440 protein-coding genes, 1 tRNA gene and 1 riboswitch (2 of these 442 only partly in view) are annotated in these 461,373 nt (G+C 54.6%); of the genes, 206 read left to right on the top strand and 235 right to left on the bottom strand.

Features of this window, described 5'->3' with window-relative positions:
* From K1718_RS13385 to K1718_RS13310, 16 genes are all read right to left on the bottom strand, one after another.
* Window positions 1-2,215, bottom strand: partial view of a TipJ family phage tail tip protein gene (locus K1718_RS13385; RefSeq protein ID WP_265682255.1) — the 5' portion only. It extends 1,121 nt beyond the left edge of the window; 2,215 of the gene's 3,336 nt are visible here — the first part of the coding sequence; its start codon is at window positions 2,213-2,215; its stop codon lies beyond the left edge, outside the window.
* Window positions 2,208-2,633, bottom strand: a complete 426-nt coding sequence (locus K1718_RS13380) for a C40 family peptidase (RefSeq protein ID WP_265682257.1) — start codon at window positions 2,631-2,633, stop codon at window positions 2,208-2,210. The genes K1718_RS13385 and K1718_RS13380 overlap by 8 nt, the downstream gene beginning before the upstream one ends.
* Complete coding sequence (locus tag K1718_RS13375) at window positions 2,630-3,154, bottom strand: hypothetical protein (protein WP_265682258.1); 525 nt, start codon at window positions 3,152-3,154, stop codon at window positions 2,630-2,632. Before K1718_RS13375 ends, K1718_RS13380 begins: the two co-directional genes overlap by 4 nt.
* The gene (locus K1718_RS13370) at window positions 3,151-3,570 is read right to left on the bottom strand and encodes a hypothetical protein (protein ID WP_265682260.1); all 420 of its coding nucleotides are present in this window, start codon (window positions 3,568-3,570) and stop codon (window positions 3,151-3,153) included. The genes K1718_RS13375 and K1718_RS13370 overlap by 4 nt, the downstream gene beginning before the upstream one ends.
* Window positions 3,567-6,521 (bottom strand): phage tail tip lysozyme, encoded by a 2,955-nt coding sequence (locus tag K1718_RS13365; RefSeq protein WP_265682261.1) that lies wholly within the window; start codon window positions 6,519-6,521, stop codon window positions 3,567-3,569. Before K1718_RS13365 ends, K1718_RS13370 begins: the two co-directional genes overlap by 4 nt.
* Window positions 6,518-6,817, bottom strand: coding sequence for a DUF1799 domain-containing protein (locus K1718_RS13360; protein ID WP_265682262.1), 300 nt, complete (start codon window positions 6,815-6,817; stop codon window positions 6,518-6,520). Before K1718_RS13360 ends, K1718_RS13365 begins: the two co-directional genes overlap by 4 nt.
* A 77-nt stretch (window positions 6,818-6,894) precedes the next feature.
* Window positions 6,895-7,281, bottom strand: coding sequence for a hypothetical protein (locus K1718_RS13355; protein ID WP_265682264.1), 387 nt, complete (start codon window positions 7,279-7,281; stop codon window positions 6,895-6,897).
* A gap of 25 nt (window positions 7,282-7,306) precedes the next feature.
* Window positions 7,307-8,236 carry a phage tail tube protein gene (locus K1718_RS13350; RefSeq protein ID WP_265682266.1) on the bottom strand — a complete coding sequence of 310 codons (930 nt, stop codon included), beginning with the start codon at window positions 8,234-8,236 and terminating at the stop codon, window positions 7,307-7,309.
* Window positions 8,237-8,239: 3 nt separating this feature from the next.
* The gene (locus K1718_RS13345; protein WP_265682267.1) at window positions 8,240-8,401 is read right to left on the bottom strand and encodes a hypothetical protein; all 162 of its coding nucleotides are present in this window, start codon (window positions 8,399-8,401) and stop codon (window positions 8,240-8,242) included.
* On the bottom strand, window positions 8,401-8,826 hold the full coding sequence (locus K1718_RS13340; RefSeq protein WP_265682268.1) for a phage tail terminator protein: 426 nt from the start codon (window positions 8,824-8,826) through the stop codon (window positions 8,401-8,403). The genes K1718_RS13345 and K1718_RS13340 overlap by 1 nt, the downstream gene beginning before the upstream one ends.
* Complete coding sequence (locus K1718_RS13335; protein WP_265682270.1) at window positions 8,823-9,419, bottom strand: phage virion morphogenesis protein; 597 nt, start codon at window positions 9,417-9,419, stop codon at window positions 8,823-8,825. Before K1718_RS13335 ends, K1718_RS13340 begins: the two co-directional genes overlap by 4 nt.
* Complete coding sequence (locus K1718_RS13330) at window positions 9,419-9,850, bottom strand: gp436 family protein (protein WP_265682272.1); 432 nt, start codon at window positions 9,848-9,850, stop codon at window positions 9,419-9,421. Before K1718_RS13330 ends, K1718_RS13335 begins: the two co-directional genes overlap by 1 nt.
* A gap of 241 nt (window positions 9,851-10,091) precedes the next feature.
* Window positions 10,092-10,418 carry an HI1506-related protein gene (locus K1718_RS13325; RefSeq protein ID WP_265682273.1) on the bottom strand — a complete coding sequence of 109 codons (327 nt, stop codon included), beginning with the start codon at window positions 10,416-10,418 and terminating at the stop codon, window positions 10,092-10,094.
* A gap of 108 nt (window positions 10,419-10,526) precedes the next feature.
* A complete protein-coding gene (locus K1718_RS13320; protein WP_265682275.1) occupies window positions 10,527-11,423 on the bottom strand; it encodes a Mu-like prophage major head subunit gpT family protein in 897 nt (298 codons plus the stop codon).
* A 29-nt stretch (window positions 11,424-11,452) separates the two neighbouring features.
* On the bottom strand, window positions 11,453-11,863 hold the full coding sequence (locus K1718_RS13315; protein WP_265682276.1) for a hypothetical protein: 411 nt from the start codon (window positions 11,861-11,863) through the stop codon (window positions 11,453-11,455).
* Window positions 11,860-12,909: a phage protease gene (locus K1718_RS13310; protein ID WP_265682278.1), complete on the bottom strand. Its 1,050-nt coding sequence runs from the start codon at window positions 12,907-12,909 to the stop codon at window positions 11,860-11,862. Before K1718_RS13310 ends, K1718_RS13315 begins: the two co-directional genes overlap by 4 nt.
* Window positions 12,910-13,048: 139 nt before the next feature.
* On the opposite strand from K1718_RS13310, the gene K1718_RS13305 reads away from it, so the two are divergent.
* Complete coding sequence (locus tag K1718_RS13305) at window positions 13,049-14,830, top strand: hypothetical protein (protein WP_265682280.1); 1,782 nt, start codon at window positions 13,049-13,051, stop codon at window positions 14,828-14,830.
* A 102-nt stretch (window positions 14,831-14,932) separates the two neighbouring features.
* Here the strand turns inward: K1718_RS13305 and K1718_RS13300 are convergent, their stop codons facing one another.
* The 20 genes from K1718_RS13300 to K1718_RS13205 all read right to left on the bottom strand — a co-directional run bounded on the left by K1718_RS13300 (window position 14,933) and on the right by K1718_RS13205 (window position 29,432).
* The gene (locus K1718_RS13300; RefSeq protein ID WP_265682282.1) at window positions 14,933-15,715 is read right to left on the bottom strand and encodes a phage head morphogenesis protein; all 783 of its coding nucleotides are present in this window, start codon (window positions 15,713-15,715) and stop codon (window positions 14,933-14,935) included.
* A 2-nt stretch (window positions 15,716-15,717) separates the two neighbouring features.
* Window positions 15,718-17,253 carry a DUF935 domain-containing protein gene (locus K1718_RS13295; RefSeq protein ID WP_265682573.1) on the bottom strand — a complete coding sequence of 512 codons (1,536 nt, stop codon included), beginning with the start codon at window positions 17,251-17,253 and terminating at the stop codon, window positions 15,718-15,720.
* Window positions 17,163-18,965 (bottom strand): terminase large subunit domain-containing protein, encoded by a 1,803-nt coding sequence (locus K1718_RS13290; RefSeq protein WP_265682283.1) that lies wholly within the window; start codon window positions 18,963-18,965, stop codon window positions 17,163-17,165. The genes K1718_RS13295 and K1718_RS13290 overlap by 91 nt, the downstream gene beginning before the upstream one ends.
* On the bottom strand, window positions 18,962-19,558 hold the full coding sequence (locus K1718_RS13285) for a DUF3486 family protein (RefSeq protein WP_265682284.1): 597 nt from the start codon (window positions 19,556-19,558) through the stop codon (window positions 18,962-18,964). Before K1718_RS13285 ends, K1718_RS13290 begins: the two co-directional genes overlap by 4 nt.
* On the bottom strand, window positions 19,559-19,855 hold the full coding sequence (locus tag K1718_RS13280) for a VpaChn25_0724 family phage protein (RefSeq protein WP_265682285.1): 297 nt from the start codon (window positions 19,853-19,855) through the stop codon (window positions 19,559-19,561).
* Between the two features lies 1 nt (window position 19,856).
* Window positions 19,857-20,180 carry a DUF2730 family protein gene (locus K1718_RS13275; protein ID WP_265682287.1) on the bottom strand — a complete coding sequence of 108 codons (324 nt, stop codon included), beginning with the start codon at window positions 20,178-20,180 and terminating at the stop codon, window positions 19,857-19,859.
* A 6-nt stretch (window positions 20,181-20,186) separates the two neighbouring features.
* Entirely contained in the window at window positions 20,187-20,576 is a 390-nt protein-coding gene (locus tag K1718_RS13270) for a hypothetical protein (RefSeq protein ID WP_265682289.1), read from the bottom strand.
* A complete protein-coding gene (locus tag K1718_RS13265; protein ID WP_265682291.1) occupies window positions 20,576-21,781 on the bottom strand; it encodes an N-acetylmuramidase domain-containing protein in 1,206 nt (401 codons plus the stop codon). Before K1718_RS13265 ends, K1718_RS13270 begins: the two co-directional genes overlap by 1 nt.
* A gap of 120 nt (window positions 21,782-21,901) precedes the next feature.
* Window positions 21,902-22,246 carry a hypothetical protein gene (locus tag K1718_RS13260; RefSeq protein ID WP_265682292.1) on the bottom strand — a complete coding sequence of 115 codons (345 nt, stop codon included), beginning with the start codon at window positions 22,244-22,246 and terminating at the stop codon, window positions 21,902-21,904.
* A complete protein-coding gene (locus tag K1718_RS13255) occupies window positions 22,246-22,878 on the bottom strand; it encodes a regulatory protein GemA (RefSeq protein ID WP_265682293.1) in 633 nt (210 codons plus the stop codon). Before K1718_RS13255 ends, K1718_RS13260 begins: the two co-directional genes overlap by 1 nt.
* A 4-nt stretch (window positions 22,879-22,882) precedes the next feature.
* Entirely contained in the window at window positions 22,883-23,170 is a 288-nt protein-coding gene (locus K1718_RS13250; protein ID WP_265682294.1) for a gas vesicle protein V, read from the bottom strand.
* Window position 23,171: 1 nt separating this feature from the next.
* Complete coding sequence (locus tag K1718_RS13245; protein WP_265682295.1) at window positions 23,172-23,444, bottom strand: hypothetical protein; 273 nt, start codon at window positions 23,442-23,444, stop codon at window positions 23,172-23,174.
* Entirely contained in the window at window positions 23,434-23,817 is a 384-nt protein-coding gene (locus K1718_RS13240) for a transcriptional regulator (RefSeq protein ID WP_265682297.1), read from the bottom strand. The genes K1718_RS13245 and K1718_RS13240 overlap by 11 nt, the downstream gene beginning before the upstream one ends.
* Entirely contained in the window at window positions 23,814-24,452 is a 639-nt protein-coding gene (locus K1718_RS13235) for a hypothetical protein (RefSeq protein WP_265682299.1), read from the bottom strand. Before K1718_RS13235 ends, K1718_RS13240 begins: the two co-directional genes overlap by 4 nt.
* The gene (locus K1718_RS13230; protein WP_265682301.1) at window positions 24,452-25,210 is read right to left on the bottom strand and encodes an AAA family ATPase; all 759 of its coding nucleotides are present in this window, start codon (window positions 25,208-25,210) and stop codon (window positions 24,452-24,454) included. Before K1718_RS13230 ends, K1718_RS13235 begins: the two co-directional genes overlap by 1 nt.
* Before the next feature lie 68 nt (window positions 25,211-25,278).
* A complete protein-coding gene (locus K1718_RS13225) occupies window positions 25,279-27,444 on the bottom strand; it encodes a DDE-type integrase/transposase/recombinase (protein WP_265682302.1) in 2,166 nt (721 codons plus the stop codon).
* Entirely contained in the window at window positions 27,441-27,899 is a 459-nt protein-coding gene (locus tag K1718_RS13220; RefSeq protein ID WP_265682304.1) for a hypothetical protein, read from the bottom strand. Before K1718_RS13220 ends, K1718_RS13225 begins: the two co-directional genes overlap by 4 nt.
* Window positions 27,892-28,734 carry a ParB N-terminal domain-containing protein gene (locus tag K1718_RS13215; protein WP_265682307.1) on the bottom strand — a complete coding sequence of 281 codons (843 nt, stop codon included), beginning with the start codon at window positions 28,732-28,734 and terminating at the stop codon, window positions 27,892-27,894. The genes K1718_RS13220 and K1718_RS13215 overlap by 8 nt, the downstream gene beginning before the upstream one ends.
* A 190-nt stretch (window positions 28,735-28,924) precedes the next feature.
* Complete coding sequence (locus tag K1718_RS13210; RefSeq protein ID WP_265682309.1) at window positions 28,925-29,056, bottom strand: hypothetical protein; 132 nt, start codon at window positions 29,054-29,056, stop codon at window positions 28,925-28,927.
* A 64-nt stretch (window positions 29,057-29,120) separates the two neighbouring features.
* Window positions 29,121-29,432, bottom strand: coding sequence for a helix-turn-helix domain-containing protein (locus K1718_RS13205; protein ID WP_265682311.1), 312 nt, complete (start codon window positions 29,430-29,432; stop codon window positions 29,121-29,123).
* Between the two features lie 167 nt (window positions 29,433-29,599).
* On the opposite strand from K1718_RS13205, the gene K1718_RS13200 reads away from it, so the two are divergent.
* A complete protein-coding gene (locus K1718_RS13200; protein WP_265682313.1) occupies window positions 29,600-30,052 on the top strand; it encodes a helix-turn-helix domain-containing protein in 453 nt (150 codons plus the stop codon).
* On the opposite strand, the gene K1718_RS27545 is transcribed toward K1718_RS13200, so the two are convergent.
* The 6 genes from K1718_RS27545 to K1718_RS13175 form a co-directional block, all read right to left on the bottom strand.
* The gene (locus tag K1718_RS27545; RefSeq protein ID WP_418068134.1) at window positions 29,958-30,473 is read right to left on the bottom strand and encodes a GNAT family N-acetyltransferase; all 516 of its coding nucleotides are present in this window, start codon (window positions 30,471-30,473) and stop codon (window positions 29,958-29,960) included. The two genes, K1718_RS13200 and K1718_RS27545, sit on opposite strands and share 95 nt — an antisense overlap.
* Window positions 30,474-30,903: 430 nt before the next feature.
* A complete protein-coding gene (locus K1718_RS13195; protein ID WP_265682315.1) occupies window positions 30,904-31,668 on the bottom strand; it encodes a PDC sensor domain-containing protein in 765 nt (254 codons plus the stop codon).
* Between the two features lie 188 nt (window positions 31,669-31,856).
* Complete coding sequence (locus tag K1718_RS13190) at window positions 31,857-32,192, bottom strand: hypothetical protein (protein ID WP_265682316.1); 336 nt, start codon at window positions 32,190-32,192, stop codon at window positions 31,857-31,859.
* Between the two features lie 438 nt (window positions 32,193-32,630).
* On the bottom strand, window positions 32,631-33,086 hold the full coding sequence (locus K1718_RS13185) for a hypothetical protein (protein ID WP_265682317.1): 456 nt from the start codon (window positions 33,084-33,086) through the stop codon (window positions 32,631-32,633).
* Between the two features lie 86 nt (window positions 33,087-33,172).
* Entirely contained in the window at window positions 33,173-34,030 is an 858-nt protein-coding gene (locus tag K1718_RS13180; RefSeq protein ID WP_265682319.1) for an endonuclease/exonuclease/phosphatase family protein, read from the bottom strand.
* 192 nt (window positions 34,031-34,222) lie between these two features.
* The gene (locus K1718_RS13175; protein WP_265682320.1) at window positions 34,223-34,855 is read right to left on the bottom strand and encodes a hypothetical protein; all 633 of its coding nucleotides are present in this window, start codon (window positions 34,853-34,855) and stop codon (window positions 34,223-34,225) included.
* Window positions 34,856-35,535: 680 nt separating this feature from the next.
* Here K1718_RS13175 and K1718_RS13170 point away from each other — a divergent pair.
* Window positions 35,536-35,916: a hypothetical protein gene (locus tag K1718_RS13170; RefSeq protein ID WP_265682321.1), complete on the top strand. Its 381-nt coding sequence runs from the start codon at window positions 35,536-35,538 to the stop codon at window positions 35,914-35,916.
* 606 nt (window positions 35,917-36,522) lie between these two features.
* Here K1718_RS13170 and K1718_RS13165 read toward each other — a convergent pair.
* From K1718_RS13165 to K1718_RS13145, 5 genes are all read right to left on the bottom strand, one after another.
* Window positions 36,523-37,233: a hypothetical protein gene (locus K1718_RS13165; RefSeq protein WP_265682322.1), complete on the bottom strand. Its 711-nt coding sequence runs from the start codon at window positions 37,231-37,233 to the stop codon at window positions 36,523-36,525.
* 129 nt (window positions 37,234-37,362) lie between these two features.
* Window positions 37,363-37,566 carry a hypothetical protein gene (locus K1718_RS13160; protein WP_152501351.1) on the bottom strand — a complete coding sequence of 68 codons (204 nt, stop codon included), beginning with the start codon at window positions 37,564-37,566 and terminating at the stop codon, window positions 37,363-37,365.
* Between the two features lie 431 nt (window positions 37,567-37,997).
* Window positions 37,998-39,260, bottom strand: a complete 1,263-nt coding sequence (locus tag K1718_RS13155) for an ABC transporter permease subunit (RefSeq protein WP_152501350.1) — start codon at window positions 39,258-39,260, stop codon at window positions 37,998-38,000.
* The gene (locus K1718_RS13150) at window positions 39,257-40,063 is read right to left on the bottom strand and encodes a taurine ABC transporter ATP-binding protein (RefSeq protein WP_152501349.1); all 807 of its coding nucleotides are present in this window, start codon (window positions 40,061-40,063) and stop codon (window positions 39,257-39,259) included. The genes K1718_RS13155 and K1718_RS13150 overlap by 4 nt, the downstream gene beginning before the upstream one ends.
* Before the next feature lie 84 nt (window positions 40,064-40,147).
* On the bottom strand, window positions 40,148-41,149 hold the full coding sequence (locus K1718_RS13145; RefSeq protein WP_152501348.1) for a taurine ABC transporter substrate-binding protein: 1,002 nt from the start codon (window positions 41,147-41,149) through the stop codon (window positions 40,148-40,150).
* 318 nt (window positions 41,150-41,467) lie between these two features.
* Here K1718_RS13145 and K1718_RS13140 point away from each other — a divergent pair, with 318 nt between their 5' ends.
* The 7 genes from K1718_RS13140 to K1718_RS13110 all read left to right on the top strand — a co-directional run bounded on the left by K1718_RS13140 (window position 41,468) and on the right by K1718_RS13110 (window position 53,529).
* Window positions 41,468-42,847, top strand: coding sequence for an aminotransferase family protein (locus tag K1718_RS13140; protein WP_173005991.1), 1,380 nt, complete (start codon window positions 41,468-41,470; stop codon window positions 42,845-42,847).
* Between the two features lie 149 nt (window positions 42,848-42,996).
* Complete coding sequence (gene pdxR / locus K1718_RS13135) at window positions 42,997-44,466, top strand: MocR-like pyridoxine biosynthesis transcription factor PdxR (protein ID WP_152501346.1); 1,470 nt, start codon at window positions 42,997-42,999, stop codon at window positions 44,464-44,466.
* A gap of 239 nt (window positions 44,467-44,705) precedes the next feature.
* On the top strand, window positions 44,706-45,260 hold the full coding sequence (locus tag K1718_RS13130) for a helix-turn-helix domain-containing protein (protein WP_152501345.1): 555 nt from the start codon (window positions 44,706-44,708) through the stop codon (window positions 45,258-45,260).
* 23 nt (window positions 45,261-45,283) lie between these two features.
* Window positions 45,284-47,725, top strand: a complete 2,442-nt coding sequence (locus tag K1718_RS13125; protein WP_265682325.1) for a GcvT family protein — start codon at window positions 45,284-45,286, stop codon at window positions 47,723-47,725.
* Window positions 47,726-47,832: 107 nt separating this feature from the next.
* Window positions 47,833-50,274 (top strand): GcvT family protein, encoded by a 2,442-nt coding sequence (locus K1718_RS13120; protein ID WP_265682326.1) that lies wholly within the window; start codon window positions 47,833-47,835, stop codon window positions 50,272-50,274.
* A gap of 317 nt (window positions 50,275-50,591) precedes the next feature.
* Entirely contained in the window at window positions 50,592-52,370 is a 1,779-nt protein-coding gene (gene xsc, locus K1718_RS13115) for a sulfoacetaldehyde acetyltransferase (RefSeq protein ID WP_265682327.1), read from the top strand.
* Window positions 52,371-52,389: 19 nt separating this feature from the next.
* Window positions 52,390-53,529 (top strand): acetate/propionate family kinase, encoded by a 1,140-nt coding sequence (locus K1718_RS13110; RefSeq protein ID WP_265682328.1) that lies wholly within the window; start codon window positions 52,390-52,392, stop codon window positions 53,527-53,529.
* Window positions 53,530-53,593: 64 nt separating this feature from the next.
* Here the strand turns inward: K1718_RS13110 and K1718_RS13105 are convergent, their stop codons facing one another.
* The 5 genes from K1718_RS13105 to cyoA form a co-directional block, all read right to left on the bottom strand.
* Complete coding sequence (locus tag K1718_RS13105) at window positions 53,594-55,696, bottom strand: fused MFS/spermidine synthase (protein ID WP_265682330.1); 2,103 nt, start codon at window positions 55,694-55,696, stop codon at window positions 53,594-53,596.
* Window positions 55,697-56,340: 644 nt separating this feature from the next.
* Complete coding sequence (gene cyoD / locus K1718_RS13100) at window positions 56,341-56,646, bottom strand: cytochrome o ubiquinol oxidase subunit IV (protein WP_265682331.1); 306 nt, start codon at window positions 56,644-56,646, stop codon at window positions 56,341-56,343.
* 10 nt (window positions 56,647-56,656) lie between these two features.
* A complete protein-coding gene (gene cyoC / locus K1718_RS13095) occupies window positions 56,657-57,265 on the bottom strand; it encodes a cytochrome o ubiquinol oxidase subunit III (protein WP_265682332.1) in 609 nt (202 codons plus the stop codon).
* Window positions 57,262-59,304 carry a cytochrome o ubiquinol oxidase subunit I gene (gene cyoB / locus K1718_RS13090; RefSeq protein WP_265682333.1) on the bottom strand — a complete coding sequence of 681 codons (2,043 nt, stop codon included), beginning with the start codon at window positions 59,302-59,304 and terminating at the stop codon, window positions 57,262-57,264. Before cyoB ends, cyoC begins: the two co-directional genes overlap by 4 nt.
* On the bottom strand, window positions 59,304-60,236 hold the full coding sequence (gene cyoA, locus K1718_RS13085; RefSeq protein WP_265682334.1) for a ubiquinol oxidase subunit II: 933 nt from the start codon (window positions 60,234-60,236) through the stop codon (window positions 59,304-59,306). The genes cyoB and cyoA overlap by 1 nt, the downstream gene beginning before the upstream one ends.
* Window positions 60,237-60,565: 329 nt before the next feature.
* On the opposite strand from cyoA, the gene K1718_RS13080 reads away from it, so the two are divergent.
* The 7 genes from K1718_RS13080 to K1718_RS13050 all read left to right on the top strand — a co-directional run bounded on the left by K1718_RS13080 (window position 60,566) and on the right by K1718_RS13050 (window position 67,449).
* On the top strand, window positions 60,566-60,751 hold the full coding sequence (locus K1718_RS13080) for a DUF4089 domain-containing protein (RefSeq protein ID WP_265682335.1): 186 nt from the start codon (window positions 60,566-60,568) through the stop codon (window positions 60,749-60,751).
* Window positions 60,748-62,160 carry an AtzE family amidohydrolase gene (locus tag K1718_RS13075; protein WP_265682336.1) on the top strand — a complete coding sequence of 471 codons (1,413 nt, stop codon included), beginning with the start codon at window positions 60,748-60,750 and terminating at the stop codon, window positions 62,158-62,160. Before K1718_RS13080 ends, K1718_RS13075 begins: the two co-directional genes overlap by 4 nt.
* A 144-nt stretch (window positions 62,161-62,304) precedes the next feature.
* Complete coding sequence (phnX, locus tag K1718_RS13070) at window positions 62,305-63,087, top strand: phosphonoacetaldehyde hydrolase (RefSeq protein ID WP_265682337.1); 783 nt, start codon at window positions 62,305-62,307, stop codon at window positions 63,085-63,087.
* Window positions 63,088-63,265: 178 nt separating this feature from the next.
* Window positions 63,266-64,084, top strand: coding sequence for a trypsin-like serine peptidase (locus K1718_RS13065; protein WP_265682338.1), 819 nt, complete (start codon window positions 63,266-63,268; stop codon window positions 64,082-64,084).
* A 113-nt stretch (window positions 64,085-64,197) separates the two neighbouring features.
* Window positions 64,198-65,010 (top strand): NAD kinase, encoded by an 813-nt coding sequence (locus K1718_RS13060; RefSeq protein WP_265682339.1) that lies wholly within the window; start codon window positions 64,198-64,200, stop codon window positions 65,008-65,010.
* Between the two features lie 106 nt (window positions 65,011-65,116).
* Window positions 65,117-65,641 (top strand): Hpt domain-containing protein, encoded by a 525-nt coding sequence (locus K1718_RS13055; RefSeq protein ID WP_265682340.1) that lies wholly within the window; start codon window positions 65,117-65,119, stop codon window positions 65,639-65,641.
* A 71-nt stretch (window positions 65,642-65,712) separates the two neighbouring features.
* Window positions 65,713-67,449 carry a caspase family protein gene (locus K1718_RS13050; RefSeq protein ID WP_265682341.1) on the top strand — a complete coding sequence of 579 codons (1,737 nt, stop codon included), beginning with the start codon at window positions 65,713-65,715 and terminating at the stop codon, window positions 67,447-67,449.
* A 15-nt stretch (window positions 67,450-67,464) separates the two neighbouring features.
* Here K1718_RS13050 and K1718_RS13045 read toward each other — a convergent pair whose 3' ends face one another.
* The 4 genes from K1718_RS13045 to K1718_RS13030 all read right to left on the bottom strand — a co-directional run bounded on the left by K1718_RS13045 (window position 67,465) and on the right by K1718_RS13030 (window position 71,545).
* Entirely contained in the window at window positions 67,465-68,619 is a 1,155-nt protein-coding gene (locus tag K1718_RS13045) for a DUF2336 domain-containing protein (RefSeq protein ID WP_152501329.1), read from the bottom strand.
* 92 nt (window positions 68,620-68,711) lie between these two features.
* Entirely contained in the window at window positions 68,712-70,022 is a 1,311-nt protein-coding gene (locus tag K1718_RS13040) for a transglycosylase SLT domain-containing protein (protein ID WP_152501328.1), read from the bottom strand.
* Between the two features lie 319 nt (window positions 70,023-70,341).
* On the bottom strand, window positions 70,342-70,944 hold the full coding sequence (locus K1718_RS13035) for a flavin reductase family protein (RefSeq protein WP_152501327.1): 603 nt from the start codon (window positions 70,942-70,944) through the stop codon (window positions 70,342-70,344).
* 4 nt (window positions 70,945-70,948) lie between these two features.
* Window positions 70,949-71,545 (bottom strand): nitroreductase family protein, encoded by a 597-nt coding sequence (locus K1718_RS13030; RefSeq protein WP_265682343.1) that lies wholly within the window; start codon window positions 71,543-71,545, stop codon window positions 70,949-70,951.
* A gap of 450 nt (window positions 71,546-71,995) precedes the next feature.
* On the opposite strand from K1718_RS13030, the gene K1718_RS13025 reads away from it, so the two are divergent.
* Entirely contained in the window at window positions 71,996-72,952 is a 957-nt protein-coding gene (locus K1718_RS13025) for a hypothetical protein (RefSeq protein ID WP_265682345.1), read from the top strand.
* Window positions 72,953-73,001: 49 nt separating this feature from the next.
* Here the strand turns inward: K1718_RS13025 and K1718_RS13020 are convergent, their stop codons facing one another.
* The 3 genes from K1718_RS13020 to K1718_RS13010 form a co-directional block, all read right to left on the bottom strand.
* Complete coding sequence (locus tag K1718_RS13020; RefSeq protein ID WP_265682347.1) at window positions 73,002-73,850, bottom strand: lysophospholipid acyltransferase family protein; 849 nt, start codon at window positions 73,848-73,850, stop codon at window positions 73,002-73,004.
* A gap of 154 nt (window positions 73,851-74,004) precedes the next feature.
* The gene (thrS, locus tag K1718_RS13015; RefSeq protein WP_265682349.1) at window positions 74,005-75,975 is read right to left on the bottom strand and encodes a threonine--tRNA ligase; all 1,971 of its coding nucleotides are present in this window, start codon (window positions 75,973-75,975) and stop codon (window positions 74,005-74,007) included.
* A 185-nt stretch (window positions 75,976-76,160) separates the two neighbouring features.
* The gene (locus K1718_RS13010; protein ID WP_285806073.1) at window positions 76,161-76,634 is read right to left on the bottom strand and encodes an Lrp/AsnC family transcriptional regulator; all 474 of its coding nucleotides are present in this window, start codon (window positions 76,632-76,634) and stop codon (window positions 76,161-76,163) included.
* Between the two features lie 110 nt (window positions 76,635-76,744).
* Here K1718_RS13010 and K1718_RS13005 point away from each other — a divergent pair, with 110 nt between their 5' ends.
* Entirely contained in the window at window positions 76,745-77,644 is a 900-nt protein-coding gene (locus tag K1718_RS13005; RefSeq protein ID WP_152501322.1) for a DMT family transporter, read from the top strand.
* A gap of 43 nt (window positions 77,645-77,687) precedes the next feature.
* Here K1718_RS13005 and yidD read toward each other — a convergent pair whose 3' ends face one another.
* Window positions 77,688-78,038, bottom strand: a complete 351-nt coding sequence (gene yidD, locus K1718_RS27540) for a membrane protein insertion efficiency factor YidD (protein WP_418068122.1) — start codon at window positions 78,036-78,038, stop codon at window positions 77,688-77,690.
* Between the two features lie 20 nt (window positions 78,039-78,058).
* Window positions 78,059-78,511, bottom strand: coding sequence for an iron-sulfur cluster assembly scaffold protein (locus K1718_RS12995; RefSeq protein WP_152501320.1), 453 nt, complete (start codon window positions 78,509-78,511; stop codon window positions 78,059-78,061).
* 297 nt (window positions 78,512-78,808) lie between these two features.
* Between K1718_RS12995 and folE the strand changes: the two genes are divergently transcribed.
* Entirely contained in the window at window positions 78,809-79,444 is a 636-nt protein-coding gene (gene folE / locus K1718_RS12990) for a GTP cyclohydrolase I FolE (RefSeq protein WP_152501319.1), read from the top strand.
* Between the two features lie 43 nt (window positions 79,445-79,487).
* Window positions 79,488-79,943, top strand: coding sequence for a phosphoribosyl-AMP cyclohydrolase (gene hisI, locus K1718_RS12985; RefSeq protein WP_265682352.1), 456 nt, complete (start codon window positions 79,488-79,490; stop codon window positions 79,941-79,943).
* A 50-nt stretch (window positions 79,944-79,993) separates the two neighbouring features.
* Here the strand turns inward: hisI and K1718_RS12980 are convergent, their stop codons facing one another.
* Window positions 79,994-81,292, bottom strand: a complete 1,299-nt coding sequence (locus K1718_RS12980) for a methyltransferase (protein ID WP_265682354.1) — start codon at window positions 81,290-81,292, stop codon at window positions 79,994-79,996.
* Between the two features lie 341 nt (window positions 81,293-81,633).
* On the opposite strand from K1718_RS12980, the gene napF reads away from it, so the two are divergent.
* The gene (gene napF, locus K1718_RS27535; RefSeq protein ID WP_152501316.1) at window positions 81,634-82,152 is read left to right on the top strand and encodes a ferredoxin-type protein NapF; all 519 of its coding nucleotides are present in this window, start codon (window positions 81,634-81,636) and stop codon (window positions 82,150-82,152) included.
* 125 nt (window positions 82,153-82,277) lie between these two features.
* On the opposite strand, the gene K1718_RS12975 is transcribed toward napF, so the two are convergent.
* Together K1718_RS12975 and K1718_RS12970 are read right to left on the bottom strand one after the other, a co-directional pair.
* Window positions 82,278-82,709 (bottom strand): CBS domain-containing protein, encoded by a 432-nt coding sequence (locus K1718_RS12975; RefSeq protein WP_265682355.1) that lies wholly within the window; start codon window positions 82,707-82,709, stop codon window positions 82,278-82,280.
* Window positions 82,710-82,808: 99 nt separating this feature from the next.
* A complete protein-coding gene (locus K1718_RS12970) occupies window positions 82,809-83,597 on the bottom strand; it encodes a rhomboid family intramembrane serine protease (protein WP_152501314.1) in 789 nt (262 codons plus the stop codon).
* Between the two features lie 601 nt (window positions 83,598-84,198).
* Here K1718_RS12970 and K1718_RS12965 point away from each other — a divergent pair.
* The 3 genes from K1718_RS12965 (at window position 84,199) to K1718_RS12955 (ending at window position 86,849) form a co-directional block, all read left to right on the top strand.
* The gene (locus K1718_RS12965; RefSeq protein ID WP_152501313.1) at window positions 84,199-84,843 is read left to right on the top strand and encodes a PAS domain-containing protein; all 645 of its coding nucleotides are present in this window, start codon (window positions 84,199-84,201) and stop codon (window positions 84,841-84,843) included.
* Window positions 84,844-85,192: 349 nt separating this feature from the next.
* Complete coding sequence (locus K1718_RS12960; RefSeq protein ID WP_152501312.1) at window positions 85,193-85,828, top strand: PilZ domain-containing protein; 636 nt, start codon at window positions 85,193-85,195, stop codon at window positions 85,826-85,828.
* Between the two features lie 406 nt (window positions 85,829-86,234).
* The gene (locus tag K1718_RS12955) at window positions 86,235-86,849 is read left to right on the top strand and encodes a transglutaminase-like cysteine peptidase (protein WP_265682356.1); all 615 of its coding nucleotides are present in this window, start codon (window positions 86,235-86,237) and stop codon (window positions 86,847-86,849) included.
* 207 nt (window positions 86,850-87,056) lie between these two features.
* Here K1718_RS12955 and K1718_RS12950 read toward each other — a convergent pair whose 3' ends face one another.
* A complete protein-coding gene (locus K1718_RS12950) occupies window positions 87,057-87,584 on the bottom strand; it encodes a gamma carbonic anhydrase family protein (protein ID WP_265682357.1) in 528 nt (175 codons plus the stop codon).
* 5 nt (window positions 87,585-87,589) lie between these two features.
* Window positions 87,590-87,913, bottom strand: coding sequence for a DUF6949 family protein (locus K1718_RS12945; RefSeq protein ID WP_209006928.1), 324 nt, complete (start codon window positions 87,911-87,913; stop codon window positions 87,590-87,592).
* A gap of 213 nt (window positions 87,914-88,126) precedes the next feature.
* On the opposite strand from K1718_RS12945, the gene K1718_RS12940 reads away from it, so the two are divergent.
* Window positions 88,127-88,816, top strand: coding sequence for a hypothetical protein (locus tag K1718_RS12940; protein ID WP_265682360.1), 690 nt, complete (start codon window positions 88,127-88,129; stop codon window positions 88,814-88,816).
* 87 nt (window positions 88,817-88,903) lie between these two features.
* Here K1718_RS12940 and K1718_RS12935 read toward each other — a convergent pair whose 3' ends face one another.
* Window positions 88,904-89,119 carry a DUF3126 family protein gene (locus tag K1718_RS12935; RefSeq protein WP_152501308.1) on the bottom strand — a complete coding sequence of 72 codons (216 nt, stop codon included), beginning with the start codon at window positions 89,117-89,119 and terminating at the stop codon, window positions 88,904-88,906.
* Window positions 89,120-89,252: 133 nt separating this feature from the next.
* A complete protein-coding gene (cysE, locus tag K1718_RS12930) occupies window positions 89,253-90,077 on the bottom strand; it encodes a serine O-acetyltransferase (protein WP_152501307.1) in 825 nt (274 codons plus the stop codon).
* 179 nt (window positions 90,078-90,256) lie between these two features.
* Here cysE and K1718_RS12925 point away from each other — a divergent pair, with 179 nt between their 5' ends.
* Window positions 90,257-91,069, top strand: a complete 813-nt coding sequence (locus K1718_RS12925) for an enoyl-CoA hydratase-related protein (RefSeq protein ID WP_265682363.1) — start codon at window positions 90,257-90,259, stop codon at window positions 91,067-91,069.
* 83 nt (window positions 91,070-91,152) lie between these two features.
* On the opposite strand, the gene K1718_RS12920 is transcribed toward K1718_RS12925, so the two are convergent.
* Window positions 91,153-92,037 (bottom strand): alpha/beta fold hydrolase, encoded by an 885-nt coding sequence (locus K1718_RS12920; RefSeq protein ID WP_265682365.1) that lies wholly within the window; start codon window positions 92,035-92,037, stop codon window positions 91,153-91,155.
* Between the two features lie 31 nt (window positions 92,038-92,068).
* Window positions 92,069-92,824 (bottom strand): alpha/beta fold hydrolase, encoded by a 756-nt coding sequence (locus K1718_RS12915; RefSeq protein ID WP_265682366.1) that lies wholly within the window; start codon window positions 92,822-92,824, stop codon window positions 92,069-92,071.
* Window positions 92,825-93,040: 216 nt separating this feature from the next.
* Between K1718_RS12915 and K1718_RS12910 the strand changes: the two genes are divergently transcribed.
* The 5 genes from K1718_RS12910 to K1718_RS12890 all read left to right on the top strand — a co-directional run bounded on the left by K1718_RS12910 (window position 93,041) and on the right by K1718_RS12890 (window position 96,807).
* A complete protein-coding gene (locus K1718_RS12910) occupies window positions 93,041-93,286 on the top strand; it encodes a zinc-finger domain-containing protein (RefSeq protein ID WP_152501303.1) in 246 nt (81 codons plus the stop codon).
* Window positions 93,287-93,301: 15 nt separating this feature from the next.
* Complete coding sequence (locus tag K1718_RS12905; RefSeq protein ID WP_265682370.1) at window positions 93,302-94,504, top strand: FAD-dependent monooxygenase; 1,203 nt, start codon at window positions 93,302-93,304, stop codon at window positions 94,502-94,504.
* Window positions 94,505-94,579: 75 nt separating this feature from the next.
* Window positions 94,580-95,323, top strand: a complete 744-nt coding sequence (locus K1718_RS12900; RefSeq protein WP_152501301.1) for a competence/damage-inducible protein A — start codon at window positions 94,580-94,582, stop codon at window positions 95,321-95,323.
* Window positions 95,324-95,338: 15 nt separating this feature from the next.
* A complete protein-coding gene (gene gpt / locus K1718_RS12895) occupies window positions 95,339-95,848 on the top strand; it encodes a xanthine phosphoribosyltransferase (RefSeq protein WP_152501300.1) in 510 nt (169 codons plus the stop codon).
* Between the two features lie 275 nt (window positions 95,849-96,123).
* A complete protein-coding gene (locus K1718_RS12890; RefSeq protein WP_265682371.1) occupies window positions 96,124-96,807 on the top strand; it encodes a L,D-transpeptidase in 684 nt (227 codons plus the stop codon).
* Between the two features lie 21 nt (window positions 96,808-96,828).
* On the opposite strand, the gene sfsA is transcribed toward K1718_RS12890, so the two are convergent.
* Together sfsA and K1718_RS12880 are read right to left on the bottom strand one after the other, a co-directional pair.
* On the bottom strand, window positions 96,829-97,533 hold the full coding sequence (gene sfsA, locus K1718_RS12885; RefSeq protein WP_265682372.1) for a DNA/RNA nuclease SfsA: 705 nt from the start codon (window positions 97,531-97,533) through the stop codon (window positions 96,829-96,831).
* Window positions 97,534-97,578: 45 nt separating this feature from the next.
* Window positions 97,579-99,003 carry a TrkH family potassium uptake protein gene (locus K1718_RS12880; RefSeq protein WP_152504264.1) on the bottom strand — a complete coding sequence of 475 codons (1,425 nt, stop codon included), beginning with the start codon at window positions 99,001-99,003 and terminating at the stop codon, window positions 97,579-97,581.
* Between the two features lie 437 nt (window positions 99,004-99,440).
* On the opposite strand from K1718_RS12880, the gene K1718_RS12875 reads away from it, so the two are divergent.
* From K1718_RS12875 to phnE (K1718_RS12855), 5 genes are all read left to right on the top strand, one after another.
* Window positions 99,441-101,549, top strand: coding sequence for a putative bifunctional diguanylate cyclase/phosphodiesterase (locus K1718_RS12875; protein ID WP_265682373.1), 2,109 nt, complete (start codon window positions 99,441-99,443; stop codon window positions 101,547-101,549).
* Between the two features lie 368 nt (window positions 101,550-101,917).
* Entirely contained in the window at window positions 101,918-102,739 is an 822-nt protein-coding gene (gene phnC / locus K1718_RS12870) for a phosphonate ABC transporter ATP-binding protein (protein WP_265682375.1), read from the top strand.
* A gap of 92 nt (window positions 102,740-102,831) precedes the next feature.
* Window positions 102,832-103,743 carry a phosphonate ABC transporter substrate-binding protein gene (gene phnD / locus K1718_RS12865; protein ID WP_152501295.1) on the top strand — a complete coding sequence of 304 codons (912 nt, stop codon included), beginning with the start codon at window positions 102,832-102,834 and terminating at the stop codon, window positions 103,741-103,743.
* A 60-nt stretch (window positions 103,744-103,803) separates the two neighbouring features.
* Window positions 103,804-104,718 (top strand): phosphonate ABC transporter, permease protein PhnE, encoded by a 915-nt coding sequence (gene phnE, locus K1718_RS12860; RefSeq protein WP_265682378.1) that lies wholly within the window; start codon window positions 103,804-103,806, stop codon window positions 104,716-104,718.
* A gap of 2 nt (window positions 104,719-104,720) precedes the next feature.
* Entirely contained in the window at window positions 104,721-105,581 is an 861-nt protein-coding gene (gene phnE / locus K1718_RS12855) for a phosphonate ABC transporter, permease protein PhnE (protein ID WP_265682379.1), read from the top strand.
* Window positions 105,582-105,599: 18 nt separating this feature from the next.
* Here the strand turns inward: phnE (K1718_RS12855) and K1718_RS12850 are convergent, their stop codons facing one another.
* The 10 genes from K1718_RS12850 to K1718_RS12805 all read right to left on the bottom strand — a co-directional run bounded on the left by K1718_RS12850 (window position 105,600) and on the right by K1718_RS12805 (window position 115,752).
* On the bottom strand, window positions 105,600-106,430 hold the full coding sequence (locus K1718_RS12850; RefSeq protein WP_265682381.1) for an ABC transporter permease: 831 nt from the start codon (window positions 106,428-106,430) through the stop codon (window positions 105,600-105,602).
* A complete protein-coding gene (locus K1718_RS12845) occupies window positions 106,423-107,190 on the bottom strand; it encodes an ABC transporter ATP-binding protein (protein ID WP_152501291.1) in 768 nt (255 codons plus the stop codon). Before K1718_RS12845 ends, K1718_RS12850 begins: the two co-directional genes overlap by 8 nt.
* A 63-nt stretch (window positions 107,191-107,253) precedes the next feature.
* Window positions 107,254-108,264, bottom strand: a complete 1,011-nt coding sequence (locus tag K1718_RS12840) for an ABC transporter substrate-binding protein (protein WP_152501290.1) — start codon at window positions 108,262-108,264, stop codon at window positions 107,254-107,256.
* A gap of 25 nt (window positions 108,265-108,289) precedes the next feature.
* Complete coding sequence (locus K1718_RS12835; protein ID WP_265682384.1) at window positions 108,290-108,958, bottom strand: GntR family transcriptional regulator; 669 nt, start codon at window positions 108,956-108,958, stop codon at window positions 108,290-108,292.
* 127 nt (window positions 108,959-109,085) lie between these two features.
* Window positions 109,086-110,261 carry an alpha-D-ribose 1-methylphosphonate 5-triphosphate diphosphatase gene (locus K1718_RS12830; protein WP_152501288.1) on the bottom strand — a complete coding sequence of 392 codons (1,176 nt, stop codon included), beginning with the start codon at window positions 110,259-110,261 and terminating at the stop codon, window positions 109,086-109,088.
* Window positions 110,262-110,453: 192 nt separating this feature from the next.
* A complete protein-coding gene (locus tag K1718_RS12825) occupies window positions 110,454-111,278 on the bottom strand; it encodes a phosphodiesterase (RefSeq protein ID WP_265682387.1) in 825 nt (274 codons plus the stop codon).
* A gap of 69 nt (window positions 111,279-111,347) precedes the next feature.
* Complete coding sequence (locus K1718_RS12820; RefSeq protein WP_265682389.1) at window positions 111,348-112,613, bottom strand: extracellular solute-binding protein; 1,266 nt, start codon at window positions 112,611-112,613, stop codon at window positions 111,348-111,350.
* A 132-nt stretch (window positions 112,614-112,745) separates the two neighbouring features.
* Complete coding sequence (locus K1718_RS12815) at window positions 112,746-113,681, bottom strand: carbohydrate ABC transporter permease (RefSeq protein WP_265682391.1); 936 nt, start codon at window positions 113,679-113,681, stop codon at window positions 112,746-112,748.
* Window positions 113,678-114,598 carry a carbohydrate ABC transporter permease gene (locus tag K1718_RS12810; protein ID WP_265682392.1) on the bottom strand — a complete coding sequence of 307 codons (921 nt, stop codon included), beginning with the start codon at window positions 114,596-114,598 and terminating at the stop codon, window positions 113,678-113,680. Before K1718_RS12810 ends, K1718_RS12815 begins: the two co-directional genes overlap by 4 nt.
* The gene (locus K1718_RS12805) at window positions 114,598-115,752 is read right to left on the bottom strand and encodes an ABC transporter ATP-binding protein (protein ID WP_265682395.1); all 1,155 of its coding nucleotides are present in this window, start codon (window positions 115,750-115,752) and stop codon (window positions 114,598-114,600) included. The genes K1718_RS12810 and K1718_RS12805 overlap by 1 nt, the downstream gene beginning before the upstream one ends.
* Before the next feature lie 116 nt (window positions 115,753-115,868).
* Here K1718_RS12805 and K1718_RS12800 point away from each other — a divergent pair, with 116 nt between their 5' ends.
* From K1718_RS12800 to K1718_RS12775, 6 genes are all read left to right on the top strand, one after another.
* A complete protein-coding gene (locus K1718_RS12800) occupies window positions 115,869-116,759 on the top strand; it encodes a LysR family transcriptional regulator (RefSeq protein ID WP_265682396.1) in 891 nt (296 codons plus the stop codon).
* Between the two features lie 337 nt (window positions 116,760-117,096).
* Entirely contained in the window at window positions 117,097-118,464 is a 1,368-nt protein-coding gene (locus tag K1718_RS12795) for a TolC family outer membrane protein (RefSeq protein ID WP_265682399.1), read from the top strand.
* 104 nt (window positions 118,465-118,568) lie between these two features.
* Window positions 118,569-120,815 carry a type I secretion system permease/ATPase gene (locus tag K1718_RS12790; RefSeq protein ID WP_209006926.1) on the top strand — a complete coding sequence of 749 codons (2,247 nt, stop codon included), beginning with the start codon at window positions 118,569-118,571 and terminating at the stop codon, window positions 120,813-120,815.
* Entirely contained in the window at window positions 120,815-122,128 is a 1,314-nt protein-coding gene (locus K1718_RS12785) for an HlyD family type I secretion periplasmic adaptor subunit (RefSeq protein ID WP_152501280.1), read from the top strand. Before K1718_RS12790 ends, K1718_RS12785 begins: the two co-directional genes overlap by 1 nt.
* 30 nt (window positions 122,129-122,158) lie before the next feature.
* Window positions 122,159-123,124: a transglutaminase-like cysteine peptidase gene (locus K1718_RS12780; RefSeq protein ID WP_265682401.1), complete on the top strand. Its 966-nt coding sequence runs from the start codon at window positions 122,159-122,161 to the stop codon at window positions 123,122-123,124.
* 104 nt (window positions 123,125-123,228) lie between these two features.
* Entirely contained in the window at window positions 123,229-123,966 is a 738-nt protein-coding gene (locus K1718_RS12775) for a hypothetical protein (RefSeq protein ID WP_265682404.1), read from the top strand.
* 139 nt (window positions 123,967-124,105) lie between these two features.
* On the opposite strand, the gene K1718_RS12770 is transcribed toward K1718_RS12775, so the two are convergent.
* Both K1718_RS12770 and K1718_RS12765 read right to left on the bottom strand, forming a co-directional pair.
* Window positions 124,106-146,797, bottom strand: coding sequence for a T1SS-143 repeat domain-containing protein (locus K1718_RS12770; protein WP_285806072.1), 22,692 nt, complete (start codon window positions 146,795-146,797; stop codon window positions 124,106-124,108).
* Window positions 146,798-147,857: 1,060 nt separating this feature from the next.
* Window positions 147,858-147,943: transfer RNA gene (locus tag K1718_RS12765), tRNA-Leu, on the bottom strand.
* Window positions 147,944-148,168: 225 nt separating this feature from the next.
* Between K1718_RS12765 and map the strand changes: the two genes are divergently transcribed.
* From map to K1718_RS12750, 3 genes are all read left to right on the top strand, one after another.
* Window positions 148,169-148,999 carry a type I methionyl aminopeptidase gene (map, locus tag K1718_RS12760; RefSeq protein WP_265684663.1) on the top strand — a complete coding sequence of 277 codons (831 nt, stop codon included), beginning with the start codon at window positions 148,169-148,171 and terminating at the stop codon, window positions 148,997-148,999.
* A gap of 7 nt (window positions 149,000-149,006) precedes the next feature.
* On the top strand, window positions 149,007-149,705 hold the full coding sequence (radC, locus tag K1718_RS12755; RefSeq protein WP_265684662.1) for a RadC family protein: 699 nt from the start codon (window positions 149,007-149,009) through the stop codon (window positions 149,703-149,705).
* 179 nt (window positions 149,706-149,884) lie between these two features.
* The gene (locus K1718_RS12750; protein WP_265684661.1) at window positions 149,885-152,155 is read left to right on the top strand and encodes a bifunctional diguanylate cyclase/phosphodiesterase; all 2,271 of its coding nucleotides are present in this window, start codon (window positions 149,885-149,887) and stop codon (window positions 152,153-152,155) included.
* On the opposite strand, the gene meaB (K1718_RS12745) is transcribed toward K1718_RS12750, so the two are convergent.
* Window positions 152,152-153,126 carry a methylmalonyl Co-A mutase-associated GTPase MeaB gene (gene meaB / locus K1718_RS12745; RefSeq protein ID WP_265684660.1) on the bottom strand — a complete coding sequence of 325 codons (975 nt, stop codon included), beginning with the start codon at window positions 153,124-153,126 and terminating at the stop codon, window positions 152,152-152,154. The two genes, K1718_RS12750 and meaB (K1718_RS12745), sit on opposite strands and share 4 nt — an antisense overlap.
* A 40-nt stretch (window positions 153,127-153,166) precedes the next feature.
* Window positions 153,167-155,839, bottom strand: coding sequence for a pyruvate, phosphate dikinase (gene ppdK / locus K1718_RS12740; RefSeq protein WP_265684659.1), 2,673 nt, complete (start codon window positions 155,837-155,839; stop codon window positions 153,167-153,169).
* A 272-nt stretch (window positions 155,840-156,111) separates the two neighbouring features.
* Between ppdK and K1718_RS12735 the strand changes: the two genes are divergently transcribed.
* Window positions 156,112-157,896 carry a tetratricopeptide repeat protein gene (locus K1718_RS12735; protein ID WP_265684658.1) on the top strand — a complete coding sequence of 595 codons (1,785 nt, stop codon included), beginning with the start codon at window positions 156,112-156,114 and terminating at the stop codon, window positions 157,894-157,896.
* Between the two features lie 12 nt (window positions 157,897-157,908).
* Window positions 157,909-158,790 carry a 4-(cytidine 5'-diphospho)-2-C-methyl-D-erythritol kinase gene (locus K1718_RS12730; RefSeq protein ID WP_265684657.1) on the top strand — a complete coding sequence of 294 codons (882 nt, stop codon included), beginning with the start codon at window positions 157,909-157,911 and terminating at the stop codon, window positions 158,788-158,790.
* 65 nt (window positions 158,791-158,855) lie between these two features.
* Here the strand turns inward: K1718_RS12730 and K1718_RS12725 are convergent, their stop codons facing one another.
* Complete coding sequence (locus tag K1718_RS12725) at window positions 158,856-159,872, bottom strand: polyprenyl synthetase family protein (RefSeq protein ID WP_418068121.1); 1,017 nt, start codon at window positions 159,870-159,872, stop codon at window positions 158,856-158,858.
* Between the two features lie 176 nt (window positions 159,873-160,048).
* Between K1718_RS12725 and K1718_RS12720 the strand changes: the two genes are divergently transcribed.
* Both K1718_RS12720 and K1718_RS12715 read left to right on the top strand, forming a co-directional pair.
* Window positions 160,049-160,285, top strand: coding sequence for a putative signal transducing protein (locus K1718_RS12720; protein ID WP_152501269.1), 237 nt, complete (start codon window positions 160,049-160,051; stop codon window positions 160,283-160,285).
* A gap of 1 nt (window position 160,286) precedes the next feature.
* On the top strand, window positions 160,287-161,093 hold the full coding sequence (locus tag K1718_RS12715) for a tRNA1(Val) (adenine(37)-N6)-methyltransferase (protein ID WP_265684656.1): 807 nt from the start codon (window positions 160,287-160,289) through the stop codon (window positions 161,091-161,093).
* Between the two features lie 17 nt (window positions 161,094-161,110).
* Here K1718_RS12715 and K1718_RS12710 read toward each other — a convergent pair whose 3' ends face one another.
* Window positions 161,111-161,383: an usg protein gene (locus tag K1718_RS12710; RefSeq protein ID WP_152501267.1), complete on the bottom strand. Its 273-nt coding sequence runs from the start codon at window positions 161,381-161,383 to the stop codon at window positions 161,111-161,113.
* Window positions 161,384-161,533: 150 nt separating this feature from the next.
* Window positions 161,534-161,881: a c-type cytochrome gene (locus tag K1718_RS12705; protein WP_152501266.1), complete on the bottom strand. Its 348-nt coding sequence runs from the start codon at window positions 161,879-161,881 to the stop codon at window positions 161,534-161,536.
* 189 nt (window positions 161,882-162,070) lie between these two features.
* On the opposite strand from K1718_RS12705, the gene K1718_RS12700 reads away from it, so the two are divergent.
* Together K1718_RS12700 and K1718_RS12695 are read left to right on the top strand one after the other, a co-directional pair.
* Complete coding sequence (locus K1718_RS12700; RefSeq protein ID WP_152501265.1) at window positions 162,071-163,009, top strand: AAA family ATPase; 939 nt, start codon at window positions 162,071-162,073, stop codon at window positions 163,007-163,009.
* Window positions 163,010-163,023: 14 nt separating this feature from the next.
* On the top strand, window positions 163,024-164,235 hold the full coding sequence (locus K1718_RS12695; RefSeq protein ID WP_265684655.1) for a vWA domain-containing protein: 1,212 nt from the start codon (window positions 163,024-163,026) through the stop codon (window positions 164,233-164,235).
* A 362-nt stretch (window positions 164,236-164,597) separates the two neighbouring features.
* On the opposite strand, the gene K1718_RS12690 is transcribed toward K1718_RS12695, so the two are convergent.
* The 3 genes from K1718_RS12690 to K1718_RS12680 all read right to left on the bottom strand — a co-directional run bounded on the left by K1718_RS12690 (window position 164,598) and on the right by K1718_RS12680 (window position 166,336).
* Complete coding sequence (locus K1718_RS12690; protein ID WP_152501263.1) at window positions 164,598-164,903, bottom strand: PepSY domain-containing protein; 306 nt, start codon at window positions 164,901-164,903, stop codon at window positions 164,598-164,600.
* A gap of 32 nt (window positions 164,904-164,935) precedes the next feature.
* Entirely contained in the window at window positions 164,936-165,550 is a 615-nt protein-coding gene (locus tag K1718_RS12685) for a protein-methionine-sulfoxide reductase heme-binding subunit MsrQ (RefSeq protein ID WP_265684654.1), read from the bottom strand.
* Window positions 165,551-165,817: 267 nt separating this feature from the next.
* Window positions 165,818-166,336, bottom strand: a complete 519-nt coding sequence (locus tag K1718_RS12680; RefSeq protein WP_265684653.1) for a L,D-transpeptidase — start codon at window positions 166,334-166,336, stop codon at window positions 165,818-165,820.
* Between the two features lie 295 nt (window positions 166,337-166,631).
* On the opposite strand from K1718_RS12680, the gene K1718_RS12675 reads away from it, so the two are divergent.
* Window positions 166,632-167,243: a YceI family protein gene (locus K1718_RS12675; protein WP_152501260.1), complete on the top strand. Its 612-nt coding sequence runs from the start codon at window positions 166,632-166,634 to the stop codon at window positions 167,241-167,243.
* An 82-nt stretch (window positions 167,244-167,325) separates the two neighbouring features.
* Here K1718_RS12675 and K1718_RS12670 read toward each other — a convergent pair whose 3' ends face one another.
* The 4 genes from K1718_RS12670 to K1718_RS12655 all read right to left on the bottom strand — a co-directional run bounded on the left by K1718_RS12670 (window position 167,326) and on the right by K1718_RS12655 (window position 170,083).
* A complete protein-coding gene (locus tag K1718_RS12670; RefSeq protein ID WP_265684652.1) occupies window positions 167,326-167,730 on the bottom strand; it encodes a curlin in 405 nt (134 codons plus the stop codon).
* A gap of 27 nt (window positions 167,731-167,757) precedes the next feature.
* Window positions 167,758-168,150 carry a curli-like amyloid fiber formation chaperone CsgH gene (csgH, locus tag K1718_RS12665; RefSeq protein WP_152501258.1) on the bottom strand — a complete coding sequence of 131 codons (393 nt, stop codon included), beginning with the start codon at window positions 168,148-168,150 and terminating at the stop codon, window positions 167,758-167,760.
* A 72-nt stretch (window positions 168,151-168,222) separates the two neighbouring features.
* Complete coding sequence (locus tag K1718_RS12660; RefSeq protein WP_265684651.1) at window positions 168,223-168,657, bottom strand: curlin; 435 nt, start codon at window positions 168,655-168,657, stop codon at window positions 168,223-168,225.
* A 316-nt stretch (window positions 168,658-168,973) separates the two neighbouring features.
* A complete protein-coding gene (locus tag K1718_RS12655; RefSeq protein WP_265684650.1) occupies window positions 168,974-170,083 on the bottom strand; it encodes a branched-chain amino acid ABC transporter substrate-binding protein in 1,110 nt (369 codons plus the stop codon).
* Window positions 170,084-170,288: 205 nt separating this feature from the next.
* Here K1718_RS12655 and K1718_RS12650 point away from each other — a divergent pair, with 205 nt between their 5' ends.
* The 4 genes from K1718_RS12650 (at window position 170,289) to K1718_RS12635 (ending at window position 174,061) form a co-directional block, all read left to right on the top strand.
* The gene (locus tag K1718_RS12650; protein ID WP_173005985.1) at window positions 170,289-170,837 is read left to right on the top strand and encodes a flavin reductase; all 549 of its coding nucleotides are present in this window, start codon (window positions 170,289-170,291) and stop codon (window positions 170,835-170,837) included.
* A 53-nt stretch (window positions 170,838-170,890) separates the two neighbouring features.
* Window positions 170,891-171,895, top strand: coding sequence for a P1 family peptidase (locus K1718_RS12645; RefSeq protein ID WP_152501255.1), 1,005 nt, complete (start codon window positions 170,891-170,893; stop codon window positions 171,893-171,895).
* Window positions 171,896-171,966: 71 nt separating this feature from the next.
* On the top strand, window positions 171,967-172,485 hold the full coding sequence (locus K1718_RS12640; protein WP_152501254.1) for a DUF3833 family protein: 519 nt from the start codon (window positions 171,967-171,969) through the stop codon (window positions 172,483-172,485).
* A gap of 85 nt (window positions 172,486-172,570) precedes the next feature.
* Complete coding sequence (locus K1718_RS12635; protein ID WP_274706381.1) at window positions 172,571-174,061, top strand: MltF family protein; 1,491 nt, start codon at window positions 172,571-172,573, stop codon at window positions 174,059-174,061.
* A gap of 30 nt (window positions 174,062-174,091) precedes the next feature.
* Here the strand turns inward: K1718_RS12635 and K1718_RS12630 are convergent, their stop codons facing one another.
* Window positions 174,092-174,673, bottom strand: coding sequence for an NAD(P)H-dependent oxidoreductase (locus K1718_RS12630; protein WP_152501252.1), 582 nt, complete (start codon window positions 174,671-174,673; stop codon window positions 174,092-174,094).
* Between the two features lie 118 nt (window positions 174,674-174,791).
* Between K1718_RS12630 and K1718_RS12625 the strand changes: the two genes are divergently transcribed.
* Window positions 174,792-175,406, top strand: a complete 615-nt coding sequence (locus tag K1718_RS12625) for a TetR/AcrR family transcriptional regulator (protein WP_265684649.1) — start codon at window positions 174,792-174,794, stop codon at window positions 175,404-175,406.
* A gap of 54 nt (window positions 175,407-175,460) precedes the next feature.
* Here K1718_RS12625 and K1718_RS12620 read toward each other — a convergent pair whose 3' ends face one another.
* A complete protein-coding gene (locus tag K1718_RS12620) occupies window positions 175,461-175,934 on the bottom strand; it encodes a YcgN family cysteine cluster protein (protein ID WP_265684648.1) in 474 nt (157 codons plus the stop codon).
* 224 nt (window positions 175,935-176,158) lie between these two features.
* Here K1718_RS12620 and K1718_RS12615 point away from each other — a divergent pair, with 224 nt between their 5' ends.
* The 3 genes from K1718_RS12615 to K1718_RS12605 are packed head-to-tail and all read left to right on the top strand — an operon-like array spanning window position 176,159 to window position 179,630.
* The gene (locus K1718_RS12615) at window positions 176,159-178,357 is read left to right on the top strand and encodes a transglycosylase domain-containing protein (protein ID WP_418068120.1); all 2,199 of its coding nucleotides are present in this window, start codon (window positions 176,159-176,161) and stop codon (window positions 178,355-178,357) included.
* Complete coding sequence (locus tag K1718_RS12610; protein ID WP_265684647.1) at window positions 178,354-179,073, top strand: DUF1214 domain-containing protein; 720 nt, start codon at window positions 178,354-178,356, stop codon at window positions 179,071-179,073. The genes K1718_RS12615 and K1718_RS12610 overlap by 4 nt, the downstream gene beginning before the upstream one ends.
* Complete coding sequence (locus K1718_RS12605) at window positions 179,070-179,630, top strand: DUF1254 domain-containing protein (RefSeq protein WP_265684646.1); 561 nt, start codon at window positions 179,070-179,072, stop codon at window positions 179,628-179,630. The genes K1718_RS12610 and K1718_RS12605 overlap by 4 nt, the downstream gene beginning before the upstream one ends.
* Before the next feature lie 117 nt (window positions 179,631-179,747).
* On the opposite strand, the gene K1718_RS12600 is transcribed toward K1718_RS12605, so the two are convergent.
* Complete coding sequence (locus K1718_RS12600; RefSeq protein WP_265684645.1) at window positions 179,748-180,608, bottom strand: hypothetical protein; 861 nt, start codon at window positions 180,606-180,608, stop codon at window positions 179,748-179,750.
* Between the two features lie 40 nt (window positions 180,609-180,648).
* Here K1718_RS12600 and K1718_RS12595 point away from each other — a divergent pair, with 40 nt between their 5' ends.
* Window positions 180,649-180,840 (top strand): hypothetical protein, encoded by a 192-nt coding sequence (locus K1718_RS12595; protein ID WP_285806071.1) that lies wholly within the window; start codon window positions 180,649-180,651, stop codon window positions 180,838-180,840.
* A 236-nt stretch (window positions 180,841-181,076) separates the two neighbouring features.
* Window positions 181,077-182,228, top strand: a complete 1,152-nt coding sequence (locus K1718_RS12590) for a DUF2336 domain-containing protein (RefSeq protein ID WP_265684643.1) — start codon at window positions 181,077-181,079, stop codon at window positions 182,226-182,228.
* Here the strand turns inward: K1718_RS12590 and K1718_RS12585 are convergent.
* Genes K1718_RS12585 through K1718_RS12575 form a run of 3 tightly spaced genes read right to left on the bottom strand, consistent with a single transcriptional unit; the run spans window position 182,225 to window position 185,136 of the window.
* On the bottom strand, window positions 182,225-182,611 hold the full coding sequence (locus K1718_RS12585) for a DUF1491 family protein (protein ID WP_209006924.1): 387 nt from the start codon (window positions 182,609-182,611) through the stop codon (window positions 182,225-182,227). The genes K1718_RS12590 and K1718_RS12585 overlap by 4 nt on opposite strands.
* A 59-nt stretch (window positions 182,612-182,670) precedes the next feature.
* Window positions 182,671-183,435: a peptidoglycan-binding domain-containing protein gene (locus tag K1718_RS12580; RefSeq protein ID WP_265684642.1), complete on the bottom strand. Its 765-nt coding sequence runs from the start codon at window positions 183,433-183,435 to the stop codon at window positions 182,671-182,673.
* Window positions 183,436-183,444: 9 nt separating this feature from the next.
* The gene (locus K1718_RS12575; protein ID WP_265684641.1) at window positions 183,445-185,136 is read right to left on the bottom strand and encodes a hypothetical protein; all 1,692 of its coding nucleotides are present in this window, start codon (window positions 185,134-185,136) and stop codon (window positions 183,445-183,447) included.
* Between the two features lie 389 nt (window positions 185,137-185,525).
* On the opposite strand from K1718_RS12575, the gene K1718_RS12570 reads away from it, so the two are divergent.
* The gene (locus K1718_RS12570) at window positions 185,526-185,966 is read left to right on the top strand and encodes a DUF5330 domain-containing protein (RefSeq protein WP_152501241.1); all 441 of its coding nucleotides are present in this window, start codon (window positions 185,526-185,528) and stop codon (window positions 185,964-185,966) included.
* 324 nt (window positions 185,967-186,290) lie between these two features.
* Window positions 186,291-186,722 carry a SufE family protein gene (locus K1718_RS12565; protein WP_152501240.1) on the top strand — a complete coding sequence of 144 codons (432 nt, stop codon included), beginning with the start codon at window positions 186,291-186,293 and terminating at the stop codon, window positions 186,720-186,722.
* Window positions 186,723-186,821: 99 nt separating this feature from the next.
* On the opposite strand, the gene K1718_RS12560 is transcribed toward K1718_RS12565, so the two are convergent.
* The 8 genes from K1718_RS12560 to K1718_RS12525 all read right to left on the bottom strand — a co-directional run bounded on the left by K1718_RS12560 (window position 186,822) and on the right by K1718_RS12525 (window position 193,502).
* Window positions 186,822-187,238 (bottom strand): Ros/MucR family transcriptional regulator, encoded by a 417-nt coding sequence (locus K1718_RS12560; RefSeq protein ID WP_152501239.1) that lies wholly within the window; start codon window positions 187,236-187,238, stop codon window positions 186,822-186,824.
* Window positions 187,239-187,559: 321 nt separating this feature from the next.
* Complete coding sequence (gene mnhG / locus K1718_RS12555; protein ID WP_152501238.1) at window positions 187,560-187,904, bottom strand: monovalent cation/H(+) antiporter subunit G; 345 nt, start codon at window positions 187,902-187,904, stop codon at window positions 187,560-187,562.
* Window positions 187,901-188,257 carry a cation:proton antiporter gene (locus K1718_RS12550; protein ID WP_152501237.1) on the bottom strand — a complete coding sequence of 119 codons (357 nt, stop codon included), beginning with the start codon at window positions 188,255-188,257 and terminating at the stop codon, window positions 187,901-187,903. Before K1718_RS12550 ends, mnhG begins: the two co-directional genes overlap by 4 nt.
* Window positions 188,254-188,730 (bottom strand): Na+/H+ antiporter subunit E, encoded by a 477-nt coding sequence (locus K1718_RS12545; protein ID WP_152501236.1) that lies wholly within the window; start codon window positions 188,728-188,730, stop codon window positions 188,254-188,256. Before K1718_RS12545 ends, K1718_RS12550 begins: the two co-directional genes overlap by 4 nt.
* Window positions 188,727-190,316: a Na+/H+ antiporter subunit D gene (locus K1718_RS12540; protein WP_265684640.1), complete on the bottom strand. Its 1,590-nt coding sequence runs from the start codon at window positions 190,314-190,316 to the stop codon at window positions 188,727-188,729. The genes K1718_RS12545 and K1718_RS12540 overlap by 4 nt, the downstream gene beginning before the upstream one ends.
* A 5-nt stretch (window positions 190,317-190,321) precedes the next feature.
* A complete protein-coding gene (locus K1718_RS12535) occupies window positions 190,322-190,699 on the bottom strand; it encodes a Na+/H+ antiporter subunit C (RefSeq protein WP_152501234.1) in 378 nt (125 codons plus the stop codon).
* On the bottom strand, window positions 190,699-191,118 hold the full coding sequence (locus K1718_RS12530; protein ID WP_152501233.1) for a Na(+)/H(+) antiporter subunit B: 420 nt from the start codon (window positions 191,116-191,118) through the stop codon (window positions 190,699-190,701). The genes K1718_RS12535 and K1718_RS12530 overlap by 1 nt, the downstream gene beginning before the upstream one ends.
* Entirely contained in the window at window positions 191,118-193,502 is a 2,385-nt protein-coding gene (locus tag K1718_RS12525) for a putative monovalent cation/H+ antiporter subunit A (RefSeq protein ID WP_265684639.1), read from the bottom strand. The genes K1718_RS12530 and K1718_RS12525 overlap by 1 nt, the downstream gene beginning before the upstream one ends.
* 402 nt (window positions 193,503-193,904) lie before the next feature.
* Here K1718_RS12525 and K1718_RS12520 point away from each other — a divergent pair, with 402 nt between their 5' ends.
* Both K1718_RS12520 and msrB read left to right on the top strand, forming a co-directional pair.
* Complete coding sequence (locus K1718_RS12520; protein WP_265684638.1) at window positions 193,905-194,882, top strand: sensor domain-containing diguanylate cyclase; 978 nt, start codon at window positions 193,905-193,907, stop codon at window positions 194,880-194,882.
* 84 nt (window positions 194,883-194,966) lie between these two features.
* The gene (msrB, locus tag K1718_RS12515; RefSeq protein ID WP_152501230.1) at window positions 194,967-195,431 is read left to right on the top strand and encodes a peptide-methionine (R)-S-oxide reductase MsrB; all 465 of its coding nucleotides are present in this window, start codon (window positions 194,967-194,969) and stop codon (window positions 195,429-195,431) included.
* A 51-nt stretch (window positions 195,432-195,482) separates the two neighbouring features.
* Here the strand turns inward: msrB and K1718_RS12510 are convergent, their stop codons facing one another.
* Window positions 195,483-195,866, bottom strand: a complete 384-nt coding sequence (locus K1718_RS12510; RefSeq protein ID WP_265684637.1) for an MAPEG family protein — start codon at window positions 195,864-195,866, stop codon at window positions 195,483-195,485.
* Between the two features lie 133 nt (window positions 195,867-195,999).
* Here K1718_RS12510 and K1718_RS12505 point away from each other — a divergent pair, with 133 nt between their 5' ends.
* Both K1718_RS12505 and K1718_RS12500 read left to right on the top strand, forming a co-directional pair.
* Entirely contained in the window at window positions 196,000-196,812 is an 813-nt protein-coding gene (locus tag K1718_RS12505) for a helix-turn-helix domain-containing protein (protein ID WP_265684636.1), read from the top strand.
* A 22-nt stretch (window positions 196,813-196,834) separates the two neighbouring features.
* Window positions 196,835-197,737, top strand: a complete 903-nt coding sequence (locus K1718_RS12500; protein WP_265684635.1) for a hypothetical protein — start codon at window positions 196,835-196,837, stop codon at window positions 197,735-197,737.
* Window positions 197,738-197,773: 36 nt separating this feature from the next.
* Here K1718_RS12500 and K1718_RS12495 read toward each other — a convergent pair whose 3' ends face one another.
* Complete coding sequence (locus K1718_RS12495) at window positions 197,774-198,190, bottom strand: winged helix-turn-helix transcriptional regulator (protein WP_265684634.1); 417 nt, start codon at window positions 198,188-198,190, stop codon at window positions 197,774-197,776.
* 135 nt (window positions 198,191-198,325) lie between these two features.
* Here K1718_RS12495 and K1718_RS12490 point away from each other — a divergent pair, with 135 nt between their 5' ends.
* Window positions 198,326-199,192: an SDR family oxidoreductase gene (locus K1718_RS12490; RefSeq protein ID WP_265684633.1), complete on the top strand. Its 867-nt coding sequence runs from the start codon at window positions 198,326-198,328 to the stop codon at window positions 199,190-199,192.
* 236 nt (window positions 199,193-199,428) lie between these two features.
* Complete coding sequence (locus K1718_RS12485) at window positions 199,429-200,670, top strand: MFS transporter (RefSeq protein WP_265684632.1); 1,242 nt, start codon at window positions 199,429-199,431, stop codon at window positions 200,668-200,670.
* On the opposite strand, the gene K1718_RS12480 is transcribed toward K1718_RS12485, so the two are convergent.
* The 4 genes from K1718_RS12480 to K1718_RS12465 all read right to left on the bottom strand — a co-directional run bounded on the left by K1718_RS12480 (window position 200,630) and on the right by K1718_RS12465 (window position 203,854).
* On the bottom strand, window positions 200,630-201,598 hold the full coding sequence (locus K1718_RS12480) for a FecCD family ABC transporter permease (RefSeq protein ID WP_265684696.1): 969 nt from the start codon (window positions 201,596-201,598) through the stop codon (window positions 200,630-200,632). The genes K1718_RS12485 and K1718_RS12480 overlap by 41 nt on opposite strands.
* Before the next feature lie 123 nt (window positions 201,599-201,721).
* Window positions 201,722-202,657 (bottom strand): ABC transporter substrate-binding protein, encoded by a 936-nt coding sequence (locus K1718_RS12475; RefSeq protein WP_265684631.1) that lies wholly within the window; start codon window positions 202,655-202,657, stop codon window positions 201,722-201,724.
* 16 nt (window positions 202,658-202,673) lie between these two features.
* Window positions 202,674-203,447, bottom strand: a complete 774-nt coding sequence (locus K1718_RS12470) for an ABC transporter ATP-binding protein (RefSeq protein WP_265684630.1) — start codon at window positions 203,445-203,447, stop codon at window positions 202,674-202,676.
* Window positions 203,444-203,854: a DUF1636 domain-containing protein gene (locus K1718_RS12465; RefSeq protein WP_335343019.1), complete on the bottom strand. Its 411-nt coding sequence runs from the start codon at window positions 203,852-203,854 to the stop codon at window positions 203,444-203,446. Before K1718_RS12465 ends, K1718_RS12470 begins: the two co-directional genes overlap by 4 nt.
* 351 nt (window positions 203,855-204,205) lie before the next feature.
* Window positions 204,206-204,415, bottom strand: a riboswitch (cobalamin riboswitch).
* 384 nt (window positions 204,416-204,799) lie between these two features.
* Between K1718_RS12465 and K1718_RS12460 the strand changes: the two genes are divergently transcribed.
* The 6 genes from K1718_RS12460 (at window position 204,800) to K1718_RS12435 (ending at window position 213,304) form a co-directional block, all read left to right on the top strand.
* The gene (locus K1718_RS12460; RefSeq protein ID WP_265684629.1) at window positions 204,800-206,173 is read left to right on the top strand and encodes a cytochrome ubiquinol oxidase subunit I; all 1,374 of its coding nucleotides are present in this window, start codon (window positions 204,800-204,802) and stop codon (window positions 206,171-206,173) included.
* A gap of 5 nt (window positions 206,174-206,178) precedes the next feature.
* Window positions 206,179-207,189, top strand: a complete 1,011-nt coding sequence (locus tag K1718_RS12455) for a cytochrome d ubiquinol oxidase subunit II (protein WP_265684695.1) — start codon at window positions 206,179-206,181, stop codon at window positions 207,187-207,189.
* 150 nt (window positions 207,190-207,339) lie between these two features.
* Window positions 207,340-209,424 carry a S9 family peptidase gene (locus K1718_RS12450; RefSeq protein ID WP_265684694.1) on the top strand — a complete coding sequence of 695 codons (2,085 nt, stop codon included), beginning with the start codon at window positions 207,340-207,342 and terminating at the stop codon, window positions 209,422-209,424.
* Between the two features lie 374 nt (window positions 209,425-209,798).
* The gene (locus K1718_RS12445) at window positions 209,799-211,391 is read left to right on the top strand and encodes an ABC transporter substrate-binding protein (protein WP_152501219.1); all 1,593 of its coding nucleotides are present in this window, start codon (window positions 209,799-209,801) and stop codon (window positions 211,389-211,391) included.
* 280 nt (window positions 211,392-211,671) lie between these two features.
* Window positions 211,672-212,721 carry a hypothetical protein gene (locus K1718_RS12440; protein ID WP_265684628.1) on the top strand — a complete coding sequence of 350 codons (1,050 nt, stop codon included), beginning with the start codon at window positions 211,672-211,674 and terminating at the stop codon, window positions 212,719-212,721.
* A gap of 199 nt (window positions 212,722-212,920) precedes the next feature.
* The gene (locus tag K1718_RS12435; protein WP_265684627.1) at window positions 212,921-213,304 is read left to right on the top strand and encodes a hypothetical protein; all 384 of its coding nucleotides are present in this window, start codon (window positions 212,921-212,923) and stop codon (window positions 213,302-213,304) included.
* Here the strand turns inward: K1718_RS12435 and K1718_RS12430 are convergent.
* On the bottom strand, window positions 213,292-214,218 hold the full coding sequence (locus K1718_RS12430) for a LysR family transcriptional regulator (RefSeq protein WP_265684626.1): 927 nt from the start codon (window positions 214,216-214,218) through the stop codon (window positions 213,292-213,294). The genes K1718_RS12435 and K1718_RS12430 overlap by 13 nt on opposite strands.
* A gap of 103 nt (window positions 214,219-214,321) precedes the next feature.
* Here K1718_RS12430 and K1718_RS12425 point away from each other — a divergent pair, with 103 nt between their 5' ends.
* From K1718_RS12425 to K1718_RS12415, 3 genes are read left to right on the top strand one after another with little or no spacing between them, the layout of a single operon-like run.
* On the top strand, window positions 214,322-214,633 hold the full coding sequence (locus tag K1718_RS12425; protein ID WP_265684625.1) for a putative quinol monooxygenase: 312 nt from the start codon (window positions 214,322-214,324) through the stop codon (window positions 214,631-214,633).
* 6 nt (window positions 214,634-214,639) lie between these two features.
* The gene (locus K1718_RS12420) at window positions 214,640-214,900 is read left to right on the top strand and encodes a DUF2798 domain-containing protein (protein ID WP_265684624.1); all 261 of its coding nucleotides are present in this window, start codon (window positions 214,640-214,642) and stop codon (window positions 214,898-214,900) included.
* Entirely contained in the window at window positions 214,875-215,249 is a 375-nt protein-coding gene (locus tag K1718_RS12415) for a RidA family protein (protein WP_265684623.1), read from the top strand. Before K1718_RS12420 ends, K1718_RS12415 begins: the two co-directional genes overlap by 26 nt.
* 20 nt (window positions 215,250-215,269) lie before the next feature.
* Here the strand turns inward: K1718_RS12415 and K1718_RS12410 are convergent, their stop codons facing one another.
* The 4 genes from K1718_RS12410 to K1718_RS12395 all read right to left on the bottom strand — a co-directional run bounded on the left by K1718_RS12410 (window position 215,270) and on the right by K1718_RS12395 (window position 218,039).
* Complete coding sequence (locus K1718_RS12410) at window positions 215,270-215,764, bottom strand: GNAT family N-acetyltransferase (protein ID WP_265684622.1); 495 nt, start codon at window positions 215,762-215,764, stop codon at window positions 215,270-215,272.
* A 35-nt stretch (window positions 215,765-215,799) separates the two neighbouring features.
* Window positions 215,800-216,732: a c-type cytochrome gene (locus K1718_RS12405; RefSeq protein ID WP_265684621.1), complete on the bottom strand. Its 933-nt coding sequence runs from the start codon at window positions 216,730-216,732 to the stop codon at window positions 215,800-215,802.
* Window positions 216,733-216,779: 47 nt separating this feature from the next.
* The gene (locus tag K1718_RS12400) at window positions 216,780-217,241 is read right to left on the bottom strand and encodes a c-type cytochrome (RefSeq protein WP_152501209.1); all 462 of its coding nucleotides are present in this window, start codon (window positions 217,239-217,241) and stop codon (window positions 216,780-216,782) included.
* A gap of 195 nt (window positions 217,242-217,436) precedes the next feature.
* A complete protein-coding gene (locus tag K1718_RS12395) occupies window positions 217,437-218,039 on the bottom strand; it encodes a superoxide dismutase (protein ID WP_265684620.1) in 603 nt (200 codons plus the stop codon).
* Between the two features lie 268 nt (window positions 218,040-218,307).
* On the opposite strand from K1718_RS12395, the gene K1718_RS12390 reads away from it, so the two are divergent.
* The 3 genes from K1718_RS12390 to K1718_RS12380 all read left to right on the top strand — a co-directional run bounded on the left by K1718_RS12390 (window position 218,308) and on the right by K1718_RS12380 (window position 220,572).
* Window positions 218,308-218,493, top strand: a complete 186-nt coding sequence (locus K1718_RS12390) for a hypothetical protein (protein WP_173005982.1) — start codon at window positions 218,308-218,310, stop codon at window positions 218,491-218,493.
* Window positions 218,494-218,761: 268 nt separating this feature from the next.
* The gene (locus K1718_RS12385) at window positions 218,762-219,142 is read left to right on the top strand and encodes a DUF1761 domain-containing protein (RefSeq protein WP_265684619.1); all 381 of its coding nucleotides are present in this window, start codon (window positions 218,762-218,764) and stop codon (window positions 219,140-219,142) included.
* Between the two features lie 242 nt (window positions 219,143-219,384).
* Window positions 219,385-220,572: a YbfB/YjiJ family MFS transporter gene (locus K1718_RS12380; protein ID WP_265684618.1), complete on the top strand. Its 1,188-nt coding sequence runs from the start codon at window positions 219,385-219,387 to the stop codon at window positions 220,570-220,572.
* Between the two features lie 50 nt (window positions 220,573-220,622).
* On the opposite strand, the gene K1718_RS12375 is transcribed toward K1718_RS12380, so the two are convergent.
* Window positions 220,623-221,480, bottom strand: a complete 858-nt coding sequence (locus K1718_RS12375) for a branched-chain amino acid aminotransferase (RefSeq protein WP_152501206.1) — start codon at window positions 221,478-221,480, stop codon at window positions 220,623-220,625.
* Window positions 221,481-221,785: 305 nt separating this feature from the next.
* Between K1718_RS12375 and K1718_RS12370 the strand changes: the two genes are divergently transcribed.
* Together K1718_RS12370 and K1718_RS12365 are read left to right on the top strand one after the other, a co-directional pair.
* On the top strand, window positions 221,786-222,217 hold the full coding sequence (locus K1718_RS12370; protein WP_152501205.1) for a VOC family protein: 432 nt from the start codon (window positions 221,786-221,788) through the stop codon (window positions 222,215-222,217).
* Between the two features lie 107 nt (window positions 222,218-222,324).
* The gene (locus K1718_RS12365) at window positions 222,325-222,987 is read left to right on the top strand and encodes a haloacid dehalogenase type II (protein ID WP_152501204.1); all 663 of its coding nucleotides are present in this window, start codon (window positions 222,325-222,327) and stop codon (window positions 222,985-222,987) included.
* 71 nt (window positions 222,988-223,058) lie between these two features.
* On the opposite strand, the gene K1718_RS12360 is transcribed toward K1718_RS12365, so the two are convergent.
* Window positions 223,059-223,799, bottom strand: a complete 741-nt coding sequence (locus K1718_RS12360; RefSeq protein ID WP_265684617.1) for an outer membrane protein — start codon at window positions 223,797-223,799, stop codon at window positions 223,059-223,061.
* Window positions 223,800-223,980: 181 nt separating this feature from the next.
* Here K1718_RS12360 and K1718_RS12355 point away from each other — a divergent pair, with 181 nt between their 5' ends.
* From K1718_RS12355 to K1718_RS12345, 3 genes are read left to right on the top strand one after another with little or no spacing between them, the layout of a single operon-like run.
* The gene (locus K1718_RS12355) at window positions 223,981-224,562 is read left to right on the top strand and encodes a DUF2975 domain-containing protein (RefSeq protein WP_152501202.1); all 582 of its coding nucleotides are present in this window, start codon (window positions 223,981-223,983) and stop codon (window positions 224,560-224,562) included.
* The gene (locus K1718_RS12350) at window positions 224,534-225,166 is read left to right on the top strand and encodes a DUF2975 domain-containing protein (protein WP_265684616.1); all 633 of its coding nucleotides are present in this window, start codon (window positions 224,534-224,536) and stop codon (window positions 225,164-225,166) included. Before K1718_RS12355 ends, K1718_RS12350 begins: the two co-directional genes overlap by 29 nt.
* Window positions 225,167-225,189: 23 nt before the next feature.
* On the top strand, window positions 225,190-225,411 hold the full coding sequence (locus tag K1718_RS12345; RefSeq protein ID WP_265684615.1) for a helix-turn-helix domain-containing protein: 222 nt from the start codon (window positions 225,190-225,192) through the stop codon (window positions 225,409-225,411).
* Between the two features lie 83 nt (window positions 225,412-225,494).
* On the opposite strand, the gene scpA is transcribed toward K1718_RS12345, so the two are convergent.
* Both scpA and K1718_RS12335 read right to left on the bottom strand, forming a co-directional pair.
* A complete protein-coding gene (gene scpA / locus K1718_RS12340) occupies window positions 225,495-227,660 on the bottom strand; it encodes a methylmalonyl-CoA mutase (protein WP_265684614.1) in 2,166 nt (721 codons plus the stop codon).
* Window positions 227,657-229,669 (bottom strand): methylmalonyl-CoA mutase family protein, encoded by a 2,013-nt coding sequence (locus K1718_RS12335; RefSeq protein WP_265684613.1) that lies wholly within the window; start codon window positions 229,667-229,669, stop codon window positions 227,657-227,659. The genes scpA and K1718_RS12335 overlap by 4 nt, the downstream gene beginning before the upstream one ends.
* 546 nt (window positions 229,670-230,215) lie before the next feature.
* Between K1718_RS12335 and K1718_RS12330 the strand changes: the two genes are divergently transcribed.
* Window positions 230,216-230,917 (top strand): helix-turn-helix domain-containing protein, encoded by a 702-nt coding sequence (locus tag K1718_RS12330; protein ID WP_152501197.1) that lies wholly within the window; start codon window positions 230,216-230,218, stop codon window positions 230,915-230,917.
* A 103-nt stretch (window positions 230,918-231,020) separates the two neighbouring features.
* Here the strand turns inward: K1718_RS12330 and K1718_RS12325 are convergent, their stop codons facing one another.
* Both K1718_RS12325 and K1718_RS12320 read right to left on the bottom strand, forming a co-directional pair.
* Entirely contained in the window at window positions 231,021-231,428 is a 408-nt protein-coding gene (locus tag K1718_RS12325; RefSeq protein ID WP_152501196.1) for a DUF4332 domain-containing protein, read from the bottom strand.
* A 46-nt stretch (window positions 231,429-231,474) separates the two neighbouring features.
* Window positions 231,475-231,867, bottom strand: a complete 393-nt coding sequence (locus K1718_RS12320) for a DUF2780 domain-containing protein (protein ID WP_152501195.1) — start codon at window positions 231,865-231,867, stop codon at window positions 231,475-231,477.
* A 221-nt stretch (window positions 231,868-232,088) separates the two neighbouring features.
* On the opposite strand from K1718_RS12320, the gene K1718_RS12315 reads away from it, so the two are divergent.
* From K1718_RS12315 to K1718_RS12295, 5 genes are all read left to right on the top strand, one after another.
* Complete coding sequence (locus tag K1718_RS12315) at window positions 232,089-233,600, top strand: helicase HerA-like domain-containing protein (RefSeq protein WP_285806081.1); 1,512 nt, start codon at window positions 232,089-232,091, stop codon at window positions 233,598-233,600.
* Window positions 233,601-233,605: 5 nt separating this feature from the next.
* Window positions 233,606-234,568 carry a cation efflux transmembrane domain-containing protein gene (locus K1718_RS12310; protein ID WP_265684611.1) on the top strand — a complete coding sequence of 321 codons (963 nt, stop codon included), beginning with the start codon at window positions 233,606-233,608 and terminating at the stop codon, window positions 234,566-234,568.
* A 148-nt stretch (window positions 234,569-234,716) separates the two neighbouring features.
* Complete coding sequence (locus tag K1718_RS12305; protein WP_265684610.1) at window positions 234,717-236,105, top strand: dipeptidase; 1,389 nt, start codon at window positions 234,717-234,719, stop codon at window positions 236,103-236,105.
* A gap of 60 nt (window positions 236,106-236,165) precedes the next feature.
* A complete protein-coding gene (locus K1718_RS12300; RefSeq protein WP_265684609.1) occupies window positions 236,166-236,747 on the top strand; it encodes an LOG family protein in 582 nt (193 codons plus the stop codon).
* Between the two features lie 155 nt (window positions 236,748-236,902).
* Window positions 236,903-237,493: a DUF1131 family protein gene (locus tag K1718_RS12295; RefSeq protein ID WP_265684608.1), complete on the top strand. Its 591-nt coding sequence runs from the start codon at window positions 236,903-236,905 to the stop codon at window positions 237,491-237,493.
* Window positions 237,494-237,549: 56 nt separating this feature from the next.
* Here K1718_RS12295 and K1718_RS12290 read toward each other — a convergent pair whose 3' ends face one another.
* Window positions 237,550-238,587, bottom strand: coding sequence for a phytanoyl-CoA dioxygenase family protein (locus tag K1718_RS12290; protein WP_265684607.1), 1,038 nt, complete (start codon window positions 238,585-238,587; stop codon window positions 237,550-237,552).
* 174 nt (window positions 238,588-238,761) lie between these two features.
* On the opposite strand from K1718_RS12290, the gene meaB (K1718_RS12285) reads away from it, so the two are divergent.
* Window positions 238,762-239,751 (top strand): methylmalonyl Co-A mutase-associated GTPase MeaB, encoded by a 990-nt coding sequence (gene meaB, locus K1718_RS12285; RefSeq protein ID WP_265684606.1) that lies wholly within the window; start codon window positions 238,762-238,764, stop codon window positions 239,749-239,751.
* A gap of 6 nt (window positions 239,752-239,757) precedes the next feature.
* Window positions 239,758-240,372, top strand: coding sequence for a pyroglutamyl-peptidase I (locus tag K1718_RS12280; RefSeq protein ID WP_265684605.1), 615 nt, complete (start codon window positions 239,758-239,760; stop codon window positions 240,370-240,372).
* A gap of 33 nt (window positions 240,373-240,405) precedes the next feature.
* Here K1718_RS12280 and K1718_RS12275 read toward each other — a convergent pair whose 3' ends face one another.
* Complete coding sequence (locus K1718_RS12275; RefSeq protein ID WP_152501186.1) at window positions 240,406-240,993, bottom strand: TetR/AcrR family transcriptional regulator; 588 nt, start codon at window positions 240,991-240,993, stop codon at window positions 240,406-240,408.
* Between the two features lie 215 nt (window positions 240,994-241,208).
* Between K1718_RS12275 and K1718_RS12270 the strand changes: the two genes are divergently transcribed.
* Window positions 241,209-241,682, top strand: coding sequence for a YHS domain-containing (seleno)protein (locus K1718_RS12270; protein WP_152501185.1), 474 nt, complete (start codon window positions 241,209-241,211; stop codon window positions 241,680-241,682).
* 174 nt (window positions 241,683-241,856) lie between these two features.
* A complete protein-coding gene (locus K1718_RS12265; RefSeq protein ID WP_265684604.1) occupies window positions 241,857-243,227 on the top strand; it encodes a TIGR03808 family TAT-translocated repetitive protein in 1,371 nt (456 codons plus the stop codon).
* 12 nt (window positions 243,228-243,239) lie between these two features.
* Here K1718_RS12265 and K1718_RS12260 read toward each other — a convergent pair whose 3' ends face one another.
* Window positions 243,240-244,040, bottom strand: a complete 801-nt coding sequence (locus K1718_RS12260; RefSeq protein WP_265684603.1) for a dimethylarginine dimethylaminohydrolase family protein — start codon at window positions 244,038-244,040, stop codon at window positions 243,240-243,242.
* 12 nt (window positions 244,041-244,052) lie between these two features.
* On the opposite strand from K1718_RS12260, the gene K1718_RS12255 reads away from it, so the two are divergent.
* Window positions 244,053-244,502 (top strand): GNAT family N-acetyltransferase, encoded by a 450-nt coding sequence (locus K1718_RS12255; protein ID WP_265684602.1) that lies wholly within the window; start codon window positions 244,053-244,055, stop codon window positions 244,500-244,502.
* A gap of 15 nt (window positions 244,503-244,517) precedes the next feature.
* Here the strand turns inward: K1718_RS12255 and K1718_RS12250 are convergent, their stop codons facing one another.
* Both K1718_RS12250 and K1718_RS12245 read right to left on the bottom strand, forming a co-directional pair.
* Complete coding sequence (locus tag K1718_RS12250; RefSeq protein WP_152501183.1) at window positions 244,518-245,546, bottom strand: asparaginase; 1,029 nt, start codon at window positions 245,544-245,546, stop codon at window positions 244,518-244,520.
* A gap of 34 nt (window positions 245,547-245,580) precedes the next feature.
* Window positions 245,581-246,759, bottom strand: a complete 1,179-nt coding sequence (locus K1718_RS12245) for an aminotransferase (protein WP_265684601.1) — start codon at window positions 246,757-246,759, stop codon at window positions 245,581-245,583.
* Between the two features lie 178 nt (window positions 246,760-246,937).
* Between K1718_RS12245 and K1718_RS12240 the strand changes: the two genes are divergently transcribed.
* The 4 genes from K1718_RS12240 to K1718_RS12225 all read left to right on the top strand — a co-directional run bounded on the left by K1718_RS12240 (window position 246,938) and on the right by K1718_RS12225 (window position 253,222).
* A complete protein-coding gene (locus tag K1718_RS12240) occupies window positions 246,938-248,728 on the top strand; it encodes an SPFH domain-containing protein (protein WP_265684600.1) in 1,791 nt (596 codons plus the stop codon).
* Between the two features lie 146 nt (window positions 248,729-248,874).
* A complete protein-coding gene (locus K1718_RS12235) occupies window positions 248,875-249,192 on the top strand; it encodes a hypothetical protein (protein WP_265684599.1) in 318 nt (105 codons plus the stop codon).
* A gap of 432 nt (window positions 249,193-249,624) precedes the next feature.
* Complete coding sequence (locus K1718_RS12230; protein WP_173005980.1) at window positions 249,625-251,214, top strand: SulP family inorganic anion transporter; 1,590 nt, start codon at window positions 249,625-249,627, stop codon at window positions 251,212-251,214.
* Between the two features lie 193 nt (window positions 251,215-251,407).
* The gene (locus tag K1718_RS12225) at window positions 251,408-253,222 is read left to right on the top strand and encodes an adenylate/guanylate cyclase domain-containing protein (protein WP_265684598.1); all 1,815 of its coding nucleotides are present in this window, start codon (window positions 251,408-251,410) and stop codon (window positions 253,220-253,222) included.
* A 45-nt stretch (window positions 253,223-253,267) separates the two neighbouring features.
* Here the strand turns inward: K1718_RS12225 and K1718_RS12220 are convergent, their stop codons facing one another.
* From K1718_RS12220 to K1718_RS12210, 3 genes are all read right to left on the bottom strand, one after another.
* Complete coding sequence (locus K1718_RS12220) at window positions 253,268-253,843, bottom strand: MAPEG family protein (RefSeq protein WP_265684597.1); 576 nt, start codon at window positions 253,841-253,843, stop codon at window positions 253,268-253,270.
* 193 nt (window positions 253,844-254,036) lie between these two features.
* Window positions 254,037-256,247 (bottom strand): DNA/RNA non-specific endonuclease, encoded by a 2,211-nt coding sequence (locus tag K1718_RS12215; protein ID WP_265684596.1) that lies wholly within the window; start codon window positions 256,245-256,247, stop codon window positions 254,037-254,039.
* Window positions 256,248-256,266: 19 nt separating this feature from the next.
* Window positions 256,267-258,366 carry a C1 family peptidase gene (locus tag K1718_RS12210; protein WP_152501176.1) on the bottom strand — a complete coding sequence of 700 codons (2,100 nt, stop codon included), beginning with the start codon at window positions 258,364-258,366 and terminating at the stop codon, window positions 256,267-256,269.
* A 456-nt stretch (window positions 258,367-258,822) separates the two neighbouring features.
* Between K1718_RS12210 and K1718_RS12205 the strand changes: the two genes are divergently transcribed.
* Window positions 258,823-259,044 carry a DM13 domain-containing protein gene (locus K1718_RS12205; RefSeq protein WP_285806070.1) on the top strand — a complete coding sequence of 74 codons (222 nt, stop codon included), beginning with the start codon at window positions 258,823-258,825 and terminating at the stop codon, window positions 259,042-259,044.
* Between the two features lie 58 nt (window positions 259,045-259,102).
* On the opposite strand, the gene K1718_RS12200 is transcribed toward K1718_RS12205, so the two are convergent.
* A complete protein-coding gene (locus tag K1718_RS12200; RefSeq protein WP_265684595.1) occupies window positions 259,103-259,441 on the bottom strand; it encodes a hypothetical protein in 339 nt (112 codons plus the stop codon).
* A 271-nt stretch (window positions 259,442-259,712) separates the two neighbouring features.
* A complete protein-coding gene (locus K1718_RS12195; protein ID WP_265684594.1) occupies window positions 259,713-261,098 on the bottom strand; it encodes a homospermidine synthase in 1,386 nt (461 codons plus the stop codon).
* Here K1718_RS12195 and K1718_RS12190 point away from each other — a divergent pair.
* Entirely contained in the window at window positions 261,031-261,435 is a 405-nt protein-coding gene (locus K1718_RS12190) for a hypothetical protein (RefSeq protein ID WP_285806089.1), read from the top strand. The genes K1718_RS12195 and K1718_RS12190 overlap by 68 nt on opposite strands.
* A gap of 51 nt (window positions 261,436-261,486) precedes the next feature.
* Window positions 261,487-262,266 carry a hypothetical protein gene (locus K1718_RS12185; protein WP_265684592.1) on the top strand — a complete coding sequence of 260 codons (780 nt, stop codon included), beginning with the start codon at window positions 261,487-261,489 and terminating at the stop codon, window positions 262,264-262,266.
* A 200-nt stretch (window positions 262,267-262,466) separates the two neighbouring features.
* Here K1718_RS12185 and K1718_RS12180 read toward each other — a convergent pair whose 3' ends face one another.
* Window positions 262,467-263,597 (bottom strand): type III PLP-dependent enzyme, encoded by a 1,131-nt coding sequence (locus tag K1718_RS12180; RefSeq protein ID WP_265684591.1) that lies wholly within the window; start codon window positions 263,595-263,597, stop codon window positions 262,467-262,469.
* A gap of 512 nt (window positions 263,598-264,109) precedes the next feature.
* Window positions 264,110-265,000 carry a LysR family transcriptional regulator gene (locus K1718_RS12175; RefSeq protein WP_152501169.1) on the bottom strand — a complete coding sequence of 297 codons (891 nt, stop codon included), beginning with the start codon at window positions 264,998-265,000 and terminating at the stop codon, window positions 264,110-264,112.
* Window positions 265,001-265,103: 103 nt separating this feature from the next.
* On the opposite strand from K1718_RS12175, the gene K1718_RS12170 reads away from it, so the two are divergent.
* The 3 genes from K1718_RS12170 to K1718_RS12160 all read left to right on the top strand — a co-directional run bounded on the left by K1718_RS12170 (window position 265,104) and on the right by K1718_RS12160 (window position 266,456).
* Window positions 265,104-265,394 (top strand): putative quinol monooxygenase, encoded by a 291-nt coding sequence (locus K1718_RS12170; RefSeq protein ID WP_152501168.1) that lies wholly within the window; start codon window positions 265,104-265,106, stop codon window positions 265,392-265,394.
* A 122-nt stretch (window positions 265,395-265,516) separates the two neighbouring features.
* Window positions 265,517-266,071 (top strand): thioredoxin family protein, encoded by a 555-nt coding sequence (locus K1718_RS12165; protein ID WP_265684590.1) that lies wholly within the window; start codon window positions 265,517-265,519, stop codon window positions 266,069-266,071.
* Between the two features lie 4 nt (window positions 266,072-266,075).
* Window positions 266,076-266,456 carry a VOC family protein gene (locus tag K1718_RS12160; RefSeq protein ID WP_265684589.1) on the top strand — a complete coding sequence of 127 codons (381 nt, stop codon included), beginning with the start codon at window positions 266,076-266,078 and terminating at the stop codon, window positions 266,454-266,456.
* Window positions 266,457-266,486: 30 nt separating this feature from the next.
* Here K1718_RS12160 and K1718_RS12155 read toward each other — a convergent pair whose 3' ends face one another.
* Window positions 266,487-268,139, bottom strand: a complete 1,653-nt coding sequence (locus K1718_RS12155) for an FAD-binding oxidoreductase (RefSeq protein ID WP_265684588.1) — start codon at window positions 268,137-268,139, stop codon at window positions 266,487-266,489.
* A gap of 67 nt (window positions 268,140-268,206) precedes the next feature.
* Window positions 268,207-268,815 carry a glutathione S-transferase family protein gene (locus K1718_RS12150; RefSeq protein ID WP_265684692.1) on the bottom strand — a complete coding sequence of 203 codons (609 nt, stop codon included), beginning with the start codon at window positions 268,813-268,815 and terminating at the stop codon, window positions 268,207-268,209.
* 178 nt (window positions 268,816-268,993) lie between these two features.
* Between K1718_RS12150 and K1718_RS12145 the strand changes: the two genes are divergently transcribed.
* The gene (locus K1718_RS12145; RefSeq protein WP_152501163.1) at window positions 268,994-269,890 is read left to right on the top strand and encodes a LysR family transcriptional regulator; all 897 of its coding nucleotides are present in this window, start codon (window positions 268,994-268,996) and stop codon (window positions 269,888-269,890) included.
* Here the strand turns inward: K1718_RS12145 and K1718_RS12140 are convergent.
* Complete coding sequence (locus K1718_RS12140) at window positions 269,868-271,496, bottom strand: HAMP domain-containing sensor histidine kinase (RefSeq protein WP_265684587.1); 1,629 nt, start codon at window positions 271,494-271,496, stop codon at window positions 269,868-269,870. The genes K1718_RS12145 and K1718_RS12140 overlap by 23 nt on opposite strands.
* Before the next feature lie 9 nt (window positions 271,497-271,505).
* Window positions 271,506-272,216, bottom strand: a complete 711-nt coding sequence (locus K1718_RS12135; RefSeq protein ID WP_265684586.1) for a response regulator transcription factor — start codon at window positions 272,214-272,216, stop codon at window positions 271,506-271,508.
* Between the two features lie 542 nt (window positions 272,217-272,758).
* Here K1718_RS12135 and K1718_RS12130 point away from each other — a divergent pair.
* Window positions 272,759-273,343, top strand: a complete 585-nt coding sequence (locus K1718_RS12130; protein ID WP_265684585.1) for a YceI family protein — start codon at window positions 272,759-272,761, stop codon at window positions 273,341-273,343.
* A 20-nt stretch (window positions 273,344-273,363) separates the two neighbouring features.
* On the opposite strand, the gene K1718_RS12125 is transcribed toward K1718_RS12130, so the two are convergent.
* Both K1718_RS12125 and K1718_RS12120 read right to left on the bottom strand, forming a co-directional pair.
* The gene (locus K1718_RS12125; protein WP_265684584.1) at window positions 273,364-274,365 is read right to left on the bottom strand and encodes a hypothetical protein; all 1,002 of its coding nucleotides are present in this window, start codon (window positions 274,363-274,365) and stop codon (window positions 273,364-273,366) included.
* Between the two features lie 173 nt (window positions 274,366-274,538).
* Window positions 274,539-275,507: an EF-hand domain-containing protein gene (locus K1718_RS12120; RefSeq protein WP_265684583.1), complete on the bottom strand. Its 969-nt coding sequence runs from the start codon at window positions 275,505-275,507 to the stop codon at window positions 274,539-274,541.
* 228 nt (window positions 275,508-275,735) lie between these two features.
* Between K1718_RS12120 and K1718_RS12115 the strand changes: the two genes are divergently transcribed.
* Window positions 275,736-276,464 (top strand): response regulator, encoded by a 729-nt coding sequence (locus K1718_RS12115; RefSeq protein WP_152501158.1) that lies wholly within the window; start codon window positions 275,736-275,738, stop codon window positions 276,462-276,464.
* The gene (locus K1718_RS12110) at window positions 276,461-277,909 is read left to right on the top strand and encodes an ATP-binding protein (RefSeq protein ID WP_265684582.1); all 1,449 of its coding nucleotides are present in this window, start codon (window positions 276,461-276,463) and stop codon (window positions 277,907-277,909) included. Before K1718_RS12115 ends, K1718_RS12110 begins: the two co-directional genes overlap by 4 nt.
* Before the next feature lie 48 nt (window positions 277,910-277,957).
* Here K1718_RS12110 and K1718_RS12105 read toward each other — a convergent pair whose 3' ends face one another.
* The 4 genes from K1718_RS12105 to K1718_RS12090 are packed head-to-tail and all read right to left on the bottom strand — an operon-like array spanning window position 277,958 to window position 279,985.
* Complete coding sequence (locus K1718_RS12105) at window positions 277,958-278,380, bottom strand: (R)-mandelonitrile lyase (RefSeq protein ID WP_152501156.1); 423 nt, start codon at window positions 278,378-278,380, stop codon at window positions 277,958-277,960.
* Between the two features lie 29 nt (window positions 278,381-278,409).
* Window positions 278,410-279,297: a DMT family transporter gene (locus tag K1718_RS12100; protein WP_265684581.1), complete on the bottom strand. Its 888-nt coding sequence runs from the start codon at window positions 279,295-279,297 to the stop codon at window positions 278,410-278,412.
* Window positions 279,298-279,311: 14 nt separating this feature from the next.
* Window positions 279,312-279,656 (bottom strand): antibiotic biosynthesis monooxygenase family protein, encoded by a 345-nt coding sequence (locus K1718_RS12095; RefSeq protein ID WP_265684580.1) that lies wholly within the window; start codon window positions 279,654-279,656, stop codon window positions 279,312-279,314.
* Window positions 279,653-279,985: an NIPSNAP family protein gene (locus K1718_RS12090; RefSeq protein WP_152504251.1), complete on the bottom strand. Its 333-nt coding sequence runs from the start codon at window positions 279,983-279,985 to the stop codon at window positions 279,653-279,655. The genes K1718_RS12095 and K1718_RS12090 overlap by 4 nt, the downstream gene beginning before the upstream one ends.
* A gap of 93 nt (window positions 279,986-280,078) precedes the next feature.
* Here K1718_RS12090 and K1718_RS12085 point away from each other — a divergent pair, with 93 nt between their 5' ends.
* Together K1718_RS12085 and K1718_RS12080 are read left to right on the top strand one after the other, a co-directional pair.
* Entirely contained in the window at window positions 280,079-280,768 is a 690-nt protein-coding gene (locus tag K1718_RS12085) for an ArsR/SmtB family transcription factor (protein ID WP_265684579.1), read from the top strand.
* Window positions 280,769-280,932: 164 nt separating this feature from the next.
* Window positions 280,933-281,574 carry a LysE family translocator gene (locus K1718_RS12080; RefSeq protein ID WP_265684578.1) on the top strand — a complete coding sequence of 214 codons (642 nt, stop codon included), beginning with the start codon at window positions 280,933-280,935 and terminating at the stop codon, window positions 281,572-281,574.
* A gap of 114 nt (window positions 281,575-281,688) precedes the next feature.
* On the opposite strand, the gene K1718_RS12075 is transcribed toward K1718_RS12080, so the two are convergent.
* The 5 genes from K1718_RS12075 to K1718_RS12055 all read right to left on the bottom strand — a co-directional run bounded on the left by K1718_RS12075 (window position 281,689) and on the right by K1718_RS12055 (window position 288,795).
* On the bottom strand, window positions 281,689-281,844 hold the full coding sequence (locus K1718_RS12075; RefSeq protein WP_173005979.1) for a hypothetical protein: 156 nt from the start codon (window positions 281,842-281,844) through the stop codon (window positions 281,689-281,691).
* A 436-nt stretch (window positions 281,845-282,280) separates the two neighbouring features.
* Window positions 282,281-286,009 carry a methionine synthase gene (metH, locus tag K1718_RS12070; RefSeq protein ID WP_265684577.1) on the bottom strand — a complete coding sequence of 1,243 codons (3,729 nt, stop codon included), beginning with the start codon at window positions 286,007-286,009 and terminating at the stop codon, window positions 282,281-282,283.
* Between the two features lie 146 nt (window positions 286,010-286,155).
* A complete protein-coding gene (gene metF, locus K1718_RS12065) occupies window positions 286,156-287,067 on the bottom strand; it encodes a methylenetetrahydrofolate reductase [NAD(P)H] (protein ID WP_152501150.1) in 912 nt (303 codons plus the stop codon).
* Between the two features lie 2 nt (window positions 287,068-287,069).
* Window positions 287,070-288,080, bottom strand: coding sequence for an ArsR/SmtB family transcription factor (locus K1718_RS12060; protein ID WP_152501149.1), 1,011 nt, complete (start codon window positions 288,078-288,080; stop codon window positions 287,070-287,072).
* A gap of 205 nt (window positions 288,081-288,285) precedes the next feature.
* The gene (locus K1718_RS12055) at window positions 288,286-288,795 is read right to left on the bottom strand and encodes a fasciclin domain-containing protein (RefSeq protein ID WP_265684576.1); all 510 of its coding nucleotides are present in this window, start codon (window positions 288,793-288,795) and stop codon (window positions 288,286-288,288) included.
* 230 nt (window positions 288,796-289,025) lie between these two features.
* Here K1718_RS12055 and K1718_RS12050 point away from each other — a divergent pair, with 230 nt between their 5' ends.
* The gene (locus tag K1718_RS12050; protein WP_265684575.1) at window positions 289,026-289,454 is read left to right on the top strand and encodes a GNAT family N-acetyltransferase; all 429 of its coding nucleotides are present in this window, start codon (window positions 289,026-289,028) and stop codon (window positions 289,452-289,454) included.
* Window positions 289,455-289,610: 156 nt separating this feature from the next.
* Here the strand turns inward: K1718_RS12050 and K1718_RS12045 are convergent, their stop codons facing one another.
* Together K1718_RS12045 and K1718_RS12040 are read right to left on the bottom strand one after the other, a co-directional pair.
* Window positions 289,611-290,168 carry a hypothetical protein gene (locus K1718_RS12045; RefSeq protein ID WP_265684574.1) on the bottom strand — a complete coding sequence of 186 codons (558 nt, stop codon included), beginning with the start codon at window positions 290,166-290,168 and terminating at the stop codon, window positions 289,611-289,613.
* A 106-nt stretch (window positions 290,169-290,274) separates the two neighbouring features.
* Window positions 290,275-291,039: a sulfite exporter TauE/SafE family protein gene (locus K1718_RS12040; RefSeq protein WP_265684573.1), complete on the bottom strand. Its 765-nt coding sequence runs from the start codon at window positions 291,037-291,039 to the stop codon at window positions 290,275-290,277.
* Between the two features lie 78 nt (window positions 291,040-291,117).
* On the opposite strand from K1718_RS12040, the gene K1718_RS12035 reads away from it, so the two are divergent.
* Entirely contained in the window at window positions 291,118-291,978 is an 861-nt protein-coding gene (locus tag K1718_RS12035) for a LysR family transcriptional regulator (RefSeq protein ID WP_265684572.1), read from the top strand.
* Window positions 291,979-292,018: 40 nt separating this feature from the next.
* Here the strand turns inward: K1718_RS12035 and K1718_RS12030 are convergent, their stop codons facing one another.
* Window positions 292,019-292,810 (bottom strand): class I SAM-dependent methyltransferase, encoded by a 792-nt coding sequence (locus tag K1718_RS12030; RefSeq protein WP_265684571.1) that lies wholly within the window; start codon window positions 292,808-292,810, stop codon window positions 292,019-292,021.
* A 194-nt stretch (window positions 292,811-293,004) separates the two neighbouring features.
* On the opposite strand from K1718_RS12030, the gene K1718_RS12025 reads away from it, so the two are divergent.
* Window positions 293,005-293,901, top strand: a complete 897-nt coding sequence (locus tag K1718_RS12025; protein WP_265684570.1) for a DUF5996 family protein — start codon at window positions 293,005-293,007, stop codon at window positions 293,899-293,901.
* A gap of 84 nt (window positions 293,902-293,985) precedes the next feature.
* Window positions 293,986-294,648 (top strand): aspartate/glutamate racemase family protein, encoded by a 663-nt coding sequence (locus tag K1718_RS12020; protein ID WP_265684569.1) that lies wholly within the window; start codon window positions 293,986-293,988, stop codon window positions 294,646-294,648.
* A gap of 29 nt (window positions 294,649-294,677) precedes the next feature.
* Here the strand turns inward: K1718_RS12020 and K1718_RS12015 are convergent, their stop codons facing one another.
* From K1718_RS12015 to K1718_RS12000, 4 genes are all read right to left on the bottom strand, one after another.
* The gene (locus K1718_RS12015; RefSeq protein ID WP_265684568.1) at window positions 294,678-295,427 is read right to left on the bottom strand and encodes a leucine-rich repeat domain-containing protein; all 750 of its coding nucleotides are present in this window, start codon (window positions 295,425-295,427) and stop codon (window positions 294,678-294,680) included.
* Complete coding sequence (locus tag K1718_RS12010; RefSeq protein WP_265684567.1) at window positions 295,411-295,539, bottom strand: hypothetical protein; 129 nt, start codon at window positions 295,537-295,539, stop codon at window positions 295,411-295,413. The genes K1718_RS12015 and K1718_RS12010 overlap by 17 nt, the downstream gene beginning before the upstream one ends.
* 122 nt (window positions 295,540-295,661) lie before the next feature.
* Window positions 295,662-296,405: a metallophosphoesterase family protein gene (locus K1718_RS12005; RefSeq protein ID WP_265684566.1), complete on the bottom strand. Its 744-nt coding sequence runs from the start codon at window positions 296,403-296,405 to the stop codon at window positions 295,662-295,664.
* Window positions 296,406-296,746: 341 nt separating this feature from the next.
* Complete coding sequence (locus tag K1718_RS12000; RefSeq protein WP_265684565.1) at window positions 296,747-297,460, bottom strand: hypothetical protein; 714 nt, start codon at window positions 297,458-297,460, stop codon at window positions 296,747-296,749.
* 111 nt (window positions 297,461-297,571) lie between these two features.
* Between K1718_RS12000 and K1718_RS11995 the strand changes: the two genes are divergently transcribed.
* Both K1718_RS11995 and K1718_RS11990 read left to right on the top strand, forming a co-directional pair.
* Complete coding sequence (locus tag K1718_RS11995; protein ID WP_265684564.1) at window positions 297,572-298,372, top strand: helix-turn-helix domain-containing protein; 801 nt, start codon at window positions 297,572-297,574, stop codon at window positions 298,370-298,372.
* A gap of 340 nt (window positions 298,373-298,712) precedes the next feature.
* Window positions 298,713-298,967: a phosphopantetheine-binding protein gene (locus K1718_RS11990; protein ID WP_173005977.1), complete on the top strand. Its 255-nt coding sequence runs from the start codon at window positions 298,713-298,715 to the stop codon at window positions 298,965-298,967.
* A 91-nt stretch (window positions 298,968-299,058) separates the two neighbouring features.
* Here K1718_RS11990 and K1718_RS11985 read toward each other — a convergent pair whose 3' ends face one another.
* From K1718_RS11985 to K1718_RS11935, 11 genes are all read right to left on the bottom strand, one after another.
* Window positions 299,059-299,736 carry a class I SAM-dependent methyltransferase gene (locus K1718_RS11985; protein ID WP_152501137.1) on the bottom strand — a complete coding sequence of 226 codons (678 nt, stop codon included), beginning with the start codon at window positions 299,734-299,736 and terminating at the stop codon, window positions 299,059-299,061.
* Window positions 299,737-299,745: 9 nt separating this feature from the next.
* Window positions 299,746-300,219, bottom strand: a complete 474-nt coding sequence (locus K1718_RS11980; protein ID WP_152501136.1) for a pseudoazurin — start codon at window positions 300,217-300,219, stop codon at window positions 299,746-299,748.
* The gene (locus K1718_RS11975; protein ID WP_265684563.1) at window positions 300,203-300,976 is read right to left on the bottom strand and encodes an ABC transporter ATP-binding protein; all 774 of its coding nucleotides are present in this window, start codon (window positions 300,974-300,976) and stop codon (window positions 300,203-300,205) included. Before K1718_RS11975 ends, K1718_RS11980 begins: the two co-directional genes overlap by 17 nt.
* On the bottom strand, window positions 300,973-302,046 hold the full coding sequence (locus K1718_RS11970) for a FecCD family ABC transporter permease (protein ID WP_265684562.1): 1,074 nt from the start codon (window positions 302,044-302,046) through the stop codon (window positions 300,973-300,975). Before K1718_RS11970 ends, K1718_RS11975 begins: the two co-directional genes overlap by 4 nt.
* A 64-nt stretch (window positions 302,047-302,110) precedes the next feature.
* Complete coding sequence (locus K1718_RS11965) at window positions 302,111-303,262, bottom strand: ABC transporter substrate-binding protein (RefSeq protein WP_265684561.1); 1,152 nt, start codon at window positions 303,260-303,262, stop codon at window positions 302,111-302,113.
* 270 nt (window positions 303,263-303,532) lie between these two features.
* Complete coding sequence (locus K1718_RS11960) at window positions 303,533-304,408, bottom strand: glycosyltransferase family 17 protein (RefSeq protein WP_265684560.1); 876 nt, start codon at window positions 304,406-304,408, stop codon at window positions 303,533-303,535.
* A 2-nt stretch (window positions 304,409-304,410) separates the two neighbouring features.
* Window positions 304,411-305,460, bottom strand: a complete 1,050-nt coding sequence (locus K1718_RS11955; protein ID WP_265684559.1) for a glycosyltransferase family protein — start codon at window positions 305,458-305,460, stop codon at window positions 304,411-304,413.
* Between the two features lie 113 nt (window positions 305,461-305,573).
* Window positions 305,574-306,200: a hypothetical protein gene (locus K1718_RS11950; protein ID WP_265684558.1), complete on the bottom strand. Its 627-nt coding sequence runs from the start codon at window positions 306,198-306,200 to the stop codon at window positions 305,574-305,576.
* Window positions 306,201-306,225: 25 nt separating this feature from the next.
* On the bottom strand, window positions 306,226-308,628 hold the full coding sequence (locus K1718_RS11945; RefSeq protein ID WP_265684557.1) for a mechanosensitive ion channel family protein: 2,403 nt from the start codon (window positions 308,626-308,628) through the stop codon (window positions 306,226-306,228).
* 167 nt (window positions 308,629-308,795) lie between these two features.
* Window positions 308,796-309,881 carry a DUF2336 domain-containing protein gene (locus K1718_RS11940; protein ID WP_152501128.1) on the bottom strand — a complete coding sequence of 362 codons (1,086 nt, stop codon included), beginning with the start codon at window positions 309,879-309,881 and terminating at the stop codon, window positions 308,796-308,798.
* A gap of 544 nt (window positions 309,882-310,425) precedes the next feature.
* Window positions 310,426-313,947: an indolepyruvate ferredoxin oxidoreductase family protein gene (locus K1718_RS11935; protein ID WP_265684556.1), complete on the bottom strand. Its 3,522-nt coding sequence runs from the start codon at window positions 313,945-313,947 to the stop codon at window positions 310,426-310,428.
* 147 nt (window positions 313,948-314,094) lie between these two features.
* On the opposite strand from K1718_RS11935, the gene K1718_RS11930 reads away from it, so the two are divergent.
* Window positions 314,095-314,574 carry an Lrp/AsnC family transcriptional regulator gene (locus tag K1718_RS11930; RefSeq protein ID WP_152501126.1) on the top strand — a complete coding sequence of 160 codons (480 nt, stop codon included), beginning with the start codon at window positions 314,095-314,097 and terminating at the stop codon, window positions 314,572-314,574.
* 211 nt (window positions 314,575-314,785) lie between these two features.
* A complete protein-coding gene (locus K1718_RS11925) occupies window positions 314,786-315,274 on the top strand; it encodes a GNAT family N-acetyltransferase (protein WP_265684691.1) in 489 nt (162 codons plus the stop codon).
* Between the two features lie 257 nt (window positions 315,275-315,531).
* On the opposite strand, the gene K1718_RS11920 is transcribed toward K1718_RS11925, so the two are convergent.
* The 11 genes from K1718_RS11920 to K1718_RS11870 all read right to left on the bottom strand — a co-directional run bounded on the left by K1718_RS11920 (window position 315,532) and on the right by K1718_RS11870 (window position 328,248).
* Window positions 315,532-317,379, bottom strand: a complete 1,848-nt coding sequence (locus K1718_RS11920; protein WP_265684555.1) for an ABC transporter ATP-binding protein — start codon at window positions 317,377-317,379, stop codon at window positions 315,532-315,534.
* Window positions 317,380-317,970: 591 nt separating this feature from the next.
* Complete coding sequence (locus K1718_RS11915; protein ID WP_265684554.1) at window positions 317,971-318,993, bottom strand: LacI family DNA-binding transcriptional regulator; 1,023 nt, start codon at window positions 318,991-318,993, stop codon at window positions 317,971-317,973.
* On the bottom strand, window positions 318,986-320,488 hold the full coding sequence (locus tag K1718_RS11910) for a glycerophosphodiester phosphodiesterase (protein ID WP_265684553.1): 1,503 nt from the start codon (window positions 320,486-320,488) through the stop codon (window positions 318,986-318,988). The genes K1718_RS11915 and K1718_RS11910 overlap by 8 nt, the downstream gene beginning before the upstream one ends.
* Window positions 320,485-321,543 carry an ABC transporter ATP-binding protein gene (locus tag K1718_RS11905; protein WP_265684552.1) on the bottom strand — a complete coding sequence of 353 codons (1,059 nt, stop codon included), beginning with the start codon at window positions 321,541-321,543 and terminating at the stop codon, window positions 320,485-320,487. The genes K1718_RS11910 and K1718_RS11905 overlap by 4 nt, the downstream gene beginning before the upstream one ends.
* Window positions 321,543-322,373: a carbohydrate ABC transporter permease gene (locus tag K1718_RS11900; protein WP_265684551.1), complete on the bottom strand. Its 831-nt coding sequence runs from the start codon at window positions 322,371-322,373 to the stop codon at window positions 321,543-321,545. The genes K1718_RS11905 and K1718_RS11900 overlap by 1 nt, the downstream gene beginning before the upstream one ends.
* Window positions 322,374-322,378: 5 nt before the next feature.
* The gene (locus tag K1718_RS11895; protein ID WP_265684550.1) at window positions 322,379-323,680 is read right to left on the bottom strand and encodes a carbohydrate ABC transporter permease; all 1,302 of its coding nucleotides are present in this window, start codon (window positions 323,678-323,680) and stop codon (window positions 322,379-322,381) included.
* Between the two features lie 68 nt (window positions 323,681-323,748).
* Window positions 323,749-325,116, bottom strand: a complete 1,368-nt coding sequence (locus K1718_RS11890) for an ABC transporter substrate-binding protein (protein WP_265684549.1) — start codon at window positions 325,114-325,116, stop codon at window positions 323,749-323,751.
* A gap of 248 nt (window positions 325,117-325,364) precedes the next feature.
* Window positions 325,365-325,643 (bottom strand): PepSY domain-containing protein, encoded by a 279-nt coding sequence (locus tag K1718_RS11885; protein WP_152501117.1) that lies wholly within the window; start codon window positions 325,641-325,643, stop codon window positions 325,365-325,367.
* A 126-nt stretch (window positions 325,644-325,769) separates the two neighbouring features.
* Complete coding sequence (locus tag K1718_RS11880) at window positions 325,770-326,288, bottom strand: helix-turn-helix transcriptional regulator (RefSeq protein ID WP_265684548.1); 519 nt, start codon at window positions 326,286-326,288, stop codon at window positions 325,770-325,772.
* A 185-nt stretch (window positions 326,289-326,473) separates the two neighbouring features.
* Complete coding sequence (locus K1718_RS11875) at window positions 326,474-326,776, bottom strand: PepSY domain-containing protein (RefSeq protein WP_265684547.1); 303 nt, start codon at window positions 326,774-326,776, stop codon at window positions 326,474-326,476.
* 203 nt (window positions 326,777-326,979) lie between these two features.
* Complete coding sequence (locus K1718_RS11870; RefSeq protein WP_265684546.1) at window positions 326,980-328,248, bottom strand: NAD(P)/FAD-dependent oxidoreductase; 1,269 nt, start codon at window positions 328,246-328,248, stop codon at window positions 326,980-326,982.
* A 108-nt stretch (window positions 328,249-328,356) separates the two neighbouring features.
* On the opposite strand from K1718_RS11870, the gene K1718_RS11865 reads away from it, so the two are divergent.
* From K1718_RS11865 to K1718_RS11850, 4 genes are all read left to right on the top strand, one after another.
* On the top strand, window positions 328,357-329,331 hold the full coding sequence (locus K1718_RS11865) for a sodium:proton symporter (protein ID WP_265684545.1): 975 nt from the start codon (window positions 328,357-328,359) through the stop codon (window positions 329,329-329,331).
* A gap of 61 nt (window positions 329,332-329,392) precedes the next feature.
* On the top strand, window positions 329,393-330,163 hold the full coding sequence (locus K1718_RS11860; RefSeq protein ID WP_265684544.1) for a DUF2259 domain-containing protein: 771 nt from the start codon (window positions 329,393-329,395) through the stop codon (window positions 330,161-330,163).
* Window positions 330,164-330,281: 118 nt separating this feature from the next.
* Window positions 330,282-330,953, top strand: coding sequence for a ribulose-phosphate 3-epimerase (gene rpe / locus K1718_RS11855; RefSeq protein ID WP_152501113.1), 672 nt, complete (start codon window positions 330,282-330,284; stop codon window positions 330,951-330,953).
* A gap of 172 nt (window positions 330,954-331,125) precedes the next feature.
* Window positions 331,126-332,736 carry an APC family permease gene (locus tag K1718_RS11850; RefSeq protein ID WP_265684690.1) on the top strand — a complete coding sequence of 537 codons (1,611 nt, stop codon included), beginning with the start codon at window positions 331,126-331,128 and terminating at the stop codon, window positions 332,734-332,736.
* Between the two features lie 6 nt (window positions 332,737-332,742).
* Here the strand turns inward: K1718_RS11850 and K1718_RS11845 are convergent, their stop codons facing one another.
* Complete coding sequence (locus K1718_RS11845) at window positions 332,743-333,225, bottom strand: NUDIX hydrolase (RefSeq protein WP_152501112.1); 483 nt, start codon at window positions 333,223-333,225, stop codon at window positions 332,743-332,745.
* Window positions 333,226-333,378: 153 nt separating this feature from the next.
* On the opposite strand from K1718_RS11845, the gene purB reads away from it, so the two are divergent.
* The 3 genes from purB to K1718_RS11830 all read left to right on the top strand — a co-directional run bounded on the left by purB (window position 333,379) and on the right by K1718_RS11830 (window position 336,225).
* Complete coding sequence (gene purB, locus K1718_RS11840; RefSeq protein ID WP_265684543.1) at window positions 333,379-334,707, top strand: adenylosuccinate lyase; 1,329 nt, start codon at window positions 333,379-333,381, stop codon at window positions 334,705-334,707.
* A 187-nt stretch (window positions 334,708-334,894) separates the two neighbouring features.
* Window positions 334,895-335,644, top strand: a complete 750-nt coding sequence (locus tag K1718_RS11835) for a metallophosphoesterase family protein (protein ID WP_265684542.1) — start codon at window positions 334,895-334,897, stop codon at window positions 335,642-335,644.
* Window positions 335,645-335,670: 26 nt separating this feature from the next.
* On the top strand, window positions 335,671-336,225 hold the full coding sequence (locus K1718_RS11830) for an RBBP9/YdeN family alpha/beta hydrolase (protein ID WP_265684541.1): 555 nt from the start codon (window positions 335,671-335,673) through the stop codon (window positions 336,223-336,225).
* An 8-nt stretch (window positions 336,226-336,233) separates the two neighbouring features.
* Here K1718_RS11830 and K1718_RS11825 read toward each other — a convergent pair whose 3' ends face one another.
* Complete coding sequence (locus tag K1718_RS11825) at window positions 336,234-337,037, bottom strand: HpcH/HpaI aldolase family protein (protein ID WP_265684540.1); 804 nt, start codon at window positions 337,035-337,037, stop codon at window positions 336,234-336,236.
* A 167-nt stretch (window positions 337,038-337,204) separates the two neighbouring features.
* The gene (locus K1718_RS11820) at window positions 337,205-337,528 is read right to left on the bottom strand and encodes a DUF1476 domain-containing protein (RefSeq protein WP_265684539.1); all 324 of its coding nucleotides are present in this window, start codon (window positions 337,526-337,528) and stop codon (window positions 337,205-337,207) included.
* A 310-nt stretch (window positions 337,529-337,838) separates the two neighbouring features.
* On the opposite strand from K1718_RS11820, the gene purC reads away from it, so the two are divergent.
* The 6 genes from purC to K1718_RS11790 all read left to right on the top strand — a co-directional run bounded on the left by purC (window position 337,839) and on the right by K1718_RS11790 (window position 340,682).
* Window positions 337,839-338,603 (top strand): phosphoribosylaminoimidazolesuccinocarboxamide synthase, encoded by a 765-nt coding sequence (purC, locus tag K1718_RS11815; protein WP_152501107.1) that lies wholly within the window; start codon window positions 337,839-337,841, stop codon window positions 338,601-338,603.
* A 311-nt stretch (window positions 338,604-338,914) separates the two neighbouring features.
* Entirely contained in the window at window positions 338,915-339,256 is a 342-nt protein-coding gene (locus K1718_RS11810; RefSeq protein WP_265684538.1) for a hypothetical protein, read from the top strand.
* 103 nt (window positions 339,257-339,359) lie between these two features.
* The gene (purS, locus tag K1718_RS11805) at window positions 339,360-339,599 is read left to right on the top strand and encodes a phosphoribosylformylglycinamidine synthase subunit PurS (RefSeq protein ID WP_265684537.1); all 240 of its coding nucleotides are present in this window, start codon (window positions 339,360-339,362) and stop codon (window positions 339,597-339,599) included.
* Window positions 339,600-339,616: 17 nt separating this feature from the next.
* Complete coding sequence (locus K1718_RS11800) at window positions 339,617-339,724, top strand: phosphoribosylformylglycinamidine synthase-associated small membrane protein (protein ID WP_265684536.1); 108 nt, start codon at window positions 339,617-339,619, stop codon at window positions 339,722-339,724.
* Window positions 339,725-339,740: 16 nt separating this feature from the next.
* Window positions 339,741-340,406 carry a phosphoribosylformylglycinamidine synthase subunit PurQ gene (gene purQ / locus K1718_RS11795; protein WP_265684535.1) on the top strand — a complete coding sequence of 222 codons (666 nt, stop codon included), beginning with the start codon at window positions 339,741-339,743 and terminating at the stop codon, window positions 340,404-340,406.
* A gap of 21 nt (window positions 340,407-340,427) precedes the next feature.
* A complete protein-coding gene (locus K1718_RS11790) occupies window positions 340,428-340,682 on the top strand; it encodes a DUF2164 domain-containing protein (protein ID WP_152501105.1) in 255 nt (84 codons plus the stop codon).
* A gap of 6 nt (window positions 340,683-340,688) precedes the next feature.
* On the opposite strand, the gene K1718_RS11785 is transcribed toward K1718_RS11790, so the two are convergent.
* Complete coding sequence (locus tag K1718_RS11785; RefSeq protein ID WP_265684534.1) at window positions 340,689-341,492, bottom strand: AraC family transcriptional regulator; 804 nt, start codon at window positions 341,490-341,492, stop codon at window positions 340,689-340,691.
* Window positions 341,493-341,602: 110 nt separating this feature from the next.
* Here K1718_RS11785 and K1718_RS11780 point away from each other — a divergent pair, with 110 nt between their 5' ends.
* Complete coding sequence (locus K1718_RS11780) at window positions 341,603-342,139, top strand: peroxiredoxin-like family protein (protein ID WP_265684533.1); 537 nt, start codon at window positions 341,603-341,605, stop codon at window positions 342,137-342,139.
* Window positions 342,140-342,276: 137 nt separating this feature from the next.
* Here the strand turns inward: K1718_RS11780 and K1718_RS27530 are convergent, their stop codons facing one another.
* On the bottom strand, window positions 342,277-342,507 hold the full coding sequence (locus tag K1718_RS27530) for a DUF1127 domain-containing protein (RefSeq protein WP_152501102.1): 231 nt from the start codon (window positions 342,505-342,507) through the stop codon (window positions 342,277-342,279).
* A gap of 102 nt (window positions 342,508-342,609) precedes the next feature.
* On the opposite strand from K1718_RS27530, the gene K1718_RS11775 reads away from it, so the two are divergent.
* From K1718_RS11775 to grxD, 7 genes are all read left to right on the top strand, one after another.
* The gene (locus K1718_RS11775) at window positions 342,610-344,118 is read left to right on the top strand and encodes an aminotransferase-like domain-containing protein (RefSeq protein ID WP_265684532.1); all 1,509 of its coding nucleotides are present in this window, start codon (window positions 342,610-342,612) and stop codon (window positions 344,116-344,118) included.
* A 77-nt stretch (window positions 344,119-344,195) separates the two neighbouring features.
* The gene (locus K1718_RS11770) at window positions 344,196-344,714 is read left to right on the top strand and encodes a hypothetical protein (RefSeq protein WP_265684531.1); all 519 of its coding nucleotides are present in this window, start codon (window positions 344,196-344,198) and stop codon (window positions 344,712-344,714) included.
* Between the two features lie 7 nt (window positions 344,715-344,721).
* Window positions 344,722-345,168: a hypothetical protein gene (locus K1718_RS11765; RefSeq protein WP_265684530.1), complete on the top strand. Its 447-nt coding sequence runs from the start codon at window positions 344,722-344,724 to the stop codon at window positions 345,166-345,168.
* Between the two features lie 178 nt (window positions 345,169-345,346).
* Entirely contained in the window at window positions 345,347-347,545 is a 2,199-nt protein-coding gene (gene purL / locus K1718_RS11760) for a phosphoribosylformylglycinamidine synthase subunit PurL (protein WP_265684529.1), read from the top strand.
* A gap of 44 nt (window positions 347,546-347,589) precedes the next feature.
* Window positions 347,590-347,823, top strand: a complete 234-nt coding sequence (locus K1718_RS11755; RefSeq protein WP_265684528.1) for a BolA family protein — start codon at window positions 347,590-347,592, stop codon at window positions 347,821-347,823.
* 102 nt (window positions 347,824-347,925) lie between these two features.
* Window positions 347,926-348,057, top strand: coding sequence for a hypothetical protein (locus tag K1718_RS11750; RefSeq protein ID WP_256366686.1), 132 nt, complete (start codon window positions 347,926-347,928; stop codon window positions 348,055-348,057).
* A gap of 5 nt (window positions 348,058-348,062) precedes the next feature.
* Window positions 348,063-348,398: a Grx4 family monothiol glutaredoxin gene (gene grxD / locus K1718_RS11745; protein WP_152501096.1), complete on the top strand. Its 336-nt coding sequence runs from the start codon at window positions 348,063-348,065 to the stop codon at window positions 348,396-348,398.
* 74 nt (window positions 348,399-348,472) lie between these two features.
* Here the strand turns inward: grxD and K1718_RS11740 are convergent, their stop codons facing one another.
* The gene (locus tag K1718_RS11740; protein ID WP_152501095.1) at window positions 348,473-348,922 is read right to left on the bottom strand and encodes a hypothetical protein; all 450 of its coding nucleotides are present in this window, start codon (window positions 348,920-348,922) and stop codon (window positions 348,473-348,475) included.
* A gap of 119 nt (window positions 348,923-349,041) precedes the next feature.
* Here K1718_RS11740 and K1718_RS11735 point away from each other — a divergent pair, with 119 nt between their 5' ends.
* From K1718_RS11735 to K1718_RS11715, 5 genes are all read left to right on the top strand, one after another.
* The gene (locus K1718_RS11735; RefSeq protein ID WP_152501094.1) at window positions 349,042-349,464 is read left to right on the top strand and encodes a MarR family winged helix-turn-helix transcriptional regulator; all 423 of its coding nucleotides are present in this window, start codon (window positions 349,042-349,044) and stop codon (window positions 349,462-349,464) included.
* 265 nt (window positions 349,465-349,729) lie between these two features.
* The gene (locus tag K1718_RS11730; RefSeq protein WP_265684527.1) at window positions 349,730-350,011 is read left to right on the top strand and encodes an antitermination protein; all 282 of its coding nucleotides are present in this window, start codon (window positions 349,730-349,732) and stop codon (window positions 350,009-350,011) included.
* Window positions 350,012-350,289: 278 nt separating this feature from the next.
* Complete coding sequence (locus K1718_RS11725; protein ID WP_152501092.1) at window positions 350,290-350,535, top strand: hypothetical protein; 246 nt, start codon at window positions 350,290-350,292, stop codon at window positions 350,533-350,535.
* 32 nt (window positions 350,536-350,567) lie between these two features.
* Window positions 350,568-351,365, top strand: coding sequence for a hypothetical protein (locus K1718_RS11720; RefSeq protein ID WP_265684526.1), 798 nt, complete (start codon window positions 350,568-350,570; stop codon window positions 351,363-351,365).
* 232 nt (window positions 351,366-351,597) lie between these two features.
* The gene (locus K1718_RS11715) at window positions 351,598-352,596 is read left to right on the top strand and encodes a hypothetical protein (RefSeq protein ID WP_265684525.1); all 999 of its coding nucleotides are present in this window, start codon (window positions 351,598-351,600) and stop codon (window positions 352,594-352,596) included.
* A 7-nt stretch (window positions 352,597-352,603) separates the two neighbouring features.
* Here the strand turns inward: K1718_RS11715 and K1718_RS11710 are convergent, their stop codons facing one another.
* The 3 genes from K1718_RS11710 to K1718_RS11700 form a co-directional block, all read right to left on the bottom strand.
* Window positions 352,604-354,175: a DUF427 domain-containing protein gene (locus K1718_RS11710; RefSeq protein ID WP_265684524.1), complete on the bottom strand. Its 1,572-nt coding sequence runs from the start codon at window positions 354,173-354,175 to the stop codon at window positions 352,604-352,606.
* A gap of 196 nt (window positions 354,176-354,371) precedes the next feature.
* A complete protein-coding gene (locus K1718_RS11705; RefSeq protein WP_152501088.1) occupies window positions 354,372-355,520 on the bottom strand; it encodes a methyl-accepting chemotaxis protein in 1,149 nt (382 codons plus the stop codon).
* Between the two features lie 48 nt (window positions 355,521-355,568).
* A complete protein-coding gene (locus tag K1718_RS11700; protein ID WP_265684523.1) occupies window positions 355,569-356,093 on the bottom strand; it encodes a PAS domain-containing protein in 525 nt (174 codons plus the stop codon).
* A 778-nt stretch (window positions 356,094-356,871) separates the two neighbouring features.
* Here K1718_RS11700 and K1718_RS27525 point away from each other — a divergent pair.
* The 4 genes from K1718_RS27525 to K1718_RS11685 all read left to right on the top strand — a co-directional run bounded on the left by K1718_RS27525 (window position 356,872) and on the right by K1718_RS11685 (window position 358,783).
* Complete coding sequence (locus tag K1718_RS27525) at window positions 356,872-357,219, top strand: ArsR/SmtB family transcription factor (RefSeq protein WP_418068118.1); 348 nt, start codon at window positions 356,872-356,874, stop codon at window positions 357,217-357,219.
* On the top strand, window positions 357,216-357,632 hold the full coding sequence (locus tag K1718_RS11695) for an SRPBCC family protein (RefSeq protein ID WP_265684522.1): 417 nt from the start codon (window positions 357,216-357,218) through the stop codon (window positions 357,630-357,632). Before K1718_RS27525 ends, K1718_RS11695 begins: the two co-directional genes overlap by 4 nt.
* Before the next feature lie 15 nt (window positions 357,633-357,647).
* On the top strand, window positions 357,648-358,097 hold the full coding sequence (locus tag K1718_RS11690) for an SRPBCC family protein (protein ID WP_265684521.1): 450 nt from the start codon (window positions 357,648-357,650) through the stop codon (window positions 358,095-358,097).
* Between the two features lie 98 nt (window positions 358,098-358,195).
* The gene (locus tag K1718_RS11685) at window positions 358,196-358,783 is read left to right on the top strand and encodes a hypothetical protein (RefSeq protein ID WP_265684520.1); all 588 of its coding nucleotides are present in this window, start codon (window positions 358,196-358,198) and stop codon (window positions 358,781-358,783) included.
* Window positions 358,784-358,925: 142 nt separating this feature from the next.
* Here K1718_RS11685 and K1718_RS11680 read toward each other — a convergent pair whose 3' ends face one another.
* The 3 genes from K1718_RS11680 to K1718_RS11670 form a co-directional block, all read right to left on the bottom strand.
* Window positions 358,926-359,360 carry a RidA family protein gene (locus K1718_RS11680; RefSeq protein ID WP_265684519.1) on the bottom strand — a complete coding sequence of 145 codons (435 nt, stop codon included), beginning with the start codon at window positions 359,358-359,360 and terminating at the stop codon, window positions 358,926-358,928.
* A gap of 404 nt (window positions 359,361-359,764) precedes the next feature.
* Window positions 359,765-361,192, bottom strand: coding sequence for an aldehyde dehydrogenase family protein (locus tag K1718_RS11675; protein WP_265684518.1), 1,428 nt, complete (start codon window positions 361,190-361,192; stop codon window positions 359,765-359,767).
* On the bottom strand, window positions 361,189-362,181 hold the full coding sequence (locus K1718_RS11670) for an NAD(P)-dependent oxidoreductase (protein WP_265684517.1): 993 nt from the start codon (window positions 362,179-362,181) through the stop codon (window positions 361,189-361,191). The genes K1718_RS11675 and K1718_RS11670 overlap by 4 nt, the downstream gene beginning before the upstream one ends.
* Window positions 362,182-362,296: 115 nt before the next feature.
* Here K1718_RS11670 and K1718_RS11665 point away from each other — a divergent pair, with 115 nt between their 5' ends.
* A complete protein-coding gene (locus tag K1718_RS11665; protein ID WP_265684516.1) occupies window positions 362,297-363,169 on the top strand; it encodes a LysR substrate-binding domain-containing protein in 873 nt (290 codons plus the stop codon).
* A 10-nt stretch (window positions 363,170-363,179) separates the two neighbouring features.
* On the opposite strand, the gene ttcA is transcribed toward K1718_RS11665, so the two are convergent.
* Together ttcA and K1718_RS11655 are read right to left on the bottom strand one after the other, a co-directional pair.
* Entirely contained in the window at window positions 363,180-364,121 is a 942-nt protein-coding gene (gene ttcA, locus K1718_RS11660; RefSeq protein WP_152501078.1) for a tRNA 2-thiocytidine(32) synthetase TtcA, read from the bottom strand.
* Between the two features lie 134 nt (window positions 364,122-364,255).
* The gene (locus K1718_RS11655) at window positions 364,256-364,720 is read right to left on the bottom strand and encodes an ester cyclase (RefSeq protein WP_265684515.1); all 465 of its coding nucleotides are present in this window, start codon (window positions 364,718-364,720) and stop codon (window positions 364,256-364,258) included.
* A gap of 274 nt (window positions 364,721-364,994) precedes the next feature.
* Between K1718_RS11655 and K1718_RS11650 the strand changes: the two genes are divergently transcribed.
* The gene (locus tag K1718_RS11650; protein WP_152501076.1) at window positions 364,995-365,483 is read left to right on the top strand and encodes a LysM peptidoglycan-binding domain-containing protein; all 489 of its coding nucleotides are present in this window, start codon (window positions 364,995-364,997) and stop codon (window positions 365,481-365,483) included.
* A gap of 120 nt (window positions 365,484-365,603) precedes the next feature.
* Here K1718_RS11650 and rpsD read toward each other — a convergent pair whose 3' ends face one another.
* On the bottom strand, window positions 365,604-366,221 hold the full coding sequence (gene rpsD, locus K1718_RS11645; RefSeq protein WP_152501075.1) for a 30S ribosomal protein S4: 618 nt from the start codon (window positions 366,219-366,221) through the stop codon (window positions 365,604-365,606).
* A gap of 478 nt (window positions 366,222-366,699) precedes the next feature.
* Here rpsD and K1718_RS11640 point away from each other — a divergent pair, with 478 nt between their 5' ends.
* Window positions 366,700-368,496, top strand: a complete 1,797-nt coding sequence (locus tag K1718_RS11640) for an EAL domain-containing protein (protein ID WP_152501074.1) — start codon at window positions 366,700-366,702, stop codon at window positions 368,494-368,496.
* 71 nt (window positions 368,497-368,567) lie between these two features.
* Here the strand turns inward: K1718_RS11640 and murI are convergent, their stop codons facing one another.
* The 3 genes from murI to K1718_RS11625 all read right to left on the bottom strand — a co-directional run bounded on the left by murI (window position 368,568) and on the right by K1718_RS11625 (window position 371,187).
* Window positions 368,568-369,377: a glutamate racemase gene (murI, locus tag K1718_RS11635; RefSeq protein WP_265684514.1), complete on the bottom strand. Its 810-nt coding sequence runs from the start codon at window positions 369,375-369,377 to the stop codon at window positions 368,568-368,570.
* 14 nt (window positions 369,378-369,391) lie between these two features.
* Entirely contained in the window at window positions 369,392-370,204 is an 813-nt protein-coding gene (locus tag K1718_RS11630; protein ID WP_152501072.1) for an RNA methyltransferase, read from the bottom strand.
* A gap of 68 nt (window positions 370,205-370,272) precedes the next feature.
* The gene (locus tag K1718_RS11625; RefSeq protein ID WP_265684513.1) at window positions 370,273-371,187 is read right to left on the bottom strand and encodes a LysR family transcriptional regulator; all 915 of its coding nucleotides are present in this window, start codon (window positions 371,185-371,187) and stop codon (window positions 370,273-370,275) included.
* 92 nt (window positions 371,188-371,279) lie between these two features.
* On the opposite strand from K1718_RS11625, the gene K1718_RS11620 reads away from it, so the two are divergent.
* Together K1718_RS11620 and K1718_RS11615 are read left to right on the top strand one after the other, a co-directional pair.
* Window positions 371,280-372,359 (top strand): L-dopachrome tautomerase-related protein, encoded by a 1,080-nt coding sequence (locus K1718_RS11620; protein WP_265684512.1) that lies wholly within the window; start codon window positions 371,280-371,282, stop codon window positions 372,357-372,359.
* A gap of 79 nt (window positions 372,360-372,438) precedes the next feature.
* Window positions 372,439-372,834: a VOC family protein gene (locus K1718_RS11615; RefSeq protein ID WP_265684511.1), complete on the top strand. Its 396-nt coding sequence runs from the start codon at window positions 372,439-372,441 to the stop codon at window positions 372,832-372,834.
* 21 nt (window positions 372,835-372,855) lie between these two features.
* On the opposite strand, the gene K1718_RS11610 is transcribed toward K1718_RS11615, so the two are convergent.
* Window positions 372,856-374,028, bottom strand: coding sequence for an adenylate/guanylate cyclase domain-containing protein (locus K1718_RS11610; protein ID WP_265684510.1), 1,173 nt, complete (start codon window positions 374,026-374,028; stop codon window positions 372,856-372,858).
* A gap of 134 nt (window positions 374,029-374,162) precedes the next feature.
* On the opposite strand from K1718_RS11610, the gene K1718_RS11605 reads away from it, so the two are divergent.
* The 4 genes from K1718_RS11605 (at window position 374,163) to K1718_RS11590 (ending at window position 378,439) form a co-directional block, all read left to right on the top strand.
* Entirely contained in the window at window positions 374,163-374,585 is a 423-nt protein-coding gene (locus tag K1718_RS11605) for a DUF2267 domain-containing protein (RefSeq protein ID WP_265684509.1), read from the top strand.
* Between the two features lie 122 nt (window positions 374,586-374,707).
* Complete coding sequence (locus K1718_RS11600) at window positions 374,708-375,250, top strand: STM3941 family protein (protein WP_265684508.1); 543 nt, start codon at window positions 374,708-374,710, stop codon at window positions 375,248-375,250.
* A gap of 195 nt (window positions 375,251-375,445) precedes the next feature.
* Window positions 375,446-377,662, top strand: a complete 2,217-nt coding sequence (locus K1718_RS11595; protein WP_265684507.1) for an NADP-dependent isocitrate dehydrogenase — start codon at window positions 375,446-375,448, stop codon at window positions 377,660-377,662.
* A gap of 81 nt (window positions 377,663-377,743) precedes the next feature.
* Window positions 377,744-378,439 (top strand): hypothetical protein, encoded by a 696-nt coding sequence (locus K1718_RS11590; RefSeq protein ID WP_152501064.1) that lies wholly within the window; start codon window positions 377,744-377,746, stop codon window positions 378,437-378,439.
* A 97-nt stretch (window positions 378,440-378,536) separates the two neighbouring features.
* Here the strand turns inward: K1718_RS11590 and K1718_RS11585 are convergent, their stop codons facing one another.
* Window positions 378,537-379,493, bottom strand: a complete 957-nt coding sequence (locus tag K1718_RS11585) for an AraC family transcriptional regulator (protein WP_265684506.1) — start codon at window positions 379,491-379,493, stop codon at window positions 378,537-378,539.
* 180 nt (window positions 379,494-379,673) lie between these two features.
* On the opposite strand from K1718_RS11585, the gene K1718_RS11580 reads away from it, so the two are divergent.
* The 8 genes from K1718_RS11580 (at window position 379,674) to K1718_RS11545 (ending at window position 389,443) form a co-directional block, all read left to right on the top strand.
* Window positions 379,674-380,045 carry an SPW repeat domain-containing protein gene (locus tag K1718_RS11580; protein ID WP_152501062.1) on the top strand — a complete coding sequence of 124 codons (372 nt, stop codon included), beginning with the start codon at window positions 379,674-379,676 and terminating at the stop codon, window positions 380,043-380,045.
* Window positions 380,046-380,265: 220 nt separating this feature from the next.
* On the top strand, window positions 380,266-380,751 hold the full coding sequence (locus tag K1718_RS11575) for a YHS domain-containing (seleno)protein (RefSeq protein ID WP_265684505.1): 486 nt from the start codon (window positions 380,266-380,268) through the stop codon (window positions 380,749-380,751).
* Between the two features lie 361 nt (window positions 380,752-381,112).
* A complete protein-coding gene (locus tag K1718_RS11570) occupies window positions 381,113-382,309 on the top strand; it encodes an RNA ligase RtcB family protein (RefSeq protein ID WP_418068117.1) in 1,197 nt (398 codons plus the stop codon).
* Window positions 382,306-382,947, top strand: coding sequence for a peptide chain release factor H (gene prfH, locus K1718_RS11565; protein ID WP_265684503.1), 642 nt, complete (start codon window positions 382,306-382,308; stop codon window positions 382,945-382,947). The genes K1718_RS11570 and prfH overlap by 4 nt, the downstream gene beginning before the upstream one ends.
* Window positions 382,948-383,315: 368 nt before the next feature.
* Window positions 383,316-383,462, top strand: a complete 147-nt coding sequence (locus K1718_RS11560; RefSeq protein ID WP_173005971.1) for a hypothetical protein — start codon at window positions 383,316-383,318, stop codon at window positions 383,460-383,462.
* A 467-nt stretch (window positions 383,463-383,929) separates the two neighbouring features.
* Window positions 383,930-384,724, top strand: coding sequence for a substrate-binding periplasmic protein (locus K1718_RS11555; protein WP_265684502.1), 795 nt, complete (start codon window positions 383,930-383,932; stop codon window positions 384,722-384,724).
* Between the two features lie 481 nt (window positions 384,725-385,205).
* Entirely contained in the window at window positions 385,206-388,082 is a 2,877-nt protein-coding gene (locus tag K1718_RS11550; protein WP_265684501.1) for an AAA family ATPase, read from the top strand.
* 131 nt (window positions 388,083-388,213) lie between these two features.
* Window positions 388,214-389,443: a hypothetical protein gene (locus K1718_RS11545; RefSeq protein ID WP_265684500.1), complete on the top strand. Its 1,230-nt coding sequence runs from the start codon at window positions 388,214-388,216 to the stop codon at window positions 389,441-389,443.
* A gap of 89 nt (window positions 389,444-389,532) precedes the next feature.
* Here the strand turns inward: K1718_RS11545 and K1718_RS11540 are convergent, their stop codons facing one another.
* Window positions 389,533-390,960 (bottom strand): MFS transporter, encoded by a 1,428-nt coding sequence (locus K1718_RS11540; protein ID WP_265684499.1) that lies wholly within the window; start codon window positions 390,958-390,960, stop codon window positions 389,533-389,535.
* Between the two features lie 128 nt (window positions 390,961-391,088).
* Here K1718_RS11540 and K1718_RS11535 point away from each other — a divergent pair, with 128 nt between their 5' ends.
* On the top strand, window positions 391,089-391,541 hold the full coding sequence (locus K1718_RS11535; protein WP_265684498.1) for an RrF2 family transcriptional regulator: 453 nt from the start codon (window positions 391,089-391,091) through the stop codon (window positions 391,539-391,541).
* Window positions 391,542-391,740: 199 nt separating this feature from the next.
* Window positions 391,741-392,958, top strand: a complete 1,218-nt coding sequence (locus K1718_RS11530; protein WP_265684497.1) for an NADP-dependent isocitrate dehydrogenase — start codon at window positions 391,741-391,743, stop codon at window positions 392,956-392,958.
* Between the two features lie 91 nt (window positions 392,959-393,049).
* Here K1718_RS11530 and K1718_RS11525 read toward each other — a convergent pair whose 3' ends face one another.
* The 4 genes from K1718_RS11525 to K1718_RS11510 all read right to left on the bottom strand — a co-directional run bounded on the left by K1718_RS11525 (window position 393,050) and on the right by K1718_RS11510 (window position 396,999).
* On the bottom strand, window positions 393,050-393,406 hold the full coding sequence (locus K1718_RS11525; protein WP_152501052.1) for a hypothetical protein: 357 nt from the start codon (window positions 393,404-393,406) through the stop codon (window positions 393,050-393,052).
* A gap of 88 nt (window positions 393,407-393,494) precedes the next feature.
* The gene (locus K1718_RS11520; protein WP_265684496.1) at window positions 393,495-395,042 is read right to left on the bottom strand and encodes a S8 family serine peptidase; all 1,548 of its coding nucleotides are present in this window, start codon (window positions 395,040-395,042) and stop codon (window positions 393,495-393,497) included.
* Between the two features lie 551 nt (window positions 395,043-395,593).
* Complete coding sequence (locus tag K1718_RS11515; RefSeq protein WP_265684495.1) at window positions 395,594-396,310, bottom strand: aspartate/glutamate racemase family protein; 717 nt, start codon at window positions 396,308-396,310, stop codon at window positions 395,594-395,596.
* Complete coding sequence (locus K1718_RS11510) at window positions 396,307-396,999, bottom strand: GntR family transcriptional regulator (RefSeq protein WP_265684494.1); 693 nt, start codon at window positions 396,997-396,999, stop codon at window positions 396,307-396,309. The genes K1718_RS11515 and K1718_RS11510 overlap by 4 nt, the downstream gene beginning before the upstream one ends.
* 152 nt (window positions 397,000-397,151) lie before the next feature.
* Between K1718_RS11510 and K1718_RS11505 the strand changes: the two genes are divergently transcribed.
* Complete coding sequence (locus K1718_RS11505; RefSeq protein ID WP_265684493.1) at window positions 397,152-398,840, top strand: thiamine pyrophosphate-binding protein; 1,689 nt, start codon at window positions 397,152-397,154, stop codon at window positions 398,838-398,840.
* Here the strand turns inward: K1718_RS11505 and K1718_RS11500 are convergent.
* Window positions 398,837-399,751: a LysR family transcriptional regulator gene (locus K1718_RS11500; RefSeq protein WP_152501047.1), complete on the bottom strand. Its 915-nt coding sequence runs from the start codon at window positions 399,749-399,751 to the stop codon at window positions 398,837-398,839. The genes K1718_RS11505 and K1718_RS11500 overlap by 4 nt on opposite strands.
* 109 nt (window positions 399,752-399,860) lie before the next feature.
* Between K1718_RS11500 and K1718_RS11495 the strand changes: the two genes are divergently transcribed.
* From K1718_RS11495 to K1718_RS11470, 6 genes are all read left to right on the top strand, one after another.
* Window positions 399,861-400,988 carry an enolase C-terminal domain-like protein gene (locus K1718_RS11495; RefSeq protein WP_265684492.1) on the top strand — a complete coding sequence of 376 codons (1,128 nt, stop codon included), beginning with the start codon at window positions 399,861-399,863 and terminating at the stop codon, window positions 400,986-400,988.
* Window positions 400,985-402,229 (top strand): NAD(P)/FAD-dependent oxidoreductase, encoded by a 1,245-nt coding sequence (locus tag K1718_RS11490; RefSeq protein ID WP_265684491.1) that lies wholly within the window; start codon window positions 400,985-400,987, stop codon window positions 402,227-402,229. Before K1718_RS11495 ends, K1718_RS11490 begins: the two co-directional genes overlap by 4 nt.
* Window positions 402,230-402,279: 50 nt before the next feature.
* Window positions 402,280-403,260: a TRAP transporter substrate-binding protein gene (locus tag K1718_RS11485; protein WP_265684490.1), complete on the top strand. Its 981-nt coding sequence runs from the start codon at window positions 402,280-402,282 to the stop codon at window positions 403,258-403,260.
* Between the two features lie 139 nt (window positions 403,261-403,399).
* Window positions 403,400-403,933 (top strand): TRAP transporter small permease, encoded by a 534-nt coding sequence (locus tag K1718_RS11480; protein WP_265684489.1) that lies wholly within the window; start codon window positions 403,400-403,402, stop codon window positions 403,931-403,933.
* 4 nt (window positions 403,934-403,937) lie between these two features.
* Window positions 403,938-405,248 (top strand): TRAP transporter large permease, encoded by a 1,311-nt coding sequence (locus K1718_RS11475; protein ID WP_152501042.1) that lies wholly within the window; start codon window positions 403,938-403,940, stop codon window positions 405,246-405,248.
* 282 nt (window positions 405,249-405,530) lie between these two features.
* A complete protein-coding gene (locus K1718_RS11470) occupies window positions 405,531-406,529 on the top strand; it encodes an aldo/keto reductase (protein ID WP_152501041.1) in 999 nt (332 codons plus the stop codon).
* Window positions 406,530-406,731: 202 nt separating this feature from the next.
* On the opposite strand, the gene K1718_RS11465 is transcribed toward K1718_RS11470, so the two are convergent.
* The 6 genes from K1718_RS11465 to K1718_RS11440 form a co-directional block, all read right to left on the bottom strand.
* Window positions 406,732-408,204 (bottom strand): hypothetical protein, encoded by a 1,473-nt coding sequence (locus K1718_RS11465; protein ID WP_265684488.1) that lies wholly within the window; start codon window positions 408,202-408,204, stop codon window positions 406,732-406,734.
* A gap of 299 nt (window positions 408,205-408,503) precedes the next feature.
* Window positions 408,504-409,280, bottom strand: a complete 777-nt coding sequence (locus K1718_RS11460) for an ABC transporter ATP-binding protein (RefSeq protein ID WP_265684487.1) — start codon at window positions 409,278-409,280, stop codon at window positions 408,504-408,506.
* Complete coding sequence (locus tag K1718_RS11455) at window positions 409,277-410,176, bottom strand: ABC transporter ATP-binding protein (RefSeq protein WP_152501038.1); 900 nt, start codon at window positions 410,174-410,176, stop codon at window positions 409,277-409,279. The genes K1718_RS11460 and K1718_RS11455 overlap by 4 nt, the downstream gene beginning before the upstream one ends.
* Before the next feature lie 2 nt (window positions 410,177-410,178).
* Window positions 410,179-411,105 carry an ABC transporter permease gene (locus K1718_RS11450; RefSeq protein WP_152501037.1) on the bottom strand — a complete coding sequence of 309 codons (927 nt, stop codon included), beginning with the start codon at window positions 411,103-411,105 and terminating at the stop codon, window positions 410,179-410,181.
* Window positions 411,105-412,166, bottom strand: a complete 1,062-nt coding sequence (locus K1718_RS11445; RefSeq protein WP_152501036.1) for an ABC transporter permease — start codon at window positions 412,164-412,166, stop codon at window positions 411,105-411,107. The genes K1718_RS11450 and K1718_RS11445 overlap by 1 nt, the downstream gene beginning before the upstream one ends.
* 242 nt (window positions 412,167-412,408) lie before the next feature.
* Complete coding sequence (locus K1718_RS11440) at window positions 412,409-414,007, bottom strand: ABC transporter substrate-binding protein (protein ID WP_265684486.1); 1,599 nt, start codon at window positions 414,005-414,007, stop codon at window positions 412,409-412,411.
* A gap of 216 nt (window positions 414,008-414,223) precedes the next feature.
* On the opposite strand from K1718_RS11440, the gene K1718_RS11435 reads away from it, so the two are divergent.
* Window positions 414,224-415,162: a LysR family transcriptional regulator gene (locus K1718_RS11435; protein ID WP_173005969.1), complete on the top strand. Its 939-nt coding sequence runs from the start codon at window positions 414,224-414,226 to the stop codon at window positions 415,160-415,162.
* A 77-nt stretch (window positions 415,163-415,239) separates the two neighbouring features.
* Here the strand turns inward: K1718_RS11435 and K1718_RS11430 are convergent, their stop codons facing one another.
* Entirely contained in the window at window positions 415,240-415,959 is a 720-nt protein-coding gene (locus tag K1718_RS11430; RefSeq protein ID WP_247649380.1) for an SDR family NAD(P)-dependent oxidoreductase, read from the bottom strand.
* A gap of 165 nt (window positions 415,960-416,124) precedes the next feature.
* Here K1718_RS11430 and K1718_RS11425 point away from each other — a divergent pair, with 165 nt between their 5' ends.
* A complete protein-coding gene (locus K1718_RS11425) occupies window positions 416,125-416,820 on the top strand; it encodes a GntR family transcriptional regulator (protein ID WP_265684485.1) in 696 nt (231 codons plus the stop codon).
* 56 nt (window positions 416,821-416,876) lie between these two features.
* Here K1718_RS11425 and K1718_RS11420 read toward each other — a convergent pair whose 3' ends face one another.
* The 8 genes from K1718_RS11420 to K1718_RS11385 form a co-directional block, all read right to left on the bottom strand.
* Entirely contained in the window at window positions 416,877-418,649 is a 1,773-nt protein-coding gene (locus K1718_RS11420; RefSeq protein WP_265684484.1) for a TRAP transporter permease, read from the bottom strand.
* A gap of 55 nt (window positions 418,650-418,704) precedes the next feature.
* Window positions 418,705-419,661 carry a TAXI family TRAP transporter solute-binding subunit gene (locus K1718_RS11415; protein WP_265684483.1) on the bottom strand — a complete coding sequence of 319 codons (957 nt, stop codon included), beginning with the start codon at window positions 419,659-419,661 and terminating at the stop codon, window positions 418,705-418,707.
* Between the two features lie 479 nt (window positions 419,662-420,140).
* A complete protein-coding gene (locus K1718_RS11410; RefSeq protein WP_209006912.1) occupies window positions 420,141-421,034 on the bottom strand; it encodes a DMT family transporter in 894 nt (297 codons plus the stop codon).
* Window positions 421,035-421,036: 2 nt separating this feature from the next.
* Complete coding sequence (locus K1718_RS11405; RefSeq protein ID WP_265684482.1) at window positions 421,037-421,915, bottom strand: ABC transporter permease; 879 nt, start codon at window positions 421,913-421,915, stop codon at window positions 421,037-421,039.
* A complete protein-coding gene (locus K1718_RS11400; RefSeq protein WP_265684481.1) occupies window positions 421,912-422,919 on the bottom strand; it encodes an ABC transporter permease in 1,008 nt (335 codons plus the stop codon). The genes K1718_RS11405 and K1718_RS11400 overlap by 4 nt, the downstream gene beginning before the upstream one ends.
* On the bottom strand, window positions 422,913-423,719 hold the full coding sequence (locus tag K1718_RS11395) for an ABC transporter ATP-binding protein (protein ID WP_265684480.1): 807 nt from the start codon (window positions 423,717-423,719) through the stop codon (window positions 422,913-422,915). Before K1718_RS11395 ends, K1718_RS11400 begins: the two co-directional genes overlap by 7 nt.
* A gap of 9 nt (window positions 423,720-423,728) precedes the next feature.
* Window positions 423,729-424,532: an ABC transporter ATP-binding protein gene (locus K1718_RS11390; RefSeq protein ID WP_265684479.1), complete on the bottom strand. Its 804-nt coding sequence runs from the start codon at window positions 424,530-424,532 to the stop codon at window positions 423,729-423,731.
* Window positions 424,522-426,090, bottom strand: coding sequence for an ABC transporter substrate-binding protein (locus K1718_RS11385; RefSeq protein ID WP_265684478.1), 1,569 nt, complete (start codon window positions 426,088-426,090; stop codon window positions 424,522-424,524). The genes K1718_RS11390 and K1718_RS11385 overlap by 11 nt, the downstream gene beginning before the upstream one ends.
* A gap of 194 nt (window positions 426,091-426,284) precedes the next feature.
* Between K1718_RS11385 and K1718_RS11380 the strand changes: the two genes are divergently transcribed.
* Window positions 426,285-426,749: a GNAT family N-acetyltransferase gene (locus K1718_RS11380; RefSeq protein WP_265684477.1), complete on the top strand. Its 465-nt coding sequence runs from the start codon at window positions 426,285-426,287 to the stop codon at window positions 426,747-426,749.
* Window positions 426,750-426,913: 164 nt separating this feature from the next.
* On the opposite strand, the gene K1718_RS11375 is transcribed toward K1718_RS11380, so the two are convergent.
* A complete protein-coding gene (locus K1718_RS11375; RefSeq protein ID WP_265684476.1) occupies window positions 426,914-427,924 on the bottom strand; it encodes a class 1 fructose-bisphosphatase in 1,011 nt (336 codons plus the stop codon).
* Between the two features lie 249 nt (window positions 427,925-428,173).
* On the opposite strand from K1718_RS11375, the gene K1718_RS11370 reads away from it, so the two are divergent.
* From K1718_RS11370 to K1718_RS11360, 3 genes are read left to right on the top strand one after another with little or no spacing between them, the layout of a single operon-like run.
* Window positions 428,174-428,782: an ABC transporter ATP-binding protein gene (locus K1718_RS11370; protein ID WP_265684475.1), complete on the top strand. Its 609-nt coding sequence runs from the start codon at window positions 428,174-428,176 to the stop codon at window positions 428,780-428,782.
* Window positions 428,779-429,585: an ABC transporter permease gene (locus K1718_RS11365; RefSeq protein ID WP_265684474.1), complete on the top strand. Its 807-nt coding sequence runs from the start codon at window positions 428,779-428,781 to the stop codon at window positions 429,583-429,585. Before K1718_RS11370 ends, K1718_RS11365 begins: the two co-directional genes overlap by 4 nt.
* Window positions 429,582-430,220: a glutathione S-transferase family protein gene (locus tag K1718_RS11360; RefSeq protein WP_265684473.1), complete on the top strand. Its 639-nt coding sequence runs from the start codon at window positions 429,582-429,584 to the stop codon at window positions 430,218-430,220. The genes K1718_RS11365 and K1718_RS11360 overlap by 4 nt, the downstream gene beginning before the upstream one ends.
* A gap of 54 nt (window positions 430,221-430,274) precedes the next feature.
* On the opposite strand, the gene K1718_RS11355 is transcribed toward K1718_RS11360, so the two are convergent.
* The gene (locus K1718_RS11355) at window positions 430,275-430,976 is read right to left on the bottom strand and encodes an aspartate/glutamate racemase family protein (RefSeq protein WP_152501023.1); all 702 of its coding nucleotides are present in this window, start codon (window positions 430,974-430,976) and stop codon (window positions 430,275-430,277) included.
* A gap of 48 nt (window positions 430,977-431,024) precedes the next feature.
* On the opposite strand from K1718_RS11355, the gene K1718_RS11350 reads away from it, so the two are divergent.
* Window positions 431,025-431,498, top strand: a complete 474-nt coding sequence (locus tag K1718_RS11350) for a hypothetical protein (RefSeq protein WP_265684472.1) — start codon at window positions 431,025-431,027, stop codon at window positions 431,496-431,498.
* Here the strand turns inward: K1718_RS11350 and K1718_RS11345 are convergent.
* Window positions 431,492-432,784 (bottom strand): cyclic nucleotide-gated ion channel, encoded by a 1,293-nt coding sequence (locus K1718_RS11345; RefSeq protein ID WP_265684471.1) that lies wholly within the window; start codon window positions 432,782-432,784, stop codon window positions 431,492-431,494. The two genes, K1718_RS11350 and K1718_RS11345, sit on opposite strands and share 7 nt — an antisense overlap.
* 214 nt (window positions 432,785-432,998) lie before the next feature.
* Between K1718_RS11345 and K1718_RS11340 the strand changes: the two genes are divergently transcribed.
* A complete protein-coding gene (locus K1718_RS11340; protein WP_256366685.1) occupies window positions 432,999-433,124 on the top strand; it encodes a hypothetical protein in 126 nt (41 codons plus the stop codon).
* 86 nt (window positions 433,125-433,210) lie between these two features.
* On the opposite strand, the gene alaS is transcribed toward K1718_RS11340, so the two are convergent.
* The gene (gene alaS, locus K1718_RS11335; protein WP_265684470.1) at window positions 433,211-435,868 is read right to left on the bottom strand and encodes an alanine--tRNA ligase; all 2,658 of its coding nucleotides are present in this window, start codon (window positions 435,866-435,868) and stop codon (window positions 433,211-433,213) included.
* Window positions 435,869-436,186: 318 nt separating this feature from the next.
* Window positions 436,187-437,257 carry a recombinase RecA gene (gene recA / locus K1718_RS11330; protein WP_152501020.1) on the bottom strand — a complete coding sequence of 357 codons (1,071 nt, stop codon included), beginning with the start codon at window positions 437,255-437,257 and terminating at the stop codon, window positions 436,187-436,189.
* A gap of 316 nt (window positions 437,258-437,573) precedes the next feature.
* Here recA and K1718_RS11325 point away from each other — a divergent pair, with 316 nt between their 5' ends.
* Together K1718_RS11325 and K1718_RS11320 are read left to right on the top strand one after the other, a co-directional pair.
* Complete coding sequence (locus tag K1718_RS11325) at window positions 437,574-438,497, top strand: PfkB family carbohydrate kinase (RefSeq protein ID WP_265684469.1); 924 nt, start codon at window positions 437,574-437,576, stop codon at window positions 438,495-438,497.
* Between the two features lie 106 nt (window positions 438,498-438,603).
* A complete protein-coding gene (locus K1718_RS11320; protein ID WP_265684468.1) occupies window positions 438,604-439,536 on the top strand; it encodes a pseudouridine-5'-phosphate glycosidase in 933 nt (310 codons plus the stop codon).
* A gap of 4 nt (window positions 439,537-439,540) precedes the next feature.
* Here K1718_RS11320 and K1718_RS11315 read toward each other — a convergent pair whose 3' ends face one another.
* Window positions 439,541-442,051 (bottom strand): DUF3772 domain-containing protein, encoded by a 2,511-nt coding sequence (locus tag K1718_RS11315; RefSeq protein WP_265684467.1) that lies wholly within the window; start codon window positions 442,049-442,051, stop codon window positions 439,541-439,543.
* Between the two features lie 248 nt (window positions 442,052-442,299).
* Between K1718_RS11315 and K1718_RS11310 the strand changes: the two genes are divergently transcribed.
* The 4 genes from K1718_RS11310 to K1718_RS11295 all read left to right on the top strand — a co-directional run bounded on the left by K1718_RS11310 (window position 442,300) and on the right by K1718_RS11295 (window position 446,651).
* Window positions 442,300-443,505 carry a cell surface protein gene (locus K1718_RS11310; RefSeq protein WP_265684466.1) on the top strand — a complete coding sequence of 402 codons (1,206 nt, stop codon included), beginning with the start codon at window positions 442,300-442,302 and terminating at the stop codon, window positions 443,503-443,505.
* A gap of 59 nt (window positions 443,506-443,564) precedes the next feature.
* Window positions 443,565-444,491: a DUF6384 family protein gene (locus K1718_RS11305; protein WP_152501016.1), complete on the top strand. Its 927-nt coding sequence runs from the start codon at window positions 443,565-443,567 to the stop codon at window positions 444,489-444,491.
* Between the two features lie 31 nt (window positions 444,492-444,522).
* Entirely contained in the window at window positions 444,523-445,974 is a 1,452-nt protein-coding gene (locus tag K1718_RS11300) for a coiled-coil domain-containing protein (protein WP_265684465.1), read from the top strand.
* A gap of 182 nt (window positions 445,975-446,156) precedes the next feature.
* On the top strand, window positions 446,157-446,651 hold the full coding sequence (locus K1718_RS11295) for a hypothetical protein (protein WP_152501014.1): 495 nt from the start codon (window positions 446,157-446,159) through the stop codon (window positions 446,649-446,651).
* A 121-nt stretch (window positions 446,652-446,772) separates the two neighbouring features.
* On the opposite strand, the gene K1718_RS11290 is transcribed toward K1718_RS11295, so the two are convergent.
* The gene (locus tag K1718_RS11290) at window positions 446,773-447,201 is read right to left on the bottom strand and encodes a VOC family protein (protein ID WP_265684464.1); all 429 of its coding nucleotides are present in this window, start codon (window positions 447,199-447,201) and stop codon (window positions 446,773-446,775) included.
* A 149-nt stretch (window positions 447,202-447,350) separates the two neighbouring features.
* Between K1718_RS11290 and K1718_RS11285 the strand changes: the two genes are divergently transcribed.
* Together K1718_RS11285 and K1718_RS11280 are read left to right on the top strand one after the other, a co-directional pair.
* A complete protein-coding gene (locus K1718_RS11285) occupies window positions 447,351-447,944 on the top strand; it encodes a TetR/AcrR family transcriptional regulator (protein ID WP_152501012.1) in 594 nt (197 codons plus the stop codon).
* 186 nt (window positions 447,945-448,130) lie between these two features.
* A complete protein-coding gene (locus tag K1718_RS11280; protein WP_152501011.1) occupies window positions 448,131-448,790 on the top strand; it encodes a L,D-transpeptidase in 660 nt (219 codons plus the stop codon).
* A gap of 22 nt (window positions 448,791-448,812) precedes the next feature.
* On the opposite strand, the gene K1718_RS11275 is transcribed toward K1718_RS11280, so the two are convergent.
* Window positions 448,813-449,616, bottom strand: coding sequence for an SDR family NAD(P)-dependent oxidoreductase (locus tag K1718_RS11275; RefSeq protein WP_265684463.1), 804 nt, complete (start codon window positions 449,614-449,616; stop codon window positions 448,813-448,815).
* Complete coding sequence (locus tag K1718_RS11270; RefSeq protein WP_265684462.1) at window positions 449,613-451,142, bottom strand: AMP-binding protein; 1,530 nt, start codon at window positions 451,140-451,142, stop codon at window positions 449,613-449,615. Before K1718_RS11270 ends, K1718_RS11275 begins: the two co-directional genes overlap by 4 nt.
* 80 nt (window positions 451,143-451,222) lie before the next feature.
* Here K1718_RS11270 and K1718_RS11265 point away from each other — a divergent pair, with 80 nt between their 5' ends.
* The 4 genes from K1718_RS11265 to K1718_RS11250 all read left to right on the top strand — a co-directional run bounded on the left by K1718_RS11265 (window position 451,223) and on the right by K1718_RS11250 (window position 454,764).
* Window positions 451,223-451,768 (top strand): LuxR C-terminal-related transcriptional regulator, encoded by a 546-nt coding sequence (locus tag K1718_RS11265; protein WP_265684461.1) that lies wholly within the window; start codon window positions 451,223-451,225, stop codon window positions 451,766-451,768.
* 130 nt (window positions 451,769-451,898) lie between these two features.
* A complete protein-coding gene (locus K1718_RS11260; RefSeq protein ID WP_265684460.1) occupies window positions 451,899-452,210 on the top strand; it encodes a DMT family transporter in 312 nt (103 codons plus the stop codon).
* Between the two features lie 198 nt (window positions 452,211-452,408).
* Complete coding sequence (locus tag K1718_RS11255) at window positions 452,409-453,674, top strand: MFS transporter (RefSeq protein WP_152501006.1); 1,266 nt, start codon at window positions 452,409-452,411, stop codon at window positions 453,672-453,674.
* 49 nt (window positions 453,675-453,723) lie between these two features.
* Window positions 453,724-454,764: a PLP-dependent cysteine synthase family protein gene (locus K1718_RS11250; RefSeq protein ID WP_209006905.1), complete on the top strand. Its 1,041-nt coding sequence runs from the start codon at window positions 453,724-453,726 to the stop codon at window positions 454,762-454,764.
* 66 nt (window positions 454,765-454,830) lie between these two features.
* On the opposite strand, the gene K1718_RS11245 is transcribed toward K1718_RS11250, so the two are convergent.
* Entirely contained in the window at window positions 454,831-455,205 is a 375-nt protein-coding gene (locus K1718_RS11245; RefSeq protein WP_152501004.1) for a tautomerase family protein, read from the bottom strand.
* Between the two features lie 91 nt (window positions 455,206-455,296).
* Here K1718_RS11245 and K1718_RS11240 point away from each other — a divergent pair, with 91 nt between their 5' ends.
* On the top strand, window positions 455,297-456,148 hold the full coding sequence (locus K1718_RS11240) for a LysR family transcriptional regulator (protein ID WP_265684459.1): 852 nt from the start codon (window positions 455,297-455,299) through the stop codon (window positions 456,146-456,148).
* Window positions 456,149-456,197: 49 nt separating this feature from the next.
* Here the strand turns inward: K1718_RS11240 and K1718_RS11235 are convergent, their stop codons facing one another.
* Entirely contained in the window at window positions 456,198-457,100 is a 903-nt protein-coding gene (locus K1718_RS11235) for an NUDIX hydrolase (RefSeq protein ID WP_265684458.1), read from the bottom strand.
* A gap of 395 nt (window positions 457,101-457,495) precedes the next feature.
* Here K1718_RS11235 and K1718_RS11230 point away from each other — a divergent pair, with 395 nt between their 5' ends.
* From K1718_RS11230 to K1718_RS11205, 6 genes are all read left to right on the top strand, one after another.
* Complete coding sequence (locus tag K1718_RS11230; protein WP_265684457.1) at window positions 457,496-457,891, top strand: YbaN family protein; 396 nt, start codon at window positions 457,496-457,498, stop codon at window positions 457,889-457,891.
* Window positions 457,892-457,960: 69 nt separating this feature from the next.
* Window positions 457,961-458,392 carry a cupin domain-containing protein gene (locus K1718_RS11225; protein ID WP_265684456.1) on the top strand — a complete coding sequence of 144 codons (432 nt, stop codon included), beginning with the start codon at window positions 457,961-457,963 and terminating at the stop codon, window positions 458,390-458,392.
* Window positions 458,389-459,384, top strand: a complete 996-nt coding sequence (locus K1718_RS11220; protein WP_265684455.1) for an ABC transporter substrate-binding protein — start codon at window positions 458,389-458,391, stop codon at window positions 459,382-459,384. The genes K1718_RS11225 and K1718_RS11220 overlap by 4 nt, the downstream gene beginning before the upstream one ends.
* A 63-nt stretch (window positions 459,385-459,447) precedes the next feature.
* Window positions 459,448-460,278: an ABC transporter permease gene (locus tag K1718_RS11215; protein WP_265684454.1), complete on the top strand. Its 831-nt coding sequence runs from the start codon at window positions 459,448-459,450 to the stop codon at window positions 460,276-460,278.
* A complete protein-coding gene (locus tag K1718_RS11210) occupies window positions 460,275-461,024 on the top strand; it encodes an ABC transporter ATP-binding protein (RefSeq protein WP_265684453.1) in 750 nt (249 codons plus the stop codon). The genes K1718_RS11215 and K1718_RS11210 overlap by 4 nt, the downstream gene beginning before the upstream one ends.
* Window positions 461,021-461,373, top strand: partial view of an NnrS family protein gene (locus K1718_RS11205; RefSeq protein WP_265684452.1) — the beginning only. Its footprint extends 871 nt past the window's final position; 353 of the gene's 1,224 nt are visible here — the first part of the coding sequence; its start codon is at window positions 461,021-461,023; its stop codon lies off the right edge, out of view. Before K1718_RS11210 ends, K1718_RS11205 begins: the two co-directional genes overlap by 4 nt.

The raw sequence follows: 461,373 nt of genomic DNA, 5'->3' as shown, positions 1-461,373 counted from the left end.
CCACGCCCTTCACGATCAGCGGCAGGCTTTCCCGGTTGATCGGTCCGAAATGGACAAGGTCTCCGATTTCCGGGACTGTGTCCGCTTCTCTGAGGGTCAGCGTCCGCGATGCCCCCGGCTTGGTGAGCACGCCCAGGATCTCCGATCGGCCGATCGTGTCTTCTTCCGTCAATCCCGTCCGGAAGCGGATGCCATAACCCTCCCCGTCTTCCATGGTGACTTCTTCATCCAGCGTGAGGAGCCGTCCGGAAATGTTGGCAACGCGGCTTGCAACTTGCGTACGCTCCAGAACATCGAACGAGCCCATGACAAGATCACCGCGCGTTGCCGCTCTGGCTGCGCCGTCCTGCATGGCCTGATACCGGTCCGGGCGATACAGCAGCTCGTACATGCGCCGGCGTGCTTCGAGCCAGACTTCACGCGGACTGGTTTTGCCGGGAAGCTGGATTTCTTCCGTCAGCTTTATGTCACCGACATGGGTTGGCCACGGCACAATCCGCTCTGCCGGCTCATAGTCATTGGTCTCATCGAAAAACGGCACACGGAACGCATCGGGCGGATCGAAGTAAGTCCGCTCCCACCTGAAATTCCGGCTGTTGCGCGGGCTGATGTGGTCCACGACCAATTCTTGCGGCCGATCAATCACAACTCCCCATTTCAAACCATCATGGTGCGGGGTTGCACGCCCGGCCGCCGTCACCGCAAAGAGAACATCCTTCAGCGGCAGGTCTTCATCATGGACCCGATTGTATTCCAGGCCCTTTTCCTCACACCATTCGTGCCAGTCGGCCAATTGATCCAGATCGATCGCACTATCTGGCTCCGGATAGGCATTGGCTGGACCTTGCAGGAACCAGCGATAGATGCTCGCCGGGTTTCGGGTCTTGCCGAGTATCCAGGCTTGTGCGTCCTTGTCCCAATCCAGACAGACCAGCTCACATAGTGCATTGAAGTTCTCGAGCGAGCCACTCAGCTGGTAAGTCGCCTTGATGCGCATGGCGACCAAAGCCATCGGCTTGTCGAAGTTCAACGGATATTCCGGCCGGATCGATTGCAGCGCCAGCAGCGTGCACCGGTCTGTGGTGCTGGTTTCCAGACGCTCCACCGTCATGCGGGTGACCTCGATCTCCCAGCGGCCGCGATAAGGCAGTTTCCAGGTGTACTGACGGTAAAACGCTTCCCGTTTCGAAGCCTGGATGTTGAGCGTTGTAACGGTTTGATATGATCCACCGCTGAGCGGGCGCTGCCTGATCCTGATATTCAGGCCAAGAGAGACAGCACTGCCCTTTTGCGTATAGCCGATCAGACCGGATGGAAACGACAAGATGACCGAGGCGGTTTCCGTGTCGCGCGCCGTCACCCGCACAACCGGTGTTTCCGGCGGTGTGCCATTGATGACTTCACCAGCATCATTGCGCAGCCGTGGCCGGGTCAGCACAACGCCGGCAGCATCTTCAATCACCTGCTTGGAAAAGAGCGTCAACGGTTGATCGGTATCCTTGCCGGCGCGGATTTCCGTCTGCACCTCGTCATAGTCGTCCAGCGGCGTCTCACCCAACCGGAATTCGGTCAGTGTCTGTTGGCCATATCCAAAAATGAAGAGCGCGCGCACATACTGAACGTCGCCGACAATCTCGGTGTAGCTGACGGCTCCGAATGGCGGTGCATACCGGCGACGGCCTGCCATTGCCGGCACCGGTGCATCCGGCTCAAACCGGTTTTTCCAGCCCGTAATCGTATAGCTGTTGCGCGCTCTCTCATCACCTGTTTGCCCGACAGGTGCGGGCGGCGGTACCAGGGCATTGATCAGAAGATTGCCAAGCGCCGTGATACCCAAACTGATCAGGCCACCGGCAAGCTGTGTTGAAATGCCGAGCGCACCGGCAAGCGGCACGGCCCAGAGCTGACCAAGGGCAACGGCGGCGATTGTGACAACCACCTGCAAGATGCTGCGCAAGGAGTCTTCTCCCGGCAATATCCGGATCACAATCTGCGTGCCGGGCTTTGGCCGCACTTTGTCCCAAAGCTGCCGGTCGATCGGCCAAGCATCCTGCTCGGTGACAAGAACAAGCCGGATCGGAGCATCCTGAGGCAGACCCGGAAGGGACTGCGTCACGATTTCCGACAGGGTCAGACCTTCCGGCAATTGCAGATTAACCCGTTTGGCGCTCGGGTCGAGATGCGGCACGGCAAGGACATTCAATGCGTCAGGCATCGTTTCCCTCCCCGATCATTGCATGGCGGAAGGTGCCGACATGCCGGCTTTGCCAGCGCGGTGCCTTGTAGCTTTCGATCTTGGCGCAGTCCGACCCGTATTGATGCAGCATTCGGCCTGATGCACAGACGATGCCGACATGTGAGGTCAATCGGCCTTGACGGAACAAGACAATGTCGAATGGCTTCGGTTGGCTGACCTTGATCCAGTCGGGTGTACGTTGCCCGGCCTCGATCAAGGCTGAGATCTCCGCGCGCTCTGCAACACTGGCATAATCGCCGTCATAGCTGATCAACTGAATACCGAGTTCATCCCGATAGACCAGGACAGCCAGCCCCCAGCAGTCGCAGCCAGCGCGATCCCGCCCGAGTTCGCGATAAGGTGTGCCGACATAGCGTGTTGTCCAATGCGCGCTCATCGATGTAACCCCGGCGCGCGCTGCTTGGTCATACGGTCGGTCGGAAAGCTTTCCTCTTCGATCGGCAACCTGGACAGGTTGAGCGAGAACTCGTTTGCATCGCCATCCGCCTTGACCAGCTTGAGATTGCGGAACTCGGCCTCGACCACATTGGGAGACGAGGACAGCACCACGGCAATGGCAACGCTTGCAAAATTCGTGATGGCCCGAAGCTGCGCGGCAATGTCGTTGCTGACGTTTTCCAGAATGATGCGGGCTGTTGCCGGCGCATCCTCAAGATCGGACGGAAACTCCGCTTTGACCAGGGCAAACAGATAGGGATCTGTCTTGAGGTTGGCACCGAACCAGATGGACCGCGTTCCATAGATCAGAGGTTCGACCGAAAGCCGTTCCGTTGGATCGGTCGAAAGGCGCACGGGCTTGGACAAGCTCTCATGATCAATCCTGATCAGGAGGATCTCTGGATCGCCGGAGTTGGCGGTCTCCAGAGCCTGCCGAGCATTTAGGGAAAGCCGTCTCATGGCATCACCGCAATCTGGAAGGAGATCTGAAAGCGCACACCCCGGATGGCTTCGGACGGCAAACCATCGCCAAACAGGCAGAGCCATGTTGCGGCAAGCGCGATCGGTGTGCCGTCAACTGTCAGGAGCGGACTTTCGGCAGCTGTAAACAACTGCCAGCCGTGTGTGGTTGGATCGGGCATGGTGAAGGGCAATGATCCTTCGGCAAGCTCATGTTGAAAGAACCGATCGAAAACGGCCTTTTGGTTTCTGTCGATGTCGATCGACAGGGCAACCTGACGGGCGGCAGATGAAAACCGCCCGCGAGATCCGGGCGGTCCGCTGTCGGGCCGCCTCCTGATCCGGGCTTCGTCCGGTTGTTTGCCGTAAGTCTGACGGTCAGGAAGCGGCAGGGTTGAAGGCCAGCTTGCTATCACCGTTTCACCCTCCGCTTTTGCAATCCGAACTGCGATTTCATCATGCGTGAGGCAGCGCCGCCCGGCGTGTCGAGCGCATTGGCGAATTGCTCGGACAAGACAAAGCGCAGGCTTCGGCCACCGCCCGGGTCCTGTTCCTCCTGTGTTTCAATCTGCACACCGGCATTGTTCTGAATTGTGATGGAAACAGGAGCGGCAGCTTGATGATTGCTGTTTGCGGCACGGCCTGAAACGGAACCAGCCGTTGAGGACACGAAACCGCCGTACTGATAGCCTTTCAAAGATCCGCGATGGAGGGCGTCCAGGGTCGCGGTACCGATACGGCGAGTGGCCGGCGCGCTGAAGACATATTCATTCGCGTGCACCAGGCCCTTCACATCGCTGTCTGCGCCCGGACCGGTATCCCCGCCCCTTTGAAATCCGAACAAGCTGCCAATGCCGGAAAAGACGGACGACAACACACCGCCAAATCCACCACCTGCGCCGCCTTCACCAGACTGGTTAAAGACCGTTTGAAGGCCCTTTGAAAGACTGCCGGCAAGGTTCTCCGACTGGCCGGCAAAGGCCGTTGCCGTGTCCGCAAGGGAGCCAGACCCATTGGCCAATGCGGAGACTGCGGAACCAAGACCGCCATCCAGGCGCGACAGCCCGGATGTTGTGTTTGTCAGACCACCGCCAAATGTGGTCAGCGCTTCTTCAGCGGCTTGAAGTCGGCCGGTCCAGTTGTGCATGGCCTCCGGATTGCCCCAGGAGAACCCGGCCGGACGTTCAAAGCCTCCAAAGGCTGCCGTTGCCCCTTTGAGATCCGTGCTGCCAAGCAACGCTTTCATGACCCGGCTTTCCGTGGTCATCAGCTCTTGCCAGACAAAATCCAACTGCCCCTGGACGTTGCCAAGGTTCTTGCGGCCGCCGATCGCATCGAACAGATTGAAGCGCCGGTCATTGTGCTGGAAGAGACCGAAGGCGTTGCCGCCATCACCGACCGCAAGCGGATTGAAGGCGCTTTCAGCTTTGACGTGGCCCAGGATGGCTGCCACCTGATGATCCTTCAGGCCCTTGCCCTTGAAGAAACTCCAGATCTGGCTCGGCACGCCACCACGCTGGATGTTGCTGTTGCCGGCTGCCAGACTAAGGGCGGGATTGTCATTGGAAGGACTGTTGTTGAAAGCGGAGAAGGCAGAGAGCGGCTCGCCATTCACAAGCACGGTTGCCGCCTGGACCTGCATGGAACCGGTCGCAAGCGGACCGCCGCCAAAGAGACTTTTGAAGAAACCACCTATACCGCCGGCATCAGCGATTGTCGGCAAGCCAGAATTGAAGAGGGCGTTTTTGAGCGGATTGGCTGCCCCAAGGGTCAGCAGCTGCTTGCTCAAGTCTGCCGTTATGGCCTTGAGGGCGCCTTCTAAATCTCCCGATGACAGCTTGTCGACCAGTGTGTCGATCGACCGCTCGCCGGTTGATTTGACGCTTTCCCAGGCTGCCTGACTGCGGTCCAGCTCGCTGGTCATCTCTGCGATCGCGGCGGCATTCTCGCGGATGCGATCGGCTTCTCTTGAATGCGCATCAATGCCGGCGTTGCGGATTTCGATTTCCGCTTCCAGAGTTGCCAGCGCGCGCTGACGCACAAGATCCGATGCGCCGATCAGAGAGGCTTCAAGGCGCAACTTGGCAAGCTGCTCTTCTTGAGTTTTGAGGAGTTCGCGGGCTTCTGAACCAAGATCGATGCTGACCGGCTTTTTACCCGGTACCGGGATCAGCCGTGCGGCTTCCTGATCACCAATGCGCTGCAAACGGTCCCGGAGCGCGCGCTCTGCGAGGATCCGCTCACGTGTTCCCTGGGCGGCCTGGATTGCTTCCTCGTAGGTTTCGCGTGCAACATCACGGCGGCCCAGATTGCGATCACCGGCATTGAGCTGATCGAGGGCCTTGCGAAACTCTTTGGCCTTCTGGGTGAATTCCTCGAAATTCGAGCCGATGACTTCCAGCCCGGACGCGGTTTCCTGAAGTGCTTTTTCAGCGCTGACACCTGCCCTGGTCAATTCCGTGACAAAGGTGAGAGACTTCTGTTGCTGTTTGCTGAGTTTCGGAGTGAGTGCAATCTCAGCTAACCGTTCCTGCAAACGGGCAAAGGCTGGATCGCCATCCTTTGCAGAGGCAATCAAATCATCAATTGCCTCACGGGCTCTGCGGTAGGGATCGGTCGCGATGCCAAGGCCCTGCAATCTGACCTCATTCGGACCAAGAGCCTCCCGAAATGTTTCGAACTCACGCTTGAGAGCTTTACGCTCCGCACGTTCCTGGGTGACCCGGTCCAGCTCAAGCGCGCGGCTGCCGGCAGCCGCATAGGAAATCGCACCGTCTTCGGCTTCTTTGTAGGCGTCCTTGATCCGGCGCACCAGATCTGCGTGATCATCCAGGACCTTCTCAAGATCATGAACTTCACCGCGCATCGACTTGAAAGCGGCCTGTCCGGCAACCGCACCGGCAGCGAGCGCGGCAAACAGGATCGTCGTCGGGTTGATCATGGAAGCGATACCGCCAGCGATCGCTGGCAGGATTTGACCAAGACCACGTTTGCCCATGATCTGGGAAACCTGTGAGCCCTGTTGCGCCATCACGATGAATGGGGACTGTCCGGACGCCAGACTGACGGCAATATCGTTCATCTGATAGGAAAGGTTGGTCGCTTCATGCGCGGCAAGCCGGTTGGCATTTGCGGCCTGGAGACCTTGCTGCTTGATAAAGTGACCGGCTTGGTTCGCAGATCTCGCGGCGGCGGCCTGGGCACCTGCCGCCTTCCCGGCAGCGACCGACGCAGCCGAAAAGTCGCGGGCTGCTCCTCTTGCGCTGTCACCAAGCCGGCCAATTTCCTGCCGTGCATCCCGTGCACCCGATTTCACCTGGGAGGCATCGAGCGCCGCAACCATTTCCATTCTGAGCGGCGCGGTCATTCGGCTTGCTCCGCGTTCAGAACGTCAAGCGCGGCATGTTCCATGATCCGGAGTTCTGACAAGAGATGACGCCACAACCGATCGGAGCGGCCACGCAACGTAGCAGCTGCGGCGGTGTAATCGAGCCCGAGCCAGATCAAACCGGCAGGACTGGCCAAAACACGCCACTGCGTTTCCACTGTCAGAAAAGATGTGACTGCCTTCCAGTTCACCCGCCAAACCTCAAATACATCGACTGCCTGTGTCACCGCGTCCGGTGCAACCGACACCCCGAGCGCTGCAAAGTCGGCTGCCATCGCCTCATCAAGAGTGTTGGGCTCGGACGGATCGGAATGACCGCTGCGGGAAAAGGCCCAGGCCCGCGCGGCCTCTTTCAGTTTTTTACCGTTGGACCTTCGCCAGCCGCTTCTGCGCGCATAGCCTGGGCATAGGCTTCATAGACGCCAATGCGAAACCAGTTCTGTTTGAGGCACAGGTCCAGCACATCAGATGAAAACGGTTGCTTGCTATCGTCTTCGGTCAGCACACCGCGCCAGTCCTTCATGACCGTTCGGATGACATCGTGCTGATGGGCCTTGCGTTGCTTGTCGGTTTCCAGAGCCTCGAACGCTTCATCCAGTTCGGCAGCACGGTCATCATTAAGCGCTTCAAAGAGAGCCTCAAACTTCTGTTCAATGATGCTGCCGGCGTGATCCGGGTCGGGCATGCGCACAAGAACCGGCCACCAAAAGCGATAGATGTCTGTAACCTTGAAATCCATGGGAGAGCGGCTCCTGTTGCTGGTGCTATTTCACCGTGATGGTGAGTTCGTCGTTACCGGTATTCGGAACCAGCATCAGCGGCAGCGAATAATTAACGACGCCTTGCGTCTGTCCCTGACTTGGCCGGCCAACCTCGACATTCGGTGCGTCGATCTGGACGATATTGCCAGCAGCTGTCCCATGAACGAGCTGAAGGGCCGCCTGCGTCCGAGCACTGGCAATCGCAAACCAATCGACATTGGCGAGCGTGTCAGCCTCAACAACCGCCGTGCCGGTTGCTCTCCGATCGGTGAGTTGAATGCGCTCCGCGCCGATCAAGTGACGCGGTTCGATCTGCTGACCAAGATCGATCGACAGGCTTTCACCGACACGAGCAGCACCATGCAGCGTCAAAGTGGTCGCAGATTTCGAAACCGGACGCGGTGTCTGAAAACCGGAAAGATCGACAGTCGGCAATGCCTGATCGCTAATCGTGCCGAGAAGCCCCATGATGGTGAACCGGAAACGAGGAATGCGTTTCGGCGTGAAGTCCATGGTGACATTGCCGCGCGCGCCAAGCGCAACATGGCGAACACCGTCCTGGTTGAAATAAACCGAGACACTTTCTTCACCATCCGAGATCGGCTCATAGACAACATCGACACCGACATTGATGGTCTCAGAGAGCGCACAAGCCCGGAGCAGAGCGCCAAAAGGTGGAACGGTGCCGGCAGCCCCTGCCCCGGCGATCTCAACCGAGAATTCCATTTGCACATAGTCGCCGGTCAGGATCACGCCCTGGTGCCCGAGATAGGGCAGCATCAGATCGCGGGTTTCTTCATCACCCGCCATCGGCGTGATGGAAACATCGTTTGCCTGGATGGCATTCGCTGCGCCGGTTGGGACACTGTCTGTGCCTTCGACCAGCTCGATCTTTGTGAGAAGTGCGAGCTTGCGATATTTGCGCGTTGCCATGGATCAGGTCTCCTTGCGCGACTTTTGAGCCGGCTTGTCAGATTTGGCCGGCGCGGGTTTCTTTGGAGCCGATTGCCCGGTTTCCTCGACGCGTTTCCGCTTGCCGGTTTCCGGATCGCGCTCATAGCGACCGCCTAAGCGCGGGGAATAGGGTTTGTCGGTCATCAGACTTGCTCCAGGTAGGAAGGTGCGGAGAAGCGATCCTCAAACCAGACAGCACCGCCGCTGGCTTTGACGATTTCTCCGGAAACATGGGTGATGGGTTCGACGCCGCTTGCCGGTTCAAAACCGATGAGACGCCCACGGACAAAGCTCTTCAGGTCTTCAATATCCAGACCGGCAGAAGCCCCGAGCGGGTCGGCCAGATTGTCCGAGACGATGACAACCGCGATATCGCTTTCAAGGCGCTGCAGCACCTTGCCATTGATGCGCTCGTTGTCGCGGCTGCCCTCTTCAGCAGTAAGAACATACGCAGCCGGGGATGCCAGCCGGCGCTTTTCGATAAGCGACAACTCGACCGCACCGGCCACCGTTTGAAAGACCGTTTGACCGTCGTTTAAACGGGCGATGATGTCAGAGACGAGGCTCACGGCTGGCCTCCTGAAACCGCTGCATTGTAGTGATCGCCCGCAATGCGCTGAATGGTCTCGCGGTCAGCCTGGGAAAACCCGAGATAGGCGCGCGCCGGAATGACAATGGTGCGCTGGCCAAACGTGACCGGCTTCTCGACCGCCCGCTTGTGGGCTTTCTTGGCAAACCGGGTCTGGCCACCAACCTTGCGGAACCGGACCTTACGCGACTGCGGATACTGCATGATCGTACCGCCCTGTTGGTGAATGGCGGCATAGTCGAGGTTCGTGCCGACCGCCGCTTCACTGGCGCTGCTTTCGCCGGTAATCGACTTGAAGAGGCGATTTGTCTGGCGGAGCAACTTCGGCGTGACCGGGGCATTGCCGCGTGTCTTGCGATTGGCACGGGCTTTCGCGGTGCTTGGAGCATGCGCCGGCCACTTTGAACCGTCCGGAGCGATCTCTTGCTCAAACCGGCGTTGAACGGAAAAGAGCATAGCGGCAGCCACATCGCGCATCATGGCGGAACTGTCGCCACCGGCTTCTTCAACACGGGTCAAGGCCGCATTGATTTCCGCATCCTCAATGGTCAGGGCTTCGCGCACGCCGGTCATCAATAGCCCTCGAGCGTGTCACGGGAAAAGACGCGGTCCGGAGCAACCGTCTGGATTTGACCACCGGCGGTCTGGGCAGAGGCAACACCTTCCGCCTCAAGTTGCACGGTGCCGTTGGCAACGTCTTTGAGCCAGCCAAGCGCATTTTTGTAATTGCGGGTGACTGCACTCTCCGTCTCTGCCCGTTCTCCATAAAGGTAGTAACGCGCCATATTGGCAACGATCGGGATCAGGACGTCCGGAACCGGGTTCAGCGGCAGCTTGTAGCGCTTGGCCATATAGCTGTCGGCCATGGCCTCAGCATCACTAATCTTTGCCGCAACCACCGTGGCGTCAATCGTGGCTGCCGGCAGGTTGGTCCGATCGGTGAGCTGGATCAGCTCACGATCGCCAAACCGATCAATCAGATCTTGTTGGGTGACATAGGCCACGGCGGTTCCTCTAAAAGCTTACGGGCGGCGACCTAGGGTCCTTGTTTCAGGTCTCCCAAGGGCCGAGGCCGGGGAAACCGCTGGGGGCCTTGCGAGCCGTACCAGACCGCCCTCTCTGGGGTATTTTCTGCCGCTGTTATCTGCCGGTAACCGTAATGGGCCTCTTGGTCCGGTCAGCGGGGCTTCGCACGGGTTGCCATGCCGCTCATGGCGTCCCAAGCTCGCGGCGCTCCCCAGTGAATTATCGAAGGTCGACGACAACCAGGTCCGGATCGCTCTTCAGGATCTCAAGCTCCTTGGACGTGTACCGGTCGGCCGGATAGTCGGTGGCCTCAGCCGGATGACGCACACCGCAGCGGCGAATGCCAGCCTTGACCTTGCTGGAGATCCGGAACGCCACTTTTCGATCTTTGGAAGCTTCACTGCCCTTCTTAGCTTCCGTTGCCTTTGGCGCGGTATTGGCAGGTGCGGCAGTCTTCGCCTGGGCGGGCTGTGTTTTGGCAGCTGCCTTGGCTTTTGTGTCTTTGGTCTCTGCCGTCTTGGTCGCTGGGTTGGTTTCATTGGCCATGGAAGTTGGTCCTTGAGTTGAAGGGCTTGCCAACAGGCATCTTTGGGCAAATGCCGGTTGGAAAGCCCGCCGCCCGGAGTGCGGTGGCGGGTTTGGTTGATGAGGCGCTTAGGCGAGCCAGTTCACGACCAGGACTTCAGCGGTCCCGGCCCATTTGTTGCTCTCACCGCCATTGACGAGCTGGCTCTTGACGATCTCGTTGGCAGCGCCTTCCAGCGCGGGCGGCACAACCAGCAAATTGGGATTGATCGCAAGCGGCTCGCCGAAGTCGGCTTTCAGGCTGCCAAGGCCAATACGGGCAGTTTCATAGTTCGCCGCATTCAAGGTCTGCTTGGAGCCCCAGACCATTTGCCAGAAGCCAAAGCCAACATTTGCACGGCCGTCCAGACCGTAAACGAACTGCTTTTTCATGAAGACGTTGGTGTCGTCTTCCTTGTCCATCCGGATAAGCCGGTTGGGCCGCTTGCGGTCCTGGAAGATGATTGGCTTCAAGGGACGGCTGACGTCCATCAGGAACCAGGGTGTTCCAACGCCGCCATCTGTGTTGGCGACAGAAATCTCATTACCGTTCTCATCGAGCACCGGGTGATCGGTGTCAAAGAAGTTCTGACCGTCGTAACACTTCTCGGTAAATCCGTTTTTCAGGAGCGGCCAGACCAATTCGTCCGGGAACGTCATGGACGACATGCCAAGATCCCGGAAGAGCGGGTTGTAGATCCCCAGATTATCGTCGTCGAAATCGTCCCGATCGACTTCCACCGTCAATTCAAACGGCTTGTTCTTGATCGCATAGCCATGCTTGGCGAGCGAGTTGATGACGCGATCACCGATCCACTCCCGGAAGCGTGGGAATTTGCCAAGCCAGCCATATTCGTTTTCACGGGTTGTTGACGGGACGGTCGTTGCAATGCGGCTAGCAAGGCTCGTGCCTTCCTTCAAACCGCTCTGAAACGCTGCATTAAACCCGACATAAGCCGACTGGAGCGCCTGTGCATTGATATCCATGTGATGGATCTCCTGTTTCTTCTGGCGGTTTAGCGGAAGTCGACCCAGACGCCGTGCGCGTCCACGTCATAAATCTTGCCGGCGACAGACCGTGTGTTGGTGCCGTTGGTGAGCGCCACGGTCTGATCATCGACGCCGTAGCAATTCTCGCCGATATCGGCGGCAGTGATTTCGTCGGCAGCTGCCGAATTGGCATAGCGGTAGATGCCCGAGCCGACCGAAACGGTCAGGTCGCCATCCGCGCCGGTGGAATTGTCCACACGGCCTTCGGCCCGGCCGACACCTTGCAGAGTGGTTGCGGTGGACATCGGCACGGCAAGATCATCCGCGCCGATCGCCACCAGGGCACCGGCATAGATCAAGGTCGACGCCTTGACGGAAAACTCCCGGCGGTCGCCGGAACGCTCCGGCGTGCGCCGGTCAACGGCAAGAGCGGTCATGTGCCAAGATCCTTCTTCGCAGCAACCATCTCCTCTTCGCTGAGACCCATCTGCGACATGACTTGCAGATCGGTGTCATCGAGATCGGGGTTGCTTTCTGTTTTCGGGGAGGTGCCAAGCTGGACGCCAGTCAGAACCGGCGCAGATGCCGTGAAGGCTTCAAACTTGGCAAGATCGGATTTGGCGAGCTGCAAGCCCCAGTCCTTCAAGGCGGGAGCAAGCTTGCCGGCCTTGATGGCCTCATCGACGGCAGTTTCCGCCTTGTCGCCGGAAACTTCCGACTTGAGCGCGGAAAGATCCGCCTGCAGCGCGGTGACCTGTTCGACCGGTACGAATTTGGCCGGATCGGGTGCGTTGGTCTCCACCGCCTTTTTGACCGCCGCAGCAACGGTTTCAAAATCGGCATCTTTGGCAAGACCGGCGGCAAGAGCAACCTGGGCATAGCCAGACTGCAAGGCCTGGAGAGCCGACAAGACGTCAGCTTCCGAAGCCCCCTCGGCCAAGCCGAGCGCTTCCAGAATTTCGGGATCCATATCAGGTCCTTTGGTGAGAGTGAGATTTGCGCTGGCGGCAATCGCCGCAAGGTCCATTGCCGGAGAGTTCACAAGTGCCGCATTGAACAGCAGCCCTACCCGCCCGGTCTTTTTGTTTGAAGAGAAGGTCGGAGAAATGTAGCGGTACTCAACAGCCTCGATCGCCGCCTTAGCAGCATCAGTCCATTCGACCCGGCCGTAGATGCCATCGCTTCGAACGTCGAATTCCTTGACCCAGCCAGCCGCCTTCGCCGTGCCACCCACACCCTCAACTGCGCCAAAGAAAGACTGATGGTCGTAATCCATCATCATTTCAGTGTCGCCCAGGTAGTCCAACGTCCGCTCGACAATGGCCTTCATTTCAGCTTCGCCACCGGCGTGGAACGGGCCGCGCCCATCACGGGTCGAGAACGTTCCGGCAGGAAGCAGCTTGATCCACGCGCCGTCCTTAGACTGGCTAGCCTCAAAAGGATCAGCGGCGCAGATTTGAAGAAGATCGGCTTGGTTCAACATGAGCCGAATGTGCCCAAGGCCCAAAAACCAAAACACCCCGGCGGCTGCCGGGGCGCGACCTTAGATTGCAAAAAAGGTTCTACTGGAATAACAAATTTTATGGCTGATTTAAATCGTATTCCAAAATGGTTTTCTTGCTATGCAAAATTCGCTCTCGCCATATGAAGTTGCAAAGGTCCTGCAAGCTGCGCAAGAACGACATGGGATCACCTACGACCATATAGCCGACTATTCGAATTTAAGCCCTTCAACCGTTCGAAACTTCCTGCTGGGGAGAGCCTTTGCAGTTCTGTCTACTGTGGAGGCATTGGTCTCAGCCATTGAGTTAATTACAAACCATACCTATGAAGAGCTCCGCAGCACTTACTATGAAGAGTTGGAACCGTCGCCAGACAGCATCGAAGTCGCCATTCCTGAGCAGAGCGAATTCATCAGATTTCAGCTATCTGAAAACGGCAGACTCACGATTGTCCCTACGCTTGTCGACGAAAATGACCGGGAGACGATTGAACAGATCGTCAGCGAATTGAAATCTTCCGGCGGGCCGCTGGACACCCTTTCCCAGCGATACGACGCAAATCCCAATTCTCCTCAAGCCACAGTAATTGCTCCAATCATTCGGGACTTTTCAGTCTCTATTTCCAAGCCGGTAGACGAGATCAATTTCACTGAAGTTTTCTCACGTGGAAACAGACTGCTGGCAGCAAAGAAAACGGCAGATAAGCAAATAGCCTCTGACGATTGGCCAGATTATGAAGCTTCAGAGGGAGCGAGCATCGAGACGGTTACGATATTGATCGGCCCTTTGATCATGGCATCCGCAACAGGACGCAAGCTCGTCGCTGCGTCGCGAGAATTCATCGCAACCCTTGCGGAAGAAGAAGAGGAAATCAACGCAATACGAGAGCTGGGAGAAGTTCTCATAAATGAACCGGATTTGCTTGAACCTGATACTGCCAAAATAGTTGAGGAAATTACAACACCCGTTCCTGATGACCCTTATCCCGACAGAAGCAGGCTATTGCGGATAGCGTTCACTGGCTCGGCACTGGTGCCCTTAGTTGGGGCGTCAGTTTATCTTGCCAAGTATGCAAACGCTCTCATGGGTGCAGGAGCTGGCGCAGTGACGATGCTGGCGGCGGGTGCATTTATTTGGGAAGTCGGGAAGAAAACAAAATCATTCAAGAACGCTACCGACTACTTGGCGGAAAAATACGATCAGCTTTCAGATGCACCAGAGCATTTGCTCGAAAAACACAGGCACCTCCTCTCCCGGTCGTCGGACCTTGTTTCTCGCAACATTAAGCTTTTTGAAAAGATTTCAAACCTTCGACCAGAGTTCCAGTGGGTGGCGAAGGTGCTTTTGACTGCGACAAAAGGGCCTCAGCCTGAAACCAATTCACTAAAAGACACTGGTCTTTCGTTTGAACAATTATTTCCGGATTTTCCAACCCAGATGGATGAAATAAAACGAGCAGATCTTGAAACAAATCTACTTGCATCTCTTTCGAAGAACTGGGCTGGAAATCCAATTCCAAGTTGGGAAATAGCCGACAGGCAAAATTCCACCAGAGACAGTTTGGTCGGCTCAAGAACTTTTATCGACTTAGACTACGCAATATTTTTTTTCAAAAGGTTATACGGCGAAACGTTCCCGGAAAGGTTCAAACTAGCAGACCTGAGGAAGCGAACGAACCGAATGATCGATGCAAAGTCGGAAGCCATCATTTTGGAGTTAGAAATGCAATCAACTGATCACGGCCCAACTTTTCGCTCTGCAAGAGTGAACTTTGCAAGTGAGTTTCATACTTACGCGGAATTCGCGCACTACGTCTTCAAAGACGATGATATCCTCGTATCGATTCGACGAACTGCCGAAGAAGCTTTGCAACGAAAGCTGGAAGTCCATCTCTTCCCCTAGGTTCAAAATTAAACAGTGTTTAAACAGCACCAGCGCGCAGTAGCTCATTCTCTGCCGTCGCGATGCGCGAAAACGCTTCTCGCGCACTGTAGGCCCCTTAAATCAAGTTTCAGGAAATTCAGGCGGTTCCCGCTCTAGAAGCCGTTCCATGGTGGCCTGGTGTCCAGCCGCACCGGGATTGTAGTCCCACCCCGGATCAATGCCGTCCGGGATCTGCCGAACCTCCCCGGTCCGCTTGTTCGTCCAGGACCGATAAGAGATCGGCGGCGCTTCGAACTTCAGATCCTCCCCTTCCCGCTGTAACTGCTCGACGTCCCGTCGCGACAGGCTTTGAAGCGTGCACCGGCAATTCCATCCATTCGGTGGCGCATAGAGGTTCCAGAACGGATCATCGATTGGCAGGACGACATTGTGAAGCCGTTGGTGTTCCGGTCGGGTCAATCCGTCCTGGACGGCCACATACCTCAGAAACAGCCGGCTGTTCCTTGTACCCTCAAAACTCGACCAATGCCCGGCCGCATAGGAGACGTTCATGTTGGCATCGAAGATGGTGCGCAGCCGGCGCATCGAGCCAAGGCGCACTTTCGCCGGTTCGCCGGTTTGCGGATCTTCCTCGATCGCTTCACCCCACCATCCCTTGCGGACAAGCTCCGGTTTGATCCGGCGTGCGAAGGTTTCGAACGTCTCCCCCTTCTCCAGGGCTTTGAGCAATGCCGTCCAGATATCCATAAGAATGTCATGCCCCGCCGATTTGGCGACCGTGAACATGGCCGCATGATCTTGAGCATAAACATCCTGCCACGCGAAAGTCGGGTCAAGACGGAGCCCGCGTGTTTGCAGAGCTGCGATTGCGGCCCGTGGCGGCAAGGGCGTGAAGTCAGCCATGATCAGTCCAGGTCCTCGCCAGCTTCACCGGAGATCCGCGCAGCAAAACTCGCCTTGGCCAGCGTGTCCGCCAGTGCCGTCACACCCATGGTTTCCAAGCGGCGCTGAAAGATTGCACGCGCCTCCTCGATCGAGGTGGCTTGCGCAAGCTCTTCCTCCAGTCCAGCAATCACCGGCTCAACCAGTGGAGCCCAACCCTCGTCTTCCAGAATGCCTGAGATGGCTCGATCATAGACATCAGGTGGCGGGCTGGACGGGCCGGCCCGAAAAGCTTGTGCCTTCGCTGACTGATCTTCCGACTTCTGTTCAGATGTGTCTTCTTCTTGACGCTGAGATCCGGGCGCGGTCAAAAGCTCTACTTCGCCATCCGGCTCGGGTGCGCCGATCTTGTTGCGCATGGCGGCCATCGGAACTTTCAGCCCAAGTGGCACAAGCTTGGTCACATTCTCAACCAGCTCTTTGATGTCCTCCTCGTCCGGCCGGCCAACTTTGATTCTGGGATACTTCTTGCGCGGCCCATGATTGAGACTGATCATCGGGATCGTGACATCCCGGTTGAGCGTGGCCGACACCTTCTTGCTGTCCGCAAGCTCAATATCTTCACGCACACCGTCATGCACACTTGCCGTCGCATAGCCCCCGGCTGTCGCATCGGTGGTCTGGGTCTGGCCAAGGACAAGCTTGGACGTCTGCCGATCGAGCCAGTCAGCCCGCTTTTCATAAAGCTCATGCGTGCCACTCAAATTAGCTTTGACAAACTCGATCGCCATGCTCTGCGGAATAATACCGGCATAATCAGCACCAATGCCGGCAACGGCCTGCAACAGCTTGGCCTTGTCTTCTTCCGTCGCGCCCTGGTCGTATTTGCCAAGACGTAAGGGCTGGCCGTATGCCTCACAGAAGATGGCCCAATCCTTCAGGGTGAAAGACTTGAAGAGAAACGCCCAGGCAGCCCCACGGGCAAGACCGCCGCGAATGGGCAATCCAGACTTCGCCTTGCCGAAATGCGTGATCCAGCCGAATGGTTTGAGAGGCTCATCGCCTCCAGGTGTCCGGAGCAATAGGGTTTCCTGGTCATTGTCATCAAACCGGAAGGATCTCGGGTCCCGCCACTTGAACGCTTTCGGCCGCCATTGACCTTCTGACGTGTCCCAGAGGATCTCGGTTGCCGAAAACCCTTTGCCGATCGCATCCAGAATATCAAAGAGTTCGTCCTGGAAGGTTTCGCGCTCGATCACCTCCTCGACAAGTTCAGCATCCCGCAACTCTTCTGCGCTGTCACCGGCCGGAATGACCGTGACTTCCAGATTGGACACCTGCAATTTCCGCGTTCCAAGCACACCGGCATAATGCTCGTTGCGCTCTTCCATATCTTCGGCAAGCGCTAGATAGGGTTCCGGGTCACCTTCGATGCTGTTGCGCAAGATGCTCGCAAGACGTGGCGGTGTCAGGCCGCTCGCCGGATGCATCGCGGTGGCGCGGTTGATAGCCCTGATCTCAGCCGTAACCTGTTCGGTCTTGAGGCCCGCCGTCGACACCGGGCGGCCGTATTGGTCCAATAGCTGCGGCTTTGCCATCCGAATATTCCTCTCGATCGGCGCAAGCTGGATATGCGGTAAGGCGTGTCGCCGTCGCTTCCAGCGGTTTCTTCATGGCGGCTGTGTTTGGGAGGCACAGGCTGATAGTCGAACTCGCTCCAGCGCATTCGGCTGGCATAGTGTGCCAGAGCCAGCGCAATGGCATAGTCACCATGGCGCTTCTTGGCCTTGGCACTCTGTTCGCCTTTCTCGCTGGTGCGTGCCTCAGGCACACGGGGAATGCCGCGCACAAGCTTGACGTGCCTCAGATCCGAAACGTGATCACTGTCCCTTCCAAGACTGATCATGTCGTCTTCAAAAGCCACTTTAAGGGGCGGCATTTCCAGCCGGTACCAGGTTTCAGAAAACTTGATCGGCATGATCAAGCCAGCCCCTTCCGGGTCCTCACGCAATCCGAAGAGCCGGCCCATGTCTTCAGCAACCGTCCAGCCCATGCCGGTGGCATCGAAGGCAGCACCAACCAGACGTGATCGAACTGCGTCCAAAACCATCTTGGTGATTTGCTTCTGTTCATGTCCTGGGACATTGCGCAGCTCAAAGGACAGAACCTCACGGCGCTTCAGATCTGTTTCGATCGCGAGGAGGCAGCCGACCGTCAGATCCGCAACTCGGGCAAAGTCGAAGCCGAAGGCATAGCGGACATCTTTCGGCAGATCGGCCAGTGCCTCTTCCAGCTTCAACAGGAATGGCGCCATCAGAACGGCCTGTTCCAATTCTGAGCGATGCAGATAGTCTTTTGGTAGATCAAGCCGCAAGACGGGCACGTCTTCTTTCATGCGCGCTTCAATCAGTGGTCCGCTCAACCAGGTGCCGGAGCCCATGGTGGGAATGCAGAAAAGCTCTTCGTCTGCCCCCTCCCCATAGTTGTCGATCAGCTTCTGACGCCAGTCAGCTTCCGCGTCCGCCGTCCACTCCTTGCCCTGGACAAGGCAGATGCGCTGGTAAAGGCCGTCTTTCAGGGCATCGTCCAGGTCGACCCGCATATGCTCATAAGGAGATCGGTCCCCCAGGATGTCCTGGATTTGAAGATTGAACTCGTTCTCCGTGCCGTCATGGGTGGAACAGATCACGACTTGACCGCCCCACATCAAAAACGCCATGGCGGCTTTCAAAAGCTCTTTGAGGTTCTCAACAAAGGCCGCTTCATCAATGATGACAAGGCCCTGCTTGCCGCGCAGGGATCGCGGAGCCGAGGACAGACCGATGATTTCAAAGTCGGAGGCAAAGCGAATGCGGAAGGCCTGGATCTTCCGGGTTTCGTCCGGGTTGTTCGGATCGGTGTCCTCAAAGATAAAGTCACCTTGCTCGATGGCAGCAAGCGAATAAGCGCGGGCCCACATGGCACAGGCGTCGATGAACTCCCGCGTCATCTCCTGAGAATAGGAGATGTACATGGCGTCAGAACCGCCGGCCTTTTTCTCCTTGGCAGCTTTCAGGACTGCATAGGACGCCAGCCCCCAGGTCATCCCGATGCGGCGCGACTTCTCAATGAAGAGAACCTCAACGCCGGTCGTATCAAGAAGGCCGACCGCTTCTGACTGATAGTTCAACAGCACATTCGGCAAGCCGACCTGATCGGCAATGTCGCCAATGTCATCGACGGTCTGGCGGCGCAGCTCTGCCCATTGTTCTTTGGAGATCGGCGCATTCATGTTCGAACGCCCAGGATCTGCGCCTTGATAGCGTCTGCGGTTTCTGCCGTGAGCCCTTTGGTCTTCGCAACATTCTCAACCACCTTGGTGGCTTTGTCCGCAAAGTCCTTTTCAACCTTCTGGCGGCGGATGGTCGAGACGCCTTGCGCCTGACAGGCAGCGCGCAGCGCGTTGGCAAGGTTCATGGCGTCCTTGGGTGCCATGCCGCTTTCGCCGGCATCCGTCAGAAGCTCAAAGGCAAGTGTTTTGATGGCTTCCGCCGCAATCAAGGTCAGATCGTCGGACGCTTCCGCGTCGAAGTTTGCGGCAATCGAGCTGGCAATCTCCCGGGTGTCTTCCAGGCGGCGGGTCAAATGCGCCTGTTTGATGGAATAGCGGTTGAAGGATGAGAAAGACGGGATCTTGAATTCGAGTTCGCCACGGTTCTCCCGCTGGACTTCCTCAAGCTTCAGATAGAACTCTTCATAGATTTCCCGCTGCGTGCGATCCCGGCTGAGAAGTTCCCGAGACGCCCAGACAATGACCTCATCACATTCAGGTGGAAGCTGTTCAATCGAGGAAAGACGTCCCCTGCCCTTGCGGCGCTTTGCCATTCAGCCCTCCAACGATGGACGGCCAACGCCTTCCAGGTAAGAGCGGCGTTCGACATGGTCGAGACCGGGCTGCCGGAGTTCCGCGACCTGGACGGTCCCAACCTGTTTGATGCCGATCGCGCCGAGATCCTCCAGCTTGCGCAGCTGCGTTCGGACATAGTCCCGTGTTTTCAGGTGACCAAAGTTCTCCAGGACTTTGGTCAGGATGGTCTCATTCAGGCGGCTGTCATTTTCCTTTGACAGCTCGTTCAGGATGATCAGCCGGCAGTCTTCGGCAACAACATCGTGATAGCTCATGTCAATCGCCCTCCTTCATGAGATATCCCTCAACCCGTCGCACCGTCCTGGAAACACCGCTGAGGCTTTCGTCCAGCCTACCGACCGTGCCGCGCAACTCGGCGATCGAAAGCTTGAGGTCGTTGACATCGTCCTTGTCCGGCAGGTGCTTCATTTCGCTTTCAAGCTCCTGGACCCTGCGATCGTGATCAATGAGCTTGGCGTCAACGGCCTTTAAATGTTCCGCGTTGGCTTTGGCCTTGGACGTCAACCAGGCATAGATCGAGGTCAGCAGGGAAATGACGATTGCCGCGACACCGAGCCAGTTCTTCAGGTCTCCGAGCATCCGGCCTCACTTCAGCATCTTGATCGCACCGACAACGGTGCTGGTGTAGAAAAGCCAGCGGATCATCTGACCGCCCCAATCTTCAAGGATGGGAACTGTGTCAACGCCCCACCCAAACAGGAACACGCTATCCAGGATGAGAGCTGCCCACCAAAAGCCGAGCGGCAGGACAAACAAGCCGGCAAAAACCCAATAAAGAACATATTCAAACTTCGACTTTTGCAGGTCCGCCATGATGCGAGTTTCTTGAACGGCAGACCGGACAACTTCGATCGTGGTCTGGGATTTGATCCGCTCACGCTCATTTCCCTGCACGGCTTTGCGCTCCATGTAGAGCAGCGCTTTGTCGACCAAACCGGAGCTGGCAAACTTAAGTATCCAGGACAAGAGAAACATCAGCCGACATGCCTCCATTCCCTGGCATCATGCAGCCGGCGCAATTTGATGTTGCGAGCGAGCATGAAAACGGCAACGCCGATCGCAACCAGGGCAAGCCACTTGTTGTTGCCGATAAGTTGAAACACCGGCTCAATCAAAGCTGAAACCTGCTGGATGCTGTTAGACAGTCCCTTCAGGGTTTCAATACCGGCAGCGCCGCCGATCTCTTCGATCACCGTTGCAGCGCCACCCGTCACAAGCGCACCGACACCAAGACCGGTCAACCGGTCGGCCTGTTTGATTGTCTGAGAGCCGGATGTTCTGAGATCCTTGACGGTCAGATTGTCCCGAGTGCCACCGGGCTGACTGTTGATCGGCACAGCGCTTTCAAGCTGCTCGGAAGTCTTCTGACCAACAACACCGTCAGGTGACAAGCCATTGTCCACCTGAAAGGCAACCACCTGACGGCGGGTGGCCGGACCGAAGTCCCCGTCCGGCTTGACGTGATAGCCGAGCGCGACAAGGCGTTCCTGCAAGGCTTTGACCCGGTAGCCGTCCGAGCCGAGCCGCAAGAGACTTGAGTTGAAACCAACGCCGCGTCCGGATTTCTTTGTGATCCGTTCATAGGCTGATTTCATCATGCCGGCATAACGAGTGACTTGACCAGGGCCGTTGTAGCGCCGGGCAATGGCTCGCCAATCCCGATCGCGAATGGCCTGCAACAGACCAACCTTTTCCAGATAGGTCAGGAAGGCTTCAGCCTGGGCAGCTTCGGTTTCCGCCAGAGCCAGCACAAATTCCTGCACGGTTGGATAGCCGCAAAGCTCGGCATTGAACCCCATGATCTGAGGACCGCCATAGGACGCGGATCGAAGCCCGGCTGTTTCATGCAGTCGGGCCATGGCTTCAAGTTGGTCCCAACGGGCATCCGAGCCGGAACTGCCCAAGCCTTTGTAGTTGGCACGCGACCACTTGCGAACGGCAAGGCCCAAACGCTTGGCTTTGGCTCGCAATGCCTTCGGCAGCTCACGCCAGAACACATGCTTTTCGGGAAGGATGATCAGGCGGCCCTCATTATCAAAGGCACGGCCCTTGGCTTCAACTTCCAGGATGGCGTGAAGAATGGCTTCCTCGCATTCCATGCGGGCAGCGGCCAAGCTGATGACACTGCCATCGCTCGGCTGGCCACCGCCCTGCCGGAGCTTCTTGATGATGGTGGACATTGATCCCGCTTTCGCCTCAGGTGATCCTTGAAAACCGGCAGCGACACAGCGCTGCGAATGCGGGCAAGGATGGCGAATTCTGGGATTTCTTCTCACCCCGGCGGGTGCCGGGGCGGATCGTCAAATATCAAAGAGACCGGGTTGATTGCGATCAGCGGCTTTTGCAAACCATCGGCCAATGGTGCGTTGATCGACATGGAGCGCGCGCGCAATATCGGCCTTTGAGCGGCCTCGGTTCAAAAACTGCTCTGCAATCCATTCCTTAGGAATTGGAATGCGGATGTGACCGGGCCCGAGCCGTTCGGCTAGCATCGTCAATTTGTCCTTGCCCGTCAATTCCAGTGCCATGGCATGTTTGGGAGCCTTGGAGAGGTAAAGCTCACTGCCACCAAATTGCAGGAAGAATGCAATGGCGAGCTCTTCTCCGAGAACCTCGACATAGGTTTCGATGTGGGCCGGGATCATCAGAGCTTCGCCCGGTAGTGCTGGCCAAGGCAATTCATGGCCTGGATCCATTCCCGGTCTGACAATTTGGCAAAGTCATTCTTCAGAAACTTGCCGATCATCCATTCTGTAAGACTGCGAGCCGGCGCGCACTCAAACTTCAAAAGCTCCGACCAAAGATGTAGGCAGATCTGGAACCGAAAGTCGTTGTAGAGCAGCGGCAGAGACAGATCCCTAGTGAACAGCTCTTCGTTGCCGGTCACTCGCCTGATCCAGAGTTTCAAGGCATCAATGGCCTTGTTGGCGTCCCGGCCGTCCTGCAAGAAACGATGATGATCAAGGCCGGTTTGCCGCTTCAGGAATGCGAGCATGGCCGCATCGGACTTGTTCTTGACGACACCAAGATTGTACCCGGCAATCCAGAGCGCCTGCAGTTTCTTGGCAAAAGGTCCGGTGGCGCGCTCTGTGCCTTGTTTAGCTGTATTTGTTTCCGGCAACAGCCGTTCAATGGCGCGAATGGCTTTCCGCTGTTCAGCGGCTGTCATGCCCTTGCTGGACCGCTTCCCCGTTTCCCGCTCAAGCAAGTCCCGGTAGCTGTCTTCGTCCAGGCCGGCATTGCGTTTGAGGACATGGATCTTGGCATAGGCGTTCATGACGTTAGTCCTTGTAAGGTAGTCGGCCCTGGCTTCCGCCACCAACAACACCTGCGTCGCCCAGCGGTTCCGGGCATTTCGGTGCTTTTGATGCGGCTTGCAAAAGCACGGCATGTTCCAGTTCGAGTTCCAAAAGGTCAGTGGTCGCCTGCTGAATTTGCGTCTGAAGGGAACGCAACCGGTGCAGGCGGTACCGGTGCTTGTCAGCCTCGCGCAACAACGCTTCGCGGCGAACGCGCAAGGCTTGGATCTCACTCAACACATACGGGCACGGGTTGGTGAGGCTGGACATGTTAAGCAGCCCCTCCATCGTCTGTCGGGCGGATCGGAACGACCTTGGGGCGCTTGGCCTTAGGGAAGACCTCGATCTTCGGATCGGAAAGATCGAGCACGACAGGATCGCGTCGGACGGCGTTGGCCTCCAGTTGCCGCGCAAGCTGAATGGCATCGCGAAACACAAACTCGACCAGCTCCACGGTTGCTGCGGACAGGTGCAATTCGCCACTTGAGCTTTTGCGTTGATCCAACTGGTCAAACAGCATCTTCAAGTCGCTGCTAAGAGACATTGCCGCCTCCTTTCAGCCGCGAGTGTGGGCAGCCATTCCGGCAAGCGTGATACATTTTCGTCCGGGTGGCATTGGTGATGGCGCGTGGCTTGGTTTGCCAGTTAAGGCATTTGTGACGGCCAAGCTCACCCAGGATCGGACACATGACGGTTTTGCCCATCAGTGCGCCACGCACCTTGTCTTCGATCTTGGAAAGATCACCCCGGTACTTGTTTGAAATCGTCTGGCTGATGGTTGCCGACGAATAGCCGAGCTGCGTGGCGCAGGCGTTCAATCCACGCCGTTCCGCCATATCAGCAAGCTCCTCAATCCAATCGGGAGCAACACCGCCCCAGGCGGCACTTGCCTTTTCCAGCATCGTGAGATCGGTCATGCTGCGCACTCCTCTGCTTGAGGTCTACCCATGATCTCCATACGGTTGCTGTCATAGACCATCTTGGAGCGCAGGATTTTCGGCGCTTTCGGACCGGTGTTCATGGAGGGTTTCAAGCGCCAGACCCGGGGCACTCCCGGCCCGCCGGCTTTGAGCACCTGAAGATACCCGGCCTGATCAAGCAGGCGTGCGTAGCGGGACGCTGTCTCCACCGATACGGTGACTTCGTCGGTTGTGGCAACAACAGCCAGTTCGTGTTTGTTGAATTGGCTGACAGCTCGCATGGCCTTCCACATGTTGGCCTGCCCCAGGCTCTGAATGCCCACAGTGCCATCGCGGTTGAGCAGCGGCGTTGTAGCTGGCCTGCGCACAAGCCGATAGACATCCCGCCGTGCCCGGCCGTTCTTCGCAGTTGGGCCATATGTCGTCTTGACGGTTTCGATGAAGCCGGCCTTTTTCAGCCGTCCCAGAAAGTCGTCAATGCACTTGTCGGTCGGATCATTGCAGCGCTGTGCAATTTCGAACTTGGTGAAATGCGCGTTCTTGCCCAGATCCCGGATTACGCTCCAGTAGTGATCGTGACCGCGATAGATCGGTTTGCCCGCCGTCACCCGCAATTCTAGCTGGATGGACATCAGGCAACCCTCCTCTCACCGCGCCGAGGTGGCTCACTGGTGAAGAACCAGCCGCGTTCGAAAGCACCTGCGTCAAAGGCGTCTTTGCGATGGTTGCGGCCATACTCCTGCATGCGGGTCAGATTGACGACGATGCGCCTCGCAACACCTTTGGTGTGCCCGACAACTTCAGTTAGAAGATCGTCTGTCAGCGTGAGTTCCGGGCAAAAGAGATCGGCAAGCGCTCTCGCATCGCTCAGGTCGCAAGGTTCTGCCGGCACCCAATCAAGGACCCGATTATGGACACGCTCGACCTTCATGATCTTGGCCGGCAACTGCTCTTCGCCAATCAGCAAGACCGGCACCTGACTGTGCTCCTGGATCTCGCGCACGAGTTCCAGCATGCCCTTGTCAGCAAGCTTGTCAGCCTCATCAATGATCAGCGGACGATTGTGATCATCCCCAAGGGCCATGATCGCTTCTTCCGTCAGATCCGCGATCGTCCGCTTGGCTGGTTTGATGTCCGCTTCTGCCAGCAGCTTTTCCAGGAACTTCTTGCGGGTCCAGCTGTCCCCGATTTCAAGACGCAGGGCATCCCGTTTGTTCCAGGCATAGAGCGACGCATAGGATTTGCCGTAACCGGAAAACCCGTGAAAGACGCCAAGGCCCGGAAGGTGCGGTCCGCGATCGACAAGACGCTCGACCAGGGCAAGAAACCGCGCCACGTTCTTGAGGGCCGCTAAACCGCCCGGATTGACAGATGTGTTTCTGTCGTTCATGTCTTTCTCCGTTACTTCTGAAATACCGGCCCCGAAGGCTGCCACCTTTAGGGCCATTTTCTTGCCCATTACGACGCGGGCGGTACGCGTTTCAGGCGCTCGACAGTGTCTTCCCAGATCATCTTGTGAGCGCGGTATTCCGGTCCGGCCTGATAGCCGGTCAGCCAAAGTGCGTCCTCATCTGAAAGCGCAGTGCCTTCACTCAGACGCTGTTCGAATTGCAAGGCGCGCTGGAACCGGCTTTCCGGTGTTTCCAGCGTGGCAAGTGTGTGAACGTTGGCAGTGGGTTTTGAGGAAACTGTCGGCCTGTCAGCCTGAAGGCTTTCCATCATGGCCGCTTCCCGCGCATCCAATTCACGCGGGGCGCGTTTCTTGCAGACTTCACTGGCAGCCAGCGTTTTAGAGGTTTCGTGCTCGGTATGCTTTTGCGGGAAGCTCAGGACATCGGCATTGTGCTGATAAGCGGCACGTTGATGCTCCATGACGGTGCGTGGGTTGATCCGGCGTTTTTCCATACGGATCGCCGCAGAGCGCTCTTCTTCAACGGCCTTCTGCATGGCGCGGACCTTGGCGACAGTCTCGGCTGGATCCATACCAGCAAGATCCGGATTGACGGCTTCCCCTAAATACGTCTCGCCATCCGGTTCAAACAGCCAGAGCCGCCCGAGATCAGCCGGGTCATGACGGCAGAAAACATCCGTGCCGGGCATCACGCCAAACGGCATGTAGTATTCGCCGTCCACCTTCACGCCCTGCTTGGTGACCTTTCTGAGACCGTCCTTGCCCGCAATCGGCGCAAGCAACACATCAAGGCTCGCTTGATCGCTGATCGCCCTCACCTCACCTGTCCAGGCTTGCGCCACTTCATGCGGTGTTTTGCGTTTCAGGCCCTCATGCGGCGTATGGGCATATTCTTCACGACACCAACGGTCAGCCTCTTGCTGCAGCTCGGCAGTGCTGAGATCAACCTGGAACAGCTTGGCGTCATCCGTTCCGAGCCGGGCTGAAAACGACTTGCGTGCCTCGATCACTTTCCGATCGGCAACAGAGTGGCCAATGAAACCTGGCAGCGTCGCCACAAACTTGCGCTGAAATGTGCCAATGACCCGTTCAACAGTGCCTTTTTGCTGCGGGCTGTAAGGCGCTGACAATTCCTGTTCAATGCCAAGCGCATCCAGCAATTGAACGGTCGCCCGCGCAACAAAATCAGAGCCGTTATCGGTCTTGATCAGTTCGGGCACGCCCCATTCAAGCAAACACTTGCGGATCAGCATGCCGACAGCGGCCGCACGTGGCGTGTCGGTGATCAGAATGACGATACGGCGCGAAAAAAGGTCGATCGCCATATAGAGGTTCTTGCGGCCATCGGTGGTCATGGCATCGACGGGCGAAGCGTCGATTTCCCATTTCTCATTTAATCGGGAAACGCGGTTGGCACCGGTGGCGGAAAACCGGACTGTGGACCGATAAGCATCCGGGTCCGTGATCTTCAACAGCTCGTTTTTATAGTCGTTTTTCCAGCCTTTAAGGGCGTTTTGAAAGGTCCTTAAAGGCGGCAATGGCACGCGCTTATCACCGACTGAAAGAATGTTGCCAAACTCGCCTTTGGCGGCATTACGAATGTGTTCAGCGGAAAAGAACTGGTTAGACGCATAAATCGCCAGACAGAAGTTGCGGACCCGGCCACCTTCGGCCCGGTCGAGGACACCAGTCCCTTTCCGGGCTTTGGATGGGTCCGCCCCAAGCGAATTGATGTCCTGTTTCGCTTGGCCCCGCCAGCGTGACAAACTGCGTGAGGAAACCCGTTTGACGATTTCTTTCACCCAATCCGGCACCGGCACCTTGCCTGCCTCATAGAGACTGGCAAAGAGATGATCGGACGCGCTCGCCCCCATGCCGCTGGTGTTGCGGAAGCGTTCGGCAACTTTCAGGACAATCAGCTTGGCATCGCGGGCACTGAGTTCGCGCCGGGTCAGCTCATTGGACGTCTCGGTGATGTAGTCGTCGTGCTGCACCTCAATGAACAAGGCGGCATAATCGAGCCGCTGAGCAAGCGGGAAAAGGTCAATGTGATATTCAAGGCCACCGCCCCCTTCCCGGCCTTCGCGCTTCTGACAAAGGCCGGTTGCTGCCCAATCTTCCCGATCGGCAAGTTTCTGGACACCGCGCTTGCTGGACGGAAACCCGTCCAACGCAAGATCGGCAATCTCCTGGGCGGTGAGCCAGAGTTTCATTTGGATCCCCGGATTTTCATTTGAAGGGTTTTCTTCTGGGTGGCGACCATGCGCTCGTGATCCTCGATCAAGGCCAGATGGATCACGTTCTCATAGCGGCGCGGGATCACGGCGAGATCGAACTCATCGGCAATGAACCCGAGCAGCTCGGTTTTGCCGGTCGCCTGGATCAACGCAATGAAGCGTTCAACCGTGATGTTGTTGCCGGTCTTGGCCTCAGAGGCGTAGGTTTCCAGCATGGCCGTGGTGACCTTGCTACCCAGAAACTCGCTCATGCGCCCGGCAATGTCCGGCCGGCTGAGATCGCAGTCCTTGGTCACCTTTGCAACGGCGCGGCTGATCCGGGAGGCAAGCCGGTTGCCTGTGATGACACCGTCTTCAAACCCGACCGAGACACGCGGCGGAACCCAATCCCTGAAAAGATCGAGCGTGAATTCATCGCGGGACTTACTCATCAATCCAGCCCTCCTGTTTCACCAGGGCGACGATTTCCTTCTTGTGCTGGCGGAAGACGTTGCGGCGGCTGGCAGGAGGAAGATTGGGGAGATAGTCGCAGACGGTGCGGAACCGCTTCTCGCTGTCCGTCAGGGGCGGTTTGTCCTCGAAAAAGGCGATGGCATCAGTAATCGTAGATGCACGCGGCGGATCAGCCAGCAGCATGTCCAGGACTCGTTTCTGCCCTTCACCATCAAGACCGGCCAACGCCTTCAAATCGGATTGCTTCGATGCGAAGGAAGTGCCTTTCAGGCGTTCGCGTGTTTCAAGTGCAAGACCTTCGAAAGTCTGAATGGCCAATTCGACAGAGCGGCGCGAAAGGCCAGTGCTTTCCTTGGCTGAAGAACAGAACGCAAAAATTGCGTTCTGGTTTTTGCGCTGGTTTTGTGCGGCTTTACTCCTGCGGTCACCGCCGTTCTTAGCTTCGGGGTGCTTCGCCTCATAGATGCGTTTCATTTCATGGAAGGCTTCGCACCGTTCCAGAGCGTTGAAATCCTTGCGGCCCAGGTTCTCCAAAATCTCATGAAGGCGCAGATCGTCCGCTACCTGATCGCCCTCAGGCTCCAGAATGCGGGCATCAATCTCTTTCCATTTGGAAAGCTTGGCCGCCGTCAGGCGATGCGCCCCGGCAACCAGGGTGAATTTCTTTCCCGACGCAACAACGTCGATGGGTGTCTTCTGACCGGTTTCAACAAACATACCGGCAAGGCATTCGGCCCAGTCCTGGTTCACATCCCGAAGTCGGCCTTCAGGAATGTCGATCAGGGAAATCTTGATGGACTGATACGCGCTCAAAATGGACCTCAATTGCTGTTTGAAAAAGCCCGGGCGGCAGCACGGACGCCGCCCGGCAAGTTTTCAGGGAGGTGGCCACCAACAGGAGGCCAGATACGGCAGCGCCGGGTCTCACCACTCACGCAGGTGACGCGTTTCCCGCAGGTTCAAGGATGTGCCGATGAACGCGGGGAAATTGATTGAAACGGGTTCAGAAGCCCCCATTTCTGTCTGCCTGCTTGGCGGCTTTTGCGCGGCACAGACATGTCAGCATCATCAGAACGACGAACACGAAGGCGATTGTCGTGGCGATGCTCACAAGAAGGCTGAGAAAAGAGATCATATGCCCCTCCCCTGGCCGGAAAGCATTGTCAGCACGGACAAGCCGGATTGACGGATGACTGACATCACGCAGCTTTCCTGTCTGGGGCAGACGCCGCTTTCTGGCTAGCGGCACCAGCCTCATGTTTGCTAGAAAGGATTCGAGCGGAACGGATCGGATAACGGTCAGGCCACAGGTCCTCAGGTTCCAGGTTGAGAAAATCCGCGATTGCCTTTTCGGCTTTGCGGTTTGCCCTCGTCCAGACCTGGGAAAACGATTTGATTGTGATGCCTGCGCGTTTTGCCAGCTCTCCGAAAGTCATCCCTTGACGGTGAATTTCGGCGGTGATGGAAAATCGGTCCCATCCATCTGGCGGACTGTGTTTTGGTTTCGCCATATGAGCCTCTCTGTCGTGAAAACGGCTTGTTGCAGCAAGCCGTTTTCTTTGGACTTTGTGTGTGACAACTCGGCGCGACTACTCGCGCCGACAAATAGGAAGGTAGTCTAAAAAATTGGATTTAGTCAATCTAAAAGATTAGACTTTCCAATTTTTTGCGTGCGCTGATGAAAACACTTGGGCAGCGAATAAAGTTTGCAGCAGATAAGATCGGTGGCTTAGACGCTCTGGCTAACGCCGCCGGTGTAAAGCGCGCGACCATGTACAACTACGCAAAAGGGTCAACTGAGCCGAAGGTCTCTGCTCTGGTTGAAATTGCAAAACACACTGGCGTTTCAGTAGAGTGGTTGGCCATTGGGGATGGTGATGTTCTAAGGAAAACGGAGGTGGTGGTTAAGGACGCCTCGCTCCGCGACATAAGGCGCTACGTTTGGAACATCGCGGAAACCTATTGGGAGCAACTCCCGCGAAGAACCAAGCCTGATGCATTTGCAGATAAATTTTTGGAGATGTTTGATTACCTCCTCACCCGCGAAGACCTAAAAGACGACGCTGTTTCTGAAGTGATCCAGTTTGATGCTGAGCAGCAGAAGCGCGCATCCGGTCAAGGCGAGACATGAGACTATTGTAGTCTGTCACCCTGTAGCCAACTTCGGGCAATCCTACGCCTGCTATTACCCGATCACGGAAGATCTCAGGCTTGCAGCCGAGAAATGGATAAATCCGCCTATAAGGGTTCGATTGAAACGCCCAAAGGCAACTGGGCCACAAGCCCTTATCCTTCAGGAATGATGCGATCGCCATAAGGCCTAATGGACCAATGCTCGTCCCGCGATACTCCGGAAGAACATAGCAAGCATGCAATTCGCCTGGGACGTCTAATACAGGATCATCGTTTGGCTTCGACATCGCAAAACCAATAACGGTGTCGTCACATTCGAGCGCAAACAAGTTGGACTGTTCTGGCTTACATTCAAACCATTTCGTCCATTGGTTTTGGCGGTACCCAACATCCCTTGCGACATGCACTTTCCAAGGCATGAAGGAATAGACTTCCCGCCAGCAACGAACGTGGATTTCCGAGATGATCTTTACGTCAGATTGAACAGCTTCCCTAACACCATAAATAGTAGACAACAATCTAGCTCCCCTTTAAATTGCAACCGCCTAAAGTTGCATGGGGGGAGATATGCGTGAGAACATACTGCGTCAGGTTATTACAGATGGCGTAGCTGACAAGAACAGCCTGTTACGAAGTGCAATTAAGGTTAGTTTTCATATGGCATTTGGATCGGCGCTTACCGCCGTGTATTTCGCTTATACAACTGACCGTGTTCCGAATGATGAAATGGCAAAGCTTGCTGCTTTGGCTTCAGTGTCGACCGGAGAACCAGCATCCACACACTGGATGAGAGCGCACAACGAAAGCGACTGGAACCCTATCAACCAGGTCGACACTGTGCGCCGTTTCTTAGTTCACATCGACGTCGACAGATGCCGTGTCCGGCAGCCCCCTGACGCTGACACTGATCAGCGGGAAATCTGGGCTCTTTCTCCAAGCAACAGCAAATATTGAATGCTGAAACTTTACTATGGTTGAGCCGTTCGCAGCCATGCTGTGAGCGGTTCGCTTGATAAGCCGCGGCATGAAGTCTGTTTCGGGTGGAAACATGGACACGATTGACCCGTCCGGCTGCAGCGCCATTGACCAGCAATCACCGCATTCACTTTGAAGATCGACGATTGCAAAAGGCGCTGTGACCGCAACATAAGTCAGGTCACCTATCCGTTTCACGATTGGTACAAAGTTGGTTCCAGATGAACGTCCAATAACCTGCTTGCCAATGATCAGATCAGAAGACGAAAGAGCTTCCTTGAAATAGCTCCGATCCGCGAGATCAAGCTCGGTAGTCGGGAACTTGTAACTATCGTGCTTTAGTTGCCCGTCAGGCCCTATGACGATGATCGCGCGCACTCCAGGTATTCGAGATGCAAGTCGCCTCAACTCAGTATGGATGAGGCGATCGACTTCCACTGACGACACAATGAAGGATGCGGCATCTATCGCCTGCCCCGTAGCAAAAAGAACCCGTTCAGCTGAGAGTTGATTTGTTCTCGCGGATCGCTCCGTTTCCGCTATCAGGTACTCGAGTTCAGCGGCGTTCTCCTCATCTTTCGCTATCGCCGCAAATGCCAGAAAAAGTGAGACTGCAAAAAAACTGAGTGCTCTAATCACTTCCAACCCCAATTTTCAACTTATTGACGCATCACCCCTTATCACTAAGCGAAGGTAGCACGACCAAATGCAACCGTGAAATGAAATTTAGGTAGTATTCAACTCTGCGGTTGGATGTGACGATACTGTTTTGAATAGAACAACCACCGAAGATAAACGGTTGGCTCGGCATCTCATCGCCCGTCAAGTCACTCCTGTTCGTCATCCAAAATCCTTAGAACTTCCTTGAAGTTCAACACACTGTCACCAGGTAGTTCAGACACGAAAGCAGAAATACTATTGAGCTGTTTTTGACGTTTAGTAGAGAAAGTGTATGCACTTCCTTCGTCGAGCAACGCGTAGAGTTCCATGCGGACGGCGGATGCCCCAAGTGCACGACCAGCATCCCAGTCTCTGCACGTATCTGGCGAATCGCAATTACGCTCAGCCAAAACAAAATCGAGATATAGCTGGATGATATTAATGCAGTCTCGAATTGTTTTCTCGCGAGTCTTTTTGCAAAAGGCAGGAACCACCTCGCCCATGAACTAAGCTCCCTATGAATTCAGTCGAATGACCGTCAAAAAGGTGGAAATAGTTTGTTTACCCAGCGCCGATAATCTTGCAAATGCGAAACATACAGTCGCACACGGGTTCTGCGACATGCGATCTCCACAAGTTAGCCGTTTGCAGGACCCGTTTTATCTTTAGTCGTGCTTCTCGAAATAACCAGCCCTAAAGGCGCGTTCTATGCAGCTCTTGCAGATCTGTGACGCTGCATGCTCTTCATCGGAAGTATCGCACCGCATAACCGTGCTGGTCTGACCGCACAAATCACACTTCTCCAGTGCTACCACACCGATGCAAACTGTCCTACGAGATGCCCCATTTTTCGACTGATAGAACAACTCGGACACTGCGATCGGCTCCCTCCTGCGCGACATGTGAGATACATATCAAACACAATATAATGAGGTAAAAGTTTACACCTTAAAAATCAGCGATTGATTGATTTCAAAAGGAAATCTCATTTGGCCACGCTTGTGCAGCGGTATGTCTCGGCCATATGGGCCAAATGAAGTCACGCGCCAATCTCCACCGCGCGCCGCCATTTCCAAGGTTTTTTGCCGACGACCAGTCCTGATTTCACCAGAGCTTCTTTGAAATATGTCCCTATCAGGCAAATCCAGCGGCGCTGTCAGCCTCTTCAGCACCGTATGGACCAGCCGGTTATTCTTGACTGAGGAGACGATAACAGCCGCCGCATCAATTGCCTGATCAGCGGCATAGAGCACTCGCTCCGCCGTCAATTGGTTGGTCCGCGCCGACTGAATGGCCTCCCCAATCAACTGATCGACAGACGGCCCATCACTCTGCGCCAACGCAGCAATGGATAGAAAGAAAGAAAGAAAAAACAAAAAAAATAAAACTGCGCACAACCATTGGACCCCACCAAAACTGAGAGAGCGTTACGCTCTCTCAGAACCACCGTATTTCAGCATGAATTTGACAATATTATTCGCTCTTAGAGAGCAAATCGGGCCAATACCGGTCTGTGGTCAGGTCCACCCGATTTCTCAGCATCGCAATAAGCCGGAGCACTATTAAGAATTTTGACATCAATCGGCTCAATGTCGGCATTCTCAGTTAAGAAGAACAAATCCAGCATTGAATCAAACCTGTCTGAACACTGCGTTTTCACTGGATTGGAAGGTGCCAACCACTTTGAAACGGATGCAAGCGTCTGGAATGCATCCGAACTGGTGTTGCCATCAGTCGAACCCGGTTCCACCGGAATGTTGAAATCTCCCGTAAGGATCACCGGCACATCCGATCTTTCGATCCACTGTTTGATGATTTCAGCTTGGTGCGCGCGCGTGTCCTTGCCATCCCCGCAGCATTTCAAGTGAACATTTCCCACATAGAATTCGGTCGACGTATCGCGATCGAAGAAGCGCATGAATAGGACACCACGAAGCCCCCAGTCAGGATCCCCCAAACGTCCTGTCCCGGGTCTGGACCGGACACCGTGAAGTTCAACGGTTTCGACATGACGAAGGCGCGACGAGTTATAAACTATGCCCAAATGATCGTTTTTCCGGTGCTGGGAGCCGATTTCACCGCTGGTTGACAACTCACGTCGGAAGGACTTTCGTCCGCCAACAGCACCTGCGGCAACTGTGTATTCGGTCAAGGCTTCTAGGTCTTCCACCTCCTGGAAAGCCCAGACATCTACAAATCCTGCATCTCGGATCACTTGAGAGACAGCGATTTCATTTGTGTCCGATGCAGATTCCGCATTTAGAGTACCCACGATGAGTTCTTGACCAGCCGCTGATGTTGAAATTGCTGCAAGAAATACAATAGGAATTAAAGAACGCATTTCCTCCTCCAATTTACCTTTGGTTGAACAACCCTACACTAGCGGCAGACACAATCATGCTTCAACCAAAAATTGCTACAGTCTCCGTGTTCTCGATTTCTTCAAAGCAAGCGTCAACCGCCGCATCACCAAGTAAGTCCGAGAATATCTGAAGCTGAAGGCGGGAGATCAAACGTATTGACGACATACCACTTAAAAATACTTAAGAATTGCTTCAAGTAGCTTAGCTGCAGACCCAAACAGTTTCTGAAGGGTATCACCAACCCTAATCATTGTTTCCGCATCTCGCACCTGCCTGAGAGTAGTTTCAACGGCCTCAGCAGGTATTTCATCAGGTGCATCTTCGTTGTCGTTGTCAGTGTAGCATCGTAGTGCTTTCACACTCGCTTGTACCTGCCTAAATCGAGCATCGCGCACGCTGGGGTCGTTGATCCCACGCATGTTTTCTTCGATTTCCGCCAGCGTTTTATCCAGCGTTCTGAGCAGATCAAAGAAATCAGGAGCGCGTCCTTCTACGCGTGTCATGCCTCTGTCTTGCCGCAAAATCGTATAAAACGAGGTCGAGATATTATCGTTCCAGTAACCACCGCGTTTAGAAAATTTGCAATCTAGAGACCTTGCAGTAAGTTTAAGCACACCCTCAACAAATGATTGATCAAAATTCCTGTTGTACATATTGTCATGTGATTTCGAAGAAAAGTCGAATTCACCTATTCTTTTAAAGAACTTCTCGTAGTCTTCATTTGATACATTTGCGAAAGTAATATCACATCCAGTCTCATTATTTTTTTTCTCAAATACACACTTAACGAGAACCGATTTCATGTTCAGATCTATGTCCAAATAACAAAAGTAAGCAACAATCTAAGAGGAATTTCCAGTCTGTTCACGATGATGGCAACGCAGATAATTGAAAATCCCAGAGTTCCACCTTAAACACGAAGTCGTTTCACCTCAATTCGGTACTTCCCCCAGAAATCCGCCATTTTCACCAAGGTGGGAACTCGCCTTAAAATCCAGGCCTCAGTTCCAGCCTCTAATTCTCCGGATCGGAGATCTCAAAAAGTAATTTCAAATGGCGCAAATACCACGCACCGGAACTCCACTAACTTATGACAAATGAAGTTGCGCGCCAGTCATTGCGTCTTCCTTATCCGACGCATCACAAAGGGAAATGAGTGGGGCCTGAGATCGAAGAAAGCTGAGTTGACTTTTTTGTGCGGCCTTGCTTGGCCATTCGCCAGCTATCGACTCGCATAACCTGCAATATGGAACATGAATTTAGATGTGTCGCTTAGTTTGCTAAGCAACGCAGTAATGGCGACATGAAACGGTCTTGCTTGGAGTAACCTCTCACTTTGGAAAGGAATACAACGTTAGTCCCAACACCACGTTATTTGCAATCAAAAGGCGTATTTTACCATCTTGGATAATCTATTTTAGTTGACTCTAGGTAAAGTTTAATAAAATCTAGAGTTGCAGTGTAAATTGTTTTGGAGGAAATTATGAAGAAATTTATCATTGCAGTGGCTTTGTGCCCATTAGCCATAATGCCAGCTCTTGCAGAGAATATTGTGTCTTCTTCAGCTGTGAGCGCCGGATTTTCGATTGAAACAAAGATTTATGATGCGGTTCAATCCTCAAACGCAGGGCACGTCGGAAGCGGAACACTTGCAAAAGTCAAAAACTCTTTGGGTTGCTACTTGGTGAAAACAGAATTTTATCGCCACGGTGATCCAAATCGAGGTGGCTTAACTTGCAGGGTGTATCCCAAAGCAGATCGATGGGTTGTTGAAGCTTCTGGTCCAACGCACAACCTGGGCACAAACGGTGGTTCAGCCACTTCACTTTGCCAAGCGATGTGTTTGGTAATCAAACGTCCTTAGTGCTTATTTGGGGCCGCAAAATGCGGCTCCAACGCTCTCGTAATATTAGACATCTTGAGTACCCATATAACGAACTAAAAGTTCCCACCTCTTTGCTGGCGTGATATCGACCTAGCTGGAGAAATTGCGAGAAAACAGCCCTTTTGCCAAGGTGGGAACTAGTTTCAAGGAACGTGTTTCAGTTCCCACCTCAGCTTCCGCCAGCAATTGATTTCTAATGGTAATTTCAATTGGCGCGAAATCTGCTCTCCAAGAATTCCCCGGCTTGGGCCAAATGAAGTTGCGTACCAGTTTCCGCTAAGCGCCGTCATTTCCCACGTGTTTGCCGCAGAGTTCCGCCAAGTTTCACCAGATCCCGGATAGTCCCGGATAATCCCGTTCCCGCCATCCGTTCTTGCGCGTTACACGTGCGACGGTTCGCCAGAAAACAATCAGCATTCTTGAGTGTAACTTCGTGCACAAACTAATTCTTCGTTGCAGGCACGTTGTTGCAACTCACATGGCCAGAATTTTTCTGGTGTACCGAACACGTTCGGCTTCAAAATCCTCGACGTAACGACTACTCGGCACTGGGAACTTCTAAGGTCTTGTGTTCGATCGGCTCAACTAGCGCCTCAGAAACTGTTCAATTGGGATAAAGATTGAGCTTCCCGGTGACATGATCGCAGCGGCGGGTTGTGTCGCCAAAACGATTTCGGCACCTTCCGGATTCTCAAAGGTGCATGGCAGCGAGCCATGACTATTTGAGACAGTTACTTCGTACACATCCACAAGAACCACATAGTTTCGTAGTTCTTCAAAGTCGGAAACAACTATGTAAGGCTGACCACTCCCTCTTTTGAAGTGAATGGTGTTTCCATCTACATCGAGTGGCATCCCGTGCACAAACTCATGTGTCATTCGCCTTGAGGCCTGACCATTCTTCAAAAGCAACTTACTCTGGGCATCATTCATCGATGGATCGTTGTGATGTTGCTTCAGTTTTTCCAGAAGGTATTCCTCTACGAGTTTCAAGGCGTTTTCAGCAACGATTCCTTGCTGCGTTTTGTAGTTTCCATCGACATTATTTGGCTTCCGTCGCGGATTTGTTAGCGCGCGAAGTTCCTCTCTGCTCAATACCCTGGCATTGTTTTGCAACTTTGATCGGAGCAAAGCCTGGCTGCGCGATTGCACTCTTTGCAAAAGCTGATGTCGGGCAAAGCTTGCAGCTCTGTTGCGACGAGAATTAGGGTTTCGACTTCCTGTTTGTGCGCCACGAACCATGAAAAACTCAAAATATTTTTGTTTGCGAGAAACGATAAAATGGAAAACATTCAAATAACGTCTTTGACTAAGTAAATCGTGTTTGCGGCCAGGACACAATAACTATCAACTTCTTATTTGTTGTGATTTTGTATGTCGCTCGTGGCTGAAAATCGTCTCCTCCGAGCAATCGCTTCGACCTAATCAAAGCAAATAGAAAAAGAGCGGACCTTGGGCAGGTTCAACGGAATGGACTTCAACGCGAACCTCGTGCTCGGAGCCTGTTTGGCGAAGTTTTTTTCCGGCAACGATTTCCGCAGCAGACTGGGCATTTTCCGCGCGAATGATTTTCTGGCTGCCGGACACTCTCGTACCGTTGTGCAAAAGATATGTACGGAACAGTCGCAACCAGCCCTCCCTGAAAACCCAAAAGGTCGGCCATCGTGGGTTATGGAGTCTTGACCAAAATCAAAAGATGAGAATGCCCTGTGCGAAAACGAGTGACGCCTCCTTCAGGAACTTGTTCTTCTAAATGACGGCTACATGCCTAACTCTTGAAATCTATACCTAAAATGGGATTAGACGCTCTTGTTGAAACCAGTGCATATGACACTCAGAGGCTTGGATAAACAAAACAAAAACGCCTCCCGAAACTTCGCGTCAGCGTTCGATCAACCAAATGAAAATGTCAATGATTCGAGATGTGCTTGGCCAATAAAGATGCAGTGATCAAACACTGCCTCAATACCGAAATGATGTGGCTGCGACGTGGCTGAACCTACGGCAGCACCAACCAGATGTGATTGGAGCTGCCGCAGATTTCATTCGTGTTTCCTTTGTCAGGAACGGCCTTTCCACGGCACCAGAATTCGTTCGGCAAAACGCATCAGAATATCAATGCTGTAGCCGACAATGCCGATGAGGATGATCCCCATGATGACAATGTCCGTCAGCTGGAACTTGGACGCTGCGATGATCATCATACCCGCGCCCTTTTGAGCCGCGACAAGTTCAGCCGCAACCACCGTTCCCCAACAAACGCCCATGGCAACGCGCGCACCGGTGAAGATTTCCGGTAGGGAATTGGGCACGATGACATATTGCAGGATCTGCCGTTTGCTGGCCCCGAGGGAATACGCGGCATGAACCTTGGTGATGTTCACGCCAGAGACCCCCGCCCTTGCCGCAATTGTCATGATCCAGAGAGCTGCCAGGAACAGCAGTACGATCTTGCCGGTTTCCCAGATGCCGAACCAGATGATGACCAGTGGGATCAGAGCAAGCGGTGGCACAGGTCGCATGAATTCGACGATCGGATCAAACCAGCCGCGCACCCAACTGGACAAGCCCATCGCATAACCAAGCGGAATGCCGATAAGCGATCCAAGCAGGAAGCCCGCAACCACGCGCAAGAGCGACCAGCCAAGGTGCTCCCACAAGGTAAAGTTCTGATAGCCTTGAGAAGCAATCTCCGCAAACCGGACGACCACCGCTTCAGGTGCCGGCATCCAGATGGGTTCCATCTGCAAGCCCTTGCTTGGCTGGAAGCTTAGTGAGCCTTTCGGCGTCATGGTGACGGTGCCGTTTTCAACACTGACACTTTGACCAGCCGATATCGGTTGACCGTCGACAGCAGTTACTTCCGCGCCCTCACCGTCATTCCGCGTGACTTTCAGAAGAACAGACCGCCAGGCACCAACGGTGCCAGAATCGTTCTGGGCAAACCCGTCGGAGGCCGCGACCTCCGGCTTGTCGGCTTTCACACCAGGCTCGTGAACGATCACATCGACCGTGGCATCAGCAGATTTTCCGCTAGCGTCCGTGGCCGTATAGGTAAAGGACGTCTCTCCTACAAACGGGCCTGGAACGTGAACCGGCACCCATTTGGAGCCGGTGAAGGCACCCCAGATGAAGAAGATCACCACAATTGAAATCACGGACGCGGCCCTGTTGGGTGTGATCGCACTTTCATCACCGAAGGTAACGGTTTTCAGGCTCGTGAAGTCCTGTCCCCGTTGCAGCTTGCCGCTGAGATACCGGACGAGGAAAAAACTGGCCAGAAACAGGCCGGCGTAAATTAGGAAGACAACGGATCCGGTCATGCTGCTGTCTCCGATCTGCCCATGATTTCTTCTTCCATTTCCCAGATCATTGACAGGATTTCTTCCCGTTTTTCAGCAAAGCCTTCGCTTTTCTTGACCTCGCGCAAATCCATGTTCACACCGCGATCAGCGAAAGGAAGTCGGTATTCCTTGTGAATGCGTCCCGGCCTTGGGGCCATCACCAACAGGCGTTCCCCAAGCAGCAGCGCCTCTTCAACCGAGTGTGTGATCAGAATGACGGTCTTGCCTGTTTCTTTCCAAAGCTTCAGCACGAGACCTTGCATTTTTTCACGCGTCAGCGCGTCGAGAGCGCCAAGCGGTTCATCCATCAATATGACGTCAGGATCGTTCGCAAGGCATCTGGCGAGCGCAACACGCTGTTGCATGCCGCCGGAAAGTTCATAAACCGCCTTTTCCTTGAAGTCCTGAAGCCCAACCGTTTCCAAAAGGTGATCGACGATCTCGTCGCGCTGCTTTTTCGGCATCGACTTCATTCGCGGGCCGAAATCCACGTTCTTGCGGACGCTCATCCACTCAAACAAAGCGCCCTTTTGGAACACCATTCCCCGTTCGGCATCCGGCCCGGTCACCACGTGACCGTTCATGCGAACCTGACCGTCCGTCGGAGCGAGAAACCCGGCCAATATGTTCAACAAGGTTGTCTTGCCGCAGCCCGATGGTCCGAGAACCGACATGATTTCGCCCGTCTTCAGCTCAATGGAGACATCCTTGAGCGCCTGGACGTGCGTTCCGTTGGGCAAATCGAAACGCATGGAAATATTTTCAATATGAAGGCCATCCATAGCCGACCATCTCCTGCAGCCTGATTAAGATAAAAGAAATGGGGCGGCGACGAGCGCCGCCCCATTCAATGCAGGATACGCCAATCAGTTGGATTGTGCCGCGGCCAGATAGCTGGAATCGACCGTATCAGCATAAGTGTCCAGAGCGACCGGGATCGATCCGGCTTCCTTGAACACGTTTGCAACACCGAGCATGAAGTTCTGGACGTTGCCGTCAAGCCACTTGGCACTCAGCTTGTCTTCCATTGTCGGGAAGGTAAAGGTCGCCAGAGACTCTTCCGCCGCTGCCTCATCCATACCAGCGTCTTTTGCGATGACCTTCAGCATTTCAGCCTTCTTGTCACCGGCATTCCACATGGCGTTGGCTTCTTCGGTCACCGCGAGGAACTTGGTCAAAAGCTCGCTCTCTTCAGCCGCAAAGTTTGCCGGTGTGCTGATGCCGTCAAAAACAAGAATGCCGAGTTCTTCTTTTTCAGCACCCGTCAGAAGCACGTTGCCGTGTTCCTTCATGCGGCGCAGCGCACCGCCCCAGCCGCAAACCATGTCCAGGTTGCCCTGAGCGAATGCAGCTGCTCCATCGGCCGGCGCCATGTCGACGATTTCCATCGTCGTGATGTCAACATCGAAATGCTTCATCTGCTCCAGAAAGCCGAAATGGGCGGCCGTTCCGATCGGAACGCCGACTTTCTTGCCTTCCAGTTCCTTGGCGTTCTCTTTTTCGATCTCGAGCGTTTCTGCGACGACACAGTTGTCGTTTTCAGAGTAGCTCACAGCGATATCTGCCAAGATCAGATCCTGTCCGGCGGAAGTCGCAACCACGAAAGGAGGCACACCCTGGCTGACGGCAATTTGCACGTCGCCGGACGCCATAGCTGCCGACATTGCCGTACCAGCGTCAAAGGACACCCATTTGACAGGCATCCCGAGCGCTTCGTCATACATACCGGTCGCCTTGGCGTACTGGAAAGGCATTGGCCATTCCAGGAAGTAAGCGACGGTCAGTTCTTCAGATTGTGCAGTTGCCGGTAGGCCACTCATGAATGCCAGTGCAGCAGCCGCGCTCAACAGTTTAGTTTTGTAGGTCATTTTTATCTTCCCACTGTTCCCTCGTTATTATGCAGGCATGCAGGTGTTCCTGTCTTTTGCCGTCTCCCAGTTTGTACGGCTGGCCTGCGTTTGAAAATGGTTACGACAGAACCGCACGGTTACAATAGAAACACTCAACTGGAACTAAAGCTATTCCCGATCTGGCCCTATATGTCGCCGCTGGGTGCATGTTGTCTGGACCGGAAATTGACGTTCCTGCTTGAAAACTGAGCAATTGCCTAGATTTAGGCTGGCAGAACTCTCAATCGAATTCACTCTTCAGTCGCGCATGAAGCTGACGCACGAAAGGATATGGCCGTGAATATTGCAGCATCCCCGAACGACATGAGCGAAATCATTGAAGCCGACCGCAGCCATGTCTGGCATCACCTCTTTCAACACAAGTCCCTGGAAACGACCGACCCGAAGATCATGGTCGAAGGCAAGGGCATGCGGCTGTGGGATGCGACCGGCAAAGAGCATCTGGATGCTGTTTCGGGCGGTGTGTGGACGGTGAATGTCGGCTATGGCCGCGTCTCTATTGCTGACGCCATTCGTGATCAGCTCATCAAACTCAACTATTTCGCCAATTCCGCCGGCTCCATTCCAGGAGCGCTCTTTTCCGAGCGTCTCATCTCCAAGATGCCGGGCATGAGCCGCGTTTACTTCACCAATTCGGGCACTGAAGCCAACGAAAAGGCCTTCAAGATCGTGCGTCAGATCGCTCACAAGCGATACGGCGGCAAAAAGCACAAGATCCTCTACCGGGAGCGTGACTACCATGGCTCGTCCATCACGACGATTTCTGCCGGCGGCCAACCGGAGCGTAATGCGCAATACGGTCCCTATACGCCCGGTTTTGTTTCCGTTCCCCACTGCTGCGAATATCGCGCTCAATGGGACGTTGAGGAATATGGCGAACGTGCGGCCGACGCCATTGAGGAAGTGATCCTGCGTGAGGGGCCGGATACTGTCGGTGCACTGTGCCTGGAACCGGTCACCGCAGGCGGCGGTGTAATCACCCCTCCCAAGGGATATTGGGACCGTGTTCAGGAAATTTGCCGGAAATACGATATCCTGCTTCACATCGATGAAGTGGTCTGTGGCGTTGGAAGAACAGGAAAATGGTTCGGCTACCAGCACTACGGCATCAAGCCGGACTTTGTCACGATGGCAAAGGGTGTGGCGTCAGGTTATGCCGCAATTGCCTGCATGGTCACCACTGAACAGGTTTTCGACCTCTTCAAGGACGACACAAGTGATCCCTTGAACCACTTCCGCGACATTTCCACTTTTGGCGGCTGCACTGCCGGTCCGGCGGCAGCCCTTGAAAACATGAAGATCATCGAGGACGAAAGTCTCCTCGACAACACAACCGCAATGGGTGAGCGGCTGATGGCCAATCTCCACGGACTGATGGACAAGCACTCCGTGATCGGCGATGTGCGCGGCATTGGTCTTTTCTGCGGTGCTGAACTGGTCAAGGATCGCGATACGAAGGAACCGGCGGAAGAAAAACTCATGCAGGCAATCGTTGCCGATTGCATGAAGCAAGGCGTCATCATCGGTGTCACCAACCGCGCCTTGCCAGGCCTCAACAACACCATTTGTCTGTCTCCGGCTCTGATTGCGACGTCAGACGATATCGACCAGATCACGGACGCGATCGACGGCGCACTGACACGGGTCTTCGGATAACAACTCGCTGCGAACAGCGATAACTCCCTGAAACTGAAAAGCGTGGTTGCCCCGAAACAACCACGCTTATTTTTTGCGCGAATTTCAATTGCCAAACGACCCGATGAACCATCTAATAGGTCCAGACATTCCAAAAATTAGGTCCAGGCATGGCAATACCGGCGGAGACATTCTTCCTTCGACCCGACACTGAAACCTCGCTGCAGCAGCAAATACAGCAGCTCGTGGTCGAAGCCATTCTGTCCGGTCGTTGCCTGCCGGGCGAACGGATGCCGTCAAGCCGCAAACTTGCCGAGCATCTTGGTGTCGCCAGGATAACGGTCACGATTGCCTATACAGAACTCGTCTCCAACGAATATCTGATTTCAAAAGGCCGATCCGGCTATTACGTCGCGCAAAACGCTCCAAGCAGGCCGAAATTCAATTTGCCGGACCAGTCGGAAAACACGGGCATCGACTGGTCACGCACGCTTGGCCAGCGGTTCCTGGCACATGTGCCCGTCATGCGTCCGCAAAACTGGCGTGACTACAAATATCCCTTCATCTATGGCCAGTCCGATCCGCGTCTCTTCGATCACCACAACTGGCGAAACTGTGCACTGAAGGCTGTCGGCCGCAAGGATTTCGACATTCTGGCGACCGACTATTACGAGCGCGACGACCCTATGCTGGTCGAGTTTATCCTGCGCCAGATCCTGCCGAGACGCGGGATCACCGCGCGCCCGGAAGAGATCCTGATTACAATGGGCGCACAACATGCGCTTTGGATCACCGCGCAGATACTGCTAACCCAGCGCCGTACGGCTGTAATAGAAAACCCCTGTTACCCTGGCCTGCGGCAAATCCTCAATCAGACCAGATGCAACACGATCTCCATTGACGTCGATAACGCCGGCCTGCCACCTGAAAAGCTTCCAGATAGTCTGGACGTGGTTTTCACCACGCCGAGCCATCATTGCCCCACAAACGCAACAATGCCGGTATCCCGTCGTCACAGGCTCCTGGAGCTGGCCGCCGAAGGTGAGTTTGTTGTCGTTGAAGACGATTATGAATTCGAGATTTCGTTTCTCAAATCCCCTTCCCCGGCTCTCAAGTCCCTCGATCCGACAGGCTGTGTGATTTATGTGGGTTCGTTCTCCAAGTCGCTTTTTCCCGGACTGCGGCTCGGATACATCGTTGCCTCAGAACCTTTCATCCGTGAAGCACGCGCGCTGCGGTCGCTTGTATTGCGCCACCCGCCTGGCCTCATTCAGCGTACCGCGGCCTATTTTCTGTCCCTTGGTCACTATGACGCCCAGATCGCGCGCATGGGGCGCATCTATCGGAAACGGCGCTCGATCATGGAGCAAAGCATCAGTGAAGAACGACTTTCACTCACAACGCAGGGAACCTTCGGCGGATCGTCCTTTTGGATGAAGGCACCAGACGGCATCGACAGCACAAAACTTGCTATGAGCCTCAGACAGGATGGGGTTCTTATTGAACCCGGCAGCGCCTTTTTCGCGACCGATGAAGAAGACCCTGGGCACTATCGCCTGGCCTATTCTTCCATTGCCTCGGCGCGTATTCCCGATGGCATTTCCCTTATCGGCAAAAAAATCAGGGAAGCCCGCCGTTAGCCGGCTTGCTCTTTTCAGCGCGCAAATCAGCTGACCCGCATTTCACACCTTAGATTTTTCCAGTCACAACAACGGTTGCCGAACGCGAAATTCGCACCGAATTCAACACGTTTGAGTTCCTTTCAGCGAAGCGAATTGGCGGCACGACAAAGAATCTTTCTGCGGCGTGAAATTTTTGTTGATTTTTTCATATTGTCGCATGAAATTATCGGTGAAATTTTCACAAGCAGGTCTTCAGAATGGAACATAGCAGTCTGGGCGAGGACATCCGAGCTCTTCGAACGGCCCGAAAAATGACGCTTGAAGACCTGGCCAACAGATTGGGCAGATCTGTCGGCTGGCTGTCGCAGGTAGAGCGTGACATTTCAACACCCAGAATGTCCGACCTGCGGGAGATCGCGGACGCTTTCGGAGTGCAGGTTTCATTGTTCTTCGGAAGCACCGATGGTCCGGAAAACGAGAGTGGCAAAGTCGTCAGGGCGAAGGCCCGCCGAGTAATTGGCGAACGCGACGCCGGACTTCTCGAGACGCTGATTTCGCCCGATCTGACCGACAATTTCGAGATGATCCACTCCACCTTTCAGCCTGGCTCGTCGCGCGACAAACCCATTCAGCGCCCCACGCAGGAAGTCGCCTATCTCATCTCCGGAAAACTGGATATCTGGCTCGATGATGAACCTTTCACCGTGGCGGCAGGAGACAGCTTTCGCATCCGCAATGCGGCCTATCGCTGGAGCAATCCCTACTCCGAGCCCGCAATCGCCATTTGGGTGATTTCCCCACCCGTTTATTGACGCATTCCAAGAAGGAATACTGAATGTCCGTACCCTCTACAGCCCGAGTTGTAATCATCGGCGGCGGTGTCGTTGGTGTTGCCACGCTGTATCACCTTGCCAAGAACGGCTGGTCCGACTGCATTCTGCTGGAAAAGAATGAACTGACCGCAGGTTCAACCTGGCATGCCGCAGGAAACTGTCCGAACTTCGCGATGAACTACGGCATCATGAACATGCAGCGCTACAGTTTGAAGCTGTATCGCGGCCTGGCCGATGAGGTTGACTATCCGATCAACTATCATGTGACCGGGGCAATTCGCCTGGCGCACAGCGACGAGCGCATGATGGAATTCGAGCACGCGGTCGGTATGGCACGGCAGATGGGTCTAAAAATGGACATCTGCACACCAGAGGAATTGCAGCAACATTACCCATTCATGGAGACCCATGACCTTGCAGGTGGCCTTTGGGATGCACTCGACGGCGATATCGATCCTGCCCAGGTTACACAGGCACTCGCAAAGGGCGCACGTGCCCATGGCGCTAAGATCACGCGTTTCACGCCGGCAACGGGCGTTAGTCGGGAAAATGGTGAATGGATCGTCCACACGGACAAGGGCGACATTCGCTGCGAATATGTGGTCAATGCTGCCGGCTACTATGCAAAGCGCGTTGGGGAATGGTTCCTGCCGTTTGGTGGACGCCCTGTCCCGGCAGCAGTGATGAGCCACCAGTATTTCCTGACCGAACCGGTGCCGGAAGTTGAAGCCTGGACGAAGGAAAACGGCCGAAAACTGCCCATGATCCGGGATGTCGACAGCTCTTATTATCTGCGCCAGGAAACAGTCGGCTTCAACCTCGGGCCTTACGAACGTAACTGCCAGGCCGCCTGGGTAACGCCAGACGATCAGATGCCCGAAGATTTCAGCTTTCAGCTTTATCCTGACGATCTGGACCGTCTCGAATGGTACATCGAGGACGCGATGGCCCGCGTACCGCTTTTGGGAACCCAAGGGGTCAGCCGAAACATCAACGGACCGATCCCTTATGCGCCGGATGGCTTGCCGATGATTGGCCCGATGCCGGGCGTCCCGAACGCATTTGAAGCGCATTCCTTCACCTTTGGCATCGCTCAGGGCGGAGGAGCTGGCAAAGTCGCCGCCGAATGGATCATGCACGGCCATACCGAATGGGACATGTGGTGCGTCGATCCGCGTCGCTATACCGATTACACCGACGACCAATATTGTGTCGACAAGGCCAAGGAAGTGTACGGCCACGAATATGCGATGCACTTTCCGCACCACAGATGGCCTGCAGCACCAGACCGGAAAGTGTCCCCCAACCACACCAAGGTTCTTGAATTGGGTGGCCAGATGGGCACCTTCAACGGCTGGGAGCGAGCAAACTGGTTTGCAGAAGCTGGAGACGACATCGGCGAAGAAGCCACCCAGACCTGGAATCGTTCCGGGCCTTGGGAACAGCGCGTGCGTGCAGAGTGTGAAGCCGTCAGAGACGGTGTCGGCGTTCTCGATCTGCCAGGCTTCAGCCGCTTTGCTCTGAACGGCGAAGGTGCCGCGGAATATTTGCGCAACAAGATTGCCGGCGCGCTTCCAAAAGCCGGCCGCATGACACTCGGCTATTTCCCCGACAACCGTGGCCGCGTCCTGACCGAAATGTCGATCATCAGACACGACGAAGACGACTTCACGCTGATTACCGCAGCCCCTGCCCAATGGCACGACTTCGCTGTATTGAAGGACGGACTGCCAGAAGGTCTCAGCCTCAAGGATCGCACACGTGAAGTGACAACGCTTATTGTAAGCGGCCCCAAATCCCGCGAGCTTTTTGCCAAACTGACGGATGCGGACCTGTCCACGGGCTGGCTAACCCACCAATATACGGAAGTTGCCGGAAAACCGGCTCTACTCGTTCGGGTTTCCTTTGCAGGAGAACTCGGTTGGGAGGTGCACGCAAGTTTCGACGACATGCCCGTCATCTACGATGCCGTTTTGAAACAAGGCGCAACGCCATTCGGCATGTTCGCACTGAATTCTCTGCGGCTGGAAAAGGGGTATCGCGCCTGGAAAGTAGATCTTTCCTCCGACTACACCCTGCTGGAAAGCGGTCTTGGACGCTTCGTCAAACTTCAAAAGCTGCAGGACTATCCAGGGAAATCCGCTCTTCAAACGGAAGCAGAACAAGGACCGAAAAAGGGATTTGTCACACTCACCGTTGATGCCGACGCGTGCGATGCTCCCTATATGGCCTGCATTTTCAAGGACGGCGAGCTGATCGGCGAAGTCACGTCCGGTGGATGGGGATACAGGATCAATGCCTCCATCGCGCTCGGCGTGGTCAAGGCAACCCTGGCGGAACCTGGAACGGAACTTGAAGTAGAGATCTACGGCAAACGCCACAAGGCTGTCGTGCAGCCAGATCAGCCGCTTTGGGATCCCGAGAACGAACGACTGAGGGCTTGAGGACAAGCCCTTGGTTTTCAATTTCAAATTCGTCCTTTGGACATAGCCATCAACACTCGGTCTGACGGAGACATCTCCTCAGGTCTTGAAATCGGAAAGAGCTCATCGTGACACCTCCATCAAAGGCTCGCGTCGTCATTATCGGCGGTGGCGTCATCGGATGTTCCGTCGCCTACCATCTTGTCAAACAAGGCTGGACCGATGTCGTTCTGTTGGAACGCAAGCAGCTGACATCAGGCACGACCTGGCATGCGGCCGGCCTGATCGCGCAGTTGCGGGCGACAGAAAACATGACCCGGCTCGCCAAATACAGCCAGGAACTCTATGGAAAGCTGGAGGCCGAAACGGAGGTTGCTACCGGGTTCCGGCGCTGCGGGTCGATCACGGTCGCGCTCACCGAGGAACGCAAGGAAGAGATCTACCGGCAAGCGTCCATGGCGCGGGCCTTTGGCGTGGAAGTGGAGGAAATATCCCCCTCTGAAGTCAAATCCAGATACGAGTATCTGAACACCGACGGCGTGGTGGCCGGTGTTTATCTGCCTCTTGATGGTCAGGGCGATCCGGCCAATATCGCACTCGCGCTGGCCAAGGGTGCCAGGATGGGTGGCGCCAAGGTCATGGAACGGGTCAAGGTGACCGGTCTGCAGAAAGCCGGACAAAGAGTGACGGGTGTCGAGTGGCAATCAGCAGACGGCACCGGTGTCATTGAATGCGATCACGTGGTCAATTGTGGCGGCATGTGGGGCCATGAACTGGGACGCATGGCCGGTGTGAATGTTCCGCTTCATGCTTGTGAACACTTCTATATCGTCACCGACAACGTTTCCGGGCTCCCTCATATGCCTGTCCTTCGGGTTCCGGACGAATGCGCCTATTACAAGGAAGATGCGGGAAAAATCCTCCTTGGCGCTTTTGAGCCCAATGCCAAGCCCTGGGCCATGAACGGCATTCCCGAAGACTTCGAGTTCGACCAGCTGCCGGAAGACTTCGACCACTTCGAGCCGATCCTAGAGGCCGCTGTGAACCGGTTGCCGATTTTGGCTGAAGTCGGCATTCATACCTTCTTCAATGGCCCGGAAAGCTTCACACCGGACGATGCATACCACCTTGGCCTGGCGCCGGAGATGGACAACGTTTGGGTTGCGGCAGGTTTCAATTCGATCGGAATTCAGTCCGCTGGCGGCGCTGGAATGGCGCTGGCGGAATGGATGAACACAGGCGAGAAGCCCTTCGACCTCGGCGATGTCGACATTTCACGCATGCAGCCCTTTCAGGGAAACCGCACATATCTTTATGAACGGTCGAAGGAAACACTTGGCCTGCTCTATGCGGACCACTTTCCTTACCGGCAGAAAGCCACCGCTCGCGGCATCAGGCGGTCCCCTTTGCATGAGCACCTCAAGGCATCGGGTGCTGTTTTCGGCGAGTTCGCAGGGTGGGAACGCGCCAATTGGTTCGCCGATGAAGGTCAGGAACGAGAATACCGATACACCTGGAAACGCCAGAACTGGTTTGAAAACTCCAAACGCGAACACATGACGATCCGGGAAAATGTCGGCATCTACGACATGTCGTCCTTCGGCAAAATTCGCATTGAAGGCCCGGACGCCGAACCATTCCTGAACTATGTCGCCGGTGGTGATTATTCGGTACCGGTTGGTAAAATCGTTTATACGCAATTGCTCAACAAGCAGGGCGGCATTGAAGCGGATGTCACGGTCACGCGTCTTTCCGAAACCGTCTATCTCGTGGTCACACCAGCGGCCACGCGACTGGCCGACGAGACCTGGTTACGCCGCCATGTTGGCGACTACCGCGTGGTTATCACCGATGTCACATCCGGCGAGGCTGTTCTGGCCGTGATGGGGCCAAACTCCCGGAAATTGCTGGAAGCTGTCTCGCCGAACGACTTCACGAATGCAACCAATCCGTTCGGCACGGCACAGGACATAGAGATCGGCATGGGTTTGGCGAGGGCCCACCGGGTCACTTATGTCGGTGAGCTGGGATGGGAGCTTTATGTTTCCTCCGACATGGCGGCACATGTCTTTGAAACGCTTCAAGAAGCCGGCCAGGAACTTGGCGCAAAACTGTGTGGGCTTCACATGATGGATTCCTGCCGGATCGAAAAAGGCTTCCGCCACTTCGGCCACGACATCACCTGTGAAGATCACATTCTGGAAGCTGGTTTGGGTTTTGCGGTCAAACGGGACAAACCCGACTTTATCGGTCGTGAAGCTGTTTTGCGCAAACGCGAGGAAGGGTTGCAACGGCGGCTCGTGCAGTTCCGCCTGAAAGACCCAGAGCCCCTGCTCTATCACGCTGAACCGATTTTGCGAAACGGAGAAGTTGTTGGTTTCCTGAGCAGCGGGAACTATGGCCATACCCTCGGCAGTGCCATGGGGCTTGGCTACGTGCCATGCCCGGGCGAAAGCCCCGATCAGCTTCTCAGCTCGTCTTTTGAAATCGAGGTCGCTGGCGTGCGCTGTGAAGCAGAAGCATCACTGAAACCTTTTTACGACCCGAAATCCGAGCGCGTTAAAGTCTGACGCAATTCAGCAATCTGTCCCGTCTCTTCAAGTGCGTTATAGGTCAAAACATTGGCACTGATGCAAGTGAAAAGACGGGGCAGATGAAGAGGTTTCCAGCAACGGACAGCGTTAAATCCCCAGTCTGTGCCTGATCGGAACGACCCGCTTGCAAGAAACCTCCAGCCAATGGGGTTTCAAACGCTTGTGAAACATCCTATTGGCTATATGAAGTCCGCTAAACTGGCCCTAAGAGGGCATCAGGAAGTCGAGTTAAATCCTCTCCGAAACGCCGTAATGACGGCATCGGTCTTTCTGATTTCACTGGAGTATTCGTCTTGAAAATGACCACCGAAGAAGCATTCGTGAAGGTGCTTCAAGCGCACGGAATCGAGCATGCGTTCGGAATTATCGGCTCAGCTTTCATGCCGATTTCCGATCTGTTTCCAAAGGCAGGCATCAAGTTCTGGGATTGTGCCCATGAGGGCTCGGGCGGGATGATGGCCGACGGCTACACCCGGGCAACCGGCAAAGTCAGCATGATGATTGCGCAAAATGGGCCCGGGATTACGAACTTCGTGACCGCCGTCAAAACGGCTTACTGGAACCACACACCTCTGCTTCTGGTCACCCCCCAGGCAGCCAACAAGACGCTGGGTCAAGGTGGGTTCCAGGAAGTAGAGCAAATGGCGCTCTTCAAGGACATGGTGGCCTATCAGGAAGAAGTTCGTGACCCGTCACGCATGATGGAAGTACTGAACCGCGTGATCATGCAGGCCAAGCGTGCCAGTGCACCGGCACAGATCAACATCCCGCGCGATTTCTGGACCCAGGTCATTGATGCCCAGGTGCCCGCCATTGTCGATTTCGAACGCCCAGGCGGCGGCGAAGACGCAATTTCCCAGGCAGCCGACCTTTTGAGCACCGCCAAATTTCCCGTGATACTGAACGGTGCAGGCGTTGTTCTTGCAGGCGCAATTCCAGCGTCCATGGCACTGGCCGAAAAGCTCGACGCGGCAGTGTGCTGCGGCTATCAGCACAATGATGCGTTCCCAGGTTCGCACCGCCTGTTTGCGGGCCCTCTCGGCTACAATGGCTCCAAGGCAGGCATGGAGCTTATCGCCAAGGCGGACGTCGTCCTTGCGCTTGGTACTCGCTTGAACCCGTTCTCGACTCTGCCCGGATACGGCATGGACTATTGGCCGAAAGACGCCAAGATCATCCAGGTCGACATCAATCCAAACCGGATCGGCCTGACCAAAACCGTATCGGTCGGCATTGTTGGCGATGCAAGGAAAGTTGCCGATGCAATCCTGGAGAAACTGTCACCGAACGCCGGAAACAACGGCCGGGACGATCGTGTTCATACGATCTCACAAACCAAATCCCGTTGGGCACAGCAGCTTTCGTCCATGGATCATGAAGACGACGATGAAGGCACGTCCTGGAACCAGCGTGCCCGCGCTGCAAAGCCAGATTGGCTGAGCCCGCGCAAGGCCTGGCGTGCTATTCAAGCCGCTCTTCCGAAGGAAGCAATCATCAGCTCGGATATTGGCAACAACTGCGCGATTGGCAATGCCTATCCAAGCTTTGAGCAGGGCCGGAAATATCTCGCACCTGGCCTGTTCGGACCTTGCGGTTACGGATTGCCGGCAATCATCGGTGCAAAAATCGGTTGCCCCGACACACCGGTCGTCGGTTTTGCCGGCGATGGTGCCTTTGGCATTGCCGTGACGGAGTTGACAGCTATTGGTCGCAAGGAATGGCCGGCGATCACCATGGTCGTCTTCCGCAACTACCAGTGGGGCGCTGAAAAGCGCAACTCGACACTCTGGTACGACGACAATTTTGTCGGAACGGAACTCGATGAAGACGTCAGCTATGCCGCAATCGCAAAAGCCTGCGGTCTTGAAGGCGTTCAGGCGCGCAGCATGGATGAAGTAAGAGAGCTTCTGGACAGTGCTATCGATCGTCAGATGAACGATGGCAAAACCACCTTGATCGAGGTTCTGATCAATCAGGAGCTTGGCGAACCTTTCCGGCGCGACGCAATGAAGAAACCAGTCGAAGTCGCGGGCATATCTGCCTCTGACATGCGGCCGCAGAAGGTTAGCTGACCGGAGAAACGCAAAGACAATGGGTGATATTCTCGTCCTGAATTCCGGATCGTCCTCGATCAAGTTTGTGCTGTTCGGAGCTGATTTCACAAAGAAGCTCCGCGGCAGCGCGGTCGAAATCGGCGGTGCTTCGGCGCTGAGCATTGGCGATCAGCAGGACGAGATCTCCTTGCCGGACCACGTCACGGCACTCGATGAAATATTCCGTGCCCTGAAACGGCACGGAATTGACTTTGCTGGCCTTACAGCAGCAGCGCACAGAGTGGTGCATGGCGGTCGTAACCTTAAAGAATCGCAACGGGTTTCCGATGAGGTTCTTGCGGAAATCGAGCGCTGTATTCCTCTCGCACCGCTGCACAATCCGCACAACCTGGCAGCAATACACGCGGTTGCAGAGCTTGCCCCCGACCTGCCTCAATGCGTCAGCTTCGACACCGCCTTTCACGCCACCAACCCTGAAGTTGCGTTGCGTTACGCCCTGCCTGACAGTGAGGACGAAAAAGGACATCGTCGATTTGGCTTTCACGGCACGTCTTATGAAAGCCTGTCGCTATGCCTTCCGGAGATTTCAGGGCAACCGTTGCCAAAAAGACTGCTCGCTCTTCACCTCGGCAATGGTGCAAGCCTTTGCGCGATCAAGGACGGGAAATCCGTTGCCACCACCATGGGTTATTCCCCCCTTGAAGGACTGACCATGGGTACGAGAACAGGGTCGATTGATGCCAATCTGGTTCTGGCCATGGCTTCAGATCTTGGCGTCGAGAGGACAACACAAATCCTGAACAAGGAAAGCGGCCTTTTAGGCCTTTCCGGATCAAGTGATATGCGCAAACTGCAGTCGCTGGGTACTGAGCGTGCGCAATTCGCCGTGGAGCATTTCTGTTACTGGGCTGTCCGCCATGCTGGCTCGATGATCGCAGCGATGGGCGGCCTTGACGGCATCGCATTCACTGGTGGGATCGGTGAGAATGACGCAAAAGTCCGCGCAAACATCCTTGAAAAACTGTCATGGCTCGGCGTTCAGCTCGATGAAGCTGCCAATCTTCAAGGCTCTGCCAAACTGCACAGAGATGGTTCCAAAGTTGCGGCGTGGATCGTCGAGGCCGAAGAAGAACGTATGATTGCCCACCACGCTCAGAAGATCATGTCCGCCACATAGCCTTTGCCAAACAGATGGCAATCCAAGGACGCAATTGCGCGGCGGGCTGAGCAGAACAGTTTTGCTAACTGGTGTTCCAATACTTTCGGAAGAGTGCGCTCAAGATGTTGGAATAATCATCTGTCCAGGCGCTTGTGTCTCCTGAAGATACGGACTTCCAATCTGGATCGGCGGCCAGATCACCCAGCACTTCAGGTGCCCTGGCCAGAACAGCGACATGTGTCGGATAAACGTGATCCTTGGTTGCCAAGCGGTCATTGTTCTTGAATTTCGCGACGCGAAGAGACCAGCCTTCTATCTCCGCAATGGCGGCGACAACGCTCGCCAGTTCGATCTTGCGGTTCTCGATATGCATGACCAGCAGGCCATCCTCGGAAATCTTGGAAAAATAGAGCTGGAGCGCCTCCCGTGTCAGCAAATGCATCGGGATGGCGTTTGAGGAAAAAGCGTCGATCAAGACATAGTCGAAACGCCCATTGGGTTCGCGCGCCAGCGTCTGCCGGGCGTCTCCGAGCACCATCCGCGTATCAGGTGCGCAGTCGGACACAAACTGGAAATATCGTGGATCTGATGCAACCTTTATAACCGATGGGTCGATCTCAAAGACTGCCCACTTTTCTTCAGGCCGTCGGTGACAAAGAAAACTGCCTGTTCCCAACCCGATGATTGCTCCTTCGTTGATGTGCCCGCCCATTCTGTTCTGGATGGATTTAAGCGCGGCAGCCATCTCTCCTGTCTCGTGATAGTAAGTCAGTGCTTCCGGCCCGGCGTCGTCCGTGTCTTCAACGCGCATTGCGCCGTGAACGGTTGTGCCGTGAACCATGATCCTGTGTGCACCATCATCTGAGTGTCTTACCTTCGTGATACCGAAAAATGAGCGATGGGATACCAATTCATCGTACGTCCCAAATTGGAGTGCAGTCACTGCAGCTGCCGCAAAAAGCACTGGAACTGCCGCGAGCCGCGCCTTCATCTGCAAGACAGCTACAGACACCAAGAGAAACAAGAGCAAATAGCCCCGTGAGGCGACGTCATTTAACCCTGAGTTCAATTCAAGAGCACCCAGCTGATAAATGCCAAATGCCAGAACCACTCCCGATGAGATGGTGAGAATGGTCCTTGCTCGAAAACTCTGGCCATGGAGCAAGACCACAAGAACGGTCAAGAACCACAAAAGTGGATACTCAGCCACCCAGCCGAATATTTGAGGCGCAATCAGCCCCGCGAACAGCCCGCCGAGGACACCTCCGCAAGAAATCCAAAGGTAGAATTCGGTCAGATGAATTGCGCCGGGACGAAGTTTGTAGAGCAGCGCATGACAGTAAAGGGCTGCGGCAAAAAATCCGATCAGATTAAAGCCAAGCGAAGCGAAGACGCGCAGGCTGGCTCCCATCAGCAAGCTGCTCGCGATCAGAATGGCCACCCAAGGCAACAGCCTTGCTAAAAACTCGACCCGGACCACCTGACGTGTACTGAAAGCAAGCACAAAGGTTAGAAGGAATAGGGCGAGTGGAACAACCCAAAGAAACGGAGCAGACGCAATATCGACAGTGATATGAGCGGTAATAGCAATCGTCAGCGCCGAGGGTATGGCTGACAGCCCCAGAAACGTCAGCCGACTGGACCAGGCGAGTGGTTTATCCATTTCCCACCTGGTTTCATGAGCCGAGGACCGGGACCGTGCCGGATTGGCTTGCATGGGAAAATACAACGCAAGTGCTCCACAGCCAATGATGGATACTGCCAGGACCAGATATCCCGAGGACCAAAGCATCGACTGGGTGTTCAGCGAAAAAACCGGTTCAATTGCCAATATGTAAAGGAACAAGGACAAGAAACTGCCGATGTTACTCGCTCCATACAGGAAATAGGGATCTTCGGCATGCGAATGACCGGATCGCGCAAACCAGGCCTGAAGCAATGGGGCATTTGCAGAAACGGCAAAAAACGGCACGCCTATGGACGACGCGAACAATCCCAATATCCAAAGTTCCTGATGTTCGTTCGGTGGCGAAATCCAGCTCTGCGATAGTCCCAGAGGCAGATACACGAACGCAAACACAAGCACGCACCCATGTACAAAAACGGCTTTTTGAAACGACAGGAACTTCATCAACAGGTGCGCATAGGTGTAAGCGAGTAGCAAGACGCCTTGAAAAAAGACCATAGCGACCGACCACACCCCCGGCGAGCCACCGAGTTTTGGAACAACAAGTTTTGTGAAGTAGGGCTGCACAGAAAAGAGCAGAAAAGCGCTCAAAAAAATCGTCGTTGCAAATGCCGGCAAAATCGAATTTCGCAACAACGCATTCGAACTCTGACGATAAAATTGATACTTAGCATTTGAATAAAACACTAGTAATACCTCTCCGCAGAAGAAGAGATTTACTAGGAATTTGAAGTGTAAAGAAAAGCTGAAGTGATTTTGGTCAGCGGGAGGAAGCCATGGCCGAAAAGCAGATCAGAGACTAAGCCAAAAAAGGCTTCAAACAATTGATATTTAGATCATTTTTAAGTAACCACCTCGGTTTTCAAGTTTGCCGCATACGACAATTCCGACGATCACCTATTAACCTTGCCCGCATTTTTCCTTGATTTCATTCAAATAAATACTTGAAAAATATACCAAGAATTTCGAGTAATACGAATTTAATTTTATTAAAATTGAATTCAATTGAAATGTATTGTAACCTTACTCTAAATTACATGAGTAATGACTTGATACCTTTGAAAGGTAGAGATAGCGGCTAAAAAACAGTCGATAAGCGATTGAAGCCGCCCAAGCGCAGGTGATTTCCACCATTCAGCCTTTCACATCATCCTGTGGTGCAAGTCGGTCATGATCCAAAGGCTGCCACCCACCATGATGATGATCAGCACCGATGCGAAGGCTAGGAAAAACAGATTTTCGGCGGGTGTGGATTTGAAATTCAGGTGAAGGAAGAAAACCAGATGCACCATCACCTGCAGCACCGCAGCAATCGCGATAACCACATAGACCGCAGGGCCAGCCAGAAGCCCGCCCCAAACGACCGCAAAGGGAATAGCGGTCAAAACAACTGCCAGAACAAAGCCGATTAGGTAAGTGGTCAAACTGCGTTCAGCCGCGGGGGTCATTTTGTTTTCCTCACATCACGCCGGGCAGATAGACGACCGAGAAAATCCCGATCCAGACAATATCAAGGAAGTGCCAGAAAAGACCAAGGCGAACGAGCCGAGATCGCACCGGCAAAGTCAGCCCCTTGATCAGTACCTGACCAATCATCACGCAGATCCCGAGTGCCCCGAAGGCAACGTGAAGTCCGTGTGTCCCAACAAGCGTAAAAAACGCAGACAAGAAGCCACTAACCTCAGGTCCTGCCCCTTTTTCGAGCATTCCCTGAAATTCAACAAATTCCATCGCTAAAAAACAGATGCCAAGCAGCAGTGTGATGATCAGCCAGAATACAACGCGCCCGGACCGACCGAGCGTCATGGCAATGGTCGCGAACCCGAAAGTGAGGCTGGACAACAGCAAAAGCGCCGTTTCACCCGCTGTATGGGAAAGCTCAAACACGTCTTGGGAGGTGGGGCCAGCTGCCGAGTTATTCGCCAGCACCGCATACGTGGCAAACAGAAGCGCGAAAATGACGGCATCTGTCATCAAATAGATCCAGAACCCGAATTCTCGCGCTTCAAGTGAAGTCTTTTCTTCCTCTTCCAACAAAAGAGTGTTGCCAGCAGAAAGTTCGGTCACATCACCCTCCCCGGCAGCGCTTCACCCGACGCTTCTCCCAACGGCACAAAGTCTCGCATATCGTGTAGATCCGCCGATGATATCTGTGCGAGCCGGGCTCTCTCGATTTTCTCGACGTCTGCTGCCGACAGAACGAAGTCGGAATTGTCGTCGCAGGCCCTTATGCCGACACACACAAGCGAAAGCACAAAACAAAGCGCCACCAGCCACCAGATATACCAGACGAAGGCAAACCCCAGCCCGAACGCCAAAGCGCCGAGAATGGGTCCCAGCGGCGTGCTTTTCGGCATCACAATGTCTTGGTACTGCGCAGATGGAGCATAAGCAGTGCCACGAATTTTCATGTCGTGAAAAGCATCAATGTCGCGCACATCAGGGATAATCGCGAAGTTATAGGGCGCTGGCGGTGAAGAGGTGGCCCATTCCAGCGTTCTGCCATTCCAGGGATCACCGGTGATGTCCCGTGAAGACCCCCAGTTCCTTGCGGATACGATCAGTTGTATGGCGATGCAGGCAATTCCGATCATAACGCAAATTGCACCAAGCGCTGCGACAACAAGATAAGGTTGCCAGTTCGGGTCGGCATAGTGCTCCATGCGTCGGCTCATACCCATGAAGCCGAGTACATAAAGAGGCATGAAAGCGAGATAGAAGCCGATAAGCCAGAACCAGAAAGACCGGATTCCCCACTTGCGGTCCAGCTTGAAACCGAACGCTTTCGGGAACCAATAGTTCAGACCGGCGAAATAGCCGAACAGGGCCCCCGGGATCAGCATGTTGTGAAAATGAGCAACCAGAAAGGTTGAATTGTGCATCAGGTAGTCGGCCGGAGGTAGAGCCAGGAGCACGCCTGTAACGCCACCTATGACAAACGTCACCATGAAGCCGATTGTGAACACCATGGAGGGATGAAACTCGATCCGTCCCCGGAACATGGTGAAAAGCCAGTCGAAGATTTTGACCCCGGTTGGCACCGCAATGATCATGGTGGCGATCCCGAAGACCGCGTTGACATTGGCCGAGGATCCCATCGTGAAAAAATGATGCAGCCAAACGGTAAAGGACAAAAGCGCAATACACGCAGTTGCATAGACGAGCGACGGGTAGCCGAAAAGGCGTTTGCGGGAAAACGTCGCCACCACCTCGGAGAAAATACCAAAGGCCGGAAGGATGAGAATATAAACCTCCGGATGCCCCCAGATCCAAAGCAGGTTGGCATACATCATCATGTTGCCGCCGTCGCCATTGGTGAAGAAGTGGAAACCGAGCGTCCGATCCAGCGTCAGCTGCGCAGCAACCACCGTCAGGGCCGGAAAGGCAAAGGCAATCAGGATCGAAATGCAGAGCGTTGTCCAAGTGAACATGGGCATGCGCATGAACGTCATGCCCGGACAGCGGTTCTTGACGATCGTGACAATGAAGTTGATGCCTGACAGCGTGCTGCCGACACCACTGACAATCAGCGCCCAAAGCCAGTAGTCCACCCCGACGCCTGGGCTGTATTCAATGCCTGCATAAGGCGGGTACCCTGTCCAGCCCGCCTGCGAGAACTTGCCAACAACCAGCGAGACCAGCACAAGTGCGGCACCTGCCGCAGTCATCCACAAACTGACGGAGTTCAAAAACGGAAAGGCGACATCCCGCGCCCCGATCTGTTGCGGAACGATGATGTTGATCAACCCTGTCAGGAAGGGCATCGCCACGAAAAAGATCATGATGGTGCCATGGGAGGAGAAAATCTGTTCAAAATGCTCAGGCGGCAAATAACCTTCGCTATTGAGCGCGATGGCCTGCTGTGCCCGCATCATGAGCGCGTCGACAAAGCCGCGTACCAGCATCACAAGCGCCAGAACGACATACATGATACCGATCTTCTTGTGATCGACGCTTGTCAGCCAGTCAGTCCATAGAACTTTCCAGGCGCGCAGATAAGTGATCAGCAGAAAGACCGCAACGCCGCCCGCAACGGTTACAAATGCGCCGCCCATGGCAACCCAGGAATAAAACGGCAGAGCCTCAATGGTCAGACGCCCAAGCATCAAGAAGCCCCCTCTTCCTTGCTGCTATCGTGATGATGGGGTGTGCTCACCGGTGCATATTTCTTCATGATTGTTCTGAAAAGGTCGGTTTCGTAGGAGCTGAAGTAACTCACGGGATCGGCAATGCTTTGCTTGTGCAACTCAGCATAAACACCAGCATCAAGCGCTTTGCCCATGTCGGACGCCTTTCCCTGCCATGCCTGGAAATCCGCCTCGCTCAATGCGTGCGCCTTGAAGTGTTGATCAGAGAACCCGTCACCGGAATACATGGTATTTCGGCCCATGAAGACGCCGGGACCATCTGCCATGAGATTGATTTCGGAGCGCATGCCCGCCATCGCGTAGATCTGTCCACCAAGGGCAGGTATCATCAGCGAATTCATTACGGTGTCGGACGTGATTTCAATGGATACAGGCCTGTCAGCTGGAAACGCCAGTTCATTGACACTTGCCAAACCAAGCTCGGGGTAGAGAAACAGCCATTTCCAATCGAGCGCAATCGCCTGCACCTTGAAGGCCGGTTTGTCGGAAACAAGGGCTTTGTACGGATCAAGCTTATGTGTTGATGTCCAGACAAGTGTACCCAGTGCAACGATGATAACCGCGGGCACAAGCCAGACAACGGTTTCGATTTTCCACGACCCCTCCCAATTCGGCGTGTAGGTGGAAGTCTCGTTCGATCCACGGTATCGCCAGGCGAAATAAAGCGTTAGCAAGATCGCCGGAATTGCGACAATCATCATCAGCCCAAAGGCGGTGAACAGCAGATCCCGTTCTGCAAGTGCGACTGGTCCTTTGGGTGAAAGAACAGGTGCATCAGACAACGTGCAACCATTCAGCAACAGCAATAAAAAGATCGATATGATCGAAAATCGTGCGCTCACAAAACGCGAGTCGCCGCTTCGCACCCAGCCGGGAATCACTTCAATCATTGCTCCTCCTAAAGAGGATGAAGAAATCAATGCAAAGTTTTGAGCCTAATAAAGAAAACGATTGACCGGCTCAATAAAAATTGCCCCAAATACGCCTGTTTCCGTAAGAGAACCAATTGCGTCTCACAAAGCCTAGCCGACAGGAGTTCCCAATAAAAGGGTACCACTCTCAAAAAGTGAGGGCGCAAATGACCCAAAGCCTGTCTTCATACGCAATTGGAATTTCAAAAGACACTTTCTTTCACTTGTTCATCCAATATCCGCTGGACAGAACAAGGCAGCCTTTGAATGATGCACCATGTAATTGTTGACAGGATCGGGACTGTACCATGTCGAAGCCATTTCAAGCCGATGACCACGTTGCTCACATGGAGCAAACCCTTGACCTTACGATTGAGGCTGATTGGCGTCCCGTCGTTAAAATGCACATAACTGCAATTGAAAAAGCTGCACAGTCCGTTCTGGAGTTTCCCCTGGAAGATGACATCGAAGCGGCACCGGTGTTTCGTCCATGAGTGTCGACCGTCAAGCCTTGCGTTCCTGGTCGGCAGCCCAGATTGCTGCTGAGGTATCAGCCGGCAACATCAAAGCTCTTGAAGTTGCCCATACCGCACTAGAGGACCTTGATGTCCTGAACCCCAAGATAAACGCATTCACGGATACCACGCCGGAACGCGCGCTTACCGAGGCCAGAAACGTTGATGACGCCATTCAGTCCGGCGCAGATTTGCCGCTCGCGGGTGTACCCTACGCCGTCAAAAATCTATACGATATCAAAGGCATAACCACACGAGCCGGCGCAAAAATTACGCAAGTAAATGCACCTGCAAGCGCAGACGCAACGCTCGTCAACAAACTTCAATCTGCTGGCGCCGTCCTCGTTGGGGCAACGCATATGGGAGAGTATGCCTACGATTTTACCGGTGAAAATGCGCATGATGGCAACTGCGTGAACCCGCACAACACCGCCCACATGACGGGAGGCTCATCTTCAGGGTCCGCAGCTGCAACGGCATCGGGCATCGTTCCGTTCGCGATGGGTTCAGACACGAATGGGTCCATTCGGGTGCCTGCCTCCTTTTGTGGCCTCTTCGGACTGAAACCTACGTATGGAAGGTTGAGCCGGGCCGGAACTTATCCGTTTGTCGGAAGTTTCGATCACCTCGGCCCCCTCACCCGCTCTGCCGAAGATCTCGCTCTGATATTTGATGTGCTTCAGGGACTCGATCGGGCTGACCCTGCACAGTCGGACCACCCGGAAATCGAAACGCATCAACGATTGAACGAAAACGTCGACCAGCTGAGAGTAGCTGTGGCGGGAGGTTACTTTCGTGAAAATCTCCTGCCTGCTGCGCTCGACGCTGTTGATCTGGTCGCCAAAGCCTTGGGGGCAAGCCACGAAATCGACATTCCAGAGACAGCCAGGGCACGGGCGGCAGCATATGTAATCACTGCCGCGGAAGGATCGACACTACATTTCAATCGGATCCGCGAACGACCACAGGATTTTGACCCGGAGACACGAGACCGATTTCTGGCAGGTACAATGGTGCCTGCGATCTGGGTTCAACAGGCCCAACGTTTTCGCAGCTGGTTCCGCGACTTGATGCATGGCCTGTTTGACAAGATTGACATTCTGATCGCGCCAGCAACACCTTTTCAAGCGCTTCCTTCAGGTACAAAGACCTTCACACTCAACGGTGAAACGGTTCCTGCACGCCCTAACATCGGTATCTTTACCCAGCCAATTTCCTTCATCGGCCTTCCGGCAGTCACTGTGCCAGTCTGGCTGAATGGGGAAGACCTGCCCATCGGCGTTCAGATAATTGCGCCTGCCTGGCGCGAAGACCTGGCGTTGAGGGTTGCGCACCATTTGGAGCAGATCGGCACGGTCCGAGCCCCGATTGCTGATCTGGGCGTATGATGGGTCCTGGAAACCTATGGCTGCTTCCGTCGCAGCAACGACATATGAGACAACTAATAAGACTGGTGGCAGCAACGCGGAAAAGTATCGTTGGCAACCAATGGCGGCTGAACCACTTCCGCCCAATGCAGCGCAGGAAAAGACATGAGCAAATTCAAAGCCGTTGTATTCGATTGGGCCGGCACAATGATCGATTTCGGTTCCTTTGCTCCAATGGGTGTTTTCATCAAGGCATTTGACCACTTTGGGATAACCGCATCCGTCGAACAGGCACGTGAACCCATGGGCCAACCCAAGTGGGATCACATTCGCTCAATGATGGATGATCCTGACATCGCCTCACAGTGGAAAACCAGGTTCGGCCAAGTGCCAACTGGTGCTGATGTCGACAGGGTCTATGAAGTTTTTGTCCCGATGAACGAAGAGGTCGTGGCAGATTACGCAGATCTCGTCCCCGGCGCTGCCGACGTCGTGAAGGCTCTTCGCAAGAAGGGCATCAAGATAGGCTCAACCACAGGCTACACGCGCTCAATTATGGAACGGGTTCTTCCCGTGGCAGCCGGCCAAGGTTATGAACCAGACAATCTGGTGTGCTCTGATGACCTAACTGAAGGAAGACCGGGTCCACTGGGCATGTATCAGTGTTTCCTTGATCTTGTGGTCTATCCGCCAGCTGCGGTCATAAAGGTGGACGATACCGTACCTGGCATAGCTGAAGGTGTTTCAGCCGGATGCGTAACGGTCGGGCTTGCTTTGTCTGGAAACTATGTGGGAAAGACCCCGGACCAGCTAGCCAACTTGGCAGATGCCGACGTTGACGCCTTAAGACGCTCTGCAACTGAAAAACTGAAGGCCGCCGGCGCGGACCATGTGATTGATACTGTTGCGGACTTGCCGGATTTGATTGAAGCCCTTGAACGCGAATGAATGCCCGGGCCCTTCCGGCGGGACGAGGCCTATCCTGCTCGCGCCTCTTGGCGGCAGCACAGCCAGGCCCTGAGCGAGGGCTCGCAATCGCAAGATGCTTCTGAAAAAGGAACCGCACGGTTTGAATTCAAGTCCCGTTAAGGCGTCTTGTCCAAGATGTCCTCGAACAGGATCTATCATGACAAGACTTTTCGTGCGGATTTTCACCGCGCTTCACAATCCGTGCCGGCTCATTCGATTTGCATCTTCCCCTTTGGCTGCCATCTGCCTTGCCGTGCCAGTTGCACTTGCACAAACGGAACAAAGGCTGGAGGTTGTCGACAGCACGGAAGACCCCTGGCCTTCCATAGGGCGGGTCAATGTTGCCGGATACAGAACCACCTCCATGTGCACAGGTACCTTGATTGCACCCAACATCGTCCTCACGGCCGCACATTGCTTTTACAACAAGCGAACGCTCAAGCTCTTTCCGACCAAAGACGTATTGTTCATCGCGGGTGTACGCCGGGACCAATTTGCAGCGAGGTTGGAGGCTGCTTGCCTCATAACTGCAAAAGACTATCAGCCCAAGAAACAGCCACGGCTGCGCGATGTTCGAAATGATATCGGCCTCATCGTGCTGAAACAAAAGAGCGACCTTCGCCCGATAGCCCCTCTTGAGATCGCCGACGCGAAAACACTTTCAAAAGAAACACGCTTTCAATCCGCTGGGTATCGTCGAAGCCGACGGTACCTGCCAACGTTGGTGAAAGACTGCAAAGTCCTTGGAACAAGAGAGGATAGTTGGGTTACCAATTGCCCTTCAGAAAGTGGCGCATCTGGTGGACCCTTCCTTGTGGAAACAGCAAGCGGTCCAAGGGTTGCAGGCGTCATGTCAGCAAAACTCAACGAGGAACGGTCCGTTATCGTCCCTTTTCTGGCGTGGCAGGACCTTCTAAAAAATCCAAGCTGTTCAGCCGATCCGACCGTAAAGTCTTCAAATGAAAGCCGGAACTGAGAAATTTTTCGCTACCGCTTCTGAAAAAGCCGGGTAAGGTGAAGTCCGATTTCCGCCTGACACGATTTCGCAAAGCGGGTTTACGCCACCTTGACGCTTAGTAATTTGGGCCGATGAACCATTCCTCACATCCTCCTCAGACTACCGGCCATAAGCCTGTTTCATTGGCAAAGCTTGGCTTTGTCGCCAGCGATACCGAGGAAGCACAACAGGCACAGGAAGATCTTTCAGCACGCTACGGCGGCGTACCGGCGCAAGATGCGGACGTCATAGTCGCCCTTGGCGGCGACGGCCTGATGCTGCAAACGCTGCACGAACATATGGGCAGCGGCAAACCTATCTACGGTATGAACCGGGGCTCAGTCGGTTTTCTGATGAATGAATACCGTGAAGATCAACTGCTTGAACGGCTCTCGAAAGCTGATGTGACAACCATCCGTCCGCTGGAAATGACGGCAACAGCCAACGATGGCACGATCCACAAGGCCCAGGCGATCAACGAAGTGTCCCTGCTCCGGCAGACTTCTCAGGCAGCTCGCCTGAAGGTCTCCGTAGACAGTCGAATGCGTCTGGAAGAACTGATCTGCGACGGCATTCTGGTTGCAACACCGGCAGGCAGCACTGCCTATAACCTGTCCGCACACGGGCCGATCCTGCCGATAACCGCTCAACTTCTGGCCTTGACCCCTATCAGTGCCTTTCGACCGCGCCGCTGGCGTGGAGCGCTTTTGCCCAACCGGGCGCGGGTTGACATCGAAATCCTGGACCCCAAAAAGAGGCCCGTCAGCGCCTCGGCGGATCATACCGAAATCCGGCACGTCACCCATGTGTCTGTGTGCGAGTCGACAGAAGCCGAAGGCGTGATCATGTTCGATTCCGATCACGGCTGGGACGAGCGTATTCTGACGGAAATGTTCCGCTATTGACCGGAATTCTCCTGCATTGCGCCGGAACGGCAACCGACTGTTAAGTATGAATGCCCATACTTGCGCGTATTATTTTGCTGACATGGCGATAAGGATCAACGCTGCAATGGCCAAAGACGCCAAAGACCAGAATTACGAGATCGTGTCGCCACCGACGGACCTGCGCAGCAAGGTTCGGGAACTATCTCCGCGCGAGGCCAAAAAGTTTGACCCGGTCAAGGCAGCAGAAGCTGCATTGAACCGTCTTTCCTCTCACTTTGGCGGATGGATGGACAATGAGACCGTGGCGCTGAACAGCGCCTGGGAAAACGTTCAGGCCAACGGGCTTTCGGAAGATACCATCGAGCCACTTTTCCAAGCTGCTCACAACATCAAGGGCCAAGCCCTGACCCTTGGCTTTCCGCTCGTCGGTCAAGTTGCCGCCGGTTTTTGCCACCTGATTGAAAACGTCCCCTCGCCTGACGCCTTGCCGACTGAACTTGCCGGACGTTATGTCGAGGCAATTCGGGCAATGGTTATGGAAGGCGCTAAAGACGCTGACAACAAGACCGGCGTAGCGCTCCTGGAAACACTTCAAAGTGTCACCGACGCCTATCTCGCACAATTCCCGCCGAAGACAGACGAAGATTGATTACCGAGACGCTCTAGTTTGACACAATTCTGCTCGCCCAATAGGCTTCAGAGGCTATGGGAGGGGCGGTTTTGAAGCACTTTCTGACAATATTTTTTTATTTTGTTTTGTTCCTTGGAGCCGCTCTCGCTGAGCGGCGTGTGGCCTTGGTTATTGGAAATTCTGACTATCAGAACGTACCTCGGCTACAGAACCCCAAGAACGATGCAGATGGCATGACCAGAAAGCTTTCAAGTCTCGGCTTTGAAGTCACCACCGGCGTTGATCTTAGCCTTACTGAGATGCGAACAACCATTCATTCCTTTGTAAAGAACCTAAAGGGAGCAGATCTAGCTTTGTTTTTTTATGCTGGGCATGGCTTGCAGGTGAACGGTTCCAACTATCTTGTGCCAATCGACGCCCGGCTCGGTTCTTATCTTGATCTTGAATTCGAGGCGATGCCAGCCAACCTGATCCTGAGTGCAATGGAACGTAGTGCCAATGTAAACCTAGTTTTTCTTGATGCCTGCCGAGATAACCCTCTTGCGGAAAACCTTGCTCGCTCAATGGGCACACGATCCGGGTCAGTCGGCAAAGGTTTGGCAAAAATTGGGTCTGGTGTGGGCACGTTGATTTCCTTCGCAACCCAGCCTGGGAACGTTGCACTGGATGGTCGTGGCGCCAATAGTCCCTTTACGAGTTCGTTGTTGAAGCATCTTGGCACGCCCGGGCTTGATATCACGCGTGAACTCGTTCTAGTTCGCCGCGATGTGCTGGCCGCAACAAACGGCAAACAGGTGCCATGGGAGAACTCTTCTCTCACTGGCGAAGTCATTTTGAGACAACAAGATCCGCAAATTCCAAATGAACCCAAAGTGGATCCACAAATTGAACTGGCCTTTTGGAATTCGATCAAAGACAGCAAATCCGCTGCGTATTTCAAGTCTTATCTGAAGCGATATCCCGAGGGCCAATTTGCAGAGATCGCAAATCTTCGTATTCAAGAAATCAAAGACCAAAAAGCAAACGAAATCAGAGCACACGACAACCAAAAAGACGCAATAGAAGTCGCTTATTGGCAATCTATTCAAAATGCCCTCGAACCAGCGATGTTTGAGAGCTACCTCAGTAAGTACCCCGAGGGTGTCTATGCGCATTTAGCGAGATTAAAAATCGCCGCGCTTAAGAAACAGAACATCGCACTTTCACAAGAGAAGGCGCAAAACACTCCGTCGCCCGGTTCAGGTCCCGCAAAACCGTTGTCGCCTGCTGCACCTATTGAAAGCACACAGCAAGTTGCAAGCCTTCCGGCAATGAATGCACCCCAAGCGCCACAAATCGAGTTTTCAGAGAAGCAGACGGACACCAAAGAATTGGCAAGAGCCATGCAGACCGAGTTGAATCGTCTTGGGTGCTCTGTCGGTCAGATAGACGGAATTTGGGGCAAACGCAGCAAAAACGCACTTAAGACCTATACGAAGGAAGCAGGATTCGAGTTTTCCTCTTTGGATCCAAGTCCCGAATCTTTGGAAAAACTAGCTCAGTCAAAAGGCCGTGTTTGCCCACTGGTGTGCGGACGTTCGCAGGAACTAAAGAATGGCAAGTGCGTTGCTGTAAAAGAGCCAGCTGGTAACAAACACGCGATAAGGCAAAATGTGAAACCGGCAAAGTCAGCAAGCAGCTGCCCCAACGACCCTACAGCCGATTCATTTCGCTATCGTGCTAAGCGACAACCAGGAAGTGACAGCCGCTACTACACGCATCCATGCGGGCGAAGCGCCCACTGCACTTCGCAAGCCAATCTTCCAAGAAAGTGTTTCTGGCAATAGAAACAAATTGGCGGATCAGGCGGCAGCAGTGATGGCCAAACCGCTGTTCTTGACCAGCAACCTTGCTTCGAGCCTCGCCACATCAATCGCGAACCGGCGCAGGAATGCCGTGACGTCTTCATCAGCGCCGAGCGATCCGTCCTGCATTTCGGCAAGAAGTGTTTCGGTCAGCATTCGCGCTTCATCCAGAGCGAGATCGTAGGTGAAATCGGCCTCGGCCTTGCGCGCGATGTCGATGGCCAGCAAGAACGCACTGTGAGATCTGAGCGGAAGTCCAGCCTTGCGAAGCATGGCCTGCAACGCGGAGCGGCGAACGGTCATCAGCAGCTTGCACAGCCTTGGCAGGGGAACCTGCCCCAAATTGGCCAGCGCCGCCGCAAAGAACCTTAGACGACCACAGCAGACTGACCGTAGCAAAAGTCTGGTGGTCAGTTTTTCATTCACGCGCAGATGCTCGACAAACTCCGGCAGGTCTTCAACGCCGGCTTCGAGCGCAAGCCGCAGCACAACCTTGTCTTCTGCGTCGCTCAAGAAGGTATGCCGTTGGTTCTCGGGCACCCTTTCAAGCACGATCGGATGATCATCCAGGTTCTCCGCAAGACGCATCAAGAGCTCATAACGCATCGCCAGCGGCAGATCACGGGTTCGCAGGAGTTGATCGCAAATGTCCGGCCGGTCTTCAAAGCGTTGGGCAAGCCGCAGGAGGGATGATTGAAGAACATGAGCGTTGGCGTTTTGAAGCAATGAGCGGCACGCCGGCTCACTGCCGACTTCGCAGATTGCTGCGCTGATGCTGGCAGACAAGTCGTGCCGCGACGCGATGGCGCACTGAACGGCATCGCTGCCTTCGGCAAGAAGATCGACAAGCTCCGCCTCAGAAAGGATTGGAGATGATTTCAATATGGGAATTGCAACTTCGTCGACATCGCTGGCCAGGCAGCGAATAACGTGGCCAGGTGCATGCTCGCTTGACGCAAGTATGTTCGCGATCGCCTTGCGAACTGAGCGGCTGGGGTCATCCAGTAAAATGGTCAGCGCGGCAGCCATGCTGGTCCGCTCCTGACTGCCCTCTTCGGCGTCCAGATATCGCTGCGCAAACTCTTGCGCGGCCTGAATGTCCAGGGTGCATTCATTGTCATCGTTCAGCTGCAGAATGTCGTGTACGGTCATAGCGGTAAAACAATCTTCCCAAGTGTCAGATACATCCTGACATCAAAGGCTTAACGATCGGTTCACCATAATTTTGACAATAACCGGCGCGTTCACGCCGGTGGCAGAAGGTCTTTTTGTTCTTCTTCGGCCTTAAGCCTCAGAAAACGGGTCAAATCGAGTGGCCCGCCCTGGTCGGCCAAGGCCAGCTCCTGGGCCGCAACCTGATTCGATGTGCCTGACAACGCGCTAAACCGCGCTGCTTCCTCAACAGCCGCAAATGCGGACGCAAATCTTGGATTGACCCCGGCTTGTTTGGAAGCTTCATCGTTTCGGAACAAGGCTTCAAATGGGTTCAAGGTCTCGGCAGCCTGGAAGGCCGATAAGACCCGTGTATTGGCCGCTTCTCCGTTTGACGGGTTTAGAGAGGCCTCTTTTGGATCCTGTGGTGCCTGCCTCGTGCCTGCTGCCGCAACGACCTGTTCCTGCAAGAAAACAGCACTTGGTGAGGACTGGCTCGTTTCACCTGTCAGGCTTTCTGGTATCGACAACTTCGCCTTTGCAAGCTCCACCGGATTGTTCTCGGGGAGTGATGGTATGCCCTGATCACTCGCAGCGAGCTGAGGTGTCAATTGTGGTTTTCCACGCATTGCGAAGGCTGCTGCCGGGTCTCCGGCCAACTGATCAATTTGCTGCGGGTCGAAGGGAGAAGGATTTTGGACAGGCTTCGCATTTGGCAGGGTCGCCACCTGCGTCAATGCCCCGGATGTCCTCAGGTTTTTCTTCCCACTCACCTCTGCAATCATCGTTACGGCATCATGCTTCGACACGATGACCTCGTACACTTCCTGCATCGACCGTGCCGTACCGTTTCGATTGTAGAAGATCGGCTTGTTGGCTCTGGCCTGAGCAGAAAAGACCGAATCCGCACGCGTGTTCGGATTGGCGTTGGTTGCATCAATGAGCTTGCTCGCACCATGCGCACCCAGGAAGTGCGCCATGTAGAGTTCACCGTCCGTAGGTGCCCGGCCGATTTTTCGCTCCAGATACTCAGAATTCTTCTGCGTCAATGCTCCGGCCATCATCGACGAGATTTCCGGATCCTTCCTCAGATCCAGGATTTCACGGCGCATGTTGGCATCGCTAACGTAGTACTTCCCGCTTTTCGAGCGCTTGATATGTTCAGAATAGTTTTCCAACCCGTGCTTGGGGCCGGCTTCCTTCATTGTTTCCAGCCAGGTGGATTCAATGAACTGAAACAGACCTGTCGCGCTCGAAGTCTTGGCCTTCGCAGACGGATTGAAGGACGACTCTCTCGCAGCCGTCTTTACCAGATAGTCGAATGACGTACCTGTTGAAGTACTCGCAGACTGAAACGCAAGCTCGATCCGAGACGCGACCGAGGTAGTGTCAGCAATATGCATGACCCTGTCTCCTCGACGGAACTGATTTATTACTTTGTTAACTTTCGCGCCGAAAAGGTTAACAAAACCTTAACAAGTCACAGTCAAGTGTCTGTGTGACTTCCGACTTCGGCATTTTCTGAAAAAGTTGAGCAGTTCTGCTGAATTTGGCGTCCGGAAATGTGGAAATTCAGCAAAAACCACGGGTTTTCTTTGGATATCGACGACAAGTCTTCGACTCAACCAAATGTCTGATAGCTCCCATTTGTATGAGTCGGCAACCGGAAATGAAAAAGGCGCCGGAGCAGCCGACGCCATTTCCCAGCAACAGACGCAAATGTCAGGACTTGGGACGGCCCATCTCAAAAACCTGTTCTATGACCGCGTAGTCCATATAGCCGAGCCGCGAAAGCGGCTTGTAACGCGTCACATCAACCCGCCCGTCAACAATGATGTTGTCGTCTATATGAACACCAACGACCTGACCAAAAACCACCCAGCTGTCGGCCTCCTTGCCATCAAGTCCCTTCATCTGCAGTGTCTGCAGGTGCTTGCATTCCAGCGCGGTTACCGCTTTGGCCACTCTAGGCGGTCGGACCAGACGTGAAGGCGCCATTTCAAGGCCGGTCAGATCGAATTCCGAAGTCTCGTGCGGAACAGCCGCCGAAGACAGGTTCATTTCGTCCTTCAGATCCCAGCTCGCCATGTTGCAGACGAACTCACCAGTGCTATCGACGTTTGCGACGCTGTCCTTGTAGCCCGATGACGAAAACAAGACGATCGGTGGCCGGTCACATACACAATTGAAGAAGCTGTAAGGTGCCAGATTGGTCCGGCCATCGCTGTCTTGTGATGAAATCCAGCCAATCGGCCGGGGTGCAACAATTGCCTTGAATGGATTGTGTGGCAGGCCGTGATCGTTTTTCTCAGTGTCGTAATACATGTGTTTAGTCAGCTTGTGTCCAGTTGGAGATCAATTGTGCAAGGTCGGGGCGCTGACGCTCAACAGGAGGCTGCGTCGCCGTACCGATGTGCACGAAGCCGGCAAAACGCTCATTTTCACCGGCACCCAAATACCGGCTTGCCTCTTCGTCAAAGGCAAACCATTCAGTCAGCCATTGCGAAACATATCCTGATGCGGCGGCAGCGGTGACAAGGTTCATGCACACAGCACCAGCCGAAAGTTGCTGCTCCCAAATGGGTATCTTGGGATGCTCGGCCGCAGTGCTGACAACGCCGATGACGCGCGGTGCTCTTTGGAACCGTGTCAGTTCTTTCTGGCGCTGTTCGTAATCAAGTGGTCCGTTCAGGCTCTCACAGCGAGCAGCCAGCCAGGCTCCGATTGTTTCACTCTGCTCGCTCGGGTAAAGCACGAAGCGCCATGGGCTCAGTTTGCCGTGATCCGGAACGCGAGCGGCGATTGTCAAAATGTCCCGGATCTGGTCATCGTCTGGTCCGGGAGAAGACATCGTGACAGAAGGGTGAGACCGTCTTTGTCGCAGAAACGAGAGTGTTTCCGGCGACATTGTGTCTTGATTGGGCATGAACTTATCCTGTTGAGATAGTTTCATTTGCAACTATCAACTAATTGATTAGCCGCAAAAGTCAACTTCTATCTGAAACGTCTTGAATTCGCCCGAATTTAAGTCCCATTAGGGACCGAAATTCAATCCGGGTTGTTGAATAAAAATTTGGTGTTTTTTGCCGGCGCTGTTGGGGCAATGAAACCGACCGATCTCCTTTGCTTCGACAAATATCGTCTGAAGCGCGGAAGCTCTGATCCCGACCGACAACCGCGATTGGAATTAAATGCAAAAGACTGGTAAAACACGTCGAGTCAAAAAGATAATGAAACGGGCATGTTAAAAACACCAATTGTCTCAGGCGGGTACGGTTTAAACAAACCTGTAGCAGCGGCAGCGCAAGCACTGCTTGTTTGCATGACACTCCTGTTTGTGAGCAGCACCGCTTTTGCGCAGACCTTGGAAGCTCCCATGCCCCCGGCCAAGAAGCCGGACCCCAACGCTCCCGTTGAAAACCCGATCATCAATCTGCTCGACCGCGAACCTGAGCCACTGTTTTCAGACGTACTGCTTCCAAGCCCATATGCCCCGACAAGATCTTCAGCGACAGACGTCGCAAGCGGTCTTCAGGAAGGCGCACTTTACCTGATGGCAAAGCTCACCGCTGACGCAAAGCCGCTCTATGATGGGCTGATCTGGCGCATTTATTCCGAGACCACCAATACGGATGGACGGCTGCAACTTGTGGCAACGCACAAGGGTGGCGACGCGGAATTTCGCCTGGAGCCGGGCTCGTACCTCATCCACACTGCCTACGGCTATGCCCAATCCACCAACAGGATCATGATTGGCAAGGAAGTCCAGTCAAAGATGGTGACGCTGAATGCCGGCGGCATCAAATTCGGAGCGACACTCAAAGACGGTCAGACGATTGATGGCAAACCCGTTTCTTTCGACGTCTATGGATTGGAATTCGATGAGCGCGGTGAGCGAGACCTCATTGTCAGCAACGTGACACCCGGTTCAATCGTCCGTTTGAATGCCGACACTTATCATGTTGTAAGCCGATACGGCGACGTCAATGCTGTGGTTCGAGCCGATGTCCAGGTGCTCCCTGGAAAACTGACCGAAGCGACGATCTTCCACAAAGCCGCGGGCATTACATTGAAGCTCGTCAACGAACGCGGTGGTGAGGCAATTGCCAACACCACCTGGTCCGTATTGAGCCCGGGCGGCGATGTCGTCGTTGAAGCCACCGGGGCTTTTCCCGACTTTGTTTTGGCGGCTGGTGAATATGAGGCACTCGCGCGCAACAACGGCCGAACATATCTTCATACATTTGAAGTAACCCCGGGCGAAGATCGAGAAGTCGAAGTGGTGACATCCGTGAGTGAATTGTCGTCTCAGCAAGCCACTATCAACAACTGACCTTCAAAGCCGACAATATTGTAGGACGGTCAACCGAGTCGCGTCATTTTCAATCGCGTCGACCGAGCAGTTTACCCGAGCTGACGCAGGGTCCCATCTCCATCACCTTGGTCTGAAGAAAATCCATGACTTCCTTCTGATCCTTGAAACCCGACAAGGTTTCGTAGGAGATTGGATTTCCAGCCCGCGCTGTAATCACCGTCCCTAGAATGCGCCTGAATTCACGCACCAGCAATGACAGGCGCAAGGTCAGCGAGTACTTGCTGACCAGATGAAACAGCCAGGAATTCTGCCCCTCAAAATAGAGCGGCAGGACAGTCGCCCGCGATGAGCGGATCATCTTTGCCGTAAAGGTTTTCCAGGGCAGCTCTTCTGCACGACCGAACGGTTTGGCTGCGGTCGCGACGCCACCACCGGGGAACACGATGATTGTCGTGCCTTCCTGAAGCAGCCGCAGCGCTTCCTTTCGGGTCTGCATGTTGGTCTTCAAGGCCTGCTTGGTCTCTTCAAAATCAACAGGCAGAGAAAACGGACGGACTTCAGGAACCTTCAGCAACTCATTGTTGATCAGGATCTTGAAAGGACGGTCCAGCTGTTCTGCAAGCGCCAGAATAGCCAGTCCATCACCAATGCCATAGGGATGGTTCGCAATCAGGACCAAAGGACCTTCGGGAAGGTTCTTCGGAGGCCATTCGCCATCCGTAACGGCAACATCCAGATTGATCAGCCCGAGCAAATCGCTCCAGATGTAGTCGGACGTGCCGACCATGGTGTGCTTCCACACTTCATAAAGATCGACAAGCTTGCGACGTCCCGACAATCCCTCAATGGCACGGATTGTCCACCGCTTCAGTGGCGGGTGCTCGGGATTTGCGTAACTGAATTCAGCGTAGTTCACGGCCGTTGTCTTGAACCTGATGAAACTCTGGTAAATCAGAAACCCAATACCAGAAGCTCCGTTTCAACAATGTGACAGCACATTGCCCCAGGGGATACCCCAGCGTAAGGGCAATGTGCAAGCTGTTAGAATCTCCTACTCAGGAGACGACGCACTAGCGAAGATCGGGCGGTGTTGCTTCCTCGACAAAGGCCGCGACAGCCTCCTCCAGCCCCATGGCCTTCTGGTCCTTGGAACCCAGGCGGCGAATATTCACTGTCTTTTCTTCCGCTTCACGCATACCACAAACAATAATCACCGGAACTTTGGCAAGCGAGTGTTCGCGAACCTTGTAGTTGATCTTCTCATTGCGGAAGTCTGTTTCAACTTTCAGACCTTTCGACTTCAGAAGATCGGCAACTTCCTGTCCGTAAGCATCGGCCTCTGAGGTAATGGTCGCAACCACGATCTGCAAGGGCGCAAACCAGAGCGGAAAGTGTCCGGCATAGTTCTCGATCAGGATACCAAGGAAGCGTTCCATAGATCCGCAGATCGCTCTGTGGATCATGACCGGAGTTTTCTTCTCACCGTTATTGTCGACATAGAACGCACCGAAGCGCTCCGGCAGATTGAAGTCCACCTGTGTGGTGCCACATTGCCATTCACGACCGATCGCATCTCGCAAGGTGTATTCGAACTTCGGACCGTAGAAAGCGCCCTCACCCGGAAGAATGTCGGTTTTCACCCGTCCTTCGGACTCCGCCTCGATCCGCTTCAGCACATCGGCCATGATCGTTTCGGCATGATCCCAGGCTTCATCGGTGCCGACACGTTTTTCTGGACGGGTCGACAATTTGACAACAATCTCGTCAAATCCGAAGTCCTTATAAACCGAGAGAATGAGATCGTTGATCTTCATACACTCGTCGGCCATCTGCTCTTCGGTGCAGAAAACGTGGGCATCGTCTTGCGTGAACCCGCGAACGCGCATCAGCCCATGCAGTGCACCTGACGGTTCGTAGCGGTGAACCACACCAAATTCAGCAAGGCGCAACGGCAGATCACGATAGCTTTTCAAGCCGTGTTTGAAGATTTGCACGTGCCCCGGGCAGTTCATCGGCTTCAAGGCAAAGACACGGTTGTCCTCAGCTTCAGGGTCAGCGCACTGCACGGAGAACATGTTTTCTTTGTACCAGGTCCAGTGGCCTGAAGTTTCCCAAAGCGAAGTGTGCAGAACCTGCGGTGCATTCACTTCGTTATACGTGTCTCGCAGCACACGGCGTTTATAGGCAATCAGGTTCTGGAACATGTCCCAGCCGTTCGGATGCCAGAAAACGACGCCAGGCCCCTCTTCCTGGAAATGAAACAGATCCATTTCACGTCCGAGCTTCCGGTGATCGCGCTTTTCCGCTTCTTCCAGCATACGAAGGTAGCCTTTCAGCTCCTTTTCGTTATGCCAGGCCGTTGCGTAGATCCTGGACAACATTTCGTTGTTGGAGTCGCCGCGCCAATATGCTCCGGCAACCTTCATCAGTTTAAACGCATCGCCGATCTGCCTTGTTGAGGCCATATGCGGGCCACGGCACAGATCCAGCCATTGCCCCTGCTTGTAGATCCGGATTTCCTGATCTTCAGGAATGGCATCGATCAGCTCGACCTTGTAGTGTTCGCCTTTGGCGGCAAAAAAGGTTTTGGCTTCTTCGCGGCTCCAGAATTCCTTGGTGAACTGGGCACCACGGCCGATGATCTCACGCATCTTTTTTTCGATGACAGGCAACTCGTCCGGATGGAAAGGCCAGTCTTCGTCAGTATCCGGATTGACGCGTTTGAAATCGTAGTAGAAGCCGTTCTCGATGACCGGACCGATGGTCACCTGTGTACCGGGCCACAACTCCTGAACAGCCTCGGCCATGACGTGTGCTGCATCATGCCGGATTAGCTCGAGCGCACGCGGGTCGTCGCGGGTTACGATTTCAATCTGATGGTCGGCATCGATCGGATCTGAAAGATCTTTCAGTTCCCCGTCCAACGTCATTGCAACTGCCTTCTTGGCAAGCGACTTGGAAATGCCCTCGGCGATTGCCAGACCAGTGGTGCCAGCTTCATATTCGCGCACGGAATTGTCGGGGAAAGTCAGTTGGATCATCTTTTTTCTCCTGCTCACTCCTGCAGACAATGCAGGTAAGCTTCACAAAGGTATTTGGACCGCCTGCTGATAGGGGATTCAATCCGGATCGGCAACCCTTTACCCCTTAAAGCTGGCTAATCGGCTGCTTTGGGTCGTCAACCGGTTCCATCGTTGCTGGTTTCAGACTGACGGCATCGTTGGCTCTAACTTTCGCAGTCTATAACCAAAGGCGGCGGTCGCCGCCGGATCGGCTGAGATTTCACGATGGACGTGCTGGTTTCCGCCTTGTCCGAGATTTTGTCGAGGATGCCATCAAGGTCCTCGATGCTTGGAACCGCGAGACGCGCAACAAAACAGTCTTCCCCCGTCACCTTGTCGCATTCGCAAAACTCAGGGATGTCCTGAATGAGCTGTTGCACGATATGCAATTTTCCCGGCAACGGCCGGATCCTCACGATTGCCTGGAGACTGTAGCCCAGCGCCTTAAGATCGATCTCTGCAGAAAAACCGCGCACGATGCCACGATCTTGTAAGCGGCGGATCCTTTCCGAAACGCCCGGTGAAGACAGCCCCGCATGTGCAGCGAGATCCTTCAACGACATACGCGCATCGGAAATCAGCGCTTCAACGATCTTTCTGTCCGCGGCATCCAACTTCATCTTTTTCACCATTTTCATCGAATTATCTTACTTAATAAGGCTCATAGTACAAAAAGTCTAATTTTCGTTATGTAATTCGTCCCAACACTTTGTCACCCTTGGAAACATCGGAACCCAAGGAGGCTAAATTGGACAAGACACTTCGCGGTGCTGCCGAAATGACGGCGGCCATGACCATTCTCGGAACGATCGGCCTGTTCGTTGTCCTGTCAGGAGAAGGCGCAATTGATGTCGTCTTCTGGCGCTGCGCCTTTGGCGCTCTCGCATTGCTGGTCATTTGTTCGGCCCAAGGCCTGTTGCGAGGCCAGCTGACACTCAAGACGCTTTTGATGGCCGCACTTGGTGGTTTTGCGATCGTCGTCAATTGGGCGATGTTGTTCAGTGCGTATGGCGAAGCATCTATCGGGGTCGCAACCGCCGTTTACAACACTCAGCCATTCATTTTGGTGGGCTTTGGAGCCCTGTTCCTGAAGGAACGCATTTCTTCGGTTAAACTTGGCTGGCTTGCGTTCGCGTTCCTTGGGGTTTTGTTGATCATTCAAGCCAAACCCGCAACAGCTGACTATATCGGTTCCAACTATGCACTTGGAATTGCCTTGGCCTTGTCGGCAGCATTTTTCTGGGCAGTAGCCGCACTTCTCACGAAAAAACTGACTGGCACACCACCGCAGCTGATCGCCCTTATCCAGGTCTGTGTAGGTATCTTGATGCTTGCCCCGTTTGTAAGCTGGTCGGCGCTACCGCAGACCGGGACATCCTGGGCAGCGCTTGCAACTCTTGGCATTGTCCATACCGGTATCATGTATGTATTGATGTATGGCGCTGTCCAGAAATTGCCGACCTATCTACAAGGCGCGTTTTCATTCATCTATCCAGTTGTCGCGATCCTGGTCGACTACGTCGCTTTCGGCCATCAGTTGCATGTCCCGCAGCTGATTGGTGCCGCTGTTATTGTTCTTTCCGCCATGGGACTGACCTTTGGCTGGAAACTGTCACTTGGCCGAAGAAAAGGCCAATGTGTGTCCTGAGCAAGCAGATATGAATGAAAGTCAATCCAGACGATCATCGCGTTCAATCAAGTCGATGATCGTCTGGAATATGCTGACCGGTCCACCGGCCATATCGCCAGGGACACCACCATCGCGCATCTTTGGGCAAGTCATCCGGGATTGGATCAAATCCGGATGCACCCCAGGGATTGCATCTGAGAATGCGCGACAATCCGACCCAACCGCCTGCCCAGAAGCCAAATCGCCTGATTGACTGCTCGGTGTAATCCGAACATGTCGGCGCGTATCGGCAGGATCGCCCCATGACAAGGGAAAGAGAGTGTCGGTAGATCCAGATCAAACCAATAGCAACGCGACCAGGCACCGTGAGGGGTCGCGCATTTTCTTTATCTGGTGAGATTGGCGAACACATGAAGGTGCATGTGATTGCCCTTAAGCAACCACACTGTCCTGACCGACCTTAGCCTCGATCTGATCAAGGGCGTCGACCACCGCATCAAACGTCAAGAGCGTTGAAGTGTGGCGAGCCTTATATTCGCGCACGGGTTCAAGAAACTTTAGGTCCTCAAAACGCCCAGTCGGCGCTTCGCCACCCTCTTTAAGCATAGCGCGCATGGTGTCACGGACATCTCGTAATTCATCAGCGCTGGCTCCTACAACGTGACGGGCCATGATCGAAGATGATGCCTGTCCAAGTGCGCAGGCTTTGACGTCGTGGGCAAAATCCGTCACCACGCCATCTTCAACACAAAGATCCACAACAACGGTCGACCCACAAAGTTTTGAATGGGCCTTGGCGGTGGCGTGAGGATGCTCAAGACGGCCAATCCGCGGGATGTTGCCTGCGAATTCCAGGATCTTAGCGTTATAAATGTCGTCCAGCATTCTCGCCTCTTCGTGAAAGCCAGTGATCGCGTGCCACATTGATGGCATGGTGCTTTCATATATATAGATCAGTCGCCACGGCAATTTCGCAAGGGGCAGAGTGGTCGCAGTTGGCAATTAGGCGTGACGGATGCACGTTCGATACCGACTAAACCCGCTCAGAAACTGTGCGTTCGCTTATTGTGTGGAGTATGATAATGGACCCGGCTTCAATAGAAAATAGAGGGCCGTCCCTTTGATCTGTGCACAGGCAAGCGCCGTATGACGAGTGAAACGGGTAATTTTGCGAGGATCCCCATGGATGCTGTCCTCAAGCCGGTTGAAAAACCGTTTGAAAGAAAAACGCCGGATCAATTGCACCGGCCAAATCGTGAGGAAGTAGAAGCGGCAGTACGAACCATTCTTGCCTGGACCGGGGATGACCCAGACCGAGAAGGTCTGGTAGACACCCCCAAACGGGTCGCCAAGGCACTGAGCCAGCTTTACAGCGGGTATTTTGAAGATCCCGCCGAGCATCTTGAGCGTACTTTCGAGGATGTCGGCGGATATAAGGATATTGTGCTTGTGAGGGGCATTCCCTTCCATTCGCATTGCGAACATCACATGCTGCCGTTTATCGGCGAGGCGCATATTGCCTATTATCCGGCCGAAGGTGTTGTTGGCCTTTCGAAGCTTGCTCGCGTTGTCGACATTTTTGCAAAACGTCTGCAAACACAGGAAAACTTGACGGCGCAGATTGCATCGGTCATTGACGATGCCCTGGCGCCGCGGGGACTGGCCGTGTTGCTGGAAGCTGAACACCAATGCATGACCATGCGCGGTGTCCAGAAACAAGGCGTCTCAACGATTACCACCCAGTTTACCGGAGTTTTCCAGGACGACCCGGCCGAGCAGGCCAAATTCATGTCTCTGGTACGCGGCAAAGGCATTTGACACCAAGGCCCTTGCCGGAAGATTTCTGACAAGGGCTTTTCTCATGACTGACATCGTTTTTTCCGAACGTGGCGACAAGGATACGGTCGAAACGGGCGATCTTCTGATGCCCAAATACGACGCCGACGGACTTATCGTCGCCGTGGTAACGGACCACGTGTCCGGCGAAGTTCTCATGGTCGGGTATATGAATGCAGAAGCGCTCCGACGAACGATTGAAACCGGCGAAGCCTGGTATTGGAGCCGCTCGCGCAAAGGCTTCTGGAAAAAGGGCGAAACATCGGGCCAGGTGCAAACGGTTCATGAGATTCTGACCGATTGCGATCAGGATGCCCTGGTTCTGAAAGTCTCGGTCGCTGGCAATGGCGCAACCTGTCACGTTGGTTATCGCTCATGCTTTTTCCGGAAGGTGACCAGCCCGGCATCGGGTACGGCTCGGTTGGAGCGCGTTGAAGCAGAACGCGTTTATGATCCGAATGAAGTTTACGGCAAGCACTGACAATGTGTCGCAAAAAGTGGGGGCAGGTACTTGCCAGTTTTCAGAGAAGCCTACGGATCCTTGAAAACATGAAAAACCAGCCCCTCAACCCCCTTGCCGAATTCCTTGCGCAAGACTGAAGTTTCCTCTGGTCCGTATCTCAGGCCAACAGTCTCAACAGTTCGCCGGATATGGTCAGAATTGTGGGCGTAACGTCCGCTCGCGTTCAGTTGGAACGCCTCTTTATCTGTTTCCAGCATTTCGACGCTCGCCACCAAAACGCCTCCCGGCTTCAGAGCCTTGTCGAGCGCTTCAAAAAACGGCGTCAGATCGCCGAGATAACAGAGTGTGTCAACGCAGACGCATAAATCAAAGTGAGTTGGCAGATCTGCGTTCAAAAATGCAATCAGCTCTCCCTCAACGAGAAAGTCATATGCATTGCGCTGAGCTGCCTTCTGCAACATACCAGGAGACAGATCCACACCCGTCAGCCGACCACTTACATCGCGTATCAACGGACCGCACAAGCCGGTCCCGCAACCGAGATCTGCAACGTCTGGAAACGGTGCACCAGACCGCTCTGCAAGAAGCTTTACGGCATTGGCCACCCTTTGGGGCGTGTTGTACTCAAGTATTTCAAGCACTTCGTCGAAGCTGTCTGAAAAGCTGTCAAAATGCGATTTGACATAATCTTCCGGAACCTGCGCCAGTTTCTCGCCACGCGCAGCGGCCAGGTGGAACTTGAGAGAAGTGTCGTCCGGGTTTTGGTCAACGAGTTTTTCCAAATGTTCGGTGGCACGATCTCCGTGACCGAGCTCGTGTAAAAACCGCACGGCCCTGACCGCGTGAAATGGTGTTTCAACACCAAGCGTCAGGCCTGTGTCCAACGCTTCAGCCGCTTCATCGAGCTTCCCTGCCCGTCCCGCTGCAAGACCATAGATGCGCCAGGCGTCTCCTTTGTTCGGGTAACGATCTTTCAAATCGGCAAGTCTTCTCAGAAGCTCGTCGTTGCGACCCGCTTCTCCGGCCAAAATTCCAAGGTTGTGCCACGCGTCCTTTTGGTCCGAATCCAGTTCCACAGCCAAAATATATTCAGCAAACGCTTCCTCTCTGCGGCCAATCAGTTTGAGAATGTTACCGAGATTGTTCCGGGCAAACGCGTTGTTCTCGTTAATGTGCAACGAATGCCTTATGAGGGATAGAGCGTCTTCCGGGTCGTCTTTCTTGAACAGCAAGAGCCCGAGGTAGTGAAGTCCGTCAGGATGATCCGGATTTGCAGCGAGAACATCCTTGTAGGCGGCCAAGGCCGCTTCCCCATTTCCTTGCCGGTGCGCTTCCAGACCTTCTGCAAATCTCTCTTCGATATCCAATGACCTGTCCCCCATCAGCCAATGACTCTCGACCGTCAGCTCTTGATCTACATAACCTTAAGGAAGCCCGTAGTCTTTCGCTAGATGTTCATTCAATTCCGAACTCCCGCCTTGGAACAAGACCTCAGGAAAAAGTCTAATCAGAATATTCATTCAACATCTATGCAGTATAGTGACATGAGTATTTTTCCGCACGTCGGAATACTGATCAATCATCGTATTTCACCTGACGTCTTGCGTATTAGTCCGAATATTTTCCAATGCCGTTTTTGCCTACACTTATCGAGACCAAGAAATTCGAATGGCTACGTCGGTCGAAAACCTGATCACGGGAGGGGATCATGTCTGTCGAGCGAAATTTTCCAGCGGCGCATGTGCAGCTTCGAGATGTTTCCAGCTCACCGGAAGACCGGCTCATCAGGCCACCCTGGACGAGTGAAACGTCAATTCAGAACCATTGCACTGGATGCGATGCGTGCGTTCATGCCTGCCCGCAACTGATCTTGCGGCCTGACAAGGACAACAAGCCATTCGTAGATTTCGATGCAGGAGAATGTACATTTTGTGAGAAGTGCGCACTCGCCTGCGAAGAACCGGTCTTTGACCTTGCCAAAACTGCACCTTGGAAACACAAGTCGGTCGTGGCTTCGAGTTGTCTTCAGAACAATGGCGTAAGTTGCCAGCTGTGCAGCGACGTTTGCCCGGTTTCGGCGTTCAGGATTGAGACAGCCGGGGCTCGAAAGGGTCATGTTGTGGTAGATACGGAACTGTGCACGGGTTGCGGCTCATGTGTCAGCACTTGCCCATTGGGTGCTGTTTCTTTGAGGGAGCTGCCGGCAGCTGATCCTGTAGCGGCCTGAAGCGCATCAACTTCAACTACAATATTCTGGCCAGCTCACAGTGGACTGGCGGCAACCCTGCCTCGCCAGGAATTGCCGCAGCAGCGTTCGATTGAGGACACGGCGCGATAAAAGGCTGCGGTTGCCTATGCCATCGTGATGTAGCTGCGCATTTGCTCAGCTTCCAGCTCAACTTGGGCAATCTTGTATTTGACGACATCACCGATTGAGATCACCCCCGTCAGCTTGCCGTCCTTGACAACCGGCATATGACGAAAGCGGCCTTGTGTCATCCGTGCCATCACTTCGTTGACACTGTTGCCTTCAGTGCATGTGACAACCTCTTTCGTCATCACTGCGGTAACTGGAACATTCAGCGAAGACGGGCCTTTGGTTCCAATCGTCCGAACAATGTCGCGTTCAGAAATGATGCCCTCTATTTCCTTGTCGCCATTGCAAACAACCACAGCACCAATCTTATATTTTGCCAGGGTTTCACAAATTTCGCTCAGAAGCGCTTCGCTCCGCGCGGTAATTGTATCGTGGCCTTTCCCACTCAATATTGCGGCAACGGTCATTTAAAAACCTCCCATGGCATCAATGCCCCGTAACAGGCGGGGTACACGCATCATTGCAAAAAAAACAGTCCGCGCAAACCGTTGTGATGCCGCAGTTGGTCAGGAAGATCGACGTTGTGGGACCGGGTCGAAAAACGGAAACAGGGCAAGACCGGCGAGGAAACCACCAATGTGGGCCTGCCAGGCAACACTTGCAGGCTGCCCCGCCACGGGTCCGCTCATAATGCCGAAGAATAGGTTCAAACCGAACCACACCGCAACAAAAACGAGGACCTGTTGATTGCGGAAGCATTCGGCAAGCGGCTGGGCCGGGACAAAATATGCTGCTTGATCTGACCGACGGAATGCACCAAGCGGACCACCCAGTTCAAATACGAACCGGATTGCGGCTGCCATCTGACCTGACACGGCAGCCGAGGCTCCAATCATGGGTGCTGATTCTCCCCAGTGCGTGGCCAGATGAGCAAAAGCGCCCCCGACCGAACACACGGCAGAAAACGCCAAGAACCGTCCAATTCCAAACCGTCGGGCCACTGCGCTGCCGAAAATCGCCATCCAGAGCAGATTGAAGATGATGTGCATGGCGCTGCCGTGCAGCAACGAATAGGTTATGAAACTCCAGAAACTGGACACCATCTCCAGAAATGAAAGGCTGGAAAGGGCTGTGAATTTCACCGGCCAAAACGCAAAGAGATAAAGGATCCAATTGTCCCAATTGACTGGCAACACAATTGTACGCAGCAGATGAATGACAATCATCGCGCCGGCGAGCCAGATGATGATATTGGGCAAATTGAACACCGGCGGCTCGGAGGGACGGTTCTGCCTCTGATCCTGCTCAGCTTTTTCGCGTCGGGCGCGCTCTTCGTCAAATCGATATACGTTCATCAACCTTCAGCCTTTCCATCTCTCTTCTAAGCCAGAACAACAACAAAACAAGTGCAGCATTCATCTGCGCGCTCTGCATTGTGTGACATGGTGAATTCCAGAGAGAGATCGGAAGCGTCTTTCGCTCCTGTCAGAAGCTGCCGCAGAAAAACAAAGCGCCGGCTGTCGCAGACGACAACCGACGCTTCGTAACGCCCCCCTGAAGCCGGTCGCGTCCCCACAACGCTCCGTCAAGGACTATGGTTCACTTCGCCGGCGCAATTAATCCGAAGTGGCATTTTCAGCTCTTTTCTTCGGTTCGCTGCCAAGTGTTCTGACAACAGGCTCCTCCCACCCGTCATCACCGTGAACTGATCGTTAAGCTGCCAGCCCGCACCTCGAAAAACAAGCTTTACCGATCATTAACCTTAATTTCTGCCATCGGCGATGCCGACGGCCGGAAATTGGCCGACCTAACGACACCCAATCGCCTCTCAACTTGGCATGCGCCCTGCTTCGTAGGGAGCAAACACTCACAGGGAAACGAAAAACGTCCCGTTTTGAAACAAGAGTTGTCTTGAGACGAAACAACGGGACCAAATCGGCATAGAGGCGATACCAGATGAAACACGGCGTGACGCAAACTCTTTATTCGTATTGGGACAACCTGCGCGGCGCCCGCCCTGCCCCGAACCGCAGCGAAGTTGATCCCGGTGAAATTCGCGGGCTGTTGGGCGACACATTTATTCTAGAAACAAACGGTCCTAGGGACGTGCGGTATCGTCTGGCCGGCACCCGATTGTGTTCTGCGCATTGCCGTGAGCTGAAAGGGCGCAACTTTCTGCGAGGCTGGAACGACAAGGACCGGGAAGCCTTGGAAAGCCTGATTGCGGCGATCACAGAAGACGCCGCAGCAGCCGTTATCGGCATAAACGGACACACTGAACGCGATCAAATTCTCCAGATGGAAATGCTGCTGGTGCCATTGAATGTGCCCGGCGAAGGACGCATTCGAATTCTTGGTAGCTGTACTCCGATGGAAAAACCTTATTGGATCGGTCTGCACCCGATCCTGAAACAATCCATCAGCAGCCTGCGCCTGGTGTGGCCGGATGAGCGTCCGTATTTCGTCGATGCACCGGCTGCACTCAATCCAATCGTTCCGCGCTTTACCGCTGAAGGCATGTCCATGCCGACACCGCCCTTGCCCAAGGGTGCCGAAAAGAAAGTCGGTCATCTGACTGTCTATTCGGGCGGAAAGTCCTGACCAAACTGAATGCCGCCGGTCCATCAAATCGCCACCGGCGGCAGTTGCCTTTGAAATTCGGCAAGACCTATCCGCGCTGACCGTTTCCCATGTTCTTTGCGACTCGCCGTGCCTGAGATTTGTTCATCCATGATGGAAATGACTGTCAAAGCTCGTTTTACGCGAAATTTTGCCCCAAACTGCCAAATGAAAACAATTTAGTCACTCCTAGCCCTAGATCTGCGCGTCTTGTGGGGTACACTCTTACACATCGTTAACCCCAGCTGCCTAAAGTGATTCAAACACGTCTTTTGAATCGCATCCCTGGCCGGGGAAACGCGATTTGCGCGCGGATTTGGATAGAGCAGGCATGACCGCCGGATTGGCAACAGCTACAGAAGGAAGCAAATCGCTTCAAGTCACTGATCGCCGGCGACATCAACGGGTTCAGGTAAACATTCTTGGCCGGTTTATGCTCGAGGATCGACGCGAGTATCCGTGTCAGGTCATTGATATGTCCCCGGGCGGTCTTGCCATGATTACGCCGGTGACCGGCCAGGTCGGTGAGCGCGTCGTTGCATATCTCGATCATTTGAGCCGTGTCGAAGGTCGCATTTCCCGACTGATCGACGGCGGATTTGCGGTCGAGCTGCGAAACACTGTCCGAAAACGCGACAAGATTGCCAACGTCCTGACCTGGCTTGCCAACAGAGACGAATTGAACCTTCCCGAAGATCGTCGCCACGATCGGTTCGTTCCCAAGAACCCAATGACAAAGATGATTCTCCCGGACGGCTCCGAGCATGTCTGCCGCATTATCGACGTTTCTTTGTCGGGTGCGGCGATTGCCACTGATATTCTGCCGGAAATGGGTGATGGCATCACGCTTGGCAAAATGTACGCGCGCGTGGTTCGCAAGATCGAAGGTGGCATCGCGGTTGAGTTCGCGGCGGTTCAAAGCCGTGAACTGCTCGAACATCACATCTCGGCTCCCGAAGAGAACTGATCCTCCAAATCTTCTTTGCAAGTCATTGAGACCGCGCTCATTTGAGCGCGGTTTTTTTGCTCTTCAGCCAAAGCCTGGTCGTTTGTTGCAAGTTTTTTTGACTTTTTTTGGGGTCGTGGATCGCGCCGTTGGCACTGATTTCAACTCTCGTGGCACTGTTTTGCCGCCGGCCGCTTGAAAGAAAGCTCCCTGCTGCTGCAACCAAAAACACCTCTTTCACAATGACTTGCAGAACTTAGATACAATTTTAGCTAAATTTGAATCAAGTTTTATTTAAATAAAGCTCAAATAGTAATAAAAATAAACTCAAACAATCATCAAATACATTTAGCTTTTTACTTTGAAGATTTTCTCGAAGTAAAAAGCATTAGGTCATCGTTGCGTCAGCCTTGGGGAGGGCGTTACGATGAAATTACTTCGGAATATCTTGTTCACCTCTACTTTGTTGATGAGCGCATTTGCAGCTGGGACCGCTGCAAACGCTGATCCCGGCCGGTTCATGGACATGAAGAAGTCCGTGAAAGCGCCGATCGGACACAAACAGTTTTGTCAGGACAATGGCTGGGCCTGTCCTCGTGAAAGCTATGACCCTGTCGTCGTACAGCTCAATGAAGAGCTCTGGCAGCAACTCATTGCCGTCAACGCCGAGGTCAACCGCAGAGTGAAACCGATGACGGACAACGATCTCTTCGGCAAGGAAGAGCATTGGTCCTATCCGGTCAACGGTTACGGAGACTGCGAAGAATACGTTCTGGAAAAGCAACGCGTGCTGATGGAGGCCGGTTGGCCCAAGAGCGCTCTTCTGATCACGGTCGCGAAAGACGTTCAGAACTCTGGTCATGCTGTCCTGACGGTCCGGACGGATCATGGAGACATGATCCTCGACAATCAGATCGAAGCGGTGTTGCCCTGGTACTCGACGCCTTATCGCTACATCAAACGTCAGTCCGCCAGCTCACCTGTAGCCTGGACAGGCATAGCGGATACGCGTGTGACAACTGTCAGCAGCGTCTCCAGGTAACACGGTCAGCCCTGCAACAGCAGGAGACCGCAAGGATTGGGATTGGCGCTGCATTTGACGTTGCGCCTACTTGGACGATCCGGTCGCGTCCCCACCCTCCCCATCCCTACCACGACCGGATCCAGGGAACCGGCCCGCCCCCCGCAGGCCGGTTCCCGATCCTTTTACGGTCGGGATAAAGATGTACCGGAAACCAGAAACCGTGAATCAGGTCTCGGAAAGGCCCGCCTTGAACCGTTGCCAATTGCGGACATAGCCTTCAGCGGACTTGGTTATGTCCGCAGCTGCTTCCGGTGGAAGTTCGCGAACGACTTTCCCCGGAATTCCGACCACGAGCGAGTTGTCAGGGATCACCTTGCCCTCACCTATGAGAGCATTCGCTCCTATGATGCAATTGGACCCGATGATGGCACCATTCAGTACAGTGGCTCCCATGCCGATCAGAGAATTGTCCTTGATCGTGCAGCCATGCAGGATCGCATTGTGGCCGATGGTACAGTCAGCTCCAACTGTCAGAGGGAACCCCATATCCGTATGGAAAACGCACCCGTCCTGCACGTTTGATCTTTCACCAACGCTGATCGGCTCATTGTCGCCGCGCAAGATGGCGCCGAACCACACGCTCGCCTCTTCTGAAAGACGAATGTCCCCAATCAGGACTGCAGTTGGAGCCACCCAATAAGCTTCGCTTTCAGGAAAACTGGGAACACGTCCTTCGAGTGCGTAGAGGGTCATCAGTCTTAGAACCCAGCCACAATGAGCGCGACATTCATCACCATCACGCCCGAACAGACACTCCACATGCCTGCAATCGTTGACGAAGCCACAAGCCAGCCCAGTGGACGTTTCTCAATTCTGCGTCCGCGTATGGCGTTTCGCATGATGATGAAGGGTCCGGCAAACACACAAAGAGTAATGCCGGTCAGAAAGCTCAAAAACCCTTCGCCGCCGAAGTTGAACTTCGGGGGCTCTTTGGTGACAAGCTGGTAAAGACTGCCGAGGACTCCTGCCGCCACAAAGCCGGCACTCGCGATGTATCCAACGAGAAGTAGGTCCAACAACACGCCCATTAACCCCTTGTTAACCTTCCAGGCAGGAAAGTGATTAAGAAATACTAAACGGTCAAGTGCAAACACCGTGCCGGAAAGCCGAATGGGCGAAAACCCTGAAAATCGGCCGGCCATGCCGGTCCCTCACCATTCCTATTGCGGGACAATTGTTTCGCTTCGGGACATTGTGTGCCAGATCAGTGCAATGCGCCTTGCGGAGTTGGGCCGTTGATTCCAGTTACGCTGCCAGAGCCCATTGGCAACCGCTCACGCATATTCACCTACCTGTCTGTGGCCATTTGTCTTTTGGCTGCAGCCTATATCTTTGAACGTGTCCGCTTTTGGGCAGATCACTTGCAAGTGATGGGAAGCATTCCTGCTGAACCGATCCAGATAGCCATTGGACCAACCGGGTTCGTAGTCCCTCCTGATTACGTGATCAGTCAGCGCAGAAACCTGCTCGAACAGCCTTCGTCGTCCAATTATGTCCGGCTTGCAATGACATGGCCCGGTCTGGGGCCGCATACCAGCGGAAGCAGCCTCTTGGGTGACGAGCTGATCCGGATCGAGCTTGAACACAATCCAGGCCGCGAAAGTCTGCGTGCGCGACTGGATCCGTTTTACAGACGACTTGCGCGGGGTGGTGAACTGTCCGGCCCAGGAGGCCTCAAACTTCTCAACCTGTCCCGCCTAGGTGGCAAGCGGTCAGACATGATCGTCTATGACCCTTCAAAACAAAACGGATTTATCGCCAGATGCCGCCAGCAAAGCTCAACTTCGAAGGCCACCTGCCACCGCGCGGTACAGTTCTCCTCCGGGCTTGACCTGCGGTATTCGTTTGACAGGTCTCTCTTGTCAGACTGGCGACGTCTTGACCGAGCCGTGCTTTTGAAAATCGATAGCTTCAAAGCCCGATAACCGATAGCAACCGGCGCATTGAAACAAAAAAGGCGACAATCCCTCAGGATGCCGCCTTTTGACAGGTCGTGTTCTGATCAAGCGATCTCAGACATCTTCCAGGTCGATTTCCAGGATCGCCATCTGGAAATTCCAGCTCAGGTCCTCATCTTCATCGTCCCTGAAAATCACGCCGATGAACTCCTCGCCGATATAGACTTCAGCGCTATCGTCCTTTCGCGGACGTGCACGAACCTGAAGGCTTGCCAGTTCAAATTTCGATTGCAGATAAGCTTCAATCTTGCGGATTTCGTCGGGCTTCACAGGGCTCTCCTGTTGGTACTTTGGAAAAAATATCTGGCGCGGACCCTACAGGACAGGGCGGAAATACAAAAGGAATTCCGCCCGCTATCCCCGTCTTCCTGATCGAAGAATGCCAAAAAATGAACACCCTTTATCAAGAGCCCTCGCTCAGCAACTGATTCATGCTGCGGGCTGGCTCGGGACACCCGGCTTTACCGACAATCTTGGCCGGCACACCCGCGACAGTGGTATTCGGTGGCACGTCTGACAGGACGACGGATCCCGACGCGATACGCGAGCAGTGACCTATCTCCAGGTTGCCGAGGACTTTGGCCCCTGCTCCCAAAAGAACGCCGTGGCGAATTTTGGGATGACGATCGCCGCCTTCTTTTCCTGTACCGCCGAGCGTAACACCCTGCAAAATAGAGACATCATCTCCGATCACCGCAGTGCCACCAACAACGATGCCAGTGCCATGGTCGATGAAAATCCCGCGTCCAACCGGAACTGCCGGATGAATGTCAATCTGAAAGACTTCTGATGCGCGACTTTGCAGATAAAGAGCAAAATCCCGACGCCCCTTGCGCCACAGCCAGTTGGCAAGTCTGTGTGTCTGCAGCCCGTGAAAGCCCTTGAAATAGAGCACGGGCTCCAGATAGCGGAAACATGCAGGATCGCGATCGAACACCGCAACGATATCCACCCGGAAGATCTTGGCGAGTTCCGGTTCGTCCGCGAGCGCTTCCAGATAGGTCTGCCGAATGAGGGAAGCAGAAACGATATCCCGACCAAGCCGGTCGCCAAGCCGGTGAAGAACAGCCTCTTCCAGGCTGTCATGATTTAGAACGGTCTCATACACAAAAGACGATAGAGCGGGCTCCGCTGTAACCATCGCCTGAGCTTCGTCTCGCAATTGCTGCCAGACCGGATCGTGGGTCGGAACTTGTTTCAAGCCGGACTTGCTGATCGGTGCCGACATGGCCTGTCTCCTTTTCAAGCCGTCATTACGGTGCCTTGCGGCTGAAGTTCTAAAATAGGACTGACGACTGATATTCCCAAATGAAACTTCCTGATATCAGATATGAAACCCTTTTATGAACCTGGAATTAATTCAATTTCCGGTCACCGGTTCGATCTGCCATGTCTATTGGAGTGCCAATGCCAGACAATTCCGCAAAACCAACTCAATCCGACAATCCGCTTTTGGTTGTGCGCGGGCACGTTGCTGAACTCCTCATAAACGCACCCGACCGCAAGAACGCACTTCCCCTGGCGGCCTGGAGCAGGATCCCCGAGCTATTGGCAGAACTTGCCGAAAGTCCCGACATTCGGGTGTGCGTCGTCAAAGGTGCAGGTGGAAGAGATTTTTGTGCCGGTGCTGATATTTCGGAATTCGAGACCATCAGGTCAACGCCAGAGGCCGCCAAACACTACGATAACATCAACGTGGCAGCCTTTAAAGCATTGAAGGCGCTGGATATTCCCGTTGTCGCAGCGATCAAAGGGCCGTGTCTGGGCGGCGGCCTGGGCGTTGCCCTCGCCTGTGATCTTCGTTTGGCATCGCGCTCTGCTTTTTTTGGCATTCCCGCAGCCAAGTTGGGCCTGGCCTATCCGCCGGAAGCGTTGGGAGATCTTCTTGAAGCCATATCAGCATCCAACGCCAAGCAATTGCTTTTCACCGGTGAACGCATATCCGCTGAAAGAGCGCTCCAGATCGGCCTGATCAATGAAATGGTTGAAGATGGAAGTCTTGATGAACGCATCTCGAAGCTGACGGATAGTTTGTGCGCCAATGCCCCTTTGTCGCTCAAGGCCGCCAAAGGCGCGATTGCCTTGCTCAATCGTCCGGAGGAAACGCGTGACCTTCAAACTGCACTCCAAGACGCACAAACATGCATCGACAGTGCCGACTACAAAGAGGGATACCGCGCATTCCTGGAAAAGCGCGCGCCAGTGTTCAAGGGGGTCTAGAGCAAGCCAGAACGCTTTGATGCTGTCTGAATCACTTTGGAAGAAACTCCTGCCAAGGTGATGATTTCATTTGCCTCTGGAAATCAAACAGGCTCGGCATCGGCCTTCAGCGTCAATAGGAAATCCTCAACGGCGGACGCAAAGACGTCGTTCTTGTCTCCTGCAACCATATGGCCTGCATCGCGGATGTCAGAGAATTGAGCATGAGGCACAAGAGCCTGAAATTCTTGGACGTGTTCCATGGAGACAAGCTCTGAATTCTGCCCCCTGATCAACAGCACAGGCAGTAAAAGGTTGCCCGCCGCCGTCAAAAAGTCTTCCTGGGTCGCAGCCACTTCGTCAGGTGTCTGCCCCTGTTTCGATTTCAGGAAGGCCGGGTCCCAATGCCACCGGTAGCGGCCGTCATCATGAAGCCGAAGGTTCTTTGAAAGCCCCGACAAATCCTTGGGTCTTGAGCGGTTTGGAAGATATCTTGCAATCGCATCCGCAGCTTCTTCGACGCTGGCAAACCCCTGTTCAACTCGGTCTCCCATGAACCCGATGATCTTGCTGACACCGCCCATATCAATACGGGGTGTAATGTCGACCAGAACAAGTGCCGCCAACCCTCCTGGATTTACCTGCCCCTCGGAGAGCATGCCTGCAAACCCTCCCAAAGATGCTCCGACCACAACTGGCTTGGCGTGGTGTTTGTCTTGGATTTGCGACGTAACCGCAGCCAGATCCTTTGCAAAGTCAGCGAACGCATAATTTCCGCTGCCGACCCAGCTGCTTTCCCCGTGGCCACGCTGATCGAGCGAATAGACAGGGTGGCCAAGCCCGGCAATGCGTTCTGAAGCTGCGTCCCAGGAATGACGGGTCTGCCCGCCGCCATGCAACATGACAACGGGCACTTGGCCCTCGCCGTAAAGATCGGCAACCAGTTTGTTGCCTTCTGCGCCTTGGAACTCGACCCGATTCGAACTCATTTGATCTCTCTGATTGCCTGTCTCCAGCCGGTCAGGCCTCCACGTTGTTCAAGAAGGCAAGGACACCTTGTTTGTGTACCTTATCTCCGACAGCGACCATGTGATCGCGACCCGGTATCTCAAGGACATCGGCATGGGGAATGAGAGCCGCCAGTTTCTGAGGTGAGCCGGCAATCTCATCTTCCGTTCCTACGGCAACCAGCACGGGCCGTTCAATTCGTGAAACATCTTCTTCGCTGATTTTCTGACGCGACGAACGCATGCAGGCCGCCAACGCCCGTCGGTCGGATCCTGTTTGCTCGGCAAAGGCCCGGAAAGCGCGGCCGGAGCGATCAACGATGTCCTGTATCCGGTCCGTCTCCAATGCCGATGCAATTGGCTCCGGGTCGCCGACACCGGCGATCATCCCGTATCCCAACCCACTGAACACTGCACGCCGGACCCTCTTGGGATGATTAAGTGTCAGAAACGCCGAGATGCGTGCTCCCATCGAGTATCCCATGACATCCGTTTGCGCGATCCCGAGATGATCGAGCAAACGTCTTGCATCTTCGGCCATCACCGGAGCTCCGTAGGCGCTGGGGTCATAAAATTTCTGGCTCTCTCCATGGCCCCGGTTGTCGAGCGCAATCACACGACGTCCGTCTTTCACAAGCAGATCCACCCAACCTGGATACTTCCAGTTGACATGTTTGTTGGAGGCAAACCCGTGAATCAGGAGAATGGGATCGCCTTCTCCCTCATCCAAATAGGAAATCCGGACGCCGTCATACTCGAACTTTGGCATAAAAGAAATAACCCTTACGTAAACGGAATATGCATTTATCGACCAGATTAAGGTGTTTGGCCTTGGTTGGCAAAGCCGAATTGCGGCCGACAGCAGAAGGACAACATGACGCCGTGGATCGCGGCGACGTGCCACTACCCTTTTGCATTGCGAATGGATATGGTTCGCAAAACTTGATATCCGGCGCGAAGCTCGGAAACGAAAAGGAAAATGACAATGGCGGATCAGGTCGTCCCGCATTTCCAGAACACCAGTGGACATGATTCCGTTGCGATTGGTGCACGCGAATTCATGTGCATCGGCGCAAATCCTCCCTTTGATCATCCTCATGTCTTTCTGGATATGGGCAGCGAAAACGAGGTGGTTTGCCCCTACTGCTCAACGCTCTACAAGTTTGACAGTACATTGCAGGCCAGAGAGTCTTCCCCATCAGATTGCAGCTGGACACCAGCCGCCGCCTAACGTCAAAGCGCCTAGATGAGCACCCATAACGACGCGTCCCATCCGGTCATCATTGCAGGAGCCGGAATCGGCGGCCTCACCGCCGCTCTCGCCTTGAGGCAAAACGGGCACAGCGTTATCGTTATGGAAAAAGCACGCGAGCTTTCCGAAGTCGGCGCCGGGTTGCAACTCTCACCCAATGCCTGCTCCGTATTGGACAGACTTGATGTTCTCAGTTCTTTGAAAGCCACGGCGTACGCGCCAGAAAACTTGAGGCTCTGGTCTGGAGAAACCGGTCGGCAGTTGGCCAGAGTGAGGCTGGGCGCCTATCTCGAACAACGCCATGGCCAACCCTTCTGGGTTATTCACCGGGCCGACCTCCAACGTGCTCTTTTGGAAAAAGTGCATCAAACGCCTGGTGTCGATCTGCGGCTTGGAGCTGAGATTCTCGATCTGTCGCCTTCCCCTTACGGGCATCTCGTCTGCATCTATCAGACAGACGAGATCAATGGGAACCTGGACTGCAAGGCCCTCATCGGTGCCGATGGCGTATGGTCGAAGACCCGCAAACTCGTTCCGGCGCACCAAAACGCGCACTTTAGCGGTCAGGTTGCCTACAGGGCCACTATTCCGCTCGACAAGTTGCCAGCTCGCTGGTCTGGCGATTCCGGCCTGTGGCTGCACAAGAACTCTCATCTCGTCCATTACCCGATCCGCGGCGGACGCGAACTCAATATCGTCGCACTTGCCGAAGAAGCCTGGCAGGACGAAACCTGGTCCGCCAGGGAAGAAAAAGAAACCGTACTTCGGGTTTTCAAGAATTGGCCGGCAGACGTCAGGAACCTCCTGAAGGCTTCTGAAACCTGGCTGAAGTGGGCGCTGTGCAGCGTTGATGCCTCAGGACCCTGGACCCATGGCCATCTGGCCCTGATGGGTGATGCCGCACATGCGATGCTGCCCTATATGGCTCAGGGTGCAGGCATGGCTATCGAAGACGCGGCGATTTTGGCCAAACACCTGCCCGCAGACGTGGAAAATGTGCCCGCGGCGCTCAGAGCTTTTGAAAGGGAACGGAAACCGCGCGTCAAAAGGGTTCAGGAAACAGCGTCAGGCAACGCAAGGACTTTTCATCTATCCGGCATACCCGCATTTGCCCGCGACACCGTCCTCAGATGGTCGAAGCCAGAGGCTTTGACAGCCCGATATGATGACATTTATGGCTGGACACCCGAGCGATAACGAAGGCTTTTGCTTGAGCCTGACTACAAGCTGGGCTAAAGCCAATCCCCATTCATGTGTCAGGGAGTGCTCAAGATGACCGGCCAGCAGGCAGATGACGTTGTAACCGCTGCGTTTCTGGTCATCGGGGATGAGATCCTGTCCGGTCGAACCAAGGACAAGAATATCGGCTTCGTTGCCGACTATATGACGTCGATTGGTATAGACCTGAAAGAAGCCCGCATCGTTCCGGACGAAACTGACGAAATCGTCAACGCTATCAATGCATTGCGTGCCAAATACACGTATGTCTTCACTTCAGGAGGCATCGGCCCAACCCATGACGACATAACCGCTGAGAGCATCGCCAAAGCTTTTGGAGTTCCGTTGAACCTTGATCCGCGAGCGGTCGCTCTGCTTGAAAGCCACTATGCACCGGGTCAGTTCACACCAGCCCGTCAGCGCATGGCGCGCATTCCGGAAGGCGCGGAACTGATAGAAAACAAGGTTTCCAAGGCACCCGGTTTCAAAATCGGAAATGTGCATGTAATGGCCGGAGTTCCGTCGATCATGCAGGCCATGATGGACGCAATCGCACCGACATTGACGACAGGCAAGAAAATGATGTCGGAAACGGTCTCCGCGGACATGCCTGAAAGCCGCATCGCGGAGCGACTGTCGGCCATTCAGGATGCTCATCCGCAAACTTTGATCGGTTCCTACCCCAAGGCCTCTGAAGGCAAATTTACCACACAGATCGTTATCCGCTCACGCGATGAAGACGTCCTGCTGGCCGCGACCAAAGATGTGGCCCAGGCAGTTGCCGAACTTTCGGGATAATCTGAAGGACAAGACATGGAAAACCCTGCACAAAACAAAGCATTCCCGGTCTCCTGGGACATGTTTCACAGAGATTCCCGCGCACTGGCCTGGCGGCTCTCCAGCGAAGGTGAATGGAAGGCGATTGTCTGCATCACCCGCGGTGGACTGGTCCCCGCCGGGATCGTTGCGCGCGAGCTCGGAATTCGGACAATCGAGACAGTCTGCATCGCCTCTTATCACGACTATGACAACCAAGGTCAGCTGCAGGTCATCAAACCGATCGATCCGAAGGTGGTTGATCTTGAAGAAGGTGAAGGCAGTGGCGTCCTTGTCATCGATGATCTCGTTGATACGGGCAAGACACTGAAGGTCGTGCGTGAAATGCTTCCCAAGGCGCACTACGCGACCGTCTATGCCAAGCCTGTTGGCGTGCCCATGGTCGACACCTTCATCACTGAAGTGTCCCAGGACACCTGGATCTACTTCCCTTGGGACATGGGCTGGCAGTTCCAACCGCCGCTCTCCAAGGATACAGCGGGCTGATCGCGGCCCAAAAGACACACTCTGAGAAGATGAACACATTTGCGCTGCTTCTCACCGGAAGGTGATGCCAGCGCCACTATTCCGCCTGAAAAATCTTCATAACGCTGCATGCGGCCGGTCAGACGAAACATCTGGCCGGTCGTTCTGCATCTGACAACGTCACAAAGACAGGCTGCGCCCCGAGTGGTTTCAAGTTCCTGTCAAAGCGATGGGTCAGTCAGCCGAACGCTGCTCTCAGACCAAACTGATTTGGTCGTATTTTTTTGGGATCTGGAATGCTGAACCGACGCCTGTTTCTCGCCTCTGCCACGGCTGCCCTGGTCGCCGGATGCTCTTCTGGCAGCCGGACAGGCAGATTGCCTCTGCAGTCTTCACCCTCAGACACACTTCCCCAGACGGGTCGACGCATTCCGCCGGAATATTTGCAGATGTACCGGGCCATGCCTCAGGAACGTTTTCCGATACCCGCAGTCGATCTCAGCAAGATAGACCCGGCCTACTATAGACGCCTTGTCGACTATTCCTCGCCGGAACCGGCAGGAACAATAGTTGTCGATACGCCAAACCGTTTTCTGTACCTGACCATGGAAAACGGCAAGGCCATGCGATATGGCGTTGGCATTGGACGGGCGGGCTTTTCCTGGGGAGGCAGAGCTCGAATCCAATACAAAAGAGAATGGCCTACCTGGACGCCTCCAGCGGAAATGATTGCTCGGGAACCGGAACTCGAGGAGTTCCGCAATGGCATGCAGCCCGGACTGGAGAACCCCCTTGGTGCAAGAGCGCTTTACATTTTTGAAGGCAACAAAGATACGCTCTACCGCTTGCACGGCACCTCGGAAACCTGGTCAATTGGCAAGGCTGTGTCCTCAGGATGCGTTCGGCTGCTCCAACAGGACGTCATAGATCTCTACAACCGCGTACCCGATGGGACACCTATCGTTGTCCGCCAGGCTTGAGCGGATCTCGCCGGGCCTTGCTCAAATTTCGATTTTAACCGGCTTGACTGCATCAATGCCGTCCAGGCGAACGTCGCAACCGATCGCGTAGGCCTCGACACCGGCATTGCTGGCAGCCTCAAACGCTGCCGCGTAGGCCGGGTCGATATCGGCGGCTAGGTTTAAACGATCACAGTCTGGACGTTGCACGAGAAAAACCATCGCCGCCTTGTGACCTTCAGCAACCATGTCGGCAAGTTCTGCAAGGTGCTTGGCACCTCTGGCAGTGACACTGTCCGGAAACTCGGCAAGCCCTGGCTTGCGCATCAGATGAACGTTTTTGACCTCGACATAGGTCTTTGATCCATCTTCGGCTTCTAGAAGCAAGTCAATCCTTGAATTCTTGCCGTATTTCACTTCCCTACGCAGGGTTTTGAAACCGGTCAAAGCGTCAATGCGGCCGTCTTCAAGGGCCTCCTCAACCAATTTGTTGGGATGTGACGTGTTGATGCCGACCAAGGCACCGTCTGCCTCGATAACTTCCCAGGAAAATTTGAGCTTGCGTTTGGGATTGTCAGAAAGCGACAGCCAGACTTTGGAACCAGGTTCCTTCAGTCCAAGCATCGAGCCGGGATTGGCACAATGCGCTGTCACCTCACTGCCATCGTCATCCAGAATGACATCTGCCAAAAAACGCTTGTACCGTTTGACAAGTCGACCGCTGACCAAGGGAGCGGAAAATTTCATCCCGTAAGTTCCTTAAATGTCTGGAAGCAACGCGCTTCTGACGGGTCACTTGGACCAGAAATCCGGATCAAGAAGAACGAGAACCGTGAAGAGTTCAAGACGCCCCAGCAACATGGCAAATGACAGCAGCCACTTGGCTCCATCCGGCAATGGCGCAAAATGCCCGGCTGGGCCAATCACCGGTCCCAAACCCGGGCCGACATTGCCGACAGATGTTGCCGCGGCTGATACCGCTGTCACCAGATCAAGATCAAAGAACGACAAGGCGACGGTGATGATGCCGACCGAGCCCATATAGACAACAAGAAAGGCCAGAACCGAAAACGAGAGCTCCGGAGTCAGTCGCGTACCGCCATATTCTTCCGACATGATCCTGTGAGGTCGAACCATACGGCGCAAATGTGCCCGCACAGTGCCAAAGAACACCAGAAAGCGGAACATCTTGATCCCACCGGTGGTCGATCCCGTGCAACCACCGACAAACATCAAGAGCAGCGCAATCCCGACAACTGGCGCACCCCATTGCGAGAAGTCACCAAGGGCATAGCCGGTGCCGGTCACGATTGAAACGACGTTAAACGTGGCTCTGAGCAATGCTTCATCGAACGGAAAACGCATGTTGACGCCGAGATAAACGGTAAGCGTCAACGAGACCACCGCAAGAAACCCGAGCAATGCCCGTACCTGCGGGTCACGCCAGAGCTGTAGCGGATGGCCGCGCAAAGCCTGAATGATCAGAACAAACGGCAAGGCACCGATCACCATGAAGACGATAGCAACCCACCCTGACGCCGGGTTGGTGAAATAGCCGAAGGACTGATCGTGTGTCGAATAGCCACCCGTTGCAATTGTGGTGAGCGCGTGATTGAAGGCATCGAAGAGCTCCATTCCGGTTGCAAGGTATGAAACGATGCAAAGGAATGTGAGGAACAGATAGGCAAGTCCGAGCAAGCGGATCAGTTCTACGGATCGGCTTACGATTTTCTCGGATCTGTCGGAATTCTCGCTCTGAAACAGCTGCATTCCACCAATCCGGAGGAACGGCAAAAGAACGATTGCCATAACGATGATGCCGACCCCGCCCATCCACTGCATGATGGAGCGCCAGACAAGAAGACCGGGCGGCAGGCCATCCAGCCCCGTCAGAACCGTGGATCCGGTTGTCGTAAATCCGGAAACAGCCTCAAAAACCGCGTCGGCATAGCCAATGCCGAGCCACAGGAAAGGCAGAGCCCCAAAGGCTGGCAGTGTAGACCAGGCCAAAGTCGTCAGAATGAAGGTTTGGCGGGTATCGAGGCCCTGTCTGAGCGACCCGCCGACGGCTAATGACAGCAGCATGCCAACCATGCCAGTCAACAGCGCAGAAAATACAAATGCCTGCCAATCGGCGTTTTTCTGAGCAACGTCCACAATGGCCGGGATGAGCATGGCGGTTGCCAGACCGACATAGAGAAACCCGAGAACATTCAATACTGGTCTGAGAGAAATCAAAAAATGGTCTTCCCGAAAACCGCTGGACTGGGCGGCAACTGCCTCGTGATAACACACAGACTGTCCGTCCTAACCCCTTTCGCGCAATTTTCCAATGGCCGGAAAAAAACGTAACCGGAAAGATCCACGCCTACGGACGCGCGCTTTCGATCCGTGATGCCTTCGAAGTGCTGGTTTCCTGTGCCTCCTCAAAGAGTGATCACTTATTCCCGATATCGGCCAGTTTATGCAGTCCCGTTCAGAATTTCGTAGCTATTGAGGCATACCTTTGCGTGCTTGAAGCCAGAAAACTCTTTATGCGGGAATTATTACAAGGGATTGCGGAAATAAGCAGACTGGGTCCACGTTCAATTGTCCTTCGGATCAGCATCGTACTGGTAATACCAGTCCTTTGCAGCGTGGGTCTGGTAGCTGGATTGAGTTATTTCGAACTCACCAGAACATCAACACTGATCGCGACCGACCGGATAGAACGCACCGCTCGAGAAGCAGTTGCCATTTTGGACCTTGGCACTTCCAGTTTGTTCCACCCTGTGTTTGACGACGCAGGCAACCCGATCTCATTGAGGGTCATTCAGGACCCGGCGACCGCACAACTGGGTTCAGACAGGGATCTGAGTCAACTCCTTGGCACCATCAGCCACTCTATCCAGGGGTCCGCAAACCTCTTCAGATGGTCTGAGAAAACAATGGAATTCACGCACTTCGCAGAGGATATCTCCGATGCGAAGAGTGAAACGACAAGATCCGCAGTCATCGATTTGCGCAATTCTGCCTATTCCAATCTTGTCGCAGGACAATCCTTCCAAGGCAAAATTCCGCTTCAGGGCCGTGAAAGACTGGCCTATGCAATTCCGATCCTGAATTCCGACGACAGCATTCAGGGCGCGTTTGCGGTCGATGTCGGACCCGTTGATGCGCTGACGAAAGCGGAAAACAGGCTTAAGACCAGGATAATGTCCGCCGTCATCATCGTGCTGACAGGAACGGCGCTGATTGGCGGCCTTTTGCTTCGACTTGAGTTGCGGCCCTTAAGCGTTCTTGCCGGAACAGCAGAAGAGATTGCCAACGGCAAACAACCCGACAAGATCCCCTACTCCGACCGTCAGGACGAAATCGGCGACCTGGCGCATGGACTTGAACGTGTGACGGATCTCCAGGACAAGCTTCACAAGCTCGCCTATATCGATCCTGTGACAACTGCCGGAAACCGGGCGCGTTATTTTGCAGATCTCAACGCAGCGCTTCAGCAAGCGCGAACAGGTGCTTACTCCGCTTCTTTGATTCACCTGGATTTCAATGGGTTTTCCAAGATCAACGATGCTTTTGGGCAGCAGGTCGGTAACCGGGTCCTGCTGCAAGCCTATGCGCGTCTTACCAACATCTTTGGACCGAGCGCACAGATCGCCCGTATCTCCGCTGATGACTTTTGTATTTTGCTGCCCTTCGACAGCAAGGGCGCAATTGCCGAAGACTACGCCAAGCAGGCCATCGACATGTTGTCAGCCCCATTCCTGCTGGAAGAGGGCGATATTCGTGTCGAACCGAGCATCGGTATTGCACTTCTGCCATCGGATGCAATCGACGCAGAAACAGCCCATAGGGTCGCAGGTCTTGCACTTCGCTCCGCCAAGGAGGGCGATGCGCCAAAATACAAGTTCTTTAGCGCGCCCTTGAACGAACGGCTCCAGGCAGAAATGCTGACGGAGACGCTTTTGCGGGCCGCGCTCAAAACCCACCAGCTTCAGCTTTTTTATCAGCCGCAGGTCTGCCCCCAGCAAGGCAAACTGATCGGACTGGAGGCCCTGATCCGCTGGCCCCACGAGACGCGCGGCTTTATTCCGCCAAATGAATTCATTCCGATCGCGGAAAAGACAGGGCTTATTCTCGAGTTGGGCCAATATGTTCTTAATGAAGCCTGCAAACAGGCGGCTCATTGGACACACTCCGGCTTCGATTTCCGCCAGATCTCTGTCAACGTGTCACCATTGCAATTCCGCCAGACGAATTTCGCCAAGACGGTCAAACGAACTCTCCAAACCTATGGGGTACCGGCAAACCATCTGTGTCTGGAAGTCACCGAGAATGTCTTTGTCGACACCAGCGAAAAGCTCGTTTTGAATATCTTGTCGGAACTGCAGAAAATTGGAGTTCAGCTGTCTCTCGATGACTTCGGGTCTGGATACTCCTCACTGACCTATCTCCATCGTTTGCCGTTCCAGGAGTTGAAAATTGATAGAGCTTTTCTGACCCATGCCGATCGGCACGAGCAGAAGGAACAACTCTTCCAGGCAATTGTCGGGCTCGGACGCAGCCTGGGCCTCAGAATTATTGCCGAGGGGGCCGAAACGGCTGGCGAATATGCGCTGACAGCCGCACATCGGTGTGACGGAATTCAGGGATATTTCTGTTCCGCAGCTGTACCAGCCGGTGATATCCAAGCCAGAATCAGTGCCTTCCAGCGATCGCTTGGCCACAAGCCCGAAGCAACAATAGAAACCTCAGCAACAGCGCGTCCAGCCTAGATAACGTCAACGGGCCAGAGACCTGAACCAATGCAAAGCGCAGCCAAGTGGTACGTCGTGAATGTCCCAAGCCGCAATTTGGTTGCGGATCGCAGCTGCAGGTTCCGGCGATTGGCTTATCACGGAACTGCGCTCGCCGAACAATATGACGCTTTTATGTAGAAGTCTGTGATTTTTGACGTACTCAATTATTCTAAAATGAGTATATCAAAAAAATTTTGATTTTTTCATTGTATTCATTTGATTTATTATTTAACCGGGAAACAAAATCTGAGATACATATTTGATTTTTCATAAAACTATTACCGTTTAGACATCTAAATCGCTAGATTTATTGCTAGTTGGCACTCCGTTTTCCGGAGGGGTCAATGTTACTGGTTGAACAGCTTTCCAAACAGTTTGGGGACATGACCGCGGTCGATGCGGTGTCTCTCGTTATTCCCAAGGGCCAGATGGTCGGCGTTATTGGTCGTTCAGGCGCTGGTAAATCCACGCTGCTGCGGATGATCAATCGGCTGACCGATCCAAGCCAGGGGGCAATTGTCTACGAAAGTCAGAATGTCACGGCCTTGCGTGGCCGGGAGCTCCGGCTCTGGAGAGCATCCTGTGCAATGATTTTCCAGCAATTCAATCTCATCGAGCGTATGGATGTCCTGACCAATGTCATGGTGGGCCGGATAGCCCGCACTGGCTTCCTGCGTTCGATGACGCGCTCATTTACCGAAGAAGACCGTGTTCGTGCCATAGAAGCACTGGACCGGCTGGATTTAGTGCCTCAAGCCCTGCAGCGCGCAGGGACATTGTCTGGCGGACAGCAGCAAAGAGTTGCGATTGCCAAGGCTCTTGTTCAGAACCCGCGCATCATGCTCGCAGATGAGCCCATTGCCTCGCTCGATCCGGCGAATGCGACACGTGTCATGGATGCGCTTCGGGAAATCAATCGGGCCGATGGTCTTACTGTTCTGGTCAATCTGCACACACTCGACACGGCGCGCGCCTATTGCGACCGCATTATCGCAATGCGAGCTGGACAAGTGCGGTTTGACGGCGCTCCGGAAGCATTGACCAGTGAAAAAGTCAGAGAAATTTACGGTACCGGCGAACTTGCCGCTGACTTCAACGAAGCCGTGACTTCGACGTCGATTTCTTCCGGCTCACATCACCAGAAAATCAAAGCCGTCGGAACCTGAAATCCGCGGAGGCGAAGCATCGCTTTCGCAAACTCGAAACGGCAAATGCCGTGTCAACCGCCGGAAATCCCGGCATCAAAGGAGCCACTACGATGAAGGCCATCTTCGCTGCAGCAGTTTCTGCTGTCGTCCTCGCAGCCTCCCCGGCAATGTCGGAAAGCTGGAAAGATCAGTACAAGACCATCAAGTTCGGCATTCTGTCCGGCGAAAATGAAAAAGACAGGATCGCGCGCTACACCCCGTTCGAGAAGTATCTTGAAAACGAGCTCGGCGTGGAAGTCGAAATCTTCACCGCAGGGTCCTACGACGGGGTGATCCAGGCTATTGCCGCTGACCAGATCGAATTCGCTTTTTTTGGCTCGTCCTCGTATGCGGCAGCCTATACCGAAACCGATAGCGGTGTTGTTCCGCTGGTCTCCCGGCTTCAGAAAGATGGCTCCACAGGCTACTACTCAGTGGTCGCGGTTCGCTGCGACAGCGGCATTGAAACGCTGGAAGACCTGAAAGGCAAAACCCTGGCCTTTGCCGACCCGGATTCCACATCTGGCTACGCCGTTCCCTACTTCAATCTGGCAAAGCAAGGCTTTGACCCGAAAACCTATTTTGGTGCCATCCCATTTTCCGGTGCGCATGAAACTGGGGTCCTGGGCGTCTACAACAAACAGTATGATGCAGCCGCCACCTACATCACCAACGAAACCAATGGCATTCCACAGCGTATGGTCACCAAGGGTATGATTGAAGATGGCTCGATTTGTACCATTTGGAAATCTCCGGAAATCACTTCCGGCCCACTGGCTGCGCGCGCCAATCTGCCCCAAGGCCTGATCGCCGACATGCGCAAGGCGGTCATGGACATTCCGGAAAATGACACTCTGGCTTTCATTGAGATGACCGGTGGAGAAGACTCTACCCAGGAAGGCTGGATTGAGGTCGATCACGATCGCTACCAGTGGATTGTCGATATGCGCGACTGGCTGAAGAAACAGCGTCGCGGCGGCTGATCGTCACGATTGGAGGGGTGTCATGGCACCCCTCCACCCGACAAACCGGACCACTTCGTCATGACCACAGCATCACCAGCCATTCAGCGGTTCGAGCTTGATTACGCCGCCGCACGCAAGTCGGCCCGACGCCTGAACACGATATCGACAGTGCTTTTCGCACTCTGTTTCGTCGTAACTGCCTGGACGGGCGGTTTCTTTGACATGACGGATGTCACACTTGCCAACGGCGACAGAGTGTCGATGTGGAAAATCTGGGCCGGACTACCGCGTCTCGGTGAATATCTCTACAAAACGCTGCCTGTGCTGCATTGGGAAACCCTGTGGGGCGATGTGGGCAATTGGTTCTGGCGCTGGAAAGTTTGGCTCCAATTGCTGATTGAAACCGTGCTGATCGCCTATATGGCGACGCTTCTTGGCGTCGTGGGTGCGTTCCTGCTCAGTTTTCCGGCAAGTCGCAATCTTGCACCAAACAGGATCATTCTTAACATCACCCGCCGTTACTTGGAGATCGTCCGCACAGTTCCTGATCTGGTCTGGGCACTGATTTTCGTTTTCTGCTTCGGCGTCGGCCCACTTGCCGGTGTTCTGGCGATCGGCCTTCACGCAACAGGTGCGCTCGGCAAGCTTTATTCCGAAGCCAACGAAAACGCAGACATGCGAGCAGTTGAAGGCATTAAAGCCTCTGGAGGGTCCTGGTTCGACCAGGTCCGCTACGGCATCGTTCCCCAGGTCATTCCGAACATCATCAGCTACACGCTGCTGCGTTTTGAGATCAATGTGCGCTCCTCCTCAATCATCGGATTTGTCGGAGCGGGCGGTCTGGGTCAGGAGATACGGGTTGCCATGTCGCTTCAGGAATACACCGATCTCTCGGCATTGTTTCTCATCATTTTTACAACAGTGATCGTCATCGACATGTTGAGCGAAAAGATCCGTCACCGGATCATCGGCCTGACCGGAAAAGGGGTTTGATCGTGAGCGACACATCTTCTGGTCTGCGAAGAGCCAGGTCTTTGGTACCTGATGCCTTCGTATCGCCTCGCCGAACCAAACTCTTGCGCATCTTGGGTACATCCGCCTTTGTCTTGCTGACAGGCTGGTGCCTGTGGGCGTTCGATTTCTCGCCCATGCGGTTGGTGGAAGGCGCAACCCGTTTCGGAAGTGTGGCTTCCTTCATGTTCCCCCCTCACGTCTGGCAGAGCTGGACCGAATGGCAGGAGATCCTCAAGGGTCTTGGTGAGACTGTTGCAATGGCCTTCATGGGCACATTGCTTGGAGCCATCATCGCATTTCCACTTGCGTTTCTGGGAGCCAGGAACATCATGCCGGTGTCCTGGTTCCGTCTTGGCATACGGCGCGGCTTTGACGCGCTCAGAGCAGTTGAACAATTGATCCTGGCTCTTGTGTTCATCCGCGCCTTCGGCCTCGGTCCGCTGGCCGGCATTTTGGCGATTGCCGTCTCGGAGATCGGGACGTTCTCAAAACTCTTTGCTGAGGCCATTGAAAACACATCGAAAAAGCCCGTCGATGGGGTGAAAGCCTCCGGCGCTGGTAAGCTTCAGACGGTTCGCTTCGCGGTATTGCCCCAAGCCCTCCCCGTCATCTTGTCGATAATTCTCTATAATTTTGAATCCAACACCCGGTCAGGAACGATCCTCGGCATTGTCGGTGCCGGCGGTATTGGGTTCCTGTTGGCAGACAGGATCAGCGCCTATCGTTGGCCCGAGGCCTGGACCATCATCTTCCTGATCGTTTTCATGGTTTACCTGATCGACGGATTTTCAGGCTTCCTGCGCAAACACATCATCGGGAAGGATGACCGAACAAGATCCTGAACCTGCTCGGTCTCGCCCCTACACGCGCCAACCGAGCAACCGTCTTTCCAAAATGCCAATCCCTGCACTGACGATGACGCCAAGCAGTGAAAGAATGACGACACCGACAAAAAGACGCTCAAGATCGTAAAGCGATCCGGCCTCCAGGATGTAAGCACCAATGCCGTATTCAGCACCCAACATTTCAGCGGCAACCAACAATATGATTGCAATTGCAAGACTGATCCTGAGACCGGACAAAATACCGGGCATCGCTCCGGGCAAGACGATCTTGCGAACGATCGACAGCCAGGACAGCCCGAAACTCTGCCCCATGCGAATAAGGGTGCGATCAACATTGTCGACGGCACCATAGGTCGCCACGACGGTCGGCGTGAACGTCCCGAACGCAATCAAGGCGTATTTGGACCCTTCTCCTATTCCGAACCAGATGACAAAGAGCGGCAAAAGGGCGATTTTCGGGATTGGAAACAATGCGGCAACCAGTGGCACGAGGCTGGATCGCATGACCGAAAACAACCCGATCAGAACACCGATACAAATGCCCAGCAAGACGCCGAATGCCGCGCCGATCACCAGGCGGCTTAAGGACGGCAAAAGATGTTTGAACAGCAAGCCGCTGGAATAGAGCTCACCAAAGGTTTCCAGAACGTCCGATGGCCGCGGCAACGTCAGCGCGGAAATCCAGCCTGTTCTTGTGCCCCATTCGGCAATTGCGATCAGAAAAACAAAAACCAACGCACCGATCCAGCGACGGTTTTTTGGAGCAAAGCCGCCCCCTCGAAAGGCCACAGGCCGTTTTTCGGCACTGCTAGACCCTTTGGTTTCGGTCAATTGGATCTCAGACATCCATCAGCTCCGCATCCGCGGCCCGCGCTTCTTCACGCATTAGACGCCAGAGATACCTTTGCGGTTCATCGAGCTCCGGGTCACCGAACTCCCGTGCCGGCAAAGGCTTTTCGATTTCAACGATTTCCTGAATTTGCCCCGGCCGCCTGGAGAGAACGACAACCTTGTGCCCAAGACGGACTGCCTCGGCGAGATTATGCGTTACATAAACGGCGGTGAACGGCTGTCGCGACCAAAGGTCAACAAGATCGTCCATTAGGAGCTCCCGCGTTTGACTGTCCAACGCGGAAAGCGGCTCATCCATCAGCATCACCGCTGGATTGACGGCAAGTGCACGTGCAATAGCAACACGTTGCTTCATGCCCCCTGAAAGCTGCTTGGGCAATGCCTTGGCAAAATCAGTCAGTTTTGTTCGCGCCAGGACATCCTCAATGATCTCGCGTGCCGCCGTGCCTCGAATTCCATGGTCCTCCAGAACAAGCGAAACGTTCCCGGCAACGGAGCGCCAGGGCAACAGTGCGAAGTCCTGAAAGATGTATGTCAACGGATTCAGGCACCCTTCAGGGGCCTGTCCAAGCTGAACAACTCTGCCGGAACGAGGCCTCTCCAGTCCGCCGATGAAACGAAGCAAGGTCGACTTTCCGCAACCGGACGGACCGACAATACAAACGATTTGCCCTGCGGGAATGTCGAGAGTGACATCCCGCAGAACTTCAAAGTCATCATAGTGATGGCTTATGCCTTCAAGGCGTATATCCATGAACTGCCCGTATCAAAACCTTGGCTATAGGGATTTCTTCGCTACGACGAACGAAATGGCCCATTAGCCGCCAATGGTTTCGACGTAGGAAGTGTCCACGAGTTGGTCGATCGTGATGTCCTTGTCGACAAGGCCCTCTGACTGGAACCAGCTGAGCTGATCTTGTACCGAAGCGAGATTCAAAGCGGCCCCTTTGTTCAATCGCATCGTTCCATTGATGATGGAGGGAGCAGCCTTTTCCCGCGGACGGTCCGTGTAGACGTATTTGTGGATCAGATCGATCATCTCGTCCTGGCTTGCCGTACCGTCGATCATGGCTGCGGCATAGTCGTCGACACCTCTCGAAAAGCCAGAAAGGAAGTCTTTCGTCAGTGCTTTTTCATTTGCGGCGTTATCCGCGGACGTAAAGACGGTCGTGACCTGGTAGTCAGGCAGATAATCAGAGACGTCGCCAACAATATGCCAGGCACCGGCCTTTGCCAGAGGTTTGGCGATATGAGGTACGATTGACCAGCCATCAACCTGACCGGATTTCATGGCTCCGATGATCGCACCAACTTTTTGCAACGGTGTAAAGGAGAGCGAAATGCCTTCCTTCTCGGCCATTTTCGCACCCATATAGTGGAATGATGAGCCCGCCTGTGTAACTGCATATTTCTTGCCGTCGAGGTCCTTCAGGCTCTTGGTTCCGGCCTGATAAGCCGCATCGGAGATCAGGAATTTCTGTCCGTCGATGCCCTTTTCTTCACTAAGTGCCCCGCCGATCACCTTGATCGCTCCCTTGTCGGCGAGACTGATCAAGCCGCCGGAGATCGCGGTGACCGCATAGTCGACATCGCCCGAGGCAATTGCGACAGCCATTGGCTGCGCTGCCTGGAAGAATTGAAATTCCACGTCCAGCCCAGCGTCGGCAAAATAACCGCGCTCAAAGGCGATAAAGCTGCCGGAGTGAGAGGTGAAGCGCAAAGCGCCAACCTTGATCTTCCTGTTTGACGCCAACGCGGGTGCGGATAGTCCAGCAGCCGTTGCCGCGCCGATCAGCCCAAGTGTTTGGCGGCGATTGAATTTGGTCATTTTTGTTTCCTCCCTGGTGTCATTCTTAAGTCGTTTTGAGTGCTGCACGGATATCTTCTTCCAACGTTGTCAGTGCCAATTCATCGTTACGGGCAAGAATAGCCTCACGCAGTATCTGGTGACGTTTTTCGCGTGCGGCAAAGTCTATTTGTCCCTCCCGCAATAAAGCGAGCAGATATCGCCGCGACTGGTTGTAAAACTTGTTGGCGGTTTCAATCAGGCGGCGGGACCCGCAAGCCGAAAGAAGCGCAGCGGACAAAGCTCTGGAGGCTTCGTCCCAATCCAGAGCGATCGCATCGTTAGGTGTTTCCTGAACAGCAACATCGGCCCGGTGCAAACCGTGGAATGCAGCTACCACTTGCGACTCCCAGGCAACACTGTCGCTTTGCAGAGACCGCTTCAATCCAAGCCGCTCGGTCTCAATCCGCATGAGCAATATGTCTTTTAGATCGTCTTCCGTTGCCGAAGTCACCCGAAATCCGCGCTGATTGGTTGCCTCGACCATTCCTTCTGCGGTCAGGATCCTCAAGGTCTCGCGCATCGAATGGTTTGAGCCGCCGTAGCGCTGTCTCAGCGCTTCGATTTTCAGCTTTTCATCAGGTCGCAGGACACCGAAGGAAATATCTCTCCGGATCGCCGAAGATAACATGGCGACAATTGTCTCATCCGTGCCTCCCCGATCGCCGAAAAGCATTTTATGTCCTGATTTTGAAAATATTGGATATTTATGTGTTTCATCGATTATTTTGTCAATGACGAAGCCGCCTGCCGGCGCACCTACCAAACTCAGTTCTCAAACCAGATCCTTCGTGCAGCTGGTCTTAATGCACACGCCGCCCACAAAGCCAGGCGCGCTTTACAAAAGGGTGGCCGTCATGCAACCCAACATGAAGAAGATCTGCCCGCTTTCCTTGAGAAATCTCGCCCCGATCAGGCAACCCGGCGACTTGAGCTGGCGTCTTTGTGACCAGGCGTATCGCGGACGGCAGATCAACTCCAAAGGCCTCGGTTCGTGCCATCATGAATGCACAGTCCAGAAGCGAGCGCGGCACATAATCCGATGCCAGAATATCAACGAGGTTTTCAGCCATGAGATCGCTGACGGCGACATTCCCAGATTGAGACCCGCCTCGAATGACATTCGGCGCACCTCCAACAACATGCATGCCATGTTTTCTTGCCTTGCGCGCAGCGTCCAGCGTGCAGGGAAACTCGGAAATCGAGATCCCTTCGTTGATCGCTTCGTCAATATGTTCAAGTTCGGTGTCGTCGTGACTAAGCAAAGGCAGCTTGTGCGCATGTGCCAAGGCAACGACTTCCGGGCGGACTTTCGCGCTGATCTCGTCTGAAAAGTTCAAGAGCTCCTGAGTAACGCGTTCCGCCTCATGACGCGGCTCGCCAGTGTCTGCCATTCGGCGCTTGATGTAACCGTCGATGTTCTTGCTTTGGCGGCGCCCCGGAAGGTGTTCCATCACCGAAACCATTCGAACAATGTTCTTGCCGATATTTTCTTCGGTTAGACGGGTGGTTTCAGCGTCGGTAATCTCACAGCGAAGATGTACCAGATGCTCAGCCCTCAGCATTCCAGCACTTTGTGCCTTTTCCAGTGCGTCAATCATCGGTGCCAGGATTTCACGCCGTTCCGGGTTCTTGATAGTCGCTCCAACGCACAGACTGTCAAATACGGTGGTGATACCGCTGCCGATGATTTGAGCATCATGCGCCATTGCGGCCCTGAATGGGTCCCAGCGCACATGCGCACGCGGAAAGACATGCTTCTCAAAGTGGTCTGTGTGGATGTCCACGAGACCCGGCACAAGGTAGTCGCCGCCAAGATCTTCGCCAGCCTGAGGGATTGCGCCAGTATCAACAGAAACGATAGCGCCTCCCGACAACGAAACGTGACCTAAGACAACCTCATCACCAAGCACCAGCCTGGCGTTTTTCAGGACAACGATCTCGCTCCCCGACGGAATGCGTTTATCGGCGAATGTCATGAGACCTCCTCTGGGTGCGTCCCGGTGAAAAAGACTGGTTCTTCAATGAACAGGCAGGAATCAAAAGCCTTTTTGAAAAAACGAAACAGCCTTCTACTCCTGTTCCCCGTTGGAATTGTGACAGCCTTCAGACACGAACATGACAATTGGGGAAATGAAACAGAAGGCTGCAACAACAGTGCCGAAGATTTGTCAGCGTACCATCGTCAGTCGGTTCCAATCTGCATAATCGGGCGAACCTTCACGCCGGACCGCGCCTTGGTAACCGTATTCAATCATGTGGACCATAACGCTGATCTCGTCGACCAGAACAACAGCGTAGCTCTCGGGTAAGTCAGATGCGCTCAGATTTCCCTGGTTAGCGAAGTCAGGCCAGCCGGCATGATTGGTCCCTCGCGGAGCGCTGAATGGGACGCCGCACAGAGATCCTGACAGCGGCAAATGGCAATGGCCGTGAAAAATATGCCTGACCTTGTCGCGATGCTTTTTGACCAGTGCTGCAAAGGCCTCGTGATCCTGCAACATTATCTTGTCCATTGGCGCAATGCCGATTGGAACCGGATTATGATGCATGAACAGAAAGACCGGTCCGGAAGCTGCTTTTAGTTGCCCGTCCAGCCAGTCGCGCCGCGTTTCGCAGTAATAGCCCGCATGCGAGCCCGGCCCCCAGGTATCGAGCACAATTCCGGTTCCGAGCGGCAGGTCGAAGACAGACTGGACAAACCCGTGCTCGTCGACCCGTTCAGGAAACACGGACAGAAACACATCTCTCTCATCATGATTTCCGATACATAGTTGCACCGGGACTGAAACACATGACAGCGTCTCTTTGAGCCGGACATAATCTGTGCGGTCTCCCCAGTCTGAAAGATCCCCCGTTATGATAAGCGCATCGGCGTCCAGGTGCTGGGTGAGCGCGTGATCAAGCGCCTTTCTAAAATTTTCATTGGGGTCCCGGCCACCGATCGTGTTTCCAGGTGTGGTCAAATGAATGTCAGTGAGCTGAATGAGTTTCACTGCGTTCTCCATTGATTAAATGACAAAAAACGCCGCCCGGCTTCGGGCGGCGTTTCCATGAAGCGATGCTTAGTTGCCTTCAGGCAGCAGATCCTTGACCTCTTCAGCCATTACTTCCTGCAACTCACTCATGTCGTCGAATTCGCCCGTCACGACACCTTCAAGACCGTCATAGATCACCTGCGTAATCGCCAGACCGTTGTCGCCCGGATAGGCCTGCCAATCGCGCAGCAACGGCAGTTGGCGTACTGCGGTCTCCTTGTTCGGATTTTCCTTGTAGAAATCCGCAAGGATCACTTCGTTGGCGGCCTTGTTGGGCGGCATATAGCCGGTGGTACGAGCCACTTCAGCAGCGCCCTGACCGGATGTGATGAACTTCAACCACTTCCAGGCCGCCTGCAGCTCATTGGGATCGGTGCTGGTGGACACGAGCATGGCCGCATTCCCGCCTGCTGGCAGACCCTTCGGGCCGGTGGCCTCAAATCCAGGAAACTCGTTGGTCTTCAGCTCAAAGTCACCTTTGGATCTTTCCACGGCACCCAATGCCGACGTAGACCAGTACATCATTCCGATTTCACCGGCCGAAAAAGAGGCAAGCGCTGCTTTCCATTCGATGTTCTGCATGTCGCAGCCACGGAAAAGGGACTTTATTGTTTCGAGCGATTGCAAGCCCTCATCCGATGCAATCTGAAATTCACCGTTGTCTATGGTCGGTTTGTCCTGCGACCACATCAACGCCTGCAGAAACCAGTTGCCGGTGATGTTCCAACCCCAAAACATTGGATTTTTAACACCGGCTTCTCGCAGCTTGCCGCAAGTCGCGACAACTTCCTCCCAGGTCTTGGGCAGCTGCTCAGCGGATGTGATCCCTGCCTTGGCCATCACATCCATGTTGTAGTAGCCGACCGGCAGCGAGACCGAAAACGGCAGACCATGCACGTTGCCGTCAAAGGTACCGAGCTTGAGCATCGCGTCGTGATAACCGTCCTTGGCAAAGTCTTCCTCGGCCTCGATGAAAGGCTCCAGTGACTTGGCGATCCCTTTTTCAACGAGGATTGCCTGTCGGTTTAGACCCTGCATCGTGACGTCCGGCAACGTGTTTGCAACGGCTTCACGCAGGATCGTATTGGTGCCGTCTTCATAAGACTCGTAGGAAGCGCGAATTTTGACTTCAATATTGGGATACTTCTCGTTGAAAAGCGGAAGGATCTTTTCGTATGTCACGTCGAACAGATGCGAATAGGGATACGCAAATTCGATCGTGATTTTTTCGTCTTGAGCCTGCGCCGAACTTGCGGCCAGCACAAAAGCAATTGCAGTGAGACACTTTTTCATGAAATTCTCCGTGGTGTTGCCACGGGTGCGGCTTGGTCGCCAAACTGTCCGCACCCGGTTTATCCCTCAAGGGATCTGGTAACGGGGCCGCTGCTCCGCGGTGGCCCCGCCTGGTATTCAAGTGACTGTTTCCTACTTCATCCCGCTCAAAGTGATGCCTTCGATGAAGCGGCGCTGAGCAATCAGGAAAGCCATGATCAACGGCGTGACGATGATTGTGGCAGTCGCCATCATCGGCCCGAAATTGTCGCCGTCGGCGTCACCTTTAAACTCGCGCAGACCGAGCGGTGGCGTGAACAGACTGCGATCCCCGGTAATGACGATGCGCGGCCAGAAATAGTCGTTCCAATGCGCCACCACCGAGAAAATCGCGAAGGCCAGGAGCGCAGGGACAGCTGTAGGCAGCATCACGTTCCAGATGATGGAAAATTCACTCATTCCGTCCATGCGCGCTGCGTCAATCAAGTCATCGGGAACGGTCATGAAGAACTGGCGCATCAGGAAGATGCCAAAGACCGAGATGGTCCACGGAATGATCAGTGCCGCATAGGAATTGGTTAGTCCCAGCTTTGCCAACATGATGTATAGCGGCAAAGCGATGGCATGAACCGGGATAAGAAGGCAGAAAAGCACCAGTCCGAAAACTGCTTCCCGCCCCCAAAAACGCAGTTTCGCAAGCGCATAGGCACAGGGCAGCGCAACCAGAACCTGAATAAAGAAGATTGATGCGGTGACGACAATCCCGTTGAAGAGATACCGGAGAAGTGGGGCCTTCTCGAAAGCGGTCGTGTAATTGTAGATGATCGGCGTCACCATGCAGTCGGCAACGGCGTTGCCAAGCTTGATGCAATAGTCATCGCGGAAGAGATCCTGCGACCCGAAAAAACCGCCGGTATTTTGCATGATCTCGGCAGGACTTTTGAGGCTGTAACTCACCATCACGTAGAAAGGCAGCAAAACGATCAGGCTGCCCAGGATCAAGACCGCGTGTTTCAATGCTTCACCGGAAGACAAACGGTTAGTTGGCGCACTGAAAGCCGAATTTGCCGCGTGTGCTGTCTCGCTCATGTGTAGTGCACCCTTCTTTCCACGAGCCAACGCTGGAGTACCGTCAAAAACATGACAAATGCCAGAAACACGACGGTGATCGCTGCCCCAATACCCATCAGGTTTTGCTGGATGGCCTTTTCATAGATTGCGAACATCATCACGTAGACGGATTTCGATGGTCCCCCGCCCTGCGGGTAAAACGCCTCGACAGTGTCAAACACCTGGAACGAACGGATGAAGGATATCGTGACGACAAATACCGTTGTCGGCCCCAGCATCGGCCAGGTCACCAGGCGAAACCTGTCCCAGGCCGATCGCGCGCCATCCATTTCCGCCGCATGATAAAGCTCGCGTGGAACCGAGGTCAGGCCGGCAAGGTAAAGCACCATGTTGAAGCCGAAGCCCTGCCAGACGCCGATAAATGCAACCGTCCAGATGGCGTAATCCCGATCTGTGAGCCACAACGGAAAACCACGCTCGCAGCCGCGCGCGAACCAGCTCCAGGCTTCAAGCAAAGATCCGCATCCGCGCTCAAGCGTGGCATTGACTATGCCAATCGTCGGATGGAATGCGAATTCCCAGACAATTGCCATGGCAATCAGTGCTGCCATTACCGGCAGAAAATAAACAGTCTTGTAGAAGTCGCCAAAGCGCCCGACTGAGTTGATGAGCAATGCCGCGCCCAACCCCAAACCGACTGACAAGGGCACCACAACAAAGACGTAGCGAAAAGTGGCCCCGAACATCTTTTCGTAGGTGGAGCGAGTGAAAATCTTCTCGTAGTTTTCCAACCCGACGAAGTCCACACCGGGATTGCCCAGACTGTAGCTGGTAAAACTCAAGGCACCGGCCACCAGAATGGGTAACAGCAGAATGACGACCATCAAGAACAAGGCCGGTCCGACAAACCAAAAATGCGCCTTGCTGGTTTGCATCACGCAACCTCCGCCACGTGTGAGGTGGTTGCCGCCAGGTCGAGGCGTTTTCCGTTTTTGCCAAAAACCATTGCACAACCGTCCAATCGTCTGACATGCAGTTCGTCGCCGATGGAAATGGCGTTGCCTTCGTTCGGTTGAACCCTGGCCACCAGACGGGAAGCCCCATCAAGCACGGACATGTGGAGGTAAATGTCCGCGCCAAGATTTTCGCGGTGAACCACTCTGCCGCTCAGGGATTCTGCGTCTCCCCTCTTGCAAACTGACAGATGCTCTGGCCTCAGGCCTATTGTCACCGAGCCGACCACACCGTTCTCGGCCCCCCTTGCAAGAACCATATCTCCGCAACGGGCGTGACCGGCATCATCCAGAGTGCCCGGCAGGAGATTGATTTTTGGCGCCCCGACAAACTCGGCGACGCGAATGTCCTGCGGATTGTTGTAGATCTCGTCCGGCGCTCCGAGCTGCAGGATCTTGCCGTCCATCATCACCGCCATCCGGTCCGACATGGTCAATGCTTCGGCCTGGTCGTGAGTGACATAGACAAAGGTGGTTCTGAGAGATCGATGCAATTCGGCAAGCTCAGAGCGCATGTGAATGCGCAACGCAGCATCGAGGTTTGAAAGAGGCTCGTCCATCAGGAACGCGGCCGGTTTGCGCACCATTGCCCGGCCGAGTGCCGCCCGCTGGCGCTGACCTCCGGAAAGTTGTCCCGGCTTTCTGTCGAGCAAATGATCGATCTTCAGAACCTTTGCAGTTTCCCGCACCTGTTCCAGGATCGCCCCATATGATCTGCGGGCGATCAAGGGCCCAACAACAGGCATACGTTTCAACGCCGAAAGATCCCGCAACTTGAGCGGCGTCATCATGTTCTGCGCCACCGTCAGATGCGGGTAGAGTGCATAGGACTGGAAGACCATCGCCAGGTTCCGGTTGGCGGGTCGAATGCCATTGACCGGCTTTCCGCCAATTTTCACGATCCCGGTTGTCGGGGCTTCGAGCCCGGCAATGATGCGAAGAAGCGTGGACTTGCCGCAGCCGGACGGGCCGACAAGCGTCAGAAACTCGCCGTCCGCAATGTCAAGATTGATACCTTCGAGGACCTTCGTGTCGCCAAAGCTTTTCTCAATCGCCGATAAGGAGATCGCCGTCATTTAAGTGCTCCCGTTTCCAAGGGGACACTAGTGAGGCCGATTGAAGTGTCTGTGACGTAATATTAGCGTCGCTAATGCGGGTTACGGTTTGGCAAAGTCATCTTTACGGAACTGTCATGACAGCCTCGCCAAGCCCTTATCAGATCAAGGCCTTTACCTTCGCTGCCCGCGAGCGAAGCATCTCCAATGCGGCAGAGGCACTCGGTGTCACGCAATCGTCAGTCACCCAACATATTTCCAAGTTGGAAATGCTTATGGGAACGCAGCTTTTCATACGCCGCAGAAGCGGACTTGAACTCACAAGGGCCGGAAGAGAGCTCTTTGCGGTGTCGGACCGCCTTGCGACCATGGAGCAGCTCGTCAGTGAGAAGATAAGCGACTACAGCGCCCTCACCGACGGACACATCCGCCTGATCGCCAACGCTCCGCGCCCCGCAATGCCTATCATTGCCCAATATGGAAGGCTCCATCCCAAAGTTCAGATCGATTTCACGCTCTACAACTGGACGACGGCCATGACTCTGCTGGGTGAACGGCAAGTCGACATCGCCATCGTTACAGAGCCTGACGAAGGCCAGTCTATTGTAACCCACGAATTACGGCGTTCCAGATATATGGCCCACATACAGAAAGACCATCCTTTGGCCGGTCGCCAAAAAATCTCGCTCGCTGATCTTCAGCGCGAGACTTTGGTTTTGCCCGAAGACGGCTCCCTCACGCAGAAGATCACCCGCTCAAAACTGCGCGACCATGGCCTGGAGTTTCCCAGGATATTGCGCACGACAACCTTTCCAATGGTGAAGGAGGCGATCCTTCATGGACTCGGCATCGGGCTGCTTTTGGAGAAAAGCCTTTATCCTTCCGAGAATATTGTCGCCGTTCCGGTAGAAGAGATGCCGGAAGAATACCGCGACTGTCTTGCCATTCCGGCAGACAAGCGTGAGCTCAGACTCATTCAAAGCTTCCTCGACGCCGCGATCGAAGTACGAGCCAGCAACATGATCTGACGGTCCACGCCAGACCGAAAGAAACCACCCGACACTTTCCCTAAAGTACGGCATCCAAACTGCTCTGCGGGGTCTCCTGATTCGAGACTCTGGAGCTTCGTTTTGCGAAAAATTACGGCTCAGTTTTGAGTACGCAGTGACCGCCTCATGGGAAGAGGCGTCGAAATTATAGTTAACCCAGCGTTAATTTTGGCGTTAAAATGGCAGTTAAGCACAATTTCGTTGCACATTGGCAACACTGGCAACTATTAGTATTGGCAGGGTTGCAACAGTCCTTTGGAATGTATGCAACGTATAATAATGTGCTGACATCTTTAATTTAGTGGCGTCGTGGGCAATGCGTATTATTCCGGCACTCTTGATGAGTGGGTGCTTGGTAGATTTTTCGTTCGCTGCCGACCTCCGGCAAGTCGTTCAGGAGGCGGTTTCGACCAGCCCTGACGTGCTTGAGAGCGCGGCGAACAGACGTGCTCGAAATTTCGAATACCGCAGATCGCAGGGAGCGTTCTTGCCGACAGTCGGCGTTTCTGCCGAACTTGGACCGGAAAGACTGGACCGCCCCAATTCATTCACCGCGAATGAAAACGACGAGTGGCGATTTTCCAAAGAGTTCACGGTAACAGTCGAGCAGCTGATTTTTGACGGACTGACCTCTGTAAATGAAGTCTACCGCCAAAGCGCACGCGTCGATGGAGCAGCCCTGCGCGTCATGGAGCGCTCAGAAGCAACCGCTCTTGATGCTGTAGAATCTTACGTAGACGTTCTGCGCCACACCGCGATCCTTTCAAAGGCTCGCATGAATGTTGCAAAACATCGCCGCATCTACTCCGATGTTCAGCAACGCTTTGAAGGTGGGGAAACTGGCGCTGCCGATCTCTCGCAGGCAAGAGAACGTGTTGCAGCAGCTGAAGTGATCGTCAGTGAAGTTCGCAAGTCTCTGCTCGATACCGTCGCCAAATATGAACGCGTCGTTGGCAAGAAACCTGCCTCTCTTGCACCGGTCAAGCCGGCGAGCCTGCCACCCGGTTCCGTAACCCGGCTGGTTGACAGCGCAGTTCAGACGCACCCCACTGTTCGTGCAGCGATTGCCGACGCGGATGCGGCCAAATACGAATACGAGTCCACCAAGGGCAATTTCCTTCCCGAAATCTCTCTTCGCGGTCAAGCGACCGTAGGCGATGACATTGGCGGGATTGAGGGGCGCAACAACGAATACTCCGGTAAGGTTGTTTTCTCCTGGAACATCTTCAACGGCGGCCGTGACGCTGCTCTGACCAATGAATACGGTGAACGTCTTACTGAAACCCAGATCCGGGTGGATCGTGTCCGCCGGGAGCTCAAAGAAGGCATAGAACGCTCCTACGCCTCTGTAAGCACAACCACGGAACGCATTAAGGCCTTGCGCGAACAGCTTGCAGCCAACCGTCAGGTGGTTGAAGGGTATCGCCAGGAATACGATATCGGCCAAAGGACTCTGCTTGATGTCCTGAACGCTGAGAACGCACTCTTCAACAGTGAAATCGAGTTGATTTCCGCCCGCGCGATCTACGCTTTCTCGACGTATCAGCTGCGTGCCACGACGGGTGACCTCTTGGCCTATTTGAGTGTGTCGCCTCCTCCGGAAGCAATCGATGGTCAGCGCGACAACAGGTCGATTTTCCCGCAGAATGCCAACTTTGGCATCGAGCCATTACGTAAATTCTAACACTTGTCGGGCAGATTTTGTTTGCCGGGTCCCGGCGAACAACAATGCATCTAAGTGCACCGCGTTTGCGTCAACTCGCTGTCAGCGAGCTATCGCCTGCTTGAATGTCAGGCGATACTAACGACATATGCGGTGACAAAGCCAACGAGCCAGTGCCCGATATGCTGCAGCAAGACACCGACCAGAAGACCCCGGAAGCGGTCTCACAGTCTCCGAAAAAGCCAGACCAGCTTGCCGAGGCCCTGAAGTATATTGCGCGCGTCCACGGTTATCATGTCACAGATTCTGTGATCTGGAACGGGCTGCCAAAAACGCAAGACACTCTTTCAATTGGCATTTTAAGCCGAGCCGCTGCGAATTGCGGCCTCAAGATCTTGCCCGACAAAAAAGATCTGGACGCTATTCCGCTGGCCGCCCTGCCCTGCATTGTGGCAACCAAACACTCAGAAATGCTGGTCCTGACGGCCGTCGATTTTGAACGCGGCACCGTTGAGCTTGCATCTGCTGAATACGCAACAGGAACCCTGCGCCGGTCACTGGATGATTTTTTGAACGACTACAGCGGGTACGCAATTTTCGTTCAGCCGTCTGTCGATAAAACCGGTGTAAGCGAACGCGCGCTTGGTGGACAGGGACATTGGTTCTGGAGCACGATTTCGTCCTACTGGCGTGACTATGCTCATGTCGCTCTTGCGGCACTGCTCATCAATCTCCTTGCTCTCGCCTCACCGCTCTTCACAATGAACGTCTATGACCGCGTCGTTCCGAATTTTGCAATCCCGACGCTTTGGGCGTTGGCCATCGGCGTTATTCTCACCCTCATATTCGACTTCATTTTGAAGGTCGCACGGGGACAGATCATCAATGTCGCCGGCAAACAGGCCGACAATGAATTGGCAAGCAAAGTCTTCGCCCACGCGCTTGCCATTGATTTTGAAAAAAGACCCGTCAGCTCAGGTCAATTCGCAAACCACATTCGTGAATTCGAAACTGTCAGGGAATTCATCACGTCTTCCTCGCTGGTGTCGATCATAGATGTGTTCTTCATCGGCATCTTTGTTGCGGTGCTGTTCTTGCTTGTCGGTCCAATCGCGATCGTTCCTCTGATCGCAATTCCCATCGTTCTGGGCATCAGCCTTTTGGTGCAGGCTCCTTTGTCAGGTGCAATTGAGAAATCCCACAACGAGAGCGCAATAAGACATTCAATCCTGGTGGAAAGCATTGCGAACCTTGATACGGTGCGGGCTCTCAATGCCGAAGGCCGTATGCAGACCAAGTGGGAGCGATCCGTCGCTGCCAGCAGCGCCGCCATCATGACAGGCCGTTTCTGGGCCCTGATTGCGCAGTCCGGTACGGGTCTTGTGCAAGCGTCCGTGTCAATCGGTATCATTGTCTGGGGCGTCTATCTCATTTCCAGCGGCGACATCACAATGGGTGCTCTGATCGCAGCCATGATGCTTTCGGGCCGTGTTCTGGCGCCGCTCGCCAATGTCGCCAATACCTTGACCCGTCTGAGACAGACCATGCATTCGTTCAAGATCCTGAACGAAATCATGCAGACCGAGACGGAACGCAAGCCCGGCAGAACCTATATCAACAAACGCATCGCCTCAGGTTCAGTTGAATTCAAAGGCGTCAGCTTCCGCTATCCGGAAGCAGAAGACGACAGCCTGAAAAACATCTCTTTCAAAATTGCACCGGGTGAAACCGTCGGATTGATCGGTCGGGTCGGCTCCGGAAAGAGCACGATCGGGCGCCTCACTTCCGGGCTCTATTATCCCTCCAACGGTGCGGTACTGATAGACGGCACCGATACCCGGCAGTTCGATCCCGCGGATCTGAGGTCCAATGTCGGCTTCCTCTCGCAGGACAATGTGCTTTTCAGCGGCACAGTCCGCGAGAACATCAGCGCAGGAGACCCCTTTGCCGATGACGATGCGCTGATCCAGGCCGCCAGAACCGCCGGCGTTGAAGAATTTGTTGCGCAGAACCCGCTCGGCTATGACCTCCAGGTCGGTGAAGGCGGCAGGTTCTTGTCCGGCGGGCAAAAACAGGCCGTCGCATTGGCGAGAATTCTTTTGCGCAAACCACGGGTATTGTTTCTGGATGAACCCTCCAGTCATCTGGATCTCGCATCGGAGCGCCGGTTGATCGCACGTCTCAACGAGAACAAAAGCGCCGACACAACCGTGATCATCAGCACGCACCGCATGAGCCTTGTCGAACTGACGGATCGTCTGATTACGCTTGACTACGGCAAGCTAGCGCTGGATGGGCCCCGCCAGGATGTCTTGAAGAAACTTCAGGAGCTGGGAGCCGTGAACAATCAGAACACGCGGGGGACAGTATAATGGCCTCCGGCGATTGGAACTACGCAAACGATATTCGGGACATCATCCAGACACGTCCACCAAGATATACGACCAATGTCATTCGCATCGGTCTGGTGCTTTTCGTGGTCGCGCTTCTCTGGGCCTATTTCGCCTCGATTGAAGAGGTCACAAGAGGCGATGGCCGTGTCATCCCCTCCAGACAGATCCAGGTCGTGCAGGCGCCGGACACCGGCATCGTGGAGAAGATATTTGTCCGTGAAGGCGACATCGTTGAACAGGGGCAGGCGCTGATTGAAATAGACGATACGACATTCTCCTCTCAACTTGGCGAAATCAGACAACGCCGATGGGCCCTGATGGCGCGCATTGCCAGACTTGACTCAGAAGCGGACCAGCTTCCGCTGGAGTTCCCTGAACTCCTGACCAAGGCGGTTCCGGAACTGATTGAGGAAGAAGAGAACGTCTACCGCGACAAGAAGATAAGCCTGGACAACGAACTGAGCGTTTTGCGCAATCAGGCTTCGCAGAAAGAGCAGGAATATCAGGAACTGTTGGCAACGGAAACCAAGCTGGATTCCGTGATCGAGATCCTCAAGCGGGAAGTTGAAATCAACCAACGGCTTTTTGAGCGCAAGGTGCTTCCCGAAATTGAGTTCCTGCGCCTTCAGCGGCAATTGAAGGAGAGCGAAGGCGAACTCGCCGTCACCAAGGCATCCGTGCAGCGCGCCCTTGCCGCCAAGGAAGAAGCCAAGGAGCGCTCACGCAACGCGACCTCGACCTTCGTATCGGAGGCGCGCCAGCAGCTGGCTGAGGCGCGTGGTGAGCTCGCGGTGATCAACGAAAGCATGAAAGGCGCGGCCGATCGCGTGCGCCGGACGGAACTTGTCTCCCCTGTCAAAGGCATTGTGAACAAGCTGAACATCACGACAATAGGTGCAGTCGTGCAACCGGCTGCAGATCTGGTGGAAATTGTTCCCCTAGAAGACACGCTTTTAATTGAAGCGCAGATCCGCCCGAAAGACGTTGCATTTTTACATCCTGGCCAAAAGGCTCAGGTCAAGATTACCGCTTACGATTTCTCAGTTTATGGCGGACTTGAGGGATTCCTGGAACGTATCAGTGCAGATACCACGGAAGATGAAGAAGGTAATCGCTTCTTCCGGGTTATGATTAGAACAGATAAAAATTATCTTGGTTCAGATACTGATCCTTTACCAATAATACCAGGAATGGTGGCATCCATAGATATATTAACCGGTGAGAAAACGGTTCTGGATTACATCTTAAAGCCGATCAAAAAGGTACGGGACGAAGCACTCAGGGAGCGCTGACGTCTCGACATATAACGAGGCGATCGGCAGATGGAACAGAGTGCAACCGCGTCGGCAGTGCCGGCAGCGAACAGGAAAGTTGTGCCCAAAACCTGGCAAGCGCTCATATGCGCAATTGCTCTGCAAACGGCTGGTTCTGCCGCGAAAGCGGAAGAGACACTGCCGGGCGTTGACGATGTTCAGGTCATTCTTCAAGCATCCCTGCTTGATACGGCACGTGCATCGGCAAAACCCGCCGCATTGCATTTCTCACCGATTTCAACAACACCGACGGCAAAGCCGGTCGAGTTGCAGAAAGTGCGAATTGGCCCTCTCGCCAAGCCGCAGGTTTCAGCACCGGCTGTAAAGACTTCGGCTGTGACAGTCCAAAAACCCCTTAAACGCACGGTCTTGAAACCGACGCGCTTGTTCGGGTCTCTTGGAAAGTCAGTTGCGCTCAGTCCTGTTAGCAAACGTTGGCAGCGCGCCCTGGGTGAGCTGAACGCCGATCAAAAAGGAACTGCCAGCAGCCGTCACAGTTTTCGCACCTATACCGCCATCCTGGATCAGGTGAAATCCAAGCGCCGCGGCCTGCAGATCCCGAAGGTGAACTACATGGTCAATCGGCTCCTTGCCTATCGCGAGGACCACAGGCTGTGGAAGGCAGGCGAATACTGGGCCAGCCCAGTTGAAAGTCTGAACAAACGTGCGGGCGATTGCGAGGATTACGCAATCCTGAAATACGCCCTGCTGCGAGACCTCGGCGTAAAGGACGAAGACATGCGCGTCGTCGTTCTGCGCGATACGGCTGCACGACAATATCATGCTGTTCTGTCAGTCAAGCATGAGGGCAAATGGCTCATTCTCGACAACCGGTTCTCGCGTGTGCGCTTTGAACGTGATCTCCCGCATTATCAAGCGCTCTACTCGGTCAATGCTGCCGGTGAATGGTCACACAATCCGAAGGCCGGTAAGCCTGTCCGCCTTGCGGCAAGACTGAAATCGGCAAACAAATAGGATCCTTCTTCGGTCGGCGTAGAGCTGCCGGATCCATGGGAAACCCTGCTGGCTCAAGCGATTTACTCTCCCCAAACCCGGGGAGAGCGTGATATAGCCAATTTATGGTAGACCAAATCAAAAGCACCGCGATTCGAAAGCCGTCCAAGCTTTCGTCCGCCCTATGCCTAGGCATTGGCGGCTGCCTTGTTGGTGCGCTGATTGCCGGCAGTGGCGTTTACCTGGCCGCTTCTCAGGAAAAACAGGTTTCCCGGCAAATAACCACTCTTCAGGCCGAACGCAGCCATTTACTGGAGGCGCTCAGCGAAGCAAGGCTCGCAGCCCCTCGCCTCCGGCTGGAAGAACTGGCGTCTTTGCCGCTGCTTTCTGAATATCTCGAGATTGCAAAAGAACAGCCGGACAGCCTGGATGCCCGGGAATTGAAGGACTATCTTCAAACCGTTCTGGATGCCGCCGGTAAAGAGACAGGCTTCGGTCGAATTACCCTGGAGTCCTCTGACGGCGACGAACTGCTTGTTTCTGAAAGCTTTGCTGCCGGTTCGGAGATTGCGGCAACACCCAAACTTGAAGCCGCTGTCCCCGGATTTGACGACCCGGAAACAACAATCGGCCGGATCGCCGGCTACCTTCCGGAAAATACCCTGAACATCCTGCTGCCGGACAGCACAATCGGTACCGACGTCACAGCCAGCACGCCGTCTGAAACCGATGGCCTTGCGAACAATCTCGGCGCGCCAAACGCAACACGCATCTTTGCAATTGTTGCAGGCCTCGCCACCGCCATGCTCGGTCTTTTCGGCGCAGCACTTCTTCGAAAAAACCAGACCGGCACGTCCGCCTAAAAAAGCTCCACACAACGAAATCTCTTTGAAACGCCCGATGCGTTTTCGTGTGCGCGAACGCAGATTATTGGTGATTCTTAGGAAACAAAAAGGCGGACCAAATGGCCCGCCTTTTTTCAAAGATCGTATTTCGGATCGATCAGGCTATGTTGACTGACACGTCCACTTCCGTACCAGCCTGATCCATCACGACACGAACCGTGTCGCCCATGGAGCTGTGGTTCTGAAGTGTCGCGACTTCCTGCCAATCATGAGCAACTTCAGTTCCATCGACATCGACTTCGAGTGTCACAGTGCCACTACCGTCATCTGTTGCCCTGACCAGTTCAGCCTCGCTCGCGCCTTGCCCGAAGGCATCGTCCAGCAGTGTGCCAAGATCGATCTTGTCACCTTCATCGAAGCTGTAATCGGTGATGATGTCAGCTTCAGCGAGCGAAGTCAGTACGAACGTGTCAGCACCAGCACCACCAGTCAGCGTATCGCTGCCTAGGCCACCGATCAGGACATCGTCGCCTTCGCCGCCGACTATAATATCGTTGCCTTCACCGCCGACAAATGTGTTGCCGCCAATGCGTCCCGAGCCGGTGCTATCGTCAGTCAGTGTGTCATTACCTGAAGTTCCTACAATTGTATTGCCGAGAACCGTGTCAGTCGGCAGAGCTGTATCGTAGTTGGCAATGTTCGTATTTGCAGGATTACCACCGGTGCCGTTGCCTTCAAATGTATTTCCAGTCACCACTCCATCAATAGATGCAGAAACGTTGCCAATTCCAAGTCCTTCGAGATTGTTGGCGACAAAAGCATTGTTTTGAACGGTGTTATTGGAGTTGCCAGCGTATCCGTCGAGTGACATACCAACCAAATTGCTTTCGAATTGGTTTCCATCGACCAAAGCGTTCTGAGTAGAACCATTCAAATACATACCGGTGTGCCAGCCGAGCATCATATTTCCGATGATCTGCATTCCATTGCCGTATCCTAGAGAATTTACAATCCCCCGAGACGCGTCACCTATGCCGCCTGCCGAACGATAAAACAGTGAGTTGGAAATGGCCGCCGCGTCACCTTGAATGTGTATTCCAGCAAGTTCGAAAGCTGAAGAAACCTTAGCGCCTTCGAACAATCGGACACCGTCAATCTTGACACCGTCGGCAAGGATCACAATCCCACCATTGATTGTGCTTTCACCAACCCCGCCGACCATATCTCTAGATGCCGCCGAAACGTCAATGCCGTTGTTCGCACCAAGAATGGTGACTTGTTTGTTGATTGTTACGTTCTCGTTGTAAATGCCCGGCGCGAGAAGAATTGTATCTCCTGGATCGGCTGCCGCGATAGCATCAGAGATAGACGCATAACCGCCATGACCAACAATGCGAACGGTCGTCCCGTCGCCAAACTCCAAGATTTCTACATTGATCAATGCATCGTTGCCCTCGTCGAGACCATCGGCGATCTCACCGTCGGTTACTGTTAGGAAACCGCTCCCATTGGAACCAAACGTAAAATCGGCGAAATTACCGGTATAAACAGCCGTATCTGCGTCGCTGTTATCCGCGAAACCCGTGCTTCCGCCAAAGATAATATCGTCGCCAGCGCCGGTGTTAACAGTGTCTGCTCCGTTTTCAGCAATGACGATATCATTTTCCGAAGATCCGACGTACTCATCTGAACCTTGCGATCCAAATACAGTCAAGCTGTCACCAGCTGCTACGGAATTGCCGGAACCTTCAAAATCGAATTCTATGTCTCCATTCACATTACGGAAATTGAAATCGGTGTCGGCGCTGTCGAAGCTGTTGTTTGTAACACTCGATATTGGCCCTGTAACATTGCCACTTGTAGTTTCACCGACGCTCAAACCGCTACCCAGATTTTGAAACTGGTTGCCGTCAATCTGGACATTGCTGGTGTAGTCATCAGCATTTATCGCAGTTCGAACGTGCTCGAAGGTGTTGTTCGAAATTACTGTTATTCCGGCTCCACCGTTTGAATAGATGGCAGATTTATAGTTGTCATTTCCATAATAGTAGACATCGTTGGCTCCGGTGAAGAGGTTCCCGGAAATTGTGATGACACCTCCGGCACTGACGGAGGCCAATTCGATCCCCCGGTGCCCTTCGGCTGAGCCTGCACCCACCCAAACGGTTTCTGCAGGGTTCCCGGTATCACGGTTAAACACAGAGTTGATGATTTCATGCTGTGCGGAGCTGGTAACTAGAACCGACGTGAAGCTGCCATTCCCAACCGCCTGACTGTCCAGGAACTCAAGACCATCAAGCACAACCTTTGCACCAGCATTAACTGTTACAGTTCCGTTGATGATGGTCTCTGATCCACGTCCGTTGTCATTGCCTTCGACGCCGGCGTTTGAGCCTTCAAGCGTTATGCCCTTGTTGATCGTCACGTTCTCATTGTAAGTGCCCGCCGCAACGCGCACCGTGTCGCCAACACTTGCTCCTGCCACGCCCGCGCCTATGGTGTCGTACTGCGTGACAGCGCCGGTCGTCCCGTCAATTACCCATACTGGTTTGACGGCAATCGGACTACCAGTATCGAATGCAATTGTCTCTATCGTACTGGTGACTGTGTCTGTGCCATCTGGACCGACAATCGTGATGGTTCCATCTGCGTTGTATGTAACTGAATACTGTGAGGAATCTCCGCTCAGTTCAATTCTATCGTTGCCTTCCCCTCCATCGAAGAAGTCGTCGCCTGCACCTGAGATGAAAGTGTCATCACCGTCACCGCCCCTAAAGACTACACGGTGGCCGCTGGTAACACCGGAAGCATCGACAGTATCGTTGCCGGCTCCGCCCTCCACAGTGATAGTCGAAGTTGACAGCGATGTTGTCGAGAAGTCACCGGTAACCGTTACCGAGTCGCCGGACGCTCCAAGATTGAACACAACATCTTCGATCTCGTCGGTGCGGATCGTCGATGAGCCGGCCCCGATTTCGATGTCATCCGCGTCTGTGCCTGTCGACGGAACGATATTGGAACCACCTGAGGCCACATCGAGTGTGAAGGCTGTCGCGCCACCAGTGTTGGTGATCTCGAGCGTATCAGCACCTGTTTCAGAGCCGCCGTCGACACGATCATTGCCATCGCCTGATGACCATTTGAAGGTGTCGTTGCCAGCGCCACCACGCAACGTGTCGTTGCCGGTTCCGCCGATGATGGTGTCGTCACCGCTGGAGCCAATGACGGTGTCATTGCCACCACGGGCATTGATCGAGGCGATGTCGGTCAGCGTTGTGGTTGAGAAGTCGAGCGTTCGCGAACTGTTACTGTCAACAATGGTCACATCATTGTTGCCGTCACCGCTGATTTCATCAACGCCATTGTTGTAACCGTTCACCCCGATCACGGTGCCATCAGATTCCGCCTTTGCGACGGACGTTCCTGCCCCGTTGGTCGCAAACGTATCCAACCCGTTGCTGATGCCGTCGTAAAGCAGAGTTGCATCCGCCGTACCGGTGTGGATCGTGTCGTTACCGCTACCACCACGATAGGTGCCGGTGCTCAGGTCGGACGTGGTGATGGTGTCGTTGCCGCCACGGGCGTCGATTTCTTCGATATCGGTCAAGACCGTGTTCGAGAAATTCAGTGTCCGCGAGCTGTCACTGTCACGAACCGTGACATCGCTGTTTCCGTCGCCACTGATCTGGTCAACGCCATTGTTGTAACCGTTGACGCCGATCACAGTACCGTCGGATTCCGCCTTGGCAATGGACCCACCTGTCCCGTTGGTCGCAAACGTGTCGAAGCCGTTGCTCGTGCCGTCATAGAGCAGAGTCGCATCGGCATCGCCGGTATGAATGGTGTCATTACCGCTACCGCCACGATAGGTACCGGAGCTCAAATCGGACGTGGTGATGGTGTCGTTACCGCCACGAGCGTCGATTTCCTCGATATCGGTCAAAAGCGTGTTGGAGAAGTTCAGGGTCCGGGAGCTGTCGCTGTCACGAACCGTGACATCGCTGTTTCCATTACCGTTTATGTGGTCGACACCGTTGTCGAACCCGTTGACGCCGATGACAGTGCCGTCGGATTCCGCCTTGGCTTCCGATGCACCCGTCCCGTTGGTTGCAAACGTATCGAAACCGTTGCTGGTGCCGTCGTAGAGCAAAGTTGCATCCGCTGCACCGGTGTGGATCGTGTCGTTGCCACTGCCGCCACGATAATTGCCGCTGCTCAGATCGGACGTGGTGATTGTATCGTTGCCGCCGCGGGCATCGATTTCATCAATATCGGTCAGCGCCGTGTCGGAGAAATCGAGTGTCCTGGAACTGTCGCTGTCACGAACCGTGACACCGCTGAAGCCGTTCGCGGAGATCTCTTCCACTGCACCTTTGGCAAAACCGTTGACGCCGATTGCGGTGTCGTCTTCGGTCGCCAGTATACGGTCTGTACCAGCCTCTCCATTGAAGGTGTCGAGGCCGTCGCCATTGCCAACAAGATAGGTGTCGTTGCCATCACCGCCGTTGAGGGTGTCGTTGCCTCCCTCACCTACAATGATGTCATCGCCGTCGTTTCCATTGACCGTGTCGTTGCCGCCGCGGGCCAAAACCAACCATGATTCTGACGTCGGAACATTCAGTGTTTCACTGGAGTTCGTACCGATCAGAACATTGTCAAACGGCAGGAAGGTATCACCAACCGTAATACCTTTGACGATTGTCTCGAAATCATAAACATCGAACGAGAGTCCACCAGCACTCACGGTACCGTTAAATCCGGCACCAGGTGTGAGAGCATCGATCTGTGCGATCAAGGCAGCATCTGCAGCCTGATCAAGTGTCAGGGCGATCCGAAGAGTGTCGGTACCACTGCCTCCGCGATATGTGACGTGATCACCTGAGATCTGAGATGTCGTGACCGTGTCATTCCCGCCTTGACCGTCAACGGTGAGCCCGTCAACAAGCTGAATATCGCGGAAATCCAGGTCATTTGCGGAATTAGTTCCCCTTACGATCACACCTGAATTGCCATTTGCATCAATTACCTCAATGCCGCTGCTTGCAGCATCGAAGTCACCGAGAAGACCGATACGCGCATTGTTCGAGATGGCCGCAATCGTGTCGGTGTCACCGGAAGAACCGCTGTCCTGGTAGGTGTCATACCCATGACCCGTGCCGGAAACCTGATAAGTATCAGAGCCTTCCCCACCGTCGAGCGTGTCATTGCCCGAATTGCCACGGATCGTGTCATCACTTGCAGAGCCCGTGATCGTGTCGTTGCCGCCCTGACCATCAATGAACGAGATATCCGTCAGCGAGATGTTGCTGAAGTCAAGATCGTTGGCATTGTTGTCACCGCGGATAAGAACACCGGAGAAACCAGTCCCTGTGATCGCCTCAATGCCGCTGCTTGCAGCATCGAAGTCACCAAGAAGACCGATACGCGCGTTGTTCGAGATGGCCGCAATCGTGTCGGTGTCACCGGAAGAACCGCTGTCCTGATAGGTGTCATACCCATGACCCGTGCCGGAAACCTGATAAGTATCAGAGCCTTCCCCACCGTCGAGCGTGTCATTGCCCGAATTGCCACGAATGATGTTTGCACCCGCGTTTCCGTTGATGATGTTAGCAGAACCGTTGCCAATTACGTCGAACGGCGCGTCACCAAGCAACGTTATTGTCGTCACAGATCCGCCCAATGTGAAGACGTTGCCTGTGTCGTCGCTTTGGCCTTCGATCCGAAGATTGTCCTTTGTAACTGTAAGGCTTTCACCTGTCACAGTGCCCGCCAGGTTGATGCGATACGAGTCTAGAGCATCGGCATGGGCCGCCTGGAGAGTGGCATAGGTGTTGACGAGATCATCGTTCTGATCGAACAGGTGGACCGGCTGGGTCAGATCGAACGTAATGTTGGTGAACTGCAGGAATTCGACATTGACCTCAGCGATGTCGGTTCCGTCGCTGCCAACAGTGTCCGCAATGGTTACTGTTCCGTCGGTGGCAATGGTGATCAGATAGTTTTCCCGAGGACCATTGGCCACGTAGGTGTCGGTATCGTCGCCACCATCAAAGTGATCATCACCTACGCCGGAAATGAAAGTGTCATCGCCAGCGTTGCCGGAGAAGTCGATCCCAACCTCGGAGGTAGCTCCACTTGTGGTCATACCCGAAGCATCAACCAGATCGTTGTCGGCGCTTCCCTCGACCGTGATTGTGTTCACGTTGATACCGGAACCGGCAAAATCGCCAACGACATTTAGCGTCCCGGCACCAGCCGAGAAATCAACTACGACCTCTTCAACATTCTGCACTGCGCTGGTGTTGGATCCATCAGAAACAGCGAAATTTGGATTGGTTGCTGTAAGATTAATAGTCTGCCCAGCACCCGTCGCGAAGACGTTGAGCGTATCGCCTATCGTATCGTGGTCACCGCCATCGATCAGATCTGCGCCGTCGCCGACGCGCCAATTGACTATGTCATCACCGCCACCGGCATTGATAGTGTCCGAACCTTCAAAACCGGTGATAGAGTCAGCACCTGAAGTACCGATGATGACATCATCTTTTGTCGTGCCATCCACGAATGTAGTTACTATACCACCGGCATTAGCTACCGAGACGTAGGTCAGGTCGACCGAGCCATCTGCATTGGCATCGTTGAAGAACGATCCCGCATTGCCAGGAGTACCAGCTGTGCCAGTTGGCAGCTGATCGGCCATCGGATCGATGCCAAGGCCCACTCCCCAGCCGGCTGTGACGTCAATGACAGTGCCAGGGTCACCTGGTGTGATTGTGCTCTGCCTGAACACAAGACCGGTAATATCTGTAAAGCCGTGGATATAGAGGCCCAACTTGCTGTAGTCGCCGGAGATTGTGACATCTTCGAAGATCACAGTTCCCATTGGTGTCAGCACGTCATAGCTGTAGGTCGGAGCGCCTTCCAGGTTTGACTGATAAGTGGACGCATCGAAGCCTGCGATCTGTATCGCAGTGTTTGCGCTACCAGCTGTCGAACCTGTGACAGTCACATCGCTGAAGGTAGCATTTCCGTCATATTCGAACAGAACGATATCACCACTGCCGTTGGCACCACTGGTTCCGTTGCCGTCGAAATCGGAGCCTGTGACAACAAGTGCTTGAACACCTGCCTGGTCGAAACCGCCACCGACATTGGTCGAAGTGTCCGTTCTACCGGAAACATAAAGACCAAAATTACCGTTGTCGTTCAGATCGACTCCGTCCAACTCGAGCGTGCCTAAAATATTTGTATCCGATGCCCTGATGCCGGCACTGCTTGCATTGACAATCGTCAGGTTCTCGAATCTCACCGTTCCATCTGGATAATCCGCGTCAAGATCGATGTCGAAGCCGTAGGCTGAACCGGTCGCGTCAACCGTAACTGTGCCCGAACCGACTATGGTCAGAGGCTTGTCGATCGTCACGTTTTCGTTGCCTGCACCAGACCAGTTGCCTTCAGCAATCAGGATGGTATCGCCTGAGTTAGCAGCCGCAACAGCCTCCGCGATTGTCGCAAAACCACCATTGCCAACCAGCAGGAAGCGGCCGGTGGCATCGCCAACCGGATCATCAGCCTGAACGATCTCAACACCAACCAGACCATCAGTGCCTTCACCAATGCCAGTTGCATCGACTTGCCAACCGAGCAGAACGCCCGCGCCCGGATCCAGATCAACCGCCATGATGTCAGCTGCAGTCAGGATGCCGTCATAGGCGGCCGTGTCAGTGCCGTCAGTTGCCGCCGGGATGAAGTCGTCACCGACCAGCAGATCGTTGCCGGCATTGCCTTGCAGCGTATCGTCACCGCCGCGACCACGAATGAAATCGTTGTTATCGGTTCCGATGATCTGCTGATCCGCGCCGAGCGGATCCTGCCCGGGCTTGTCGCCCTGCAATTCGATCAGAATGTCACTGGACACCGGCAAGGTGATGTTGAAACCGGAGGCATCAACGTCGCCCTCAACGCCATCGATGTTGAACAGTGGCCCCCAGGAACTGGTTGCACCAGACAGGTCCAGATCCAGAACTGACAGGTCGGCGACGTCGCCGAAGTTAAAGAGAGCAACCGGGTTCTTGTGATACGCGCCCGTTACCGTGACATCGTCAAAGACGACGATGCCAATGCTCGGAGCGTTGTCCGGTGCCGGGTTGGCGCTGCCAGGCGCATTCAGCCCGCCAACAATCTCGACAGCACTATCGGGACGGTCGCCTTCCGCTGCACCGGCAGTGGCACCTTCGAACGTTACGGTCGTGAAGCTGGCATCGCCGTCATAGCCGAACAGTTTGATATGGGCAGTGTTGCCGCCACCGGAACCGTTGTCGGAGAAACCGGCATTGCTGACAACCAAAGCCCCCATTGCCGGAGTGCCAGCAGCGTCCGCAGCATCGGTCGCGAAAATGCCTCTGTTCACAAAGCCTGAGATATCACCATTTGTGAAGGTCAACGTGCCGATGTTGGCTCCGGCCGCAATGTCGATACCGGTATCCGCGGTACCACCACCAACCAGGTCGATATTGTCGAAGGAAACATCACCATTAACGCCGGCTCCGATGGAGACCGCATCGCCCGAAGTCGGTTCGATCGATACAATGCCAACGCCCACAAAGCTCAGCGCCTTGTCGAGTACAACGTTCTCCGCATAGATGCCTTCCCCGACCTGAACGGTAAAGCCGTCCAGCGTGGTGGCATCTGCAACCGCCGCCGATATGGTCGAATAGGAAGCGACAAGCGCACCTGTCCCGTCAAGCACCTGCACAGGCAAAGTCACAACGAAGGCTTCGCTGTAACTTGCGCCTTGCGGGTCGGTTGCCGTGATGGTGACTTCAGACGGCAAGCGGGTAACGGAGCCATCCACCTCCAGCTGATATCCGTTTGCACCGTCGCTTTCAACGGAAAGACCCGACACCGCAGCGCCAGACGGATCTGTGATGTCAAAAGTGAAGACAGTGTCGTCAACATCAGTCACGGTGATTGCGCCAACAACAGTTCCATCAGGCGCACCTGCGGCGATTGTTGTGCTGCTCAGATCAATATCCCGCGGCGCGTCGTTGGTGCCATTGACTGTAACGACGACGTCGACCGTGTCGGTTGCTCCCTGATCGTCGGTCACGGTGACCGTGAAGGTCTCCGTCGGCGCATCACCATCATTCAAGCCGTCAGCAAGCGTGTCGTCCAGGGTATATGTCCACTCGCCGGTCGCCGGATCAATGACAAAGTTGCCATACGTGCCCGCTGCATCGCCTGACCACGTCAGGGTCGCGTTGTGGTCCACATCTGTGGCGGTCACCTGTCCGGTGACGCGCGGTGCATCGAAACCGTTGTCGATGTCCCACTGGCGCGTAGTCGCGTCGCTGACCCCTTCATTGCCGCTGAAGATCGGACGCGCCATGAGATTGGCATCAACGTCTGAAATCAGCGTTTGAAGTTCGGTCAACAGCGGATCAGTAAAGCGATAAGACAGCGGCGAAGCGTTCAGGTTGCCAAGCAGATTGTCGTGCAGGCTCTGTTCGCGCTCGGGCGTGTCGTTGGCATCGCCATCATCGGCGGTGAATTTGGCAATCGTCCGTGTCAGCGGCGCACCGCCGGCTTTCAAGTATTCTGCATACTCGACACCGAGACGGACAAACGCCTCATTGACAACGACCGTGCCGCCAGGTGCGGCGGTATAATTGTCATCCAGGAAGTCCCATACAATTGCAAACGCCTGCGCCTCGGTGACACCCAGTTCGTTCTGCACTGTCGTCAGGACAGACTCCACCTGTGAAGGCGTCGTCAACAGGCCATCAAGGGCATTCGTAACAGCTGGATTGAGCGGAATAGACGGTTCGAGATTGCCAGAGACATCTGCCTCCTCGATGCCGGTGATATCGCCAGTCTCAACCACTTCACCGGTGATCTCGGAGCTTACCTCAATGACCGGTGCGTCGTTGGCACCCGTCACCGTGACATCAATGTCCATCGTCACACTGTCACCATCACCATCGGTGAGGGTGTACGGAATGGTCATCAAGATGCTGTCGCCAACCGCCAATTCGTCAAACGCGGTTCCCGGTGTGATCGAAACGTCATGACCCGCAGCTGTGGCCGCCAGTGTGATCGTTGGCGTGCCAAGCGTGACACCAAGCGGCACGCCGGTGAAGGTGGCCGTGCCGAGCACGATCTCTGTCGTCGCGCCACCGTCGGCACCAGGTGCGTAATCCACACCTTCGACAAGCGAGATCACGGTATCCGCGTTCTCACCCATCGTCTCCGTCGCGTCCGACGCTTCCGGCGTGTCGTCTCTGAGCCTCAAGATGCGTTCGCCGACAGCTGTATCACCATCGCCATCAGTCACCGTGAACCGCAAGTTGAGATCTACAAGGTTCTCGATGGAACCGGTATGCAGCACGTTGGCCTTCTCGGTCACCTCGTAGCGGCCAGTGTCGCTGTTCATCGAAACCTCGGCCACAACAACGTTGTTGCCATCCTGCTCTTGGGAGATGATCAGCGTGCCATTGGCATCGGTCTCGAAGCTGAAGTCTGTCAATCCACTGTTGGCGGCTGCACTGAGGTCAGCATCCCAGGCAACAGCACCACCATCTGCAGCTCCATCAGCACCAACAGAGAAGTCAATCGTCTTGACCCTATTATACTCGGTGCGCGTATCGTTGCTCGAGCCGTTCTCTACAGTGCCTTCGGCAATGATTGTGCGATCTGGGTTGACGTCAAACGGACGGATGGTCGGTGTATCATCATCGATAATCAAACGGATGGTGCCTTCGGCCTTGTCACCATCACCATCAATCACCGTATAGCCAAGCAGAAAGCGCGCATCTTCCTCTATATTGTCGCCTACAACATTGTGCAGAAGATTTGCGACCTGTACGTAGCTGTAGTCGCCTGATGCCTTGTCCAGTGTCACTTCCGCAACTGTGACAGGGTTGGCGGGGTCTCCCTGATCTTGTTTGATCAGAAGCAGACTTGTACCCACGCTGTCGACAACCTCAAACGTGATCCCACTGGTCGCATCGACGCCATTGTTCGGCACGTCACTGCGAACAATGCTGGTTGATGCGTTCCAAACAATTTCGCCGCCATCAGCACCAAACGTGTGCGGAACAGTCTTGCCAGTCTGGTGGAACTCACCGCTGTCTTCAACACCGCCATCATTCCCGATTGGATCGCCATTCGCGTCTTTGACGGTGTCATCATCACTTATTATCCGGAAGTTGTTCGGATCGTGGCTCGGAATGATCGGCGTGTCGTCGTCTACGGTCACTATGAAGCTGGACGTTGCGGTGTCGCCATCGCCATCAGTGGCCACGAAGTCGAATGTCAGGTCAATGTCGTTCTCATCGGCACCAGTCGTATGGTCCAGATTGTCCAGAAGCGTGAACGAATAAGAGCCAGAACCGTCATCGGACAGTGCAACCGTGAACACGGTCCGCCCGCCAGCGCTTGCTGTCAGAACCGTGCCGGCCGGGTTCAGACTGTAGCTGACATCCTCACCATCTGACTTCAGGTTCGCAGGCGCTGTAATCGCGGGATCGAACTGCACAGACCGGTTGCCGAAATCTGAAGGAGAAGACGGAGGTTGAGACGTGGGCGTGTCCTGAACACCTCCCACATCTGCTGCATTGTCTCCATCGTCTGCGCCCCAGGAAATCGCAAGATCGCCTGTGAAAGTGGTCTCATCGCCGTCGCCGTCACCATCGACATCGACCGCATCGCCTGTCTGGCTGTCGTTGTTGCCGTCTGCAAGGCCGTCCTCATCAACAACGCCAGCTTCTGTTGCACCAATCGAAGGACCATCAGCATCGTCTTCAAACGTAACGGTCAAGATCCCAGCACTGGTATCCCCGTCGCCATCCGTTGCCGTGAAATCAAAGGAAAGATCGAACGAAGCATCATTCCCACGCGCCGCCCAATGATCCAGATTGTCGTCAAGCGTGACCGCGTATTCGCCGTTATTGTTGTCTGACAGTGTAATCGTGAACACTGTACGTGCTGTTGGACCGACACCGGCAGTAGCCGTTAGAATGGTGCCGTCCGAGGATAGAGTATAGGTGAGTCGATCACCGTCTGAGCTAATGGCAACAAGCATGTTGTCCAGCGAGGCATCGAATGCGACAGACCGGTCGCCTGGGTTCGAGCCGGAGTCGGAGTCCGAGTCGTCGGAACCCCATTCAATGTCCAGCGACCCAGTCGCAGTGTCTTGAGCAAACGTTTCAACACCCGCTGAAACTGTTGTGTCTTCAGTCACTGTCGCAGGTTCAACTGTACCGACGAGCGGCGTATCCGGGTCGTCATTGATGGTTATGGTGAAGTCGCTGGTGCCGGTTGTGTCGCCGTCGCTGTCTGTTGCATTGAACGCGAAGGTGATTGCCAGAGCGTCGCCCTGGCCCGCGCCAACATGATCGACATTGTCGAGCAAATCGAAGACATAAGACCCGTCTGAGCCGGCAGTTGCACCATCATTTTCAGAGAGCGTGACGCGGAAGACCTCACGGTCGCCGACCGCAACGGTTCCATCGCCATCATCGTCGGCCAGGCCGACAATCTCCGTATCCGACACTTGAAGATACCGGACGATTGCGCCGTTCGACGTCAGATCAAGTGCGGCATCGGTTTGAACGGCGTCATTGTCGGCAATGCCCTCGAACGCGACTGACCTGCCGATTGTTGCCGGGTTTGAAGCCGTGAAGGACACATCATCAAGGAAGAAATTCTCTGCGTTTGCATTTGATTCGAACTCCACGAACAGCTGAGCTGTTGTCGACCCGTCGGGAATACCGGCAGAAAGCTGGTTCCAGCTGCCTTCGATATTCAGAGCATCGATATCTGATCCCGTCGTGTCGATCAGCGTCACGATCTGTTCGCTTGCCAACCCCTTGTCGACGAGAACGTAGATTTTCAAGCTGTCAGTAGTTTCCCAATTCGTATCTGACAAGTTATATGAAAGCGATGCATCCACACCCGTTTGACCGGCAACGTCCACCTCATCAAATGTGAGACGCATTATCCCATCAGGATCTTCAATCTGATAGCTTTGGCTGCCGTCAGAGAATGTGGAGTCGGATACACCAACGGCGTCCCTCTCCAACCCAAAATCGCCACGCGAATTAATCCAACTTGCCGTGAAGCCAAGATCACCTGCTGCGCCAGAACCGGCTGCAGTCGATTCCACAATTGGCATGCCAGAAATGTTGTCGATCTGAATTTCCGCGTCGCGTGCAAGTGACCGTCCATCTGTCGCCGCATTCGTATAGTCACCGCCAACCGCGGCCTCATTTTCGAAGCTGGTCGATGCAAGAACAATCGGCTCGTCACTATCGATATCGTCCGCGCCGAAATCGACGTCGAGGCTGCCCGAAACACTTGCCGGCACAAAAGCGTTGGATGGATTCCCGGCGGTGTCTTCCGTAACGGCCCCGTCGTCGGGTGTGCCGATTGTTGGTTCGTCATCAAGGACGGTAATAAGAGCGCTTGACTCATCTGTATCACCATCGCCGTCTGTAACAGTGAAGTTCAAACGAAGCGCGATCGGATCGTCAGAACCGGTCTCGCCCTGATCAGGATGATCGAACGCGATGTATTGAACATAGTCGTAGTTGCCGTTCGGCTGGACAATGAGCGTAAACGCTGTCGCGCCAGTGCTCGCGATTGTTCCCGTCACGGTAATGACACCGTTGGCATCAATGTCTGTTGTTGTCGTGATTGGCTCACCGGCGCTTGTCAGATCGATGCGGCGGTCTGAACCCGATTCTTCAACATCAAGCGCTCGAAGATTGCCATTGTTGCGCGCAAAGAAGCTGACATCCGTAACAGTTGCACCATCTGCGCCACCATCAAACTGCAACTGGCCCGAGATTGTGTCGCCAAGCTCAGTCGCTTCATCCAGACCGATGCTGGAACCGTTGCGGAACGCAGTCGGACCATCGTCGTCGAAGGTGACGTTTTCGCCGATCGAAATGGTATCGGAAACGATATCGCCGTCCGCGTCTTCAATCGTCACAATGGCCGAAATCTTTCCAGCAAGATCAATATGTTCGTCGCTGCTGTCCGGGTTCGGATGTTTCAGTGACTGGTACTGAACGATGCTGACACGCCCGCGGACGTCGATATGAATGGCAAAGACGGCCTCGCCAAGCACACCGCTGCCATCGTCGATCCGACCGACGATCAGACCGGCTTCAAGCGAAAGGGTGATCGCATCGCCTTCGGTTGTCTCGAGTCCGGATGCAGCATCATCTATCTGCAGCGTTACCGTTCTTGATGAACCAAAATCATCGGCGCCGGTATTGCGATCATAGTCGACGACATCATCGCGCGCATAGATCGGTCCGTTCGGCAGGTCATTGTCTGAGCCAGGATTGGCGACAGCATTTGTGCCGGTAAAGAGCGCCACGACATTTGGATTGTACTGGCCGCTGTTTTCGTTAAAGACATTGTCGCTATGATCGCCGTGCGTTTCATCAACACGCACAGTGTTATCAAGGCGCGCTTCAGGTTCCGGAACATCATCGGTGACTGTGATGTTCAGTTTGCCTGTCAGAACAATGCTGTCACCGTCTCCATCAGTCGCTTCAATGACACTGCCGAAGTCAATTGCGCTAACAGGACCGCTTCCGCCTTGTAGGTTGGTATTTTGACCATTTGCATCGACATGGTCGAGTTGTTCAATGAGCTGGAATATGAAGTCGCCGGTAACCGGATCGAGCTGGAAGGTGAAAACAGGGATGTCTTCGAAATCGTCATAGCCTGTGCCATTGGGGCCATCGAAAACATCGACATAGGCAAGAATTGTACTTCCGGAAACTTCATACCGGACTGTGTCACCACCTGATGTCAGGCCCAGGCTCTCCAAGGTCGTGATTGTATCGCTTGTGAGTGCAAAACCACCGACAGCGGCTGCACCGTCCGCTCCGAAAGACACGACGGAAGCAACCGACCCTGTCGTGGTTGCGGCAAAGCCAACGAATTCCGCCCCCGCTTCACCCGGAAGAACTTCCGCCGGCAACGAATTGCCAAATAGATCGGGAGATGTACCTTCTGAGAAAGCGGTAAAGATGTCGTCTTCATCAACCGCAACTTCGACGGCCGTTCCATCGGCTATCGGCACGTCATCGATGATTTCGATCTGGAAGCGGCTTGCGGAGATTGCAATTGTGTCGCCGTCCGCGTCTTCAGCCCGCAGAAGCGAGGAGAAGTCCAGCGTCAGCGTTTCTTCATCAGCAGGCGTCGCGGGATCAGACGCTGTGCCGTGGTCAATCTGGCCTTCAAGCGTGAAGGTGTAAGTGCCGTCTGCCAGGACCACCAGCGTGAATACGGATTCCGTGCCTGCTGTTGCCGCAAGCGTGTAGCCGCTTGTTGCATCCCCGGTCAGTTCATACTCGACCGCAACACCGGCAGAGGTCAGGTTATGCGTGGTGGCAAGAGCCGTCGCATCGCCAACCATGCTGAACTCGGCAAGACCCGCACCCGCATCAGGGTCCGCATCCGCACCAACAGACACAAGCGACTGAAGATCGCCGGTCGCAACTGCGCTGGTCCGTGTCAGATCACCTGGACGGCCACCGCCACCTGTCGTGTCTTCATCATTGTCATCCGCATCAACGGCATCTTCATTGCCGTCCGTCAGCGCCTCTTCTTCAACGGTACCAACAACATTGTTGTCATCGTTGCTGAAGGTCTCGACCGGAACATCATCGATGATGTTGATCTCAAAGCGATCGTCGGAAATGCCGATCACATCGCCGTCCCCGTCCTCTGCCCGAAGGATTGAGGAGAAGTCCAGCGTCAGCGTTTCTTCAAGAGAAGGTGTCGCAGGATCAGATGCGGTGCCGTGGTCAATCTGACCGAGCAGCGTGAACGTGTAGCTGCCATCCGCATTCACCAACAGCGTGAAGACGGATTCCGAGCCGGCTGTTGCCGTCAGCGTGTAACCGATCGTTGCATTGCCAGCGACCGCATAGGTCACCGCAGCGCCTGCAGAGGTCAGGTTGTGAGCAGTCTGCAGCGCTGCAACATCGCTGATCAGGCTGAACTCGGCAAGATCAGCACCAATGTCGGGATCATCATCCGCGCCAACAGAAACAAGCGACTGGAGGTCGCCGGAAACAGCCGGACCAACGACATCAAGTTCGCCATCCGTGCCACCATCCGTATCACCATCATTGCCATCGGCATCGACAGTGTCTTCATTGCCGTCCGTCAGTCCCTCTTCTTCAACCGTGCCGACAACAGCTGCTGCGGTTGTCTCGATCGGCACGTCATCGATGATTTCGATCTGGAAGCGGCTTGCGGAGATTGCAATTGTGTCGCCGTCCGCATCTTCGGCCCGCAGAAGCGAGGAGAAGTCCAGCGTCAGCGTTTCTTCATCAGCAGGCGTCGCGGGATCAGACGCTGTGCCGTGGTCAATCTGGCCTTCAAGCGTGAAGGTGTAAGTGCCGTCTGCCAGCACAACCAGCGTGAAGACGGATTCCGTGCCTGCCGTTGCCGCAAGCGTGTAGCCACTTGTTGCATTCCCGGTCAGTTCATACTCGACCGCAACACCGGCAGAGGTCAGGTTATGCGTGGTGGCAAGAGCCGTCGCATCGCCAACCATGCTGAACTCGGCAAGACCCGCACCCGCATCAGGGTCCGCATCCGCACCAACAGACACAAGCGACTGAAGATCGCCGGTCGCAACTGCGCTGGTCCGTGTCAGATCACCTGGACGGCCACCGCCACCTGTCGTGTCTTCATCATTGTCATCCGCATCAACGGCATCTTCATTGCCGTCCGTCAGCGCCTCTTCTTCAACGGTACCAACAACATTGTTGTCATCGTTGCTGAAGGTCTCGACCGGAACATCATCGATGATGTTGATCTCAAAGCGATCGTCGGAAATGCCGATCACATCGCCGTCCCCGTCCTCTGCCCGAAGGATTGAGGAGAAGTCCAGCGTCAGCGTTTCTTCAAGAGAAGGTGTCGCAGGATCAGATGCGGTGCCGTGGTCAATCTGACCGAGCAGCGTGAACGTGTAGCTGCCATCCGCATTCACCAACAGCGTGAAGACGGATTCCGAGCCGGCTGTTGCCGTCAGCGTGTAACCGATCGTTGCATTGCCAGCGACCGCATAGGTCACCGCAGCGCCTGCAGAGGTCAGGTTGTGAGCAGTCTGCAGCGCTGCAACATCGCTGATCAGGCTGAACTCGGCAAGACCGGCACCAATGTCGGGATCATCATCCGCGCCAACAGAGACAAGCGACTGGAGGTCGCCGGAAACAGCCGGACCAACGACATCAAGCTCGCCATCCGTACCACCATCCGTATCACCATCATTGCCATCGGCATCGACAGTGTCCTCATTGCCGTCCGTCAGTCCCTCTTCTTCAACCGTACCTGCAACCGTTGTCGCGGTTTCAATTGGTGCATCGTCATCAACGATGACACGGAAGGTGCTGGAAATGATGTCGCCATCGCCGTCTTGAGCGGTAAAGCCGAATTCCAGGCGAATGTTATCTTCCTTGCTGTCGGCACCACCAAGGTCATGGTCCAAGGTGTCGAACAACTCAAAACTGTAAGCACCCGCACCTTCGTCCGTCAGGCTGACACGGAAGACGACCGCGTCGGCCGGGGTGGTGGCATCGCCGCTCAAAGCAGCAAAAGTGGCGTCTACGCCCGTATAGGCGAGCAAAATCGTACCATCGGCATTCAGGACAAATTTCACATCGTTGCCATCGGACGTCAGGCCACCGTCAAGCGGTGATGTGCCACGTGTCGCGGTGACATCCGGTGCACCGGTACCATCTGTCGAGAAAATCACCGAGCGGTCGCCGTCCGCACCAGGCGTGTCCTGGACATAAAGATTGCCGGTCAGTTCGTCAGTGACCGCGTCGTCGTCGGCACTGTCGGCACCCCAGGAGATGTTCAGGCTCGTGCCGGAATCAGTCGGCACGCCATCAAAGTCTCCCGGATTATCTGGGTAGGACTCGCCAGGATTACCGCCTGCAAGGCCCTCTTCGTCCACCTGCGTTGTCGCGATATCTCCGGTAAACTCCGGTGCATCGTCATCAACGATGACACGGAAAGTACTGGAAATGATATCGCCATCGCCGTCTTGAGCGGTAAAGCCGAATTCCAGGCGAATGTTGTCTTCCTTGCTGTCGGCACCACCAAGGTCATGGTCCAAGGTGTCGAACAACTCAAAACTGTAAGCACCCGCACCTTCGTCCGTCAGGCTGACACGAAAGACGACCGCGTCGGCCGGGGTGATGGCATCGCCATTCAAAGCAGCAAACGTGGTGTCTGCGCCCGTGTAGGCAAGCAGGATCGTACCGTCGGCATTCAGGACAAATTTCACGTCGTTGCCATCGGACGTCAGGCCACCGTCAAGCGGTGATGTGCCACGTGTCGCGGTGACATCCGGTGCGCCGGTACCATCTGTCGAGAAAATCACCGAGCGGTCGCCGTCCGCACCAGGCGTGTCCTGGACATAAAGATTGCCGGTCAGTTCGTCAGTGACCGCGTCGTCGTCGGCACTGTCGGCACCCCAGGAGATGTTCAGGCTCGTGCCGGAATCAGTCGGCACACCATCAAAGTCTCCAGGATTATCAGGGTAGGACTCGCCAGGATTACCACCTGCAAGGCCCTCTTCGTCCACCTGCGTTGTCGCGATAGCTCCGGTAAACTCCGGTGCATCGTCATCAACGATGACACGGAAGGTACTGGTAATCGCGTCACTATCACTGTCCAGAGCCGTGAAATCGAACTCAAGACGAATGTTGTCTTCTTTGCTGTCCGCACCACCAAGGTCATGATCCAGTGTGCCCAGCAGTTCAAAGCTATAAGCGCCTGTGCCCTCGTCCGTCAGGCTGACGCGGAAGACAACTGCGCTATCCGGGGATGCCGCGGCGCCGTTCAGAGCAGCAAATGTCGCATTAGCACCCGTATAGGCCAGCAGGATTGTGCCGCCATCATTCAGGACAAACTTAACTTCATTTCCTTCTGAAGTCAGTCCGCCATCAAGAGGCGTCGTGCCGCGGGTTGCAGTCACGCCGGGTGCACCAGAGCTGTCCGTTGTGAAGACCACGGACCGATCGCCCAAACCGCCAGGTGTATCCTGAACGAAGAGGTCTCCGGTCTTCTCGTCAGTGACCGCGTCGCCGTCACCGTCGTCAGCACCCCAGGAGATATTCAGATCAGCGCTCGATACGGTTTCTTCACCCTCGAAGTCACCCGGATTGCCCGGATAGGACTCACCCGGATTACCGCCTGTAAGGCCTTCTTCGTCCACCTGCGTTGTTGCAACACTGCCATCGAAAACGAGAACATCGTCATCAACACCAACGGCGAATGTGGACGGCGTGACGTCACCGTCACCGTCTGTGACGTCATATTTGAACGTCAGGACAAGGCCATTCTCATCCTGTCCTTCAGGATGATCGAGCGCGTCTTGCAGTTCAAACTTGAACGAGCCGCTATCCCTATCAAAAAGTTCAACGGTGAATACATCGCGCCCGCCGGCCGTCGCCGTCAAAATATCCGCAGTGCTGTTGAGGCTGTAGGTAATTTCTTCGCCGTGGGAGGTCAGTCCGCGGCTTGTCAGAGCAGCGATCGCATCCGCTGCAAATGTAACAGCTCTGTCGCCCGCACCCGTTGAAGACCCACCATCTTCATCCCTGTTGCCATCATCCGCACCCCAGGAGATTTCCAGATCTCCATAGACAGTTGTGGCATCACCGTCGCCATCAAGGTCTGTATTTGTCTGGGGGGCGTCGTCTCCGGTTGCGTCGTTGTTGTTGCCGACGGCAAGGTCGTCTTCATCAACAACCGCATTTACCTGTGTCGATGCATCTGCATCTATGTTCAGGCTCCAGGAGCGTAGTTCACCCGAATCTTGGGTTGCTGCATCAACAATTTCAAGTGTCCAGGTACCGGCCTGATCGAGGCCGTCCAGACCGGAAAGTGCATCTTCCGTCGGCCTCCAAACTCCGACAAATGGCACTGTGGCATTGCTGAAACTCTGTGCCGCTTCATCATCAAAGGTAATAACGCCGTTCGGGTTTCCTCCGCCACCTTCATCTATAATCAAGGTGATCCGGGTCCCATCCGGCGCAATCAAAGTGATGTCAAGATCAGCCATAAAGGTGTGCTGAATATCCATCGAGACATTCAGGTCCCGGATGGTTCCACCGTCCACAATCTCGATCGTCGAGGTTATTGTCCCGGAAGTTCCGGTTGCGGGGATGCGAAGACCAACGTCGCCGGACTCAAATGTCTCAACTGCGCTGCCGTCGAAATCGTAAAGCGTTGCGTCGCCAACAACGGCAATGTCATCATCCACGCCGACAGTGAAAGACGATAATGTTGTGTCGCCGTCGCTGTCAGTCGCGACAAAGCCGAATTCCAGGACAAGATCGTTTTCATCAAACCCTTCAGGATGATCCAGTGCGTCCTGAAGGTCGAATTTGAAAGAGCCGCTGTCCGTATCGAACAGTTCAACGGTGAAAACGATACGGTCACCAGCTGTCGCGGTCAGGAGATCGTTTTCCGGATCATTCAGGCTATAGGTGATTTCTTCGCCGTCAGAGGTCAGCCCTGCGGCCTCAAGCGTTGTGATCGTATCGGCAGAAAAGGTAATTGCGCGGTCGCCATTCCCGGCTGACGCGCCACCGTTTTCAACGCTGTTGCCACTGTCCGCGCCCCAGGAGATCGCCAGATCACCAAAGACGGTTGTCGCGTCCGTGTCTGTGTCCAGTGTTCCGTCGGTTGCGGTATCTGCGTCACCTGCCTGATCATCCGCATTCCCGTCGACCAGGTCACCTGTGACATTTGAAAGATCGTCTTCATCAACGATCGCATTTACCTGAGCGGGTGCCTGCGCTTCAATGTCGAGTGACCAAGAGCGAAGATTTCCCGTGTCTTCGGCTTGATCATCGACAATTTCAAGCGTCCATGTGCCGGCCTGATCGAGCCCGTCGAGACCGGAAAGCGTATCTGCTGTCGGCCTCCACACGCCCACAAAAGGCTCTGTGGCCTCTGAGAAGCTCTGAACAGCTTCATCATCAAACGTGATTTCGCCATTAGGGTTTGCACCGCCACCTTGATCGAAAATCAACCCAATCCGGGTCCCGTCCGGTGCAATCAATGTGATATCGAGGTCAGCCATAAAGGTGTGCTGAATATCCATCGAGACATTCACATCCCGAATGGTTCCACCTTCTGCAATCTCTATTGTTGATGTAATTGTTCCGGAGGTTCCGGTTGCTGGGATGCTAAGATTCACCTCACCGGATTCATAAACTGATTTTGAAACCACTTCGAAATCAACAAGTGAAGGTTCACCTATAACCGGTGCATCGTCGTCCACCGTCACCTGGAAGGTTGAGGAAGCTGTATCGCCGTCGCCATCCGTCGCGGTATATGCGAATTCCAGAACGATATCGTCTTCGGTATCGGCTGCCGGGTGGTCAAGATTGTCGACAACAGTAAAGACATAGCTGCCGCTGTCGGCATCGGACAGTGTTGCAAAGAACACAACACCGGCGTCGGAAGTGGCCGTCGGTTCTGTGGCACCCGTGTATCCAACCAGCGTTCCGTCGGTCAGGATTGCGACCGTGACCGCCAGACCATTGGATGTCAGACCGGTTAGTCCGGGCTGGCTTGCATCAAAGACAACAGACCGGTCGCCAAGACCGCCGCCATCGGTCGGGTTGGCATCATCAGCACCCCAATCAATGGCGAGATCGCCTGTCGACGTGAGCGCCGCGCCGGGAAGGTCGCCATCATAGCCGCTATCGACGTTGCCGTCGGCCAGGCCTTCTTCGTCAACGGATGTTGCGTCGGCATCACCAATTGCCAGAACATCGTCGGTGATGTTGACAGTAAACTCGGATGTCGCGCTGTCAGGAGAGAAATTGTCTCCGTCTGTCGCGATAAAGCCGAAGGTCAATGGAAGCACATTGTCTTCTCCGACCGCAACGTGATCCAGATTGCCAAAAAGCTCAAAAATGTAGTTGCCACCGGCATTGCCGTTCGGCAGCGTGATGATGTCGAGGGTCACCGTGAAAACGACTTCGGTGGTGCCCGTCTTCGTGGCTGTCAGGGTTTGTCCGCCATCACCCTCGGCATTGTCGGTGATGGTGAAGGTCAGCGGTGAGCCATCGGAGGTGACATCCGTCGGCAAATTGGAGAGGTCAAATTCCAAGCTGAGGTCTGTTCCGGCATTGTCGCCAAAATCGAGATCCAGGCTTCCCGTGAACGAAAGTGGCGTGTCGCCTTCAAAGAGATCAGCCTCGGCCAAATCCCCCACATCGGGCGTACCGATTTCCGGAACCGTGTCCACTTCTCCGTCGATGAATTCGTTGTCAGGGCCGCCGTCGCCACCCGGGCCGCCGCCGTCAAGCAGGTCACCGAAACCAAGACCGTCGCCCAGAGCACCGATCTGAGTGTCTTCGAAATTCTGTCCCGAGCCCTGCGGTCCACCGAGTGCAGTTGCCAGATTGCTGGTTTCGCCGGCAGCAGTCTGGATCTCGTCGGCAGTCTGTGGGTTCGCAGCCGTTACAAAATCGTCAATGGAAATCGTTTCGCCATCGAAGACGATACCGACCTGAGACGCGCCGTCTCCGTCGAAGAAGCCCTGCACGATGATCATTCCACCATCGGCGAAAATCATCTGGAGGTCGTCACCGATTCGGATGAACGAGATGTCCTCGTTCAGGATTTGCCGGAAGTCAACAAGTTGCCCTGACTGTCGAAGCGAAACGACACTTTGCTGTGCCGATGGCCGGGAAAGAACAAGGGGATCAGAGGGGTTTCCTCCTCCACCGTCTCCTCCTGAAGTCGCGTCATTAGAGAGCTGTGCAATCCGAACAAATTCATTCATAGCGAAACACTCGGTACTTTTTCATAAAACCCACTGAGGAATGTTTACAGTTTTTTCACCCTATATAAAACCCAAAGTTTTATTAACTTTATTAAAGGTAAACGCCGTCACTGAGGCGAATGTCCGCAACGTAAATCGCAACGCAACCTATAGATGAAGGAAGGTAGAACTGCCGGAATTCCTTAATGCGTCAAATCGGGAAAAGAAAATGCAACCGACTACAATCGCAATAGTTTAGTCTAAATTATTATACTATAAAAGATATCAAGAAATTTGCGTATTTGAATACTAATTAAGAAAAAAATATAATGTATTCGGAAATAATTGGCAGATATTCTTTACAATTGAGAAAAACGAGAAAATGTTCACATGGTTAATACGTAATCATTTTCATCAAGTTTGAAAAATTACTGGAAACAAGAACCGTTGGAGCCTGACATCATTCACAACCCTGAGGCGCGTTTGTCCTTTGCTAGATTGATGCTTTTTCTCAATGCAAAGCGTTCTTTCCGGTCTTTTAAATTAGGATCTTGCGGGAAACTTAGCCGCCCTCCGTCCGGCGACTTCAAAAACGAAATTAAAGCCCTGTTTTAATTGATATTTTTAGACATCTTCACTCTTGAGCTCCTCGGAGAAATCGCTTTCTCCTGTCTCGCTATTTGCATTGGAAAAGGATTGGCTATTGAGCCGGCTAGAAACTGGAGGTTGAGCTCTGTTACCCACCCACCTCGCCAAGAAGCACTGGTAGATCCAAGTCGGGACGCTAAGGGAAGCCAGTCGGTTTGAAGATGTTGTCAAGCGCACTTGAACTCAATGCCGGAAGCTCTTCCAAGTGACCAGAGAACGGAAGACAGACGCAAACGCCCTGATCACCTATCGGCAGCACAGTAAGGACTTTTGAACTGATCGCGACAAAATAGCATCGCAGGTCGCAGTGTTCATCTCGGCAGCAAACAGCAAGAATGCGTTTGTCATCCAGAGCGCCGACGCTTTCGCAGACAAAACTCAAGTTACTTTGACATCGCCAAGTTGATGCTATGTCAAAGTTCAGAATCCTGTTTGGTGCGGACGGCGGGACTTGAACCCGCATGGCCTAGGGCCGACAGATTTTAAGTCTGTTGTGTATACCAATTCCACCACGCCCGCTCTTCCCCCTCACCTAACGACCTTCTTTGAAAATCGCAAGCGAGCGCGAACAGAATTCCTGCGCGGAGATGACCGTATCCCCGCAAGGTTGATTTTACGTGATCAAAAACTGGAAATTGCCCGCTCGGGACTGTATGTGAACAGATACAAAACCTATTGCAATAAGCGCCGGAAGGCCGGGTCGGCACGAACCCAGCGCGAGACAATCAAAAAGACGGACAGTCCATGGTCAGCTACATTGATGCCGCAGAAGCACCTTTGAAAAATACAGGTCAAGTGCGTCTTTACGGACTAGAGGATTTCGAGGGAATGATGCGCGCCGGACAACTGACGGCGACTTGTCTCGACGCGCTTGCCGACATTGTGAAGCCGGGTGTGACAACCCAGGCAATCGACGACTTCGTGTATCAGTTCGGCATGGACAACGACGCCATTCCGGCAACGCTGAATTATCGCGGATACACCAAATCCAGCTGTACATCGATCAATCACGTTGTCTGCCACGGCATTCCCAACAACAAGGCCTTGCGCGAAGGCGACATCGTCAATATCGACGTGACCCTGATCCTGGACGGGTGGCACGGCGATTCCAGCCGCATGTATCCGGTCGGTCAGTTGAAGCGCGCATCCGAGCGGCTGATCGACGTGACGTATGAATCGTTGATGCGCGGTATCGAGGCCGCCAAACCCGGCAACACAACAGGGGATATCGGCGCTGCAATCCAGACCTATGTGGAAGCCCAGCGTTGCTCGGTCGTCCGGGACTTTTGCGGGCACGGCCTCGGGCTGCTTTTCCACGACACGCCAAACATCCTGCACTACGGTCGCCCAGGTGAAGGCGTGGAACTGAAGCCGGGCATGATTTTCACAATCGAGCCAATGGTCAATCTCGGCCGGCCTCATGTGAAGGTCTTGAGCGATGGATGGACGGCTGTGACGCGTGACCGTTCGCTGTCGGCACAATTCGAGCACTCGATCGGCATAACGCCGGATGGCTGCCAGATTTTCACGACATCACCCAAGGGTCTTCACAAACCCGGTCGCCCGGCGGCTTAAGATCGCAATGAACGAAGCCAAGTCCGGCAGCGCAACCGCCAGCCACAAAGGCCATCGCCAACGATTGCGCGACCGGTTTCGAAAGACTGGCGAGCAAGGTCTTGCCGACTATGAGCTTCTTGAATTCCTATTGTTCTCCGCGCTACCCCGTCAGGACACCAAGCCAATTGCCAAGGCACTGCTGCAACGGTTCGGGTCGTTTTCGGCCACACTTGCCGCGCCACGGGAGCGGCTCAAGGAGATCAATGGTCTTTCCGATGTCAGCGTAGACACATTGAAAGCCGTTCATGCAGCTATTGTGCGCTACCACAAGGCAGAGCTGGACGAGCGGCGCTTGTTGGATTCATGGTCGAAAGTGATCGACTATCTGCAAGTGTCCATGGAACACTCAACGGTAGAAGAATTCCGAGTTCTGTTCCTCGACAAGAAAAACGGCCTTATTGCCGATGAGGTCCAGCAGACCGGTACCGTCGACCACACCCCGGTTTATCCGCGTGAAGTGATCCGTCGGGCTCTTGAACACTCCGCAACGGCCCTCATTCTCGTTCACAATCACCCTTCAGGCGATCCGACCCCTTCCCGTGCAGACATCCAGATGACCCAAAAAATCATCGATATCGCAAAACCGCTTGGCGTCGAAGTTCACGATCACATCATTGTTGGCCTGAGAAAAAATGTCAGTATGCGCGGGCTGCAATTGATCTGATTTGCGCCGACAAGATGCATAAACGCGGTTACGCCGGATCACTGCCGGCAACTATCACCAAGCGTTATTTCCGTCACTACTTGGCTAAGCATCCGTATTTACGCGTTTTTTACCAAGTCATAAGGGACTTTCCTTAACCTGATTTGGCAATACTCAGCCTGAAACAACCGGGCCCTTGTATGCAAAACTCGACCAAAAATTCTGGCGGACGCATTGCCAACGCGATCATCGTACCGATGGTCGCGGTGGTCTTGACATCCGTTCTTGGGATTTTCGGGCTGATGCACTGGTCCGCGAGGTTGTCGGACCGGACAGCCGAACAATCTCAGGAGCGGCTGATAAACGGCGCGCTCGAGCTGACCAGAAACTACCTTATCAAACAACAGACCGGTGTCGTCATCTGGGACGACGCTTATCACGAGGTCAACCAGGATGACCCGGACGAGAGCTGGATCTTCAACAATGTGATGCACTGGCTGTTCCAGAACCACCGCTTCACAAAGGGTGTCCTGATCAACCGGGACTTCGAAGTTCAGCAGATCTACGCCCAGAACTACACCAGCAAGTGGATGACCCCGGAAGTCTTGCACAGCCTGAAGCCGTCCATTGCCAAGGTGCGTGCGAGATACATTACTTCTTTTCGCAAAACACCCTCCGGCCTTTTCAGTTTTGTACCCAAGAGCAGCGATGCCAGGCGATCGATTGCCGAAACCGGCATTGTCTCGCTTCAGGGTGAGCCGCATCTGTTCAGCGCCGCAGCTGTCATGCAACAGATCCAATCGATCTCGCCGATGCGCAGACCGCCTTCGGTTCTGGTCAGCCTTGTTCCCCTGCGCGGTGAAAAACTCAAGGGCATTGCGGAGATGTCCAGGCTGGACGGCTTCGTCCTGGCCAATATTCAGGCCCCTCGCCCGGGTGTCGGCCAATATTTGCTGAGATCGCCTCGCGGTGACGATGTTGGTGTCCTTGCCTGGCAGTCAGCTCAGCCAGGTACGCAGATGATGCGCCGGATCAACCCTTTCCTGGCGCTGGCTGCATTCATGATCGCGGCTGTGGTGATAGCGGTCACCATGTTTACCCGGCAGATGACAAAGCGCCTTGCAAGAAGCGAGGCTAACGCAGTTCACACCTCGCGTCACGATGCCCTTTCCGGCTTGCCGAACCGTGCCAGATTTCACGCTCTGCTGTCTGACATCCTCGAGGAAAGTATCCTGAACGGCTCAAATACAGCTGTTGTCTATATCGACCTTGACCACTTCAAGGACATCAACGACACGCTTGGCCATTCGGCCGGCGACAAGGTCATCATGGCCGTTGCCAAGCGCCTCCGCCATGTCATTCCCGAAAGTGGGATCGTTGCACGTATCAGCGGCGACGAATTCGCGATGGTTCTCAAGGATTGTGAAAGCGAAGAATGGCTGGAATACATTCTTGATCAGGTCCATGACGAGATTGGACGCCCGATCATGATCGGACGCCGCGAGATATTCGCCAGCATGTCGATGGGGGCCGCCATTGCCCCTCGTGACGGAAACGACCCGGACGAACTGCTGCGCAAGGCTGATATCGCGCTTTATGACGCCAAAGAAAACGGCCGCAGCCGCCGCTCGTTCTTTGAACCCTCTATGGAACAACAGGTGCAGTCAAAGGACGAAATGTCCCGCGAGCTGCGCCTTGCCCTGAAGAACGACAAGCTTGACCTTGCCTACCAGCCTCAGTCGGACACGACCGCGAAGCGCATTGTTTCTGTCGAAGCGCTCGCGCGCTGGACAAGGGAAGATGGAACAGTCGTTTCGCCAGCACAGTTTATCCCTGTTGCCGAAGAGACCGGTCTGATCAATGACCTGGGGATCTGGGTTCTGAACAAGGCCTGCGCCAAGGCGCATGACTGGCCGGGGATCGTTGTGTCAGTCAACGTCTCACCAAACCAGTTCAAGCATCCGCGCTTCGTTGAAAAGGTCATGGCGATCCTGGCAGCCAACAATCTGCCTCCGCAGCGCCTTGAGATCGAAGTGACCGAAACGGTTTTCGCCGGCCGAAACGATAGCGTTTTGAAGGCTTTGCGCCGCCTCAAAAACCTCGGCGTCAAAGTTGCGCTCGACGATTTCGGGTCGGGCTATTCAAGCTTGAGTTATCTTCGCCGGTTCCCGTTCGACACCCTGAAAATCGACAGGGACTTTGTTTCCGACATGAACGGCAATGCGGAAGCCGAGGCTATTCTCGTCTCGATCATTCAGCTTGGCAAAGCGCTTGGCATGACAATCGTCGCCGAGGGTATTGAAACGGCGCAGCAGATCCGTTTTCTCCAGGATCACGACTGCCACAGAATGCAGGGCTATTTCATTTCGCGGCCGCTTTCGGGTGCCGCTCTGTCAAAATTCCTGGAAGACTTTCAGGGAACTGACAGCAACGACTATCTCAATTACCAGCCCAGGGCCTTGGGCAGCTAACGTCCTGGATTACAGCTCAAGTTGAGACGTTCCTTGATCTCAGACGACAAGATCCAAAAGCTCAAGAAAGGAGCGGTTTCAGCTCTCGAGAGCAGATCTTGACCTATGGTTCGTGTCAGGAGTGCCACGCCGGACTGACCAAATTCAGTGCGAACCATGTCTTGAAACCACGCCTGGTGTTGACGTCTGCGACGCTGATTTAGCCGCTCTTCGCTCTCAAGGTGCTGTCTATGCAGCCCCATCTGGTTCACCAGCTCTGCAATTCCCTCGCCCGTTTGGGCCGAAACCTGTTGCACGGGAGCTTGCCAGCCTTCGCTGCCAATACTGCTTAAAGAGAGTGCGCCGGCAACGTCCGAGGCCGCCCGCCGTGCCAATGGCCCCATGTCTGACTTGGTTACCGCCACCACATCGGGGAGTTCCATGATACCCGCTTTCATGAATTGCAGGCTGTCGCCGGAACCAGGCTGAATGCAAAGAACAACCGTGTCGGCGGCCTGTTTCAGATCGCCCTCGGATTGGCCGATACCAACGGTTTCAACAATTACCCTGTCGCAGACGGCCCTTAGCAGGGCAATGGCCGCAACCGAGTGATCCGACAAGCCGCCTAGCCTGTCTCTCGCAGCCATGGAGCGGACAAAAACCTTGTCATCTTCAGGATCGGTCTTCAGTCGGGTTCTGTCACCCAAGAGGGCACCGCCCGTTAAAATCGAGGACGGATCAATGGCGAGTACGGCAACGCGCAGACCCTCCTGACGAAAGGATTTGATCAAAACATCTGTAAGGCTCGATTTTCCAACACCAGGTGGGCCTGTAAGGCCGATAACCTGTGCCTGGGGTTCTGAACAGACGCTGTCCAGGAAAACTGCGGTTTCCCGTGCGCCTGCACCGGTTTCAACGCGTGTCAGCATCCGCGCAAGAGTGCGTTTGCCACCCTTGCGCAGCTGATCCAACGAGGGGAACGGCTCACTCACCTTTTCCTCGCCATGTTTCTTGCAAGCGGGACAGTCGCATTCAGTCCGACGATTGCTTCTTCAGCGCCGATTGTGCTGCGGCCAGTCGGGCTATGGGCACGCGGAAGGGAGAGCACGACACATATTCAAGTCCGGCACCTTCACAGAAGTCGATTGAGGCAGGGTCGCCGCCGTGCTCACCGCAGATGCCAAGTTTGATATCCGGCCGCGTTGCACGCCCGCGTTCCGTCGCGATCGAAATCAGTTCGCCCACACCCTCCTGATCGAGGGAAACGAAGGGATCCTGTTCCAGAATGCCTTTCGCCTGATAGGTGCCAAGGAATGACGCAGCATCATCCCGGGAAATCCCGAATGTAGTCTGTGTCAGGTCGTTGGTTCCAAAAGAGAAGAATTCTGCTGATTGAGCAATTTCAGCGGCCCGCAAGGCTGCACGCGGCAGCTCGATCATCGTACCCACATGGTAGGTAAGTTCAGCACCCGTTTCTTCCATAACAGCCTTCGCCATGGCTTCAATCCGGCCTTTGACGAGATCCAGCTCCGCCTTGACCCCAACCAGCGGCACCATGATTTCAGGCACCACCGGCGCACCCGTTTCCTTGGCTGCAAGGACGGCAGCTTCGAAGATCGCGCGAGCCTGCATTTCGGCAATCTCAGGATAGGACACCAGAAGACGACATCCGCGATGGCCGAGCATCGGATTGAATTCTTCCAGAGCCAATGCCCGGTCCCGCAGCAGTTCCGGATCGGCTCCCATGGCTGTCGCGACTTCCGCCAGTTCTTCATCGGACTTCGGCAAGAACTCGTGCAAAGGCGGATCAAGCAAACGAATTGTCACGGGCAAGCCGTGCATGATCTCAAAGAGATCAGCGAAATCCTTTCGCTGCATTGGCAAAAGCTTGGCAAGTGCTGCCCGGCGTCCATCCTCCGACCCGGCGAGGATCATTTCACGCACCGAGATGATCCGCTCACCTTCAAAGAACATATGCTCGGTGCGGCACAGTCCAATTCCTTCAGCACCAAAGTCGCGGGCGACCTTGGCATCCTGAGGTGTTTCCGCGTTGGTACGCACCTTCATGCGGCGGCCTCTGTCGGCCCAGCTCATCAATGTCCCGAAGTCACCTGAGAGGACCGGCTGAAGCATCTTCACTTCACCGGAGAGCACCTGTCCGGTGGCGCCATCGATTGTGATCGTGTCGCCCTCTTTCAATTGGCGTCCAGCGCAATTGATGACACCGTTCCGATAGTCAATTCTCAAGGCTCCGGCACCGGCGACACATGGCTTGCCCATTCCGCGAGCAACAACAGCAGCGTGGCTGGTCATGCCGCCACGGCTTGTCAGAATTCCTTCCGCTGCATGCATGCCGTGAATGTCTTCAGGGCTGGTTTCAACGCGCACCAGAATGACCTTTCGGCCGTCTCCTTTGGCCTTCTCCGCTTCATCTGAGGTGAAGACGATCGCTCCGGAGGCCGCCCCCGGCGAGGCAGGCAAGCCAGTGGTGACAATATCGCGTTCCGCATCCGGGTCGATGGTCGGGTGAAGCAGCTGATCAAGGGCGCCGGGCTCCACGCGGCCGATCGCCTCTTCTTCACTTAAGACGCCCTCTTCAACCATGTCCACGGCAATCTTCAGGGCTGCTTTTGCGGTGCGCTTCCCGTTCCGGGTCTGCAACATCCAAAGCTTGCCCTTCTCGATAGTGAACTCCAGGTCCTGCATATCCTTGTAGTGCTGTTCAAGCCGGTCGCAGTAGGACTGGAACTCTGCAAATGCCTCCGGCATCAGCATTTCAAGCGACGGGTTGGAAGACCCTGCTTCTATCCTGGCCTTCTCAGTGATGTCCTGCGGTGTCCTGATACCAGCGACGACATCCTCGCCTTGAGCATTGACCAGGAATTCGCCGTAAAGAGCCTTTTCACCAGTGGACGGATTGCGGGTAAAGGCAACACCGGTGGCCGACCCTTCTCCCATGTTTCCGAATACCATGGCCTGCACATTCACCGCCGTTCCCCAGGACGCCGGAAGGTCATGCAGCCGACGATAGGTCACGGCGCGCGGCACCATCCAAGAGCTGAAGACGGCCCCGACAGCGCCCCACAATTGTTCGCGCGGGTCCTGAGGGAACGGCTTGCCGAGTTCCTCTTCTACAAGGTCCTTGTATTTAGCAATGATCGAAAGCCAACCGTCAGCATCGACATCCGTGTCGAGTTCAAGTTCGTTCTGTTCCTTGTGCGTTTCAAGAATTTCTTCAAATTCGTGGTGGTCCAGCCCTAACACCACGTCTGAGTACATTTGAATGAAACGACGATAGCTGTCATAGGCAAACCGGCGGTCATTGGCTTCCTTTGCAAGTGCTTCGACGGTTTCGTCGTTCAGACCAAGATTAAGGACAGTGTCCATCATTCCAGGCATGGACACTCTGGCACCGGATCGCACCGACAACAGCAACGGTCGCTCCGTATCCCCAAAATTCCGACCTGTTGCCACACCGACTTTGTCAACGGCTTCAAACAGCTGTGCACCCAGCTCATCTGGATAGGATTTGTCGTGGTCGTAATACCAAGTGCAGACTTCAGTCGTGATAGTGAAGCCGGGTGGAACAGGCAAACCGAGGCTGCTCATTTCAGCAAGGTTTGCACCCTTGCCACCAAGCAGGTTGCGCATTTCGGCTGCGCCTTCTGCCTCTCCGTTGCCAAAGCTGTAGACCCACTTGGCCATATTCACTCTCCTAACCGATGCCGGCGACAAACGCCTCCGTCATATTGCACTGCACATACCTGCAACGGCAAAGGATTGGCTTCAAGCCCTTTCTCCCGGAAACCGGGCTCTATCACCCATTGGGCTTAAGCTTTCCGACGATGTGCAAATTCAAATGGATTTAAACCGTCAGAAAGTTATCCATCTGCCTTGCCGCATAGCCTTAAAGACGCCATTGTCAAAGGCAATAAGCAAGATTCCTAACTGTCGGTGAAGATGGAGTGCGAGGAAGTATGACCCAAGCGACCGGTGCCGTTGCCAATGTGGACCGAAAGCCCCTTAAGCGGAGGCTCCTTGCGCTGGTCAGTGCAATCGCCCTTTTGCCGGCAGCCGCGATGGCGGAAACCACGGCCGAACCTGAGAGCTACGGCACCCCAACAGGCCTGCCCTTCAATCTTTCGGGAAGCTACCTTTCCGGACGTCTCGCCGGATTTGGCAAGGACTACGCACAGGCTGCGGCCTTCTATGAGGAAACTCTTGCGGCCGATCCCAACAACACGATGCTGTTGGAGCGAACATTCCTTTTGAAACTGGCAAACGGCGACGTCGAACAGGCTGTCGATTTCGCAGAAGAGCTTGAAAAGGCCGGATTAGAGAATTTTCTCGCGCAGCTTGCCATCGGCGCTCAGAGACTGATCGATGGCAGCTATACAAACGCGGATATTGCTCTGGCGAAAGGGCGGAACGGTCCTCTGGCGCAGCTTTCTATCGGTATATCGCGAGCCTGGGCACTTTACGGCAACGGCAAGATTGACGAAGCCGTTGAAACCATCGACAGCCTGAGCGGTCCGGAGTGGTTCGAGGTTTTCAAGGCAACCCATAAAGCACATCTGCTATTTGCGGCTGGCAAGAATGCAGATGCACTCGAAGCCATTGAGGGAGCCTACGCAATCGATCAGGGCGCTATTCGCGTCATCGATGCCTATGCCAGGATACTTGCCGCCAACGGCCGGCAGAAAGATGCGATCGACGTTCTCGATCAATACGACCAGCAGTTCCGAGGTCACCCAAAACTGGCGGATACACGTGAAACCCTGATGAGCGGTGAAGTCATTCCGCCCATGGTGACGGATCCGGCCCAGGGCATGGCCGAGATTCTGTACGGCCTGGGTGCTGTCATTGGTCGTGATGGCGGCGAGGAACTGTCGACATCCTATCTCCAGCTCGCGCTTCATCTGGATCCTGAGGCCGAATTCGCGGCCATTGCACTCGGCAATGTTTTTGAACGCATGGAGCAACCAGACCGCGCAATCAAAGCCTTGATGATGGTGCCCGAAGACAGCGTTCTGAAACGGGAAGCGGAAATTCAGGTCGGTATGAATTTCAACGCCTTGGACAAGCTCGACGAAGCGCGCGCCCATCTGGAAGTTCTCATTGAACAGGACCCGTCTGATCTTGAGGCGGTCATTGCACTCGGCAATATCCTGCGATCTCACGAGATCTATGACGAAGCCGAGGCCACATATACACAAGGACTTGATACAATTGCCGAGCTGGAAGACCGGCATTGGATCATTCTGTATTTCCGCGGTATTGCACGCGAGAGACTGGACAAATGGGACCTTGCAGAAGCAGATTTCCGCAAGGCACTGGAGTTGAATGAAAACCAGCCTCTGGTTCTGAATTATCTCGGATATTCGCTGGTCGACCAAGGCCTGAAGCTCGACGAAGCGCTCGAAATGATCAAGACGGCGGTCGAACTGCGACCAACCGACGGTTACATAGTGGACAGTCTTGGCTGGGTCTATTTCCGTCTCGGCCGTTACGAAGAGGCTGTGAAGGAACTGGAGCGCGCAATCGAACTCCGACCGGCTGATCCTGTGATCAACGACCATCTCGGCGACGCGTATTGGATGGTCGGCCGTCGCAACGAAGCCAGGTTCCAGTGGAACCATGCCAGAGACCTCGGGCCTGAGGAAGATGAGCTGCCAAAGATCCTCGACAAGATCGCCAATGGCCTGAAGGACGTTCCGGTAACCGATGCAGCCAATGCCGAAACGAAAAACAACGGCGGCTGACCGGAGGTTTCAATGGCCCTCGGCTCAGCGTCGATGCCCCGTGTAGAACTGGCACGGGCCAAAGTAAATCTGGCCCTCCACATTACCGGGCAGCGTGAAGACGGGTATCATCTCCTTCATTCGCTTGCTGTGTTTCCCCAAATTGGCGATCGTATCGCACTTGAGGCTGATGACCGGCTCAACCTGGTTCTGGATGGTCCTTTTTCGCGTGAACTTGAGGGGCCATCGGACAAAAATCTGATCCTGAAAGCGGTGAAGGCCTTTGCCGAAAGGGCCTCAATTGCGGTTCCCGCGGTCCGTCTGACGCTCACCAAGCGCCTCCCGGTGGCATCTGGCATAGGAGGCGGTTCGAGTGACGCTGCGACCACATTGCGCCTGTTGGAGGACTTTTCCGGCGTCTATTTGAGCGAAGAGACGCTGCAGGGCCTTGCACTCTCGCTCGGCGCAGATGTGCCCGTGTGTCTCTTTCCCGAACCTCAGATCATGAGGGGGATCGGCGACGAGCTTTCACAGGGTCCGTCACTGCCGAATTGCTCGATTGTGCTGGTCAATCCAAAGAAAAGCGTGTCGACACCGGACGTCTTCAAGGCCATGACAGAACGTGACAATGCCGCAATGCCGATGGTGCCTGAGACATTCGAAACGCTTGGTGAGCTGACTTCGTACTTGTCGAGCTGCCGCAACGACATGCAGGATGCGGCAATCACCGTCTGTCCGGAAATCGGTGACGTGCTGCGTGCACTGGATAGCAATGAATTGGTTGAGTTCGCTCGTATGTCCGGTTCCGGCGCGACCTGTTTCGGTTTGTGCGAAACACGCAGTGCTATTGAAATCGAACGACGCTTGCGGTCAGACCACCCGGATTGGTGGATTGCGTCAGGTCCATTGAAATAAGCGGTCAAAACACATTAAAAAATAATCATAACCGCTTAAATTTATTGGAAATCTTTCCAAGATAACTAGCTTACGCGTGAGATACAGAACGCCACTGCATCAGCCAGCGCATCATTATGCGCCCCGCCGGGCAACGCCTCCAATGCCTTGAGCGCATTGTCGCCATAGGTCCTGGCACGGTCAACGGTTTCGCTCAATGCGTCGTATTTCTTCAAAAGTCCGATGGCTTCTTCAAGATCGCCGTCAGCGACATCTTCACCTTCCAGACACCGCTTCCAAAACACTCGGTCGGCATCGCTGCCACGGGCAATTGCCAGAACAACCGGTAAGGTGATCTTGCCTTCCCTGAAATCATCGCCAACATCCTTGCCAAGGTCCGCCGAAGATCCGCCATAGTCGAGCGCGTCATCGACCAGCTGGAAGGCATAACCCAATTCCATGCCGTAGGTCCGGGCCGCGAGTTTCATGCCCTCGTTCTGATCGGCGATTACCGGACCCACTTCGGCGGCAGCGGCAAAAAGCGCGGCCGTCTTTGCTTCGATAACCCGAAGATAATCCTGCTCGGTTGTGGTGATGTTCTTGGCAGCACCAAGCTGCAGGACTTCTCCTTCTGCGATCACCGCGGAGGCAGAGGACAGAATACGCAGAGCTTCAAGCGATCCGACATCGACCATCATCTTGAAAGCCTGACCCAGCAGGTAATCCCCGACAAGAACACTCGCCTGATTGCCCCAAAGCTTGCGGGCAGCAAGCTTTCCACGACGCATGTCGCTCTCGTCAACGACATCGTCATGCAACAATGTCGCCGTGTGCATGAATTCCACACTGGCAGCCAAAGTCACATGTCCATCGCCCTTGTAGCCGAACATTTCTGCGCAGGCGAGTGTCAGCATCGGGCGCAAACGTTTACCGCCAGATGAAATGAGATGTTTTGCAATCTCCGGAATCAGCTCCACATTGGACCCGGCCTTGGACAGAATCAACTCATTGACCTGGCCCATGCCGGGCGCCACGAGATCAACAAGCCCCTGTATGCTCGGACGACGCGGTTGATTGTCAGAATAGGTTGCGACAACGGCCACTAACGGCACTCCCCTGAATATTTGAGCGGACAATATGTTGCGATTGCGTCCGGGGCAAGACGCCATTCCGATGACAAACTGTTGAAATAGCGCAAACAGCAGGTTTTGCTGTACTCCGACCGACAATAGTGCACAAAGGCAATCTCAGGAGCTTTGCTGCTAACGCCGGATAACATATGGAAGAACTTATCAGAACAAACGATCCCGTCCTCATTTCCTTTCTTGAATCGATCCTGGAAGAGGCCGGCATCAAGCATTTTGTCGCAGATGGCAACATGAGCATTCTTGAGGGGTCATTGGCCATGATCCCCCGACGGGTGTTGGTAGACAGCGATCAGATCGGCAAAGCCCGCATGCTGGTGCGCGATGCCGGTCTGGAACATGAACTCCGGCCGGAGACCGGATCGTCCTGACATGTCGTTACCGCACGCATCGCAAGAACGGGAAGAAACGACGCGAGACGCGTTTTTGGGCGGTAAAGTCCATGTGCATCAGCCGCGCCGCGGCCGTCATCGCGCGGGCCTTGATGCAGTCTACCTTGCAGCAGCTCTACCCGACACAACAAAAGGCCATGTCGTCGACCTCGGCGCAGGCGTAGGAACTGCAGGTTTCTGCGCCGCTGCGAGACTATTCGACATCAATGTCACATTGGTCGAGCTGGATGCTGCGATCCTTCCTCTGGCACGAGAGGGGCTCAAGGACCCGGCCAATAGCGGATTTGCCAATCGGGTAACCTTGCTTGAGGCAGACATTACGGCAAAAGGCAGTCTGCGACATGAGGCAGGTCTCAAGCCATCGATGGCCGATCATGTGATCATGAACCCGCCCTACTACGAAGCTGATCGATTTCGAGCTTCTCCGAGCATGGCAAGGGCCGGCGCGCATATGCTGGATGAGCGAGGCTTGGCCCCCTGGGCGAAGACAGCCAGCGACATCGTCAAGGATGGCGGTAGCCTGACGGTCATCTTTCGTGCGGACGGTCTTCAAGACCTTCTTGGCGCGCTCAAAGGCCGCTTTGGTTCCGTCGACATAATTCCCTTGCGACCGCGCCAGGAAGCACCGGCCACCCGGATCCTGGTGCGGGCCGTCAAGGCCAGCAAAGCCTCATTGCAGCTATTGCCAGGCTTCGTTCTTCACGAAGACGATGGTTCGGGCTTCACACCTCAGTCGCAAACCATCATGCGCGACGGCCTCGGCCTGGGTCTGCCCGCACGCAAGTAGCTCCAATCGCCATATTGTCAGTGAACGACGAATTCACCCCCGGCATACCGGAAATCGACCGGAACGATCAGGTTTTGGTGGGCAACACGAACGGAATGAATTCGGCCCTCTATTTCATCTTCCCAAAACTTCAAGAACCGGTTGAGTTCGGGAAACTTGGGCGCCAGGTCTTCGGTCTGCCAAAGAAAGCTTTGAAGAAGCTTCGGGTGGTCGGGCATCCTGTAAAGGATCTCCGCCGTCAGCAGGCCGTAGCCGATGATCCGTTTTTCAAAGTCAGAGCTGGTTTCCATGCCAATCCTTTCTTCACTGCAAAGAAAGAGTGTCACGGATTCTTGCCCAACCAAATCCGACCAAAGAACAATTCTTGTTTACAAACAGTATTTTAGCAGCAACAAGATGTGACTGCTAGCAAGTCACAGCCAGCTGATATCAGGCCGGTTTCAATTGCTTTGGATCGAGGTCAGGTAGCCCAAAAACGCGTCGATGTCATCCGGCTCGAAGGCAAATTCGGGCATATTGTCGTGCGCTGTTACAATCCCCTCAGCAAGAGGTTCTTCCAGGCTTTCCAACGGATAGAGCGATGAAAGCGTCCTGAAAGCCGGAGCACCCGGCTGGGCACTTGTGTCATCCTTGCCAACGGCATGACAGGCGGCACAATGAATTTCGGCAAGTTCCTGTCCGGTAGCCAGGCTGACCGGATCTGACGGATAGTCTCCATCCGAAGCATGTCCCGAACTTGCAGCGGCGACGAGAACTGCTGACAAGACAAGCGATTTCAAGCGCTGCATGGGCGTCTCCCTCTCTGGAATCAGTCGGTCATTTATAGAGCCCGTAAACACGAAAAAACATTAGGAGACGGACGTACAAACGCATCCTTGCTGAAGTTCTGGACCGGTACTAAAGCACAAGGCCGGGGCATGTTCTTCGTTGGCGAGTGCATATATAACCAGAAGATCGACCAGCTTGCCGGAGGATTTATGAGCCCGACTCCCCTTCCCGACTCCATTGACGCAACGCTAAATCTGATGGACCAGGCAGGATATGTAGCCGACAGGTCTCTGGCCACGGTGCTTCATCTTGCCTTGCGCATGAAGCGTCCGCTCTTTCTGGAAGGCGAAGCCGGTGTCGGAAAGACCGAGATCGCCAAAGTCCTGTCAGCCACCCTTGGGCGCGACCTCATCCGCCTTCAGTGTTATGAAGGACTGGATATTTCCTCTGCGGTTTATGAATGGAACTACCCGGCTCAGATGGTAGAGATCCGGGTTGCGGAAGCCGCAGGTGACGCAGAACACAGTGAGCTTTCCAAATCCATTTTCGACGAACGGTTTTTGATCAAGCGCCCCGTTTTGCAAGCGCTTGAACCGTCTCTTACCGGCGCGCCGGTTTTTCTGATTGACGAACTCGACCGCGCAGACGAAGCCTTTGAGGCCTTTCTTCTGGAAGTTCTGGCCGATAATCAGGTTACCATTCCCGAACTTGGCACCGTGAAGGCAAAAGAACCGCCGATTGTCATCATCACAACCAACCGGACCAGAGAAATCCACGACGCCCTCAAAAGGCGTTGCCTTTATCACTGGGTCGATTATCCCGACGCTGAACGCGAACTTGAGATTGTTCGGCGCAAAGTACCGGGAGCTGCGGAACGATTGGCACTGGAAGTGGTTGCATTCGTTCAAAAGCTGCGCGCTGAAGAAGACCTTTTCAAACAACCAGGTGTTGCCGAAACGCTCGACTGGGCCAGTGCTTTGTCAGAACTAAATGAAATTGCACTGGATCCCGACTTAGCTTCAGACACGCTTGGCGTGCTCTTGAAATACCAGGACGATATTGAGCGCGTGAGAGGTTCAAAAATCCGACAGATGGTCGACGAGATCCGAAAAGAAGCCCCGCATCAGCAAAGCGTGCCAGCGCTGTAGGAGGCAGGGTCCAGATGGAAAGCCCCGACCTCCGTTCGAGAATTACTGACAATATCGTCTATTTCGCCCGCACCTTGCGGAAGGCCGGCGTACCTGTCGGGCCTGCGTCCGTGGTTGACGCGGTCGCAGCAGTGGAGGTGTCCGGCATTGAAAATCGCGACGACCTTTACTGGACCCTCCATTCCGTCTTCGTTCGAAAGCGCGAACACCGGGTTCTGTTTGACGAGGCATTTCGCATCTATTGGCAGAGCCGCGGCCTGATTGAAAAGATGCTCGCGATCCTTTCGCCTGTTGCGCCACCGCGCGGTCAGCCGGAAAAACCCAAGGCAGGTCAAACGAGAGTTTCCCAGGCATTTGAAGCTGCAAAGGAAAGAACTGCAGAACAAGCCGTGCCGGAAATCGAAGTGGATGCCAAATTCACCGTTTCCGGCAAAGAGCTTCTGCAAAAGAAGGACTTTGCGCAAATGACGGCAGCGGAAATAGAGGATGCGAAGCAATCCTTGCGCTCCATGTCGATGCCGATGGACAAGATCCGGCTCAGAAGGCTGCAACCGGCAGCAAAAGGCGTGATCGATCCAAGACGCACTTTGCGCGCGTCCATGCGCGCAGGCGGCGACATGATCGATCTGAAATATCGGAAACCATCCGAAAAGCGCCCGCCTTTGGTTGCCCTTTGCGACATTTCCGGGTCCATGAGCCAATACTCCCGGCTTTTGTTGCATTTCATGCACGGCATTACGGCAGAGAGACGGGACGTTCATACATTTCTGTTCGGCACACGCCTGACCAACGTGACACGGCAACTACGCATGAAAGACCCGGACGAAGCTCTGGAGGCCTGTTCTGACGGTGTCGAAGATTGGTCCGGAGGGACACGGATTGCATCGGCACTGCATGACTTTAATCGCCATTGGTCCCGCCGTGTGCTGTCAGGCAAGCCAACAGTTTTGTTGATTACGGACGGGCTTGAACGCGATACCGACGAAGATCTTGAACGGGAAATTGACCGCTTGCACCGGTCGTGTCGTCGACTGGTCTGGCTCAATCCACTGCTTCGATATGAAGGTTTTGAGGCAAAGGCCAAGGGCATCCGCGTGATGCTTCCCCATGTCGACGAGTTTCGTGCGGTTCATTCACTCGATGCCGTGGCTGATTTGGTTTCGGCGCTTTCCGGAAAGGGCGGCAGAGCCTTCAGGACGGACCCTAAACACTGGCTTGCTTCGTAGGGAGGCAGCTCTTTAAAATCCAGGTCTTTGCTTTAAATGGAGACCACTATTGTCGCAGTATCCGACATTTATTCTGATCGCTTTGGCATCATGCGGGACGGCGCTTGGTATCGAGCGAAATTGACGGAAGAACCTGGTGAATTGACAGCGGTCGATCTCAGGCTTTCGTAAAAGGCCCGCCCCAACTGGTTAAGCAAGGCTGAGCTTGAAGAAGCTAAGGCCAAAGAAGCCGCCGATCTTTTCGCCCACCTTGTGTTGTTCTGTCGCGGCAGGGGCAAGTCGCTCCAGAACGCAGTGGATGCAAAGTTGCTGAAACATCTCCCGCAAACGCAACGCTGAAGAGTTGAGGTAGATCCCAGAATTCAGTCTTCCTTGCGGTAGATGATTGTACCGCGCTGATTGATCAACAGGATTTCGCCGGAAACGGGATGCAGGTAGACTTCGACACGTTTGCCATCAGGTGAAGTGCCATAGACTTCCCAGCAGCCACCGTCCTCCTTCATGCGCCGGACTTTCCAGCCGTCGCCTGCGAGCTTCTCTGTGACCTGGTTCTCGGAAAGCCAGGCAGCCTTGTCTGTTGGCTCACACTCAAACATGCCCGTTGCAGCGGCGGGTGCGGAAAGCAGTGCTGTAAACATCGAATAGGCTACGTGTAGCGTATAGTTCATGTTCTTGTCCTCTGCGGTGCGCCAGCGAATTTTCAAGCAGTGATGGTTTTCGAACCCGTTCCCGGATTGAAGTGCCGGTAAATTCGGTATGCCTCAAGGACGGCCAACGGGACAAAATGCACGAGCGCAGGACCGAAATTGTTGTGAACAAACATCCAGTGCACCAGAGTGGCGATTGCCGCCGGATAAACAAACCTCTGCAACGGTTTCCATTTTGACCCGAGCCAGCGAACAGAGGCATCGTTCGAGGTCACGGCCAGTGGCAAGAAGATCAAAAATGCCAGCCATCCCGTCCAGATTCCCAGTGCCCAAAAGTCTCCGAGAACAGCTTTGATCGATCCCATGTCGACCAGATAGAGAACCGTGTGAAGGGCTGCATAGGCAAATGCTGCGACACCAAAATACCGACGTCTGCGCGCCATCCAGAACCAGAATCCGGCCTTCGGAAAGAGCAGCCTGAATGGTGTGATAACCATTGCAATAATCATGAACCTGGCTGCAAATTCGCCGGTTGGATGCAAGAGAAATTCAGTTGAGGCGCGCCCGTCTTCCGACGTCGCTCCACCGGCAAGAGCGGCAATCATCGGGAACGAAGGCAGCGCCAGCAAAACCCATAGAAAATAGCGACTGTCCAGAATGCGTTTCATGTGTCCGCCTGCCCCTGCGTCCGTTTCAATTTGTCATGAACGCAAACATAGCGATGAAGTGTCTGGCAAATTTGTCTCGGTAGCCTGGAAAGTGTCGCAAAATGTATCAGGCCAGATGCATCGGTCGGTAAATCCCACCAACACCGATTTTGGGGCTGTCGGTGTCGGCAGGATCTTTGCTTGGGTCGGAGGAGACCCGCAAGTCACCTTATATTCAAAAAATTGAAACTAAATGCGGCAAGCTGTCCCAGCATTTCAGAATCGAGGTTACGGCATTGCCACAACGGGCGTCCTGACCCCGACCCGCTGGAACAGGTCCTGGATGTCATGATTGGCCATTCGGATACAGCCATAGGAGACAGCGCGCCCGATGGAACCGGGTCGATTGGTTCCGTGTATGGCGTAATTTCCGTTTGAGAGCGTCATCGCCGCAACGCCCATCGGATTGTTTGACGCTCCTCCCCTGATCACCGCCGGCAAATGGGGAAAGTCCCTGCGAACTTCAGGAGAAGGCGACCAGTCCGGCTTGACATACTTGGCCGTGATATGGGCCTGTCCGGTCCAGGCCTTCCTGCGTTTTCCAACGGCTACCTTGTATCGGATCGCCCGGTTTCCTCGCAGCACCAGGTAGAGGCGTTTTTCGGAATTCCTGATGACAATCGTCCCTGGCTGGAACCTGTGATCGGAAAACCCGACAAGCTCTGCAGCACTCAGTGGCGATGAGACCGACAGTGCGGCCAAAGCCAAGGCCGTAAGCAAAAATCTGGAAAGACAGGTGCGACGCATTACCAACCCCGTGTTTTCAGGGAAGATATCGCGTCATTCGTGCTGGAAGAATACCGCGAGCGCCACTTTCTTACCGAAAGGTTAATGCGCTTCTTGGGCACCCTTTCGCGCAATCACAGTCAATTCAATCGCTGCATTGTGACTTCAAAGTCAAGTGACTTAGCGCACAATACCGATCGGTAGGAAATGACTAGGTTGATGAGGCGGCTCACCAAGGAGCCATCCACCAACGGATCTCGCGGAACACGATCCCGCGAACTCTCTCATGCCCATGAGCTGAACAGGGACAATATCGATGACGTTTCTACAATCAACATTCTCAAATTTTTCGCAGAAAACCGCAAGATTTCTTGCCGCTGCCGCATGTGCTGGCGGTCTCCTGTCGGCCTCGCTTCCAGCACATGCAGGGCCACTCACAGGAACCTACACCCTTTCGCCATCTCAAATCGAAACTGGTTTTTCCGTCCGCGTTCTCGGTCGTGGCCCTGTGACCGGCGCCTTCACCAATGTCTCTGGGAAAATGATCCTCAATCAAAACCGGCCGGAAAAAAGCCGCGTCGAGGTGACGGTGGACCTGAGCAGCGTGACAACCAATAACAACAAGGTGACCGGATTTCTGAAAAGCTCGGCAATGTTCGACGTCGCCAAACACCCAATCGCGAAGTTTCAGAGCACCCGTGTCAGGATTACCGGTCAGAACACGGCAGAGGTTGATGGCGTCCTGGTCATGCGTGGCAAACAAAAACGCACGACGCTATCCGTGACGATCAATCCGAACTCCAAGGGACGGGTCGCGTTCGAAGTCTCAGGCGCCTTTTTCCGGAGCCTTTACGGTATGGATGCCGGGCTCCCAATTTACGCAGACAGGGTGAACCTCAACATCAAGGGAACCGGTCGACGCAGTTGATAAAATCTCGTGTTGCATGAAAGAGGCACGTCAGCTGGCAAAGCTGCGTGCCTCTTCATCTGTCGGGTCAGGGCGTAGCGCGCTACCATCCGAACTGGAAGGTCGTTCCCGTCTGACCATGCCCATTTTGAACAATATGGCCGTTTGTGTTTCGACCGAACTGAAACAAACCGTAGGCGTTGTTGTTTCCATTCTGCTTGAGAGATCCGTTGTGGCCGTTTCCTTCCTGGAAAACTATGCCCTGATTGCCAAATCCATTTTGCAGAATACCAGCAGCATTGCCGATACCATTCTGCTTGATCCCGCCCTGTTTGCTCAGATCGTTGGCGATCGCTGCCGCGACGAGACCAGCGCGCATCAATGTTTGCTGATCACCGTTTTGCGGATTGAGTGTGAAAGAGAAGCCTCCCCCGGCAAGAGCCGGGCTTGCTGCGATACCGCTGAACAAGGCAGCAGCGGCGATGGTACGAACAATGTTGCGGGTCATGGGTAACTTTCCTGAATTTGAAGTGTGTTAGATGCGGTCCCCGATACGGGTCTTGCAATCAAAGGTCTCGCTGCCAATCTGGTATTGAAAACGCGCGTCATAGACGCCGTCCTTGCCAAGCATGACGCGACCTGTCTCGGCCCGGCCGTCCGGTCCGATCTCAAAGGCGCCACCCTGGCTGGTGGAGGTCGTGCCACCAGAGCCACCGCCATTTATGGTCAAGCGATACTGGCCGGTTTCCCCAGGATGTCCTGTCGCGATACCGGTCAACATGACGGAGTTGCCACCGGTCTTGGTGTCGATTCCACAAGTGGTGCGATTGGAGTTTTCGTAGGCTTGCGACGCGTCGGTCGCGTAGTGAATACCGCCAATGCCAGCGATCAGAACAGCAAGGCTCAAGGCTTTGAGGTTGGATTTCATGATGTCCTCCTGTTTGCTCTTTCAGCGGCCGGATCAACCGGCCAGCCAAAAGTCTCGGGAAGTGTTCGGATCTTACGGACAGGTCTGAACGAACGCAGCGACATTGCCGGAACCGGCCTGATTAACAGTGGCATCACAGCCATGGCCGACCTGCACACCTGCCGCAATATTGCCGTTCCCATCCTGGGTCATCACCGCATTGTGGTCGGTACCGAACTGACCGACACCGGCAGAGTTGCCAAAGCCGTTCTGCCAGGTGTCGGCGAAGTTGTGGGCACCTGTCTGGCCGATTGCAGTGGTGTTGTGATTGCCGAATTGGTTGTTGATGGTTTCGTTGGCATGGCCGTCCTGAAAAATACCGATCAGGTTGTTAAAACCGTTCTGGTTGCCGCCAGCTACATGACCGAATCCAAACTGTTCGATATTGATGCCATTCGCATTGGCAGGCAGGATTGCAGTGGAAAGAAAAACCGCTGCGGTGGCGCTGAGAACAACTTTGCGAAACATCTGGACTTCCTCTCGTCGGTGCGGCCTCGCCGCGTGTTGAAGACAATTGGAAGGTAGATTGCAGGCACGGAACTCGCCCTGAATGTGGCGTTCAGATTGGGTTCATGGTGGTGTTCAAATTCGGGCAGCCCTCATTGTGGACCCGGCAGAGGTCATCAGTCACCGCGAGCAAAGCCCAGCAAACCTGCAAGAAAGTGCAGGAAATTGAGTTTGGTCAGCCCGCTCGGCTTACGGAATTGAACGCTAAAAAACTCGCTCATATCAAAGCCAACAGCCGAACTGGTCTTTTGGCGCTTTCGAATATCGGCACTTCGACCTATCTTGACCGGAGCTGTGGAGCTCCGTCTTGCCATTCATACCAGACATAGGCCGGCACGTTCGCATCACCGTTTTCGTCAAACCGAACGGTTCCAAGAACGGTCTCGAACGCACCGTTTTCAAGAGAGCTTGCAACTGCCTCAAACGTCGGGTCGGCAGCCTGTTCCATAGCCTGTGCCCAGGCTTGAAGCGCTGCGTAAGTCGTCAGGGCGTAGCGATCGGCAGATAGACCGGCTTCTTCCAGATCGGCGACCACATCTTTGGATGCCTCAATCTCCCTTGGAATCTCGGGATAGGTAAGCAGTGTCCCTTCTCCTGAAGGACCAGCGACCGACCAGAATTCTTCGGTCATGAGGGCATCTCCACCGATCAACTGGGCATCTAGACCCTGGCGGGCCATTTCGAGCCCGATCAGACCGGCCTCCGGATGATAACCACCGAGATAGACCACATCGACATTCTCCAAACTGAGTTGGGTGACGAGATTGCGATAGTCGTCCTCGCCAGCATCGAAGCCCAAGGCAATACTCTCCGACACGCCACGATCATTCATCACGGCTTTCACCGCATCGGTCAGGCCTTTGCCATAGGCCGTCTTGTCATGAAGAATAGCAATACGACTGGAGGCAAACTCTGAGGCCAGCAATTGGCCTGCAACAAGGGCTTGCGTGTCATCGCGAGGTGCGAGCCGGAAAATGCCGGAACTAGGCCGTGCCTCGGTAAACCGCGGCAAGGTGGTTGCCGGGGAGATCTGGACAATCCCCGCATCGGCATAGACTGCACTTGCAGCAATTGAAGCGCCGAAACAAAAATGACCGGCGACGAAAACTGCGCCCTTGCCGATAAGTTGATTGGCAACGGCGACGGCCTGTTCGTCGTTGCAGCCGTCATCGGCAACTTCCAGCACAAGCTGTTCACCCCTGACACCACCCGCTGCATTGATATCAGCAACGGCCTTCGCTGCCCCAGCCTGCATCTGCGCGCCAAAGGCCCTGAACTGGCCGTCCATCGGGCCGGCAATTGCAACAGTCATGTCCGCAACAGCCGGGCTGGAAATTAGGCTGCAGGCAACTAGTCCAAGGCTTGCAACAAGCTGCTGATAGGTCATGTATCGTCCCAACGGTCCTGTATTGATCTGTCTATCCGTAACCCCATGTTGCAGGGAGCTCAATTGGCAGGTGCCGAGTTTGCCACTCCCGCAGCGGTTCGAATTGGCTCCCTGTCGCAAAGGAATTGCATTTCACACCCTAGGCAGAGGTTTTGAAGAAGCATAGACTTTTGCCTTCAGGGTCATATCTTTCGATTCCCAATCCATGGCCCCAAGGAGCCACGCCATCACACCATCATCCTCCGATATGAGCGACCAGGCCGACCTCACGCTGGACAAGCAGAGTTTTCGCGAAGCCATGAGCCGTATCGCCGCTGCAGTGCATGTCGTTACCACGGATGGCGCTGGCGGTCGCATGGGAGCAACCGTTTCAGCAGCTTGTTCAGTCAGCGATGAACCGCCAAGCATATTGATCTGCCTGAACAGGCAGACCCGCATCCACGGCGCAGTTTTGAAAAACAGATGTTTTTGCCTCAACACACTAAGCGACGATCACGAGCACATTTCAGACGTCTTTGCCGGTCGTGACAAACTGGAGATGCCGGATCGGTTCGCCAGAGGTGACTGGACCAATCTTGCCACCGGGTGCCCTGCCCTCGACAGCGCGCGTCTCAGCGTCGACTGCGAAGTATTCTCGGTAACCGAAATGGGAACACACTCGATTATCGTTGGAACCGTCGCAGATCTGCGAATGACCGACCCAGGCAAATCTCTTCTGTATGTGCGCAGAGGCTACAAAAGCCTAGACACCTGAAATCATTGGGATCAAACTCTTTCAACCCACCATACAACGGGGACAGTCGCCCAATGGCCGGTATGCGCAATCTGATCACCGATGTTCCGGGACTGAAAGTTGGAAATGCTTCAGACCAGGAGCTCAAATCCGGAGCAACCGTACTGGTTCCGGACGAAGCGGCCGTAACATCCGTTGCGATACATGGTGGAGCTCCGGGAACGCGGGAAATCGCATTGCTGGAACCTGAACAGACCGTTGAAAAGATCGATGCGATCGTTCTTGCTGGCGGCTCTGCGTTCGGATTGGACGCAGGCGCGGGTGTTCAGGGCCGTCTCGCGGAACTGGGATATGGCTTTGAAATCGGCCCGGTTCGTGTCCCGATCGTACCAACAGCGATCCTGTTTGACCTGTTAAATGGCGGCGACAAAAGCTGGGGCCAGGCGGCGCCATACAGAGATCTCGGACGATCTGCACTTGACGACATTTCGTATGATTTCGTTCTCGGCTCCGTCGGTGCGGGCACTGGTGCCACGACAGCCAATCTCAAGGGCGGGCTCGGATCAGCGTCGCAAAAACTGGACAATGGCGTCACCATAGGTGCGATCGTTGCCGTGAATGCACTCGGTCGCGCAACCATTGGCGACAGCCCCCACTTCTGGGCAGCCCCATTTGAAGTCGGTCACGAGTTCGGCGGCAAAGGCATGGCTCATCCCCTTCCGAACGACAGCACGGCTGTTCGAACGAAACTTGATGCCCTGAAGGCCGGTGCCAACACGACGATTGCGGCCGTTGCAACAGATGCGATCCTCACCAAGGGCGAAGCCAAGCGGCTTGCAGTCATGGCCCATGACGGACTGGCGCGCGCGCTCTGGCCAGCGCACACCCCCCTGGACGGAGATCTGGTATTTGCCATGTCGACAGGCCAGCAGCGTTTGGAAAACGGCCTGGAAGATATGGTGCAACTGGGTGCGGCAGCAGCATCCTGTCTGGCCCGCGCGATTGCGAGGGGTATCTATAACGCAACCCCTGCTTCAGACGACCCGGTCCCAACCTGGCAACAGCGTTTTGGTGGCTAGCCTACAAATCCAGTTCATCTTCGCGTCCGTAGGACTTTGTGCAAGTTCAAAGAAGCACAAGGCGCTGACACATGATCCAAAGCTGGAAAAAACTGGCACTCGTTTTTCTTGTTTCTCTGTTCGCGGCCACTGCTCCGGCCCTTGCCAAACCGCTGATCCTAGAAGAATTCTTCCGGGGTAAAACGGTTGGAGAGGGTGTCTTTGAAAGCAAGATAGCAGGGGTCTATCGACCCTTTAAGGTCTATCTGACCGGGACCTGGAACCCGAGAACATTCACGCTTCGTCTTCGCGAAGACTTCGTCTACGAAGACGGTGAGCGCGATACCAAGACCTGGTTTTTCCAGAAAGTCGCAGAGGATCGGTATATTGGCCAACGCGCCGATGTGCTGAGCCCAACCAACGTCGTCACCGGCGAAGACGGGTCTCTTCGGTTTTCATACATTGCCGAGCTTGAAACAGAAAATGGCCCCATCAAGCTCCGCTTTGACGACACGCTGACCCAGATCGACAAACGCACGGTTCGCAACACCGCAAAGGTGATGAAAGCGGGCATCACGATCGGCACGGTTGATCTCACCTTCAAGAGATAGCCCCCCGTTCTTGAGCTGATCTTCTTGATCAAAAGCTACACTTGAGGCTTTACTTAAGGTTCAGTTTGGGGAACCGGGGCTTCAAATGAAACTTTCCAGCAGACTTGTCCGCATCTATAGGCATGCGTTCTTGGTTTTAATCATCGCCGTATCCAGCGTTATTTTCTATTCAGAACAGGGATTTAGCACAGATACAGAGCTCGCTGAAAACCTGGAAGACGTCCTGCGGCAGCCTTTCGAAGGCGACTTTGATGATCTTGTCGAGCGCGGATACCTGCGTGTACTCGTGCCGTTCTCCAAAACAGGTTTCTTTATCGACAAGGGTGTAAGACGCGGCAGTTCGGCCGATCTGATGATCGAGTTCGAAAAACACCTGGCAACGACCCATGGTGACAAGGTCAAGGACTTCGAAGTCGTTCTGATCCCCACGCAACGGACAAATTTGTTTAAGGACCTGTCTGACGCCCGTGGTGACATTGCACTTGGCAATCTGACGATAACTGAAGACAGGGAAAAGCTTGTCACCTTCTCAGCTCCACTCCTCAAGGACGTGGAAGAAGTGCCTGTCACAGCTGACAGCGTCCCTGACATTCTTTCAGTCGACGACCTGTCCGGGAAAACAATCTTTGTCCGCAAATCAGCTTCCTATTCCCAAAGCCTCGACGCGCTGAACCGAAGACTTGCCCGTGAGGGCAAAAAAACGATGGACCTCGTTTATGCGGACGAGCGCCTGGAAGACGAGGATCTGATGGAGATGGTCGCCGCCGGCGGCATTCCCATGGTGATCGTCGACCGGCACAAGGCCGAGCTTTGGCTCGATGTGCTCGATGGGCTCAAGCTTCACCCTGAGGCTGCAGTCCGAAAGGATGGGGAGATCGCAATCGCTGTTCGAAAGAACGCCCCGGCCCTGCTGCAGGAAGTCGACGGTTTTGTTCCCACCGTCAAGAAAGGCACTTTGCTGGGAAACATCATTTTCAAACGGTATTTGCAGGAAGCGACTTACCTGAAGGAAATGCGCAAAGCGGATTATGATGAAAAGCTCGCCAGGTTCCGCGCCTTCTTCCAGAAATATGGCAAGGAATACGAGATCGACTGGTTGCTGATTGCTGCACAGAGCTATCAGGAGTCAAAATTCGACCCGGCAGCTAGAAGCAGCGCGGGTGCGGTTGGCCTGATGCAGATCAAGCCAACCACCGCTGAAGGAAACCCAATTAACATCCGCGGCATCGCTTCCGATACGGAAAAAAACGTGCATGCCGGCGTCAAGTACCTGCGGTATCTGGCAGATTCCTATTTTCCGAAGCTTGCACCCGACCCGGCAAGTCAGACCTTTTTCGCATTGGCGGCCTACAACGCCGGACCAAGCCGTTTCGCAAAATTGCGCGAGAAGGCTAAAATGCAGGGCTACGACCCGGACAAGTGGTTCGGCAATGTAGAGTGGATCGTTGCCTCTGAAATCGGCCGGCAACCTGTCGACTATGTCGGTAACATCTACCAGTACTACGTTGTCTTCTTCAATGAGCACCAACGCCGCAAATCCGAGGCCGAACTCAAATCAACCAAATCTGCGCAATAGCAATTCGATAGTGCATCGGTTTGGATGGTCTCAGGCAGCTTTGCGCCCTAGACCTGCTGCGCGTTCAATCATCTTCGCACGGCCCTCATCGGTCGATCCCTTGATCTGGGAAAACATGTGATACCCCTTGGGCTTCAATCCACAGAAACCCAGAATTTGTTTTTCCGTCTGTTTGCGGGATCCCGAACCATAGACCAGGCGGTAGAACCAGTTTGGTGTGTCCGAAGTGACCAGCACTTGAGAAGTACGGCCGGCCAGCAGTTTGTCCGGCAAAGCCTTGCCTTTCACATACTGGAATGCCTTTCCTGGCAACAACACCCGGTCGAACAAACCCTTCAGCTTCGCTGGATGACCGCCCCACCACAATGGGTGTGCGACCACCATATGCTGACACCAGACGATGTCTTGCCAGATTGCCTCAAGATCCGGCTCAAGCGGAGGTGTCTTGGCGAAACTCGACGTGCCCAGATCAGGATCGAAGGCCATCTTGGACAAGTGCCTTAACCTGACCTCGTGCCCCCTCGCCTCTGCTTCATCTGCATATGCGCTGGCAAGAGAACCACAGAACGACCCAAATTCGGGATGCCCGTCCAATACAAGAATTCGTGTCATGACCAAGTCCAATCGAGAGATACGTGAATCGTCATAAAATTGACCGTGGTCAACTTTTGACATCGCTAAACTTGCAGGTCAAGATATTTTTTGACCGCGGTCAATTTATTGAGGTTTCATGACGCGCAAACCACAACAACGCAGCATTGCCACAAAGGCCCGCGTTCTGGATGCCGCCCGGACACTGAGCAAAAGACATGGGCTGGAACAGGTGACAGCTGAAGCCGTTGCACAAGAGGCAGGTGTTGCAAAGGGGACTGTCTTTTCTCACTTTGGTGACATGGACGGTCTGTTGTCCTATGTACTTTTGGATCGCCTAAAAGCGCTCTCCGAACAGGAAAACGAACAGGACCCGAAGCAGGAGATATCGGACCCGGTCGGCTTGCTGATGCAGCGCATTATGGCAATGATCACCGTCATCACGGACAGTCCGACTATTCTCCGATTGTTTTTGGACAATATTGGCGTAACCAAGCCCAATTGCGCTGCAGAATTCGTTGAAACTCTCGACAGACTTGATGCGGGTCTCGCGGTGTTTCTGCAGCACTGGCAGCAAACAGCCTCCATGACCCCCAAACTGCGCACCGACAGAACACCAGAGGAAATGACCGATGGGCTGATCGCCTTCATGATCCATGGTGCGATCTTGTTGAAAAGTCATCAGATTACGGATCTAAACTCCCTGGAAGGAAGGCTTCGCCGTCACGTCGAAGCATTTCTGCTTGAAGGTTGATCGGGTCGGAATTGATGCCGATTTCTTTTAAGACCCATTAAACGCTCAGGAGCGTTAGGCCGGCAGATCACCTGGCCAGGTCACCACATGGTTTTCATACTCTTCCAGTGCCATGCCGTCTTCCGGAACCGTGCGGCCCCTAGAAGACACACCTGCCTCATGCACCGTCTCCGCATTGCCTGAAACTAAGGGATGCCACCAGTAAAGGTCCTCCCCTTCTGAAACCAGACGATAGGCACAAGTTGGTGGCAACCAGGTGAGCGTTTTGACTTCCGCCGGTGTCAACTGAATGCAGTCGGGAACAGTCGCAGCGCGGTTATCGTAGTCCTTGCAACGGCATGTATCGCCATCAAGCAGGGTACAGGCAACCCGGGTCCAGACAATTTCACCCGTGTCCCAGTCTTCCAATTTATTGAGGCAGCAGCGCGCGCAACCGTCGCAAAGGGATTCCCACTCGCTCTTGCTCATGTCTTCAAGCGACTTGGTCTTCCAGAATGGCAAATTGCCGTGTTCACGATCGGATGTCATGTGGTCCTGCCCAATTGCCCTGGCGACTGCCGGAGCCGCGTGCGCGTAGCATGCTAGCTTCCACTCGGCAAGCATTGCGGATTTTGCAGCATTTATCCGCAAGCTTTTTCAATGAATGATCAATAAACAAGGAGCATTCTTTCATCATGCTCATCACTGGTTTTCACGAGGCGAAAAAACCGGTAATTTGAAACACTCAGTTAGACCCGGAGATTCAGGGCCGCGTGACGGACAAGCCGCACCCACAGGAAACCGAAGCTACGAAGCCGCCGAGAAAGCGTCACCGTATCCGCAGGTTCTTTCTTGCAATCGATGCAATCGTCGACACCGCTTTGTGGCGCAGCGGTGCGGCGATCCGGCGAACGGTTGAAGGCTATGATGCGTTCTTGCGCCGCTTTCGAGCGAAGGGAATCTGGCGCGGTCTGGCAGAACTTTCATCCGACGGGCTGACCTTCGGCCTGATCGGCTTCATCGTTGTACTTGCCTTTGCACAGCCGGCATTCGAAGCGACCCGCTACGCGGACTGGAAGACAACGGACGACTTTGCGGTGACGTTCCTGGATCGCTTCGGCAACGAAATTGGCCGTCGCGGTATCGTGCTCAATGACAGTGTGCCACTTGAGGAAATTCCCGATTCCCTAATCAAGGCAACGCTGTCGACAGAAGATCGGCGCTTCTTTTTCCATTTCGGCATCGATTTTGTCGGCACATTCAGAGCCATGGTCGAAAACGCGCGCGCAGGCGGCGTTGTCCAGGGTGGCTCAACACTGACACAGCAGCTTGCCAAAAACCTGTTCCTGACCAATGAGCGCAGTCTGAGCCGAAAGATCAAGGAAGCCTATCTGGCGCTTTGGCTCGAGGCGAACCTGACCAAGCAGGAAATTCTGAAACTCTATCTAGACCGGGCCTATATGGGTGGTGGCGTGTTTGGCGTAACCGCGGCCGCCGAGTTCTATTTCAACAAGAACGTAAGGGAACTGACACTCGCTGAAAGCGCGATGCTGGCCGGCCTTTATAAAGCGCCCGGCAAATACGCCCCACACATAAACCTGCCTGCGGCCCGCGCGCGCGCCAATGAAGTGCTCACCAATATGGTCCAGGCATCGCTTTTGACTGAAGGTCAGGTGATCGGTGCAAGACGCAACCCGGCGCTCGCGGTCGATCGCTCACAGGACCAATTGCCCGAGTATTTCCTCGACTGGGCACTGGATGAGGTCAAGAAGCTTGCACGACGCAATCCCGCGCTTGCCCGCGACCGCATCGTGACGGTGCGCACCACCCTTGATCCAGCCCTGCAACGCCAGGCAGATCTCGCTGTGGAAACCATCCTCAGGGAAAACGGCAAACTGCGCGATGCAGGCGAAGCTGCCCTCGTGTCGATGATCCCGGACGGTGCCGTCGTTGCCATGGTTGGCGGCAGATCATATGGCGAAAGTCAGTTCAACAGGGCGGTCAATGCCCTGCGCCAACCCGGTTCATCTTTCAAGCCTTTCGTCTATATGACGGCCTTCATGAACGGCTATGAGCCGACCAGCATCGTGCCGGACCGTCCGGTCTGGATCGGCAACTGGTCACCTAAAAACTACAACAGAAGCTACAGAGGACCGGTCAGTCTGAAACTGGCCCTGACAAAGTCGATCAACACCATTCCGGTGCGACTGTCGCTCGATTTCGGTCGTGAAAAAATAATCGAAACCGCTTACGCCATGGGTCTGACACATGAGCTTGAGAACTCGATTTCATTGCCCATCGGTTCGTCTGAAGTCTCCGTTGTGGACATGGCCGCTTCCTACGCAACATTTGCAAATGGCGGCTTCAAGGCACCGGCGTATGCAATCCTTGAAGTGAAGAACAGTGACGGTGTCGTTCTTTATCAGCGCGAACGCGATGAACCGGACACCATCCGCGTGCTGCCGGAGGACAAGGTTCATCAGATGAACGATATCCTGGTCAATGTGGTTGAGGCAGGTACCGCCCGCAGGGCCAGGATCGATGGGGTTGTCGCCGCAGGAAAAACGGGCACCACCAATGCTTACCGCGACGCTTGGTTTGTCGGCTATACGGGGAATTTCGCAACCGCCGTCTGGTACGGCAATGACGACTTTTCATCTACCCGGCGCGTGACGGGCGGCAGCCTGCCAGCAATGACCTGGCAGCTTTACAACGACTATGCTCACAAAGGCATTGAACTTGCCCGAATGCCTGGGGTCGACGCAGAAAACCTGCCGAGACTTGCCAGGGCGCAGCCGACAAAACTTGCGGCAACACAAGTCGTCAAATCTCAGCCACGTGTATTGAAACGGCGCACACAACAGCTTCTTGAGCAAATTGGCGCTGATATGCGCACGCTCCTGGAACAAAAAAGCGCCAAGGCATCCGTTCCTGAAAACTCCAACTCGACCGACGTCGCGGCAGCTCAATGACCGACCAGTCCCTGCCGCACTCAACTCACGGCCCTGAAAATGGCCCGGCCGACGGTTCATCTTATAGTGAGGCGGCCTGGTATGGGGAAAAACTGCCCCGTGCAATCCGGCCTTATCGAAGCCATCCTGTGCGCAAACTGGCAACCATTGCGCTGGTTGTGGTTCTGGCCTCACTTCTGGGCATCAGCACGGCCTATTTGCTGATTGAGCGCGAACAACCCCTCAACGCTGTGACCATCGGGCCCTGGCATGCTTATCCCAAGGCAGGCACGGCCGACGCCGACCCTTATTCGGTTGCCATATACACACGCGGCGCCGTCATTCCCCTCGCCAATGGCGAAGGCCTTGCGCTCGTAGCACGCGAAGACAGCGCAGGACATCAACTCGACCCGACCTGTATCTATAGGATTGCGGGTCAAACACCCTCAGCGCGTCTTTGGACGCTGACCGCTCTGGATGGCAAAGGTCACCTGGTTGAAACCCTGCCGGGCCGCGGAAACCTTGTGAGTTCTGACCTGCTACGAGCTCAGGATGGATCCTTCCAGATAACCGCTGCCAGAAATCCACACTCGGGCAACTGGCTTCCGCTTGCCGCGGCTGCCAAGGCCAGTGACGGTTTGCGGTTTGTGCTCAGACTGTATGACGCACCGGTGACGACAGGTGCTGCACTGGATGGTGTCAGCATGCCACTGATCGAAAGGACCGGTTGTCCGTGACACTTTCGCCCCGCTTCAATCTTACCGTTGGACTGCTGGCGGTACTCTGCCTGGCGGCAATCATCCACATTCTCGTGGTGCTCAGCATTCCGCACAATGTGCAGCACAGTGCCTACGACAACGTGGCCGCCTATGGTCCTGACCGACAGTTCAATCTGCTACCTGACATTCAACCGGGTAAAGAAGCCTTACCGGATCTCGACCCGGCGATGAAGCACGCGACCTGCCGCTTTCAATTGGACAACGGCCCGGTTCTCTTTGACGCCAGCATCCCGGTTTCCTTTTGGTCCATTGGCCTCTTCAACGCGGCCGGAGAAGCTGTTTACAGTCTCAACAACCGCACAGCAGGTGCTGAACGCCTGTCGATGCTGGTCCTGACCACCGAACAGCTTTCCATCTTGCGCGAGAACCCGCCGGAAAACCTTGAAGACCTGATTGTGATAGAAACAGAAGAACCCATCAGCGGGTTCGCTCTCCTGCGCGCTTATGTCCCTCACGGTTCACGTGCCGTGGATGTAGACCGGGCCCTCAAGGCTGCGAACTGCACCGGGATTTGATCAGCTTTGCCATCAACAAATCGCGTGGCCTGCAAAGCAGATCATAAACGATTTGACTTCGAAACCTGCGGTTCGAAATCCGCTAACGCCCCACATAAGGCCAACATCAAGATTGCGCTATTTTTGTACCGGTGCGCGCTCCGTGCTCCATCCTGTAAAGATCCTTGACCGTTTCACCGTCTGATCCTGGACGCGGCGTTTGCTCAAGTCGCAACCGCTTTCCGCAATCCTGACCTGCCCTTCCAGTTCACGAATGGCGTTATTCACTTTCCAGACGCGATCTCTCGTGGGTGTTTCGATCTCCAGTCCGTCGAGCGCCTTCTTATACGCAATGATGCGATAGCGCAGCGCCTGACCAACCCATTTGATCATGACCCGGTTTTCCCACACGCGCGCCTTCGCACCGTCGTAGGTTTCCTCGGTGGTAACCGGCTTGCTCTTCAAAACCCGAAGGCGTTCGTTGTCGGCCTTTTGCACCCTCAAGGCGACTTCGCAGAACGGCATCACAAGCTCCGCATCGCCTTTCGCATCCGCCGCGATCTTGTCGTAACGGGCATCTGAAGACTGAAACTTGTCGGAGCGCAGGTAAATCAAATAAAGATCCGGCGGAACACGGCCTTCTGTCTCAGGCAGAACTCTGGTTCGCGAAAGCTCAACCATAGTGCCGCCGATCCAATCCTTGGTCCAAGGAGGTCTGATTAGTGTCCAGCCGCGTTTGCGCAGCAGCTTCTCATCATTTGTGTAGTTGAATTTTGAAACCGGGTCGCCCCGCAGCCTGGCAGCTTCGTTGCCGACAGCAGGCATCAGGTCGTCATGAACAACCGACGGTCTGGCGCGATCAAAGTCTCCGGTCGGGCGCGTGCATCCTGCAAGCACAGCCACAAGCAGCAAGGTGGCCAAAAAGGCCTTTTGCTGTGTCCCTCGCCTCCTTGCCAAAGATGGCGTGGAGCCGGACTGAACCGCTTCACCAATGCCCATCGGGCGTTTCTCCAGACCACGAAACCAGAAATCGGTATCAATGCGGCTGGAAAGGCTTGGACCGTCAGTCCTTGTCGGAACCAGCTGGTCCGGCCGCTTTACCGATGGTCGTGATTCGCGCGGCAAGATCAAGGTCGTGACGCTCGTAACGGACACCTGGGAAGAGGATAACCTCACCAAATGTCTCACAGCGCGCCGAGCTGTGTTGATTGGAGCGCTGACCCACACGTGAAGTGGGCCTGTGCGCGGATGCGAAGTCCAACAAAGTGCCCATCGTCTCCTCCTTCGGTTCCAGTTGCCAAAAGCCGGTGTATTACCGACCGACAACGGTCAAACGGGCGACGCATTACTTCCTGCAGACTCATTAAGGAGCCGTCAGGGTTAACAGGATGCTAACGCTTTTCGTGCAATTTGAAGGAGACAAGTTCTTCCGGTCGTCCGGTCTTTTGTATTTTGTAGTCGGGTGTCATGCGCCAAAGCCAACGTTTCAATCAGACCAAACAGTTTCCTTCTTTTGGCCGAAAACCGAGTGGCGGCTCTGCTGCTGACGGTGGTGTGTTGCTCGCAGCGACAGAGCTCTTTGTTGCCAGAAGTCGCCATGATATTGAAGAACAAGAGATTTTTTCAGAACTGGCCCGCAATCTGATATCTGCGACAAGTACAGAAGACCGTCGCAGAATTGCCTCGCTACTTGCCCCGCACGCTGAAACACCAGACGATCTTTTGCAACATCTGGCCCGTCACAGTGACCACCTGACCGCCTATCCAGCGCTTCGTTACAGCGCGCGCCTTTCTGTGGATCTCCTTCAGAAAACCGCTTTCTCAGGTCCAGACACATTAAGACAGGCAATTGCAAACCGTGCGTCATTACCCGAATCGATTGTCACCTCATTGTGCGAAAACGCCGGATCGAGCGTTATCAGGATCCTACTTGATCGGAACGACGTTCTCCTCACTCAGAGACAAAAGTCTGTCCTGAACAACCGGCGGGAAATCGTTGCGGACCTGAGTGCGGAAATGGCCCACCAGGACGCACTGAACCCCGAAGCTCTCATGGGGCAATTTTTGCAATTGCCGGCGAAGCTGAAATCAAAGGCAATTGCAGCCGCCGAAATGACCAGCCTCGTCAGCCAGGCTCAGGCCCCGCGAAAGTCTCGAGACACTCGCACCGACGCGGCACGGCTCCAGCTTTGCGATGCACTGGTTCAAGAAGCACTGACCCAGAACAGACCGCGTTTTGCAGACTTGCTTTCCCAGGGACTTGGCTTGCCCCTCGCCACCTGTGATCAGCTGACGCAGGCCGATCAGGCAGATGGCTTGGCAGTCGCGTTAAAAGCCCTGGGAACAAGCAAATCACAGTTGGCGACGGTACTGATCCGCCTGCACGGAGAAGCTGCGTCCCTGGAGACCATTCGCCTTCTGCTGCGATTGCATCAAACAATCAGCTCAGGCGCGTCGGAAGTGCTAGTCAGCCAGTGGGTCCTGAGTGACCAGCCTGAGTTTACCAGCGCTGCACGGCACGCACCCCTTTACGAAGCCGGCAAGAAACATCAATCTGTCGGCGAAAAGGGACTGCCATTTCAGGAAAACAGCTTGGAACAAAAAAGTTCCGGCAACTAGATCCGAAAAAAGCTGTCCGCCGGATTAGGCTCCTCCTGCCCTTCCTCTGCCAAGGGCAACTCAATCTTTCCGTCTCGCGCTTCGATATCGACCAGCCAGTAGTCAGGATCCATGCGCGCTTCACTCTTCAACCGGGCCTCAATTGTTTCGCGATCCGTTTTTTCAAAACGCCGTTCAAACAGCCTGCTTTCGGGCCGATCCTCGAACATGGATTGCGGTGCAGGGGCATAAAAATCAAAACTTCCATCGAGACGATCCACACAGATAAAGACCGCACCTGCTTCAGGCGCACCTCGCTTGGAGACGGCCGCAAAGCCTCCGTCGCCAAAAATCTGACGAACCAAGGCACTGACAAAAAAGTCGGAGGTGACGCGCATCTGCATGAGCGGGATCCAATCGCGTAGAAGGTTCCCTGTCTTAGCAGATATATAATCCAGGTAAATCAGCCGGAAAGTTTACGCCCGCTGATCATTTCGAGCCGTTCGATCACTTTTGCCCCAGGCTCCCCGGTGATTGGCAAACCGCGATCGAGTTCAAAACGCTTGATCGCTGTTGTCGTGTTGAGACCCATAAGTCCGTCGGCCTTAAGAGGTCCATAGCCAAGCTCCGAAAGCGCTTTTTGCACTTTCAACAGCTTCGGGTCGGCGTCGATTCCCGGATCTGACGATTGTTCAGGCGCGCTGGCGAGAGTTCCGGAAAACCCGGGCTTTTTCCGCGGCACCGGCGTCTGGGCTTCAAACGGCGCGTCCCCATGCATGAGGACAAGAGCCAGAAGAGCCTCGTTTGCCTGTCCGGTTTCAACCTGCCCGACCTTACGCTCATACGACCGGATTGCGCGTTCTGTCGCGGGCCCGTTTATGCCGTCCAAAGGACCTTCATAAAGGCCAATTTTGCGCAATGAGATTTGAACATCCAACACCAGCGTGGAAATTTCCTGGATCTTGAGATCACCGGTCCGGCCGTCAGGTTCCGGCAGCTGCATATCGTCCGGAAGGTCACGTGTCGCAAAGAACGGAGCCGGGTGACGTCCCGGCTGCAGCCCGAGAGCATTGGCCACGATCAGACATGCGGTCAATCCCATGACCACCGTCCCGCCTGCCGCAACTGGGTTGTCGAGAGCGACATGACCGGCCCTTGCCATGATCGAATCGTTGTCTTTCAACTCCGACGCCTTCCTAGGCTTTGCAGATTTTGCGTTTCGAGCCATCTCCGCCTCCTAAGCCATCTTCGCCAATGGCCGCGTTTCGGCGTGTTCAGTATCGGTTGAAAAATCCTTGAACGGCGCAACGCGGGCCGGCAAACGAATGCAAACGCTTTCGCCGTGTCCCAGCATCGTTTGGACTTTCAGGCAGGCATTGGTGCGCTCGAGAAGATCTCCGGCGAATGCCAGGACCGGTTTGCTGTCTTCAGAGCTCCACTGCAGGCTCGACTTTCGGTCCTTAACGGAAAACAGCAGTTCAAACCCGGCAAGACTGCAGTTGGCCTCGACAAGAATTTTTGCCCCCGAACCGCTTGTCGCAATCATGTCCAGCAACACGAAACACAGTGCCTTGCGCACCAGCGCTCCATCGACAAAAACAAGCGGCAGATTTTGACCCCAGATTGTTTCAATCTGCACTCCCTGACGATCCGCAGCCGATCCAATCCTTTCAAGGCAGAATTCCAATGCTGCCGCGATGTCGGTCTTTACGAAGACCGGTTCGAGGTTTTCGCCTTGCCCCACCATTAGGTCTGAAAGGTCCGCCAATGCTGAAAGGCCGATCTGACTGGATCTTTTGATATCTCTAGCAGCATCTTCGAAACGGTATCGGTCAGATGCAAGGTCGATATGTTCCAGGTCAGCTGCGCGAGACAAAACATTTTCAAGTGCTGTTCGAACGCCCCGACCAGCCGTCTCGTTTATTTCCGCCGAGATACGCTCAAGCCTGGATTTCGCCCCTTCAGAGAGAGGTTGCGAAAGTGACGAAACCGGCAGCTCCTCCGCCGCGCGCAGGCTCAGCAGAAGGGATCCGTTTTCCTTTGTGTCCAGGCCTGTTTCCTGAACTGGCGGACGCAGTTTCAGCGTTAGATTTCGATACTCCGCCTGACCCGTTTCGCCAGGACTGGAGGCACCGACGCGCAAGCGAACATCAAACGGTGTCGCCTCGCCTTCATTTCGAGCCTCGGATAGTTTGGTCAGATAGAGCGGCCGGTCCGCCACATGAAGTCTTGAAAACAACCAGCTGTCAGAATTGAACCCTGCCGAAATGCCGAGCAATTCCTTGACCGGCCCACCCATGACTGAAAGCCCTCCGTCGGGTTTCAATTCGCAAAAGACTTCAGACACCGATTGGTTGATTAGCTGTCGACGCCCTTCCGAAGCCTTCATCAAAGACCTGGCGTGCTTCCGGTCCGCCGAAATACGAATAGCAAGCAAACCGACATATAGAATTGCCGCAACACTCGCCAAAAGCGTGACGCCAGTCGGCAAAGGAGCAACTTCCGCCAGTGTTGCAGGAGCAACAGAGACAGCAATCAACAAGCCCGCGCAAAGCAACGTTACGGAATAGGCCGTCTTACGGCTGGTTGACAACGCAGCTTCAACAGGTGGAACGAGTAGCCAGAGAAACGCAAATGATGCACTACCGCCTGTCAGAACGCAGATGGCGGCGACAAATCCGGCGAACAAGCTGGCAGACAATCCGATCGTCCGGTCAAGCGCACCCGAACGAGACAAGTAAAGAGCAAGCGGCCATTGGCTGAGCAACCAAGACAGCATCAACGTCACAACAACATGAGGAGGTCCTGCAAGTGCCAGGTGCAATGGCAAAACAACGAGAGCGGACGTTCCCGCAACTGTCGCACTGATTAGAAAAGATCGGTGCAAGGGAGCCAAAAAAACATCGTCAGCCGCGGAGGGATGAATCATACCTTCCAGACGAGCCGTCCAATGCCACCAAAAAACACTCAGCAAATTCAGAAGGTTACGCACTCTTTACTACCATAAACCAGACACGGACCTAATCACCCGCAACGCTTGTAGGACCATTGTCGGCTGGAGCACTTAAGGAACGATAAAGGATGAATTCATATCGCTCAAAATTTTCGAAAAAACCGGCTGCAAACAGCGGCTTGTGCAAGAAAAGATAAAATTTGAATCAAAATCTCAGAAAACTCGACTTAAATATCTGTTTTATTTTATGAAAATTGACCTTTCCGATTCAACCCGACATTCTCAAGTCGTTGCTAAGGTGACCTCATAACAAGCGCGTCGGCAGCAAAAAAGATGCGCAAACCGAACTAACTATGGGTAGCGACATGTTCTTTTTGATGAGAACAGCCTTTTGGCTCACCTTGGTGCTGGTCCTGATTCCTCTCGGATCAGATGAAAACAGTACACAGGTGGATACTGTAAATCCTGTTTCGGCCTATCTGGCGGCGCAGGCGACCGTTTCCGACATCGGTAGCTTTTGCAGCCGCAATCCGGATGCGTGTGAAACCGGTGGCGACGCACTTTCGGCCATTGGCAGCCGTGCGCGCGATGGTGCGCGTATTGTCTACCAGTTTTTGGACCAGCAAGTGGCGAACGACTCCGGTCGAGAAACCATCGTTACAGGGTCGACTGCCACCCCGAATTCAACAACGCCGCAGCGGCCAGTAGTTGTTTCTTCGACAAGCCAACCGGTGTTTGAGGCCCTGACACGCCTGGACACAGAAATTGGGCCGGTGCCGCGTCCAAAGCCACGCTCAGGCGCCTGACCTGGAGCGAACAGCTGTTTCGAATTCTCTCAACTTCCAGAATCTTGCAAGCAGCTGACTATCCCCGCTTGAGCGATGCCTTTCCAATCGGCATCGCAAAAACGGCTTTACTTCAGCGGCTCCGTGCTGCTGCGCCGCAGATGAATAGCTGCCCATTTCATCTGCGGCGATTTTCTTTTTCACGATTTTGCTCTGCCGCTTTCCTTCATGCACAAATACCAGGCCAAAAGCATCCGCCCGCAGTTGGCTCTGTCCATATCTCCGGTTTGTACTTTCTCTCACAAAGGCTATATGACACGGGAAAGACCAACAAAGACCGGTGCCATGACCACAAGTTTCAGCGATATCCTGGAAACCTTCGACTTTTTGGATGACTGGGAAGACCGCTACAAGTACCTGATCGATCTGGGAAAGGAGCTTCCGGAGCTCACAGACGCCGAACGCACAGACAGATTCAAGGTCCGGGGTTGCGTGTCGCAGGTCTGGCTCATCACTGCGATTGAAAAAAACGACGCCGGAGCCCCGGTCCTGACGTTCCGGGGTGATAGCGACGCCTTGATCGTGCAAGGACTTGTCGCAGTGGTGACCGCGCTCTTCAATGGCAAAACCGCGCAGGAAATCTTGAATACAGATGTTCAGGGTGTTTTCGCGCAGCTCGGACTGCAAGAACACTTGACCCCGCAGCGCTCAAACGGATTGAAATCAATGGTTGGGCGCATCCGTTCCGATGCAGAGCAGGCACTCGCTGCCGCTTAGTGCGCATCTTCTGGGTTGATCATCGCCCCAAAGCCGGATCAACAAAAAAGAGCTGCCACAAGGGCAGCTCTAAATGGATTGGCAGAAAGCCAGATCGAATTATTTCGAGCGCTTACGCTGCTGACCAAGACCCATTTTCTTGGCAAGTTCAGAACGTGCTGCGGCATAGTTCGGCGCAACCATCGGATAGTCGGCGCCAAGGTCCCACTTCTCCCGGTACTCTTCCGGTGTCATGTTGTAGTGGGTGCGCAAGTGTCTCTTGAGAGACTTGAACTTCTTGCCATCCTCGAGACAGATAATGTAGTCCGGCATTACCGACTTCTTGATCGGCACTGCTGGCTTCAGCGGCTCGGGCTCTGGTTCGTTCGAAGCTGTCGCAGTTTTCTGCAAGGCACCGTATACTTCGTTGATCAGGCCCGGCAAATCTGTGGAAGCAACCGTGTTGTTGCTCACATAAGCCGATACGATGTCTGCTGTAAGATCAATGAGATTTGCATCCACCGGACTATCAGTCATTTTTCACCCGTTCTCTACTGAATTTCAAAATTTTACTGCGTTATAAACCTGCAAAAATGGGCGCCGCAAGTGTCTTGGGAATATCAGTTACTTACGAACCTAGAAATCGGGAACGATTCTACTTTGCAGGTGATTGTCACCGCCTTATATCGCCGGAGTCCTGATCAGACAACCCCACTAGTCAAATAAAAGTCGACTAAAGGCAATAAAAATAAAATTCTACAAATATTGACCGTTTCCTATGCACCTAGTTTAACAATGGTCCAAAAGTATAGTCGAGTGAACTGACTTTGATCAGCTAATATCACAACGCAAACACACTTATCCCTTTGGCCGCATGATTTCGGCCAATGCATCCACTTTTGTATCGGCACAGGGGCGATATCCCGCCGCATACGCAGCTTTGGCCAACAAGTGGGCAGAAATAGGGGCAGTCAACAAGAAGAACACAACACCGGCGATGGCACGTGTCACGACAGCCAGGTCGCCAGCATCAACGGCAAGCGCAAGCAGCATCACACCCGAGCCGAGAGTGCCCGCTTTGGAGGCTGCATGAGTGCGCATATAAACGTCTTTCAGGCGCAAAAGACCAATTGACGCAACAAGGGCAAACGACGCGCCGACGATCAGCATCAACCCGGTCACAATTTCCACAACAGCGGTCATTGTCCAGCCTTCCTGCGTTCTATGCTCTCTTCTACTTCTTCCATGATCGTCTCATCGCCTGCCAGCCCCCGGTTCAAGACGAAACGCGCAAAGGCGACAGTTGCGAGAAAACCAACGAGGCCAAGCGTGATGGCAATGTCGATATAAAGATAGAAGCCGGTCAAAACACCAATTGCGGCGATGAACCCGATGCCGACTGCAACAAGCATGTCCAGGGCGACCACACGATCCGGAAGGCTGGGCCCCTTGACCGTGCGGATGACAATTACAACGAAGGATATCGTCAGCAATCCGAGTGCGATATGCACCGAAAATTCCAGAAATTGCGACGAGAAGTTTTCAAGCGAGCTCATCTGAACACCTCCAGAATCTTGCGCTCGAAGCCATTCTTGATGTCATCGATCGTCGCCTGCGGATCAGGAACATCGATGCAGTGGATATAAAGCACTTGCCTGTCGTCAGAAACGTCGACAGAGAGCGTACCCGGCGTCAAAGTAATGAGGTTCGCAAGCATAGTGATTTCAAAATCGCGATCGACTGTCAGCGGCAACGCGATGATGCCAGGCTGCAATTCGATACGCGGTCGCAGCACGATCGTGGCAACACGCCAGGCAGACTGGACCAGTTCTGAGACAAACAGCAACGCCAGCCCGATCCCTTTGATGATTTTTTCAAAATATCCGGCGGTACCGACCTGTTCGCGAATGAGATAAAGCGCACCGAACCCGAGAATAAACCCGAAGATCAGATTGACCTCAGAGAAGCTTCCTGAGACGGCACCCCACGCAAGTGCAAGCAGGATGTTTATGAGAAAGAGACCAGTCATCCCTCACCTCCAAAGACTGAGCGCACATAGCCGAGCGGATCAACGACACCGCTGGCGCCTTGTGTCGATAGTTCCAGCATCCATTCTGGCTGCAAGCCGAAATAGATGATGAGCGCGGTCAAAATTCCCAGCGGCAGCCAAACAGCCGCGCCGGTCAACTGAGACGTATCAGCAACGACTGACGGTGCGGTTTGCCCATCGGGCGTTCCTTCCGGCCCACCACGCCAGAATGCAAAGATCCAAACGCGGCCCATGGCAAGCGTTGTCAGGAAACCGCTGATCAATATGGCTGCTCCCAGCCAGGCGCGCCCATCCTGGAAGGCAGCATCGACCAAAATCACTTTCGGCCAGAAGCCGGAAAACGGCGGCAGTCCGGAAACGGCAAAGACAAGCACAAGGAAAACGCCCGCAAAGGCCACGTTTTTCTGATAGAGGCCGCCAAGTTTGCGCAGATCATAGGAACCTCCCATCAGGTTCAAGATACCCGACGCCATATATAAGGCTGTCATGACGATGATTGAATGGACCGCGTAAAAGATCGCCCCGGAGACAGCCAGAACAGACCCGACCGCCACTCCGGCAAGCATGGAGCCGATCCCCGCGATCACCAGATAGCCCAGCAAGCGGCGTACTTCGCTTTGCGCGAGCGCTCCAATTGCGCCCGTTAGAAGCGTCACGATTGCCACCCATCCGATAACATCGGCCATAAAAATGCGCGACTCTGGCAGGATCAGGACAAATACACGGATCAGCGCGTAGACCCCAACCTTTGTCAGAAGCCCAGCAAAGACGGCCGAGACCACAATGTTCGGCGTATGGTACGAGGCCGGAAGCCAGAAATTGACCGGAAAGGCAGCCGCCTTCATTGCGAAGGCAAGGAAGTAGAGCGCAGCAACCGTCGCAAGTGTCCCCGATGCCGGGTTCTCCAGCTCTGCCACCTTGATGGCGATATCAGCCATATTCAGCGTGCCGAAGATCCCATAGAGCAGCCCTGTCGCGATCAGGAACAGGTTTGTTCCGACCAGATTGAGAACACCGTATTTGACGGCACCATCAAGCTGAATTCGGTCATTTCCGAGCACAAGAAGTCCGTAGGAGGAAATCAGCAGAACCTCGAACCAGACATAAAGGTTGAAGATATCAGCGGTCAGGAACGCGCCACTGACACCTGTCATCAACAACAAGAGGAAGGGATAAAACCCGTAACGCCGGCCGGTGTTGTCGACGGTGGACGCTCCATAGACGCCAGCACAAAACGCGACAATCGCACCGATGAGCGTCAGCGTCGCGCCCAAGGCATCCGCGGTCAGCGCAATACCGAATGGTGGCAACCAACTGCCCATGACCATGGTTATGACCCCATGATCCAGCACCCTTATCAAGAGCCCGAGTGAGGCAAGCACCAGCAAACCAAGCAAGGCAATGCCCATCTTTGCCTGTATGTCTGTGTTCTTGCGCAACATCAGGCAAACAGCACCACCCAGCATGGTAATCAGGATCGGAGCGATCACCAGCCAATCGCCCGACGCAACGGGCGCGGTTGCCATGGCTTCTGAATAGTCAACGGAAACGGATGAACCAGCCATAAAGCTCAGTACCCTTGCGGCGGAGTTTGATCGTTTTCAGGTTCGGCGACGCGCATCCGGTTCACTTCATCCGTACCCAGTTCCTGGTAGGCCCGAAATGCCAACACCAGAAGGAATGCAAAGAACGAAAAGGAGATGACGATAGCAGTCAGCACGAGTGCTTGCGGCAGCGGATTGGCTGTAGCAACTTCCGGAACATAGAGATGCTCCGGAATGAGAGGCGGAACCTCGCGGGTCAGGCGTCCGTTTGTAAAAATAAGCATATTGACCGCATTGCCCAGGATCGCGATGCCGAGCAACATGCGCACCAGTTGCTTCGACAGCATCAGGTAGACGGCCACCGCAAAAAACAGTCCGATCAGGATCGCAACACCGGTTTCCATCAGTCGGTCTCCCTTTCTTCCAGAGCAAGGGCAATGGACCCGATCGCACCAACCACGACCAGATAGACGCCGATGTCGAAGACAAGCGGTGTGGACAAGGGAACCTCAACTCCAAAGAGATCGAAGATTAGCCATTGACTGGTCATGAAGGCCTGGTTCTTGAAAAAAGACAGCGTGCCCGCCAGCGCTCCGATAAAGAGACCAAACCCGGCAACACTCATCGGATGGAACACAATGGCACGGCGCACAGATGCAACGCCGCAAGCGATACCGAAGATTGCCAATGCCGAGGCAGCGATCAGCCCACCGATGAACCCTCCCCCCGGCTCATTGTGGCCGCGCAGCAGCACGAAGATCGAGAAAAGAACCATGAGCGCAGTCAGGTAAGGTGCAATTGTGCGGAAAATTATCGTGCGCATCAGCGTGCCTCCGCTTTCTGGGTCTGCACAACATCCGGTTCGCTTCCTTCCGAGTCCGGTTCGGGCTTGGTGCGAACGCGGATCAAAGCGAGCACACAAAGCCCTGCAAGCACAACCACGGCAATCTCACCAAGCGTATCAACACCGCGGAAATCCACCAGGATAACGTTGACGATGTTGCGCCCATGGGCGATCGAGCGGCTGTACTCGGTAAAGAACTCCGACAGTCGGCTGTCAAACGGCTGCTGGGTAATGGCAAGCAATGTCAGCGTCAGCCCCAGCCCCACCGCAGCAGCGATAACACCCGTGCCGAGAGCTGCGGGAGCTGTGCGATGATCTCGCGGTGAAAGATTGAGCCGCGTCATGACCAGAGCAAGAATGACGACGGACAGTGTTTCCACCATGAATTGGGTAAACGACAGATCGGGAGCGCCGAACATCATGAAGATCAGCGCGACTGCGAACCCTTGGATGCCAAGCGAGACGATTGCGGTCAGGCGTGTCTTGGCAATCAGAACCGCGATCAGTCCCAGGATCGCAATGAAGAAAATGCCCCATTCATAGAAGCGATATTCGGGCATCTTCGGCATGGCCGGCAGGCTGTTCGTCAGAAAACCCGGCAAAAGCACCGCCAACGCCGTGAACCCGAAGGTCAGCATCATGTAAGTGTGCATTTTCCCGGTTTGCAGGTGACGCGTTATCCATGCCGAGAAGCCAACAACACCTGAAACGAATTGATCAAACCCTTTATCTGGGCCCCAGCCGATCGCCGCCAGAATACCTGCGATAATTGCACGCAAGCGGTCGAGCTGAGTGAACAGAGCAATACCGAGGCCGATCGTGATCACTGACAAGATCAGCGGCGCGTTGATCTTGGTCGGCCACAAGTGCAGATCGATGCTTTTGAATTCACCCAGCAAAGACGAGAGCGTCGGGCCAACGAATAGCACGCCTGTTGTGTGCGCAATCAACGCCAACCCGAGACCGGTCACCGACAAGAAAACCGGTCCGGCGAACAGGAGGACGGGTCCTTCGTGCGCATGTTTCGGGGTGTCGACCTTGGGCCCGAAAAATGGCTTGATGGCAACGGCAGCAGCGATCACCAGCATTAGCGAATTGCCGATGACGGCCGTCACGGTGATCGGCAGCCCCAGTTCCAGCCAGCCCCAGGTTCCGTAGTAAAGCACTTCCTTTGCAATAAAACCGATAAACGGCGGCAAGCCGGCCATGGAAAGTGCGGCAAGGCATGCCGCCACAAAGGTTATCGGCATCGCCGAGCGCAACCCGCCGAGCTTGGTGATATCTCGCGTTCCGGCTTCATGATCGATGGTGCCCGCCACCATGAAAAGCGCACCTTTGAACAACGAATGCGCGAGCAGATAGAGCACTGCTCCTTCAAGGGCTTTTTCGTGGCTCGTGCCGGTTAACATGACAAGAAGACCGAGTGATGCAACGGTCGTATAGGCCAACATCAGCTTCAGGTCCGTCATGCGGACCGCAAGGATCGTACCGACCAGAAGCGTTATCCCACCGAAGAGCGGCAGAACCGTTGTCCAAAGCGCGGTATCTCCGAGCAGTGGATGAACCCGCATCAGCAGGTAGACACCGGCCTTGACCATCGTCGCAGAGTGCAGATACGCCGAAACCGGCGTCGGTGCTTCCATCGCGTTGGGTAGCCAGAAATGGAACGGAAACTGCGCCGACTTCGTAAAGGCTCCACCGAGAACGAGCAGGAAAATCGGAACGTATAGGCCGCTGTCCTTGATAAGGTCGGGCGACGACAACAGTACCGACATCTCGATTTCGCCGGTCGCATTGATGATCACGATAAAGCCTGCCAGGAGCACAAGCCCGCCCCCGCCGGTCACCACAAGCGCCTGAACAGCGGCGCGTCGAGACGCCGCTCTCAAGTGATCGAACCCGATCAGGAGGAACGACGTGATTGAGGTTAGCTCCCAGAAAATGAACAACGAAATCAAGTTGTTGCAAAGCACCAGCCCGAGCATCGCGCCCATGAACATAAACAGGAAAGAAAAGAAGCGCCCCTGCTGAGGGTGACCTTTCAGATACCCGCCCGCATAAAGGATGATGAACGTGCCGATGCCAGAAATCAGCAGAGCGAACAGCGTCGACAACCCGTCAACATAGACAGAGAAATTCACCCCGTAACTGGGCGCCCAGGCCATGGAGGCAACGAATGTCTGGCCTTCGGAAACGGGTCCAATGAACCCGGCGAAGTGCAGAAAGATCAACCCCGGAACAATTGCCAGTGGCCAGGCTGCATTGTGTTTGAACCAGCGCGTCAGGATCGGGGCAACCACGGCGGCCGCAAATGGCGCCAGAACGGCGTAAAGTGTGGTGTCGTCGATCGCTGCTGGCGTCATGGTGATCTTTCATCACAAACTAAATCGGCGGGACATATGACTTCGAATCAATTCCCAGTCCGCAAGATAATAGCGGTCAGGAAGAGTTATGACATGTCTTAGGCAAGCGATACTGCGTTTCAAGCGTTCCAGATACGATTTTCACGTGTTTAGAGGCGTATTTTTTCGTTTAGTTGCCAACCAAGCTGGTAGTTCTACCGTAAAAGCCTAACTGGGAGACCAGCCGCTTAAGCCAAATTTCCAGGTCACAGGACGCGAAAGCATGGTGCCCGGTGTCGATGAACGGAGCCAATTCTCTATCCGATAGTGTGAGGTGCGCAAGAAACTGTTCAGAACACTTGATTTCGAAGTCTGAATACCGTTCAGTTTTAAATTGCCACCAGAATTCTGAGCGAGGCAACAATGACGCTAGACGACAACAAAGGTCTTTCGTCGGCAACGGATTTGATCCGACCGTCCAACCTCGACTTTGAAACACTTTTAAAACTCAGCAACGATGCCCTGGTTGTCCTGACATCGGATGGCACTCCAATTTTCATTTCGCCTGCAGCAGAGCGACTTTTTGGCTGGAGCGCGGAAAAGCTCCCGGAGCAATTGCGTGACATTGTCTATGTCGATGCTTCGAACAGTGATGCTGAATTGCTCCATCATATCCTGTCAGGTACTGCAGGGTTTGCCGCGCCCTTGCCTCTTGCAAGCCTTCAACTTCGCACTGCTTTCGGGCCACTTGTCTGGACTGAAGTCAGCAGCCACATCCTTCGAGACGAGAGTGGCACACCAGAGGCCTATGCCGTCTTTTTCAGGAACATCGCCAGGCAAAAAGAACTGGAGGCCCAACTCGAAGCCGCTTCGCAAACCGATCCGCTGACCGGCCTGTTCAACCGACGGGCATTTGAGGACAGCCTCCAGCGAGAATGGGCCATAGCACTGCGCGAACAGACCCACACCAGTCTGATCAAGGTGTCCCTCGACCGGTTTGACGCAATCGCGGAGCACTATGGTTCCGATGCTGCGGAGACTTGCCTGGCGAAGGTAGCCAACACCCTGAAAGAAACTGCAAGAAGGCCTGCCGATGTTGCCGCACGCACGGCCACTTCGGAGTTTTCATTGCTCTTACCAAGAACACATGAGATGGGTGTTGAGACGATCAGCGCATATATCCACCAGGCGATCCAAGACCTTGGCATACCGAACGCCGACAACAAGGCGGGCAATGGCATTGTTACCGCATCGGTGGGGGCCGCATGCACTGTTCCTGAACAGACAGGAGTTTCGGAAAGTTCTGAATACATTCTGGCCGCAGCGGAAAGCTGCGTTTTCCAGGCCCGCCAAGAAGGCGGAAACCGCGTCAAGACGGTGATGAATTACCTAACAAAATAGTGTCGCTTAGCAATCTTCAGATGACTTGCCGAGGCCAACTTCGGCCCCTATTTTCGTGGCAAAGGCAACGGTGGGAAACGGGAAATGAGCGACAGGACTACGCGACAAGATGTACCAAAGGTGAGAAAAACCACCGCGGAATGGATGGACCAGCTGACGCCGGAACAGTTTTATGTCACGCGGCAATCCGGGACGGAACGCCCGTTCACCGGTCCACATTGGGACAACAAGCTGATCGGCCGATACGATTGCATCTGCTGCGATGCCCCGCTGTTCATGTCAGATACCAAATTCGATGCAGGCTGCGGTTGGCCAAGCTTCTTTGAAGCCGTTCACACAGATGCTATCCGCGAACTTGAGGATCGTTCGCATGGCATGGTTCGAACGGAAATCCGTTGCGCACAATGCGACGCTCACCTTGGTCATGTTTTCCCCGATGGCCCGCCTCCAACAGGATTGAGATATTGCCTCAATGGACATGCCATGAATTTCATCCATGGTGGCAGACCTCCATCGGCCGTTTCCGAAGAAGAAACAGAAAGCAGCTGACAGGTTCCTTGCAATTGACGGAAATCGAGCGCCTGCGGCGCTCGAGGATCTTCAGCCGATAACTGCCAGTCCCATGATCACATTGCCTCCAAGCCCGGCGATATATGCTAGTGACCTCAGGAAGGGGATGCCGCTGATGTAAAGCGGCAAATAGGCGAGACGCGCGAAGAAGAAGAGGCTCGCCCCGAAAGTCGCCTGATCAACATCGGCTCCGGGCACAATCAGGGCCAAAACTCCAAGCGTCAGAAAGAAGGGCAGATTTTCCTTCAGATTGGAAAGGGCGCGGTCTGCTCTGCCTGCAATTTTGCCACGCTCCGGCATATCGTCCCGTCCGCCAACGATTTGCGAAATGGTGACATAAGGCAGCAAAAACAAAGCGCTGAAGTAAATCTGTGCCAGATAAAGCAGGAGAACAGCCAAGATCCATGTCGTCATTACGACCTCCGGAGTTCGTGTATTGCGTGGGATCTCTGGCAAACCTAAATTTTCTTCAATCCGCAGCAATTCCCTTGGAGGGAATATTCGGATGCGACCCAACAATGGCACTTGCTACCTGGCGGTATGATCAATGAATGTGCAAAGCCCAGCTTTTGGCAATTCACTCAAATCCCTGCGTCGTGAACATGGCCTGTCACAAGTCGAGTTTGCCGGACGGATCGGCTCCACACAGCGTCATGTCTCCTTTCTTGAAACCGGACGTGCACACCCCAGCCGTTACATGATCCAACGGATCGAGCGCGAGCTCGCCCTGCCCGTTGGACGCAGTCAGATCCTCTATGAAACCGCGGGCTTTTCGAGCCCTTACAAATGCCGCGCGGAAAACTCGCCCGATGTTGTTGAGGCACTGGACCTCATTGAAACCCGCCTTCTTGCCAATTGGCCGTTTCCGGCTTTCGTGCTGGACAAACGCTGGACCATCCTGCGCTCCAACACGGCTGGAAAACTGTTCCTGGCTGGCCTGACGGAGTTACAAAACCAGCCTGCCAATCTGTTCAAGATCTTCCTGTCGCCCACCTTTCGGGAAAGGGTTCTGAATTGGAAGGAAGCAGCGCCGATCTTCGCCGCCAGACTCTACCGTGAAGCCGCAGAGGATCCGGCGCTCGCCGATCTTCTTGAAGAGGCTCATGCCAGCGGTATCCTTGATGGATTGGACGAAACCTTTCGCGAAGATGTTCCAGTATTTGTCCCTGTCGAATTCATGGGACCAGACGGAAGTCGACTTCGTGTGACATCCTTGCTGGGTCAGCTCGCATCGGTTCAGGATGCGGTCATTGAAGGCATGACCATAGAAATGATGGTTCCGATGGACGAGGCCACTCAAAACTGCCTTCTGGCGGCAGGCACTCCGACCACAGTTGCTGGGTCAACTGCGGCGGAATGAACAACAAGAGAGTAGTTGATTGATGCAGCAACTTATTGCTTCTTTCGCATTTTTGATGATTTCGGCGGGATTTTACGCTTCTCCCGTGAGTGCCGGCACGGTATCAGCCTTGCCCGAGGCCGTTTGGAACGGACAACAGACAAAGCCTGATCGCGGATTGCCCGATGGTGAATTTGCGCTCCATACGACACCCGACGGCCAATCAATTGCGGCCTGGTATGGATCCCCCACCGATCGATATCGCCACAACATCCTGGGCGACGCTATCGAAGCCGGAGCCTTGCACGTCGCTTTTCGCGACGGGCGGAAATACTCTCTCATCCTTCCAAGGACGCAAGTTTTCGAGGACCGTACACCCCGGATTGTCGACTTGGACGGAGATGGCCAGCCTGAGATCATCACCATCAAGTCATATCAAAATGGCGGTGGCAGCGTCGCGATTTACGGCGTTCGAGGCAATGCGCTGGTGGAAGTGGCAAACAATGAACCGATTGGCCGCGCCAACAGGTGGCTGAACATTGCCGGCATTGCAGATTACGCCGGAACCGGCTCGCAACAGATTGCCTATGTCGAGACACCCCACATTGGGGGAACACTCTACCTTCTGGAATGGCAGGGCAAAGAACTCACGCCGATTGCATCACTTCCTGGCTTCTCCAACCACAAGATCGGATCTCGGCACCAGGATCTCTCCGCTGACATTTCATGGACAGGAGACAGCAGACCGGAACTGGTCGTTCCGTCTGACAATCTGCGCCAATTGCGCGTCGTGGGAATTGAGGGTGGCCAACTGAAGGAATTCAGCAAGATAGAGCTTTCTGCTCCAGTCCTGAAGCGCGTCGAACTTGAAAAAGGCGCGGGGCCGGACTGTGTGAGGTTCGATCTGGTGTCCGGCCAGGATGTCACCTTGTGCCCTCCGCGTTAGCCTGAGTAACCCATTCAGTCCAGCATTCCAGGTTCATCACGCTTCAGCTTTTTGAGCTGCAAGTATGCGCCCGATATTCACTTCTATCCAATCGGCAAAGTCGCGCACCTTAAGCGCGACTTCGCGCCCGATAGGTGTCAGGCTGTAGTCGACATGAGGTGGTACGACAGGATGGGAATACCGGTTGACGAAACCGTCGGCTTCAAGTGTCTGCAACGTTTGCGCCAGCATCTTTTCGCTGACGCCCCCTACTTTGCGCCGGAGCTCGGAGAACCGATGCTCCTGATCCAGCAGCGCAATCAACACCAAGACACCCCAGCGGCTTGTCAGATGTTTCAGGATCTCACGCGAAGGGCATTTCTGATTGAAAAGCTCTCCTTGCCGCAGCATCGCTGACAATGGTTTTGATGCTCCCGCATTCGTCTTGGTTGTGCCATCCGACTGATCTGTCATGCTTTTTCCCAAAATGCTGGTTCCAGCATTGAACCGGCTTAAAACTAACCTTTTTGTATGTACTAACAAAAAGTAAGTACCAGGTCTACATGGAAAGCATCCGAACCAACACCGGTCGTTTGAAGGAGAAACACAATGATCGCAGTCACGGGTGCCAATGGCCAATTGGGACGCCTTGTCCTGAAACACCTTGCCATACAAACCAGCGAGCAAGTTCGTGCATTGGTTCGAACACCTGCAAAGGGACAAGACATTGCTTCAGAGCAAATCTCCGTAGTGAAGGGAGACTATGATGATCCGGCGAGTCTTGCCGCCGCACTTTCAGGTGTTGAACGTCTTGTGGTTATCTCAGGGTCCGAAGTGGGCAAACGTGTTCCACAGCATGCGGCAATCATCGATGCAGCAAAAGCTGCCGGAGTGCAGTTCATTGTCTATACAAGCTTGCTGAACGTCCCCCAATCCAGTTTGATTTTGGGCGCTGAACACATTGAAACGGAAAAGCTGCTTGTAGAAAGCGGTATCGCCCACGCCATATTGCGGAACGGCTGGTATCTTGAAAACTTTGCCGGAACTGTTGCCGCCGCGCTTGCCCACGGAGCCGTTATAGGTGCGAGTGGCGACGGCAAGTTTTCTGCTGCCGGACGAGAGGACTATGCCGAAGCTGCTGCCAGGGTGGTTGCCGGCACGGATCTTTCAACGCGTTCGTTTGATCTTGGTGGAACACCCGCGTTCACCCGTCGCGAGTTTGCCGAAGAGCTCTCCCGGCTGTCCGGGCGCCTCATTGCGTATAACAATCTGGACGAAACGGCTTACGCCGAAATGCTTGTTCAGGCTGGCCTGCCGGAAGGACTTGCGAAAGCATTGGCTGACGCGGATCGCGGCGCTGAGGCCGGCGAACTCGAAACGGCCTCAACAGACCTTGAAAAGCTTATAGGTCGCCCCGCCAAATCATTGCGGAGCTTTATCGAAGAAACCTTGGCCACGTCCGAAAGGACAGTCTGATCCGGCTCTAAGGGGCTTTCCGATCAGGAGGCCCCTTTTGGGCAATTTAAAAACATCCTGCAATCCGTTGATAACGAAGCGGCTGCCAGTCTTTATGGCAGCGCTTCCCCTGCCTCAACGACTGACTATCCCAAGTCATTCATTCAAATCCCTGACCAATTTCATGAGCAAATTGAATTGGATTGTGCTGTGTAAAGCTGATAGCCCGGAACCTCATCACCGGAGCCTTCGACAAAGTGTCCAGATCAGCGACCCCTGATACTTATTCTCAGGACGGGCCCTACGCCTGGTTCCGGCTGGCGATCTGCATTCTGCTTGGGACTCTGGGCGGAGCCGGAATGTGGGCAGTCGTTATCGTGCTGCCCGCAGTTCAGAACGATTTCGGCATCGACCGGGCCGACGCGGCCCTGCCCTACACCGCAACCATGCTCGGATTTGCTGCCGGCAATTACATTCTCGGCAGATTTGTTGACCGTTACGGGATCGTGCTCCCGGTTATTGTTTCGGCTGTTTTCCTAAGTTCCGGATTTGCACTGGCCGCGCTCGCACCGAATGTATGGCTTTTCACTGTCGCTCAAGGGCTCCTGATCGGCCTTGGAACCTCGGCAACCTTCGGCCCCTTGATTGCCGATATCTCGCACTGGTTCTTAAAGCGGCGTGGTTTTGCCGTTGGTTGCGCTGCCTGCGGAAACTACCTGGCCGGTGTGCTTTGGCCCTCGATCATCCAATGGAGCCTTGGATTTACTGATTGGCGTGACACCTACCTGCTCATTGCTGCGATCTGCATTGCCACCATGGTGCCATTGGCCTTCATCCTGCGGCGTCCCCCACCTGAAAATGCCTTGTCGGCAACACCCGTGCACGCTGCCCGTTTCGGTGGACAGACCACAGGCCTGTCACCCGCCGCTCTCCAGACCCTGTTGGTGATTGCCGGTATTGCGTGTTGTGTCGCCATGTCGATGCCGCAGGTTCACATCGTGGCCTATTGCGTGGATCTCGGATATGGCGTTGCGCCCGGCGCTGACATGATAGCTCTGATGACAGGCGCAGGTGTGATCAGTCGGTTGGCCTCAGGCCTGATCGCCGACAAGATCGGCGGCATAAAAACACTTTTGCTCGGCTCGGTCGGACAGTGCCTTTCTCTGTTGTTGTTTATACCTTTTGACGGGCTGGCGTCGCTCTATCTCGTGTCCTTGATCTTCGGACTTTCACAAGGCGGCATCGTGCCGAGCTATGCCGTCATCGTGCGAGAATACCTGCCGGCAAGAGAAGCGGGACAACGTGTTGGCCTCGTAGTCATGTCGACCATCCTGGGAATGGCCCTTGGCGGCTGGCTCTCGGGCCTGATTTACGATTTGACCGGGTCATATGAAGCCGCGTTCCTCAACGGCATTGCCTGGAACCTCTTGAACATGGCCATTGCCATTTTCATCCTGTTCAGCGGTCGCCGCCGGTCTTCGCTCGCAGCAGGAGAATAAAGAACACTCCGCCGATCAATCCGGTCACAATCCCGATGGGCATATCCTCCGGGGCCATTAAAGTGCGTGCTGCAACATCCGCCCAGATCAGGAAAATCGCTCCAAGAAGCAAGGACGCAGGCAAGACACGCGTATAACTGCCCCCAACCAGGAACCGTGCAATATGTGGGATCATCAGACCGACAAATCCGATGATCCCGGAAAAAGCCACCATGACACCTGTGATAAGTGCGCCGACGACAAACACGGTGAAACGGAAACGGGTCACCGGGATACCAAGCGTTGCCGCAGTCTCATCACCAATGGTCATGGCATTGAGATCCGCAGCCCTGAGCATGAGATAGGGAACCGTCAGAAGCAGGATGCCGAGCGGAAACAGGAGATGAAGCCATTGGGCTAGCCCAAGACCTCCCAGCATCCAGAAAACAACTGTATGCGTCGCTTTCGGATCTCCCAGAAAAATCAGCACATTGGCAAGCGACATGATGATGAAGGAGACAGCCACCCCGGCAAGCACAAGCTTGTCGGCGCTGGTGGCAACCGCAAAACGCGTAACCCCGAGGACCACGAGCGTCGCAATAAGCGCTCCGGCGAACGCCATCAGCGGAACGGTTAGCAACCCAAGGAAAAGCCCAGTGTGAAGTAGGGCCAGGATCGCGCCTGCGGCACCGCCCGATGATATCCCGAGAAGATGTGGATCAGCGAGCGGATTGCGTGTCACGGACTGCAGCGCAGCACCGACCACGGCCAGCCCAGCGCCGACAAAACCCGCAAGCAGAACCCTTGGAAACCGGATTTCCCAGACAATTGCTTCCCGACCGCTCGACCAAGTCACGTCGAACAGACCTGGAACCAATTTGTTCGCAACAACACCAAGCACCGTTCCGGCCGGAACTGGAACAGCTCCGACCGAAACCGCGACAACCATAGAAAGGCAAAGAGCCGCGAAGCCAATCAGAACCAGCCCGAGAAAACGCCAGCGCTTCCTTAGATCCGGTTCCTTTGTTGCCTCATTTAGGGATTGGCTATGGTGCGATCGCTGTAGCAAGGATCACTCGCCCCAAAATGCGTTGGCGAGCTTCTTCACGGCCTTGATGTTGCGCGGACCCGGTGTTGCCTCAACATACTCCAGTGTCACGAACCGGTCATTCTTGACCGCATCAATTTCGGCCAATGCGGGATTGTTTTTCATGAAATCGCGCTTCTGCTCAGCCGTGACCTTTCCGTAATTGACGATGACAACCATTTCCGGATCTGCCTCGACGACCGCCTCCCAGTCGACCGTTGCCCAGCTTTTCTCAAAGCTGTCCAGAACATTGATGCCCCCAGCAGCTTCGATCAGCGCAGTCGGCATGGCATATCGACCTGCCGTAAAGGGTTTGTCCTCACCACTGTCATAAACGAAAACGCGCAGCGGCTTTTCGCCGGCATTCAAATTGGATGTAAATGCGTCCAGCTCGGCCTTGTAGCCGGCCACCAGATCATAGGCTGCATCTTCCACGCCGAAGATTTTTCCAAGATTGATAAGGTCGTTGTACATGTCTCCCATGGAGACCTTTGGCTTTTCACCGATGTGAATGCAAGATTCCGTCAGTTCGTAGACTTTGATGCCAAATGGCTCCAGCGTCTCAGGCGTGACCTCGCCGCCAACCTTCATGCCGTAGTTCCAGCCTGCGAAATAAAAATCGGCATCTGCTCCAATCAGCACCTCTTTGGTCGGATATTTGGCGGAAAGCTCCGGCATTTCGGCAACTCCCTCGCGCATTTCCTCATCCAGCGTTTTCCAGCCCGAGATGCCGGTGTAACCGACCATATGATCTCGAAGACCAAGAGCGAGCATCATTTCCGTGAGGTTCACGTCGTTGGATACCGCCGCTTTCGGCGGCTCGGAGAAGACAACCTCCCGGTCACAGCTCTGCACTGTGGTTTCTGCAAATGCAGAACCGGCCATGACGGTCAGGACGAGACTAAGCGCAATACGTTTCATGATACGAGTTCCGTTTTCAAAGGTGAAAGGTGAGATATTGTTCGTGACTTTGACTAAGCCGCTCCTGACGGACAAAGACGGAGTAAGCTTGTTCGATATGCGTTGGCGTCAGAACCTCTTCCGGAGTTCCAAAACCAAGTGATCTGCCTTTGTGCAAAAGCAGCACCTGATCACACACGCGGCCTGCCAGGTTGAGATCATGCAGACTGGTGACGATTGTGATGTTGAGGCTGCTGATCAGCGTCACGATTTCCAGTTGATGACGAATATCTAGGTGATTGGTCGGCTCATCAAGAATGAGAAGCTGCGGTTTTTGAGCCAGCGCGCGGGCCACCATGACTCGCTGGCGTTCGCCGCCTGAAAGGGTCCCGAGAGAACGTGCAGACAAGTCGTTGAGGCCCATACGCTCCAGGGCCTCATCGACAATTTCGGTATCCCGCCTACCGCCTCTGGCAAACCCCGAGCCGTGTGGGCGGCGCCCGAGTTCGACAATCTCACGAACGGAAAGTGCGAAATCTCCGGGTTGCTCTTGCAGGACCGCGGCAACTTTTTGCGCCGTTTCCCTTGCCGACATGGACCAGATGTCTTCACCGTCGAGACGAACGGTCCCGGTAACCGGCTTGTGAAACCGATAGAGCAGCCGGAGCAGAGTGGATTTACCAGCACCGTTGGCACCGGCGACCCCCAACACCTTGCCGGCAGGAACGTCAAAACTGACGCCGCTCAAAAGTGTATGTCCCCTGCCTGGCGACCATCCGACATCCTGAACACTGAGAACTGCACCGCTCATGAGGCTGCAGTCTCCTCAGCCTGGGTCAGGATCATCGCAGATGGAATGCGTGCGAGTGTGGTTTTCCGAAGTTTGCCCGGTCGCACCGTCGAAGAGCACCAACCATCTGTGAGGTCCTGATACTGCCGCGCAAAGGCAATAAGGTCCTCAATATCGGTCTCAGGGTCTATATCGCCAAACAGATAGGTCGCCTTGCCACTGGCTCGATAAGCAACCGTACAGGGCCTGTCGCAGCCGGCCATGCAGGCAATGCCGGACACTTCAAAATCGTCACCCACTATCGGTGTCGCAAGACGCATTGCGTCCTGAAGTTTCTTGATCAGCTCGAAACCCGGCCGGCAGCTGGTGCCCTTGTAGCGGCAGGATGTGCAGACAAAGATCTTGTGTTTGTCACCTTGCATCATCATTCTCCGCCACACTTTTCCCGAAACTGCCTGGTTCGTTCCCTTCCTGGGGACGCAAAATAACTTGCGGAGTACGGTCAGGTATAAAGTTCTGTAATGTTATTACATTACGAATCGGTTTTTTGACAAGCCCCACAGGACGAGCGTTCGGCTGCATGGCTCGCGCGGCGCGTTCACTTAACGGGTCTGTAGCCTTCAGGAAGACAGGATCAATGGAATTGGTAGTCGTGTTGCTCCGGTTCATATCGCCCTCCGCGATGGCGCGGGGCGTTCAAGAACCGAATGTCAATTTGTGTCAGCAAAAATAGCCGATATGCCATGCCACTCGCTCCTCCAGGACACCCCGCCCGGGTTGAAGTTGAAAATGCAATGGCAGGTCTCCTGACTTACGGGTCGTCGCTTGCCTGATCCTTCCCGGGAAACCCAGTGGCGCTTTCAGGTTTGCTCGCCGTTCACAGTTGCGGGGGCAGTCACGGATTTGGTGCCTTCTGGCTACGCCTCACCGTGTTCCCTTTTAATCCCGATCCGGTCTCGGATTCGGAAACCATTGAAAACTGATTGCCGCAATTTTGTAGTTGAGTCAATCAAGCCATTCACGCTCGGGGGAATATTTGGACACCCCAAATCCACATCTTGGTTGGGATGCAAACGAACAGGGCACCGAAACCGTCTGCTCCAGTTTCAATGGTCGAGCGAGCTGAAAGTTGTCATTGCGGAAATTTTGAACCTGGACGTTCCACAGGTCTTTCTGCGCGATGTGCTCAGCAATGGCATATTGAACGTTTTTAAGGAACAAGAACGCCCAACATGCATTGCATTCGATGGGGCAACGTGACCGAGTGACCGGTTGCCGCAGGGCATGGCGCCGCAGGCAAGCCAAATTCGATTGTAGCCGATAAGTAGAATTCCATATTCAGCAGCAAGAGTTGACGGCTTGAAAGGTGTCACATGGAAGAGCTGCTGTTAAGCCGGATTCAGTTTGCCGCGAATATCTCGTTTCACATCCTGTTTCCGACAATCACCATCGCCCTCGGTTGGGTGTTGCTGTTTTTCAAGCTTCGTTTCAACGCAACCGCTGACGACCGCTGGATGGCGGCCTACCGGTTCTGGGTAAAGGTGTTCGCGTTGTCTTTCGGCCTCGGTGTCGTTAGTGGCATTACGATGAGCTTTCAGTTCGGAACAAACTGGCCCGGCTTCATGGAAACGGTCGGAAATGTCGCCGGGCCGCTCCTGGCTTATGAGGTGTTGACTGCCTTTTTCCTGGAAGCTGCGTTTCTCGGCATCATGCTGTTCGGATCGCGCCGGGTCCCCAACTGGCTGCATACGTTGGCAACCTTCCTGGTTGCATTCGGAACCACAGTCAGCGCGTTCTGGATCCTGGTTCTGAATTCCTGGATGCACACTCCGACCGGGTTTGAGCTGAGAGACGGTGTGGTCCACGCAACTGACTGGATGGCGATCGTCTTCAATCCATCGATGCCGTACCGTCTGGCGCATATGCTGCTGGCGAGTGGTCTGACCGTGGCATTCCTGATTACCGGGGTCTCCGCTTATCGACGCCTGATCGGCGACACGTCAAAAGGTGTGCGGCTTTCTTTCAAAACAGGCATCTGGATGGCGGCCATTCTTATCCCGGTGCAAATCTATGCAGGAGATCTGCATGGTCTGAACACCCTCGAACATCAGCCACAAAAAGTTGCGGCGATGGAAGGCAACTGGACCACGGGATCAAATGTTCCGCTGCTTCTGTTCGCCCTACCCGATGAAGAAGCGCGAGAGAACCGCTTTGAACTGGCTGTCCCGAATGGCGCGTCCTTGATCCTGAAACACGATCCGGACGGTGTCGTTCCCGGATTGAACGATTTTTACGCCGAAGATGGATCGCCCTTGCACCCGCCCGTTGCACCGGTCTTCTGGTCTTTCCGCGTGATGGTCGGAACTGGAATGCTGATGCTGTTGGCAAGCTGGGGAACGCTGGTCGCCCTGCGCCGCAGCGGCGGAATTGACAAGCTTAATCCCTGGATACTGCGGGGCCTCGTGGCAATGACCTTCTCGGGCTGGATCGCAACGCTGGCTGGCTGGTACACGACGGAAATCGGACGGCAACCCTGGTTGGTTCAGGGGGTACTGACCACAGAAGCAGCAGTTGCCGACGTGCCCGCAGGCATGGTTGCCTCGACCCTTGCGGCTTATCTCGCTGTCTACGCTGTGTTGCTGGCCGCCTATATCACTGTGATCTTCCGCCTCGCCCGAAAATCCACAAACACCGACGCCCGCCCCCATTCAGGGGCGGCGCAGGTCTCGCTCGTGCCCGCGGAGTAATTATGATGACCCTTTTCGGAGATCCCGCAACCTGGCTTCCGCTTGCCTTTGCCGCGCTGATGGGCCTTTCGATCCTGGTCTATGTCATTCTTGACGGCTTTGATCTTGGCGTCGGCATCCTGTTTCCCTTGGCAACTGATGCAGAGAAGGACCGAATGGTCGCCGCTATCGGGCCCTTCTGGGATGCCAATGAAACCTGGCTGGTTCTGGCCGTCGGATTGCTGCTTGTTGCCTTTCCCGCCGCACACGGAACCATATTGACCGCGCTCTATCTGCCGGTCGCGATCATGCTGATTGGTTTAATTTTGAGGGGCGTTGCGTTCGAATTCAGGGCCAAGACCACCGGCACTCAAAAAGTGCGCTGGAACCTGGCCTTTTTCCTGGGCTCCCTGTCCGCTTCCCTTTCGCAGGGCTATATGCTCGGCATCTACATTATGGGCCTGGAACAGAGCGCAACGACCGTTGCCTTCGGATTGCTGACCGCAGTCTGCCTGACCGCAGGTTACGGACTGATCGGAGCAAGCTGGCTGATCATCAAAACCGAAGGTGATCTGCAGACAAGAGCAGTCAATTGGGCTCGCCGAAACCTATGGGGTGTGATCCTCGGACTGGGTGCCGTTTCTTTGGCAAGTCCCCTTGTCAGCAGCAGGATTTTTGAGAAGTGGTTCTCCTTTCCCTCCATCATCCTGCTGGCGCCGTTGCCACTCATGTCCGCGCTCCTCCTGTTCGTATTGTGGACTGCACTGAAACACCTGCCCGACAGCAAGGATAGATGGAGCTGGGTTCCCTTCTCCGTAACGGCGACGCTGTTCACGCTCGCCTTTTCGGGGCTCGCATACTCGTTCTATCCTTACGTGGTCCCGGAAAAACTCACCCTTTACGAGAGCGCCAGCGCTCCGGAGAGCCTCTTTATCATTTTGCTGGGGGCAATCTTCGTGCTGCCCGTGATCATCGGCTACACGATCCTGGCCTACACGGTGTTCCGCGGCAAAGCGACGGAGCTGACTTACGATTGATCTGGCGTTTCCGATGTCGGTGGCTTTGGCTAAAGTCTTTGCAGTTTTGACAGTGTTCAGCGCTTGCAGAGCCAAGACCATGCGGGAAACAATGACTTTTTCAAAGGCGTCGACCTTGCCTTCATCATGGAAAAAACCTACCTCGGAACCATGAAACAGGATGCTTTTCCCCCGCGCGCCGAAGCGCGCCCCGAAACCCTCGTGACACACGGGATCTCCCGCCAGGACGACTATGGCTGGCTTCGAGCTGATAACTGGCAAGAAGTCATGCGCGATCCGTCCGTCCTTGATGCGGACATTCGCGCCTATCTGGAAGCTGAAAACGCCTTTCAGGAAAGTCAGATGGCCGCTACCAAAGAGCTGCAGGAAACGCTCTTTGGTGAAATGCGAGGCCGGATCAAGGAAGACGACAGCTCCGTCCCATCGCCCGACGGGCCATATGCCTATGCTCTGAAATATGAGACCGGTGGACAGCAACCCATCTTTTTCCGCACACCTCGTGACGGCGGCAAGGAAACCGTATTGCTGCACGGCGACAAGGAAGCTGAGGGAAAGGCCTATTTCAAGATTGGCGCAGCCAGCCAGTCACCCGATCACAAGCTCCTGGCCTGGGCCTACGATGACAAGGGTTCGGAATACTATTCAATGCAGCTCCGTGACATCGAGAGCGGCAAGGATCTTGACTATCGCATCGAGGACACCGGCGGCGGCGGCGTCTTTTGCGCAGACAGCAAATTTGTCTTCTACATCCGGCTGGATGACAATCATCGGCCCTCCAAGCTTTTCCGCCACGAGATCGGCACCGATCCGGCCAACGATGTTCTGGTCTACGAAGAAAAGGACAGCGGTTTTTTCATGGGAGTGGGCAAGACCCAGTCCGGCGACACGATCCTTATCGACATCCATGACCATGAAACGTCAGAAGTCTGGATGATCCCGGCAAATAGGCCGGAAACACCGCCAGTCCTGATTGCCCCGCGCGATACAGGTGTCGAATATTCCGTCGATGACCATGGCGACACGCTCTACATCCTGACGAACCTTGGAGATGCGGAAGACTTCAAGATCGTAACAGCTCCCAAGGCGACGCCGGGCCGCGAGTTCTGGACAGATCTTGTGCCCCACAAGCCCGGCTGTCTCGTGCTCTCTCACTGTGTCTACAAGACCTTCATGACACGGCTGGAACGAGAAGATGGGCTTCCTCGCATTGTCATCCGCCGCTTGACCGACAATATTGAACATTCGATCGCATTCGACGAAGAAGCGTATTCATTGGGAGCAGGTGGCGGCTACGAGTTCGATACGACGACCATTCGCTTCACCTATTCTTCCATGACCACACCTTCGCAGACCTTCGACTACAATGTCGAAACCCGTGAAAGGGTCCTGCGCAAGGAACAGGAAGTGCCATCCGGCCACACCGCCTCTGACTACGTGACTAGACGGCTGATGGCACCGGCAGAAGATGGAGAAACAGTTCCCGTCTCGATTTTGTATCGCAAGGACACAAAACTTGACGGTTCTGCCCCGCTGCTTCTTTACGGCTACGGCTCCTACGGCATCAGCATACCGGCAAGTTTCAACACGAATTGTCTTTCGCTGGTTGACCGCGGCTTCGTTTATGCCATTGCCCACATGCGTGGCGGCAAGGAAAAGGGGTTCCGCTGGTACAAGGAAGGCCGCCGGGAGAAGAAAAAAAACACCTTCACGGACTTCATCGCGGCAGCGGATCATCTCGTTGCGGAGAAGTTCTCTGGCTATGACCGCATCATTGCCCACGGCGGATCTGCTGGCGGGATGCTGATGGGCGCCGTTGCCAACCTGGCTCCCGAGAAATTCGGCGGCATTATTGCCGAGGTCCCATTTGTCGACGTTCTGGCAACGATGCTTGACGACACGCTGCCTCTGACACCGCCGGAATGGCCGGAATGGGGCAATCCGATTACGGACAAATCGGCCTACGAATACATCGCCTCCTATTCTCCCTACGACAATGTTTCGGCAAAGGACTATCCTGCAATCCTGGCGGTTGCCGGCCTCACCGACCCGCGTGTCACCTATTGGGAGCCCGCAAAATGGGTCGCCAAACTGCGTGCCGTTAAAACCGATAACAGCCTCCTGATGCTCAAAACCAACATGGAGGCGGGTCACGGCGGGGCGTCAGGTCGCTTTGACCGGCTCAAGGAAGTTGCACTGGTTCAGGCCTTTGCGCTGATGGTGGCCGGAAAGGCCTAGACCTGATTTAAGACCGCAAGTTTTCTGAATATCAAAAAGGCCCGACCTTCCATGGTTGGGCATTTATTTGTGTTGGTCAATTTGTCTGAAAAAAACGAAGAGTTTCTCGGTAGTCGCCGCAACTGCCGGATATAAGAGGATCGTCGTTAGGGTGCCCTTTGTTTGGCTCGGTCGAAGCGCCAACGAAAGTTAGCCTGTTCTGCAAAACGCAGAACAAAAGTACGTCGGCGGCTGTGGCTGAGGAAGCCTGGATTTTCCCATCACGAAAAGTTTAAATGAACACCGGACACGCATGCGGGTCCGGTGTTTCTTTTGTCCTGAAATGACTTAGGTTGTTTCGATAATCAGACCAAACAACAGTTGATGGGGATGTCATGACAAAGTCATTACGCCAAACTGGCCGTTTCGCAGCCGGTTTAACGCTCGCCGCTGCCCTGCTTTCTTCCGTTTCTCTTGCAAGCGCTGCAGAGCTCAAGTGGTCTTCGCCGACCGACCCGCAGACCATGGATCCTCACGCGGTTAACTCCGCGCCTGTGCTCGGCTTCTTGAACAATGTTTATGAGGGTCTGGTCCGTCGCGACAAGGACATGGCAATCGAGGGTTCCCTCGCTGAAAGCTGGGAACCGCTTGGCGGCGACGGTTGGCGCTTCAACCTGCGCAAGGACGTCAAGTTCCATGACGGTGCAGATTTCACTGCGGAAGACGTTCTCTTTTCCTATGAGCGCGCTTCTTCCGAAGAGGCCGACACCAGTTCGTGGTTCGCACCGGTCAAGGAAGTCAAGATTGTCGACGACCACACCATCGACTTTCTGACGCATGCGCCAAACCCGATATTCCCCGATTCCATTGCGAATTTCATGATCCTGGACAAGGGTTGGGCAGAGGCCAATGGCGCTGAACGGCCGGCCAAGGACAGCGAAACCTACGCCACTTTGAACGCAAACGGCACCGGCCCATTCAAGCTGGCCTCTCGCGAGCCCGGTGTTCAAACCGTGCTTGAGCCCAACGAGGGCTGGTGGGACGAAAAGAAACACAACCTCACAAAGGCAACCTTCATTCCGATTGCCAACCCAGCGACAGCGGTCGCCGGTCTTCTGAGCGGGCAGGTCGATCTGATCAATCCGGTGCCTGTGCAGGACGTCGGACGCATCGAAGGCCAGGATGGCCTGACACTTCACCAGGGCATTGAAGCCAGGGTGATCATGCTTGGTTTTGCCCACGGCCATGATGCCTTGAAGTACTCGAACGAGACCTCCGACAAGAACCCCTTTCAGGATGTGAAGGTCCGTGAAGCAGTTCAAAAGGCAATCAGCGCGGAAGCGCTTGTCGACAAAATCATGCGCGGCAATGCCGAGGTTGCCAGCCAGTTGGTCAGCCCCCAGATGAAGGGCTTCAGCGAAGCAGCAAGCGAACGCATCGGATATGACCCGGACGGCGCCAAGGCCCTGCTGAACGAAGCGGGTTACCCGGACGGGTTCTCCTTTGGCCTGATGTGCCCGAATGACCGGTACATCAATGACGAAGCACTCTGCAAGGCAATGGCGGCAATGCTGACACAGGCCGGTATGAAAGCCGACCTCAAGGCCATGCCCGTTCGAAACTACTGGCCGGAGCTTAGGGCCGGCAATTTCGACATGTACCTTCTGGGTTGGTCACCGGGAACCTTCGACGCGGAACATCCGGTCCGTTTCCTCGTCACCACAAAAAATGACGAGAAAAAACTCGGCAGCTGGAACTTCGGTGGTTACTCCAACGAACGCGTCGATGAACTTCTCCCTCAGATCCAGAAAGAAATCGATGCAGACAAGCGTCAGGCAATGCTGGATGAAGTGGCCACGATGATCCGCGATGATGTCGTCTATGTCCCGCTTCATGTACAGCCGCTGCTCTGGGGATCGAAATCCAATATCGACCTGACTCAGCGGGCAGACAACTTCCTCATGTTGCGTTGGATCAACGTGAACTAAGTTTACAGCCCACTCCAATACAGAAAGCCGGTGCAATGCACCGGCTTTTTTTTCCTCTAACTATTGGAAGTCTAAATTCCACCTAGAGGGACGCAGCTCCAAATCATTTGCAAAAATTTCGCCTCAACTCATAAATGTATTTAATACGAAAACCAAAATATTACATCGGGTTCATGAATAACTATTAATATTGAATAGTAGAAAAAACCTCCCCACGTCAAAAGCGCGCAATCAAATTAGTCATTTTTTGATCAATGCAGCACTTCTGGAGAGGAACACTATGACTACTCATATCGGATCACGTAATACTGCCTTGTTTGACATGACAACGCTGCTGGACAAGCAGCTCGATGCTTTGAAGTCGACAACAAGCCAGAAAGATGCTGGGGGTCCGCCCGGTACAGATTTTAAAACGGACGCAACAGCGACAGAGGCCACCGGAACAGGACAGTCGGACCACGCCCTGCCCTTTCTGAACCTCGACCCATATGCCCTCAACGGGAAAGACAACCTTCCGGTCGGCGACCTGCAGGAAGGACCACAGGGCGGGATCACTTCGGAAGTCCAGTCTGCGAATGGTGCCGGAGAGCAGCAGCTCGGCTTCGGCCTTGAAATGATGAACCACACGTTCCGCACCTCGGACGGAACGCTAGACATCATGACCCTCGCCGAGGAGCGTGCGACCGAAATCAAGTCCGGTTTTTACAATGGCCAGGAGGTTGCCGTTGAATACCAGAGCGGGCTGATGCAGGCGTTCGAAGGGAACTTCTACGACAACCAGTTCCGACAGCTCTATATGGAAATGGCCTCCGAGGTTGGCACCACAATTCAGGCAGAAACCTTCGATGAACACGGCAACCAGGTTCTGACAGCCTTTGGTCAGGAACAGATGTTGGAGGTTTATGGCGAAGCGTTCGACTACGGGATCGCAGAATTCGAAATGATTTTCGAATTCGCTATCGACATTCAGTTGACCGATTTCGGCAGGTACGAGATGTCACTTTCGGTCATGTTCGAAGGTGAAATCATCTACCTGAACGGCGCGGAACGGGCCTATCTTTTCGAGTATGAAACGCCATTCCCGTTCTACTTTTCCAGCCTTGACGAGATTGAAATCGGTGCGCTTCCACAGGGCTTTTATGACGAAATCGCCCGTTTTGCGGCTGGCATGGGTGACGCCTGGGATGCAGTCGGAACGGTCAGTGACCACCTGGAAGCGGTTTTACTGCAGCTGCAGGAAGATGGGCATTATCAGCAGTGGGATGACATTGACCAGGGCCTGGAAAATCCATTCGATTTCAACCTGCCCAACGTAGATCCGTTCGCATAACAGATCACCTCGGCTTTTACAGGTTCAGCCCTTTGGCGTTCCACAAACAGATTGACCGATCGCCCTTCGCTCTTTTGAGTGAAGGGCTTCGCCTTTCGTGACTTGATTTTGACCCAGTCTTCGGCTCAAGTGAGCCCTGTTGCAAATCAGTCTTTTGATGCCCGAATGGGCCGATTCCGACATATCACTGGAGCCTGCCATGTCCCGCAAAGTCCGCCGTTTTCAGAGCGCTGTTAGCGCATCCAAAACCGGTCTTCGCGCAACGGTCATTGCGGCAGCTCTTGGTCTTGCCGCATGTCAAAACCAGTTCCAGACGCCTTCAGATCTGCTTTTTGCTCCGACCTTCTCCAAGGACCTTGGCAATATTCCTTACACCTACAACACACCTTACGACTGCCGGTCGTTCACGGGCAGTGGCTGGAAAGGCATCGCCAGCGGACGCGTGATCAATTTCGACAGGCGCTATCAGATCTCACAGGCCGGATGTTTTAAGACAGAGCAGGAATGCCAAGCATGGCTGTTTTACATGCGTGACTATATCGACGTTCCACGCTTCATGCGCTGCAACACCTACACGGCTTGATTGACCCCGCTTTCCGGCAACTCTCCCTGAAAGATGAGCCGCTCTGCCATATAGGTTTCCATAAAGTCGCGCAGGCATTTGGCTCTGGCACTTAAAAGACGACCTGTGGGCCACACAGCGTAAGCCTCACGTGTCTGGCCGCACCAGCGCGGCAGAACAAATTTCAACCGGCCTGCCAGAATATTCCCGGACGTTTCGGTGACGGGCAACAGTGCAATACCGTGTCCGCCGGCGGATAACTGACAGGCCAGTCCGATATCGTCCACAGCTACATTTATTGCCGGGTAATGAGCTGCTTTCTCCCCCGTATCCATGTTCTGGAGCTGCCAATGAGGCAGCGAAGGCACCCAGATCAGTTTGTGGGACTGCAGGTCTTCCGGTCTCTCCGGAGCACCTGCTTTGGCCAGATAGTCCGGCGCAGCCACCAGCATGGTTGCAACACGACCGACATGTTTCTGATAGAGACGCTGATCGGTCTGTGGTCCGAACCGAAGTGCCAGATCAATTCGGTTCTCCAAAAGGTCCTGATTTTCATTGCTCAGTTGCAGTGTGAGCTGGATATCAGGGTAGGTCTTCAAGAATGACGACCACATGGGTTCCAGCATGCCGACGGAGATGTTGGTTGGTGCCGCCACGCGCAGTGGCCCTCTCATTTCATTGAGATCCGCACTCAACCCTCGCAATGAAGTCTCAGCCTGCTGGAGGAGATCAGCGAATGCCTCGAAATACACCTCCCCCTCGGATGTAAGCGCAAACTTTCGAGCGGACCGGTGAACGAGCTGCGCACCGATCCCTTCCTCCAATTTGCGCAAGCGCCGGGTCACGGTCGCCGGCGGGACACCCAGCTGTTTGGCTGCAGCCGACAGGCTACGGTTTTGAGCGATGCGAATAAAAAGCGCGAGATCGTCAAGCATGATTTCATTTTCGAAAATTGAAGTCTCATCATTCGATATAGATTTAAATAAATGAAATCAATACATCAGTCCGCAGTCACACCAATCAACAATGGAGAGTGCAATGTCGAACTATTTCGTAAGCGCAGGCATCGAGCTTCAGGAAGGAGCTGACCTGAAAGAAGCTGAAAACGGACTGCGGCTTCTTGTGGAGCAGACCCAGAGCGAGCCCGGCTGCATCCTGTTTGAAATCCGTCAGAACCTCAAACAACCGCAGAAGTTCACATTGTGGGAATGCTGGACGAACCGGCAGGCACTACAGGACCACTTTGAAATGCCACACACGAAAGCCTATCTGGCGCGAAACCTGACAGAAGTGAACTATATCGAAGAGCTTGGCGAAATCGGGTCGAATGCTCGGCCGGACACAGCTTGAGTACCGATGAAACACCGTTTGATTGCTGCAATCCTGATGTCATTCGGCCTGTCGCTTCTCATGTCCTGCTGGGTGACACTCATCAATCTGGGTTGGTCAGACAGCTTTGTAGCTCAATGGATGGCAGCGTTTCGGCTCGCCTGGCCGCCGGCAGCCATCCTTGCCTTCCTTCTTGGCCCGCCCGCTCAAACACTGGCCGGTTACCTGGCAAACCGGCTTCCCAAGTTCAAAGGATCAAAAAATGACACTGACCCGCAAAAACTTTGAAAAACTTGGCCTGCCGGTTGGCCCCTACTCACACGTCGTCAGACACGGGGATACGCTTTTCACCTCCGGCTTTACGGCCTTCGGCACCGATCGGCAAAAAGGCTCGGCGCGTGAACAAACCTATGCCGTGCTTGAACAATTGGAATTTATCGCAGAGCAATTTGGCAGATCACTTGCCGACCTCATCAAGGTTACGGTTTTCGTGACTGACCCGGCTGACATTCCCGGCATAAGAGCCGCGCTTTCGGCCCGATACAAGGACGCGGTTCCAGCAAGCTCGCTTGTGATGGTTTCAGGATTGTTCGCGCCGGAACTGAAGGTGGAAATCGAAGCGACCATTGCGGCTTAACACTGCCCGGATGCACTGCTTCAACGTACCGAAAGGTCTTTCTTGAAAAAGATCGTTTCTTCGATCGGAGTAGAATAGTAGGCAGGCACTTCAACAAAGCCCGCAGCCTTGTAGAGCTTGATGGCGCCAGACATGGACGGCAATGTATCCAGTAGCATTTCGCTGTACCCAGCCGTAACGGCGGCATCAAGCACGCGCTCGACCAAACCGGCTCCAACACCGCGTCCCCGCCCTTTCGGCAGAACATAGAGCCGCTTCATCTCACAGGCGCCGTTTTCATCAAAAGCCCTCAGGCCGACACAGCCAAGGATCGCATTCGTCTCGTCTTTTGCCAGGAAAAGAGCACCCTTCGGAGGTGCATACTTGCCCGGCATACCAGCAAGTTCTTCTTCAAAACCCTGGTAGGACAAGTCGATATCGAGCCAGTCGACATAGGCTCGGAAGAGATCCTTCACGGTGTCCAGATCCCGCGCACTCTCCACGGGCGATATTGTGATACTGCTCTGTAATGTCATGAGATTGGCTGATGGCGTCCACTTGATGGTTTTGGTCAGTTTGCCGGTTCAGCGACGACTGGAATTGCTTTCAGATAGGCCGCAATCGCATTTCTGTCACTTGCTGGAAGGCGGGCCATGTTTTCCTGCACATGCACCATTTCACCACCCACGGAATCATATTCCGGCGTAAAACCGCTTTCCAGATAGTAAGCAATGTCAGCAGCGCTCCAGCTGCCAAACCCTCCTGGCGTCGGCGTGATGTCCGGAATTCTCCCTTCTCCAGTGGGAGCAGGCGCACCGCCAAGCCAGTCAGACAAAATGAGTCCGCCGGCAAAATCGCGTGGTGTGTGGCACTCACCGCAGTGGCCTGGCCCTTCAACGAGATAGCGGCCGCGGTCCCATAGCTCAGTGTCTATATCGCCATCGCCACTCGGCTGCGAAACGACGGGAGCCGGATCCAGGAACATACGTTTCCACAACCCGAGGCCCCGGCGAATATTGAAAGGAAAGCCGAGCTCATGCGGCGCAGCTTTGCCGTCAATGGACGGGACCGTTGCCAGGAACGCGTAAAGATCACCAAGGTCTTCCGGCGTCATGCGCGCGTAAGAAGTATATGGAAAGGCCGGATAGAAATTCTGACCGTCAGGTGACGTTCCGTGCGTCATTGCATTTGCAAAATCAATCAGAGACCAGCCACCGATCCCGTCGGCCTCGCTCGACGAAATGTTGGGAGCAACGAACACGCCGAAGGGCGTTTCGAGTCGCAAGCCGCCGCCAAGGTTCAAGAGATCGTCGCCCTTTGCTCCCTTCTCGGCATGGCAGGAAGCGCAGCCACCTGCCCAGAAGACAAGCTCACCCTTCGCGGGATCGCCTTCTTTCAGCGCGGACGCCTGTTCCGCACTCATTCGTGTGGGCGCAGAGAGGCCCCAACCGATGGCGGCGGCAATCCCCGCCAGAACAACAATTACAAGGATTGCCTTTTTCATCGGGCCTCTCCCGAAAAGACCAAAGAGAATCTCCGGATCGCGCCCGGTCAGTTCTTCTTACGGTACGTCTCGTGGCAGGATTTGCAAGTTGCAAGAACCGGCCCCATGGCTCCTTTGAATGCGTCAAGATCCGCCGGACCGTCTTTTCCTGAAGCCGCAGCGGCCTTTTCAGTTGCAGCCTGAAACTTTGCAAGCTCGGCGGCAAACCCGTCCGGATCTTCCCAGATCGCCGCGGCTGCCCCGGTGTCGCCCTGATCGGAACCCGCAGGATAATAGTCACCAAATGTCAGAGAAGCGGCTCTTACGGTGGCGATTGCTGCTTTTCCAGCAGCAGGAACATAGTCGATTTCGGCTTTCATCATGCCGCCGCCCAAACCGGCAGCTGCACCAACAGACGACATAATTGCCTTGCGGGTTTCAATGGGGTCGTCGGATGCCTGCGCGGCAATGCTGACTGCACCAAGACCTAAAACCAATCCGGCCACGGCCATTTTCCTGACAATGCGCATATTTTTCTCCCTCTCGCGTCATGAGTTCGATGGCATTTCATACCTTGCTGAGTACAGCGCAAGATCGGAGCACTATCAAAATCACGCTCCTGTGATCACCTGCCTATTTTGTAACAAAGTGTCGCTCTTTGCATGACACAACAAAAAACCCCGGTCGCGAGACCGGGGCTTCGTATTCACATCGATACGACGATGTTACCTGGTGGCTGCTTCGTAAAGCTCCAGCACATAGTCCCAGTCGATCATGCTGTCGACAAATGCTTCCAGATATTTCGGTCGCGCATTGCGATAATCGATGTAATAGGAGTGCTCCCACACATCGCAGCCGAGGATCGGTGTTGCACCGTGAACCAGCGGGTTCTCGCCGTTAGGTGTCTTCATGATCTCAAGCTTGCCGTCTTTCACGGCAACCCAAGCCCAACCGGAACCGAACTGGCCAACGCCAGCGGCAATGAAATCAGCGCGGAACTTGTCGAACCCGCCCAAATCACTGTCAATTGCGGAAGCAAGTGCACCCGGCAAGGAAGAGCCGCCGCCGTTTTTCTTCATCCACTTCCAGAAATGGATGTGATTGTAGTGCTGACCAGCGTTGTTGAAGAGCGGTGCGTTTTTGCCGTAGCTCTCCTTCACGATGTCTTCAAGAGACTTGCCTTCCAGACCACCGCCGGCAAGCAGCTCGTTGCCTTTGGTAACATAGGCCTGGTGGTGTTTGTCATGATGAAATTCCAGGGTTTCAGCAGACATGTAAGGTGCCAGGGCATCATATGCATATGGCAGGTCGGGCAATTCGAATGACATGACAAACTCCTCAAAAGGTCAGTGACCGGCGGTCCGGGCAACCGCCAGAAGAACCGCTTCGAGCGGCAAAATAGGATTGCAATGAGCTGTCGGCAAGCGTGTAACGCAAAATAAAAAAAAATTTTCTTGTTTTTTTATTCTGACCTCTCTCCGGATCCAGTGCTTCTGGAAACATGTCTTTGTGTGATCCGCAGCACGGCAAGTGTTGCTCAATCTGATAAGGTCAAAAAAGTTATTAGACCGGAGGCCAAACAACAAGGAGAGAGTTATGGCGTTAAAAAACACTTACTCGATTGCTCTTATTGTTTCGGCAACAATCATTATTGCTGCATTATTTCCAAAGTATACTGAAGAAAGTGATTGGAGTTCGCTTGACCAGTGCTACAACAACTATAAAAACTGCTGTAATCAAGAACAGAGCCAACGCCCGGAATTCTGTACGCTCCATGGCTGAGCAACATTCAGACCTCCGGCTTTTTCAGTAAACAGTTTCCTGTCGTGCCGCCGACAGCCTGATTTCACGACCTCAAATCTTCACGGGTCCTGAACGGTCTCAGTTCGCAGGCACTTCAAGCTAGACCGCTAAACTCAATCACGTCAATCAACCATTAAGTTGACTGATTGGATATCGCCTGCTAATTCACCTCTACGGTTGAATGAAAGTGTTGCTCGCGGGTTCCTGAATGTCTGGCAACCCGTCGGACTGTGGTAAGGAGGCGATAGTGGAAGTTGAAAACGTAAACTGGATTGCAGTTGGTGCTGGCACCGTCGTCGCTTTCTTGTTCGGATGGCTGGTTTATTCCCCGTTGCTCTTTGCGAAAGCCTGGGCCCAAGGTTCCGGTGTCGAACTCAACAAAGACAGTAAGCCTCCGATGAGCGCCATGATGCTTCAGATAATCGGGCTGTTCTTTTTGGCGACCGTGATTGGCATCACCGCTACATTCAATGCGCTGTTCGCGGCTATTCTTGCCATTCTGGCCGCTGCCGCATTGACGATTTCAAATGGTGCTTTCTGCAAAAAGAGCTTTGCTGCACTTGCCATAGACGCCGGCTACATTGTGGGTGCGGGAGTTCTGATGATCCTTGCGCAGGCTCTTCTTTGAAACAATCTGGTCCGCAAACGCGACGCTGCAGAAGTCCTGTTTCAGGCTGCCCTAAGAGAAGACCAACCCCGATAGCGCAACAAATTGGCCTGGATCTCGATCCAGTTCCGGACCCGGCAAAGCAATCGAAACGCGCTTGAATTTCCAACGAGCCGAGTGACATGGCAAATCGAGAGTGGCAAAGACCCTTCCATTCGCGCTAAATGGCACTGACTGGAAATACCGGAAGCCGCGAGACCGGAATGAAAGCCCTCTCCCGCGATCCGGCCACACTTGCAATCGGCGGCCTTTGCGCGCTTGCCGCTGCTATGGGTATCGGCCGGTTCGTTTACACGCCAATCCTGCCTTTCATGACCGAAGGCTTGAATCTGCCAGCCGATGAAGCAGGTCTGATCGCGGCTGCAAATTTTCTTGGCTATCTTTCCGGAGCTCTTGCTGGCGCGTCACGTTTTTTGTCAGGCAGCCCTCGCATGTGGTTCCTTGGCGGATTGCTTGTCAGCGCGCTGACAAGCGCTGCAATGGCTCTGACAACTGCTCTCTTTGCTTTTTTGGCAATCCGTTTCCTGAGCGGTGTAGCCAGCGCATTTGTTCTCGTTTTTTCAACAACCCTGATCCTTGAACGCCTCAACGCCGCAGGCCGCGGAGGCCTCTCTGCGCTGCATTTTGCCGGTGTCGGCTGCGGCATCGCCTTTTCAGCAATACTGGTAGCATCCCTCGCGCATGCAGGGACTGATTGGCGTGGCTTGTGGCTGGCGAGTGGCGCTGCAACTTTTGTTCTTCTGGTATTGGCAGCTTTTCTTGTACCGGGCAAAGACACTTCGCTCTTAAATCCATCCAACGAGGCCACCACCAGCGCCGTAAATAGCTACGAGACAACAATAAGCTATCTGGAACCCGGCCTTGTTCGATTAATCCTTGCCTATGGACTGTTTGGCTTCGGCTATGTCATCACCGCAACATTTGTCTCCACGATTGCGCGAACGACCCCTGCCCTGCAGCCAGCCGAGCCTTTTGTCTGGCTGACCGTTGGCCTTTTTGCGGTGCCGTCGATCTATATCTGGAACAAAGTTTCCAATTCTCTGGGGGCAAGGCGCGCCTTTGCTTTGGCAAGTGTCATCGAAGCAGCCGGTGTCGCCCTCACTGTGATTGGGCAGGCTCCATCAGTATTCCTGCTGGGTGCAGCTCTTCTTGGGGGCACCTTCATGGGCATGACTGCGCTTGGCTTGATGGAAGGCCGGCGCCTGGCAAGTGCGGGTGGCCCTGAAGCGATCCGAAGGATGTTGGCCATCCTGACGGCCAGTTTCGGAATTGGCCAGGTGATCGGCCCGTGGTTTGCAGGCTATCTGCACAACCTCACGGGCTCGTTTGATGGGGCATCGCTGGCAGCAGCAGTAGCCCTGCTTGTTGCGGCAGCGCTTGCGGTAAGGTAGCCGCACGGACCTGTTCTTCAGGTCAAGACAGGGTAACGTGTCTCCCGGGATCAGGAATGCGAGAAGTCCCAGTAAAGGTCGCGTGCACGAGCTGCAATTGGACCTGGCTGCAGGTCTCTCTTCTCGATGCGCTTCACCGGAGTGACCTTGTTATAGTTCCCGGTCGAAAAAATCTCGTCCGCTTCGAGAAAATCCTGATAGCCCATTGTGCGCTCAAACACATCAAAGCCCGCAGATCTGAGCAGCTGAATGACACGCTGGCGCGTGATGCCGTTCAGAAAAGTTCCGTTCGGAGCCGGTGTGTGAACCTTGCCGTCTTTTGCCATAAAGATATTGGCAGACGTCAACTCAGCGACATTGCCGAGCATATCCCTTACAACAGCATTGTCGAAGCCGCGTTCCTTGGCCTCAACCATAGCCCTGGCATTGTTGGGATATAGGCATCCGGCCTTGGCATTGACCGGCATACATTCCATTGTCGGCCGACGATAAGGCGACAGCGTGATGCTCATCGCGGTATCCTTGGGAGCCATTGGCGCGTCGAACAGACAAAGGCAAAAACGTGTGCTGTTCGGATCCCCGGTGATGACACCGGGTCCGTCGTGTTCCGACCAATACATCGGCTTCACATAAATCTGCTGATCGCCTTTGAATTTGGCGCAACCTTCCTTTGTGAGCTCAACCATGTCACCGACTTTCATGGTTGGCTTGATGCCTAGTGCCAGGGCAGAATCGTTGACGCGCAAGCAATGCAGATCAATATCGGGCATGACGCCATCGAAGAAACGGGCCCCATCGAAAACACTAGACCCCAACCAGGAGGCATGGGTTCGCGGCCCCATGATTGGCGGATTGCCTTCGTGCCAAGTCCCGTCGATCCAGGTCCATGTGTCACTCCACCCGCTCATGTTTCCTCCAGTTTTTCTTCCTGTCGCCAGCTGTCTTGCAAACCGACACAACACCGCGCACAATCCAAGGTCAATAGCTTACCGCATGATTGAAAAAAGTCGCTTTCTTTATTCCTCAAAGGCTCGTGTTTTGAGACAAAAACCTCCAAAGTGCGCACTCAAAAAGGAATTTTCTTCCTTCAGATCCTTCTTCTGAAATTTGAAAACCACGGGCGGCTGCCACCACACTATTGTTGTCGAGACGTTGACACAGTAACGACAATGTTCTCTATTTGTTCTTACGCATCAAAAAGGAGATCTGTGACATGGAACAACGTATTTCAATGACAACCCTCGCAGTTCCCGATGTCGGAGCTGCCCGTCAATTCTTTGAAAGTGGTCTCGGCTGGAAGGTCAACGCCGCCCCCTCACCTGAGGTCGTTTTCTTTCAGGTCATCGGAGGCGTGTTTGCGCTCTATTCCCGTGAAGCACTCGCCAAGGAAATCGACCGCCCGGTAACCGAAAATCCAACCGGCGCGATTACCCTTGCCTGGAACGCCCGCTCTGAAAAAGACGTCGATGAGATGTTTGCCAAGGCGGTAAAGGCTGGGGCAAACCCGGTCAAAACACCCGAAAAGGCCTTTTGGGGTGGGTACAGCTCTTATGTCGAAGTGCCCGGTGGTCATCTGTTGGAAATCGCGCACAATCCTTTCTGGACAATAGCACCGGATGGGGCGGTAGAACTTCCAACCGAGTAATCTGGCTTGAGCCTATGCCACTTTTGTCGCATATCAGCGTGCTTGACGCACGGTCCGCCAGAGGCTTCTCTGCCGCGGTTCATTTTTAAGGCGATGGAGATCCGGGTATGGCACATGCCGCTTTTGTGTTTGACGCATATGGCACTCTATTTGACGTGCATGCAGCTGTGCGCAAACACGCATCGAAACTCGGGCCTGACGCTCAGAAACTTTCATCGCTATGGCGTGAAAAGCAGCTCGAATATTCCTGGGTGCGCGCGCTCATGGGTCAATACAAAGACTTCTGGGAATTGACACAACAGGGACTGGACACGGCCTTTGCGCTTGTTCCCTCAGCCGACAGGTCCCTTCGAGACGATCTGTTGAGCGCTTATTGGGAATTGGACTGCTATCCTGAAGTTCCGCAAGTCCTGACCGATCTGAAAGCGACAGGCGCAAAGATCGCTATCCTTTCGAACGGGTCGCCTGCAATGCTGGAGGCGGCAGCGAAGGCCTCTGGGTTGAGCGACCTCTTCGACGAAATCTTCTCGGTAGACGACCTGAAGACATTCAAGACCGATCCGCAGGTTTATGAAATGGTCACGACCCAGTTCAGGATCTATCCTGAAGAGGTCTCCTTTCAGTCGTCCAACCGTTGGGATGTTGCCGGCGCAACCGCATTCGGCTTTCGCACTGTCTGGATGAATAGGACAGGCATGCCGGACGAATATCTGGATCTTGCCCCGAAGGCCGTCCTTGCGGATCTGACCGGATTGTCGGCCCTAAGCTGATTGGCAGGTAACCAAGAAAAACACCGGCAGGGTTTGGCTGCCGGTGGTTTCATTTGGCTGGTATTGCGGGATCAGAACGAGCGCGACAAGCCGATCATGAACCGATGATTTCCGGACGCACGCTTGACGCTCGTGCCGCCATAATTTGCCTTGTCGTCAACTATGCCTGTCACGCTGTAGTCGGCACGAAGTCGCCATTTGTCTTGCACGGCAACTTCAAGGCCTGCACCCAGCACGGGACCAAGGGAAACGGATGAACGTTCCTTTCCATTGGCTTTGAGACTGTGTTCCGTCGCGGCCAAGCCAACGCTGACATAAGGCATGAAGTTCCTGATTGGCAGGCCTGCTCGTGCCTTGGCACTGGCGGTCCACTTTGCGCCGGTCTTGACACTACCCAAAGCTGGATGCCGAACCGTCTCGCGTCCACCGAGATAGGTGGCCCCGCCCTCAACGCCGAGTACAAATCGCGACACTTGCCAATTGTAGCCGCCAAAAAGACCAAAGGCAGCATCCAGCCGTGAAGCATCTTTCGTTCTCCCATTTGCCTTGACCTCGGTCACCGTTTGTGACGGCCCAGCCTCAAAACCCAAATAGGGCCCTGCCCAAATGGACGTTGGGGCGGGCACAGGATCGAAACCAGGTGCCTCGAAGTCGTCGAGATCGGCTGCACGGGCTCCCGAGACGAGCAGGATCAGGACAACACATAAAATGACGGGTTCTATCAGCCAGTGGCAGCGCAGTTTCCGCAGGACCGCGGAACGCCGTAATTTGGCCGGAACGAAAAAAACATAATTGGCAAAAGAACTTACCATCGAGGATCTCGCTTGAGTTTTGAGTCTTACCTCGCTTCACAATTTTCATTTCTTATTGCAAAACGATAATTTTAAAATTGTTTGCATTAATTTTTTTGTCAATAGCAATATCAAAATAATTGCATTTCACCGACTGGCGCTGTAGACACACCACCAAGTGAGTTACCTACTGGAGCAACCAATGAACTCTCAGGAATGGGCAGAAAGAGAAAAACGGCTAACGAGAATTCGAAGGCTGTCCGCGTTCATGAAATGGGCGGTCACCCTGGTTCTTGCCCTTATGGTATTGCTTGGCGCCGTCATTCTCTTTGAAGTCGCCATGCCGAGCAATCTGTTGATCGACCCCAATGAAACGATCGACATTGCAGAAGTCGAACGTAAGATTGGCGAAATTCCATACGGTCAACGTTTGGGAATTGCAGTGCTATTCTGGGTGGCTATTGCCTGTCTTTCCTTGTCGATCTGGAACATTCGACAGGTCTTCAAACGCTTCCAGATGATGGAATTCTTCTCTCCCAAAACGCTTGCCAACGTCATTTCCATCGGTGTCTGGCTGATCATTTTTGCGGTTTTTGACCTGATCAGCGATCCGATTGGTTCCGTGATCCTGACCTATGATCTTCCCCCTGGTGAACGTTCCCTGGAGGTCTCGCTCGATGGCGCTGAGATTTTCTGTTTCATCTTGGGTGCTCTCATGCTGCTGTTCGGCTGGATCCTGCGCGAGGCGGCACTGATTGCCGACGAGAACCGGCAGTTCGTCTGATGCGCGGCTGGAGATCAATCAGATGACCAGAGCTGGATCAACTGGCGAGCCTATACGCCTACAACGCATTCGGTTTCTCGCAGGGTCCTTGAAATGGGGCGTTTCGGTCTGCGTGTTCGGCCTGGCGATTGTCACCCTTATTAGCGTTGCCTCCCTGCTGGTTCCCTCATTCGGAACACTGTTAGGCCTCGCAACCGTTTCTATCGATGAAACAGAACGGTTGCTTGCTGAGATGCCAATTGGAATGCGGTTAGCTCTGACAACACTGGTTGTGGTCACGCTCACACTTTTGTTTGGCGCGCTCTGGAGTTTACGAAACCTGTGTCTGCAGTTTCAAAATCTGGAGTTCTTTTCTTCAAAGACATCAGAAGCCATCGTAGTGCTTGGTATCTGGCTCATTTCGTATGCGCTTTTTGACGTGGCCAGTGAACCTGTCGCCTGGCTGATCCTCACGCTGGACTTCGCCGAAGGCGAAAGGATTGTTGACGTCACCGTTGATGGTGAGGAAATATTTTGCATGATTCTCGGAGCGCTCTTGCTCCTTTTCGGATGGATCATGCGCGAGGCCGCTCTGCTTGCAGAAGAAAACAGACAAATAATATAGCAACGGTGCACCGGGAACCCATCATGCCAATCATCATTGAACTGGATGTCATGCTCGCCCGTCGCAAGATGCGTTCAAAGGAGTTGGCCGAGCGCATTGGAATTACGGAACAGAATGTCTCGCTGCTCAAATCCGGCAAAGTAAAGGGTGTGCGGTTTGAAACGCTTGAAAAAATCTGCGAAGTGCTGGACTGCCAGCCCGGCGACATTCTGATCTTTGAGCCTGACCCTGAAAGCGGAACTTGAGCGCATTTTGAGAACACCTCAAAAATGCAAGTTTCAGCTGCCCGGTCCTGCCTGGGCAGCAAAACCGTCATACATCCGTGATGCTATTCGGCAGCTTCTGCCGATCCGTATCCCAACTGCTCATTCAGCTTACCGATCAGGCCAACCGCAGCTTCGGCGATAACCGTTCCCGGCGGGAAGATCGCAGCTGCGCCAGCTTCATAAAGGGCATCATAATCCTGCGGCGGGACAACGCCGCCAACTACGATGATGATGTCTTCTCGCCCTTCTTGTGCAAGTGCGGATTTCAGAGCTGGAACCAGCGTCAGATGACCTGCCGCGAGCGATGAAACGCCGACGACATGAACGTCGTTTTCAACAGCCTGACGGGCGGCCTCTTCGGGCGTCTGGAACAACGGACCGATATCGACATCAAAACCAAGGTCGGCGAAGGCCGAAGCGATCACTTTCTGTCCACGGTCGTGGCCGTCCTGGCCCATCTTTGCGACAAGTATACGCGGGCGACGGCCGTCATTGTCCTCAAAGGTTTCAACCAGCTTTTGCACCTTGTCCATGGTTCCGGACATCTCGCCTGCCTCCCGTTTGTAGACCCCGGCAATAGACTTGATTTCGGCCTTGTGTCTGTCAAAAACCTTTTCCATGGCGAGGGAGATTTCGCCGACTGTTGCCATCGCACGCGCGGCCTTGACGGAAAGGTCCAGCAGGTTGCCATCGCCGGTTTCTGCGCACTTGGTAAGGGCTTCAAGAGCAGCCTGTGTCTCAGTCTCGTTCCGTTCCTCGCGCAGCCGCCTCAGTTTGTCGATCTGGGCGGCCCTGACCTGGGCATTGTCGACCTTCAGGACATCGATCGGGGGTTCGTTTTCAGGTTTGAATTTATTGACACCGACAACCGTCTGAGTACCGCTATCGATCCGTGCCTGCGTTTTGGCTGCGGCCTCCTCGATGCGTAGTTTCGGAATGCCCTTCTCAATCGCCTTTGCCATTCCGCCAAGTTCTTCCACTTCGCGGATATGAGCCATTGCTTTTTCGGCCAGATCGGCTGTCAGCTTTTCAACGTAAAAGGAACCGCCCCACGGGTCGATCACCTTGGTCGTCCCGCTTTCCTGTTGCAGGAATAGCTGTGTGTTGCGGGCAATGCGTGCCGAAAAGTCAGTCGGCAGGGCCAAGGCTTCATCCAACGCGTTGGTGTGCAGGGACTGGGTGTGTCCTTGTGTTGCCGCCATGGCTTCAACGCATGTGCGAACCACATTGTTGAACACGTCCTGAGCTGTCAGCGACCAACCCGATGTCTGCGAATGGGTGCGCAGGGACAAAGACTTCGGGTTTTTCGGCTGGAAGTTTTCTTCCATTAGTGTCGCCCAGATAAGGCGTGCAGCCCTCAGCTTGGCAACTTCCATGAAGAAGTTCATGCCTATCGCCCAGAAGAACGACAGCCTCGGCGCGAAACGGTCAATATCCATGCCTGCGGCCACCCCGGCACGGGCATATTCGATTCCATCGGCAATCGTATAGGCAAGTTCCAGATCCGCCGTCGCACCCGCTTCCTGCATATGATAGCCGGAGATGGAGATCGAGTTGAACCGCGGCATGTTCTGCGAGGTGTAGCTGAAAATATCCGAGATGATCCGCATCGAATGCTGCGGAGGATAGATATAGGTGTTGCGGACCATGAACTCCTTCAGAATATCGTTCTGAATGGTGCCTGAAAGATCCTGTTGCGCGACACCCTGCTCTTCGGCAGCCACGATATAAAGCGCCAGAACGGGCAGAACTGCACCATTCATGGTCATGGACACGCTCATCTTGTCCAACGGAATTCCAGAGAAGAGCGTACGCATATCATAAATGGAATCGATGGCCACACCGGCCATGCCGACATCGCCCGAAACACGGGGATGATCGCTGTCATATCCCCTGTGAGTGGCGAGATCGAACGCGACCGACAACCCTTTTTGACCCGCCGCAAGATTGCGCCTGTAAAAAGCATTGGAATCTTCTGCCGTTGAAAAGCCTGCGTATTGGCGCACAGTCCAGGGCTGCTGGACATACATCGTTGGATATGGTCCGCGCAGATATGGCGCTAAACCCGGCCAGGTGTCGATGTGCTTGAGGCCCTCGGTGTCCACTGCTTCGAAAACCGGTGGCACGTCGATGTCTTCTGGCGTTTTCCAAGCCGTTTGGCCAGCCTTTTCAACATTCGGCAACACGTTGCGGAACGGTTTGTCGGAATAATTCGGGATCCTGCTCATCCCCGGACCTCCAGATCTGTCAACGCGGTGTCGGCGGCCTTGGTGAGACGCCCATGCGCTGTTTCAAGCAAGGCAAGCAGATCGCAACCAGCATAAAGGTATGTATCTATGCCAGCTTCAGTGTAGCTCTTTTCCCGCTCGCCGGGTTTACCAGCCAGATAAAGATGTGTCGCGCCAGCTTCCTTGAGCCCAACAGCGACGGCTTCTGCCTCTGCCTCATAGACCGCATCCGATGATACCAGACATGCCAGCGGTGCGCCGCTTTGCCTGAAAGACGCAATCAGTTGTTCGCGCGTTTCAAAAACCTGCGGGCCAACAGTCTCTATTCCGCCAGCGGCAAAGGCATTCGCGGTCCAGGTCGCACGTGCCGTAAACTGTGCGAGGCTTCCAAGGCTCGCCAAAAACACTCTAGGCGGAGCCGCGTTCTGCGCTTCATAGTCTTCAGCGTCTGAGCGTAGACGCTCAAAAGGTTCTGCGATCCGTCCCGTTTCCAATGCTCTGAGCGAAGTGTCGCGTGGCACAAGATCGAGACGCATTCCAAGCTTGCGAAGAGAGTGCCCCTGCAACGCCAGAGCTTTCACGGCATTCAGCCGCTCGCCGGTTCCCGGTTCCGGCAATTCCTGTGGAGGTGCCTCCAAGTCTGCTATGTCCTGAGATGTGGCCTGAAGAACCTCGACAGCCTTCTCTGAGAGATCCGGAAACTCGCTGACACCGGTAATTGGCCTCTTTCTCCGCGCGACTTTCGCCTGCAAATCTGTTCTCGCAGCTTCAATCTTGTCGTGCACAAAACCAGATCGAATTGCGTTGACAAGTCCGCCAGCAGCCTCGATTTCCTGGAATAGTTTCCAGGCCACTTCGCACAGATTATCCGTTCTGCCTTCAATCGCACCCGATCCCGCTGATGGGTCCATGACCTTTGAAAGGCTGCTCTCTTCAAGCAAGATCGACTGGGTGTTGCGTGCAATTCTGCGCGCAAATGCGTCAGGCAAGCCCACTGCGAGCGTGTGTGGCAGCACACAGATGCTGTCCGCACCGCCAACACCGGCAGCAAAGGCTGCAACGGTATTTCTTAGCAAGTTGACCCAGGGATCCCTTCGCGTGAGCATTCGGAAAGACGTGCACATGTGCAGCTGCATCGGGCTTTGTGGCAACTCGGCACCCTCCAGAACACAGGCCCAGAGCGCGCGGATGGCGCGAGCTTTCGCAATGGTTCCGAATTGATCGGCTTCGGCAACCAGGCTCATTGAGATGCGGTCCGGCCAGTCTTCGGGAGGGAGTTGCGTGTCTTCCAGCATCCGAAGATGTGCAGCCGCGGAAGCCAGAACAAGCGCCAGCTCTTGAGCTGGAGTTGCCCCGGCCTCATGCCAGACCCGTCCGTCCGCCTTCATCAGGCGAGCCGGGCTGCCCAGCTCATGTGCAGATCCGACAGCGTCACGGAAATGCCGAAACACATTTTCCATATCGTCAAGCGCAACGCCGTTCTCTGCGATCCAGCTATAGGGATCGAACCCGGCTGTGATGTTCACAGTCGCTGGATCAAGTCCCTGCTTTTCCAGATAGGCGAACAACGCTGCAAGAACCTGTATGTTCTCCCGACCGGCGTCGAATCTGAGACTGATCAGGTCCAGTTGAACGTCCTTCAGCAGCGTTTCAATGGAAGAAAGACCTTCCACATGAATGCCGCTTCCGTAAGCGCTCGGTGCTCCGAAGAAAATAAGATCAAGACCGCTCGCGCCACCGTTGAGGTCATCGAGGATCTGCAGGTTGGCTTGGGAAGGGTCTGGTATGTCAATCCTTTGGACGACCGCCCAGTCAGCATTGCCTGCGCGCAACAATTTCGCTGCCGTATCAGAACGCCGAGGATAGAGCGGCGCCGTATCAAAACCGTCTTCAGTCTGCCCAAACAGCCGGTCTCTTGACTGCCCCTTAAGTGCCTTGTCGACCGATGCCCACCAGTCGTCTTCATCGGCGCTGTAAAAGCTGTCGGGTCCAGTGAAACTGTTCGGCATTTCAAACTCTCCCTGACCGGCTACCCGCTTGAATGGTCCGGTCGCTGGTCTCGTTTTAGTCGCACCCAACAAGGCTTGGCAACTCAGCAGAAAGGGTAGGTTCGCAGCTGCAACAAGCTGTCGACAGGCGACCCAGCGTGCATAAGTGCGAACACGAGAAGAAAGTTTGCTGCCTTTCCATCAATAGTTCCGGTTGCCGGCAGCAAGTTTTTTAGAAGTTCTGAATCGATCTTTCGTCGCTTCAGATCGACATCTTTCAAGCCAGGCAACATAAATTGCATCGATGCATAGTAACTTGCCAATTTTTTGGCGGAATAAGCAAACTTTGCCAGTTTTCCCTATTGGTACGATCAACAATTGTATTGTAGCGTAATGGTGCCGACGCATGGGAAGTTCTACCCTTATAATAAGTGCGCGGCATTCGGGTTCAGTCCTCTTCTCGACAGGGTTTAGGCAGAACGCGTTACTAACCCATCGGCGGACGAAATCGGCTTGCGCCCTTCGTTCGCATAAAAAGCGGCGCAAAAGCCGCAAAGGATGTGCACAATGCTTGATCAGACGGAATTAAAGAGCAAACTGAGAGCAATTTCTGAAGCCAACGCAGCGCACCACGTGCTCGACATTCTCGAGTCAAATCTGCGCCGCATGGGGGCGACCCACATTTTGATTACCGGTCTGCCAATGCCAAATCGGCCGATCGACAATCTGGTGCAGCGCTTCCGTTGGCCCGATCAGCGCAATGACGGCATTGAAAGCACTTCGCTTTCAGCGAATGACAGCGCATTGATGCTGGGTCTCGGCTCAAACAGGGCTCGCGTCTGGACCATCACCGCCGGCGATATGGAACATTCCGATCTCCTTGCATCCGCAGGTGAAGGCAGCCAGATTGTCGTTGTTCCCGTAACCGAGCTTTATCCGTTCCAAGCCTTTGTCTTTGCAAGCGGTCCTTCGCTTCAGGTCAACAAGTATGACCTTGCAAATCTGGAAGTCCTTGCTGCTGCAGCCTTCTCAAGGTTGCGCGAACTCGGTGTCGTTTCCGGACAGCGTCCGGGAGCTCTTTCGACGCGCGAACGCAGGGTGTTGGAACTGACGGCCTATGGCAAAACGGCCGGTGAAATCGCCGACGTTCTGGATATCTCACAACGCACCGTTCATGCCCACCTGCAAAACGCAAGCGTGAAACTGAACGCCTCCAACAAGACACACACCGTTGTCGAGGCACTGCGCTACGGGCAGATCAGCGTTTAGAATTCTGTGATCAAACCAGCGAAGCTGGGCACGATTACACAGCGAAAAAGGCGCGCAATTTGCGCGCCTTTCTCTTTTTAAATCAGTTCACTATCGCGACTTCTTAATAACTCATCATAGGTGGCAGTTCTTTCGCCTGCTCCACCCACTTGGTAACCTGTGTTTCACTCGGGACCTGGCGCACGAGTTTCTTGTCCTCGTTGACCTCTTGCATTTTGGCCGCAAGATTGGCTGCATTGCGGTGCTTGAGTTCCTTCACCGTATCGACGCCAGCGGCCTCCAGAAGTTCAGAATACTCTTCCCCAACACCGCTGATACGCATCAGATCGGCCATGTTGGCCCATTTCAAAATGCGCTTGCCTTCAATGCCTGTCTCGTCTTCGAGCGCCTTGCGGCCCTTCGGGTCCTTGGCACGCTCCAGATAAGCTTCGGTCGTCTTGATGCCGAGCTCACCAAGCTTGGCGGCATATGTCGGGCCGATGCCCTCGATTTCGTCGATGGAATAAGCCATCCGCACAGTACTCCCTAAATCAACCGGCAACCGAACCCTGGGACAGTCATAGGATTTGGCTCAGCCCCGGAATTTGTGAAACCACGTCATCCACAACATCGTCCCCCGCTTTTTCCTTAGCATAGGAAATGAGTTCTTTGGCAACACTTTGAACGCCATCCATATCCAGACCGGCACTATTCAACTCATTGAGTGCTGCCATGGCGCCCATGCCACCGCCCATCATGCTGCCGAGACCACCCAGGAGCCCCCCACCGCCGCCATTTTCTTCGCGCGCTTCGACCAGGGCCTGGGCACCGGGGAGAGCATCAAAAATGAGCTGCATCTTGTCTTCAGGGCCTTCCTTGTTCAGGAAGCCGAGAATTATGCCGACAGCATTGGTCGCCAGGCCTTCGTCGATTCCTGCGGCGGCCATGATGCGATTGATGAGCTCTTCCATGTCGTTCTCCTAAAACGTTTCCTGCACCCCTGACTTCCAGGTGCGAGTCAGACACCTCTATACAGGTCCGAAATTGGTTCCGTCGATGGGATAACACATCGCGTGCGCGCATTTTTGAAAAGGCTTTGCTAGGCTGGCACAAATCATTCGGATTCGAAGGGGGTCGGTGAGACGTGAAGGCAAAGGACAGTATCTTTATCGGTTCAAGCGGCAAGAACGAAATGCTGGCTCTGAAACTTGCAAACCGACACGGCCTGATCGCCGGCGCTACCGGTACCGGGAAAACCGTTTCCCTGCAGATTCTGGCAGAAGGTTTTTCAAAGGCCGGCGTGCCCGTGTTTTGTGCCGATATCAAAGGCGACCTGTCCGGTCTTGCCGCCGAAGGTGTGTCAAAGGACTTCCTGGAAAAGCGCGCCAAGGAAGTCGGATTGGGCAAAAGTTACGAATACAAGGCTTTTCCGTCCGTCTTTTGGGATTTGCTGGGCGAACAGGGTCACCCGATCCGCACGACCGTTTCTGAAATTGGGCCGCTGCTACTGGCCCGCCTTCTGGAACTCAACGACACGCAGGAAGGTGTGCTCAACGTCCTGTTCGAACTTGCTGACGACGAAGGCATGTTGCTCCTGGATCTGAAGGATCTGCGCGCGATGCTTGCCCATGTTGCAGAAAGGGCATCGGAACTTTCTACCGTTTACGGCAATGTTTCCAAGTCGTCCGTCGGCGCTATTCAGCGCCGCCTCCTGGTTCTTGAACGCCAGGGCGGCGAAAATTTCTTCGGGGAACCCGCGCTCGACATCCGTGACTTCATCCGCACGGCTCCAGACGGACGTGGCATCGTCAACATACTGGCGGCTGACAAGCTGATGACATCCCCTCGCCTATACGGCGTTTTTCTCTTGTGGCTGCTGTCTGAACTGTTTGAGGAATTGCCGGAAGTCGGCGACCCGGAAAAGCCGAAGCTTGTCTTCTTCTTCGACGAAGCCCACCTGCTTTTCAGTGACGCCCCCAAAGCTCTTGTTGAAAAAGTCGAGCAGGTCGTGAGGTTGATACGCTCAAAGGGTGTCGGCGTCTATTTCGTCACGCAGAACCCCCTCGACATTCCCGAAACAGTGTTGGCTCAGCTTGGCAACCGTGTGCAGCACGCCCTTCGAGCCTTTACACCAAGGGATCAGAAAGCCGTCAGGGCAGCGGCAGAAACCTTCCGGCCAAACCCGGACCTCGACACGGAACGGGTCATCACTGAACTCGGCGTCGGCGAGGCTTTGGTTTCAACGCTGGAAGGCAAGGGCATTCCGTCAATCGTCCAGCGCACGCTCATACGGCCCCCCTCATCACGCCTTGGCCCGATCAAAAAGGGCGAACGTCGATCCTTGATCCAGTCCAGTCCGATATTCGGTCTTTATGAACGCACCAGGGACAGAACGTCAGCTTACGAAATCCTCATGGGCCGGGCAGAAGAAGAGCAGCGACAGGAGCAGCGCCGCCGCGACAAGGAAGACAGCTACGCCAAAAAACATGGCGAGCCCCGCCGGTCCCGATCCGGATTTCAACTGCCTGACTTTGGCCGCGATGACAGGCCGCGCAAGGACAGTCGGCAACGCAGCAGTCGGCGCCGCAGTCAGCGCGATACCGTGCTGGAAGCAGGGCTCAAGTCTGCGGCAAGAAGCCTGGGCACCTCACTCGGAAAAGCTCTGGTGAGAGGACTTCTCGGTTCTCTCAAGCGTGGCAACTGACACAAATGCCTGCCAAGTCATCTTCGCCGAATGACGTTGAGCGTCGAGCGCTTGGCATTTCCAAATGGTCCAATCTCTTCATGGCAGCAGCCGGGATCTTGACCGCATGGTTGTCAAGATCGGACGCCATGCTCGTGGACGGTCTTTATTCTGCAGTCAATTTTGTCTCGGCCATTGCTGCGGCGCGGATTGGCGCAAGGGTCGGATTGCCGCCAACGCGGAGCCGTCCCTGGGGACAGGACTTCGACGAGGTTCTTTATGTAACCTTTCGAAGTCTGATCCTGATTGGCGTGCTGGTCTTTGCTGCCATCATCTCTTGCACCAAGATCTGGACCTTCTTCAGCGGTGGATCGGTTCCCGAACTCGTCTTTGGACCGATTGCCATATACGCGGTTGTCATCGTCGCGATCTGCCTGGGGCTGGCTTACAACTTTCATCGCGCTTACCGCTTAACCGGCCGTCGCAGCGAAATACTGCGCACAGAAGCACGGGCTGCCCTCATTGACGGCGCTTTGAGTGTTGGTTCCGGGGCAGCGCTTTTATCTCTACCGTTCCTCGAAGAGACCCCGCTGGCTCCATACGTCCCGATCGGCGACGCAGTCATCGTCCTGGTTCTGATCCTCGCCATCGTCTGGCAACCGCTCTCTACTTTTCGCAAAACCCTGGCTGATCTCGCAGGGGTCAGTGCACCAAGCGGCACTCACACCAAAGCCACTCGTACCGCCCGTGATCTGGCGAGTGAATATGGTTTTCACTTTCACCGTGCGGCCGTGCTTCAGGCTGGACGCATGCACTTTGTGGCCGTCTACCTAGACCCGGAGCGAGCTGTGCTTGCCCATGAGATCGATGCGTATAGAGACAAGCTGTCCGCAAGGCTGGAAGACAGGATTGGTCCCACGCGTGTGGAAGTCATACTGACTGCGAACGATCTTCTGGAGAAGAAGGCGGCAAACAACCGAACACGCTGATCGCAATCTTGCAAGAATTCGGCGCAAGCCGACTTCTCAATGGAATATCCAATTGCGCTGACCGCTCGGTTGTGGCCTGTTAGGCGTTTATGTAGGAGCCTGAGTCCCTCGGGCTTTGTGCAATCTGTTCCAATATCGGGGATCCGTTATGAGTTCCATCGACAAGGTTCTGGCGCGCATTGACGCCAACCTAGACACCAGTCTTGACCGTCTCTTCGACCTGCTGAAGATCAAGAGCATCTCCACCGATCCTGAGTTCAAGGCGCCATGCCGCTACGCCGCAGAATGGTTGGCGAAGGAGCTGACGGAAATCGGCATCGAAGCCTCTGTGCGGGATACGGCGGGACATCCCATGGTCGTCGGCCACAAGAAATCCGGAAAGCCAGGGCCGCACGTACTCTTTTACGGGCACTACGACGTGCAACCGGTGGACCCGCTCGAGCTTTGGAAGAATGACCCGTTTGAGCCCAGCATCGAAACCAAGGATGATGGCACTAAGATCATTGTTGCTCGAGGTTCCTCTGACGACAAAGGTCAGTTGATGACCTTCGTTGAAGCCGCACGTGCATTTATCGCCGAAACAGGCGACTTGCCCGTTGATGTGACCATCTTGTTCGAAGGTGAAGAAGAATCCGGCTCTCCCTCTCTTCAGCCCTTCCTGCAGTCACACAAGGACGAACTGTCTTGCGACCTCGCCCTCGTCTGCGACACCGGAATGTGGGACGCTGAGACACCGGCCATTGCAGTTATGCTGCGTGGCATGGTTGGGGATGAGATCATCGTCAGGGCCGCCAGCCGGGATCTCCATTCGGGCATGTATGGCGGTTCCGCACAGAACCCAAACCACATTGTGGCAGATGTTATTGCAGGTCTTCATGATGCAAACGGCAAGGTTACCCTGCCCGGCTTCTATGACGGCGTCATCGAAATGCCGGAAAATGTAAAAGCACTTTGGGAAACACTCGGTTTTTCGGTCGAGGAATTCCTCGGCGATGTCGGTCTGAAATATCCGCGTGGAGAAAATGATCGTACACCGCTGGAGCATCTTTGGACACGGCCAACCGTTGAAGTGAACGGCATGTGGGGCGGCTATCAGGGAGCCGGCTCGAAAACCGTGATCCCGGCCGAAGCGCACGCCAAGTTCACTTTCCGCCTTGTCGGTGATCAGGACCCGGACAAGGTTCAGGAATCATTCCGGGCCTATGTGCGTTCGAAAATCCCTGAAGACTGCAGTGTTGAGTTCATTGCGAAAGACGGCAGCCCGGCCCTCAGGCTTGATTTCGACATGCCCGCCCTGGAGAAAGGCAAACGAGCGCTGCACGACGAATGGGGCAAGGACACAGCCCTCATCGGCATGGGAGGGTCAATCCCGATCGTCGGCGACTTCAAACGCATGTTGGGCATGGACACGCTGATGATCGGTTTTGGACTGGAAGACGATCAAATCCATTCCCCGAACGAGAAATACAATCTCACCAGCTTCCACAAGGGCATTCGCTCGTGGGCGCGTGTCCTCGATGAATTGTCGAAAGATTGAAAACCTGATCAACGGCCGAGCCGATGGTCGGCTCGGCCCAGTGTCATGGAGAAGGCATTCATGAAATCCATCTGCGTTTTTTGCGGCTCCAGCTATGGCGCTCAGGAGGCCTATGGCCTCTCTGCCAAGGAAACCGGCCGCGTGATTGCGGAAAACGGCTATCGGTTGGTCTATGGCGGGGCCAAGGTCGGTCTGATGGGAACAGTCGCGGATGCCGCCCTGGAAGCAGGCGGTGAGGTAATTGGCGTATTGCCGCGCTCGCTGCAGGAGAAGGAAATCGGCCACGAGGGCTTGAACGAGTTATACCTTGTCGGCTCCATGCATGAGCGCAAGGCACTCATGGCTGATTTGTCGGACGCGTTCATCGCCCTCCCCGGCGGCGTCGGCACTCTTGAAGAAATCTTTGAGGTCTGGACCTGGGGGCAACTTGGCTATCACCAAAAGCCCTGCGGATTTTTGAATATTGCAGGATATTACGATCAGCTGGTTGCGTTCCTTGATCATCAGACCCAGGAAGCTTTCACGAAAAAGACGATGCGCGACATGGTTCAGATCTCCGACTCGCCGTTGGACCTGATTGGGAAATTCGAGAATTATAGTCCTCCATCAACCCCTAAGTGGATCAAGAGGGACGAAACCTGACCAACCGCCTTGCCTGATACCGCCGAGCCGCTAGGGAAAGCGATACGAACTGTCCACAGGGGTGCGACCGGTCTTTGCAAACAAGACGTTAGTTGCTAAGTCCTCTGTCATTCTCGCGCACTATTGTGCCGCAACACCCTGTTCGAGATGGTTTTATGCGTTTCAGTGCCGTCGCTTTTGCATGTCTATTTGCTCTTATTGGAACCGCTTGTTCCCCGACTGCCGACCTCGACGGGACTTCCGGGCGCTTGGTTCGCACGTCGGATCTGACCCTTGTTCAGATTACGGAAGACAGCGTTGGCGGTATCACGCCCGAAACTGCTTATGGATCAAAGTCGATCGAGAGCGCCTTGCCGGGATTCACGACGGAAGGCATTCAGACCGCCGTTGAGAACAACACCGAGTGGGCACTGGCCGCATTCAACAGTGATGGTTTTCAGGTCCTTCAGGTTTTCAAAGGCAACAACGGCAAGATCCGCACCGTGCATGGCGTCACCCACCATTTGCAGGGCCCCAATGGCGAGCGCATCGGCATGACCTTTTCTGAAGTGGGTACTGCTCGTTCCAACTGCCGAGTCGGCAAAAATCTTTGGCGTGGCATGGCCATTTGCAAGTCACGCGGACATCCGAACGTTCAACTGGTCTATGCGATTCCCGGCTACCAGGGCCCTTTCGACCAACTGCCCCCATCCAAGGATTTGTTTGACGCTGAAATGCAGCGAATCCTTTGGACGCCCAAGAGCTGACAACTGCGTGGATGCCAATTGCCGCGGCCTAGTTGGCAATCATTTGAGAAGCCGCTTCAAACATGTGGCTCCGACTTCACCATGACTTCGCCGACAGGCCGCCAGACGTTGCGCATCTTGAGTGTCTTTTCGGCCGTGTCCGCCAGATCCATCAAAATCGGCATACCCCGCTCCTGAATGAACGGAAGGGACTTTACGTCACCACCTGTCCAGGGAAGGAATGGATTTCGGCGCATATGCCAATGGATCTCAGAGCGAACGGTCGGCTTGTCGGAAGGCGTACGACCGTGAAAAGCAAAGGTATCGGCGACCACAAGCGTGTTCTCAGGAACCGCCATCTTGACCGGTTGCGGCAGACCAAGGTCTGATAGTTCTTCCCGCTTGATCCGGAACGAGCCACTCGCGTGGTGTGACCGTGGATCCCTTGCAGCTGTCAACGAACACTCGTACTCCCAGTCGAGACGATCTTTGGTCAGCTTGTGCGAGCCTGGCACAAAGAAAAAGGGACCATCCTCTTCACCAACATCTTGAAGAAAGAGCCAGGCTTTTGAGGTGGCATGAAACGTGTCGGCATGCGCATCTGACTGAGGGTCTTTCTTCTTCACCTTTTGCGGCTCAACCAGCACAGTCTGAATAAAACTGAGTGGATGTCCGCCTTGCGAGGCCGCGTAGCGGATCATGTTAAGCGCGCGCGAGTCGCGAACGGCTTGTGCCAGCGCCGGGTTTTTGCTCAGAAGCGACGGCGGCAGCATGGTCATCCGCGTTACCGCCTGCCCTTGCCGCATCTCGCGTGCTTCCAGCGCCTGATTGAATACTTCTTCCTTTAGCTGAGCGTAGACCTCGGCAGGTAGGAAATCATGTACGAGAAAGTAGCCGTTTTCGTCGAAAAAAGCGTGCTCTTCCGGAGCAACAAGTCGTGCAAGACGAGCCCTGCGAGCCGCAGCCATGTTTGCAGCCAGTTTCACCCGCTTTTTATGCAGCCCCCAGGTATTCAGGCGTTTACTGCCAAGCAGCGGGTTTTTCCGAGGCGACTTGTCAGTCCCTGCCAGCCCAAGAACCCATAGCGGAGCTTTCAAATAAGAAAGGGGTGTCATGCTGTACCTGAAAAATCGTTGATCGAATTCGATGTTATTAACACGGCATCAGGTGAAACTGACAAGTTAGAATGAGCTTCCAGCCGGATTTTGATCACACCCTGCCGATGAAGCGTCATGGTTCTCCCTTTTGCGGCAGTGACCTTTGCCTTTACCTGCGCTAAGCGTTGAACCATGGCACAGACATTCGACCCTTCTCGCCTTCTGCAGGATCTAAAAAACGGCAAACGTGCCGCACTCGCCCGCGCGATCACTTTAGTGGAATCAAAAAAGGCAGATCATCGACACCTGGCACATCAGCTCATTCAGGATCTTTTGCCCCTGACAGGCAGGGCCATAAGAATTGGCATAACCGGTGTCCCCGGGGTCGGAAAATCAACAACGATAGACACGCTCGGATCCAATCTGACGCATGCTGGTCACAGGGTCGCCGTTCTGGCGGTTGATCCCTCTTCCACCCGTACCGGGGGATCGATCCTTGGCGACAAAACACGGATGGCACGTCTCGCGGTAGACGAAAATGCCTTCATTCGCCCGTCACCGTCCGCCGGAACGCTTGGAGGCGTTGCCGCCAAAACACGGGAAACGATGCTTCTTTGTGAAGCGGCAGGCTTTGACGTCATTCTGGTTGAAACCGTTGGCATCGGCCAATCGGAAACCACTGTTGCGGATATGGTCGATTTCTTTTTGGTTCTGATGCTGCCAGGCGCCGGGGATGAACTTCAGGGTATCAAAAAGGGTGTCCTTGAGATCGCGGACATGATTGCCGTCAACAAGGCTGAAGGCGAAGGTGCTCTTAGAGCCCGGTCGGCAGCTTCGGACTATCGGGCTGCTCTGCACATTCTTGCACCGAAGTCCCCCAACTGGTCTCCGCCTGTCGTCACAATCTCGGGCCTTGCGAATGAAGGCTTGCGAGAATTGTGGCAGCAAGTCCTTCACTATCGAGACAAGATGCAAGCAACTGGTGAATGGAACGACAAGCGCAGCCGGCAACAGGTTGCCTGGATGTGGGATATGCTGCAGCAGCGCATGATGGAGGCGCTCAAGACCAATTCGAAAACTGCAGGCCGCCTGAATCATCTGGAAGAGAGTGTGAGGGCTGGAAAAACGTCCGTCTCTCTTGCTGTGGATGAGTTGGCGGGTTTGATCGGTCTGGAGAATTAAGAGCCAATGTGCAGAGCGAACAAAACAATCCTTGTGACTGGCTTTTCGCCCTTTCCCGGAAGCCCTGTCAATCCGACGGAAATGTTGATGCACCGACTGCCAAAACGGCTGGGTCGAAAACATCGCGGTGTGTCCTTTGTCTTTGAGGTCTTGCCGACCACTTGGGCAGGACGCGAAATGGAGACGGCTCGACTGCGCCGATCTGTAAAGCCTGATGCGATCATTCATTTCGGCGTTGATGGCACACGCCGCACAATCAACATTGAAACACGGGCCGTGAACCAGGCCGTGCGAGTGCGCCCGGACGCCGTCGGAGTTAGCCCCAGGCAACCGGAACTTCAGGCTAACGGCGAAAGATCGCGAAGCTCGACACTGCCAGCACGTGCCTTGCTTGAGGCGGCCAGAAGCAGTGGTGCACCGGTTAGGCTGTCCAACAACGCCGGTACTTACCTTTGCAACGCAACCCTTTGGGATTCCATCGGCTCAGGCATTCCAAGCATCTTCATCCACGTGCCAACGCTTCCCAAAGGCAAGATCGACACGCGCCCTTCCCTCCCATGTCTTGAGGATGCAGCGGTTCGTATTCTGCAAGAGACCGCAAGGCGTTTGCAAAGCAGCTGATACGGATTTGCGATTGTCGTCGCAGCAACGGACCTAGCGCCCCTCCTGGTCAAGCAGTCGCTCGACCTGACGGATACAGTCGCCGGCCATTTGCCCTGCCAGACCAGCACGGCCCAGAACTCTCAGACCAAAATAGATCGACAGAATTCCGCGTGCTGTTTCTCTTGCAGCTGCTTCGCTCAAGCGCTGGTCATCTATCAGAGCATGAAAAAAAGCGTTCTCCAGACGATGGACCATGGCCTGCAGTTTTGCTTCCGCTTCCTCGTCCTCAGCCGCCTTGTCGACAAGCGCATTGCACAAAAAGCATCCCAGTCGATCGCCGTTCCGCCGGACTTCTTCAGCAACTTTGCCAAACAGTCCCAGGATGCGGGCACGACCTGATCCCTGATTTGGATCTGTCAGAAAGGCAGCTGTCCCGCTGATGACCTTGTCGTTGTATCTTTCAAGTGCAGCAAGGTAGATGGACTGCTTGTCTTGAAAGGCCTTGTAAAAAGATCCCTTCGTGATCTCCATCGCCGCAAGAAGTTCAGACAAGGAGGCCTGTTCATAGCCGACTTGCCAAAACAGCCCCATGGCCTTGTCCATCGCCTCATCGGCATCAAATTCGCGCGGTCTCGCCATTCTACCTCCAAGATGGGTCACTCACAGACCTGTCACGTGCGATCACAGCCTTGTGTTTTGTACCAATTAGTTCCTAATACTATATCAAACATACCGAACAGAGACAAATATCCACGCGTTGTTAGGAACCAATTAGTTCCTAATTAGTGAGTTACAACCTTCTTTCGTTCGGCTGCTTGTTCAACACACGAACACTTACGTGGGAGAATTCTGAAATGTTCAAAAACCTGATCCGCGGCACAGCAGCTACGCTCGTTGTCTTTGCTGGACTTGTTTCCGGTGCCTTGGCCGCCGGAGCCGATGTCAACGCGACGATTACCGGCCTCGCACTTCGCGGTGTCGACCCGGTCTCTTATTTCACCAACGGCGCTCCTCAGGCCGGCGATTTCCAGATCACCGAAGTACATAACGGCGCAACCTATCGCTTTACTTCGGAAGAAAACCGCGACCTTTTCAAGGCTGACCCAGCCAAATACCTTCCGCAGTACGGTGGCTTCTGTGCCTTTGGTACGGCAATGGGCGTAAAAGTCGATGGCGATCCCGACCTTTGGAAGATCGTTGATGGCAAGCTCTACCTGAACCTTTCCCAGTCCATCCAGGAACGCTGGAACAAGGACATCCCGGGCCACATCACGAACGCCGACACCAACTGGACAGACATCAAAGACGTCTCCCCAAGCGATCTGTGATCCCCTCTTGTCACACTAGGATCGCTTGAAACACCGGCCGGGTGCCCCTCCCGGCCGGTTTTTCTTGTTCAACGTCATCACCAAAGCAGGTTCCGGCACGCCCTTTGCTGAGTTCAGGTCAAACCCTGACATTGCCTCCCATTGTGGGACGCTTGAAAGCAATTGGCCCGTTAGATGACACGAGACTTAGCAAAACTGAGCCGCCGCACGTTTCTTGCCGGGACAGCACTGTGCCTTTCTGGGACAGCTGCCACCGCGCAAATGAAAGTTGCCGACCTCAGGGGATCCATCGATTCCGCGGATCTTGGGCTGCTTCCAAATGCTGCCGACGATCAGACTGCTCAGTTTCAAAATGCTGTTAACAGGGCGGTGGAACGCGGACGCGCGCTCTTTTTGCCTGCAGGAACCTATCCAGTCGCCAATCTTCGCCTTCCCTCCGGCACACTGATTGTCGGTGTCCCTGGGCGAACGCGTCTTGTCTATCAGGGCGGGGGCGGCCAGTTGGTGCGTGCCGAAGGCGTTACGAATATCGGTCTCACCGGCATAACTTTCGACGGCGCGAACCGCTCGATCGGTGATTTCACGGAAGGCTTGCTGCATTTCATCGGCGTGCGCAATCTGGTGATCGACAACTGCGAAATCGCGGGCTCAGCCAAAATGGGTGCCGTCTTGGACCGGTGTTCCGGGCGGGTTGAAAACTGCCGGATTTCGGGCGCAGCGGAAGCCGGCTTGCGTTCCAACGAGGCTGCCGGCCTGGCCATAACCGGAAACACTGTTACCGACTGTGCCAATGGCGGGATCTGGGTCCATCGCTGGCGTGAGGGCGAAGACGGAACAATCGTCTCCGGAAATCGGGTTGAACGCGTCAGCGCCAGATATGGCGGTACCGGTCAGTTCGGCAACGGTATCAATGTATTTCGCGCCCACGGTGTGATGATCGCCAACAACCGGGTCGCGGATTGCGCGTTCTCAGCAATCCGGTCGAACACCGGCTCGAACGTTCAGATTATCGGCAATTCATGCTTGCGGTCCGGCGAAACCGCGATCTATTCGGAATTCGGATTTCAGGGCGCTGTGATTTCCAACAATATCGTGGACGGTGGCACGACTGGCATCTCCATTGCCAATTTCATGGATGGCGGACGTATGGCTGTTTGTTCCGGCAATCTCATTCGCAATATTTCCGAAACCGGTCTCTACCCGCCGGAAGTCGCCGGCTTTGGTATCGGTATTGCCGCAGAAGCGGATACGGCCTTGACCGGGAACATCATTGAAGGCGCACCCAAGTTTGGAATGATGCTGGGATGGGGTCCTTATATGCGCAACGTGACGGCGTCACAAAACGTTCTCAGAGACTGCGGGACGGGCATTGCCGTGACAGTCGTTGATGGCGCAGGGCCTGCGGTGATCACCGGCAACATCGTTCAGGGTTCGAAACGAGGCGGCATCAACGGATTTCGCTGGCTGGAACGCGCCACGGGCGAATTGAACAACAATTCCGAGTTTTCGAACCTGACGGTCAACGGCAATCAGGTCGCCGCTTGAAAGCGCTAACGTTTAGCTAAGCGCAAATCGCAAGGACAGACAGGATAATCCCCCGTCGACCTTGCGCGCTTCATGTGTTGGCAGGACCACAGTTTTAAAGCCAGCTTTCTCAATCGCTGCCAGCGTTCCCGGGTATCCCTCGGGCACGAGAACAACCTCGTTCACCCGGATCACATTGGCAGCATAGTCCTCGCCTTCAGGCACAATCACGACCTGCCTACCGTCGAAAAACCCGCTCTCGGCCATGACACGTGTTGCAAGGATCACGCCGTCGCCAAGTGTGGAACAAGCCGTCTTGAAATGAAGAACTCCCTGGGGAGTTTCGCAAACTGCTGCGCGATACCCCCAATCACCCAGCAATTTCGCAAAGGCGTCAGCTCCGTCACTGTCAGTCCGGGCTGAAAGACCTATCAGCATAGTGTCGTCAAGCATCAGAACGTCGCCACCATCCACATGGCCATTGCCTGGCAGCACCTCCACCTTTTCAAAATGCCTTTCCAGCGCGGCACGGATCTCCTTGCCTTCACCCAACCGGCTCTGTGTTCCAGGCCGCAGCTGGATGGCGGCATTCGGCAGACAAAATGCGGGATCTTCGACAAAACAGCTGTCCGGAAAGGCCTCAAGCGCAGGTAAAACATCGACACTCAGGCCTGCCTCTTGAAGAGCCTTGACATAGAGCTCATGCTCTTCGCGAAATTTTTCACCGCTCGGGTCACCGCTATCGACCGCCCGGATACCGTTGGCAACACTGTTGGCAGGCGTTCGGGTAATCGCATGTGTAAACTGAAATGACAGGCCGGGGCGGTGCGTCATAACGGAACTCCAATGAACAATACTTCTGCCATCACAGCCATTCGAAAGGCTGAATTGCAAGACGCAGCAGCCCTGAAAACGTGCATTGAAAGGGCCTATGCACCAGTAAGAATGAAGCTCAGCGATCTGCCGGATGTTTCTGCCGGAATTGATGAGGACATCGCCGAAAACGAAGTGTTCATCGCAGAGACCGACAACCGCATAGCAGGCTGCGCAATTCTTTCCGTCAACGGACGCATCTCTCATTTGACCAACATTGCCGTTGACCCTGATTTCAAGGGACAAGGCATTGGCAAGGCGTTGATAGCCGCCGTCGAAGACGCGGCGAGAACGAAAAAAATCCTCGCAATCCACCTTACGACCCACGTTGCAATGCCGGAAAATGTCGCGCTCTACAGCCGATTAGGCTGGCAAGAGACACAAAGAGCCGGCAACAAGGTCCTGATGGAAAAGAAACTTTAGAGGCCCTAACACCAGTTAGGGCAACGCAGTTTTTAGGGCGCTCAATAACTCGTCTGTCGGCTTCATATGTCCCGCCTGTACGCCCCTGCGTGTCAAAATGGGCGGATTGACGAGACTGTCCAGAAGCGCCGCCTCTTCCTCGTTGAGTTCAAGTACGGCTTCCAGAATGGTGGCCATGATGACCTCTGCGGCCCGTGTTGCTCCGTCGTCGCATTTGAGCGCTATGCCGAAGCCAAGCTCAGGCACCGAACCGCAAAAAACACCTTCCGCTCCGGTTTTAACCAGGACGCGTCCGCGAAAGCCTTCCATGACCTTGGTACAGAAGCGATCGGCACCGGCCACCATATAGGGCTCATTGATGCAAGCGTTGTAGATCCGCTCGGCAGCCTCGGCTCGAAGTGGTTCAAGTCCCTCACCTGTTCCAAAGGATGCAAATGCGCGTGCAAGCCCTGTCAAAGGTGAGGCATAGGTCGGAATGGAACACCCGTCCGTGCCGCAAACGTCCTCGGAAAGAGTGGCACCTGTAAGCTGTTCCATCACCAGGCGGACTTCGCGCTGAACGGGATGCCCAGGCTCGACATAGCCACGCGTGTCGACACCCATGACCTTTGCAAGACCCAGAAAACCGGCATGCTTGCCAGAACAATTGTTGTGCAGTCCGGTTGGTGTTTCGTCGGTCAGGATCAGCTTTGCCGCGTCTTCCATACGCTGCGGCCATTGCGGCCCGCATTCCAGATCGTCTTCGGTAAGGCCTGCTTTCATCAGCATAACCTTGGCCGAGCTTGCGTGCACTTCTTCCCCGCTGTGCGAGGCGCAGGCTAGCGCCAGCTCCGCATCGCTGAGGTCCAGTGCGTCAGCGGCGCCGGATTCAACAAGCGGGATTGCCTGAAGGGCCTTTATCGCGGATCTTGGAAAAACCTTCGCATCGACATCCCCAATGCTGCACACGATGTTGCCGGAGGCATCTGAAATCGCGACACAGCCACGATGCAGGCTCTCGGTGAGATTGCCGCGTGTGACATCGACCAGTACCGGATTGTCCATAAAGTTTCTCATCTTGAAAACATGTCTTTTCAGGCTAGGCAGATTCGGTTTGTGCTGCAGTCAAAAAAGTTCTTAGCCGCATGAGCGCTTCGTCGATCACCGCATCCCGCTTGCAAAAGCAAAACCGGATGAAGCCGGTCGGAGCTTCACTGCCATAAAAGGCGGACACGGGAACGGCTGCAACACCAGCGCGCTTGACCAGTGTTTCACAGACTTCCACATCCGTCGCCCCGAGACCGAGATTGCTGACATCACAGGTCAGAAAATAAGTGGCCGCGCATGGAAGAACAGAAAAACCGAGGTCGCTGAGGCCCCTGGCCATCCGATCCCGTTTTTCGGACAGGTCTCGCACCAGACCTTCAAAGTAGGCATCATCTTTGCCAAGGCCAAACGCAACGGCTTTTTGCAGGTTCGGCGGAGTTGTGAACGTGACCCATTGATGGGCCTTCGCAATCGGGTCGATCAATGGCGCTGGTCCGGTGATGTATCCCACCTTCCAGCCGGTCAGAGAAAAGGTCTTGCCGGCGGAGCCGATACGCAGCGTGCGCTCGCGCATACCGTCAAAAGCCATCAACGGCCTGTGTACCGCCCCATCAAAAACAAGATGTTCGTAAACTTCGTCGCATATGGCGTAGGCATCATGTTCTTTGCAAAGGTCTGCCACCAGCTGAAGTTCCTCGTCGGAAAAAACCTTCGCTGTCGGGTTCATTGGATTGTTGATCAGGATAGCTTTTGTCTTTTCGGAAAAAGCGTCGCGCAGAGCCGCCTCGTTCAACGACCAATCCGGAGGCGTCACCCTCACCCGAACGGGAACTCCGCCCGCTTGCCTGACCAGCGGCAGATAACAATCATAGAGCGGTTCGATCAGCACAACTTCATCGCCAGGCGAGACCAGTGCGAAGATGCAGTCCGCCAAGGCTTCCGTCGCACCGGAAGTCACAATAACTTCACTCCCGGCGTCGATATCGAGGTCGTAGAACCTTTTGTTGGCTGCAGCCACGGCTTGACGCAATTCAGGAAGACCCAACATCGGCGGGTACTGGTTGGGACCATCAACAAGCGCTTGAGCTGCCTTTTGACGGATGTCTTCAGGCCCATCGACATCAGGAAAGCCTTGACCAAGGTTCACCGCCTTATGGGCCATGGCAAGCCGGGACATGGTCTCGAAAACGGTAGTATCGATACCGGTGAAGACAGGATTGGTGGGCTTCATATTTCCTCCCGCAGATCCGGCGTTTCTACTGTGCACCAGTCTCGCCGTCGAGCCCTTTGTCATCCCTCGGCTCATGCTTTGCCGCAATGAACACTGGATTGATGGAAGCATGGTTTGACTCCGGCCTAACCACGGCATCTGATACCCGGCATTAAGAAGTCGCTGCGGGAGACGGTCTATGCTGAGCGTGATCATTGGAATTCTGGCCATTGTAATCGGAGCTGCCGCGTTCATGCGCCGGACCGGAGCACCCCTTGGCAGTCACCGTCTCTTGAGGTTCGTCAGCAGCCGTGCCGTGGGTGTCGTCATGATACTGATCGGCGCATTCATGCTGATGTCGACGTCCTTTATTCTTGTCGACGCAAACGGCGTCGGACACTTGAAACGGATTTACGCCTTCAAGGAATTGCCTGAAGGCCGCATCATCGCGCTGGATGGAGAAAAGGGCCCACAGGCGCAGATCCTTGGTCCCGGATTTCATTTCATACCGCTGGTCCGCGTTCTCTATGACTTCGAAGAGTGGGACGTTGTGACCATTCCTGAAGGCTATTACGGACAGCTTACGGCCCTCGACGGAAGCGCCATGCCGACGGGAATGTTCATGGCTCCGGCCATTTCCGATGCTGATGTCGGGGATATGCTCAAGGCAGATAGCTTCCTGACGAAAGGGGGAATCCGCGGACCGCAGGAAACGGTTTTGAAGCCTGGGCAATATCGCCTCAATCGCTACCTGTTTGATATTCGCCTGGATGAGAACACCGACGCGACCATTATTCCAGCCGGTCATGTCGGCGTTGTAAAATCCAATGTCAGTCAACCCGGCATCAACTGTGTCGAAGAGGAAGTATCTGCGTCTGCTGTCTCGCGCGAAGCTCTCACAGTTCCTCTCGTCCCACGTGGCTGTGTCGGTATCTGGAAAGACCCTCTCTTTCCGGGCGCTTACTACCTCAACCGCCAGGCCTATGAAGTCACGCTTGTCGACACCCGTGTTCAGACCTGGGAATACAAGGGCGGATACACGAAGCGGATCATTGACCTTTCCGTCGATCAGCAAGGCAATATCCAACAAAACGAGCGCTCCGTTCAGGAACGGATCCCTGAGGAAGCCGCGGACCGGGCTGTCTTCGTCAAGGTAGAAGGATGGGACATCCCGCTTGAACTCAGAGCCTTGGTTCAGGTCGACCCTTCCAACGCTCCTGTCGTTGTCGGATCGGTCGGTGGTCTGGGAGAAATTGAAAACCGGATCCTGACGCCGGCCATTCGCTCGATCGTGCGAAATGTCGCTGGCGCTTCCATCAGGGTCCCGGACAAAAATGCGGACGGAACCGCAACAGAGCCGCAAACTTATACCCTCCGGCCGACGCGCGTGCTGGACCTGATCGAAAACCGGGATGCTCTGGAACAGACCATCGAGCAGCAGATCAAGGTGGAAGGCAACAAGGCCGGCGTCGACATCAGGGAGATTCGCCTTGGTGAACCAGCAATCCCGCCGGAACTGCTGGTGTCACGCCTGCGCGTTCAGCTCGCCGATCAGTTGTCGACCGCATATGAGCGCGAGACCGACGCTCAGCAGAAACGCATTGAGACCGAACAGGCCCGCTCCACGGCAGATGAGCAACCAAGACTTGTGGAAGCCCAAATTGCCGTTCAGGTCGCAAACCAGCGTGAGCAGGAACGTGCTGCGCTTGGCCGGGCTGAACGGCAATATCTGGAAGAACTTGCCAGAGGCCAGCGGGCTCAGGTGGATGTGCTCGGCCAGGACCGCGTAGCACTGCTGCAAGCTCTCGAAAAACTGCTGACGTCTCTGGAACGCAAGCCTGAACTTGTTGGGCTGGTCGGCAAGCTGGTCCCGAACACGGTTGTGGGTGGCGACAGTGGCTTTGCAGGTGCAGCAGCCCTTCTCGGCGCCAGTCTGGGCGGAGTTCAGGGACAGACTTCAAATCCCGGCCGTCCTGCAGCCCAGCAATAACTCAGAACAAGGCACGCCTTTAAGATGGCCGTTGCAAAGTTATTGAGACCGCCAGACCGTTGTTGCAAGTCTCGGATCCGTTTTGATTGTTACGCCGAGACCGGACTGCCTGAAAGCTGACAAAGACTGGAAATTTCGGAGAAGAAATGAATTCCTTGAAAGCACTTTTTGCGATCATCCTCATTTTGGGCTCTGCGAAAGCCGTGTCCTCGCAGGAGGTCGGCGAAAGCGAATTTGTTTATGTGTCGGACCTTGCAAGTACGGGATATGAACCCTTTGCGGTCAGCAGCACCGCATCGGCCAGTTTCGGCATGAAAAAGGGAGCCACGATGTATCTCTGCTTCCTTGCCGACAACGACGCGCGTTCCCTGAAACGCCGCGAGGTCATTCGAAAAACCTTCGAGGACGAAAACGCGCCCAGAATTCTGCCAAGCATTCCCGTTGTTTGTGTTCTTGCTCAATAGCATCGAGATTTCAGAATCAATTCAGGCTTGGATCCCTTGGCTTGCCTGAGGATTTGTCGCAACAGTTGCGAATACCCTTGAAGCACTTCAATCAATTGACATGAAGACTTGAAATCCAGTGTTCATCTGAGGCAAGCTCGGCGGAATTTTAAAGAGTTTCAAAGACCACTGCTTTTGGCCGCGATCAAGATTTTATAGGTCTACAGAAGCACTTACCTCAAAAAGACCGACTGGCACTTGCGGCAATTGAGGGTGAAACCTTGCGACCGGACCTTGCAAGAGGTGGACAACTGCATGGCTGCTATCCACTCACAGTCTTGCTGCATTGCGGAAAATCGACTACAACGCCCTAAATTGATTTAGGTCAATAGTCTTGCCGTTTCCGGCTTGGGCGGACCTTCACCAGCAAACATATACAAAGTGGAGCATGTCTTGACCGCACGTGCCGAGGCCGTTGCGCCTGTGAAATCGACAAAACTCGATGCTTCGCGCATCAAGACCGAGCTGCTTGCGGGACTGACCGTCGCACTGGCTTTGGTTCCTGAAGCCGTGGCTTTTGCCTTCGTTGCCGGCGTCAATCCGCTGGTCGGCCTCTACGCCGCCTTTTTCGTCGGATTGATCACTGCCTGCATCGGCGGCCGTCCCGGCATGATCTCCGGTGCAACCGGCGCACTTGCCGTCGTCATGGTTTCGCTGGTCGCCCAGCACGGTGTGGAATACCTGTTCGCCACTGTCGTCCTGATGGGTATCCTTCAAATTGGTGTCGGTCTGCTGAAATGGGGCAAATTCATTCGAATGGTGCCGCACCCGGTTATGCTCGGCTTTGTCAACGGACTGGCGATCGTGATTTTCCTGGCACAGCTCGGGCAATTCAAGGTTCCGGACGGTGCTGGAGGCCTGACATGGATGACCGGTTCGCAGCTCTATCTCATGTTTGGTTTGATCGCCCTGACGATGGCCGTGATCTGGCTCTTGCCGAAGGTCACAACGGCGTTCCCGGCGCCCCTTGCCGGCATTCTGGTTGTCTCTGCACTGGTGCTCGGCTTCAATCTGGACACGCGCTCTGTCGGCGATCTTGCCTCCATTTCAGGCGGCCTGCCGGAGTTTCACATTCCGCTGGTGCCGCTGAACCTGGAAACGCTGCAGATCATTCTGCCTTACGCCGTCATTCTGGCGGCAATCGGCCTGATTGAATCGCTGCTGACACTGAACCTCGTCGCGGACCTGACGAACACGAAAGGCGGTGCCTCCAAGGAATGCCTTGCCCAGGGTACGGCAAACGTTGTTACGGGTTTCTTTGGCGGTATGGGTGGCTGTGCCATGATCGGCCAGTCGATGATCAACGTGAAGTCCGGCGCTCGCACCCGCATCTCAGGTATTGCAGCTGCCCTTTTCCTGCTGTCATTCATCGTTGTCGCATCCCAGTTGATTGAGCAAATTCCTGTCGCTGCCCTCGTGGGTGTGATGTTCATGGTGGTGATCGGCACGTTTGCGTGGGCCAGCTTGAAGATCGTTCACAAAATCCCTCTGACAGACGCGCTGGTGATGGTCATCGTGACCGGCGTAACGGTCTATGCCGACCTTGCAGTCGCCGTTGTCGTTGGCGTAATTATTTCGGCTCTTGCTTATGCCTGGAACGCAGCCAGCCGTATCAGCGCGCGCATTGGCAAGAGCAAGGAAGGCTGGAAGGTCTATCGCCTGTCGGGCCCCCTCTTCTTCGGCTCCACGACCGGCTTTGTTGACCTCTTCAATCCGCAGAACGACCCTGACGATGTGGTTGTCGACTTTATCGACAGCCGCGTGGTCGATCACTCGGGACTGGAAGCGATCGACGCCCTGGCCTCAAAATATGAGGCCGTCGGCAAGCGCCTTCATCTCAGGCACTTGTCTCCGGATTGCCAGCGATTGCTCGACAAGGCGGGCAACCTTGTTGAAGTCTCCGTCCTGGAAGATCCCGATTACGAGATTGCGGTTGACTACGGGCATACGTTCGATGAACCCGAACCGGCCAAAACAACCTGATGCATTAGATGCAAAAATCGAATTGCGTTTGAGACCCGCGGAACCATTCTGCGGGTCTTTTCTTTGATGACCCGCTTTTTGCCCATCGGTGAACCGCACCCGGGCCCGTATTTGAAATTGACTGCCCAATCGCGTTCACTTGTTGTCGGCAATCTGCGAAAAAGACGATGAACGCACGGAATCGGGGCAAATTGTGTCGCAGCGCAGAAAACTCTTCATCACACCGACTTTGGCAACAGTGATCGGTTCGTTCGTTCTGATAACAGCGGCCGCAATCCTGATCATCCAGGCCATGACGTCTTCCAAAGTGGTGCGCCAACTTGGCGGTGAGCTTGTCGACATAGGCATGGATTCTGCAGAAGTCGCCTTTGTTGAACAGCTTTATGCCGTGACCGTAACCGCTGAGTATTCAAAGGTCTCGGCAGAGCGGAACGAGCTTTCCTTCGACAAACCGGAATTGCCGATCGCGTACCTCTACGGTGCTCTGGCACCACTGGAACAAGTGTCCTTCATGGTTCTGGTCGACCCCACGGGAAAAGGAGTTGATGTCGACAGAGGCGATGCTGACGGGACCCTGCTTGGCGGTGAAGTCGATCTTGCAGCAGAGATTCCCATCCTCATGCCCATGATCGAACGCGCCGCGAAGCAAAAGGAGGCTTTCTGGAGCGAAGCCATCTACATGCCAAACCGCGAGCACACCTATTTCGTGTTCACCCAGCCGCTATACAAGGAAGGACGCCATATTGGCACGATGCTCATCGGCACTTCGCTGGAGAGAATTTCCGAGATTTCCTGGTACATCTCGACCGATGACATCACGGTTTTCCTGTTGAGGGAAGACACGCACGAAGTCATCGCGCATCCGGACTTGCACAAGAAATTCGATGACTTCAGCAAGGAAACGCCTCTCCTTCATGTCAGACACGTTCCAGACGATTTCCTGAAACACTTCGAGGAGATGCCGAAACTGGACAACGCTTCGTTCGACATCGCCGACGACCTGGACCTGCATGTCGGCTACGACGATGATGGCATCAAACGCTTTGTCATCATCGAAGACAAGAACGACAATCTCCAAGGACTGCCCGTTCGTATCGGTGTTCACTTCCCCGCCCAGTTTCTCGATCAGCCCCTGCACCAGCTGGTGACCGCCGTCGCGGTTGGCACCGGGTTGTTGATGCTGTCGCTACTGGGGGCTGTCGTTTTGGCCAAACGCATCGCACTTCCCATGCGGCGCGCTTCCGGCGCCGCGAAAGACGTAGCAAATCTCAATTTGAATGCAGTCGAACCACTGCCTGCCAGCGTCATCAAGGAACTGGATGACCTTTCGAAAGGGTTCAACGCCATGGTCGGCGGCTTGAAGGCCTTTAATCGCTACGTTCCCAAGACACTGGTTCGGAAGCTCCTAAGCGAAGGACGTGCGGAAGCGCCACCGGAAGAACGAGAGCTAGCAGTACTGTTCACCGACATTGCGGGTTTCACGTCCGCCTCAGAAGGCATGTCGGCGAGTGAAACGGCAGAATTCGTCAATCATCACCTGTCGCTCCTCGGCGAAGAAATCACTCGGCAGGATGGCACGATCGACAAGTATATCGGCGACAGTGTCATGGCGTTCTGGGGAGCGCCGGAACGATTGGACAATCCTGCCGAACCTGCTGTACGCGCGGCTCTGGGTATGGTCGGAGCCATTCGCAAAGACAACGAGGCCCGCGCAATGCGGGGCGAACAGCCCGTTCGTGTGCGGATTGGTCTTCATCTTGGACCACTGGTTGTCGGCGATATCGGGGCATCCGAGCGTGTCAACTACACAGTTATTGGCGACACGGTGAACGCAGCCTCGCGGCTGGAAAGCCTTGGCAAGGAAATTGATCCACAAGCGGATGTGATCATTCTTGCGTCCGAAGAAATCACCAAGAGACTTGGTGATGATGTCACCCTGGAGCCCATCGGCTCCCGCAAAATAAAGGGAAGATCAGAGCCCTTGGTCGTGGTCCGCCTGTTGGCTTAGAAACGCACTGTTCTCATCCAACATGACTTCAGACGGAATTGCAGTTCAGTAAGTCATCATCACTGCAACGATCAGGTAAGTGGCCAGTCCATAAAGGCTCAAGAGACTGACACTCATGAAAAGCCCCCTCAAGCCGTCTCGACCGGTCAGATAACACCTACTATGGCCACAGCGTCCAACGGCAAAGCCTAAAATCCAGACCCAACAGGCCGCAAGTGGCGGGCTCACCAAGCAGAATATCGCCGCCAAAAGCGCAAAATAGACTGTGTTTTCCGTCGCATTGCGATGCGCATTGTGATGACGCTCGAGCTCCTGCCAACCGACTTGCGGAACATCTTCGCGCGCATTGGCACTCGCCTCCCACTCTTCAGGCGTTGCATGCAGCCCGAAACGAACTCTGGTCAGCTCTGTCGCTGTCATCAACCAAGTATGATTGGCCAGCAGAAGCGCTGCGCTGAAGACAAATGCAGAAAGCAAACCGGTTGACGGCAGCCCGATTTCAACAGGCTGAACGCCAAATGCGAAGAAGTTCAGGACAAGCGCGAAAGAAATGAGGACGAACGGATACCCCAGTATGAACATTCGAGCACGCTGTTGACGCGCTTCCGATACACCACTCATCTGAATTCCGCCCCTATCGACTGCAGCCGGCAAATCACCTGTCAAAATGCCGAGAAGATCCTGACTTAGGCACTAACCACGCCTGCGTCCAGTCATCGGCGCAGTATCAACTGAACACGCCAAGCAAAAGTCGATGGATATCTGAACTGAAAACAGTTGAGGCTCAACGAAGCACGTCTGGATGCGAACAAAATCAGCCAATTCCGGCGTCTGCGCAGACCGCTTCACCCGCCCCGGTTCCAGCCTGATCGGCTGCATGAAGTACCTTGTCGAACTTGACGACAGCAAGGACTTTTTCCAGATCTTTCAAGGATATCTGCCGAGCCTTCCATTTCTGGGTGAGCTGGAATTCGAATGCGACATCGCTCAAGTCCTGCTCAAGCTGAAAGGCGAAGGCCTGCAATTCCCCTTCCGCATTGGCAACCGCAACCTTCCAGTAGGACTGCGGGATGCGTACCTTCGTGACACCATCATCATCCACACCGGTGAAAATCGGGTCCTCGGCCTTGAGAACCGGCCCCGCCAAAACACAAAGCTTTTCCGTCTTTGCCTGCTTGAAGATATGATTTTCAAGTTGCCCCCATTCGCCGCCCTCTCGAGATCGGTTGAACCCCTTGACCTGCGGCGTACAGTTCGTGGAGTGGAACGTGTCTCCGTTTGCGAGTTGAACCTCCTCGTATGTCCGGCCCCACACCACGGCGTTGCGCCGGACCACATGGCCTTTGTCAAAAGCTTTTCGGTCTTTGTTAAAGAACCTGTCCGGCAGTTGATGGTCACCGGGTATCCTCGGGTCGGCAAACCACTTCTCGCGATCATTGTCGGACGTGAAGCCGTTAAGGGCCTTCCGATTGTATTTGCGTCCAGGTTCGGGTTTCAGGCTGGATTTACGCGTGTCGACATTGGCCGCGGTGACAAGTGGCATACGTCGAAACTTGTCCATAATTATCGAAAAATGATAATACTTCAGAAGGTTAGACCCATCGTCAAGCTTTGAAACCCGGTCCAGATCGGTCACCTTTGGCACGGGAACATCGAGGCCGATGAAAGACGGGTCATAGCCTGGTCGATTGGTATAGTCGTCATCATGCTTGGGCTCGACCATGCGCTCGACGGCCGGCGCCGCCAGCGGCTGTCCGGCAGGTATTGCAGCCGAAGCCTGCGAACTGGCCATAGACGCTGCACCAACCTGGATGTCTATCGTGATCGGGATGGTCCAACGGCTCGAGCCGCCGGGGCCTCCAGTCTGCACAGGAGCCTGGATCGCACTTCCAGAGTTGTCTTGTGACAGAGCAACCGTTGCGCTTTCTGCTGTTCCATCTGCCTGTCTCCAGTCAGACAACCACGGATTTGGGTCTTCGATGTTGCTAAGCGCGTCCTCTCCGAACTCAAGACCGGCTCCCACGACCTTGTCATCTCGAGACAGTTCATAGGTTGGAACCGCAAAGTTCGCATCCTTGTATCGCCCTGCAAAATGGAGTGCGACGATGTCTCCGGTGATGACGTCCAGAACGAGGCTGCCTGATGCGCCACCAAGCGAACTTGCATCATGAGTTACGCTATTGACCCGGTCACCGTAACTGAGGATTTCACGGCGGCTTTTCAAGAAACCGGGCAACAACCTTTTGACGTCGTAGATGCCCTTGAAGACACGGTTCTGAACCGCGGCGTCGTTGCGCGGGTCAAAGGCTGGATAACCGATCAAGGTGATCTCGCGACCCTCAAGATCCTCGGGCTCCTGCATGGACAAAAGCAAGGGCTCGACGCCGTCCGGAGCTCCTTCAAGCTGCAACAACGCCATGTCCCAGTGCGGGTGGATCATCCGTATGCCGGTTATTTTCGCAAACGCACTTTCCGTCGATCCTGCTTCCTGTTTGTAATCGATCCCAGCAGTTTGACCCGGGCGGAATGCCAGTCCTCTTTCACCCAGTCCTGTTGCAAACAGTTCAGCGACGTGGCGGTTGGTCATGATCAGATCATCGGCAACCAGAAAGCCTGTTCCACCATAAGGAAGATATGGATGGTCCGGCAGTTCGATGCGTCCGGCAGTAGGCAAGGTTTTGAGAATATGACGCCTGATCGTCTCGTTCGTATTGAAATGCACCCAGTCCTTGTGCTGGACGTTGTAGGCGTCATTGGTCACGACAATGGCCGGACGTTTGTCAGGCACGATAATCGCCTCAATCAGAAAGGCTTCTTCTCGGTCGAGGTCTTGGCCGCGGGCCAGTTTTTCAACGGCGGCATGGGCTTTTGCCCGCTCATCGTCGGCGCCGGCAGGGCCTTCATCCATGCCACCACCCATGCGAAGCGTCTCTTCGGGCTGGTCAGCCAGTTCGGCGAGATCTCCGCTGGATAGCAATGTTTCGAGATAATTCTTTAAATCGGGATTTTTCTTTGAAATGGGCATGTCGAGCTCTCCCTTTGCTCTAAAAAGAATGGGTGGCCAAATCCTTGATGATAACTTTCGGTTCAGCGCCGAGAATGCGCCTCAGCATCTCAGTGTTTATCGCGATGTCGTTGTCGAATGATCCGTGACGGACGGGAATTTCAGCGAGGCCGTTCGTGGTTTCGCGGTCTTCAAGAACGCTGAAGGAAGCGTTGATGCGCTTTAATTGCGCAACCCAATCTTCTGCGGATTTCCTGGTAACCCCTGCAAAAATGTCCTTCTCGAAGGCTTCCTTGAACCTGTCTTTCAAGGCCCATTCCAGACCCAGCAGCGGCGTCTTGTGGTCATCCTCAAGCGCCCGGCTGACCAGATAGAGGATGGATTTACCGTAGAGCTGTTCCTTTCCGACGAAATCAGCCCGCTCCAACTCGTCATTCAAGAGGTCGACATGAAGGCCGCCATCCGCGATGACGTGTTTCTCGGTGGTGTGTCCATAGTAGCGACCTGCAAAAGCAATGGTGCATGCAGGAGCCCAAAGCGTCACCGTTCTGACGGGCGGCTTTTTCTTGTCGCCAAGTTTTCGCTGTCTGAGGTCTTCCAGGAAGTGGCCGAGCCAGATCGACCCGGCGGAGTGTCCAACCATATGCAGCTCAAGGTCAGGAAAGTCGTTCAGGAGGGCGCGCACATGTTTGCTGACCTGGCGGATCGCGCCCTCGCCGAGTGCTGCAGAAGCGGCGTTCTGCTTCATCTGGCCCCAGACCGCCCGGCCCACCAATTGACGGGCCGCAAGTTCGAATGTCCTGTCCCGCTTCTCCTTCAAGACATCGAACAGACCTTCGCTTCCGGCACGTCCCGGCCCTTCCGAGAGGTCTGTGGCAAACCGCCTGAAGTGATCTTCGCCGATGAACTTCAGGCTTTCAGCCAGCCCCGTTTTCCAGACGAAGAACACGGGAGCAATCCCGTTGGCCTCAAAACAGGGCCCGAGCTTTTGCGCATGCCTGATCGCTCGGTCTTCCCCGGTCAGGCCGCCATGAGCAAAAAAGACGAGTTTGCGCGCCTTATTGTCCTCCAGCAGCTGCCTGACGTTTTTGAACACAACGGTCAGTCCGTCATGCGCGTCGGCTGCTTCTGGCAATCGGCGCAGAAGCCGACCGTCATTGCCGCTCACAACCGAGTGACGATAGGTCTTTGCCTCGCTCCATCTAGTGACTGTTTCCAGGCCGGTCTCAGATGAACTGCCGCTTGTCTGTTCAGACACCGGAAGGTTGGCAAGTGGGGCACTGGGTTTGACGACAGCGACCTGATCAACCTCAACCGGCGCACCGACGACCGCGACCCATGCATCAAAACCGTTGTCCACCCAATCCTTGTAGGGCAACAGTCCAAAGCCCTTGTAACCCCAGTCCGGCCCCCAGGAATTCTGTACGATGAAGCCGTAACGGTTGTAGCCAACCAGCGCAAAGGCATGACCGCCAGTCGTCTTGTCGCTGGTTCGTTGAATGACCGCCTTCTGCAACGAAGCGCACTTTTTGAGGCTCCAACCGTCATGAACCTTGGCGGAGGCATAGATTGCGTGGGTTTCAACGATTGCAGCCTGCATGTCTGCTATCGAGCGCGAATCCACGCGGTAATATGCGCCCAGTGGACGTTCGATGGCGTCAATTTCCCAACCGTCCTTGGGCGGCACAAACTTGTTGTCGTCATAGGGAAACAGGTCTTTCTTGCAGACACCATGTTTGTGCCAGCCTTTCATGGCTCCTCGGCAACTCGACCCGCTGTAGTCTTCGCCGTCCCACTCGTCGTAGAGTTTGGCATTGTTGTAGAGCATACGCTCACTCACCAGGTGAGGCTTTTCCGCAGCTCTGCCACGCTCGGTTTCCACAAGGTAGCGTTCCCAGAAGACATAGTTGATCACAGCCGCCAGGCCGAACCCGGTGCACGCACCTTCCGAGCCCTGGTTCAATATGTATCCGTCTTCGAGAAATCTCGGCAGAAATTGATCCGCCAGATCTTCCGGCGGATATTGTGGTGGCAGGAACGTTAAAGGCGGACGATAGGGACGATCCCTGAAATCAACCCGGTCGGGTCTTACATCGAGGCCGCGAAGTGTTCCAGAAAATGAATGCTTGACCGATGCCATTACCGATCACCGAAAGTAGTGTAAAAACAAATAAGCTACTTGAGCAGACTAGATCACCTCAAAGACAATCAGCAACCTTTGATAAATAAAATCTCAAAATACAATCTTTTCCTCAACGTCAGGTAGAGCTGAGACCCAAGCCATATCACCTGATCCTCGCCCTGATGTGACGTTGGTTGACCAAATGGGGCCTTCAATCGAAAAGCCCGAAGCGCCACCTCATCAAACAGCGGCGGGAACATCCATCTGCGCCGACAAAACTCGCACTTGATGAAAAGGAACATGTCCCATGTTGAACCGTCGGCACTTCTTGTCACTGTCAGCCGGCCTGGCAGTGGCCACAGCCACCACATCTCTTCCCGCTCTTGCGCAGGACCGCACCAGATCCGGGCGCTTTAAGGGAAAGAGCCATCATGTGACGACGGGCACGCGGAGCTGTCCGGCAGCCGCGTCGTCTTGCAGAGGGATTTTACCTTTGATGGTGCCCCGGACGCCCGCATTGGACTTGGACGGAACGGGCGATACGATCCAGATACGGATCTCGGCGCGTTGAAGAAGTTGAAGGGTCAGCAATCCTACCGGTTGCGCGGTGGTATCGATGTATCCAAATACAACGAAGTCTATGTATGGTGTCGCAAATTCAACGTTCCGCTCGGTGTTGCGAAACTTGGCGGTTAAGGCGGTCAGCGGAAGTGTTTCCCATTTTACCGGGAACACTTCCGCAAAAAGCCTGACATTAGCGTGCTCGGTCCTTCGAAGCTGGTGCTGGTACGGAAGCATTGCGACTGAAAACCACAAAGGCCGCCTGTGCCGCAAGGATCGCGGCAACAACTGAAGCCAGACCAATTCCAAGGTCTGCAGTTTCAGAAAATGGCAATCGGAATGCGAAGTCAAAAATCTCGATGAAGCTCGCGGTGAAGGCAATGAAAAGACCGCCCGCAATCAGAAGCACACCTCCGTCTCCAGACCGGCTTTCTGACTGAAAAGACTTCGACGCAAGGAAATAACCGAGGACAGCTGCCGAGAAGACAACGGTCGTCAGCAGCAAAATCCCCAAGGTAACGAACATACTCATGGCCCAACCTTTCAACGTTTTGTTGGTGCCGTTCTTTCCGCCTACTTCGAGTTGGAAATCCCGACAGAAAAGATCGTATAGCGCCAGGCAAAATAGATCTGCGCCGCGCGGCAGTTGGGAACCAATTGTGGCAATTTCCGGTTTGGAGAAGTTATTTGGTCTGCCGCAAATCATTAAATTTACGAAAGAAATCTGACCCGTTCCTCCATCCCCGACAGGCGGACGAGGTACCCGCGCTCGACAGGAACCCCGCAATCCATCCCAAGACCTTCTATCGAACCAGAATGTTCCGAAACTGCCACGGGTCGCTCGGATCAATATCTTCGGGAAAGAAACCCGGTCTGTTATCGAGCGGCGTCCAGTCGGTGTAGTACCCTTTGACTGGACCAAGATAGGGAAGCTGGATTTCGAGGCATCGCTTGTAGTCCATCTCATCGGTTTCAACGATACCGGACTGCGGATTTTTCAGAGCCCAGACCATGCCGGCAATCACCGCAGACGTAACCTGCAAACCGGTAGCATTCTGGTTAGGCGCCAGTTTACGCGTCTCCTCTACCGACAGCTGGGAACCGTACCAATAGGCGTTTTTCTTGTGCCCATACAGCAAAACGCCAAGCTCATCGATCCCATCCTGAAGTTCATTCACTTCAAGGACATGCAGTTTGTCCTGGATCTTGCCCGATGCACCAAACAGCTCATGGAGCGACAACACCGCATCATTTGCAGGGTGATAGGCATAGTGACAGGTTGGCCGGTAGCTGACCCTTTTGCCGTTCTCGAGCGTGAAATAATCGGCAATCGAAATGGACTCGTTGTGTGTCACCAGGTAGCCGAACTGTGCTCCTGGCGTAGGGCACCAGGTTCTCACCCTCGTATTGGCACCCGGTTGTTCCAGATAGATGGCCGCATTGCAGCCCTTCTTGTGGCTTTTGGCGTTTTTCGGCTTCCAGGTCTCATGCGTTCCCCAGCCGAGTTCTGCCGGCTGAAACCCTTCTGACAGGAACCCTTCTACAGACCAGGTGTTCCAGAATGTGTTCGCCGGCTTCGGTTGCTTTGCGCGTTGCGTGTCGCGTTCGGCGATGTGAATGCCTTTGACCCCGGTCTTTTTCATCAATTTCGCCCAGTCTTTCTTCGACTTGGGTTCCTTGAATTTCACGCCGGTTTCAGTGGCCACATCGACAAGAGCCTTTTTGACGAGCCAGGACACCATCCCCGGGTTTGCACCACAGCAGGAGACGGCGGTCGTTCCGCCAGGTTTCTTTTTCTTTTCCCGGCGCACGGTTTCGCGCAAGGCATAGTTGGTGCGATCGGCTGCCGTCGCAGTGTCGTCGAAATAAAAGCCGGGCCACGGCTCAACTACCGTATCGATATAGAGCACCCCAAGCTTGCGACACAGCTTCATAAGATCGAGCGATGAGGTATCGACGGACAGGTTGACCACAAATCCCTGTCCCTCGCCTTCGCTCAGCAACGGTGTCAGAACATCTTTGTAGTTCTTCGGTGTCAGTGCCGTCTTCTGAAACTTGTAGCCACGATCTGTTACCAGTTTGGCGTCTGTATCCACCGGGTCAATCACCGTGAGCCGGGTCTTGTCGAATTTGAAATGCCGCTCGATCAAGGGCAGCGTTCCCTTGCCGATCGAGCCTAACCCTATCATCACCACAGGGCCTGTGATGGTTGCATGTACCGGCCAGCTTTTGGTGGCCGCCGCCCGTGGGGAAACTTTTTTAGCAACTGTCTTTCGAGGCGCAGCTTTGGTTGCGGACGGTTTTCCTGCAGCTGTTTTCTTCGCTTCAGCCGGTTTTGCGGCAGCTTGCTTGGTGTTTGCGGGCTTTGCCGCAGCTGGCCTGGTGCGTCCCGGCTTGGCGGCAGCTGGTCTGGTATTTGTTGGTTTGGCAGCAGACGGCTTGGTCGCCGCTGGCTTTGCGCTGGCTGGTTTCGCAGTCCGTGATTGTGCGGTTGCTGTTTTTGCTGCGGCAGGCTTTGTAGCCTGAGGTTTTCTGGCAGCTGCCACTTTTGCAACGCTCTCTTTTGTCGCTGCAGCTTTGGCTGTACCGGTTGCCTTTGATGAAGCGGTCCGCGCTTTTGCAGCCCTAGTTGCCGTTGCAGCCTTTGTCGCGGCTGGTTTTGCCACTGCAGGCTTGGTTGCCGCTGGCTTGGCGGCTGCAGGCTTTTTCTGTGCACTCGACTTGGCAGTATTTGACTTCGCCTGCGCAGGCTGCCTGGCAGCGGTCGTACCGGCGGCACTTGCACGTGTTCCGGAAGCTTTGCTCGCTGCTGTCTTTGGTGATGCGGGCTTTGCTGCAGCAGGCTTTCGGCCAGCACCAGTCTTCGAGGCACTTGTTTTGGAAGCGTTAGGCTTGCCTGCACCGCCTGCCTTAGGACCAGAAGCAGCTTTTGTGCCTGGTGCTTTCGGCGCAGCTGCGGCTTTCCTGGTTGTGGCTGGCTTCGCAGCTGCAGCCTTCGCACCGGCAGCTCTGGATGACGGCGCTTTTGATGCAGCAGTTGGTTTTGTGGAAGCCTGTCTGGCAGGTTGCTTTGCAGCCGCCGTCTTTGCGCTTTGCTTGGCACTGGAGGCTTTGGCTGCTGCAGGTTTGCGCGCAGCGGGTTTATTTGTAGCCGCCTTGTCGGTAGCTGTTTTGGTTGACCGAGTTTTTGCTGCAGCCGTACGCCGCGCAGCAGGTTTGGCGGCAGTTTTGGCAGTCCGGCTTTTCGGGGCGCCGCCTTTGGTATCATCGGTCATATTCAAAACTCCAAATTTCTACGTTTCGTCACAGCGTTGTGTCAGCAACATCAGACGAGAACGTGGCAAAGAAGCGCACTGATTGCACCTTTCTCAAGACTTGACGGTTTTTCCCTGAAATTACAAGTCTTAAACGCATCTTTTTGGGCAAGCACAGCCCACGCCGACCGGTATGGCTGACGAGAACGCGGGTCATGTACATTTGATGGGAAACAGCACGGCCTCCTCTGCGGCGATAGATGGAGAGACCGTGCTGTTGAAGAAATGCGCTGCTGAAGTCAGTCAGATAACAAAGGACGCAAGCGGTGCGAAACCGTTAAAGCCGACTGAGGAATATGTCGTGGTGTAGGCTCCGCAGGCTTCGATCAGGACCTTGTCGCCAATGGAAAGGCTGACCGGCAGCTCATAGGGGTCTTTTTCGTAGAGAACATCAACGCTGTCACAGGTCGGACCTGCAAGAACGCAAGGCGTGGTCCGGTCACCGTCACGCGGGGTCCGGATTGGATACCGGATGGCCTCGTCCATAGTCTCGGCCAGACCGTGGAACTTGCCGATGTCCAGATAGACCCAGCGAATTTCGTCCTGTGCCGACTTTCGCGAAATCAGAACAACTTCTGCCTCGATCATACCGGCATTGCCGACCATGCCCCTGCCCGGTTCAATGATTGTCGAAGGCAGACGGTTGCCAAAGTGTTTTGTCAGCGCATGAAAGATGGCATCGCCATAGCTTGGAACGCCGGGAACATCCTTCAGGTAACGGGTGGGAAAACCGCCACCCATATTGACCATCTTTAGCTCGACACCACGATGCGCCATTTCCCCAAAGACCCCTGCCGCCATGGCGAGAGCGAAATCCCATGCGCTGAGGTTCGCTTGCTGGGAACCGACATGGAAGGAGACACCATGGGCCTGAAGACCGAGCCTGTGTGCATGTTCGAGCACGTCCGGGGCCATCTCAGGGTCGCAGCCGAACTTGCGGGACAATGGCCACTCAGCTCCCGCTCCGTCGCACAGGACGCGGCAGAACACTTTTGAGCCCGGGGCAACGCGGGCGATTTTTTCCACTTCTTCGACGCAGTCAACGGCAAAGAGCCGGACACCGTGTTGGTAAGCGCGCGCAATGTCCTTCTCCTTCTTGATGGTGTTGCCGTAGGAAATACGTTCAGATGCAGCACCTGTTGCCAGGACCATTTCAATCTCGCCGACAGACGCACAGTCAAAAGACGATCCGAGGCTTTCCAGCAACGACAGAATTTCCGGTGCAGGGTTGGCCTTGACCGCGTAGTAGACAGAGGTGTCGGGCAATGACTTGGCAAAGGCCTGAAAGTTTTCCCGCACGATATCAAGGTCAACAACCACACAAGGTCCGTCGTCTTCGCGTCGTCGCAGAAAATCGCGGATGCGCTCACTCATTGGGGGCTCCCCTTTCAATCAAGGCTGCAGAAACGCGCAATCTTCCAGCGCACCGCAGGTTCACGTCGCAGGGTGCTGCGTGACGCACCGGGCCTCCTCCGGGATGGAACCGGAGGCCGGGTTGGACGCAGCGACGGTTGGGCAGCGCAACTGAAAACAGTGCATTGCTTTCCCGCGTCGGGAATGCCGTTGATTGGATCGGAAGTACCGAGCCGCACGTCGGGCAATGATGTAACAAGTGCCTCTTCAGTGACACCGGAGATTGGAAACCCCGGCCGAGACCAAAAAAGCCCTCTTACGTCGTTGCTTTAAGCCGTCCGGATCTTGTCTGCCCCGCCCCTTGGCGGTTTTCCTGGCAGTGACCCCTTAAGAGATGTCCTGTTTCAGCATCCCATGAACGGCCTCGGGCACGTGCGAATTTGGGCGGGGCGTATATGCGCCCGTTTGCTTTTCAGCGCAAGCGGAAATTTGAAATTCCAGAAAAAAGATTGCGCTTTCGTTTCCCGCTTGCCCTAGTCAAAGGTCTTGAAGCAGGTCGCAAGATACTCAGCAAAGACTTTCACCCGGTGAGGCTGCGAACGCCCGGGAGGAAAGAGCATTTGAAGCGGTTGCTTTGGTGTTTTGTGCTCTGGCAACAGCCGGACAAGCCTGCCGGATCGGATGTCACTCATAACGTCAAACTCAGACTTTAGCATGATGCCACGGCCCTCCAGACCCCATTGGCGCACGAGAGCTCCGTCATTGGCTATGAGCGAGCCATCGACACGCACCGACTGCTTTCCATCTCCGGAGATGAACTTCCAGACATTGTCTGTCGATTGACCGAAACGCATGAGGATGCACGCATGTTGCTGCAGATCACGCGGTGTCTCCGGTGCCCCATTTCTTGCAATATAGGATGGTGACGCGCAAACAAGCCTCGGCTTTGCCGGCAGTGCGCGGACGCGCAATGTGCTGTCTCCGATTTCACCAAACCGGACCGCCAGATCAATGCCGAGACCTACGATATCTGCATATCCGTCTGAAAGATGCAGGTCGATGGATATGCCGGGATGCTCTGCCTGAAAGGCGGCGATAGCTTCTGAAACAAGTGTCCGGCCGAGGTCGAGCGGTGCACTCAAACGGATAAGTCCGGAAAGGTTTTGAGCTCCCAGTCTTATGCGGCCATCAAGATCGGCCGCTTCGTCCAGAAGTTGGCGCGCGCCAAGCATGAGCGTGCGGCCTTCTTCGGTCAGACTTAAGGAGCGTGTTGTTCTGTTGAGCAAGGCGACGCCGTAATGCGTTTCCAATGCGGAAAGACGCTCCGATACGGTCGTTGGCGACAAGCCAGTTTGTCTTGCCGCCGCGGCAAGGCTGCCATTCTCAACGATCTTCACGAACAGGGCGATGTTATCGAGTAGCATTATTCGGCATTTCCGGATTATGAAATCGAGAAATGCCTCTTTATCCGTAAATGTCAAGTGATTAGGTTGTCGATACCGACGAACACCAAACAGGAGATCAACAGTGTCCCGACTGACAATTGTCGCCAATATCAAGGCAAACCCGGATCAAATTGACCTGGTGAAAGCCGAGTTGCTGAAACTGATCGAAATTACCCGCGCCGAAGCGGGTTGCATCAACTACGACCTGCATCAGGACAACGAAAATCCCGCACATTTTCTCTTTTACGAGAACTGGGAAAGCCGTGAGCTGTGGCAGACACACATGAATGCGCCGCATCTTGCCGCTTACATGAAGGCAACAGAAGGCGCGGTTGCCGATTTCACGCTCAACGAAATGACCGTGATCGGCTAAAGCCGAAATGACGTCTTGTACAGGGATAACCAGAAGCGCGCGGCCTCCGGTCCCTGTGCAGGCCAACGTGTCTTCAGGTGGAAATTTCTGTGCTATGTACCTGCGATCTAATGGAGGACTTCATGGCTGCGCTTTCTCCCCCGGTTTGCGATTTCAATTGGCCTGCCCCGACATTCGAGTTGCCGGGCACTGATGGCAAAACATATCGGCTCGATGACCTGAAGGGTGAAAATGGCACGCTTGTCATGTTCATTTGCAACCATTGTCCATTCGTGCTCGCGATACTCGACAAGATCGTGCGCGATACTCAGGACCTAAAGGCACTAGGCATCGGGATTGCCGCAATCTGTTCAAACGATCCCGTCGCCTATCCGCAAGACAATTTTGCCAACATGAAAAGGCTCACGGAAACTCGAGCCTTTCCCTTCCCGTATCTGCACGATGAGAGCCAAGCCATTGCCCAGGCTTATGGTGCGGTTTGCACACCCGACTTTTTCGGTTTCGACAAAAGCCTTGGGCTGCAATATCGCGGCCGTCTGGACGCAACACGCATGAATGTCGCGGACATTGACATGCGACGAGACCTTTTTGAAGCAATGAAACAGGTCGCTGAAACTGGAACCGGTCCGCTTGAGCAGATCCCTTCGATTGGTTGCTCCATCAAATGGAAACACTAACGCCATGCAGATCGAAAAGCTCGACCACGTCAACTTGAGAACGAAGCAACTCCAGACAATGGTTGCCTGGTACGAAAACGTTCTGGGACTGAAGTCCGGTTCCCGGCCCGATTTCCCCTTTCCTGGGGCCTGGCTCTATGCGGGCAGTCAGGCGGTCATTCACCTCGTTGAAATTGAAGGCGATCCTGCGGTTGGCTCCGAAAAGGAGCTGAAACTGGAGCATTTCGCATTTACCGCAACAGGCCTTGCGGAATTCGAACAACGTCTAAAGGAAAGCGGTGAAGAATACCGCCGCTCTGGACCACCAGGCCTTGATCTGGTCGCCTTCAATCTTTGGGACCCGGACGGCAACCACATTCACGTGGACTTTCTCTCCAACGGTTGAGCCGCCCAAGCAACTTCAAGGCTTCCGATGTTAAAAGGCTTCTGTGTGGATCAGCGCTTCAGGCACTCCCATAAGTTCGAGTTCAGCCTGGATCCCGGCCAGAAAGGCAGCTGGCCCGCAGAGCAGATAATGCGCGTCATTTCGGGCTACAAGCGACTTCAAAGCCTCTCCTGAAATACGCCCTTCAACATCGTAGTCGCGCCCCTGTTCGTCACCATCCTTCGGCCTGCTGTAAAACGTCAACGTCGAAACGTTGCTGCTCTCCGTGGAAATCTGCTCGACATCGCGTTTGAACGGATGATGTGCGCCATCGCGAGCCCCGTGAACGAACCAGACTGCTCGGTTGTCGCCGCTAACTGCCAGCGACTGCACCATGCTGAGCATAGGAGTGATACCGATCCCGGCACTCACCAGAACAACTGGCTTGCTATCATCCGGCAGTAAAAAATCACCTGCGGGTTTCCGGCTTTCAAGGATGGTTCCCGGTTGCAAGGCATCATGCAGGAACCGTGAAGCTAGGCCGTTGCTCTCCCGTTTCACAGATATTCGATAGTGCCTGCCGTTCGACGAATTCGACAGCGAGTAAGTTCGCTGGACCTTTTCGTCAAAGCCCGGGATTCTCAGTTCAATGGGAAGATGTTGACCGGCTTTAAAGGGCTCAAGAGTGCCACCATCGCGTGCCTCAAACAGGAACGACACAACGTCTTCGCTTTCCCGGTGTTTTTCAATCAAACGCAAAGATCGGGCATTTTCCGCTTCCGCCTGCCAACGAAGCCTCAAAGCCGCAGTCGTTTCAACAACATCCTCGATGTCCAGAGTGACAAGTTGGCGGGCCCCGGCAAAACGGCGTACTTCGTCGGATTCGAAATCAATCGTTGCACGCCCTGTCAATTGCAGCAGGCTCCCGCTTGCGAAATCCAGAAACAGAAAGCCCGCGCGACCGTCCTGCACGATGTTGCCAAGCGTGTTGTAAAACCTGTTTCCCGCATAATCGGGGAAGCGGATTGTCCGATCGCCGAGCACCTCCACAAAACCTTTTTCGCCGCCCCGGTGGGAAGCATCCATCCCAAAGGCCGGATCTTCGCCGTCGCCCTGGTATCCCGTCGCAATAAAAAACGTGTCGGCGGTCCGGATCCAGCCGATTTGCGACGATGTCAGACCCTCGCCGCGCTGAACCTTGGTCTCCAGCGGACCTTCGTGCCACCAGTACGACCGCTCACGGATGTATTGCGGACAATTGCCGAATGACTGACCAACAACGAAGTTCAGATGCCCTGCCTTGTCTCCGACAACACGTCCATTGACCCTATTGCGGCGACGGGTGGCCAACTCAATACCCAGAATTCCGATATCTGTTCCTGCTTTGAGGGTATCTGCCAGCGGATCCCCAGGAGATGGCAAGGCATCAATATCAAGGCGAGTTGCCTCCGGTGACGCGACGAACCCTGTGCCGCCCTCCAGAACACTCGCCCAGGGGCGGCCTTGCCGGTCTCTTGCGGAGACTATCAAAAACGGTTGAGCTTCAAAGAATTCGCGGTGCTGGTCGGGCATATGGTTCCGAATGGCCCCTTTGGCCCAGCGCTCGATATCACGCTCCCCCATATGCTCCTGTACCTGCTGCTCGCCCTTGTGAAAGGGAGACCGTCCGGTGTCGGCGGCAATGCCGATATCAGTCTTAAGCATCCAATTATCTCCCTCACTTTGAACAAAGGACCGGTCACCCGGTTGAGAGTGACCGGAAGTCCTGCTGTCAGGCAGCCAGGCCAACCTTGGTTGCTGGCATCGCCACGAAACCCGGCAGGTTTTCAATGCGCTTCAGGAGCGCTCTAACGGCGGGGTAAGGATCGAGAGACACGTTGCCTTCCGGAGCATGTGCCACGTAACTGTACATCGCCACATCGGCAATTGTCGGACGGTTGCCGACAAGCCAGTCACGACCAGCCAGTTGGTTCTCCAGGAAGCTGAGCGCCTGTGCGGACACTTCTTTTGCGCGCTCAGGATCAAGCGGCACACCGAAGACGGTGATCAGACGCGCCGCACAAGGCCCTGCAGCCAATTCGCCAGCGGCAAACGACAGGAATTTTTGAATTTCGGCTTCCTCGACCGCATCAGTCGGCAACCATTCGGGTGCGTATTTGCGAGCGAGATAAACAAGGATTGAATTTGAATCGGCAAGCACAGCATCGCCATCCTCAATGACCGGGACCTTACCGGCCGGATTGAGCTTCAAAAATGGTTCCTGTTTGTGCTCGCCACCTGCCAGATCAACATCAACCAGCTCATGCTTGATGCCTGTCAGATTGCAGAACAGCTCAACCCGATGGCAGTGCCCGGACAATGGAAAGCGGTGAATTTTGATAGAATTGGACATGATCATACCCTTGCGATCTTGAACCTCCTGCGGTTGCCGACCTTGATGCCGGGCCGCTGATCGCAATATGCCAATTCTCCTATATGGAAATAATCCTCAATCTTGTTCAATAATTATGTACAAAGTGGCGACAATAATACCTGTCGCTCCAATCAAGAGGCAGATCATGGACAAGATTGAAACGATTCGAGCTTTTGTGGCGGTGGCTCAGGAGGGCTCGTTTACGGCCGCAGGTCGCCGCCTCGGGCTATCGACAAAACTGGTCAGCAAATATGTTCGACATCTGGAGGGCCAACTCAGAACCCAGCTCTTCAATCGGACCACACGCAGCGTTTCGCTGACCGATGTCGGAACGGCCTATCTGGAGCGAAGCCGCCCGATCCTGGAGCAGATCGATGATCTGGACTCCCTCGTCAGCGAACGCCAGAGCGCCCTAGCCGGCCCGATCCGGCTCACCGCACCAACAGGCTTCGGAAGCACCAAGTTGACGGAAGCGCTGGTGCCTTTCCTGAACACGCATCCTGAAGTCGAGCTCGATATGTATTTGACGGACAACCGAGTGGCGGTGGTTGAAGAAGGGCTGGATCTGGCAATTCGCATCAGCACACTCCGGGACTCCACTCTGATCGCACGAAAACTGTCCGATATGCCCCTGGTCATGTGCGCCTCGCCGAATTACCTGGAACAACATGGCCGGCCCCAACATCCGAAAGCTCTGCAAACGCATGTCTGTCTGGTCGACAACAACCAACAGGACCTGAACACCTGGCGTTTTTACACCAATGGCCAGGAACAGACCGTCCGGCTAAGTGGTGCTGTCAGGGCCAATGCCCCCAGAGCACTGGCCGCGCTGGCAATTGGAGGTTTGGGAATAACACGCGCTCCGCTCTATGCAGTCGAAGAGGCGTTTCAGGAGGGGAAGCTGGAAAGAGTGCTGCCTGACTTTGCGACGGAGAATTTCGGGGTGTATGCCCTCTACCCGCCCAACAGGCACCTGACACGCAGAGTGCGTGCATTGATAGATCATCTTGCAGGCGAGTTCAGCTCTCGTTGGACGATTTGATTGGGCGTGCCCTTGGCGGAAACCAGATTTCGAAACATGCCCCTTGCACTTGTGGGCCAAGACGTATCGTTGCGCCATGCGCCTTGAGAAGGGCCTGAACAATCCCGAGGCCCATACCGGTGCCCCCGCTGTCGCGCCGGGTTGTGAAGAACAGGTCGAAAACCTGTTCGGCGTTCCCTGACGAAATACCCTTCCCGTTGTCGCTGACACTTACCTTGAGCCCATTCCCCACAGCTTGCGGTGTGACAACCACACGATCCGCACCATGCTGATGGGCATTGTCAATAAGATTTGAGAAAACGATCCGGGCGTTTTCCGCAGACATGGGCAGGTCTGCGTTTCCTTCGCAATCAATCGCGAAACCTTCGGTTTTTGACTGTATCTCGGCGAGAACCATCTGAAGACGCGAGTCTCCTCCAATCTCGACACTGTCGGCGCGTGCCAGGTCTCGGAGCCTGTTCAACAACAAAGATGCACGCTCGGTATCGCGGAGAATATTCTTCAGGAACCTCTTTCGATCTTCGTCGCTCAGACCATCGCTGTCTGCCAGCAGTTCCGCTGCACCCTGGATGGCCGTCAACGGAGACTTCAGTTCGTGGGTGACATGATTGGCGAAAGTGTTGATGTAGTCATTGCGATCAAACAGCTTGCGCGACATGTCGAGCATGCTTTCAGATAAAGCATGGATTTCCCGGTTACCGTGGATTTTCAACGGCTTCAGTGCTTCGCGATCTCCCGTGCCGATCCTCAGCGAACGGTGTGTCAGCGCCTTGATCGGGCCTGAAATTGCGCGCGCAAAAATATAGCCGACAACAAAGGTTGCTCCGAGAATGAAGACCGACACCCAGAACACGGTTTCGCGTTTCCAGAACATTTCCTTCAATATGTTGCTCGGTGTTCGCGAGGCGTAGACAACCCCTGCGACCCTATCGTTCACAACAATCGGCAGTGCGATAAAAACACGAACGCTTGTGCCGCGACTGATGGAATAGATCGGCTGTGGATTTTCAACGGCGCGCTCTCTGAGAACACTGGCATAATTCCCTTCCAAGGCCGATCGCACCTCGGCGACATGCGCAAGGGACTGGCCAAGTTCATCCCGGCCGGCAATGACGGTTCCATGGACGTCCAGAACACGAAATCCGGCAAGCGTCAGTTTTTGAGTGTTCTCAAGAATTGGCCCCAGTTCCGTTCCCACAAGTGCTGTCCTTGAATGCACTTCTGCCTGTGGTGCCAGTGGCTTGGGACGTCTTGGCAGCACCCGCGTCTTGTTCAGGTCAAGGAGCGGCAATTGAGGTGTCCAGTTGCCACCCGGCTGACGAGCGGATGCACCTTTATCGTAGGAAGAGGTACCCGAGCGCTCAACCACCGGGCCCAGTGGCAAATCGGCGCCACCAACTTGTTCCAGACGCTGTGCCGCCACGGACGCAATGGCCGCCGATTGCGCGATCAATTCGGCTTCTGTGGTCTGGACGAGCTGGTTTTCATAGACCCTGAAAAACGCAATGCCGGCAAAAGGCACAAGCAACATGATGCAGAGAACGACTGCCACCACCAAAAAAAGCGGTGGGCGCCATTTGTCTCTGAAGGCACACGATAGCAGCATTGACGGATCTTATCCGGGCCGAGCGGAGCAGTTGCCGAGGCGAAATCCGACCCCGTGAACGGTTTCAATCGCATCTGAGCACCCGGCGTCGTTCAGTTTGGCCCTGATGTTTCGAATGTGACTGTCGATCGTTCGGTCCGAGACGTGAATATTGTCCTTGTAGGCACTTTCCAGAATACGCTCACGGGTAAAAACGATCTTGGGGCGGCTCAACAACGCTGCCAGAATATCGAACTCAATGGCTGTGAGGCCGACGTTGGCTTCGCTCACTGTAACCAGGCGCTGATCCTTTTCCAGCAGGACAATGCCGTGCGACAGCGACGTCTCCGACAGTTCAGTTTCCTGAGTTGTAACTCCGTAGCGCTTTAAAATGGCACCTACCCTGGCAATCAATTCGCGTGGGCTGAAAGGTTTGGTGACATAGTCATCGGCACCGAGTTCCAGACCGACAATCCGATCTATTTCATCATCGCGCGCGGAAAGAAACAGGATCGGCACATCCGTGCTCCGCCGCAAGTGTCGACAGACCTCCAGCCCGTCCATTTCAGGCAGACCGATATCCAGGACAATCAGCGCAGGGTCCAGAAGGCTGGTCTTGTCAATCGCCTCCTTGCCGTCAGCTGCCGTCTCGAATGCATAGGAAGCTTTTTGAAGCGCGAAACAGATCACTTCACGAATATTGGGGTCATCGTCGACGACAAGAATGGTTTTGCTGGGCAAAATTGACTTCCCGAAAAAGATATTTCCGCAATAGGCAGCAGAACAATTACAAATAACTGAGGCAAGATCAGGTTTCCAGCCACCAGCCGTCTCGGCGCAGGCCGCGTGGGAGTGTTTTGTCTATAGCCTGGTCGTTTTGAAAAACCGGACAGACGGCCGACGGGGTAAGGTTGCCACCGCGCGATCGCCAACCTGGCCGGCGAACATAAGGTCGTTCGATTGAAAATGGGGCAAATGAAGTGGTCTTTGAAGCTGGATGTCTCATGGGTCCAGATTGGCGACTTAAACTGCAGGCCCCACTGAGAGGATGTGCAGATTTTGCGCATTTGTCACCAATCGGGCAATGTTGGGCAAATTCGCCAGGCACACGCCATGATTTGTCGGCCCAGGGCCCCGATGTAACAGATCGCAGGTCTGTAAACGCTACCCGGTATTTTCTGCCCGAGCCCTCACCACAAGTGAGCGTTCCTTTGGCATTGTCGTGATGACAAAACGCGCTAGCTCTCTTTGGAACCGAAGGCCGGAGCCCTTGAGAGGACGCAATGACGAGACTGCTTGGAAGCCTGTTTGCCCTTTCGATCGCTGCAACACCTGCTCTTGCAGAGCCGCATCGCTATGAGCTCGACCCGGAGCACACGACAATCGTCTTCATGGTCGATCATCTGGGCTATGCCGACACGCTTGGCGTGTTCTTGGATTTCGCGGGCGGGTTCAGCTACGACATGGAGACGCAGACGCTCACTGACGTAGAAATCACCGTCAATACCAAGAGCGTTGAATCGTTCAATGAAGCCCGAGACAATCACGTTCGGAACAAGGATTTTCTGAACGTGGAAAAGTTCCCGGTCATGACATTTACCGCATCCGAAGGCACCCCCACCAGCGATACCACCGGCACCGTTGAGGGCGAGCTTGAACTGCTTGGGCAAAAGCATCCGCTAAAACTTGAGGTGACCCTCAACAAGGCAGCGAACTACCCGTTTGGGCACAGCCGCTTCACGCTTGGCATCAGCGCTCGCGGAACGGTCATCCGCAGCCAATATGGAATGAACTATGCGGTCGACAACGGATTTGTTGGCGATGAAGTCAATCTGATCATCGAGACAGAAGCCATGCGAATGGAATGAGCGACTGACCGGTCATGCGGTCAAATCGCCTTGTCCATCAGCGGCTTCAAAAGAGGATGAATATTCGGGCTTTCCTCGCGGATGAACCGCAGCAGGGATTTCTCGTTTTCGTGCAAGACGCCGTCCTGGCCTATTCGCGTCACCAGCCAGGAAGCCTCTTCTTCCGTAACGATTTCGTTCCGCGCGATTTCCTCTTCAATCGCAGCGCCTCGCTCGGCATATGCCGACGGCTTGCTCTCATGTGCATCGAGCACACCGCCAAGGCCTCCGCCAATCATTTTCTTGAAAAAACCGCCAAGCCCGCCGTCAAAACCACCCGGTGTCTCAAGCCAGTTTTCACGAGCAAGAGCAACATCCCGGGAAGGCGGTGTGAAACCGGACATGGCCATCATGTAGTTGGCAACGGCTTTCACGAAGAGTTCTGACCAAGCCGGGGCATTGTCAGCTTCAACGGTCGCGTCGTTCAACTCGAACAGGATTTCAGCTTCAGCCCTGGATATGGCCGAGCCGCGGCTGCCGGATCCTGCATAAAGCACTCTGCGCAACAGCTCGACCTCGGCATCTCCGATAACACCCGGTCTCAATTGCTCTCCTGAACGCGTAGCACCTTTGCCGGTCAAGACACTGTCTTTGACCGTGTTTAGTGCAAACAATTCAAGACTTTCAGGGACTTCACGCGCCTTCTCAAGCACATGCAATACGGCATCCAGTTCGGTTGCTGAACACACCTTGCCGTCTGCGGTGATTTGACCGATCAACCAATCGGCATTGTCATTTGAGACGTAACCCTGAGGACTGGCCTGATTGACGAGAATGTCGGCAATCGCTTCGGGAAAGAGCACAAACCATGCCTCGCAAAGATCGGGCGATGCGTTGTTCAGGTGAAAGAGTGAAGCACCTTCTTCCAGCGACACGGCCATATCGCCGTAGATGTATCTGCGCAACGTGACGACATCGTCTTCACTGACGCGTCTTTCCGCAATCTTTGCCGCAACGAAGTCGTTCAATCCTGGCTTGGCCATGGTGATCTCCCAATTCTGACGCGCGCACTATCACGGCAAAATCTTGAGATTCACGTAACACGGGCGAAAACAGTCAAAAGGGGGAGCCGCAATGGCGGCTCCCCCTCTGTCCCCCCGCGGGTGTGGGTAGGAAGTGCGGGGAAATGCTGTCAGGCCATTTGACCAGAAGCGGCTTATCCTCGCTGCTTTTTGCCGTGACCCCGACCTTTACCCTTCATTTTCTTGCCGCCTTTGAAGTCGGCTTTGGTGATCACGCCATCCTTGTTTCGGTCGGCGCGATCCATCAGTCGGTCAAGGCGCTTTCCATGCTCTTCGGCTGTGACACCGAGACTTCCGTCGGCATCAGCGCGCTGGAACATGTCGACGATGCGGTTCTCATTGACTGACATCCACATCGGACCAAAGTCTTCCAGCGTGAACGATCCGCTCCCGTTTGTGTCGGCAAGCGAAAACAATTCAGCACGCTGTGCATCGAAGTCTTCTCGGGTTACGGAACCATCGCCATCCGTGTCAAAGAGGCTCAGGAACATCCGACCGGGACCGCCCCGTCCGTGTCCGCCACGGCGTCCGCCGCGTTCACCGCGCTCGGCCCGTTGGCCGCCTTCGCCGGCATTCTGTCCCCGCTGACCGCGGACACGTTCAACCGTGCCGTTTCCATCGCGATCAAGCCGATTGAAAAGACGGTTGGCGGCTGCATCGTATTCTGCCTGTGTCACCGTACCGTCGCCGTCCGTATCCAGGAACTGGAACGCACGAACCATGCGATCATTCGACCGGGTCAGGAATTCTGCCTTGAATTCTTCCAGGCTGATCTCGCCGCTTCCATCGGTATCCGCTGCCGCGAAGTTCGCAGACCGGACTTCGGCGATCTCTTCAGCTGTAATGACGCCATCCTTGTCCACGTCAAAACGCTCAAACAGGCGTTCGGCACGTCGCTCACCCCCGCGATGACCCCGGCCCCAGCCGCGACCGCTTCGCTCACCCTTATGGGCCATGCGCTCGGCGACCGGCTGTTGAATTTCTTTGCCCCCGTCCCCCGATGCAGGGCCACTCTGGGCAGACGCAGACATGCCGGCGGTCAGCGCGGTGCCCGCGACGCTCGCAGCCAGGGCGGCAATTGCAATCTTCTTGAACGGTTTCATTCCAACAACTCCTTGTTCGTTGATGAGCCGAACGTAGGAAGCAATTGTCGCAGGAATACCCTTCTGGGCGGCTCGAAGTGTCGCCAAGTGTCCCGTTTGGCCCCTGCGACACACTTTGATACAAACTCGCCTCGCACGTGGGTGCGCTTGTTATTATTTAGGCTTTAGACACAATGAAGTGGCGGATGGACACCAAGTACAGAACCCGCCGCCAAGACGGAGACAAACGTGAGCGACCCGAGCCCGCATATTCTGGTGGTGGACGACCACCGCGACATTCGTGAAACGCTGGCCCGCTATCTGATCAAGAACGGCATGCGCGCAACGAGTGCGGAAAATGCTGCTCACGCGCGCAAGGCATTGAAAGCGGCATCAATTGACCTCGTCGTTCTGGACATCATGATGCCCGGCGAAGACGGGCTGTCACTGTGCCGGCACCTTGTGGAAACAGGGTCCTTGCCGGTGATCCTGCTGACAGCCATGGCCGACGACACGGATCGGGTCATTGGTCTGGAAATAGGCGCAGACGACTATGTCACCAAGCCGTTCAACCCTCGCGAACTTCTTGCCCGGATCCGGGCCGTGCTCAGGCGAACGTCGCTCGTTCCAAAGGAGCGCGATCCGATTGAACAGGAATTGCTGTCCTTCGACGGTTGGGCGCTCAATGTGTCCCGCCGTGAGCTGATGGACCCTGAGGGCGTGGCCGTTGCACTTTCAAGCGGTGAATTTCAGCTGCTCTGCGCGTTCTTGAAACGGCCGAAAATGGTGCTCAATCGCGACCAGCTGCTCGACCTCACCACGGGACGAACACCGGCAGTCTTCGACAGGTCCATCGACAACCAGGTGTCGCGTCTGCGCAGGAAAATAGAAACAGATCCGAAAGACCCGAAGCTGATCAAGACAGTCTGGGGCGGCGGCTATATGTTTACCGCTGAAGTCAAAGACGGAACCGCATGAGCGCTCCTCAACTCATAAAGACAACGCTCTATCGGCTATGGCCCAAATCAATTGCGGCGCAATTGATTGTACTGCTTCTGGCAGCCATCGTTGCTGCGCAGGCGCTCAGCGTCTGGATTTTCCATGATGAGCGCCGCATCACCATGGTTGCCGCTGCACGGGACAATCTTCTGTCGAGAGCGATCTCGATCGCAACGCTGCTTGAAGAAACACCTGAAGAGCTGCAACAGAAAATCCTGGATGCCAGCAGCAGCCGGTATGCCATTTTCTGGATCGGGGACACTCCGCTCGCTCCAAAGCCCGGTGCATCGCGGTTCGAACAGCGCTTGCAAGGCTACATCAGCAACAGGCTCGGGCACGATTATGTCGCGCATATCAACATACACGCGGACGAAAAGCGGGGACCGCGCGACCGTGCAAGGAATGACGACAGAAACCCAAGCTGGCGCGATGTTCCAAAAGGCGAAAGGCCGCCCAATCTCAAGCGGATCATGAACAAGCCTGAGGATCTTTCGCTTTCCATTCAGCAAGCTGATGGACGCTGGCTGAATGTCGCGACCAGTTATCGCCCTCCCAAGGGGGCAATCATACCGCTTTTGGTACAACTTGGCCTGACCGCTCTTGCCGCCGTTTTGATCATAGGGTTCGCGGTTCGCCGCGTTACGAGACCGCTGAAGGATCTGGCCGTATCAGCCGAGAAACTTGGCCGAGGTGAAGATCTCGAAGCGCTCCATCCCACAGGGCCGAAGGAAGTGCGTGCTCTCACCAGCTCTTTCAATGACATGCAGGATCGACTGACCCGCTTTGTCAAAGACCGGACCCGCATGCTGGCGGCCATCAGTCACGATCTCAGAACTCCCATCACATCGCTTCGGATCAGGGCCGAATTTATCGATGATGACGAGAACCGGGAAAAGATGATCGAGACACTGGAAGAAATGGCGGCGATGACGGAGGCCACGCTGCGCTTTGCCAAAGACGAGGCCAATGCAGAACCCGCTGAGAAGGCAGATCTTGGTGCAATGCTGGAGGCTCTGGCTAGTGACCAGGAAGATATGGGCAATGCCTGCAGCGTGAAGACCGACGGGACCATCATCCTGTCTTGCCGGCCCGTTGCAATGAAACGCGCGCTTAGGAATTTGATCGAAAACGGAAATCGTTACGGGGAAGCGGTAACAGTCAAAGCTGAGCAAAGCGGCAGCGATGTGATTGTTTCCATTCGCGACAAAGGACCCGGAATTCCGGAAGACAGGCTTAAAGATGTCTTCGAACCGTTTGTCAGGCTTGAAGAATCCCGAAGCGAGGAAACCGGAGGCATCGGCCTCGGCCTTGCCATCACCCGCTCGATCATCCATGCCCATGGCGGGACGATCAACTTGCGCAACCACCCCGAAGGCGGGCTGGTTGCCGAATTGCGGTTGCCTTTGGGAGAAGTGAGAAACTGACTAGGCCAAAATCCGCAGATTCAGTACGACCTTAAACCAGAGTTGACATTACCGCCGCGCTTCTATCCCGCCTGCGTATGTAGCGTCGTCGACTGCTTCCAGCCACTCGGCGACAGAACCGTCCAACTCTTCCTGAATGGCCAGATGTACCATCGTGGTGTTTGGTCCGGCTCCGTGCCAGTGCTTCACACCTGGTGGGATCCAGACGACGTCGCCCGGCAGTATCGACAGCTTTTCCTGTCCCCAGACATGGACGAACCCGGCACCTTCCAGAATGTGCAAAGTCTGTCCAAGCGGGTGGGTATGCCAGTGGGTGCGCGCCTTTGGTTCAAACGTCACTCTGAGTGCGCGGACCCGTGCCGGTGCAGGTGCTTCTATCACCGGATCCTGCCAGACAGAGCCGGTAAAATACTCTGGATTGGCACGTTTGGTCGGCCGGGAGCCGGCCTCAAAAACGGTTAGGACACTCATGACACCTCCTTACCTGGCGGCGGTACACTTCAACCGTTTCGCCTCTTCGGCCAGTTGATCAGAACCACCCCGAGAATGGCAAGGCAGATTCCGACAAAGGTCTCAATATCAAGCGTCTCAGAGAGAAACACGACCCCCAGAAAGACCCCGACGCCGGATCGCAGGTAGGCCTGACTGGCCGTTCCCATGGCTCCGAGTGTCGACAGAAGACGGAAATAGATCAGAAATGCCAGAGCCGTGCAGGCCGTGCCGAGGAAAATCGCAGCGCCAATGCCCATCAGGCTGGGCGCAAGTTGCCAGGGACTGTCCACAATCAGACTTGCAGGAACAAGCACCAGTGCCGAGCATAGAAGTGTCCCGCTGGCCGGAACGATAGGGTGCATACCGGCAAACAGTCTGCCGCGAAGAGCTGCAAATCCGTATAGCACCGCACTCAGGAGAACGGCCAGTTGCGGCAATAGATTCTGCCCCAGATCATCCAGTGCGCCTGTGCCAACAATGAGCACGATGCCCGCAAATCCAAGAAGTGCACCAGCCAATTGTCTGGCACCCGGCCGGTTTCCGCTTTGCAGCAACACAAACGAAAAGGCAAAGACCCAGAGCGGCGATGTTGAGTTCAAGACACTGGAAACCGCGGTACCGGCATATTGTTGCCCCCAGGCAAGCAACATCCACGGACCGGTGCTGTTGACCAGCGACTGAACCATGAACAAGCGCCAACTACGTGCATCCAAAGGCAATCGGATGCCCCAAAAGGCCATTATTGCCAACAAGATGACCGACGCGAGAGCAACGCGAATGGCAATCAGCGTCGTCGGCGGGATCGTTGGCAGCGCAAGAGCAATCCACATATAGGATGAGCCCCACAACAGGGCGAGACACCCCAAAAGGGTGTATTCAAGAGGGCGATTTTGCATGAGAGTATTTTGTTCTAGCCGTGGAGCGCACGGCTGTCGTCCGGTGCTTCGGACCGTTCTTCCATGCCGTAGTCCCGCAGCACATGTGCGACCCGAAGCCGGTAGTCTTTGAAGTAACTCCCCCTGCCCACTGCCTGTGCCTTGCGGTGTTGCGTCAACTGACGCCATTCGTTCAAGGCGGCTTCATCACGAAAGTAGGAAAGGGACAACAGTTTTTCAGGATTGGTCAGGCTCTGAAACCGCTCAACAGAGAGGAAACCGTCAATCTGTTCAACAAGTGGGCGCATTTCGGCCGCCACATCCAGATAAGCCTGCTGTTTGTCCGCATGCGGGATTACTTCGAAAATCACGGCAATCACTTTTTTGCTCCCTCGACGGCATGCGGTGCGGACGCCAGTTTCAGAAAGGTACGGTCTTCCCGCAAGATGAATTTTTCCGATTGGGCGAAAGCGTAGTTTTCCTGTCCCAGCGGATCGGCAGCGAGCCGGGCTCGATAAGCTTCGTAAGCCGCCAGGTTTTCGATAGAATAAACACCGTATGCAAGCGTTGACGAGCCTTCATGCGGCGCATAGTAGCCGATCAGATCAGCGCCACATCTGGGAATCGCCTGCCCCCAATTGCGTGCATAGGTATCAAAAGCAGTCCGCTTTGTCGGATCGATATGATAGCGGATGAAACATGTGATCATCATGAAGTCCTTTCCGGTGGTCGGTGGACCGGCTTTGTGCCATGTTGCATGACATCAATGCTTCGATGGAGATCGAACCATGAGGGGAAAATCGTGAAAGAAGGTCCGGACATTGCCCGCATTGGCGCACTGATAGGTGATCCCGCGCGTGCCAATATGCTGGGCGCACTCTTGAGCGGCAAGGCACTGACCGCCACGGAACTGGCAGCAGAAGCCGGTGTCACCGGTCAAACCGCAAGTTCCCACCTTAAAAAGCTGATGGAGGGCGGCTTGCTCTTGCAGGCCAAGCTAGGCAGGCACCGCTATTTCACGCTTGCCGGTCCTGAAGTCGGCGCCGTACTCGAAGCTGTGATGGGACTGGCCGCACGCAAGGGCCACTTGCGCACACGTACCGGACCAAAGGATCCGGCAATGCGAGCTGCAAGAGTTTGTTACGACCATCTGGCGGGCGATATGGCCGTGCGCATCTTCGACAGCCTGCAATCGCGTGACTTTCTGGCTATTGCCGGTGCAAAGGGCGGCTTTGGTCTGACCGAAAACGGAAGCAGTTTTGTCAGGGAGATCGGGATCGATCTCGACGCCTTGACCGCAAGTCGGCGGCCGCTCTGCAGAGTGTGCCTCGATTGGAGTGAGCGCCGAAACCATCTTGCCGGCAGTCTGGGCGCTGCCTTGTTGACCCACTTCATTGAGAAGGACTGGCTGCGCAGAGACCGAAACAGCCGAACAGTGCGGTTCTCGCCAAAGGGGCAAGCCGAGATTAGGCAGCTTTTCCCGGTGGACTAGACTTTTCAGGTCGTCAGCAAACTTGCCTCAGACCCAATCGACAAGATGGGGTCAATTCAGCCAATCACCCGAAAATGAGGCGGCACAGTTCGACCCAGCTCGAAACATTGCCTGCAATTGACCTCTTATGGTGTTCAGGTCGAACACCAAAAGGGAAGACAGTCGTGGAACAGATCTCTATCTACCTGCCAGGAATTCTGCTCGCCTATTCGGCGTTTTTACTGGCAATTGCCAGCCCGGGCCCAAACATTCTCGCAGTTCTTGGAACATCCATGAGCGCTGGCAGAAAGTCGGGCGTGTCATTGGCACTCGGTGTCGCAGCAGGATCTTTCACCTGGGCTGTCCTGACGGTGCTCGGACTATCCGCATTGCTCGCCGCCTACGCTTCTGCTCTGACGGTTATCAAAATATTTGGCGGAGCATACCTGCTCTGGCTCGCTTACAAGTCTTTGAAATCTGCAGCTTCACGCCATGACATTGAGACCCGAGAACTCGAAGGCGGCAAACGCACGCCCAGCGGATATTTCATACGCGGCTACATCATTCAGATGATGAACCCCAAAGCGGCATTGGCCTGGATCGCGATCATATCTCTTGGTCTGAAAGCCGATGCACCTTTCTGGGTCGGCGCAGTGATTGTTGTCGGAACCTTCATCATGTCCGCAGCAATACACACTCTTTATGCGCTGGCTTTTTCCAGCTCGACCATGATTTCCGTCTACAGCAAAGCTCGGCGCACGATACAGCTGCTGCTTGGTGGCTTCTTTGCCTTTGCAGGATTGAAGCTCCTGCTTAGCCGTAACTGAGCGTGCGCGCGACAACAAAAAACCCGGCAAAAGCCGGGTTTTGTCTAAAAGGTCGCGACGTTCGGGGCATAAGAACGCCGTGCGGTATTTTGTTATTCTTGGGGCCCGATCGGGTTAGGCCCGTTTTCTGGAGGCTCTGAAAACCTCCTGAACATTTGGCAGGGCTTCGCGCCATGAACGGTAGAGACGTGACGGCAACCACGGAAGGCGGTCCCGGTTATAGTCCTGGCGATGCCGAACCAACATGATTTTGGCCGTGTGCACGTTCATTATTCTTCTCCTTCTGCAGCTCGTTCAGTTTCGAAGCAGCTGCGTGATGAAATGAATAGTAGGTGCACACCGTGCACATTTCAAGAGTGCACTATGTGCATTTTCATTAAAAAAACGTCATTTTCTCAAGGATATTTAATTTACACGCAAAAATAACAGGCAAGTTGTAGTGGGCAGCTCGAATGTCTCGGATGTTGCCAGCACGTTTGCAAATTACAAGGAATTGGCAGGTCTGCGACGCGAAGGTCACCGGTACACCCGCTTTATAGAAACAGGCGGCAAAGTTCATTGCCGGTCTTTATGTGGTCAGAAGCACAAATTCGAACGACTGCACTTCAAGACACGCACCGACATTAAAAAAGCGGACCTGTTGGCCCGCTTTTTTCCTTTAAACTGTCCGTATCCAAATTGGCTGAAGAATTGACCTTCAACCGTTCTATTCAGCCGCTTCCATCCGAGCCGGGTCGTAGTTCAGGATCGGAGCCAGCCAGCGCTCGGCGTAGGCAACATCCCACAACTTGCGTTCGGCATAGTCTTCCACCTGGTCCTTTTCGATCTTGCCAACACCGAAATAGTGGCTGTCAGCATGGCTGAAATAGAGCCCGGAAACAGACGATCCCGGCAACATCGCACGACTTTCGGTAAGCTGTATGCCGGTCAACCGTTCCGCATCAAGCAGTCTGAACAAAGTGTCCTTTTCAGTGTGATCTGGCTGAGCAGGATAGCCTGCGGCAGGACGAATACCCTGATATTTTTCGCCGATGATATCTTCAACCTGCAGGGTCTCATCCGCTGCATATCCCCACAAGTCCGTGCGCACGATCTGATGAAGCTTTTCTGCAAACGCTTCAGCCAGCCGGTCCGCCAGAGCCTGCGAAAGGATCTTGTTGTAGTCATCCCCTTCCTTTGCATACCGGGCAGCTAGGTCATCCTCGCCATGGCCTGCGGTGACGGCAAAACCGCCAACCCAGTCCTTAATCCCGCTATCCAGCGGAGCGACGAAGTCACTAAGCGCCACGTTTGCGCGTCCACCAGCCGAGCGAGCCATCTGCTGACGCAGCGTATGAAAAGTGGCGAGCGTCTCAGTGCGGCCTTCGTCTGTAAACACTCGGACGTCATCGCCAACTGCATTGGCTGGCCATAAGGAAGCAACTCCACGTGCTGTCAGAAGTTTCTTCTCAACGATTTCGTCAAGCATCCGCCGGGCATCATCGTAAAGCGCTTTGGCCGCCGGACCGTAACGGTTGTCTGTCAGCACAGCCGGGTACCGGCCCTTGATTTCCCACGTTGCGAAAAAGGGTGTCCAGTCAATAAGCGGAACGAGCTCTTCCAGGGGGAAATCGTCAAAGACTGTTGACCCCGGTTTCTTGGGCTCAACAGGCGGCTTGCCGGCAAAATCGGACTGAAAGGCATTCTTGCGCGCATCTGCAAGCGAAGTGCGCTTCTGACTGCCGCGCCCGGCTGCGTGTTTCTCAGCTATGTCGGCATATTCGGCACGTACATTCGCAAAATAAGGCTCACGCCCGCCCTCGCTCATCAGCTTGGAGGCCACGCCAACGGCACGGCCAGCATCGGTAACGTAGATCGCCTGCCCCCGCTCGTAATTCGGATGGATTTTTACAGCCGTGTGGATCTTGGAAGTGGTGGCACCACCAATCAGAAGCGGAACGTCCAGCCCTTCGCGCTCCAACTCGGCCGCAACGTGACACATTTCGTCGAGCGACGGCGTGATCAGACCAGACAGTCCGACCATGTCGACTTTTTCGGCTTTGGCTGTTTCCAGGATCTTGGCGGCAGACACCATGACACCCAGATCAATCACCTCAAAATTATTGCACTGGAGTACGACACCGACAATGTTCTTGCCGATGTCGTGCACGTCGCCCTTGACCGTTGCCATCAGGATCTTGCCGGCGGAAGAATGCCCTGTAAGGCCTTGCTCTTCCTTTTCCTTCTCCATGAAGGGCATCAGGTAAGCGACCGCTTTTTTCATCACGCGAGCGGATTTGACGACCTGCGGCAAGAACATTTGCCCGGATCCGAAAAGATCGCCGACCACGTTCATACCGTCCATCAACGGACCTTCAATAACGTGAAGCGGACGATCGAATGCTTGTCTGGCTTCTTCAGTGTCTTCGACGACATAGTCGGAAATGCCGTGAACCAGCGCGTGTTCGAGGCGTTTGGCAACACCCCAGGTGCGCCAGGTCAGATCGGCTTCTTTCCGCTTGCCACCCTCACCTTTCCAACGCTCTGCTGCTTCCAGCATACGGTCCGTGGCATCGTCCCGTCGGTTCAGCACCACGTCTTCGCAGAGCTCCCGCAGCTCGCTTTCCAGATCGTTGTAAACCGCCAGCTGCCCGGCATTGACGATGCCCATATCCATGCCGCGCTTGATGGCGTGGTAGAGGAAGACCGAATGCATTGCTTCACGCACGGCCTCGTTGCCCCTAAAGGAAAAGGACAGATTGGATACCCCACCCGACACATGCGCATGAGCCAGGTTTTCGCGGATCCAGCCAGTCGCCTCAATGAAATCGACACCGTAGTTGTTATGCTCTTCGATCCCAGTCGCAACGGCGAAGATATTAGGATCGAAGACAATGTCTTCCGGCGGAAAACCAACTTTCTCAGTCAACACTTTGTAGGATCGGGCACAAATCTCGGTCTTGCGTTCGAACGTGTCGGCCTGACCATCCTCGTCAAATGCCATCACCACCACGGCTGCTCCGTAGCGCCGGACAAGCTTCGCCTGCTCGATGAAAGCCTCTTCGCCTTCTTTCAGCGAGATGGAATTGACGACGCCTTTGCCTTGAATGCATTTCAAGCCTGCCTCGATCACGGTCCACTTGGAGCTGTCGATCATAATCGGCACTTTGGCGATATCCGGTTCGGCCGCAACGAGGTTCAGGAACGTGACCATGGCTTCCTCGGAATCCAGCAGCCCCTCATCCATGTTGATGTCGATGATCTGAGCGCCATTTTCCACTTGCTGGCGCGCCACGTCGAGTGCCGTGGCATAGTCGCCTTCCTTGATCAGCTTCCGGAAGCGCGCAGAGCCTGTCACATTGGTGCGTTCGCCCACATTGACGAAATTGGTTTCCTTTGTGACGACAAAGGGCTCAAGACCCGACAGGCGCATATGCCGATCTATTTCTGGAATTGCACGCGGTGCCTTGTCAGCAACCGCTTCGGCAATCGCGCGAATATGCGCCGGTGTGGTGCCGCAACAGCCCCCAACCAGGTTGACAAGGCCCGCCGATGCGAACTCCTCGATCAACCCTGCCATATGTTCGGGACTCTCGTCGTATTCACCGAACTCATTTGGCAGACCTGCATTCGGATAAGCGCATACCAGGGTATCGGCAACCCGTCCCAGCTCATCCACATGCGCGCGCATTTCCTTGGCGCCAAGGGCACAGTTCAAACCAATCGCGAGCGGCTGCGTATGCCGCACCGAATTCCAGAACGCTTCAGGTGTCTGACCCGACAACGTACGGCCGGAAAGATCGGTAATCGTACCGGAGACGATCACTGGAAGTTTTTGACCTGTTTCCTCAAAAACCTCATCAATGCCGAAAAGAGCCGCCTTTGCATTCAGCGTATCGAAAATGGTTTCGACAAGCAGAAGATCAGCACCACCGGCGATAAGGCCTCGAGCAGCTTCTGCATATGCGATCCGTAAATCATCAAAAGATACAGCGCGGTAGCCGGGGTTGTTAACGTCCGGGGAGATGGATGCGGTCCGGTTGGTCGGCCCAAGGGCTCCTGCAACGAAACACGGCCGAGACGGATCGTTGGCCATAACCTGGTCGCAGGCTTCGCGTGCAAGTCGTGCGCTTTCAAAATTCAGTTCGTAGGCCAGTTCCTCCATCCCGTAATCAGCCTGGGCAATGGTCGTGGAGGAAAAGGTGTTCGTCTCGACGATGTCAGCACCGGCTTCCAGATAGTCGATATGGATCTGCCGGATTGCTTCGGGTTGCGTGAGGCTGAGCAGGTCATTGTTGCCTTTGACGTCACTCGGCCAGTCCGCGAAACGGGACCCTCGATAGGCAGCCTCGTCCAGTTTGAGCAGCTGGATCTCCGTTCCCATTGCACCGTCCAACACAAGAATGCGGGACTTTGCAAGGTCGTTGAGGCGCTCAAAGGCATCGGAGGTTTTCACTGTTTTTCCTTCCGGAGGATCTGCTTTTCAAGCGCGGCGACGTGTTTTGGGGTCAGCTTGCGCTTATCAATTTTAAACGTAACGCGGGCCGCGAAGTTTGCGGCCTCGCCATTGAGAGTTTCTCGAACGCTGCGACCGGTTTCCGGTCAGGCAGCCAGACCTTTTTGCTCGCTCTGGCCCATGCCCAGCATGTGACAGATGGCATAGGTGAGATCGGCACGGTTCATTGTGTAGAAGTGGAAATCATTGATGCCGCGATCGACCAGGTCCATGGCCTGCTCACAAGCAACCGAAACTCCGACCAGTTTGCGTGTTTCAGGATCGTTGCTCAGACCGGCAAAGCGGCGTGCAAGCCATTGCGGAATGGACGTGCCACACTTGGCCGAAAACACCATGGTCTGTTCAAAATTATGGATCGGCAGGATGCCGGGGATTACGGGAATGTTGATGCCGGCTGCCGCAATCCGGTCCAGATAAGCATCGAACACGTCATTGTCGAAGAAGTACTGGGTGATGATCCGGTCAGCGCCCGCATCGACCTTGCGTTTCAGATTGTCGATTTCGGTCTGCCAGCTTCCGCTTTCCGGATGCTTTTCCGGATAACCGGAAACCGAGATGTCGAAATTGGCAATTTTCTTGATCCCCGAAACAAGGTCGGAAGCATAAGGATAACCGTTGTTGTGAGGTGTATAGCGCGTGCCTATGCCCTCAAGAGGATCACCGCGCAGCGCGACCAGATGACGAACGCCCAGATCCCAGTAGTCTTTGACGATCCCGTCAATTTCTTCCTGTGACGCACCGACACAGGTCAGGTGTGCGGCTGGCGCAAGGTCGGTTTCCTTCAAAATACGTTCAACTGTCTTGTGTGTCCGCTCACGGGTTGATCCACCTGCCCCGTAGGTCACGGACACAAAAGAAGGATGAAGCGGCGCCAGACGCTGCACCGTATTCCAAAGCGTTTCCGCCATCTTGTCGGACTTCGGCGGGAAAAATTCAAAGGACGCCGTAATTGGCGTTGGCGCGGCCTGATGGGACCTGCGGTTGGAAACGGAATTCATAATCAAGCAACCTCTCGGGAAGAATTCGGAGCCGGCAGATCCGTAACGACACGGCGGTCGCGGGCCAGCCAAAGAGTAACAGTCAGGTTTGTTTCGCTGTCATCGCCGGGAACGAGGTCAGTCACCTGCTCCAGGTCGAGATCAAGAGCTTCCAGCCAACGCTCCATTTGGTCTTGCGCAAAACCAAGCCGCCGATGGGCGTGGTTCTCACGCAGAAACTCCAATTCGTGCGGGGCGAAATCGATTACGATGAGCCGACCACCCGGGCGCAACGCCCGAGCCGCTTCGCTCAGAGCCCTGGCCGGATCGTCCAAGAAGTGCAGCACCTGATGAATGGCCACGACATCGAATGAGCGCGGCGGCACGTTCAGCGCGTAAACATCGCCGTGGCGAACCTGCGCGTTGACCAGACCGGCTTTTGCAAGATTGGCGCGCGCAACGGCAAGCATGTCATGGGATGCATCAATGCCGAGCGCAGAGACATATTGATCGGAAAAGAGTTCAAGCAAGCGGCCTGTTCCGGTTCCAAGGTCAAGAAAGGTCTGGAAGGGTGTTTCGCCGAGCGCTTTGCGCATCGCAGCTTCCACATCGTCTTCTGACACATGCAAAGAACGCTCCCGATCCCAGGTCAATGCCCGTGCTGCGAAGTAAGCCGCAGCTTCTTCGGCCTTGGCCTTGCGAATAGCCTGGAAACGCTCTTGATCAGCGGCAAGGACCGGATCGTCCTTTGAGATGCGCGCAACGAGCCCGCGCACGAGTTCTCCCTCCGGTCCATCGGCCAGGCGATAATAGACCCAGGATCCTTCCGGGTAGCGTTTGATGAGATCGGCTTCAGCAAGCAGCTTCAGGTGCCGGGAGATGCGAGGCTGGCTTTGCCCAAGGATTGCTGTCGCATCCTTCACGGTGAGTTCACTTTCCGCCAGAAGCGCCACAAGACGCAAACGCGTTGCCTCTCCCACGGCCCTCAAAGCGGCCAGGGTATCGTCTACGGAAAGTGTCTGCTCGTCGGTCATGCTCACGTACTGCTCATCAAGCATCAATGTCGATATAAAGATATCTTTATATCAATTAGATGAAAGATGCAAGCACGAGGAACATTTGCGACATGGTTTGGTCAGAATGCGTCGACCCCGAAAGACCGAAACGCGGAGTCGGCTTCCAGAACGCAAAAAGGCCCGCAGTAACTGCGGGCCTTTCGGGGCAGGAATGCCAGATTTCTTAGTGGCAGGCAGGCCTGTCACCCGGCAGCAGCACTTTGTCGATGACATGGATCACGCCGTTCTCGGCTTGAATGTCAGCAATGATGACATTTGCAGACGCTCCGCTGCCGTCTGCGATTTGAACGCCGTCACCCGAGCGCGTGATGCAGGTGCGCTCGCTGGTCAAAAGCGGCTTGAAGTAGTTTGAACCAACCGGAATGTTGCTCGAAGTCAGCTTACGGTCGTCAACGTGATAAAGCAGGACGTTGGTCAGCTGATCCTTGTTTTCCGGCTTGAGAAGGGTTTCCACCGTGCCTTCGGGAAGTGCAGCAAATGCGTCATTGACGGGAGCGAACACCGTGAACGGGCCTGGTCCCTGCAAGGCGTCCTGTAGTCCAGCGGCTTGAACAGCAGCGACCAAAGTACTGAAACGCTCATCGCCTCCGGCGATATCTACGATTGTCTTTGCGTTTGAAGTACTTGCAAAAAGACACAATGATGCTGCTAGCGCGAGGACGCTCTTTTTCATGGACTCTACTCCTGATTTGTCGAATTACAGGGCTGAGTACGGCGCGAATATTGAGTCAGATCAGCTGGTATTTTATAAAAAAAGGAAAAACTATTTTCGATTATTGCTTAAATCAATCAATCAGGGACACTCACAAATGGTCAATGAAGCTTATCATTAGCAAGCAAGGATTGTGCAGGTTTCAATGATAAAGCACCATCTCCAAGTCGAGGCAGATGCGCGAGATGGCGATGAAGACAAGACTGTTGCGAGTTGAAAGCGAGACGCATTGGAGTACCTACCATTCCATCAGACAGCACGTTCTCTACGAATTGCGGGGCCGGAACGGGTATGATGAAAATCATCCCGACGAGTACAAGGAGCAAAACATTCCGCTCTTATTCTTGTGGGACGATCAACCTGTTGGAACAGTCCGCCTTGATCAGGAAAATGAAAACACTCTCGGTGTTGTGCGGCTAGTAGCAATCTTGCCAAACTTTCAAAGGCAAGGGATCGGCACTGCTATGATGCAGGAAATCGAAACATTTGCAGCGAACAGGGGCATTAGGCAATTGAAGACACAGGCCGCAAAAGACGCCATTACTTTCTACGAAAAGCTAGGCTGGCATATAATCGACAGCAGTAAGCGTAATCCCCTGATGCTGAAAATTCTGCCATGAGCTTTTGAAGTGTATTTCGATTTATTCCGAAAGCAGTCTGGAAGAGTTGAACAATCGCACAGCGAACGCACTAGGCGAAACTCAAGGCAAAGGCATATAGAATTGGAAAAGTAGTTTTGGCGGGCTCAAACCCATCATGCCGCTTGTTTTTGGCGCTTACATCATCGCACCCAGCGATTTTTCGGTAAAGACACGGATGTAGTCTCCCGGTGAAGATCCTGCCCAAAGCACCCAGAGACGAAATGGATCGTCGGGATCGATCCAGACATAGTCACCTGGTTCCAATCCCCTGAGATCAGTGCTGATGTAATTCACGGAGTTGTTTGCCAGGAAATCAGTCGCGTCCAGGGTATCTGGGAGCGCTGCAATTCCAAGAATTGGAGCATCAAAATCCACATACCCCTCGTGAACGCCGGACAAGCTGTCAAAAAAGACATAGTGGCTCGCGACCGTTGTTCCTTGCGGGATCATGCCGCGATCACCGCCGATATCGACCCTGATCGGCTCGCTCAAAAGTATGTTCTGATCCTCGTCGAATGCATAAAGATGATCTGTGTTGAAGTTGTCATGTCCAACCGAAAACGGAACCGACGTATCGAGCAACTTGAATTCGCCATTTCCATTTTGGCGCAGAACTTCGCCGTTGATCACAGTGGCAACTGCAGGCGACGACATAAGAAAACCGACACAAAGAACTGCTAGCAGACGAGACATCCCACCCCCAGATGGATAAACGAAGCAAGAGAAGTATGTCGCGCGACGGCATCAACTGACACTAACGGATTGGTGATCGCATTCTCACGACCAGATGCAGTGCCGATCAGACCGCTCCCGTCAACAGCCCCGCTCCCCCAAAGACCAGGAGGTTCAGACCGGCAAGGGCAAGCAGGCCAAAAGCCATGCGCACGAACAGGCGCTGCGGTACCCTGTCATGCAGCGCAAAGCCTGCCCAGATACCCATCAGCGTAAAAGGGACGAGAGCGGCGGACGACAAAAGACCAGAAACCGAAAACAACCCAAGTGAAGCATACCCACCTGCCTTTGCAAGATTGAGGATGAAGAAGAACATCGCATTTGTTCCCACAAACGCTGACTTGCCCAACCCCAGGCTGAGGATCGTTCCTTTTATCGGCGGACCGCCTGCATGCGCCACAAATCCGGCGAATCCCGACACAAGGCTTGCAACGAAGATTTTCGCGGCGCCCAGACGTCCAAGTGTGCCCGCAACTGTTTTGTCTCCAAAGACCTGGCGTACCACAAACCAGAGCGCCAACAGCCCGATGCCGATCTTTAACAGGTTGGGATCGAGGCTTGAAAACCCGATCATTCCGAGACCGATCCCGATGCCGGCACCCGGAAGAAGAGCCATAATCGTTCGCGCCTTCCAGGAGGCACGAAAACGCCAGACCGAAACAATGTCAATCAAGAGAAGAACCGGGAGCAACAGCGTTGCCGCCGATTGCGGTGGCATGGTCAAGGCGACGAGTGGGACACCGAGTATGCCCAGACCACCCGCAAATCCACTTTTGGAGATGCCGGTCAGAAAAACAGCCAGTGCGGCGAGGAGATAGGCTTCAAACGTCATGAGCTGCAATCTAGCGCTCAAAACAATGCGAAAAGAAACGATTTTACATGCTACTAAAAATCTGATTTCGTGATTTTAATGTCTCTTGATCTCCGCCATATAGAAAGCTTTGTCGCAGTTGCCGACACGCGCAGCTTCTCGTCAGCTGCAGAAAGAACCGGCACGGTACAATCGGCTGTGAGTGCTCACATTCGTCTCCTGGAGCAGAGACTGTCCCGAAAACTGGTAGAGCGTGGACGCGGCAAACCCGTCAGCCTCACAAATGATGGAAACGCCTTTCTGATAAAGGCGCGCCGCCTTTTGGTACTGGCCGATGAAGCCATGGAAGGATCCTCAATCAGTGGAACAGCTTCGCCCATCCGGCTCGGCACCACAATGACGTTCGCCCTGTCGGCGCTGCCGCCTGCACTGGCCAGATTTGCAACGGCGGCACCGGACAACCCGGTAACTGTTACGACAGCGCGCAGTCACGACCTTCGGGATCTCCTCGACAACGGCAGCATCGACATTGCTCTGGTTCTGGATCAGGGACCACATACCGGACGCATTGAGACCGTGCCCGTATCACTCGTGTGGACCGCCGTTCCATCCTTTGCATATGACAGTTCAAGACCGCTGCCACTCGCATTCCTGAATGACGCGCGCGATCTGCGCCGTCACGCTCTCACCGCGCTAGACACTGAGCCGGAAAGACAGACCGAATTGCAATTCCATGCCGACCCGGTTGGCCTCAGAGCTGTATTGCTTGCCGGTCTGGCTGCAACAATTCTGCCGCGCCCGGCCTTGTCCGAGAAACTGATCGACATTGGACCGCGTTTCAAGCTTCCCCAGCTCGGTGCAGTTCCCGTCTCAATCTACGTGGCCGCAAAGCAAGAGCGTGAAGCGGTGCGCACGCTGGTGGAAGAGCTACATCGTCAGATTGATCGTAACCCCCGCTAGAGCGAGGCAGTTTCTGCTATTCCTGGAAAAAGCATTTGCATCAGGCTGATGCTGTTACAACAAAGATAGATGCAGTGAGGTGCACATGTTCCCTGCCGCTTCTGTCAATCAACACCTTCCGCAAAAGCGGTTCGATCTGCGGTCGAAGATCCGGATCTTCTCGAACGATCTTTCCCAATGCTCCAACCCTGAGAAGAACGTCCATCGTTTCCTCAATACCACCGCAAGAGACAGGCACTTTGTGAGGGGTGATGGCAATATCGTGAAATCCGGCACCTTTCAGTATCTTTCGAATAAAGACAGGCTCTGAAAAGCTGAACGGCGTTTGATCGACCCTGGCAAGCATTCCCGAAGCTTCAAGAGGCAGCAGATCCAACTCATTGTCCTGAAGCTCAGCCCAGCAACAAAATCCCAGCGTTCCCTCAGGCTTGAGCATTTTCTGAAAGTTGGCAAAGGCGGCAGCAGGATCTTCAAATGCCATGATACCGAAACGCGAAAAGACCGCATCGAGGCTTCCATTTGGCAAGGAGACGGTCTGTGCATCTGCTTCAATCAACTTGATCTGGTGAAAGGATTGCGTCCGTTCCTTTGCAATAGCCAAGAAGGTTCGGGACACATCAACACCGACGACCTGCCCGGTCGGTCCAACTCTTTCAACAAGTTGCAAAAGGCTTTGCCCCGTGCCGCACCCAACATCGAGGACATGGCCGCCAGCGTGTAGTGCCAAGGCTGCCATAGCTTGAAGTCCAAGGGGTGAAAGCTGCCGGTCGGTCAACGGATAGACCTGTGCCCAGGCTTCTTCATGAAGAGTTTTTTTCTTGACGCCTTCCATCCTGTTTTTTCCCCCACAAAAAAAGCAGGCGCAACCTCTGCCTTGGGAGAAATCAGCAGAAGAACACACCGTTTTGGCGATTGGGGAGCAAAACGGTCGCTTGCGCCAAAGCTCTGGTCTGGACCCCAATCCAGTTCAGACTAGATGGCTTGAGAGCACCGACAATCAGGCTTTCAATTCGGAGAACTGCTTCCATGAGCTCATTGCCGCCACTTCCCTACAAGAACTGGGCTGACACCAAGGACACGCTGCATTTGTTTCTGCAAATGATTGGAAAAGTGCGGCTGAAGGCGCATCCGAAACTGAACCACTGGTGGCACGTCACGCTATATCCTCACGTGCGCGGCCTGACAACCGGACGGATCCCTTATGGCGATAGCGGTTTTGAGATCCTTTATGACATGCTCGACCACAAGGTCATCATCGGCAGAAACGATGGCGTGCGAAAGTCGTTTTCGGTTTCCGGGCTGACAGTGGCAGCCTTCTATGAGGCACTGTTCTCGCGTTTGGACGATCTTGAGGTCCCTGTAAAAATCGTCGGCAAGCCTTATGACAACAAATCGACTGTCCCCTTCCCCGAAGACCATGCTCCCCGCGCATATGACCGGCAAGCTGTTTCGGATTTCTGGCGCGCGCTGTGCCGGATCTCAAGCACGTTCGAAACCTACAGGACCAGTTTCGTCGGCAAGCAAACACCTGTTCAGCTTTATTGGCACTCGTTCGATCTTGTCGTGACGCGCTTCTCAGGACGTGCACACCCGCTTGAAGGTGGAACACAGTCCGACAAGGAGGCTTATTCTCATGAGGTCATTTCGATTGGTTTCTGGCCGGGCGATGACAGTTTTCAGGAACCGGCATTCTACGGCTATGCCTATCCGGAACCGGTGGAGATGAACCAGATTGCGCTGCAACCCGGCAACGCCTTTTGGGCGGAAAAAAACGGCGGGGCTCTCGCTATCTTGAAATACGAAGACGCACGAAATGCCGACGATCCTGCGAAGGAGATCTTGTCCTTCCTTAATAGCCTTTATGAAGGCGCAGCCGTGAAAGCTGACTGGCCCCTTGTGGATCTGAAGCACCGGTCGCTTTGACAGGAAGGTAGACAGGTCACATTTTCGTCTCTGACTTGAATTCGGTTTCAACTGCGCAAAGCGGAACAGGAAGGATCGGCCAACATGCATATCGGATTGATTGGAGGGATTGGACCGGCGGCAACCGACTTCTATTACCGAAAACTCATTGGAGCCGCTGCTGCGATCGAAAAGGACCTGGAGCTGACGATCGTTCATGCGGACACTTCAACGCTGCTGGCGAACCTGATCGGAAACAATGAAGCTGCGCAATGCGCCATCTACGCAACCTTGACGGATCGCCTCGCCGCTGCAGGAGCACAAAACGTCGTGGTGACATCAATTGCAGGTCATTTCTGTATTGACCGGTTCACCGAAATATCTGCTCTGCCCGTGATTGACCTGACAAAGGTTCTTTCAAGCTGGTTGCAGGAAAATGGTGTGCAGACAGTTGGGATACTTGGAACCGAAACTGTCATGAGTTCGGCCATGTATGGGAAACTCGCACCTGTGGACGTACGAGCGCCGGTTGGCGACAGTCTGCACCAGGTTCACGAAGCTTACATCACCCTTGCCCGAACCGGCCAGCCGTCTGATGCCTTGCACAAGGTCTTTCTGGAAGCCGGCGAGAGACTAATTTCCGATGGCGCTGAAGCTGTTTTGTTGGGCGGCACGGATCTGAATGCCATCATGAGCCCCGAAACGTCTCCGTTTCCCCTTGTCGATTGTGCCAGTATTCATATCGAGGAGATCGCGCGCTTCATATAGACTGTCGCTCAAGGTGCTGAAACGGCCTGTCACGGAGCACCAGCGACCAGTTCTTGAAAACCGGTCAGCGCTTTTTCAAGTCCAGCTGCTTCACAATCAGGGCACCACAAGCCTTTCGCTTCCTTTATAAAAAGCTCTTTCTTGCGTCCACCGCATTTCTTGCAGGCCATCCCGTTGATGGAGCACTCCGGCAGATCCAAAAGCTGATCGAGGAACCAGGGGAATGACGCGGCAACCTTGGCCAGCTCGACCGAAGGAAACTCCTGCCCCTGAACATCGAGACTCTTCAATTTCGGCAGGCGGGCAACTGGTCCAAGATCCAATGAACGCCCTTCGACAGCGACAAGGCTCAAATGCTCCAGTGGCAGCCCTTCCAGAAAACTCAGAGTTTCAACCTTTTGCCGCGAAGAATTTCCGCCTTCGATGGAAAGGCTATGCAGTTTTGGAAGGTTTCGAACAGCCGACGCGTTTTCCAGTAATCCGTTTTCCCGAAGATCAAGCTTCTCAAGACCCGTCGCGACTTCTATGCCATCCAGCGATTTGAGTTTGTTGGAATGCCAGATCCTTAACTCCTTCAGCGAAGACGGCAAAGGCACATTTGTCAGGTCAGGTGCGGAGAGCCAACGCAGTCCCAAAAACGCCAGCGGCAGCTGGTCCATGCCCTTGAGGCGCTTCATGTCGGCTTTGCGGATCGTGTTGATTGAGAGAGAAGACCCCTCCGGCATCCGCTGCAGGAGGTCAGGAACATCCAGGCGCTCAGCATCAAATGTCCTGTTCATGGTCAACTTCTTTCCCGGATCTGGTGCTGATGACAATCAGTGCGCCCTTCAAGGAAACGCCAAAACGCTCCTTGAAGCCGAAACTGTCCGGATCGCAATTGTCAGTCAACATGGAGGCTGCTTTCAGAACGCTGAAAGGCCTTTCTGCGTCATCCCAGAGTTAACGTATTGTTTTCAGAGACGAATAAATGCCGAACCAAACATTGTTGGAGACCGAGGTTCATCACGACGACATCAAGACCCGATCCAGCCAGTCGCCAGGGCATCGGCCCATTCGTTCCGTCCCTTTTGCTTTGCCATCTCGACCATACGCCGATTGTCATAGGGAACTGAGCGAAACGTGACGAGCCAGTTGCCGCCAGGCTTTTCCGCAATTGCATAAGATGCATTTGGTGAACCGGTTTGCATCTGATGATAAACCGGCGTGTCATCGTCGTAGCCCGGGCAGCCAACGCTTCCTGGATTGAGTACCAGCCGCCCGTCCCGCAATCGAACGTATCTTGGGAGATGCGTGTGGCCACAAAGCAGAAGTTTGGCATCGATACCAGAAGCTTCCGCCTCGATCTCATCGATCGTGGCAGATCTGACACGACCGTCCGCCTCAACCCTTTCCAGCCAGTAACTGACATCGCTGGCAGGTGTTCCGTGACAAAGCAGCACTTCATCAAACAAGGTGAGCGAAGACGGCAGTGCCTTCAGCCAGTCAAGATGGTGCTTTGCCAGCTGTTCATAGGCTGCCCTGTCGGAAGCCCCCATCTCCGACGGGTCTTGTTCAATCAACCATCTGTCGTGGTTGCCACGGATTGAAGGATACGTGCGCTCCATCAGAAGCTCGATCGTCCTGCGGGCGTCCAGCGGCCCGCTCAGATGATCACCGAGATTGACCACCGTGGAAATTCCCAGGGCATCGATGTCGGAAAGAACCGCTTCCAGAGCATCAGAGTTTCCATGAATATCGGCAATGACGGCAAATCTCATGTATCGAACCTGTTCACATAATGATCCTCAGTCAACCCGTTCAGAGCCCTTTGAGTTCATTCCAGCTGAGCACTAACCAAAAGAGAGCGTCTTCAAGAATGCAAGCATGCCGAGGGTCGGCAAGGCGACACGTTCATCGCCTTACTGACAGGGGCAACCACATGTCACGCCCGGGCTTCCCGCTCCATTCGCGCAGCCCAGGCATCGGCGAGATCAGCCAAGACCGCCTTGAATTGCCGTTTGGCCATGGTCTTGAACAAGGTTTGAACCAGGAAATTGCCTTTGGGTTCTGCCTCGATATTGATCGCGAATTCCGAACCGTTTCCATTGCTCTCGACAACTCATTCCCCATGCAGATCGGAAATCGGGTAAGGATAATCATCAGCTTCCGTGTGGATCCGGAACCCAAAGCCCCGACCGGCTTCAAAATAGTCGCAGGTTTCGAGCCAGTTTTCTCCTTTCGGGCCATAACAGCGCCGCTGCATTCCGATGCCATCTCCTTCAACCACCTCGACCTTAGAGATATTGTCGGCGACATCCGCATAACCGGGGTGATCGCTCATGACTCGCCAGACGATATCCTGTGATGCATCCACTTTGCGGCTGACCTTGGCCAGTATTTTTCCGCCGGACACTGTCACCGAAGCCTGACTGAGAGGCGCCAAAATTTTTCGCGCACCCAGATACTGCCCGAGCGCAAAAAACGTAACAAATGCGGCCACAACAGCAACAATGGCCGCGCCTGTGCCGGTAAAATGAGATCCGGCAAATACAAGCAAAAATGCGCTACCAAGAACCCATCCCGAATCCAAAAAACTGATCAAGGTCACCTGTGCTTTTGTAGTAAAACGGTCCGTGGCCAAGAAGATCAGATCAACGCCAAAGAGTATCAGGCCGACACCCAGAATACGCAGCGTCCAGCTTTGCCATGCCGCTTCGTTGGCAAACAGCAATTCCGCAAACTGCCCTGCAGCGATTAGAAGAGCCGCACCCGTCAGCAACGAAAATGCGGCATTCATTCCGAGGAAGGCCCGCGCCGTTTTCGAATGTTCCATTGTGTAACCTCTCGTCAGTTAGGGGTGGCCCTGAACTTGACGATCTGAGACATCAACTCAATTACGTCGTAGGTAATCGACCTTGGCATGCGATGCGTGCACAATCGCGCCATGCAACATAATCTGAACATCTCCGATCCGGCGTTTCCCGGATTTTTGAAATCCTGGAGGCAGCGCCGCAGACTCAGCCAGCTGGAGCTCTCGCTTCAATCCGGAATGTCACAACGGCACATCAGCTTTCTTGAAACCGGCCGCTCCAACCCAAGCCGGTTCGCCATCGCACAATTGGCTGAAGCGCTCGAAATGCCTGCCGCTGAGGTCGACGCGATGCTTCTGTCTGCCGGGTTTGCAGCAAGGTCTTCACTCCACGGGTGGGACGGTGAAACACAGAAAGCCGTCGATGCCTCTATCGATCATGTCCTGAGAGGTCACGCTCCCTTCCCTGCGGTCTCGATCGACCGGATCTGGAACCTCGTTAAGGCCAATGAGCCTGCAAAGAGGTTCTTTTCCATGGCAGGTGCGCGCGGTGATCCGAACCTCTTGCGTGAAATCCTGTCACCGGGACAGCTGCGCAACTGCATTTCGAACTGGGAAGATACCTCGAGAGCCCTGATAAGAATGCTGGAATTGGAGGTGGCAAGACGGCCACATGACAAGGAAGCGCAAGCACTCCTGAAAGAACTCGCGGCACTGGAAGGTGTCGCGGGGCTGTTGGAGGGTCTGCGCCCGGCGACAAATGCTCCGGTTTTGACAATCAGGTTCAATTTCGAAAACGTTGAACTTGAGATGTTCTCACTGATCGCGACCATAGGCATGAGCGCTGATGCCGCACTCGATGACCTGCGACTGGAGACCTTGTTGCCTGCAAACGACAAGACACGCGACTGGTTTTATTCCCATTTCTTCTCGTGAAATCTGCCTTGCCCAGCGCACAGAGCGGCAGCCAGCATTGCACGTACATAGGGATTGTTGGAATCCGGTACTGTGGGATCTTCAGCTGAGCCTAGCTGGGATGTTGAAGACAACTTTCCAGCCTCTGATCACAAGCCTATCCCCTAAATATTTTGCGTGACACAAGTTCCAATGCCATTCTTCATTCTGGCCGGTTTCATGGGGTTTCAGGCGGCGACTGGAAAGAAAAAGCAACCCAAGTTCGCGTCACGGTTCAATTTTTAGGTGTAGGACCTTGCGTAAGGTCATCGGAGGAACTAAGCGGTGCACTCCTTTCCGTAAAGTTCCCATGTCGATTCCAATGACTGATATTGAAGCGCGCACCAAAACAGTTGTCGCCAAGACACTAAATATCGCCGAATGGATTATCTCCTCCAACTCGACACTGGCAAAACTGGGAGCCGACAGCCTTGACGCAATCGGCATTGTGATGGCCGTCGAAAGAGAGTTCGGCTGTGTTCTTGAGGATGACGTGTTCAGTCCGCGAGATCAGGAAAAGGCCCAATTGACCTTCAGGGACTTTGTGAGAACCATTGAGCAATCAGTGGCGAAATAGCTGCATTCAGAACGCTCAGTGATATCAGTGCACCGAGTTGCTGATCGGCAGAACAGCAAAATCCTTCGTTACGACCTGCAGCCAAACTCTCTTATAACCGCCTCATCCGAAACATCAGTTTCCAATTTGCGTAGCAATCGAGCCGTTCAACGTCGCTTTGAAAATAGTCGTTCGGTCCTTCCAACGGGACCAAGGCCGATGCCAGAAACCGGCTAACGGCGACGTCAAAGCCGTGAGCCCGGAAAGCACCTGCAATGTCTGCAACACCATGATCGGGCACATTGATATTTGAAAAGGCCTGGATTCTTGGCCTCCAAGAAGCCCACAATGGACTGTCCTTGTGGCAACAGGTGACGGCATAGTAATTGCTGCCCGGTTTCAGGACACTGGCAATCTGCTCCGCATGCCTGGCAAGATCTTCAATCAGATAGATGACTTCATGGCTGAAGGCCAAATCAAATATTTCACCGAGTTCGGCCAGATCCGAAGTGGCACGGTAGTCAATCGGTCGCCCGTCTTTCCGAGCTTCAGCGATATCGACAGCCTTTTGGGCAAGGTCGACACCAACACCCGACGCGAAAGGCCGTTGATCATACAGCAGCCGCAAGAAACCGCCCTGGTTGCAGCCGAAGTCCAGAACCTTCTGCCCGCTCAGATCCTGCTCATCGATCGCAGAGATCATTTCCCGCCAGATCCAGGTATGTTCAGCTGTCATGCCGCTTTCTTCAAGCGGCTCACGTGTCCACGTATTGATCAGTTGAGTGACCATGGTTACCGGTTATGCCTCCAGCTCTTTCAATAGAGAACGAAAGACCTTTCGGGCACTGCCCGGGTGCCTCACCTTCTTGGCAGCCTTTAAGTTGGATAAGTCCTGGCCAACAACGATCAGACCGACCATGCCCCACTCGTAATGCGGCACACAGATATGGCCGTAAATTCCAGGAACATTGAATTCGATTGTCAGTCTTTCATCGATCGCGCCGTTCCAGGGCTCGGCCCCGTCCGGAATCATGCCGCGTTTTGATGCCGAGTTGTGCCCGGCATCCGTCGGAACGAAAGTGACACTGTCACCTGTGTTTATGTGCAGGATCGCAGGTTCAAAGACATTCGGATTGCCCGGATCACCGCAGTCGGCATTTAGCATCAAGATGCCATGCGACGTTCCGTCAGCCTTGGGCGCAGGACACGCCAATGCCGGACCGACGCCTGCCAGTGCGGTCAGCGAAAGGACAAAATTACGACGGGTAAGCATGAACGACGATCTCCTCTCTGGGACCGGTAGTGGTTTCAATGGCGACCCCATAGGTGTCTGCAATGGATTGCTTTCGCAGCACTTCAGCAGGACTGCCTTGTGCCAGGATCCGCCCTTTGCCCAGCAGAATGAGATTGTCGGCAAAACGCGCTGCCAGGTTCAGGTCATGAAGGGCGACAATTCCAATCGCATTTCTGGCAATAACCGCTGACCTGATCTGCCGCAGCACTTCCAGTTGGTGTCGAAGATCAAGCGCAGATGTCGGTTCATCGAAGAGATAAACATCCGAGTTCCGGATCAATGCCTGGGCCACAGAGACCATTTGAGACTGCCCACCGGACAGTTCACTCACATAAGCCTCCGCGAGGTGGCCGATGCCGGCCGCTTCAAGCGCAGTCCCGACAGCGATCATGTCCGCCTCGCTGACGCGCCAGCCTTGCAATTGTTTGTGAGCCATCATGACAACGTCGAAAACGGTCAATGCAGCGTTTGCCGTGAAAAACTGCGGCATGAAGCAGACGCGTTTGAGCCGTGCTCGCGTGGACAGCGAAGTCAGATCGGTTTCGCCGAGCTGCACCTTGCCGGTTTCAACTGATAGCAATCCGGCAATCAGACGAAACAGGGTCGATTTGCCGGAAGCGTTAGGTCCGATAAGGGCTGTCAATTGGCCGCTTTTTACCGGTCCGACATCGATCTGATTGAAGATTTGCCGAGATCCATAAGAAAAGCTCAGGCCTTCAGCAGACAGCCCACTCATTGCCAATGCCTTTTGCGTTGACCAAGGATCAAAAGAATGAAGAACGGGATTCCGATGAGAGACGTGATCATGCCGATCGGATAGACAATTCCGGGCGAAATCGCTTTGGACGCAATGGATGTGCCGGAGAGAATGAGCGCTCCGCACAGGGCAGACAAAGGCAGGAAGCCACGCTGGTCTTCACCGACGATCATCCTGGCAATGTGAGGTCCGACGAGACCGACAAAGGCAATTGCACCGACAAAAGACACGGCAACGGCCGACAGCAGTGAAACACCTGCCAAAACACCGATCCGCAAAAGGCTGACATTCACGCCAAGTGCTGCCGCCTTGTCTTCGCCCATGCGAAGTGCGGTCAAAGCCCATGAGCGGTACATGAACCATGGAAGGATTAACGCCAAAACGAGGAAGCAACCCCCCACTTTCGCCCACGTGGCACGCGCCAGGGACCCCAACTGCCAGAAAATCAGTTGGGCCAACTGAATTTCAGATGCGCCATATTGTAGAAACGCAAGGAGGGCATTGAAGGTGAAGAGCATCGCGATCCCGACAAGGATCATCGCCTCGGGCGACACCCCGCGCAATCGCGTAAAAAGAAAGAGCGCACCTGAGGTCAGCATTGCGAACACAAATGCATTCACCGAAACAAACAATCCGCCGACACCTGGGATGACAGACCACCCAAGCACAATTGCCAGAGCTGCGCCAAACCCCGCTGCAGAGCTGAGACCGAGCGTGAAGGGATCGGCAAGCGGGTTGTTCAAAATCGTCTGCATTTCGGCGCCGGCAACGCCAAGCATAGCTCCGACCGCTACGGCCATGATCGCCACGGGAAGTCGCAATTGCCAGATAATGACGTCTTCTTTGGGTGTTGCGATCGAACGGTCAAAGATGACTTCGGCGGTTCGCCAAATTGAGAGATTTGCCGGTCCCGTGGTCACGTCGACAATCACCAGTACGGCAAGCACGGCGAAGGCAAGCAGAACCAAGGCAACACGCTGCATGGACCGGCGTTTATAGCCGCGCACCAGCAACAACGCCTCGCTGGAAGGCGGGGTAATTTCAGACATGAGACACCTGATAAATCAGGCCCTGCGGTATGGTTCACCGCAGAGCCCGAGGACCTTTAAGGTCCTAGTTTTTGAGAGAAATCCAGAACTGGCCTGACAGGTCATACGGCAGGAACCGGTCGTGCAATTCCTTGAATGTCGCCTCAGGGTCCAGGTCTTCAAAGTCTTCCGGGTGCAGCCACTTGGCCAGAACCTGAATCGCAATGAAATGGTAAGGCGAGTTGTAGAACTGGTGATAGACCGAATGGAATCGGCCCTCTTTCACCGCGCGCAAATCGGCAAAGCCAGGGCGGGCCGCAAGCGCTGCAAGCCGGTCGCTGTTGACTTCCGGATCACCTTCGTAACCGAGCAGCGTTGAGGTGACTTCCGGTTTCGCTTCTTTCCAGTTCGCACCGGTCCCGAAAACTACATCCGGATCAGCTTCGATGATCCCTTCCAGGTTCAGTTCAACCGAATAGGCATTTGCGAGCGTTGAAGCATAGTTCTTACCCCCGGCGAGTTCCACGAAACGCCCGTAGTTGTAAGGACCAAAGGACCAGCAGCAAAAGTCAGTCTGCCAACCGGCGGCATTTTCAACAACGACCAGGGGCCGATCTTCAGCGGGTATCGTGTCGACGATGTTGGTCACTTTCCGCATCTGTGCGATGTAGAAATCTATGAATTCGGCGGCTTTTTTCTCTTCGCCGAAAATTCGGCCAAGGATCAGCATCGAAGGAATGGCATTTTCCGTCGCATTCCGCCGAAAGTCGATGAAGGCAACCTGAACGCCGGCATTGCCGAGTTTTTCGATCAGACCGGTCTCTTCGGCCTTGAACAGGTTGCCCACGTCGAGAAGCACCAGATCGGTTTCAGCTTCCAGAACTGCTTCAATGCTGAACTCGCCGGCATAAGGATTGCCGAAGTCAATCATGCGCGCGGCGTCTTCAGGGAAGACAGCTTCGTATTTGCGGAAGGCATCCGGGTCGTATTGAACCAGATCGTTTTTCCAGCCAACGATTTTTTCGAAAGGATTGCCATCGATCAGGGGAGCGATCCCGTACATCATCCGGCCTTCGCCAAGTATGATTTTGTCCGGCAATTCAGGGAGGGTGACTTCGCGTCCCGCGATGTCGGTGAACGTCAAGGCTTCAGCTTGTGCATCGGTTGCTGGCGAAAGAAAAAGAACGCTGGCTGCAATAGCTCCAAGGAAGCCGCACATTTGTGTCTTGATAGACATGGCGGTCTCCGTATGGATTGTGTACGGTTTCTGGGTATCTGAAGCTTAGAAGAAAGTCGACTCAAAAAGTCATATTTTTCTCATTTCACACTTGAAACAGAAACGAATGTTACCAGCTATCGCGCCCAACTCGCGTAGATTATTGAAATAATAGAGATAATACTCTCATAGCCAGCTGCACAGGGAAGCATCGCCTTCGCCTTTCGAAGTCACTAAGCAAGATAGAGCGATCAGATAAACGGAATTCGAGTGATCCGGTTCGCGATGACACTAGGTCGTTTCAACCCGGTCAACTGGCGCAAGCATATGATTGAACCGGCCCTCCAGAACACAGCCGGGTAACTCGGTCAAAGGAGTAAGTTCAGTGCCGGTCAGCTCTTGCTCGTAAAGTCTCTGGATGTCGCTGGTGTCGACCGTCTGACCATGGACGACCGAGGCCAGTTTGGTCTGAAATGCTTTCAGCCCGCCCATTGAGGAAAAATGCCAACCTGCATCCTTCATAATTCGCACAGGACGGCTGATGCCCGTCAGGTTGTTGTTGCGCACACGCAGGAATGGCTGGGTCAGAAAATCAGGAACGAAAGCTTTCTTGGTCATCCGCGCCTTGGTTCGACGCAATTGCTGCGGCGTGGTGAAATACTTCTTTTCAATCAACCTCGACCCGAGCAACCAGGTCTTGCCCGGCACGATCCGGTTGAGATGGTGCTTGTGCAGGCTCTGCTCGAAAACCAGCAACCTGTTCTTGAAGAGCTGTTGCTCCAACACCCGTGCCAACACGTCAGAGCGTACAATTTCATCAACATCAGATAGCAGGATAAGATCGTCGCCGGAAAGCTGTTCCAGCGCCCGGGCGATGCAATTGCGTTGAAAGTTTTCACGCTCCCAGTCCTTTTTCCGCCGGTTCTTGTAGACACCAAGTGCCGGTGGAAGTTCTTCAGGAAAAGAGATTTGCAGGTCGATGATCTTATCCGCCCAAGGCGCAAACCGATCCCTGTTCTCGGCGAAATAGTAAGGCTTTTCTCCACCACGCTGAGTCTGGTTTGCTTCCACCAGAACAAAGCAGTCGACGTGTTCACCCATTTCCCGAAGGCGGATTTCGAGAAGATCGAATTCGTTGTGAAAGACGAAGCAGTCAAAAAGTTTCATGTTCAAATGCTCTTCCACAGTCTGAACTTGGCCCGCATCGCCTTTTCCTGAAGGAACCGTTTGGCTTTGAACACCGGATCCAGCGTGAGATCACTCGACGGATATTTTCCGGAAAGAAAAACATCGTCAAAACGTGCCATTACCGGCTCCGGCCGATACTGCTCAACAGATTGCCTCGCCACATCTCCGTCTTCCGCAGACGGTGAAAAGTCAACCAGGAGACGAACCAGCTCACGGCGTGTCCGATAGATCCATTCTTTCCTGGGGCTCATGGCAACATGGTTCTGATCCATGCCCCCTGCCCAGCTGAAGACAGGCTTGCCGAACATCAGAAACTCCGCAATTGCCAACCCAAAGCTCTCGCCGATTTTCTTGGCGTTCAACCCGGCATCACAAGTCGCAATGAAGCGTGCCTTTTCGATAGGTTCGACAATCGGCGGCAGGAAGATCACCCGCGGGTGCTCGATAAAAGCATCGGTGTTCACAAAGAGAAAATGCAAATTGGACCGCTGCTGCAGCGCTTCTCTCACTGCCAGATGTGCAAATTCGAGATTGAACTGATCGAAGCCGCCATACCGGCCAACCACAAAAGCATCACGATCAAGACCCAGCTCAGCTCGCATGTCGCCAGTCGCTTCCGGCAGATCCACAATGTGAGGTACAGACGGCGCCTTGCCGCCCGTCATCCAATCACTCATCCAGTCGGAGACGTAAGCATAAACGTCGCCATGAGGATCGAAGTGACGAAAGACGGCATGAACACCCGACCGCTCCGCGGCTACATTCAGCTGGTCCGTCCTCCCGTCGCGAATGTAATAACAAAAATTCAAGGAATAGGATTCTGTGAAGCGCAACGGATCCTGGTCAATAGGCATTGCAACCAGACGCAGTTCCTTGCTGAATTTTTCAACAACGGCAGGTGCGCTCTTGGCCTCACTATGGAAGACAACCGCTTCATGGCCGAGACACTTCTGAACCCCGCGAGCATAATCAAAAAGTGCCACACTCATGCCGCGCTCGTTGAGGGCGCCCGCCTGAAATCCAATTTGCATACCGTTTCCAAGACAATTCGAGTGCGGGACCGATATCGGATTTCAGCTACAAGGTCCATGTGCCAGATACTGAAATCGGCAGCCATATGGCGTTGTCGCGCACGAGCTGCTTCTTACTGGATTGAAAACGGCAGCTGAACCTTGGCCGAGCCACCACCATTTTCATCATTCACGGTCAAAACCAGCACATAGTCTCCCGCTGGTGCGCCGCTGACATTCAGTGTCAGATTGGCCATGTACTCCGAGTTCGGCACATGGCTCTTGAAGTCGAATTTGCCAAACCCTTTTTGACCGGCAAGCACTTTTCCGTCCTGTGACGTCAGGTCGAAGTCGACTGTCAAAAGAGAGGTGTAAAACCCGTCAACGGCTTTCCAGTCAAATCCTATCGGTTCCAGGTAGACCAGCAACGTTTCGCCAACGGGAAAACTGTTGTCAGGTCTCGGCGTAAAAATGCCATAACCGTCCGCAGGCGCCGTGACGAAGGTCGCAGTCGGGATCGACAAAGGGGCCTGTTTCCAGACTTCGAAAATCGCCTCACGCATCAGCGCGACCGCTTCTGCTCCTTTGTCCTCGCTCAAGGCAGCCTCGGCTTGCGCAGCCTTGTCCTGAACAGGCCCGGCAAAGGCAAAGCCCGTCGATGCAAAAAGCAATGTTGTGTAAACCAGCGCTCGTATCAGCATGTTTTCCCCGATCCTGGAACCCGCAAGCTGAAGCATAGCATTGCTATCGCGCTTCAGCACGCGTGTTCAGTCCAAGGAGCCGTTGCTAGAGCTGATCCTCCGCCCCCTGGCCATCCTCTCCGGCTACCAGGTCGTCAAAAGTGGTGTGGGCAGCGCCGCCCGCAAGCGCGGCCTGCGCCGCCGCCTTGGCAGTTTCGGGCGAAATCTGTCCGTTTTCTTCTTCGCCTGAACCGGCGACACGAACCGTGACCTGACGATGCGCGAATTTGATACCGTTTTGCTCGAACAGGTCCCTGAGCCCGGCATAGACGACCTTGCGAAGTTCGAACTGCTTGCCGGGTTTGGTGGTGAATTTCACACGCGCGATCATCGCGGAATCTTCCATGGATAGGATGCCTTGCGACTTCAGCGGCGCCAGGAACATCGGACCGTAATACTCGTCGTCCAGAAGTTCCTTGCCGAAGTTCTTGATGATCTTGCGCATCTTGTCGACATCGGTGTCATAGGTAACCCGAAATGCAAGCTTCATCACGGCCCAGTCGCGCGAGAAGTTTTCCACCTGCTGGATTTCACCAAAGGGAACCGTCGTCAGCGCACCACGGTGGTGACGAAGCTGCATCGAGCGGATCGAGATCTTTTCAACCACACCTTTGGCACTGCCGATATCAATGTATTCGCCTTTCCGGAACGCGTCGTCGATCAGGTAGAACGCACCTGAGAATATGTCCCGGATCAGGGTCTGAGCGCCAAAGCCAATGGCAAGACCGACAACACCGGCACCTGCAAAGAGCGGCGCGATGTTTACACCGAGTTCCGCCAACACCACCATGGCCGCAATCACCACGATTGTAATCAGCAGGAAGTTGCGGAAGATCGGCAACAGTGTCGCGATCCGGCTTTCTCCCGCGCCGCCGACTTCAGCTTCCTCATCCTTGTCTGCAGGGGACTCCTTGGCGATCTGACGGTCTATGACGATCTTGACAGCTTCGTAAGCCATGTAGCCGAGGAACATCACGAGCAGGACCTCAACGAAAGATCCGATCAGCGAGCCGCTGCCGGCAAGAGGCACACCCCACATGTTGGCCAGAAGATCCAAAGAGCCGAACAGCACCAGGATTGCTGCACCACGGTCGAAAAGGTTCCGGAACGGGGTGCGCAGTGCTTCGCGTTCCGCCGCTTCAGCCCTCGCCTGAGCCAGCGCGCTTTCCGGATCATCTTCGGTGCCTTCGCTTTCCTCAGCGCGCTTGATGTCTTCCGCAATCTTGGCCTGCGCGTCCGCTGTATCAAGGCGGGGCAACAACAGTCGATCAATGATCAGGATCAGGATGCCGAAGGCAATGGCTGCAAGCAGCAGCACCTGAAGCGGGGCTCCTACAAGGCCCGTCGCATCCGGCAGGTCCAGCAGAATTCGAACGGCCGAGATTGCCCAAGCCACGATGAAATAGAATATCGCGACATAGTGCCAGACATTCCCCAGAACCCGCCGCCACAAGGACGTTGTGCTTTCATCCTCGCCTCGGATCAGTCTGCCAATGACCTTGCGGTACACAAGCGCAATCCCGATAAGGATGATCATTGAAAGTGCCGAGGCCCCGATCAGTGCGATCTTGTGCGCATCTTCATTCAGCCCGAGCCGCTCCATCCAGAGACAGAAGGCAACGGCCGTAAGCGAAACACCTGAACCGATCAGGAGCAAACGGTAAAGGCCCCCGGCTTCCTTGTCGGACAGCGCCAACAATCGATGGCTGGCCGCGTCCGGAACCAAAAGGTTGAGCCAGATTATCTTGAGGGCCATAAAGACGGAAATGACACCGAAGGCCACCATTGCCGTTTCATTAGCGGATTCAAGTCCGCTGCCTATTGCCAGGAACACCATGGCTGCGACAGCAAAAAACAGCACGACACCGACGATCATCAGTATGGCACGCAGATAGAGGTAGATGATCTTGTCGGACCGGGAATAGACATCGGCCCGGTACATGCCCGCAAATTGTCTGCGGCCCCAACGCGCAAGCAGAAAGGACGCCGCTTGCCCCAGTACAACCGCGATAACAATGTCAATCAGGGCAACCGGGATCCAGCTCAAACCCTGGCCTTCGCCTTCTGCCCGCAAGGTAGCCAACATCGTCTGATGAATGACCGGGATCTCACCAAGGATCGTCTTGAATACATCACGTGCCGCGACCGCTTCATCGGCAAACTCGTCGATGTTGGCCAGAACACCCTCGCCTTCGCTATGCTCGGCCGCTTCGCGCGCGGCAGCAGCATCGGTGGCCTCTGTGCCGTCTTCCGACGTCTCTGCCGTGTCAGCGTCCTTTGACGCGGACATGGAAGAAATGACACCGGTGATGCCTTGGGCGTGCGAAGCTGAAACGCCGAGACTGCCGGCAAAACCCATTGTCAGGATCGCAGCCAGAACGAAAACGGCCAACGTTAGAGGATGTCTTTTCAAGTTGAATTGAAAAGACGGATGGGAAAAAGAACGCATTTCAGCCCCGTAACGATTCATAAAAGTAAACAGCCCCTGTTAAGCACGGTTCCGTGATTAATAAAAGAAACCAAGTGTAACAAGTTGTTCCCGCAGCAATAGATAAGGGCCCGGTTCCAAGGAACCGGGCCCTCCAGTGCTGTCAAGGTACTGGATATATCTACGCTTCAGTGCAGGACGTTCAAATTCCAATGCGCCATCTTGCGTTTGGCTTCTGCAATGGTCATCCGCTCGAACAGAGACATTGCATCGCTGCGCGATTCAGGTGTCAGGCGGTGCCGCCATGGACCAATGCTTAAAAGCGAACTTATGGTGATAGAGGAAAATCCAGAGGCTTTGGCCAGGATCACGAAGGGCTCAGGATCGGGACGCACCATCCAGTGACTGACTTCCTCAACGCCGCACCTGACCAGCCAGGCGAATGTCGCCACCACTTCGGCAAACCGGTCTTCTGAGGCAAACCGGCGCAAGGCCGCCTCGTTGACCATGCCGCGTTTTGCCAGCATCAGCACACGGCTGCGAGCGGTTTCGAAATCATAGCGTCCAAGCCAATACTGGTTGGACATACGCTGTGCGGCAATATCTGCGGCTTCGTCCAGACGCTCAGCATCCTTACCCCGGCCGGCCGCATTCAGCTTTTTTCTGACTTCCTCACTGGCCACCGAAATCAGGTTGGAGATATGGTTTTCAGCAAGGTCCGCGCGCTCGCTCAGAGACAATTGCAATGTCGCGTCCGAAGTCGCATCGCTGATCAGTGCATTGATGGCCGCATTTGAAAGGCTTGCCCCATCGTTGCTGGCAACCTTCCGCTTGACCTTCAAGTCCCCTTTTTCCACCAGTACATCTGTAAGAGACTCTGTCAGAACTTCTCTTTGCGCCATGGCAAAAAGGTGCGCGTTGCCACGTTTCTCAGCGATCTTGATCAGATCGGTGTCGCGCAGGACCGTAGATCTCACCAGAATGGGTTCGGCAACTTCAATGTCATCATCTGCAAGGCGGCGGATCGTTTCCTCCGGACCGCGCCTCAGGCTTGACATCTGCTCAGCGACGTATCGCCGAACCTCGGACTCCACCATGTCAACCAGGCGCAACAGCACCGAGTCATAGATATCGACCTGCTCGTCGGAACAGCGGTCCGACGTCAATGCGAACAAGGTCGCAACGTGCCGCGCCAGCTCCGCTCGACGGGCGCTGCCAGCTTCACCAGTCAGCTCCGAAAAGTTCACCAGTTCTGTTTTCAACGCTTCTGTCATACTTCGATACCAATTCTCAAATTTTTGCCGATTTGGCGTTGGTAGCGAAGATGACGTCGAGATTTAAAGAAGTGCAAAACACACATTTCGAGAATGTAATTGTCTTTTTGTAAAACCTTGCACGAATTCAATTTAGATTTTACGGAACGCCTGTAAATCACTGAGAAAAATGAACTTACCCATTTCAACTTGCCCAAAATCCGGAAAATCAAGGCATAAAAATAGTCGAAAAATACTGCGAAAAAAATGAGACCGACTTGGGATTTTACGCAATTCAGGGTTCAGGGCCGCCTGATGATTTAACCCACACGTGAAGAAGCCATTCGCTCCAAAGCAGCTGGCACCAGAGCAAAGCCTTCTCGCCCGCACGACCGCTCGGGGCACAAACAAATTGATCGACTGGGGCTTGGGATTGCAGGCAACCGCACGCGTTCGAGCGGGGGATTGCCAGCAGGCTATCGCTGAACGGTTGTTCCCAAGCTCAAACCTTCACCGCCTGAAACCGGCGCGGCGCGTCAGTCTCACAATCGGCCTCAACATCCAATTATTCTGCAGCGGCCATAAATTCTTTGACGTTGTCGGCCTTGTCGCTGCCGCCATCTCCGGATTTATTCAGCTGTTCCAGCAATTGCTGACGCTTTTCAGTGGCCTTTTGGAAGTTTGCTTCCTTCACCGCTCCGAATCCACGAACAAGGTCAGGGACACGGGCGATTTCCACCAAAAGCCCGTAATTGCCGTCCGGCAACTTGTTCAGGATGTCTGCGATATCCTTTTCATATTGTGCGATCAAAGCACGCTCGGCGCGGCGTTCGTGCGTACGGCCAAACGGATCATACCACTTGCCACGCATGGCCTTGAATTTGGCAAGCACCCCGAAAACACCAAAAACCCATGGACCAAAAGCGATCTTTTCCGGCCTGCCGGTCTTGGGGTCCTTGCGGTGCGCCAGAAATGGCGGTGCCAGATGAACCTTCAGTTTCTTCGGGTTTTCAAAACGCTGCGCAATCTTGTCCTTGAAAGCCGGATCGGAATAAAGACGCGCGACTTCATACTCGTCCTTGTAGGCCATCACCTTGTAAAGCAGGTCGGCAATTGTCTGGGACAGGCGCAGGGTGCCGGGGCCATGGGCTTCATCAGCTGTCTTTACCTTGTCCATCAATGCCAGGTAATGCGCTGCATATGCGCTGTCCTGATAGGCCGTCAGCTCCGCCGCATTGAACGCGATCTTCTCGTCCAGGGTGAACTGCCTTGGCTTGTGCTCAGATGGCAGTGCTTTCAAAAGCTGCTCCGCATCAGCAGCCAGCACACGCCCTGCCCGGAAAGCCTTGATGTTGTTGGCAACGGCCGCCCCGTTCAATTCCAGGGCCGTTTCCAGCGCATAGTCCGAAATCGGCAAGGCACCGCTCTGATAGGCCATTCCGACAAGAAGCATGTTGGCGTAGATGGCATCGCCCAGCAGCTTCTCGGCCACATCTGCAGCATTCAGCGGGAGATACTTTCCGGACGCTTCGCGCAGCGCAGTATCCATGCGCTGTTCGTCGAACGAAAGCGTCTGTTTCAAAACGAATTCTGCTGTCGGCGCGACCTTGGTATTTGCAACCGTCAGGGTCTGGCCGCGATGTGCCAGTGCAAGCTGATCTGCATTGGTCGCAACCACCATGTCGCTTGCAACCAGAAGGTCCAGGCTCGCAGCAGGAACACGGGGCCCTTCAATGGATCTGTCGCTGGCAGCAAAACGAACATGAGATGTCACCGGCCCACCCTTTTGGGCAAGCCCCGTCATATCAAGTGTCGAGGCTTGTTTGCCATCGACATGCGCTGCCATGGCAAGCACTGCGCTGATCGTCGTTACGCCCATGCCGCCAATGCCGGCAACGAGAGTGTTGTGAGTGCGCTCCAGTGAAGCAAGCTCTGGCTGCGGGAGAGTATTCACCAGGGCATCGATATCGACATCTGCCTTTTTGGGCTTTTTCAGCGCAGCCCCGTCAACTTCCACAAAGGAAGGACAAAATCCTTTAATGCAGGAGAAATCCTTGTTGCAACTTGACTGGTTGATGACCCTCTTTTCGCCGAACGGCGTTGCCAGTGGCTCCACCGACAGGCAGTTCGACTGGACGGAGCAATCGCCACAGCCTTCACAGACACGGTCATTGATGAAAAGGCGCTTGTCCGGATCCGGAAACTGACCACGCTTGCGCCTGCGGCGTTTCTCAGCAGCGCAAGTCTGATCATAAACAATCACGGACACGCCCGGAAAAGTCTGCAGCTCTTCCTGAACATCCATAAGCTCGTCCCGATGGTGCACCTTCGTACCCGGGGCAATTGGTGTCCAGGAGCCATAGTTCTCCGGATTTTCCGAAACCACCGCGATCCGCTCGACGCCTTCCGCTTCAAGCTGGCGCGTAATCTGCGGCACGGTCAACTGACCGTCGACCTTCTGACCACCCGTCATGGCGACAGCGTCATTATAAAGGATCTTGTAGGTAATCGGCACATTCGAGGCGAGTGCCTGGCGGATAGCCAGAATGCCGGAGTGGAAATAGGTACCGTCACCCACATTGGCAAAGACATGGCTATCGCCTGAGAAGGGTTGCTGACCGACCCATAGAACGCCCTCACCGCCCATTGCGATCTGGCCTTCCGTTGTCCGACCGGCCATCTCCGTCATCGCGTGACATCCAATGCCTGGCAACGACCGGGACCCTTCAGGTGTTTTGGTGGATGTTGAGTGCGGGCAGCCGGAACAAAAATATGGGATACGGGCCGCTCGCTCCGCATGGCCTTGTGCCCACATGGCCTGGCGGGTCATCCGGCTGGCAACGGCGCGCATTTCTTCGCTGACAACATCGCCGGGTAACCACTTCATCAAGCCTTCGATGAGCTCTGCAACGGACAGCTCCAGAACATCAGACAAGAAGGGCGACCCGTCAGGACGTCGCTTGCCCCAGATCTCCGGACGGCTCATTTCCGGCCAGTGATAGGAAATTTCCTTGATCTGGCTTTCCATAAAGGCGCGCTTGTGTTCGATGATCAACAGCCGTTCCGCACCGCGCGCAAATTCTCTGAGACCAAGAGGTTCAAGCGGCCAGGTCATCGCAACCTTGTAGACCGCAAGCCCCATCGACTTTGCCATTGCTTCGGTTATGCCCATCAGATCCAGTGCCTGAAGCAGATCCCGATAGGCTTTACCGGAGGCGACAATTCCAAGTTTCACCTGACGGGTGCTGCCGAAGGTGATCCTGTCGAGGCCATTTGTGCGAACGTAGTTCTGGGCGGCCGGGATCCTGAGATCGCGCACCAGGCGTTCTGTTTCAAGCCGGTTGCCAAGCATCAGGTCGCGGTTCTGGCGATAGTCCTTCCGTGGATCGCCGTCGAGCGGGCGCACCAGTCTCAGCCGTTCCGAAGAAACGTTGATCGTCGCAGACGCATCCATTGTGTCAGCAACGCAGATCAGTGCAGTCCACAGGCTGGTGAAGCGTGACATTTCCAGCCCGTGAAGACCGTAGTCGAGAACGTCCTGGATATCGGCCGGATTGAGAACGGGAATTTCTGCATGTTCAAAATAGAACTCGCTTTGCGCGGGCAGAATGGAAGACTTTGCCAGATGATCGTCTCCGGCCAGCGCAAGCACACCACCATTCCTGTCCGTACCGGACGCGTTGGCCTGACGCAGAACGTCTCCTGCCCTGTCCACACCTGGGGCCTTGCCGTACCAGATCCCGAACACACCGTCATAATCGGTCGCACGCCCGACGCCACCTTCACCGCGCAGTTTCTGGCTGCCCCAGACAGCCGTCGCGCCAAGCTCCTCATTCACACCGGGCTTAAAAACGACATCTGAAGATTTGAGGTGGCGGTCGGCCCGCATCAATTCGGTGTCGTAGCCCGCCAGCGGCGACCCACGATACCCGGAAATGAAGCCGCCGGTTTTCATACCGGCCTGTTGATCAAGACGTGCACGATCAAGTGCCAATCGGACGAGCGCCTGTATGCCGGTCAGATACACCCGACCTTGCGTCGCGACGTATTTGTCCTCGAGCGTCACGGTTGGCATATGCACATTCATCCAGTTTCCTCCTAACCAACAGTATGGGGGCTAGCCTCTCCCCGGCAACCTCATCTGCAGATAAATATCATCCTTTTCTCGGGCAATTTCTGTGCTATCGTCACGGTCAATCACCCCGGGGCAGCATAAAAATTCCTAAAATGGCCGATGACTGACAAATATCTTCTCGACCCGTCCGACATTCGTGTTCTTCGTGTCCTGCAGAGGGACGCCTCACTCTCCATTGCGGAAGTCGCAAAGGAATCGGGCATGAGCCAGACCCCATGCTGGCGACGGATCAAACGCCTCAAGGAACAGGGCATAATCCGTCAGATAACTGCGATTATTGACCGGGAATCGGTTGGCCTCAACTTTGTCGCCTACTCCTTCGTCAAACTTGCGGTGCCAAGCCGGGAAAACATGGAAACTTTCGACAAGCTGGTGCACCACTGGCCGGAAGTTGTCACCTGCGAGCGCATCACAGGCGCAGTTGACTACCTGATCAAGGTCGTGACCGATGACATCAAAACCTACGATAATTTTCTGCGATTGAAATTGTTGGACAACACTCTGGTTTCGGATGTGCAGTCCCGCATTGTGGTCAACACGGTAAAAGACACCGTTGCATTGCCTCTACGCGAAAACTGACCGCGAAAAGTGGTACGGTATTGTCTCTACCCACGAAGAGAGACACCTGCGCCACAACATACCGAAAACCTTCGGCACTACTGATCTTGGATTGGTTGTCGAACTGAAGGCAACCCCTTGGTTTTGATCTGTGAGCGCCAGGCGGGCTGTTCCACGTTATGGTCAGCTTCTAACCTTAATCATCTTCCGCAGGATCTGTTATTCTGGCCCGATGAATGCGGCCAATCCCTACAGTTTTAAAAAAGTAACGTTAGATGACCTCGCCTTGCTGAAAGCATGGCGTTCAGTGCCTCATGTCCTCGAATGGTGGGACGCTGGTGAAGGCTACAACGAAGCGGACCTCGCTGATCCAAGGGTGGCACGCTGGATCGTTTCAATCGCAGAGCACCCCTTTGCCTTTATGCAGGACTACACGGTACACGGGTGGGACACGCACCATTTCGCCGGTCTTCCAAAGGGGTCGCGTGGGATCGACCAGTTTATCGGTGATCCGGATATGATCGGTGTTGGTCATGGCCAAGGATTTATCAGCGCACGCATGCAAATGCTTTTTGACGCCGGAGCACCCGTGATCGCGACCGATCCGCACCCTGACAACAAGAGAGCAATCGCTGTTTACAAGAAACTCGGGTTCGAAGCTGCCGGACCACCTCAGGAAACCCGGTGGGGCCTGATATTGCCAATGCTAGCGAAAACCTGACCCGAAGCTGGTCTGTACCGGATTGACTGTGTCGTGGCCACAGGACCCGATAGCAACGTGTGATTGGTGTCCGGGTGAAATCACAAAATAGCAAAAGCGAATGGGAAAGGACACGAAGAACCCCTGCCCAGGTTTCGGTCAGCGAGCTGGTGGAAAGCCATAGGTCATCTGACAGAAGCTACGCCCATCTCGTGAAGATCTGGTCACCTTCACGAGATGTATAAGCTCCAGGTCAGACCCCTGATCTGCGACAGGCCTTATGCCACAGCAGCAGGGTCCAGGAAGCCGCCGGACTGTCTGTTCCAGAGCTGGGCATAGACCCCGCCCCTTTCCAGCAGCGACTTGTGCGAGCCCTCTTCGATGATCCGGCCCTGATCCATGATGATCAGCCGATCCATCGCCGCAATCGTCGACAGGCGGTGGGCAATGGCAATCACCGTCTTGCCTTTCATGAGATCAAACAGGCTTTCCTGAATAGCAGCCTCGACCTCGGAATCGAGTGCCGACGTCGCCTCATCCAGAACCAGTATCGGGGCATCCTTCAGAAGTACCCGGGCGATGGCAATCCGCTGACGCTGGCCACCTGACAGTTTGACACCCCGCTCGCCGACATGCGCGTCAAGCCCGCGCCGTCCTCCAAGGTCCTGGAGGTCGGGTATGAAGGACATGGCATGCGCTTTTTGTGCGGCCTGCAAGGCTTGCTCCCGGCTCGCGCCGGACCGGCCATAGACGATGTTGTCGAGGACCGAACGGTGCAACAACGATGTGTCCTGGGTCACCATGCCAATCTGGGCCCGGAGGCTGTCCTGAGTAACCGCACCGATGTCTTGATCATCGATCAGAATACGCCCACCCTCAAGGTCATAAAAGCGCAACAACAGATTGACCAGGGTCGATTTTCCGGCACCGGACCGTCCGACCAGACCCACTTTCTCACCGGGTTCAATTTGCAGTGACAGGTCCTCAATAACCCCTTTGTCCTTTCCATAGTGGAACCGGATGCCTTCAAAGGCGATCTTGCCCTTGGAAACCGTCAATGGCTGAGCGCCCTTTCGATCCACCAGCGTGTGAGGCTTGGAAATCGTATCCATGCCTTCCTGAACCGTTCCGACATTTTCAAAGATGTCGGTAGTGATCCACATGATCCAGGCAGACATGTTGACGATGCGCACCGACAGCGTGATGGCCAGTGTCAGCGACCCGACAGAGACGAGACCATTCTGCCAGAGGCCAATACCTAGCGCACTCAACGAAGCAATGAACACGCCGTTGACGATCCAAAGCAGAGTGACCATTTGCGTCAGTGGCCGAAGGATGTCGTAAAACTTCCTTGTATGATCCTCCAGCGCATCACGCGTATAGGCTTCCTCTTTGCGGCCAGCTGCAAACAGTTTGACAGTCAGGATGTTGGTATAGCTGTCGACGATCCGCCCGGTCAGGCTGGAGCGTGCTTCCGACATGATGGCCGAACGCTCCTTGATCTGCGGCACGAAATACACCAGCAGCGCCACATAAATGACAATCCAGCCGACAAGCGGCAGGATCAGCCAGGCATCGACGCCCGCAAACAGGTAAATTGCTGCGGTGACATAGATCAGCACGAACCAGATCGCATCGATCAGTGACACGACGGAGCCGCGCAAAGAGGGTCCGGTCTGGATGATCTTGTTCGCAATCCGCCCGGCAAAGTCGTTGTTGAAGTAGGACAGTGACTGTCCCAGAACGTGTTTGTGGGTCTGCCAGCGAACGAGGTTGGTCATCGCAGGCTCGATGATCTGGAACTTGATCATCGTGTGACCCGCCCCAAACAACGGACGCAACAGCACAACCACCACCAGCATCCAGATCAGTTCAGAACCGTGCTCGGTGAGAAGTTGATCGGGACTGGTTGTGTTCAGATAGTCAATGATCCGCCCCAGATAGTCGAAAAGGGCCACCTCGATGATCGAAACGACGAAACCAAACGCCATGAGCCAGACCAGCGGTTTCCAGATCTGGCGGACAAAATGCCAGTAAAACGCGCTCAGATCGGAAGGCGGCGGCGTTCCGTCATGATGCTTGAAGGGAGAGACGATATTTTCAAGATAAGAGAAGACCGTATTCATCGGTCCGCGCTCCATTGCAAGTTCGAGATTTTTGAAAAAATCGTACCGACACGGAGACGCTCTTCAGAGTTTCGGGTCGCGGGCGGTACGGATGAATTGCTGATACCGACACGGGAACCGAACTTGGTCTGTGTGTCGGTCTATTTTGGACCGAGTAGACGCATTCTGACCTCTTGAACTCTGATTGCTCTGTTTCACGATTGTGCCCGCACACGCGCTGGTGCGCACACGATGCAACGGAGCTACCCTAGCGGCTGCCTTCGACAGTTCAAGTTGAAAATGGCGTTCGAAGCCTCAGGCTTCTATACACGTGTGAATTGCGCCACACTCACGAAACAACACTAAACTGTACCGCCTTCAGACTTGCCAGATATTGCTTTTGCGCAGTCTCGCATGCTTCAAACAGCGGCTTCGCCCTGTCCAAACAGAATCACCAAAAGCACTCAATGCTCACGCGTTCATGCCGATTTTGACAAATCAGAAGAACTGAAGAAGCTTTGCCTCTCCAAAGGCAACACCCGCCCCCTGCCCATAGCTACCAACACTGTAAGCGCTAACTTATGTGTGATGCGGTGCAGCTTCAGGTACACACTAGGAGATTGGAATTGTAGTACCGCGTTGAACGAGCGACACGCTCTGGGAAATCACCTGTGGTGGCGCATCAGGATTTTCCATCCGCGTCAAAAGCAGGTCCAACGCGACGTCACTGAGTTCAGCCCGACTTTGATGGAATGTTGTCAGCTCATATGATTTCCAGGCAGCTTGTGGAATATCGTCATATCCGACAATCTGCAGGTTTTCGGGAATCTTGAGGTCATGTTTCAAGCGAAGCCCATCTAGCACTCCAAGCGCTAGATAGTCTGCAGTGCAGAATACGCCGTCAATCTCACTGGAGTGTTCAAAGACAAAACTCGAGGCCTCCAAACCACCTTGATAGGTCTGTGTGCCCCGGGCAATTCGCACAACCGGAATACCGCTTGAATTTGCCGCTCGCTCAAAGGAAAGCGCACGTCCGATGACCGAGTAAGACGATTTTTCAGGCGTCACCACCGCAAGGCTCTTGCAGCCGCAATTGACAAGATGTTCATAAGCCAGTCTGCCACCGGTTTCGAAATCCGTTAGAACGCGATCCACAGGAGCGCCTGGATCGCGTTTGTTAACGACAACCAAGGGAACACCATTGTCCAAACACTCCTGACATATTGATTGCGAAGGTGTGTCGGATGTCACGATCACACCAGCGACACTATATTGAAGCAGCGATCCGATCAGATCGGCGACATCGGTTCCAGGGTCGCCACGCAGGAGAATGGGCCGGAAGCCCCGCCGCAGAAGCCCTTTGGAGAGCAGATCGATTTGTTCAGCACGGAAAGGATTGTCGAGATCGGACGCGACAAGACCGACTAGGTCCGATTTTTGTTTATGCAGGGACCTCGCGAGCACATTGACGCGATAACCGAGCGTTGTTGCAGCTTGGATCACCTTCTTGCGCGTCTCTTCAGAGACACTGGCACCATCCGTAAAGGCGCGGGAAACCGCAGAGCGGGACACTCCGGCCAATTTAGCAACATCAAATGAGTTGACCTGTCTTTTAGGGCCAACCGGATCAGACATGTTCCTGGTCTTTCTGGTTGTGGGTCATTAGACGGCGGACCAAAAACGGGTCGTCTACATTCAGCATGTCAGGTTTGAGGCTCAAGAGCCTCGCTATTACGTCCGCCTCTGATCCATGATGTGCAATCATCACCTTCTTGCCACGCTTCTGTACAGTCTCAATCTCCTTCCCATTTGCGTTTCGAGCATTGAATTCGATCACGTCTGCATCAAAGCCCGATAGGCATTCAATGAGTGTTGGAAAGTCCTCGCGGCGCGCCATCAAACGTGCTTCGGGTATGTCGGAGCATAAAACCTCAAGCCAGTCCTGATTGAACGACCAAAAGAAAACACGATCTGCGGGCAATCGTGCGAGAACCGTTTTAGCTGTTTTGACTGGATCTGCGTCCTTCAGTTCCACATAAAGGCCCCCGTCGTGAAGGCCTGCGAGATCAAGGATCTGGTCGAGCTCGGGAATTTTGTCGGCACAATAAAATGCGTCGAACCAGGACCCGGCACTCAGGTGTGCGATGTCTGCAAAATACTTGTCTTTCAAATATCCAATGCCGGACGTGGTTCGTTCAAGACTTGCATCATGAAGCACCATCAGGTGCCCATCGGCTGTTTCCCTAACATCAATCTCGACATACTCAAATCCGGCAGCCCAGGCTGCACGGGCGGATGAAAGTGTATTTTCAGGCGCAATTTTGTTAGCGCCGCGATGACAGACAATTTCCGGAGTAAATGGCCCTTTTTTTGGGACGCAAAACACCATTTCCGGTTGATTAGTGCAAATCCCGAGAACCGGTAAATCGATGAGCGCCTTCATGACACTTCTACGCTCTTCATGCCAGGTTACTACGGCCAGGTTCCGCAGTTTGGCTTCTTCGAAGAAAACATCGTCAAGAAGCTGGTCCGGTCGATCTCCGGCACTTTCCCAACACGGGTGAACAATGTCTGCGCCACAGGCGTCAACAAGTGCGAAAGGGTCTTGACCGACCTGAACAAGAAGCGAGACGGGATAAGGGCAATCTGTTTCGATCAGGTGTCGAGCGAAAGATACGGTGTTCGCGCCCACAATCACGCGATCATTTTTTGATGCGAGTAGCATTTCAATGGCAACTTTAGCCGCATCCGAGTCCTTCGCATCAAGATAAATTCCGGCACCACAAACACTAGCCAGTTCAACAACCGCGGAAAACCTTGACACTTCACGATGGCTCTTTGCCGCGAGTTCTTGAAGCGTGTCAGCAGTCAGTTCGCTGACGCGCCGCGCATTTCCATCGTCGTCGCGAAATGTTTCATCGTGAAAGGCAATAGGTACACGGTCTGAAGTCAGCCGAATATCGACTTCCCACATCTGAGCGCCCAGCTCATGTGCGAGTTGAAACGCTTTTAACGTATTGTCGAAAGCGTAGGCACTGGCTCCTCTATGGGCAATCGAGAGTGGTGTGGACCTCTGGTCGTGGATCCAGCTTTTCTTGACGCGGGTCAGCGATATCTCATTTTGCGTCAAAGACGTTCACCACTCGGCCCAAAGGCAAGAATGTGCTCTCGCGAGATGCCCCAGGTAACTTCGTCTCCGAGCTTTATATCCCCGCCGCGGGATTGAATGGATCTCAGGATGGCCCCGTTTGCGAGGGTAACATCGAAAAGATCTTCACGCCCTTGGGTTTCTACGAAACTCACCTTACCGGTGACCTTCAAATCATTTTGCGGCTGGAAGAACTCCGGCCTGATACCGAGGCGAAGTTGCGTTCCGTCGGAAGGAGCTGTGATATTAGAGGGAAGAGGTAATCCGACTTCGGAGTTTGCAAGCCGGATTTCTCCGTCTTTCGCGATGCCATCCAGAAACGCAATCGGCGGATTGCCGAGGAATCCGGCCACAAAATCGGAAGCCGGGTTGTCATACATTTCCTTCGGCTTGCACACTTGGACAATGTCGCCCTTATTCATCAGCGCGATCCGGTCGCACATGGACATCGCTTCGACCTGATCGTGTGTGACCAAAACTGCAGTTATTCCGGTTTGTTGCTGTATACGGCGAATTTCTGACCGCATTTCCAGACGCAACTTGGCATCCAGATTCGCAAGGGGTTCATCCAAGAGGAGAATGTCCGGCTTCCTCACCAATGCACGAGCAAGGGCCACACGTTGTTGTTGGCCGCCGGAAAGCTGGGAGGGCTTGCGTTGCAGCAATTCCTCGATATGCACAAGGGCGGCGATTTCACGGACCTTCCGTTCAATCTCGGTTCGCGGTTCTTTGCGAACTTTTAGCGGAAAGGCGATGTTCGCATGAACGTCCATATGCGGATAAAGCGCATAGTTCTGAAAGACGACGCCAACGTTCCGCTCTTGAGGTGGCCGCTTGGAAACATCCTTGTCACCGAACTGCAGTCGGCCGGCATTCATTCGATGGATACCGCAGATCGAGAACAACGTTGTCGACTTACCGCAACCGGATGGACCTAAGAGCGCCAGCATCTCACCGCTTTCAATTTCAAGGGACATGTCCTTGATGACGGTCGTGTCGCCGAATGTCTTCGTGAAATTTTTGATCGAGATACGCATCAGCCCTTCGTGCCTCCGCCATAGATGTTCATGAGTTTATTTTGGAAAATCAGATAGATGATCACCACCGGCAGGGCATAAAACAGACCAACCGCGGAGATGAGATTGAAGTCGGAATTTGCGTTGGTATCGAGCAACAACGTGGCTAGATAAGTGGAAAGAACCTGCGCTTCAGTGCCCGGATTGAGCACCATCGGCAGCACAAATTCGGACCAGCCCGACAAAAACGAGAATATCAGGATGGCCATCAAACCCGGTTGAACTTGAGGCAGGATGAGTTTCCACCAGACTGTGAAGCGGCTCGCGCCGTCCTGCACACCTGCCATTTCGATCTCCCACGGTACGGTGTCGTAGAAGCCTTTCATGACCCAGATACCGAAGGGAAGTTCCAGTGCAGTCTTGACGATGATGACACCGATCAATGTGTTGTAGAGCCCGAGGATCTGCAGAATCAGGAAGATTGCAATGATCAGAGTGACTGTTGGAAAGGCGTGCAACACAATCAGACTTCCGAGGAAAAAGCCTCGTGCCGGAAAACTCAGCCTTGAAAGCGCATAACCGGCCATCACTGAAATTGCGGTTACAATGGCTGCAGTACTTGCAGCAAAGATGAACGTGTTCAGTGTGACCCCGTAAATCCCCCAACTTCCGTCATCCAAATCAGTCCACAAGAACCGGAAATGGTTCAGTGTGAACGCATTTGGAACAAGCGTGCCTGGGACTTTGGTGGTGAACGTGTCCACAACCAGAAAGGTCAACATGATCAGAAGAGGTAGTGAGAAGATGAAAAGGACCAATAGAACCGGCCAATTTCTGAAATTGTGTTTCATGGCCGTTACCCTTCAATTCGAGGCTTCGTGAGCAAATTTTTGAAGTTGAATAGCCGCAGATAGAACAGGCTGGCCAACACGCCTATTATCACCAGAAGGAGCGCATAGGTTGCACCCAGGCCGTATTGCAGATTGCCGCCATAGTTGTTGAGTGCCGTATGGAAAGCAGCGAGTGCCCAGACTTCCGTCGATCCACCAGGGCCGCCATCCGTAGAGAGGTAGATATATTCAAACGAGGTCAGCAGCGACATTGTCTGGTAGGATGTGATGAACAGGATCGGCCAGCGCAATTGCGGCAGGATGATGTGCCAAACCTGTTGCCATCGGCTCGCACCATCAACCTCGGACGCATAGAGCATTGAGGTAGGGATTGCCCGTATTGCAGAAGAAAAGACAATCATCCCCATGGATGCGCCGACGAATCCATTGATCAAGACGACAGTCACCCAAGCGTGGTACTCAGTATCCAGCATCCAGTTCTTCGACGGATAACCGAATCCGGAGAGAACCGTCGAGACAAAGCCTGTGTCCCAGGTGAACCAGCGCCACAGAACAATGTAAAGCACCGGCGGCAGAATGCGTGGCAGAAACCAGATTGCCCGGAATGTGGTTGCCTGTGCCGCAGGAAGATAAAAGGTTGTGACAGCCAGAAACAGGCCGAAGATTACATTAAACGCAAGCGTGAATGTGACATAGATGCCGGTGTTCTTGGCATATTGCCATGTCGAATCGAGCGAAAGCAGCAAATCGAAATTTGCGGTTGTCCAAGTCCAACCCGTATAAGCAATTTCGGTAATGAGCGGCCTATCTGATTTCGGAATACCCGCTTCATTCAACGCTGTTTCAAAGGCTTCTCGCGATTGATACCGTTGATTGAGTATTGAGCGCTTAAACAGATCGGCCGCGGCTTTGCGGTCTCTTGTTTTTCGGATGGGATTGCTGTTGAGGTCTTTCAGCGCCCGCTCTACGTCGCGGCGTTTGGTGAAAACTTCACCCGCATGGTTTTTCGACAGTTCTTCGGCAACGTCCTGACCGTGGGCTCCGGCAAGAGCTGCGAGCCCCTTCTCGTCGATCCGGTATCCCGCGCTTTCAATCTGGTTGCGTGTCACCTCCGGCAGACCTGCATCAACCAACGCTCGAAGGCTGCTGGCGTTCAGGACGTAGCTTCCTCCCTTCACGCCTGTGGCCGTACTCATGTTGGTGAAAGCAAATATGCCCGTAAGGACAACCGGTACCAAAAAAAACAATAGAACGACTATCAAGGCTGGCGACAAAAACGCCAGACCAAGCCAGCTCGAGCGTTGCATGAATTACACTCCTTAGAGATCGAAAGGGACAGTGGCTGCCCCTTTCATCCCTTCCCGTTCAGTCAGGACTATCGAATGATCAATTCATCGCCGAGTGTGGCCTTCATCTGAACTTCGACTTCCTCAACAGCTTCCGCTGGAGATTTTGTACCGGTCCATGCCGCCTCAAGACCCTTGAACAACGCTTCGGAGTAAGCACCGTAATTCACATGGTTCGGCTGCGCATTTGCATGACCAAGGAGACGTTTGGTTGCCTCATCTGCCCAACGATTGTTGGCATAGAGTTCGATGTTGGATTGCTGCTTGGCAATGCCGAGATGGTTCGACTGAATGGCATGCAGGGAATTGATGCGCGGCTCGGAAGCAATTTTCACAAGGTTCGCCGAGATTTCTTCCACATCATCATTCGTGTTGTCGGTAATCAGGTAAACCAACGGATGTGTGATGGTGTTTGGGCGACCGATTTCGTTACCTGCCGGTATGAGTGAAAACTCTATTGTGTTCCAGAAATCCTGGTTTCCTTCCTGTGCATAGCGCCCAAAGTGCCAGGTGCCGCCATGCCAAGTCGCTGCCTTGCCGTTGGCAACCTCCTTGTACCATTGTCCCCAATCGGTGCCGAGATGGTTTTTACGGGTCACATCAGCTGCAACTGCATCAGCGAAGAATTGGTAGAATTCTTCCATGGCTTTCTTGTCTAAGACCAGTTTGCCTGTCTCTTCATCAATCAGCTCGCCGCCAAAGGACTGATAGAACTGCGCATAGTCCGGGCCGTTGGAAGGACGCGGATAGAAGCCATAGCCCTTTTCGACAACTTCCATGTCGACGGCCTTTTTGGCGTCTTCCAGGATGTTTTGAAGAGTGTATTCGCCGGATTCGACCTTCGCTGGCAGCGCCGCGATCTCTTCGTCGCTGTAACCTATCTTCTTCATGGTCTCTTTCCAGAAAAAGAAGGGCCGGCTTTCTGCATCCTGCGGCAAGCCCCACTGAACATCGTCAAACGCTGCGATTTCCAGGAGGTTTGGGTAGATGTCGTTCAACGGCCACGCATCGAGGTCAAGGTATTCCTCAACCGGTACGATATAGCCAGCTTCAGACCAGGGAGCGATATCAAGGTGGGACGTGACGACGATGTTTGGAGCCGTGCCCGCTTCTGCTGCAAGAGTGACGGCCTGTTTGAATTCCTGCCAGTTGCCGAACTGTCCCTTGGACTCAACGGTGATGTTGAGTTCTTCCCCTTCGATCGCCGCTTCCCGCTCCAGAATGTCTGCAGCCATCTCGATGGCTTCCCAGCGATATGCATCACTGTCATTGGACCCGCCAGCCCAAACAGTTATCGTAACGTCTTTCGCAACGGCTGCGCCCGATAGAGCTGTGGCCGCAAGTGTGAGTACAGCAGCCGCAGTGGACTGGCGCAGTTTTGAAACAAGAATAGTCATCTGAGTCTCGCCTGAAACCTTGGAGCTGCCATTGTCCGGGCTTGCTCCGTGTTGAACTTGCACACGTGTGCAAAGCGCAATCTAGTGAGCTCAAGTAACGACTGTATGACAATATTCGACTTTGAAATTGGAGACCGAGAACCTTATCGTTTTAGAGGTTAGGAAAGACATGCCCGAGGCACGGCAGCAGCGCTCAAGGGCCGCGCAAAACAACACACTACGCTCGCGCGCCCCCCAGCTCAGCTCCCTCAGTCGTCATCTTCAACGCGGGTCACCAGTCCTGACTTTGGATCGATCTTCATTTCAAGCCGGTCACCTTCCAGCGTGACTTCTGCCTTGATGCGGTCGTCCTTGACTTCGATTTCCCGGATTTCGTAGCCGTTGATCTCCAGGCTTTTGGCGATGTCGGAAACTGAAAGACCGATCTTGTCACCCTGGCGGATGTCGGCCAGCGCAGCATTGCTCATGCAAATAGCCGCAGCGGATGCCAGAACGCCCATTTTCAGTGTGGGATTTGCGATGTTCATTTCGTCGCTCCGTTTGTCAATTGGCCCCGGACCTTCGGGATTGACAGACGAAATGGGAACTGGGCTGGAAATACCTAATTAAACTTCGGTCATGAAGGGTCCCGATCCGCTCGATCCACCCATCGACTAAGCCGACGCTTTCTCCGGAACGAGTGCGCCGTGAAGCAATTCATCGATGAAGAGCGACAAAAGCTGCGGCCGGCCACTCACGCCTGCCTTACGGTAGATGGCATTGCATTGCGCTTTGACGGTTCCTTCCGCTGTTTTGCGCATGGAGGCAATTTCAGCAATCGAAAACCCTTTCAGTGCAAACAGCGCCACATCACATTCTGACGGCGTCAGACCCCACGTTTCAAAATGTTCTTCCATCAGGTTGGCAAATGCACCGGAGGCGGCTTTGATCTGCTGTTCCAGTCTTTTTTGGCGTGTCATGGCTTTTCTGATCTCAAATCCGGACGCGACCAGGCCTGCAACGAGAGCGGCAATGACCAAGTTTTCCAGAAGGTCGTTTTCAATCAACCCACCTGGCGTCTCCCCCCAGAGGAAGTCTGCAGCTTCTTCGATGACCAGATAAACAACGCAAAGCGACTGTAGCCCGAACAGCATCCAGGGCCAGGCGGTTTTCCAACTGGTGAAAGGCGGCATTCAGTTCCTCACAAGGTTCCCGGTCAGAGCGGCGAGCAGATCTCCGACCAGTGTCCTAAGGTGCGCGCTATGCCCCGTCAAACCGGCAGAGACATGTTTCCTCAGTAGTTGAAACAGAGAAAATGCAAGCGAGCCCCGGCCGACCGGTGGGTTGGTCGAGCCGACCGGGGCAGGCGCAGGATTGATCAGTCCTCGTCTTCGTCTTTGTCAGCCTCGTCCAGTTCCATTTCCAGAATGAGGCCCGACTCACCGTCAACAACAACTTCGATCTCCTGGCCGTCTCTTGAGACCTCGGCTTCAACTTCACCGTTTTCGATCTCTATTTCTTCAACGACGTATCCCTCGTCCGTTAGGGCCGCGCGTATGTCCTCTTCTGTCGTTCCGACCTTGTCTCCAACGGTGACGGCGGCAAAAGCGCCGCCTGCAGGCAGTGCAAAGCTGGCGGTGACGATGACAGCGAATAGGACGGATTTTGAATACCGGGACATGATGCAAGTTCCTTTGATTGAAGAAAGAAAGGGTCTGATTGGATCGGGGTAAAGCAACCGACGCTGTGCCCGTCGGCTGGCCCTGATCTGGCCTCGGAAGCGTCTCAACACCATTGCTCAAAGGCTTATAAACCGGCCTATCAACCAAGGTTTATGGCTTTGCTGCGCAGGATTAGGATTGGTTTAATGGCAAGAAATTGGGCTTATTCGGCAAATCTGCTTGCGGAAAGTCCAGATGGATCCAGAAAAGGTGTCTTGCCCACGATCATGTAGGCCAGAAGCCGCCCGGTAACGGGACCAAGGGTAAAGCCGTCATGTGCGTGGCCGAAATTGAGCCACAGACCCGGTGTGTGTGGAGACGCGCCGACAATCGGCAGGGAGTCAGGCAAGCACGGCCTGCTTCCAAGCCAGGGCTTTTCCAGAAGCTCCTTGCCCAGCGGAACAAGTTCTTCGGCGCGCCGTCTGGCGCGTTTTATGATAGCCGGGTTGGCCGGTGCATCCCGCGGCGCCAGCTCAACCCCTGTTGTCAAACGAATGCCATTGTCCGTCGGTGTCAGGGCAAATCCGTTTTCAACGTCCACCACCGGTCTGGATAGGCCTGCTCCATGCGCAGGCCGGTAGTGCATGTGATAGCCGCGTTTTGCCACCAGTGGATAGTCTTCACCAAGCTGGCTGAGGACATCCTGGGACCAAGCACCAAGGGCAACAACGACGTTTGCCGTCGATATCATTCCCCGTTCAACCTCCAGATTCCAGGCACCGCTTTGGCGCTTGAGAGCTCTCGCGTCTCCTCTAAAATACCTTCCGCCTTCATGCACGAAGCCACGCCAGAAAGCATCGAGAACAGCGCCCGGACTGGACACGGAACAACTGTCCGTCCAATGCAGACCTCTAAGGCCATGTGCCTTTAGACCCGGCTCAAGAGCTGCCATGTCCCCGGATGCAAGTTCATCAAAGGCGACGCCGAAGACACGCGCATAGTGGCGTTCGTTTTCGCTTTTCTGGAACGAAGCATCGCTTCTGAACAGATGCAGCCAACCGCTATGCCGGTAAAACCGGTCGGCATTGGTCGTCGCCGCGATATCAAGATGTTCCTGAACCGCGAGCGCTCTCAGCGGCGCCATGACCCGCGAATAGATTTCCATGCCCCGTCCACTGCTGGCCAGCCGATAGCGGTGCAGCCAGGGCGCCAGTCGGATCAAGGTGGCCGGGTCATAGGATATAGCTGTCGATTGTCCGAAAAGGATCGACAGCAGCTGCAGTGCCCTGTTCGGTATGGCGTGAGGCACGAACCCATTGCATTGCACGATGCCGGCATTGCCGAAGGACGCTTCTTCACCCGGATGCCGCCGATCGATCAAGGCAACGTCGAGACCAAGTCGTCTCAAATGCAGTGCTGTCGAGACACCGACGATCCCGGCGCCAAGTACAACGACATCAAAGGTCTGGAGTTGTCCTGCCTGCTTTGTCATTTTTGTCCCGGCCACACCCGCGCACAACCTTGTGGCTGGTGTTGAAACGCCGGATCCTTTAAGAGGCAAAGACTGCCTGCCCACACACGTTTCAGGAGACAACCTAAAATGATTCGACCGCTGGGGGCAGCTTTGGCATGGATTGGCCGCCATGGATCGGCAGCTCTCACTGTAACCATTTTCATTGGCATGGCCCTGCCAGCGCTTTCCGCCACCTTGCGTCCCTATCTCGGATTTGCGGTCTTCAGTCTGTTGACGCTCGCCTTTTTGCGAGTTGATCAACAGGCCATTCGCCAACGACTTCGCAAACCGGCCCTTTTGCTGCTTGCACTGTTTTGGATGATGCTTGGCGCACCGCTTTTGACCTATGCCTTTATCGAGTTTTCAGGCCTCAAGGAACACGGCTCCGACGTTGCTCTTGCTCTCTACATCGCCACTGCCGCTCCGCCGGTTATGGCTGCACCGGCCTTCATTTATCTTCTCGGTCTCGACGGAACGCTCAGTCTCGCATTATCGGTCGCCGCATTGATTGTCACGCCGCTTACCGCCCCCTTTATTGGCGAACTCATGCTCGGGCCATCCCTGCCCTTGAGCGTCGGGGGGTTGGCAACGCAGCTCTCATTGCTGCTTGTGGGCGCTTTTGCGCTTTCGCTGTTGTTTCGAAAAATTGCCGGCAAGGAGCGCCTCGCGAGATCCGCCAATCATATCAGCGGCTTGAATGTGCTGCTGATGCTCTTTTTCGCGATCGCAGCAATGGACGGTGTCGCTCAGAGTTTCATTGAAAGGCCCTTGTTCACCTTAGGTATCACTGCCCTCACCTTCTGTCTGGCCATTGTTCAAATCGCACTTACGCTGCTGTTGTTTTCTCCTGCAAGCCGGGAAGACGCCTACGCCATTGCCCATACCTGTGGCACGCGAAACATGGGTCTGATGGTGGCTGCCTTCGGCGGTGCCCTGCCGGAGTTTACATTTCTCTGGTTCGCGGTCGGCCAATTCCCGATCTACATGCTGCCTTTGATGATGAAACCGTTTGTCCGCGTGTTTTGCCGGCAGAACGCCAAAACTGTGACGCAGCAGACCTGACAGCTGCGTCTGTTATCCTTATTTCCGAACACACACAGTGTTGAGACGTAAGGAGAATGTCGTGTCCAACCGCAACTGGTTCAGAATTTCGCCCCGGGGCAAGGCTCGCCATTTTCTGGTGGCACTTCTCGCAGGGCTTTTCGTCACACCGGCCGCATCGGCAGGCGATACCGCGGATTTTCAACTCCTTGGCTTTTCCAAGAACGGCGACTTTTTTGCCTTTGAACAATACGGTTTTCAGGACGGTTCAGGCTTTCCTTATTCGGAGATATTCGTGGTCGATGTCATCGGCGACAGCTGGGTGAAACCCTCGCCTTTTCGGTTACGGGACGATTTCGACATTGATCTTGGCAACGCTGCGGATGCCGCTCTCAACGAGACGCGCGCAAAAAACCGGGCAGCCGCACAGCAACTTCTGAAAACGCAAGGCATTGCGGGCAAGGGCAGAACCGTTGGCTTCAATCCCCGCACGGAACTGAATTCCGACCCACACAACATGCTCGTCGCACCGCGTGAGTTTCTTGCTTCCAACGAAAACGCCATTCGCCTGACCCTTACAGAATATCCGCTGCCCTCCGGCGAATGCGCTTCCTATGGTGCTGAAACCAAGGGGTTCCGCCTGGAGATGCTCCATAACGGCGTTGCCCGTACCTTGAACAATGACGCGAGTGTTCCAAAGAGCCGCAAATGCCCACTCGGCTACCGCATCGAACGGATTGTCACGCATTTTCCGGATGAGGCACCGCCGGTCTTCGCGATCCTTATTCAGATGGACAGCCTCGGGTTTGAGGGTCCGGACAGAAGATACCTGGCGATTACCGGACGTCTTTGAGCGTCTAAACCGATTGAGCAACGGCACCTGTCTTGCTCAAGCGCAACAGAAGTGCTAGCGCGGCATCAAAGACTATTTCCGGCCAAGTGACCCCGCTTGACCCGATTGGGAGACCACCATGCCGCGCGACATCAAAATCGCCCCTTCAATCCTTGCTTCCGACTTTTCCAAGCTTGGCCAGGAGGTCCGCGACGTGGTCGAGGCCGGAGCCGACTGGATCCACCTTGACGTCATGGACGGCCATTTCGTTCCCAACATCACCTTTGGTCCGGATGTCATCGCCAAATTGCGGCCTCACACAGACAAGGTCTTCGACACCCACTTGATGATTGAACCGTGTGATCCTTATCTGGAAGCCTTCGCCAAGGCAGGCTCCGATATTATCACTGTACATGCGGAAGCAACCAAGCACCTGGACCGGTCCCTTCAGGCCATCCGTGGTCTTGGCAAGAAAGCTGGCGTGTCTTTGAACCCGGCAACACCGGAGAGCGTTCTGGAATATGTGCTTGACCGGCTGGATCTGATTTTGGTCATGACGGTCAACCCGGGTTTCGGCGGGCAGAAATTCATCGGATCACAGGTCGAAAAAACCCAACGTATCAAGGAAATGATCGGAGACCGGCCAATCGATCTTGAAATCGATGGAGGCGTCACGCCGGAAACAGCACCGCTGGTTGCTGCTGCTGGCGCAAATGTTCTTGTAGCCGGTTCCGCAGTGTTCAAAGGCGGTTCCATTGAGAGCTATTCGCAGAATATTTCTGCGATCAGAACGGCAGCGAAAAACGCCTGAGCCGTATTGAGCTTTTTGGAACCAGTTCTGGCTGAGAAAAAGTTGCTGGTAGAGCGGCATCCCTGCTCGCCAAAATAGTTCCCTATAACTTGCGTCAACCGTCTATCCGTTACGGCAACTCCTCGGCTAAGGTCCTTCAAGGCCTAAGATTGGGGGAATCGTCTTGGCGCATATGCAACGCAGCATTGGCCTGCTCGGTCTTACCTTTGTCGCGATCAGCGGAATTTTGGGGTCCGGCTGGCTCTTCGCGCCGCTGCTGGCTGCACAGGCTGCAGGGCCATCCGCCCTGATCGCCTGGTTGATCGGCGGAATTTCCATGCTGTTGCTGGCTGCAACATTTGCCGAAATCGCGACAATTCTGCCGGTCGCCGGCGGAATTGGCCGGGTGCCGCACTTTTCGCATGGTTCTGTCGTTTCCATGACCATGGGGTGGACGGCATGGGTTGGATACAACACCGCAGCGGCCATCGAAGTGGAAGCCGTTCTGAGATATTCCAAGGGCATGGCTCCCTGGCTCTATGCGCCCGACAGCAACCTGTCGGCGGTCGGTCTTGCCGTCGCCTGTCTGCTTCTGCTGATCTTCACAGTCGTGAATGCATTCGGCGTCAGATTTTTTGCCAGGGTCAACACGGCACTGACCTGGGTCAAGATCATCGTCCCGCTGTCTCTTGCTGCGGTCATTCTCACCTCCGAGTTCCGCATTTCCAATTTCAGCGAATATGGAGGTTTTGCACCAGAGGGCCTCAAAGGCATCTTATCCGCCATCTCCACAGGGGGCGTCATTTTTGCGCTGATCGGTTTTCGCCATGTCATTGATTTGGCGGGCGAGGCCAAAAACCCCAAAGTGAACATTCCACTGGCACTTGTTCTCAGTCTGATGATTTGTTTGATCATCTATGGAGGACTGCAGCTGGCCTTTCTTGGGGCACTGGACCATTCACAATTGCAAAAGGGCTGGCCGGAACTTCATTTCTCGGGCGAATTGGGTCCGCTGGCGGCCTTGGCCACGGCGATCGGTGCTCTTTGGGTTGTCAGCATCCTGGATACAAGCGCCCGCATATCAAGCTTTGCCTCCGCCCTTGTCTCAGTCGGATCCAATGCAAGGCTGGGCCTAGCCATGGCTCAGAACGGACTGTTCCCAAAATTCATGGAAACACTGTCGAACCGCGGAGTGCCTCTCTTTTCCCTGCTGGTGAACTTTGCCGTGGCGTCCCTGTTTTTTGTCGCTTTGCCGTTCAAGGAAATCTTGGCGCTCAATACGTCATCAATCGTCTTTTCCTTCGTGGTCGGACCGGTGGCTGTGCTGGCATTTCGCCGCTTGCTTCCCGAAGCACCCAGAGCCTTTGTTCTGCCCGCTGCACCGATCACAAGCTGTATGGCTTTCATCATCGCCAGCCTGATCATCTATTGGAGTGGCTGGGACACGATGCTGCATCTCAGCATTTGCCTTCTCTTGGGGCTTATCCTTTTGGTGTATCGAGGCAGCAAACTTGGATTTGAAACTCTGGACTGGCGTGAAGCACGGTGGCTGGCGCCCTTCATCATCGGGCTGTTCACTCTGTCGTATCTCGGCTCTTTCGGGGGTGGCACCGGCGTTATACCGGTCGGGCCAGACATTGTTGCCGTGAGCCTGCTTTCCGGGGCGGTCTTCGTTTATGCTTTTCGGTCGCGGCTCAACAAGGAAAAGTTCGACTATTACATCGCAGAGGAAGAGTTGGACGAGTTCTCCGAATATGACGACCCCGAAGACGGGCCTGCCGAGCGCTCGGAGTTCAGGTTCTGATCCAAATCAGCTGAATAGGCGGCCTGACTTGCGTGCGTCCTCCGGCTTCACCAGCCTTTCCCTCAATCCGGTGGGATAAAGCTCCAACTGTTTGGCATCCAGTTCGTCCAGAGTGATCCATTTGGCGGTCGCGACGGTCTCATCGCTCTCTTCAAACGCAATTGTATCTTTCCTGTAGTAGCTGTTGTCCACGAAGTGGGCGTGGCACAGAAAAGCAATCTCGTGGCCGAGCACACCGTGATGCTCGTAGATATTTTCCATCACAAAATAGCTGTCGAGAAGGTCGATCCTGGCGCCAAGCTCTTCCAGGAACTCTCGCTGGAGCGCATCACGCCAAGGTTCGCCGAATTCGACTGTCCCGCCGAGTGGGCGCATCCCCTTGACGCGCCCGGCATCGTCATGGACATCGAACATCAGCAATGCGTCATCCTGCCAGATAAGTGCGAGCGCCTTCACGGATATGGCGTTAGCCGGTCGCCAGATCGCCATCTCGTTCTCCTTAGTCCCGATTGCAGCCTTTCAGAACGGTAAAATCCATATTGTTCCCCGGCCTGCAAGCAAAATCCGGTTGTCTCCATTGAAGGGGCCGCCCCCCTCTGCTATTCCGGCGCCATATTTCTTGAAAATGAGGTCCTGCCAGCGATGATCCCGCGCTACTCCCGCCCCGACATGGTGTCCATCTGGTCGCCGGAATCGAAATTCCGGATCTGGTTCGAGATCGAAGCCCATGCGTGCGATGCCTTGGCTGACCTGGGCGTGATCCCCAAGGAAGCTGCCAAGACCATTTGGGAAAAGGGCGGCAACGCCACGTTCGACATTGATCGGATTGATGAGATCGAGCGCGAAACGAAACACGACGTTATCGCCTTTTTGACCCACCTGGCCGAAATCGTCGGCCCGGATGCACGCTTTGTGCACCAGGGAATGACTTCGTCCGACGTTCTGGACACCTGCTTCAATGTTCAGCTGGTCAAGGCCACAGACATCTTGCTGGACGACATGGACGCACTGCTTGAAGCGCTCAAGCGCCGTGCCATGGAACACAAGGAAACCGTCTGTATTGGCCGCTCTCACGGCATCCACGCCGAGCCGGTCACCTTCGGCCTGAAGATGGCGGAAGCCTATGCCGAATTCGACCGCTGCAAGACACGTCTTGAAGCAGCTCGCGAGGAAATCGCCACATGCGCCATCTCAGGCGCTGTCGGAACATTCGCAAATATCGATCCAAGCGTCGAAGAGCACGTTGCAGAGGCGATGGGCTTGAAGGCTGAACCTGTTTCGACGCAGGTTATCCCGCGTGACCGGCATGCCATGTATTTCGCGACGCTCGGCGTTATCGCGTCCTCGATTGAACGTGTTGCGACCGAAATCCGTCACCTGCAGAGAACCGAAGTGCTGGAAGCTGAGGAGTTCTTCTCCAAAGGCCAGAAGGGCTCATCGGCAATGCCGCACAAACGCAACCCGGTTCTGACCGAGAATCTGACCGGCTTGGCCAGACTTGTACGTGGCTATTCCATTCCAGCCATGGAAAACGTTGCCCTTTGGCACGAGCGCGACATCTCGCATTCCTCTGTTGAACGCATGATCGGTCCAGACGCGACGATTACACTAGATTTCGCATTGGCCCGCCTCACCGGAGTTATCGACAAGCTGATGGTTTACCCGGAGCGCATGATTGGGAACATGGACCGTCTGGGCGGGCTTGTTCACTCCCAGCGTATTCTGCTCGCACTGACCCAAGCCGGTTCTTCCCGTGAGGACGCATACCGCCTTGTTCAGCGCAACGCGATGAAAGTCTGGGACAGCTACCAGGTCGCCGGGGCCGCGTCTGTCGATTTCCTGAGCGAACTCCTGAGCGATGAAGACGTGCGCGGCTATTTGTCAGAAGAGCAAATCCGCGACCGCTTCGACCTTGGCTACCACACCAAGAATGTCGACGTCATTTTCGAACGGGTGTTTGGCGAAGCGTAAACCAGACAGGGGTGTTGGAACCTCAGCGGGCCATGTCCACAAAGAAGGTCATGGCTTGCGCTTTTCAAGACCAGGGTCATTTTAACACCACTCAAAATCGGATCGGCCTTTGCGCAGCCCGGGCAGCGCCGGGCGCTGTGACCGGGCCGTCATTTACGGTGGTTCACAAGACCCACGGAGCGACGAGATGAAAATCGCCGTAGTCTCAGACATTCATGGCAATGTCCTGGCACTGGAAGCCGTCCTCGCAGACATCAAAAAGGAAACGCCCGATTGCGTCGTCAATCTTGGCGACTGCCTTGCCGGCCCCCTGTGGCCCGAAGAGACGGCCGTCATTCTTCGCGAAACCGCGTGGCCGACCGTTCGCGGCAACCATGATCGTTTCATTCTGGATGACCCGGTTGAAAAAATGGGGCCGACTGACCGATTTGCCGCTGAACGGCTCACCACCCCAAGCCTTGATTGGCTCCGAACAACGTCCTCGACGATCAGAATGACCGACGAGGTTCTTTTGGTCCACGGAACGCCGGAAGATGACGATCGCTATCTCACGGAAAAGAACGAAGGACCGAAAGGTCATCAACCGGATGAAAAAACCTTGCTGGCGGAACTGAATGGTGAGCAGGCGCAGGTCGTCTGTACCGGCCACAGTCACATTCCGCGCATCATCTCCCTGCAGTCGTCAGGACAGACACTGCTTAATCCCGGCACCGTCGGGTTCCCGTCTTTCGACAGTCAGCACCCGCGCTACCTCGCAGGAGAAGTTGGCGACAGGCGCGCGCAATATGCGTTGATGACCAGAAACGCCAAGGGTTGGACATTCCAACAGAAATACCTAGCCTATGACAGTGACACTGCTGCGCGGGAAGCTGAAAAAAACGGCAGATCCGGGTGGGCACAGGCCTTTCAGCAAGGTTATTTCGGCCCACTTTCGTAGCAGCAATTTGGCGATCAGGACGATCCATGAAAATTTCAGAAACCGATATTCTGCTCATTCCAGGTTATGGCAAAACGCTCCCCGGACACTGGCTGTTGCGTTGGCGGGACAAGATGCCGACCGCACGTTTAGTCAAGCAGGCCGAGTTGCACACACCGAGCAAAAAAGAGTGGCTGGATACGTTGGTGGGTGAAATTGACGCCGCGAAAAAGCCAGTCGTGCTCGTTGCGCATTCGCTCGGTTGTATCCTTGTGGCCCACGGTGCACATGTCCTGAAGGACAAGATCAAGGGCGCTTATCTTGTGGCTCCATCGGATTGGGACCGTAAGGGCCTTGTGGATGAATTTGATGGCGGCGACTTCAAACCGATCCCGTCAGATCCCCTGCCCTTTGCGACGCATCTGGTAGCAAGCCGGAATGACCCATATTGCGACTACGAGCGGGCGCAGCATTTTTCCAAAGCCTGGGGGACCACTTTTCAAGATGCCGGTGAAGCCGGTCATATCAACCTGGAAAGCGGCCATGGCCCCTGGCCTGAAGGCATGATGTCCTTCGCGCATTTCATGAAAAAACTCGGCTAGGTTACTTCTCAATAACCGAAATCATCCGAGCTGGCAGAAACATATTTTCTGACTTCATCGAGCGCGGCGCTTGCACCTTCGCCGACAAAAGTTCGGTCGATACCGTGCGAAATGAGCCGGAAACCCTGATCTACGGCTTCCTCTACCTTTTCAGCACTCAAACAAAAGATACCGGCAATCTTGCCGGCATCGCGTGCCTTGCGTGCAATCTCGGCGCAGGCATCGGCTGTCTCATCACCGTTCGGATCGAGAGCTGCACCCTTTGATAGCGACAATGACAGATCGCTCGGTCCGACGAAAATTCCATCAAGTTCTTCAACTGAAAGAATGTCGTCCAATGCGTCGATTGCTTCGAGTGTCTCGATCATAGCAAGCGAAACAATGTTTGAATTGGCAGTTTGCAGATACTCGTCAGAAGACTGCCCGGAGAGTGCAGCCGCGCGATAAGGAGACCAACTGCGATCGCCAACCGGTGGGTATTTGATCGACCGGGCGAAGTCGACGGCTTCAGCGTGCGAGTTGATCATCGGTGCGATGACACATTCAGCGCCCATATCCACCAGCCGGCCCGCCAATGCGTTATCACCAACCGGAATGCGCGCGATCCGGTGCGCACCACCCAGCGCAATGGCTGCCAGGGCGTCACACGCAACGCCAAAATCATACATCCCGTGCTGAAGATCAAGCGTCACCGCCGGGTAACCGGCCCTTGCAAACATTTCAGTGAGCATTGGCGCAGCCAGCACGGACCAAGCGGTAATCACCGGATTTCCGGAACGCAGTTTTTCAGCAAGCGATGTAGCTTCAGTCACGGGTGGCCTCCTCTTTGGCAACCATCAAAGCCACGCCTCCCTCGGCATGCAAGTGCACCAAGTGCAAAGACCCGAACTGTCGTAGTTTTTATTCCGCTTTAAACAGAAAAAGCGCCCGCCCGTGTCGGGCAGACGCTCTAAATCGATTGCAGGCTTCCGCGAAGGACTTAACCTTCGTTCTGGATCTGCTCAATTGCCTTATGCATCAACTCGTCCATGGTGCGGCGAATCTGATGATCGGACTGTTCGACATTGTTGCTGTCGAAATCACCGCGGATTTTGCGGAACACGTCTTCGTCGCCCGGCTCGTCAAAATCTGCACGAACAACTTCCTTGGCGTATTCCTCTGCTTTTTCGCCTTCGTACCCGAAGAGCCCTGCCGCCCACAGACCCAGCAACTTGTTGCGCCGGGCGGTTGCTTTGAACCGCAGCTCCTCGTCATGCGCAAACTTGCTTTCAAAACCCTGCTCGCGCTTGTCGAATGTGTTCATATTCATCGTCTCCTGAACTGCGCTTATGCTCTTCTACCCATATGGGGTTGATTTGGTCTCTTGCATATCCCCGTAGGGCGAGCAAATCAACGCAGTACCTTTACGCCTGCGTCAAAAGCATAACAGCCCTGAGCTGAGGGCGAAAAACATAAGATTGTACTTTTCGCCCTCTTCGGGTAAGTTCCGCGCCGCAAAAAAGGGATTGCGGCCGGCGACACCAGCCGGTTGACGGGAATCGTCCCGGCAAGATGATGGACCCGGTTCGCTGGTCCCCTTTCCGATGGAAATTCAAGAAGATACGGAATCGCTCATGAACCGCCGCCGGCGCATTTATGAAGGAAAAGGCAAGATTCTCTATGAAGGTCCGGAACCGGGAACACTGGTTCAGCACTTCAAGGACGACGCCACGGCCTTCAACAACAAGAAACACGAGATTGTTGACGGCAAAGGCGTGCTCAACAACCGTATTTCCGAATTCATCTTCAATCATCTGAATGCCATTGGCATTCCGACACACTTCATTCGCCGCATGAACATGCGCGAGCAGTTGATCCGTGAAGTGGAAATCATTCCGCTGGAAGTGGTTGTTCGCAATGTAGCAGCCGGTTCGATCGCCAAGCGCCTTGGTCTTGAAGAAGGCACCCAACTGCCGCGGTCCATCATCGAATTCTACTACAAGAATGACGAGTTGGACGATCCGATGGTCGCCGAAGAGCATGTCACCGCATTTGGCTGGGCAACTCCACAGGAACTGGATGACATGATGGCGCTCGCCATCCGGGTCAACGACTTCCTGTCCGGTCTCTTCCTGGGGGTCGGCATTCGTCTTGTGGATTTCAAGATCGAATGCGGGCGGCTGTTCGAAGGTGACATGATGCGGATTGTTGTCGCGGACGAGATTTCTCCCGACAGCTGCCGTCTCTGGGATATCGAGACCAACGACAAGATGGACAAGGACCGCTTCCGCCGCGACCTGGGCGGAATGCTGGAAGCCTACCAGGAAGTCGCCAAGCGCCTCGGCATCATGCTTGGCAATGAACGCCCGGTCGGCTCCGGCCCAACGCTGGTTCAATAACACCTGCTGCAAATTTGGCACAGGTTAAACTGGAAATTCACAATCGGACCTAGCGTCACGGTTGCATCAAAACCAGAAGCCCACTATTACGCCCCCTTGGCAACAACGGGGGCGTTTTGTTTATGAATTTTCAGATAGTTAAACGAGTTACGAGTGCAATTCTGATTTGCGGCTTCCTGGCTGCGTGTCAAACAACTGGTCTGACGCCCGGTAGCGTCGAAACGCGTTTTCCAGTTACGGGTTGGGAAAAGGCCCAACGAGGCAGCAACACGATCTATGTTTGCACGGTCTGCAAATCACTGGAGATTATCGTGACTGGGCCGGCCAAAGTGACCGGAAATGCCGAAAGCGCAGTTCGCGCGGATATTCTAAGCGTGGGTCTTTTGTCCGAAATCGATAAGAGCGTTGCGCGACTTAGCAAGGGCGCTATCAAGGTCCAGTCCAGGCGAAAGATCGCAACCCGGACCTATAGCGGATTTGAATTTGTATATCGGATTCAAGCACCCGGAAAAAAACCACTCTATATGGCTGCACGCTCTATCATCCAAAGAGACAAAGGCATGCAAGTGAGTTCCTATGCGGTTTCTGCAACCAAGGCGAAAGCAAACCTCAGAAAATTCATGGCAAACACAACAATAAAACGTCTTCCATAATTCGCAGCTTTTCGAGCCTCAGCACTTTCACTCACAGGGCTCCTCGTGTATGGGGAGCCCTTAACATTCGTAGTAGGCATTACCCAAAGTGGGGTTCGGAAAAATGAAAGCACGCGTGATCGTCACCTTGAAAAACGGTGTTCTCGATCCTCAGGGAAAAGCTATCGAAGGTGCTCTTGGGGGCCTTGGATTTGACGACGTCGGCTCCGTGCGTCAAGGAAAGGTCTTTGACGTTGAGCTGAGCGGATCCGACGAGGACACTGCCAAGGCGGAGCTGGAACAAATGTGTGAAAAGCTTCTTGCCAACACCGTTATTGAGAACTACGCGATCGAGATCGCCTGAAGCAAGAGCTCTTGCCCATGGATGAAGACACGCGCAAGGCCGTAATGTTCATGGCCGTAAAAGCTGCCATCTTCATCCTGGTGCCAGCTCTTGCTGCCATCATCGCCGTTCTTGTCCTGCTCTAGATATCGGGATTGCCAAATGAAATCCGCCGTCATTGTTTTTCCGGGCTCCAACCGCGACCGCGACATGTTTCACGCGCTGGAGCTGATAACCGGTTCGCGTCCGCAGCATGTCTGGCACACCGAGAGCACGCTGCCAGATGTTGACCTCGTGGTCGTTCCCGGCGGCTTTTCTTATGGGGACTACTTGCGCTCCGGTGCAATCGCCGCCCGCTCCCCCATCCTGAAAGACCTGGTTGCCAAAGCCAACAGCGGCGTTGCCGTCCTTGGAGTGTGCAATGGGTTTCAGATCCTGACAGAGGCAGGTCTGCTGCCTGGCGCGTTGATGCGTAATGCTGGTCTCACCTTCGTCTGCAAGGACGTTTTGATGGAAACGGTCAACAACGCGACTCGCTTCTCGTCCAAGTTCCAGAAGGGACAGGTCTGGCGTTGCCCTGTCGCCCATCATGACGGCAACTATTTTGCTGACGAGGAAACACTGAGCGCAATTGAAGACAACAATCAGGTCGTCTTCCGATATGCCGAAGGAACAAACCCCAACGGATCGATCAACAACATTGCAGGCATTACCAATGCGGCCGGCAATGTGCTCGGAATGATGCCGCATCCCGAAAACCTGGTAGAGTCCTTGCACGGTGGGTTGGACGGGCGTCTGTTGTTCGAAAGTCTTCTGACAGCAGCCTGATCCGAAAGCAGGGAGACCGGTATGAGCGATCTGGAACTGGACAATGACACCAGGTCGCGCCTTGCGGACCTGATAAGGGACTATCTCAACGACGAGCTCGACACGGATATAGGCAACATGGATGCCGATCAGCTGGTCGGCTTTCTTGTCCCGACGCTCGGCGCTCACTTCTACAATCAGGGCCTCAAAGATGCCCAAGCGCTCTTTGCCCGCAAGGCGGACGATGTGACCGATGAGCTTTATGCCATGGAAAAGCCCGTCAAGGACCGCGACTAAGCGCTCTTAGGCCGCCTGACTGCGACGCTGTTTGGGCGGATAGCCGAACCGGCGGGAAAATGCCCTGGAAAACGCAGCCGGGCTGGCAAAGCCGCACATGTTGGCAACGGACTTGACCTGACGCCCTGCTTCAAGTTCCGCTCTGGCAATATCCAATCTCCAGGTAGCCAGGTACCCCATTGGTGTGGCACCCACCAGTTCCTTGAAGGTGACAGCGAACTGCGTCCTGGACATTCCGGCGGTTTCCGCCAGCTTTTCAAGCGTCCAGCCTTCACCTGGCGCTTCATGAATTGCCACAAGCGCCGAGGCAATGCGCGGATGTGCAAGTCCGTTCAAGAGACCCGTATCGGCTTTGCCCTGCTCCATTGCGTGGCGCAGCAGCCTGATCACCACAACTTCACACAGACGCTCAAACGCAGCTTGCCCCCCGCAGCGAGGTAAAGTTGCCTCCTCAATCAGCGGCATGACCACGGCCGTCAGATAAGGCTCTTCGCTCAGTGGTACGGAAATAATGTCCGGCAGGGCGTTGATCAGCTGCTTTCCAACACCTGAAATCGCAATATTCGCGGCCACCAGAGGGGTTTCGCCGGCACGGGCAGTCAGTTCCGCAGGCTCACAGGGTTCATTTTCCACCAATGGACTGAAGACAAGACGCAACGAGCGATCCTTGCTTACAAAAATCTTGAAATTGGCGCTTTGCTCTTCGGAGCCACCGACAAGCGCATTGCTGACCTGAACCCGAAGTCTGTCGATCAAAGAAGACAGCCGATCAAGCTTGCCATTGAAAGAAGTGCGATAAGGAACAGCCATTTCCGTACTCTTGATCAACTTTTCGGAATGTTTTCTTTTCAATCGTTCACTATGTTTACGGTATCCAAGGGCAGATGTGAAGTCTTGCCCCTACCCTAAGAGAGGTAAGAATGCTCATTCCACGCCAGTCCGTTCCGGAGTTGAAAGTAGAAACACTGACTTCCGGCCACTTCGATCTCGCGGCAGACGGTTCAGAATTCGCGACACTGGTCGTGTTCTATCGTGGCCTGCACTGCCCGATCTGCGCCACCTATTTGAAAGAGCTCGGCCGCCTGACGCCTGAATTCGCACAAAAGGGCGTCAAAACAATCGCCATTTCTTCTGACACCGAAGAGCGCGCGCAGCAGATGGCCGACAAGGTCGGCACACCAGATCTGCGGTTCGGCTACGGACTGTCGCTGTCCGTTGCCAATGAATGGGGACTTTATATCTCCACAAGCCGGGGCAAAACCTCAATTGGCATTGAAGAGCCCGCACTCTTCTCCGAGCCGGGCGTATTTCTTGTGAAGCCTGACAACACTCTCTATTTCGCATCGGTTCAGACGATGCCGTTCGTCAGACCGCATTTCCAGGAAATGGTCGGCGCACTCGACTTCGTACAAAAGAACGACTACCCGGCACGCGGTGAGTACACCGGCGCAGTCTGACACACAGATCTTTGACAAAAAAATGCCGGACACGTGGGCTGCACCGTGTCCGGCATTTTTGCAGATACCTTGGGTTCGGGACCATATCGTGACCGCCGGGGGCAGCGACCATCGGGTCTCGATCTCAGCACCTGCAACTAGCGTGGAAAACGCTCGCTATCCCAAAAGGGCCTGCCAGCCTCCGCGCGGACCGCTTCCCGGCTGAGGCCCAGATCCACCAACGCCGAATCTGGAAGATCTTGAAGTTGCTGACGCGTCCGGTAGCTTTCAAACCAGAGTGACAATCTGGTTTTCACAGCCTTTGCAATTCCCCTTCCAAACGACTGCCAAACGATTGGTCGTCCATAAATTGTCTCTATTGAACTCATTTGACACCTCTTAAGGGTAACAATTCCACTTAATTCTTGTATTGTAGCGCTACAATCATATGAATTGACTCCTTTTGAGATGCAATATAGAAAATTGTCACCATGACAAATTGGCATCCTCAAATCCCAGATGGCCGTGGCCCTCTCTACATCCGCCTTGCAGACAAGATTGCAGACGACATTGCGACTGGTGTGCTGGGTGCCGGCGCTAAACTGCCGCCACAAAGAAACCTTGCCTATGATCTGGGCGTGACCGTTGGCACCATCGGTCGCGCATACGCGACAATACGGCAGCGAGGACTGGTTAGCGGAGAAGTCGGTCGAGGCACTTTTGTGCTCGGCAGTGGTCCTTCAGAGATCCTCGTGGAAAACACCAAACCCGATCTGTCTGCCGACGACGGGCGCCCAAGTTCTCCCGCACCGTCGTCGCAGGGTGCATCCTGGGTGCAATCTGCTATGGCAGCCCCAATCGATACAGCCTTCGCAGGAACGCGCATTACGGTTCCTGCACCTGAAACAATTCGCTTTGACAGCACGTCAGCACCGGAAGTCGGTCAGGCGGACACCATTCAGCGGCTGACCACCGGCATCGCCAAAGACAAGCCTTACGAAATTGCGAGCTATACACGCTCGGTGCCGGACAGTTGGCGTCAGGCAGGCTGCCTTTGGCTTGCCCGCGGCGGCTGGCAGCCCCCGGAAGGCAGCATTGTCCCGACGACAGGTGCACAAGCTGCAATCATGGCTATCATCGCGGCAACCACCGCCCCCGGTGACCAGGTGGTGTTTGAGGACCTGACCTACAGTTCCATCGCGCGCGGTTCCGCTCTGTCCGGTAGGCCGTCTGTTCAAGTTGCACGCGATGACGAAGGCCCTATCCCGGATGACCTCGCACGTGTGTGCGCTCAAAAGCATCCCAAAGTCATCTTCTTGATGCCAACGATGCACAATCCAACCACTGCACTGATGAGAGATGACCGGCGGCAGGAAATTGTCGCCATTGCCCGCCAGTTCAATCTCTGGATCATTGAGGATGAAGTCTACGGCTCATTGCGGGAAGCCTCGCAAAGCCCCCTCGCCGCTCTTGCGCCGGAGCGCACGTTCCATGTGGGCTCCTTGTCGAAATCTGTCACTGCAGGTGTCCGAGGCGGTTGGGTCTCCAGTCCACTCTCTCATGCCCAGCGGATCTACACAGCCCACAAGATGCTGACTGGCGGTATTTCCTTTCTGCTTGCAGAGTTGTCATCTCGTCTCGTCCTGTCCGGAGCCGCCGATGACTTCCGCAAGAAAGTCTTGGCCGAGATTGCTGCCCGCCACGCACTGGTGCATCAGTATCTTGGATCATATGGCCTTCAAGGAGGCGCTGATGCGCCGTTTTTCTGGCTCAAGCTGCCCGAACCCTGGCTCTCCGGAACCTTCAAGACAGCGGCAGCGGCCGCTGGTGTGCTGATCGACGATGAAGACGAGTTCAAGTCCGGTCGCTCAGGTCAGGTTTATCACCGCGCCAGGGTCGGTTTCACCAATCCTTTGACGCGCAAGGAAACGGAGGCCGGGCTCTCGTCGCTGCAGAACCTCCTTGAGGACAACGGTGCATGCTACGATAGCTTCGAGTAGGTTCAGGCAGGGTTGATGAAGGCGGCCGGGACCGTTGCAGCCCTATCCACTCAGGTGCTCGACAAGAAGGGACAGCAGTGACACGGTCAGGATCATCTCACCGTTGGGCGGTTTTTGCCTTTGTCGCTGCTGCAGTTTACTGCGCCAGCGTTTTTGCTGCTGTTTATCGTCATAACCAGACCGTTCTGGCAAAGGCGGATTTCGCTGAAATCACCGGTGGCGGGTTCATCTACAACTACCGGATTGCCGACATTCGCAGCGGGATCACCGTGGGGCTTGTCAAACCGCTCCCACCCGGGACACGCCTTCTGGCTGAATTTGAGGACCCTGCGGGCGGAACGATCGAATTGGAACAGACGGTTACCGCTGCAAAGCGGAACTACAAGTTCGAAACACCGTCTCTTACGGACGTGGCTGCGGACCGCGAGTATCTCGCTGTCCTTACGGTGATTGACGGAACCACAGGTGCGGAAATCGAGCGGCACCAAACGTCTTTAAAAAGCAGCGTTGCGCCAAGGTCCATGCCTTCCAGACCGCTCACAATCGGGCCCGGATATCACCGGAACCCGGACACGAATTCACTCCAAGACGGATAGGACAAGCGTGACCGACAGTGCTCTTCTCATTCTGATCGTGCCGGGTTTTTTCCTGTGCTTCGGGCTGCTCTGGTCGCTTATTGTCTTTCTGATCAGCCGGCTTGGTGGGTGGTCACGCCTGTCCCGGCTCTATCCGGGCAATCGGCCCCCGCCAGGGCAGAGCTGGCGCTGGGGCAGCGCAAGTTTCGGACTGTTTGCAAGCTACCGAAACTGTCTGGACATCACGCTCTCGAATGCGGGCATTTATCTGCGGCCGGTCATCTTCTTCAGAATAGGCCATACCCCGATCCTGATCCCCTGGCACGCCATTGCCAGCGCACGGCGCAGCGATCTGCTGATTACCAAGGCCATCCGGCTTGAGATCAAGGATCCCGAAACAGGTGCTACCCGCAAGCTGAGCTTTTACGGCTCAAACCTCGCCAATGCGATCGAGAGCGGCCTTGGCATGGCCTGACGGTCTGGAGACACGATTTTTGTGCCAAAGATTGCCTTGCCGGGGATCAATCAGGCTATCCTCCACAAAGTTTTGCGCGCACTCTCCCCATTTCCTGGACAATCTGCTAAACGGCGGCATCAACGCCTGCCCGCGTCCTTGCGGCCCAGATTCTGCGGTCCCAAAATACTGGAACGTCATGATCCCGAACGACATCAAGATCACGCCCGACCTGATTGCTTCCCACGGCTTGAAACCGGATGAGTATGAGCGCATCCTGGAATTGATTGGCCGGGAACCGAGCTTCACAGAACTCGGCATCTTTTCCGCCATGTGGAACGAGCATTGCTCTTACAAATCCTCCAAGAAATGGCTGAAGACACTGCCGACGGATGGACCGCGCGTTCTTCAAGGTCCGGGAGAAAATGCCGGTGTCGTCGATATTGGCGACGGCCAGGCCGTGGTCTTCAAGATGGAAAGCCACAACCACCCGTCCTACATCGAACCTTATCAGGGGGCCGCGACAGGCGTCGGTGGTATCTTGCGGGACGTTTTCACCATGGGAGCGCGCCCTGTTGCAGCCATGAACGCCTTGCGTTTCGGTGAACCGGATCATCCGCGTACAAAGCACCTGGTGTCAGGTGTTGTCTCGGGCGTCGGCGGCTACGGCAACTCGTTCGGCGTTCCAACAGTTGGTGGCGAGGTCGAATTCCACGCCCGTTACAACGGCAATTGCCTGGTAAATGCTTTTGCTGCGGGTCTTGCCAGATCTGACGCGATTTTTCTCGCAAAGGCCGAAGGTGTCGGTCTTCCCGTCGTTTATCTTGGTGCCAAGACCGGCCGGGACGGCGTTGGCGGTGCAACAATGGCATCTGCTGAATTCGACGATACCATTGATGAAAAGCGCCCAACTGTTCAGGTCGGTGATCCTTTCACGGAAAAATGCCTGCTGGAAGCCTGTCTGGAGCTGATGGAGACAGGTGCCGTCATTGCCATTCAGGATATGGGTGCTGCTGGCTTGACCTGCTCCGCAGTTGAAATGGGCGCTAGTGGCGACCTTGGCATCGAACTTGACCTCGACAAGGTTCCCGTACGCGAAGAGCGCATGAGCGCCTACGAGATGATGCTGTCTGAGAGCCAGGAGCGCATGCTCATGGTACTGAGGCCCGAAAAGGAGCATGAAGCCGAAGCCATTTTCAGGAAATGGGGATTGGACTTTGCCATTGTCGGCATCACCACCGACACGCTCCGCTTCGTGGTCAAACATCAAGGTGACGTGGTGGCTGACCTGCCCATCAAGAAACTGGGCGATGAAGCGCCGGAATACGACCGCCCTTGGATCGAACCGAAGAAACGACCCGTTTTGAATGCGTCCGACATTGCAGAACCGGAAGACTATGCAAAAGCGCTGACCACTTTGGTCGGCAACGCCAACGGGTCTTCACGTCGCTGGGTCTATGAGCAATACGATACGCTGATCCAGGGCAACACGGCCGAAACGCCTGGTGGCGATGCCGGTGTCATTCGCGTTGAGGGATCACGCAAGGGTCTTACTTTCTCGGTCGATGTTACCCCACGCTATTGCGAAGCCGACCCCTTTGAAGGTGGTAAGCAGGCCGTCGCGGAGGTTTGGCGCAATCTGACTGCCGTCGGGTCCGAGCCGCTTGCCGCAACCGACAATCTCAATTTCGGCAACCCTGAAAAGCCTGAAATCATGGGGCAGTTCGTCGGCTGCATCAAAGGCATTGGCGAAGCATGCCGAGAACTGGATTTTCCCATCGTTTCCGGCAACGTCTCTCTCTATAACGAAACCCACGGCGAAGCGATATTGCCGACCCCTGCCATTGGCGGCGTCGGACTGTTGCCGGACGTCACCGTGCGCGCCGGTACAGCCTTTGCCGAGGAAGGTGATGCAATCCTTGTCGTAGGTGGGCCTGGCACTCATCTGGGTGCCTCACAATATCTTGCCGATGTTCTGGGCCGCGAAGAAGGAGCACCTCCTCCAGTTGACCTGGCTGCGGAAAAGCGGCGCGGAACGATTGTTCGTCAACTCATCGGTGCAGCTCGGCTATCCGGAGTTCATGATATTTCTTCCGGCGGCCTGGGTGTTGCCCTTGCAGAAATGGCAATTGCAGGTGGACTTGGCGCAAATGTCAGGATCGATGGCCCAGCCCATGCGGCCCTTTTCGGCGAAGATCAGGGACGCTATGTGCTGACGGTTGCACCAGACAAGGTCGAAGCTGTGCTTGAAGACATTATCGATGCCGGTATTGAGGTTCAGCAAATCGGGAAAACTGGTGGTGATGATTTGACTGTTGAGGGTGTTCTCACCATATCCGTTGCAAACTTGAAAAAAGCACACGAAGATTGGTTCCCCGATTACATGGCGACAGCTTAATATTGCCTGAGTTTCAGGAACCAATACAAAAGGACTGATGCACGATGCCGATGAACGCAAATGAGATCGAAACACTGATCAAAGAGGCATTGCCCGATGCTCAGATTGAGATCCGGGATTTGGCTGGCGACGGCGATCACTACGCCGCAAATGTTGTCTCTGAATCGTTTAGAGGCAAAAGCCGCGTTCAACAGCATCAACTGGTGTACGAGGCCCTAAAGGGCAACATGGGCGGCGCGCTGCACGCTCTTGCCCTGCAGACAAAGGCCCCGGACTAGGTTTGATGGCAAACCGATCGGAACGATTGCCGCTTAATTGGTTTGCCCCTTGAATTTACCGCCTGTCGACGACAGATAGACGGCAAAGTGGACGGAGAAAGAATGATCTGGCTTCTTCTCGCAACCGCTCTTCTGGCGATGCTGATCATGGAAGTTCGTATCTGGAGAGCCGTGACTGGATTGATTTATCGCACCGGCCGTCAACTGGTCGCGCCGGCGAAACAAAAGGACTGACGAATATGAGCATCCAGGATTGGATCAAGAACGAAGTCGACACCAACGATGTTGTTGTCTTCATGAAGGGTACACCGAATTTTCCGCAATGTGGTTTTTCCGGCCAGGTTGTTCAGATCCTTGACTATGTCGGTGCCCCGTACAAAGGCATCAATGTTCTTGAAGACGACGAACTGCGTCAGGGTGTGAAGGACTTCACCAATTGGCCGACCATTCCGCAGCTCTACGTCAAAGGCGAGTTTGTTGGTGGTTGCGACATCATTCGCGAAATGTTCCAGAACCAGGAACTGCAAGGCCTCTTCACCGACAAGGGTATTGAGACCACTCAGCAGACGGCATAAGCTAAATCAGTTTCTGATGAACTGACCTTAAGGGGCGGATTTTCCGTCCCTTTTTTGTTTTTCCCCTGACTTACTCAAACACCTTTGACGGTTCGCCGCAGCGGTATCCAAACCCAAAAGCTCAACAGGACCGCCGACCCTGAAACAATCGTCATGAGCGTGCCGGGGAAAAACCGAACAAAGCCGGGAATGTCCACGAACAGCAAGTAACCTATGTCGGCCATACCACCGACCAGCGCAGTGACCCAGATGGCCGTGAGGTTGCCACGCCATATGAACCATGATCCAAGAATTGTGACCAACCCGAACCAAAGCAGGTTCCAGCCATGCTGGTTGAGTATCCCCTCAACAGCCGGGTGATAACTGGAACGTAACAGGCCCGATTGAACCGCATCGGCGATCGCGGCAAATCCTTGAGATGCATCCGTGGTGAGCACGACAACACCTGCAAATGCGTGTACAAGACCCCAGACGATCCAAAGGACCGCAGCCAACTTCAGTAAAATTCGTTGTGTCTCAGTCATGATCCTACGCCTTGCAACAACAGCCCGAGCCAAATGTGTCGCCTTGGCATCAGTGGGCAACCTCTCAATTAAGTTGTCATTATCAACTATAATTAGTGGACTTAGTCAACAAATTACGTATGCCTGATATCGAAATTGCAAATCTCACGGACCGGTTCATGCGCCGCATTCACCTGTCACTGAATGCACGCTCATCTGAGTTTGATCGTCATCAGCTGGGCCCTGCGGGAGGTGTTCTGCTTCTCACACTGGCCGAGATGGAACCTGTGCGGCTGCATGAACTGGTTGCCCGAATGAACCGGGACAAGTCGCAAATGACGCGCGCGGTCAAGGTTCTGGAAGCCAAGGGACTAATCGACCGAGTTCCGGACCAGAGCGACGCCCGCGCAAGCGTCCTTTCTTTGACGTCCCAGGGCCAGGAAGCGGTTGCCGAACTGCAGCAGGCGGTTGCCGACACGCTTGCAGACATTCTGGAGCCGCTCTCCAAGAGCGAGCAGGAGCAGCTACGCGCACTCTTGAAGAAAATCCAATCTCCGCTCTAGGGAAATGAAGATTTCCCGGGCCACCGACCTAAGTCGGCTCGACTTCGCGTTTGGCGATAAACCGCGAAAAATCACACGTTATCCAACGCAAACCCGAATCGAATTTGGCCAAATTTGGCCGATTGTTCGGCAAATGTTAGCGAATCACCTAAGCTGAACGTCAGGTGAATGGGGATTTCAGTGAGAGTACAGGTGTGTTCCGCCATTTTCCGACCATATCGCAGGGCCTGCCGAAACGGTGGGCCGGGAAATGGGACCGGGGATTATGAACAAGTTTGCCTTTGCAACCACCACCACTTTCGCGCTGGCTCTGGCCGGGCTTGGCTTTAGCTTGTCGGGTGGGTCGATCACCGACAGCGAGCTGCGGCGTGTCGACTGCCAGGCCATCACCATGTTCACTCCCACCCAAAACAAAAGCGCCGAAGAACTCTGCGCAAATTACGGTGGTGTTGCCCAGAACGACGCGGAGCCTAGCAAGCAAGGCTTGGTAATTCTGGTACGCAACCAACCAATGGGCGGCTTCCACGGCGAGAAAACCGTCCGCTGAACCGGAAAAAAGATCTTTTTTATTCTGTAGTCTCAGTCAGGAAATCACTCTCCATACAATCTGGATAGTTGGCCAACGGTGCTTTGATGAGCTGTTCAAACCGGTTCTCAACGCCGATCGCCTTTGACAGATCAAGCGCTCTCCACGAATTGCCTTCTACAATTCAGCCGTGCACTTTCGAAAAACAATTCAACCATTGACAGCACTTCCTGCTGGAAACATAGTTAATTTTGTTAAGTGTAAATTTTAATTGACGCTACCAGAAGGGGAATTCTCTGATGCACAAGACAATTAGAACAACGAAGCCACTTACAAAGGTCAAAACCGCAGCGCCTGCCTCCATGGGTGGTGGGGTCGCGCCGGTTACTCTCAAACCGCTTTCGCGCAGCAGCATGGGCGGCGGTATCGCGCCTGTAGTGAAGCCATCTGCAAAGGCATCGATCGGAGGGGGCTTGGCACCTGTTAAAGTCAAAATGAGTTCCCGAAGCTCAATGGGTGGCGGTGTCGCGCCTGTGCGTATCTGATTGAACGGATCCTCCGGCGAATGGACAAAACCATGACTGTTTCCACCACTGTCGGAGGATCTGTACCGGAAACAGAAAGCGAGGCAGTGCTCCGCTTTACGAAGGCTTTCCCATCAGCGCCGGATATCCGGCGAGCGGAAAAGAGCGCAGCAGGCACTATGCCTGCAGCGGCCTTTCAATACTGCCAAGCCATGCGGGAAGCTTCCTCCTTTGGATGGTATGTTTATCCTCCAAAGGACATCCACCTTCTTTTCGATGGAAAAGAGAGCTTCTTTTACGAAGACGATCAATGGTATCCGGTTAAATCAACCAACTTCGAGGATGAGGATTTCAGGCAACATTGGGAGGAGAATGCTCCTGAGGACCTGCGTGATCTGGACCCGCCTTATTTATCTGAACTCTTCGTTCCCGGCTCGATTCAGATTTGGTCTGGCTATTTTGTCAGTTCTCGAGCTGGCTGGAGTACGCTCATTAGACCTCCGGTCAACTATGACACGCGCAGCGCTTTTGTCTGCTATGAAGGCCTTGTCGAGACCGATCTCTTTCAACCCTGTCCGCTTTTCATCAACATCAAGCTCCTGACGACGGGGCAAGAAATCTACATTCCGCATTTCAAGCCGTTGTTTCAAGTCCAGCCAATTGAGCGAGCCTGCTACCAGGACGCCGCGCTCAAGACAGAAATTCAGGAAACTCTCGGCAGACCCGATCAACCCTTCGACTGGAATGGTTTTCGTGGAACCGTTCGCGACATGACACAGCGTGACAGTCATCGTCCTGGTGGATATGGCGCTGCGACGCGCCGTCGCAAGAAGGCAGGCACTGAGGAATGAAACGCGAATTTGAGCCGAATGGCTTCGCTTCAAGCCACGCATTCTCTTGCAAAGCTCGCTTCGACAGATGTCGGCAAAAGTGAACTCCAGCGAAACCAGGCGCACAGTCGGGGCAGCCCTGTTTTCTGCGGCTGGATCCATCCCCCTCCATATTGCTCCTTTGCTCATCGCAACTCTGCTTGCCACGCGGTCCATTTCGAATGCAGAAGCAGGAAGCGTTGTGAGTTGTATCATGGCGGGTCAGATCGTAGCCGCGTTCCTGGCCGCAAGAATTCGATATGAAACGCTCGCGCGACCTGCATTGGCTTTCGTCTTTTGCGTATATGCTGCAGCGCTTTTCCTGTCTCTATGGGTGAGCGCGCCTCTCATGTTTGCTCTTTGCTGGTTCGCGATCGGACTGGCATGTGGCTTTCTGATGCAATTCGGCATCATGACAGCTGCCCAATCCAATATGAAACTCCAGGCCTTTGCGTGGCGGCTTTCTTTCGCACTTTTTATTTCCGGCCTGATCGCACTTTGCTTTCCCCTGTTTGAGACGGATCAGACCTACCGACTTCTGATCACATTGTTCGGGCTGGGCCTGATAGCAGTGTTTCTAAGTGGTCTGGTGCTTTGGCGGAAAGTTCCAACGCATAGTGCAAACAATGCGCCGCCAGCAAAGGGACACCTGTCAGGACTGGACGGCTTTGGCTTGGCTTTGCTGTTTCTATTCTTTTGCGGGCAAATTGGCTTCTTATCCAACACCGCCCATTTCACAGCGAGCAACGATCTCAGTTTGGACAATACGTCGTTGGCCATAGGCTTCTCAAAAACTACGATTGCACTCGTGATCCTTTGGGTTGCCATGCGCGGCACCCGGCACGGAAGTTGGTTTCAAATTCTCTTTTCGGCAGCGCTCGCGTCTTCAGGGATCCTGATCGCAACTCAACAGAGTTTCATCTTCATTGTATTCAGTTTTGTTGCATTCGAATTGTTTTTGAACCTGTTGTCCGCCTCATTCATGGCTGCCTTGTCGGAAAAGTTTTCAAGCAAAGCAAAGGCGTTGCTATTGATCGCCACTTTGTCCGGAACGCTGATCGGTCCGCCCCTATTCGGACATCTGATTGACAACAATCAGGGCACCTTGCCGATGTTGCTTGCGGCCCTGGCCGCTTTTCTGCCATTGCTCTGGCTCGCCTATTGGAGAGGCATTGATCGCACACTCCAACGCGGTGCGCCAAAATTGGACTAAACTTAAGCTACGAAGCAGTCTCGGCCGGGCAGACACTAACGGCGAAGGCTTCGACGGGGTCTGCAACATTGTGCAATTCAACAGCGCCCAGTGGCGTTGCTCCGCAATCGGCCTCGTCGGCAACATCTTTTGACGCAACGATTGGATGACCGACAACCTTGCCATGATCGCCAAGCCGGGCGGCAATGTTGGCCGCGCTTCCAATCACGGTGAAATCCAGGCGTTCTTTTGAGCCTACATTTCCATAGGTGACTTCACCAAAGGCAATGCCGATGGCACATGTCAGGGGAATGCCGTTGCCGTCTTCTTCGGGGACCGCCAAACGTTGCACGATCTGATCTGCACTGGCCACGGCCTGTCGACAGGCCTTGTCGCGATCCCCACCTGCGGGAAAAATAGCAAGAACCGCATCGCCAATGAACTTCAGAACTTCGCCCTCATGCTCGTTGACAATTTCGGTCGTCACTTCGAAGAACCTGTTCAACTCGGACAAGTAAGCATCGCGCCCGAGTTCGGTTTCCAGCCGCGTCGAATGACGCAGGTCGCAGAACAGGATCGATGCGTCGATAACTTCGCCATCGCCACGGCGAATTTCCCCGCCCAGAACACGTGCGCCGGTTCTCTTGCCAAGATAGGTTTCCAGGATCGTTGTCGCATTCGACGTGAGGGCAAAGACCTCAAACAAGCGGCTGATGAGCGCAGAGCACTCGAAAATCAATCCCAGATTGGCTGTCGTAAAACCATTCGGATGGTCAGAGGCCAACGTCAACACGTTGATCCGACCATCGGAGAAGGGCAACGGCATCGCGACATAGTCGGTAACACCCTGCTCTCTCAAATCATCCATAATCGGAAAGTTGAATTCGTCTGGGTTGGTATCGAGTTTCTGCCTCACGCCGCCCAACCCGTCTGCCACATGCTGCAGCGGACTGTTCTTGAAAATCGGACTTTCCAGAAGCTCGTACGAAGGATAGCGGCTGGTAACCTCGTCTGTGTCCCGCTGCCAGATCGAATTCTGGCCAGCGATCATCGGATGAAGGGACCAGATCAACACGGTCATCCGGCAAACGGCGACACCGTCCTCGACAAGCTTTTTGCCCAAAGCTGAAATGAGCTCCTCAGCCGTCCGTGCCGTCCATGCCTCGCGCAGCAGCCAATCGACAATCGGCCCGGAAATATTGCCGCCAAAGGGCGTGTCCAGTTGCTTGCCGTCATATTCAATGCGAGAGGCAACACCGGGCATGAACGCATGAAACCCGTCAACGGCCTGCCCTTCAGGCAAGGCGGTCGGGTAATGCCAGGCGCCATTTTCAATCGTCTCACCTGACACTTGAACATCGCTGTATGAGGCCGTGCCTTTGAGCGGACAGAATGTCCGGTAATCAGGTGCCGGTTTCAGATCTGCGCGAATGTCGTCCTTAGGAAAATAAACCACGGGAGGAAGCCGGGTTTCATACATGACACGGGCCCTGGTGGATCTTGCCAGAACGACGTTGTTCCGCCAGGCAGTCACCTCGCCGGTGAGCGGCTCCACCAAGACACCATAATCGTTTGCCGTTCGTTGCGCGCGCACTGTCATCTCAAAGAAATAGGCATCCCGGCGGGAACTGTCCAGAACGTTCCACGGGTGCTCCAGCCCACACCAACAAGGTTTCCAGGCAAATCATCTGCCGAAAGAGCTTGCCCGATCACACAAGGCACCTTAAATGCAAGAACCGCAAACCGGTTGCTTATCCGATCTGCGGTTCTGAATACCTTGATAGGACTGGACCGCGTCAGATGACCTGACGCACCTCGCTCAAAAAACCGTCCACTTCATGGCGAAGCATCTCACCCTGCTCCGACAATCCTGAGGCAGCATGCAAGACATGATTGGCCTCGGTTTTCGTCGACCCGGCCATGTTGGTGATCATGCCGATGTTGGAACTTACTTCGTTCGTACCAGCCGAAGCCTGCTCGATGTTACGAGCGATCTCCGCCGTCGCAGCGCCCTGCTCTTCAACTGCCGCAGAGATTGCAGATGCAATTTCGCTGACTTTGGAAATGGTTGTACCGATCGACCCAATAAACTCAACTGCCTGCGAACTTGCCGATTGAATGGACTTGATCTGCGCACCGATCTCGTCCGTTGCCTTGGCCGTTTCGCTGGCCAGTTCCTTGACTTCGGATGCAACAACGGCAAAGCCTTTGCCCATTTCGCCGGCCCGAGCTGCTTCGATCGTCGCATTGAGCGCCAAGAGATTGGTCTGATTTGCGATGTCGGTGATAAGCGAAACAACTTCGCCGATCTTGTCGGAAGATTCAGCCAGCATTTTGATATCGTGGTTGGCTTTCTCCACCTCATTTACGGCTTCGCCGGCGATTTGCGCCGAATAGCTGACCTGTTGGTTGATCTCGCTTACCGACTGCGTCATCTGCTCGGTAGCTGCCGCAACGGAACTGACATTGGACGACGCATTGGCGGCAGACGATGCCACTGCCGTTGCTTGCTCGTCCATCGAAGTAGAGGACTGATCCATTGACCTGGCGCTATCTTCAAGCTCGCCCGAAGCCGTCGTGACCGATTCAACCACTGTTGCCATTTTTGTTTCGAAGTTCTCCACCACCCCGGTAAAAGAACCGACGCGTTCCTCCATGGCCTGCATGGCAATATTGATCGACTCGCTGGCAACACCGAATGCACCTGTCATGCCTTTGGTCGAAATTCGCCGGAAGTATTTGTTTTCGGAAACATATTCCAGAGAAGCCTTGGTTTCACGCACATAAGCGTCAGACCTGTCGATCAACCGATTGATCGCATGAAGCAGCCTGCCGGCATCGCCTTTTTCGGAAATATTCAGGATGCGGCGCTCGAAATCACCGTCTGCAACGGCTTCCACGACTTCAAGCGCTTTCTTTACCGCTGATCTGTTGTCGCCAATCATTTTTTCCAACCTTCAAAACTGACAAATGACATTCGAGAATTGGCCAATTCAAAGACCGGCAATGAACTCGTCATAGGGAACGCCTCGTTCCTGCAGGATGCCGGCAACCATTTCCCTGGAGGAATGGAGACCGTCTTTTCTGTTGGCGTGACGGCGCTCTTCGGCAACCAAATCGGCATAAAGAGGAGCGACAACTCCCTCCAGAATATTTCTGTCCGGGACCCGCCTGTTCGAGTGATATCCGACAACGTCTCCGTTGTTGTCGACGCTCGGCGTCACATGGGCGAGAACCCAGTAGTGGTCGCCGTTCTTGCAGCGGTTGACCACGTAAGCAAAAATCTCGCGTCGATCCTGGATATGTCCCCACAAGAGATCAAAAACGCAACGCGGCATGTCCGGATGACGAATGATGTTGTGCGGTTCGCCGAGGCATTCTTTCTCGGTGTATCCGGCAATTCTGAGAAACACATCATTGCAATAGGTGATCCGGCCTTTGAGATCCGTTTTACTGACGATGATTTCATCATCACCGAAAAACTGCTCGACACCGGTAACAATTACATCCTTGGCCATACATCAATCTCCCTTGCAGGCAATAGTCCTAAAGACTTCCTCCAAAGATCACCTGATGAGTTGCTTTTTGAAAAACGACAGGGAAACGAAATGAAATTTTGGCAACGTTATCCGGCCCACAAAGAGACAGAATAACTTACCAAAACTTCCCAAAATTTTCCCACCCCCAGGAAATCTAGAGATATGACCTAGAGGCAAAAATCTTGCTGAGATATTAAATGAGCACCGAGTTTTGGCATTTCACGACATATTTTCCGCAAAATGCCAAGTAAAACCACCAGAGATAATGATCCAAAATGTATTTCAATGCAAACGTGCATAAGTGAATGCACTTAGATTTGCCGCGAATACACAACCAGGAATTAAACTTAGAGTTCTTTACAGTAAGCCTTTAAGTTGTATCGACAGCAATTACTCACCGGAAGCTAGACGGTTAACCCACTGGCACCGCGCCGCAGCCGTGTCACTGTTGGTGTTTGCGAATACCAGGAAGCTGATCTCTTGGACCGCGTGACGATGCGGTGGCCAATACCCGATCCGGATGAAGCCCCACTCTGGCAAGTCTCGTTTCGGCACTCCTGAGCGCAAGGCCCGCAAAACGCCTTTCAGGATACAACATTCGTGAACTCGAGGTGCGCCAAGAGTTTTCAAGGACCATTTGGTTGGATCAAGTGCCATTCAAAGTCAGAGAGCTGCATCTCACTTTCAGGAATACTCATCCCGGTTTGATTGACCCGGCGTGAAAATCATTCTTGACATTTAAGTATATACTTAAATAATGAATGACATGCCTCCACAAAAAGCAACATCAGACGTTTTTCATGCCATAGCGGATCCCAATCGCAGGGCCCTGCTTGGATTTCTCGCTCATGAATCGAGACCTGTCGGAGATTGTGTTGAGGAACTCGGGATTACGTACTCGGCAGTTTCGCAACATCTAAGTGTACTGCGTGAAGTCGGACTGGTTGAGAGCAAAACTCATGGCAGAAAACGGCTCTACCGCTCACGATTTGAGCCATTGCAAACAGTTCACGACTGGACGGCCCTCTACCGGCCGTATTGGCAAAATCGCCTCAAGGGCCTTGGCGAGTATTTAAACCGACAAGAGGGTGACGGACAGGAATGAGCCAGATCCTCAATCTGAATCTTGAAGAATTCTACCCACACCCCCTGGAACGTGTGTGGCAGGCACTGACTGATCCTGCTGCAATTTCCGAATGGCTGATGCCATGTGATTTTCAGCCTGTTGTTGGTCATAAGTTTACTATTCGCGGCAACGCCACTGAGAACTGGCGCGGCTTCACTCATTGTGAAGTACTTACACTCGAAGCACCCACGTTGATGGAGTGGCTATGGGAAAGCACTGACGTTGAAGAACCTACGCGTGTTTCATTCGAACTTCAGTCTTTCCAAGGCGGCACCAAACTCTCGCTGCGTCATACCGGAACGACCACTCGCAAAGACATCGAAAGCCTGTCCTCGGGATGGCCTCAAAAACTTCGCCAGCTCAAAGAGTTACTTTTCAATCTTGAATGCTAGGAGGCATCAGAAACCATGGCTGGATACAAAAGAATTGTCGAAGTCGATGTGCCTGCCAGTGCCATCTATGCAGCGATAACCAGCGGCGTAGTAAACTGGTGGACGACTGGCTCTGGCGATGCTTCGGAAGTGGGGATGGTTTTTTCCACTCGCTTCGGAGAAACATACAACCACATCAAGGTCGCCAAGTTGGTACCCAATGAACGCATCGAGTGGGACATTTTAGAACACTATCATGCAAACGATACCTTGAAGCGGGACGACGAATGGACCGGAACAAGGATATTGTGGAATTTGATAGAACTGGACGAAAACAGAACGCGACTTGAGTTTACTCATGAAGGGCTCATTGAAAGCATGGAATGCTGGGATATCTGCGAAGCAGGATGGAATTTTTTCCTTCTGGAAAGCTTGAAACCCTATCTTGAAAAAGGTGAAGGGCAACCGTTCCAGCACGAACAATGAGGAACTCCTGCGTTCTTCCCAAAGATGAGCTTTAGCAGAGCTTAATTGGTGGAGTTATCAATCGCACATTAAGGAGCGCACCGCTTGGTATCGTGTCCATGGATGGTTATTCGCTAAATACATCAATTGATGGAGCACTGCAGTCTCGCGATCTGGTACTGTGCATCACAGGTGATTTACGACTTGAGTGGGGCAAGGACCCGGTTCGTGAAGCGCGACCGCTTGCCGATATTACAGAAATCAGGCTCTGGGCGGAAAAGCCGAAGATCGCTGACCCCGCGGGACGGGCTTTGATCAGGTTTGCTGACGGCAAGACAATAAAAGTCAGCGGAGCCTCTGTGACCGGTGCTCCAGATAGGGTCCGGGCACGGACATATCTCGAATTCCTGCGTCACCTGCATCGCTGTCTGGATACCACGCAAAAAACAGAAATCCGGTTTTTGCGAGGGTTTGCAAAGGGGTCTCCAGTCAAAGGATGGACGGTATTCGCTGTCTGCGCTGCCGTCGATTTAGCACTCTTTGATTTCCTCTGGACGAACATGCGCGCCGACGCGCAATGGTTCGTGCGTCCCGGTCTCATCATCTTTGGGCTGCTTGGTCTCGCAGCCGCGGCAAGCATTGGACAGGCCACATATGGACGAAGATACGATCCCGCCAGGCTCCCGCGTGATCTTACCCCGCTGTGACTTTTTGGGCTTCCTTCGATTTGGATTGAAACCGTTACCGTCGGCATCTTAAAGACGCATTTCGCTCAGGCGTAACACTGTTCTAAAGAGTGTTCATCCTTCAGCTCTACCTGGCGGTCGAACAGTGCGCTGTACAATTGAGTTATTGGTGCTTTTCCAACGCGGCATCTGGCATGACAAAGCGGCTTACAGGGATTTCAGCAATGGCGGTTATCTCAACAAGCAATCTTGCGTCATAAAGCGATGAGATTTCCAAAGTTGTTGTGACAGGATAAGGCGCGTCAAAGAAACGTGACCTTATTTCAGCACAGCGCATGAAGGCTTGAATATCTGTCGTAAATTGCTGGAGTGAAACAATGTCGCTCATTCGTCCACCCATAGCGCCCAGAACACAGGAGATGTTTTTCAAGACTTGAGCAACTTGAGCCGCCATGTCCCCCTCACCGACAACCTCACCATCTGGTCCGAGCGAAACTTGCCCCTTTAAGTAGATCGTTTTTCCTTCTCCAGCGATCACACTCTGAGAAAAGGCACCAAAAGGGCTCCAGAGATCTGAAGGATCAAAACTTTTTGCCATGTCGCTGCCTCACCGTAGGGAGTTTCACCAGTCTGAAAACTCAAGACCCGTTCACGGGCTTGTAGGCTGTTAACTGAATTCTACACAATATACTCATTTAGAGCAAAAGATAGCTATCTAATCATCATCATCCATTTTGGGTTCATTGACTGAACCCGGCCTTGCAGACAGTGATACCGTGCCTCCAGCCAAGCACCGAAGTTGAGCTTTGGCCTGTGGATATGGGTCGGGAATTGGCACAGCACTGAAGAGCGCACTGCCAACTCTTCGCGACTGAATGACGTTTCATTTCGTCCAAGACTTGTCGACGCATCGTATTAAGCGTTCAAAATGCCGCGCCCGCATTCTTGCATTGGTCCAATTCGCGAAAAACTGGATGTGTTCGCCTGATCAAATGAGCGCACCTAAGCAGTCGTGATGGCCTTCACCTCCAGAAAATCCTCAAGGCCAAACTCGCCATATTCGCGACCATTCCCCGACTGTTTATAGCCACCGAAAGGCACATCCCAATCCGGACTGCCGCCGTTGATGTAAACGCTTCCCGCCCTCAACTTTCGCGCAACCCGGTTCGCGCGCTCCTGATCACCGGTTTGCAGATAGGCGGCAAGACCGTATGGCGTGTCGTTTGCCATGGCGATCCCCTCTTCCTCGGTTTGAAAGGGGATCATGACCAGAACCGGGCCGAAGACTTCGGTCCGGGCAATGGCCATTAAATTGGTTACGTCAGCGAAAACGGTTGGCTTGACAAAAAAGCCCCTGTCGAACCCGTCCGGTTTGCCGGGACCTCCAGCAACAAGTCTGGCTCCGTCGGCAATGGCACGTTCAATATGACCCTGGATTTTTTCATACTGCAGACCGCTGATGACGGGCCCGATATGCGCTCCTTCCCGTGCCGGGTCACCCACCCTGGTCTGACCGGCAAACTTCGCTGCGAGGTCTACGGCCAGATCGTAGACCTTTGCCTCTACCAGCAACCTGGTCGGCGCATCACAGGATTGGCCCGAATTCAGGAAGCAGCTCTCCAGTGAGTATCGGATAGCGGATTCCAGATCCGCATCGGCAAAAAGCAGATTTGCCGATTTGCCGCCAAGTTCGAGCGCAACACGTTTGACAGTGGGAGCTGCATTCTGCGCGACAGAAACCCCTGCCCGCGTCGAACCGGTGAAGGACATCATATCAATGTCCGGATGGGCCGACATCGCCGCACCGACAGTTGGGCCATCGCCGTTGATCAGGTTGAAAACACCGGCAGGACAGCCTGCTTCATCAAGCATTTCAGCAAAAAGCAGCGCGGAAAGAGGCGCTATTTCACTTGGCTTCAGAACCATGGTGCATCCCGCGGCAAGCGCTGGAGCAACTTTTGCGGCGATCTGATTGATTGGCCAGTTCCAGGGTGTGATCAGACCGCAAACCCCGACAGGCTCGTGCACAATCAAGCTTCCTCCACGCGGCGACGATCTCTCGAAACGGTGAGATTTCAATGCTTCCAGCGTTGCCATCAAATGGCCAATACCGGCTGGCGTCTGCTGTTCGCGTGCGAAGGTTTGGGGAGCCCCCATTTCCAGCCGGATCGCTGCGTCCATTTCAGGTGTTCGCCGCTTGTAGACCTCGATGATCCGTTCGATGAGCGCCGCCCGTTCGTCAATAGACGTTTCAGCCCAGCCAGGAAACGCATCTTTTGCCGCCGAGACAGCCTTGTCGACGTCGGCTGCCGTGCCCATCGAGATTATGCCAACCGCTTCTTCGTTTGCAGGATTGACCACGTCCATTTGATCAGGACCAAGCGGCTCAACCCACCTTCCACCGATATAGAATTGGCGCTTTTCAATCATCCGTCCGCACCTTCCCGTTCATCGTAAATGCAGACATCTTGCGTAGGCTTTACCTCGTATCCAGGCTCTTCCGGTTCGTCGTCAATCATCTCGGGTGGAAATCCGTTAGCAAGGACCTCAAGTCCGGTCGCCTCTTCCAGCCTTTTGATAATATTGGGTGAAAGCTCACGCTCTCCGTATCTGTCAATCGCATCGGCGAAGATGCGGTTCAGCAAGGGTGACACTTCCAAGGGCACGTCGTGACTTTGAGCCAAATTCTGGAACAGTCCAATGTCCTTGGCAACCAGGTCCATCGTGAAGGAAATGTCTCGAGAGCCATTGAGGATCACCTGGCTTTCCGTCTCGTGAACGAAGGAGTTACCGGACGAGATCCGAATGGCCTCGTATGACGTGTTCAAGTCCAATCCGGCAGCTTTGCAGGTCACCAGCGCTTCCGCCAATGAGACGAGGTTCGCCGTCGCCAGGTAGTTTGTGACCACCTTCAAGACGGAAGCCGAGCCGATATCACCTGTATGAAGAACCCGCCGACCGAGCACAGTCAGAAAAGGCAAGGCCCTTTCAAACGTCTCGCGGCTACATCCTGCAAAGATTGAAATGTTGCCGGTGGCAGCACGATGACAGCCACCGGAGACCGGACATTCGATCGCTTCGCCGCCTGCGGCGATGACACGTCCTGCCAGGCGTCTTGTCTCATCGGCATCAGTGGTGGACATTTCCGCCCAGATCTTGCCTGGCCCCATGCCTTCCAGAAGGCCTTCTGGCCCTTCGACAACCGATGCACAGGCCGATGGCGTCGGCAGACAGGTGATGACAACGTCGCATCTACCGGCCATTTCCTTGGGCGTGGCGGCCCGGTTCGCTCCCAGAGATACGAACTTTTCGACAGGGAGCGGATTGAGATCATGAACATCCAGCTGATAACCATTGCGCAAGATGCTTCCGGCCAGTTTTCCGCCGACATTTCCTAGACCAATAAAACCGACACGCATGAAAGGTGCCCTTTCGGCAATCGTTTGAACATGCCTTCAGTTTGTCGCTCGAGTCTGGAAAAGAGAAACGATATAATTTAGGTTGATTGCATCGATTTTTTTATGAGTTGGAAAAATGCTGTCAGTCCCGAACCTCCAATGGCTTAGAAGTTTTGAAGCCGCAAGCCGCAACGGCAGCTTCACGGCTGCCGGAGAAGAACTTGGCCTGACCCAGGCTGCCATCAGCACTCACATCAGGGCCCTGGAACAGCAGCTTGGACATCAGCTCCTTATTCGCAGCACACGGAATGTGGACCTGACGGCCAGCGGCAAGGCTTATCTGCCTTCTGTCCGCAAGGCATTGACAGACCTCGCCGTTTCAACAACAGGGCTCTTTGGAACAACCGCTCCGGGCTCGGTTACCATTCGAGCACCTATTTCCGAGGCCGTTCTCATCATTGCGCCGGCTCTCGCCTCGTTTCAAAACGAGTACCCCGAGATTGAGATCAGGTTGCTGTCTGCAATCTGGGCGGACACCGTTCTTGAAACCGGTATTGATATCGAAATCCGCTTGGGGACAGGAAACTGGCCAGGCGCTCACGCGGAGGCGCTTGGCCTGGAGGTCATGGTTCCTGTCTGTCACCCGGACCTTGCAGTAAACCTGCATTCGGCCGCAGACCTGTCAGAATACCCGTTGATCCACATTCTTGGATTTGAAAACCATTGGGTCAGATTTTTTGAAGCACAGGGAATATCTATGCCTGAAGATCGAGGCATCACCGTCGACACCTCGCTTGCTGCCGTAGAATGGGCCGCAGCAAAGGGAGGTGTCGCACTGCTCTTGGGGCGCGTTGCGAGGCAGCTGGCCTCAAGCGGACGCCTTGCCATTCCCTTTGAGACAACCATTCCCGCGCTGCAGACCCACTATCTGCTTCACCGGGAAGGATCTTCAATGCGAAAACCTTCAGCACAAAGAGTTGAAACATGGCTCAGAGAGCTGTTCCAATAGTGCGATCAAGTCATTCTGCCGCAAACAGCTTTGCCGTCATTGCAAGGCTGGCCCCACAGGGTTCTTCGGCCTCGCCGCCTTGCGCGTCCCCTGCTCCATCGGCAGGGCGAAGATTGACGAAGTCATAGATCGACCTGTCCATAAGATGCGACGGGCGTGTGTGCGCAAGTGCCCTTGCCATCACTCCCAAGCGCCCGGGTGTCTGCTTTTCCCATCCCTGAAGCATGCGTTTCACTTCTTCACGTTGCAACCCGTCCTGAGAGCCACAGAGATTGCAGGGTATGATCGGGAACTCCATCCGTGCAGAGAACTTGGCGATGTCGCTTTCTGCCGCATATGCCAGCGGGCGCAGCACAAGTAGATCGCCCTCATCATTGATCAGCTTCGGCGGCATCGATGCAAGCCGGCCACCGTGAAAGAGGTTCATGAAAAACGTTTCAAGGATGTCTTCCCTGTGATGCCCCAGAACAATCGCCTCGCATCCTTGCTCTCTCGCAACCCGATACAAGATCCCCCGCCTAAGGCGGGAGCACAGCGAGCAGTAGGTTCGGTTTTCAGGGATCTTGTCAGTGACGATGGAATAAGTGTCTTCGCGAATGATGAGATGTTCGATGCCGTTTTCCTCAAAGAACCTTGGCAGAACATCGGCAGGAAAGCCCGGCTGGGCCTGATCCAGATTGCAGGCCAGAAGATCCACGGGCAAAAGGCCGCGCCATTTCAACTCAATCAGGACCGCCAGAAGTGTGTAACTGTCTTTGCCGCCGGACAAGCAGACAAGCCATTTCGGGCGCTTTTCCTGCGAGGCCTCAGCGGGCAGCATTCCAAAATCGCTGATCGCTTCGCGCGCTTGACGAAGCAGGCGCTTGCGCAGTTTTTTAAAGTCAACACTGGAAGGCACGTTGCGCAGGAGCGCCGGAACGCCTGTATCCGTGTCGTTTGCAATATCATTCATGCGAGCAGCCTGGAAAACATCGTTGTTTCGGCTGACATAGCGGATTGTTACGGCAAGGCCAAGAAAAAGCGCCCGAAGGCTCTTGCCATCAAGAGAAGGTTCTCAACTGTCTTTTGCCTTCGCGCGCGTGCTGTTTAAACGCCGATGCGCTCTCCACAAAGGCATTCACCGAATGTGTTTTCAGGCAGCAGGCCCAGCTGTCCAAAAAGGCTCATGAAATCAAAGTGATTGTAGGCCTCAATGATTTGCCCGTTTGCGACTTTGATGAAAATGGTTCCAGTCGTCTGCACCTTCATGTCCGTGCCCCGCTTTGTTGCTTTCAAAACACAGAGCAACGCGAGCCAGTCACCTTGTTCCATATCCATGGTGACTGAAATATCGACATTGCCAACCAGCTTGAGCAAGGAACGGTGGAATTCCTTGAAGCCCTCTGGGCCAATTCTCGCGTGATCAGCGAAACGCGCATCATCATCTCGAACATATGTGCCAAGCCCTCTCGCAGGTCCGTCAGATACAAAGAGCTCTTCGATAGCTCCCTCATCTTCCTGCGCCCAGACGCGTTCAAACCAGGACTTAACAACCTCCAATTTTTCACTCATGATTTTCCCCCTCCATAAACCGTCAAAAGATGCACGGCTGAGTTGCGCCTATGGTTTTAACCCAAACACAAGAATTTGGCTAACTTTCGAAAATTTCAATCTCTGGTTTCCTTTCAATCTGAAGCAGACAACGGAATGTGCCGACCGGCGCTGCAATGCAGGATAGAACCAAAGGTTGTAACTTTCATTTACCCGCGAAAGCATTGTAGTGTGATGAGTGCTTGCTGGGGGGTGACACATAGGTCCTGAGGTTACTCAGGAGGAGGGTATTGTTTTGACTGTTACGCTCGACATTCAGCAGCCTCAACCATTTGATCTTGTAGGCTCCAAAATCATGATCGCCGGAAACGCTGCAGCGTTTGAGGGCACCTTGAGTATCCGTGTCTCTGAAGGACACGATGAGTATTCATCCTTCACAACGGTTGGCGCGCTTGGTCTGAGGCAATTTCAGGGATCCATAGATATCCCGGACACCAACAGTTTCCAGCTGAACCGTTTGTTCCTGACACTTGCCGACGACACCGGGAACGAAAACGGCCCCTCAGTCGTTATTCCGGTCCTTTTCGGGCCGAAGATAATGCCGGGTTACGGAGGATGGCAGCCCTATACTGTAAAGCCCGGTGATACGCTGACAAAAATTGCCCAGGATCAATATGGCAACTCCAATTTTCAGCCGATTTTCGAGGCCAACCAGCACATCTTGAGCGATCCCAACCTGATTTTTCCGGGTCAGCTGTTACGCATTCCACGAAACGACATCTAAGCCGATATCAGTTGGTACACTTCGTATTCAGACGCGAAGTATTGACGATCTCCAAACACAAAAAGGCCCGCCGGTTTGGCGGGCCTTTCAAATTTTCCGAAATCGAATATTCGACGACTGTTAGCGCGAATAGAATTCGACGACCAGGTTCGGTTCCATCTGTACCGGGTAAGGCACATCGGAAAAACCGGGGATCCGGTTGTAGGTAGCAGTCATCTTGTTGTGGTCTGCATCAACGTAATCCGGCACATCGCGTTCTGCGGACTGGATAGCTTCCAGAACCAGTGCGAGTTGCTTGGATTTTTCGCGAACTTCGATCACATCACCCGGGCGCAGCTGGTAGCTCGGGATATTGACGCGCTTGCCATTGACCTTGATATGACCGTGGTTGATGAACTGACGAGCAGCAAAAACAGTCGGGACGAATTTGGCGCGGTAGATGATTGCATCAAGACGGCGCTCCAGAAGGCCGATCAGGTTTTCGGAAGTATCGCCCTTGAGACGTGATGCTTCGCTGTAGACCTTGCGGAACTGCTTCTCGGAAATGTTGCCGTAATAGCCTTTCAGCTTCTGCTTTGCGCGGAGCTGAACACCGAAGTCAGACAGTTTGCCTTTGCGGCGCTGTCCGTGTTGACCCGGGCCGTATTCACGTTTGTTTGCCGGGCTCTTCGGACGACCCCAGATGTTTTCGCCCATCCGGCGGTCGATTTTGTACTTAACGCTGTGGCGCTTTGACATCGCGGTTTCCTTTGAATTCGCGTTGTTGTTCTAAAAAGGAAACGCGCCCTCCTTTATCTTCACACAACGCAAAGCGCTCTGCTCCGATCGACAGGGACCCGGCTAGACGGCGCCGGCCGGAATACCCACGGGTGCGTAGTGCCGGAAGGCAAAACCCGCCGGACCGCGCGGATGTACAGGCAGGTCCCTGGAATGTCAATGTGCGACGGGTCAAACTCGTTCAAAAAGACCCTAAACCCAAGAATTTGTGGGACAATCAGGCGTATATCGAACCGGCAATTGACGACAAACTGCGATTTTCGACCGGCCGCCCATAAAACAGGCAAATTAATGCATACATTTAGAAAATCTTAATTGCAGTTTTTCACTATACAATCAACGTTACAACCCTTGGGAATAATATCAGTAACGCACGGTCCTAACTTCCTCGAAACTTAACGTACCTTTGGGAAGTTGGACCTTGAGTATAGGATCTCGGATGTCAGCGAATCGCCATTCAGTTCAACAGGCTGATTTGGAAAGCACAGACGTGCTTTTCCGGACGCGTGATGAAATGCTGAGTGTTCTGGACTTCGCTTTGCAACCGATCGCGGATATCGGAACCGGCGTCGTTTACGGCTATGAGGCTCAAGTTCGAAACGCCGAATTCGGCCATGCTCCCTCACCTGGAGACCTGATCAGGCAAGCCCATGCGCTCGGGTTTCTGGCCCAGTTGGAAACCGAACTCTTCCGCAAGGCGCTCCTGCGATTTCAAGACCTTAGAATAGCGCAGGGAACCAAGCTTTACTTCAAACTGGACGGCCGCAATCTTGGTGAGGAAGGCGACCCTCGTCTTGGCCTGGGTGAGATCGTGTCCGAGCTCGGTCTCAGCACCAATCAGATCTGCCTGGAGTTTTCCGAACGCCATCAGGAAGCTTTTACCGACCTTGCACATCACGCATTGAATGATCTGCGCCAGCTCGGGTTCCTCATCACACTCGACGATTTCGGCCGGGGCTCTTCCGAGTTGCGCCTGCTGCACGACATGTCGCCTGACTATGTAAAGATCGATCGCTTTTTCCTAAACGACATCGACAGTGACGCCCGCAGGAAGCTGTTTGTTACAACCGTGGCAAATCTTGCGCATGTTCTGGGCTCTCGAGTGATCGCGGAAGGCGTGGAAACTGAACAGGAATTCAAGGCTTGCCGGGAAGCGGGCTGCGATCTCATCCAGGGCCAGTTCGTCGCCAAACCTTTTCAAAAGGCTGCGCACGCGAAATTGTTCTATGAACATGTCCGGGCCCCTGGCATCGGACGCAAACGGCGGGAGGAACAAGACAGGATCCGTAATGAGCTCTTGAACTTGCCGACCATACAGTTCAACGCTTCGATGAATGAACTGCTCGACATGGTCGTGCACAATCAGGACTCCAGCGTCATCCCTGTTCTTGATGCCAACAACGAACCGCGGGGTCTTATCCATGAGCGGGATCTGAAAGCCTATCTGTATTCAGGTGGACCGGATGATGACGACGCCAAGGCAGCGCTCGACTTTCCCTTGCGCTCATTTGTGCGCGCCTGCCCCATTGCCGATATTGACAGCAACGCCGACATGCTTCTGGTGACCTTTGCCTCGTCGATCAATTCAGATGGGATCATCATCACTGAAAATTTCCGCTATTGCGGTTTCCTTTCGGCGACATCTCTTCTGAAAATCATACATGCCAAGCGTTTGCAGGAAGCTCAGGATCAAAACCCGCTGACGCGGCTGCCGGGTAATGGTGCAATCACCAAGTTCATCTCGGATTGCGCGCGCAAGAGCACACACGATCGGCACTTGTGCTACATGGATTTCGACAATTTCAAACCCTTCAACGATACTTACGGCTATCGTCAGGGCGACAGGGCAATTATCCTTTTCGGAGAGTTGGTGCAGCGCCACGTATCCGGAACAGACACGTTTCATGGCCATCTCGGCGGCGACGATTTCTTCGCAGGCTTCATGAACGCGGATCAGACCGATGTCGCGGCACGTATGCTGGCGCTCAAACGAGCCTTCCAGGTAGATGTTGAAAGCTTTTATGACGCTGAACACCGCGCGCAAGGTTTTATGGTGGCGCAGGACCGCTTCGGCACCACTCGCCAATTCCCCTTGTTGCAATGTTCGATTTCAATCCTGACCCTTCCAAAGGGTTTAAGGATCCCGCCCAACAAGCTGAATACCGAGATTATCGCTCTGAAACGTGCGGCCAAGCGGTCCGACGACGGTCTGGCAGTCAAGTTTCTGGCGGCCTGAATCTCAAGGCGACCCACCTGCCATCTTTCAACTCATTGCCGAAGACATGCCCAAAATTTGACTTTACCAGCTCAGTCAAAAGCAGGAGACCCGCCTTTCAGCAAGGTCAGTCCAAACCCGGCAAGAAGCCGTTCCAAGGCTGGATTATCAGGCTGCGACGTGAAGATCGCTCGGTCTTGAATGCGGCCAGCTGAACGCGGGTGTGCATCACCCACGACCCGCATCAGTTGCCGCGCAATGGCTTCTGCCGGGTCAAGCCAGTCCACGGGCCAGGGGGCAATCTTGCGAAATCTGTTCGCAAGAAATGGATAATGCGTACAGGCCAGCACAATGATGTCTGTGCGCTTGCCATCGCGTTCAAGAAAGCAGTCTTCAATTTCTGTCAGAAGGTCACCATCGCCGACGGTGTCACCACGCAGATGCCTTTCAGCGAACTCGGCAAGAAGATCGGAACCAACCAGGCGTACGTGGCACTGGCTGGCAAAACTGTCGATGAGGCTTCTTGTATAGGTCCGGCGGACCGTGCCGGGTGTCGCCAGAACGGAAATGAGACCTGAAGACGTCTGCTCCGCCGCTGGTTTGATCGCCGGAACCGTGCCGACGAAGGGCACGTCCGGATGGGCGCTGCGAAGATCGCTGCCGGCAAGCGTGAAAGCCGTGTTGCAGGCAATGACCACCGCTTTTGGCTGATGCGCCTCAATCAGCCTTTCAAAAAGAGCAAGGAGGCGGGCTTTGAGCTCTGGTTCGGGCCAACGGCCAATGGGAAACGCGGCATCGTCTGCGACGTAGAGCAAGGGCTCATCTGGCAACAGATACCGCGCCTCGCGCAGGACCGTGAGCCCACCAAGACCTGAATCGAATATCAGAACCGGCCTCGTCACGCCCGCAAAGCCCCCTACTCCTCGTTGCCAGTGTCTCCGCGCTCCTTGCGCGGTCGGGTCTGACGTCCTTCGAGCGAGGCAATCACCCCGCGCAATGCACGAACTTCCTGTTCAGTCAGTTCTGCTTTCTGAAATATGTTCCGCAAAGTTCGCACCATGTGAGGACGACGCTCGGGTGGACGAAAGAAAGTGGCCGTGTCCAATGCACCTTCAAGATGCTCAAAGAACCTGAGAATGTTGTCTTTCGTTGCCGGCGGATGTTCCTCTTCGGACAGGAGAAACGGCAGCGCACCCGATGTTGCCGTCTTGCGCCATTCATAGGCGCAGACCAGCACAGCCTGTGCGATATTCAAGGATGCAAAGTCGGGGTCGACCGGCAAAGTGACAATTTCGTCCGCCAGGGCTATTTCCTCGTTGTTCAAGCCCCATCGTTCGCGTCCGAAAAGATAGCCGGTAGCGTGCCCCTGGTCCCCAAGTGACACGGACTTTTGCGCCGCTTCGTCCGGTCCGCGCACTGGCTTGGGCACTTCGCGCGATCGCGCCGTTGTCGCATAGACAAATCGCAGGTCTGCGATCGCGGCTTCGACACTCTCGAACACCTGAACCTTTTCGATGACATGGTCAGCTCGGCTCGCGGCAGCCCGTGCCTTTTCGCTCGGCCATCCGTCACGTGGATTTACGATCCGCAGATCCACAAGACCGAAATTCGCCATGGCCCTTGCAGCCGTTCCGATGTTCTCACCAAGCTGCGGCTCACAAAGGATTACCGCGGGCGGTTTTGCGGTCACCGCCCTGGCTTCTTCTCTGATATTTGCGTTCTTGCTCATACTGCGGGGATGTAACCGAACCGGATCGACTTGGAAAGACTGGCCACTCGCTTCCTCAGGTTTGGAGACTATTCATTCGTCCTCGCACAGAAGTCTCCTGCGCCAAGACGGAATGCCTCCTTCGTGAACTCGTAGAACGACTTGATCTTCCGTCCAGCCCGCCCTTCAGCTGCATAGACGAACGATATTGGCGCATCGGGTGCATCTAGACACCCTGGCATCACTTCCACAAGACGGCCGCTCTCAAGCTCTTCCTTGACAGCAAGGCGCGATTTGACAGCAAGTCCGAGACCTTCAAGCGCGCCGCTTGTCAGCATGTCGGAGTTGGACACAAAAATGCTGCGCGATACAGACATGCGCCGTTTTCGGCCCCTGATGTCCTTGACGTCATGCTGGGTCTGCCAGGGAAGGCAAACCCAAGGCTTGTCGCGAAGCTCTTCAATCGACGTTGGTTCGCCATGATCAGCGAGAAATCCGGGAGAGGCACAGACGATCCGGTCATTGTCGCTCAGCTTTCGCGCGATAAGAGCGCTGTCGGACAGCTTTCCAACCCTGATCGCGCAGTCCTGCCCTTCTTCAACCAGAGAAACAAAGCGGTCGACGGCCAGGAATTCCAGCGTGAGGTCTGGATGTTGTTTTCGAAACACCGCCAATTGAGGCAAGACGAATCGAGACAGGATCCATGGCGACAATGTCACCCTCAAATGGCCACGCAGGTGAGGCGTTCTGCTACCGACTTCGATCTCTGCCTGCTGCAGGTCTTCCAAGATGGCCTCGACCCGTTCAAGAAAAACCTGGCCCTCGTCTGTCAGTCGGAAATTACGGCTGTTGCGGTGAAAGAGTGTGACGTTCAGGGCGCTCTCCAACTTGACAATCCGATGACTGACCGTGGCGGCCGACAGCCCCTGCTCCGCAGCTGCGGAGGTTATCCCGCCACACTTGGCAACGGTCACGAACGTCTGAAGATCGGGCACACTATACATTTGATTTTTTCGAATTCTGGTTTCGCTTTTTGGACAGTTTTTCAGAAAAAATAAAACATTTAAACCCTCTGCATCCACATGAGGAGGACATTATGAAAAAGCTACTCGCCGCCGCAGGCATTGTTGCCAGCCTCGCCGTTCCAGCAAGTGCGGAAGGTCTTGAGACCTATTTGAGCTTTGAAAAGTCAATGCCGCCGGGAAACCTGGCCATTGGCCCCGACGGCCGCATGTTCATGTCAGTGCATGAATTTTATGGACCGGAGTTGCGCGTGGTAGAAGTCTTCAGCGACGGCAGCACCAAACCTTATCCGACTGAGGATTGGGCACGAGCCCCGAAAGAAGACGGCAACGGGCTGAACGGCGTTCTGGGTCTTCGAGCCGACCGCGACGGTATTTTGTGGATGCTGGACGGACAGGGGGAAAACCGGACCGGACGTATCGTCGGGTGGGACACAAATACTGAAACGCTGCACGCCATTCACTATATCGGAGCGCCGGTATCTCGACCCTCGTCATTCCTGAACGATCTTGCGGTCGACCGTGACCACGAGGCGATCTACATCTCCGACACCGGTGATGGGGCGAACTCGGCATTGATCGTTGTAGATCTTGAAACAGGGCGCGCACGCCGTGTCCTGGAAGGATCGAAATTCACCACTCCCGAAGACACACCTATGATCATTGATGGCCGCGAAATTCTTCTGGGCGGCAATCCAGCAAAGATCGGGGTCAATCCAATCACGATCGATCCGACCAACACCTGGGTCTATTTCGCACCGATGACAGCCAGTGCAATGTACCGTGTCCAAACGAAGGATCTTCTTGACGAAAGTCTGAGTGAAGACGAACTGGTCGCGCGCGTGGAGCGCTATGGCGATAAGCCGATCTCCGACGGCTCGACCGTCGACACAGGCGGCAATGTCTATATCACCGCAATGACCGACAATGCGATCGGCGTCACCAAGCCGGACGGCAGTTACGAAGAGCTTTTTCAGTCCGATGAGGACCTGCCCTGGCCCGACGGGTTTTCAATCGGCGCTGACGGATATGTCTATGCAACCATTAACGAATTGCACCGCTCTCCAGTCTTGAACGGTGGTCAAGATGCCTCGCTCGGCACCTACAGGATCGTCAGGTTTCCAGCGCTGAGCACTGCCGTAAGCGGACGATAGTTTAGTTCGGTATTCTGTTTTCCCATCAAAGAAACCGGCGTGCGCTCTTCGGAGAGCGCGCGCCTCATGGAGATTATCAATGGCAAAGATGGTTCATACCTGCATCAGGGTTCTGGACGACGCCAGGTCAGCAGACTGGTATAAAAGAGCATTCGACCTCGAAATCACAGACCAACTGGATTTCGATGCGTTTCGCTTGACCTACCTGAAAAACGAGACGACCGGGTTCGAACTGGAACTCACCTTGAACAAGGACCGCAAAACTCCCTACGACCTCGGCGACGGCTATGGGCATCTTGCCGTTACGGTTGCAGATCTAGACCATGACCATTCCCGACTAAAAATGCTTGGCATCGAAGTCGGCGATATCGTCGACTTTGCGCCGGCAGGTGAACGTGTTGCGCGCTTCTTCTTTGCAACGGATCCGGATGGCTACAAAATTGAGGTGATTGAAAGCGGCGGACGATTTCAGTAGGCAGCTCAACGCTATGAGTTGCTAATGCGCGGGCATATGACGAACGGGAACAATAACTTGTGTTCGTTCAAATCCTTTCAGCTCGAAGGTCGGTGCGCCGATGGTCGAGATCCCGCTCAGCTCGGCGACTTTTTCAGACACGACCGTCTGGCCATTGACCAGAATGGCGGAGGAAAGGATCCGCGCAGCAAGGTTGACCGTCGGGCCAATTGCCGTGAAATCAAGCCTGTCCGAAGCACCGATATTGCCATATTGCAGCGGCCCCAGATGCACAGCTGCCCGGAAGGGCGGCACGGCATCAGAAAACACCGGTTTCTCGCCGCCTCCCGAGGCCTCCCTGAGTGCCTCAAGCGCAGCCTCGCAAGCTGAACGGTCGTCGAGTTTCTCGGAGATTGGAAAGATTGCAAGCAGACCGTCTCCCATGAACTTCAAGACTTCGCCCCCACGCGCAACGATTGGTGGCACCAGACAATCATAGAAGCGGTTAAGCCGGGCAAGCACTTCGGCCGCTGAGGCGGAATTTGAGAACTTCGTGAAGGCGACAAGGTCTGCAAACACCACACAGGCTGTAATCTCTTCAAGGTCGCCCCGGTGCACCCGGCCGGAGAGGATCTTGTACCCGCTGTCGCGGCCGACATAGGCGGACAGAAGATTGGCTGCATTGAGCCGCAGCATGTAGGTTTCCGTGAGACGCGCCAACGGCAGGCGGATCTTCTCAAGCGCCGCTATCATGTCGTCGTCAAATCCACCGTCGGCTTTTGTCGCCCAGCTTACCAGGTGTGTTTCGCCCGTCGTGAAAAAGAGCGGTTGGACCACATAATCCGTTATTCCCTCCCCTCGGAATTCCTTGAGGATCAGAAAGTCGTCCGGACACACAGGATCACATAGTTTCCGACGCAGCATCTTGCCTGTCTTCAAAACTGTTGGCAGAGGATTGTTTAAATATTCAGCACCATCGAATGCCGTCATGTCGGCATCAGATTGGTCGACGCCCTCACCCTTCAACCATCGAAACCGGCGGCCCTGAAGATTGGGGTGAAGTGTATAGATGAACAGAGCAAAACGTTCCAAAGGCAGACCGGCTTCAAGAAGGCCGTCGCAAATACCGCCGACAATCGCTCTTGCATCCGCGCTTGGCCGGGCACCATCCAGCATCCACAAAAACAGGTCATCAAGCTTGCCGCTATCGATCATATTGCGCCTTCATGCTCCACCGTCTCGCGAATATCATAACTCATCAATCGAAACGTTCTGACCTTGCCTCTGTCGGTAGAAAGGCCCCATTGAGACCAGAACGATCCCGTCTCAATCTTCGCTCAGGTTCAGCCATGCCCATGCCGCAAACCTATTTTCATGCATCACGTGATTTCGATGCCTTTATCAAAGATGTTCGTGACACCTGCATGCTGCAGACACACCATCAGGCCTATCATACGCTAAGGGCAGTGTTGCACACATTTCGCTCGCATCTGACCGTCCGCGATGCGCTCCGATTTTCTGACATTCTGCCAGCCGTGACGCGTGCAATCTTCCTTGAAAACTGGGAACCATTGGAACCACCCGCGCCATTTCCGGACCGTCCGGTATTGATCATGGAAATGAAGTCCGTACGGCAGGATCACAATCTTGCGCCTGACAGCGCCATAGAAGACGTTGCTGCAGCACTTAGAAGGTCTTCCATTGACACAAAGGACCTTGAACGTGTTCTGGCTATCTTGCCCGAAGGTGCGACGGAGTTCTGGAAGTCGTGACACGCGCCAGGTCTTCTGACCCAAAAGAATGCGGTTAGGAAGGGCTCGCACACGCGCTTGAAGCACCAGCAGGTCGGCTGTTAAATTCTGACGCTCTTTCTTGAACTTCAAGGCAAACGCACGTGCAGATTGACCCGAGCCAGCACATTTCCTTTCAAAGGTCTGTTGGAAAATCCTTGCTCATCCTGTCCTTATGTCTGCCCTTCGTCATGATCGGCCTGTTTGTGGCAACCGGGGCCTTCGATGCACCTGGCAGTCAAGGCGACGGATTGATTGTTGGCCTCCTGTGCGTAGCCTTTTTCGGGTTTCTAGGGATCTACGGCACCATCCGTCTGATCAAGAACCCACGGCAGGCGATCGAAATCGGGCCGGAGGGCATCACCGACACCAGGATTTCCGATAGGACCATCCCGTGGTCCAAGATCATCGAGATCACGACCTGGAGCAGCCGCGGCTCATCGATGATCATGCTGGAACTGGAGCCGGAATTCGCGAAGAGCCTGAACCAGTCGAAGTTTTACAGGGCCTACAAGTTCGCAAATCGCCTCGTCGGGGCGAAAGGTCACTGCCTCAATCCTGTCGGATACAAAGTCAGTTTCAGCGATTTCAGCAACATCATAGCCGAATACGCAACTGCGCATCATTCTCCGGCAATGGAGGACTGACTCCCTGCTCCGTTTTTGCCCCGATTGCCTTTTCGCAGCCGTTTGTTAGAACTCCCCCGAACATCCCCTGCCTTCTCCCTCCGTAGGGCTGGCAATTGATTGCGTACAATTGTATACGCTACACGAAATTCACTCTGGAACGGCGATCCGCCGGTCCGTCAGATCGCACTTCAAACACTGGGAAATGTGAGAGAAATGGCCGATATCATCTATACCAAGGTCGACGAAGCGCCCGAACTGGCAAGCGCCTCATTCCTGCCCATCATCCGCGCCTTCACCAAAGCCGCTGGATTGACCATCGGCACAAGGGACATTTCGCTGGCCGGTCGTATCCTTGCCAATTTCCCTGAATATCTGACCGACGAGCAGAAACAGTCCGACGCACTTGCCGAACTCGGTGAAATGGTCAAGCAGCCGGACGCGAATGTCATCAAACTACCAAACATTTCAGCGTCTCAACCGCAGTTGAACGCAGCGGTCAAGGAACTGCAGGATCAGGGTTACAAACTGCCTGACTATCCAGCGGATCCCCAGAATGATGAAGAAAAATCGGTCAAGGCACGCTATGACGCCATCAAGGGGTCTGCAGTGAACCCGGTTTTGCGCGAAGGCAATTCCGATCGTCGCGCCCCGAAGGCCGTCAAGGAATATGCCAAGAAAAACCCGCACCGCATGGGCGAGTGGCTACCTTCTTCAAAGACCCATGTGGCAACGATGGGCCAAGACGACTTCCGGTCCAACGAAAAGTCCGTAACCATTGCTGCTGCTTCCGCTGGCACCGCGAAGATTGAATTTGTTGGCAAGGATGGCGCGACGACAACGCTGAAGGGCGACTGGCCACTTGAAGAAGGCGACGTCATCGACGCCACCTACATGAGTGCAAAAGCGCTTTCAGCTTTTCTCGAACAGGAAATTCAGGATTCCAAGGACCAGGGTGTCCTTTTCTCTCTGCACATGAAGGCAACGATGATGAAGGTCTCCGACCCGATCATCTTCGGCCATTGTGTCAAAGCCTTCCTGAAAGACGTTTTTGACAAGCATGCTGCAACCTTTGCCGATCTCAGCGTCAATCCTGACCTCGGCATCGGCGATCTGGAAGCAAAAGTTGCGACCCTTCCCGCGGACAAGGCGGCAGAAATCCAGGCCGACATCAAGTCAGCCCTTAGCAACGGTCCGGACATGTACATGGTGAACTCAGACAAGGGCATCACCAACCTGCATGTTTCTTCCGACGTCATCATCGACGCTTCCATGCCGGCCCTGATCCGCGCAGGTGGCAAGGGCTGGGGTCCGGACGGCAATGAGCATGACGCCAAATGCGTGATCCCGGACAGCTCTTATGCCGGCGTCTACTCCGCTGTCATCGACTTCTGCCGGGAAAACGGCGCACTCGATCCGGCCAAGATGGGTACTGTTCCAAATGTCGGTCTGATGGCCCAAAAGGCCGAAGAATACGGCTCCCATCCACAAACATTCAAGGCACCTGCAGACGGAACGATCCGGGTGGTTGATGCCGCAGGCACACCCCTGATCGAACATGGTGTTGAAGAAGGTGATATCTGGCGGGCCTGCCGCACCAAGGACGCACCGATCCGTGATTGGGTCAAGCTTGGCGTCACCCGTTCGCGCCTGTCTGGCATGCCTGGCGTGTTCTGGCTGGACAAGTCCCGTGCACATGACGCGGAACTGATCAAGAAGGTCGAGGCATATCTCCCGGATCACGACACATCCGGTCTGGATCTGAAAGTCATGGCACCGACAGAGGCCGCCAAATACTCGACCGAGCGCATCGCCCGCGGCGAAGACACCATTGCCATCACCGGCAACGTTCTGCGCGACTACCTGACCGATCTCTACCCGATCCTTGAAGTCGGCACTTCGGCAAAAATGCTTTCGATTGTCCCGCTGATGAACGGCGGTGGCCTGTTTGAGACCGGCGCCGGCGGGTCAGCTCCAAAGCACGTTCAACAGTTGCAGGAAGAAAATTATCTGCGTTGGGATTCGCTCGGTGAATTCTGTGCTCTCGGGGCTTCTCTGGAGCACCTTGCCAACGCCAAGGGCAATGACAAGGCCCAGGTTCTTGCAGATGCCCTGGACAAGGCGATTGAAGGCCTGCTCGACAATGACAAGTCCCCGGCCCGTCGTGTCGGCGGCCTCGACAACCGCGGCAGCCATTTCTACATCGCGCTTTATTGGGCAAAAGCACTCAGCGACCAGGATCAGGATGCAGACCTGAAATCACATTTTGCACCGATTGCAGCCGCACTTTCCGACGGGGAAGCGACAATCGTCAGCGAACTCAATGGCGTTCAGGGTAGCCCGGCCGACACTGGCGGCTACTATCATGCGCCCCAGGCGAAAGTCGATGCGGTCATGCGCCCGAGCGCAACGCTGAATGGCATCATTGGTTGACCGCATACTTAAACCTGTGTTTGAAAGGGCGGCCTGGGCCGCCCTTTTTTGTTTCAAACTCAAACACTTCCGGATCAACCAATGAATGATAAGCAGGGTGCGTTTTCGAAAACCGTGACCAACGGTGCTGACGAGGAATTCGTCCTGCATACAGTATCGGACGACCCGAAGCATTTGCACTGGTGGGCCGAGACCTGTTTCATGTTTCATGCTTTGAGCAAGGGTGACAGATCAAATCTGCAAGGTTGCATCAACCTTCTGGCAGAGGACAAAACCCCTGTGTTCATGACGGGTGTGACATCCGTGACAAACGAACTTTATACGCGTCTGTCCTATCTGGGCTACACCGAAGAGGATCCGGATGGTGTCCCTGAGAACCTGAAAGAGATCCTGAAAGCCCATACGCTCACCGACTATGGCATCAAGTTTCTGCCCGATTTCTATGATGCACAATCCGCTCAGATGGACCATCTCGGTGGCGATATCGAACCGATCCGCGATTTCACCGTGACGTTTTCTCCCCTTTGGGACCACCACGAAACGTTTTCTATCGAAACGCTCATGATGCTGCGCCACTTCTTCTCAGATCCCAAACATGCGCTTGAAAGCAATTTCACGGAAGGTTCTGGGCGGTTGTTCGAACTGTATTCGCAATTGGGTGTCATAGAGTTCGTGGAAAAGGGAACGCTGGTGACCCCAACATTCCTGGGCGCAGTCAACGTTCCGTTTCTGTTGGATATTCTGCTTTTCCAGAAGGGTGGAACACGAACTCACTAGGCACGGCAAACGAGTTTCGATCGTATGAGATAAGCGCATTTGGTGCTCTCGGTTGCAGCAAGAGCAGGCTTTGATCACCGGCCAAGGTGTGCCTCTGTCATGCCTGACCTAGGGAAGTCGCGTCGCCAACACGCCGCATTTGACCTGGCGTCTGGTTGAACTGACGTTTGAAGGCGCGGTTGAAGGCGGCTTCTGAGCTGTAGCCGATATTCTCCGCAATATCGATAAGTGGCAGGTCCGTTTCCCGAATATCCCGACGCGCCTTTTCCATACGCCAATGCGTGACATAGGCGAGCGGTGTCATCCCGACGAGATCGGTAAAACGCTCGGCAAACACAGTGCGCGACATGCCGGCCTCGCGAGCGAGCGTTTCAACCGTCCAGGGTTGCTCGGGTGCCAGATGGATCTGGGACATAGAGCGTCCGAGCCTTGGATTGAGGACGGCTGCGAGGCACCCTGCCCTGTCCCCCTGTTGATCGACGAATGTGCGCACCACCTGAATGAAGATGATCTCCGTCAGCCTGTGCACGATGGCATCTGAACCTGGCAGGGTCGCGCGGACTTCACTGGCAACGAAACGCATCACCGTTTCCAGCCAGAATGCGTTCATTGTCTCGGTATTGGGGACATGGATAACCTCAGGCAAAGCCTCCAGGATCGGGTGCACGGATCCGTCCTCAAACTCAAAATGACCGCAAAACAGCTTGCAGCTTTGTTCTTCTTCGGGCCCGCCGAAATAGAGCGCTCCTTCGCCTGAATACCCGGTTTCCTGAAGAACCTGGTCTACGGTCGTTGCCTCCCTTCCAACTTCATCGCAAAGGACATGTGCTGCACCATGCGGAATGACGACGAGGTCCCCGGTAGCAAGATAGATGGGACTAGAATGCCCTTCGACCTGGAGCCAGCAGGCGCCACGCATCGCCATATGGAACCGAGCAACGTTGCCAAAGGCTGGCACCTGAACTGCCCAGGGCGGTGAAAAGTTGGTGTGAAAATAGATCGACCCGCGCAGCTTCAGCGCGTCCAGGATCTGGCTAAGTGCATCGTGTCTCATGGCTTTCCGTCATCAGGCTTGTTCAAATCTTGTATTGCAGCTTTCAGGCAAAAGTCGCAAGCCTCCCGGACGCTCGATCAATTTTCGAGGATTTTCGCGCATGGATCAATCGGCCCACCCGGATCATCTTAAGTCTCGAGAGGTATCCGCCTCCATCCAGTCTTTAATTAGGAGCTTGATATGAACATTCGCTTTGTCACCAAATCCATCCATGCCTATTTGGACTATCCGGTCGCACTTGGCCTCATTGCGTTGCCAATGGCACTCAATCTGGGCCAGTCCAATCCCCTTGCCTTCTGGCTTTCAGTCGTCACCGGTGTCGCGGCGTTGATCCTCACCCTGTTGACCGATCACGAGACAGGTCTGATCCGGGTCCTGCCCTATTCGTTCCATTTGATCGTTGATTTTGCGGTAGGTGTCGTCTTCCTGGCGGCGCCGCTCGTCCTTGGCTTCAAGGGCATCGATCTTGCCTATTACATCGTCAACGCCATTGCGGTTCTGACCGTGGTTTCTCTTCACAAACCGGATGTTGCCGAACCTCAGGCTGCGTGAATGCGCTCGACGCAGCGACCTGCTTGCAATCCTGCCCACATCTTTGAGCGAAAGACACCGGTTTACAGCCGGTGTTTTCTATTTAAGCGACCCGCCGGACGATCTGCAAATTTTAAGGGATCTTTGCGCATGGATCAATCAGCGGCCCGAACGCAAAGTGCTCTTGGTCACAACGCAAATCGGCCACCAACTCTCAAACCCATAGTCAGGAGAATATAAAATGTCCTTGTCCAAGACACTTGTTGCAGCAGCGCTTCTGAGCATTGCCAATCTGTCCAGCCCCGCGTTTTCGGCAGACGAGTACAACACATCCAGTGGTCTGACAGCCGCCGGAGCCGCCCTTGGAATGCATGGTGTCGATCCTGTCGCATTCGTCAGTCTTGGCAACCGGATCGATGGCGCGGCCCGTCATACAGCCGTTCATGATGACGTTGCCTATTACTTCTCTTCAAAGGAAACCATGGACAAATTCACAGCCGACCCGGCCGCGTATCTTCCGCAAAACGGTGGTTTCTGTACTTTTGGCGTTTCGGTCGGCAAGAAATTCGACGGCGACCCTCAGTTTGCCGCGGTTGTTGACGACAAGCTGTATCTCTTCCTGAATGAGGAGATCTTTCGCGAATTCCAGAAGGATGAAGCAGGTACCATCGCCAAGGCCGCTCAGAACTGGGAAAAGATCCGCTCAACCGCTGCCAACGAGCTGTAAGCCTCGTTAAAAAGCCCTCCAATCAAGCAGATCAGGTGCGCCGCAAGCGCGCCTGATCTTCGTTTTACCGGAGCTATCAGCCAGCCTTGTCTTCGTTGCTCACTCGCCACACCATTTGGACAATTGTCAGTCCACAAACGTCTTTGGTTGCAATGTTCCGGACCAATGCCTATGTCTCTGCCACCGCAACAAGCGGCACTAATTGTTTTTTTGAAAACGGGACGCCGGACATGATGACCATGCACCGCACGCCCAAAAGGGCGGCAATCCTTCGCTAAACCGCGATAGCGGTGCGTCGGAGGAAACCAGGGCAAGCAATCCTTGCACCTGACGTTTATCCTGTTTTCAAAAAGGTTCCCAAATGGGCACTTCTACAAAAGAACGCTCCGTGCGACCTGATCGCACGGCGTTTATTCATCGTTTCTATTCCGACCGTTGCTGGATTGAAGGCACAGCTGAAGACCAGCTCGAGCAAGTGGCTGCAATGCGAGGCGTTCTCAGCATTGCAGCCTTCCCGGATCTTCATCCGGGCAAATATGGCCCTGTCGGCAGCGCAATACTGGCTGACCGGATCTATCCGCAGCTGATCGGCAACGACATTGGCTGCGGGATGAGCCTGTTTGCGCTCGATTTGCCGGCTCGCAAGCTTCGTCTGGACAAGGCAGCGCAAAAACTCCGCATGCTGGAAGGCAGCTGGCAAGGCGCAAGCGCGGCACGCCTGAAGGCCTTGGACCTGCGGGAAAACTTGCATGCTCAAGCCCTTGGAACAATCGGCGGCGGAAACCACTTCTGTGAATTGCAGGTCGTTGACGCCAACGCTGATAGTACCGCACTTGAAACGTTCGGGCTCAAGAAAGGAGATCTCGCGCTTCTGGTTCATTCAGGGTCACGCTCCCTGGGTACGGCTGTGTTCAGCACCGTGCTCGACCGATTTGCCGGACTGGATCCTGATAGTACTGAAGGCCATGTCTATTGGCAGGACCATTGTCAGGCCATTCGTTGGGCCAGCCTGAACCGAACCCTTATCGCAGAACGAGCTGCCGAGGCTCTGCGCTGCGAGCTGACATTGGTCACCGACGCGCCCCACAACATGATTGAAATTTGGGACGGCGCTTTTCTGCATCGCAAGGGGGCTGCAAAGGCCGATATCCCTTTGGTTCCCTTGGCTGGTTCCAGGGACGCATTGAGCTATCTGCTTGTCACCAAGAGCGATAAACCGGATGCACTAGCTTCTCTGGCTCACGGAGCCGGGCGGAAATATGATCGCCGGTCCATGATAGGCCGTGCGGGCGCAACACGTTCCGAACGAAACGAGCTTGCTCGGACCTCCTTTGGCGGACTTGTTGTTTGTGAAGACAGACAGCTCCTGATCGAGGAAGCACCGAATGCCTACAAGGATCCGAAGCGTGTTCTAGAGGAGCTTGTCAACGCGGGGCTTGCTACGAACGTTGCTTCCCTCAAACCGCTTCTGACTTTCAAGAAAGCGGCTAGACAGGCGCAATCAATAGCCCGCCAGGACAAGAAACGCCGTTTGCTGGATCGAAGGAGCAGACGATGACCACACACCCACAAAGCAGATTGCTGGTCACAAGCGGGGACGGTCCGCGCGAATGCAGAAGAGCTGTGTCTCACATTCTTCGCCAGATCGAAAGGGAAGCAAAAAAGGCCGGCATTCAGTTCCAAGCCGAAATTGCGAGTGAAGCAGACAACGAGGATCCAAGTTCAGCTCTTGTCACCTTGACGGGAGCAGCCTCTGGGACACTCTCCTTGAGTTGGACGGGTACTGTGCAATGGACCTGCAAAAGCCCGTTTCGTCCTCATCATAAACGGCAGAACTGGTTTGTCGGTGTTTTTGCGGTTGGAACCGCAACACGGCCTGTTCCGGACCTTGAGGCCTCAGCGCTGAAAACCGAAACGTTTCGCTCGGGCGGTCCCGGTGGTCAGCACCAGAACACAACTGACAGCGGGGTCCGGGTCACCCACTTGCCGACCGGACTAACCGCCACATCGACAGATGAACGCTCACAGCACAGAAACCGGCAAGTTGCTCTGGAGAGGCTGAAGTCAAAGCTGTTTCTGAAACGCGAAGAAGGTATCGCGCGGGAAAAGTCTGCCCAAAACCAACTCCATAAACAATTGGAACGGGGCAATCCTTGCAGAATATTCAAAGGTGAACGGTTTACCGAACGCCGTTGAAAAACAAAGGAGAACAGTCATGCGATCCCTGATGCTTTGTTGGTAATCGGTTGGCAGAATGCCAACCAAGCAATCGAGCGCCATGCGGCGCATGGCTCGTTCAAGTCGGTCTTTGTTTGAACGGGCGAACTCTCACTTCGAAACATGGCCTCTTTGTTTGGCTGATTTCGAGCTTCTTTTATTAAAACTTTCGATATTTAGGGTATTTTGAACAATGACTTGAAGGAAGCATAGCGCAAGGTAATCTTCAGCAACTACCAAATACATCGAGAGACATTCCAATGCCTTTTACTAAGTTGGGTACGTTAATCGCTGGAGTTGTATTTTTCCTTGGATGCATTCAAATAGCAGTTGCTGCCGGGGTTGCAATGGGAGCTATTGTTGAACCGCGTCCCGGTCTGTTTCTCGGACAGGCCACCACGGAACAGGCAATCGATAGCGGTATCATGAAAATCCTGGCCGCCGTCGCTTTCGGTGTCATCACCGAGATCAGTCGGTCGGTGGAAAAAAAATAACATCGCAACGGACAGCGTTGACTGCGAGATATCGTGCACTTGGCCTCTATGACCAAAACCTGCGGTTGGAGGCAACGCGTTGAAGCGCCCGTCCGATCTCGCTTGTCTGCCGACAATCGAAAAGGCTGCTTCCAGCAGACAAAATTGCATGTGTTTGGCGCTTTAGAGACTGACAATCCAAAGGTTTGAGAAGCCGCACGATCAAATAATGCACTTGTTTCCTGAGCAAAGCATGAAGTGACCGTGAAACTGAGAACGCATTTTCAACATACTAAAATTGACACTTTTCCTAATAAATTAAATAAATTCCGAGCGAAATTCGCTAAACAATTAACAATATACCTTTTTACTAAGAATTTACCCAAGGTAAAATACAAATTGATTTGTTAATTGGCACGACTTTAACTTGCTTGCAGAGCTAATGAAGTCTTCGTGCAGCGCGGCATTCGACAAGAGGTCCAAGGGAAATGCTGTTTCTTTTGAAACGCGGTAAAATTCAATTGCAGATTTCCAGAATTGCAGCTTTCGCTGCCATCTTCGTAGGCCTCATGCTCCCAGGGTCCAACCAACCGGCGAACGCTGAGACCAACGATCTGGTAGTCACAGGATTTCAAGCACCGCCTTACCTCTATTCTGGCGAGGATGGTCAGGCTGCAGGGCTTCTGGTCGACCTGCTTCAAAATGCGTCCAAGACTTCCAGTGTCGGTGTTGAATTCGTGGTGACCAATTGGCCCCGCGCCCAGCTTGCCACACAGCAAGGACGGGCGGACCTGATTTTCCCTGTCGTTCACACGCCCGAGCGTGAGGAGTGGCTCGCCTATCCGCAAGAACCCATTGTCCAGTTCGAAATGGCAATCTTTGCACGCAAGGATTCTGGCCTCGCATTCACCGGAAAAGCCGCAGAGCTTCACGGTCTGACAATCGGAAAGATCGCAAAGGGTCGAATGCATCCCAATTTCCGCGCTCTTGAGGAAAGCGGAAAGGCGAAGATTGAACAGCGAGACACCGTCGTACAGCTGTTGATGGCCACGCATCACGGCCGCATCGATGCTTTTGTCGCGCCGCGCATAATGACACTTTGGACAGCCGACCGAATTGGCATGAAGACAGTCGCTCCATTCGAAGATCCGATCGGGGTGGCCGACATTTATCTCGCGTTTTCCAAAGAGAGCTCAAAAGAAGCGATGTGGGATCGTTTGCGCCAGAACCTTCCATCTTTGAACAGCAAAATCGACCTGTTCTTGGCCTCGCTACAGCAGTGATATGCTTCGAACAACGAGACAGTCTTAAATCTGGGTTGTGCCCATTTGAATGGCTGAAAGACTGACTGAGCCTGTCGCCTTCAGCATTTATGAACTTATCCGTATTGTAAAAATTACGCATTACCCTGCAAGGATTTAATGTTCGTGCGGGAAATACCTTTCAACGCAAAAAATAACACTGTTAGTTTCCTGGTAATCCTTGTGAATAAATCTGGGCGCAACAACTCTAAATTGCTAATGTCGAGACAATGCCCGATATTGCTGAAGATCGCGGTATCGACAATCCCAGGTGGAAGCCAAATTGCCTGCGTCAAGAAAGTCCGGAAAAAACAAAGGCAAGGCTCAATCCAGCCCCACGCCTGACGAAAAGCCCTCCCCCACATCAGGCACAATACCCTTGCGGTCAGAGTTGAGTGTGGTTGTTTTCGGGATCAATACAGCCGGGTCAACACACGCGCCCCTGCCCGATGCAACATATGACATGCTTTTCGCGAAGCTGGGAACCATCTGTGCGGTCACCGCTTCCGAGTTTGGCGGCAAACTGGTCAATTTGCCAAACGGACAAAAGCTACTGGTGTTCGGTGTGCCGGTTTTGAAGGAACTGGATGCTGAACGCGCAGTGCTCGCGGCACAAAAGATTCTCAGAATTTTCAAAAACGACGACAGCACCTTTCAGGCGCAACTGCGCTGTGGAATTGCCAGTGGTGTCGGTTTTGTCGTCCCTAGCGAAGGACCTAGCCTGTCGCCGCAGGATGTCTCAGGCAAAGTCTTTGATGAGGCCTCGCTTCTGGAAAAAAACGCGTGCGGCAACACCCTGCTTGTGTCCGGCAACACCCGCTCGCTGTTCCGAAGCAATTTCGAATACAGGCAAGTGCAATTGTCAGACGGTGCGGGTATTGCCTTTGAGGTCCTGCAAAGCATTGCACCGCCTTCCACCACCTTGCCAAATGCGCGTGATAAATCGCTTTCTGCCTTTGCAGGCAGAACGAACGAGTTGAAAACACTGCGCCTCAACTGGAGCGCGGTGAAAGATGACAAGCCCCAACTGATCCTGATTGAAGGCGACCCAGGCATAGGCAAGTCCCGCCTGATACACACTTTTCTGCAAAAAGCGGGATCCGACCAGGCGTTGGTTCTGAATTTCAGCGGTTCAGTGCATCACAGGCGAACACCGTTTTTTCCTGTCGCTCAAGGCCTCTACAGTTTCCTGGGCCTTAAGGGGCTGCAGAGCCCGAGCCTGATCGGCAGCGTTGTCCAAACACTTCTTGTGGACCTGAAGCTTGACACACCACGCAACAACGCAAACCTGCGAGCGATCCTGAAAAGCGGCGGGCTCGACAGCCACCCACCGCAAGAAAAGATCTCCGCCGAAGCGCCGCTGCAGACCCTGAAAGACTGCTTTCACCAGCTGTCCCAGATTCATCCGGTCGTTTTGGTTTTTGAAGATGCGCACTGGATGGACAGCAGCTCGCTTGAGTTGATCGCATATCTGGCAGAAACACTGACAAAGAGCCGTGTTCTCACTCTTGTCAGCACACGGCCAGGTCCGGGTGCGACTGAACTCGCAGACCTTGCAGACAGCACGTGCCGAATGCAGCAGCTGACCCGGGAGCAGACCCGCTTCCTGGCCAGTCAATTGCGGCCACGCGACATGACTGACGCTCACTATGAGCATGTTGTACGGAAATCAGACGGGATTCCGCTGTTTCTGGAAGAGCTGATGAACATTGCAATTGATCGTGGAGGCGACTTCTTCGAAGAGCGCAGGGAAACGCTTATTCCCGCTTCCTTGCGAGAAACCCTGGCAGCGCGGATTTCGCACTTGGGCAACGACAAAGACCTGCTTTTGATGGCATCGGCCATTGGCGGAAAGTTCGACCAGAAGCTTTTGACAGATATCGCCGGCCTCCCCGGCAAAGCAGTCAAGAAGCATCTTGCCGCCTTCCAAAAATCCGGCCTGATTTTTCCCAGAGAAGACGAAGAAAAGAACCAATACGAATTCAAGCACGGCCTTGTTCAGGATCTGGCTTACCAGTCAATTGGACCGAAAGTCAGAAAAGAGTTTCATGCCAGGATCGCCTCGGCCCTAACGCGCGACCCGGAGAACCAGCCCGAGGCGGCCGCCGAAGTCATCGCACATCACTTTGAACAAGCAGGAAACGTTGCTGCGTCTTTGGACTATCTTGAGATCGCAGGCCTGCAGGCCGTGCGCCTTGCAGCGCATAAAGACGCTGGAAAACACTTCAGAAAAGCGCTCGAACTTGCACGCGGGATCGAAAGTCATCAGAAACGCGACAGCACCATCAGCCGCTTTCTGCTGCTGCTGGGGCCGCAGATGATCACCAATCACGGGTTTGCATCTGAAGAGGTCCAGGAAGTTTATTCCAAAGCCCGCACACTCAAGAAACCTCAAGACAGGTCATCTGAAAACCTTCAGATGATCTGGGGCCTTTGGGGTGCCCATATGGTCAAGGCCGACATCACATTTGCGCAGGAGCTTAGCGCTGATTTCCTGGAAATCGCATTACAGCTTCAGACAGCGCTCGAGCTTGCCGCAGGTCACTACATGACCGGTGTCGGCGCGTTTTATGTGGGAGATCTTCAAGGTGCCGAGAAGGCCTTTCTGGCAGCCGTATCAGATGCCGAGCGTGCCGACTTTGAAGACATGGTCACCAACTACAGCCTGGACCTTGGCATTTTGGCCAGGTCCTACCTTTGCTGGTGCTATGCCCTCACCGATCAGCCCAGAAAGTTGCAGGCAGTTTCTGAAGAACTTGAACAGATGGCGTCGGACTCTGATCATGCTTTCTGTCAGGCTTTCTCAAGTTGTTTTCTGGCCACCGCCAACAACTTTTGCGGCAAGAGTGCAGATGCCCAGCGGCATGCCCTTAAAGCGATGGAACTGTGCGGGAACCAGGATTTCGCTCAACAGGCGGCTCAGGCGGCAATCAACCTTGGCCGTGCCCGGTTCAATTCCGGCGACACCAGCGCGTTGCCGCTCATGGAAAAGGGGCTGGAAGATTATCTCTCGACAGGTGCAATCCTTGCACGACCCTATGCGGAAGCCTGGATCGCAGAAGCTCTTCTTGAAAAAAATGATGCCAAGGGGGCATTGGTCAAACTCAATGATGTCAGACGGTTTACCGAGACGACCGGGGAAGCCTATTTCGATGCGGAACTGATGCGTCTGTCAGCCGTCGCGACCACACAATTGCATTCCGCAGAACATCCCCAGGTCCGAAAACTACTTGAGGAGTCGGTTGCCATTGCACAGCAGACTGGCGCCGAGCTGCATTTGAACACGTCAATCGCCCTGTTGCGAGCCCAGCCTGCTCTCAAAAAACCCGATAAAATCTGAGATTGCAACCCAGTCACGGTTTTTAAACCAATAAGTGCAAGTATGCCATCATGCATTCTATGAGGGAGCGCGTCTTTCCCCACCCATGAAAGGGGCCCGGAAGGCGCCAGGAATTCTGACGGGGCAAGCAAATGCTGAAAGAGATTGGCACACAAAGCGGTCTGCATATTGGTGGCGAACCAATTGCTGATATCGGTCAGCTTCAGAGCGACCTGACCAACCTGGCGCAAAACGCAGACAAACACCTTCTTAAGAGCAACCTGACGAGCGAAATCCTCGCAGCGACACTTGCGTCATCCCAACCTGTCGCCTTCGACGATCTGCAACACTTCTGGGAAAATATCCTGTTTCGCCTGGGTGCAATCTCCGCAATGACGTCTTTGACGGCTGGTGTTTTTGATGGCGACTATTACGATCCGACGCTCGGCCCGGAGCCAAGACTTGGAACGAGTGGGGCGACCAGAGTTTCTCAGTACTGGCAATTCCTGGATCCCGGCAAAAACGAAGCGGACTGGCAGCAGACGACCGGCTTCAACCCTGCTGAGGTGGTCAAACCGGTTGACGGCCATTCCCTGCCCTTTCGTGGCGAGTGCGCCGGTGCATTCCAGTTGACCGTTTTCTGGGGCCTTCTGGACGGTCTCGGCACCCGAACCTTCACCAAACTTGCCGATCAGTTCGGAACTATGCTGGTGGGCCCGTGGACCGATAACCCGGCGACCGATTTCATGGCTCAGAACGCGTCCCTGCAGGATCCGCCGATCCCAGGCGACTATATGTATTTCAAGAACAAGGACGACTATCTGAAATGGGCGCCCAATGGTTTCTGGCAGGGCCTGAACGCCATGTATATGGGCAAGGACAGTCTTGGCACACGGCACTATTCCGGCATGGGTGCCAGTTGGCTGAGCGAGCAGAACCTGCGCAGCTCCCTGGTAAACGCCTACTATCACGATTGCTATCCGCACACGATCGCTTGCCCCAACGAAGAGGTCCGGTTCACGATCCGGCGCCTTTTGCAAATCCCCTCAAGTTTTGAAAAGGCTGTTGCCATACCTGAAAGAAGCAGCACACCGCCAAGTGGATCAGCGCCGACAGTGGCAACGCTGCAGGCAAACGGTTACCGCTCACTGGCGGCAAGCATCTTCGAAAACCCGCGGACAACGCTGGAAGAATGCTCAAGTCTCTTCGGCTTTGCCTTGGGCAACGTGCACCAACACATCGGCTCTGGTCTGGAGAACCCGCCTTCTCGGGTCCGAGTTCCGGGAGCGACGATCATCATCGACTATCATGACCCGGAAGCCCGCCGTCATGACCCCAAGTCAATTGTTGAAGTGACCGTTACACTTGAAAAGAACCGCTGATACGCCCGAGGCCTGACAGCTTCTGGCCAACGTGCACGGCCTGCTCCCCTCCCACCCGGCAGGCCGTGCACATTTTTCATTTCCAGCCTTCAGGGTGTCCGATCACTCTGCCTTCCTAGATAGAAGAAAAATGAAAGCGCTACGAGCACTCCGAAAAATATCATCGGATACAGCAGGGTGAGACTGGCTGCGCTCGAATAACCAGCAGGCGACTTTTCAAGTGCCTGAAAGAATATCTGTCCCTGAAGCGCAATGCCGACAGCCATTCCCAATTGCTGAAACGCCTGAAGCACACCTGAACCCGCGCCCGCATCCACGCCCGACACGCGTGAGAGAACCCTTTGAAAAAGCGCCGGTATCAGCACACCCGTGCCCAACCCGATAACAAGAAGCGGGAGCCCCAGCCAAAAGCCAGCTGTGGCGGCCAAGCCGTAGCTGGTGACCAGCCAAAGCAGGGTGACGCCCGCCAGAACGACACTCGAACCGGTCAGGACACGCAACTCCTGTGCTCTTGCGCCCAAACGCCCTGTGAGTGTTGAAGCCAGCATGACACCCATGGGATGCGGTGCCAGTATCAGGCCGGCGAAAAGCGGCGTTAGTCCGAGACCGGTCTGGAGATAGATCGACATCACGAAAAACATTCCGGCGAGCGCGGAGAAACAAATCGAGACATACGCCACGCCCAAAACAAAAAGCCGGTCCCGGCAAATGGAAACCGGCAACAACTCCGGCAGGCCGCTTTCGCAATTTCTCACTTGCAGCCGGTAAAAGAAGACACCGCCGCACAGACCCAGCGCCATCAAGGCAAAACACCAAAGGGGCCATCCGAACTGCCGGCCCTCGACAAGCGGAAAGAGCACCAGCGTAACCGCCAGGAGAAAAAGCGCGGTTCCAGCCCAATCCGGATCAACACGCCTGCCGGCCTGGAGAGGTGGAAGAAACCGGAGAGCTCCAAGAATCGAAACCAGGCCAACTGGAAGGTTCATCAGGAATATCGGTCGCCAGCTTAGATCAAACATGTCCAAAGTGACGATGAGACCGCCAACAAGCGGTCCGGCAACGGCTCCGAGTGCGGAAACCGACCCCAATAGCCCAATTGCCTTTCCCTTTTCCGCGTCGTTGAACATGACATGTACGATCGCAAGGACCTGCGGCACCATCGCGGCTGCACAAAGCCCTTGAACAGCCCGGCTTATGATCAGGAAATGTATGTCTGGAGCCAATCCACAGGCCAGCGAACTGCCAGTAAACCCTGCAACGCCCCAAAGAAAGACCTTGTCACGACCGACAACATCTCCAAACCGGCCAAATGGCAACAGCCCGGCGGCAAAGGTCAGAATGTAGACTACGACGACCCATTCAAGTTGGGTGTCGGTCGCATTGAGCTCTGAACGAATTGCAGGGAGCGCCAGATTGACGATCGTCATGTCGAGAATGTTCATGAACATTGCCAGATACAACGCGTAAACCGCCATCCAGCGGTGATTTCGCCGCATATTGGTGCCTGCAAGCGACATGATTTGAAACTCCGAGATAGAGATCTAATTCGTTACTTAATAAGTTGCATGAAATCGCTCGTCAATCTCATGTGCTTTTTATTGTCACATGATCTTTCGCGCGTTAGGCTTTCAAAAAAGGGAGTGTCATGCGAACCGACAGCCGCCTGCCCCGCGTCTTGCACGTACTTTTGCATCTTGAACAAACCGAGGAACCGGTAACATCGGAAGCGATCAGCCGGATGCTCAACACCAATCCGTCGCTCGTCCGGCGCACCATGGCCGGATTGCGTGAAGCAGGTTTCGTGAACTCCACCAAAGGCCATGGTGGTGGCTGGGAGCTGACAAAGAGTTTGGAGAAAATCACCTTGGCAGACGTATACGCAGCCCTGGGCTCACCCCAACTCTTTGCTGTTGGCCAATCAAATGATGCCCCTACCTGTCTTTTGGAACGTTCAGCAAACGAGGCGACGTCAAAGGCGCTTCATGCAGCGAAAGAAGCCTTTCAACAGCAACTTGGCAGTGTCGCTGTGGCCGATCTCGTTCGCCCACACGCGGAAAAAATCCGCAAGCACCAAAAGCAAGCCAAATTGATCGATTAATTCTCTGGTACTTGAACAGACCGGATTCCATCTGGTGACGGCAAAGGAACTGAATTCACGGCCTTTTTCGAAATGCTGTCTTGCTGCAGTCGCAACTATTGTATACAAGCGCACACAATAGAATTCCGGTACAACTCATAACATTGAGAATGCCTGCTTCTGACACTCAGATTTCACGGAACAGCGAGGCCGAACACCCATGGCAAAGATCAAAGTCGACAATCCTGTTGTTGAACTCGATGGCGATGAAATGACCCGCATCATTTGGGCCTTCATCAAAGACAAGCTGATCCATCCCTATCTGGACATTGATCTTCTCTATTACGACCTCTCGATTCAGAAACGCGATGAGACCGATGACCAGATCACTGTCGATGCCGCCAATGCCATCAAGGAGCACGGCGTCGGTGTCAAATGTGCCACCATCACACCGGACGAGGCACGGGTGGAGGAATTTGACCTTAAGCGCATGTATCGTTCACCCAACGGCACCATCCGCAACATCCTGGGTGGGGTGATTTTCCGTGAGCCGATCATCATGCAGAACGTGCCGCGCCTCGTTCCCGGCTGGACGCAGCCCATCATCGTCGGTCGCCACGCATTTGGAGACCAGTATCGCGCAACAGATTTTCGCTTCCCCGGTAAGGGCAAACTGACCATTACCTTCACGGGCGAAGATGGCGAGGTCATCGAGCACGAGGTCTACGATGCTCCCTCCTCCGGCGTCGCCATGGCCATGTACAATCTTGACGACAGCATCCGGGATTTTGCCCGAGCATCCTTGAACTATGCGCTTCAGCGCAAGGTACCTTGTTACCTCTCCACCAAAAACACCATCCTCAAAGCGTATGACGGCCAATTCAAGGATCTCTTCCAGGAGATCTATGAAGCTGAATTCAAGGACAAATTCGCCGATGCAGGTATCTGGTACGAGCATCGTCTGATCGACGATATGGTTGCCAGTGCACTCAAGTGGTCGGGCGGGTATGTCTGGGCCTGTAAAAACTATGACGGCGACGTGCAATCCGACACTGTTGCTCAAGGGTTCGGTTCGCTCGGCCTGATGACTTCGGTTCTGATGAGCCCGGACGGCAAAACGGTGGAAGCAGAAGCTGCCCACGGCACAGTCACCCGTCACTACCGACAGCACCAGCAGGGCGAAAGCACATCGACGAATTCAATCGCGTCGATCTTTGCCTGGACGCGAGGTCTTGCTCATCGAGCCAAATTGGACGGCAATGACAAGCTTGCCCGATTTGCCAAGACACTGGAAGGCGTCTGCATCAAAACGGTGGAGTCTGGCTATATGACCAAGGACCTGGCACTTCTGGTCGGCCCCGATCAGGGCTGGATGACCACCACGGGTTTCCTCGATAAAATTGATGAGAACCTTGCCCGAGCGATGAGCGAGCGCTGACCTGGCAAACGCTTACCCAACGCGAACCGGCCCCCGCCCCGCCATTCAAGGCTGCAGGACGGAGGCCGGAGCCCCACCGGTGACTGGCAGATCAGGGAAAGAGGCTCGGTTTCGGCGGCACGATGACATCGGCAACAAACGATTGAGCATCGTCGGGAATTCTGGTCGCATGAGCTGCCACACCGGCTTGCGTTGCGCCGACTTCAAGGCCGAACACGTCAGCAAAATGTGCGCGCGATCCTTCAACCGACAACGTGGTACCGTCGTCGCCGACCACTCGAAATCCGAGCGCCTCCAAAGCTTTGCGTGCCTCTCCTACTGTTTCCGCCGGCAGTCTATACCGCTCGATTGTCGCCGCGGTCAGCGATTCCGTCGCATCGAGGATCGATGAGCCGTCGCTTTGTTTCAAAACGACTTGCGCACCGAATATCTCGGTCTCATCCGCCATCGGCCATGCCCTTTAAGTTTCTACCGCGAGAACAACAGGACATGCGCCTGTCAGCGCATGTCCATTCCTTATCGAATTGTCGCCAGCTTTAGCGTGAACGCAAGGTATCAATCATGTCACTGATGAATTCCTTTGAGAACTCCGGCATCGCGCCGGAAGATACCATCGCCAGCTGCTGCTCTTTGGTACCGCTGAAGAAGGTTGCCGCAACGTCCCCCATTGTGTTGATGTAGGCCCATTTGGCATCCGCAAGTCCGGACCCTGTAGCAAGGTCCGGGCCGTTGGTCGCCGTATGTCCCATTTGGGTTGTGCCCTTCTTCACGTCCCTTGCGCTTTTCTTCAGCTTGTCTTTGACCTCAGCCGGGGTCAGGGTCGGATCCTTCTCCAGCATAAGCGCGCAGATGCCCGCGATTTGAGGACAGGCAGCCGAAGTTCCCGAGAAAAGGCCCCAACCGTCAGAATTTGAACCTGTCGACGGTGCAATGCCATCCAGTGAGGCACTTGCCTGCACCGGCAGCATCAGGCTCGGTGCCTTCGCCCCGCCAATATTCACGCTCTTGCCCGTCAATCCACAAAGATCCGGCACCTGGCGCCCTGGATACCAGGAAGAATTGAAGCTGGACGCATAGCTGGAAGCTTCCAGATCGTTCTCGTCAGGAAGGTTTACATGAACACCGCCGACAGAAATCACATCGGGGTGGCTTCCTGGAAATCCGTAGTGACCATTTCCGGCCGAGAAACAGACCACAACGCCCTGAGAAACTGCATTGGCAACAGCTGCCTCCAAAGGCTTCAGCCAATTGGGAATGGAAGAGCCCGGCGTGTCTGCGCTGTAGCCCCAACTGTTGGTCAGAATCTGGGGTTTGGGATTGGAGTTGAGCGCAGCGTTGATGGCACCGACTGTGTCGTTGCCCATCTTGATCATGCGCAAGCGGCAATCAGGTGCACAGGCAAACACATTTGCGCTTTCACCCGTGCCGTGCCCATTTGCATCATCCGCCGGGTCGCTCGCACCAGGTGCCAGCAGCGTTGACAGAAGACGATACCCGCGAGAGCTGAAAAACGCATGCCGGTAATGACCGGTGTCCAGCATTCCGACGACGACATTTTTGCCTGTCACGCCAAGACGGTGAACGCGAGAGGCCCGAAGCACGACGCTAACCCCATCGGGCACCATCATGTAAGGATAGGCGTTGGCATGAACGGAGGCGAGCGGCGGAATTGGGTGCGGGGCGAAATAGGTTGGCGGCCTTGCAATGACCGCTCCTTCGATCAGCTGCTTGAATTCGTCTGGCGCATTCATGAGCGCTTCGGACGGATCTTCGCTCGTCGCCATGAACTCGATCGTCGTATCCGGCCTGATCTCCGTCTTCTGCTTGGTCAGTTTCGCGCCGAAAAACTCCTTGAAGAGTTTCGCCGTTCCACCGATCGAGATCGTGGTATCGCTCGACGCTTCCTCAAAGACGTGAAAGCCGGCCCGGCTCAAGGCACGTTTTGAATCTCTGATATCCGAAGGGTCGGAGTTGAACTGCTGCACGTTGTCGCTGGTAATAGCTTCCTCTGCGTCAAATAAAGATGTTGGGCCAAGTGAACGCGGCGACACAGTAGCGACAACTTCATATTCGTTATTACTCATAATAAACTCCATAAAACGGTCATTATTTACATTAAAAATACCACCTGAACGCGACGGCACAGGAGGAACAACTAATAACAATAACAGACAAATATACTTGAGATAACGAATAAAAGTATTTCGCTAGAAGCAAAACTTCTAGCTGTGTAGATCTTATTTAAATATTATACGATTGATACACAACGCAAATACACGCATTGGTGAAAAATATTCAGATAAATTTTTAATGAAAATGAAAAATTATTTATGCCCAGAGCGATATTATTAACAAACGCACAACCAATTCAATCGAAAAATTTAAAAAACCAAAAAATGATCTCCGTAAAGACTGAAACTATTTGATCAAAAAAAGCGCATCTGGACTGGCTCTGCCAAGGAATTTGACTTTAAGAACACCCTATTTGGCAAATTACTCAACGGGTCAATGACAGTCAGCCAAGCCGCAATCGGAGCGCATGATCAATCATCTTCGCAATGCCAAAGAACAAACTTTTTGATCTGGCTGTTCATGCAATCACACACCTTCAACCGCATCGCAGAACCCGCGCCGCCTAAATCGGAAAACGTCGCGGAGACAGCCCCGATTGAAACCATTCGACAAAGCTGATCATCGACCAGACAGGCAAGCCGGTTGCCTTTGCAATATCGTCCGCGTAGGGGCACATATTTGTACATTCAAGGACGATGCCCCCAAGGTCGGGATGAGTGTCCTTCAAAGCCAATGCAGCCTGAACATTGTCATTGCGCGCCGCGTCGACATTCAAGGTGAGTTCATTGTCCAGGATCGCACGCGTGAATTCGCTCAATCCTTCAGTCGTACCGATCGGTGTCTCGGAAGGCACTCCAGCAGCGTCCAGATGGGCTTTTGTAAGTGTCGAACCGGAAATGGTCAGGACACCGGCACGCTTGCCGGCTGGCATAAGTCGATTGACCATGGATACCTGCTGCAAGGAAGAGGTGACAACAGGAACCGGAACGGCTTTGGAAAGCTCATCTTGAACAAGAGACAGAAACCCGCAATTCGTGGTGATGCCGTCCACACCGTCAGCCACAAGCTCCCGCGCCGCATCGATAAAGGCATCGATGAGCCCACCTGCCTGCTGACGGACCACGCGCTCAGGCGAAGCGCCGCGCACCACCTTGTAAAGGACAGGAAACGGCCAGCTTTGCGCGTTGCCCATATCTCCCGGGATACGCGGAAAGCGCGCCTCGAGCATCAAGATGCCCACGGATGCTCCATAAACAGTCTTGCCGCCTGTTGCGATCATGCTGCGTCCTCCGAACTCAGGATATGTCCGGTTAGCGCATCCGTGCGGTCCAGATAGATGTTTGAAATCCCCTTACTGACCGCATCGTTGATCTGATCCATTCGCAAGGAAATATGCTCGCGCATCGCTGTCGTCGCCCCCGTGCCATCGCGGGCAAGCAGCGCACTCATGACATTGCGGTGCCCAGCCTTTGTCGTCTTGAGCCTGTCTTCATCAAGTTGGACCCATCGCAGGTAGCGGATCTTCTCATTCAGCGCCCTTAACTGAGCAACCAACAGAGGATTTCCTGAAAGTTCCGCAATCTTCACATGAAACGCTTCGTCGCGCTCACACGCTTCGGCAACAGTCAGTCCGGCCACCTTGAGGCCTTTGGCGCTCAGCCAGTCTGCCAGCTCCTTGAGGTCGGCGTCGCTTGCGCGCTCGCAGGCCCGTTTTACCGCAGCCACTTCCAGTACTTCGCGCAGATCGTACAAGTCATGCACACCTTCAGCATCGAGCCTCCGGCAGAAAAACCCTTCCCCCGGTCGTGCATCGATCAGGCCTTCGGCGACAAGCCGGTTAAGAGCTTCACGCAGTGGGGTCCTCGATACGCCTAGATCCTTGGACAAGGCACTTTCGTTCAACCTGTCGCCGGGGCGCAGGGCGAAGCCCACAACCATCGACTTAATCTGATCATAGGTCTCCGACATGGCATCCTTTGTCTTGGGTTCGGCTTAGTCTTCGGTCAGCGCAGTTCAGCTCGACAAAATCCGAGGCTTGTTTTGGGTGGTGACACATTCGGGGCTTGATTGCAATATTCAAGCCTGTATACAGATATGTATTCATACTTGGAGCAAACCTGATGAGCAATCAACTGACCGGCGCAGAGGCCATGGTGCGCATGCTTGAAGCCCACGGTGTAACCGAGATTTTCGGTCTGTGCGGCGACACCACACTGCCCTTCTATGATGCGTTGGCCCGGCTCAATCATGGTATCAACCACCTTTTGACCCGCGACGAGCGTCACGCTGCCTACATGGCCGACGGCTATGCACGCGTCACAGGAAAACCTGGTGTCTGCGAAGGCCCATCTGGCGGCGGCGCAACCTATATTCTGCCCGGCGTCGTCGAAGCGAACGAAAGCTCTGTCCCGATCCTTGCGATTACAACCGACGTGGCCACCACAAGCCGCGGCCGTTATCCATTGACCGAACTTGACCAGGTGGCCCTCTTCGGGCCACTCGCCAAATGGAACACGTCGCTGGACGACGCAACACGCTTACCCGCGCAAGTGCGTGCAGCCTTCCGCGCGATGACCACGGGCACACCAGGGGCAACTCATCTGGCTCTTCCATTCGACACGCAAAAAGCGCCGGTGGACGAAACCGAGATTTGGGCCGATCCACGCCACCGAACGTTTCCAGCCGAGCGCGCCGCTCCTGACCCGGAGGCAATTGAAGAGGCTGCGCGTTTGCTGGCCGGCGCACAAAACGCCATCGTCATTTGCGGCGGTGGCCCGGTTCTGTCGGGAGCTGAAGATGCCTTGGCAAATGTTGCCCGAATGCTTCAAGCACCGGTAGCCACGACGGTGTCGGGCCAGGGCAGCATCGCCGAGACCGATCCTCTTGCGCTTGGTGTTGTCGGTTCCAATGGGGGCAATCCGGCCACTCGGGCTGCCGTCGACGCAGCCGATGTGATCTTGTTCGTAGGTTGCCGAGCCGGGTCGGTGACAACCGAGCGCTGGCGCTCGCCGGGCCGGGACAAGACCATCCTTCACATTGATAGCGATCCGATGGTGATCGGCGCAAACTATCAAACGGCCGTTGCCATCAATGCCGATGCCCGATCGGCGCTCAACGCGCTGGCTGCAGAACTTGCCGCTTTGCCAGGCGTTGCAACGCAGAACGGTGCGGCCCGCGCTGCAGCTGCCTGGAGTGCAAAAACTTCCGAATTCGATTTGCTCGCAGCATCAACGGATCGACCGATCCGCCCCGAAGCCGTCATCGCCGCGCTGATGGACATTCTGGAAGACGATGCAACAATCGTGGCCGATCCCGGCACGCCTTGTCCCTATTTCAGTGCTCACTACCGATGGCGCAAACCTGGCCGTCATTTCATCACCAACAGGGCGCATGGAGCCCTTGGTTATGCACTCGCAGCTTCCATGGGTGCACATGTGGGCCGACCGGGCGTAAAAACCATTGCGGCAATGGGTGACGGCAGTTTCGGTTTCTCCTGCGGCGAGTTCGAAACCATGGTCCGCTACCGGATGCCGATCACGTCCATTGTCTTTTCAAATTCAACCTATGGCTGGATCAAGGCGGGGCAGAACGCAGGTTTCGGTCGCAGGTTCTATAACGTCGATTTCAATCGAACGGACCATGCGGCTGTCGCAAGTGCCTTTGGGGTCAAAAGCTGGCGCGTTGAGGATCCGGCTGACTTGAAGAAAATCCTCACGGAAGCTGTCAACCATGACGGCCCGACGCTGGTCGATGTGATTTCCCAGCCCCTTCACGAAGCTGCCGCTCCGGTTTCCGAATGGGTGGCCTAGACACCATTCCGATGGGTCTTGGCAGCAAAGGCCGCCAGACTGTCCCGCAGTTGCGCCAGAAACGTCTGCGCAACCGGTGTCAGTGGACGATTGCGCGAGGTGATGAGAGCCAGGTCGAGCATGATTGCTGGTTCAAAGGGCCGCGTGACGTAACCAGGCTCCTTGTCGAAATGCACCGTGAAGGGGTCGATCAGGGCCACTCCCATCCCCTGCTTGACGAAACTCAGGAGGTTTTCCGACAAGTGGGTATGAATTTGCGGCCGCCAACCGGCGTTGCGGCTTTCAAAAGCTTCCCGCGTGCGCCGATGGGTCATGTGCTCCGGCCCCATGACGATAAACGGCTGACTGTCCAGCAATTCCGGCGTGAGCCGGGGGTACCGCGCAAGCTCGTGGTCCTTCGGCAAAACGGCGAGGGTTTCGAAGTGAAACACCTCCCGCGCAAGCGTGTCGTGATAGACAGGCATTTCACAAACGCCAATCTCGAACAATCCGGCCATGACCCATTCCTGGATCTTGGACGAATACTGAGACTGGAACGAAATGAGCAAATCAGGCCGCGTCTCGGCGAACCGGGCGATTTCACCGGGCATGAACCCAAACGACAAAAGGTGTGGTGCCGCCACCTGAAGCTGGCCCGCCTGCTTGTTTTGCAGGTCGTGGATCGCCTGTCCGACATGATCAAGGCCGCGAACCACCGTGTCGACTTCGCGAAACAGAACGTCGGCAACCGGCGTTGGTTGGAGACGGCCCTTGGTCCGTTCAAAGAGCTTCAAACGGGTTTGGCGCTCCAATTGGGCAAGCAGATTGGAAATACCCGGTTGGGAGATGCCCAACTGCTCGGCAGCGCCTGTCACCGTCCCGGTTTCAAAGATGGCGTGAAATGCCTGAAGTTGTCGAAATCTCAAAGCCATACGCGCGTCCTTTTGAGCCCATGTATCACAAAAAATGATGGAACATCAAAGTCTTTGTATTTGAAATGATGATTATCAGGCGTCACTGTCGCTATCGAAGGGGAACTTGATGGATCTTGATCAGAAGATCACGGCGATGAAGCTTTGGCATCTGTCGCTTCCAGTCCTGTCGCGCCGCGACCATGGGATCGGAACGGTGGAAGGTGCCTGTGAGATCATTGTCGTATCCCTCACGAGCGAAGGGGGGCACGTTGGCTGGGGCGAAGCATCCCCCTGGTCGGTCTTCACCGGCTCACCCGAAGCAAGCTTTGCAGCACTCGACCGATATATACGTCCGCTGGTCGTGGGAAGAAGAATTGGCGACCGGGCCGCAATTATGGGCGATGCCGCACGCGCCGTCGCCCACGCAACAGAAGCAAAAACGGCTGTTGATACGGCCTTGCTTGACCTGACAGGACAAATTCTCAACACCCCGGCCTGGGCATTATTGGGCGGCAAGTGCCGCGAAACGATTCCCTTGTCGGTTTCAATCGCAGACCCGGACTTCGACAACGACCGGCGCCTGTTGGACCGATTGGTGGAAGACGGTGTCGGCATCGTGAAGCTGAAGGCCGGCTTTAAGGATCATGCCTTTGACACCATGCGGCTCAACGCTCTTGCCAAGGACTACCCGACACTGAGTGTCAGGGTCGATTTCAATCAAGGCCTGTCGATCGATGAAGCTCCCTCCCGTGTCGCAGATATTGCCGAATTTGAGCCGGACTTCATCGAACAGCCGGTGCGTCACACTCAATTTGCGATGATGGCGCGGCTGCGCGAGATGCTGAAAGTGCCGCTTTTGGCGGACGAATCCGTCTTTGGCCCCGAAGACATGACGCGGGCCGTCCAGGAAGGCATTTGTGATGGCGTCTCAATTAAGGCGATGAAGGCCGGAAGTTTGTCCCGGGCACAGGAAGTAGCAAAAATGGCGGCAGCCAATGGGCTGTCAGCCTATGGCGGCGACATGTTCGAGGCCGGACTGGCTCACCTTGCCGGTACACACATGATTGCCGCGACACCGGAAATCACGCTTGGCTGCGAATTCTACCAGGCTCGGTATTTTCTGAAGCAGGACATCCTCGAAACGCCATTCCCGGTTAAGGATGGGCAGGTCATCGTACCGAATGATCCGGGCCTTGGCATAAAACCGGACATCGACCGCCTGAACCACGCTGCCGTGACCAAGGTGGCTGCATGACCAAAACAGTCGCCATTATAGGTGCCGGAATTGTTGGCGTTTCAACCGCGATCTGGATGCAGCGTGAGGGACACAAAGTCATCCTGATCGACAAGGCAGCTCCCGGAGAAGGAGCCAGCCACGGCAATGGGGGTGTACTCGCCTCCTGTTCAATGGTGCCGGTTACAGTCCCGGGCTTGCTGCGCAAAGCACCGCGAATGCTGTTTTCGCCCGATATGCCGCTGTTCCTGAAATGGGCATATCTGCCAAAGCTCCTGCCATGGCTGACCAAATACCTGTCCCATGCCAACGAACGGGATGTGAAACGGATCGCCAAGGCGGTGGGCGAGATCGTCGGCGACAGCCTCGCCGAACATCAGGCTCTCGCAGCCGGAACCGGCGCGGAGCACTTTATCGTGCCCGCGGACTACCTCTTTCTCTACCGGGACCGAGCGCACTATGAAGAAGATGCTTTCGGCTGGTCAATCAGGGCCGACTGTGGCTTTGAGTGGGAAGAGCTGGAGGGTCCCGCCGTTGCTGACTATGACAGTGGCTATTCGCCCGACATAGGGTTTGCTGCCAAGCTCACAAATCATGGCCGCATCACGGATCCCGGCAGATACGTCAAGGCTCTTGCAGCTCACGCGGTCGCCAACGGCGCAGAATTCATTCAGGCGGAGGTGCACCGGATCAACCGGAATGGAGACGGTCCGCCTTCGCTGGAGACAAGCAGCGGGCAGATCGAAGCGGACGACATTCTGATTGCGACCGGAGCCTGGTCGAAACCATTGGCAGATCAACTTGGTCTCAATGTTCCCCTGGAAAGCGAACGCGGATACCATCTGGAACTTTGGGAGCCTAATTTCATGCCGCGCTCACCTGTGATGGTCGCCAGCGGCAAGTTCGTCATCACGCCCATGGAGGGGCGGATCAGATTGGCAGGTGTTGTCGAATTCGGCGGCCTGGAAGCATCACCTTCCAAAGCGCCCATCGAATTGTTGAAACGCAATATCCGTGCGGCAATGCCTGGTCTTACATGGAAAAGGGAAGTGGAATGGATGGGGCATCGCCCTGCCCCTTCGGATTCCATTCCGGCAATCGGCCCCGTACCAGGCGTCAAAGGTGCCTGGCTCGGCTTCGGACATCATCATATCGGTTTGACAGGAGGACCAAAAACCGGCCGTCTTTTGGCGCAAATGATCTCGGCAAAAAAAACAAATCTCGATCTTTCGCCATTTTCCGCTGCACGGTTCCAACAATAAGCACAGCAAGCAGGAACCGGCTGCAAACCCAACCAGAAGGGAGCACTAAAATGAAATTCTTGACCAAGGTACTCACGACGACAGCATTGGTCGCCGCAAGCACACTGCCGGCGCTGGCTGCAGAAAAATGGGATATGCCGATGGCATATTCGGCAAGCAACTTCCACTCCGCAACCGGCGCTGAATTTGCCAAATGCGTGACCACCGGCACCGGTGGTGAAATCGAAATTGTGACGCACCCGTCCGGGTCACTTTTCCCCGGTGCGCAGATCAAGCGCGCGATCCAGACCGGTCAGGTTCCGATCGGCGAACGTCTGCTTTCCGGCCACCAGAACGAAAACGCTCTATTCGGCTTTGATTCAATCCCGTTCCTCGCCACCTCGTTCGACGACAGCGAAAAGCTCTGGAAAGCTGCAAAGCCAACCATTGAAAAAGTTCTGGCCGACCAGAACCTGACGCTTCTCTATGCCGTGCCGTGGCCACCGCAGGGCCTGTACTTCAAGAACGAAGTCAACTCGGTCGCAGATATGAAAGGCATCAAGTTCCGCAGCTACAACAACGCGACATCACGGCTTGCCGAATTGACAGGCATGTTGCCGGTCACGATCGAGGCAGCTGAAATCAGTCAGGCATTCGCTACTGGCGTTGCGGATTCCATGGTCTCATCCGGTTCCACAGGTTATGACCGTAAGGTATGGGAATCCCTGAACTATTTCTATGAAGTGGATGCCTGGTTGCCACGCAACTACGTGATGGTCAATTCAGGGGTTTGGGACGGTGTTTCGGATCAGAACAAGAATGTCATCCGCGCTTGTGCACAAATGGCCGAATATGCGGGCAACTGGCGTTCGAAAGAATATACCGGTTTCACGTTGCAAGGCTTGCGCGACGGCGGCATGACGGTTGGACCGGCTTCCGACCAGATGGTTGGCGAATTGAAGGACATCGGTGTCACCATGACCAACGAATGGCTGGAAGCTGCCGGCGATGACGGCGCAGCCATCGTCGAATCCTTCAAATCGATGCAGTAACGCCACCTAGCGGACGGCCCGTCTGGCCGTCCGCTGTTCCTGAAAATGCCTCTTCGGACGACCTCTGAGAGCCCGGGCACCTGCCGGGGTCTTGGCGGGTGTTCGTGGAAGGTTATGAAAAGAACCTATTGGGGACGTTATGACAGCGCTCAGGAAACTTCGGACCGGTCTCGACTTTCTCTATCTAGCATCCGGCGTGCTCGCCGCCTTATGCCTTATTGCGATCCTCGTCCTGATCGTCCTGCAGATGCTTGCCCGCTGGATTGGCGAAGTGGCGCCGGGCATTCCGGAATATGCAGGTTACTTCATGGCGGCAGCCTCTTTCCTGGCTTTCGCAAACGCTCTCAACCGCGGCAGCCATATCCGCGTCTCGATCCTCTTGAACGCGGTTCCGCCGACTGTTGCGCGATGGATCGACGTGTGGTGCTTCGCAATCGGCGCGCTGGTGATGTGGTATTTCGTCTGGTTCGGTTGGCGGTTCGTCAATTTCTCCATCATGATCAACGACATCAGCCAGGGTCAGGACCGCACTCCCCTATGGATCCCGCAATCCTTCATGCTGGCCGGTGCGATTATCATGGCGATAGCCCTGACCGATCATCTCGTTCATCTGCTGTTTGACGGCAAACACCGGATCAAGCGCGATCTGGTCGACCAGAGTTTCGGGGAGTAAGGCCATGGAAGACTTCTCGATCATCATCCTGTTTATCTTCGTCCTTCTCCTGCTTCTGGGCAGCGGTGTCTGGATCGGTCTGGCGCTTATGGGCGTTGCCTGGGTCGGCATGGAGCTCTTCACCACCCGCCCCGTGGGTGACGTGATGCTGACCACGATCTGGTCTTCGTCCTCAAGCTGGACGCTGACCGCCTTGCCGCTCTTTATCTGGATGGGTGAAATCCTTTACCGAACGCGGCTATCTGAAGACATGTTCCGTGGCTTGAGCCCCTGGATGGCAGGATTGCCCGGTGGCCTTGTGCACACCAACATTGTCGGTTGCACCGTCTTTGCCGCGGTATCAGGGTCCAGCGCAGCCACATTGACGACTGTCGGCAAGATGTCGATCCCCGAACTCAGAAAACGCAATTATCCCGAAAACATGGTGATTGGCACGCTTGCCGGTGCAGCTACGCTAGGGCTGATGATCCCGCCCTCGCTGACACTGATCGTCTATGGCGTAACAATCAACGAATCCATCTCAAAACTCTTCTTTGCAGGCATTTTGCCGGGTCTCGTGCTCGCCTCCATGTTCATGGCTTACGTGGCGATCATGTCGAAAGTGTCGAAAAACTGGGATCCGGCACCGGAACCCAAGATGAGTTTTGCGAAAAGAATTCAGAATTCCCGCTTTCTGATCCCGGTCATTCTGCTCATACTTCTGGTGATCGGGTCCATGTACCTGGGCTTTGCCACAGCGACAGAGGCAGCGGCCTTCGGCGTTATCGGCAGCCTGCTCCTGGCCGCCAGCCAGGGGTCGCTGAGCTGGAAGACCTTTGCCGAAAGCCTGATGGGGGCGACCAGAACATCGGCGATGATCGCCCTGATCCTGGCCGGTGCCGCCTTCCTGTCACTGTCCATGGGTTTCACGGGCTTGCCGCGTGGTCTGGCCGACCTGATCGCACAAATGGAACTGTCACGGTTCGAACTTTTGATGGCGCTTCTGGTCTTCTACATCATCCTGGGAATGTTCCTCGATGGCATTTCCTCAGTGGTGCTGACCATGGCTGTCGTCGAGACCATGGTCCGCCAGGCCGGAATTGATCTGATCTGGTTCGGTATTTTCATTGTCGTGGTGGTCGAAATGGCTCAGATCACACCGCCGATCGGGTTCAATCTGTTCGTCCTTCAGGGCATGACACATCACGAGATGGGTTTCATCGCCCGGGCCAGTATCCCGATGTTCCTGATCATGGTCCTGATGGTCTTCGTTTTGATCGCCTTCCCGGAAATTGCCACCTGGCTTCCAGCAAACATCCGTCAGGGGCCTGGCTGATCCCGATTGCGCCAAGTGCTGGCTAAAGAGAAGGGCCACCCGCATCAGCGGGTGGCCTTTGCTATTGACGATAGTGGCTAGCCGTTGATTTCCTGATGGAGGAACCTGGCAAACCACCTCTATGGGAGCCCTAGTTCGCTGGCGTCAGCATGTTCCCAACAGCTTATTGCGTGATCGGCGGCTTTACTGAAAAAACTCTGCCCTTGGACTTCAACGCCTTTGGGCACTAAAACAATGAATTCCGAAAGAACTCTCCAACTTCCCCAACACTCAGAGGGACATATGCAAAAACGCAAACTGGGTGCCGACGGTCCTGAGGTCGGCGCGATTGGCTATGGCGCCATGTCCTTTTCCGACATGTATGGACCAACCAACGAGGCCGAGAGCCATGCTGTGCTGGATGCATGTCGCGAGTTGGGTGTTACGCATTTGGATACGGCAAATATTTACGGCATGGGGAAATCGGAAAACGCGATCGGAACCTACCTGAAGGCCAATCCCTCAGCGCGGGACGAGTTTGTCATCGCGACAAAGGCCACAATAACCAGAGATCCAGACGGCAATCGCGTCTTCGACAATTCCGCAGAGCACCTTGAAGCTGAACTTGACAAGTCGTTGCAACGGCTCGGGGTCGACTGCGTTGATCTGTTTTACGCGCATCGTCGCGACACGCGCTTCACTCCGGAAGAAACGGCAACGAACCTTGGAAGGTTGGTTGAAAAGGGCAAGACCCGGGCGATCGGCCTTTCGGAAATCGCGCCTTCGACACTGCGCCGCGCCATGAAAGCCTTTCCAGTCGCAGCAGTTCAATCGGAATACTCGCTCTCCACGCGGTTCCCCGATCTTGGGCTTGTGCAGGCTTGCGCCGAACTTGGTGTTGCCATGGTGGCCTTCTCGCCTGTCGGCCGTTCGCTCCTGACCGACAATCCGATCTCGCGCGAAGCGCTTGCGAACTTGCCCTTTCTCGGCGGGAACCCACGTTTTATGGAACCGAACCTGACCGAGAACCTGCGTCTCACCGAAGGCTTCCGAAAGCTTGCAGCTGAAATGGGTACGACCGCTGCAGGGCTGGCCAATGCGTGGCTGCTCAGCCGCGGGCCTCATGTGATCCCAATTCCGGGCACCCGCTCGGTGAGCCACTTGCGCGAATGCATCTCCGGAGCAGATCTGGTCCTTTCAGATGCGGATCTTGAACGCATCGAAGCCGTTCTGCCTGTGGGCTGGGCACATGGTGACAGGTATTCAGTTGACCAGTGGAACGGGCCCGAACGCTACTGTTGATGCATCCGGGTAGAACGACACGTCGGCAGATTGCCGGTTTTCAAGGGTTGCACTTGGATTCAAGCCGTTGGCCGAAGCCCAGTGCCCCTGTTAAGCTCAGCACTGATATTCGGAAAGTCCTTCAGTTCTTTCGCCTTTGCTTCTTCTCAAAGGTCTCGTTTGCGGATCTGGCGAACTGGACGCCAAACCCAGACCCGAAAACTTACTTCCCATCAAAGCGGTAAAGAATGTCGCCGCCCATGCTCAACTCAGCGCCTGGAAAAACCGTGTACCCTTCACAAAGATGGTCGAGCCGGATCATGACATCACGGTAGAACCAGAGCCGATCCGTTGGTGGCAGAAACTTGTTCGCCAACTCCACTGCTTGCGTCACATCTCCCTTAGCAAGCAGCAGTTCCAGGAAAATGGTTCGATCGACGCCCAGAGGCAGATCGTCTTTGTCACTTCGAAGAGCCGACGCTGCCGCAGTCCATGCCTCCCAATCGAAATCGGGCGGCAATGCTGAAGGTCGCGATGGAAGACCAGTATCAGTTTCGGTCAGATAGGCGACCATAGCCTGCCGCGCAATCATCCAATTCAAGGTGGTTTGCGCCGTATCCGCATAGTGGCGGACAGTTTTTCCCAAGCTAAATCCTGTCATCTGCTGGTTCAGGTTTTCATCACCCATTTCCTCGGACAAACGCCCGTAAAGATAGACCCAGGCAGGATCGAGTTCAGTTCTTGGCTGCAGACGTCCGGCTTCGATTTCAGCAAGAAAGTCACGCGATGCATCAGCAATCGGGCCCTCGGCCCCTGTCTGATTGAAAAGAATGCTCAGCCACGCCATTCCCCCCATCTGGAAAGAAGCTCGCAGTATTTCATGATAGCGCGCACGGCGTTGACGGCTTTCCTCATCGTCTCCGGGAACAGGAACCGGAGCAATTTGATTGTTAACCGAAGCAAGATAGATCGAAAGCTTGTCCGGTCCCGCCCTCTTCGCCAGGTTTTGTTCCTGGTGCCGCTCAAGCAAAGCATCATAAGCTGACAAGTCCTGGCGCGAACCCAGGACCATGGCCGCAACACCCAATTCTCCGGCCGCTTCCGCGTTTCGGGCCAATGTCAATTTGAAGTCATCGCTTTGGTCGACAACCCAATTGTGAACGCCAAGCCCATTGAAATACCGGGCGTCAAAGCCTTTGACCAGGTCAGGGCTGCTCCGCACTGCCGCCAGCAGTTCGAGGAAGGTTGCGCCAGCATCCGCCAGCAGAATTTGCCGTATAACGATGGGCGAGAAATCGGCAAAGATCTCGACAGCTGGTCGGTCATCCGTTTTCAAACCTTCAACCACACCCAGTTTTGAGATCGCAAAGGCTAACCGTACCTCCTTCAGGCCATGAGCCTGGCGTTGAGTACCGCCTTGAACGCGATCCATCAGGTCCAGTCCAGAAGCAAAGTCCAGGTCGTCGTAGCGCAGCTTCAAATAGCTGGCTGCAGTTCCAAAATGCCGTTGTGAAAACCTTTTGGCCTGTGGGCGGTCTGAAATGATGCGATCGGCAAGGTCAAGTATGGTAGCCCGGTGCGGACCGCATAAAGGCCGATCGCTTCCGCTCTGGTGCTCCTCTCCATAGACAGCACTGATACCGATAACGAAACACACAAATGCGCCCGTCATGGCAATCTTCCGACTTATCGACATCGTACAAGTCCTCCGTTTTGCCCACGACCTGCGTTTATGTCTTTGAATAGAAATCCATTTTTCCGATAGTAATGGTCTTTCGAGTATCTTTCCGTTCGAAGCTGGCACGTCGTCCGCGACGCGCTAAACGCCTAGCATACCATCTTACAACTGATATAACCGCTGGCGAATAGATTTCGTCCGCTGGTTGCCGGAAAAAGCGCTATCGGCACCTATGCACTTTACGAAACTTGGTAGCGATGAGCGGTACCTTGCGAACCAATGGCGATACATCATCGGGCGGGTCTCAACCGCCCTTACTATGCAAATTCCTTGAACCCTGCCAAAGCCTTGCGATCGTAGCCATGCGATGCGGTCCAGAGCTGGCGCGTATACTCATGCTTGAGGTTACCCGTGCGCATCTGGTCCTCACTCATCTCCTCCACAACCTCGCCGCGGTTCATCACGGCAATCCGGCTGCAGAGGTGCCCGACGACAGCAAGGTCGTGGCTGACCATCACATAGGTCAGGCCATGCGCCTTCCGAAGTGCAGATAAAAGGTTCAAAATTTCAGCCTGAACAGACACGTCCAGCGCGCTCGTCGGCTCATCAAGCAGGATGACCCGTGGCTCAAGAATGAGCGCGCGCGCAATGGCGACGCGCTGCCGTTGACCACCAGAAAGTTGGTGGGGGTAGCGAAACCGGTATTCCGGGCCAAGGCCGACTTCGGCGAGGATCTTCAGGACCCGTTCTTCGCGATTGTCCAATCCGTGGATGACCAGCGGCTCACTTAAAGTGGCGTCCACGGTTCTGCGTGGATGAAGCGAACCATAGGGGTCCTGGAACACCATCTGCATGTGTTTGCGGGAGGCAGGTGTTCGTTTGTGGGCAATAGGCTGCCCGTCAATTCTGATGGTCCCGGTCCAGTGGGAATAGATACCGACCATGGCTCTGAGTACGGTCGACTTCCCGGAACCCGATTCACCGACCAGACCAAAGCTCTCCCCCTCCGCGACCGAAAGATTGAAGTTCTTGACCGCTTGGATCTGATTTTTGCCCGAGCCGAAAGCAATGCTGAAGTCGCTGATTTCGATCATTGCTCGAACACCCCGCTGGCATCGCTTGGCTGCGTGAGCCAGGCCGGATCCCGTTCAAGAACAGGAAGATCGTCGTGACGACCGTCGAGCCTCGGCAGGCAATTGAGAAGCCCTCTCGTATAGGGATGCTGCGCTTGGTCGAGATGCTTGGCGTCCAGCGTTTCCATGATGCGTCCGCCATACATGACAAGCACCCGGTCACAGAAGCTGGAAACAAGCTGCAAGTCGTGACTGATGAGCACGAGACCCATGCCACGTTCACGCACCATGTCGTCGAGAAGGGAGAGCACCTGCATTTGCACCGTCACGTCCAGCGCAGAAGTCGGTTCGTCAGCAATCATCACGTCCGGATTGGTTATCAGCATCATCGCAATCATGATGCGTTGGCCCATCCCGCCCGACACCTGATGCGGATAAAGGGAGTAAACCTTTTCCGGCTCGCGGATGCGAACCGTGTCGAGCATTGAAAGTGCGCGCTTTTTTGCCTCCGCCCGGGGGATGTTTTCATGCCGTCGGCAGGACTCGGCAATCTGCGCACCAACGGTCAGAACCGGGTTCAGTGAATATTTGGGGTCCTGCATGATCATGGAAATGCGCGAACCGCGAATGTTTCGCATTGTCTTTCCGTTCGCCTGCATCAGATCCATGCCGCTGAACATCAGTTTTTCCGCATCAATGCGCCCATTGCCGGCTGTCAGGCGCAGCAGCGCACGTCCGGTTTGCGACTTGCCAGATCCGGACTCGCCAACAATTCCAAGCCGTTCCCGGCCAAGGTCGAAGCTGACACCGCGAACAGCGTGAACGAGACCTTTGGAGGTTGAAAAGCGCACGTGAAGGTCACGAACGGACAAGAGCGGTTCTTCACGCAAAGGCTCCTTTTTGAAGCTTCCGTTCATGGTCAGTGCCCCCCTGAACTGCGCGGGTCGAGAACGTCGCGCAGACCGTCACCCAGCAGGTTAAAGCCGAGCGAGACAACAAGAATGGCGATGCCGGGAATAGTCGGCACCCACCATTGATCCAGGAGATAATCGCGGCCAGAGGCGATCATCGCCCCCCATTCGGCAAGCGGCGGCTGCGCACCGAGACCCAGAAAGCCGAGCCCTGCGGCGGTCAGGATGATCCCGGCCATGTCCAGCGTCAAACGCACGATTGTAGATGACATGCACATTGGCATGATATGGGCCAGCAAAACCCTTATGCGCGACGCACCCATGATTTGCGCTGCAAGGATATATTCGGAGTTGCGCAGCGTCAGTGTTTCAGCCCTTGCAAGGCGCGCATAAGGCGACCAGGTCGTCAAGGCAATGGCAAGTACCGCATTCTCCAGTCCGGGGCCAAGAACGGCGACAAATGCCAACGCAAGTATCAGTCTGGGAAACGCCAGAAAAATATCGGTGATCCGCATCAAAGTCGCGTCGACAACACCGCCGAACAACCCGGCCGTCGTACCGATGATAAGGCCGATGGGCATCACGATGATCGACACGAGAAAGATGATGTAGAGCGTCACCCGCGAGCCCCAGACAATCCTGTCGTAGATATCGCGTCCGAGTTCGTCGGTACCAAACCAATGCTCGGCGCTCGGCGGCGCAAGGCGATTGGAAAGCTCCTGCGTCGTTCCGTCACCGGATGTCAGCAGTGGTGCGAAAAGCGCGACGAGACAGAGAAAGAGCACGATGAAGAAGCCAAGCATCGCGATCGGGTTGGATTTGAAAGAGAGCCAACTGATATAGGCGCGCTGACAACGGGCCTGGAAAGCATTGTCCGGCGAGTCTGCCAGCAACCAGGACACAACGGAACTTGAGGTTTGCGTGTGCTCCGACATTACTTCGCCCTCGGATCGACAATGCGATAAAGCATGTCAGACAGCATGTTAATGAAAACGAAGGAAATACCGACGACGAGCGTCCCGCCTATCACGGCGTTCATGTCTGCATTGAACAGCGAATTGGTGATGTATTGACCAATACCAGGCCAGGCAAATACGGTCTCCGTCAGAACGGAACCTTCGAGAAGGCTGGCATAGGTCAGTCCGATGATGGTGATCAGCTGAACCATCACGTTCCGGAAGGCGTGGTACCAGATCACCGTCCCCTCGCCGAGCCCCTTCACGCGCGCTGTCAGAACATATTCCTGATTGAGCTGATCCAGCATGAAAGACCGCGTCATGCGGGCAATATAGGCCAGTGAATAGATTGCCAGCATAGAAGCCGGCAGGATGACGTGGGACAGTGCATTTTGAAACACATCCCATTCCCCGGCAATCGCTGCGTCGATCATGATGACACCTGTCACCGGATCGACGATACCGTCATAGAAGAAATCAATACGGCCAGGACCGGCCACCCAGTCCAGCTTGGCATAAAAGACCAACAACGCGACCATGCCGAGCCAGAAAATCGGGATGGAGTGGCCTAGAAGACCTATGACCCGAACGCAGTGGTCGATGAGCGTGCCTTGGCGCACAGCGGCAAAAACACCGGCAGGTATGCCGATAATCACGCCGACAACCGTTGCAATCGTGGCCAGTTCCAGCGTCGCGGGGAAAAACCGCTTGATGTCTTCCAGAACAGGCTGTCCTGTCATCACCGAGTTGCCGAAATCGCCGCGCAGGATGTCACCCAAGAATATCAGGTATTGCTGCCAGATCGGCTTGTCGAGGCCGAGCTGCAGGAACATCGCGTCATAGACTTCCTTCGACGCTCTGTCTCCGACAATGGCGACAACAGGGTCATTGGGCATGATACGCCCTATGACGAAGGTGACAGCGGTCAACCCGATGAAAGTCAGGGCCAACATGAGAATGCCGCCGCCGATTTTTCGGGCGACATTCAGATAGGGTTTGAAATCCACCGCAGGGCGCGGGGTCGCGGCGCTGTCAGTCATTCAAAAGCGCCTTTTGAAACTGGGTCCAGAGCCTCTGTCGCCCGGTGTTTCCCGGCACGGTGCGTCTTAGCTGCACGGGTTTGGAATGAAGACGAATAGATGGTGGAGTGACAAGCAAGTCGGCCGATCCTTGAACAAGTAAAATCGCGCTCCCATGCTGCAAAAAACGCGGGAGCGCGCATCTCAAATCGTCGATGGTCCGCACATCTTTTGTCAGGTGCACGGAACCATCAGACCAGATCTTACTTGGTCACTGTTTTGTAGTACGCCTGATCAGAGGTCACGCCATTGACGAAGCCTTTGACCTTTGCACGCTGGCCAAATGTGCCGATTGCCTGGAACATGATGGTGAACGGAGAATCCTCCTGAACCATCTTCTGCAGCTTGGCATAGGTGGCTTCGCGCTTGGCCGGATCGGATTCGGCCGCGGCCTGATCGGTCAATTCGGTCAAACCTTCAGCAGGCCAGGCGTTTCGCCATGTCAGCTTGCCGGTCAGCTTGGCTTCGAAGTCGTTGTTCGGGTTGTGAGCAAATGCATCGGCATTGGAATGCGGATCAGAGTAATCCGGGCCCCAGCGCGCAACGATCAACTCATGTTTGCGTGCACGGTATTTCGGCCAGAGCGTTGCACCGTCGGACAAGATGATTTCCGAGTCGATGCCGAGTTCCTTCAGGCTTGCCTGAACGCTTTGGGCGACTTCCGTGAACGGTGATTTGTTCAGCGTGTCGATGGTGATCTTGGTATCGGCATCAAGACCAGCATCCGCAATCAGCGCCTTTGCCTTGTCCATGTTCTGGCTGTACGGCGTGTCCGTGGCCGCAGCCCACATGCCTGACGGCCAGAAGTTCTGATGGATCTTGTACTGTCCATCGAGGAACGATCCGACCATGCCGTCATAATCGACCATGTATTTCAGCGCCTCACGAACTTCCGGTTTCGACAGAACCGGATGCTCCATGTTGGACGCCAGATACATCAGATAACCCTTGGGGTAGCTCTCGGCAGAAACATCGTCATTGCCGGCAAGTCCCTTGAGCTGGTCAGCTGTCAATTCCATCGCTGCGTCAACGTCACCCTTTTCAAGCAGGAGGCGTTGCGCGGAAGGCTCCGCCACGTGGCGAATGACGACGCGGTTCATCGCAGGTTTGCCCTGCCGATAGTCGTCAAAGGCTTCCAGCATGACGACTTCGTTGGCTTTCCAGTTCTTCAACATGAAAGGACCGGACCCAGCGGAATTGTCTTTCAGCCATGCATAGCCCATGTCACCGTCGACTTCGTGTTTCTGGACCTCTTTCATGTCGACAATGGAAGCGACGCTGGAGGACAACAGGTTCAGCACGAGCGCGGGTGACAAATCAGCGAGAATGTTGATCTCAACGGTACCATCATCGACGGCAACGACTGCCTCGTCGACATTGTCTGCAGTCCATCCGATCTGTTTGATGATGAAGGCCGGCGTCTTGTCCAGCTTCACGGCCCGGCTCAGCGAATAGGCAACATCAGCCGCGGTGACAGGGTTGCCCGAATGGAACGTCAGGCCCGGGCGCAGCTTGACGGTGATTTTCTTGCCGTCTTCGGAAAATTCATAGGATTCTGCAATGCCGCCAACAAGTTTTGTCAGGTCATCCGGCTCGAACAGAAACAGTCGCTCATAGATGTTTGCGACAATCCGGCTGCCGGTGAATTCAAAGCATTCGGCGGGATCAAGCGTAATCGCATCTGCGGTGTTGCGGGCAATCACAAACGTGTCTGCTGGCGTTTCTGCAATTGCCGGAAAGGCAACTGAAGTCGCCAGGATTGCGGCAAGTGACAGGCCTTTCAATGGAGCTGTAAATTTCACGATCATTCCCCCTCTGGAACAATTCGAATGGGTCGGAGCCGGTATAAACCGGCGGGATCGTGTGCGGTGTCGCTTCGTTGAATGAGCAAGTTATCCGCACCTGAAGCAAAAGCTTATATCGATTGCTTGAATTCAACCAACAGCCTTGTTATGCAAATTTTGCATAGTTTCACGTACTGCTTATTTATTCGGCAGTGTCTCAGAAGGAAAAACGAGGTGGACACCAATTGGCTGGCCGACTTTCTGGTTCTGAGCAAACGCGGAAACTTCTCCCAGGCAGCCGACGAGCGCAACATCACCCAATCCGCCTTCAGCAGACGGATCAAAGCCCTCGAAACCTGGCTTGGCACGGAACTTTTCGACCGAAGCAGCTACCCTGTTTCGCTCACCCCAGAAGGTGAAATCTTTCACGCTTCGGCACAAAATGTACTGCGGGAACTGGAACTCAACCGCGTTGAATTCCAAAGACGAAATTCCGCGACAACACCGGACATTCGCCTTGCGGCCTCAACGTCGCTGGCGCTCAGCTTCGTGCCGGAGTGGCTTCATCAAATCAAGCAGGGCTGTGGTTCGTTTTCCGTTTCAATAGACAGCTACGATTTCTATGAAATGGTGGAATTGCTCGGTGATCGAAAGATGGATCTGCTGGTGCTCTATTTTAAGCCAGAGGTCCCGGCATTTTTTGAGCATCAGGAATTCGATTCAATCAAACTCGGCGATGACACTATGCATCTTTGTACTGCCGTTGATGCAAAGGGACGTCCCGCCTTCGACGTCGACAAGCCGCCAAGCACCGGTCTTGAATATATTGGCTACGGCCAAACCGGTTACTTCTCCAAAGTCGAAGACCTTCTGTTTTCATCGATGACCGCGCAGGATCCGGACTTCGTGTGCACCTCGCAAAGCGGCACGTGCGAGTTCATGAAACGGCTTGCCCACCTCGACCAGAAGATGCTTTGGCTGCCTGCCTGCAGCGCTTATGAAGACGTTCAGGCAGGGAGGCTGGCATTGGCAGGGGAAGGTCGATACGACACCAACCTGGAAATTTGGGTCTTCAAGAAACGCGACGCACCCTCTCCGCTCGTGCAGAAAATCTGGTCGCATTTGAAATCAAATCCCTGTACCGGCCATCTTGAAAATTACCGGTTGAGCTGACACAGGCACAGTCCACTCAGATTTCACTAATGGACTATTGTTGTTGTTCGGCACACTTCGCTCGAGCTATTGCCCAGCTATCTTCCAATTGAACGCACAGTGCTGGCGCCGCCATCAACGGCAAGAACTTGACCATTGACGAAGCTTGCCTCATCGGAGGCAAGCATTGCGGCAACAGCCGCGACTTCTTCCAGATACGCGACCCTGTCACTGGGTGTCGCGGCAATCCAACCATCACGTGACTTCGGATCGGGCATCATGCCGCCATCCACAGCGCCTGGTGCCAATACGTTGACGCGAATACGATGTTTGGCAAGTTCTGCGGCCATCACGCGCGCCAATGACGCAACCGCGCCCTTCGAAGCGGCATAGGCGCTTCGCCCCGTCACGCCGATCTGTCCATGGATTGACGTAATGAAGACGATCCTCCCGCCGTTTTCCATCATGTGGATGCTGGCCTGTTGCGCCACTCGAAACGCACCGAGCAGATTGGTGTTGAGGTGGCATTCGAAATCTTCTTCAGTGAGATCACTGAACCTTGCCGCCCTGATCATGCCAGCGGCATGGACCAGGACATCCAAACCGCCCATGTGCTCGACAGCGTGTCTGATCGCGCGATCAACCGATGGCCTTTGGGTAACATCGACCTTGACGAACTCAGCCATGCATGTGGCCGGAGCGTGTTGGTCCAGACAAACGACTTGGTCGCCTCGTTCACACAAGGATCGCACAATGGCACTGCCGAGCGCACCGGAACCGCCGGTCACAATGGATCTTAAAGGTCTGAAACTAGGCATCCCGATCATGCATCAGTTTGAACCACTCCTGCCCACCGCAAATTTGCCTGCATATAAATCATATTATGATTAAATATCGCATATTATTGAATTGTTGCAATGGTCAAACCCGTATCCTAGGCTGACGATACAGTTTGATTGGTTGGATGTGGGAGGTAAGTGAAAGTGCAAAAACAAGGCTCAGTCATTGCTGCCCTGTCCAATCAGTTACGTCTCGACATCTCTCTCGGGGTAATACAGCCTGGCGTAAAACTGAACATTGAAGGGCTGAAGCGAACCTACTCAGTGTCGCATCCATCAGTCCGCGAAGCATTGTCTCTTCTCGTTGGTGAGGGATATGTAAGCTTCGAAGAATCCAAGGGCTTTCGCGTTCTGAATCCCTCGCGAGACGAGCTCCAGGACAGTATCCGGGTCAGGGCCGAACTCGAAGTCTTGGCGCTGGAGTGGGCCATAAAGCGGTCGACCGTGGACTGGCGCTCTGAAGTCGTTGCCACCCACTACGCTTTGTCTGAAGTTGAGCGACAAATGCCGACCGATCCCATAAATGCGGCTCTGGAGTGGGATGAACGCAACAAGACCTTTCACATGGCCATCGCTGGCAATTGTGGTTCACCGAAACTGATTGAGCTGATCTCTGTGCAATATGATCAAAGCCGTCGCTACAGGTTGATGGCACATGCCAATGATCGCAGCGAAGTGTCGAGACGTCGCTGGGTTGAAAAAAGCGCGAATGAGCATAACGAACTGAAAGACGCTGTTTTGTCCGGGGACACAAAGACCGGCCAGAACCTCTTGCGTGGCCACATCACCAAAGCAGCTCTTCATGTGATCTCAGACGCCCGATTGGCGGATGAAGCCTGAGCGAAGCAAGGCCAGCAGACGTCGCACTCAAGTCAGCTGGCCAAGCCTGCAATTTTTCACGCCAACAAGCGAATAAAGAAGATGCCAAGCCCCGCAACCAGCAGGATTGCTCTGATCGCAATGTTGAATTTTGAGATAATCGCGAAGGACAAACACCCAAGGCCGATGCCCATTTGAACCAGTGCGCCCAGTGCGCCGCCCATATTCAGCTTCAAGGCAATGATCTCGGGGTTTGCGATCATTCCAAGAGGAATGAAATAGAGGCCGATACCCAAGGCCATCGCGCAGGCTGCAACCTTCAGCCAGTTTTCGCCGATCATCCCGGACGCAATGAAGACCGCGCCACAAACAGGTGGTGTGATGGTCGACAAGAGCGCAAACCAGAAGACAAAAAGGTGGGCTTGCAACGGTTCAAGCCCGAGATCGATCAGTGCGGGTCCGGCAACTGAAACACAAATGACATAGGCGGCGGTCGTCGGCACTTCCATGCCCAGAAGCAGGCACGCAAGGGCAGTCAGCAAAAGCGACGGCCACAAAAGCCCGCCGGAACCTGACACGATGAAGGAGGTGAGCTTTACGCCAAGCCCGGTGATACCAAGCACACCGATGACGATGGCAGCGCAAATGATAATGGAGCCGATCATGGCGATTTGTCGGCCCGCATTGATACAGGCATTGCCAAGCCGTTCTGTGCCCAGTTTGAGATCGAGCCCGGTCTTCCCGTTGAAGAGAAGAGCAAACAAACCTGCGAAAATCGCGAGGGCAGCCGAATATTGCGGCGTGAATTTCAGGGCGAACATCGAAATCAGCAACACGGCAAAAGGCACGGCGAAGAAACACGACGTGATGAAGATGTCACGCCGACTGGGGCGTTCATCATCCGGGATGCCCTTCAGATCGTAGCGCGTGGCATAGGCGTCGATGCCGACCCACACGGCAAAGAAGAAGAGGAGCGCGGGCAAGAGCGCCGCAAACATGATGTCGGTGTATGGCACACCGGTCAGCTCAACCATCACAAATGCGCCCGCTCCCATGAGCGGAGGCATTATTTGGCCACCTGAAGAAGCTACGGCCTCGACGGCGGCTGCCAGTCGCTTCGGATAGCCCAGCTTAGTCATCGCCGGCAAAGTGACGGCACCGGTTGAAGCGACATTTGCCGACGCTGATCCGGAAATTGATCCAAAAAGTGCCGAAGACAGTACCGACACCTTAGCAGCACCACCTTTCAGACGTCCGGCGGCACCAGCTGCAAGGTTCATGAACCCCTGCCCGGCTTCGCCGGCATTCAGAACCGCACCGAAAATCACAAAAACCGAAACAACGCCAACGGAAACGCCGGTAAGACTGCCCCAAAGCCCGCCTTCGGCGATGGTGAGCGTGCCGAGGAAACTCGGCAGAGGTGTGCCGGAATGGCCAAACTGTCCGGGTATGTGATTGCCAAAAAGACCATAGGCAAGCATCAGTGCGGCAACCGTTGGCAATGGCCAGCCGATCATGCGTCGTGCCGCCTCAAGCACGAGGCCAAGCAGAAGGAAAGCCATGATTTTCTGACCGGTTCCTTCAAGGAAGCCGTATTGGTTTTTCAGATCCTGATGATTCAATGCGATCCAGACACAACACCCGATGCCCAGGACGGTCAGAACGGCTCCCAAGGAGACTTCAAATCTTGACTGGGCGGAATAAAGAAACACCCACGGCAGGATCAAAGCCAGGTGCAGTGGCCTGGCGACGAGATTTGGCACCAGGCCATAGAAAATCAGGCCCAGGTGAGCAACAATCATCAACAGTCCGAGTGCAGCCCAGACGAGGTGTGAACGAGTATATGTCATGAGAGGATGTGCTTCGAAGCCACGCCCGGCAAGGAGACCGGGCGCGCTGTTTCACTTAACGATGGGCGTCGGTCAACGGTGCACCGACCTCTTCGTAGTAGCGAATGGCACCAGGATGAATTGCCGTGGTGATGTTTGAGATCATGTCCGGGCTGATGCCATTCCACCACGCTGCCGCACTGCCCAATTCGCTCTTCTGTTCCCAGAAGGTCTTTGTGAGGAGATAGGCGGTATCGTCGCTCATCGCGGTGGTTGTGTAGGCAACAACAGGCAAGGACGTTGTTGAAATATCCGCATCCTGACCGGCGTAAGTTCCAGCCGGTATGGTCAAAGGCGTTCGCTTGGTTGCTGCGACCTGTTCGTCGCTCAATGACAGAACACGCACGCCGGTTGAAGCGGCTGCCTCAATCACATTGGGAGCCGGGTAAGAGCCGGCGGTCACAAACCCGTCAATTTGCCCGTTTTTCAAAGCCGAAACTGCATTGGAAAGCTCGGAATCTGCAAGCGTGACTTTGCCTTCAAGGCCAAAGAGACCGAGGTATTTTTCACCTTCACGCGCGCCAAAAGACCCGCTCCCGAGCAGGATTGTCTTTCCTTCCAGGTCTTCAAAGGTCTCAACGCCGCTATCAGCCGACATGACAAAATGCATGGTCAGAGACGGAATTGGGAAGAGAGCGCGGATAGTGTCAAACGACGGGTCGCCCTTCCCCTCGAACATGGCTTTGCCGCCTTGTGCGAGACCGACCAGAGCTGGGGGTGTGGTGAACACATAGTCGCCACCGCGCGCACGAACCTCCATGACATTTTGAACAGAGCCCTGGCTCTCTTCAACTGTCACGACAACTCCACCATCGGTACCCGCTTGCATCGCCTCCGCGATCTGAACGCCCATCTGGTAATAGGATGAAGTGGTTTTCGCGGACTTGTAGGTAATACGTTCTTGTGCAGACACCGACGTTGCAAGCGTTGCGGCAACGGATACCAATGCCAACGACTTTAGCAGGTTCTTCATTGTTCTCCCTCCCAGAGAATTTCAGTGGCCAATTATTGTTGATGTTCCTGACTGCAACAAAGCATCATATGAGATAGATATCAATCATAATATGAAATTGACTACAGCCCGTCAGAATCTTCAATATACATCATAAGTGAAACAGCAGTTGCAGCATTCTATTAGGGTCGAGTACGGGATTTGACACCAACAAACCACGCATAAGCAGCAAAGTCTCGTTTGATACATTCGGACATGCCAACAGTCTGAACTCAGGCTCTTCCGGAAGACTGCTTGCCCAGCACTCGCGGTGCAGATCAAAGAACCTGCCTCAGATCCGGCTCCTGACCGGTCGTATGAAAGATCTCTGCCGAGTCGACACAATTGCATTGGGCGCTCTCTCTGAAACAGTCGATCAACCGAGTGTTTTGCGCGTATTTACGGCAGAATGACCATGCATCGAAAACCTGAGGACTGACGGCATTAGTCCCTTTGCCATTTCACCTTGCTGCGGCCTCCAGTTTCCGGCGTCCGTCTTTCAGAGCGACGACAAATGTCGCCACGATGATCAAGGCTGCAGCGGCATAAAATGCCGGAGCAGGCAGGATATCGAAGAACAGTGCGTCCGCGATGACGGCAAAAACAAGTGACAGGTATTCAAACGCGGCCAGCTTGGAAACCTCGCTGTATTGATAGCTGAGGGTCATCATGATGTGCGCAATACCACCTGCAAATCCCGTACAAACCAAAAGCCCAAGCTGGTTCCAGGTCGGAGTTGTCCACCCCAGTGGCAGGGTTGCAAGACCGGCAATGGTGCAGGTCAGCGCAAAATAGAATGCGATCGCACCTGCGTTTTCAGTCAACGCCAGACTTCTGATTTGAACCTTTGCGCCAGCTGTCAGCACCGCCATTGCCAAGGCAAGGCCGACGCCGAGCAGATAAGCGTTGTCCAGGTCGGCAGCAGAAGCCGTTGGAAGAACGAGAACAAGCACTCCGACAAAGCCGAACAGAACGCCGAACCAGCGCACACTGCTGACAACCTCGCGAAGGAAAATTGCAGCCAGAACTACCGCGAGGACAGGTGCCAGATAGCCGATGATCGAAGCGTGGGACAAAGGCAGATATTTCAGACTGGCAAAGCTTGCGAACATCGCAAGACAGCCCAGAACGCAACGTGCGACATGGCTTCCCGGACGCCTGGTTTTAAGGCCTGACGGGAATTCCCGTGTCCACATCAAAAACAGGACCAAAGGGATCAACGCAAATGCACTGCGGAAAAAAACGACCTGACCAACCGGAACAGCGTCAGAAAGCCATTTGATGAAGAGCACCATAAGCGTGAAAAACACGGTTGCTCCAACCCGCAGGCCAATTCCCTTGAAATCCATGGTCATGGCTAGTCCGCTGCGACCCCGTTGCTGCCCAGGAGGTCACGCAACCGGTCCCCGGTTAAATTGATGGAAAGAACGGCGACGAGGATCGCAAGTCCCGGAAAGATCATCAGATACGGAGCCGTTTGCATGTAGGCCTTGCCATCCAGCAACATTGCCCCCCATTCCGCATTCGGAGGCTGAACTCCAAATCCCAGGAAACTCAGTCCGGAAATGGACAAAATGGTTCTGGACCAGGCATTGGTCCAAAGCACCAGCAGACTTGGCCCGATATTCGGCAAGATGTGACGCCATAGAATTCGGTAGGAAGGCAGTCCGTTCAGCCTGGCCTGCACAACGAAATCTCGGTGCGCCAGATCAACGCTAAGACTGCGTACCAAACGGGCAAACTTCATCCAGCCAACCAATATCAGCGCCAACACCATATTTGTGGTGCTTGGTCCCAGAACACCTGCGATCGTGACCGCTGCTATCAATTCCGGAAACGCAAAAAAACTGTCGGTGACCCGCATCAGTGTCACATCGGCAGCCCGCCCGAAATGACCCGCAACTAGACCGATTGCTGTTCCCACAATCGCGCCGACAATCGTAATGAGAAATGCCAGTCCTATCGACCAGACACCACCATAAAGCAGTCTTGTCGCAACATCTCTTCCAAGCTGATCCGTGCCTAGCCAATGGCTTGTGGACGGTGGTGACAGCCGTTCCAGAAAATTGGGTTCATTCGGAGCGTAGGGCGACAACAAGAAGCCTGCGGCAACGGCAAACAGAAAGATCAGAAGTGAAAGTCCAAGCCGGATGAGAAACCGTTTCAGATCCAGTTCCTGTTTCGACTTTAGAGTGTCCACTGCTTCCAGAAAACCCACATCCGCCTGCACCGTCATGATCGTGCCTCACCGGAAGGAACAGACTGTTGATGGGACCAGATGGAAACTCGCGGGTCCATGATTTCTTGAAGGATTTCAATCATTGAATTGATGAAGACATAAACCAGCGCCGAAAACAGCACCAGGAACAGAACCATAGGGTAGTCGCGAGACAAAACGGATCCCGCCAGAAGCGATCCGATGCCTCCGCGCGCGAATGTCAACTCAACGATGACCGTCCCCTCAAGGAGACTGGCAATATCCAAGCCGATCATGGTGAGCGCCGGAACCGACGCGTGGCGAAGAATGTGTCGCCAGAAGATTTCGGCTTCGCTGACGCCGCGCAGTCGAAGCGTTTCGATGTAGGGAGCAGCTTTTGCTTCAAGAAAAAACGCACGCAGAAGCCGTGTCTGTGATGCAGTGATCCAGAATGCAAGCGTGAGAGCCGGCAGAACCAAATGCGATGGCGATCCGGTTCCGTATGCTGGAAGCCAGTTCAGATGTGCGGCAAACAGCAAGATCAACAACAGACCGAGCCAATAATTCGGCATGGCCGCGCCGATCGATGCCAAAGCAACAGATGCCCTGTCAAACATGCTGCCAGGTCGCCAGACTGCGATCGAACTCAGAGCGAACGCGAAAAACAGCCCAATAACAAGCGCTGTTGCCGTCAGCGAAAGTGTTTCAGCTGCATTGCCGACAAATATGTCCCACACCGGCGTATTTGAAGCAAAGGAGTTCCCGAAGTCCCCTTGGATAAAACGGTAAAGCCATTGAAAGAACTGGACAAAAAAAGGTTCGTTCAGCGAGAATTCTTCGCGGATTCCATCCAGAATTTCTGGCGGAAACCCTTGCACATCCGGGTAGCGAGCATGTGCAATCGCTGAGGCTTTATCGCCGGGCGCAAAATACGTCATGGTAAAAGTGATGAGGCTGACGCCAAACAGAACACACAGCAGCCCTGCAAGACGACGGCCCAGCGCAAGAATGAAGGCGACTACCTTCGATCTGGTATTCAGCATGATATTGCGGCCTTTGATCCAGACACTTTCGCAACGGTTTCCGGCAAACCTCCCAATTCGTGGGCAGCCGCAATCAATTCTCGGCAATAGTCGCTTTCGGGAGCTTGGAAAAACATCTCGGCAGACTGATTGGCCTCAACCTTGCCGCCACGCAAAACAAGCATGTGATCTGCATAAGCTGCAGCGAACCCAAGATCGTGAGTCACAATCACAAAGGTGATGTCAAACCGTGTCTGTATCCGCTTCATTGTCGCGGCGATCTGCTTTTGTACAATGGCATCAAGCGCGCTCAGTGGTTCATCGAAAAAAATCAGGTCCGGGCGAGCAATCAGCGCGCGTGCGAGACACGCCCGCTGTGCCTGACCCATGGAAACCTGTGCAGGACGTCGCTTTGCCATTTCCGCAGGCAGTTCAACATCGGCAAGTGCCGCCGATATGGCCGCCTTGAGTTCCAGGGGCTTCAGCTTTTGAGCAAAAACGCTCTCGCCGATCGAGAGGCCAAGCGGCAACTTCGGATTAAGGGCGGAGAGCGGGTCCTGCATCACCCACCGACTGCCGGGCAATCCCACACGCCCCTTCCAATATTCCTTAAGCGAAATGGAAGGACCATTTTTCGGCCGGAACATAAGGCTGTCGAACGTCGCAGGCATCAGTCCGTTCACGGCACGCAGTAAGCTGCTCTTTCCTGAGCCGCTTTCGCCGACAACACAAAGTGTTTGTCCACGCGGCAGATCGAAGGAGACTTCCTCCAAAATCGATTTACCATGCAGTTGCAATTGCAGTTTTTCGACACGAAGCATTTGACTAATTTATTCGGCGGCGACGGAATCTGCCGCTTTTTGGTGTACGGAAAAGTTCCAGTCGCGATGATTTACCAGCAATTGCCCATACGTTGTTTCTGGCGCACGCAGCAATTCTCGGGTTTCACCGAATTCCACAACCTGACCAGACGTCATGATCGCTGTGCGGTTTGCATGTTGCGCTGCCAACGCCAGATCATGTGTGACAATCAAAAGCGCAACTTCATGCTTGTGGGCATAAGCCATGACTGACCGCAGAACCTGGGCGGCAATCAATGGATCCAATGCCGAAGTAGGCTCATCGAGGATCAGCAAACTCGGTTCACCGAGAAGTGCCATTCCCACCAGCAGACGCTGCTGCATGCCACGGCTCCATTGATGTGGAAACCGGCCATGGAAGGAGCCAAGCCCAAGTTCTCTCAGGAGCTCTTGTTGCGAGGCGGAAAAATCCTTGCTTCCGGTAACGGCACGGGCAGTCTGGCGCCATTGCCACTGGAGGCGTTTGAGCGGGTCAAAACCATGGTCCGGGTTCTGAGGGACATAGGCGATGCCCTTCGGCTTTCCGGTGCGGCCTGCGGACCCGAATTCCCTCGTTACTCCATCAAAGGTCAAGAACCCACCAACTGGTTCCGCCGGGCGTCGCAACCCCATCAGGCAACGCAAAAGTGTTGATTTACCGGCTCCCGAACCTCCGACAATTGCGACGCATTCGCCCTTTTCGACATCGAAACTCACATCATCAAGCACCACCTGCCGACCGATACGGGCCGACAGGTTCTGCACTTTCAGAAGGTTTTTTGCTTCAGTCTGCAAGTGTGAGATCCGGGGTAACGAGGTAAGTCTCGGCTGGGTGGATCTTGTATCCTTCCACTTTTCCGTTTCCGACTGAAACCTGAGTTTTATGAAACACCGGGATCAACGGCAGGTCTTCGTTGATGATTTCCTGAATGCGGTCGTAATACCCTTTGCGCACTTCGTCGTCGAAGCTCTCCCGGCCCTTTTTGAGAAGCTCATCAAGCTCTGAGTTGGAGTAGCCGGAAAAATTGTATCCAACCCCTGATTCAACAAGCGTACTTGGGAAATAGTTTGGATCGCCGAGCGGTGCGGTCCCCCAGGCTTGAAGGTGCATTTGAATTTCACCTGCCTTGAGTGCCTCGTTGTTGGCGTCATATTCAGCCATGGAAATCTCGGACTTGATCCCGATCTGCTGCAACAGGGCCTGGGCAATTTCCAGCGTCGGACGCAGGGCAGCACGGCCCTCGTAGGAGCGAATTTTCAGGGAAATCTCGGCGCCATCCAATTCGCGGTTTCCGTCGCCATTGGTATCCTTGATGCCAGCCTCGTCCAGCAGGGTCGCAGCTTCTTCAGGGGCATAGGGCAGTGAAAGATTGGTGTTTGCCCAAGATGCCATGGACGCGGGAAAAATACTGTTGGCCACTTCTCCACCGACACCGCTCAACGAGGCAGCAACGATCGTTTCACGGTCGAGACCAAGTGAAATCGCCTTGCGAAGGGCATCATTGGAAAGTGGACCATCGGCGGTCCGGACCTGAAAGAAGAACAGCCGGGTGGTCGGGTTGGAAAATAGCTGCCCCTCCCCCTTCTCTTTCAATTTGGCAAAGTCAGGCTCAGGGTAATTGGTTACAAGATCCACGTCTCCGGCTTGCAGGGCGAGTGCTGCAACAGAGGGATCAGACAGAGCGTCCATAACGATGGTGTCGAGCTTAGGCTCTCCGCCCCAATAGTCTGTAAACTTCCTGGTCTGATAGGATTTTTCCGTTTCGGCAGAAACAAAAACAAATGGACCGGTGCCAATCAACGGCAACTCATCAGTGCCTTCTTTCATCACGGCAGCTGAAGGTTCAGTCAGCGACCACAGGAATGCGGAATTTGGAGACTTGGTCTTGAACACCAATGTGTTCTCGTTCTCCACCGTAATGGTTTCCAGCCCAAGCAATTTTGACAAGCGCGGATTGTGGCCCGGGTGACCCTCCACATCCATTTTTTCAAACGACGCTTTGACATCGCTTGCTGTCATAGGCGTGCCATCGTGAAACTTCACGTCGGTTCGAAGTGTCAGTTTCCACTCTGTTGGGGAAACGTTTTCGAAGCTCTCGGCAAGCCTTGGCTGCATGGTCATGTCATGCGCCAGGCCAATCAGCGTTTCGGAAACACCAGCGCGATTGCTGAGCCATCCGTTTTGACGGGCTCTGGGGTCCGGCACGGTGCTCTTTGGGCCGAAAGGCACAGCAATACGCAGGTTTTTGTCGGCCGCAAGAGCTGTTTGAGCAGGTGTTGCAACGGCCATCGCTGCGACGGCTCCCATGCCCACAAAGGCTGCAATTGCAAGTTTGTTTTTCCGCTTTGGCAAGATCGACTCCAGAATAAAACATGACTGACGGATGCCACAATGCGTATCCGTTATAACATTACATTGCAAAGAAAAATTTCGGGAAATTTTGATCTCTTCGGGTTATCAAAAGTACGAGCATTCTAGCCGTGCATCTCGGCCCGGAACCAGTTCCTCCAAATGAACAGAACACCATTCGCGAGAGATCACGCACAATGACAAAACCATCGATCAGCTCAACCACAAAAGACGACGTTCCGGCACTGCAATTGGTGCTGGACCAGACCGAGCTGTTTCCAAGTGAAATGCTCCCGGAGATGCTTGGCCCTTCACTGGCGGGAGACACGGAAGCCTTTTGGCTCACATGTCACCTTGACGGAAAGCCTGTGGGTTTTTGCTTCACGGTTCCAGAAGAACTGGCAGATGGAACCTGGAACATGCTGGCACTCGCTGTTCGTCCGGACTTGCAGGGCAAGGGATTGGGAACAGCACTTGTCAGGGCCGCTGAAAGTCATCTCAAAGGCAAAGGTCAACGCATCCTGGTGGTCGAAACGTCAGGGACAGATGACTTCGCAGCCACCCGGAAATTTTATGTTCAAAATGGCTACGACAAAGAAGCACGCATCCGCGACTTCTGGGCACCGGGAGACGACAAGGTGGTATACAGGAAAGCGCTCTGACACAGGCTGACCCTTTCATCACGCACTCCTTAAAGGACTTTTTGAGTTCCCTCTGCCGAAGGTACATGATCCAGAGGCGTCATCACTTGCTAAAGCCATGTGACGCCGAACTTGAAGCAACTGCCTTGGTTGTCTTCAGTTCGGACGCCAGCTTGGAACAGGCCTCAGGTCTGTTCCGCGTAGTAGCTTTCAATCAATTCGACTTCGTTTCGACAGCCCATGATCACCGAAATGCGCTGATGATGGGATTGAGGCTGAACACCCAGAATACGTTCTCTGCCGGTAGATGCGCGTCCCCCGGCCTGCTCGACAATGAAACTCATGGGATTGGCTTCATACAATAGCCTGAGCTTGCCGCCTGTTTGTTCGTTTTCAGCGTCAACGGGATAAAGAAAGACCCCGCCCCGGGTAAGGATCCTGTGGATTTCAGCCACCATCGAGGCTGTCCAACGCATGTTGAACGACTTTTGTCTCGGGCCATTTTCACCCTTGATACATTCCTCGACATATCGCCGGATTGTCTCGTCCCAATGACGCCAACGGGATGCATTGATGGCAAATTCCTCGGTCGAGTCTGGCAGACACATATCCGGGAAGGTCAAGAGAAACTCACCCGTTCCCATCTTGTGCGTGAACCCCTGGACACCCTTGCCGGTCGAAAACACGAGCGATGTGGAAGGGCCGTAGAGCGAGTATCCGGCAAAGACCTGTTTTGTACCCTTCAGCAGAACCACTTCGTTCGTCAGCGTTTCTATGTCCTGCTCAAGCTCGACAACCGAAAATATGGAACCGACGGAGAGGTTCACATTCAGGTTCGAGGAACCGTCAAGCGGGTCGAAATAAACCAGATAGTCTCCGGCCTTGGGAGTTTCCTTCAGCCAGATTACATCGTCCATTTCTTCTGACACGAGGGCCGCAACACGCTGACAATTCGAGCAATGACTGAGGAACACGTCATTTGCGATGACATCCAGCTGTTTCTGGGTTTCGCCTTGAATGTTGGATGTTTCGGTTGCGCCCAGGATGTCGAGAAACGGGCCATTGCGGATTTGGTGCGATATTATCCGGCACGACGTTGCAATATCCTCGACAAGTAGCGTCAGGTCCTGATCGAGCCCATGTTCCTTCTGCATTTGAAGAAGATATTTGCGAAGTGTCGTGTGTTCCAATGTCATGGACTGCCCAGTTCTGAAGTGCAATTTTCATCGAACGGCCACCTTTTTAAAGGGCGGTCCGGTCCTCTCGGGCGGAGCATAGCAGCAGCGTCCCTTCGCGCCAGCCGGAATTGCTTCAATCAAAGGTCGCCAATCTCAGGATCAACAGGTCTCCCACACATACCTTCCAGGTCAGTCAAAACGCAACGTGTCCGATTGCTCCTTTCCACCACCCGGGATAGGCTGCGCGCTCGAGAGAGGACGTAACTGGTGCTAATCATTGACGAGCTGAAGACATCTCTGATTGGCCCAATCAACCTTGTGCTGGAAGATGGGAGCTGCACCGCCATTTCCGGTCCTTCCGGTGCCGGAAAGTCTCTGTTTTTGAGGGCACTGGCCGATCTGGATGAAAGCAGCGGAACAATCACGCTGAATGGCAGAGATCGTGAACGATTTTCTGCACCCGATTGGCGACGCAAAGTGGCGTATGTACCCGCGGAGAGCGGCTGGTGGTCGGAACGCGTAGCAGATCATTTTCAACCCACCCCAGAACTTGTCAAACAACTTGCTGCCGTCGGCCTGGAAGAAGCTTCAGGCTGGGAGGTCTCCAGGCTGTCGACGGGTGAACGTCAACGTCTGGCACTTGTTCGCGCCTTGCAGATTGACCCGGAAATCCTCCTGCTTGACGAACCAACATCCGCCCTCGATCCGCCGTCGGTTGCCAAGGTGGAACTGCTCCTAAAAGAGAGGGTCGCAGCTGGACGCACCATCTTGCTCGTTACGCACGACCCCGAGCAATCGATCCGTCTAAAGGCTGACTGCGTTCATATGGAGGGCGGAAGATTGTTGAAACGTGACCTCCACGAGGAGGCCTCATGAACACTTATCAGGTTCTATCCTATTGGGATCTCGTGGCCGCCTCGGTGTTCCTGCTGCTGAATGCCATCCTTTCCATACTCCTCGACCTGGGTCTGACCCGGACCCTGCTGGTCTCGGCGCTGCGCATGACCGTGCAGTTGATTCTGGTCGGGCTGGTGTTGAAGCTGATCTTCTTTGCCGGGTCGTTGTACTGGACAATGCTGGTGGCGGCTGTCATGGGCGTCTTTGCAGGGCGCGAGATATGGGTCCGCCAGGATCGTCGCCTCAAGGGTCTTTGGGGCCCAGGCCTTGGGGCAGGTGCAATGCTGATATCCGGAGCACTTGTTACACTTTACGGTCTTGCCGGGCAGATCCGTCCTGACCCCGTCTGGCAACCCCAATATGCGCTCCCTCTTTTCGGAATGATCCTCGGAAACACGATGACAGGCGTCAGCCTTGGTCTTGATACGCTTCATACAGCACTGGCCAAAGGCAAGCGTGAAGTTGAGGCGCAGCTTCTCCTCGGTCGCAGCCGCTGGGAAGCGACACGCCCTTTCGCCAGGCAGGCACTTCGGTCAGGTTTCACGCCGATTATCAACGCAATGGCGGCGACGGGCGTTGTGTCCCTTCCCGGAATGATGACAGGTCAGATCCTTTCGGGTGTCGATCCGCAAGAAGCGGTAAAGTACCAGCTCCTGGTCATGTTCTTGTTGGGAGGGGCAACCGGTCTCGGCGTACTCGGGGCTACATATGGCAGTATTTGGCGGCTGACCGACACACGGCACAGGCTTAGGCTCGACCGACTAAGCGGAGGAACATCATGATTGAACTCTTCGGAGCAGACTATTCCGTTTATGTCCGTTCTGCACGGTTGGCGCTGGAGGAAAAGGGCCTGTCCTACGACCTGACACCCATCGATATCTTTGCCTCCGAGGGGCCATCGTCGGAGTATCAGTCACTGCACCCGTTCGGTAAAATCCCGTTGTTGAAGGACGGTGATTTTCATCTCTATGAGACAACGGCCATCCTGCGTTATGTGGACGAGGCTTTCGATGGCCCTACCCTTCAGCCTGCGACCCCGAAGCTCCGCGCCGGGATGACACAGATCCTGTCTATCCTGGATGCATATGCTTATCGGACGCTGGTCTGGGACATTTACGTGGAACGGGTGGTCAAGACACGCGATGGAGCCCCTGCCGACGAGGTCAAAATCGCGTCGGCGCTTGGTCCGGCCAGAACCGTGCTGGCCGCCCTTGAAACGCTTATTGAGGGCGAACCGTTCCTTCTTGGTGAGCTCCCCAGTCTCGCCGATTGTCATGCAGCGCCAATGCTATCCCTGTTCGAGATCGCAGAAGAAGGAGACTTGCTGCTCAAAAGCACTCCTCGACTGGCGGCCTGGCTATCCTTCTTCAAATCCAGAGCGAGTTTTCAGGCAACAGCTCCTGTTCGGACAGATTGACCAAGGCGGTTGCAAGCACTGTTCCCGGTCTTTCTGCTGCCCGAACCATTGATCTCAAGTCGATTGAGACAGAGCGAAATCAAGGGCAGCCCTGACATGAAGCACGGTCGTATCAAAGGCCGGAATGGAGAAGTCTTCTGGTCTTACGAGTAGTCCGATTTCCGTGCAGCCGAATATGACCGCGTCAGCTCCGCCGCCGACCTCCTTTTCAACGATATCCAAAAAGGTTTGTTTGGAATCGGCCCAGACTTCTCCCCGGCAAAGTTCCTCATAGATAATCCGGTGAACCTCAGCCCTGTCGTTCGGTTCGGGAATGCGCACTTCGATGCCGTGGCGCTCTCGCAGATGGCCCTTGTAAAAGTCTTGTTCCATCGTGTAACCGGTTGCCAGTAGAAGCGGTGTCCGGCACTCCGCTTCAGTTATGGCCGGGGCTGTTGCATCTGCAATGTGAATAAGCGGCACAGCGCTCGCAGCCTGAACATCATCGGCCATTTTGTGCATTGTGTTGGTGCAGATCACCAGGCACTCCGCGCCACCTCTTTCAAGCCGTTCCGCCGCCGCGATCATCATTTGTGTCGCCAGCTGCCAATCGCCCCTCGCTTGTGCGGCTTCAATCTCTGCAAAATCGAACGACCACAGCAGGCACTCCGCAGAATGCAGGCCACCCAGCCGTTCTCGCGTCAGGCGATTGAGCAACTGATAATAGATGGATGTGCTTTCCCAGCTCATTCCACCGAGCAAACCGATGGTTTTCATGGTAGCGTCTCGCCTGCTTTCTAATCTTCTGGATAGACGGAGACTGCCGTGCTTGAATCAATTTCTCAAGAAATCTCTTTTTTCAAACTAAAGCAATTGGTTACGAAGATTTCTGCAAGTCTTGTTCTTCTCGTTTGCCTTGGTATCCAAGCAGGAGCCCAGTCCGTCTACGAGCCTGCCCGGGGCACTCCGGAACGCGGCGATATTCTCAATGCGGTACGCCCGATGCTGGAGGCACGGGTCGGGCCACCTGTCGAGTTTGTGGTCGACTGGATGCGCGCCGGCAACGGATGGGCATTTGTCCAGGTCAGCCCGCAAAGACCGGGTGGAGGCACCATTGATCTGAGAAGCACCACATATGCGCAGCAGGCCGAATATATGGACGGACTTGCCACATTCGCGCTACTCCGTTTTCAGTACAACCGTTGGAATCTGATTGACTTTGTCGTCGGCCCAACTGACGTGTTCTGGCACGGCGATCCACTCTATGGCCGCCTCCCCCAAGGGCTGGTTCCCTACTGAGCAGGATCCTTGTCCTGCCCGGCTTCATCTTTTGAAAAAAGCTCAGGCTCCGGCTCTGTACGCGCATCCTCGCCTGCCGCAAAGACGCCAGCTTGCTGGAGCTCTTCTTCGGCAAGTTCTCCCAGAACCTTTTTGCCCGCCAGTGCCCGTTCCCGCGCTTCGTCCATGATCTTCTTGGCAAGCGCTTCATCCCGGTCCATGAGCTGCCTCAGCGCTTCAGCTTCCAGTACAAGAAGCTGACAGTCGCTGTAGGCTGATACCGTTGCCGTCCGCCGGGTCTGATTGATAAGAGCGAGTTCGCCGAAGAAGCTTCCTTCACCGAGGTAAACCGTATCGTGGGGCAGCTTGATTTCAACCTCTCCATCAGAAATGAAATACATCCTGTCGGCGACGTCGCCCCGATCGGCAATTGTCATGCCCTTGCGCACGCTTTGTGCCTGAAGAAGCTTGGAAACTTCCGCAATTTCCGTCGCCTTGAGGTCTTCAAACAGGGGCACACGCGCCACCATGGACCAGGTGACGACGAAATCCCGGCTGTGTATTTCCCTCGCAAATGCTGAGGCGATGATGCCCACCGGCAAGGCAATGAGACCATAACCAAGCAGCATGACGAAGCTGCCGACCATCTTTCCTAGATTGCTGACAGGCACAACATCGCCATAGCCAACCGTGGTGACGGTGGTGATGGCCCAATACATGCCATGAAGGATGCTGCGAAACTTCTCTGGCTGATCATCGTGTTCGATCAGGTACATGGTGGTCGCCGCAAGCAGGATAACCCCCATAATGATCATGGTCGAACCGAGCAATGCCCGACGCTCATTGGCCACGGCAGAAATTAGCGATCTGAGTGCGGGCGAATAGCGCGCCAGTTTCAGGAACCGGAGCAGACGCAAAATGATGACAACCACCACCGCCTGGTTGGGCAAGAACAGCACAAACAAAAGCGGCAGTGCACCAATCAGATCAACCAGCGCATCGGGGTGAACCGCATAGCGAAGGCGCGCACGGATCGGCCCGTAACGGCGCAGCGGCGGATGCAGATCGGCAACATAGAGACGCAAGATATATTCGACCAGGAAGATAAAGCCGCTTCCGAGTTGGAGAAACCGCAGATGTTCCCCGAAACCGAGCCTTACCTGCGGCACGGTTTCGAACACGGCCAAGACGATATTGAAGATGATCAGAAAAACGAGAAAATGGCGCAAGAAACGAGCCGCAAGCTTTCGTTTGCCTGTGTCTTCAAGCACTTCATAGAGCGCTCGCTTGAATTCTTGGCGCGTCACCCGCGTACTCCGGTGTCTTTTGCGATCCTGAAAAAGGAATAGCCGAAGAATGGTTTCAGACAAAGCGCTCTTGCTTGCGCAGCTGTTTGCTCACCGACCACTTCACGAAGACTACGCGAAGCCGTGAGCTAAAATGGTATCAACGTGATTGGGCAAATTTGTCGCAGCCCCCATCTTTAGAAGGGTAAGCAAAACACTCAATAAGGAGACGAACATGACTATCGAAACTGACAAGGCTAGAGCTGCGGAGACTTCGCCGCACCATGTCGTACTGAAAATGCTTTTGGTATCCACCTTGCTGGCAGCCGCCTCTCTTGCAGCTGTTGCAATGGTTCACTGACTAAAACCCATCACAAGACTTTTTCTCATGAAAAAAGCGTGCCCATTGGCACGCTTTTTCATTTTCAGCAGTCGTTCCGGCAAGACCTACAAAGCCGACAAATGGCTTTCAATCGCACCAATTGCGCTTTCCGCCTTGGAACCATCCGGCCCACCGGCCTGTGCCATGTCGGGCCGTCCGCCGCCTCCGCGTCCGCCAAGGGCTTCTGATCCGAGCCTCACCAGATCAACAGCACTGACCTTGTCGGTCAGGTCTTTTGTAACCGCTGTGACAATTGCAGCCTTGCCATCGTCGGCCACATTGATCAGAACAACGACCCCCGAACCGAGCTGAGCCTTGGCATCATCAGCCATGCCCTTCAGATCCTTGGGGTTGATGCCTTCGACCGTGCGCGCCATCAGCTTGTAGGCACCAGCGTCCTTGACCGGCGCGCCTTCCGAGCCACCGCCACCCATGGCAAGTTTCTTCTTGGCATCGGCCAGTTCTTTTTCCAGGCGCCGACGCTCTTCCACCAGCTGCGCTACGCGGCCGGGCACGTCATCGGCAGACGTCTTCAGGATACCGGCAACCTCACGCATACGCTTGTCCTGTGCATCCAGGTAGGTTCTTGCCTCAGCACCGGTCAGTGCCTCTATCCGACGCACGCCTGCCGCAACCGCTCCTTCAGAGACGAGCGTGACCAGCCCGATATCACCAGTGCGGTTCACATGGGTGCCACCGCACAATTCAAGCGAATAGGGTTTGCCTTCCTTGGCACCGTGCAGCGCTGTCCCCATCGAAACAACGCGCACTTCTTCGCCGTATTTCTCACCAAACAGGGCCATGGCGCCGGCCTCGATCGCATCGTCGACTGCCATCAGCCTCGTGTCGACCGACGCGTTTTGAAGCACGATTTCGTTGGCATAGGTCTCAACAGTCGACAGTTCCTCATCACTCATGGGCTTAGGATGAGAAAAATCAAACCTAAGCCGCTCCGGTGTGACCAGCGAACCTTTCTGTGCAACGTGATTTCCCAGGACTTCGCGCAGTGCTTCATGGACAAGGTGCGTTGCCGAGTGGTTGGCGCGGATCCCGGTGCGTCGGCCGTGATCCACCTTCAGCTCAAGCGCAAGACCGGGTACCAACGTCCCCTCTTCCACCGTAACGGAGTGAACGAACAGGCCGTCGGCTTTTTTCTGGGTGTTCGTGACGGTTGCTCTGACACCATTTGTCAGAACCACGCCGGTGTCGCCGACCTGTCCACCGCTTTCGCCGTAGAACGGCGTCTGGTTCAGCACCATGAAACCATTCTGGCCAGCTGTCAGTTCAGCCACCTCAGCGTCCTCAGACGCAAGGCCCGCAACGACCCCTTCGGCAATCTCGGTCTCGTAGCCCAAGAAGTCGGTCGCGCCGTATTTTTCCTTCATGGCGAACCAGATCGTCTCTGTCGCCGCACCGCCGGCACCGGACCATGCAGCACGCGCTTCTGCTTTTTGGCGCTCCATGGCTGTGTCAAACCCGTCCGTGTCGACGGAAATTTCTCTTGCGCGCAGAGCGTCTTGGGTCAGATCAAGCGGGAAACCATAAGTGTCATAGAGCTTGAATGCCGTTTCCCCATCGAGCTCACCGCCAGCTGAGAGATCCTGCGTAGCGCTGTCGAGCAAGCCAAGGCCCCGCTCAAGCGTTTTACGGAAGCGCGTTTCTTCCAGCTTCAGTGTTTCAGTGATCAGGTCTTCTGCCCGGCCAAGTTCCGGGTAGGCCCGACCCATTTCTCGTACAAGAGCTGGCACCAGCTTGTGCATCAGCGGTTCGCTTGCTCCCAGAAGATGGGCATGGCGCATTCCACGGCGCATGATCCGGCGCAGCACATATCCGCGGCCTTCGTTGGATGGCAAAACACCATCGGCAATCAGGAAGCTGGTCGAGCGCAGATGATCGGCAATTACCCTGTGACTGCCCAGCGCATCCCCTTCCGCATCAACACCGGTCGCGTTTTCGGAGGCAGCAATCAATGCCCTGAAAAGATCGATGTCATAGTTGTTGTGAACACCTTGCATGACCGCTGCAATGCGCTCGATTCCCATTCCGGTGTCGATTGACGGGCTCGGCAGGTTGAGACGTTTTTCAGGCGTTTGTTCATACTGCATGAAAACCAGATTCCAGATCTCGATGAACCTGTCGCCATCTTCCTCTGGTGTTCCTGGAGGACCGCCCCAGACATGGTCGCCGTGGTCGTAAAAGATTTCCGAGCACGGACCACACGGGCCGGTGTCGCCCATGGACCAGAAATTGTCAGAGGTCGGAATGCGGATGATCTTGTCGTCGCCAAGACCGGCAATCTTCTTCCAAAGATCAAACGCCTGATCGTCTTCGGCATAAACCGTCACCAACAGCTTGTCCGCCGGTAGACCATACTCCTTGGTGATCAGGTTCCACGCCAGCTCAATAGCCCGATCCTTGAAATAGTCACCAAAGGAGAAGTTTCCGAGCATTTCGAAAAACGTATGATGGCGTGCGGTATACCCGACATTGTCGAGGTCGTTATGCTTTCCGCCTGCGCGCACACACTTTTGCGATGTCGCTGCACGCTGATAATCCCGTTTTTCCAAACCTGTGAAAACGTTTTTGAACTGGTTCATTCCCGCGTTCGCAAACATCAATGTCGGATCGTTCCGCGGTACCAGCGGACCGGAGGCGACCACCTCGTGATCGTTCTTCTTGAAGTAGTCCAGGAAGGCGGTGCGAATTTCGTTTACGCCGGTCATACGGGTCTCACATCGGTCTGAGCCCGGGGATGCGGGCCAGTTAATTGGCTTTCAAAAATTGCAGGCCCCCAGATTGGGGTACCGGCCGGAACAGCCTTTTAACTTTGACCTACAAACCTGTCCAGCAGTTGCGAGGACGCACGCTCTGAGAACCGGCGGATTTGAACGTCGCGACCGGAAATCTTCTGACCGTGCTGAAGGCAAATGCAACGACGAAACAACAAAACCCCTCCTTGTTCGTCAAGGAGGGGTTCCACATTTTGCTTATCAGACATAGTCCCGACTGCGAAAGGCTTCAGGGAGCAGAGGAAAGGAAACTCAATCCTCGTCTTCTTCTGCACCGCCTTCCGGGTCGATGATTGCTTCTGCGATAAGTCCCGCATTCTGGCGAATTGCCAATTCAATCTCGTCAGCAATCTCCGGATTATCCTTCAGAAACTGTTTGGCATTTTCACGGCCCTGGCCAAGCCGCTGACTGTTATAGGAGAACCAGGCCCCGGACTTTTCGACAATATTGCCTTTAACACCAAGGTCGATCAGTTCACCGGTTTTGGAAACACCTTCACCATAGACGATATCGAACTCAACCTGCCGGAAAGGAGGCGCAAGCTTGTTCTTGACCACCTTGACGCGCGTCTGGTTTCCGACCACCTCGTCCCGATCCTTGATTGCGCCGATGCGACGGATATCAAGACGAACCGAGGAATAGAATTTCAATGCATTACCGCCCGTCGTTGTCTCGGGCGAGCCGAACATGACACCGATCTTCATCCGGATCTGGTTGATGAAGATAACCATGCAGTTCGACTTGGAAATCGATGCTGTCAGCTTGCGAAGCGCCTGGCTCATCAGGCGCGCTTGCATGCCCGGAAGACTGTCACCCATTTCCCCTTCCAGCTCTGCCTTGGGGGTCAGAGCTGCAACGGAGTCGATGACCAGAACATCAATTGCCCCGGAACGGACAAGCGTGTCGCAGATCTCAAGCGCCTGCTCACCAGCGTCTGGCTGGGAGATCAAAAGGTTGTCGATATCGACACCGAGCTTGCGGGCATAAACAGGATCCAGCGCGTGCTCTGCATCAACGAAGGCACAAATGCCGCCGTTCTTCTGGGCCTCGGCAACTGTGTGAAGTGCAAGCGTGGTCTTACCGGACGATTCCGGACCATAGATCTCAACGATACGTCCACGCGGCAGCCCGCCAATACCCAGCGCGATATCCAAACCGAGCGACCCGGTTGAGACAGACTGTATCTCGACAGCTTGCCTCTGACCCATACGCATGATGGAGCCTTTACCAAAGGCTCTTTCGATCTGGCTCAGCGCTGCATCCAGCGCTTTTGTCTTATCCATCTGGCTGCTTTCTACGAGACGAAGTGTACTTTGTGACATGGTTCACGCTCCTTATTCCACGATGGACGTGCCGTTTCAATGAGAGCTTTGTACACTTTTTGTTCTCACTTGACAAGTCGGCGAAACCGATTGGTATTAAAACAGAAATGCATGTTTGTTTCCAATATGTTCTCATGACGGCCTTTAAAACTAACGCTACGTAACTATTTCAGTTCCCGCTGCTGTGAGCCCTTGAGCCTGGAGAATCAATTGATCCTGCGGCCAGGAGTTGCCGCATCAGGTTCGATCTGTTAGCCCGCTTGTCCAGTGTCTCATCACCCGCCATCCCGGCCGATCTCTGGAGAAGTAATCCGGCGTGTCCTCGTCCTCCGAAAGCACTGTTATTGCACTTGGTGCAATTCACTACGATACGATTGCGCACGGAGCTGAAGCGATCCGGCCCGAAACGTCCACCCCGGCCCGCTTTCACGCAAAGCCCGGCGGAGTGGCAACCAATGTCGCCCGTAATCTTGCAAAACTGGGTGTTCAGACCAAGCTTATCGGAACTGTCGGCGACGACGCTCCCGCCCAACTCCTCAAGGCGCAATTGAGTGACGAAGGGATCAAACTCTTCACCGTCGACAGATCGGGATTTTCAACCGGGCAGTATCTGGCACTCCATGATCCGGACGGTTCGCTGAAGGCCGCCTGTGTTGATGACCGTATTCTCTCCGAAGCTCCGGTCGATCTCTTCGCCGACATCGTTGATCGCCTGGCGGCAATTTCAGACGACCGGACAATCTGGTTTCTCGACGCGAATCTGCCCACTCAAATGCTTGTGTCGCTGGCCTCACAAATCCAGACGGGCATGCTGATGGCCAATGCGGTTTCGAATGCCAAGTCCCAGCGACTGACCCCCCTGCTCTCTCGCCTTGATTGTCTGTTCCTCAATCGTGGAGAAGCCGCTGCGTTGACCGGATTGCCAATCTCGACAGATCCGGATGAAACTTCTTCCGCCCTCGTTGAGGCCGGTTTGAAATCCTTCGTCCTGACAGACGGACCTGCCAGCATTACGGTTTCAAACAAGGGTTTGATTACCAGACTTGCACCGGCAAAAACGGATGTCACCGATGTAACTGGCGCAGGCGATGCGCTGACGGCCGCCAGCCTGGCCGCAATTTCCAAGGGACATGCTCTTGAAGAGGCAGTGACGTTTGGCCTGAAGGCAGCCACCTTGACCCTTGCAAGCACTGGCGCGTTGGCTGAATCGCTTTCCTGGGAAACACTGGTAGATTTTTGACCAAATGGACAAACCACCCACTTGGCGCGCAATCGGTGCGGGCCTATAAGAGCGGCGAACAACAAAAAGGGCTCTGCGCCCGCGAAAACAGCAAGAGGCCACTTCCGTGACACGCCCAGACGTTAACACCTCAGTCAAAGACCTGCTTGTCTACAGCGCGGAGGTCCGGGATGCCCTTGCCAGCAACAAACCGATCGTTGCTCTGGAATCCACGATTATCACGCACGGGATGCCCTTTCCCAAAAATGTCGAAACGGCTCGGTTGGTCGAAGCCGACATTCGTGCCGAAGGCGCAGTCCCGGCTACCATCGCACTGATGGACGGCAAGATCATGATCGGCCTGTCCGACAGCGACCTGGATCGCCTGGCGCAAGCCAAAGACGTGATGAAGTGTTCGCGCGCAGATCTCACATTTGCGCTCAGCACCGGCCTCTATGGCGCGACGACCGTTGCTGCGACGATGATGGCAGCGCATGTTGCCGGTCTGAAAGTATTCGCGACCGGCGGTATTGGTGGTGTTCACAAGGGCGCGGAAACAACCTTCGACGTGTCGGCGGATCTCGATGAGCTTGGACGCACACCCGTATGTGTTGTCTCAGCAGGTGCAAAGGCTCTTCTGGACATTCCAAAGACGCTGGAAGTGCTGGAGACCAAGGGCGTCCCGGTTATTGCTTATGGCACCGAGGAATTGCCGGCATTCTGGTCCAGAACCAGTGGTCTTCAAGCGCCCTATACGCTCAACTCTGCCGCTGACATCGGACAACTCCTGAAGATGCGGCAAAACTTTCCAGACCATGGCGGTGTCTTGATCGCCAATCCTGTACCGGAAACAGATGAAATTCCCGGATCGGAGATGGCGGGCTTTATTGACGAAGCTATCCGGCAGGCTGAGGCCCGGAATATAACTGGGAAGGACGTCACCCCATTCGTTTTGGGTGCGATACTCGACCTGACTGATGGACGCAGCCTCGACACCAATATTGCCCTTGTGCGCAACAACGCCCGGTTGGCGGCCCGTATCGCGGCCGAACTCGTCTAGACGATCAGGATGCCGGGGATGGATCGGTTTTTGCCTTTCCATCCAGGGCATTCAACACCTTGTCGATATCCTTGATGTGCAGATCGCGCTGCGGGATCGGAATTTCGATCCCTGATTTGCCGAGTTCATTATAGATTGCGAAGTAAAGATCCGATTGCGTCGTCAGTATGTTGTTGACGTCTTTCAGATAGCATCTCAGTTCGAAGTTCAATGCGTTCTCGCCAACTCCCATGAAGAGGACAAACGGCACCGGATAGCGCGCAACGGTGTAGTGTCCCCTGGCCGCTTCGATCAAAATGGCCTTCACCCGCTCCAGGTCGCTACCGAAAGCAACCCTGATTGGAAGCATCAATCGGCCGGACTTGTTGCTCAAGGTCATGTTCTTGACCGTGCCGGCGATCAGATCCGAATTCGGAATGATGACATCATGCCGATCAAAAGTTTCTATCCTGGTTGAGCGAACGGAGATGTCGCGCACGTAGCCCATATGGCCAGAAACCTCGATCCAGTCGCCTTCCTTGATCGGCCGCTCTATCAGCAAAATGATGCCTGAGACGAAATTCGAGACAATGGTTTGCAAACCGAACCCGATGCCAACCGAGAGCGCACCCGCCACGACGGCAAGGCTGGAGAGGTTCAATCCCGCGGTCGAAACCGCCACCAGAATCGCGAGCGTCAAACCGACATATCCGGTCCCGGTCACGATCGCGGTCTGCGCGCCGACATCCATGCGCGTTTGCGGCAGAACCGATGTCCTCAGCAGATTTTTCAACCAGCGTGTGATCAACACGCCAATTGCGAAAACAACCCCGAGAACGATCAGAGAATCCAGTGACAGACGGATGTCTCCGAACTGAACGCCTCCGATCAGCAATCGCCAGGCATCGGCGATATCCGTTGCCCTGGCACCCCAGGTCAGCGCAATTAGCGGCGTAAAGATCGCCACCAGCGGAACAATCAGTCCGATGGTCACCAAAATGGGCGTTGGGGCCGCGTCATCCCGGTCCGTCGCAGTTTTCACCAAAAGCTGCGCAAGGTGATAGAGCATGAAGCCCAGTCCCAACTGGGCGACCGTCATGATCATGGGAATAATGGCAGCCCTTGCCAGTTCCACATAACCCACAAGGGTCACGCTGACTGCCAGCAAAGCAGACGCTTTCATCAAAAGGGAGAGGAACAACAGAAATCCGGATTCTTGTGGTTTAACCGAAGCTTCTTCAGCTTCCTCGTCTTCATCCGGTTCCTCGGCCTCCTCAGTCTCGTCGGGAACTTCCGCACCCTTGTTTCTGAGGATCCCCGCCAATGCCCATAACAATATCGCAGCGGTTACAATGAGCGGCACGGACAAGACCGAGATCGCGCTGTCGCCAAAGGCATTGTCAAGCTGCAGCGTTTCCAGTGCAACCTCGACCATCATGAAGGCTCCGAGCCCCTGGCAAAGTCGCAAGCCCAGCTTTGCCTCGCGTTCCTCAAGCTCCAACAAGCGCCAACGGGTCTGCCCCGGCGCAAACAGCGTGTGACCCAGCCAATTGGCGATAATCATGAAAAGCGCCACAACCGGAGCTGCTGTAAGCGCAATTCGAGCGCTGTTGGGGTAGATGTCCAGGACCGGTATGACGAGGAGGATCGACAAGGCGCCGATTGCCGGCAAAACCAGGAAACTGAGATTGTAGACCACCGCAAGCGCAAGCGCGCGCCCGCCACGTTCCTGACGCACGCTCAGTTTCAACAGGAAGCGATGGATAGGCATGCGCCCAACGACAAGGAAGAATATTCCAAAGGCAACGAGTGCCAGTGACGTCGGTACAGTCTGTCCAAGTGCTTTCGAAACGCTGGGGCGTTCAAGTTCCCCTTGAATGTCGCGATGCAACCGCCGCCAGAATTGGTTGATTTCCTGGAAACCGCTGGTCCATGTTGCCGGAACAAGCGGCGAAGGATAATTGGTCAACAGGCTGTCGATCTTCATCGACCTGATTTGCCGGTCGACCTCGCGAATTAGAACATTGGCAAGGTTTGTGATTTCCCTTGCTTCGCGGATCGGCGCATTGGCCTCGGCCAGCGCATTCGTCAGTTCCTTGCGCCTCTCGGCAATCTCCTCAGCTTCATCCTGTCCATCCGAAGGAGGTGATCCCAGAGCCCGCAACTGGGCGGCAAGTGTTTGCGCGTCGATGCTGCCATGTTCGACAATGCGTGAGTTTTTATCACGCACCTCGACGAGCTGTTGCCGTAAGAGCTCAAGTGTTGCGGTCGAGACCGTACCTTGCTCCAACGCATTCGAGGCACGCTCAAAGAGATCAAGCACCGAAGGTTCAGCAGGAACCGGGTCGCTGCCCGCTTCCTGGGCATAGCTGGAAAAGACCGATAATTGCAGTGCCAAAAGCAAGGCAAACAGGAGCGAGAAACCAATAGTCTTTATCTGTTTCATCACCTTGCCATGCCAACGCGTACCTGTTCCGTTTAAGACCGAAAGTCTTTCCTGACCACTTGTTACCGCATTCTTCTGTGGCAAAGCCATGAGCACAAGGTCAAGAACGGCACAGCGTGAAAATGCAGGAACTCTGATCCACGAAACATACTTGTCGCAAAAGCAGCCTATGGAAAGGATCAAACGGGTCTGGCCCGGCGAGCAAACTTGGCCAGTTTCCACCGCCAACCCGTTGACAGAGCGGCGTAAGCCTGCCCTAACATGCCCCTTTACGACGTAAACAGGACGAAGCGGCGCTGGACCAGAAAAATCGACGCCGTCCTTCGAGGAGGTCAAATATGACAGACGCGGCAGCACCTGAAACTCCGGAAAATGCAGCGGCGCCGGCCGGCGGGTTTTCCCCCCTTCAATATCTGGATCGCGCGCTTTCAACGTTGCGCGATATCGGTATCTCACCGGAAACGGAACGCGATGCGCCTATCAATGCACTGCTTGAGCAGATCTCCGACCTGTCGCCCGACAAGGTCTTGATAATTTCCCGCACCCTCGGTCAGGCCTCCAACTTCAACGAGGTGGTCCGCAACCAGGTGCAGCAGATGGATATCGGTGAGCGTTATGAGGAAATCACCGAGGCCTTCAACTCGATCCGCGACGATGCCAAGACACTGGTTGACCAGCTTGCGGACGGCAAGATTTCCTTCACTGAAAATCTTTCCAACAAATGGCGCGACATGCGCCGCGGCACCATCTCAGACCGGTTCACCGATATTCGCGGAACCTACAAGGAAGTGGCCAGCGCAACCAAAGACCAGATCGAACGTGAACAGGTTATCCTGGAGGCCTACCGCGATTTCCGCGGGGCACTGAAGCAGGCAGAGGTAACGGCGCTTGAGTTGCTCAACATGGCAACTGAAAAGTTGTCGGTCGCCAAATCCGCACTTGAGGGGTCTTCCAGCGAAGTGGAGGCCTATACCGGTGACGACCCGGCTCAGAAAGCCTGGCTGGAACTTACGCGTGATGAAAAACTGCGCGAGATGCAGGACGAAGAAAAGAGATACCAGATTGCCAAGGATCTCTCCGACAATCTGACGATTGGTTACAATACGTCCGAAGTCATCATGGCTCGATTGGTGCAGACCACAAACGCGAAGGAACGCGTTTATGCCCAGTCGGTCAGCTTCTTTTCGACCAACGAATCCGTCCTGACTGCTCTCAACGCCTCCTTTACCGGTCTTCAAGGCCTGCATGAATCCACCGAAACGCTGAATGCCATGAAGGACGGCATCAACAAGAGCCTTGAGACTCTGGCGGAAATTGGCGATGCGGTTCAAAAGGAAGCCCTGAAAGCCGGTTATGGCCCGACCGTAGCTGCCGCCTCGGTCAAAAAGCTGGTGGATTCGGTTGTGAACTTCCAGGTTCAGTCCCGTGAAATCATTACGGAAATGCGCGACATGTCGACCAAGAACTCCGAAGAAATCCGCAATGCGGTCGAGGACGGAAAACGGCGGCTGGCGAAACTGACGGCCCAGGGCCAGGGACTTTAACACGCAAGGCATCGGCAGGCCGGTCAAACGGCCTGCCCAACGCAAGAAGAACCAATCGTATGGCAGGCAAATCCGAGGCTCCGCTCGACGATCTGATGATGGCGATGGACGTGGTGGACACGCTTCGGCATGAAGAAGGTCAGGTGGCCCGTGAACTGAAAGCGGATGAACGCGACACCGCAATGATCGACCGGTTGCGCAAGGTCTATGCAGCTCAGGGGATCGAAGTTCCAGACCATATCCTCAAAAAAGGTGTCGAGGACCTCAAACGCGACCGCTTTGTCTATTCACCTCCGGCTGCTGGGTTTTCGCGCACCCTGGCGATGATTTATATCTCCCGCAGTACCTGGTCGAAATGGATGGTCGGGGTCTTTGCAGTCCTGGTCGTTGCCATTGCAGCTTGGTATTTCCTGGTCAAATTGCCTGAACAACGCGCAGAAGCGGATCTGTTGGCTCGCATTGATGCGCTTCCCCAAACCTATTCGGAACTGGTTGGACGCGTTGATGCCTTGACCGAAAATGCCGACATCGAGGCAGAAGCGGCGCGTCTAGCTGAGGATGGTCGACTGGCCCTGTCGGATGGCAAAAACGATGCCGCCTTCAAGGCCGAAAGCGACTTGCGTCAACTGGCTGCCAATCTGCAGGAAGTCTTTGAAGTCCGCATCATTTCGCGTCAGGGCGTACCGACCGGCATCACCCGTATTCCGGAAACCAATCCGGAGACCGAAAACTACTACATTGTCGTTGAAGCGATCGATCCGGACGGAAACATCATCAATCGCAGCATCGTTTCTGAAGAAAACAGCGAAGCGGTTTCAGTCGACAAATGGGGACAACGGGTATCGCAGAATATTTATGATGCCGTGCGGCAGGACAAGCTGGAAGACGGCATCGTTCAAAACGGCAAGCTTGGCGAGAAACGCCGCGGTGAACTGAATATCAAGTGGCGCAGCGGCGTACAGGACGGAGCAATCACCCAATGGTAGCGGTCAATCGGAACTTGATGGGGATACGCATATGCTGACAGGACGTCAGACCCTGGGGACGATCGAGCAATCGCTTGCTGACTTGCGCCGCGAAGAAGCTGAACTCACCAAGCGGATCGAACGCGCGACCCGTGCCATGACAGACCTGCAAGAACGTCAGAGCGAGGCCTATCGCGACCTGGCCCGTTTTCGGATGGACACAGATGCAGCAGGCGCGCTGAACACCCGCCTCGACAGTGCTGCCCGCGAAGCCCGCCGCCTTCTGGACAAACGAAACGCTGACTACAAGGTGCTGACTGATCAGTTGCGCAGCTGCGAGGCGGAGCGTGGACAGCTTCAAAAGGAACGGTCGGATCTGGACGAAGCCCGAGATGCGGCAGAAAGCCAGATGGACGAACTGATGGAAGCCATCGACGGCCGCCTGGAAAACGACAAGGCGTATCTTGCCCAGCGCGAAAGAGCAGAAACCGCAGAGGCGACCGCGGAAGCTGCGGCCTCAAAGGCCGAGACTTCCAACGCGGACCGTGAGCAAAAGGGCAAGGCCTATGAAGACGATCCGTTGTTTATCTACCTCTGGCAGCGCGGCTATGGAACTCCAGACTATACCCACCGGGGTCTTGTGCGCTCACTGGACCGGTGGGTCGCCGGGCTGATCAAGTTTGACGGCGCGCGCGCCAATTACGCAATGTTGACCGGCATACCTGAACGCATGGCCCGCCATGCGGAACACTGCGCCGATATAGCCGTAGAAGAGCAGACCAAGCTTGCCGAAATGAGCCGCAACGCCATGACGGATGCGGCTGGAACCGATCTGGTCGGGGCGATTGAGACCCAAAGTGAGGACATTGACCGGATCGACGCTCAACTCGACAAACTGGATCGTCAGATCGAAACACTGTCCGCTGCGCTGACCGAGTTTTCCAGCGGTGAAGACGCGGATTTTCAAAAGGCCGAAGAACACTTGTCTGTCTCACTTCAGGCCGACGATTTGAATGACCTCTGGCGGGCAGCAATTGCAACACCCTCGCCTGAGGATGAAAAAATTGTTCAACGCATTGAGGATCTGAAGGACAGGATTGAGCAGGTTGCCCGAGAAATCCGGCAGGACCGCGAGCTGCAACGCGACATCAGCCGCCGCCGGGCTGAGCTCTCCGACGTCATCAAACGGTTCCGCTCGAAAGGTTATGGAAGCTGGGAATCCACTTTTTCCGACGACAAGCTGACGACAGTTCTGCTCGGTGAGCTGGTCAAAGGCGCGATAACCGGCGCTGATTACTGGGCGAGAGCCGAGCGCTCACACAAGCGCCGCAAACCGCGAGGCCGCCGCGTTGCCTTTCCAGGTGGGTCCGGACTTCCAAAATCCATGGGAGGCTTCGGTGGTGACTTTGGCCGCCGCACGAAACGCAGAGATCCCTTCAAGGGAGGTTTCAAGACCGGCAAAAGCTTTGGCAGCGGAGGATTTAAAACCGGTGACAGTTTCTAATTTTCAAAAGACTGCCATTTTTGCCCATGTCCGGCCACAAGGCTTCGTTAGGAGTGTTGTGACACAGTGTTGAAACAAGAATGCCGTTGCTCACACGCAGTTTTATTGTGTTCAGCGATGACTTGATTTAGGTGATGACGAAGCCGGGACCATCGGCTGCTCTATTGAATGCAGGACTGAACATGCGACATCTTCTTTTAGCCAGCCTATGCGCGCTTAGTCTTGCCGCATGCCAGTCAGGATCCTCGCAGCGTGCGAGTTTGCCTGACCAACCGCAGCTTAGCGTTCCGGCCGGCGCACAAAGCGTAACGATTGCCGCCGACCCGCCCACCGTGCGAAATGCTCTGGTCTCCAGCGCACAGCAACGGGGTACGGTCGTGCTTCAGGATCAGCCGAACATGGTTGTTCTGGAAAGGCCAATGACCAGTCCGAACCCGGCACTCGATTCTGAATTTGGACCGTCAGACAACGGTCAGCGCGTCATTCGTATTCGGGTCCGATTTACCGGTACGCCCTGCCAGACACTCGCCGTTCAGGATCTTGCAGTCATAAACAACGTGCGTACAGCGCTTGAACAAAGTTTCGTTTTGCCCGGTGACCCGAACACGATGCAAAGCCTCCAGGGCTTGAAGTCACGCGCCGAGCAGAACAGCTCCTGTCCTGCCGTTTCGTCCTGACGGCCAAGGGAAATTTAATCAAAGCGGCGTGACCGATCCCCGGTCACGCCGTTTTCTTGTCACCAGGCTTTGGTTCAAAACCAATGCGATTGACCGGTAACTCCGGTTTGTGCCGTATCGGTCATGAAGGCACGGCTTCAGGAGCAAACTGCTTCAGGAATTCGGGGCTGGGCGGTATGGGCTTGATAACGTCAATCAGAACACCGTTAGGGTCACGGGTAATGAAGTGGCGCTGACCGAAGTCTTCGTCGCGTAGGGCCTGCAGGATGGGCAAACCGTTTTCATTGGCTTTTTCATAGACAGCATCAACGTCTTCCACTTCAAAATTTATCAGCATTCCAGCTGCTCCTTTGCCCCTTCCTTCCTTCGGAATTGTCTCGTGGTCCTGATTGAGAACCGCAAGATTGACCTTTTCGTCTTCTTCGGATTGCAGATGGACATACCAGTCGGCTTCGAACGCCGCCTTGAATTTGAAGTTGTCCTGATAGAACCGCGCAGTTTCTGCAACATTCGATGTCATCAGAACCGGGTAATACTGCGTGCACTTCATCTTCCGATCTCCTTGCCTGGTATCCGCTGCCAATCTGACCAATGCGCCGTCACGTCGACGAAAACACGATCATTGGAGTGGCCTTTTCAACATCAATAAAAAGACATACAGTTTGTATGTAAAATTCAATTAACATACAGGCTGCATGTATGCAAGAAGCAAAATCACGGCGAACTCAAGCCGAACGCCGGGCCGAAACGCGCAACGCACTTCTCAGGGCTGCCCGTGCTCTGATCGTCGAAAAAGGGTATGCTGAAACCGGAACACCGGAAATCGTGAAGGCTGCGGACGTTACCAGAGGCGCGCTTTATCATCACTTTGCGGACAAGGCGGATCTCATGCGGGCCCTCGTCCATCACGAGGCGGCCGCCATCGCGGCCGAAATAGATGCCGAGACCGATACCGGACAATCCCCACTCGACGCTTTCATGTCCGGTGCAAGTGCTTATTTTTCCGCAATGTCCGTTCCTGGTCGCGCCAAAATCATGTTGCTGGAAGGGCCCGCCGTTCTCGGCGTGGCGGAAATGGCGGAAATCGACAAGGAGACCGGCGGTGCGACGCTTTTGGAAGGCCTGCAGCACAGCGCAAAGCACGGACACTTGAAAGGCATCGAGCTCGAGCCGCTAGCCGATCTCCTTTCCTCAGCCTTCGACCGTGCGGCACTCGCCATTGCAGCAGGTGAGGACAGAACCGCCTATGAGACCGCCACGCGCAAGCTTCTGGCCGGAATTTTGGCGGACTGAATAGCGTTTTTGTGATTTTGGAACAGCCTCTTAGGACTCGACGTTAATCGGTCATTTACCATAATTGTGTTGCTTTCGAGGACCGTTTCAGTATTCCGTTTATCCAGATTGCGGACCGCAAAGCTGTTTTAAGGTGACAACAACCGATATCCGCTAAGAGGCGGCCCCCCGGGAAAGGACGCGAGCATGGCGATAAAATTGAGCCGACGGAGTTTTGTTGCTGGAATTCCGCTGCTGCTGGCCGCCTGCCAAAGTAAACAGGGCGCTACAGTTCAAGCGGGCCTGACGCCGCTCTCCGACGGAACGCCTGATTATGCGACCGCTTATGCGCCTGTACGCGACGGTGGCTTTTCACTGCCCGGCATCAAATATCAGAATTTCGATCCGAAATATCTGCGCCAATCGGTGTTTTATCCGTCCCAATACCCATCTGGCACAATCGTTGTCGACCCGAACAGGAAGTTCCTTTACCTCATCCAGCCTGGTGGCCGTGCCATCCGCTATGGCATTGGCGTCGGTCGTGCCGGATTTGCCTGGAATGGCGAGGCCGTGATCCGTTTCAAACGCAAATGGCCGAAATGGTTTCCGCCCGACGAAATGATCGAGCGCGAACCGCGCCTGGCGAAATACAAGGACGGACAGGAAGGTGGCCCGAGCAACCCGATCGGTGCACGGGGTCTCTATCTTTGGCAGGGTAATAAAGACACTCTTTATCGCATCCACAGCACAAACCAGCCCAGCAGCATCGGCACCAATGCGTCCAGCGGCTGCATCCGTATGTGGCACCAGGACATCATCGATCTCTACAATCGCGTTGAGCTCGGAACCAAGGTCGTGGTTCTTTAAGTCTTTCGCTACGCTGATCAGCCTATTGCGACGTCCAACCACCGTCGACGGGGATCGTTGCACCCGTCACATTGTGAGCAATCGGGTTACAAAGCCAAAGAGCGAGCTCACCGATTTCAGAAGGGTCCGACGTGCGTCGGGTTGGTTGCTTTTCTGCCAGCAGGTCTGCAATTCCCTTGTCTCGATCTCCGCCGAATTGTTCGGCACGGGCCGCCACTTGGGGCTCGATGATGGCAGTTTCCGTCCAACCGGGCGCAATGCAGTTGATGGTGACGCCGCCAGTCGCCTTCTGACCCGCCGTCGCATATTCAAGAGCGGCGACCTTGCTCATTCCCACCAGACCGAATTTCGACGCTACATATGGTGCCTTGTTGACGGAAGCGACCAGGCCGTGAACCGATGCGATGTTGATTACCCGGCCGTACCCTTTGGCTGCCATTGCAGGTAAAGCCAGACGCATGGTGTGGAAAGCTGCCGAAAGATTGACGCCGATGATCGCGTCCCAGATTGCCGGATCGGCTTCCGCAAGACTGGCGGTCTTTTGAATTCCTGCGTTATTGACCAGAATATCTGGACCGCCCCAATCGGTGACCTCCGCCATCATTGTTTCGATCGCGGCCACATCTTTCACATCTGCGCCAAAAAACCTTACCTCGGGAGCACCGGCTTCCAACACGGCGTCGACGGTTGATTTTGCCTGCTCGTCCGTTGCCAAGCCGTGCACGCCAACACGGGCCCCTGCCCGCCCAAGTACCTTGGCAATGGCCAACCCGATCCCTTGCACCGATCCCGTGACGAGCGCAGTTTTCCCGGTCAGTTCGCTCATGTCCGTACCTCCTTGTTCACTCTGTCCCGCAGCTCCGTCTTCAGGACCTTTCCATAATTGTTCTTCGGCAGTTCAGAAACGAACAGATACTCTTTTGGCCGTTTGAACCGTGCAATCTGATCTAGACAATGTAAATCCAGTACTTGTGTCGTGACGGTCCGGTTTTCGTCGCAAACAACGAAGGCAACCACGGTTTCACCCCATTCCAGGTCCGTCCGGCCAACAACCGCGACTTCACGCACGGCATCATGGCTCAGCAGCACCTCTTCCACTTCACGCGGGTAGATATTGGCCCCCCCGGAAATGATAACGTCCTTGGACCGATCCTGTAGGGTCACATAACCGGCGTCATCCATGCGCCCGAGATCTCCCGTCCACAGCCAGCCGTCTCGAAGAGTCTTTGAGGTTGCATCCGGGTTTTTCCAATATCCCTTCATGACAGTGGGTCCTTTGACCACAATTTCCCCCACCTCGCCGCGTGGACGTTCGTTGCCCGCCTCGTCGACAATCGCAACAAGGACAGCGGACTGCGCAGTACCGACTGAATTCAAACGATCTCGCCAACGCGGATGGTCACGATCGGAAACCTCTTCACGTGACAGCGCCGAAATGCCCATAGGGCATTCTCCCTGACCGTAAATTTGAACGAAGCGAGGCCCCATTTGATCGACAGCTTCCAGAATGTCCGCCTCGTACATCGGTCCACCGGCATAAACGACGGTCCTGAGCCCTCTTCCGGACAGGTCCTTTGCCTTGGCTTCATCGACAAGCCTTCGGACCATCGTCGGGGCCGCGAACATCGAAACAGAACCTATCAAAGGAGCAATTGTCAGGACTTCCTCGGCATCGAAACCACCGCTTTCAGGCACAACATGCCGTGCACCTTTCAGAACATGCATGAAATTATAGAGGCCAGCCCCGTGGCTCATCGGAGCTGCATATAGGATGGCATCCTGTGTTTTGACTTCATCCACGTCCGAAAAGTAAGTCAGCGTCATGGAGAGGATATTTCCGCAAGTAATCATGACGCCCTTGGGCTTGCCGGTCGTTCCGGATGTATAAAACAGCCAGGCAAGCTCATCCTTTTGCATTGCAACCGGGACAGTGTCCGATTGGGTGCCGCGCATTGCGCCAAATTCGTCACCAGTAAGACTGACAACACGCACGCCTGCATCGACGAGAGGTGAGAGCTGCATGACGGATTTATCATCCGAAAAAACAAGAGCCGTGCCGGAGTTTTCAATCATCCAGGCAGCTTCCTTGACATGCAATTTCGCGTTTATCGGTACAACCGATGCCCCGATCCACCATGCGCCATAGAGTGCTTCCAGATACTCGGTCCGGTTGGCGCAATAAAACGCTACGCGATCCCCCTTGCCAACGCCTTCATCGGACAAGGCCAAGGCGATGGAGCCCGCTCGATTGGCGAACTCGCCATAGCTGGCCGTGCATGTGGTGCCATTATGGAGAGCAGGAGCATCGGGCATTTTCGCCGCGCTTCTATAAAGCCACTCTGCCGGGTTCATTCTTGCCTCCCAATTCGTCCTTTCAGATACTATTGCCAGGTCTTTCGGGGAATTACGTCAATTTACCTAACGGGATAAAAATGGAAGACAGCGAGACAATCGCCTTTGAACACGCACCAGTCGGGCTGATTTACTCAGAGAACCGTTGCATAAAGAAGTGCAACACCCTTTTTGCCGAAATGTTTGGCTATTCCCGCGCCGAACTGACAGACGCCTCCTTGTCGATCCTTTACCCCTCTTCCGAGGAATTTGCCCGCATCGGCCAGATTGGTGCCCAGAAAATGTTGGGAACCGGTCGGTACCGGGACGAGCGCATTATGCGCAGACAAGATGGTCTGTTGTTCTGGTGCCGTGTTCGCGGCCAATCGCTGGACCCCTCGGCACCTTTCGCGCGAGCAGTCTGGTCCTTTGCCGATATTTCCGAAGACAGGCCGATAACCGATATGAGCTTGCGGGAGCGGCAGGTAGCAACTCTCATGGTTGAAGGAAAGACATCCAAGGAAATTGCCCGTGTTCTGGAGATTTCACCGCGGACGGTCGATATTCACAGAGCCCGGCTGATGAAAAAACTCGGCGTCAGAAACAGTCTTGAACTTGTGGCACATATCAGCGGCATTCCGCTTTAACGCCTTAAGGTGCTTTTCAACATGAAGGAAATTTCATTTGAACCGGCAAGCCGGCACCCCATCTGATCAGCCGGAGGACGACCTCCAACTTTCATCAAATCAACGGGACGGCCCGGCTGGGAGAAAATCCATGGCTTGGTTTTTTTTGCTCGCCGCAGGCTTCCTTGAAATTGTCTGGGCGTTCGCGATGAAGGAATCGCAGGGGTTCACGCGTCTGACACCAACACTGATCATGCTTGGTGCCATGGTCGCCTCGTTCGGTCTTCTTTCGCTTTCGATGCGCAGCCTTCCGCTTGGGACCAGCTACATGATCTGGACCGGGATTGGTGCCGTTGGCGCCTTTGTGGTCGGAATCTGGTTTCTTGGCGAAACAGTAACCGCCCAGCGCTTGATTGCTGCACTTTTGATTTTCGCGGGCATCGTAACAATGAAGCTCGCCTGAGATTGAGAAAAAAGGACCTGACCGGAGGCACAACCTTTGTTGTAGCCCTGGTTGATCCACGGCAAACGTGTCAAAAAGGGTTTCATGTGGTCTGCGCTTATGCGAGCCTTTGATGCAAATTCGCCTTTCAGCCGTGTCTCCCAACACGGCTAAAATCGTCCGAACCGATCTGCACTCCAAAGGCATTTGCGCGCAACAATGACCACTACAAAAGCAAAACTGCCACCGCGTTCCATCTTCGCCGCGGCAAGCGGCAATGTTTTGGAATGGTATGATTTCACGGTCTATGGCTTTCTGGCGCCGACGCTTGCGACCCTGTTTTTTCCCTCCGAAGACAAGTTCGCATCCCTGTTGTCCGCCTTTGCGGTTCTTGCAGTCGGATACGCTGCCCGGCCAATCGGCAGCGTGATATTCGGACATATCGGCGACAGGATCGGGCGCAAGACAGCCTTGATGATTTCGGTTCTTTTGATGGGCGCCGGCTCGCTCGCAATTGCGCTTTTGCCGACCTACGAAGAAATCGGCGTCACGGCTGCGGTTCTGCTGGTTCTTATCCGTGTCGTCCAGGGTATTTCCGTTGCAGGTGAATACACGGCCTCCGGTGTATTGCTGGTGGAGCAGGCCCAACCCGGGCGAAAGGCTCTCACCGGAGCCTGGGTTGCCTTCGCCATGATGTGGGGCTGTGTCCTGGGCTCTGCCGTGCCTGCAGCAGTCAGCTCTACCCTGTCTCCGGAAGACATGCAGTCTTGGGGATGGCGGGTCCCATTCGCCCTTGGCGCGATGGTTGCACTCTTCAGCGCTGTCTTGCGGCGAAGCCTGACTGAAAGCGCGCCGAGCGATGCGCAGACAAACGAAGTCTCTCCCATCATTGAGAGTCTGCGTCACCACTGGCGACTGCTGATACAGATGGTGCTGCTGCTGATCCCGAGTGCGGTCATCTACTTCGTCATCTTTGTCTATGCGGTCTCCTACCTGACGTCGCAGATGCACTTCACCTCCGCCGCCGCGCTCGACATCACCACCGTCAACTTGATTGTCATGGCACTGCTTGTGCCGGTTTGTGGCCTGGCCGCGGACAGGTTTGGTCAAAGATCGGTTTTTCTGGTCGGTGCAGTCGGCACGCTACTGGTGGCCATCCCAAGCTGGTGGCTGATGCACCGACCCGACATCGGCATTGTGTTCCTCGGTCAGTTCGGCCTGACGATTACCAGCACCGTAGGGTGGGCATTGTCCGTCTCGGCCTTGACGTTGATGGCACCGGATCATTTGCGCTGCAGTGTCGTTGCACTGGGCTACAACACCTGCATGGCGATCTTTGGCGGCACAACGCCGATGATTGCAACCTACCTGGTCAACCGAACCGGCGACGATTTCGCGCCTGTCTACTATGTGATCGTCGCTGTCCTTGTTTCATTGCCGGTTATCTGGCGGCTTCCAAAATTGATCGGAGACAACCGATCCTAAAGAGCGCATCAAGTTGAAATTGCACAGTGCGTGATGGGAAAGGCGGATTATGAGCACTTGGGTAAAAGAGGCAATCAACAGGATCAATGCGGACGCACATCGTTCAGCCGATACGCATCTGTTCAAATTGCCCCTGCCCTCGCTGGAAGGCGTCGACATCTATCTGAAGGACGAAAGCACACATCCGACCGGCAGCTTGAAACACCGCCTTGCGAGATCCCTTTTTCTGTATGCACTTTGCAACGGCAAGATCCGGGAAGACACACCGGTCATTGAAGCATCTTCAGGCAGCACCGCTGTGTCGGAAGCCTATTTTGCAAACATGATCGGCGCCAGGTTCATCGCAGTTGTGCCCAGAAGCACTGCGCACAGCAAAATCGAACAGATCCGCCTTCACGGGGGCGAAACACATTTTGTTGGATCCGCACCGGAAATGCACGGCGCAGCAGTGGAGCTGGCCGCCTCCATCGATGGTTACTTCATGGATCAGTTCACGTATGCGGAACGGGCAACCGACTGGCGTGGCAACAACAACATCGCCGAAAGCATCTTCCGGCAATTGGAATGGGAACCGCATTCGACGCCGAAAAGACTGGTCATGAGCGCCGGCACCGGCGGCACGTCCGCGACCCTCGGCAGATATATCCGCTACAAGGGATATGACACCAAACTCACTGTCGTCGATCCGGAAAATTCGGTCTTCTATGATGCCTACCAAAGCGGGGATCGTACCCTCACTTCAGGAAAATCCAGCCGGATAGAAGGGATTGGCCGCCCAAAGGTCGAGCATTCCTTTTTACCGGATGTGATCGACGACATGATCAAGGTTCCTGACGCTGCAAGCGTCGCAACCATTTTCTGGCTTGAAAAACTGATCGGCCGGAAGGCCGGCGCTTCGACAGGCACCAATCTCTGGGGCTCTCTTCAAATTGCCAGAAAGATGATGGACCAGGGCGAAGTTGGCTCGATCGTCACGCTGATGTGCGACAGCGGACAACGGTATCTGGACACCTATTATAATCCGGACTGGGTCAAGGAGCACTTTGGTGACCTGTCAAGCTATTCGGCAAAGCTCCAGACCTGGGGCTGAACGTTCGCTCCACTGAGCAACGGCCCAAAAAAGCCGGGACACAACTGGTCTCTTGCTCTTGAAACCTCAGGCAAATGGACGCCCATAACCGACCGACCAGTTTTCTTTCGGCAGATCATGCACCGTCACGAACAGATCTTCCGGGCGGATACCCGGATTTTCGGTCAGCACTTCCGCGATCCGCTGAAAGAGAGCTGCTTTCTGCTGCGCAGTACGCGTGTTGAAAACCGAAATCGTGATGTAAAGAACATTTATGCTGCGTTCGACCCCGAACGCCGAACCGAAGCGAAAATTTTCAGGCGCGTGCTCGGTGATTGTCATGAAACGATCATCCTCGGGAACCTTCAAGGCGTCACGCAAGGCAAGATACAAGCCATCCAGAACGGCTGCGCGATAAGTCTTCGATTGCCCGGCGCACATAGACACATGAACGATTGGCATTTGGTCCTCCAGAAAGGCTTGAACTCACTGACTTGCGCAAGCTATCATTACAAATTGAAATGATATGTTATTACAGAGATAAACATTCATAATGATTGATCGCGCCCTGGATATTGATTGTGTCCGTGCCTTCGTCCGGATCGCCGAGCTTGGCAGTTTTACCCGAGCTGCAGACATGGCCCGGATGACCCAATCGGCGATGTCATTGAAACTGAAGCGCCTGGAAGAAAGGCTGGACTGTAAACTCGTTCAGCGAACGCCAAGACACGTTGAACTGACAGCGCGCGGCGCTGCGTTCCTGGTGCACGCGCGAGAACTGCTTGAGGTCCATGACCGCGCCTTCACGACACTTGCCGAGCCGCGACAGAAACTGACCATCGGTCTGAGCGATCATGTTGCTGGACCGGAACTGCCAGCGCTGGTCGCGCGTATGAATGCGCAAGATCCCCAACTCACCATCGAGATCCGGATAGGGTCTTCACTGGATCTTTTGAAAGACTACGATCTCAGGCTTCTGGACGCCGCAATCGTTCGGTTTGACAAGGGAAGAGACGGCGGCCAGACCATCGCGAATGAAAAATTCTCCTGGTTCGCATCCCAGAATTGGCGGCCTAGCGAAGATGAGCCTTTGCCGATCGCAACCATGCCGGAACCATGCGGTGTCAGGAGCTTGGCTGGAGAGCTGCTTGATCGTGCAGGAATTGAATGGCGGGAGGTCTTCGTTGGCGGTGGCGTGACAGCTGTGTCCGCGGCCGTTGTCGCTGGCATGGGTGTGTCTGCACTGTCTCGGCGCATGCTTCCTCTTGGTGTCGTGGATGTTGGTCCTCGACTCGGACTGCCCGCGTTGCCGGCCTTGCCGGTAATCTTGCACACACGCATCAAGAACGGTCGTCATTCAGACACGCTCAACGCGCTCACCTCGGCCTTCAAATCCGCGATCTGACAAACCGAAACTCCGAACTCCGTCGTGATCTCTGAGCTTCGATCAACCCTCAAAGGCCAGTGGAAATTTCAATTGCGAATCCACGAATCAAGCTGCCGATTGCCGATTGCACCATGCGACTGGCGGCCTCCTCGGGACTAACCCATTGCCGTTGACGGTGGTTCTCCTCCCAGTCAGCGTCCGGGATCAGAGTTTCTACCTCCAACGCATAGACAACGACATGGCATTGCGCGCCCCATTTCTCGTAGTGGTAAGTGCCAATCGGCTCGTCGCTGACATTCCCCACAACGCCCGCTTCCTCGCGTGCCTCAATCACCGCAGAAGCACCGGGATCAAGGCCGGGTTCAACAATTCCCTTCGGCACCACCCAATGACGGCCACTGCTGGAGCCGACAATCAGGATCTGAACCCCGTCTCGTGTCCTCCTATAGGGCACAACTGCAGACTGGGTGTAGTAGTAAGATGGTCGCTCTCGGCGCTCGGGTCCATCCGGCCCCGGAAACGGAAAAAGCTCGGGAAGGTCTCGCGGGTCAATCCGTGACAGCACCCGCCACACTCCTTCAGTCAAGCAAAGACGGAGAAGAACCCCTGGAGCCAGACCCGGCTCCATATCCAACTGCAAGCCTGAAATGAGTTGACGCATGGCCGATACTTGCGCAACCAGCATAGACAAACCGCTGCCTTGAAGCCGAGGCAGTCTGCCATCGCCAACGGCTCGCGAAACTTCGATATTTCGGCTAGTCCAACCGCCAGCCTTCAATGCCTTTTGAGCACTGACAAAAGCGCGTTCACACGGCGCTGAAAACACGATATCCGGGGCAAGGTGACATTGCCCCATCCACGCTCCGACTTTCTGTGCCTGTCGTTTGCCTTTTGTGCGCAGCGGCCGCTTCGAGCTTTCTCCTTCCCAGGATTTCCGGCCCGAACCGGCACAAAGGAGCAGCACTTCCATGTCTGCCTCCGGACAAGAGCAAATGGTTGCCTAGTTCAAACCAACTCGCACCAAACCTATCACCGCTTGGTAAGCGTGTCCCGGCAAGGTGTCATGGCATTGTCAGGAACCAAGGAGGTCCACAGACTGATGTTCTGGCAATCTTTGCAACTGATAACGAAAAAGTCTGCACTTTTCGCGTCACTTCACTCCGTGGGGCAAACATGAAAAGGCAGGTGAAAATTGGAGCTTCCACCTGCCTTTTCTCCGGAAAATCTCTCTAGGCCGGGCCACCTCAGATGAGCCCACCTTCCCTCTTTTTTCTCGAAACCCACGTGTCTTGATAAAAATCAAGTGCAGCCGGTGACTGGTCAGTTAAAACCTGAATATTAAACTCCAGTTAAAGAGAGTCCGCTTTGAAAAGCATTCTCAAAAATCTTGCACCGGCAGCCAAACGGGCTGTGTGGATAGGCATCGGTGTCGTATCGCTTCTGATAGGTGCAATTGGAACTTTCTTGCCGGTTTTACCAACCACACCTTTTGTTATCCTGGCTGCTTTTGCCTTCGGAAAAAGCTCTCCATATCTGCAGGACATACTTGAGACCAACGCCGTGTTTGGGCCGATCATCCTGGATTGGCGTCGAAACGGTGCAATAGCGCTTCGATACAAAGTCGTATCAATCGGCATGATGGCGAGTCTTCTTACGCTCAGTGTTATCTTGAACGCCTCTCCGACAGTTCTCGTGATCCAGGCAGTCGCCATTGCTGCTGCTTCACTCTTCATTCTCAGCAGACCAGGAACTGCTGTTTGACGTCCTTAGCCAGCCTCTCGCAAGCCAGAAACAAATCCGCTCTCGAAGCGAAATAGAAAGGGAAATCTCATGAGATTGCTTCTGACTTCGTTGCTGCTTGCATCGTTTTTCACGGCGGCAGCCGCCGAAACAACTCTGATAGCAACTGAAAAACTTCCATCCAAGGAGGTCTATGACGTTGCACAGCTGACACCGCTCGCTGTTACGTCAGAAGGTACCCCTGCCGTCGTTCTTCTGGATCTGGACAAAGGAGATGTCGTACCCCCGCACGCGGCCAAGAGTGGGCTACGGCTATTGACCGTTCTTTCAGGTGAGTTGTCCTGGGGTGATGGAAGCGCGATCGATGTGGAAAAAGAAACCGTTTATCCCGCTGGCAGCCTGCTGACGATCCCTTCAGGAGTGGATCATTGGCTCGCCGCCCGCAGTGGTGCGCTCCGTGTCCAGCTTGTTGTCCTTGATGACGAAAAACCCGTCCCTGCAATTCTGGAGCAGATGAAATGAGCAAGATCCATGATTTGACTCGGCGATCCGCGCTCTCTCTTCTGGCAGGCGGAGCTGCAACACCGTTGCTTCCATCCCTGACATTGGCGGACAAAACTGACACTCTTGCCCTGTTTGGACCTCCGGCAGGGCCTTCCGTAACTCTTGCCCATGCGGTCGCGAGTGGAGGTTTCAGCGCATTGGCCGCAAATGCAACTTTCACGGCCTGGCGTAACCCGGACGAACTTCGCGCAGGGCTGACGTCGGGCAGCATTGGATTGTCGGTTGTCCCGGTACAGGCCGCCGCAAATCTCTACAATCGCGGCTTTCCGATCCGACTTGCAAATATTATGACTGATGGGTTGCTCTACATCATCAGCGAAGCTCCCGAAATTAAGTCGATCTCAGACCTCAAGGGAAGAAGTATTGCCGTACCGTTTCGCGGTGACACACCGGAAATCATCTTTGGCCAGCTTGTATCGCATGCAGGGCTAAACGCTGAAGAAGACCTGCAAATCACATATGCCGGGTCGCCAATCGAAGCCATGCAATTGCTATTGGCAGGTAAGGTCGAAGCGGCCCTGACTGCAGAGCCGTCAACAACCGCCGGCATCCTGCGCGGACGCAAGGCGGGCAAGAAAATCGCACGGGTCATCAATATCCAGGACGCCTGGGGCGAGATGACGGATGCTGCGCCTGTTCTGCCCCAAGCAGGTCTTGCAGTGACGGGAGCATTTATGGAGACGGGATCGGAAATGATTCCAGACATTCTCAAAGTGCTCAGAACCGCCACCAGCGAAGTCCTAGAAGATCCGGGCAAGGCTGCTGAACAGGCGACCGGAGCACTCGGATTGCCGGCACCTTTGCTTGCCGCATCGGTTCCGCATTGCAATCTCGTTGCACGAAACGCTGTCGAGGCTCGCGCGGACATAGAACGCATGTTGAAAGCAATGGCAGGCAAGGACATGGCCCGCATTGGCGGCAAGCTTCCCGACAACAAGTTCTACACATGACCTACGGGCCTGTCGGATGGCCTCACACGTTCGGCAGGTCTGCGACAGGCAATACAACAAGGCATGAATATGCTAGGCAATCTCGCAATGCGATTGCTCGACCGGGTTGGGCGCGTACTGGATTTCTTGTGGTCTGGTTGGGCCGGTTTTGCAGCTCTGTGCCTGATGGCTGCAGTCTGGCAAATCGGACATGAGGCCTATGGTCCATTTATTCTCACCTCACCTTTGGAAACACTCCAGGCAATCGGGAAACTGGCGCAGGATCGGAACGCCTGGGGCATCGCATTGCTCACACTTCAGCGCGCATTAACCGGGTTCGTCCTGGTCGCTCTGACAGGCTGTCTTCTGGGGATTTCTGCCGGCTATTCACCGGCAACAATGCGAATTGCTTCGCCTTTGATCACCGTCATTCTCGGGGTACCTCCCATCGCCTGGATCGTCCTTGCCATGATCTGGTTCGGCGGCTCCGATGCGACTGTTCGCGTTGTAATTCTTGTGGCTGCCTTACCCGTGGTCTTCCTGGGTGCGGCAAGCGGCATTTCAACACGTGATCGCGGGTTGGATCGGATGGCCAAAGCCTTTGGGGCAGGACCAATAAGTCGGTTTTTGTCCGTCGGCCTGCGCCAGACCACGACAACGCTCTTTCCCGCCCTCGCGCTTGCGCTCGGGACCTCCTTCAAAGTCGCCGTGATGGCCGAACTGTTGGCCAATGCCGGTGGCATTGGCGGCGCATTGGCAGACGCACGGATCAATCTTGATATTGCAACGGCTCTTGCCTGGGTGGTTGTTGCGGTGGGACTGTTGATCGTCGTGGAATACTCATTGATCCACCCGGTTAAGGGCGAGATCGACCGTTGGCGCCGGGCAGCGCAACCGTGGGGTATCAAACGATGAGTGCCTTGAGCCTTCAAGATATCGGACACGCATATCTGGGTCGGACCGTTCTTGAAAATATCCATCTCGAAATTGAGGAGCGAGAAATAGTCGCTCTGGTTGGACCTTCCGGTTGCGGAAAATCGACGCTCGCACACATCGCTGCAGATCTTGTCGAACCCCGGGCAGGGAAAATTGATCGGCGCTATCGCCGCCATTCAATGATCTTTCAGGAACCGTCGTTGTTGCCTTGGGCAACAGCTGCTCAAAACATCGCTTATTCCCTGCAAATTGCCGGTGTGAAACGCGGAGAACGCAGAGAAAAAGTTGCCGTCGCCGCAGAACGCGTCGCACTGTTTTCTGAGGACCTGAGAAAGTATCCGGTTGAGCTGTCAGGCGGGATGAAACAGCGCGTCGCCATCGCACGGGCGTTGGCAACAAACCCCGATTTCATCTACTTCGACGAACCGTTTACGGCGCTCGACGTCGCGCTGCGCAGGCGCATGCAGGACTTGGTGATCAACACCTGCGCGGGCGGTCAACTCTCAGGATTGTTCATCACGCACGATCTGCAGGAGGCCGCTCGCCTGGCGGACCGAATTGCGGTCCTGGATAGCCATGGACACGGAGTTCTGGGCATCCGTTCATTTCCCTTGCCACCACAAGAACGCGACGACGTCACTATCTTCAAATGGGTGCAATCTGCTTTGAAAGAAGACCCGCTGTTCCGGCACATTCATGATGTTGACGAAAGGCAGATTGCATGAGCTGCGGCCCTGCTGTCCAGAATCGAAACCAGAGCAGGAGTATTCGTTGGTGGGACGCCCTGTCGGACGAAGGGTTTCGGCTGTTTTTTCCGCTTGGGGCAGCCTATGCAGCTCTTTGGCCACTGCTCTGGGTGCTGGCGTTCGAGTTCGATCTGCCACTTGCAGAAACTGTTCCACCTTCCCTTTGGCACGCCCACGAAATGCTCATAGGTGCATTCGGTGCTGCCTTGATCGGCTTTCTGACAACGGCAGCCCCTGAATGGACAGACAGCGAGCCCCTACGAGGCTGGCACCTATGGGCCCTCGCTGGTCTGTGGTTCATCGGCAGGGTTGTGGGTCTGTTGGGGTG

The organism is Roseibium porphyridii (genome assembly GCF_026191725.2).
GTDB classification, from domain to species: domain Bacteria; phylum Pseudomonadota; class Alphaproteobacteria; order Rhizobiales; family Stappiaceae; genus Roseibium; species Roseibium porphyridii.
This window is presented reverse-complemented; position numbering and strand designations above follow the sequence as displayed.

Bases quoted from the DNA above. Each gene is read 5' to 3' on its own strand.
- K1718_RS12455 (WP_265684695.1), top strand. From the start codon at position 206,179: ATGACCCTTTTCGGAGATCCCGCAACCTGGCTTCCGCTTGCCTTTGCC.
- K1718_RS11700 (WP_265684523.1), bottom strand. From the start codon at position 356,093: ATGGCCAAGGATGTAATTGTTACCGGTGTCGAGCAGTTTTTCGGTGAT.
- thrS (WP_265682349.1), bottom strand. From the start codon at position 75,975: ATGATCCAACTGACTTTCCCCGACAATTCCGTGCGCGAATATGAAGCT.
- K1718_RS12400 (WP_152501209.1), bottom strand. From the start codon at position 217,241: ATGCGCATTGTCAGGAAAATGGCCGTGGCCGGATTGGTTTTAGGTCTT.
- K1718_RS13350 (WP_265682266.1), bottom strand. From the start codon at position 8,236: ATGGCAACGCGCAAATATCGCAAGCTCGCACTTCTCACAAAGATCGAG.
- purS (WP_265684537.1), top strand. From the start codon at position 339,360: ATGAAAGCACGCGTGATCGTCACCTTGAAAAACGGTGTTCTCGATCCT.
- K1718_RS11990 (WP_173005977.1), top strand. From the start codon at position 298,713: ATGACTGATATTGAAGCGCGCACCAAAACAGTTGTCGCCAAGACACTA.
- K1718_RS11615 (WP_265684511.1), top strand. From the start codon at position 372,439: ATGGCAAAGATGGTTCATACCTGCATCAGGGTTCTGGACGACGCCAGG.
- K1718_RS12125 (WP_265684584.1), bottom strand. From the start codon at position 274,365: ATGGCCAAGCCAGGATTGAACGACTTCGTTGCGGCAAAGATTGCGGAA.
- K1718_RS11375 (WP_265684476.1), bottom strand. From the start codon at position 427,924: ATGACATTGGAACACACGACACTTCGCAAATATCTTCTTCAAATGCAG.
- K1718_RS12900 (WP_152501301.1), top strand. From the start codon at position 94,580: ATGACCGGCCAGCAGGCAGATGACGTTGTAACCGCTGCGTTTCTGGTC.
- K1718_RS13305 (WP_265682280.1), top strand. From the start codon at position 13,049: ATGCAAAATTCGCTCTCGCCATATGAAGTTGCAAAGGTCCTGCAAGCT.
- rpe (WP_152501113.1), top strand. From the start codon at position 330,282: ATGCCGCGCGACATCAAAATCGCCCCTTCAATCCTTGCTTCCGACTTT.
- K1718_RS12445 (WP_152501219.1), top strand. From the start codon at position 209,799: ATGACAAAGTCATTACGCCAAACTGGCCGTTTCGCAGCCGGTTTAACG.
- K1718_RS11555 (WP_265684502.1), top strand. From the start codon at position 383,930: ATGCTGTTTCTTTTGAAACGCGGTAAAATTCAATTGCAGATTTCCAGA.
- K1718_RS13180 (WP_265682319.1), bottom strand. From the start codon at position 34,030: ATGCGTTCTTTAATTCCTATTGTATTTCTTGCAGCAATTTCAACATCA.
- K1718_RS13010 (WP_285806073.1), bottom strand. From the start codon at position 76,634: ATGAAAATGGTGAAAAAGATGAAGTTGGATGCCGCGGACAGAAAGATC.
- K1718_RS13275 (WP_265682287.1), bottom strand. From the start codon at position 20,180: ATGCTCGGAGACCTGAAGAACTGGCTCGGTGTCGCGGCAATCGTCATT.
- K1718_RS11535 (WP_265684498.1), top strand. From the start codon at position 391,089: ATGCGAACCGACAGCCGCCTGCCCCGCGTCTTGCACGTACTTTTGCAT.
- K1718_RS12670 (WP_265684652.1), bottom strand. From the start codon at position 167,730: ATGACCCGCAACATTGTTCGTACCATCGCCGCTGCTGCCTTGTTCAGC.
- K1718_RS11395 (WP_265684480.1), bottom strand. From the start codon at position 423,719: ATGCTTCGTGTCGAAAAACTGCAATTGCAACTGCATGGTAAATCGATT.
- K1718_RS12010 (WP_265684567.1), bottom strand. From the start codon at position 295,539: ATGTTGACTGACAATTGCGATCCGGACAGTTTCGGCTTCAAGGAGCGT.
- prfH (WP_265684503.1), top strand. From the start codon at position 382,306: ATGACCACACACCCACAAAGCAGATTGCTGGTCACAAGCGGGGACGGT.
- K1718_RS11605 (WP_265684509.1), top strand. From the start codon at position 374,163: ATGCCCATGCCGCAAACCTATTTTCATGCATCACGTGATTTCGATGCC.
- K1718_RS11500 (WP_152501047.1), bottom strand. From the start codon at position 399,751: ATGGCTTTGAGATTTCGACAACTTCAGGCATTTCACGCCATCTTTGAA.
- K1718_RS11585 (WP_265684506.1), bottom strand. From the start codon at position 379,493: ATGAGACACGATGCACTTAGCCAGATCCTGGACGCGCTGAAGCTGCGC.
- K1718_RS11775 (WP_265684532.1), top strand. From the start codon at position 342,610: ATGACAAATTGGCATCCTCAAATCCCAGATGGCCGTGGCCCTCTCTAC.
- K1718_RS11340 (WP_256366685.1), top strand. From the start codon at position 432,999: ATGACTATCGAAACTGACAAGGCTAGAGCTGCGGAGACTTCGCCGCAC.
- K1718_RS11630 (WP_152501072.1), bottom strand. From the start codon at position 370,204: ATGAGCAAGAACGCAAATATCAGAGAAGAAGCCAGGGCGGTGACCGCA.
- K1718_RS11750 (WP_256366686.1), top strand. From the start codon at position 347,926: ATGATCTGGCTTCTTCTCGCAACCGCTCTTCTGGCGATGCTGATCATG.
- K1718_RS12610 (WP_265684647.1), top strand. From the start codon at position 178,354: ATGACCGACCAGTCCCTGCCGCACTCAACTCACGGCCCTGAAAATGGC.
- K1718_RS11575 (WP_265684505.1), top strand. From the start codon at position 380,266: ATGTCCTTGTCCAAGACACTTGTTGCAGCAGCGCTTCTGAGCATTGCC.
- msrB (WP_152501230.1), top strand. From the start codon at position 194,967: ATGAGCGACAGGACTACGCGACAAGATGTACCAAAGGTGAGAAAAACC.
- K1718_RS13325 (WP_265682273.1), bottom strand. From the start codon at position 10,418: ATGGCCAATGAAACCAACCCAGCGACCAAGACGGCAGAGACCAAAGAC.
- K1718_RS12030 (WP_265684571.1), bottom strand. From the start codon at position 292,810: ATGGAAGGCGTCAAGAAAAAAACTCTTCATGAAGAAGCCTGGGCACAG.
- K1718_RS12815 (WP_265682391.1), bottom strand. From the start codon at position 113,681: ATGAGCGAGACAGCACACGCGGCAAATTCGGCTTTCAGTGCGCCAACT.
- K1718_RS13065 (WP_265682338.1), top strand. From the start codon at position 63,266: ATGACAAGACTTTTCGTGCGGATTTTCACCGCGCTTCACAATCCGTGC.
- K1718_RS11680 (WP_265684519.1), bottom strand. From the start codon at position 359,360: ATGGCAAAAAGTTTTGATCCTTCAGATCTCTGGAGCCCTTTTGGTGCC.
- K1718_RS12500 (WP_265684635.1), top strand. From the start codon at position 196,835: ATGCAGCAACTTATTGCTTCTTTCGCATTTTTGATGATTTCGGCGGGA.
- K1718_RS12850 (WP_265682381.1), bottom strand. From the start codon at position 106,430: ATGTCTGAGATCCAATTGACCGAAACCAAAGGGTCTAGCAGTGCCGAA.
- K1718_RS11830 (WP_265684541.1), top strand. From the start codon at position 335,671: ATGAAAATTTCAGAAACCGATATTCTGCTCATTCCAGGTTATGGCAAA.
- K1718_RS12410 (WP_265684622.1), bottom strand. From the start codon at position 215,764: ATGACATTACAGAGCAGTATCACAATATCGCCCGTGGAGAGTGCGCGG.
- cyoD (WP_265682331.1), bottom strand. From the start codon at position 56,646: ATGACCCCCGCGGCTGAACGCAGTTTGACCACTTACCTAATCGGCTTT.
- K1718_RS11930 (WP_152501126.1), top strand. From the start codon at position 314,095: ATGACTGACAAATATCTTCTCGACCCGTCCGACATTCGTGTTCTTCGT.
- K1718_RS13190 (WP_265682316.1), bottom strand. From the start codon at position 32,192: ATGGGCGAGGTGGTTCCTGCCTTTTGCAAAAAGACTCGCGAGAAAACA.
- K1718_RS13155 (WP_152501350.1), bottom strand. From the start codon at position 39,260: ATGACCGGATCCGTTGTCTTCCTAATTTACGCCGGCCTGTTTCTGGCC.
- K1718_RS12405 (WP_265684621.1), bottom strand. From the start codon at position 216,732: ATGAAAAAGGCAATCCTTGTAATTGTTGTTCTGGCGGGGATTGCCGCC.
- K1718_RS12240 (WP_265684600.1), top strand. From the start codon at position 246,938: ATGCTGAGCGTGATCATTGGAATTCTGGCCATTGTAATCGGAGCTGCC.
- K1718_RS11490 (WP_265684491.1), top strand. From the start codon at position 400,985: ATGACCAAAACAGTCGCCATTATAGGTGCCGGAATTGTTGGCGTTTCA.
- cyoB (WP_265682333.1), bottom strand. From the start codon at position 59,304: ATGCTTGGGCGTCTGACCATTGAGGCTCTGCCGTTTTATTCCTGGGTT.
- K1718_RS13175 (WP_265682320.1), bottom strand. From the start codon at position 34,855: ATGAAATCGGTTCTCGTTAAGTGTGTATTTGAGAAAAAAAATAATGAG.
- K1718_RS11380 (WP_265684477.1), top strand. From the start codon at position 426,285: ATGACAAAACCATCGATCAGCTCAACCACAAAAGACGACGTTCCGGCA.
- phnE (WP_265682378.1), top strand. From the start codon at position 103,804: ATGACCACAGCATCACCAGCCATTCAGCGGTTCGAGCTTGATTACGCC.
- K1718_RS13220 (WP_265682304.1), bottom strand. From the start codon at position 27,899: ATGAGTAAGTCCCGCGATGAATTCACGCTCGATCTTTTCAGGGATTGG.
- K1718_RS12440 (WP_265684628.1), top strand. From the start codon at position 211,672: ATGACTACTCATATCGGATCACGTAATACTGCCTTGTTTGACATGACA.
- K1718_RS11420 (WP_265684484.1), bottom strand. From the start codon at position 418,649: ATGACATATACTCGTTCACACCTCGTCTGGGCTGCACTCGGACTGTTG.
- K1718_RS13260 (WP_265682292.1), bottom strand. From the start codon at position 22,246: ATGATCCCGGCCCACATCGAAACCTATGTCGAGGTTCTCGGAGAAGAG.
- K1718_RS13250 (WP_265682294.1), bottom strand. From the start codon at position 23,170: ATGTCCAGCCTCACCAACCCGTGCCCGTATGTGTTGAGTGAGATCCAA.
- K1718_RS12890 (WP_265682371.1), top strand. From the start codon at position 96,124: ATGCTGAACCGACGCCTGTTTCTCGCCTCTGCCACGGCTGCCCTGGTC.
- K1718_RS12535 (WP_152501234.1), bottom strand. From the start codon at position 190,699: ATGGAAACCGGTGTTGCGATCCTGATCGGACTGTTTTTTGCGGTGGCC.
- K1718_RS11980 (WP_152501136.1), bottom strand. From the start codon at position 300,219: ATGCTTACCCGTCGTAATTTTGTCCTTTCGCTGACCGCACTGGCAGGC.
- K1718_RS11920 (WP_265684555.1), bottom strand. From the start codon at position 317,379: ATGAATACGGTCTTCTCTTATCTTGAAAATATCGTCTCTCCCTTCAAG.
- K1718_RS12200 (WP_265684595.1), bottom strand. From the start codon at position 259,441: ATGAGTATGTTCGTTACCTTGGGGATTTTGCTGCTGACGACCGTTGTC.
- K1718_RS12165 (WP_265684590.1), top strand. From the start codon at position 265,517: ATGGCTGCGCTTTCTCCCCCGGTTTGCGATTTCAATTGGCCTGCCCCG.
- K1718_RS12435 (WP_265684627.1), top strand. From the start codon at position 212,921: ATGTCCCGCAAAGTCCGCCGTTTTCAGAGCGCTGTTAGCGCATCCAAA.
- K1718_RS13170 (WP_265682321.1), top strand. From the start codon at position 35,536: ATGAAGAAATTTATCATTGCAGTGGCTTTGTGCCCATTAGCCATAATG.
- K1718_RS13345 (WP_265682267.1), bottom strand. From the start codon at position 8,401: ATGACCGACAAACCCTATTCCCCGCGCTTAGGCGGTCGCTATGAGCGC.
- K1718_RS11360 (WP_265684473.1), top strand. From the start codon at position 429,582: ATGATTGAACTCTTCGGAGCAGACTATTCCGTTTATGTCCGTTCTGCA.
- K1718_RS12970 (WP_152501314.1), bottom strand. From the start codon at position 83,597: ATGAACGTATATCGATTTGACGAAGAGCGCGCCCGACGCGAAAAAGCT.
- K1718_RS11280 (WP_152501011.1), top strand. From the start codon at position 448,131: ATGGCGATAAAATTGAGCCGACGGAGTTTTGTTGCTGGAATTCCGCTG.
- K1718_RS11450 (WP_152501037.1), bottom strand. From the start codon at position 411,105: ATGTCGGAGCACACGCAAACCTCAAGTTCCGTTGTGTCCTGGTTGCTG.
- K1718_RS12695 (WP_265684655.1), top strand. From the start codon at position 163,024: ATGGAAAGCCCCGACCTCCGTTCGAGAATTACTGACAATATCGTCTAT.
- purQ (WP_265684535.1), top strand. From the start codon at position 339,741: ATGAAATCCGCCGTCATTGTTTTTCCGGGCTCCAACCGCGACCGCGAC.
- K1718_RS12630 (WP_152501252.1), bottom strand. From the start codon at position 174,673: ATGACACGAATTCTTGTATTGGACGGGCATCCCGAATTTGGGTCGTTC.
- K1718_RS11455 (WP_152501038.1), bottom strand. From the start codon at position 410,176: ATGAACGGAAGCTTCAAAAAGGAGCCTTTGCGTGAAGAACCGCTCTTG.
- metF (WP_152501150.1), bottom strand. From the start codon at position 287,067: ATGAATTCCGTTTCCAACCGCAGGTCCCATCAGGCCGCGCCAACGCCA.
- K1718_RS11640 (WP_152501074.1), top strand. From the start codon at position 366,700: ATGTCAGCGAATCGCCATTCAGTTCAACAGGCTGATTTGGAAAGCACA.
- K1718_RS13145 (WP_152501348.1), bottom strand. From the start codon at position 41,149: ATGACCTACAAAACTAAACTGTTGAGCGCGGCTGCTGCACTGGCATTC.
- purC (WP_152501107.1), top strand. From the start codon at position 337,839: ATGAACCGCCGCCGGCGCATTTATGAAGGAAAAGGCAAGATTCTCTAT.
- K1718_RS11295 (WP_152501014.1), top strand. From the start codon at position 446,157: ATGCGACATCTTCTTTTAGCCAGCCTATGCGCGCTTAGTCTTGCCGCA.
- K1718_RS12800 (WP_265682396.1), top strand. From the start codon at position 115,869: ATGACAGCCTCGCCAAGCCCTTATCAGATCAAGGCCTTTACCTTCGCT.
- K1718_RS12050 (WP_265684575.1), top strand. From the start codon at position 289,026: ATGAAGACAAGACTGTTGCGAGTTGAAAGCGAGACGCATTGGAGTACC.
- K1718_RS12950 (WP_265682357.1), bottom strand. From the start codon at position 87,584: ATGACCCTCTACGCACTCGAAGGACGTGTTCCCAGTTTTCCTGAAAGC.
- K1718_RS12915 (WP_265682366.1), bottom strand. From the start codon at position 92,824: ATGCCAAAGTTCGAGTATGACGGCGTCCGGATTTCCTATTTGGATGAG.
- K1718_RS13355 (WP_265682264.1), bottom strand. From the start codon at position 7,281: ATGGATTTCAAGGTTACAGACATCTATCGCTTTTGGTGGCCGGTTCTT.
- K1718_RS11675 (WP_265684518.1), bottom strand. From the start codon at position 361,192: ATGATTGAAAAGCGCCAATTCTATATCGGTGGAAGGTGGGTTGAGCCG.
- K1718_RS11995 (WP_265684564.1), top strand. From the start codon at position 297,572: ATGCAACATAATCTGAACATCTCCGATCCGGCGTTTCCCGGATTTTTG.
- K1718_RS13360 (WP_265682262.1), bottom strand. From the start codon at position 6,817: ATGGCAGCCGACTTTGCAGCGCTCGGGGTGTCGGTTGCACCGGACGCG.
- K1718_RS12375 (WP_152501206.1), bottom strand. From the start codon at position 221,480: ATGAGCGGGTGGAGTGACACATGGACCTGGATCGACGGGACTTGGCAC.
- K1718_RS11610 (WP_265684510.1), bottom strand. From the start codon at position 374,028: ATGATCGATAGCGGCAAGCTTGATGACCTGTTTTTGTGGATGCTGGAT.
- K1718_RS13310 (WP_265682278.1), bottom strand. From the start codon at position 12,909: ATGTTGAACCAAGCCGATCTTCTTCAAATCTGCGCCGCTGATCCTTTT.
- pdxR (WP_152501346.1), top strand. From the start codon at position 42,997: ATGGCAATACCGGCGGAGACATTCTTCCTTCGACCCGACACTGAAACC.
- K1718_RS11270 (WP_265684462.1), bottom strand. From the start codon at position 451,142: ATGAACCCGGCAGAGTGGCTTTATAGAAGCGCGGCGAAAATGCCCGAT.
- K1718_RS11525 (WP_152501052.1), bottom strand. From the start codon at position 393,406: ATGGCGGATGAGACCGAGATATTCGGTGCGCAAGTCGTTTTGAAACAA.
- K1718_RS12845 (WP_152501291.1), bottom strand. From the start codon at position 107,190: ATGGATATACGCCTTGAAGGCATAAGCCATCACTATGATGACTTTGAA.
- K1718_RS12675 (WP_152501260.1), top strand. From the start codon at position 166,632: ATGACGTTTCTACAATCAACATTCTCAAATTTTTCGCAGAAAACCGCA.
- K1718_RS11875 (WP_265684547.1), bottom strand. From the start codon at position 326,776: ATGTCCCGGTATTCAAAATCCGTCCTATTCGCTGTCATCGTCACCGCC.
- K1718_RS11915 (WP_265684554.1), bottom strand. From the start codon at position 318,993: ATGTCTGATCCGGTTGGCCCTAAAAGACAGGTCAACTCATTTGATGTT.
- K1718_RS12130 (WP_265684585.1), top strand. From the start codon at position 272,759: ATGACGAGACTGCTTGGAAGCCTGTTTGCCCTTTCGATCGCTGCAACA.
- K1718_RS13375 (WP_265682258.1), bottom strand. From the start codon at position 3,154: ATGAGACGGCTTTCCCTAAATGCTCGGCAGGCTCTGGAGACCGCCAAC.
- K1718_RS12965 (WP_152501313.1), top strand. From the start codon at position 84,199: ATGAAACACGGCGTGACGCAAACTCTTTATTCGTATTGGGACAACCTG.
- yidD (WP_418068122.1), bottom strand. From the start codon at position 78,038: ATGTGTTCGCCAATCTCACCAGATAAAGAAAATGCGCGACCCCTCACG.
- K1718_RS12055 (WP_265684576.1), bottom strand. From the start codon at position 288,795: ATGAAAAAGAGCGTCCTCGCGCTAGCAGCATCATTGTGTCTTTTTGCA.
- K1718_RS11725 (WP_152501092.1), top strand. From the start codon at position 350,290: ATGCACAAGACAATTAGAACAACGAAGCCACTTACAAAGGTCAAAACC.
- K1718_RS11250 (WP_209006905.1), top strand. From the start codon at position 453,724: ATGAGCACTTGGGTAAAAGAGGCAATCAACAGGATCAATGCGGACGCA.
- K1718_RS11865 (WP_265684545.1), top strand. From the start codon at position 328,357: ATGATTCGACCGCTGGGGGCAGCTTTGGCATGGATTGGCCGCCATGGA.
- K1718_RS12700 (WP_152501265.1), top strand. From the start codon at position 162,071: ATGAGCCCGACTCCCCTTCCCGACTCCATTGACGCAACGCTAAATCTG.
- K1718_RS12015 (WP_265684568.1), bottom strand. From the start codon at position 295,427: ATGAACAGGACATTTGATGCTGAGCGCCTGGATGTTCCTGACCTCCTG.
- K1718_RS11485 (WP_265684490.1), top strand. From the start codon at position 402,280: ATGAAATTCTTGACCAAGGTACTCACGACGACAGCATTGGTCGCCGCA.
- phnC (WP_265682375.1), top strand. From the start codon at position 101,918: ATGTTACTGGTTGAACAGCTTTCCAAACAGTTTGGGGACATGACCGCG.
- K1718_RS11235 (WP_265684458.1), bottom strand. From the start codon at position 457,100: ATGGAAGTGCTGCTCCTTTGTGCCGGTTCGGGCCGGAAATCCTGGGAA.
- K1718_RS12235 (WP_265684599.1), top strand. From the start codon at position 248,875: ATGAATTCCTTGAAAGCACTTTTTGCGATCATCCTCATTTTGGGCTCT.
- K1718_RS12025 (WP_265684570.1), top strand. From the start codon at position 293,005: ATGAGCTCATTGCCGCCACTTCCCTACAAGAACTGGGCTGACACCAAG.
- K1718_RS11880 (WP_265684548.1), bottom strand. From the start codon at position 326,288: ATGCCGCCTTTCACCAGTTGGAAAACCGCCTGGCCCTGGATGCTGTTC.
- K1718_RS12450 (WP_265684694.1), top strand. From the start codon at position 207,340: ATGAAACAGGATGCTTTTCCCCCGCGCGCCGAAGCGCGCCCCGAAACC.
- K1718_RS11300 (WP_265684465.1), top strand. From the start codon at position 444,523: ATGCTGACAGGACGTCAGACCCTGGGGACGATCGAGCAATCGCTTGCT.
- K1718_RS12910 (WP_152501303.1), top strand. From the start codon at position 93,041: ATGGCGGATCAGGTCGTCCCGCATTTCCAGAACACCAGTGGACATGAT.
- meaB (WP_265684606.1), top strand. From the start codon at position 238,762: ATGGCACAGACATTCGACCCTTCTCGCCTTCTGCAGGATCTAAAAAAC.
- K1718_RS13125 (WP_265682325.1), top strand. From the start codon at position 45,284: ATGTCCGTACCCTCTACAGCCCGAGTTGTAATCATCGGCGGCGGTGTC.
- K1718_RS12395 (WP_265684620.1), bottom strand. From the start codon at position 218,039: ATGTCATTCGAATTGCCCGACCTGCCATATGCATATGATGCCCTGGCA.
- K1718_RS12275 (WP_152501186.1), bottom strand. From the start codon at position 240,993: ATGGCGAGACCGCGCGAATTTGATGCCGATGAGGCGATGGACAAGGCC.
- K1718_RS12325 (WP_152501196.1), bottom strand. From the start codon at position 231,428: ATGGCTTATTCCATCGACGAAATCGAGGGCATCGGCCCGACATATGCC.
- K1718_RS12140 (WP_265684587.1), bottom strand. From the start codon at position 271,496: ATGCTGCTATCGTGTGCCTTCAGAGACAAATGGCGCCCACCGCTTTTT.
- rpsD (WP_152501075.1), bottom strand. From the start codon at position 366,221: ATGTCAAAGCGCCACAGCGTTAAGTACAAAATCGACCGCCGGATGGGC.
- K1718_RS12495 (WP_265684634.1), bottom strand. From the start codon at position 198,190: ATGACAGATCAGTCGGATGGCACAACCAAGACGAATGCGGGAGCATCA.
- K1718_RS12195 (WP_265684594.1), bottom strand. From the start codon at position 261,098: ATGATAGGGTTAGGCTCGATCGGCAAGGGAACGCTGCCCTTGATCGAG.
- K1718_RS12175 (WP_152501169.1), bottom strand. From the start codon at position 265,000: ATGCTACTCGATAACATCGCCCTGTTCGTGAAGATCGTTGAGAATGGC.
- K1718_RS11310 (WP_265684466.1), top strand. From the start codon at position 442,300: ATGACAGACGCGGCAGCACCTGAAACTCCGGAAAATGCAGCGGCGCCG.
- K1718_RS12370 (WP_152501205.1), top strand. From the start codon at position 221,786: ATGGAACAACGTATTTCAATGACAACCCTCGCAGTTCCCGATGTCGGA.
- K1718_RS13210 (WP_265682309.1), bottom strand. From the start codon at position 29,056: ATGATCTCTTTTCTCAGCCTTCTTGTGAGCATCGCCACGACAATCGCC.
- K1718_RS12785 (WP_152501280.1), top strand. From the start codon at position 120,815: ATGGCCTCCGGCGATTGGAACTACGCAAACGATATTCGGGACATCATC.
- K1718_RS12480 (WP_265684696.1), bottom strand. From the start codon at position 201,598: ATGGTTGTCGCGGTTTCGGTCGGAGCTGTTCCAGTTCCGGCCGGAACG.
- K1718_RS11290 (WP_265684464.1), bottom strand. From the start codon at position 447,201: ATGAAGTGCACGCAGTATTACCCGGTTCTGATGACATCGAATGTTGCA.
- K1718_RS11625 (WP_265684513.1), bottom strand. From the start codon at position 371,187: ATGTATAGTGTGCCCGATCTTCAGACGTTCGTGACCGTTGCCAAGTGT.
- K1718_RS13230 (WP_265682301.1), bottom strand. From the start codon at position 25,210: ATGAACGACAGAAACACATCTGTCAATCCGGGCGGTTTAGCGGCCCTC.
- K1718_RS11210 (WP_265684453.1), top strand. From the start codon at position 460,275: ATGAGTGCCTTGAGCCTTCAAGATATCGGACACGCATATCTGGGTCGG.
- K1718_RS12735 (WP_265684658.1), top strand. From the start codon at position 156,112: ATGACCCAAGCGACCGGTGCCGTTGCCAATGTGGACCGAAAGCCCCTT.
- K1718_RS11755 (WP_265684528.1), top strand. From the start codon at position 347,590: ATGCCGATGAACGCAAATGAGATCGAAACACTGATCAAAGAGGCATTG.
- K1718_RS12315 (WP_285806081.1), top strand. From the start codon at position 232,089: ATGCTGGCTCTGAAACTTGCAAACCGACACGGCCTGATCGCCGGCGCT.
- K1718_RS12720 (WP_152501269.1), top strand. From the start codon at position 160,049: ATGGAAGAACTTATCAGAACAAACGATCCCGTCCTCATTTCCTTTCTT.
- K1718_RS12580 (WP_265684642.1), bottom strand. From the start codon at position 183,435: ATGGCTCGAAACGCAAAATCTGCAAAGCCTAGGAAGGCGTCGGAGTTG.
- K1718_RS12490 (WP_265684633.1), top strand. From the start codon at position 198,326: ATGATCGCAGTCACGGGTGCCAATGGCCAATTGGGACGCCTTGTCCTG.
- K1718_RS12795 (WP_265682399.1), top strand. From the start codon at position 117,097: ATGCGTATTATTCCGGCACTCTTGATGAGTGGGTGCTTGGTAGATTTT.
- K1718_RS12840 (WP_152501290.1), bottom strand. From the start codon at position 108,264: ATGACCAAATTCAATCGCCGCCAAACACTTGGGCTGATCGGCGCGGCA.
- K1718_RS12975 (WP_265682355.1), bottom strand. From the start codon at position 82,709: ATGACCGTTGCCGCAATATTGAGTGGGAAAGGCCACGATACAATTACC.
- K1718_RS12310 (WP_265684611.1), top strand. From the start codon at position 233,606: ATGCCTGCCAAGTCATCTTCGCCGAATGACGTTGAGCGTCGAGCGCTT.
- K1718_RS13380 (WP_265682257.1), bottom strand. From the start codon at position 2,633: ATGAGCGCGCATTGGACAACACGCTATGTCGGCACACCTTATCGCGAA.
- K1718_RS11405 (WP_265684482.1), bottom strand. From the start codon at position 421,915: ATGACGGTGCAGGCGGATGTGGGTTTTCTGGAAGCAGTGGACACTCTA.
- K1718_RS11790 (WP_152501105.1), top strand. From the start codon at position 340,428: ATGAGCGATCTGGAACTGGACAATGACACCAGGTCGCGCCTTGCGGAC.
- K1718_RS11480 (WP_265684489.1), top strand. From the start codon at position 403,400: ATGACAGCGCTCAGGAAACTTCGGACCGGTCTCGACTTTCTCTATCTA.
- K1718_RS12255 (WP_265684602.1), top strand. From the start codon at position 244,053: ATGAACAATACTTCTGCCATCACAGCCATTCGAAAGGCTGAATTGCAA.
- K1718_RS12320 (WP_152501195.1), bottom strand. From the start codon at position 231,867: ATGGAAGAGCTCATCAATCGCATCATGGCCGCCGCAGGAATCGACGAA.
- K1718_RS12550 (WP_152501237.1), bottom strand. From the start codon at position 188,257: ATGAGCTCGCTTGAAAACTTCTCGTCGCAATTTCTGGAATTTTCGGTG.
- K1718_RS11560 (WP_173005971.1), top strand. From the start codon at position 383,316: ATGGGAGCTATTGTTGAACCGCGTCCCGGTCTGTTTCTCGGACAGGCC.
- K1718_RS27545 (WP_418068134.1), bottom strand. From the start codon at position 30,473: ATGCCTTGGAAAGTGCATGTCGCAAGGGATGTTGGGTACCGCCAAAAC.
- K1718_RS11255 (WP_152501006.1), top strand. From the start codon at position 452,409: ATGACCACTACAAAAGCAAAACTGCCACCGCGTTCCATCTTCGCCGCG.
- K1718_RS12685 (WP_265684654.1), bottom strand. From the start codon at position 165,550: ATGAAACGCATTCTGGACAGTCGCTATTTTCTATGGGTTTTGCTGGCG.
- K1718_RS11315 (WP_265684467.1), bottom strand. From the start codon at position 442,051: ATGGCTTTGCCACAGAAGAATGCGGTAACAAGTGGTCAGGAAAGACTT.
- K1718_RS12620 (WP_265684648.1), bottom strand. From the start codon at position 175,934: ATGACATCCGATCGTGAACACGGCAATTTGCCATTCTGGAAGACCAAG.
- K1718_RS13025 (WP_265682345.1), top strand. From the start codon at position 71,996: ATGCCCCCGGCCAAGAAGCCGGACCCCAACGCTCCCGTTGAAAACCCG.
- K1718_RS11685 (WP_265684520.1), top strand. From the start codon at position 358,196: ATGGATGGTTATTCGCTAAATACATCAATTGATGGAGCACTGCAGTCT.
- K1718_RS13030 (WP_265682343.1), bottom strand. From the start codon at position 71,545: ATGCCCAATCAAGACACAATGTCGCCGGAAACACTCTCGTTTCTGCGA.
- K1718_RS11595 (WP_265684507.1), top strand. From the start codon at position 375,446: ATGGCCGATATCATCTATACCAAGGTCGACGAAGCGCCCGAACTGGCA.
- K1718_RS12525 (WP_265684639.1), bottom strand. From the start codon at position 193,502: ATGACGCCAGCAGCGATCGACGACACCACACTTTACGCCGTTCTGGCG.
- K1718_RS12475 (WP_265684631.1), bottom strand. From the start codon at position 202,657: ATGAAACGTATTGCGCTTAGTCTCGTCCTGACCGTCATGGCCGGTTCT.
- K1718_RS13290 (WP_265682283.1), bottom strand. From the start codon at position 18,965: ATGAATGCGCCGATCTCCAAAGAACAATGGGCAGAGCTGCGCCGCCAG.
- K1718_RS12775 (WP_265682404.1), top strand. From the start codon at position 123,229: ATGGTAGACCAAATCAAAAGCACCGCGATTCGAAAGCCGTCCAAGCTT.
- K1718_RS12650 (WP_173005985.1), top strand. From the start codon at position 170,289: ATGGCCCCAAGGAGCCACGCCATCACACCATCATCCTCCGATATGAGC.
- K1718_RS12155 (WP_265684588.1), bottom strand. From the start codon at position 268,139: ATGCTTAAGACTGATATCGGCATTGCCGCCGACACCGGACGGTCTCCC.
- K1718_RS12730 (WP_265684657.1), top strand. From the start codon at position 157,909: ATGGCCCTCGGCTCAGCGTCGATGCCCCGTGTAGAACTGGCACGGGCC.
- K1718_RS12290 (WP_265684607.1), bottom strand. From the start codon at position 238,587: ATGACACCCCTTTCTTATTTGAAAGCTCCGCTATGGGTTCTTGGGCTG.
- K1718_RS12355 (WP_152501202.1), top strand. From the start codon at position 223,981: ATGAACTCTCAGGAATGGGCAGAAAGAGAAAAACGGCTAACGAGAATT.
- K1718_RS13080 (WP_265682335.1), top strand. From the start codon at position 60,566: ATGTCGAAGCCATTTCAAGCCGATGACCACGTTGCTCACATGGAGCAA.
- K1718_RS12105 (WP_152501156.1), bottom strand. From the start codon at position 278,380: ATGAGTGTCCTAACCGTTTTTGAGGCCGGCTCCCGGCCGACCAAACGT.
- K1718_RS12660 (WP_265684651.1), bottom strand. From the start codon at position 168,657: ATGTTTCGCAAAGTTGTTCTCAGCGCCACCGCAGCGGTTTTTCTTTCC.
- K1718_RS12680 (WP_265684653.1), bottom strand. From the start codon at position 166,336: ATGCGTCGCACCTGTCTTTCCAGATTTTTGCTTACGGCCTTGGCTTTG.
- K1718_RS13105 (WP_265682330.1), bottom strand. From the start codon at position 55,696: ATGGTCTTTTTTCAAGGCGTCTTGCTACTCGCTTACACCTATGCGCAC.
- K1718_RS11905 (WP_265684552.1), bottom strand. From the start codon at position 321,543: ATGCGTATCTCGATCAAAAATTTCACGAAGACATTCGGCGACACGACC.
- K1718_RS12710 (WP_152501267.1), bottom strand. From the start codon at position 161,383: ATGGAAACCAGCTCTGACTTTGAAAAACGGATCATCGGCTACGGCCTG.
- K1718_RS12330 (WP_152501197.1), top strand. From the start codon at position 230,216: ATGCTTGATCAGACGGAATTAAAGAGCAAACTGAGAGCAATTTCTGAA.
- K1718_RS11505 (WP_265684493.1), top strand. From the start codon at position 397,152: ATGAGCAATCAACTGACCGGCGCAGAGGCCATGGTGCGCATGCTTGAA.
- gpt (WP_152501300.1), top strand. From the start codon at position 95,339: ATGGAAAACCCTGCACAAAACAAAGCATTCCCGGTCTCCTGGGACATG.
- K1718_RS11665 (WP_265684516.1), top strand. From the start codon at position 362,297: ATGCTGTCAGTCCCGAACCTCCAATGGCTTAGAAGTTTTGAAGCCGCA.
- K1718_RS11225 (WP_265684456.1), top strand. From the start codon at position 457,961: ATGAGATTGCTTCTGACTTCGTTGCTGCTTGCATCGTTTTTCACGGCG.
- K1718_RS12265 (WP_265684604.1), top strand. From the start codon at position 241,857: ATGACACGAGACTTAGCAAAACTGAGCCGCCGCACGTTTCTTGCCGGG.
- K1718_RS12210 (WP_152501176.1), bottom strand. From the start codon at position 258,366: ATGGCATCGGTCAAGCATTCATTTTCTGGAACACTTCGCGGCCTCGAT.
- K1718_RS11495 (WP_265684492.1), top strand. From the start codon at position 399,861: ATGGATCTTGATCAGAAGATCACGGCGATGAAGCTTTGGCATCTGTCG.
- K1718_RS13055 (WP_265682340.1), top strand. From the start codon at position 65,117: ATGGCCAAAGACGCCAAAGACCAGAATTACGAGATCGTGTCGCCACCG.
- K1718_RS12020 (WP_265684569.1), top strand. From the start codon at position 293,986: ATGCATATCGGATTGATTGGAGGGATTGGACCGGCGGCAACCGACTTC.
- K1718_RS11935 (WP_265684556.1), bottom strand. From the start codon at position 313,947: ATGAATGTGCATATGCCAACCGTGACGCTCGAGGACAAATACGTCGCG.
- K1718_RS11835 (WP_265684542.1), top strand. From the start codon at position 334,895: ATGAAAATCGCCGTAGTCTCAGACATTCATGGCAATGTCCTGGCACTG.
- K1718_RS27530 (WP_152501102.1), bottom strand. From the start codon at position 342,507: ATGAGTTCAATAGAGACAATTTATGGACGACCAATCGTTTGGCAGTCG.
- K1718_RS11540 (WP_265684499.1), bottom strand. From the start codon at position 390,960: ATGTCGCTTGCAGGCACCAATATGCGGCGAAATCACCGCTGGATGGCG.
- K1718_RS12805 (WP_265682395.1), bottom strand. From the start codon at position 115,752: ATGACGGCGATCTCCTTATCGGCGATTGAGAAAAGCTTTGGCGACACG.
- K1718_RS12560 (WP_152501239.1), bottom strand. From the start codon at position 187,238: ATGACTGATAGTCCGGTGGATGCAAATCTCATTGATCTTACAGCAGAC.
- K1718_RS11965 (WP_265684561.1), bottom strand. From the start codon at position 303,262: ATGTCTATCAAGACACAAATGTGCGGCTTCCTTGGAGCTATTGCAGCC.
- K1718_RS11960 (WP_265684560.1), bottom strand. From the start codon at position 304,408: ATGAAACTTTTTGACTGCTTCGTCTTTCACAACGAATTCGATCTTCTC.
- K1718_RS11850 (WP_265684690.1), top strand. From the start codon at position 331,126: ATGCAACGCAGCATTGGCCTGCTCGGTCTTACCTTTGTCGCGATCAGC.
- K1718_RS11410 (WP_209006912.1), bottom strand. From the start codon at position 421,034: ATGACCATGGATTTCAAGGGAATTGGCCTGCGGGTTGGAGCAACCGTG.
- K1718_RS11285 (WP_152501012.1), top strand. From the start codon at position 447,351: ATGCAAGAAGCAAAATCACGGCGAACTCAAGCCGAACGCCGGGCCGAA.
- K1718_RS12110 (WP_265684582.1), top strand. From the start codon at position 276,461: ATGAGCGCTCCTCAACTCATAAAGACAACGCTCTATCGGCTATGGCCC.
- K1718_RS13240 (WP_265682297.1), bottom strand. From the start codon at position 23,817: ATGACCGATCTCACGATGCTGGAAAAGGCAAGTGCCGCCTGGGGCGGT.
- K1718_RS12430 (WP_265684626.1), bottom strand. From the start codon at position 214,218: ATGCTTGACGATCTCGCGCTTTTTATTCGCATCGCTCAAAACCGTAGC.
- K1718_RS12505 (WP_265684636.1), top strand. From the start codon at position 196,000: ATGAATGTGCAAAGCCCAGCTTTTGGCAATTCACTCAAATCCCTGCGT.
- K1718_RS12075 (WP_173005979.1), bottom strand. From the start codon at position 281,844: ATGAACGTGCACACGGCCAAAATCATGTTGGTTCGGCATCGCCAGGAC.
- K1718_RS12570 (WP_152501241.1), top strand. From the start codon at position 185,526: ATGTTCTTTTTGATGAGAACAGCCTTTTGGCTCACCTTGGTGCTGGTC.
- K1718_RS13265 (WP_265682291.1), bottom strand. From the start codon at position 21,781: ATGTCCACCATCATCAAGAAGCTCCGGCAGGGCGGTGGCCAGCCGAGC.
- K1718_RS12035 (WP_265684572.1), top strand. From the start codon at position 291,118: ATGTCTCTTGATCTCCGCCATATAGAAAGCTTTGTCGCAGTTGCCGAC.
- K1718_RS12705 (WP_152501266.1), bottom strand. From the start codon at position 161,881: ATGCAGCGCTTGAAATCGCTTGTCTTGTCAGCAGTTCTCGTCGCCGCT.
- phnX (WP_265682337.1), top strand. From the start codon at position 62,305: ATGAGCAAATTCAAAGCCGTTGTATTCGATTGGGCCGGCACAATGATC.
- K1718_RS12835 (WP_265682384.1), bottom strand. From the start codon at position 108,958: ATGCTTTTCGGCGATCGGGGAGGCACGGATGAGACAATTGTCGCCATG.
- K1718_RS13365 (WP_265682261.1), bottom strand. From the start codon at position 6,521: ATGACCGCGCCGCTCAGAATGGAAATGGTTGCGGCGCTCGATGCCTCC.
- hisI (WP_265682352.1), top strand. From the start codon at position 79,488: ATGACTGACATCGTTTTTTCCGAACGTGGCGACAAGGATACGGTCGAA.
- K1718_RS12920 (WP_265682365.1), bottom strand. From the start codon at position 92,037: ATGAGTTCGAATCGGGTCGAGTTCCAAGGCGCAGAAGGCAACAAACTG.
- K1718_RS11800 (WP_265684536.1), top strand. From the start codon at position 339,617: ATGGATGAAGACACGCGCAAGGCCGTAATGTTCATGGCCGTAAAAGCT.
- K1718_RS12600 (WP_265684645.1), bottom strand. From the start codon at position 180,608: ATGGGCATTGGTGAAGCGGTTCAGTCCGGCTCCACGCCATCTTTGGCA.
- K1718_RS11460 (WP_265684487.1), bottom strand. From the start codon at position 409,280: ATGATCGAAATCAGCGACTTCAGCATTGCTTTCGGCTCGGGCAAAAAT.
- K1718_RS12995 (WP_152501320.1), bottom strand. From the start codon at position 78,511: ATGCTGGACGACATTTATAACGCTAAGATCCTGGAATTCGCAGGCAAC.
- K1718_RS12510 (WP_265684637.1), bottom strand. From the start codon at position 195,866: ATGACGACATGGATCTTGGCTGTTCTCCTGCTTTATCTGGCACAGATT.
- K1718_RS12530 (WP_152501233.1), bottom strand. From the start codon at position 191,118: ATGCGCACGATAATTTTCCGCACAATTGCACCTTACCTGACTGCGCTC.
- scpA (WP_265684614.1), bottom strand. From the start codon at position 227,660: ATGAGCAGGATCCCGAATTATTCCGACAAACCGTTCCGCAACGTGTTG.
- K1718_RS12260 (WP_265684603.1), bottom strand. From the start codon at position 244,040: ATGACGCACCGCCCCGGCCTGTCATTTCAGTTTACACATGCGATTACC.
- K1718_RS13255 (WP_265682293.1), bottom strand. From the start codon at position 22,878: ATGAACGCCTATGCCAAGATCCATGTCCTCAAACGCAATGCCGGCCTG.
- K1718_RS12565 (WP_152501240.1), top strand. From the start codon at position 186,291: ATGACCACAAGTTTCAGCGATATCCTGGAAACCTTCGACTTTTTGGAT.
- K1718_RS11475 (WP_152501042.1), top strand. From the start codon at position 403,938: ATGGAAGACTTCTCGATCATCATCCTGTTTATCTTCGTCCTTCTCCTG.
- K1718_RS12160 (WP_265684589.1), top strand. From the start codon at position 266,076: ATGCAGATCGAAAAGCTCGACCACGTCAACTTGAGAACGAAGCAACTC.
- K1718_RS12790 (WP_209006926.1), top strand. From the start codon at position 118,569: ATGTCAGGCGATACTAACGACATATGCGGTGACAAAGCCAACGAGCCA.
- K1718_RS11845 (WP_152501112.1), bottom strand. From the start codon at position 333,225: ATGGCGATCTGGCGACCGGCTAACGCCATATCCGTGAAGGCGCTCGCA.
- K1718_RS11430 (WP_247649380.1), bottom strand. From the start codon at position 415,959: ATGCCTAGTTTCAGACCTTTAAGATCCATTGTGACCGGCGGTTCCGGT.
- K1718_RS11955 (WP_265684559.1), bottom strand. From the start codon at position 305,460: ATGCAAATTGGATTTCAGGCGGGCGCCCTCAACGAGCGCGGCATGAGT.
- purB (WP_265684543.1), top strand. From the start codon at position 333,379: ATGATCCCGCGCTACTCCCGCCCCGACATGGTGTCCATCTGGTCGCCG.
- phnD (WP_152501295.1), top strand. From the start codon at position 102,832: ATGAAGGCCATCTTCGCTGCAGCAGTTTCTGCTGTCGTCCTCGCAGCC.
- K1718_RS11690 (WP_265684521.1), top strand. From the start codon at position 357,648: ATGGCTGGATACAAAAGAATTGTCGAAGTCGATGTGCCTGCCAGTGCC.
- K1718_RS12300 (WP_265684609.1), top strand. From the start codon at position 236,166: ATGAAATCCATCTGCGTTTTTTGCGGCTCCAGCTATGGCGCTCAGGAG.
- K1718_RS11985 (WP_152501137.1), bottom strand. From the start codon at position 299,736: ATGGTCACTCAACTGATCAATACGTGGACACGTGAGCCGCTTGAAGAA.
- K1718_RS13315 (WP_265682276.1), bottom strand. From the start codon at position 11,863: ATGACCGCTCTTGCCGTTGACCGGCGCACGCCGGAGCGTTCCGGCGAC.
- K1718_RS11245 (WP_152501004.1), bottom strand. From the start codon at position 455,205: ATGCCAATCGTTCATGTGTCTATGTGCGCCGGGCAATCGAAGACTTAT.
- K1718_RS12470 (WP_265684630.1), bottom strand. From the start codon at position 203,447: ATGAGCGGTGCAGTTCTCAGTGTTCAGGATGTCGGATGGTCGCCAGGC.
- K1718_RS12220 (WP_265684597.1), bottom strand. From the start codon at position 253,843: ATGAGTGGTGTATCGGAAGCGCGTCAACAGCGTGCTCGAATGTTCATA.
- K1718_RS11570 (WP_418068117.1), top strand. From the start codon at position 381,113: ATGGGCACTTCTACAAAAGAACGCTCCGTGCGACCTGATCGCACGGCG.
- K1718_RS12960 (WP_152501312.1), top strand. From the start codon at position 85,193: ATGACCGCCGGATTGGCAACAGCTACAGAAGGAAGCAAATCGCTTCAA.
- K1718_RS11820 (WP_265684539.1), bottom strand. From the start codon at position 337,528: ATGAACACATTCGACAAGCGCGAGCAGGGTTTTGAAAGCAAGTTTGCG.
- K1718_RS12625 (WP_265684649.1), top strand. From the start codon at position 174,792: ATGACGCGCAAACCACAACAACGCAGCATTGCCACAAAGGCCCGCGTT.
- K1718_RS11655 (WP_265684515.1), bottom strand. From the start codon at position 364,720: ATGAGTGAAAAATTGGAGGTTGTTAAGTCCTGGTTTGAACGCGTCTGG.
- K1718_RS12905 (WP_265682370.1), top strand. From the start codon at position 93,302: ATGAGCACCCATAACGACGCGTCCCATCCGGTCATCATTGCAGGAGCC.
- K1718_RS12830 (WP_152501288.1), bottom strand. From the start codon at position 110,261: ATGACATTCGCCGATAAACGCATTCCGTCGGGGAGCGAGATCGTTGTC.
- K1718_RS13200 (WP_265682313.1), top strand. From the start codon at position 29,600: ATGAAAACACTTGGGCAGCGAATAAAGTTTGCAGCAGATAAGATCGGT.
- K1718_RS12640 (WP_152501254.1), top strand. From the start codon at position 171,967: ATGATCCAAAGCTGGAAAAAACTGGCACTCGTTTTTCTTGTTTCTCTG.
- K1718_RS12645 (WP_152501255.1), top strand. From the start codon at position 170,891: ATGGCCGGTATGCGCAATCTGATCACCGATGTTCCGGGACTGAAAGTT.
- K1718_RS11975 (WP_265684563.1), bottom strand. From the start codon at position 300,976: ATGAGTGGGCTGTCTGCTGAAGGCCTGAGCTTTTCTTATGGATCTCGG.
- K1718_RS12590 (WP_265684643.1), top strand. From the start codon at position 181,077: ATGCGCCAAAGCCAACGTTTCAATCAGACCAAACAGTTTCCTTCTTTT.
- K1718_RS12360 (WP_265684617.1), bottom strand. From the start codon at position 223,799: ATGGTAAGTTCTTTTGCCAATTATGTTTTTTTCGTTCCGGCCAAATTA.
- K1718_RS12770 (WP_285806072.1), bottom strand. From the start codon at position 146,797: ATGAATGAATTTGTTCGGATTGCACAGCTCTCTAATGACGCGACTTCA.
- K1718_RS11275 (WP_265684463.1), bottom strand. From the start codon at position 449,616: ATGAGCGAACTGACCGGGAAAACTGCGCTCGTCACGGGATCGGTGCAA.
- K1718_RS11415 (WP_265684483.1), bottom strand. From the start codon at position 419,661: ATGAAGAACCTGCTAAAGTCGTTGGCATTGGTATCCGTTGCCGCAACG.
- K1718_RS12540 (WP_265684640.1), bottom strand. From the start codon at position 190,316: ATGGCTGGTTCATCCGTTTCCGTTGACTATTCAGAAGCCATGGCAACC.
- K1718_RS11970 (WP_265684562.1), bottom strand. From the start codon at position 302,046: ATGTCTGAAATTACCCCGCCTTCCAGCGAGGCGTTGTTGCTGGTGCGC.
- K1718_RS12595 (WP_285806071.1), top strand. From the start codon at position 180,649: ATGCGGCTGGAAAGGCTTGGACCGTCAGTCCTTGTCGGAACCAGCTGG.
- K1718_RS12345 (WP_265684615.1), top strand. From the start codon at position 225,190: ATGCCAATCATCATTGAACTGGATGTCATGCTCGCCCGTCGCAAGATG.
- K1718_RS12040 (WP_265684573.1), bottom strand. From the start codon at position 291,039: ATGACGTTTGAAGCCTATCTCCTCGCCGCACTGGCTGTTTTTCTGACC.
- K1718_RS13270 (WP_265682289.1), bottom strand. From the start codon at position 20,576: ATGTTTCTCTTGTCCTGGATACTTAAGTTTGCCAGCTCCGGTTTGGTC.
- K1718_RS13225 (WP_265682302.1), bottom strand. From the start codon at position 27,444: ATGAAACTCTGGCTCACCGCCCAGGAGATTGCCGATCTTGCGTTGGAC.
- K1718_RS12000 (WP_265684565.1), bottom strand. From the start codon at position 297,460: ATGGAACATTCGAAAACGGCGCGGGCCTTCCTCGGAATGAATGCCGCA.
- K1718_RS12250 (WP_152501183.1), bottom strand. From the start codon at position 245,546: ATGGACAATCCGGTACTGGTCGATGTCACACGCGGCAATCTCACCGAG.
- K1718_RS12215 (WP_265684596.1), bottom strand. From the start codon at position 256,247: ATGCCCATTTCAAAGAAAAATCCCGATTTAAAGAATTATCTCGAAACA.
- K1718_RS13205 (WP_265682311.1), bottom strand. From the start codon at position 29,432: ATGGCGAAACCAAAACACAGTCCGCCAGATGGATGGGACCGATTTTCC.
- K1718_RS13040 (WP_152501328.1), bottom strand. From the start codon at position 70,022: ATGCATATTGCTGACACTACCTCGGTCGCGTCTCGGATCGAGCTTGCG.
- K1718_RS11890 (WP_265684549.1), bottom strand. From the start codon at position 325,116: ATGACTATTCTTGTTTCAAAACTGCGCCAGTCCACTGCGGCTGCTGTA.
- K1718_RS11355 (WP_152501023.1), bottom strand. From the start codon at position 430,976: ATGAAAACCATCGGTTTGCTCGGTGGAATGAGCTGGGAAAGCACATCC.
- csgH (WP_152501258.1), bottom strand. From the start codon at position 168,150: ATGAAATCCAACCTCAAAGCCTTGAGCCTTGCTGTTCTGATCGCTGGC.
- ttcA (WP_152501078.1), bottom strand. From the start codon at position 364,121: ATGAATGATATTGCAAACGACACGGATACAGGCGTTCCGGCGCTCCTG.
- K1718_RS11400 (WP_265684481.1), bottom strand. From the start codon at position 422,919: ATGCTGAATACCAGATCGAAGGTAGTCGCCTTCATTCTTGCGCTGGGC.
- K1718_RS12245 (WP_265684601.1), bottom strand. From the start codon at position 246,759: ATGAAGCCCACCAATCCTGTCTTCACCGGTATCGATACTACCGTTTTC.
- K1718_RS12005 (WP_265684566.1), bottom strand. From the start codon at position 296,405: ATGAGATTTGCCGTCATTGCCGATATTCATGGAAACTCTGATGCTCTG.
- K1718_RS11885 (WP_152501117.1), bottom strand. From the start codon at position 325,643: ATGAACATCGCAAATCCCACACTGAAAATGGGCGTTCTGGCATCCGCT.
- K1718_RS12420 (WP_265684624.1), top strand. From the start codon at position 214,640: ATGAAACACCGTTTGATTGCTGCAATCCTGATGTCATTCGGCCTGTCG.
- K1718_RS12715 (WP_265684656.1), top strand. From the start codon at position 160,287: ATGTCGTTACCGCACGCATCGCAAGAACGGGAAGAAACGACGCGAGAC.
- K1718_RS12305 (WP_265684610.1), top strand. From the start codon at position 234,717: ATGAGTTCCATCGACAAGGTTCTGGCGCGCATTGACGCCAACCTAGAC.
- K1718_RS11545 (WP_265684500.1), top strand. From the start codon at position 388,214: ATGCTGAAAGAGATTGGCACACAAAGCGGTCTGCATATTGGTGGCGAA.
- K1718_RS11740 (WP_152501095.1), bottom strand. From the start codon at position 348,922: ATGACTGAGACACAACGAATTTTACTGAAGTTGGCTGCGGTCCTTTGG.
- K1718_RS12090 (WP_152504251.1), bottom strand. From the start codon at position 279,985: ATGATCACATGTTTCATCCGCTATCATATCGATCCGACAAAGCGGACT.
- K1718_RS11550 (WP_265684501.1), top strand. From the start codon at position 385,206: ATGCTTTTCGCGAAGCTGGGAACCATCTGTGCGGTCACCGCTTCCGAG.
- purL (WP_265684529.1), top strand. From the start codon at position 345,347: ATGATCCCGAACGACATCAAGATCACGCCCGACCTGATTGCTTCCCAC.
- K1718_RS11445 (WP_152501036.1), bottom strand. From the start codon at position 412,166: ATGACTGACAGCGCCGCGACCCCGCGCCCTGCGGTGGATTTCAAACCC.
- K1718_RS13280 (WP_265682285.1), bottom strand. From the start codon at position 19,855: ATGAGCTATCACGATGTTGTTGCCGAAGACTGCCGGCTGATCATCCTG.
- K1718_RS13285 (WP_265682284.1), bottom strand. From the start codon at position 19,558: ATGGCAAAGCGCCGCAAGGGCAGGGGACGTCTTTCCTCGATTGAACAG.
- K1718_RS12415 (WP_265684623.1), top strand. From the start codon at position 214,875: ATGACACTGACCCGCAAAAACTTTGAAAAACTTGGCCTGCCGGTTGGC.
- K1718_RS12810 (WP_265682392.1), bottom strand. From the start codon at position 114,598: ATGCAAACCAGCAAGGCGCATTTTTGGTTTGTCGGACCGGCCTTGTTC.
- K1718_RS13320 (WP_265682275.1), bottom strand. From the start codon at position 11,423: ATGGATATCAATGCACAGGCGCTCCAGTCGGCTTATGTCGGGTTTAAT.
- K1718_RS11220 (WP_265684455.1), top strand. From the start codon at position 458,389: ATGAGCAAGATCCATGATTTGACTCGGCGATCCGCGCTCTCTCTTCTG.
- K1718_RS11940 (WP_152501128.1), bottom strand. From the start codon at position 309,881: ATGACAGAAGCGTTGAAAACAGAACTGGTGAACTTTTCGGAGCTGACT.
- folE (WP_152501319.1), top strand. From the start codon at position 78,809: ATGGATGCTGTCCTCAAGCCGGTTGAAAAACCGTTTGAAAGAAAAACG.
- K1718_RS13150 (WP_152501349.1), bottom strand. From the start codon at position 40,063: ATGGATGGCCTTCATATTGAAAATATTTCCATGCGTTTCGATTTGCCC.
- K1718_RS13045 (WP_152501329.1), bottom strand. From the start codon at position 68,619: ATGACCGTACACGACATTCTGCAGCTGAACGATGACAATGAATGCACC.
- K1718_RS12380 (WP_265684618.1), top strand. From the start codon at position 219,385: ATGAAAGCCCTCTCCCGCGATCCGGCCACACTTGCAATCGGCGGCCTT.
- K1718_RS11785 (WP_265684534.1), bottom strand. From the start codon at position 341,492: ATGGCTGTTCCTTATCGCACTTCTTTCAATGGCAAGCTTGATCGGCTG.
- K1718_RS11705 (WP_152501088.1), bottom strand. From the start codon at position 355,520: ATGATTGGCGACAACAGATCAGCGGTAAAGAAAGCGCTTGAAGTCGTG.
- K1718_RS11515 (WP_265684495.1), bottom strand. From the start codon at position 396,310: ATGATCGCAACAGGCGGCAAGACTGTTTATGGAGCATCCGTGGGCATC.
- K1718_RS11590 (WP_152501064.1), top strand. From the start codon at position 377,744: ATGAATGATAAGCAGGGTGCGTTTTCGAAAACCGTGACCAACGGTGCT.
- K1718_RS13060 (WP_265682339.1), top strand. From the start codon at position 64,198: ATGAACCATTCCTCACATCCTCCTCAGACTACCGGCCATAAGCCTGTT.
- K1718_RS13335 (WP_265682270.1), bottom strand. From the start codon at position 9,419: ATGACCGGCGTGCGCGAAGCCCTGACCATTGAGGATGCGGAAATCAAT.
- napF (WP_152501316.1), top strand. From the start codon at position 81,634: ATGTCTGTCGAGCGAAATTTTCCAGCGGCGCATGTGCAGCTTCGAGAT.
- K1718_RS12060 (WP_152501149.1), bottom strand. From the start codon at position 288,080: ATGACCGACGAGCAGACACTTTCCGTAGACGATACCCTGGCCGCTTTG.
- K1718_RS12120 (WP_265684583.1), bottom strand. From the start codon at position 275,507: ATGAAACCGTTCAAGAAGATTGCAATTGCCGCCCTGGCTGCGAGCGTC.
- K1718_RS11945 (WP_265684557.1), bottom strand. From the start codon at position 308,628: ATGCGTTCTTTTTCCCATCCGTCTTTTCAATTCAACTTGAAAAGACAT.
- cysE (WP_152501307.1), bottom strand. From the start codon at position 90,077: ATGTCGGCACCGATCAGCAAGTCCGGCTTGAAACAAGTTCCGACCCAC.
- K1718_RS11895 (WP_265684550.1), bottom strand. From the start codon at position 323,680: ATGCAACGCTCGAGCTGGCTTGGTCTGGCGTTTTTGTCGCCAGCCTTG.
- K1718_RS13235 (WP_265682299.1), bottom strand. From the start codon at position 24,452: ATGTCCATCCAGCTAGAATTGCGGGTGACGGCGGGCAAACCGATCTAT.
- K1718_RS12575 (WP_265684641.1), bottom strand. From the start codon at position 185,136: ATGATTCATCCCTCCGCGGCTGACGATGTTTTTTTGGCTCCCTTGCAC.
- K1718_RS11780 (WP_265684533.1), top strand. From the start codon at position 341,603: ATGCTCATTCCACGCCAGTCCGTTCCGGAGTTGAAAGTAGAAACACTG.
- K1718_RS11695 (WP_265684522.1), top strand. From the start codon at position 357,216: ATGAGCCAGATCCTCAATCTGAATCTTGAAGAATTCTACCCACACCCC.
- K1718_RS11735 (WP_152501094.1), top strand. From the start codon at position 349,042: ATGCCTGATATCGAAATTGCAAATCTCACGGACCGGTTCATGCGCCGC.
- K1718_RS12100 (WP_265684581.1), bottom strand. From the start codon at position 279,297: ATGCAAAATCGCCCTCTTGAATACACCCTTTTGGGGTGTCTCGCCCTG.
- K1718_RS11720 (WP_265684526.1), top strand. From the start codon at position 350,568: ATGACTGTTTCCACCACTGTCGGAGGATCTGTACCGGAAACAGAAAGC.
- sfsA (WP_265682372.1), bottom strand. From the start codon at position 97,533: ATGAAATTTTCCGCTCCCTTGGTCAGCGGTCGACTTGTCAAACGGTAC.
- K1718_RS12295 (WP_265684608.1), top strand. From the start codon at position 236,903: ATGCGTTTCAGTGCCGTCGCTTTTGCATGTCTATTTGCTCTTATTGGA.
- K1718_RS12425 (WP_265684625.1), top strand. From the start codon at position 214,322: ATGTCGAACTATTTCGTAAGCGCAGGCATCGAGCTTCAGGAAGGAGCT.
- K1718_RS11260 (WP_265684460.1), top strand. From the start codon at position 451,899: ATGGCTTGGTTTTTTTTGCTCGCCGCAGGCTTCCTTGAAATTGTCTGG.
- K1718_RS12460 (WP_265684629.1), top strand. From the start codon at position 204,800: ATGGAAGAGCTGCTGTTAAGCCGGATTCAGTTTGCCGCGAATATCTCG.
- K1718_RS11870 (WP_265684546.1), bottom strand. From the start codon at position 328,248: ATGACAAAGCAGGCAGGACAACTCCAGACCTTTGATGTCGTTGTACTT.
- K1718_RS11925 (WP_265684691.1), top strand. From the start codon at position 314,786: ATGAATGCGGCCAATCCCTACAGTTTTAAAAAAGTAACGTTAGATGAC.
- K1718_RS12690 (WP_152501263.1), bottom strand. From the start codon at position 164,903: ATGAACTATACGCTACACGTAGCCTATTCGATGTTTACAGCACTGCTT.
- K1718_RS12045 (WP_265684574.1), bottom strand. From the start codon at position 290,168: ATGTCTCGTCTGCTAGCAGTTCTTTGTGTCGGTTTTCTTATGTCGTCG.
- K1718_RS12270 (WP_152501185.1), top strand. From the start codon at position 241,209: ATGTTCAAAAACCTGATCCGCGGCACAGCAGCTACGCTCGTTGTCTTT.
- K1718_RS27525 (WP_418068118.1), top strand. From the start codon at position 356,872: ATGAATGACATGCCTCCACAAAAAGCAACATCAGACGTTTTTCATGCC.
- K1718_RS12180 (WP_265684591.1), bottom strand. From the start codon at position 263,597: ATGAGTGAGCGCATCCGCGATTTTCTGCGACGACGCGAAGACGACGGA.
- K1718_RS12635 (WP_274706381.1), top strand. From the start codon at position 172,571: ATGAAACTTTCCAGCAGACTTGTCCGCATCTATAGGCATGCGTTCTTG.
- K1718_RS12365 (WP_152501204.1), top strand. From the start codon at position 222,325: ATGGCACATGCCGCTTTTGTGTTTGACGCATATGGCACTCTATTTGAC.
- K1718_RS11670 (WP_265684517.1), bottom strand. From the start codon at position 362,181: ATGCGTGTCGGTTTTATTGGTCTAGGAAATGTCGGCGGAAAACTGGCC.
- K1718_RS11240 (WP_265684459.1), top strand. From the start codon at position 455,297: ATGATTGATCGCGCCCTGGATATTGATTGTGTCCGTGCCTTCGTCCGG.
- K1718_RS11710 (WP_265684524.1), bottom strand. From the start codon at position 354,175: ATGACAGTGCGCGCGCAACGAACGGCAAACGATTATGGTGTCTTGGTG.
- K1718_RS11305 (WP_152501016.1), top strand. From the start codon at position 443,565: ATGGCAGGCAAATCCGAGGCTCCGCTCGACGATCTGATGATGGCGATG.
- K1718_RS11465 (WP_265684488.1), bottom strand. From the start codon at position 408,204: ATGTCGATAAGTCGGAAGATTGCCATGACGGGCGCATTTGTGTGTTTC.
- alaS (WP_265684470.1), bottom strand. From the start codon at position 435,868: ATGACCGGCGTAAACGAAATTCGCACCGCCTTCCTGGACTACTTCAAG.
- K1718_RS11520 (WP_265684496.1), bottom strand. From the start codon at position 395,042: ATGAGTAATAACGAATATGAAGTTGTCGCTACTGTGTCGCCGCGTTCA.
- K1718_RS11620 (WP_265684512.1), top strand. From the start codon at position 371,280: ATGAAAAAGCTACTCGCCGCCGCAGGCATTGTTGCCAGCCTCGCCGTT.
- ppdK (WP_265684659.1), bottom strand. From the start codon at position 155,839: ATGGCCAAGTGGGTCTACAGCTTTGGCAACGGAGAGGCAGAAGGCGCA.
- K1718_RS13075 (WP_265682336.1), top strand. From the start codon at position 60,748: ATGAGTGTCGACCGTCAAGCCTTGCGTTCCTGGTCGGCAGCCCAGATT.
- K1718_RS12145 (WP_152501163.1), top strand. From the start codon at position 268,994: ATGGACAAGATTGAAACGATTCGAGCTTTTGTGGCGGTGGCTCAGGAG.
- K1718_RS11215 (WP_265684454.1), top strand. From the start codon at position 459,448: ATGAATATGCTAGGCAATCTCGCAATGCGATTGCTCGACCGGGTTGGG.
- radC (WP_265684662.1), top strand. From the start codon at position 149,007: ATGAACGAAGCCAAGTCCGGCAGCGCAACCGCCAGCCACAAAGGCCAT.
- K1718_RS12545 (WP_152501236.1), bottom strand. From the start codon at position 188,730: ATGACTGGTCTCTTTCTCATAAACATCCTGCTTGCACTTGCGTGGGGT.
- recA (WP_152501020.1), bottom strand. From the start codon at position 437,257: ATGTCACAAAGTACACTTCGTCTCGTAGAAAGCAGCCAGATGGATAAG.
- K1718_RS13110 (WP_265682328.1), top strand. From the start codon at position 52,390: ATGGGTGATATTCTCGTCCTGAATTCCGGATCGTCCTCGATCAAGTTT.
- K1718_RS11265 (WP_265684461.1), top strand. From the start codon at position 451,223: ATGGAAGACAGCGAGACAATCGCCTTTGAACACGCACCAGTCGGGCTG.
- K1718_RS11580 (WP_152501062.1), top strand. From the start codon at position 379,674: ATGAACATTCGCTTTGTCACCAAATCCATCCATGCCTATTTGGACTAT.
- K1718_RS11900 (WP_265684551.1), bottom strand. From the start codon at position 322,373: ATGAAACACAATTTCAGAAATTGGCCGGTTCTATTGGTCCTTTTCATC.
- K1718_RS11530 (WP_265684497.1), top strand. From the start codon at position 391,741: ATGGCAAAGATCAAAGTCGACAATCCTGTTGTTGAACTCGATGGCGAT.
- map (WP_265684663.1), top strand. From the start codon at position 148,169: ATGGTCAGCTACATTGATGCCGCAGAAGCACCTTTGAAAAATACAGGT.
- K1718_RS12655 (WP_265684650.1), bottom strand. From the start codon at position 170,083: ATGACCTATCAGCAGCTTGTTGCAAGCCTTGGACTAGTTGCCTGCAGC.
- K1718_RS12520 (WP_265684638.1), top strand. From the start codon at position 193,905: ATGACGCTAGACGACAACAAAGGTCTTTCGTCGGCAACGGATTTGATC.
- K1718_RS12925 (WP_265682363.1), top strand. From the start codon at position 90,257: ATGCCAGACAATTCCGCAAAACCAACTCAATCCGACAATCCGCTTTTG.
- K1718_RS12585 (WP_209006924.1), bottom strand. From the start codon at position 182,611: ATGCAGATGCGCGTCACCTCCGACTTTTTTGTCAGTGCCTTGGTTCGT.
- K1718_RS12335 (WP_265684613.1), bottom strand. From the start codon at position 229,669: ATGCCGAACAGTTTCACTGGACCCGACAGCTTTTACAGCGCCGATGAA.
- K1718_RS11715 (WP_265684525.1), top strand. From the start codon at position 351,598: ATGGCGGGTCAGATCGTAGCCGCGTTCCTGGCCGCAAGAATTCGATAT.
- K1718_RS11510 (WP_265684494.1), bottom strand. From the start codon at position 396,999: ATGTCGGAGACCTATGATCAGATTAAGTCGATGGTTGTGGGCTTCGCC.
- K1718_RS13130 (WP_152501345.1), top strand. From the start codon at position 44,706: ATGGAACATAGCAGTCTGGGCGAGGACATCCGAGCTCTTCGAACGGCC.
- grxD (WP_152501096.1), top strand. From the start codon at position 348,063: ATGAGCATCCAGGATTGGATCAAGAACGAAGTCGACACCAACGATGTT.
- K1718_RS12465 (WP_335343019.1), bottom strand. From the start codon at position 203,854: ATGATGATGCAAGGTGACAAACACAAGATCTTTGTCTGCACATCCTGC.
- K1718_RS11730 (WP_265684527.1), top strand. From the start codon at position 349,730: ATGAACAAGTTTGCCTTTGCAACCACCACCACTTTCGCGCTGGCTCTG.
- K1718_RS11470 (WP_152501041.1), top strand. From the start codon at position 405,531: ATGCAAAAACGCAAACTGGGTGCCGACGGTCCTGAGGTCGGCGCGATT.
- K1718_RS12280 (WP_265684605.1), top strand. From the start codon at position 239,758: ATGTGCAGAGCGAACAAAACAATCCTTGTGACTGGCTTTTCGCCCTTT.
- K1718_RS11365 (WP_265684474.1), top strand. From the start codon at position 428,779: ATGAACACTTATCAGGTTCTATCCTATTGGGATCTCGTGGCCGCCTCG.
- cyoA (WP_265682334.1), bottom strand. From the start codon at position 60,236: ATGATTGAAGTGATTCCCGGCTGGGTGCGAAGCGGCGACTCGCGTTTT.
- K1718_RS12780 (WP_265682401.1), top strand. From the start codon at position 122,159: ATGGAACAGAGTGCAACCGCGTCGGCAGTGCCGGCAGCGAACAGGAAA.
- K1718_RS12820 (WP_265682389.1), bottom strand. From the start codon at position 112,613: ATGAAAAAGTGTCTCACTGCAATTGCTTTTGTGCTGGCCGCAAGTTCG.
- K1718_RS13245 (WP_265682295.1), bottom strand. From the start codon at position 23,444: ATGTCTCTTAGCAGCGACTTGAAGATGCTGTTTGACCAGTTGGATCAA.
- K1718_RS13035 (WP_152501327.1), bottom strand. From the start codon at position 70,944: ATGTATTACGACACTGAGAAAAACGATCACGGCCTGCCACACAATCCA.
- K1718_RS12750 (WP_265684661.1), top strand. From the start codon at position 149,885: ATGCAAAACTCGACCAAAAATTCTGGCGGACGCATTGCCAACGCGATC.
- K1718_RS12390 (WP_173005982.1), top strand. From the start codon at position 218,308: ATGGCGTTAAAAAACACTTACTCGATTGCTCTTATTGTTTCGGCAACA.
- K1718_RS12955 (WP_265682356.1), top strand. From the start codon at position 86,235: ATGAAATTACTTCGGAATATCTTGTTCACCTCTACTTTGTTGATGAGC.
- mnhG (WP_152501238.1), bottom strand. From the start codon at position 187,904: ATGACCGCTGTTGTGGAAATTGTGACCGGGTTGATGCTGATCGTCGGC.
- K1718_RS13300 (WP_265682282.1), bottom strand. From the start codon at position 15,715: ATGGCTGACTTCACGCCCTTGCCGCCACGGGCCGCAATCGCAGCTCTG.